Below are 332,300 nucleotides of genomic sequence, written 5' to 3'. Positions count from 1 at the left end.
GCGAGCGGGCCGGTGCCGGTGTGCCGTGGCTCAGGAGGCGCTGCAGCTGACGCTCGGCCAGTTCCAGTTCCCGTTCGCCATGATGGTGACGCCCCAGTTGTTGCCGCTCCCGTTGGGCGTCGCGATGAGGACCTGGCTGCTGGGCCACGTCGCGTTGATGTTCCAGGTGGCGCTGATCCGCTCGGGGCTGGGCACGTTCATCGTGACCGTCCACGAAGACGAGCCGCTGACCGACACGTTGAGGTTGTACCGGTCACCCCAGGACTGCCCGGCCGACAGCGACGCGGTGCAGCTGCCCCCGCCCGGTGTGGTCGGCGTCGTCGTGGGGCCCGTCGGGGTGGTCGTGGGGCCGGTCGGCGTGGTCGTGGGGGTCGTGGTCGTCCCACCGGAGTTGAGGACGTTCAACACCGAGTTGTAGGCGGCCTTCTTGTTCCCGCTGCCGTCGAACAGCAGGGGACTTTCGTTGGAGCGCCAGGAATCGCTGTCCCGCACGCCCCACACGGTGATGCCGACGCAGCGCGCGACGTTCAGGCACGCCTGGGTCAGCGCCGCGTACTGCGAGGTGTTCGCGTTGGTGACGTCGACCTCGGTGAGCGCGACGTCGACGCCGAGCGCCGCGAAGCTGGAGATCGTCTGCTGCAGGCTGCTCGGGACCGAGCTGCCGCCGGTGAAGTGGGCCTGCAGGCCGACGCAGTCGATCGGCACGCCGCGGGACTTGAAGTCCCGCACCATGTTGTACACGCCCTGGGTCTTGCCGTAGTTCCAGTTGTCGATGTTGTAGTCGTTGTAGCAGAGCTTGGTCGAGGAGTCGGCCGCCCGCGCGGTCTTGAACGCGACCTCGATCCAGTCGTTGCCGGTGCTCTGCAGGTTCGACGACCGGCGGCTGCCGTCTTCGTTGAAGGCTTCGTTGACGACGTCCCAGTAGGCTAGTTTGCCTTGGTAGTGCGCCATCACCTTCTGGATGTGGTTGATCATGGCGTTGCGCAGGGAACTGCCGCCCATGTTCTGCATCCAGCCCGGCTGCTGGGCGTGCCAGGCCAGTGTGTGGCCGCGGACCTTGGCGCCGTGGCTCACCGCCCAGTTGTAGATCTGGTCGCCGGCGGAGAAGTTGAACTGGTTCTGGTTCGGCTCGGTCGCGTCGGGCTTCATCTCGTTTTCGGCCGTCACCATGTTGAACTCGCGCGAGGCGATCGAGGTGTAGGTCGAATCACCGAGCCTGCTGCCGGCGATCGCGGTGCCGAAGTACCGGCCGGACTGCGCGGCCGCGGCGCCCAGTGTGCTCGCCGCGGCATCGGCGCCGGGTGCCGTCACCAGGACGGCGGCTGTCGCGGCCACGGTGGCCACCCCGGCCAGTGCCCGGGTGGCGGGGGAGCGCCACCATCTGCTGCGCGGGTCCGACGAACTTCTGGCCATTCGTGGTCTCCTTAACGGCACGCGTCGAAGAAGTTGCTTACCGTCAGCAGAAGAACACGGTGCTTCGCCGCTTAGCAAAGAGTTTCGATCGACTTTCGAGCCCACGTACCCGTGCGAACGACGCGGGAAGTGCCGCCTTAGCCGCGGCGCGCGTCGTCCAGGCGGCGGGCTTCGGCGGCTTGCTCGAACGGGGTGTCGCCCGCCGGGTGGCGGTCGCCGAGCTCGGCGAACAACGCGGCCACCTTCACCGAGTCGTGGTGGGTGGCCAGCTCGGCCAGCTCGGGGTCGGTCGCGGCCAGCACCTGCCGGAACCGCAGCTCGGCGAGCGGGCCGAGCCGGTCGTAGATCTGCAGGAACACCTTCTGGGCCCGGTCGCGGGCCCAGCCGGCCGGCAGCAGCCCGGCGGGCAGGTCCGGGTCGGTCTCCGGGAACCGGCGCCAGTCGACGCGCAGTTCGGTGCGGGTGCGCAACGCCTGCGCCGGGCTGATCAGCCCGGCCTCCAGACCGGTGAGCACCTGCTCGTACCGCTCGACGAACTGCTCGTACTCCCGGGCGAGCGGCTCGAGGTCGAACGCCGCGACCGCCGCGGCCGAACCGGGCACCTCGGTGGCGCGGAAGACCGTGGCGCTGCGCAGTTCGAGCTCCCGCAGCGCGGTCAGCGCGGGTTCGGCCAGGTCGTGGGGGCTGACCCACACCCCGTCGTAGAGGGCGGCGAACCGCAGGACCCGCAGCCGCGACCGGAGTGCCGTGCGCAGCCCGCGGTCCTGTTCCGGCACCGAGAACGTGACCACGGTCCACCGCCCGTCCCAGTCGGGCGCGCTGGTGCCGAAGGTCAGCATCCGGTGCGTGCGCTCGATGATCACCTCGGACGTGCGCGCCGGGATGCCGTACGCCGTCGTCCGGCCGCTGCGCGACACGGTGAGCAGGCCGCGGGCGGCCAGCCGGCGGATCGCCGCCCGCGCGCTCGCCGGGCTGATGTCGAACTCGCCGAGCAGTTGCACCAGGGCGGCCGAGGGAATGTGCTCGTCGCGCCAGTACCAGAAGTCGCCGAGCAGGGACGTCAGCAGCAGCTGGGGTTCGGCTCCCTGCTGGGAGCGGGGCAGTGGCCCTGAGGGCGTCACTGTCATCGCGCGCCTGCCTCTTCCGGGGCTCGGGTCGGCGGCCGGCCAGGGCTGCCCGCCGCGGGTGTCCATGGTGGCAGTGCCGTCCGGCCCGCGAAATCGAGGGGTTGAATCACGCGACACATCATGCGACGATCGGCGCCCAGATAGCAACCAATTGATCCCCGGGTTCCCGCGCCGCCCGCCCGGACGGCCTTCCTCAGGAAGAAAACGACATGGGTTCCTCACTTCGTCAACGCCGTCGAAGCTCGCTCGCCGTGCTCGCCGCCGGCCTCGTCCTGGCCGGGTGCACGGTCGACGACGGCGCGGCCTCGGCGCCCACCGCCGCCGCTCTGGCCGCTGTCCCGGCGCTGCACGACCAGCTGCCGCAGGCGGTCAAGGACGCCGGCGTCCTCCGGTTCGCCGGCGACTCGCACCCGCCGTACCGCACCGTCGGCCCGGACGGCAAGACCGTCACCGGCATCGACCACGACTTCCAGCAGGCGCTCGGCCAGCTTCTCGGCGTGCGCACCGAAACCACCATCGTCAGCGGGCTCCCGGCCGCGCTGCAGGGCATGCTCAGCGGCCGGTACGACGCGTTCAACGGGCCCGTCAAGGCCACCGCCGAACGGGAGAAGCAGTTCGACACCGTCACCTGGATGACCACCCGGACGTCCTATGTGGTCCCCGAAGGGTCGTCGGCGGGCATCAAGCAGGCCGCCGACCTGTGCGGCAAGCGCGTCGCGGTGGTCACCGCCAGCGTCGTGGAGGACCAGCTCGCCAAGCTGTCCGCCTTCTGTGAACGCTCACAGAAGGCGGCCGTGCAGGTGGTCGGGCTCGACGACACGAACGCCACCCTGCTGGCCGCGAAGTCCGGCCGGGCGGAGGCCGCCGGGATGACCCAGGCCGCCGCGATCGACGTGACCACCCAGCAGAAGGGGCAGTACGAATACGTGACGCAGACCGAGGAGCAGGGTGCCACGAAGGACAACCTCGCGCTGTACACCCCGAAGTCCGCGAAGCTCGGTCCGGTGCTGCAGAAGGCGTTCGAGGAGCTGTTCCGCAACGGCACCTACGCCCGGATCATGAAGCAGTGGGGCCTCGACGACGTCACGGTCCCGCAGCCGCTGTTCGACGTGGCCTCGGCGAAATGACCGCCGTGTCCACTGTGGAGGAGACGGCCCCGGCCCGCGACGACGTCGCCGGCGCCCGCGGCCGCTTCCGCCCGCTGCGCTGGCTGTTCGTGCTCGTGCTGGCGGTGCTCGCCGCGCAGCTGGTCGGCTTCCTGGTCGGCAACTCCCGGTTCCAGTGGGACGTCGTGGCGAAGTACCTCTTCGAGAAGAGCGTCATGGCGGGCCTGGGCACCACCGTGCTGCTCGCGGTCGCCGCGATGGTGCTCGGGTCGCTGGCCGGCGGCGTGGTCGCGGCGATGCAGCTGAGCGGGTTCGCGCCCGCCCGGTGGGTGGCGACGCTGTGGGTCGGCCTGTTCCGCGGCATCCCGCCGCTGGTGCAGCTGATCTTCTGGTTCAACCTCGCCTACCTGCTGCCCAAGCTGTCGATCGGCATCCCCTTCGGCCCGGTCTTCGGGACGTGGGACGCCAACACCGTGATCACGCCGCTGACGGCCGCGGTGATCGGCCTGTCGCTGGTGGAGTCGGCCTACCTGGCCGAAATCTTCCGCGCCGGCGTCTCGTCGGTCGACCCCGGTCAGCGCGACGCGGCCCGCGCGATGGGCTACCCGCCGGGCCAGACGCTGCTGCGGATCGTGCTGCCGCAGGCGATGCGCGTGATCATCCCGCCCGCCGGCAGCCAGTTCATCAACGTGCTCAAGGGAACGGCACTGGTGTCGGTCATCGCGATGTCGGACCTGCTGCACTCGGTGCAGGTGATCTACAACCGCACCTACGAGATCGTGCCGATGCTGCTGGTCGCCTGCTTCTGGTACCTGGTCGTGGTCACCGTCCTGACGGCCGGGCAGCGCCGGCTGGAACGCCGGTTCTCGCGCGGCCACCGGAGTGCCCGGTGAGCGCCCCGGTGCTGCGGATCGACGACGTCCGCAAGGAGTTCGGCGCGGTGACCGCGCTGGCCGGGGTGAGCCTCGACGTCCACGAAGGCGAGACGGTCGTGGTGATCGGGCCGTCCGGGTCGGGCAAGTCGACGCTCGTCCGCTGCGCCCACCAGCTCGAGCCCATCGACGGCGGCGCGATGTATCTCGACGGCGAGTTGCTGGGCCACCGGCGTTCCCCGGGCGGCCTGCGCGCGCTGACCGAGCGGCGGGTCGCCGCCCAGCGGCGGCGGATGAGCATGGTCTTCCAGCAGTTCAACCTGTTCCCGCAGTTCACCGTGCTGCGCAACGTGACCGACGCGGCGATCCGCGTCCACCGGCGTGATCGGTCCACTGTGGAGGCCGAAGCGCGCGAGCTGCTCGAGCGCATCGGCCTGGCCGGGCGCGAGGACCACTACCCGCGGCAGCTCTCGGGCGGGCAGCAGCAGCGCGTCGCCATCGCCCGGGCCGTGCTGGTCCGGCCGCGGATCATGCTGTTCGACGAACCCACCAGCGCGCTCGACCCGGAACTGGTCGACGAGGTCCTGGCCGTGCTGCGCGACCTCGCCGCGGCGGGCACCACGATGGTCGTCGTCACCCACGAGATGGCCTTCGCGCGCGAGGTCGCGGACCGGTGCGTGTTCATGGAAGCGGGCCGGATCGTCGAAGAGGGCCCGCCGGCCGAGCTGTTCACCCGGCCGCGGACCGACCGGCTGCGCGCGTTCCTCTCCCGTCATCTGTCCGAAAAGGAAGGTGCTTCGTGATCACTGTCGGCGCTGTCGGCGACCTCATCCTGGACGAGCCGGACCCGGAGTTCTTCCTCGCCCCGGCCGCGCCGGTGCTGCGGGCGATGGACCTGGCGATCGGCCACGTCGAGGTGCCGCACTCGACCACGGCGGTGCAGCAGAGCACCGACGTCCCGGCGCCGCCCGCGGACCCCGCGGCGCTGAAGGCGGTGGCCGAGGCCGGTTTCGAGGTGGTCACCCTGGCGGGCAACCACGTCCTCGACGCCGGTGCCGGCGGGCTGGCCGACACCATCGCCTACTCGCGCGAGGCGGGCATGGTCACGGCGGGTGCCGGGACGAACCTCGCCGAGGCCCGGCGCCCGGCGGTCGTCGAACGCGGTGGCCTGCGGATCGGTGTGCTGTCCTACAACTGCGTCGGCCCGCGCGAGTCCTGGGCGGCCTCCCGCAAGCCGGGGTGTGCGTACGTGCACGTCCTCACCCACTACGAGCTGGACCACGCGAGCCCGGGCGGTCCGCCGAAGATCTACACCTTCGCCGATCCCGACAGCCTCGAAGCGATGGCCGACGACGTCCGCCGCCTGCGGGCCGAGGCCGACGTCGTGCTCGTGGCGCTGCACAAGGGCGTCGGCCACACCCCGGTCGAGGTGGCGATGTACGAGCGCCCGGTCGCCCGCGCGGCGGTCGACGCCGGTGCCGACGCCGTGTTCTCCCACCACCCGCACATCATGCGCGGCATCGAAGTCCACAGAGGACGGCCGATCTTCCACGGCCTCGGCAACTTCGCCACGGTCACCCACGCCCTGACCCCGGGCGCGGGCGTCGGCGCGGACGAGCTGCGCGCGTGGGCCGAGCGGCGGACGAAGCTGTACGGCTTCGCGCCGGACCCGGACATGCCGTTCTTCCCGTTCCACCCCGAAAGCCGCAACACCGCCATCGCCTTCTGCCGCTTCGACGGGACCGGCCTGCGCGAAGCCGGGTTCGTCCCGTGCTGGATCGACGACCAGGGCCGGCCGGTCCCGGTCGGCGGTACGCCGGAGGGCGAGGCCGTCACGAAGTACATCGACGACATCACGCGCGGGGCCCGGCTCAACGGCCGGTTCACCACCCGCGGCACCGAAGTGCTCGTCGATCTCACCGAGGGGGTTCCTTCATGACCGATCAGCCACTGGCCGGCCGTACCGTCATCGACCTGACCACCGCGCTCGCCGGGCCGTACGCGACGCTGCTGCTCGCCGGGCTCGGCGCCACCGTGATCAAGGTCGAAAACCCGGCCACCGGCGGGGATTCGTCCCGCAACAACGCGCCGTACGTCGGCCGCGACGGGCTGAACCTCGCCCGGCGCCACGACGACGACCTGTCGGTGTCGATGCTGCTGCGCGGCCGCAACAAGCTCAGCGTCACCCTCGACCTGAAGAACCCGCGGTCGCGCGCGGTGTTCACCGACCTCGTCCGCGACGCCGACGTGCTGGTCGAGAACTACAGCCCGGGCGTCACCGAGCGGCTCGGCATCTCCTACGAGCGGGTCCGGGAGATCAACCCCCGGCTCGTCTACACCTCGATCAGCGGGTTCGGCGCCCAGGGCGGCCCGGGATCGGGCAAGGCGATGGACTCGATCATCCAGGCGCTGAGCGGGGTGATGATGACCGCCGGCGAGCCCGACGAAGGTCCGGTCCGGTTCGGACTGCCGATCGGCGACCTGCTGGCGCCGCTGTTCGCCGTGGTCGGCACGGTGTCCGCGTTGCTGCAGGCCGAGCACACCGGCGAGGGCCAGCACGTCGACGTGTCGATGCTCGGCGCGCTGACGTCGCTGGTCGCGTGCGAGCCCTTCGACGCCTTCGACGCGGTCGGCCTGCCGCAGCGCACCGGGTCGATGGTGCCGCGGCTGGCGCCCTTCGGGATCCTGCCCGCGCTGGACGGCTACCTCGCCCTCTGCGCGCCGACCGACGCCTTCGCCCACGGGGTGCTGCGGGCGATCGGCCGGCCCGAGCTGGCCGAGGACGACCGCTACCGGACGCGTGACCAACGCGTGCGGGCCGCCGACGAGCTGCACGAGCTCATCCGCGAGTGGTGCCGGGTGCGGCCCCTGAAGGAGATCCTCGCCGCGTTCACCGCCGAAGGGGTGCCCGCGGCCGAGGTGCGGGAGCCGCGCGAGGCCGTGCGGGATCCGCTGGTCCTGGCGCGCGAGGAGGTCGTGCCGCTGCGGCACCCGAAGCACGGGGACGTGGCCGACCTGGCCGGGACCGGGGTGCCGATCCGGTTCTCCGCCGCCCGCGTCTCCCTCGACCGGCCCGCGCCGGGCCTGGGGGAGCACAACGAGCACGTCTACCGCGAGCTGCTCGGCTACACCGAAGAGCAGCTGGCGGAGCTCGTGTCGGAGGCGGTCATTTGAGCACCGTCGGGTATGTCGGTGCGGACGTCCCGGTCGAGCTGATCACCGCGGCGGGCCTGTCGCCGCTGCGGCTGACCGGAAAACCGGGCGAGGACAGCGCGCTCGGCGAGCGCTACCTCGGCCGCGGCGTCGATCCGGTCGCCCGGTCGGTCCTGACGCGGATCCTCACCGGGGACTACGGGCCGCTCGAAGCCATCGTCGTCTCCCGCGACTGCGAGGCGTCGTTGCGGCTGTTCTACGCCCTGCGCGAGCTGCACCGCGTCGAGCCGGCGCCGGGGCTGCCGCCGGTGCGGCTGGTGGACGTCCTGCACCTGCCGCACCACACGACAACTCGGTACGTCCACGCGAAGATCGCCCAGCTGCGCGAGTGGCTGGGGCAGTGGCGGCCCATAGGGGACGACGATCTCGCCTCGGCCATCATCGCGCACGACACCCTGCGGCGGTCGCTCGGCCGGGTCGCCGCCCTGCGTCGCGCGAACCGGCTGAGCGGCACCCGGTTCCTCGAGGTCGTCGCCGCGACCACGGCGTTGCCGGTCACCGACGCCATCGCGCTCGTCGATCGCCTGCTCGTCGAGGACCTGCCCGAGGTCGAAGGGGTGCGGCTGTTCCTCACCGGGAGTTCGCACGACTCACCGGGCGTGTACGAAACGTTGGAGCGCAACGGTTTCCTCGTCGTGGGCGAGGACCACGACTGGGGTGAGCTGCTCTTCGCGCGCACCTGCGCGGCGCCGACGGAGCTCGCGCTCGCCGAGCGCTACCAGCACAACGGGCCGACGGCGCCCCGCGCGTCCATCCGGCAGCGCGCCGCGCACACCGCCGCGGCCGCCCGCGCCTGCGGTGCCGGGATCCTGTTCTCCTACGCGCGCCTCCACGACGACGCTCCGCCGTGGGACTTCCCGGAGCAGCGGGCCGAGACGGGGCTGCCGGCGGTCCTGGCGGAGCGCCAGCCGTACGGCGAGCTGACTCCCGAGGCGCTGGCGGCGCTGGTCCCGGCCGGAGCGGCGGCATGACGGCCCGGCTGGCGTCCGCGACCACCGCGACCGCCTACCAGCGCGAGTGGTTCGCCCGGGTGCGCGCCGAGGGTGGCCCGCTGGCACTGGTGAACGCGGACGCGCCGCAGGAGATCTTCCGCGCGATGGGGATCCCGTACGTGGTCAACCAGTGGTGGGCCTCGATCGTCGCGGCGAAACGCCAGACCCAGCGCTACCTCGGCCTGCTGCGCGAGCGCGGCTACCCCGACTACGTCGAGCAGTACAGCGCCACCTCGCTGGCGTCGGCGTTCGAGGACGATCCCGGCCAGGCGCCGTGGGGCGGCCTGCCGACGCCGTCGATCGTGCTCGGCGAAACCACCGGTGACGCGTCGCGGAAGATCTTCGACGTCTGGGACGCCCAACCCGGCGTCACCTACTACGCCTTGGAAAGCGCGGCGGAGAACGAGGTTCCGGAGCGGTGGTGGGAGCTGATGCCGCACCGCTGGGAGGAGGCGATCGGCAGCGACCGCCTCGACCTGCTGACCGGCGAGCTGACCGGGCTCATCCGGTTCCTCGAGCAGACCACCGGCCGGGTGTTCTCCGAGACCCGGTTCCGTGAGGTGCTGGACCTGGTCAACGAGCAGCAGGAGTGGAACCGCCGCACCCGCGACCTGATCGCCGCCGCCCGGCCGTGCCCGATCGCCGTCACCGACGGCATCCCCAGCGTCATGGTGCCCCAGTGGCACCGCGGCACCGAGTGGGCCCGCGACGCCGCGCGCGCGTTCCACGACGAGGTGCGCGACCGGATCGACGCCGGTGTCGCGGTCTGCCCGGACGAGCGGCTGCGGCTGATGTGGATCGGCCGCGGGCTCTGGTTCGACCTCGACTTCTACCAGCGGTTCCAGGAGTCGCACGGCGCGGTCTTCGTCTGGTCGATGTACCTGGCCATCGCCGCCGACGGCTACTTGCGTTACGGCGACGATCCATTGCGCGCCCTCGCTGCCCGCTTCGCGGCGTTCAGCGACCAGCTGTACACCCCGCCGTGGTCGGCGGAGTGGTACGTCAAGGAAGCGCGCCACCACGGCGTGGACGGCGTGGTCCACCTCGTTTCCGACGACGCCCGCGGCGGCTACTTCACGACTCGTGCCCTGCGCGCGGCGGGCATCCCGGTGCTGGAACTGCACGCCGACAACGTCGACGCCCGCACCGGGGACGGACTGACCGCGCGGATGACCGAATGGCTCGACCGGCTGGTGTGACCGGGAAAGGAGTGCTGTGCGATCTTCACTTCGCCGACGAAGCCGAAGTGCGATCCTCGCGACCGCCGCCCTCGGGCCGGCCGCCGCCGGGTGCACGGTTGGAGCCGGCGACTCCCACCCGCCCTACCGCACGATCGCGCCGGACGGCACGGTCACCGGGATCGACCCCGACTTCCAGGCCGCGCTCGGCCAGGTGCTCGGCGTCAGGACGCGGACCATCGTCGTCGCCGGGCTCCCGGCCGCGCTGCAGGGCATGGAGGCCAACCGGTACGACGCGTTCAACGGGCCGGTCAAGGCGACCGCCGAGCGCGAAAAGCAGTTCGACACGATCACCTGGATGACCACCCGCACCGCCTACGTGTTCCCCGCCGATTCGACGGCCGGGATCGCGCGGGTCGAAGACCTGTGCGGCAAGCGCATCGCGGTGGTGACCGCGAGCGTCGTCGAAGAGCAGTTGAACAAGCTGTCCCGGTTCTGCACGGACACCAAGCGGAAGGCGACGCGGACCGTCGGCCTCGACGACACGAATGCCACGCTGCTGGCCACCCGCTCGGGTCGCGCGGACGCCGCGGGGATGACCGAGGCCGCGGCGATCGACGTGACGCAGCGGCAGGGCGCGAACAAGTACGTCACGCAGACCGAGGCGCAGGGGGCGACCAAGGACGACCTGGCGTTGTACGTCCCCCAGTCGTCCGGGCTGGGCCCGGTGCTGCAGAAGGCGTTCGAAGAGCTCTCGAGAACGGCACGTACGTCGGGATCATGTCCCGCTGGGGGCTCAACCAGGTTTCGGTCCCGAAGCCGGTCTTCAACGCGGCCACCCCCCGCTGATCGTCCGGAAAGGACATATGATGGCTTTGCTCAAACCTGCTCTCGTCGCCGCCGCGACGGCTCTGGTCGCGGTGACCGCGGCGGTCGTCGTCCCCGGCTCTCCCGAAGCGGAAGTCGCGGCCCCGCCCGCGCCGCCCGCGTCCACGGTGTTCCACCCGGTGGTCCGCGAAGCCGCGGCCAAGACAGGGAACTACGCCGCCGAGTACACCGTCTACCGGCCCGCGGACCTGGATCGCGTGCCCGGCCGGCTGCCGGTCGTGGTGTTCGGCAACGGCGCGTGCCGGCACACCAGCAACGACGAGCTGCTGACCCTCGAGACGCTGCTGGCCGCGCACGGCTTCGTCGTCGTGGCGGTCGGCGGGTTCGACGAGCCCGCCCTGACCGAGAACGGCAGCCCGGAACCGGCGGTCATCACCGACGCGATCACCTGGGCGCAGCGGGAGAACGACCGCCGGGGGAGCGAACTGCGGAACCGGCTCGACACCCACCGGATCGGTGTCGCCGGCCACTCGTGCGGCGGCATCGAAGCCCTCGTCGCCGGAGCGGATCCGCGGGTGAAGTCGGTGCTGTCGCTGGACAGCGGGTTCTTCGCCGACGGCACCCTCGGCTACGGCCGCGAGAACCTGCGGAACCTGCACACCCCCACGATGTTCGTCGACGGCGGCCCGGACGACGTCGCCTACCCCAACAGCGGGGCGAACTACGACCTCGTCACCGTCCCGGCGGTCCACGCGACCAACCCGGCCGCGGGCCACACCGGATTCGTCTACGGTCAGCGAAACGGTGACCCCGACCCGAGCGTCCGCGAGGAAGCCGTCCGGGTCCTGGTCGCCTGGTTCGACTTCACCCTCAACGGCAACCGCACCGCGCGGGGCTACTTCCTCGGCGCGGACTGCGGTCTGTGCGCCACGCCGGGCTGGACCGTCACCAGCAAGAACTTCTGACAGGAGCAGCAGTCATGGGCAGCAAGCTCACCCTTCTGGCCGCGGTCGCGGTCCTCGTGGCCGGGCTTCCCGCCACCGCCCACGCGGCGGAAGCCGGGAAACCGTGCCCGGAGCCGGTCGCGGCCGCGAGATGCGCCGACGGGCAACTGACCGACGGCACGCCGTACACGTTCGCGAAACCCGTACGGTGGAACGGTTCCGTGCTGGTCGACCTCGACTTCGCCGCGGGCGGCCTGGCAAGCCCGCTCACGAAGAGCCTGCTGGACCGCGGCTACGCGGTGGGCGGCACCACGCGCGCGATCAGCAGCTGGAACATCGCGCGGGCGATCGACAACCAGGCGGAGGCGCTCGGCCGGTTCGAAGCCGCGTTCGGCCGGGCCCGGTACGCGATCGCCGAAGGCCGGTCGATGGGCGGCATGGTCGCCGCCGGCGTCGCGCAGGTGCACCCCGGCCGCTTCGCCGCGGCCATCCCGATGTGCGGCGGCCTCGGCGGCGCGGTGGGGCAGTGGAACCAGAAGCTCGACACCGTCTTCACGCTCAAGACGCTGCTGTTCCGCGATTCGGCCCTGCCGGTCACCGGTATCCCGGCCGACGTCCCGGGGACGCAGCAGCAGTGGCTCTCGGCGACGGCGTCGGCCCAGGCCACGCCGGCGGGCAAGGCGCGCATCGCCCTCGCGGCGGCGATCGGCCAGCTGCCGGGCTGGGGACTGGCCCCGGACGGCTCGGCGACCCCCGTCCCGGACGACCGCGACGCCGACGGCGTCGAGCAGGGCGCGTTCCTGGCCCTCGCCGGCGGTCCGCTGCCGTACCTCGGGCAGGCGGTCAGCAGCCGGCGGACGATCGAGCAGCTGTCGGGTGGCAACCCCTCCTGGAACACCGGGGTGGACTACGCACGCCAGTTCGCTTCTGCGTCGCCGAGCCTGCAGAACGCCGTGCGCCGGCTGTACTCCCGCGCGGGCCTCGACCTGCGCGCCGACTTCGCCCGCCTCGCCGCGGAACCCCGCATCTCGGCCGATCCCGCCGCGGTCCGCTACCTGGAGCGGGGCATCGTGTTCACCGGCGACCTGCGGATCCCGGTGCTCACGGTCAACGGCACCGGCGACCAGATCTCCACGGTGGCCCAGCAGCAGTCCTACGGCGCACTGGTCCGCCAAGCGGGCAACGAGTCCCTGCTCCGGCAGACATACGTCCAGACCGCCGGGCACTGCACCTACACGACCGGCGAACAGCAGGCGGCCGTCGACCGCATGCTGACGCGGCTGCGCACCGGGCACTGGCCGGACACTTCGCCCCGGACGATGAACGCGCTGTCGGTCGCGGCGGACGGGGTGGAGGGACGCTACCTGAGCTACGTCCCGCCGCGGTTCAACCGGCGCTATCCGGCGTGAGCCGCCTTCTTCCGGCGGCGACGCACCACGAAGAACACGATGGTCAGTACACAAAGGACGATCACGAGCACCGCGGTCCACGGAACGGCCGGCGAGTGCGCGGTGTCGTCCACACCGGACAGCGGAGCGGTCGAGCCGGCCGCGTCGGTGAGCAGCGGAACGAGACTGACCGTCCCGGCCAGGTACAACGCGGGTGCCACGCCGTGGACGGACGCGGTCACCTGCCACGTTTCGCCGGGGAGCAGCGGTGGTGAGTCGGGAATCGGGCCGGCGGTCACGGGCAGGCTGCCGAACGGGCCGGTCACGGTGGCCGACTGCCGGGCCGTGACGACGGCGTTGCCGCTGTTGCGGATCGTGTAGGCGAGGGTCGCGTCGCCCGTGCCGAGCGGGTTGACCGTGCCGGAATACCGGACGTCCAAGTTCTCCACCGCGAGGGCCGGCCGGAGGTCGCCGCCCACGCGCAGCCGGATCCGGAGGCCGACTCGTCGCTCCACGTCGCCTCGGGTGAGGGAGGCGAGGATGCCGCCCAGGTGATCACCGGGGGTGGCGTCGGCAGGAAGCGTGAGGGTGAACGGCACCTGCGCCGACTGTCCGGGTTGGACGGTGACGTGGTCCCGGCCCGGGCGCACCCACGCGCCGACGCCGGTCGACGGCTTGTCCTTGGCCAGCAGGTCGAGCTGTCCGGAACTCGTGGTGAAGGCATCCGCGGCGTACACGGCGAGGTCCAGCGGGACGGAATCGTGGTTGGCGATCACCAGGCCGTCGTCGATGTGGTCGCCCGGAGCCGCCGTGTAGCTGTAGTCGTCGCGGCCGGTGCCGAAGTCGTTGGCGGCTGTCGACACCGTCCACGGCGTTTCCTGTGCTTCGGCGGGTGCGGCGACGGCGAAACCCAGGACGGCGGCCAGCAGGGTCGCGGCGGCTCGGGTGATGGCGTGCATGGGGCGTCCAGTCGATGAGGGCCCGCGTGGGTGGAACCGGGGTTCCACCCACGCGGGATGCGATCAGTTCAGGGCGGTGATGGTGCGCCCGGGGCCGGTGGCCGGCTGCTCGAGCCAGCACGGCTTGCCCGGCCCGGGCGACCTGCCGCCGCCGTGGCCGCGGTAGGGGTGGATGACGACCTTGTCCACAGTGGACCCGACCGGCTGCGCCGGGGTGGCGCCGCTGTCCGGTCCGCACCAGGAGACCTTGCCCAGCTCGACTGCCGCGTTCGGCGCGGCGCAGGTGCCGCTGCGGAGGTTCTGCACGACGAGCTTGTCGTCACGCACCTGCACCTTGACGTAGGTGCGGACGTGCTCCTGGTTCTCCACCGAGTTGGCCCAGTGGTGGTCCGGGTTGAGCGGGTCGGGCCCGTAGGCGGGGTCCTGGCTCGTGTCCGGGTCGGTCAGGTCGTAGTACTTCGAGCCGGACGCGGAGTTCGCCGTCACGTAGACGACGCCGCCGGGGCCCTGGGTGACCTGGGGCGCGCCGGGCTGCTCATCCGGGTTGGCCTTCTGGCCGTTCTTGATCACGTAGCTGCGCGAGTAGCTGTGGTCGTGGCCCTGCAGGACCAGGTCGACGCCGAGGTTCGAGAACGCCGTCGGGAAGTCCTGGCGGCGCTGCTGGTTGTCCTTGTCGTTGGCGTGGTCGGCGGGCGAGTAGATCGAGTGGTGGTAGACCAGCACGGTGTACTTCGCCTTGCGGCCCTGGTTCTTCACGACGTCGGTGACGTACCCGATGTGGGCTTCGTCGGCACCGGTGGCGTAGGCGTTGCTGTTGAGGTCGATGAACAGCACGTCCTTGTACAGGTACCAGTAGTCGCCGCCCGAGCGGGTGCTCGGGTCGCCGTTGTAGTACGCCGCCGAGCGGTCGGTGTTCGGCGTCCAGAAGTGCTGCTCGTAGGCCTTGCCGCCGACGTCGTGGTTGCCGATGGTGGCCGCCCACGGGTACTGGCGCAGCTTGTCGGAGCCGAGGAACGCGTCCCACTGCGTTTCGGTGTTGGCGCTCTCGACCTGGTCACCGCCCGAGACGAGCAGTTCGGCGTCCGGGTTCGCGCCGAGGGCGACGTTCAGGGTGTCGGCCCACCCGGCGCCGTCCTTGGCGACGTTGCCCGACGAGCCGATCTGCGGGTCGCCGAAGAACAGGAAGTCGAAGTCGCCGCGGAAGTCCTGGGTCTTGAAGGTGTACACCGGCGACCACGTGCTGCCCGAGCCGACGCGGTAGGAGTAGCCGGTGCGCTGGCGCAGGCCGTCGATCGTGGTGTGGGCGTTGAAGCCGCCGTTGACGCTGTTCGCGGCGACGGTGGCCGGGAACGTCTGGGCGTTCTTCGGGAACTGGCCGTGCTTGATCTGGTTCGTCGGCGCGACCTGCACGACCTGCTTGGCGTCGGACGAGGCGTACCAGCTCACGACGCGCTGGGACTCCTTGGCGCCGACGCCGAGGATGACGCCGGACAGCGTCACGGGTGTGTCGGCGGCGGCCGCGGTGACCGGGCCGGTGCCGAACGCCACGGCGACGCCCAGGGCGGCCGCCGCGATCGTTCTCGGGAACTTCATCGAGTTTTGTCCGTTTCGGGTCGGGAAAGCGGGATGAGGCGGTGAGAGCGTCGACGCTCTTCATGTGGGACAGGTGAACTGAGCCGGGACAGCGGGTTGCGTACGCCCGAAGAACTCAGCCGCCGGCCACCCGCTGCACGAACCAGGTGAGCCCCACCACGGACACGGCCGCCGCGATCGCGCCGGTCGTCCAGCGCGGCGCGGCCGGGGACCGGCGGCGCAGCACCGCTAGCAGCGGGAAGACCAGCGCGATGATCGCCAGCTGCACGGTCTCGATCCCGAGGTTGAACACGAGCAGCGACCAGAGCAGCGTCCACGACCAGGCGGCGTCGATACCGAGCGCCGACGCGAAGCCGAGCCCGTGCGCCAGACCGAAGCAGAAGACGACCCCGAGGCGGATCCAACCGGCCTTGTCGAGGCTGAAGTGGCCGTCGTCGGCGAGCTCGCCGGCCGGCGAGCCGCGGCGCCACATCCGCCACAGCGGCCACGCGGCGACGACGGCGATCGACAGCGCGATGAGCGGCTCGATGATCTCGGCCGGGACGTGCACGAGACCGAGCGCGGCCAGCACGAACGTGACGGAGTGGGCGAGCGTGAACGTCGTCGCGGCGAGCACGATCTCGCGCAGGCGGCGGGAGCCGGCGATGAGCGCCAGCAGGAACAGGATGTGGTCGAGCCCGGTCAGCAGGTGCTCCGCGCCGAGCCGGAAGAACTCCCGGAACCGCTCGGTCCAGGCCTGGTGGGTGGAGAACGACGGCTGCCGCGCGTCCAGGGCGGCGCTGCCCGAGGCCAGGTCGAGGTGGTAGGTGAGGATTGTCTTGGTGTCACGGACGTAGCCCTCGGCGTCCCCGAACAGGGTGCCGGTCACCTCGTGGGACTCGGCTGCCGGGCACCGGTAGTCGAGGGCGAGCCGGGTGTAGGGCACGCCGTCGCGCTGTTCGATGCCGAAGTCGCCGTCCTGGGTGGGCGTGCAGGCCTGACCCGCCGCGGTGACGCGGAACCGCTCGCTCACGTACTTGGTGACCGTCGCCGCGTGGGCCCGCAGGGCGGCGGCCTGACCGGCGGGGTCGCGCGCTTCGAACGCCGCGGTGCCCTGCCGGAACAGCGGATCGTCGCGTTCGGCGTCCGCGGCGGACACGACGAGCAGGTCGTACTCGAGGCCCAGCACGGCGCGGACGTGCCCCGGCTCGGGAGACGTCAGGTCGGCGTAGACGGTCGACGAGAAGCCGTGGGCGGAAGCGGGTGACCCGCTCAGCGTGAGTGCCACGGCCGCGAACGCGGCGACGGCGAAGGCTTGGGTGAGACGGCGGCGCATGTGTCCTCTTTCCGGTCGTCCCGCAGACTGCTGGCACCAGGCGAACGCACGGCGAACAACCGGCGACGGGATGCCGACGGCCGTCGCACGGGACGGGACGTGGGGTAGGAAGAGGCGACTTCTCCCTCCCGAAAGGACGATCAGCGTGCGTTCGCGTCTGTGGACCGCCGGCGTGGTGGCCGCGCTCGCCGTCGTGGCCGCCGGCTGCGGTTCGGCCGACGACTGGTCGGGACCGCACCCGAAGCCGGGCCCGATCGGGGCGCTCGGGCCCGGCTTCGTCACGGCGTCGCCCACGCCGGAGGCGACGGTGACCCCGAGCCCGGGCTCCTGGGACGCGGTCCGGCCGTCGCCCGGGTACCGGGTGGTGCTGCTGAAGGCCGGCGACGACGCGCCGAGCCGGACGTTGGCGGCCGCGGTGACGAGCTGGGCCGCGCAGGAGCAGGTCAGCCTCAAGACCGTCGAGGCGCCCGGAACCGGCCGGTTCACCGAGAGCGTCAGCGAAGCCGTGAAGCTCGCGCCGGACCTCGTCATCAGCACCGGCAAGGACCTCGTCGACGCGCTGGCCCTGGTCACCGCCAACCACCTCGACCAGCAGTTCCTGGTCCTCGGCGCCGAGCTGGCCGAACCCACGGCGAACGTCACCGCGGCCAACTGGCCCGGCGCCTCCTTCCGCGGCGAGGGCCTCGGCACGTCGACGGGCTACGACCCGGCGTCGTTCACCCCGGACCGCGCGTCGGCGGCGCTCCGGGCGGGCGTCGCGAGTGTCCTGAACGGGCTGACGGGCATCGTGATCCGGCTGGCTTAGCCGGGTTTCCGCCGCCGGGGCGCGGGTACCTGCGGCGGATGGCGAGAAGACGCGACGAACTCGAGCGCATCGCGGCGGAGAAGTTCGGCTGGTCCCGGCTGACCGGCGAGCAACTGGCGGCGATGGAGCACGTGATGGCCGGCCACGACGTCCTCGCCGTGCTGCCCACCGGGGCCGGCAAGTCCGCGATCTACCAGGTGCCCGCGCTGCTGCTGGACGGCCCGACCCTGGTCGTGTCGCCGCTGATCGCCCTGCAGAACGACCAGATCGAGGGCATCGAGGACAGCCGCGCCCCGGCGGCCGTCGCGCTGAACTCCGCGCAACGCGCGGCCGAGCGCAAGCACGCGTGGGAGGCGCTGCGGGCGGGGGAGGCCGAGTACCTGTTCCTGTCCCCGGAGCAGCTGGCCTCCGACGAGGTGCTCGGCGCGGTCGCCGAGCTCGGCGTCTCGCTGTTCGTGGTGGACGAAGCGCACTGCGTCTCGGCGTGGGGCCACGACTTCCGGCCGGACTACCTGCGCCTGGCACCGGTGATCGAGCGGCTGGGGCACCCGCGCGTGATCGCGCTGACGGCGACCGCCGCGCTGCCGGTCCGCACCGACATCGCGGCCCGGCTGGGCCTGCGCGACCACCGCGAGGTGCTGGCAAGCTTCGACCGGCCCAACCTGCGCCTCGGCGTCGACCCGCTGCCGGACGACGACGACCGTCACCAGGCCGTCCTCACCCGGACGCGCGCGCTGACCGAGGACCCCGCGACCCGCCCCGGGCTGGTGTACGTCACCAGCCGCAAGGACGCCGAAACGTACGCGGGGGAGCTCGCCGCGGAGGGCGTCCGGGTAGCGGCGTACCACGCCGGGATGAAGGCGGCCGACCGCGAGCGGGTGCACGAGGAGTTCCTGGACGGCGACCTCGACGCGGTGGTGGCGACTTCGGCGTTCGGCATGGGGATCGACAAGGCCGACCTGCGGTTCGTGCTGCACGCGTCGGCACCGGAGTCGCTCGACACGTACTACCAGCAGATCGGCCGCGCCGGCCGGGACGGCGAACCGGCGGAGATCACGCTGTACCACCGCCCGCGCGACCTCGGCCGGCAGAAGTTCTTGACGGCGGCGAAGGCGCCCGAGCAGGCGATGACGGAGGTGGCCACCACCCTCGCGGAGCACGACGAACCCCTGAAGCCGGCCGAGCTCGGCAAGGAGGTGACGGTCTCGGCGGCCCAGCGCACGCGGGCGCTGAACCTGCTGGAGCAGACGGGATCGGTCGTCGTCACCCCGGACGGCCGCCTGGAACAGTCCGATGTGGACCCCGAGGAGGCGGTCGAGCGGGGCGTGGAGGCCGCCGAAGCCCACCAACGGCTGACCCGGTCCCGGATCGAGATGATGCGCGGCTACGCCGAGACGACCGGCTGCCGCAGGCAGTTCCTCCTCGGCTACTTCGGCGAGCAGCTCGAGAAACCGTGCGGCAACTGCGACACGTGCATCGCCGGCACGGCTCAGATGCCGTCGCCCGGCGATTTCCCGGTCAACAGCGTGGTGGAGCACGCGGAGTGGGGCCGGGGCATCGTGATGTCGTCGGACGAAGACACGGTGACAGTCGTGTTCGACGACCACGGCTACAAGACGCTGTCGGCCCCGGCGGTCCGCGAACACGGGCTGCTCACCACGGTCGACGGCACCGGTGGGCCGCGGGGTTGATCCGAAAGCTTACTTACTTGTAAGTTAGCTGCATGACGACCTTCCAGGCCGACGTGGCCGCCGCCGATCCGGCCGCGGTCCGGGCGTTCAGTGACCGGTGGGCGAAGGCGTGGAACGACCACGATGCCGACGCCGTGGCCGCGATGTGCGCGGACGACCTCGTCTACGACGAACCCGCGGTGGGCCGCACGGTCCACGGGCCGGATTCGATCCGCGAGTTCGTGACGCGCATGGCGCGCGGCTACCCGGACTACTCGTTCACGCTCATGGGGTTGTACGCCGAGGTGACGCGGCGCGCGGTGCTGGTCGCGTGGCGTTTCACCGGCACGTTCGCCAAGACGGGCCGCCGGGTCGAGTTCCACGGCGACGACCGCTTGGAGCTGGGGGACGACGGGCTGATCCACGCCTATCGCTGCCTGTACGACAACAAGTTCGTGCTGAGCCAGCTCGGCGGCGCGGCGGAGCAGGGGTGAGCGACGGAGGCCGTGCGCGCCTGCCCGCCGCGGCGCGCCGGGCGGGGATCATCGAGGCGGCCGACGCCGAGTTCGCCGTGAACGGGCTGGCGGGTACGCGGCTGGAAGCCATCGCCGGCCGGGCCGGGATCTCGCACCCGCGGATCGTGCAGATGTTCGGCTCCAAGCAGAAGCTGTTCCTCGACGTCGTCCACGCCGCTTTCGACCGGATCGAGGCCGCGTTCGAGGGCGCCGAGCCGACACTCGTGGCGCTCGGCACCGCGTACGTCCGGCTCCTGCAGCGTGACCGGACGGTCGGGCTCGTCGTGCTGCAGGGTTACGCGGCGGCAGCCGACGAGGAGGTCCGGGAAGCGGTGCGGCGCCGTCATCTGGGTCTGTTGGATTCGGTGGCCCGGTTGACGGGGGCGGACGCGTTGCAGGTGCGGACGTTCTTCGCCACCGGTCTCGTCCAGACGGTGTCGGCGGCGCTGGAGCTGCCGGGGCGACGCGCTGACACGGCGTGGAGCGGGTGGATCCTCGGACTCGCCGATCCGGCCGGCCCGGCAACGACAGCTGGATGACCGCCGCGGAACCGGCCCGCTAGCGCCACCACGGACGGTGGCGCTGGGCCGCCACCACGGCGGCCGGCTCGACGAGTTCGGCGAGCCGGGCCGCGATGTGCTTGATGTGCTCGTGCACCCACAGCGCGCACGCGAGGTCGCGCACCGAAGCGCCGGGCTGCTCGAGGAGGTCCGGGAACGTCGGTGGGGCCAGCATCGGCACGTCGCCGTGGTCGGTGCGGTCCAGCCGGGACGCGAGGTGGTCGTACCACGCGGCGAGCTGCCCGGCCTGGTCGCCGAGGAGCCGGCGGAGCGGGTCCGGCTCGACGTGCGGGTTCGGGAGACCGGCCAGCGACTGGGCGGTCAGCCGCGAGCGGACGGTGCCCATCACCAGCCGCCACAGGTCGGGCTTGGGAACGTGCTTGGTGCCCTGTTCGCTGAGGAACCCGCGGAGTGCGTCGTCGAGCCGGGTCCCGGCCGCGGTCGCCGCGGCCGGGGCGGGTGGGTCGTGGCGGAGGCCGAGCGCCCAGTTCGCGGCGGCGGCCAGGTACGCGCCGCCGGTCCGGAACGCGTCGGCGAGGTCGTCGGCGACGACGGCCCGGGCGCCGCGCGGCCAGAACAGCGCGCCCGCGACCAGGCACACCGCGCAGCCGATCGCGACGTCTTCGATCCGCACGACACCGATCCGCCAGCCGGCCGGCGCGAGCAGGTTGAACAGCACGGACACCGTCACGGTGAAGGCGGCCTGACCGGCGGTGAAGGGCAGGGCGCCGGGTGCGTAGGCGGCGACCAGCACCGCGATCGGGAGCGCGATCCACAACGCCGGCGCGCTGGTGCCGATGACCAGCAACAACAGCGCACCGACGACGACGCCCAGCGCGGTGCCGAGCAACGCCCGAAGCGCGGTCGACCCGGTCGCGGCCGCGTTGCCGCGCAGCACCGACAGCGTGCCCAGCACGACCCAGAACCCGTGCTCGACCCCGCTCACGCCGGCGACCACGACCGCGGCGGCCAGGGCCACCGCACCGCGGAGGCTGTTGACGAACCACACCGACCGCAAGCTCGTGTGGGGAGAAGCGACGCGGGTCAGCGACGCGAGCGAGAACCCGCTCGGAAGGCGTTTGCGCCGGCTCCCCGGGGTCGCGGCACTTGCTTCGACGGCCGCGGCGCGGACGGCGAAAGCCGCGGTGCGGGCGTGGAAGGAAAGGTGGACCGCGTCGGCGTAACCGGGATCGCCGGAATCCAGGCCGCGCAGCCACTCCACGCTCGCCTGGATCCGGCGGTCCAGTTCGTCCGCGTCGAAGGGCGTGGATCGCCCCGCCATCAGCTGCTCGACCGTGCGCAGGCAGGCGCTGGTTTCGGCGAGGAGCCGCCGTTCGACTTCCGGCGCGCCGCTGAGGTCCGGGTATTCGCCGAGGGTGTCGGCGATGACGGAACCGCACCACTCGAGCAGGCCCACCAGGTTGTCGAGGGCCTGGTCTTCGGCGGCCAGCCCGGTCTGGCGGTACGGCGTCGCGGTGAATTCGTCGATCAGGTGGTGCTTGGCCTCGACCGCCGCCTCGTGGGCGGTGCCGACGGTGGCGCCGCCGCGCAGGGCCGCGTCCAGGTGATCGGCCATCGCGCCGGCCGCCCGGGCCGCCGCGTCCCGCAGGGTCGTCGCGGGCGAGCGGGGGGACAGCAGCAGGACGGCCGCGGTGCCGACCACCGACGCCAGCCACCAGCCGCCGAGGCGGGCGGGCACCATGCTCATCGTGCCGGGGGAGGCGGCCGGGAGCACGTAGGCGAGCAAGGCGGCGGTGCCCCCGGCCGCCGCGTTCGGTCCCGCGACTCCGCCGAACAACACGAGGAAGGCCACGATCAGCGTGACGACCGCGGCCAGCGGCAGCGACGCGCTGGCGGCGGTCCCGACGGCCAGCAGCACACTGCCCACGACGGCGAGCCCGAAGTGGGCGCGCAGCTTGTCCCGCCGGTCGCCGCCGAACGAGGCCATGACCAGCGTGGCGAACCCGCCGAACGCGGCGAAGGTCGCCACCTGCAGGTCGCCGATCACCGTGCTGCTGAAGGCGAACAGAGCGGGCACCACCAGCGTGGCACGCACCGCACGCAGAGCAGCGGCCGTCGACCACTGTGGAACCCACGCACGAGGTGCGGCCTCGCGTGTCTTCGGCGCGGGGGAATCGATCGCCACCGGCAGAGCATAGACGGCGCCGGAGCCGCGGACGCCCTGGTGACGCGTCCGCTCCGGCGTCGTGGCGACAGGAGCTCGCCGACATGTTCCAGGCGGGAAGGCCGGCTCCCGCTAGTCCAGCCTCGGCCGCTTCGACGGAGGCCCGGTGGGCGACGCCGGCGGCGTGTGGACCGGCGGAGGCCCGCTCGAAGGGGTCGGGCTGGTCGGTGCGTGCGGTATCGGAGTCCCGTCAGGCAGGATGCCCGACGAGTTCGGCGGCAACCCGTTCGGCGCCTGCGGGTACGACGGCCACGGACCGCCGGTGTGGTTCGGCGTGGCCGGGTTGGTGTACGTCGGGTGGGAACCGCGGTCGGGGCGCGGGGGCATGTACTTGTCCTCGTGCGCGCCCGTGCCCGAGGAGCTCTTCGAGTACTCGACCTGGCCGTAGCTGCTGCCCTGCCGGTTGTAGTGCTTGTTGTCCTCGATCGGCAGCTTGTGCCCGGTCTCGTTGAAGTAGGTTCCCGCCGCCTTGTTGTGGCCCATGATCGCGTTCTTCTTGGGGACGATCTGGTCCGGCGTGCCGTCCTGGTGGTAGGTCTGGAACTGGCCGTGCTTCTGCATCCACTTGTTCTGCGCGTCGGTCTTGAGCCCTGGCGGCATCTGGTGCTTGTTGACCAGCGCGTCTTCGAACATCGGGCGGATGTTCTGGTGCGTCCAGCTGGGGTTGTCCATGCCCGCCGCCGGCCGGTTCTTCTTGTTCTTGTTCGGTCCCGCCGGCGCCGACTCCTTGTACCAGCCGCCGCCCGGGGACTGGCTGTACTTGCCCCCGCCCGGCGACTGCATGATCGGGTTGTTGCCGATGTTCGTGTCGATCGTCAGCTTGGGCTTGCCGCAGGACTGCGGGGCCAGGCCCAGCGGGTCGATCTGCCCGAACGGGTTGTCCACGTAGGCGTAGGGATGGGGCCCCGGCACCAGGCCGAGCGGGTCCGGACTCAAGTAGCGCGCGGTCACCGGGTCGTAGTAGCGCTGGGCGTTGTAGTGCAACCCGGTCTCGGCGTCGAAGTACTGCCCGGGGAACCGCAGCGGGGTCGCCGAAGGACCACCGACCCCGTAGACGCTCGTGCGCGCGCACCACGTGATCCGGCCGTGGTCGTCGACCAGCTCCGCGGGACTGCCCGTCAGGTCGGCGACGATCGCGTCGAACCGGGTGTCCACCCACGCCTGGCCCGGCCGGGCCAGCCGGCCGCGCTGCGCGAGCGGCCGGTAGTCGCCGGGCTCGTAGTCCCACACCGTGGCCTGCACGCCGTCGGGCGTGTGCCGGGCTTCCTCGACCAGCAGCTGGCCGTCCCAGGTGAACTCGACGCGTTCGAGCGGGGTCCGGCCGTCGGCGGCCAGGTGCTCCTTGGCGACGCGGCGGCCCAGCGCGTCGTAGGTGTAGCGCCAGCTGGTGCCGTCGGGGACCGCGGCCGCGACGAGCCGGTCGTCGCCGTCCCAGGCGAACCGCCAGGTCAGCTTCGCGCCGCCGGGCACCGTGCGTTCCCTGAGCACGACCCGCCCGCGCCGGTCGTGCCCGTAGCGCGTCCCGCCGGCCGCGGTGACGAGCGGGCCCGCGAACGTCCGCCGGCCCACCAGGTCCGGCTCGGCCGTGGGCCACGCCGCTTCGACGACGTTCCCGGCTTCGTCGTAGCGGTAGGACTCGGACCCGCGCGGTGACCGCACCTCGGTGACCCGGCCGAGCGGGTCGAGGCCGAACTCGCGCGGACCGGACGCCTGGTCGTGCAGCGCGACCAGCTCGCCGTCGGCCCGGTAGCCGTAGGAGCGCTGCTGGCGGGTGGCACTCGACCGGTCGGTGATCACCTGGGACGCCAGCTGCGAGTTCGGCGTCCAGGTCTGCAGCAGGGTGGCGCCGGCGCCGAGGGTGCGGCGGACTTCGCGCCCCGCGGCGTCGTGGGCGAACCGCAGGTCCCGGCCGGCGAGCCGGGCCGCGACCGGCAGCCCGGCGGCGTCGAACTCCCACGCGCTTTCCGCGCCCGACGGCGTGGTCCGGTGCACCCGGCGGCCCGCGGCGTCGTAGGCCGACCGCACCGTGCGGCCGTTGACCGTCTCGGCCAGCACCCGGCCCACCGCGTCCCGCTCGTAGCTGATCCGCGTGGTGCCGTCGTCGGCCGACAGCAGCTGCCCGGTCGCGCTGACCTCGAACCGGGTGGTGCGGGTCCCGTCGACCTGCTCGACGAGGTGGCCGGCGAGGTCGTAGCGGAACGTCGTGCGCTGCCCGTCGGGGCGGACGCGCTCGACGAGCCGGCCGGCCGCGTCGTAGCCGAACGTCGTCACGCCGCCGGCGAAGTCGGTTTCCCGCACCAGGTTCCCGGCCGCGTCGCGTTCGTAGCGCCAGACCCGGCCCTGCTCGTTGGTGACCGCCTCGACGCGCAGTTCGCCGTCGTAGCCGACCGAGATCCGGCTGCCGTCGGGGAGGATCTGCGCCGTCGGCTGGTCGAAGCCGCCGTATTCGTAGCGGGTGACGCCGCCGGCCGGGCCGGTGTGCGCCCGGTTGTTGCCCTCGCCGTCCAGCACCCACCGGTCCTGGGTCCCGTCGGGGTTCTGGTGCCAGGCCAGCTTCCCGTCCACGGAGTAGCCGAAGCGCTCCACGCCGCCGACGGGGTCGGTGATCGTGACGACGCGCCCGAACTCGTCCCGTTCGTAGCGCGTGACGCCGCCGAGCGGGTCGGTCACCGCGATCGGCAGGCCGGCCTCGTCGTTGACGATGGTGGCCGTGGCCCCCGCCGGGTCGGTCCGCGCGATGGTGAACCCGCGGTCGTCGTAGCGGTACCGGGTGGTCGCGCCGTCCGGTTCCACGACCGCGACGAGGTTGCCCCGCTCGTCGAACTCCTGGCGCGTCGCGACGCCGGGCGCGTCGTGGACCGTCACCGACCGCCCGTCCGCGGCGCGTTCCCAGGTGCGTTCGGTGCCGTCCGGGCGGATCTCGGCGAGGAGGTTGCCGAGCTCGTCGTAGCGGTAGCGCGTGGTGCGCCCCAGCGGGTCCGTCGAGCTCAGCCGCCGGCCGTGCGCGTCCCATTCGGACAGCGTCGCGTGCCCGAGCGGGTCGACTTCGCGGACCACCTGCCCGGCTTCGTCGTAGTGGAACTCGGACGTGTGGCCGAGCGCGTCGGTGGACCGGGTGACGCGGTTCTCCGGGTCGTACTCGAGCACGCAGTCCAGGAAGCCGCCCGAGCCTTCGGTGCGGACGACGCGGCCGGCGTGGTCGTAGTGGTAGCGGAACCACTCGTCGTTGCGGTCGGTCCAGCCCACGATGCGCCCCGCGCGGTCGTAGGTGTAGGTCATCGGCTGCCCCGACGGATTCGTGACCGAGACGAGGTTCCGGCGGTCGTACCCGTAGCGGACGAGCTCGACTTCGCCGTCGCCGGTGACCGCGAACAGCGCGGTGACGAGGCCGTCGGCGGTTTCGAAGCGGACGCGGTGCCCGGCGGTGTGCCGGATCTCCAGCGGCCGGCCGTCGTCGGCGCGGACGATCTCGAACGCGTTGCCGTTGCGGTCGGTCACCGAGGTCAGCAGCGCCCGCTCGCCCGGCGCGAAGTAGAGCAGCCGGCCCAGTTCCTGGTCGTCGACGAGGTAGCCGCCGTCCGGCGCGCGCTTGAGCGGGCGCAGCGGGCCGCTTTCGGCGACGACCCAGTCGTCCGTGCCCGGGGTCGGGTAGCGCAGCAGGGTGCCGTCTTCGGCGGCGAAGCTGACGCCGAGCTCGTCGGCCTCGATCCGCTGGTCCACAGTGGACACCCAGCTGCCGCCGAGGAAGAGTCCCGCGCGGTAGCCGGAGAAGTGCGTCCGCCGGAACGCCAGGGGCAGCACCCCGAGCAGGGTGGCGTCGACCTCTTCCATCACCATCTGCCCGGTCGAGACGGCGACCGGGTCGGTCACGCAGACCTCGTTGCCGATCGAGCGGTTGTTCTCACCTTGGCCGCGGATTCCTTGCGGCGTCGTGTCGTCGGGGTTGCCGCGGGAGCCGGTGCCGCCCTGGCCCGAGTTGCCCGGGCCCTTGCCGGGGGCGCCGGCGGTGCCGGTGGAATCGCCGTTGCCCGGCGAACCGTTGCCCTTGTCGCCCGCGGTGTTGGTGGAGTCGCCCTGGTGGCCGTTCGGGCTGCCCCCACTGTGGTCACCGGTGGTGCTGGTGGAGTCGCCGCCCTTGCCCTTGGGCCCGTCGAGGCCCTTGGGGTTGCCGTTGATGTCGCCGTGCTTCGGCGGCGGCGCGGCCTTGCCCGGCTTGATGTTCTTCAGCGCCTTGCCGGCGTCGTCGAACAGCGAACCGGCGCGCTTCAGCAGCGGCATCAGCGCCTGGAGCGCCTTGACCAGCTTGGTGGTGAGCTGGCTGATCTTCGACGCGGTCTTCGCGACGGCGCCGATGACCTGCGGAACGACCCAGGTCAGCCCGATGCCGAGGGTGAACACCACCTGCAGCGCCCAGGAGATCAGGTGCCCGATCAGCTCGGCGATGATGTCGCGCACCAGGGCGCGGACCGCCGCCACGACCTCACCGGCCGTCTTCACCCCGCTGGCCGCGCCTTCGCAGCCCTTCTGCGCGCTCGCCATCAGCGTCGAGGTGTCCTCGGCACGCTTGCGGTAGGCGTCGGCCGCCGGGCCCGTCCACCCGCCGAGGTCCGCCTTGACCGCGTCCACCAGATCGGCGGACACGCTCTCCAGCTCCTTGGCGACGTTCGCCCAGGTCTCCGACTGCGCCGCGATTTCGTCCGCGTTGCCAGTCAGCGCGTTGAGGGCTTCCTTGAGCGGGCCGACGTGCTCGATCAGCCACCCGACCCCGGCGGCGAGGATGGCGCCGAACGGGTCCATCGCCATCGACAGCGCATCGAGCGCGGTCCCCACCGCGCCCATCGCCACGGACGCCCAGTCGCCGCTCTCGATCGCCTTCTTCAGGTCGGAGGCGCTTTCCAGCAGTGACACGCCGGAAATCGCCGTCGTCGAATCCTTCACCGGCGCGACCAGTGGATTACTCACCGAGCCGACACTAGCGAAACCGGCCACCGGCCGCCCGGACCCGTGCCCCATCGGGCAGGAACGAGTGGCCGGAGACGCACCGGCGCCACTACTCGAACAACCCGAAGCCCTCGACGGCGTGCGCCCGGACGCCGTCCATGTCGAGTTCCACGCCGATGCCGGGGGCGTCGGGAAGCGTGATGTAGCCGTCCTTGACGATCGAGCCGCTCCCGTCGGGGGCGTGGACGTAGCTGTCCCACACCTCGCGTTCCTCGAGGGCGTGCCATTCCTGGACGTAGAAGTTCGGGATCGCGCCGCACTGGTGCGACGTCGCCATCGTGCCCAGCGGCGTCGACACCAGGTGCGGTGCGAAGGGGATGTAGTGCAGCTCCGCGAGGTTGGCGATCTTCTTGGCTTCGGCGAGACCGCCGCACTTGGGCACGTCCGGCTCGATGACGTCCACGGCGCCGCGTTCGAGCAGTTCGCGGAATCCCCAGCGCAGGTAAAGGTTTTCTCCCGCGCAGATCGGCGTGCGGGTCTGCGCGCGCACCCGCACCAGCGCGTCGACGTTCTCCGCCGGCACCGGCTCCTCGAGCCACATCAGGCGGAACGGCTCGAGCTCCCACGAGATCCGGCACGCGCTCGGCACGTCGTAGCGGGCGTGCAGATCGATGGCCAGGTCGACGTCCGGTCCGATCGCCTCCCGGACGGCGGCCACGCGGTCGACCATCGAACGCAGCTCGGCGGCGTTGACCGTGTGGTTGAAATCGTCGAACTTGGCCGGGTGGCGGAGGTTGTCGATGTCGAACTTGAGGGCGGTGAAGCCCTCGGCGACCATCCGCTGGGCCCGGTCGACGCACCCGGCGACCGAACCCGCCGGGTCGTCACCGTCGCCGCAGTCGGCGTAGAGGCGGATGCGGTCGCGGAACTTGCCGCCGAGCAGCCGGTGCACCGGCTGGCCCGCGGCCTTGCCCGCGAGGTCCCACAGCGCGAGTTCGATCCCGGACAGGGCGATCACGAACACCCCGCTCTGCGCGCCCGCGAAAACCTTGCTGCGCCGCAGTTTTTCCCAGCACCGCTCGACGTTGCGCGGATCCTCGCCGACCAGGAGGGGCATCAGCGATCTGATCATCCCGACGACGGCGCCCGCGCCCGCGTCGGGATTGGCCTCGCCGAACCCGCTGAGGCCCTCGTCGGTATCGATCCGCACCAGCGTCGCCTGACCGTGGTAGGCCACCACCGCCGTCGTCACGTTCACGATCCGCATTGCTCTCCCGCCGCTGGGTAGTGCCGGAAAAAACGGACTGTCGCGAGGTCCAACTTGTCCTATAAGCTGATGACATGCCAAGGAGACAAGAGTCTCCGGACGCTGTCAAGGTCCGGACCCTTCCGGTGCAGGTGGCGGCCCACCTGACCCGCCGCATCGTCAGCGGCGCGATCGAGGACGGCCGGGCCCCGTCGGAGCTCGAGATCTCCCAGGAATTCGGGGTGTCCCGCGTGGTGGCGCGGGAGACGCTCAAGATCCTTGCCTCGCTGGACATCGTCGACGTCGCGCAGGGCCGCCGCGTCGTCGTGCGGCCCCGCGCGGAGTGGGACTACCTGAACCCGTTGCTGATCGAGTGGCTGCCCGCGGAGATCGTCGACGAGCTGCTGCGGGAACTGCACCAGATGCGCGCCCTGCTCGAGCCCGAACTGGCCGCCATGGCCGCGGCCAGCGTCACCGACGAGACACTGGCCCGGCTCGGGGACGAGATCGGCCGCATGGCGGCGCTCGAGACGGACCCCGAGGCCTACCTCGAGGTCGACCACGAATTCCACATGGAGATCTGCCGGGCGGCCGACAACCGGATCCTGGACCGGATCATGTACTCCGCCCGCTGGCTCGGCACGGCCAGCCGGCGCGTCACCAACGAGGCGCCGGCCGGCCTGCGCCGCGCCACCGCCCAGCACACGGAGATCTACGAGGCGCTCGTGGCGCGCGATCCGGCGGCGGCCCGCGCGGCGATGCGCAACCACCTGAGCAACAACTACTCCACGCTCGTCGCGGAAAAGAAACAGCGAAGCAAGCGTCGCTAGCACACTGCACGACCGATCCGGAACCGATGACGAGGACGGACGAGCCATGGCAGCACCTGCGATCCGGCCGATCCGGCTGGGGCTGATCGGCACCGGGCTCGCGGTCGAGAAGCTGCACTGGCCGGCGTTGCGCGGGCTCGCCGACCGGTTCGTCGTCACCGCGTTCACCGACCCCTCCGCGGAGCAGCGCGAGCGGTTCACCGGCTACAGCGGAACCGATCCGGCCCTGGCGACCACCGATCGGGCCGCGTTGCTCGCCCGCGACGACGTGGACGCCGTGCTGATCTCGGTGCCGATCCCGCACTTGTACGAGGTGGCGTGCGACGCGCTCGCGGCGGGCAAGGACGTGTTCTGCGAGAAGCCGGCCGGCGTCGACGCGGAGCAGGCCGCGGCCTTCCTCGCCCTGGCGGCCGGGCACCCGGACCGCACCTTCGTGGTGGGGGAGAACTTCTTCTACCGTGACGACCTGCGCTACGCCCGCGCCCTGCTCGACAGCGGCGCGATCGGCCGCCCGCACCTGATGGCGTGGCGGCACGCCGGCCAGTCGGTGCCCCGGCCGGGCGGCTTCACGAGTACGCCGTGGCGGCAGCGGCCGCAGTACCGCGGGGGTGTGCACCTCGACTTCGGCGTGCACCACATCGCCCAGATCAGGCTGCTCTGCGGCGACATCGCGCGGCTGCACGGTGCCGTGCAGGCGGCCAACAGCACGATCGACGCACCGTCGGACCTCGCGCTCACCCTCGTCTTCACCGGAGGCGCCATCGGCAACTACACCGCGTCCTTCCCCGAAATCCCCGTCCCGCCCGAACCCAACGAGATGCGGCTGTACGGCACCGAGGGCGTGCTCGTGCTCGCCGGAGACGAGTCGGAGCGCCGCGTGACGCGCAGCAGTCCCGACGCCACCACCCACACGACAGTCTTCCGCGGTAGCGACAACGGCTACCGCGCGGAGCTCGTCGACTTCGCCGACGCCGTGCAGTTCGGCGCGCGGCCGGTCGGCAGCGTGGCCCAGAGCGTGGCCAACACGATGGTCGTCCAGCGGGCGCTCGACTCCGCGGAACGGGCGGCGGTACTGGCGCTCGACCCCGTGCCCGGCGCGGGCCCGGTACCGCTGTGGCGGCCCCGTGGCTCGACCGGGCTCTTCGACGGGCTGCCAGGACAACGCATCAGCAGTACGGCGTCCTTCGCCGCGTAAAGACCCAGCTTTGCAGTCTCGCAGCGCGGCACTCGCCTCGCTGTCCCGCCGGTCGCAACGTCGCCCCGTCGGTACGAGGAGTTGTCATGGAAGAGAAAACAGACCTGTCGAGGCGCACGTTCCTGGGGGTGAGCGCGCTCGGCGTGCTCGGGCTCGCCGGGTGCGGGGGCGGCCCCGCACCCGCGCCGAAGGTCGACGTCCAGGTGCCCCAGGCCCTGCTCGACCAGGCGGCCGCGTTGCGCGGCGGATCGGTCGGAATGCTTTCGCAGAAGCTGTATTCGGAGGCCGCCAACAAAGCGCTGGACAAGTCGCTGCAGGCGTTCGCGCAGGCGACCGGCACCACGATCCGCAACGACCTGGTCTCCGGCGACGCCGGCGACATGGTCGCCAAGATGGACGCCGAGGTGAAGGCGGGCACCAACCGCGACCTGGCCTTCGTGAGCGACCGGCGGTTCGTCGGCCAGCTGCACAACCTCGGCGCGCTCACCGACGTCACCGACGTGGTCACCGACATGAAAGCGCTTTACGGCGAGCCCGCGACCGAGGCGAACGACTACTGCGTGTTCGACGGGCGCTGGTTCGCGATCCCGTACCACTTCATCGCGTCCGGGATGTACCTGCGCAAGGACTGGTACGCGGAGAAGGGTATCCCGCTCAAGCCGTACTACACGTGGGAAGAGCTGCGCGACAACGCATTGGCGGTCTCCGACCCGGCGAAGCGGCGGTTCGGCTGGGGACTCACGGTGAACCGCTCCGGCGACGCCAACGGCTTCATCCAGAACGTCATCAACGTCTACGGCGGGGCGATCGCGGACAACACCGGCACGAAGGTGGTGTTCAACTCGCCGGAGACCGTCGCCGCCGTCACGTTCATCGGCGACATCTACACGAACCCGAAGTACCAGCCGATGCTGCCACCCGGGGTCGGCAGCTGGACCGACTCGAGCAACAACGAGAACTGGCTGGCCGGGATCCTCGGGCTCACGCTCAACCAGTTCAGCGTCTACGCCGACTCCAAGACCAAGAAGAACCCGGTCTACGGCAACACGCACGTGTTCAACGGAGCCACCGGACCGGCGCTCGACGTCCCGCTCGCGTATGGCGAGTCCAACTCCTTCGTCGTGTTCAAGGGGGCGAAGAACCCCGATCTGGCCAAGGTGGTGGCGAAGTTCATGGCCGGCGGGACCGCGCTGCTCGGGGTCGCGAAGGAAGCACCGTGCCTGGTCAACCCCTCGTGGAGCAAGGTGTGGGACTCCGACCCGTACTACACGACGGGTGACCCGGCCTTCGCCGCGCTGCGGGAGCAGACCCGCGTGCAGCTCCCGGTGAAAACCAAGACCGGCTACGCGTTCCCCCAGACCCCGAGCCCCGGCGAGCAGGCCGCCATCGCCGCCTACCTGCTGACCGACATGATGCAGTCGGTCATCCAGGGCACCAAGCCGGCCGACGCGGTCGCCGCGACCCACGACCGGATCGTGCAGATCTTCGAGCAGCAGGGCTACCGGCAATGACGGTCGTGCGCACGAAGACGCCGCGCCCGGCGCCGGTCCGCCCGGCGCCGGGCGGGTCGTCCTCGCTCACGCGCGTGCAGCGGCTGCTCGGGCGCGACTGGCGCCTCGCCGCGGTGTTCATCGGGCCGACGCTGGTGCTGGTCGCCGGCCTGATCCTGGTCCCCATCGTCGGCTCGATCTTCACCAGCGCGACGGAACGCCACGGCGCGGAAACGGTCTTCGTCGGCCTGGACAACTACACCGCACTCGTCGACGACGCCATGTTCCACAAGGGCGTGCTCAACTCGTTCGTCTTCACCGCGTACGCCGAGATCTTCAAGGTGACCTTCGGGCTCATCGCGGCGTTGATCCTGCACCACATGCGCCGCGGCCGGGCGTTCATCGCCGGGGTGATCCTGCTGCCGTGGGTGATCCCGACGGTAGTCACGGGCTTCACCTGGCGGTCGCTGCTCGACCCGATCTTCGGCAGCGTCAACGTCCTGCTCACCGAGTCCGGGATCGGTCCCGCGCTCGCCGCGATGGGGCTCGTCGACAAGTGGCCCGCGGAGTGGCTGTCCGATCCCGCGCTCGCGATGCCGGCGGTCATCCTCGTCAACGTCTGGAAGGGCATCCCGTTCTTCACGGTGACGTTCCTCGCCGGGCTCAAGGCCATCGACAGCAACCTCCACGAGGCGGCGATGGTGGACGGCGCCTCGCCGTGGCAGCGCTTCGTGCACATCACGCTGCCGGGGCTGCGGCCCGTCATGATCGTGACGGTGCTGCTGTCGTCGATCTGGACGTTCAACAACTTCGACCTCATCTGGCTGCTGACACAGGGCGGTCCGGGCGACGCCACCGCGCCGTACGTGATGGTGGCGTATTCGAAGGCCATCCAGCAGCTGCAGCTGGGCGCGGGCGCCGCGGTCACGCTGGTGATGCTGCCGGTCATCGCCATCCTCGTGGTGATCCTCGTGCGGATGATGCGCCGCGGTGACCGGCCGGGCGCGGCGGACCTGGGGCGTCGGCGGCTGACGCCCGCTCAGCGCCGGGCGCTGCCGTGGGTGGTCGTCGCGGCCTCGGTGCTCATGCTGGTCTGGGCGTCACCGCACATCGTCTGGAAGGCCGCCGTTGTGCTGGGCGTGTTCGTGGTGCTCGCGGCCGTCGTCGGCAGGGTGGTCTCCGTGTTCGCCGCGCGCGGCAACCGGCTGGCCGCCCGCCTGGTCACCGGCACCGGCAGCGGGATCGCGCTCGTGGGCTTGCTGGGCTTCGTGCTCGCCCCGCTGTACTGGATGACGGTGACGGCCTTCAAGTCCGACGACCAGATCGTCGCGCGCACCGACGACCTCTGGCCGACCCCGTGGACCACCGAGCAGTTCACCAACCTGTTCGCCGGGGCGTTCGGCACCTGGTACGTCAACACGATCCTGGTGTCGGTCGCGTCCACCGTGATCGCCCTGGTCTGCGCGGCGCTGGCGGGCTATGCGCTGGCCCGGCTGAAGTTCCGGGGTTCGGAGAGCTTCACGGTGACGATCCTGCTCACCTACGTGATGCCGGGCGCGCTGCTGTTCATCCCGCTGTACGAGCTGATGAGCGGGATCGGGCTCAACGACTCGCTGTGGTCGCTGGTGCTCGCCTACCCGACGTTCACCCTGCCGTTCGCGACGTGGCTGCTCGTCGGCTACTTCAAGTCGATCCCGGCCGACCTCGAGGAAGCCGCGCTGGTCGACGGCTGCACGCGGTTCGGGGCGTTCCGCCGGATCGTGCTGCCGCTGGCCAAGCCGGGTCTGCTCGCGGTCGCGCTGTTCACCCTCACGAATGCGTGGAACGAATTCCTCTTCGCCTTCGTGTTCATCACCAAGGACGAGAACAAGACCTTGCCTGTCGGCATGCAGTCGATGATCTTCAACGACGTCGTGCCGCAGGGGCAGCTGGCCGCGGCCTCGCTGCTGGTCAGCATCCCGGTCGTGCTCATGTACGGGTTCGGGCAGCGCTTCCTGACCGAGGGCCTCACCGCGGGAGCGGTGAAGGGATGAGCGCGATCACGGAGGAGCACGTCGCGATGGCGTCGCGGCCGAGCGACCTGCGCATCACCGATCTGCGGGTCGCCAACCTGACCGGCGTGCCGTTCCGCTCGTCGATCATCCGGATCGACACCAACCAGGGGCTCGTCGGCTACGGGGAGGTGCGCGACCAGGCCAGCGCCACCTACGCGCTGGTGCTCAAGAGCAGGCTCGTCGGCGAAAACCCCTGCAACGTCGACAAGATCTTCCGCAAGATCAAGCAGTTCGGGCACCACGGCCGCCAGGGCGGCGGGGTCTCCGGCGTCGAGATGGCGCTGATGGACCTGGCGGGCAAGGCGTACGGAGTGCCCGCGTACGCGCTGATCGGGGGCCGGTTCCGGGACGAGGTCCGCTGCTACGCCGACACGCCGTCGCTGCCGGACCCGCACGCGATGGGCGCGCGGCTGCTGGAGCGCAAGCAGCGCGGGTTCACGATGCTGAAGATGGACGTCGGCATCGACCTGCTGTGGGACGTGCCGGGGGCGCTGATCGCGCCGCCGGGCGCGCGTGAAGACCGGACGACGATGCACCCGTTCACCGGCATCCAGGTCACCGCCCGGGGTGTCGAGCACCTGGTGTCCTATGTGGACATAGTCCGGTCGGTCGTCGGCTACGACGTCGCGCTCGCCGCCGACCACTTCGGCCACATCGCGCTGGATTCGTGCATCCGGATCGGGCGCGCGCTGGAGCCGTTCACGCTGGCGTGGATCGAGGACCTGATCCCGTGGCAGCTGACCGATCAGTGGCGCCGGCTCACCGAGGCCGTCGCGGTTCCGACGTGCACGGGGGAGGACATCTACCTGCTGGAAGGTTTCCGGCCGCTGCTGGACGCGGGCGCGATCCGCGTCGTGCACCCGGATCCGGCGACGGCGGGCGGGATCGCGGAGACCAAGCGGCTCGGCGACTACGCGCAGGAGCGCGGGATCGCGATGGCGCTGCACCTGGCGGCGTCGCCGATCGCGACGATGGCGTGCGTGCACCTGGCCGCCGCCACGGAGAACTTCCTGGCCCTCGAACACCACGCGGCCGACGTGGAGTTCTGGAGCGACCTCGTCACCGGCCTCCCCCGGCCGCTGATCCAGGACGGTCACATCGCGGTGCCGGACACGCCGGGGCTGGGGTTCGGCGACCTCGACGAAGAGTTGCTGCGGCGTCACCTCGACCCGCGCGACCCGGTGTTCTTCGCGGAAACGACGCACTGGGACAAGGAGTCGAGCCACGACCGGCTGTGGAGCTAGGCGCGGCCCTGTTCGGCGCGCCACCGTTCGTACTCGGGCCGGGCTTCCTCCGACAGCGGGTAGTACAGCCGCATGTCGCCGCCCTCGGCCAGCCGGATCCGGGAGAACTCCTCCCATTCCGCGTGTTCCTGGGCGTGCGCCACCAGAGCGGGGGCGAGCTTGACCGGCACGACGACCGCCCCGTCGTCGTCGGCGACGACGATGTCGCCCGGCTCGACGAGCGTGCCACCACAGGCCACCGGCACGTTGACGGCGGCGGGGACGATGCCGGTCTGGGCGTGGAAGTTCGGGGTGGCGCCCCGGATCCACAGCCCGAGGCCGAGCTGCTTGGCCTCGCCGGTGTCGCGCAGGCAGCCGTCGACGACCACGCCGGCACCGCCACGGCCCTTGAAGTAGGTCAGCATCATTTCGCCGAACACGCCGCTTTCCATGTCCCCGCGCGCGTCGACGACGATCATGTCGCCGGGCTGGGCGTGGTACATGACGTGCCGGTGCAGCTGCTTTTCCGGTTCTTCGTACTCGTCGACGGGGTAGAGGTCTTCCCGTTTCGGCAGGAACTGCAGCGTCAGCGCCGGACCGGCCACGCGCACGCCGGGCGTCACCGAAACCGGGCCGCGGATGAAGGCGCTGCGGATGCCCATGCGGCTGAGTTCGCCGCTGGCGGTCGCGCTGCCGATGGCCGCGAGCGCCGCACTGAGCTCGGCGGGCGGGCGAACGATGTCGTGCGTCTCCACCACGTCGGCAGCTCCCTCGGGTTCGCGCCGGCCGGAATCACCGGAGTGATTCGAGCCTAGTCCGGGGAACCCGGTCGATCAACGTCCGGCGAGACACGGAACCCCGGCCCGCGGGCCGGGGTTCCGTGTCTCACCGGCTAGCGCTGCAGCGTCAGCACGCCCGGCCGCCACGGCAGCTGGTCGTAGGGGCCACTGGCGTTGGGGGACTTGCCTTGGTAGAGGAGCTGGAGGTTGCAGGGGTCGACGGTCATGGTCTGGTCCGGGTTGGTGCGGACCAGATCACCGTGGCTGATGTCGTTGGTCCAGCTCGCGCCGCTGTTCGCCTTGCCCGCGAAGGGGTTGCTCTCGCTGGCGGCCTGCGGCGTCCACGAACCACTGAGGCTGCTGGCCGTGAAGGAGCGGAAGTAGCGGCCGTTCGCGCCCATCGCCTCGACGATCATCAGGTACTGGTTCTGGCCCTGGACCTTGTAGACCTGGACGGCCTCGAACAGGTTGGCCTGCGTGTCGCTCATGATCGTCGTGTAGTTCGAGCCGAAACTGCCCGGGAAGTTCCCGATCGGCATGCTCGCCCGGTAGATCTTGCCGTTGTCACCGGCGAAGAACAGGTACATGTTCGAGCCGTCGGCGATGAGGGTCTGGTCGATCGGACCGGTACCGGAGCCGGAGATGCTGCCGGTGAACAGCGCCTGGGGCGACGACCAGCCGTTGGGGTTGGTGGGATCACTCGACGTCCGGTAGATGAAGGGCCAGGCACCCCACTGGTAGGCCAGCACCCAGATGTTCTTGGGCGCGAAGTAGAACAGCGTGGGCGCGACCGCGGCCTGGCTCATCCCGTTCTGGCCGGCCGAAGCCATGTCGGACCAGTTCGTGAAGGGGCTGAAGGCCATCGAGCCGTACGACGATCCCGAAACGTTCGAGGCGTAGACGAGGTGCTTGCCGTTGTAGACGACGTTGGTGAAGTCCTTGAGCGAGACCCACCCGTTCTTCGGCGTCGCCAGCACACCGGTCGACGACCAGCGGTAGGTCGAGGGAAGGGAGCAGCCGGTGCCCCCGCCGGGCGTGGTGGTGGTCGTCGTCGATGGTGTGGTCGAAAGGCCCGTCCACTTCTGGTTACTGGCGCCGTTGCAGGTCCAGAGCCCCACGGCGGTCCCATTGGCCGTACCGCCACCGGTGACGTCGAGGCAGAGCCCGGACTGAACTCCGACGACGGTGCCGTCGGAGTTCACCCGCCACTGCTGGTTGGCTCCACCGTGGCAGGTCCAGATCTGCACCCGCGTACCGGCGGTGGTCGAGCTGCCGGGCACGTCCAGGCACTTGCTGCCGAACACGGTGAGCAGGCCACTGCCGGTCGACGTCCACTGCTGGCCGGCACCGTTCCAGCAGTCGTAGATCTGCAGGGAGGTACCGTCGGTCTGGCTGGCATTGGGGACATCGAGACACCGCCCCGAACCGACCCCGCGCAGCGCGCCGGTGACATCGGCCTGGGCCAGCGTCCCACCCAGCACCACAGTGGCGACAACCGTCACCACGGCGATCCCCGCGGCGATCAGTGATCGGATGCTTCCTCTGCTCATGACGAACTTCTCCCAGCCGGGTTCAGGTCCGCTTCAGGGGAGCGCCCGCCGTCGTGCGGCATCCCCGTCAGCGAGCCGATTGTTATCGCTAACATGAGTCGCGCCAGCCTGGCTGTCCGAGAGAAGAGTTGTCAATGAAAGTCGCCCGGGGAACCTCTCGGCGGTGAAAGTTACATTTCCGGCGTTCCCGCGCGGGTGAGGCAGTCCAGAAGCGCGCCGAGGCCGTGCTCGAACTGGACCGCGAGCGGGTCCGCTGCGGCGATGTCGCGCGGGGCGGAGCGGACACCGTGGCCGTGCTGGAGCCCAGGCCGGAGAGATCTTCCTGTCCGAGCTGACGGAGCGGCGGAAACCGGCACGGGTAAGCGAGGTCAGGTCATGTACGCGCTCGGCCGCCGACGACCGGGTCAACCCGCACGGTTGGCTCGGGTACGTGGTGTCCGACCGGCGCCGGACCGACAACGTCCGTGGCGGTTGTCGTCATGGTCTCGCCGGTGGCAGCGTGGGGACTGGTCAGCTTGGCCACGGCGGAAGTGGGCGAGGTGGTCGGCGGCGGTAGTCGGTAGGTCATCCACTCACATGGTCGGCGATTCACCCCACTGGTCTCTGCCGCCCCAAACTGATCACCTTGGGTGAGTCGTGTGCGCGAGTGGGCGAGGTAAGTGTCTCCTGCCGGCGGATTCCCCGGACGCCGCAGGTCGAGTACAGATGGTTGACAGTCGTGGTCGCGCGTCGCCGGGGAGGGCGAGTTGAACGACTATCTGTCGTTGTTGCCGTCGACGTTGCAGTGGGTGTCGAACCAGCTGGGGTCGATATCGGATCTGCCCTGGCCGCTGTGGATCGGCCTGCTCTTCCCGATCTACGTCGCGGTGATCTCGGTCGTGATCTGGTTCCTGCGCGGCCGGGTCTGGGTAGTGCACTGCGCCTATCCCAAAACCAGTCGTGGCCGGGAGTGCCGGAACTGGGTGCCGGGCGAGTGGTCCCGGTGCCGGCACCACAACCAACGGCGGAACTACCGGTTCGGCCATTCGGTGAACCCTGGGATTCAGCGATGGCAGACCTTCGGCAGGGGCGACGCGATCGTCGAGCGACCCGAACGCGGCGTGGGCTTGCTGAGACTGCGACCAGCCGGTGCCACATTGCTCTACCAACGGGGGTATCCCCGCCCGCCGCTGCTGGTTCTCCGGCAGCTGCCGGCCGCGGCCGTGGCGGCGTGGCGCCGAATCCGGCAGGCCCGTCTGAAGGAGCCGGCCGACGCCCGTCAGGCCGAAGTCGAGCCTGGTTCCACCCGCACCGACGTCGCCGAAGGGCTGGTGCGGGTCGTCGCGGCGACCAGGTTCGCGATGACCGCCTTCGTTTCGGCGATCGTGCTGACCGGAGTGGCGGTCCTGCTGGACGGGGCACCGCAGACGATCCTGCAGTATCTGGCCACGTTGGGCTTCGTCCTGGCGTGGGCTGCGACCAGTTCGGGCATCTACAGCCGCAGCGAGACATGGTTGCGAGGAGCGTGTCTGAAAAGCCTGAAGTGGTGGTCGTTCATCTTCGTCCCGGTCGGCGTGCTCAACTTGGTCTTCACCGTCGCGAACAAGACTCCGGCCCAGTGAGCTCGGCGTCGTGCGGATTCGACCGGATCGAGGCCGCGTTCGAAGGTGCCGAGCCGACGCTGGTGGCGCTCGGGAACCCGTACGTGCGGCTCCTGCGGCGTGATCGGACCGTCGGGCTCGTCGTGCTGCCGCGGAGGGGCCCGCCGGCGCCGCCTAAGCTGCTGTCTGTGAGCACGATCAGCATCGGTGAAGCAGGAGCGCACCAGGTCGACGCGCTGACCGCCTTGATGCACGAGTCCCAGGCATATCAAGGTGAATACGCGTCGATCTTGGAGGGTTACCGGCTGACACCCGCCTACCTCGAGCGGCATCCCACCTTCGTGGCGACGGCCGGCGAAACGATCGTCGGCTTCTACGGTCTGGTCACGCAGCCGCCGGAACTGGACTTGCTGTTCGTCGCCGACACCGCGCAAGGGCTCGGCGTCGGCGCCGCGCTCGTGGCGCACATGCTCGATCAAGCCGCGGCCCGGGGCATGACCGCGGTGCGCGTCGTCTCCCACCCGCCTGCCGTCGGGTTCTACAAGCGAGTCGGCGCTCGGCAGATCGGGGTGGTACCGCCACGGCCACCGAAGATCACCTGGCCGCGACCCGAACTCGTCTTCGACATCCCCGCGCGGCCCTGGACGGCCGGCAAGGGCGCGGCTGACCGTCCTCAGGGGACATGATCGAGACGTCCTGGCGCCTTCCCTGGACAGCGCGTCGTAGAGAAGCCGCCCTTGGTGGTGTGGGACCAACCCGTGAGCGGCAGACCGTCACCCGACATCGACGAGTACCGAGGCCGGGTCCTGCACGGCTTCGCCACCCTGCCGGGCCGGGCAGTCCGGCCCGGCAGTCCCCGATCAGCTGTAGGTGACCTGGGTCGTGGAGCTGGCGTTGACCCAGGTGATCGTCCCGTGCTGGAAGTTGTTGCGCCGGCCGCCGGTGACGCCGAACTCGTCGCTGGTCGGGTAGGCCAGGCCGCTGCGCTCCCAGCCCAGCGAGGCCCACTTCTGCCGGATCGCGCCGTGGATGGACTGCGCGCCGGTCGCGGAGGTCCAGTAGATGGAGGCGCCTTGGGCGCCGTTGAAGTGGTTGAAGCGGCCGGCTCCGTCGGGTGTGTCGTCTTCGTCCGTGGTCGGGTAGCCGAGTCCGGCCTCCCAGCCCAGTGCGGCCCATTTCTGGCGGATCTGGCCTTGGATGGACTGCGCGCCGGGCGCGGAGGTCCAGTAGATGGAGGCGCCTTTGGCCCCGTTGAAGGGGTAGAAGCGGCCGGCTCCGTCGGGTGTGCCGTCTTCGTCCGTTGTCGGGTAGCCGAGTCCGGCCTCCCAGCCCAGTGCGGCCCACTTCTGGCGGATCTGGCCATGGATGGACTGCGCGCCGGTCGCGGAGGTCCAGTAGATGGAGGCGCCTTGGGCGCCGTTGAAGTGGTTGAAGCGGCCGGCTCCGTCGGGTGTGCCGTCTTCGTCCGTTGTCGGGTAGCCGAGTCCGGCCTCCCAGCCCAGTGCGGCCCACTTCTGGCGGATCTGGCCATGGATGGACTGCGCGCCGGTCGCGGAGGTCCAGTAGATGGAGGCGCCTTGGGCGCCGTTGAAGTGGTTGAAGCGGCCGGCTCCGTCGGGTGTGCCGTCTTCGTCCGTTGTCGGGTAGCCGAGTCCGGCCTCCCAGCCCAGTGCGGCCCATTTCTGGCGGATCTGGCCGTGGATGGAGTGGGCGCCGGTGGCGGAGGTCCAGTAAATGGACGCGCCTTGGGCGCCGTTGAAGTGGTTGAACCGGCCGATGCCGTCCGTGGTTCCGGACTCGTCCGTCGTCGGCAGGCCCAGCAGACCGCCCGGGCCGCCGAGCTGTTGGTAGCGCTGCCAGATCGCGCCGTGCACCGCGTACGCGCCGGTCGCCGGGAAGTAGCCGATGACGCCGTGCTCGTAGTTCTGCGCCCAACCGCCCGCGGCCGGGAACTCGACGCCGGACGGATTGCCCAGGTACGACGACGCGCCGCCGAGGTCGGTGTAGTGCTGCGTGATCTTGTCGGCGCCGGTGCCGGTCGCGAAGGACTGCAGATCGGTCACGCTGCCGTTGAACACGTCCTGGTCACCCGGGAACGCGCCGGACGACGCGGTCTGGTCGAACGTGTAGTCCGTCCAGCTTGCCGGCATGGTGACCGTGGACGCGATCCACAGTGGATCGTTGGCGAAGCCCGGGTCGTTCGCGGTGCAGTTGGTCCACCAGCCGTTGGTGGTGTAGATGACCGGCCACCGGTTCGTGCGGTCGTGGACCGTGGTGACGAAGTCGGAGATCCACGCGGAGACCTGCGCCGGGGTCAGGTTGTAGCACCAGCCGGCCCAGTCCTGTGTGCTGTACGGGTTGTACTCGATGTCCAGCACCGGCGGCAGCGTCTTGCCGTCGGCGACCCAGCCGCCGCCGTGGCTCAGGAAGAACTGCGCCTGCGCCGCGCCCGAGGAGGTGTCCGGCAGCCCGAAGTGGTACGCCCCGCGCAGCAGCCCGGCGTTCGCCGAGCCGGCGAAGTTGGCGGCGAACTGCGGGTCGGTGTAGGTCGTGCTCTCGGTGGCCTTCATGTACGCGAACTTCGCGCCCTGGCCCGCGGCGGAACCCCAGTCGACCGTGCCCTGGAAGTGGGACACGTCCATGCCCGGGGTCGTCACGCCCGAGGCCGCCGTCGCGCCCGCCGCGGCTTTCGGTGCCGTGGCCGTGCGCGCACCGACGGTGGAGCCCAGGTAGTCGGAATCCGGATGCGCCGGCGCGCTCGCGGAACGCCGCGCACCACCCGGCGCCGCCGACCCGCTCGCCGCCGCTGTTCCGGTCAGCACGCCGCCGACCAAGACGGCGACCGCACCCGCGGCCACCGCGCCTCGAACCCAACCCACCGCAACCTCCACCTGTGTTCGCTCACCCCGCTATCGACCGGCATCGGAAAGCGTTACCGCGGCTGATGCGGAAAATGCGTCCGGCGGCGGAAAATCCGGCGGAAGTCACATTTTCCTCGTCGGCGAAACGGGTCGGCGACTGCCGGTGGTGCCCGGCTTGTCCCCGATGCGCCGGTTTCGTACGTTCATCTCGTTGTGGCGGTTGAGCGCGGTGCGGGACATTTCCGTCGTGGCCTTTCCCGCGGCCGGAGCGGCGGGCAGACTACCGGCTGCGCCCGGAGCCGGGCGCGGGATCGAGGGGGTCACGTGCGGCGTGGGTGGGTGGTCGCGACGGCGGTGGGGATCGTCGTCGTCGGCGGGGTGGCGGTGGCGATCCGGTGGCCGTCGGGCGGGGGCGATGGCCTGCCGCCCGCCCGGGCGCGGGTCTACGCCGACTTCTCGGCCTGTCTGCTCACCGGGGAACAGGGTCTGGCGAGCCCCGGAGCCGGGCCGGTCTGGACCGGCCTGCAGGACGCGTCCGGCGACACCGGTGTGAAGGTCTCCTACCTGGCGGCGACCGGTCCGGCCACCGAGGCGAACTACTTGCCGTACGTGAACTCGTTGGTCCAGCGCCGTTGCGACGTGGTCGTCACAGTGGGGGAGCCGGGTACCACCGTGGTGGCCGCGCAAGCGCCCGCGCACTCAGCCATCCGGTTCGTCACCGTCGGCGGATCCGGGGCCACGTCGGCGAATGTCTCCCCCGTGCGGGTGAGCGAGCACGTCCGCGACGACGTCGCCGCGACGGTCCGGCAGGCCGCGCACGCGGCCGGGCACTGAGGATTGGTCCGCGTTCGTCCTGTTTGGCGGGCTTTTCGTTTCGTTACCGGTGTCCTTGCTCTCAGAATTCGGCGATTTGCAGTCTTTTCCGGACGGTCGCCGGTGTGGTGAACTTCCTCGCCGTTCGTCGGGGATGGACATCGAGGGGGACCCGTGCGTCGTCGCGCCGCGAGAGTTTGTGCTGCCTCCATACTTTTGGGACTGGGGCTTTCCCTGGGCAGCGGCCAGGCCGACGCGGCCCAGCTGGCCCCGGGGCACCTGCCGCTCGCGGAACTGGGTTCATGGCTGGGGTCGCTGTTCTCCGGTTCCCCGCACTGGGGCGCGGCACCCGTGCAGGCCGCGGGAACGGCCGACGGCAAGGGGCACGACGCGAGCACCGCGTCGACCCGCGCGCGCGGCGGCGCGGGGAACGCGCCCGGCACCGCGCCCGGTGAGCTGCCGGAGGACCGCGGCCACGGCCGGAAAGTGACGCCGGGGCCGAGCGGCGTGGCGTCGCGGGGCTTCGACGCCGCGACGAGCCGGCGCGACGCGGCGAAGTCGAGCGCCACCATGAACTACTTCGCCAACGCCGACGGCTCGGTCACCCGCGACTACACCCGCGGACCGGTCAACTTCGCCGACGGCCCGTGGGGCTGGCGGCCGATCGACACCACGGTGCACGCCGGGCCGGACGGCCGCTGGCACGAGACCGCCAACTCCCTCGGCGTCGACTTCGCCGGCACCGCGGCCGACCCCGCGCTCGCCACCCTGACCGTCGACAGTGGACACACGGTTTCCTATGGGCTGCAGGGCGCTCGCGCGGTCACGCCCCGCGTCGACGGGCACGCCGCGACTTACGCCGGCGCGCTCACGGGCACCGACGTCGCGCTCGAACCCACCCCCACCGGGCTGAAGGAGTCGCTCGTCCTGCATTCCGCGACGGCGCCGAACTCCTGGACGTTCCCGCTGGCGCTGACCGGCCTGTCCCCGCGGCTCGAGACTGACGGTTCGGTGAGTCTCCTGGACGGCGCGGGCGCGATCCGGCAGCGCGTCCCACGCGGTTACGCCTTCGACGCGAAGGTCGACCCGGTCTCCGGCGTCCCCGCCACCACCTACGCGGTCGGCTACGAGCTGACCCAGGTTTCCGGGAAGCCGGCACTGAAGGTGACGCTGGACCCGAAGTGGCTGGCCGATCCGGCCCGGGTGTTCCCGGTGACCGTCGACCCGACCTTCACCGACACGCCGGCTTCGACGTACGCCGAGATCGGCGCGCCCGGTGACCACTCGATGGAGAAGACCGTCAAGATCGGGTCCTACAACTCCGGCGCGGACTCGGCGAACACGTTCCTCCAGTTCCCGAAGGACCTCGACGGCTCGCAGGTCACGGTGAGCTCCGCGACGTTGAAGCTGTACGACACCTGGGCTTCGACGTGCCTCGCCGAGCGCTTCGACGTCGCCCCGGTGACGCAGGCGTGGACGCCGTCCGGCGTGACGGCCTACCCAGGCCCGTCCTTCGGCGCGAGCATCGGCAACGCCACCCCGTCGGTGCCGAACGCGTGCGCCAACCGCGCGGCCGACCGGACCGTTGGCGACTGGGTGAGCGTCCCGCTGTCGACGGCCACGTTCACCGGCTGGGCCAACGGATCCGCCTCCGACTACGGCCTCGCCGTGTACGCGGCGACCAACGACACCCTGCACTGGAAGCAGTTCGACTCCTGGCTGATGAACGCCGGCTACCAGCCGGTGCTGTCGCTGACCACGAGCGGCAACGTGCCACCGGTGGTCGACTCGGCCTTTCCCGGGGCCGGCGGGACGACGACGAGCCTGGTGCCGTTCCTGTTCGCGACCGCCCACGACATCGACGCCGGGCCGGGCGCACTGAAGTACCGCTACCAGGTCGCCGACGCGGCGGGCACGACCATCGCCGACTCCGGCCTGGTCAACGAAGGCACCTGGCGGGTGCCCGCCGGGAAGCTCAAGTACAACCAGACCTATTACTGGGCGGTGCAGGCCTACGACGGTTCGTCCTACTCGGCCGACCCGCCGTGGAACCCGCTCACCGTGCAGGTCGACCAGCCGCTGGTGACGTCGTCGCTGTCGCAGAACACCGGTGTGCACGGCGTCGAGCCGAGCATCGGCAACTACACGACCTCGGCCACCGACGCGGAAGTACGCGGCGTCGGCCCCGCATTGTCGGTGGTGCGCGACTACAACTCCCGCGATCCCCGCACGAGCGGGGCTTTCGGCGCGGGCTGGTCGAGCGTGGTCGACGCGCGCGCGGCCGAGCAGTACGACTTCGACGGCTCCGGCGCGGTCGTGAGCGTGCTCGTGACCTATCCGGACGGCTCCGAAGTGGGCTACGGGAAGAACGCCGACGGGACGTTCTCGCCGCCGTCCGGGCGGTTCGCCACCTTCAAGGCGATCACCGGCGGGTACAGCCTCACCGACAAGAACGACACCGTCTACACCTTCACCCAGGCGCTCGGCTCGGGTGTCTACCAGTTGTCGTCGATCGCGGACGCCAACGGCCGCGCCGTGAATCTCACCGTGTCGGGCGGGCATCCCGCGACCCTGACCTCAGCGGTGTCCGGCCGGGCCCTGCACTTGACCTGGACCACGCCGGCGGGTGCGACGAGCCCGCACGTCGCCTCGGTCTCGACCGACGACCTCACCCCGGGCGCGCCGCTGACCTGGACCTACAGCTACACCGGCGACCAGCTCACCGCCGTCTGCCCGCCGGGCACGACGACCGGCTGCACCCGCTACGGCTACACGGCGGGCTCGCCGTACCGCACGAGCGTGCTCGACCTCGGCCCGCACTCGTTCTGGCCGCTGGCCGAGACGAGCGGGACGACCGCGGCGAGCGCGGTGCTCACCAACGAAGGCACCGACGCCGCCACATACCACGACGTCACGCTCGGCCAGGTCGGCCCGCTGGCCGGGTCCGCGGCGACGGCGGCCGGGTTCAACGGCACGTCGTCGTACGTGCAGCTGCCGCGCGCCGACGCGGCCGCGCCGAACACGATGTCGGTGTCGATGTGGTTCAAGACCGCTGCCACCAACGGCGTCCTGTTCTCCTACAGCACCATGCCGCTGACGGAGGCGACGAGCCCGGCGTCGCAGTACACGCCCGCGCTCTACGTCGGCAACGACGGGAAGCTGGTCGGCGAGTACTGGACCGGTGCCACGGACAAGACGATCACCACGGCCAACCCGGTCAACGACAACGCGTGGCACCACGTCGTCTTCACGCACTCCTCGACCAGTCAGGGCATGTACCTCGACGGCCAGTTCGTCGGCGCGCAGGTCGCGCCGATCATGCCGATGGGCCCGCAGAACCGTTTCATCGGCGCGGGTTTCCTCGGCAACCAGTGGCCCGACGAGGTCAACCAGGGCAAGCCCGGCACCGCCACGTTCTTCAACGGCCAGATCGCCGACGTCGGCATCTGGGACAAGTCCGTGCCCGGCGTCCAGGAAATGCCGCTGTACCAGGCAGGCAAGCAGCAGGCGAGCCTGCTCACCTCGATCACCCGCCCGTCCGGCGCGGTGCACACGACCGTCTCCTACGACCCGGTTTCCCAGGCGGTCACCCAGATCGGTGACGAGAACGGCGGCACCTGGAAGTACGCGCCGCTGACCGCCACGGGCTCGAGCCAGGTCTACCGCGGTGCCGTGCTCGGTTCGCAACCCGAGCTGTACCAGCGCTTCGCCGACGCACCCGGCACCGCCTCGCCCGCGGGTGAGGTCAACTATCGCCCGTCCGCCTACACGAACGCGACGCTCGGCGTGGCCGGGCCCTTCACCGACTCGACCGCCGCGAAGTTCCCCGGCACGGTCGCCGGGGTCACCCTGCCCGATCACCTGGTGAGCGCGTCGACGACCGCGTCGGTCGAGCTGTGGTTCTCGACGACGTCCACCGCCGCCGGCACGCTGTTCTCGACCGGGTCCTCGGCGCTCGGCGCGGCGAACCCGTCGGGTGGTGCGATGCCGGTGCTGTACGTCGGCACCGACGGCAAGCTGCACGGCCACTTCTGGGACAACTCCGTCGCGGGCATGGCTTCGCCGGGCAAGGTCAACGACGGCAAGTGGCACCACGTCGTGCTCAGCGGCGCGAACACCAGCCAGGTGCTCTACCTCGACGGCCTGCAGGTCGGCACGTTGTCCGCGCAGATCTTCAACAGCGACCCGCTGAACTTCGTCGGCGCCGGGGTCTACAACTCCAACGGGTGGCCGGCGGCACCCTCGGGGAACACCTGGAACTACTTCGGCGGCTCGATCGGCGAGGTCGCGTTCTACCACTCGTCGCTCAGCGCCGCCGAGGTCGCCCAGCACTTCCTCGCCGCGGGCAATTCGAAGGGGCTCGCCCCGCTCGCGACCGCGACGATCACCGACCCCGCGGGCAGGACATCGACGCAGCAGTACGACCCGGCCGCCGGGAACCACAAGGTGTCCGAAACGGACACAGGCGGCAAGCGGACCACCTACGGCTACGACACGTCCGGGTTCCTGCACACCAGCACCGACCCCAACGGCAACGTGGTCACCGTCGGCCACGACGTCCGCGGCAACACGGTCTCGCAAACCACCTGCCAGAACCAAGCCGCCGAGAAGTGCTCGACCTCGTACTCGACGTACTTCCCGGACGACACCACCGCGCAGCTGACGACGGCCGACGCGCGCAACGACCTGATGCTGACCTCGCGCGACGGCCGCTCGGCGGGCGCGACCGACCCCGCGTACCTGACGTCGTTCGGCTACGACACCGCGGGCAACCGCACCTCGGTGACCACACCACCGGTCCCGGGATTCCCGAACGGGCGCACCACGACCATCACCTACAGCGACGGCACCGCGGCGTTCCCCGCGGCCGACACCGGCAACGTGCCCGCCGGGCTGCCGGTGAAGACCACCTCGCCCGGCGGCGCGGTCAACCGGATCTCCTACCGGCACAACGGTGACGTCGACAGCACCACGAACGCCGACGGGCTGCTCACCCGGTTCACCTACGACCCGCTCGGCCGCGTGCTGACGAAGACCGCGGTCTCCGACAGCTTCCCGGCGGGCCTGGTCACCTCCTACGCCTACGACAGCAGCGACCAGGTCGTCTCGCAGACCGACCCGGCGGTAACCGACCGGGTGACCGGCGCGATCCACACCGCCGTCACCACCAGCGTCTACAACGCCGACGGCAGCCTCACCTCCCAGACCGTCTCCGACGGCACCGGCGGTGACGCCGCCCGCACCACCAGCTCGGCCTACAACGACAAGGACCAGGTCGCGTCCACCACGGACGCGAACGGCAACGTCACCACCTACACCTACGACGTCTACGGCAACAAGAAGAGCGAAACCGACCCGAACGGCACCGAGACGGACTGGACCTACGACGGCGAAGGCCGGCTGCTCACCCAGGGGCTCTGGTACACCGGCAATCCCGCCGACCCCCAGCCGGCGACGTTCCTGACCCAGAAGTCCAACGCCTACGACCCGGCCGGGCGCCTGGCGTCCGAAACCGACTCGATGGGCAACATCACCGCCTACACCTACACCGACAACGGGCTCACCGCGACCGTCACCCGCAAGGACCCCACCGGTCAGCAGTCCTTCGTCGCCGAGTCCGACACCTACGACGCGGCCGGCAACCTCGTCGGCACGGTCACCGGGAACGGCGCGAACACCTCGACGTCCACTGTGGACGCCGCCGGCCGGGTCGCGCAGACCGTCGACGACCCCGGCGGCGCGGCGCGCACGACGTCGGTGTCCTACACCCCCGACGACAAGGTCGCCACGAGCACGCAGTCGGACCCGTCCGGCCGCAGCCGCACGGTCAGCACGTCCTACGACCCGATGGGCGTGCTCACGTCCCGGTCGGTCGCCGCGGACGGCGCCGGGCACCCGGTCGGCTGGTGGAAGCTGAACCAGACCTCCGGCACCACGGTCACCGACTCCTCCGGGACCGGCAACACGGCCGCGGCGTCCGCGGTGACGTGGTCCGGCGGTGCCGCGACCCTCGACGGCACCGGCTCGCAGATCGCCACCAACGGCCCGGTGCTCAACACCGCGGCCGCCTACACGGTGTCCGCCTGGGTCAAGCCGGCCACGCTCGGCTCGGCGTTTCAGACGTTCGTGGTCCAGAAGGGCGCCGTGATGAGCGGCCTCTACCTCGAGTACAACGGCAGCGACCACAAGTGGTCGTTCTCCCGGTTCGGTACCGACGCGTCGAACGCCACCGCGTACCGCGCGGAATCCTCGGCCGACGCGCAGGCCGGGGTCTGGACCCACCTGGCCGGCGTGTACGACCCGGGTACCGGAGCGATGCGGCTCTACGTCAACGGAGCACAGGCGGGGAGCACCACCGACCCGACGCCGATGGCGAGCAACGGCCCGCTGGTCATCGGGCACGGCTGGTACCTCGGCGCGAACGGCAACTACGCCACCGGCCAGGTCGAAAGCGTCCAGGCCTACTCCCGCGCGTTGTCCGCGGCCGAAGTCTCGACCGTCTACACCGGCGGCCGGGGCGGCGGCACCGTCGCGTCTTCGGCGGCCGAGACGACGACGTGGACGGTCGACCAGCGCGGGCTGCCGACGTCGATGACCGACGCGAACGGCAACGTCACGACCTACGCCAACGACGAGGCCGGGAACCCGGCGGTGACCACCGCGCCGACGGTGAACACCGAGACGAACGGCGGCCCGGCGACGGCGGTCCACCCGGTCACCACGACCGGCTACAACACGTTCGGAGAACCGGTCGAAGCCGTCGACCCGGACGGCAACCAGATCACCACCGTCTACGACGCGGCGGGCCAACCGGTCTCGGTCACCAACCCGGGCTACACCCCGCCGGGTGGCGGATCGCCGATCACCGCGACCACCGTGCGGATTTACGACAAGATCGGCCAGGTCCGGTCCGAAAAGGACCCGCTCGGCCACGTCACGAAGCTGGACTACGACCAGCTCGGCGACCTGGCGCGGATGACCAAGCCGTCCGGCGCCCAGGCCGTGTCGACGTTCGACACCAACGGCGACCGGCTCTCGGTGGTCGACGCGAACGGTGCCCGCACCGAGGCGACCTACGACTTCCTGTCCCGGCCACTGACCTCGACGGTGTTCGAGCGCTATCCCTCCACGCTGACCGCGACCACGACGAACTCCTACGCGGCCTCGGCGACCAACCCGGGCGGCGCGAACCTGGCGTCGACCAAGACACCCAACGGCGCGACGACGTCCTACGGCTACAACGCGCTCGGCGAGACCACCTCGGTCACCGACGCCGCCGGGAACACCACCCGCTACGGCTACAGCTACCTAGGGGAGAAGGCGTCGGTCACCGCCGCCGACAACACCTCGACGGTGACGGCCTACGACCAGTCGAGCCGGCCGGTGCAGGTCACCCGGAAGGACGCGACCGGGGCGGTGCTGCAGCAGACGTCGGCGGGCTACGACGCCGGCGGCCGGCTGACGTCCAGTGTGGACGGACGCGGCACCGCGCGGACGTTCACCTACGACGCGGCGAACCGCCTGGCGAGCGAGATCCAGCCCGTCTCGGCGACCTCGTCGATCACCACGACGTTCGGCTACGACGCGGCGGGCAACCGGACCCGGTTCACCGACGGCCGCGGCAACCCGACGATCACGCGCTACAACTCCTGGAACCTGCCCGAGGCGCTGGTCGAGCCGGCCACGGCCGCCTACACCTCCGACGCCGACCGGACCTTCACCTCGGTGTACGACGCGGCGGGGCGTCCGGTCACGCAGACGCAGCCGGGCGGGGTGACCGTGTCGGCGGGCTACGACGACGATGGGAACCTCGTCAGCCAGACCGGCGGCGGCGCCGACGCGGCGACCGCGACCCGGACGTTCGGCTACGACCCGGGCGGCCGGATGACCTCGGCCGCCACCACCGAGGCCGGGGTGACCGGGCACTCCGACCACCAGGCGGCGTCCAGCGAGACCTTCACCTACAACGACCGCGGGTCGCTGCTCACGGCGACCGGCTCGGCGGGATCGTCGTCGTTCGCCTACACCACCGACGGGCTGATGAGCTCGCGGACGGACGCGGCGGGCACGACGTCGTACGGCTACGACGGCGCCGACCGGCTCTCGAGCATCACCGACGCGGCCACCGGCGGCACGCAGACGTTGAGCTACAACGCGCTCAACCAGGTCAGCGGCATCCAGTACGGCACCGGGAACACGCGGACGTACGGCTACGACGGGCTGCACCGGCTGACGAGCGACGCGCTGAAGACGGCCGGGGGAGCGGCGATCGCGTCGGTCGGCTACGGCTACGACGCCAACGGCAACCTCACGTCGAAGACGACCGCGGGTTTCGCCGGGTCGGCGGCCAACACCTACACCTACGACCTGGCCGACCGGCTCGCGTCGTGGAACAACGGCACCAGCACGGTGGCCTACGGCTACGACGCGGCCGGCAACCGCACGCAGGTGGGCTCGTCGACCTACACCTACGACGCGCGTGACGAGCTGACGTCCGACGGCTCGAACACCTACAGCTACAGCGCGCGGGGGACACTGCGGGAACGGGCGTCCTCGACCGGCACGCTGGTGTCCTCTTCGGACGCGTTCGGGCAGATGGCCGTCCAGGGGACCCAGGCGTTCGGCTACGACGCGCTGGGCCGGAACCTGACCGACACGACCATCGCGTCCGGCGCGGCCACGACGTTCTCGTTTTCGGGCCTGGGCAACACGATCGCCTCGGACGGCACGTCGACCTACAGCCGCGATCCCGGCGGGGGCCTGGTCGGCGTCGCCTCCGGCGGTACCGGGGCGTTCGCGTTCGTCGACCAGCACACCGACGTCGTCGGGACGTTCACCGCGACCGGGTCAGCGCTGGCCGGTTCGACGTCCTACGACCCGTTCGGCAACGTGCTCGCCTCGGCGAACGTGAAGGGGCAGCTGGGATACCAGTCGGGCTGGACGGACAGCTCGACGGGGAACGTCAACATGGCGGCCCGCTGGTACAACCCGGCGGTCGGGCAGTTCACGAACCGCGACACGGTGTCGAACAGCCCGGTGCCGAACCCGATGGAGGCGAACAAGTTCGCCTACGTCGACGACAACCCGATGACGGGCACGGACCCGTCGGGGCACGGCTGGTTCAGTGACGCGTGGTCGTTCGTCAGCAACCACGTGGTGGCGCCGGCGGCGTCGTTCGTCTACCACCAGGTGATCCAGCCGGCGGCGCATTTCGTGAACACGTATGTGGTGCAGCCGATCGTGCACGTGGCGGTGGCGAGCTACCACGTGGTGCGCGACGCCTACCACGCGGCGGCGCGGGTGGTCCGCAACGTCTACCACCACGTGGTCCGGGTCGTGAAGAAGGTCTACCACGCGGCCGTGCACGTGGTGAAAACCGCGTACCACGCGGTGGCGAAAGCGGTGAAAACGGCGGCGCACGCCGTGGTCCACGCGGCAAAGGCAGTCGGTCACGCGGTGGCCTCGGCGGCGAAGACGGTCGGCCACGCGGTGGCGACGGCGGCGACCGCGGTGGGGCATGCGGCGGCGTCGGCGGCGTCGCATGTGGCGACGTTCGTGAAAGACCACGCGTCGACGATCGCGGGCATCGCGGCGGGCGTCCTGGTCGGCGCGGCTTGCACGGCTTTGACGGCCGGGACGGCGGTGGTGGGCTGCGCGGCGCTCGGTGGCGCGGTGGGTGGCGCGGTGTCCTACGGGATGGATTGTTCGAAGGCGCACAACTGCTCGGTGGGTGGCGCGGTGGAGGCGGTCGGGCTCGGCGCCTTGGGTGGTGCGCTGGGGGCCGGGCTGGCGGGCCCGCTGGGCGGCAAGCTGGTGGCGGACGCGCTGGACGGGGTCCTGCCGCAGGTGGCGACCCAGGGCCTGATCGGCGCGGGTTCGGGAGCGGTCAGCGGCGGCGTGACGGCCCTGGCCGGGTACGGCATGAACTGCGGCCGGAGCTGTTCGGTGGGTGGGGCGTTGTCGGCGGCGAAGACGGGCGCGATCGCCGGCGGCGTGGGTGGCGCGGCGTTCGGGGCGCTGGGTGGTCTGCGGGCGCGGGGGCGCAGTTCGGCGGAGGCGCCGGCGCAGTGCCACAGTTTCCTCCCCGGCACGAAGGTGCTGCTGGCGGACGGTTCGGCCAAGCCGATCTCCTCGCTGCAGGTGGGGGACCGGGTTGCGAACTCGCAGCCGGGCAAGGCCGGTCTGGCGGCGCATCCGGTGGACCGGGTGATCGTCACCGAGACCGACCACGACTTCGTCGATCTGAAGGTGAAACCGAGCCGGGTTCGTCGTGCTTTCGGCCAGGTCGTGGCGGGACTCGCCGTGGCCGCGGCCGTGACAACAGGCGGTGCGGCCACGGCTTCGGCCACACCGGCGACGTTGACGACGACTTATCACCACCCGTTCTACGACGTGACGCAGGAGACGTTCGTCGAGGCAGTGAACTTGCGGGTGGGCGATCACCTGCAGACCGCGGACGGCGGCGAAGCGACGGTCGAGGAGGTGACGCCGTACCATTCGACGGAGGTCACCTACGACCTGACGATCGACGAGCTCCACACGTATTACGTGCTGGCGGGCAGTACTCCGATCTTGGTCCACAACTGCGGAGAGACCTACTATCGCTCCATGAGCAACGAACACCATGCAGAGTTCGAGGCCACGGGCCGCGTCCCTGCTACGGGTGAGACCTTCACGTCACCTACTCGAGGTTTTTCGGAGAATTACGAAGGAACTCTGGTGAGGTTTACACTTCGTCCAGGAACGACGGCGCGGCTGGAAGAGATCGGTGTGCGGGATACGTCAAGTATGGCGCAGGAGGCTTACCCTGACATGCCGGAAGTGTCAGCCGGCTGGAATCGCACCTCTGCCTTCTTCAAGGGTGAAGGTGATCAGATAAATGTGGGGCTCGGTCGCGGGCCGGCGCTTGACATTTTCAACGAAAGCATTATCGGCCATGAAGTGGTCCGACGATGACGCCCCAGGAGCGGGAATTGATCAAGTCGTTGGTTGTTCTCCCTGGACGGGGTCGCAGGGGCTCGCCTGAGGAGGTTGTCCGTCACTTCGGAGCTTCTGACGGACGTGTCTTGGCCCTTGACCTACTGCGCGATGCTGTGCGGCGGCAAGACGGGACAGATGTCGAAATGGCCTTCATTGCCTGCAGGGCGTTTGGTGTGGATTTCACGGTGGATCATCTTGAACTGCTCCGTCAGTTGTCTGCGGCGGATTGGCATCGCAAACATGAGGACGTGATAACAGCTCTTGCCGAGATGCGGGCGCCGGAAGCGGTTGACGTCCTGTATCGAGCAACTCAATGGATCCCGAAGTACCTCGAGTTCGACGAAAATCGAGCCCTTGCCGTAAAGGCGATCTGGGCGCTCGGAAATACGCCTGGTAATGAGGCTGAGGCGAGTCTGGTGCGGTTGCTCGGGTCGGACAGTGAGGTCCTGCAGAAGGAGGCGAGGAGGCAGCTCGAGCGCCGGTGAAGGGCTTGAGCATAAACCAGTCGTGCCTGTCGGACCGGCGTTTAGGTGGCCCCGATGACACGACGCAAGCCGAATGGGAGATCATAAGGGTTTTCCTCTGGAAGCAGAGCCTTGGCGTGCAGGTGTTCGCCCGTTACGACAAGCTTGTGAATTTGCTGCACAGTCGGGGTTATGTCGACAATATTCCTGATCCAATCGTCGATGTAGCGTTCGACTGCGTCGCCGGATAATCCAATCTGGATGGTTCGCCATGGTAGAGGTTCCATCAGAAGGTTTCGTTCGGGATCCCACTGGATTCGAACAGGACTGGTGCGCTTATGTTCGGCCCAGGCTGCGTGACTTGCGTAAGTTGCTGGTTCATAGCTGGTGAGACTCGAGTGAGTCAAGGCCCATTCGAACCCCTCGCGGCTGATTTGAACGGCGAGTATACGTTCTTGTCCGGTCTTTGTTGCCCAGCCGGATCGGTGCATCATCCAAAGAAAGGAAGGTTTTATCCATGTCATTCGAGTCGTTTTGAACGGCGGTACAAAAGTCCCTGCGGATACGGCCGGTGTGGCAATCCCAGGCGAATAGGCTTGATAACAGATTACGGAGTGTTCGTTGAACAGTGCTCGTACCTGACGCTCGGGGACTTTGAGGGAATCGCTCATTGTGGTTGTCGACCGCTTCCGTGGATCTGGCTGGTTGCTCTGTGTTGACTCTTGTTTACGCCAACGCGTGTTCGATGCTTGTCGGCCGCCGGATCGCCCACGAGATGGAGGTCGCGCAACATGCCGACATCTTGGCACAGGGCGTGGTCGCCGGCTTCGGGATCAGCCGGGATTGAGCAGCCACGTGGTGGCGCCGGCAGCGTCGTTCGTCTCTCATTGGATGATCCAGCCCACGGCGGCAGGGTGTCCGATGTCTTAGGCGAACTCAAGCTCGCCTGGATCTTTGACAGCGCGATGACGTGCACGGAACCATCTGGCCACAGCCGGTCCGCCGACCCGATCGGTCGTGTGGTGAGCGCCCAGCTCTGATCCACGCCGTTGCTGGGTGCGGGCGGCGACACCACTGGTGAATTCGTCGCGCCGAGCGTCGAGGGTGTCGCGGCGGGACTCGACGCCGAGCATCGCATCCGATGCGACGTCTTGCCGGTCTGGTGCGGTCATTAGCTGCCTCCATTGGGTGGTGATCTGGTCCCAGGCCGAGGCTCTGACGCCATGGCCCGCGGGTCGCAGGCCGAGCGGGGAGGCGGCATCGGTGTTGGCGATTCCGTAGGTTTCACGGTACGCCGGCGGCGTGGGTGGCGCGGCGTTCGGGGCGCTGGGTGGTCTGCGGGCGCGGGGGCGCAGTTCGGCGGAGGCGCCGGCGCAGTGCCACAGTTTCCTCCCCGGCACGAAGGTGCTGCTGGCGGACGGTTCGGCCAAGCCGATTTCCTCGCTGCAGGTGGGGGACCGGGTTGCGAACTCGCAGCCGGGCAAGGCCGGTCTGGCGGCGCATCCGGTGGACCGGGTGATCGTCACTGAGACCGACCACGATTTCGTCGACCTGAAGATCAAGCCGAACCGGATCCGCCGCGCGGTCGGCCGTGCGGTGGCGGGTCTGGCTGTGGCCGCGGCCGCGGTGACGGGGGCGCGGCCACGGCGTCGGCGGCCCCGGCGACCGTGACCACGACGTACCACCACCCGTTCTACGACGTCACGCGCGGTGAGTTCGTCGAAGCGGTGAACTTGCGGGTGGGCGATCACCTGCAGACCGCGGACGGCGGCGAAGCGACGGTCGAGGACGTGACGCCGTACCACTCGACGGAGACCACCTACGACCTGACGATCGACGAGCTGCACGCGTACTACGTGTTTGCTGCCGACGTCCCGCTCCTGGTACACAACTGCGGCTCCGGCGACCGGCTACGAGGTCCGGACGGCCGGTTCGTGGCGAATCCGGACGGGCCTGCGCCTGGAGAGGTGCACAGCGACGGAATGCTCCGGGGCACCAACGCCCCCGGTCTGGTCACCAGCCGCGGCGGATTCCGTGCGGCCACTGAGGATGCTGCGTGGGAGAATGCCGCGGAGGGGCCCGCCGGTGGCCGGATGTGTCCCACCGGTGGCCCGAACTGTGCCGGCGAGGTCATGGTGCCGCCACGGACCCCCGGAGTGGTCCGGGACTGGGACGTCAGCCACAATCCTTCCTGGAGCAACCGCCGATTCAGTCCGGATGTGACGCGTGCGGAGGTACAGGACGACTACCAGGTGGGAACGAGCCTCGAGTGTCAACCGTGCAACCGGGGTGGCGGTAATGACGACTCGAGATTCGGTGGATGAGGTATGGGACTGATCGAGCATTTGGAGGCGCGTCTGGGCCGCATCACCGGTGGCTGGTCCAAGGACGCGGACGGGCGGCCGTGGCCGTTCCGTGTCGCTGCGTTCGCTGAAGGAGCACTGAACGGGGTTCAGTCATTCTCGACGATCGGGCTGAGCAAACACGACCTGGTATCACCGAGCTCGGGGCGCAAGCTGCGATTGGAACTCATGGCCGGTGAGCGAGGCGGACCGGGGACGGATTTCCTGCCCGGCCTACTCGGACAGGTCGCCGAGGAGGTCGTGGCATCGGGTCGGGCGGTTCTGCGCGGCGACGTGATCGGCCCTCGGGGACCGCTGGTGCCGGGGAGCCGGATGGAAGCCTGGTACGCCGCGTCTCCGGTCTATTACGACGACGGCTTTACCGGAGTGGACCTTGACGACGGACACCGCGCGGCGATCGTCTGGTTGGTACCGGTTTCCCGGCGTGAAGCCGCGTTCGTGAGCACCAACGGCTGGCGGGCGTTCGAGGACGAGCTGATCAAGGACGATCCAGACCTCCTCGACCTGCAACGGCCGGAGCTCTCGCTGACCGGCCGGTGAGCGCCGGAGGCTCTCAGCAGTGAGCACCAACGGTCGCGAGTAAGCACGCTGCGAGACACTCCCGATCCGCGGCCGTTGGCCGTGTCCGAGTTGCGTTCCTCTGGTGGAGGAGTACGACTTGACTTTCCTGACCAGCGGGAGGAAACAGGGTGACCGAGTTCTCACCAGGCGTGCTGGACGTCCTCACAGCGGCGGGATGGCGCGCCGACCGGCAGGTCGATGTCGATGGCTGGCGTGCCGACCTGGCGGAGGAGGGGCTCCGCATGCATGCCGCCGCCGAGGCGTTCCTTGCGTCTTTCGGTGGGTTGAGAATCGGTGTTCGCGGTCCCGGCGTGTCGTGTGCCAGAGAACCGTTCGAACTCGATCCCCTGTTGGCCTCCGGCGAAGGGGACCGGTTCATCGACTGGGGAACGGAGATCGGAAAATCGCTGTTTCCGGTCGGCGAATTCGGTGACGGGCGTCTGTTCCTCGCGATCGACGAAGCCGGTCAGATCTACGGTTTGGCTGATCGGCTCGGGAAGTACGGTCCTTACGATGAAGCATTGACAAAGCTGATTTCAGGGATTTCGTCGGATGACGTGACGCCGGCGTGATCAGCTGAGCCATGCCTGTGAGTCCGCGCCGGAGCGGCGTTCGAATTCGACGAGGAAAACCGTGTCCGATGAGGATGGCTGGGTACCATTGGCGGCGGTCGGAAACGTCATTGTGAGGCGGGTCGGCCGGGGCTGCAAGTGCATCCGGTGGACCGGGTGATCGTCACCGAGACCGATCACGACTTCGTGGATCTGAAGGTGAAGCAGACCCGGGTCCGTCGCGCGGTCAGCCGTGTGGCGGCGGGTCTGGCGGTGGCTGCGGCCTGCAAACGGCGGACGACACCGAGGCGACGGTCGAGGAGGTCACGCCGCACCACTCGACAGAGGTCACGTACGACCTGACGATCGACGAGTTGCACACGTACTACGTATTGGCCGGAGACACGCCGATACTGGTCCACAATTGCGGCAACGGAGACGGGCCGGGACACCTCGTCGGCGAGGGTGACGATCCGCTGGTGCCGCAACTCGTCGAAGACATCAATTCCCGGTACCCGGGACACGTGCGAGCGCAAGGAATAGTGGGTTGGATCGGTTGTGAGGAGGTTGATCGTGCGGCCGACCATCGTGCTGCTGAGCAATCCGGTCATGCGGAAGGAGATCGAGGCCCGATTGCGTGGCTCGGGTACTTACGAGGAACGTGAAGTGTTCGACCGTCTCGAGGTGGGGAACTGCTGGTTCGGCATCGACCTCTCCGGAGACGTCATGCACGACTACGACGAGGGTGAGCAGGCTGATCTCGTCGAGCGCCTTGGGCAGATCGAGCCGATTCTCGTCGAGTACTCGAGCATCGCGTGTGTCCGGCCTCTGCTTCAAGCTGTCTTGGACGGGCTCCACGGGTTGCTCGACACAAATTTCGGTGAACTACTCGAGTATGAAGAAGTCCTGGCGAATTCGCTCGCGAACCGGACTGGAACTGGGGTTCGCCGGGTGGGGGGACCGGGTCGATGTAACGACCGGCGGCACCCCGGTGACAGGTTCCGGCGGCCCGGTTTGTCGGACAGGCTGCCGAAGAACAGCGCCCCGACCACTTCGCCGGCCAGGTAGATCGTCGCCGGCAGGCCGACCGCCGTCGACGACATATGCAGTGTCGCGGGCTTGGCCAGCGTGTCGGCGACCGCGCTGGCCACGGTGATTTCGAGGCCGTCGAGGATCCAGGCCACGCCGACGGCGACGACCATCCGGGTGTGGAACCGGGACCAGGGGGAGCCGGTCGGTGCGGGCCGGGATCAGCGTCCGCACCCTGGACCGCGCCGGTGTTGCCGCCATGACGACCTCTCGAGAGCCGACCGCCTCGCGTGACTTCCCCCGGCATCGCCCGGGAAACACCCCAAGCCCGGCCTAAACCGGGGAGCCCGCTGGAGCGTGCGTAGCCCCGGGGGATCGCACGGTGAAAGGGAAACCGGTGAGAAAACGGATATTTGCCATCGTTCTGAGCACGGTGGCGGGCGCGGTGGTGTGGACCGGCCCGGCCGAGGCCACGACCGGCACGACCGCGGCGCTGCAGGCGACGTACGGGGCGGTGGTGGTCGAGCCCCAGGACCCGAACCGGCAGTACCGGGCCATGCCGTCGCTGCAGTACGTCACCTGGACCGACGCGGCGGGGGTGACCCGTCACCGGTTCGTCCGCAGCTTCCAGGTCAGCGCCGACGGCGATCCCGCCGTCAAGCTGCGCATCGAATACCAGGACGACGCCGGCAAGTGGCAGGCGGCGCTCGACGCCCGCACCGGCGGGCCGCTGCTGAACTCCGCGGACGCGCAGTTCGCCAAGGTCGGCAACGTCTTCACCGCCACCAACGGCGACCTCGTCGCGGTCGAGGAGCTGGGCCGGGTCGACGCGACCGGGAAGCGGTACGCGGTCCGGTGGACCTCGGCCGATGGCGGGGCCAGCTGGCGCCCGAGCCGCGCCGATCTCGACTTCACCGGCGGCACCATCAGCTCCGGCACCGGGCGGCTCTTCCAGGGCGTGCTCACCCTGCCCGACGGCAGCCAGGTCGTGCCGTTCTATGCGGCGCACCAGAGCACCCTCTCGGCGGCGTACCTGCTGTCGGGCAACCACGACGGCACGGCGTGGAAGCGGGCGTCGACGGTCTTCCTGTCCGGCACCTACAACTACACGGAGGCCGCCGTCACCCGGCGCGCCGACGGCCGCCTGCTCATGGTGACCCGGCTCGACGAGATGTCCGGTGGGCTCGCCTACAGCCGGCTGCTCGGCCGGGTCACCACCGGTCCGGTGAACTCCGCCACCGACCTCGCCGCGGCCACCTGGGGCGCCGCGTACGCGCTGAAGGTGCCCGGTGCCGCGGACGAAACGGCCGTACGGGGCGTGAACCCGGTGCTGCACACCATGGACCAGGGCGTGCTGATGCTCGTGTTCGGGCGGCCGCGCAACAAGATCACGTTCAGCTACGACGGCGGCACGACGTGGACCACGGTCCACAGCTTCTACGACAACCTGCCCACCGGCTGCTCCGGTGGCTACGGCGTGCACCCGTGCGACACGCTGGGGTCCAGCGGCTACCAGGGCGTGGCGGTCACCGGGCCGCGCACCGCGAAGGTGATGGGGGACAACTGCCAGTCGGGCTGGGGCTGCGCGGGCGCCTACACCTACCCGCACACCACCGACGACCGGCTGTGGAGCGCGACGGTCACGCTTTCCTGACCGGCGGACCGCACGCGCGCGCCACCGGATATCCATGGTGGATGGTGGCGCGCGGGTGCCGGTCCTCAGCGCTTGAGCTTCGCGTACACGATGACGTTGTCGAGGTAGTTGCGGTTGGCCGGCGAATTCTCCGAAGTGGAGGACCGAACAAGACCGGCAGGTCAACGACTCCGGACGCTCCGAGGCAACGTGCGCGGTGACGACGTCCGCGAGGCCGATCGGAACCGGCTTCTCCCGCGTGACGCACGTCGGTCTGGTCATCTCGCACGGCACGATGATCAATGCGCCGGACTTCGATGAGCCGGTGCGCGTCGACCCGATCGCCAAGGGAATTGTTGGTGCCGCCCGACCCGCGTCTTGAATTATGGCTGAGCGCCGTGCCGGTCGAGGTACTCGATCAGGTTCTCCGGCTCGTAGTCGGCCATGGCGTCCAGACGCGCCAGTGCGGCGTCCGAGACTAGTTCGGTGGCCGGAGCGAGCATACCGATCGAACGGGGCGACAAAGCGTACGATTGACGTGATGCGCTTTGGGAGGCATGCAAGGTGCCGAGCAGGTCGGCCTCAATGGGACTATCCCGGAATGCGAGCCCTCGTTCGGCTGCCTTGGTCATCATCCAGTGCAGGCTGATTCCGGCCAAGCCGTTGTCGGCGAAGCCGCCGCCGATGTCGGTGTGCGAACCGGGAAACCACATCTGCTCCACACCTGGCCTCTCTCGCCACAGCGTCGGCGAGTAGTTGCCCCGTCGCTCGTCGATCGCGAGTGCCTGAACGGCGGCTTCCACGATCCGGCTCAGCGCCGTGTCGTGGAACATCAACCGGCGCCAGCGCGGGTCACGCAGGCGCAGCCGACTGGCCGGGATCCCCAGTGGGCCGACTGTCTCCCATACGCCCACGAACTTCACATTGGTCTCGAACGCGTACGAGTGCCGGAAGTCGATGGCGGTGAAGCTCCGCGGAGTGGTGTGGAATGACCGGGCTCGGTAAAGCGCATAGGCCTCGTCGAGGCGATCGGCGTGTTCTCGGCGGAGAATTCCGGCTGCCAGAATCATGCCCACCATGGTTCGTGCCACGTAGGCACCGCGGCTGAAACCGAAGAAGTACAGCTGGTCACCGGGTCGAAAGTTCTGCATCAGGAGCCGGTAGGTGTCGAGTACGTCGAGTTCCACCGCAGCTCGGCTGTCGGACGTTCGGCAACGTTGGTGGACGGTGAGCTGCATGGCGCCATCCGAAGACGTGCCCGCGACCGCTCGGGCGATCCTGGCTACGTTGGTTTGCCCTTGATCTTCCCAGGAGCCGTCGCAGCAAACGACAAGGTTCCTGGGGCCGGTTCGCCAGGCGGTGAACCTCGAACGCTTTGGGGATTCGGATGGCTGTTCGGATACCGCCGCAGCCTGATCGGCGTCGAAAGGCTGTGGCAACTTCGCCCGCCACAGCGTGGCGGATTCCAAGTTCGCGTCCAGCAAGTTCGCCGAGCCGAGGTCGGCGTTCGACAACGTTGCTTGGTAGAGGTTGGCTCCCTCCAGATCGGCGTAGCGCAGGTCTGCGCGGTCGAAATCGGCGCCAATCAGATTGCCTCCTGGCAGGGCGGCCGCCCAGAGCTTGGCGCTGATGAGAGTCGCTGCCTGCAGGTTTGCCGAGCGGGCTTGAATGTGCTCAAGGTCGGCGCGTGTCAGGACGGCGTCGGGCAAGCGTGCGCTGCTCAGGTCGGCGCGCCGCAAGTTGGCGTCGGTGAGATCGCTGCGGTCGAGGCGCGCGTTGTCGAGCCGGGTGCCGGAGAGGTCGGCGGATCTGAGACTGGTGTCCCTGAGGTCTGCTGCCGTGAGGTTCGCTCCCCGCAGGTCGGCGTGATCGAGGCAGGCCCCGCGTAGGTCTGCGCCATTCAGGTCCGCGCCGCCGAGGTCGGCGCGGACCAGGTACAGGTCACGCAGGCCGGGCACGTGTCCGTGCTGGATGCCGCGCTGGCACAGGACGGTGAGCGCAGCCTGGATGTCGGGGCCGGGGTGGTCGGGGAGATCGGGCTGGTACGCAGCTGTGGGGCCGCGTTGTGGCTTGCGCGGCGCGCGGTGGCGGACGAATGAGGCGAGGACTTCGAGGATGGCCACACGATCGTCGCGGGACTCGCGGACCAGGGCTTCGAGCGAGCGGATCGCACCGACTCGCACGTAGAGCTCAGTGCCGCCGAGCTGAGTGAGCGCGGTGGTCACCTGGCCTGCGGTCTGGCCGCGCCTCGCCAGCCGGTAGTTGAATGCAGTGAAGAGCAGGCCTGCGGCTACGGCGAGGGCAGCACCGGCTGACGTGACCGTCACCCGCGCGTTCTGCTCGGCTGCGAGTTGCGCCTCGACGGTCGGTTGGGTGCCGGCCAGCAGTGCCGGGGCGAAGCGGATCGCCAGCAGGTAGCTGACGGCGCCGACCCCGAGCAGCGTCCCGATCAATGCGCGCCGGGCGCTTCGCGAACGGGAGACAACCCTTCGATCCTGGTCTCGATTGCCTCGCACGGCCCCTCTTCGCATGACGTGGTGATGACGACCGGCACCTGCAAGCGTGGTCATGATGCCCGGTGGGCCCACGAATTGGCCAGCCGGCGCGCGGTCGGCTAGTTCGGCTGCTCGGAAGAAGCCCGCGGAGTGAATGATCCGCCTTGATGCTGACCCATGTCTCCATTTTCAGCGGAGCAAGCTTGCGAAGGGACACCTGATGGCACTGAACGAACTCACCGAGACCAGCGCGCGGTGGGTGCGGTCGACTGGCCGGTCGCGACGCGGACCTTGCGGCCGCCGATGCGGCGTCCGGCGCCGATGAACCGGGCGAGTTCGTCGCGCAGGGCGGCGGCGTTGTCGTCGGAAAGGTCGATCTCGTAGGTCGCGCCATCCAGACCGAACTGCACAGTCAGGACTACGGCAAGATCAATCCGAGCCTGCCGTACTGGGGCGGCCCAGCCGACATCAACACCATCGGCGCCCAGCCCGGCGACCGCGTCTACAGCTACGGCAATTCCAGTCTCCGCATGGGCATCTCCGAGCTTTCCCCGCAGACCGGTCAGATCACGCAGAGCCAGTCCGCCGACGGCTGGACCCACGCCCTGGCCGCCCCCACACCCGGCGTCCCCGGCGACAGCGGCAGCGCCTTTCTCGATCCTGCCGGGAACGCCCTCGGTATCCTGTCGACACTGGGCCTGTCCCTGCTCGTCCTCGGCACCGAGCCGTTCACCCCGGGACGCTGAAGCTACCGGCCGGGGGCGACCAGGGCCGTGAAGAGCCGGGGGAGGACGTCGGTCAGGTACCGGCTGTCGGCCTTGTCGGGGAGTTCGTCGAGGATCGCGCGTTCGAGCATGGTCTCGTAGAGGGCCACGATCGTGACGACGGCGCTGCGTGGATTGACGGCCAGCCGCATGTCGAGCCGGCCGAGCAGGTTCTGCAGGATTTCCGCGAGCGCGTCGTGGAAGCGGCGTTCGGCGGCCGCGGTCGGTTCGCGCAGTTCCGGCTGCCGCATGGCCTGGGCGCGGAATTCGGCGTTGAGCAGGTACCACGTCTCGTCGGCGGCGAGGGACTCCATGAACAGCAGGCCGGCTTGCTGCAGCACCTCGTCGACGGAACCGGGTGCGGCCTCGACTGCCTCTTCGACGGCGACGCGCAACCGCTCGGCGCGCTCCTGCATCTCCACCTCGTAGATCGCCAGGAACAGCTCTTCCTTGCTGGCGAAGTTGGAGTAGAAGGCACCGCGGGTGAAGCCGGCGCGGTCGCAGATCAGCTCGACCGGGGCGTCGCGGATGCCCAGCTCGGTGAACACCTCGTAGGCCGCCGCCATGACCCGCCGCCGCGTCTCCGCGCGGCGCCGGGTCATGCCCTTCGGGGTGCCGAGACCCGCGCTGGTGGTCGCCATGTCGCTCACCCTACTTTCCCCGTCTCACCCGGTGGAGTGACGGGATCCGCTCCGCATCGGATACATCCTGTATTACGATACATGACGTATCCAACGTGGTCAGGAGTCCTCGTGTCGTCGCTCCTCTACCGGCTGGGCCGCGCCGCCGCCCGTGCCCGGGTGCTCGTGCTGGCGCTGTGGGTGGTGGTACTGGCGGCGGCCGGCGGGGCGGCGCTGCTGTTCGACCACGGCACCGACGACGCGTTCGCCATCCCCGGGTCGGAGTCGCAGGACGCGCTGGATCACCTCGGCCGGGTTTTCCCCGAGGTGAGCGGCACGTCGGCCCAGCTGGTCCTGCTCGTCCCGGACGGCGCGAAGGCGGACACCCCGGGCAACCGCGCCGCGGTGTCCGAGGCCGTGACCCGGATCGGGAAGCTCGACCAGGTCGCCACCGTGGTGAACCCGTTCGACGAGAACGTCCACGGCGCGGTGTCGGGTGACGGCCGGGCCGCGCTGATCGCCGTGCCGTTGAAGGTGCAGCTCGCTCAGGTTGACCCGGCCACCAAGACGCAGCTCTCCGCGATCGCCGACGACCTCGGGAAGCAGACCGGCGCGAAGGTGTACACCGGCGGTGACGCGTTCTCCAACCGGGTGCCGAAGCTCAGCCCGACCGAGGGCATCGGCCTGCTCATCGCGCTGCTGGTGCTGGTGTTGATGTTCCGCTCGCTGATCGCCGCGGTCATGCCGCTGGTCACGGCGATCCTCGGCGTCGGCGTCGCCATCGGGCTGATCTTCCTCGCCACCCTGGTCACGCCGATCTCCTCCACCGCGCCGATGCTGGCGGTGATGATCGGGCTCGCGGTCGGCATCGACTACGCCCTGTTCCTGCTGTCCCGGCACCGCGACCAGCTCGCCGAGGGCCTCGACGTCGAGGAGTCGATCGCGCGGGCCACCGCCACCGCCGGGTCGGCGGTCATCTTCGCCGGTCTCACCGTCGTCATCGCCCTGCTCGGCCTGGCCGTGGCGGGGATTCCGTTCCTGACCACCATGGGCGTCGCCGCCGCGGTCGCTGTGGCCCTGGCGGTCGCGATCGCCGTCACGCTGGTGCCGGCGCTGATGTCCTTCGCGGGCCGGCGGTTGCGGCCGCGTACCTCGAAACCGAAGCGGACCAAGCGCCGCCGGAAGCCGCAGGTCGCGCGCTGGTGGGTGCGCACCGCGACGAAGGCGCCCTTGGTCACCGTGCTGGTCGTGGTCGCCGGCCTGGCCGTCTGCGCGATTCCCGGGACGTCGTTGCGGCTGGCGTTGCCGGACAACGGCACCGAGGAGCACGGCAGCCCGGCCCGCGACACCTACGAGGTCGTCAGCGAGCACTTCGGCCCCGGCTACAACGGCCCGCTGATCGTCACCGCCGACATCATCACCAGCACCGACCCGATCGGCCTGGTGAACAAGATCGCCGACGAGATCCGCGGCGTCCCCGGGGTCGCCTCGGTTCCCCTGGCCACCCCGAATCCCAAGGGCGACACCGGCATCATCCAGGTCATCCCGACCACCGCCCCGGACTCCGCGCAGACCGACGACCTCGTCTCCCGACTACGCGGCCTGGAGCCGCACTTCCGTGACGTCTATGGGACGCAGACCGCGGTCACCGGCATCACCGCCGTCGGCATCGACGTCTCCACCCAGCTCGGCAGCGCCCTGCTCCCGTTCGGCATCCTCGTCGTCGGGCTCTCGCTGATTCTGCTCGCGATGGTGTTCCGCTCGATCTGGGTGCCGATCAAGGCCACCGCGGGTTACCTGCTTTCGGTCGCCGCGGCGTTCGGCGCGACGTCCTTCGTGTTCGTCCAAGGCCACCTCGCGGACGTCCTCAACGTGACGCACACCGGCAGTGTGATCAGCTTCCTGCCGATCATCCTCATGGGTGTCCTCTTCGGACTCGCCATGGACTACGAGGTCTTCCTCGTCTCGCGCATCCGCGAGGACTACGTGCACCACGGCGATCCGCACCACGCGATCGAGTCCGGGTTCATCTCCGCCTCGCGCGTGGTGGTAGCGGCGGCGGTGATCATGTTCGCGGTGTTCGCCGCGTTCGTCCCCGAAGGCAGCGCCACCATCAAACCGATCGCCTTCAGCCTCGCCGTCGGCGTCTTCATCGACGCCTTCATCGTCCGCATGACCTTGGTGCCCGCGGTGCTGGCGCTGCTGGGCCGCCGCGCCTGGGGGCTGCCGCCGAAGCTCGACCGGACGCTGCCGGTCTTCGACGCCGAAGGCGACGCCCTCGTCCACGAACTCCGGCTCGCCGGCTGGCCCGGCACCGACGAGGCGATCAGCGCCCGCGACCTGCGCATGGAGGACGACCGCGGCCGTCCGGTGTACCGCGACGTCGACCTGCGCGTGCCCCGCGGCGGCGTGCTGGTGCTGCACGGCACGGGGGCCTGCGGCAAGACCGCGCTGGCGTACACGCTCGCCGGCCGGGTCACCAAGTTCACCGGCGACCTCAAGGTGCTCGGCCGGGTGCTGCCCCAGCACACCCACGCCCTGCGCCGGGACGTCGCCGTCATCCCGTGCCGGGGCACGAACGACCCGGCACGGCAGATCGCCCGCGACGGCGACGCCGGGCTCGTCGTGGTCGACGACGTCGACCTCGTGCTGCGCGCGGACCTTCGCGACCACGTCCGCCGGCTCTTCGCCGAGCGGGGCACCACGACGTTCGTGCTGACCTGCCAGGACCCCGAGCGCATCGCGGACCTGCTGCCCGCCGCCGCGCACCTGCACGCCCTCACCGCCGTCCAGCCCGCCGAGGTCTTCTGATGCTCAAGCCCTTCGCCAACTCCGCCCGCGCCCTCGCCACGGGCCCGCTGACCTGGCGCACCTGGACCGGCCTGATCGCCGTCCCACTCATCATCATGGGCCTGCTCACCTGGGCGTTCTGGGCACCGGACACCAACCACGGCACCGCCAAGGCCGCCGTGGTCAACAACGACGAACCCGTCCAGGTCAACGGCCGGACCATCCCGCTCGGCCGCCAGCTCGCGGGATACCTCACCCACGGCGAAGATTCCGCCTACACCTGGGTCCTCACCGACGCACGGGATGCCGCCGCGGGCCTCGCCGACGGCAGCTACGCCGCCACGGTGACCATCCCGAAGGACTTCTCCGCCCGCGCCACCTCGGCCGCCACCGGCAAACCCCTCGAAGCACGGCAGGCCCAGGTACAGGTGCAGACGTCCGATGCCGCCGGCGTCAGCGATCCCGGCCTGGCCGACCACATCGCCCAAGCCGCGCAACGGACGTTGAACCAGCAGGTCGTGCAGACCTATTTGGACAACGTCTACATCGGATTCACGACGCTGCACCAGAAAGTCGGCCAAGCCGCCGACGGTGCGACCCAGCTGGCCGACGGAACCCGTCGGCTGGACGACGCCGCCGGACAGCTGCGCACCGGCGCCGACCAGCTCGCCGCCGGAACCGCCCAGCTCGCCACCGGCTCCGGCAAGCTCGCTTCCGGGCTCACCCAAGCCGAGCGCGACACCGCCCAGCTGCCCGCCTTGACGCGGCAGCTGGCCGACGGCGCCGACCAGGTCGCCGACGGCAACGAACAACTCGCCGCCGTCGTCGTCCCGCTGGCCAACCGGATCATCGCCGCCATCGACGCCCTCCCCTCGGCAAGCGGCGCCGCCCAGCAGTTCCGGCAGCTCGCCGACGAATGCACCGGCCCCCCGGCGTTCTGCGCCGAACTCCGGCAGGCCGCGGACCGGTTCACCACCGACGCGGGCAAGATCGACGGGGTCAAGGCCACCGTCCGCGCCAACGTCGTCAAGACGCGTGACTCCATCCAGGCCCTGGCGACCGGAGCCCGCAAGGTCGCCGACGGCAACGCCCAGCTCGCCACGAAGTCCAAGGAGCTGGCCGCCGGAATCGCGTCCGCCGCCGGCGGCGCGAGGCAGCTCGACAACGGCGTCCGGCAAGCCAACTCCGGCGCGCAGAAGCTCGCTTCCGGAGCCGGACAGCTGACGGACGGGACCAAGAAAGCCGCCGACGGCGCCGGGGAACTCGCCGGCCAGCTGAACCAGGGCCGCGACCAAGTGCCGTCCTACACCGACGCCGAACGCGCCCACCTCAAGACCGTCGCCGCCGACCCGAGCACCGCCACGACCGACGGCACCCCGATCGGCACCCTGGCCCTGACGCTGTTCGCCGCGCTCGCCCTCTGGGCGCTGGCCCTGGCGACCTACATCGTCACCCGCGCCGTCCCGGACGCCGTCCTGACCGCCCGCGAACCCACCTGGCGGATCATCCTCCGCGCCGCCATCCCCGGCGCGACCGCGGCCGCCCTCGCGGCGCTCGCCATCACCGCGATCGCCGTCCCCGTCCTGAAACTCGGCGTCGCCGGCACCATCGGCTTCCTGCTGATCGCGCTGCTCGCCGCGTCCGCGTTCGTCGCCCTCAACCAGGCCGCCACGGCGATCTTCGGCCGCGCCGGCCGGATCGCCTCCTTAGCCGTACTGGTCCTCGCGGGCGCGACCGGCGTCGTCTCGACCCTCCCCAAACCGCTCTACGCACTCGCCGACTACCTCCCGACCCACGGCGCCGTCCTGGCCCTGCGCGCCGCGGCAACCGACGGCACCGGCCTCACCACCGGCATCGCCCAGCTCGCCGCCTGGCTGATCGTCGGCACCCTCGTCTCGATCCTGATCACCGACCGCCGCCGCTACCTGTCCGCCAAGAGCATCCGGCTCCGCCACGCACACCCGCTCGCGACCGTCTGACCGAGAAAGGATCGCTCCGATGAGCCGTGCCCAGCGCATCGACACCCATCAGCATCTCGTACCACCGCACTACGCGAACTGGTTGAACGACAAGGGCATCCGGGTCGGGGGCATCGACCTGCCGTCGTGGTCGCCCTCGGCCGCGCTGAAGTTCATGGACGGTCACGGGATCCGCACCGGAATCCTGTCGCTGTCCACGCCGGGGGTCTACTTCGGCGACGTCGCCGAGGCACGCCGTTGGGCCCGAGACGTCAATGAGTACACCGCTTCCGTGGTCGCGGATCGCCCGGACCGCTTCGGGTTCTTCGCGACGCTGACGCTGCCCGACGTCGACGGCGCACTCGCCGAAGCCGAGTACGCGCTCGACACACTGCGCGCCGACGGCATCGTGCTGTTGGCCAACAACGACGGCCGCTACCTCGGCGACCCCGGCTTCGCCCCGCTGCTGCAGTTCCTGCACGACCGGCAGGTCGCGGTGTTCATCCACCCCGGGGAGCTGCCCGGCCCGGCTGTACCCGGCATCCCGACGTTCACCGCGGACTTCCTGCTCGACACCACCCGCACGGCGATCAGCCTCATCCTGTCCGGCGCGATGGCGAAATACCCCGGGATCAAGTTCATCCTCGCCCACGCCGGCGGGTTCGTGCCCTACATCTCCTACCGCATCCTGCTCACGATGTTGAGCACCAAGAACAAGGCGCAGCAGGCGTGGACACTGCTCGACCAGAAGCACCAGGTGCCCAAGCAGCTCGCGGTGCTGCGCCAGTTCTACTACGACATCGCGCTGTCGGCATCACCCGCCGCCCTGCCGAGCCTCCTGGAAGTGGCCGACCCGGACCACATCACCTACGGCAGCGACTTCCCCTTCGCCCCACCGCCCGCGGTGTCGTTCCTGAACAAGCAGTTCGAGCGTTACCCGCTGGACGACAAACTGCGCGCGGCCATCGATCGCGGCAACTCGGAGAATTTGTTCCCGCGCCTCAAAAGCTGACCGGCAGGCTCCTCGCGACGACAAACCTGACGAAGACGGTCATCCTCTGGGACGTGACCGATCCCGCAGCCGCGCACGACCTCGGCGCCCCTGCACCGGTACCCACCCAGGCGAACCGTGAGTTTCGACAGCTCGGTGATCAGGTTCGGTTCGGGCAGGTAGCAGTGCCCGTTGTCGGAAGCCTGCGACAGCGTGTACTGCAAGCCGGCCTTGATGCGCTCGGGGCTGTCGTGGGGGATGCCGCGACCGACAACGTGGCGATCACCCTCGACATCACTCCCGGCGTCCACCACGTCTTCCAAGCCGTCGCCACCCTCCTCGACGAGGCAGACGCCGCCCTGCGGCGAGCGTCCTCGTTCCTCTCCCGGCACCTCTCCGGCACCGCAGAGCTCGATCAGGTCTCGTAGCTCGGTGAGGGTCATCCGCCGTCGCCGGTGCCGGCGATCCGGTGACCGATCGTGGCCAGCTGCGTGACCTGTGCCTTGGTGAGCCGGTCGAACACCAGGCGTCGCACCTCGTCGACGTGTCCGGGTGCGCTTGCCACCACTTTTTCCCAGCCCGGCTCGGTCAGTGCCACCAGCACGCACCGGCCGTCCCCGGGATCGGTGTGGCGGCCGACCCAACCCCGCTTTTCCAACCGGCTGACTACCTGGGAGAGCCGAGGTAACGCCGCTCCCGCGGCGGCGGCGAGGTCACTCATCCGCATCGTGCGGTCCGGGGCGTCGGAGAGCCCGGACAGCACGATGTACTCGAAGTGCGTGATGCCCGACTCGCGCATGAGCTGCGAGTTCAGGGCGGGTAGCAGGCGTGTCAGCACGCTCGTCAGTGCGGTCCACGCCTGCTTCTCCTGCTGGTTCAGCCAGTTCGGTTCGGTGACCGCCATGTCTCCAGCCTACCCGACCTACTTCACGCGTGAATCAAAACTCCGCGGAATTACTTGCGCCATGAAGCGTTATCAGCCTACTTTGGTTCATGCGTGAAGTTTCTGATCGCACGACAACTGGAGAAACGACCATGCGCGCACTGCACGTCTCCGCTGCCGGTGAGCAGCCCGTCCTCGGTGACCTCCCGACCCCGGAGGCCGGCGAGGGCACTGTCCTGATTCGCGTCAAGGCGGCCGGGCTCAACCCGATCGACAACATCCTCGCCACCGGCGCCATGTCCGGCATGATCCCGCACGAGTACCCGCTCGTCGTGGGCCGCGATGCCGCTGGTGTCGTCGAGGCCGTCGGCGCCGGAGTCGACCACGTCAAGGTCGGCGACCACGTCTACGGCCACATCCTGCTGGCTCCGCCGATCCAGGCCGGCACGGTGGCCGAGTACGCCGTGCTGCCGGCCGCCGGTGTCGAGGTCGTGCCCGAGGGTTTGGACTTCGTCACCGCCGCGGCGCTCCCGCTCGCCTCCGCCGCGGCCGCGGCCGCCGTCGACGCCCTCGGCGACACGGCCGGCGCCGGGAACGTGGTCCTGGTCAACGGCGCGTCTGGCGGGGTGGGTTCCTATGTGGTGCAACTTCTCGCCGCCCGGCAGACCGAGGTCGTGGCCACCGGTACCGCTGCCGACTTCGAGCGGCTCCGCGAACTCGGAGCCGGAAAGACCGTCGACTTCACCGCCGGATCGGTGACAGACCAGGTCCTCGCCCACTACACCGACGGCGTCGACGCCCTGGTCAACCTCGCGGGCAACACCGCCGAGCAGATTCCCCTCGGCGCGGTGAAGAAGGGTGGCGTGGTCTCCTTCACCACGATGGGGCCCGACGAGGACACGCTCGCCGGCGCCGGTCTGCTCGGCCACAAGGTGATGGGCCACGCCACCCGCGAGGTCACCGCCCCGATCGCGGCGAAGGTGGCGGACGGCTCCATGCGGGTCAGTGTTGCCCAGGTCCTCGACCTCGACCACGCCGCCGAAGGACTCGCCACCCTTGCCACCGGCGGCGCCCGGGGCAAGATCGTGGTCGCCCTCTGACCCGCTCCGGATGGGGCCGGCGCGGACACGGTTCATGAGCGAGCAGGCTCCCGCCGGCCGCGGTCAGCGTCGCTGGACGCACCCGGGACCAGTTCGTGCACAACGTCGTGCCGTCCTGGTCCGCCGACTTCGACGCCCGGGCGGCGGACGCCCTTGCTCGAGCCGAGCCGTCGCAGCAGTTGAATGGGGTTTTCGATGAGGATCTACGCTCTGGAAGAGCACATGGCGACCACCGAGGTGGTGGAGGCGTGGCAGCGGCGGGATCCGGGGTTCAGTGAGCCGATGATGCGGTGGGCGGTCGCCGGCGACATCACGCCGGCGCTGCTGGATCTCGACCAGGGTCGGCTCGCCGCCATGGATGACGCTGGGATCGATGTGGCGGTGTTGTCCGTCTCGACGCCGGGTCTGCAGAACTTGTCCCCGGCCGAGGCGAGGGCGTTGCAGGAGCCCACGAACGACGCCATCGCCGCTGCCGTCGGGCGCCACCCCGAGCGGTTTCAGGGCTTCGCCACGCTCGCGACGCCCGCTCCGGCAACGGCCGCGGCCGAGCTGCGGCGCGCGGTCGTCGAGCTGGGGCTCAACGGGGCGATGGTCAACGCGCGTTCCGGTGATCGTGGTGTGGACGCGATCGAGTTCTGGGACATCTACGAGGCGGCCGCGCACCTGCGCGCGCCCATTTATCTCCACCCACGCGCTCCGCTGCCGGTGATCAACCAGACGTACTACGGCGGGTTCGACGGCTCCGTGAACGACTTGCTGGCGACCGGAGCCATCGGCTGGCACTACGACGCGGGGTTGACTCTCGTGCGGATGATCACGGCGGGGTTGTTCGACCGTTTCCCCGATCTCCAGGTGATCCTCGGCCACTGGGGCGAGGTCGTCCTGTTCTATCTCGACCGCATCGCCGTGCTGGACGGGGTCACTCGCCTCCAGCGCCCGGTCGCGGAGTACTTCCGTTCGAACGTCCACATCACACCCGGTGGCATCTCCAGTCACAAGTACCTGCGGTGGAGCATGGAGACCGTGGGGGCGGAGCGTGTCATGTACGCCTCCGACTACCCGTTCAACCGGGAGCGCGACGGCTCCGCGCGGCGCTTCCTCGAGACAGCGCCGATCAGCGCCACCGAACGCGAAGGCCTCGCCTACCGCAACTGGGAAAGGATCGTCGCGGGCATCCGACGCTGACACCCGGCGAGTTTCCATCCGCGTCTGAACGGCACGCCACGCCTACGCTGGCTGCGCCGCGTGGCTGTCGAGCAGTTTGGCCAGTAACGACTGGAGCTGCCGCTGCTCGGTCCGGTCGAGGCCGGCCAGGAGTTCGGCCTGGACGGTGTCGGCGTGCTGTTGGAGTTCTTCGAGGTACTGCCTTCCGGCGGCGGTGAGGGTGACGAGGTTGCGACGCCGGTTGCCGGGATCGGCCTGACGGTCGACCCGGCGTCCGCTTTCCAGCTGGGCGAGTATGCCGCTGACGTCGTTGCGGTCCAGGCCGAGGCGGCGGCCGATCTCGGCCTGGCTGAGCGCCCCGTACTCCTCCAGCGCGGCCAGCACGGCGAAATCGGCGCGGGCACCCAACGGCATGCGTTCCGCGGTCAGTCGGGCGCCCAGCGTGGCCACCTTGTTCGCCTGCCAGCTGACAAGCCCGTGCAGCCGGGCCGGGGGTTGCAATCCGTGATTCGTGACCACCATGTACTCACTCTAACCGTTGGTAGTCCCAACATGTGTTATGTTGGGACTACCAACGTTGGTTACCCCAACATTCATGGAGGAGCGGTCTCATGAACCACAGCACTGCACATCCCGATCTGTCCGGTCACCGCGTTGTCGTGCCCGGTGGCACAGGCGCTGTCGGCGAAGGTGTCGTCCGCGCTTACCTCACCGCCGGCGCGGACGTCGTGGTCCCGACCCGCACCCGGGAACGGGCCGACGAGTTCCGGCACGTGCTCGGCGACGCGGCCGACGATCGGCTGCACCTGGTGGTGCACGACTACACGACGTTCCCCGGAGCCGCGCAACTCGCCGACGAGATGGAGCGCAGGCTGGGCGGCGTCGACGATGTGGTAGCTCCGATCGGTGGCTGGTGGGCCAGCAAACCGCTCTGGGAGATCGACGAGAGCGATTGGCAGAGCGCCTTCGTCGGGCTCGCCTCCACACACATGGCCGTCCTGCGGGCCTTCCTGCCCAAGCTGAGCACCCGCGGCACCTACACGCTGATCGTCGGGACTTCCGCGCTCACGCCGGTTCCCGGCAGTGGCCTGGTCAGCATGGAGCAGGCCGCCCTGCTGATGATGCGACGAGTCGCCGAAGCCGAACTCACCGGTCCACAGCGGGCCCACGCCCTCGTCCTCGGCCCGGTCGGCACCCGCCTCACCGACACCGCGGCACCGGACTGGGTCAGCGCCGACCAGGTCGGCGCGATCGCTGTCGCCGCCTCGGCCTCCGAGGCGCGCAGCCAGGAGTTCCGGCTGGGCAACCGGGCCGAAGCGGATCAGGCACTCGCACACCTACAGGCCGGCCAGCCGGCCCCGACCGGCACGGTGGTTGCAGTGTCCACAATGGAGCCCAAGGACGGACGACGCGAGGACCTCGTCGCGCTGCTCGCCGAACTCGCTCCGCGGATCCGCGCCGAACCGGGATGCCTGCGGTACACGGTGCACCGCACCCACGGCGAGACGGACGGACCGTTGCTGGTGATCCAGGAGTTCACCTCGATCGAGGGGTTCAGGCAGCACAGCGCGACCGTGGCCAATCAGATCCCGCGGCTCGCCGCCCTCCTGGCGAAGCCCCCGGTGCCACCGGCCCTGTTCGAGCCGGTGCTCGATTAGGGACACCGGCGTGCGAAGCCCGGGCCGGAGCCGGCTCACGCTCGGCGGGTGCGCGGAATGTCCGGCGCAGTCGGTTGAACCTCCGGCGGCCAGGCCTCCACTCAGCGCTTCTGCGCACGGCCTGGGCCGGCCTTCGTATCGGTCGACGGCCTCCCTCCGTCCTCATTGGCCATCGCGTGGCGCGATGACCTGAACGCACGGCCCGCCGGCGAAGGCCGCCGGTCAGCCCGGTCCGTCGCCGGCGGCCGCCAGGAGCGGCACGACCAGGTCGCTGATCGGAGTGGGAATGCCGCGGGACCGGCCACGTCGCAGCACGACCCCGTTCCGGCTGTCCCATTCCAGGGGCCGGTCCGCCTCTCGGTCGGTGAGGATCGAGGTGCTCAGGTCGGGCGGGAACCCGCGGAACTCGTCGACGATCGCCTGCGGGACCTCGTCGCCCAGCGACGCGCCCTCCGCACGGGCGACCTCGAGGCACTCCCGCCGGTAGGCCAGGGCCAGTTCGGCGACATCGCTTCGCGCGAACATGCCGGCTCGGCGGCCGGTCGGCACCATCAGACCCGCGACCGCGTTCTGCAGCAGCTTCCGCCACGCGACGGTCGTGAAATCCCCGGCCACGTCGACCGCGCACCGGGTGCCGCGCAGCGCCGCGAGCACCACGCCGCTCGCCGGCGTGTCCGGCAGGGTCAGGCGGGCTTCGCCGCGGAGCCCCACCGAACCGTCCGGCTCGCGCTGGGCGGGAAACCACACCACCGAGGGCAGCAGCGGCCCGCCGGACGAGTACGGCGCGAAAAGCTCTTCCTGTTCGACGCCGTTCTGCAACACGCAGACAACGGTTTCCGGGCCGCACAGGGCGGAAAGCCACGGCGCCGCCGACTCCACCTGTGTCGACTTGACGGCGACGAAAACCAGGTCGACGGTGTTCCCGATCTCGGCCGGACCAGTCCGCACAGGCCCTGGCACGACGACGGCACCACCGTCATCGTCGCGCAGCTCCAGGTGCGGGTTTCCCGGCCGTCATCGGGCCGACGCCACCGTCGGCAGGACCTTCGGTGCCTCGTGCTTTGCCGAGCCGTGCCGGCGGCCGATGGCGATGTCGGGCCCGGCGAGGTCTATTGTGGACTGAGTCATTCCCGTTCCTTCTGCTTCAGGGCTGAGCGCGGCGGACCAGAGGGGCGCGCACGTTCGGGGCGTTCTCGAGCGTGAACGCGATCTCGGTCGGGAGGTAGCGGTCGTCGTTGTGCTCGATGATGACGCCCTGCGGGTTCCGCGCACTTCGCCGTTGCCGCAGCAGCGGAGTGCCTTCGGGCACCTCAAGCTGCGCCGCGTCGGTCCCATCGGCCGCCACGGCGTCGATGACGTGGGACGCGGCGGCGAACTCCACGCCACGGCTCTGCAGGTCCAGCAGGCGCAGCCGCAGCCCTGCACCACCAGCGCACCCTCCTCGACGTGCAGGGCGGCGGCCGCCGCGGGATCCGCCGGCCGCAGCGCCAGCTCCAGCGTCCGCCGGCCGGGAGTGCGGCCGAGGGATTGGGTTCGGTGTTGGGCAGCGGCCCGTCGTGCAGCCGCTTCCCGTCGGGGTCGAGACCGACCACGTGGTGGGCTTCCTTACCGACGTCCAGGCCGAGGAACACGCTGTAAGTGCTGCTCATGCACCATGCCGTTCGGTCGCCGCGATGTGGTCACCGATCAGGCATCGAGCGCCGGCACTCACGTTACGACGAGACCTACCTTGCGGAGGCCGTGTCCCTATCAGTCATGCCGGGCCTGGTGACCACAGCTCCCTGATCAGGAGCTACGAAAGCGGTAGCGTGGCTCCTCGACCTCGCGCCCGGCGGCCGGCTCGCCGAGAACCACGTGGTGACCGCCGACGATCTCGCCGCGGCCGAGAAGCGCCAGGGAACGCGAGTCGAGTCCGGCGGCGCCCTCGTCGTGCGCGCGGGCTGGGCCGCCGCCGACGATCCCTTCGGCCCCTGCCGACCACCTCGCGCAGCGCCGTCGAATGGATGGCCGAACACGAGGTGTGCCTCTACGCCGGAGACCTCGGCGACTCGCTCAACTGGGGATGCCCCTGATCGACTGCCTCAACGTCGCCGAGCCGGCACGGGGCCTGCGCCGAAACCGGGCGGTACGGCTTCCTGTTCACGCTGGGCGCGTTTCCCGTGCGTGGCGCCACCGGGCTCCCGGTCGATCCACTCGCGATCTTCTGAGCTCAGCCGCCGGCCACGAGCCCGTCGAGCATGATCTCGATGATCGGTTCGAGGTAGTCCGGCGTGCCGGGGATCTTCGCGATGGCGACGATCATGTCGAAGACCTGCTCGAGCGTGACGTCGTCGCGGACTTCACCGGCGCGCTGTGCTGCGGTGAGCAGTGGGCGGCCGGCGTCGAGCGCCTGCTCGCGCCGGCTGGCCGGGCCGTCCCCGTCGGTGTGCTCCAGCAGTTCGGAGACGATGAGGCGTTTGTGGGAGATGAAGTCGAACTGCAGGCGCAGCCAGGTGTTGAGCGCCGCTGCGGGCGTCTGCCCGTCTTCGATCACCGCGGCTTCGCAGATGGCGTCGACCTCGTCGGCGTAGAGGGCTTCGAGTAGTTCCCGTCGTCCGGGGAAGTTGCGGTAGAGCGTGGCCATGCCGACGCCCGCGCGCCGGGCGACCTCGGCCATGGAGATGCCGGTGTCGCCATCGGCGAAAGCCGCGCGGGCCGCGGCCAGGATCTTGTCGCGGTTGCGCTCGGCGGCCGCCCGCCGGGTCGGGAAGGCCGGCTTGTTTGGAGTCATCGCTCTGCTCCGATCCCTGTCGCCGCACGCTCGGCGCCCGTCCGCACGAGGCGCCACTGTAGTGGACAGCCTATCCGGTATTGCCGTACCGTTGCCGGAGAGGCTATCCGCCATTATCTCCGGCGGGCCTCGGCGGACATCCGGACAGTGCGGAGGAGCTTCTCCATGCCTCGAGAACGTCTATCAGGGACGCCGGCCGCGCAGGAGGTCGCCAAACCCGGCGTGCCCCTGGCCTTCGTCGCCGTGATCTCTTGCGTCGCGCAGTTCATGGTGGTGCTCGACTCGAGCATCGTGAACGTGGCACTGCCGTCGATGAAGGCCGGACTCGGCCTGTCGGTCACCGCGCAGCAGTGGGTGGTGAACGGCTATCTGATCGCGTTCGGCGGCCTGCTCCTGCTGGCCGCGCGCGCCGGCGATCTGTTCGGCCGCCGCCGCGTCTTCCTGATCGGCTTGGTCGTCTTCACGGCGGCCAGTCTCGTCGGCGGCCTGGCCACCCGGGGATGGACGCTGCTGGCGGCGCGCGTGGTCCAGGGGCTGGGCGCCGCCGCCCTCGCCCCGGCCAGCCTGAGTCTGATCACGGCCAGCCACACCGAACCGGCTCAGCGCACCCGTGCCATGACGTGGTGGGGGGTCGCCGCCTCCAGCGCCGGTGCGGCCGGCATCGTGCTCGGCGGCCTGCTGACCGCCTCGCTGAGCTGGCGCTGGGTGATGCTCGTCAACGTGCCCATCGGCGGCTGCCTGCTCGCGGCCGGTTTGCTCGGTTTGCGGCCCTCGGTGTCCACCGCGACCCGTGCCCGGATGGATGTCCCGGGTGCCGTGACGATCACCCTGGCCGCGGCTGCGATCGTTTATGGCGTATCGGTCGCCCCGGACCACGGCTGGACATCCGGCCAGGTCCTCGTCCTGCTGGCCGGCGGAGTCGTGCTGCTCGCCGCGTTCGTTGCGATCGAACGCCGCGCCGGCGAGCCGCTCATCCCGCCGGACGTCTTCCGACTCCACAACGTGCGCGTCGGCAACGTGCTCACGTTGTGCATGGGTGTGGTGATCACCGCACCGCTGTTCTTCCTCTCGCTGTACCTGCAGCAGGTGCTCGGCGAGAGCGCGTTGAGGACCGGGCTGTCGCTGCTGCCGATGGTGTCCGTCATCAGCATCGGTGTCCTCGCCTCCCAGAAGCTGATCCCCGTGATCGGCCCGCGCCCCATGGTCATCGCCGGCTGCCTGGTCGCCGCCGCAGGACTGGTGTGGGTGGCGCGGCTACCCGCGCACACCGGCTATGTCGGCGACGTTCTGCTCCCCACCATGGTCATCGGTGCCGGCACGAGCCTGACGATGATGCCGGCGATCGTCGCCGCCACGACCGGGGTCGCCCCGCGCGACGCCGGCGTCGCGTCCGGTCTGCTGAACATGTGCCGTCAGCTCGGCGCGGCCCTCGGTCTGGCCGCACTGGTCACCGTCGCCTCCACCGTGACCCACCACGGCGCGGCGGCAGGCTCCGCAGCTGTCGTCGACGGCTATCGCGTCGCGTTCTACGGCATCGCCGCGATGAGTCTCGTCACGGCCCTTCTTTCGCTGCTGCTCCAAGGGAAAGACGCATGATGGTGCACACCGAGCACGGTCTGGTCCGGGGACTGGATCGCCCCGGATACCGGGAATTCCTGGGCATCCCCTACGCCGCCGCCCCTTACCCGGAGCACGCGTTCGACCCGCCTCGCCCGCTCGCAGCGTGGGACGGCGTCTTCGAGGCCACCGCCCCCGGCGCGACGGCAGCACACCCCCGCGCCGCCCGGGAACTTTTTCCCGATCCCGTCGTCGAGGGCCCAAACCCCCTCAACCTGAACGTCTACGCGCCCGCAGACCCCGATGGCCCGCACCCGGTCCTGGTGTGGCTGCCCGGCGGCGGATTCTTCAGCGGAGGCAACGCCAGCCCGTGGTACACCGGCGCGTCCTTCGCACGCGACGGCATCGTGCTCGTCGTGCCCAACTACCGCCTTGCCGCCGAAGGGTTCATGCTCCTCGACGACGATGTGGCCAACCGGGCCCTGCTCGACATCACCATGGCGCTGCGCTGGGTTCGCGACAACATCGAAGCCTTCGGGGGCGACCCGGCCAACGTCACCATCGCCGGACAGTCCGCCGGGGCCGCTGCCACCCTTGCCCTCACCGGCTGCCCCGGCGCACGGGGGCTGTTCCACCGCCTGGCCGCGATGAGTGCCGGCACCCCACTGCTCTCCTCGCTCACCCGGGCACAGCAGCTGTCCGAGGATTTCGCCGCGCTGCTCGGCACGGCCCGCACGCGCACTGCGCTCGCCGGCGCACCGGTTCGGAAACGCCTGCAGCTGGAGGCCGCATGGCTGCCACACGAAGTCCGGACACCCCCGGCCGACGTCGATGCCCGGGCCCGGCGGGTACGGCGGGATTCCCTGCGCTGGCAGCCCACTTTGGACGGAACCGTCGTGTCCGCTTCGCCGTACGACGCGCTCGCCGAGGGAACCCTGGACGCGCTCATGATCGGCACCACGGCCGAAGAGTGGAACTTCATGCTCGGCCCGCTGAATCCCGCCCCTTCCACCGAGGCCTGCCGACAAGGGTTCGCCAACCTCGGGCTCACCGGCCAGGACCTGGTGGAGTATCTGCGCGTCCTGGCGACGGACAATCCGGGGCACGCTCTCGCGCAGGCGCTGACCGACAGCAACTTCCGCGGCCCTGCGCGCGACATCGCCGACAGTGCCGCGAAGGCCGGAATTCCCACCTATGCTTACCAATTCGTCTGGCCCGCGCCCGGGTTCGGTGCCGCTCACTGTGCCGATCTCCCGTTCGTCTTCGACCATCTCGACGCTCCCGGCGCGGCCGGTCTGCTGGGACCCGACGCGCCGGCTCGGCTGGCGACCGCTCTGCACGACGCACTCGTGCGCTTCGTGCGCGACGGCAGACCCGGATGGAGTACCTATGACGCCGAAACCCGTCCGGTCATGGTGTTCGACGAAAAGACCCGGGAAATCCCCGACGCCTTCACCCTGCCACCCGACCGATTGCGGCGGGCACGCTGAGGAACCGTCGCGCCGCGCCGCCGGCCGCGGAGCGGCGCGGCGCACCCGGATGCCCGGCAGCTCGTCCCACGCGTCTCGCTCGTCGCCGGCCACGAGATGATGTTTCCGGGCGTGTACCGGCGTCGTGGGATCGCCCAGCGTCCCGTTGGACCGCCGGTGGAACTGAACAGCTCTGCCCGTCCCGGGGGCCGGTCGGACTGGGGCGGGGCGGTGGCGTCAGGAGGCGCTCGGAGTTCACCTGACGCTCGCCGACGAGACCGGACGTATCGTGCCGCGCGGGCGAGGCCGGATGCGCCGCGCGAGCAAGGTTTCGGTTCGCGGCCTTCGTCGAGGCAGCGGATCTCCGCCGGCTAGCGTTCGGCGTTCCCGCGACAGGTGGGCGGAAGCCACCTACTCCTGCGGGTGCAGGACGACGCGGCCGAACGGCCGGTGCTCGGCGAGGGTGGTGTACGCGGCTTTCACCTCGGCCAGCGGGTATGTCGCGGCGATGGGTATGTCGAGGTCACCCGCGGCGGCGAGGCCGGCCAGCATGCGGAGGGCCGGCAGACCGCCGGCGTCCATGGTGCCTTTCGCCGCGATTCCGTGCTCCTTGGCGGCCTGGTAGTCGACTGCGGTGGTGATGCGTTCCGGAGGTACTCCGAGATCCAGGGCGAGCCGGACGTAGCCCGATCCGACCGCGTCGATGAAGGCGTCGATCTTGCGGCCGTCGGCGGCGTTCCGGACAGCTTCGGCGATGTCGCCGTCGAAGGGGACCGGGATGATGTCGTGCGCCCGCAGGTGGCCGGCCTTCGCGGGGTTGCCGATACCGAGCACGGTCGCGCCGGTGCGTCGCGCGAGCTGTGCGGCGGTGAAGCCGACACCGCCGGTGGCGCCGGATACGACGACGACCTCTCCCGCGGCGGGCTCGACGGCGTTGAACCCGGCCAGACCGGCCATGGGTGTGACGAAGAGGGAACCGGCGACGTCCCAGGGCAGGCCGAGCGGCTTGGCGATCAGCTGCGTTGCCGGAACGGCCACGTACTCCGCGTGGGCGGACCATTCCTGTGACCAGCCGAGTACTTCGTCTCCGGCCCGCACGTCCTGTACACCGTCACCGACGCTCATGACCACGCCCGCCAGGTCGCGGATGGGCGTGTAGGGCGCTCCGTGGAGCGCGGACAGAGCGCCTGGGTTGATGCATGACGCCTGAACCCGCACTATCGCTTGTCCTGGAGACACCTCCGGCATCGGCACGTCGTCGATCCACAATCGGTCGACTCCGCCGAAGCTGTCATACCGTACTTGTCGCATGAATTCGTTCTGCTTTCTCGTCCTGTGACTGTTCGGGGTGTCCCTGGTCAGCCGAAGTAGTGGCCCTTGTCGATGTCCTCGATCAGCCCCGGCTCGGTCGGTTGCCAGCCGAGCTGCTCGCGGGTCAGGGCGGCCGAGGCGGGCTGGTCGACCGAGAGAAGCCCGCCGAGGAAACCGAAGTCCTCGGCGGGTGCGGAAGCCACCGGCAGGTTCAGGTGGCGACCGATCGCCGCGGCGATGTCGCGGGTGGGGACGCCCTCGTCGCCGACCGCGTGCAGCATCGACCCGGCGGGGGCCTGTTCCACGGCCAGCCGGTACACGCGCGCGGCGTCCTTCACGTGCACGGCGGGCCAGCGGTTGGACCCGTCACCCACGTAGCCGGAGACGCCCTTCTCCCGTGCGATGTCGATCAGCCGGCCGATGAAGCCGTGATCACCTTCACCGTGCACCGACCGGGGCAGTCCCACGACCGACGAGCGGACGCCCCGGCGCGCGAGCCCGAGCGCCAGTTCGGCGTTGGCCGCCCGTCCCGCGGCCGGTGAGCCGGCCGGCGGCCGATCGCGCTCGGTGGCCACCTGTCCCGGTAGCGCAGGTGTCCCGGCCGTGACGACCAGCGGTTTGCCCGTGTCCTCCAGGGCGGTGCCCAGCGTCTCGATGACTCGCGCGTCCGCGGCGACCGAGGCGTCGAACCGCGCGAAATCGTGCATGAACGCCAGGTGGACGACCCCGTCGGATTCGACCGCGGCGGCGCGCAGGACGTCCAGATCGTCCAGGGAACCGCGAACCACTTCGGCGCCCGCGGCGGCGATCGCGGTGGCCGACGAGTCCGACCTGGCGAGCCCGGTGACCTGATGGCCCGCGCTGAGGAGTTCGGGGACGACCGCCGAGCCGACCCAGCCTGACGCGCCCGTGACGAAGATCCGCATGGAGAAGCCTTCCGATGAACAGTGATGAGACCAACTCCCATCATCGTACCCGGTGATAGCAGTGACTGTCATGGTCTTGATCGGGTGACGGCGCCACGCCGGCGGTCGGCCATCATGACTCCGAAGGCGTTGACGCCGCAGGCGCCGTGCACGCCGCCTCCCGGATGGGTCGAGGAGCCGCAGAAGTACATTCCCCGGACACCACCGCGGTATTGGGCGTCGCCCTCTCGCACCAGCATCTTGCGGTTGACGTTCGCGGTGAGCGACACGCGCTGGGCGAGGACGTGGTCACCGATGCCCGGCGCGTACTCGCTCCACATCCTCGCGAAGGCGGCCGGGTAGGTGCGCTCGATGCCGGTCAGGTGGTCTCCGGTCAGTCCGTCCGGGAACGCGCAGTCGGCTCCCGCGACATGGTGTCCGGCGGGTGCCTGGGCCGGATCCCAGAGCGTGTTCACCCGAACGGCACCGCACGGAGCGGGCAGCCGACCGGAACGCACGTCGTGTAGGTGGCTGACGACTTCGCGGGTGGTATCGAGGCCGATGAAGGTCTGGGCGCAGGTGTTGATGTCCGGATTGTGCGCGCCGCTCTTGTACTCGGGCGCTCGGTCGAGGCACGCCGCGTAGCTCCCGAGCAGGTTCGAACCCGCCTCCCGGAACCGGGACAGGGCCGACAGTTCGGATGCGGACAGCACATCGCGTTCCAGCAAGCCGGCACCATGACCGATGCTCGCCGCGACCATCGGGGCGGTGAGGACATCTCCGCCGCGAAGCCGTACTCCCGCGACGACACCGTCTTCCGTGAGCACACGCTCCACTTCGGACTCGAGCCGGAGATCCGCACCCGCGGCCGTCGCTGCCTCCGCCAGGGCTTCGGGTACCGCGATCATCCCGCCCAGCGGAAGCGCGCGCCTGCCGAGCAGCCAGAAAACGTAGCCGAGCAGACCCACGTCCCCGCCCGGCTCGTCGAGGTCGCCGGAGAACTCCGCGGCGAGCAGGTAGAACAAGGTGCGGACTTCGTCGGTTTCGAAGAGCCGGTCGATCAGGTCCCGCGCGGAAAACCGCCCGAGACTCTCCGGATCGACCAGGCCGCGGAAGGCCGTCGAGATGCGGTCGAGATAGGCGGCGAACTGTGTCGCGCGGGGCGAGGAGAAGAACAGCCCGGACAACGCGGGCGTGAACCGGTCGGCAATGGCCTTGCAGCGTTCGTAGGTCGTGGCGTCACGAGCCGAATAGCGGGAAAGCGAACCGCGCGTCTTCTTCTTGAGGTCACGACGGTAGATGATCACCGGCGGCCGGCCGTCCCGGAAGCACAGGCCGTGCTGTGCTTCCGGGACGACGGGGGGGGTGGTGATCGCCCCGCAGGCGGGGTTCTCCTGCCGGGCCGCGAGGTCCTGATAGGACAGATAGTTGGCGTGGGGGTGGACGAAGAAGCCGGGCAGCAGCGGTTGCTNGGCCGTGCTGTGCTTCCGCCACGACGGTGGGGGTGGTGATCGCCCGGCAGGCGGGGTTCTCCTGCCGGGCCGCGAGGTCCTGATAGGACAGATAGTTGGCGTGGGGGTGGACGAAGAAGCCGGGCAGCAGCGGTTGCTCCGTGGTCGCCTGACCACCGACGCGGTCGCTGCTTTCGACGATCACCGTGCGAAGGCCGGCGGTCGCCAGGTTCAGTCCCAGGGAAAGACCGTTCGTGCCGGCACCGACGACGATGGCGTCGTACACGGCGGGCCTCACGTCCTGGGACCGATGTACCGGCGCATGATCCGGTCGATCTGCGGCCGCGTCGCGCGGGAGTACTGGGTGTCCGGGTAGAGGTAGAGGAAGCCGTGCCCCTGGTGCGGGCCCTCGAACAGGTGCACGCGGACGCCGGCTTCACGCAGCCGGTTCACGTACGCCATCGTCTCGTCGTGCAGGATTTCCCATTGGCCGACCCAGACGAGGGCGGGTGGCGCGCCTTTCAACGAGGGAGCCAGGATCGGCGAAGCCTTCCAGCTGTAGGAATTCTCGCGCACCGCGAGATAGTTCTGGCTCACGAAGTCCGCGTCGTCCAGCCGAAGGCCGTAGCCGTTCGCGAACTCCACATGGGACTGGTAGTTGTTGCGCATGTCGCAGGCCGGTGACCAGAGGAACTGGATCACGGGCAGCTTCTCCCCGGCGTCCCGGGCCATGAGGGAGATGACCGTGCCGATGTTGCCGCCCGCGCACCCTCCGCCCACGCCGATGCGCGAGGGGTCCAGCCCCAGCTGATGACCGTGCCGGCCGAGGTAGGTGAGCGCGGCGTAGCAGTCCTCGATGGCGGCGGGGAACTTGTGCTCCGGAGCGATCCGGTAGTCCGGCCGGACCACCGCGCATCCCCAGTCCAGGACGTGCTGCCCCTCTTCGGCGTCGTGGTATTCCATGCCGTTGCCGAAGTTCCACCCGCCTCCGTGGGTGCTGAGGTAGACGCCGACCGGCTTCTTGACACCTTCGGGCATCCAGATCCGGGTCGGGATGGGGCCGGCCGGCCCCGGGATCTCGATGTTGCGGGCGGTCACGCCGGGCGGGACGATCGCGTTCTCCGGACGCTTTCCGCCGGCGCGGATCGCGTCGATGCCGATCTGCCGCAGCGGTGGTTGCGCGGCGACCCGGTCGTAGATGGCGCGCATCTCGGGTTCGACCTCGGCCATCCGTTGCGCGCGCAGCGCTTCGTAGTCCTGGGCGAGCGGGATGCCGGGCAGGTTCAGGGGCAGCGCGTCGCCGGTTTGGGCTGCCGACGCCGTGTTGCTCCCGAACGCCGCTGTCGTCGCGAGCAGCCCGGCGGCCCCGGCGCTCACGCCGAGGAAGCCGCGGCGTCCGATACCGGGTGTTTTCTCTTCGCTCATCACGATCCTCCGTGTTCGGTGTGCTGCGGTGGGAGTTCGCCGGGAGCCGCGCCGCGGACCCGGTCGAGCAGGGCGGCGGGGTCGGCCTGCTCGGCGTGGCCGCGCCAGGCGACGTGCTGGTCGGGCCGGACCAGGAGCTGCTCGGCACCGAACAGCCCGGGCAGGTCGGGGCGGTGCAGGGACAGCCGGGTGAGGGGCAGGCCGCGTTCGCGGGCGGCCGTCTCCCACCCGGGGCCGGCGGGTGTGCCGAGCTCGATGAGGGTGAATCCGGGGCCGAGCGCGTCGTAGAGGGAGCGTCCGGGGCCGAGCCACAGGTGCGGGAGGCGGGCGCCCGGCGCGGCGGACGGGCGGTAGTGCTCGGTGGTGGAGTCCGGAGCCGGCCCGTCGTCGTCCACGATGAGCGGCGACCCGCGATAGCGGGCGCCCAGCACGAACCCGAGCGTGTAGAGCTCGGCGGTCTTGGCCCGCCGGATCGCGGTGGCGGCGCCGGCGCGAGCGTGCTCGCCCGCCGGGCCGTCGTCGTCGAGATCGGGGTGGGCCAGTTCGCCGGTGAGCACCCGCATGTTGCGCTCGGCCTCGGCGATGGTGCGCACGGCCATCGGACGGCGCTCGGTCTGGTAGGAGTCCAGGAGCCCGGGCCCGCCCCAGCCGGCGACGACGGCGGCGAGCTTCCAGCCGAGGTCGGCGGCGTCGCCGATGCCGGTGTTGGCGCCGAAGCCGCCCCAGGGTGGGTTGAGGTGCGCGGCGTCGCCGAGCAGGAAGCAGCGGCCGGCGCGGTAGTCGTCGGCCACCAGCATGCGCGCGGTCCACGGGTCGCACGCGAGGACCTCGACCGAGTGCGCGGTGCCGATCATGGTGGTGAGGGCGTCGCGCAGCCAGTCCGGAGACGGCTCGGCGGGCGCGCCGAGGATGATCGCCCACCAGGTTCCGGCGGTGTCCAGCGGTCCCATCAGGCCGTTGACCCGGTCGTTGACGATCCAGTACTGCACGGCTCGGCCGTGGGGGTGGGCGGCGCCGAGCCCCGGCGCGCGGAAGGTCGTCTGGAGGTTCTGGATCTCGTGACTGCGGCCGGAGAGCGTGCTGCCGAGCAGGCGCCGGACGGTGCTGCGCGACCCGTCCGCTCCGGCGAGGTAGCGGCCGCGAATCCGGAGTTCCTCGCCGTCGGGGCCGGTGGCGGCCGCGGTGACGCCGTCGTCGTCCTGTTCGAGGCCGGTCAGGGTGGCGCCCCACAGCGGAGTGACGCCAGTGCGGCGCTTCAGCGTGCCGCGCAACGCTTCTTCCAGCCGGTTCTGGGCGCACCACTGCGCGGGTTCGGCCAGTTCGGTGGCGGGAACGTCGGACAACGCGAAGATCTGGTCGAACCGTTCGATGCGGTATCCGGTGAGACTGGTGGCGAACACCGCGGAGTCCGCCCAGCCGAAAGGCAGCCCCGAGGCGGCCCGGATGTCGCCGGCGACGCCGAGACGGCGGAAGATCTCCATCGAGCGCGGGTTGACCTGCTTGCATCGCGGCGAGCCGCTGTCGGGGGCTTCGCGGGACTCGACCAGTACACATCGGACGCCGCGGGCGCCCAGTTCGTGGGCGAGCGTCAGGCCGACGGGTCCGCCGCCGACGACGATGACGTCGGTCTCGTAGTGGTGGTTCACGCTGCTGCTTCCTCACTGTGAGCCCGGATTCGCGCGCGTGCCGGCAGCGCGGCGATGACGAGCGCACCGGCGACCGCGGGGACGACGAAGGCGTAGAAGCCGGCGTCGGGAATCGTGATGAGGACCGTGACGGCGGCGAGGTAGCTGGGACCGGCGATCGCGCCGAGCCGCCCGACCCCGAGGCTGAATCCGAGGGCGGTGCCGCGGATCTGGGCCGGGTAGAAGCGCGCGACGTAGGTGTTGACGAGGTTCTGGGTGCCGAGCGCGCCGAGCCCGGCGAGCGCCGACATGGCCAGCAGCAGCCACCGTGGTTGCGGCGTGCTGAGCGTGAGCATCGCGACGGCGGCGAGGAGGAAGCAGGTCACCGTGACCGGTTTGAGGTATCCGCGGTCGGCGATCGGGGTCACCACAACCGTTCCGATGATCGCGCCGAGGTTGAAGGTGATCGCGAACTCGAGTGAGGAGCTGAGGTCGTAGCCCGCGTTGACCATGAGCGTCGGCAGCCAGGTGCTCGCGCCGTAGACGAGGACCAGGCCCAGGAAGCTCGCGGCCCAGAACAGGAGCGTGGGCAGGCGGTAGCCGGGGGCGAACAGCCGGGACACCGTCCCGGCGGCGACCGGAGCGGACGCGTCGGCTTCGGTCGCGGGAACCTCGTGTGGCACCAGGCGCCACACGACGGGAGTGAGGAGCAAGGGGACCGCGCCGATGAGGAACAACCGCTGGAAGGGCAGCTCCGGGAGGACGGCCCGGCCCAGCAGGGACGCCGCGAGGCCACCGAACGCGACCCCGGTCAGGGCGATGCCGCCGAACAGGCTGCGCCGGGCGGGCGGCGCCCAGTCGGTCACGAACGCCACCACGAGCGGGATCAGCGCGCCCAGCCCGATCCCGGTGGCGAACCGGGTCGCGCCGAACAGCCAGAGCGAGGGTGCCAACGCGCTGAGCAGCATCCACACCGAGATCCAGCCGAGACTGATGGCCATCGGGGCTCGCCGGCCCCGGACGTCGCCGGCCCAGCCGGCCGCGATCGCGCCGATGGGCATGCCGAGCGCGGTGACGCTGCCGAGCAGCCCGAGGGTGGCGGGCGTCGCGCCCCACGGCTGGTAGTGGAGCAGTGAAGGCCCCACCGTGCCGAGGACGAACAGGTCGTAGCCGTCGATGAAGAGGATGCACACGCCGAGGGCGAGGCCCGCGGCGGCGCGACGGGGGGAAGGGTGAGTGGCCACGAGCGGACTCCTTTGTCGCGTGGTGGGCCGGATCCGGTGGGGGCGGTGGTCAGGGGAGGCTGTGCGCGCCGGTCATCAGGGCGCCGAGGTCTTCGGGTTTGAGGAACGACGGCGGCGGGGGCGGGCCCCAGTTGAACAGGCCCTTGGCGCCTTCGAGGGTCTCCGGGGTCCAGAGCTGGTCGTCGACGACGCAGTCCATGTCGGAGTAGTACTCGGAGAAGTTGCCGGCGGGATCCTTGAGGTACCAGAAGAAGTTGGAGCCCGCGTGGTGCCGGCCCAGGCCCCAGACGTGCCGTTCGGGGTGGTCCTCGAGCATGGTCATGGCGCCGCGGCCGACGTCGTCGATGTCGTCGACCTGCCAGGAGGTGTGGTGCAGGAACGCCACCGGCGCGCTCAGGGCGAGCACGTTGTGGTGGTCGGTGGAGCAGCGCATGAACGCGCCCGCGCCGGCGATCCGGTCGGACAGCTTGAAGCCGAGGCCGTCGAGGAAGAAGCGCTCGGTGGTGGCCAGGTCCGTGGTGCCGAGGACGACGTGACCGAGCTTGCGCGGCCGGACCGGGCCGGTCCGGCCGACACCCGGGGCGCGGGTGTTGACCCGTTCCGGTCGCCCGGGCCCGTTGTAGGGCGTCGCGGGAACGGTGGGCTGGTCGATGCGCGGAGTGACGGCGACGGTCGCGCGAACCCCGGTGGCGGGTTCCACCGCGGTCACGCTGCCTGGCGCCTGGACCGCGTCGATGCCCAGCCGGGTGAGCCGCTCGGTCACCCGGCGCAGATCGTCGTGGTCGTCGGCCCCGATGGTGAGCCGCACCAATCGCCGGACCGGGGTCTTCACCAGGCGCAGCTGTTCCCCGCCGTCGAGGGTGCGGAACGCGCGCTCGGTGGTGTCACCCGGGTCGACCGGGGTGAGTCCGAAGTCGGTGTAGTACCGGGCCGTTTCGTCGAGGTTCGGCACGCCGACGACGACCGAGGACAACCGGTGCAGTGCCATGTCAGGCCTCCTCCTGCTCGGCGACGAACGTCTGCCGCATTTCGCCGATGCCTTCGATCCAGCTGGTCAGTTCTTCGCCCGGCCGCAGGAACCGTTGCGGGTTCCGGCCTTGGCCGACGCCGGCCGGCGTTCCGGTGAAGACGAGGTCGCCGGGCCGGAGCGTGATCGTCCGGGACAGCTCGGCGACCAGCCGGGCGACGGGGAAGATCAGGTCCCGGGTGCGGCCGTCCTGCACGGTCTCGCCGTCGACGGCGCACCCGAGCCCCAGGTCGTCGCGGTCCGGCACGGCCTCGGCGGTGACCAGCCACGGCCCGACCGGGGCGAAGCCGGGGAACGACTTGCCGAGGCTGAACTGCGGCGCGGGTCCGGCCAGTTGCGAGACCCGCTCGGAGATGTCCTGGCCGATGGTCAGCCCGGCGATGTGGTCCCAGGCTTCGTCCTCGGCGACCCGGTGCGCGGTCCGCCCGATCACGGCGACCAGTTCGACCTCCCAGTCCACCTGCCCGCCCGCCGGGAGCACGACCTCGGAGTCGGGGCCGGTCAGTGCCGAAACGAACTTGGTGAACGTGGGCGGCAGGTGGTCGGGGGCGGCGAAACCGGACTCGGCGGCGTGCGCGTGGTAGTTCAGGCCGATCGCGACGATCTGGCCGGGCGCGGGGGACGGCGGGCCCAGCTGTGACCGGGTGAACGAGATCCCGGGCTCGGCCGGTGCTTGGTCGGCCCAGGAGCGGAAGCCGTCCCAGTTCTCGTAGATCGACGGCAGATCGGGCCCGAACTTGCCGTCCGACACCTGCTCGACATCGAGGCCCGTGTGGTCGGTGGTCAGCAGGACCGCGCGCCCGTCGACGTTGGCCAGCTTCATGACCGGTTCTCCGTCCGTGAAATCGAAACTATCAATCATGATTGATTGCGGCCATAGTGCCCGGTTGCGGTGCTCGGGTCAACCCATGCACTAGCATCGATCATGATGAATAGGAGGCCTGTGGCATGACCGAAGCGACCAGCGACCACATGGCCGTGCCCGGCACGCACCTCGGGAGCCGGGCGGAGTACGCCGCGCGCAAACTCCAGCAGCTCGCCGAACAAGCCGAACCGGGTGAGCACCTCGGGACGAAGGTGGCGCTGCGCGCGCTTTGCGGGGTCTCCGTCGGCACGTTCAACGAAGCGGTCAAACTCGCGCAAAGCCGGGGTTTCGTCGTGTCCCGATCCGGGCCGGGTGGCGGCATCTTCGCCGCGGAGCGCTCTCCGATCGCGCGGCTGGGCAACTCCGTGCTCGCCCTGGACGGCAGTGCCACCTCGGTCGCCGACGCCGTACGCATGCGCGACGCGCTCGACCCGCTCCTGGTCGACGACGCACTCTGGCACTCCTCGGCCACCGACATCCGCACGATGCGCGAGTGCCTCCAGGAGATGGCCACCGCGCGGGACAGCGGCGACGCCGTCGCGTTCGTCCATGCCAACTGGGCGCTGCACCGGCGGATCGCCGAGGTCAGTCCGAGCGCGATCCTGCGCTCGGTCTACGTCTCGCTGCTGGAACTGATCCAGGCGCACACCCGCGGCGTCGGGGGGACGGAGACGCAGCCCCTGCCCGAATATGTCGCTGCGCGCTATCTGCTCCACGAGCGGCTCGTCGACGCGATCGAGGCCCGCGACCAGGCCGAGGCCCGGCGGCTGATCCACGAGCACAACAACACCGAAACCGCCCGGTGAGCGGGACACCCTGAGTCACTCCGGGTAGTTCCCGGCGGCCAGGTCGTCGAGCAGGCTGGGGTGGGCGGGCTGCCAGCCGAACTTCTTCCGGGTCAGCTCGCTCGAGGCCGGCTGGTCGAGGGCGTAGACGGCGCCGGCGGGGCCGAAGTGCTCGGCGGGCACCGAGATGGCGGGCACGTCGAGCCGGCCGCCGATGGTTTCGGCGAGGGTCCGCATCGGATCGCCCTCGTCGGCGACCGCGTGCACGACCGTGCCCGGCTCCGCCTGTTCCAGGGCCAGCCGGAAGAGCCGGACCGCGTCGAGATGGTGCACGGCGGGCCAACGCTGGGCACCGTCGCCCACGTAGCCGGATACGCCGGTGCGGCGGGCGGCGGCGATGAGGGCGGAGGCGAGGCCGTACCGGTGGCCGCGGGAGTGGACCGACCGCGGCAGCCGCACGACCACCGACCGGACGTCTTTCTCGGCCAAGGCGAGCGCGTACTCGGCCGTCCGCCCCCGCCTGCCCAGGGGTGAATCGGCCAGGGGATCGGCGGCGAGGGGCGGATCCACTTCGGTGGCGAGGCGGCCGGGCACGATGGGCGTGCCGGAGGCGATGAGCAGCGCCTTTCCGGTCCCTTCGAGGGCGGCGCCGAATGTCTCGACGGCCGTCGCCTCGTCGGCGACCGACTGCGCCATGTCGGTGCCGTGGTTGAACGCGACGTGGATCACCGCATCCACCTCGCCGGCGCCTGCGAGCAGAGTTTCCGGGTCGGTGAAATCGCCGCGAAGCACGCTGGCCCCTGCCGTGGCGACTTTCCGCGCGGCGGCGTCGGAGCGGACCAGGCCCAGGACCTCGTGGCCTCCGGCGATGAGCTCGGGGACGAGCCGGGAACCGATCCCGCCGCTTGCCCCGGTGAGGAACACCTTCATGGCGACGACCTCCGTGATAGCAGTGACTGCCATCAGCGTAGCACTGCAATAGCAGTCACTGCTATCGCCTAGACTCGCGGTCATGGGCCGATGGGAACCGAATCCGCGGGGCAGGCTGGCCAAGGCCGCGGTCGAGCTGTTCGCCGCCCAGGGGTTCGACGAGACCACCGGGGCTCAGATCGCCGCGCGCGCCGGAATGCACGAGCGCTCCTTCTTTCGCCTGTTCCCCGACAAGCGTGAAGTGTTCTTCCACGCCGTGGAAGCGGCTCAGCGGGAGGCTGTCGCGGTCATCGCCGGCCTGCCAGAGGGAGCCACTCCCGTCGACGCCGTCGCCGCCGCCTTGGAGCAGCGGTGCGCGATCATCCAGGAGTACACGGACGCTGCCCGGGTCCGGCACAACCTCGTGTCGGCCAACGCCGAGCTGCGCGAGCGCGACTTGAGCAAGCACGCCGAACTGGCCGCCGGGATGGCCGAAGCGCTGTGTGAGCGCGGCACGCCGGACCCGCTCGCGAAGCTGGTCGCGCACACCGCGGTCGTGGTGTTCCGGCTGGCCTTCGAGCGCTGGATCACCGACCCCGAGCGCCAGGACCTGCCGGCGATGTTCCGCGACGGCCTCGGCGAGCTGGCGTCGGCCCTCGCTCCGCGCCTCCGCTCAGTGTGAGCTGCCGGCCGCCGTCGCTAGTCGGTCCGCGCGAGGCCCGCGAGGAGCAGGTCGATCATGCGCCGCGCCTGGTAGCCCGGGAACGTGTCGGCTCCGATGCAGAGGTTGCCGACGCCGAGCATCAGGTCGAAGGCCCGGATGTCGTCGCGGGTCCGGCCGGTCGTGGCCGCTGCCTTCAGCAGCCGGTCGAGAACGGGCAGCAGGCGTTCGACGAACTCGGCGTGCAGGCTCTCGAATCCCGCTTGATCGGAGCGTAGTGCCTCGGCCAAGCCGTGCTTGGTGACCAGGAAGTCGGCGAACCGGTGGACCCAGTTCCGCAGGGTGTCCTCCGGGGATTCACCGGCCGCGGGCGTGGTGGCCGCGAGCGCGTCGACCTGGTGCCGGAAGACGGCGACGACCAGGTCCGCGCGGGTGGGGAAGTGCCGGTAGATGGTGGCGATGCCGACGCCCGCTTCGGCGGCGATGTCCCGCACGGGGGCGTCGACCCCCGTGCGGACGAACACGGTGGCGGCGGCGTCGAGAAGTGCCTGCTCGTTGCGGCGAGCGTCGGACCGCTTGCGTCGGTTGCCGGTTGTGCTCATCCGGGATGTCTTCTCCCTCACTGGTAAGCGGATCATTGTTCCGCTATGTTGATGTGGAACACGGATCCGGATATCTCATCTTCGCACAGGAAGGTCCCTCCTCATGAACCACTCGACGACCCCGGTCCTCTCGGTCAGCCCGGTCACGCTCGCGGCGCCCGATCGCGGACAAGACCTGCAGGTGCGAGTCACCGCGCCCACCGCGGGCCGTGACCTGCCGGTCATCGTCTTCTCGCACGGCATGACCTTGGGTATGGACGACTACGCACCGCTCGCCACCTTCTGGGCCGCGCATGGCTTCGTCGTGATCCAGCCCACGCACCTCGACTCGCTGGGGCTCGCCCCCGACGACCCCCGTACCCCGTTCATCTGGCGCATCCGGACCGAGGACCTGACCGGCGTTCTGGACCAGTTCGACGCCGTCGAAGCCGCGGTGCCCGGGCTGGGCGGGCGCGTCGACCACGATCGCGTCGCGGTCGCCGGGCACTCGTGGGGCGCGCAGACCGCGAGCACGCTGGCGGGCGCGCGGGTGATCGGCGCCGACGGCGCGCCCGGGGAGAGCCAGGCGGACTCCCGGGTCGGGGCGGCGGTGCTGTTGTGCCTGCCCGGGACCGGCGGAGCCGACCTGAGCCCGATGGCCGCTCAGTACTTCCCTTTCATGAGCCCGGATTTCGCCGAGCTGAAGACGCCGAGCCTGATCGTTGCCGGCGACGCCGACCAGTCGCCGCTGACGGTGCGCGGTCCGGACTGGTTCACCGACGGTTTCCGGCTCGGCTCGGGCGCCACTGATCTGCTGACCCTCTTCGGTGCCGAGCACGGGCTCGGCGGCATCCAGGGCGCCCACGACACCCGGACCACCGACGAAAGTCCCGAGCGTGTCGCGCTCGTCCAGCGGGTCACGCTGGCGTACCTGCGGACGGCACTGGGTCTTGACGCCGCGGCGTGGCCGGAAGCCCGGGCAGCCCTGGCGGCGAGCGGCGAGCCGCTGGGCAGGATCGACTCGAAGTGACCGGCCGGCACTCGCCACGCTCCTTGTCCACAGCCGAGGAACGATGATGACGAGGACGCACCCACCGTTCGATCCGGAGCTCGCCGCGGTGCTGGCGGTCGTGCACGAGCACCTTTCGCCGAGCATCACCGCCGAGGACATCGAGGAACTGCGGGCCAGCCCGATGTTCGCGGCAGCGGGGGAGGATCTGACGCGCGATGGCACCGTCGAACTGCGGAACGTCTCCGTGCCGGGCCCGGCCGGTGCTCCTGACGTTTCGCTGTTGGTGCTCAAGCCCGTCGGCCCTCGACTGGGCCGTCGGCAACGGTGCCGTCGTGGTGTCGGTGGAGTACCGGCTGGCACCCGGACCGGATCGTCATCACCGGGGCCGGCGCCGGTGGCGGGCTCGCGGCCGGTGTGGCACTGCTCGCCCGCGACCGCGGCGGGCCCCGGCTGTTCGGCCAGGTGCTCATGTGGCCGATGCTCGACGACCGGCTCGTCACGCCGAGCAGCCGGGAACTCGACGGCGAGGGCATCTGGGACGCCACCAGCAACCTGACCGGATGGACCGCGTTGCTCGGCGAACGCCGGGGCAGCGCCGACGTCAGCAGCGGCGACCCGGTCCGCCTGGATCCGGCGGCTCCTGGCCGCGGGGTGACGAGCCGGAGGTGGAGATGGGCCGTGCCGGGCCCATGGGCGCCGACCTACCGGGATGCGTCGGGATACGCGGCGGTCGCGCGGATTTCCACGAGCAGACCGGGGCTGGCCAGGCCGCTGACGCCGATCATGGACCAGGCCGGGTAGGGCGGCTTGATCAGGCGCTGCTTGGCCTCGCTGAAGCCGGGCAGGTGCTGGTGGATGTCGACGTGGTAGCTGGTGACGTCGACGAGGGCCCTCAGGTCGAGGTCCTCCACGTGGAGGATCTCTTCGATGCGGCGGATCGCGGCCTCGGTCTGTTCCTGGATACTGTCCGGAATGGATCCGTCGCTGCGGCGGCCGATCGTTCCGGCGATGAACAGCAGGCCTTTCGCGCGAACCGCGGCGGAGTAGCCGAAGCGCGCGAAGGCGTTCCTGGTCTCTCCGAAGACTTCGGAGTTCTCCGGGATCTCTACGGTGCCGATGGTCATCGTGGTGTTGTCCCTTCCTTGTCGAGTCAGTTGCCCCAGCGAGAGGAACGGCAAGCGTGTTCCAACCGGGTCCGGCCGGAGGTCTCGCGTTCGCGGAGGAACTCTCCGGGAATCGCGTAGCGCGGCGCGTTCGCCGGGTTCTTCGCGGCTTGCGTGACGATCGCGTCGGTGAGTGAGCGGATCATGTCCAGCCGGGGGTAGGCCGTGTGGATGGCGTCGGCCTGCTCGTCGGTGATGGCATCGAGGTGGTCGGTTCCCAGCGGTCCGCCGAAGTCGACGGCGACGCCTTCGCGGACGAGCACGCACAGCGTGCCGCGGCGTTCCGCGATGCCGGACGAGGTGTGCAAGGCGATGGCCTGCCAGACCGCGTCGGCGTCGGCCGCGGGGACTCCGCGCGCGGTGAGGAATTCGGCGGCCCGGTCGGCGCCTTCGACCTCGAACCGCTGACGATGGGGGCCGTCCGGCGCTACGCCGAGGTCGTGCATCGCGCAGGCGGCGAACAACAGATCGTCGTCGTACTCGTCGGCGGCGAGCAGGCCGAGCCGAGCAGCCACCAGCCGGGCGAACAGATAGGTGCGGATGCTGTGGTTGAACACGGACGGCGTTTCGAGCGGCTGGATCAGGTTCACGACGGCCGTGGCAAGTGGCGTGCGGGGCAGCGCGGTCAGGTCGGCGGGAGTCGGTCCGGTCATGCGCTCCAGGGTGTTGGCCACGGTCCTGACCTGGTGAGTGGCAAGTTTGCCATCTTTCGATAGGATCTTGCCATGCATCGAGTCGCGGTACTGGCGCTGGACGGGATCACCCCGCTCGACCTCGCCATACCGGCGCAGATTTTCACCGCGCGGCCGGAGACTCCCTACGAGATGACGGTGTGTGCGCTCGAGGGGAGGGCGGCCACCACCGCGGGCTTCGCTCTGGACGCCGGCGGGGATCTGGCGCAGGTGCGCGCCGCTGACACCGTGATCGTCCCCGGCTATGAGCCACTTGTGAGACCGCCCGACGCCGTCGTCGAAGTGCTGGCCGAGGCCCGGGAGCGAGGCAGGCGGGTGGTGTCGATCTGCACGGGCGCCTTCGCGCTGGCCGCGGCCGGCGTACTCGACGGGCTGCATGCCACGACCCACTGGAAGCACACGGACGAGCTTGAACGGGAGTTCCCTGCCGTCACGGTCGACCGCGACGTGCTCTACGTCGATGAGGGCGACGTGCTCACCTCGGCCGGGGTGTGCTGCGGCATCGACCTGTGCCTGCACATCGTGCGCCGCGACCTGGGCGCGGTGGTGGCCAACCAGATCGCCCGCGGCCTGGTCGCCGCTCCGCACCGGGACGGCGGCCAAGCCCAGTATGTGCCGGTCCCGGTAGCGGTATCCGGCGACGCCTCGCTCTCCGCGACCCGGGAATGGGCACTGCAGCGGCTCGGCGAGCCGCTCACGCTGCGCGTGCTCGCCCGGCACGCCGGCGTCTCACAACGCACCTTCATGCGCCGCTTCGCCGAGGAGACGGGCATGACCCCGCTGCAGTGGTTGCTCGGCGCCCGCCTTGGCCGGGCACGGGAACTGCTGGAATCCACCGACCGCTCGGTGGACGCGGTGGCCCGCGAGTGCGGCCTCGGCACCGCAGCCAACCTGCGGCTGCACTTCCGGCGTGCACTGGGCACCACTCCCACTGCGTACCGCCGCACCTTCGCGCACTGATCGCGATCGCGTCGCGACGTCACCCAACGAAACCCAGTGCCCGCCTGACGACATCCAATGTCATCACGAACAACTAGGGCGCGGTTGCGCGGGTCACGCAAAACTCGGCGTCGATGACAGATTTCATTGCATCACCCGAACCCCAGGGACACCCACGCAACACCTGCCAACTAGCGCCCGCCGTCACACAAACGCGGACTGGGTGAAGTTGCATCAGTCCCAACATGGCCAAGTGTGGTAAAGGTGCAGCTCAGGGCTTTGCTGATGCGGGCTAACGCCAGCGCTTGGGTGCAGCGCAGAGCGCATCGGGGGTGGCGACGTGCTGGCGGGCCCGCGACTGTCACTCGTTAGGCCGTTCGGATGGCGATTGACCTCCGGCGTAGCCGGGCATGCGGACGTAGCCCGTCTGAAATGGGGCGCCGATGAGGCTTCGTTGAGGGCGAAGCGAGCGTCGGTGTCGCGGGCTTGGTCAAAGCGGGCAAGTCCTGCCTGGAGATCCGATCTCGTTGAGGCAACGTCGGCAACCCAGTCGGCGATGTAGGTGATCGTCGGGGCGATGTTGTCGGCGGCGACATGCTCCACGCCGCCGTCGTGCTCGGTCATGATCTTCAGTTCGCGTCGGACGCTGTTGACCGCCGCGTCGTACTGGCGGCGGGCCATCTCGACCGGGACTTGGCGGTCGTTGCTGCCGTGCAGCACGAGAAACGGCATACGGATCCGCCGGCTGTCCTCGACGAGGTTCATCCTCGCGGTGAAGCGCGCCAGTCCCTCCACCGAAGTCTGGCCGAAGGTCCAGAGCACGTGCTCCCAGAAGCGCGGCACGGACCTCTCGGCCGGCGCTTCGGCGAGCTGTTGCTGACGTCGGCGCTGCAGGGCGCCCCAGTCGTAGATGGCGCCCCAGGCGACGCAGAACGCGAACCGCGGTTCGTAGGCGGCGACGCGTGGTGCGAAGTAGCCGCCCAGCGACCAGCCCGCGATGCCGATCCGATCGGGGTCGCAGTCGCCGCGGGAGAGCAGGTAGTCGAGGCACGCGGTGCCGTAGCGTTCGCTCTCGACGATGCCGGGTATGCCGCGCAACCGCAAGGATTCGCCCGAGCCGGGCTGGTCCACGATCAGGGTCGAGATGCCACGGCGGGCGTACTCGCGGGCAATTCCGGTGCCGTAGATCATCTCTTTGGTCGAGTCGAGTCCGTTCAGGTGGACCACCATGGGCGGCTGGGGTTCGTCACCGTGGGCGTGGATAAGAAGCCCGGGCAGGGAATTCTCCCGGTAGGGGATCTCGACGAATTCGCAGTTCTCGCGGCCCAGGGTGATCGCGTTGCGAAAGCTGTCCAGACCGGCTCGGTAGGCGTCGGCTCATGGCGCGTAGCCGTGCTTCTGCATCCTCTCGGCGGTGAGGAAGTAGATGGACGCGCGCCGGTGTCGCTCGGCGGCGGAGAGGTGGTGTCCTTGTGCTTCGTCGGCGTCGGCGAGGTCGACCAGGCGTCGGGCCAGCGTGCACCATGAGGTGAAGAACTCCTCGGTCGTCGAGTCCGGTCGCAGTGGCCGGCACGCTTCGTCGATCTCGCCGATGGCGGCTCCCTGGCTCAGTGCGAGGTTGAGCGACAGGTTCCACACGTAGTTGCCGGGAAAATATTCGAACATCGTCAGCTAACGGTTTCAGTGTGTCGGGGTTACCAGGATCTTGCCGTCGACCCGGCCGGTGGCCAGCGGCTCGAGTCCCCTGGTGACGAGGTCGTCGAGGCTGATCACCGAGTCGAGCAGCAGGGGTCCGAGGATGCCTTTGGCCAGGATGTCCAGTGCGGCAACGAGGTCGTCGTCGCAGACGTGCGCCACCGTCGAGTCGATCGTGACTTCGCGCAGGGCGAGGGAGAACATGTCCACCGCGGGCTTGTCCTTGGGCAGACCGACGGCCAGCACACGGCCGCCGGTGGTGACCATCCGCAGCGCCGTCTCGAACTGCCCGGGTGCGCCACTGGCTTCGATCACCACGTCGGCGCCGCGGCCGCCGGTGAGCTCCAGTACCGCGGCGACGACATCATCGTGGGCGGAGAGGGTGCGGGCCGCGCCGAGTTTCGCGGCGCGGTCGAGCTTCGGGCCGGGCAGGTCGACGACGGTGATGTCGACGTGGATCAGGTGGGAAAGGTCGGCGAGGGCGAAGGTGCCGATCGCGCCGGCGCCGATGATCACCACGGAGTCGCCGTGGCGGGCTCCGGCGCGGCGGGCGGCGTGCAGCCCGACTGCCAGCGGCTGCGACATCGCGGCCGCGTCGAGGGGCAGCCCAGCCGGAACCGTCCGCAGCGTCCTCGCCGGTGCGGCGACGTACTCGGCCAGTCCGCCTGGGGCGTTCAGGCCCAAGGTGTAGTAGTTGCGGCAGATGTTGGTGCGCCCTTCGGCGCAGCGGTCGCACCGTCCACACCAGACTCCGGCGCCCGCGGCGACGAGGGTTCCGGCGGGGAGCTCTGCTGAGCCGTCGACGACTTCGCCGACGAACTCGTGCTCGTCGACGCCTCGATCCATCGCAGGTAGTCGGCTCAGTTGCGGACGAGTTCGACGGCGGTCACCTCCGGCTTCTCCCACGGGTGTTGCTCGACGATGTGCACTTCCGGATCGGCGTAGCAGGCGTCCGTGGTCTCGAACGTCACGTTCCACTCCTCACCCCCGCCTGCTCGACGTGGTGCCGGAAGAACGACGTCACGGGGCCGATGACTGCGCTGTGGCCACGATCAACAACCAGAAGCAACAGCACGATCGGCCACCTGCTCGGCGGTGTCGTGGCCGGGTTGGATCATCGCCACGATTTGGGCGCTCGCGGGGCTGATCGCGCTCAGCGCAGCTGCCGCGAGACCCGGTCGCGATCTCACCGGCGGCCGATGGGTGGGGTGAGCCGCTGCGGGTCTGGAGGAATCTGCAGCAGGTCTGCGGGAATCCGCAGCTGCGTCGCGTCGGCTCGGTCTTACGCTCGAGGTCGGAAGGGGATGAGGCCGGTGAGCGAGGTGCTCCGAGGGTTGGAGGAACGTCACACCGCTCGTGACCTGCTTGCGGAGATTTCCGCGCGGACACCCGTGCTGGGCGGCAATCCGGGGAATTGGCCGGGCCTGACCTTCTACCGGTACACCCAGCCGGCCGAGCCGCAGTGGGAAGAGGTGCAGTCGCTGTCGCTGTGCATCATCGCGCAGGGCCGCAAGTGCGTAGTCACCGACGGGCGGAAGCATTGCTACGACCCCTTCGACTACCTCGTGCTCAGCGGGCGCCAGCACTTCACCGCGGAGATCGTGGCGGCCTCGCCGGCCCGGCCGTTCCTGTCGCTGGTGCTCCAGATCGACCCGGCTCTCGTCCGGCGGGTCTCGGCCGACATCGTCGACCGGCGAGCGACGGCCTTCGGCTCGCCGGCCCGTACGGGTACCGACCTGGCGTTCGTCACCCCGCTCGACACAACGCTGATGGCCGCCACTGTCCGCTTCCTGCGGTCCGTGGCGGCCACGGGGGCCGATCGGCGGGTGCTCGCCCCGATCTACCTCGCCGAAATGGTGTACCGGGTCCTGCAGGCCGAGCAGTTCTCTCGCCTGCTGGACCTCGCGGCCACCGAAGTGGCCCGCAACCCGGTGAGCGAGGTGATTTCGTATGTGCGGGTCAACATATCCGAGGTGCTCACCGTGAGCGATCTCGCTGAGCGTGTCTCGATGAGTCCGTCGGCGTTCTCGCACCTCTTTCGCGAGGTCACCGGAAAGTCGCCGTATCAGTTCGTCAAGGAAATGCGCTTGAATCGTGCGAGAGAGCTGCTCATCGAGGGAGATCTGACCGTCACGCAAGTTTCCCGGGCGGTCGGTTACGGCAGTGCGTCACATTTCATCAGCGAGTTCCGCTCGCGGTTCGGTGCGACCCCGAGAGCGTATTCCGATCTACGTTCGATGCGGGAGGAGCTGAGCAGTTGAGCGCTGCTCGGACCCGGAATGGCCGGTGAAGGCGATGCCCTCACCGGCCGTCGCTCATCGGGCCTGCCCGACCGGCTGCAGCACGGCGATCAACTCTTCGGCCAGTGGCGCCGACGACGCCGGGTTCTGTCCGGTGTGGAGGGTGCCGTCCACCACGACGTGCGGCTCCCACGGGCAGCCGCTCTTCTCGAACCGGCCACCGGCGGCAGCGAGCCGGTCCTCCAGCAGCCACGGTGCCCGGTCCGCGAAACCCACCTGGGCCTCTTCGGCGTCGGAGAAACCAGTCACCCGTCGCCCGGCGAAGAGCCAGTTGCCGTCCGGATCCGTCGCCGGCAGCAATGCGGCCGGACCGTGGCACACTGCGGCCACCGGCTTGCCGGCGGCGGCGAACGCCGCCACGAGGGCGCCGAACTCCGCCGACACCGCGAGATCCTCCATTGGCCCGTGCCCGCCCGGCACGAAGACGAGATCGAAGTCGGCGGCGTCGACGCTGTTCAGGTCGGCCGGCGTGGCGAGCTCGGCGTCGATTTCGGCGAGGTAGGCCCGGAACCGTTGACCCGGCTCGGGGGAGCCGCCGTTCATCTCGGGGCTGAAGCCGGCCTCGTCGGCCGTGGGGCGGACGCCGCCCGGTGTCGCGATCACGATGTCGAAGCCGTTCTCCCGGAAGATGCGGTGCGGCACAGCCAGTTCCTCGGGCCAGAACCCGCACGGGTGCCGCGTCCCGTCGGCGAGTGTCCAGTGGTCCGAGCCGGAAACCGCGAACAGTACGCGTGTCATGGATTCCTCTTTCTGCCGGAATGATGTCTCCGGCGGCAGCCGGAACGACGCGACCATAGCGACTCGGCGGGCGCGGTCGCCCGTCCGCTGGACGAATCTTGCAGAGGACCGCGGGAACCCGCACCCCGGGCCACGGAGTCGTTGGCGGAATCTGCACAACTTGCGTCGGAATCTGCGATGCGACCGGAGTCACATGCCGGTTAACGTTTCGGCACGCCATCGACAACCGCACGTTCACCTGGAGGTGACATGGCGCGCATCGCCTATCTGGTCTCGAGCGCGAGGGAGATCGAGCTCGCCGACGGCAGCCGTCATCCCACGGGCTACTTCGCCGAGGAAGCCGTGAAGCCTTACGAACGGTTCATCGCTGCCGGGGCCGAGGTGGTCGTGCTGACCCCCGACGGCCGTCCGCCGCTGGCCGACCCGTACGGGCTGGAACACTTCTTCCACTATCCCGAGGAGGACCAGGACTTCTTCGCTTCGGTCACCCGGACCTTCCACCACGATCCGGACGACATCCGGGTCACCCTGCACCAGACCACCGAACTGGACCTCGTCGCGGCGCGGCGGATCGTCGCCCGGTTGACGGCTCGCGGCTTCACTCCGGCTGAAGCGCACGCCTTGGTGAGCAAGGCCGCCAAGATCGCCTGGCAGGAGGATCGCCGGCTGGGTGCGGTGATGGTGTCCGAGGGGCTCGACGGCGGGCTGTCCGCAGGCGAGGTCCAGGCCGCGGTCGACGAGCTGAATGCCGCCGCACAGGAGCTGGCCACCGAGCGGAAAGCCCGGCTGGACGCCATTCCCGGCTTCCGCGAGCCGACCGCGCTCTCGTTGCTGAGCGACGAGGACTTGGCCGGATTCGACGCGGTGTTCACTCCCGGCGGGCACGGGCCGATGGTCGACCTCGCCGACAACCCGGACGTGCGCCGCCTTTTGGCGGTACTGCACGGGAAGCAGGCCCCGATCGCCGCACTGTGCCACGGGCCGGCCCTCCTGCTGTCCGCACCGGACCGCGAAGACGGGCAGTGGCTGTTCGACGGATACCGCCTCACCTGTTTCACCGACGAGGAGGAGGACCAGACGGTGCCCGGCAAGCTCGGGCTGCCCTGGTACGTCGACACCGCCTTGAAGAACGCGGGCGCGGTGTTCGACGACGGCCCCGCGGCCTGGATCTCGCACGTGGTCGTGGACCGGAACCTGATCACCGGCCAGAACCCGGCGTCCACCGAGGCGACCGCGGACGCGCTGCTGAAGGCGGTGTCGCTGCGATGAGGCTGTTCACCCGCAGGGCCGCGCGCCACGAGGAGGAAAAGGAGCAGGAACCGATGACGACTGCGACCACCACAACCACCACTCCTGCGCAGACGGTGACGGCGTTCCTCGCCGCGTTCGAGCTGGGTGACATCGCTGCCGCGCTGTCCGTTGTGGACGCATCGGCGCGCGTGAGCATGTACGCGACCGGCCTGCGCGGCGCCGGGAAAGCCGAACTGGGCGAGTTCCTGACAGACACTGCGGTGGCATTCCCCGATCTGCGGCTGACCGTCCGCCGCACGATCGAGACGGGACCCGTCGTCACGGTCGAGCTCAAGCTCGAGGGCACTCAGGCGGCCGACTACCTCGGCGCGATCAACCAGGAGAAGCACCTCGATGTGGACCAGGCGTGGCGGTTCACCGTCGACGGCGATCGCATCACCGGAGTGGACGCCTATTGGTGCCAGAACCAGCTGTACCGGCGCCTCGCGGTGAAGCGTCTCGACCAGATCTCGCTCGTCTGAGGAGGGGAACCGATGACCACCACCGAATCCCGGCCGACCGCGGCCGCGTCCGAGGCCCTGGTGCGGGAGTTCTTCGACGCCTATCGCAGGCAGGACGTCGGCGCCATGACCGACCTGTGCGCCGACAACGCCGACTTTTCCTACATTCCTTACGAAGTGTGGGGCAAGCAGCGGGTGCTGCGCGGTGACGGCAAGGTCAAGACCGTCGGCAAGACCATCTGGACCGGGTTGATCAATTCGTTCCCGGACCTGACCAACGTCGTGCACTCGGTGGATGCCAACGAAGCCGGCGACGTGGTGGTGACGTGCGACATCGGCGGCACCCAGCAACTGGCCTGGGGGTTCGCCGAACCGCGGGGCAAGGTGTACTCGGAGCCGCACCTGTTCGTGTTCCACGTGGACGACGCCGGTGAGATCGACCGCATCAGCGCCTACTGGGACGGGGCCAGCACCAACCGGCAACTCGGCCACCTCGAAGTCGACTGAGAAGGGAAGCAGCACCGATGGCTCTGCTGAAGCGTGAAGAATGGCAGCAGTACGTCCGCGACGTGAACTGGACCTACAGCTACGTGGACGACGAGGCGGTCTACCCCGAGTGGCACAGCGGCACCGGCAAGGTGCCGCGCAGCGCGTGGCTGAAGTGGGAAGAGGACTACAAGGTCACCTACCCCGAATACGTGGCGACCCAGCGGGAGAAGGAGTCCTCCGCCTACGCGGTGAAGGCGGCCCTGCAACGTTCGACCACCTTCGACCACCTCGACGAGGGCTGGAAGTCGTCCACCAAGATGCACTTCGGCGGCGTCGCGCTCGTCGAGTACGCGGCGGTGCTCGGCGAGCTGAAGATGGCCCGCTTCGGGCTCAACGCCGCCTGGCGCAACATGGCCACCTTCGGCCAGCTCGACGAGCTGCGGCACGCGCAGATCACCACGTTCTTCGGGCACGAGTTCGTGAAGAAGGACCCGCAGTACGACTGGACCCAGAAGACGTTCCACATGGACAACTGGGTGCCGATTTCGCTGCGCAACCTGTTCGACGGCATGATGATCGCGCCGAACGTGGTGGACCTGGCGATCGCGCTGCCGTTCACCTTCGAGACCGGGTTCACCAACCTCCAGTTCGTCGCGCTGTCGGCCGACGCGCTCGAGGCGGGCGACGTGAACTTCGCCAACATGATCTCCTCGATCCAGACCGACGAGGCTCGCCACTCCCAGCAGGGCGGCCCGACGATGGAGATCCTCGTCGAGCACGACCCGGTCCGCGCCCAGTGGATCATCGACAAGAACTTCTGGGGCTCGGCCCGCGCGTTCGCGGCGCTGACCGGACCGGCGATGGACTACTACACCCCGCTCGAACACCGGAAACAGTCCTACCGGGAGTTCATGGAGGAGTGGATCATCGACCAGTTCATCCACACCATCGAGGACTACGGCCTGAAGAAGCCGTGGTTCTGGGACGAATTCATGCGGGGGCTGGACACCTGGCACCACGGGCTCCACATGGGACTGTGGTTCTGGCGGCCGACGTTGTGGTGGCGCCCGAAGGCCGCCGTGAGCAAGGACGAGCGCGACTGGCTGCGCGAGAAGTACCCCACCTGGGAGAAGGTCTACGGCGACAAGTGGGACGTGATCATCGACAACATCAACAACAACAACGTCGAGGCCACACTCCCCGAGACGCTGCCGTGGCTGTGCAGCATGTGCAACCTGCCGTGCTGCAACGCGGTCCAGGCCCGCAACGGCCGCTGGCGCGTGCCGGAGTGGTCGCTGACCTATGACGGCAAGACCTACCAGTTCTGCAGCAACGCCTGCCGGCAGATCTGGTGGAAGGACCGCGACAACGTCAACCACGAGACCCTGATCGATCGGTTCCTCGCCGGGCAGATCCAGCCGATGGACGTGGGCGGCATTCTCGCGCACATGGGCCTCACCCCGGAGGTCATGGGCGACGACCCCGACTACGAGGCGTGGACCAAAGACTACGTCGGACGCCCGGCGACGGGCATCGCCGCGGTGGCCGCGCCGGCCGGACAGGCGGGTGCGTGATGACCGAGACGATCGAGCGCGGGATCGAGGACCAAGCGCCGCAGCTGGTGCCGGTGAACGCGATCTTCGCGACGGACTTCGTGCAGATTCTCGTGCCGGTCACCACGGCCGACACGATGCGCGAGGTCGCCGCGGCGGTGGCGCATCACGTCGAGGGCAAGCGCGTGCGGGCCCTGCCGTACGAGAAGGCCGTGTTCTACCACGGCCGCCGGCTGCCGCCGGAGATGACCGTGGCCGAGGCAGGATTCCAGCCACTCGAACACGTGCGGGTCGAGTACGACGTTCCGGAGGGAGCACAGTGAAGAATCCGGTGGGCCCCATCCTGCGGATGGGCGACGAGGTGGAACAGGTCATCGCGGCCATCGAGGACGACAACCCGGCCACGGAGATCGAGGTCATCGACCGCGGCTCGTACGTGCGGGTGCAGGGTGAGGACCGCGTCGTGCTGACCCAGGACACCCTGCGGGAGTACCTCGGCCACGACTTCGAGATCCGCTCGCTCGGAGCGATGATGTCGAGCTTCGCCGGCCGCGTCATCACCACGAGCGACTCGATCGTGTGGGAACGCATCTCGGCCCGTCGCGAGGCGACGGCCGGGGAAGGAGTGCCGGCATGACCACCTCCCAGCCGCGCAAGAGCCGGCCGCGCAAGACATTCAGCGCCTTCGGCGACATCCGCCGGATGCCCTCGGACTACGAGGTCGTCACGCACGCCCAGAACTGGACGATGCGCAAGAACCGCACGAGCGCCTTCGAGCAGAACCCCTCGTCGCCGCCCAACCTGTGGTTCCTGACCTACCGCGACCACTCGCCGCTGCAGGTCGAGGACTGGGACCAGTTCCGCGATCCCGACGCGCTGACCTACCGCACATACGTGGGGCTGCAGGCAGAGGCGGAGACGAAGACCGGCGGTGTGCTGGAGCAGTACGCGGAGGCCGATGCGGACGCGACGCTGAGCCCCGGCCAGGTCTCCCTGCTGACCAAGATCTTCACGCCGTCGAGGTATCTGCTGCACGGCATGCAGCAGATCGAGGCCTACCTCGGATACCTGGCGCCGACGTCGTACGTTACCAATACCGCGGGTTTCGCCACAGCCGACTATCTGCGGCGCGTGACACTCATCGCCTACCGCACTCGTGAACTGGAGCTGGCGCACCCCGATTCCGGCGCCGGTGCCGCCGATCGCGGTGTGTGGGAACGCCACGAGGCGTGGCAGCCCGCGCGGAAGGCGATCGAGAAGGCCCTCGTGACCTACGACTGGGGCGAGGCGTTCACCGCTTTCAACCTGGTGCTCGCCCCGACCCTCGACGACGTGCTCCTCCGGCAGTTCAAGGAGGTCTCGCGCGACAACGGCGACCAGGAGTCCTGGCTGCTCTCGTCCTACCTCGAAGAGGACAGCGCGCGGCGGGCCCGATGGAGCGGCGCGCTGGCGCGGTTCACCCTGGAGCACCGGCCCGAGAACGACGCGGTGCTGCGCCGGTGGATCGACCGGTGGGCACCGATCGCCGACGCCGCGGCGGCCGGCCTCGGCACGCTGCTCGAGACTCTGCCCGCGCGCGGTCGCAGCGCCGTGGAGGTCGAGTCCGGCGCCCGTGCGAAGCGTGAGGAGTTCCTCACCGGGATCTTCTCCGGCGCGGACGCGAGCACCGGAACGGAGCGTGCGGGACGGTGAGCAGCACGATGACCGGACAATGGCAGCAGACGCTGCACATCGACGACCTCTGGGAAGGCGAGATGGAGGCCGTCGAGGTCGGCGGCGAGAAAGTGCTGCTGATCAATGTGGACGGTGAGGTGCGTGCCTACCGCAACCGGTGCCCGCACCAGGCGTGGGCGCTCGACGAAGGTGACTTCGACGGCGAGACGCTCACCTGCGTCCGGCACATGTGGGTGTTCGACGCCCGCAGCGGTTCCGGGGTCAACCCGGACAACTGCCGGCTGAACTCGTTTCCGTGCAAGGTGGACGAGGACGGAACGATCCTGGTGGACGTCGGATGAGCACCCGCAGGTGCGTGCTCGTCGGAGGCGGGGTGGCGGCCGCGTCGGCCGCCGCCTCCCTCCGCAAGCGCGGCTACGACGGTGAGGTCGTGCTAGTCGGCGACGAACCGGTCGTGCCGTACGAGCGGCCGCCGCTGTCGAAGGATTTCCTCCTCGGGGGCACGCAGCTGCCGGATCTGCGCCCACAAGCCCCCGAGTGGTACGAGACCGAGCAGATCGAGCTGCGGCTGGGCACCCGGGTGATGGCCGTCGACGCCGGCGCCAAGAGCGTCACGCTGTCCACAGGGGACCGGCTGGGTTACGACGACCTCGTCCTGGCGACCGGGGTGCGGGCGCGCCGGCTGCCGGGGTTCGACGGGGATGGCGTGCACTACCTGCGGACTGCGGCCGACGCGGCCCGGCTGCGCGAAGAGCTTGCGGCGGCCGACCGGATCGCCGTCCTGGGCGCCGGCTTCGTCGGCTGTGAAGTGGCCGCCGCGGCGGCCACACTCGGCAAGCAGGTCACCGTGTTCGAACCGGAGCCGGTCCCGCTAGCCCGCGCGCTCGGCACGGCGATCGGCACGGTGCTCATGGACATCCACCGTGAGCACCGGGTCGGGATCCGGGCGGGGGAGTACGTGACGAGCTTCGAACGCGGGCCCGGCGGGTTCGTGCTGACCACGAGCCGCGGGGAGCGCGCCGAGGCCGACGTGATGGTGGTCGGTGTCGGTTCGCAGCCGAACGTGGAGCTGGCCGAAGCGGCCGGCCTGGCGGTCGACGGCGGGATCGTGGTCGACGAGTACGGGCGGACGTCGGCTCCGCACGTGTACGCGGCAGGTGATGCGGTCCTCCAGCACCATCCGCGGTACGGCAAGCACATCCGGGTGGAGCACCACGACACGGCGGTGCGCCAGGGAGCGCACGTCGCGGCCACGGTGGCGGGCGAGCCGGAGCCCTTCGAGGAGGCGCACTGGTTCTGGTCCGACCAGTACGAGCACAGTCTCCAGTCCACCGGCCGCATGGCCGGGCTCGACACCGTGGTGTTGCGCGGCACCCTGGCGGAGCGGAGCTTCTCGGCCTTTTCGCTGGTAGACGGCCGTATTCAGGGCGTGATCTCGCTCAACCGGCCCCGCGACGTGCTCGAGGTCCGCCGGGTGCTGTTCGCTCCGCACGAGGTCACCGCCGAGCAGCTCGCGGACGAGTCCGTGCCGCTCAAACGATTGTTCCCGCGCGCGAAACCCGCCCGCGCGCACTGACCGTTCCGCGAGGCTCCGGGAGACAGGGAGAAGGACATGACGACGCTTGCCGTGCTGGAGACAGTCCAGGCTCAGGCCCGGGTACCGGCGGAGGAGGCGCGTTCGGCGCTGGAGAAGGTCCGTGGTCTGCGGGCCGGCGAAGCGCTGGCGAAGCTGCGGTTCGGCCCCGGCCGCACGTGCGAGCCGGTGGCTCGCGTGCTCGACCGCGCTCTGGTCGACGCAGCGGACAGCGGGCTCGGTGCCGATCAGCTGGTGGTGGCCGGTGGCAGCGCCGAGCCGGCCGAGCCGATCGTCCGGGTCCGTCGCAAGGCCCACGGCAAGGCCGACTGGATCTCGAATCCGACCGCCGACGTACGGGTCGAACTGCAGCCGCTCGGTGTGTGGGAAACCCGGACGCCGGAGACCACCGAACCGGAGGCGCCCGTCGCGGTTCCCGCCACCGGGGTGTCGGGAGCACTGGCGACCGAAGTCCGTGAGGCGCTGAAGGACGTGCTCGACCCCGATCTCGGCGTGAACGTGGTGGATCTCGGTTTCGTCCGCGGAGTCGAGGTCGACGAGCACGGGTTCGCGGTGCTGACCATGACCCTGACCTCGCCGGCATGTCCCCTGACCGGAGTCATGGAGGATCAGGTCCGCACCCGGCTGCTGGAGGAGACCTCACTGGTCACCGGGTTCCGGATCGAGTGGGTGTGGCTGCCGACGTGGCGCCCCGCGGACATCAGCGAGGAAGGCCGGGAGCAGCTCCGGGCGATCGGCTTCACCCGATTTTGATCGAAGGGAAGACACCAGATGGCCTACGTAGTGCTCGCGACGTGGATCGCCAAGCCGGGCGAAGCCGACGCGATCCGGAAGATCCTCGAAACCGTGACCCCGGGCAACCGAGCCGAGGAGAAGGTGCTGGCGTTCCAGGCCCACGTCAGCAGGCACGACCCGAACGTCTTTGTCCTGTACGAAAAGTACACCGACGCTTCCGGCTACCTCGACCATCGCGAGACCGAGGCGTTCAAGACCCACGTGCTTGGCGACGCGATCCCCCGGCTGGCCGACCGGACGGTTCAGGAGTTCGAGACGATCGAGTGATCGGAGGAAGGCGAACCGGGTGATCAGAGTAGAAGGATCTGCCATCCAGCGTACTTCGCGAGTATGATCTGAACCCTTAGACGGCAGTGACGCCGCCTCATGTCGGCGGCTCAGTGAGGCGGGAGGCTGACATGGTGCGGTCGGTTCCGCCCTTGGAGGACCGGTTGACCCCCGGTGACCTCGTTGCGGAGCTGGCGGACCGCGCCCCGGACATCGGCGGCAACGTAGGTCTGTGGCCGGGGCTCACGATCTACCGGTTCCATGAGCCGGCCGCCCCCACCTGGGAGGAAGTGCAGTCGCTGTCGCTGTGCGTGGTCAGCCAGGGCCGCAAGTGCGTGACCGTGGACGACGAGCCGTACTTCTACGACCCGTTCAAGTATCTCGTCCTCAACAGCCATCTTCACTTCCAGGCAGAGATTCTCGAGGCGAGCTCGGCAAAGCCGTTTCTCTCCTTCGTCCTGCAGATCGATCCCGTCATCGTCCGCAAAGTGTCGGTGGAGATGCTCGAGCAGCGGCGCAGCGAGATGCTCGCCGAAGCGACACCGAAGCCATCGACGGCGTTCGTGTCGGCTTTGGATGCCGGTCTCATGAGCTCGGTGATCCGCTTCCTGAGGGCGTTGACGACCGGACCCGACCGCCGGATCCTCGCGCCGGCGTACCTGCAGGAGATGGTCTACCGCGTTCTGCAGGCCGAGCAGTACGAGCGGCTCCTGGAGATCGCCGCCAGCCAGCAGAACCACGATCCGATCGCCCGTGTGATCGCCTACCTCCACGAGAACCTGGCCGAGCCGGTCACGGTGGCGGATCTGGCCGAGCAGGTCGCGATGAGCCCCTCGACGTTCACTGCCCTTTTCCGGCAGAGCACTGGCAAGTCTCCGTACCAATTCGTGAAGGAGATGCGCCTGACCCGGGCTCGGGATCTTCTCGTGCGAGGCAACGGCACGGTCGCCTCCGTGTCCCGGGCCGTGGGCTACCCCCATGCTTCGCACTTCATCAACGAGTTTCGTCGCCGCTTCGGGCTTTCACCCCGTGCCTACTGCGACTTGACCGTCCTGCGCAGCGAGCTTGGGCACCGACAGGAAGTCGCGCCGCAGTAAGCATTTCGATTTCGGCGCAGCTGAGTTGTGGATGCCGACGGCCGAAGATGCCTGGCTCCCGGGGCGTGCCTCGGCAGCTGGCTCGCCGATCTCGGCGGCGGCGTCGAGGGGCCGCCCGGGTCGGCTGCATGTCCTGATGGGTAACCGCTGGTTTGCCGGTGCGTGCCCGCCGTCCACAACTCGTTAACTGAATCGTGACAGAGAGGCGAGGCCTGGGTAAAGGACCTCACCGAAGCTGTCCGTATGACAGATGCCGAGGTACCGCCGAAGAGCGCCAAACGAGCCCGGACCTCGACGGGGCGTGAGCTGGTCGAGCTCGCAGCCTTGTTCATCGCCACGGGGGTCGCCGACCTGTTCGTCAGCACGTTGTCGCACAACCGCGTCGGGCCGGTCGTGCTGTTCGCGCTGGGCGGGCTCCTGATCGCCGCCGTCGTGTGGGGCCGGTGGGTGCACCGTCCGCGACGGGACCCGGCGCGCGGCACCGGGGACGAACATCCGCCGAGGACCGGGATGGCGTGGCGAGTCCGCGCCACCGTGCGCGACGTGCCCGGGAGCCTGGCGGGAGTGACCGCGGCCCTGGCCGCGCACCGCTTCGACATCGTCTCGTTGCAAGTGCTTGCGGTACCCGACGGCGTGGTGGACGAGTTCCTCGTCAGCACGCCGGAGTCCGTGACCGCGGCGGAGATAGCCGAGGTGACCGAGCTGGGCGGCGGCCGGGACGTCCGGGTCGTGCCGGCGGACGTGCACGAGTTCGTCGACCTGCCGACCCGCTTGCTGACGATCGCGGCTCGGACGGCCGGGCAGGAAGCCGGCCTTGCTCAGCTGTTCCGGGCGGTGCTGGGCGATTGCGCCGTCGAACGGACATCCGCTGGGCGCCGCGGAAAGACGCTGGGGGAGGGGATCGACGGCACGACCATGAGGTTGGTGGACAGCGACAGCGGCGTAGTGGTGACGCGGCCCCTGCTGCCGTTCACGTCGGCGGAATTCGCCAGGGCCGAAGCCGCTCTCGACCTCCAACGTCGTCTCGCTGGGACAGCGGTCACCATCGCGGATTCGGCCCCGGAACCCGGCAGTTCTTCGCACCCACCCTCCTCACGAACTCGGTGAACCGCGCTGCTGCGGAGGTGATCTGTTCGCCGTATCGGTCGCGTCGCGGTTCGGCCGATCAGTCGTCGCCCTCGTCGTGGCGCGGGATGCGTCGATACAAATAGGCGGTGGTGGCTTCTACTCCTGTGGGTGCAGGACGACGCGGCCGAACGGCCGGCGCTCGGCGAATGCCGCGGCATGGCTGCGCGCGGCCGAGATGACCTCGTTGAGCGAGCCCAGGTCCTGGGGGCCGTCGTGGCGCCGGCCGTTGACGACGAACGTCGGGGTTCCGGCCACGCCGCTGAGGTCGGCGGACTCGACGTCCAGGTCGACGTTGGCGGCGAACCGCCGTTGCCAGAGGTCTTCTCGAAACCGGTCGACGTCCAGGCCGAGTTCGTGGGCGAACGCGACGATGGTCTCGATGCCCAGGTGGGTCTGGTTGGTGAGCAGCAGCGGGGCAGCAGGGTGCGGTATCCGGCGACGGCAGTGCCGAGGGCGTGGTCGTCGCGTTCGGCTGGACTCCGCGGGTAAGCAGCACCGGACGGGGTGGGTGAGTCCGGAGAGCTGATCGCTGGCGCAGTGAAAGGGACAAGGCGACCGGAGAGGAACCCCGCCCGCGGACGGGGTTCCTCTCCACTGAAGGGTTTCGAATCAGGGGCGGCGAACGCCACCCTGCGGGAGTGCCGGGATGCCCGCGGTGCGCATCACCTCCTGCGCGTCCGGGGGCCAGTTCCCGTCGGCGACCTTCACATTGCCATTGAGCACGTTGTTGTGCGGTGCGCCGGTCGCGACCTGGGTGGCGCCGGCGTTGTACCAGTTGCCGGTGAACGTGTTGTCGTTGGTGTTGTTGGTGGAACTGGCATTGGTGAAGGCCCAGACTCCCGCGTCCTGGATCACGTTGTTCCGAAGGCTCACGTACCGCGAGCCCTCGTCCAGGTACAGGCCGACGGTGTTGTGGTTGTCGTAGACGTAGTTCCGGTCGATCACGGCGCCCGGGTTGGCGGAGAGGTTGTAGATGCTGCCGCCGTCGTGGAAGACCTTCTTGGTCCCGTGCACCAGGTTGTAGCGGACCACGGTGTCCCTCAGCGTGGTCGGCGTCGTGTACACCGGCTGGTAGGCGTACAGGCCGCGGTTGCGGTAGTCCTGGCTGCCACCGGGGTCGTTGGCGCCCCAGCCCCAGCCGACGTCGATGCCGTCGTAGGCCAGGTCGGACACTTCGTTGTGCTCGATCACCGCGTGGGTGACGTAGGTGCTGAGGATGCCTGCCATGTCCTTGTAGTCCTTGGCGACGTCGGTGACGAGGTTCCCGGTGATGGTGACGTCCTCGTTGGTCATCGCCGGGTTGCCCGGGTGGTGCGCGTCGGGCCGCACGCCGCCGACGACGATGCCGGAACCGGCGTCGTCGGTGAAGGTGTTGCCGTGCACGGTGATTCCGGACACGCCGAGGCCGACGCCGCTCGCGTGGGCGTTGGCGTCGTTGCCGATGCCGAGGGCGACCTGGCCCAGGTGGGCGAAGGTGTTGTCCTCGAACGAGATGCTGTTCGCCGCCGACACCTGGACGGCGGCGGGAACCTGCTGCCAGCTGTTGCGCGCCGCCTCGAACTGGGGGCAGCCGATCTGGCACGAGGTCAGGAAGTCGGCGGGCTGGGGGAATGCCGAGGCGATGAACGTGCCGCTCTGCTGGTCGGCGTAGCCGATCGACGTGCCGGGCTGCAGCCAGGTGGTGTGCGCGAAGGCGAGCCCGCGGAACGCGATGTCGTGGACGGGGTGGTCGTAGGTCCCGCTCAGCTGGAGCAACGAGGTCAGGCTGGGCAGTTCGACGTCCTTGCCGGCGGGTGACTGTCCCGGTGCGGCCTTGTAGTACAGCTTTCCGGCGTCCGGGTCGAGGTACCACTGCCCGGTCTGCAGGAAGGTGTAGGAGTTCTCCAGCAGCAGGGTGCCGCCCGCGAAGGGGCGGGCGAGGGTGTCGTAACCCCAGTTGTTGTTGTTCCACGCCGGTTGCTGCATGGTGATGGTGGTGCCGGTGATGCTCTGCACGGGCGCGTAGCGGTCGGTGAAGGAGTTCTGGCTCTCCACCTCGATCCGGTTCTGCGCGGGCAGTCCGGCCAGGTGGTTCAACGCCGGGTTGACGATGGTCAGGCCGGTCTCCGTGACCTTGACGTCGGTCCGGGCGATAGTGATCGCGGCGCGGGGCGCGGCGGCGCCGTCGACGTAGAGCTGCCGCGAGTCCACGCCCTTCGGCACGTCGGCGACGTAGACGTTCGCTGCCGGGTCGTGCAGCCGCCAGCCCGTCACGGCTTGGCCCCCGGAAAGGACCGGCCGCTGGCCGGGGCGGGCTTGCCAGGTGATGGTGTGGCCGCCCCGCCCGGAGTCCTCGGCGGTGAACTTCAACGGAGTGCTCAGCCGGTACGTGCCGCCCGCGAGTTCGACGTGGACGTCCGCTCGCGCGGACAGCGTGCGGGCGAGCTGCTGGGCGTGCTGGAGGGTGGCGAGCGGGCGGACGGCGGTGCCGGGGTTGTGATCGTTGCCGTGGGGTGCGACAACGATCGTGAAGGCGGGGAGCCTGGCTGCCTGGGCCGGCACGGCGGCGATTGCCGTGACGCCGGCGGCGACTGCCAGTGCCGCCAGCATCCTTCCGATGGGATGACGCATGATCGTCCTCCTTGAGGATCGTGCGGTGGGGAAATCCGGGAGCGGGTTCAGCGGCCGAGCCAGCCGCCGTCGACGGGGACCAGTGCGCCGTGCACGTAGTCCGATGCCGCGGACGCCAGGAAGACGGCGACACCGCCGAAGTCTTCGGGCCGGGCCCAGCGGCCGGCCGGGATGCGGTCGAGGATCGCGGCGAAGCGACCGGGATCCGCGCGCAGCGCCGCGGTGTTGTCGGTTTCGACGTAACCGGGGACGATCGCGTTGACGTTCACGCCGCCGCCCGCCCATTCGTTGGCCAGGGCACGGGTGAGACCGGCGATGCCGGACTTCGCCGCGGCGTACCCGGGGACGTTGATGCCGCCCTGGAAGCTCAGCAGCGACGCGGTGAACACGATCTTGCCCCGCCCGCGGGCGAGCATGTGCCTGCCGACCTCCCGGGTGAGGGTGAACTGGCTGGTGAGGTCGACGGTGAGCACCCGGTCCCAGTCGGCGTCGGAGTGTTCGGCGGCCGGGGCCCGGGCGATGGTGCCGGCGTTGTTGACCAGGATGTCCACCGGACGCTCGAGCCCGGCGAGGGTGTTCGCGAGCTCCGCGACGGCGGCCCGGTCGCCGAAGTCGGCGCTCAAGGCGGTGCAGGTGCGGCCGAGCGCGGTCACGCGTTTTTCGACCTCGCTGCCCGAAGGCTCTTGCCGGGCGCTGACGGCCACGATGTCGGCGCCGGCGGCGGCCAGTGCCTCGGCGATGCCGAGGCCGATCCCCCGGCGGGCGCCCGTGACCACCGCCAGCCGGCCGGTCAGGTCGAACGGGGAACGCGGGGTCATCGCGTCTCCCCGTAAGCGCGACAGTCGACGAGGACCTTCATCACGCCCTCGCCGCCTTCGAGCGCGGCGAACGCGTCGGCGGCCCGCTCGAGGGGTTCGGTCCGCGAAATCAGCGCGGCGGCCGGGATCGCACCCTCGCCGAGCAGCCCGACCGCGGCGGTGAAGTCGTCGCGGTCATACAGCCGGGCGCCGACCAGGGTCAGTTCACGCCAGAAGAACCGGTGCAGGTCCACCGGCCGGGGCACCGGGTGGATGGCTACCTGGACCAGCCGCCCCCTTGTGGCCAGCGCGCCGACCGCCGTCGCCACGCCCGCCTCGGCGCCGGACACCTCGAACGCCACCGCGACGCCGGCCCCGCCGGTCTGCCGGTCGACGGTGGCGGAGAAGTCTTCGGCACGCGGGTCGAGCGGGGTCAGGCTGAGGCCTTCGGCGACCGAGCGGCGGAACGGGTCCGGCTCGGCCAGCAGGACGGCCGCTCCGGACCGGCGCGCGACGATCGCGATGAGCAGCCCGATCGGCCCGCCGCCGACCACCAGCACCCGCTCGCCTGCCCGCAGGTCCGCCCGCCGGACGTCGTGCACGGCCACGGCGACGGGCTCGACCAGCGCGGCGTGGTCGAGCCGGAGGTCGTAGGGCAGGCGGACCAGCGTTTCGGCGGGGACCGTCCAGCTGGTCTGCATCGACCCCGGCGCGTCGATGCCGAGGAACACCAGGCGGTGGCAGACGTGGGTGTGCCCGGTCCGGCAGGCGGGGCACTCGCCGCACCACCGCAGCGGCATGACCGTCACGGCGTCGCCGGGCCGCCAGCCTTCGACGCCGGTGCCGAGCTCGGCGACCCGTCCGGACATCTCGTGCCCGAGCACGCCGGGCGGCTGGACGCGGCCGTCCATGTCTCCGTGGTAGATGTGCAGGTCGGTGCCGCAGATCCCGGTGTAGGCCACGTCGATCCGGACGTGGCCGGGTGGCGGCGGCACGGGGTCCGCCCCCTCGACGACCAGGCTCCGGCGGCCGGAGTAGGCGACCCGCCGGGTGGGCGGGCTCTGCGGTGGCGCGGTCATGGCGTGTCCTTTCGTGCTGCTGCGCGGGCGAGGTAGGTCCGCTCGGCGTTGTCGTGGAGGACGGCGTCGGCGGGGTGCCCGTCGAGGGCGGCGTGGACGATGTCCAGCCACGCCTGGTGGTCGGTGGCGAGCGTCATGACCGGCCAGTCGCTGCCGTACAGGCACCGATCGGGCCCGAAGGCGGCCAGGGCTTCCCGCAGCGCGTCGACCACCGCGGAACGGCCGGTGCCCGGGGAGGTCTCCGTCGCCAGGCTTGAAAGCTTGCACCGCACGTTGCCGTGCCGGGCAAGCCGCCGCAGTTCCTGCCGCCACCGGTCGTACCCCGGCCCGCCGGGCGACGGCTTGCCGAGGTGGTCCAGGACGAGGGTGGTCTCCGGGCAGGCTTCGGCCAGTGCGGTCAGCTCGGGCAGCTGGTGCGCGCGGACGCAGGCGTCGAACGGAAGTCCTGCTTCTCCCAGCGCACGGACCCCCGCGCGGAAGTCCGGCCGCTCGAGGAAACCCGGGGCTTCGTCCTGCACGTTGCGCCGCACCCCGACCACGAACGGGTCTCCCGCGTAACGGCTCGTCGCCCCGGGATGTTCGAGGTCGGCATGCGCGATGATCCCGCGGATCCACGGGTGCTCGCCGGCTTCGCGCCGGATCCACGCGACCTCGGCGGCGGCGTCCGCCGACGTCCGTCCCGCTTCGACCGCGATCACGGCACCGCGGCCGGGGAAGCCGGCCGGGGTGAACGGCCGGTGCAGCGGGGCGATGTCGTCGAGCCACGGGTAGCGCAGCCGCCGTGGGTCCCAGAAGTGCACGTGGGCGTCGAGGATCGCGGTCACGCCGTCCCTCCCGGGTTCTGGTTCTCCGGTCGTCCGTTGGGCCACGAGCGGTCACGGACGGGCGCGAGGCACTCCTCGACCGCGCGCAGCAAGTCCTCGTCGACCGGTTCGCCGATCCAGCGGACGTCCCGGCGCACCTCCTCGGGGTCCGCCGCGCCGACCAGCGTCGATGCGAATCCGCCGGTCTCGACCGCGAACCGCAGGGCGACGCGCGCGAGGTCCTCGCCGCGGGCCCGGCACAGTTCGGCGGCCCGCGCGCACTGCCGGAGGACCTCCGCGGGCGCGGGGTGCCAGGACGGCGCCCCGCCGTTGGTGAGCGCCCCCATCGACAGCGGGGACGCGTTGATCACGGCCGTGCCGTGGCGGGCGAACCGCTCCCGCCACGCGGCGAGCCGCCGGTTCTGCAGCGTGTACTGGCAGTACGAGAGCACGGCGTCGACCGGCGTGCGTTCGACGACGTGGGCGAGCGCGGGCAACGGGAAGCCCGAGACGCCCACGGCACCGACCAGACCGGTCTCCTGCAGGGCGCGCAGAGCGGGGATCGTTTCACGCACGACCTGGGCGAGGTCACCGAACTCGATGTCGTGGCACAGGACGAGGTCGAGGTGGCCGGTCCCCAGCCGGTCGAGGCTTTCGTGCACGCTGCGGGTGACCCGGCGGGCGGAGAAGTCGAAGTCGGTGTCGCCGTACCGGCCGACCTTGGTGGCGAGCACGTAGGCCGACCGCTCCACGTCACGCAATGCCTTGCCCAGCACGGTTTCCGCGACCGTGCGCCCGTAGTACGGGGAGACGTCGAAGAACGTGATGCCGAGCTCGAGTGCGGTGTGGACGGCGTCGATGCCTCGGGGATCCCGGCCGAGCGGGGCGGCTCCGAAACCGAGTTCGGAGACCTCGAGCCCGGTGCCGCCGAGTGGTCCTCGCTTCACGCGTCACGCCCGTCGAACGGGGTGGCGTAGGACGCGGTCCGGGCCCGCAGGGCGAGCCGCAGGGTCAGGCGGATCCGGGTCGAGCGGGGCAGCTCCACCCGCAGCCACGGGCCGTCGACGGCGAGGGACGTGGTCGTCACCACCGGTTCGCCGTGGCCGTAGTCGTAGAGGTCGCCGATCCACGACGGGTCCTCGCACGCCGTGTACTCCACGCCGCGGATGTGGTGCTCGGCGAACGCGCCGGCCTGGACGATCACCGACCGCGGCACCTCCGGGTCCAGGTTGACCAGCTCGACGACTGTCGCCTCGGGGTCGATGGCGGACACCAGCGCCGCCACCGAGGGGGGCAGGCCGGGGCGTCGCGCGGCCGCGTCGTAGTAGCGGACGCGGGCCTGCTGCAACCCGCCGTTGTAGACGACCTGCGGACCGCCCCAGGTGAGCTGGACGAGCGCCTCGGTGACCACCGGGTTGGACTGCTGCCACAGGTGGATGTCGGCCTCGGGGACGGGACGGCCGCGGTGGCGCTCCATGCGGGTCAGCCGGTGCCGCACCTGGGCCTGGGCGGCGGCGAGGATCCGTTCCGGGTAGTCCGGGTTGTCGCCGGCGAGGTAGGCGTACCACGGCTCTTCGTGCCCGGCCTCCTCCTTGCTGCGGAACGGTCGCACGGTCCGCCAGTCGTGGCCGCCCGCCGCGCGCAACCGCTCGAGGCGGGCGCGGTCCTCCGGTGCGCCCGAGTGGTGCCACAGCGCGACCGGGACGCCCATCAGCATCGGGTTGTAGTCGAACCAGCCGCGGTCGTCGTACCGGAAAGGCACGTGCAGCGTCGGCGTTTCCACGTCTTCGCGCAGCTGCACCGTCCACTTGGTGGCGAGGCTGGAATCCGCTTCGGTGAACGCCATCACCTTGCCGTGGGCGATGATTTCGTCCAGCGCCGGGCGCACGAGGTCGGTGTGGGAGTCGTCGCCGGTGGCGAGGGCGGCCGCCAGTGCGGCGACGACGGCGGCGTGCCCGACGCTGTACCAGCCGTGCGGCCAGGACCAGCCGTAGTGCCCGCCGTACCAGCGTCCCTCCAGCAGGCCGCCGACGGTGCCGTCGGGCGCGACGTTGTCGGGCAGGATGCCGTTGTTCGCCGTCGCACGTTCCCGCCACGCGCCGACGTACTCGGCGAGCCAGTCGCGATAGCGCTCTTCGCCGGACAGCAGCCACGCGTTGCCGACCAGCCCGGCCGCGGCCAGGTTGACCGCGGTGTCCCCGGTGCCCGTCCGCCGCCGCATCTCCTCGCCCAGCCGGGGGTCCCGGTCCCGGGGCGGCTCCGGTGCGTCCGGCGGCAGCAGCCACTCGAGCGGGAAGCCGTACATCGCGGCTTCCTTGGCCAGCCACGGGTACGTAGCGCCGTCGAAGAGCCCTTCGCGCGCCGGATCGCTGCCGTTGTGGGGACGGCGGATGATGCGGTGCGCGGGGTCGTAGTTGCCGTGGGCCGGGTCGACGTAGAGCTCCGCGAACCGCAGCGCGCGCTCCCGCCACCGCTCGGGTGCGGCCATGCAGAGGAAGTACAGCAGCAGCAGGCTTTCGCCCTGGTGGAACCAGTCGTAGCCGCGCTCGTACTCGTCGTCGAGCATGCCCAGCTCGGTCAGCTGACGGGTGACGCCCTCCCAGTGCCGCTCGGACTCGGCGAGCAGGTCGTCGGCGCCGCCGAGCAGGTAGAGCTGCGGCCAGTTGAAGAACGTCTCGTAGAAGTCGTCGACGCCGTCGCGGGTGGTGAGGACGTCGTCGTAGGCCAGCCGTCCGTCCGGGCCGGTGAAGTCACGGGCGAACTGTCGCCACGCGCGGTCGAGCAGGGCGAACAGCTCTCGCTGCGCGATCGCCCATCCCGGGGGCTCGAGCAGGGGTACCGAGGCCGTGATGGCGGGGTGCATGGCTACTCCTTGGTCGCGCCGGCCAGCATCCCGGCGACCAGGAAACGCTGGGAGAACAGGAAAACCACGAGGACCGGGGTGATCGCCAGCAGGGTGGCGAGCGCGAGTTCCGGCCGCTGCACCGCCGCGGTGCCGACGGTCGGGTTGAACTGCGGCACCGCGTTCAGCAACGTGCCCAGGCCCACCTGGACCGGGAACTGGTCGCTCTGCGGCAGCAGGACGTAGGGCAGGAAGTAGTTGGTCCAGTTGGCCACGAAGCTGAAGAAGCCGACGAGGGCGACGATCGGCGTCGCCAGTGGCAGGGCGACGTGGCGGAACACGCCGAACGACGTGCAGCCGTCGAGCTTCGCCGCCGCGATCAGATCGCGGGGCACCGCGGTGCTGAAGTAGATGTAGGTCAAGTACACGCCGAAGGGGTAGAACGAGTACGGCAGGATGACCGACCACATCGAGCCGATCAGGTGCACGGCGTTCACCTCGAGGAACAGCGGCACGACGAGGGTGGCGTTCGGCATCAGCATGACCACGAGCGTCGCGACGAGCAGCGTGCGCCGGCCGCGGAACTCGGTCATCGCGAGCGCGTAACCGGCGGGGATCGCCACGCACAGCGTGATCACGAGGGCGACGAACGAATACACCGCGGAATTGCCGAGCCAGCGGAAGATCGCGTTGTCCCCGAACGAGGTCAGCGCGGTCCAGTTGTCGGCCAGCGCCCGCCACGAGCCGAACGACAGCGGGTTGCCGTGCACGAGCTGGTCGTCGGTCTTCGTCGCCGCCAGCACGAGCCACAGCACCGGGAGCACGAAGAAGACGAGGAACAGCACGAGAACCAGGGCCGACAGCGGGTTCGGCAGCTTCTTGGCGCCGCGCCGCCGGGGCGGTACGGCACGCGCGCGGGCCGGTGCGGTCGCCGAGGTGGGAACGTGGGTGTCAGTCGGCATCGAAGAACCCCGATCGTGCGACGAACACGCCGGCGACGACGAGTCCGACCAGCAGCAGTTCCACCGAGATGGCCGCGGCGGTGTTCACGTTGTTGTTCTGGAAGGCGAAGTCGTAGGACAGCTGGTTGAGCGAGTAGTCGTGCCCGGCCACGCCGACGCTCGCCTGCGACAGCAGCTGCGGTTCGACGAACAGCTGCGTGCCGCCGGCGAACGCCAGGATGACCATGTACACGATCCACTTGCGCAGCAAGGGGATCTGGATCCGCCACGCCGTCTGCCACACGCCGGCGCCATCGATCCGGGCCGCCTCCAGCAGGTCGGGGGAGATGTTGTTGAGGGCGCCGTACATCACGACGATCCAGCCGCCCGCCCCGGTCCAGAACGCGATCAGGGTGAACAGCACGGGGAGGTGGTCCGGCGCGACGACCTGGCCGAACGTGTCGAAGCCGAGCGCGCGCAGCAGCGAGCTGACCGGGCTCACCGACGGGTCCAGCATGAACAGCCACACCAGCACGCTGGCGGCCCCGGCCAGCGCGCCCGGGATGTAGTACAGGAAACGCAGGGTCTTGCCGACTGCGTCCGCGGTCAGGCGGTGCAGCACCAGGGCCAGCCCCACCACGAACACGACCAGCGAAACCAGCCAGAACACCAGGTACAGCGCGACGTGCCCGACGGCGGCGAAGTACCGGAAGTCGGTGGCGGCTTCGACGAAGTTGGCCAGGCCGGCGAAGTTGTCGCCCGCGTCGGTGAACGCGAAGTACACCGCGTACACCGTGGGGACGACGCCGAACGCGATCAGCAGGACGACGTAGGCGGCGACGAAGAGGTGGCCGGACCGGCCCGGCCAGAACACCCGCCGCCGGGGCGTGGTCCTGGCCGTCCGGGTGGCCGGGGCGGCGGTCGTCATCGGGTGACCTCGTACCCGTTCGACTTCGCGTAGTTGGTGATCGCGGTCTGCCACTCCGGCAGCATCGACTCGATCGTCTTGCCCGCGGTCAGTCCGGGCGTGACGGTCGCGGCCCAGATCGCCTCCTGGCTGAACTGCCCGTAACCCCATCCGCGCCACACCTGCGGGGCGGCCGCCGTCAGCGGCGCGCCGACGTCGTTGGCGTAGTACTTGCCGGAGGACTGCTTCGCCAGCCAGGTCTTGGCTGCCGGGGCGTAGGCGGGGTAGCCGGGGGAGACGGTGCCCTGGTAGTCGTCCGAGGTGGTGACCCAGGTGAGGAAGTCGGTGGCGTCCTTGAGGTTGGCGCTGTGGGCCGACAGCAGCCAGGTGCCGCCGCCGACGTTGCCGACCGAGGGGGCCGGGTCGCCCGCCCACTGCGGCAGCGGGGCCGCGGCGATCTGCCCGGCGGGGGTCTTGAACGACTCCTGGAACACCGATCCGCCGAACCACGACGGTCCGGGCATCATGAGGATCTTGTCCGCGGAGTTCTTGGCGAAGTCGGAGCTGAACACGCTGCTGGTCGCCATCGTCCGGTTCTTGACGAGCGTGTCGAGCAAGGAGGCCATCCGGGTGCAGTTCGGGCTCGTCGTGTCGACCTTGACCGACTTCGGGCCGGTGATGTCGTTGGCGCCGCACTTGCTCGCCCAGAAGTAGATCTCCGGGGTGAAGTTGTCGCCTGCCGTGCCCACGAGGTAGCCCGGGTGCTCGGAGGCGACCCGCTGTCCCAGCGCCTGGTACTCCTCCCAGGTCTTCGGGACCTGGTAGCCCCACGACCGCATCAGCGGCGCGTTGTACCAGAGGACGGTCTGGGCGAGATCGTTGCGCAAGCAGTACAACGTGCCCTCGACCGTGCACGGGTCGTTGGCGCCGGCGGTCCAGCCGCTCAGGGTGGCTTCCGGGATCTGTCCCTTGTTCAGCGGCGCCGTGAACCCCGCCGGCACCGCCCAGGTCGTCTCGTTGTTCTGCGAGCTGAACACCACGTCCGGCCAGCCGCTGCGGGTCCGGTTGAACAGGCCCACTTTGGTCTGCAGGTAGTTCGAGCCGTTGGCGTCCCCGTCGTAGGTGACGATGTCCAGCTGCACCGACGGGTGCTGCTTCTGGTACAGCTGCGCGGCCGGCAGCCGCGTCGAGTCGACCCAGACGGTGATCTTCCCGCCCGTCTGCTCCACCGGCCGGAACCCGCCCTGGGCGCCGCTGTCACTTCCGCCGTTTCCGCAGGCCGTGACCCCGGCGAGGGCGGCCACGACACCGAGAACCAGCCCTGCGTACCGCCGGCGCGCGGATGCGCCTCTGGTTCCGGTAGCGCGCGCATGAACTGTCATGAGGTACTCCACTCCATCGTGGCCCCGAGATGTGTACGACACATATTCGCCGAGCGATCGCTCGGTGGCACCATCACAGCTGGCAGGGGCGACGTCGTCAAGAGGTGAAGACCGAATTTCTTTGACTGTCTGCTGCGTGCAGCGAAAATGAGTCCTACACATTGGCCTTGTCGGCATCGCGATGTATGGTCCCTACGGGCAGTGGTGAGTCCTACGGAAGGAGACCAGCGGGTGGATGAGATGGCCGCATCAGGCGAACCCGGACCGGCCGGCGGCGGCCCGGCCGCGAACGGGGCGGCCTCCTACCGGCCGGGGTACGAACTCGTCGCCGAACAGATCCTGCAGCTGATCGCCGAACTCAAGCTGCGGGCCGGGGACCGCATGCCCACGGAGAACGAGCTCGCCGCCCGCCTGGGCACCTCGCGCACGGTCGTACGGGAGGCAATCAAGATCCTCTCCGCGATCGGTCGGGTGCGGGCCCAGAAGGGCCGCGGCCTCTACGTGGCCGACGACGAGGGAATGCTGGGCTCGTCGCGCTGGTCGGGGTTCTTCCTGCCCACCGATTTGGACCACGTCTACATGCTGTTCGAGTTCCGCCGCGTCCAGGAGATGACGGCCAGCAGGCTCGCCGCCACCCGGGCCACCCCGGTCGAGCTCCGGTCGATCGAGGCGGCCGCCGAGACCTGCCGTCAGGGACACCTGACCGGCGAGGTGGCGTTGTTCGACCGCGGCGACGACGACTTCCACCTCGGCATCGCGGCGGCGTCCCACAACCAGTTCCTCCTCGCCGCGGTCCGCGAAGCCCGGCGCCTGCAGCACCAGTCCAGCACCATCGGGCTGCACGGCACGGTCGGCGGGCACGCGGCGGAGGCGATCGAGGAACACGCGGCGATCTACGAGGCCATCCGCGACGGCGACCCGGAAGCGGCCGCCCGAGCCGCCGCGGTGCACCTCGACAACACCCTCGAGGACTACCGCCGCGAGATCCAGCGGCGCCTTTTCGGCTGACGCCAAGCCGTTCCGCGGCACCACATGTCCATTGTGGGCAGTCGAGTCGCCGATGACGGTGACCATGGCGTCAGGCCCTCGGGCCTGCTCACGCGGCGCAGCAGCCGGACGTGTCCCAGGATGTCATCTCAGCTATCCCGCTGAGCAGCGAAGTCACGCAACAGCCAAGTTCTCGCGGACATGGCCGAGGACGGGGCGTTGCCCGCGCCCACGTGGTCGGTGTCTCGCTGGGCGGCATGGCGGCGCAACTGGTCGCCGCGGAGCACCCCATCGCGGGTCCTGTCGCTGACCTCGATCATGTCTTCTACTGGCAACCCCGCACTTTCCCCGCCGAACACCGAGGTGCTGACCGCGCTGACCTCGCCCGCGCCCGCGCCCGAGCCGGCGGATGAAGACGCCTTTACGGCGCACGCCCTGGCGCCCGCCGTCAACGACGGCGACCGGAGTGAACGGCCGGCAAGGATTGCACCCCGGCGTCACGGCCGACGAGATCTCCCGCCAGCTCGGCACCGACGCCCAACCCTGGTCAGCGGCCACCCGGCAGGGCTACATCTCGCGCCTTCGGACGTGGCTCGGCCGCGACGCGAACGGCGAACTGTACGTCCCGAACGTCGACGCACGCCACGGCGGCTACCGGATGTCCGACTCGTTCACCACCGACTGGCAGACCCTCCGAGACCTTGCCGGCCGCGGTCTCGCTCAGCGAGAATGTGTGGCCTCGGACCTGCAGCAAGCACCGGACCTGGTCGAGGGGACACCGTTCAGCAGCGTCCCATCCGGACGGTACGCCTGGAGTTCCTGGCTCCAGCGCGAGATGCTCGACGCGATCGTCGACGTCGCCCACCCTGGCCGATGGTCACCAGAAGGCCGGCGATCTGCCTGCGGCGCGCCGAGCGCAATGCGTGGACTGCTGGCCGAACCGGTGAGCGAGATGCTCTACCGAGACTTGCTTCGCATCGCGTGGTGATGACTTGCCCCGCCGTGCATCGTGTCCCTGCCAACGTCCTGGTCTCCGGCATCAGTCTCGTGTGGACAGCAGTGCGTCGGGTACTCCGGCCGGCTGGTGCCTTGGCGAGCTGAAACAGCAGCGGTATCTTTTCGACCTCGAGACGGTGCAGGCCATGCGCGAAGTGAACTCGGGCGACGTAGTGCTGGCGCCGGACAGCCTGGTCGACCTCTGCTTCGCCGCGGGCTGTCCTGCGGGCCGAGTTCTCCTAAACCCATTCCACAGTCCGGAAACGCCGTTCGGTGAGAGTGCATGCCTTCACGCCGTCCGGTGTGCGCACGGCGGTGTCATTGCCGGCGACCAGCACGAGCACGCAGGCAAGGAGCAACGTGGTCAACAACCCTGCCGGCGGCCGGGGCGGGCGGTAGCCGTGGCCGAGCAGGACCCCGCTCGCGCGTGACTGCGAACATGGCATGCGGGTACTGGAGGTCGGGTCTGGTTGTTGTCAGCCGAGCTGCTCAACCGCGCTTTGAAGCGGCGTCGTTCGCAAGCTGCCACATGTCATAGTTCCCGCATTCCGCCGTGATCTCAGCCGTCGCCTGAGCCGCGGCGAAGAAGGCGTCGGCCAGCGGCGAGGTGCGCGACGCCGCCATCGCGACGAATACCTGGTCGGGCGCCAGGTCCGGGACGGGCACGTAGCTGATGTCCGGGCGTGAGAAGAACACGGTCTCCGAACGCCCCACGAACGAGATGCCCCGGCCTGCCGCGACGTGCTCGAGCTTCTCCTCCACGCCGCGCACCCGGAGGCCGGAGTCGGGGTGCGGGCGCCGCGTGGGCTGCGTGCTCGCGTCGGCGTGCCAGATCAGCGGCTCGCCTGCCAGGTCGGCCTCGGTGACCTCATCCTTGCCGGCCAGTCGGTGATCGGTGGGCAGCGCCACCATGAGGGGCTCGGTGTACAGCGGAGCCACGCGCAGGCCGGTCTCGTCGATGGGCAGCCGCACATAGCCGACGTCGATGCGGCCGTCGAGCAGCATCGGGGCCTGGTCGTCCCATTCCATTCGCTGCACGTCCACGACTACGTCCGGATGCTGGGCCTCGAACACCCGCGTTGCCGGGATGACCGGGATGCCGGCCCGAAAGCCGACCACCAGCCGCCGGCCGTCGCGTCCTGCCACGGACACCCGGTGGCGGACCGCGTGCGCGGAGGCGAGCAGCGGGCCGGCGTCGTCCATCAGCTGTCGGCCCGCGTCAGTCAGCGTCACGCCGTGGCTGTCCCTGGTGAACAGGGAGGCGCCGAGGTCTTTTTCCAGTGCGCGGATCTGCCGGCTGAGCGCCGGCTGCGCGATGTGCAGCTCATCGGCGGCGCGGCCGAAGTGCAGCCGGTCGGCGACGGCGAGGAAGTAGCGCAGCTTGCGCAGGTCCAGATCCATCGGGGCCTCCCGGTCCGGCAATGCCTCGAGGGTATCACCGCGGCTGAAACGGGTCTTGGACGCCGGCTCAGGCCGGTGGCATCGTTCGTGGGGAGGAGAGAACACTCCGTACAAGAATTCGGGATCGGTATTCGATAGCAGGGCCCAAAACCAGGATGAGCAACTCAAGAACTGGGCCTCTTCCGTTCCCGTTTCGGAAACCCGACAATTCGAAGGTGTGACCGTGGGAAAGCTCGATGGCAAGGTAGCGGTGATCACCGGTGGATCGACCGGCATGGCACTGGCCGGCGCCAAACTGTTCGTCGAGGAAGGCGCGCACGTCTTCATCCAGGCCCGACGGCAGGAAGCACTCGACGACGCCGTCAAGCTGATCGGCCGCAACGTCACCGCCGTCCGAGGTGACGCGGCCGACCTGGACGACCTGGACCGCTTGTACGACACCGTCAAGCGGGAAAAGGGCTCGATCGACGTGCTGTGGGCCAGCGCCGGGACGGGCGAACCCGGCGTCCTCGGCGAGATCACGGAGGAACAGTTCCACCGCGCCTTCTGGCTCAACGCGCGCGGCACCCTGTTCACCGTGCAGAAGGCACTGCCGCTGATCAACGACAACGGCTCGATCTTCATGACCGGATCCAACGCCTCGCTCGGCGCCTTCCCCGGCTGGAGCCTCTACGCGGGAAGCAAAGCCGTCCAGCAGGCCTGGGCCCGCGTCTGGCTCAACGAACTGCGCGACCGCAAGATCCGGGTCAACGTCCTGACCCCCGGCCAGGTCGCCACCGCCAAGCAGGAAGAGGTGTTCGACGAGGCGACCAGAGCCGCCTTCGAGTCCCTCATCCCCCGGGGAACGATGGGCCGCCCCGAAGAAATCGCCGGCATCGCCCTGTTCCTCGCCTCCGACGACTCCAGCTACGTCAACGGCCTGGAACTGGTCGCCGACGGTGGCACGACCGCTATCTGAACCACACACGAACGAGTCGGAGCGGCGCCTGAAGAACAGGCACCTCGAGAACAGAAAGAGGCACAGCTCGTGAGCAACATCACCTTTATCGGTGCGGGGAACATGGCCCGCACGATCGGCACGCTCGCGGTGGCGGGCGGCAACACCGTCGAGATCATGGCACGCGATCAGTCCAAGGCCGATGCCCTGGCCGAGGTTCTGGGCGGCGGCACCACGACGGGTAAGTGGGGTGCCGTCCCGGCCGGGGACATCGTCATCACCGCCGTGTTGTACGCCGGTGTCGTTTCGACCGTCGCCGAGTACGGAGACGCCCTCGCGGGCAAGATCATCGTCGACATCAGCAACCCCTTCAACGCCACGTTCGACGGGCTGGCCCACAGCGAGCCGACTTCGATCGCGCAGGAGGTCGCCAAGATCGCCCCGGCCGGCGCCATGGTGTTCAAAGCCTTCAACACCATCTTCCGCGGCGTCCTTGAGGAGGGCCGGCCCGACGTCTTCTTCGCCGGCGACAACCCTCGGGGCAAGGCGGACGTGGCGGCGTTCATCGAGAGCCTCGGACTGCGCCCGCTGGACGTCGGCGGCCTGAAGATGGCGCACTGGCTGGAAGGTGCGGGCGTGCTCACGATGGGCCTGGCCGGCAACGGGGTCGGCCACTGGAACTTCGCCCTCGGCGTCAACGAATTCACGGACTGACACCCGGGCCGAGCAGCCGGCGACAATGCGCCCCGCGCTCTGACGGGCTGATTCACCACCGACTGGCAGATGCCGGAAATCGACAGTGGCGAGAAATATCGCCTGAGGAGGCTCATCGCAATGCAGCTCGGTTTCATGATTCCCCTTGTCGGGCCCGCCGTCGGCGGCGCCTCCGGCCTGAGCGCGTTCGTCCGCGGACTCGAGGACCTCGGCTACGACTCCCTGTGGGTCGGCGACCGCCTGGTCACGCCGGTCGACGTGGGCAGCGGCTACCTGGGCTTGGGGCCGCAGATGGCCCGCTCCTTCGATCCGGTGCTGCTGTTGACCGTCGCCGCGGCGGCGACCAGCCGGGTGCGCCTGAACACCAGCACGCTCAGCACGTTCTACTACGAGCCGCCGCACCTGGCCCGGCAGCTGACCACGCTCGACGTGCTCAGCGACGGCCGCCTCGGTGTCGGCGTGGGGCTCGGGTGGCTGAAGCAGGAATACGACGTGGCCCGCAACGCGGACTGGCAGCGGCGCGGCAAGATGCTCGATGACACGCTGGCGTTCCTGCACGCGTGGTGGACGACCAGTCCCGTGTCCTGGGACAGCGAGTTCTTCACCATGCCACCGGTCCACGCCGGCCTCCGTCCGGTCCAGGAGGGCGGGCCGCCCATCTGGATCGGCGGTGCCAGCGAGGCCGCGATGCGCCGGGTCGGCCGCAGCGGGGTCGGCTGGCTCGGGGTCGAAGGGCCGGCGCCCGCCGCGTCGAGCAGCAGTCAGGACGAGGGCGCCGGCCGCCTGTGGTCGATCGCGCGCCGCGCGGCGGCGGACGCCGGCCGCGATCCCGACGCACTGAAGACCGCCATGCGGATCAACCTCGAGCCGGGCACGTCCGTCGACTCGGTCGCGGACCAGCTGAAGCGGTACGCCGACTCGGGTGTCGACGAGGCGTACGTCGATGCTTTCGCGATGTTCACCAGCCTTGACCAGCTGCTCGACTTCGCCGGCCAGGTGATCGAGCGTACCGGCCGGTTGTGACCGCCCGGGAAACGGCCACCGAAGAAACGACCACCCAAGGAAGAGAGCGCTCACCATGAGCAGCATCAGTTTCATCGGCCTCGGGGGCATGGCCCACGCCATCGCCGCCCGCGCGGTCGCCGGCGGCAACTCGGTCGAACTCGTCGGCCGGGACCCGGCCAAGGCCAAGGGCCTGGCCGCCGAACTCGGCGCCGGGACCACGGTGGGGACCTTCGGCACGGTCCCGGTGGGCGACATCGTCGTCCTCGCCGTGCCGTACACCAGCGCCGTGCCGGTCGTCACCCAGTACGGGGATGCGCTGGCCGGCAAGGTCGTCATCGACATCTCCAACACCTTCGACGCCGACGCCACCGGGCTGCTCACTCCTGAGGGCACATCCGGTGCGCAGGAGGTCGCCAAGGCGGCCCCGGCGAGCGCGCACGTCGTGAAGGCGTTCAACACCGTCTTCGGCCACGTCCTCGTCCAGGAGCGTCCGTTGGACGTGCTCTTCGCCGGCGATGACGCGGGCGCCAAGGCGAGCGTGTCGGTGTTCATCGAGAGCCTCGGACTGCGTCCCCTCGACGTCGGCGGCCTGGAGATGGCCCGCTGGCTGGAAGGGGTCGGGCCGCTGCTGATGGGCCTGGCCCGCCACGGCGCGGGGACCTTCGACGTCGCCCTCGGCGTCGACTTCCCCGGCTGAGCGCACCCCACCCATTCTTCCGAAGGAGCAGTAGCGTGCGCGTCTTCGTCACTGGCGGAACCGGCCATTCCGGTTCGTACATCATTCCCGAGCTCGTCACCGCCGGGCACGAGGTCACCGGACTGGCTCGGTCGGACACGGCCGCGGCGGCGCTGTCCGCGCTCGGCGCGAAGGTCCGTCGCGGCGACCTCCAGGACCTCGACGGGCTCAAGGACGCGGCCGCGGGTTCCGACGGCGTCATCCACGTCGCGCACCGGCAAGACCTGCTTCCCTCCGGCGGGATCGACGCCGTGGCCGCCGCGGAGATCCCGATCATGCTCGCGTACGGCGAGGCCCTCGCGGGAACCGGAAAGCCGTTGGTCGCGGCGGGGAGCATCGGCTCGCCCGGGACCGGACGGGACCTGGGCCGGCCGGCCACCGAGGAGGATCCGGCCCTTCCCGTCGGCGATGAGCACAAGGGCACCCTGCGGGCTCGTAACGTCGTCGAGACCACCGTCATCGGCCTCGCCGAGCGGGGAGTGCGGTCTTCGGTCGTGCGCATTGCCAACATCGCGCACGGTACGACCGATCGTGCCGGCTTCCTCCCCACGCTGATCGCCTTGGCGAAGGAGAAGGGCTTCGCCGGCTACCCCGGAGACGGCGCGAACCTGTGGAACGCCGTACACATCCGCGATGCGGCCTCCTTGTTCCGCCTGGCGCTGGAGAAGGGCCCGGCCGGCAGCTACTGGCACGCGGTCGAGGACGGGGGCATCCCGTTCCGCGAGATCGCCGAAGCCATCGGCAGCCGCCTGAGCCTGCCCGCCGTGAGCGTGCCCCTGGACGAACTGATGTTGCCGGGATACTTCGGGTTCCTCGCGAACGTGGTCAACCAGAGCTACCCGACGTCCAACCTCGTCACCCGCCGGACGCTCGGCTGGGCACCCGCTCAGCCCAGCCTGCTCGCCGATCTGGACAACGGCCACTACTTCCCCGCCGGCTGACGGCCACGGTCCTCATCGCACACCAGTCCGGCAAACAACCGGGACAATGCTCTTCCGGAGGGACTCCGAGAACATGACGACTGTGGGATTCATCGGCAGCGGATCCATCGGCGGCACCCTCGCGCGGCTCGCCGTGGCGGCCGGCCACCAGGTCGTGCTCAGCAACTCGCGCGGCCCCGAGACGCTCGCGGACACGGTCGCCCAGCTGGGGCCGCGGGCCTCCGCGGCGACGCGCGAGGAAGCCGCGGCGGCCGGTGACATCGTCGTGGTCACGGTGCCGGTCACGGCGTTCCCCGACGTCCCCGCCGCGCCGCTGGCGGGGAAGACGGTCATCGACACGTGCAACTACGGCCCCGAGCGTGACGGGCACCTCCCCGAGCTCGACAGCAATTCGCTCACCTCGAGCGAACTGCTGCTGCGGTACATCCCCGACGCCATGGTCGTGAAAGCGTTCAACACCATCTTCTTCAAGCACCTGCTGTCCCTCGCCCGCCCCGCGGGGGCGGCCGACCGCTCGTACCTGCCGATCGCCGGGGACTCCGCGCGGGCGAAGACGGCGGTGACCGAATTCATCGCATCCATCGGGTACGGCGTCGTGGACGCGGGACCATTGGCCGGCAGCTGGCGGCAGGCGACGGGCACGCCGGTGTGGGGCACCCCGTACGGGCCGCCCTCGAACGAGAACGGCCGGCCGGCCGGCGCGGACGCCATCCGCGCGGCACTGGCCGCCGCGACGCGGTAACCGCGAGTCGGCGCGGGCCGCGGGATGACCCTGGCCGGGTTTGTGGTCCCGTCCGGAGGGCACCGGGCGGGGCCACGAGCGGGCCGTCGCCCGTCCCGACCTGGTCGTCGATGAGGTCCAGGCGCTGTCGCACCGAGCGTGAGCACGACAAGCACGTGAGCACGACCAGGAGAGGCACATGACCGACCACCCGCCGCTGATCGCGGTGACCGATGCGGAACTCGAAGATCTGCGCGCGCGGCTACGCGCCACCCGGTGGCCCGTCGATGGGTGGGAAGCGGGCGCCGACACCACTGAGGTGCGCCGCCTGGCGGAATACTGGGCCACCGGCTATGACTGGCGCACCCACGAGGCGCGGATCAACGCTCTGCCGCACCACACGGCCGCCATCGGCGGCACGCCCGTCCATTACCTCCGGTTCGACGGCGAGCAGCCCGGCGCCCTGCCGATCGTCCTGACCCACGGCTGGCCCAGCACCTTCCTGGAGCTCACCGGCCTCGCCCGGCGTCTCGCGGAGCCGTCGAAGCACGGCGGCGACGCGTCCGACGCGTTCACGGTCGTCGTCCCCTCGCTGCCCGGCTACGCGTTCTCGCCGCAACGCCCGACGCTTCCGCCCGCGCTCCAGACGCACGAGATCTGGCACCGGCTCATGCGCGACGAGCTCGGCTTCGACCGGTACGCCGCCCACGGCGGCGACCTGGGCGCGGGGATCACCTCGCGTCTGGGTGAGGCCCACCCGGAGTCGCTGGCCGGAATCCACCTGCTCGCCGTCGCCGCACCCCCGGAGTACGACGCTGCCGGCCTCACCCTCGACGAACAGGCCTACCTCGACCAGGTTGCCACCTGGAGCGCGGCGGAGGGCGGTTACCAGCATCAGCAGAACACCCGCCCGCTCACCCTGGCCCACGCTCTGTCCGACTCTCCGACCGGCCTGCTGGCCTGGATCGTCGAGAAGTACCGCGCCTGGAGCGACTCGGGCGGCGACCTGTCGTTCCGGTTCACCGACGACTTCGTCCTCACCCAGGCGTCCCTGTACTGGTTCACGGGCACGATCTCGACGTCGTTCCGCTCCTACTACGAGTACGCCCGCGGCCTGACCCGGCGCGTGGAAAAGGTCGAAGTGCCCACCGCCGTCGCCGTCTTCCCCGCCGACCTCACCCAGCCCCCGCGCTCCTGGGCCGAACGCACCTACAACATCACCCGGTACACGTCGATGCCACGCGGCGGACACTTCGCCGCCCACGAAGAGCCCGAACTGCTCGCCGACGACATCACCGAGTTCTTCCGCCAACTGCGGTGAGACCGACCATGCAGCGGTCGGAGCGGCTCCGCGGCCGTCATGTCTGCGGCGCCTCGACGTTTGTCGCACGCGTCTGGGCGGGAGCTGCGACGCGGCACCTTCTCGCCTGCACTAGGCCCTGTCGCCGCTCAGTCGCCGGGTGGGCGGGTAGCGGTCATGCCTGCTGGTTGATGAGTCCGGCGTAGCGCCCGCGTGCGCGACGCGGTGGCCGAAACCCTCTGGCATCAAGGCCACCGCCCCAGCCGCCTCGCCGATTTTGCCCAGGTCGCCCGGAAATCGCATCGCTGGTGTGGCAGGAATCGGTTGACGTGGCAAAACCAGCAGAACCGCCAGGCTAGACTGCCGCCATGTCGAAGCGCCCGGTGCGCTGGTTCACGGGCCCGATGGCCGATCCCGTACTGGCCGTTGTCCTCACCGTTCTCGGGTTCCTGCCGTTCACGGTCGTGCTCGGGGCGAGTTTTCGGAGATCTGCCGAAACGGCCGCCCGACGTGTTCGCCGTCCTGCTCACGCTGGGGATGACGGTGCCACTTGCGGGCCGCCGGCGGTGGCCCGCCGCGACGTTCGCGGTGATTGCGACATGTTTTGCGGTGCACGAGGTGGTTGCGTACCCCGCCACGGCGGGCACATTGGGGCTGCTGGCCGCGCTGTATTCGGTCGGTGCGCTGCAGGAGAGGCACCGCTGGACCGTCGCGATCGTGAGCACCGCCGGGTATCTCGGATTCTGCCTGGCCTTGGTCCTGCGGCGTTCGCCGGAGGGGATCGCGGACTATGTGGTGTTCTACGCGGCCTTGATGATGTGCGCGGGGATCGGCGCGTTGGTGCGGGCGCGGCGCGCGGAAGAGGTGGCGCGGCGCCGGTTGGAGGCCGAGGGTGTGAAGGCGGCGGAGCGGGCACACATCGCGCGTGAGTTGCACGATGTGGTGACCCACCACGTGACCGCGATCGTCGTGCAGGCTGGTGCGACGAAGTACCTGACGGGCCCACCGGAGCGCGTACAGGAGTCGCTGGACACGATCGGCATGACGGGGCGGCGGGCCCTGAAGGAGTTACGGTCGTTGCTGAGCGTGCTGGAGGCCACCGGCGAGCGGGCCGAGGCGAGTGAAGTGCCCGGGTTGGCTGACGTCGGGGAGCTGGTGGCTCTGACGAAGAGCGGCGGGCAGCCGGTGCAGTTGGTGGTCGAGGGGGTCGCGATGGTACTGCCGGAGAACGTGGAGCTGGCGGGATACCGGGTGGTGCAGGAAGCACTCACCAATGCGATGAAGTACGCCGCGGGATGTCCGACGGGCGTGCGGATCGGTTACACGGTGACGGCCGTGGAGATCGAGGTGGCCAACGCAGGCAGGACGATGACGCCGGAACGGGAGCTTTCGGGTGCACGGGGGTTGAGCGGGTTGCGGGAGCGAGTGGAAGGCTTGGGGGGCGAGTTGGTGACGGGGCCCGACGCTGATGGGGGATTCCGGGTGTGGGCGAGGATTCCGACGAAGAGCGGGGCATGATCCGGGTACTGATCTGCGAGGACCAAGCGCTGATCCGGGCCGGTTACGCGACGATCTTCACCTCGCAGCCCGACCTGGAAGTGGTCGGTGAAGCGGCGGACGGGCCGAGCGGGCTCGAGGCGGCGCTGCGGCTCGAGCCGGACGTGATCGTGATGGACATCCAAATGCCGCTGATGGACGGGATCGAGGTGACGACGCGGCTGGCGGGCGCGGGGGTCGCGAACCCGGCGAAGATTCTTGTCGTCACGAATTTCAACGTCGACAAGTACGTCTACGCGGCGCTCAAGGCCGGCGCCAGCGGATTCCTCCTGAAGGATTCACCACCGGAGGAACTGATAAACGGCGTTCGCACGATCGCCAGGGGCGAGTCGCTGCTGGCACCGGTTGTCACGCGTACGCTGATCGGCCGGTTCGCCGAACGCATCCGCCCCGCCGAAGAGGCTCCGCGTCGACAGGCGCTGGATGCCCTGGCGCCCCGCGAGCGGGAGGTGTTGGGGCTGGTCGCGCAGGGCCTGTCGAACGCGGAGATCGCGGCGGAGCTGCTGATCGGCTCGGAGACGGTGAAAACGTACATGTCGCGGATCCTGATGAAGCTCAACCTGCGTGACCGGGTTCAGGCTGTGGTGCTGGCGTACCAGTCGGGGCTGGTCGCGGTTCAGGACTGAGCTGCGGATCGCCGGACGATCAGGTTGTGGCGCTTGATCTTGCGGAGGAAGTACGCGATGGGCGCCAAGCAGACGAGCACCGCGATGAGGCTCGCTTCGGGGCCGAAGGAGCCCCCGGTGAGAAGCGCTGGGCCCGACAGCGTGGTGGTGAGCAGGCCGTGCGCGGTGCCCGTGGCGCCGGAGACGGTGGTGCCGAAAACTCCGGACTCGAAAAGGTTCCAGGCGAAGTGGAAGCCGATCGGCAGCCACAGTGAGCGGGTGGCGGCGTAGCAGATGGCGAGCGTGACCCCGGCTTCGATGGCGATCGCGAATGCGCCCCACAGCGTCGCCCCGGTGTTGAGCAGGTGCGAGCCGCCGAACAGGACCGCTGACAGCGTCACTGCGATCCACGTGCCGAACCGGTCCTGGGTGATTCGGAAGATCACGCCGCGGAAGAGGAGCTCTTCGTTGACTGCTGCGCCGGCCATCACGCCCACGCTGGTCAGAAACCCCCAGAACGAGCCACTGGCGAAGTGGTCCCAGCCGCCGAACAACCCGATGAACAGCATCGTCGTGACGAAGGCGCCGGCGCCGATCGCGGCTCCGCGCAGGAGCCCTGGAAGTGCCTCGACCCGGGCCAGCTCTGGGACGCTGCGGCGGTGTTCGAGCCGCCTCGACAGGCGGGTGTACACGAAGAGTCCGGCTGCCGCGGTGGCGACACCGCCGACGACCGAGAGTGGACCGAGGCCGGACAGGCCCGCGTTGACAAGACTCGCGATCGCCACCACGGCGAGCATCGTGATGAGCAGGATCGGGAAACGGAACTTGCTGGGTGTGTCCGTCTTCGCTTTCATGCCGGGAAAGCTAGCCTTCCTCGGGCATCCAGGAATCCCCGTGGTGAGAACATTGGCTGTAGCTCTCACGGGGGACAAGGCATCGGGCGACAAGCTCGGCAGCTGATCTGCGCGCCAGCGGCCTCACCGTCCGTCCGGTACCCACAGCTCACCGCGCTGCGAGTCGTCGTCGGCGCCATCCGCGGGCTATTTCCCCTGCCCGGATGGGCCTGGCTCGTGGTCCTCTGCGGCTACACCGCGGCCGTACTCGGCCTTGCCGCCTTCCGGGTACGACAGCGGAACCGCGGCTCGCCACCACAACCGGAATGGAGGTAGCGACCAGAAGTCCCGCCCAAACCGGGGGAGGCACGGATGCCGTGAGCCTCGCATGGAGCCCAACCGCGGTGAGGATGCCACAGGCGTTCCTGCGTTATGGGCGCGGCGGCGAGCATGTCGTGAGGAAGGCCGCTCTGGGCCTGGATCGGCAGGTTGGCCGAGCAGTCCCGCTGGTAGCCCTCGTGATCGTCATGTCACTTGCAGACCGGGCGATCCTGTCTGCCCTCGGCAGGCTGCTACCACGCCCGCTCAGGACATGCCGAATCGTCACACGCCAGCCACACTCCTGGCCTGGCACCGCCGTTTGGTCCAAAAGAAGTGGACCTACTCACACCGGACAGGGCGTCCACCGACGGCCGAAGAGATTCGCAGGCTGGTTCGGCGCCTGGCACAAGAAATCCGCGACGGGGACACGCCGAATCCAGGGCCTGCTCGCCGTGGACTTCTTTCACGTCGACACCATCGGCCCAGCCTGACGGCAGCCCGCTGCAACCGGCCGATGTCACCGCCCGGTTCCAGGAGCTGACCCGTCGAACCGGGTTGCCGCCGATCCGGCTGCTCGATCTACGCCACGGAGCTGCCACGCTGGCGCTCGCGGCGGGGGTGGACATGAAGGTCGTGCAGCACGTGCTGCGGCACTCCTAGATCACCGTGACCTCGCACACCTACACCACCGTGCGGCCTGAGGTAGCGCTGGCCGCGGCCGAGGCAACCGCCAAGATCATCCCGCGGACTGCGTCGCGACCGCTCGGGCACATCTCGGGCTCTTCACCGACCATTGTGGACGGAAGGGAAGCGGAAGAAACGACTCCAGGTACCACAAATCCCCAGGTTGAAGGGATCTTCGACCTGGGGAGTGGGGGTGCGCCATCAGGGACTCGAACCCCGAACCCGCTGGTTAAGAGCCAGCTGCTCTGCCAATTGAGCTAATGGCGCCGGTGTCTGCCGGAGGTTTCCCTCGGCGACGTGGAAAAGATTAGCACCCGGTTCGGAGGCCGTTTCACGGGGGGTCCCCAACCCGAGTTTCGACGTTGCCGCACCCGTGTCGGGGCTGGTCGGGCACACTGTAGTCGGACATCGACGGCGAAACAGGCAGGTGGGCATGACGAGTTCGGGGGTGCGGCTGCTCTTGGCCGCGGGGGTGATCGGCCTCACGGTGGCCGGCTGCAGCAGTAGCCCTTCGGGTGAACCGCCGGCGCCGACGTCGTCTCAGAGCAAACCGCCGGTCCCCGTGAAGGCGGCCGCGCTCACGCTGACTCCCGCCAAGGATGCCAAGGACGTTGCTCCTGGGGAGCCCGTCAGCGTCACCGTTGCCGACGGGAAGGTCGGGGAGGTCAAGCTCACCGGGGCCGATGGGAAGGTCGTCGCCGGGAAGGCGCGCGCCGACGGGTCGGGGTGGGACTCCGCCGAGCCGCTCGGCTACAACAAGACCTACAAGCTGACCGCGACCGCCACCGGCACCGACGGGAAGCCGGTCAGCGCCGAGTCGAGCTTCAGCACCGTCAAGCCCGCGCGCCAGCTCGGCGTCTCGGTGAACCTCGACGAAGGCGAGACCGTCGGCGTCGGGATGCCGCTGATCTTCACCTTCACCGGGAACGTCGCGGACAAGGCCGCCGCCGAGAAGGCGCTCAAGGTCACCGCCGAGCCGGCCACCGAGGGCGCCTTCCGCTGGTCCGGCGACAAGCAGGTGACCTGGCGGCCGAAGGACTACTGGAAGAGCGGCACCAAGATCAAGGTGGCCGCCGCCGTCTACGGCAAGGCGCTCGGCAAGGGCAGCTACGGCCGCGAGGACAAGACGATCAACGCCGCCGTCGGCGACAAGCTCGTCGCGGTCGCCGACGGCCAGACCCACCAGATGACGGTCACGATCAACGACAAGGAGGTCAAGACCATGCCGACCTCCATGGGCAAGCCCGGCCACAACACGCCGGCCGGCACCTACACCGTCATGAGCGAGCACACCGGCTACACCATGAACTCCGCCACCTACGGCGTCCCCGAGGACGCTCCCGGCGGGTACAGCACCTTCGTCCAGTACGCGGTGCGCCTGTCCTACAGCGGCATCTTCTACCACTCCGCGCCGTGGTCGGTGCGGCAGCAGGGCCACAGCAACGTCAGCCACGGCTGCCTCAACCTCTCGACCGACAACACGAAGTGGCTGATGGACACGTCCAAGAAGGGCGACATCGTCACCGTCCAGAACAGCGGGGGCCCGAAGCTCGAGGCCGCCGACGGCTGGAGCGTCTGGCAGCTGTCCTGGGACGAGTGGCGGACGGCGGCCAACTAACCCGAGTCGCGAACCAGCTCACGTGCCTCGGCCTCCGTCGCGACCGACGGGCCCGAGCCCCACAGCGGCTGGTTCGCCGTCTCGCGGCTGAAGTACACCGCGACGGCGCCGACCACGCCGGCCGCCATCAGGTACCAGGCCGGCCAGAAGTCGTGGCCGGTTGCCGAGATCAGCGACTGCATCACCAGCGGGGTCGTGCCGCCGAAGAGCGACACCGAGACGTTGAACGCGATCGACAGCGCGCCGTACCGGATGGCCGTGGGGAACAGCGCGGGCAGCGCCGAAGGCATCGAGACCTCGAAGCAGAGCAGCAGCAGGCCGAGGCCCATCAGCCCGAGGAACGTCACGACGAGACCGCCGTCGTGCACGAGCAGCATCAGCGGCCAGGACAGCACGACGTACCCGACGCAGCCGGCCATCATGACGGGCTTGCGGCCGACGTGGTCGGTGATCCGCCCGCCGACCAGGATGAGCAGCATCATCACGACCATGACGACGATGATCAGCAGCAGGCCGTGGGTGGCGTCGAGGTGCAGCTGCTCGGACAGGTACGTCGGCATGTACGACAGCAGCATGTAGTCGGTGACGTTGAACACGAGCACGAGGCCGACGCAGATGAGCAGCGCGGGCCAGTACTCGGTGAACATCTTCCAGAACGGCTCGCCGGAGCGCCCGCGCTTCTCCGCTTCCTCGGCGTGCTTCTGGAACGCGGGGGTCTCCTCGAGCTTGAGCCGCAGGTAGAGGCCGATGATCCCGAGCGGCCCGGCGACCAGGAAGGGGACGCGCCAGCCCCAGTCGAGCAGCGTCTCGTGGGGGACCCACGTCTTCATCCCGGTGACGACGGACGCGCCGAGCACGTACCCGGACAGTGTCCCGAACTCGAGCCAGGACCCCATGAACCCGCGTCGTTTGTCGGGGGAGTACTCGGCGATGAAGGTGGTCGCGCCGCCGTACTCGCCGCCGGTGGAGAAGCCCTGCACCATCCGCGCGACCACGAGCAGGATCGGCGACCAGACGCCGATGCTCGAGTAGGACGGGATCAGCCCGATGCAGAGGGTCCCGATGGCCATCATGATCATGGTGACGGCGAGGACCTTCTGCCGTCCGATCCGGTCGCCGAGCGGTCCGAAGACGAGCCCGCCGAGCGGCCGCATGAGGAAGGCGGCGGTGAAGGCCCCGAAGGTCCCGATCAGCCGCACGCCGGGTGCGACGCTGGCGGGGAAGAAGACCTCGGCGATGGTGTCGGCGATGTAGGCGTAGACGCCGAAGTCGAACCACTCCATGGCGTTCCCGAGCGCGGCGGCCCCCACCGCCCGCTTGAGCAACGACTGGTCGACGACGGTGATGTCCTCGTACCGCAGTTTCTTCTTCCGCCTGAGCTTCGGTCCTGAACGTGCCACCAGAACACGGTGCACCGCCATTCGGCGGCTCGCACGCTGAGCCATCCGGTCGTGAGAGTTGCCACCGAAGTGACCACACGGGACGGGTGCCCTGGAAAGTGACCACACGGGACGGGGGTCCGGGGGAAGCCCCCGGCGGGGGCGTGGGGGCTCGGCCCCCACAAAAGGCGAAACCCCGACAAAGGGAAAGGGCCGCAAGGCCCTGACCATGCCGGGGTGATGGGGTGAGCGACGGGTTTCGAACCCGCGACCTCCTGGACCACAACCAGGTGCTCTACCAGCTGAGCTACGCCCACCATCGCCAAGGGGATCCACTTGCGATCACCTTGCTGTCAGCAATCGTAGCGGGTGCCCTCGACCGGTTTTCAGGGGGTTACCCCTGGTGCTGTTCCTGCACTTCAGCGGCCACGGCCTTGGCTTCGTCGCTGGTCGGGCCGGGTTGCGGGACGAAGGCGACGCGCCGGTAGTAGTCGAGTTCGCCGATGGATTCCTTGATGTCGGCGAGGGCTCGGTGGGCGAGGCCCTTCTCCGGCTTGGCGTAGTAGATCCGCGGGTACCAGCGGCGGACGAGTTCCTTGACGGAGGAGACGTCGACCATGCGGTAGTGCAGGTGGGCGTCGAGGTCCGGCATGTCGCGGGCGATGAAGCCGCGGTCGGTGGCGATGGAGTTGCCGGCGAGCGGGGCGGTGCCCGACTCGGGTACGTGCTCGCGGATGTACTCGAGAACGCGGCGTTCGGCTTCCTCGAGGGTCACGGTGGAGCGCCGGACCTCTTCGGTGAGGCCGGAGTGGGCGTGCATCTCGCGGACGACGTCGGGCATCCCGGCGAGTTTTTCCTCGTCGGCGTGGATGACGATGTCGACTCCGTCGCCGAGCACGTTCAGCTCCGCGTCGGTGACGAGGGCGGCGATTTCGATCAACGCTTCCTTGCCGAGGTCGAGCCCCGTCATTTCGCAGTCGATCCAGACTAGGCGGTCGGTCACCTGGTGACCCTAACCCGACACGGGGATACGACGGGCGTTACCTGTGCGTACGGCGCGTTACGCTCCCGGTGTGGTCCAGGACACACGATCGGGGAGCTGAGAGTGACCGAGCAGGGGTCGCCGGCGAGTGAGATCGCCGCCGGTTATGCGAGTGAGGGTGCCGCGCTGGAGCTGGGCGCGGTCGTGATCGACGGCAAGACGGACGCCGCGGCCGCGGTGCGCCTGCCGTTGGCGACGCTGAACCGGCACGGCCTGGTGGCCGGCGCGACCGGAACGGGCAAGACGAAGACGTTGCAGCTGGTCGCGGAGCAGCTGTCGGCGGCAGGGGTGCCGGTGGTGCTCGCGGACGTGAAGGGCGACCTGTCCGGGCTGGCCGCGCCCGGCGAGGCGAACGACAAGGTCGCGAAGCGCGCTCAGGAGCTGGGCGACGACTGGTCCGGCACGGCGTTCCCCGTGCAGTTCCTGTCGCTGGGGACCGGCGGGAAGGGCTCGCCGATCCGGGCGACGATCACGAGCTTCGGGCCCGTGCTGCTGTCGAAGGTGCTCGGGCTGAACGAGACGCAGGAGTCGACGCTCGGGCTGATCTTCCACTGGGCCGACCAGCGCGGCCTCGCGCTGCTGGACACAAAGGACCTCCGGTCCGTGATCACGCACCTGACCAGCGATGAGGGCAAGGAGGACCTCAAGGGCATCGGCGGGGTCTCGGCCGCGACAGCCGGCGTGATCCTGCGGTCCCTGTCCAACCTCGAAGCGCAGGGCGGCGAGGACTTCTTCGGCGAACCCGAGCTGGACGTCCACGACCTCATGCGCACACGCGACGGCACGGGCGTCGTCACGCTGCTTGAGCTGGCCAACCTGCAGTCGAAGCCGGCGTTGTTCTCGACGTTCCTGATGTGGCTGCTCGCCGAGCTGTTCGAGGAACTGCCGGAGGAGGGCGATCTCGACAAGCCGAAGCTGGTGTTCTTCTTCGACGAGGCCCACCTGCTGTTCAACGACGCGTCGAAGGCGTTCCTCGAACGCATCGAGCAGACCGTGAAGCTGATCCGGTCGAAGGGCGTCGGCGTGTTCTTCTGCACGCAGCTGCCCACGGACATCCCGAACAACGTGCTTTCGCAGCTCGGCGCCCGGATCCAGCACGCGCTGCGGGCGTTCACCCCGGACGACCAGGCGGCGCTGGCCAAGACCGTGAAGACGTACCCGAAGACGAAGTTCTACGAGCTCGACACGGCGTTGACGTCGCTGGGCATCGGCGAAGCGATCGTCACGGTGCTGTCGGAGCGGGGCGCGCCGACGCCGGTGGCGTGGACGCGGCTGCGGGCGCCGCGGTCGAAGATGGGCTCGATCGGCGACGAGGCCGTCGCCGCTTCGGTTTCTTCGTCCGACCTGCACGCGAAGTACGCCGAGACGATCGACCGGGAGTCCGCTTACGAGAAGCTGGCGGCCAAGGTCGCCGCGGGACCCGCCCCATCGCCGGACGCTCCCGCAGCGCCGGCTCCGGCTCCGGCTCCGGACAAGGACGAGCCGGGATTCATCGAGTCGGCGATGAAGAACCCGGCCGTGAAGTCGTTCATGCGGTCCGCGGCGAGCGCGCTGGGCCGGGAGATCACGCGTGGGCTGTTCGGCAACCGGAGGCGCTGACAAAACCTGACGCATCCTGTCAGGTATGGCTGCCAAGCTGGCTCCACCATCGAGACAGGGGAAAGCCATGACCAGCACCGCGACCGCGTCGTTCGTCCTCGACAAGTGGGAGCCGCAGGCGACCGAGGAGGCCGGCGGCACCGAGTTCGCCCGGGTGGCCATCGCGAAGACGTTCACCGGGGCGGTCGAGGGGACCAGCACTGTCGAGATGCTCTCGGCGTCCAACGCGACTTCGCGCGCGTACGTCGCCTTCGAACGTCTCGAGGTCTCGGTCGACGGCCGCAAGGGCGGCTTCGTCCTGCACCACACCGCCGACGACTCGGGCTTGACGCTCAAGATCCTCACCGGCTCGGGCTTCGGCGAGCTGGCCGGGATCTCCGGTACGGCGAACATCGAGATGGACGCCGAGCAGAACCACAAGCTGGTCCTCAGCTACGACCTGTAGACAGCGCGAAGGCCGTTTCGAGAGCCCCCGATTGACTCTCGAAACGGCCTTCGCTCATTCCCCGCTCCCCGAAAGCGGGTAGGGAACGGGCCGCCCCGACCACGGCCCGTCCGCGTCCTAGTTGTTCACGATCTGGTCGACGATCTTCTTGGCGTCGTTGATCGGGATGGCGAAGCCGATCCCGACGCTGCCCGCCGAGCCGTTGGCCGAGGCCGTCGGGCTGTAGAGGGCGGAGTTGATGCCGATGACGTTGCCCTGGGCGTCGACCAGCGCGCCGCCGGAGTTGCCCTGGTTGATCGAGGCGTCCGTCTGGATCGCGGTGTAGCTCGGCGAGTCTTGCGCCTGGTTCGACGTACGGCTGAACGGCGACTGCTGTTGCTGCTGGCCCTCGCCGATGTCGGACAGGTTCCGGTTGAGCGCGCTGACGATGCCGGTGGTGACGGTGTTCTGCAGGCCGCCCGGCGAGCCGATCGCGATCACCTGCTGGCCGACGACCAGCTTGCTCGAGTCGCCCAGCGTCGCCGCGGTCAAGCCGCCGGCGTTCTGGGCCTGGACCACGGCGATGTCCGCCTTGGTGTCCGCGCCGACCACGCTGGCCTGGTACTTCTTGCCGTCGGACGTGGTGATCACGACGTTCTGGGCCCCGTCGACGACGTGGGCGTTGGTCAGGATCCGGCCGTCCGAGGTGAGGATGACGCCGGAGCCGATCGCCTCGCCCTGGCTGGTGGTCACGTTGATCTGGACCACGCTCGGCGTCACCTTCGCCGCGACGCCGCTGACGTCGCCGGAAGCGGTCGAGTTGGCGACCGTCTGCCCGCTCGCGGCCGGGGTGCTCACCGACGTCGTCGCGCCGTCGGCCGAGTTCGTGGTGAGGCCGACGATCGCGGCGCCGCCGACCCCGCCGACCAGCGCGGCGCCGAGAGCGGTCGCGCTGACGAACATCGCGACGCGGCCGCCCTTGCGCGGCTTGGTCTTCAGCGCCGTGGGCGCCTGGCCCGCCGGCGGCTGGTGCGTGAACAGAGGGTTCGGCGCGGCCTGGTGCTGATAGCCGTAGTGCGGCGGCTGCGGCTGCGGCTGCTGCGCGTACGGCCCGTACTGCTGGGTGCTCTGGTGCGGCTGGTGCCCACCGGGTGAGGCGGGGCCGGGCCGACTCTCGTTCTCGGTCATGGCACCAGATTCGCGCCCGTGCTTGTGAGCAGCCTGTGGAAATACCTCAGGCTTTGCTGAGAAGAATCAGCTGAGAAAACTCAGGCAATCCTCAGGCGTCAGGCGAAGAACGACGGGACGTCCAGTGCTCCTCCCGCCGCCTCGAACTCGTCGTGCACCGCCTGCCGCAGCTCGGCGTCAGCCAGGTAGTCGGCGGCGGTCAGGGCCAGCCCCAGCGCGCCGTCCCGGACGCCCGCGTCGCCGGTCTCCGAACCGGCCGCGGCCGCGAACTCCTTGGTGTGCAACGCGACCGTCGGTCCCGAGACGGCGAGCATCGGGTGCAGCGCGGGCATCCGGTACGACAGGTTGCCCAGGTCCGTCGAGCCGGTCAGCGACTCCGGCACGATGCCCGGGGGAAGCGGCTTGCGGCCGGTGCCCGCCTGGTTGACCGACCAGCGCCCGGCGAGCGCGGTGTTGAACCGGATCGGCAGGTAGGCGGCCTGGGCGTCCCAGATCAGCTCGACCCCGCACCCGGTCATCGCCGCCGCGCCTTCGGCGATCGACGTCATGCGGGCGGCGAGGTCGCGCAGGGTGTCGGGGGATTGGGAACGCAGGTAGAACAGCAGTGCCGCGCGCGCCGGGATGACGTTCGGCCGCGCGCCGCCGTCGGTGAACACGCCGTGGACGCGGTCGCTTTGCGGGAGTTGCTGGCGCAGCGCGGAAACGCCCTGGTAGGCCGCGACGGCGGCGTCGAGGGCGTTGCGGCCCATGAACGGCTGCGCGCTCGCGTGGGCGCCGACGCCGTGGAACACCATCTCCAGCTGGCGGCGGCCGAGGAACGGGTGCAGCGCGACGTCGTGGCTGAACGGGTGCAGCATGATCACCGCGTCGACGTCGTCGAACACGCCGGCGCGGGCGAGGATCTCCTTGCCGCCCCCGCCTTCTTCGGCCGGCGTGCCGATCAGGCTGACGCGGCCACCGAGCCGCTCGGCGACGGTGGCCGTGCCGAGGAAGCCGCCCGCGGCGGTGGTGCAGATGACGTTGTGACCGCAGGCGTGGCCGAGCCCGGGCAGCGCGTCGTACTCGGCGAGGACGGCGATGTGCGGGCCATCTTGGGCCGGCGTGCTGACGCGCAGCGCGGTGTCGAGCCCGCCGACGCCGACGGTCGCTTCGTGGCCGTGGCGCTTCAGAAGGTCTGCCAAGGCCCGTACCGAGCGGTGCTCGGCGAACCCCTCTTCGGGATGGGCGTGCAGATCTTGGCTCAACGCCACCAGATCGGGTGAACTGCGCTCGACCTCGGCGGTCACTTCGGCCCGCGTCGCCTCGTCCGCGCCGGTGTGCGGCGAGGACAGCGGTTCGGCGGCCGCGACGGCCTCGGCGGTGGCCTCGACCAGGGAACGCAGGTAGCTGTCGTCGGGCGGGACGGGCTCGTGGTGGGTCATGGGGCGATGCTAACCGCCGGCACCGACAGTCCGCGGCGCTCAGCTCAGCCGGCCCGCCACGATCTGCGTGACGCCCGCGTACCGCTCGGTGATCCCGGTGAACCCGCGGGCGCGCAGGCTCGCGGCGATCTCGCCGCGGTCGAACATCCGCTGCCCGCTCAGGATCCCGCCGACGGTTTCCGCGACTCGCGCGGGTTGCCAGCCGCGCCGGGCGCTGGTGAGCAGCACGATCCGGCCGCCGGGTTTCAGTACGCGCGCGAAGGAGTCCAATGCGGTCTCGGGTTCGGCGAACATGTGGAGGGCGGCGAAGCAGCACAAGCCGTCCACAATGGACTCTTTGAAGGGTAGGTGCACGGCATCGGCTCGAAGGTAGGCGACGGAGTCCGGGCCACCTTCGGCGACGGCTTTGAGGAGCATCGTGCGCGCGCCGTCCAGACCGACGGCCAGCCCGTCCGGCCCGACGGCCGCGCCGAACGCGCGCGTGAACCGGCCGGTCCCGCAGGCGACGTCGAGCGCGGTGTCGCCGGGTTTCAGGGCGAGCAGCTTCGTCGCGATCCGGACTTCGCCCGCCATGCTCGGCCCGAGTGGGCCCTTGAGTGCGCGGCCGAGCGCGGGGCGCCAGTATCGCTCGTAGACCTGCGGGAGGAGCGTGGTGCGCATCAGGCGCTGGGTGAGGCCGGTCGGCGGGCCGGCCTGGGTGGCGGGGCCCAGCAGGTCGAGGTAGCCGTCGCCGGCCTTCGCGGGCGCGTCGAGCAGAGCTTCCAGGCGTTCGGTGGCGGTCTTCGTCGGCATTGCGCTCCTCTCGGATACCGGCAGTATGTCAAATTTGCTGCACTCGATCGAGTGAACAATCCGCGGGCTCAGGCGTTCGAGCCCCGGAATTGTCGGTGCCCCGGCCTAGCGTCGCAGGCGAGGTCCCGATCCGAGGAGGAGAGATGACGATTTCCATGCTGGGCAACGAGATGACGGTGCAGGGCGAGTTCGACCTGGCCGCGGCGGCGAGGTTCCTGACCGGCTTCGCGCCGGCCGGGCAGCCGGAAGCGGAACCCGGCGCGCTCCGGGTGGCGTTCCCGCTCGACGGCGAGTGGACACCGGTGGGAGCGGTGCTGCGCCAGAGATCGCCGGGCGAGGTGTCGGTCGAGGTCCACGGCCCGCCTTCGGCGGCGGCGGAGGCGGCGGTGGCGCAGGTGACGAGGATGTGCTCACTGGACATCGACGGCACCGGCTTCCGCGAGGTCGCCGGCCGCGACCCGGTGGTGTCCCTGCTGCGGGGCCTGCACCCGGGGTTGCGCCCGGTGCTGTTCGCGTCCCCGTACGAAGCGGCGTGCTGGGCGGTGCTGAGTCACCGCATCTGGATGACGCAGGCGGTCCGCCTGCGCCGCCGCCTGGCCGAGCGCCACGGAACGAAGGTCGAGGTCGGTGGCAGCGTCCTGACGTCGTTCCCGGCACCCGCGGTGCTGGCGAAGCTGGAGTACCTGCCGGGCTTGTCGGGGCCGAAGATGCAGCGTTTGCGAGCGATCGCGGAAGCGGCCGCCGACGGCGTGCTCGACGCGGCTTCGCTGCGCTCGATGCCGGCGGACGAAGCACTGAAACGGCTACAAGTCTTGCCGGGAGTGGGCAGGTTCACCGCGGAGCTGATCCTGATCCGCGGGGCCGGCCACCCGGACGTGTTCCCGAGAGCGGAAACGCGCCTTCACGAGATCATGCGGGAGGCGTACCACGTCCCGGACGCGGGAGTGGAAGAGCTGGCGGAGATCGCCGAAGCCTGGGCGCCGTTCCGGAGCTGGGCGTCGTTCCTGTTCAGGGTGGAGGGAGAGGCCCGGATGAGGGAGTCCCGATGAGCTGAGAGCCGGGCACTGGGTCGGCTGGGTGGCATGTCGGTGTGCCGGTCTGCGCCCCGCTCGCCTCACGAGGTGATGGGCAGGCCCGCTCGCCCGAGCCTGGCTCGATGTGAGTGGCCGCCGGGTCGTCTCGCGTGTGCCTGCGCCCGCCAATGCCCCCGGCTCGCTCGCCGGTGAGCAGGCGCTGCTTGCCCGAGCCTGGCCCGATGTGAGTGGCTGCCCGCCCGACCCGCGTGTGCCCGCGCCCGCCAGGGCCGTGGTTCACGCGCCGGTGAGCAGGCGCTGCTAGGCCGGGCCCGGCTCGATTCGGACGACCGCTCGGTCGCCTCGCGCGGCGGCGCGTGCCAGTGCCCCAGCTCGTCCGCCGGCGAGCGAGTACCGCCCGGCCTGGGGGTGACTCGATTCCGGCAGCGTGGGCTGCCTGCTTGGGCCCGCGGCCGCCGGGGCGCGGCTGACCCACTGGTGAGCGGGTGCCGCCAACTCGAGTCCGGCGGCCGCCCGCTCGACCCAACTGGGCTCGCGCCCGCCAAAGCCCGCGGCTCACTCGCCGGTGCGCGAGCACCGCCGGCCCCGCCCCCCGTCCCGATCCCGCCGTCCGGGCACCGCCGAAGCCCATCGCGACCAAACCCAGGAAGGAGACCGCATCGACCCCTTACCCGAAGCCGCGAAACCGCGAGCCGTGGGGACTCACCGTAGCCAGATGTCGCCTGTGGTGAGGTGTCCGGGTGAGCTCGCCCGTTCAACTCGCGCTCGGCGACCCGGCCCGCGCCGGCGTCGGTGCTGCCCTCCGTGCGGCCGCGACCACGCCGTCGCTGCTCGAGCAGGCCCAGACCCCCGCCGTCATCACGCTCGTCGCCGGTGGGGTGGCGCTGCTGGTCGTGCTCGTCGGCGGCAGTCCGTGGCGGATGGCGCGCAACGGCGTCACCATCGTGCACGAGGCCGGGCATGCGCTGGCCGCCGTGCTGGTCGGGCGGCGGCTCCAGGGCATCAAGCTGCACTCGGACACCTCGGGCGTCACCGTCTCGCGCGGCAAGCCCGAAGGGCCGGGCATGGCCTTCACCGCGATGGCCGGGTACCTGGCGCCGTCCGTGCTGGGGCTGCTGTTCGCCAGCCTGCTCGGCGCCGACCTGGTCGGGACCGTCCTCGGCCTGATCGCGCTGCTGCTGCTCGGTGTGCTGGTGATGGTGCGCAACGCCTACGGGGTGTTCACCGTCGTCGTCAGCGCCGTCGTGCTCGCGCTGGTCGCGTTCGTCGCGCCGGTCGAGGTGCAGGCTCCGTTCAGCTACCTCGTGACGTGGTTCCTGCTGTTCGGGGGCGTGCGGCCGGTGGTCGAGCTGCAGGTCAAGCGGCGGCGCGGCCAGGCTCGCGACTCCGACGCCGACCAGCTGGGCCGGCTCACCGCGGTGCCGCCGGTCCTGTGGGTGCTGGTCTTCGCCGTCGCGACGATCAGCTGCCTGATCGCCGGCGGGCTGTGGCTGCTGGAGCCCGTGGCCGCCTAGCCACGCCCATGCGGCAAACTGGTCTCCGCTGGTCCGCGCGGAGGGAGACGAACGATGGACGAGGTCGCCAAGGCCGTGGAGGAGTGCGCACGGGCGGCGAAGCTGGCCGCGCCGTCGCTCGCCGCCGCGAGTGCCGAGGCCGTCGACGCCGCCCTGACCGGGATGGCCGAGCGGCTGCTCGCCCACCGCGACGAGATCCTCGAGGCGAACCAGGCCGACGTCGAGCGCGCGAAGGCCGACGGGATGAGTGCCGGTCTGCTCGACCGGCTCACCATCACCCCGGAGCGCCTGACCGGCATGGCCGAGCAGCTGCGGCTGCTCGCCGGCGCCCCGCACCAGGAGCGCTCGGTCGACGTGTCCACCCTGGACGGCGGGCTGAAGCTGGTCGAGCGGCGACGCCCGGTCGGCGTCATCGGCGCGAACTACGAGGCGCGGCCGAACGTGACCGTCGACGTGGCGTCGCAGCTGGTCAAGTCGCGCAACGCGGGCGTGCTGCGCACCGGCTCGGCCGCGCTCGGCTCGGCCCAGCGGCTGCGCGAGGTCGTCATCGCCCCGGCGCTGACCGAGGCCGGCATCGACGCCGACTGCGTCCAGCTGGTGCCGCGGACGGAGCGCGAGGCGGCGTCCGCGCTGGTCCGGCTGCCGAACCTGGTCCCGCTGGTGATCCTGCGCGGCAGCGGAGACAGCACCCGGGCGCTGGCCACCGAGGCGGCCGTCCACGGCGTGCGCACGCTGGCCCACGCCGACGGCGGCGGCGTCCTGTACGTCGACCGCGGCGCGGACGTCACGAAGGTGCGTGACCTCGTCTTCGCGAGCCTCGACCGGCTGGGCGTGTGCAACCGGCTGAACCTGCTGCTCATCCACGAGGGCATCCACGACGACGTCTGGCCCGGCATCGCCGAGGCGCTGGCCGAGCGCGGGGTCACGCCGTCGCTGGCCCCGCACGAGCACGCGATCGGCTACGAGTGGGCGCTGGACTCCGACCGCGAGGCCACGGTCACGGTGGCCAAGGTCGGCGCGCTCGCCGACGCGGTCGAAATCGCCAACGAGCAGACCTCGGGCCTGGCGGCGGGCATCGCGACCGAGGACACGTCGGCCGCCGACGCGTTCTTCGACGGCTACACCGGCACGGGCGTCTTCTGGAACGCCCCGACCCGCCTCCTCGACGGCTTCAAGCTGCTCGCGGTCCCGGAAACCGGCATCAACCTCGACAAGGTCCCCGGTCCCCGCGGCCCGGTGACGTACACGGACCTCTACGTCCGCCAGTACGCGGTCCTGCCCGCCTGACACCAGGACGGGGCGCATCCACGGCCGGCCCGGCTCGGAGCCGCCGGCCGGGCAGGAGTCACTGCTCCCGCGCATCGGCTGACCGCGCGATCCGGGTGCGGTTCGCGCGGGCGAGCGGCTCGCGCGCAGGCCGAGGCAGCCAGGCGGACCGCCCGGGCGCAAGCGGCCGCTTTGGCACCGCGCGGCGGGTCCGCCCGTAGCGGGCCACGCCGGCAGCCGCGGCACTCCGGCCCGACCTCCGTCAGATCGTCGGCCCCATGCTCGCCAGCCGGCGGAGTTCCTTCACCGTGTCCGTCGCGTTGCACACCAGCTCCGTGCCTTCTCCCACCTCGCCCGCGTAGCGGTAGATCGCCGTCGGGCCGTCGCTGATCGCTATGGCCGCCACCAGGCGGCCCTCCGGGTCTCGGGTGAGCCCGGTCGTCACCGACACCTCCCGGCCGACCGTGTCGACCGTGGTCAGCGTCCGCTCCTTGTACCAGCCTCGCGTTGTCATGTTCAGAAAGCTCCGGGGGATGGGCTCGACAGGGATACGTCGTGAGACGCCCGGACGGCCGAAGGCGTTACGGCATACTGGGCCGCGTGATCACCCGGCCGCACGTCCTGCTGTCCGCCGCGCAGTCGCTCGACGGCTTCCTCGACGACACCTCGCCCGAGCGGCTCGTGCTGTCCACTGAGGACGACTTCGCCGTCGTGGACCGGTTGCGGGCCGAGGCCGACGCGATCTTCGTCGGCGCCGGGACCGTGCGGGCCGACAACCCGCGGCTGCTCGTGCGGTCCCCGGAGCTGCGGCGACAACGTCTCGAACGAGGGAAACCCGAACAACCCGTCAAGGTCACCGTCACCACCCGCGGCCTCGACCCGGACGCGCAGTTCTTCACCGTCGGGGACACCGAAAAGATCGTCTACGCCCCGCCCGGTGCCGCCGACACGCTGAAGCACGTCGCCACCGTCGTCGATGCCGGGAATCCGCCCGAATTCGCGCGGATCCTGGACGACCTCGGCGCGCGCGGCATCGAAAACCTCCTGGTCGAGGGCGGCGGGGGGATCCACACCCGGTTCCTCACCGACGGTCTCGCCGACGAGCTGCGGCTCGCGATCGCGCCGTTCTTCGTCGGGCAGCCGGACGCGCCGCGGTTCGTCGGGCCCGGGCTCTACCCGCGTCCGCTGACCCTCACCAGCGCCGAAGAACTGCAGGGGATGGCGATCCTCCGGTACCGCGCGGCGGACGAACCGACCGGCCGGGACATCGCGCGGCTGCGGGAAGCCATCGCGCTCGCTGCCGAATGCCCGCCGAGCCACACCTTCCGGGTCGGGGCCGTCGTCACCGACGCCGACGGCGAAGTCGTCGCGACCGGGCATTCCGGCGAGGGGGACCCGCTCAACCACGCCGAGGAAGCCGCGCTCGCCAAGTGCGCCGGTGACCCGCGCCTGGCCGGTGCGACGATGTACAGCTCGCTGGAGCCGTGCAGCCACCGCAGCTCCCACCCGCGCAGCTGCACGCAGCTCATCCTCGACGCCGGGATCCCGCGGATCGTCTTCGCCTGGCGCGAGCCGCCCGTCTTCGTCGATGCCCGGGGCACCGAGCTGCTACGCGAAGCCGGGCGGCACGTCGTCGAGGTTCCCGCGCTGACCCCGGAGGTCCAGCGCGAGAACACCCACCTCGCGTTCTAGCAGGCGCCGTTGTCCGCCCAGACGCCCCACTCGCCGGTGGTGCCGGGCTCTTCGCCCTGCGTCCACCACTTGGCCGTCCACTTGTGGCTGTTGTGCGACACGACGTTGTCCTTGACGTAGACCTTCGTCCGGTCCCACTCCGCCGCGGTGCACGAGCCGGTGCCCGGGGTGGTCGGGGTCGTCGTCGGCTGAGTCGGCGTCGTCTGCGGCGGCGTCGCGCCGGCGAACCGGACGCTGAACTTCGTGAAGTCCCAGTCGTTCTGCGGGACGTTGCTGCAGACGCCGTTGTCGGTCGTCCCGACGCAGGCGCGGTCGCGGTTGACCGACCAGAACGTGAAGCGGCCGAGGCCGTGGCTGGTCGCGTAGTCGTAGACGGTCTGGAAGTCCGCCGGGTAGAACATCTCCGCCGCGTCCGACTTGCCGTTCATGCCAGAGAAGCCTTCGTGCGAGTACGCGGTCGCGCTGTCCCAGCCCATGTGCGACATCAGCAGGCCGTGCAGCGCTTCCAGCGCCGACACCTGCGACGAGCCGCCGTTGAAGCCGCCGTCGAACGGCATGATCGAGAAGTTGTTGGGCGAGAAGCCGATCGACTTCGCCTGGTCGAGCAGCTGCGTGCCGAACCAGCCGGTGCCGGCCGCGGTGCCCGGCATGGTCACCGACACGAACAGGCCGGGATTGTTGGCCTGCAACGTCTTCGCCGCGCCGAGCTCGTTCGCGATGGCCGCGGTGTTCTCGTACTCGGGCTCTTCCAGGTCGAAGTCGATCGCCTTGAGCGAGTACTTCGTGATGACCTGCTGGTAGGCGGCGGCGGTCGCCGCGACGGTGCCGCAGGTCTGGCCGAGCTTCGTGCCGCCGTAGCCGCCGACGGACACCGAGACGTCGCCGCCGTTGGACCGGATGCGCGAGATCACGTTCGCGACCGTGGTGTCGGAGGAGACCGCGTTGGTGCCGTCCCAGGTCGGGCTGCAGCCGCCGCCGTTGGGCGCCAGGATGAACGCCAGCTGGAACGCCTTGAGCCCGGTCGCGTTCATCACGGTGATCGGGTCGGGCGGGTTGTTGCTCACGGGCATCAGGTAGGGCGCGGCGGCATACCAGTTGTTGCTCAACGCCGCGGTGGCCGACGGCGCACCGAGCACGAGGCTCACGGCGGTGGCGGCGAAAGTGGCGGCGGCGAGCCCGATGGCGGCCAGTCTGCTCCTGCGCATGATCTGTCCTCCCGGTGGGGATCGAGGGTGGACAAACTATTGGACTAGACCATTGATGAAGTCAAGACGCGAAGGTCGGATAGGGGGAAACGGCGGGCGATAAGCGCCGGAATATCCGATATTGGTCAGGGAAAGCGCAACGCTCGGGTGAGCCGGAACGCGATCGACGCGACGGGCGAGCGGGAGAGTAAGGCGACGGCCGCGTTCGCGCGCGGTGGTTGCCCGCCGGTCCGGCGACGTTGCCCGCGAGTCCTCACCCCGCGGGCAGCGACACGACGACCACCAAGCCGCCTTCCGGCCGCGCTGTCGCGACGACCTCGCCGCCGTGCGCGTGCGCCACCGAGCGCACGATCGACAACCCCAGCCCGGCGCCCTCGGCGGCCACCCGGGCCCGCCGGTGGAACGGGTCGAACAGCGCCGGCACCTCGGCCGGCGGGATCACCGGCCCGCTGTTCGCCACTTCCAGCTCCACCCGCCCCGGAAACGCCCGGGTCGTCACGCGCACCCAGCCGTCCGGCACGTTGTGGCGGAGCCCGTTCTCCACCAGGTTGTGCGCCAGCCGCTCCAGCATCAGCGCGTCACCCAGCGCCGTCGCCTCGCCGAGATCCGCGAGAACCCCCGGCGGCACCACGTGCGCGACCACCGCCGCCAGGTCCACCGGGCAGCGCTCGGTCAGCGCGCTTTCCGACCGGGCCAGCAGCAGCAATCCGCTGATCAGCTTCTCGTGCCGCGCGTTGATCTCCAGCAGCTTGCCGCCGAGCTGCCGGACGTCGTCCGACGCCGTGCGGCGGTGCATCGCCACCTCGACCAGCGACCGGTTCAGCGTCAGCGGCGTGCGCAGCTCGTGCGACGCGTTCGCGACGAACCGGCGTTGCGCGTCGAACGAGCGGTCGAGGCGCTCGACCATCACGTCGAACGCGTCGGCGAGGTCCTTCACCTCGTCGGCCGGGCCGCGCAACGCGATCCGCGCGTGGCCGCCCGGGTCGGCCGCCGCCGCGATGCCGCGCGCGGTGTCGGTGACCCGGCGCAACGGCGCCAGCGCGCGGCCGGCCACCAGCCACCCCACGCCGGCCGCCAGCACCGCCACCGCGCCGAGCGCGATCGCCCCCTGCGTCAGCAACGACGTCGCCGCCGCTTCGCGCACCTGCCGCGCCTGCTCGTCGAGGGACTCGGGTGAGGGCAGCGGGGGCAGCCCGGCGGGCGCGGTGCCCACGACGAACGCCACTCGCCGGCCGACCTGCTGGGTGAACAGCAGGTACGTCACGCCCAGCAGCACGCCGCCCGCCAGCAGGAACAGGCCGCCGTACAGGACGGTCAGCCGCAGCCGGAGGCTCACCGGAGCCGGTAGCCGACGCCGGTGACCGTCTCGACCAGCGGTGGGTCGCCGAGCTTGCGGCGCAGCTTGAGGATGGTGAGCCGGACCGCGCCGGTGAACGGGTCCGCGTGCTCGTCCCACGCCTTCTCCAGCAGGTGCTCGGCGGACACGGCCGCGCCGTCCGCGCGCAGCAGCTCGGCGAGCACGGCGAACTCCTTTTTGGACAGCGGCAGGTAGCGCCCGTCGCGGAAGACCTCGTGCCGCGCCGGGTCGAGCGTGACGCCGGAGCGGCACAGGACCGGCGGCGCGGCCGGTCGGCAGCGCCGCCCCAGCGACTGGATGCGCGCGGCCAGCTCGGGGAACGCGAACGGCTTCGTCAGGTAGTCGTCGGCGCCGAGGGACAGTCCCGCGACGCGGTCGGTGACCTCGACGGCGGCGGTGAGCATCAGCACCCGCGTCGCCGCCTCGGAGGCGACGACCTGCCGGCAGACGTCGTCGCCGTGCACGACCGGCAGGTCCCGGTCGAGCACGACGACGTCGTAGTCGTGGACGGCGATCCGGTCGAGCGCGGCACCGCCGTCGTGGGCGATGTCGACCGCGTGCGACTCGTCGCGCAGCCACTCCGCGATCGCGTCCGCGAGCATCGGCTCGTCTTCCACCACCAGCACCCGCATGCCCCGATGATCGCCGCGGTGGTGTTTCCTCGCCGTTAGCGGCACCGGTAGAGCGTGTCCGCGCCGCCGACCCGCACCGGGCCGCCGTCCTGCGCGGGTGCCTTCCGGCCGCCGTACGCGCCCGCGTCGACGGTCGTGCAGTGCTGCTCGATCCAGCGTTGGCGTTCGCTCTGCACGGCGCTGCGCTGCCTGCCCTGCACGGTGCTCGCGCTGCTCAGTACGTACCGCAGCCTGCCTTCGGCGAGCCAGCGGTCGAGCTGCGCGACCGACGGCGCGTTGTCGCGGCCGCCGAAGCCGCCCATGCCGATGACGGTCGCGTCCGAGTCGATGAGGAACGGCGCGACGCTGCTCGCCTCGGCGTTCACCGCGAGGGTGATCTCGGTGCCGTCGCGGCGGGCGTAGTCGAGGATGCGGCGTTGTTCGTCGGACAGCGTGGCGGTGCCGTCGCCGCCGCCGGCGATCATCAACCGGGGCGCCGGGCCGGGCCCGCCTTGCCCGCCGGGGCCGCCGGGTCCGCCGGCCATGACCGGGCCGCTGGGAGCGCCCGGTCCGGTGACGGGCCCGGCGGCGGGCAGGGTCCCGGCCGACGTGCTCTGCGCGGCGGCGTACGACCACACGGCGGGCGTGAGCAGCAGCGGCACCAGCGCGGCGGCGAGCGTCCAGCGGTCGCGCGCGACGAGCAGGCCCGCGATGGCCGCCACGGCGGTGCCGGCGACCGCCCAGCGCGTCCAGCCGTGGAACGACGTGTCGCGCGAGGTCAGGACGAACGCCCAGGCCGCGGTCAGCGCGATGGCCAGGGGGAGCAGGGTCCGCCGGTGTCGGCGCCACAGCAGCGCCAGTCCGGCGGCGGAGACCGCGGCGACGGCGGGGGCCATCGCCGTCGTGTAGTACGGGTGCCAGATGCCGCCGGCGAAGCTGAAGACAACGGCCGTCACGAGCAGCCAGCCGCCCCACAGCAGCCAGCCGGCGTCGCGCCACCGGCGGCCGATGACGACCAGGACGACGAGGGCCAGCGGCAGCAGCCACGAGATCTGCCCGCCGACCAGGTCGTTGAACATCCGGCCCGGTCCGGGGTCGCCGCCGAAGGAGCTCATGGTCTGCTGGCCGTTGCGCATGATCATCATGCCGCCGCCTTCGCCGTCGCCGGAGAGGCGGCCGAAGCCGTTGTAGCCGAAGACGAGGTCCCACGCGGAGCCGTCTTCACTGCCGCCCATGTAGGGCTTCGCGCCGGGCCACCAGTCGTACAGCGCGATCCACCAGAACGACGAGACGACGAGTACGAGGCCGGCGCCGAGGACGTCCAGCAGCCTGCGCTTGAGCGGCCCGTTCGTCCCGGCGAGGTAGGCGGCGACCAGCGCGGGGACGATGATCCACGCCTGCAGCATCTTGGTGAGGAAGCCGCAGCCGACGAAGAAGGCGCACCACCACAGCCAGTGCCGGCCGTCCCGGAGCGCGCGGGTGAGCGCGTACGCGGCGGCGACGAGGAAGAGGACGAGCAGGGTGTCGGGGTTGTTGTCGCGGTTGATGATGACGGTGACCGGGGTCAGCGCGAGGATGGCGGCGGCCAGCAGGGCGACGTTCTCGCCGGCCCAGATCCGGACGGTGCGGTGCAGCAGGAACACCGCGGCGACGCCTTCGAGGACCTGGGGCAGCAGGAGGGCCCAGCCGTGGAAGCCGAAGACCAGGACGGAGAGGGCTTGCGGCCACAGGGCCATCGGCGGTTTGTCGACGGTGACGACGCCGTAGGGGTCGAAGGAGCCGAAGAGGAAGTTGGTGAAGCTCTCGGTCATCGACTTGACGGCGGCGGAGTAGTAGGTGTTGCCGAGCTGCCCGTCGCCGATCTTCCAGGCGTAGAGCACGGCGGCGCCGAGGCAGACGAGGGGAAGCGCCCAGGAGCGGGTCTTCGCGGGAGCGGCGGTGATCATGACCGCCACCCAACTCCGGCCCGCGTTTCCCGGGCGTTTCTACTCCGACTCGAGGTCACCTTCCAGTGACAGGTACACCTCGCGCATCTTCGCGAGCAGCTCCGGATCCGGCTCCTCCCACAGCCCCCGGTCCGCGGCTTCGTTCAACCGCTCCACGATCCCCCGCAGCGCCCACGGGTTCGCCTGCCGCAGGAACTCCTGGTTCACCTCGTCCAGCACGTACGACTCGGTCAGCTTCTCGTACATCCAGTCGCCGACCACGCCCGCCGTCGCGTCGAAGCCGAACAAGTAGTCCACGGTGGCCGCCAGCTCGAACGCTCCCTTGTAGCCGTGGCGTCGCATCGCCGCCAGCCAGCGCGGGTTGACCACGCGGGCGCGGAACACCCGGGCCGTCTCCTCGCCCAACGTCCGGGTGCGGACCGCGTCCGGGGACGTGCTGTCGCCCACATAGGACGCCGGCGCCGTGCCCGTCAGCGCGCGGACCGTCGCGATCATCCCGCCGTGGTACTGGAAGTAGTCGTCCGAGTCCGCGATGTCGTGCTCGCGCGTGTCCGTGTTCTTCGCCGCCACCACGATGCGCTTGTACGAGTTCTCCATGTCCTCGCGCGCCGGCCGGCCGTCCAGGTCACGGCCGTACGCGAAACCGCCCCAGACCGCGTAGACCTCCGCCAGGTCCTTGTCGTCGCGCCAGTTTCCGCTGTCCATCAGGGGCAGCAAACCCGCGCCGTACGCTCCCGGCTTCGAACCGAAGATCCGTGTCGTCGCCCGGCGGGAGTCGCCGTGCGCGGCCAAGTCCGCGGAAACGTGTGCCCGCACGAAGTTCTCCGACGACGGTTCGTCCAACGAGGCCACCAGGCGCACCGCGTCGTCCAGCAACGTGATCACGTGCGGGAACGCGTCCCGGAAGAAGCCGCTGATCCGGATCGTCACGTCGATGCGGGGCCGGCCCAGCTCCGCGAGGGGAATGGCTTCGATCCCCGTCACCCGCCGCGAAGCTTCGTCCCACACCGGCTGGACGCCCAGCAGCGCCAGGACTTCCGCGGCGTCGTCGCCCGACGTGCGCATCGCCGACGTTCCCCACACCGACAGCCCGACCGAGCGCGGCCAGTCGCCGTTGTCTTCGCGATAGCGGCGAAGCAGCGAGTCCGCCAATGCCTGTCCCGTCTCCCACGCCAGCCGGCTGGGGATGGCCTTCGGGTCGACCGTGTAGAAGTTACGCCCGGTCGGCAGGACGTTCACCAGCCCGCGCAACGGCGAGCCGCTCGGCCCCGCCGGGATGTACCCGCCGTCCAGCGCGTGCAGCACCGCGTCCAGCTCCGCCGACGTCCCCGCCAGCCGGGGCACGATCTCGGAAGCCGCGAACGAAAGAACGCGAGCGACGTCGGGGTCCGGCGCCACCGAAGCGACCGCGGTGACGTCCCAGCCCCGCATCTCCATCGTCTGGACGAGTTCACGCGCCGTCGTCTCGACCGCGTCCACTTCGGACAGAGGCGCGTCTTCCTTCAGCCCCAACGCGGACCGCAGACCCGGCACCGCGCCCTGCTTGCCGCCCCACATCTGCTGCGCCCGCAGCATCGCCAGCACCAGGTTGACCCGCGCTTCGCCGACCGGCGCCGAACCCAAGACGTGCAGCCCGTCGCGGATCTGCGCGTCCTTGACCTCGCACAGCCAGCCGTCGATGTGCAGCAGGAAGTCGTCGAACTCCGCGTCGTGCGGGCGCTCGTCGACGCCGAGGTCGTGGTCCAGCTTCGCGGCCTGGATCAACGTCCAGATCTGCGCGCGGATCGCGGGCAGCTTCGCCGGGTCCATCGCCGCGATGTTCGCGTGCTCGTCGAGCAGCTGCTCCAGCCGCGCCAGGTCGCCGTAGGACTCCGCGCGCGCCATCGGCGGGATCAGGTGGTCGACGATCGTCGCGTGCGCCCGCCGCTTCGCCTGCGCGCCCTCGCCCGGGTCGTTGATCAGGAACGGGTACACCAGCGGGAGGTTCCCGAGGACGGCGTCGGGCGCGCACGACGCCGACAGCCCCGCAGTCTTGCCCGGCAGCCACTCGAGCGATCCGTGCTTGCCCAGGTGGACGACCGCGTGCGCGCCGAACTCCTCCTCCAGCCACCGGTACGCGGCCAGGTAGTGGTGGCTCGGCGGCAGGTCCGGGTTGTGGTAGATCGCGACGGGGTTTTCGCCGAACCCGCGCGGCGGCTGGATCATGATGATCACGTTGCCGCTCTGCAGCGACGCCAGCACGATGTCGCCGTTGTCGACGTACAGCTCGCCCGGCGCCGGGCCCCAGTGCTCCTCGACGCCCGCACGCAGCTCGGCCGGCAGCGCGTCGAACCACTCCTGGTACCGCGCGGCGGGGACGCGGATCGGATTGCCGGCCAGCTGTTCCTCGGTCAGCCACTCCGGGTCCTGGCCGCCGGCGGCGATCAGCGCGTGGATCAGCGCGTCGCCGTCGGGCTGGTCGGTGCCGGTCGGGTCGACGCCCGGGAACGCGTCCGGGCCGAGGTCGTAACCCGCGTCGCGCATCCGCCGCAGCAGCTCGATCGCCGACGCCGGCGTGTCCAGCCCGACCGCGTTGCCGACGCGAGAGTGCTTCGTCGGGTACGCGGACAACATCAGCGCGATCCGTCGAGAAGCCGGCGGAGTATGACGCAGCCGGGCGTGCGCCAGCGCGATGCGGGCGACGCGGGACGCGCGCTCGGCGTCCGGCACGTACCGGGGGAGACCGTCCTCGTCGAGCTCCTTGAACGAGAACGGCACCGTGATCAGCCGCCCGTCGAACTCCGGGACGGCCATCTGGTTCCCGGCGTCGAGCGGCGAGAGGCCGTCGTCGTTGGCCGCCCACGTCTCGCGGTCGCTGGTCAGGCACAGCGCCTGCAGGATCGGGACGTCGAGCGCGGCCATCTCGGCGACGTCCCACGCCTCGTCGTCACCCCCGGCGCCCACCTCGGACGGCCGCGTGCCGCCCGCCGCGAGCACGGTCACCAGGAGGGCGTCCACGGTTGCCAGCTCGGCCATCATCTCCGGCTCGCGCGTACGCAGCGAAGCACAGTAGATCGGCAACGCGCGCCCGCCCGCCGCCTCGATCTCGTCGGCGAGCGCGTGGACGAAGTTCGTGTTCCCGGAAAGGTGATGGGCCCGGTAGTACAGGATGCCGATGACCGGGCCGTCGCCCCGCGAAGGACGTTCGAGAACGCCCCACGAAGGTTGCTGGGCGGGCGGCTCGAAGCCGTCGCCGGTGAGCAGGAGCGTGTCGGAGAGGAACCGGTGCAGCTGGGTGAGGTTCGCCGGGCCGCCCTGCGCGAGGTAGGCGTGGGCTTCGGCCGCGATGCCGGCCGGGACGGTCGAGAGCTTCATCAGCTCGGCGTCCGGCGTCTGCTCCCCGCCCAGGACGACGACGTGCGCGCCCGACGCCCGCAGCGTGTCCAGGCCGTCCTGCCAGGTCCGCGGGGTGCCGAGGATGCGCACGACCACGATCCGCACGCCTTCGAGCAGGCCCGGCAGTTCGGCGACGTCGATGCGCGACGGGTTCGCCAGCCGGAAGTCCGCGTCGGCGGAACGGGCGCTGAGCAGGTCGGTGTCCGAAGTGGACAGAAGCAGGATCACGAGGTTCCTCCTCGGGGTCCGCGCCCCGGGTAGACGGGCGCGCCGGCCGGAGTTCCTGGCTCCCGGGGACCCGCCGACGCACTCCCTCCCGCGGAGGCGGCATCGACCCAGTCCCCGATGACAGTGGCGGGACCGCCCCGGACTCTCACCGGGTTCCTCCACCTGCCGACGCGTGGGTATCGGCTCCACTCTCCGGTGCCGGTCGAGGTGCGTCAAGGTGACGTTGACCCGGCGCTGGGTAACCTGGCGGCTTGGAAGCCTTCGTCCGTGACTTCACCGCGGCCCAGTCGAGCCGCGGGCCCTACCGCCGAGCGACCGCGGCCGAGCTGGCGGCCGCCGAAGCCGGGTTCGCCGCGTTCCTCGACCGGGCTCCGCACGACCTCGGCGAGCTGGGCTTTTCGGTCAGCGACGACTCACTCGTCGTCCAGGAGCCCGGCTCCGAGCGCGCCTGGGGCCTGTACGCCGTCGACCGGTCCGCGCCGCCGTCACTGGTGGTCGAGGCGCCGCACGCGTCGTCCGACCTGCGCACCGAGCTGGTCGGCCTCGAGCTCTTCCGGCGCACGCCGGGCGCGATCCTCGCGGTCGGCGGGGCCCACCGGCGCCGCGAAGACCCCGCGCACGACACCGGGACCGTCTTCCACGTCGTCACGACGCTGCTGGCCCGGCGCGGCCTGCCGCAGGTCCAGCTGCACGGCTTCAACGACACCACGCTGACCACGGCGGACGTCGTGCTCTCGGCCGGAGCCGTCGAAGCCGGGGACGCCGCCCGCCGGGCGGCGGACCGTCTTGCCGAGGCCGGGTTCCGCGTCTGCCGGGCCTGGGAAGAGCCTTGCCGGGGCCTGGCCGGGACCACGAACGTCCAGAGCCAGGCCGCCGGCGGCGCGCCGTTCCTGCACGTCGAGCTGAACCGGACCGTCCGCGAGACCCGCCGGGACGACGTCGTCGACGCCCTGGTCGACGCCGACTTCACCAAGCCCTAAGCGGACCGCTCGCCCAGCCGCGGGAACGGCTTGGTCGAGAACAGCACTTCGACGGACACCTCGAAGAACTCGGCGATCCGGAGGGCCAGGTACAGCGACGGGCTGTACTCGCCGCGTTCCAGGTAGCCGATCGTCTGGTAGTGCACGCCCAGCGCCTCCGCCAGCTGGCGGCGCGAGATCGACCGCTCCGCGCGCAACATCGCGATCCGGTTGTAGACGACCTCACTCATCACTACCCCACACGCTGCATGGCCTTCTGCCGCCGCTGCGCCACCGACGAGCCCGCCTCGCGTCGCGCCATGCGGCGGAGCAGGACCGGGGCCAGCACGAAGCCGAGCACCGCCCAGGCGAGGAGCACCGCGACCGTCGCCACCGGCCGCCACGACTGGCCGATCTCGACGACGACCGCGCCGTCCGGCAGCAGGGCCGAACGCATCCCGAGGCCGAGCCAGTACATCGGGAACACCTGCGCGATGTCCTGCACCCACACCGGCAGCGCCGTGATCGGGTAGAAGATCCCCGAGATCGCGCCCATGGCCATGACCGGCAGGGTGATCAGCCCGATCGACCGGGCGCTGTTGGTCAGCGACCCGAGCGCCGCACCGATCGGCATCGTCGCGGCCATGCCGAGCAGCAGCACACCGAGCAGGTGCACGAACGACCAGCCGCCGTCCGGCGCCAGCGCGGAGAAGGCGAACAGGCACGGGATCAGGACCGCGGAGATCGACGTGAGCTGGGCGAGCGTCAGCGCGGTCGTCTTCCCGACCAGGTAGCCGAGCATCCCGTTCGGGGTCGCCTTGGCGCGCAGCAGCGTGCCGTCCTCGCGGTCGATGGCCAGGTAGCCGGCCGTGCCGGTCAGGCCCTGGAACACGATGCCGGCGCCGAGCACGCCGGGCACGGTCACCGCGCCGAGCGAGAACGACGTGCCGGGCAGCGTGGCGTTGCGCATGAAGAACAACGTACCGAGGAAGAGCAGCACGAAGACGACCTGCCCGATCACGTCGTCGAGGTTGGTCCACGTCTGCTTGAACTCGATCCAGCCGCGGGCCACCCCGGCCCGCACGGCGACGGTGTTCATCGCGCACCCGCTTCCTGGAGGCCGATCTCGGTTTCGCCGCCGGCTTCCGCGCGGTGGACCAGCGTCATGTAGGTGTCCTCCAGCGACGCCCGCCGCACCTCGAGGTCCGAGACGGCTTCGCCGTGCTGCTTGAACAGGTCGTACACGTACTTCGTCGCTTCGGTCGTCGAGTGGACGAAGCGCTGACCGTCGATCGTCCAGCGGACCTCGGCCTCGCCGGAGATCTGCCGCGACAGCGCGTCGGCCGACCCGTCGGCGACGATGCGCCCGCCGTTGAGGATGAGGATCCGGTCGGCCAGCTTCTCGGCCTCGTCGAGGTCGTGCGTGGTGAGCAGGATCGTGGTGTCCAGCTCGTCGGACAGCCGGTGCACCAGGTCGTGGAACTCCCGCCGTGCCTCCGGGTCGAAACCCGCGGTGGGCTCGTCGAGGAACAGCAGCTCGGGGCGCCCGACGATGCCGATCGCGACGTCGACCCGCCGCCGCTGGCCGCCGGAGAGGTTCTTGATCTTCTTCTGCGCGTGCTCGGTGAGCCCGACGGCCGCGATCAGCTCGTCGGCGTCCCACGGCCGCGGGTGCGACGCCGTCGAGTACGGCGCGTAGTAGCGGCCGAGGTGCGCGAGCAGCTCCCGCACGCGCCACTTCCCGTGGTCGCGCCAAGACTGGAGCACGACCCCCAGCCGCGCCCGCCAGTCCTCGCCGCCGTGCGCCGGGTCGGCGCCCAGGACGTCGACCTCGCCCGCCGACCGCATGCGGAACCCCTCGAGGATCTCGATCGTCGTCGTCTTGCCCGCGCCGTTCGGCCCGAGCAGGCACACGACCTCGCCCCGGTGGGCCTCGAATTCGACGTCGTGGAGCACGTCGTTCGCGCCGTAGCGCATCCGCAGCCCGCGCACGCGGACCACGGGAACAGCTGGATCTCTCATCTCGCCAACCCCCATCGGACTGATGCGATCGAATGTAGCACAACTACTACATTCGATCAGAGTTCTGCTGCGCCGGGAACTTGACCGGCGGTCACCCGGTTCGCCGGGCATGGGTACCTGGCTGGGGCTGGCTCTTCCGGGCGGCGTCGTGATCCTGCTGGTCATGGCCGCGATCGAACTGCGGCCGCGCAAGAGCGGCTCGCGCTTCAAGGCACGGCTGTCCGCGACATACATCGAAGAGACCACCGCGTTCCTCTACGGCACCAAGCGGCGTGAGCTGGAACACCGGGAAACGATGTCGATGCTCGTCGAGCAGGACGCCGAAGGCGCGCCTCCCTGGCGTGACGTGGACTTGGACGCCGGGATCGCCCGGATCCGGCCCCGCTCGGACTCGCCGGAGCCCGAAAACCGCCAGCTACAGTGACCTCATGCCGACCCCAGCGCGTGTGCGAGCCGACGCGTGCCCGGGTGTTTTCGCACCCCACGACGCCGCCGACGGCCCGTTGGCCCGCGTCCGGCTGCCCGGCGGTGCGGTTTCCGCGGCGCAGCTGCGCGCGCTGGCCGACTGCGCCGAGGCGTGCGGCGACGGCGACCTCCACCTCACCTCGCGCGGCAACGTCCAGCTGCGCGGCGTGACCCGGCCCGGCCTCGCGGCGCGCCTGACCGACGCGGGCCTGTTGCCTTCGCCGTCGCACGAGCGGGTCCGGAACGTCCTCGCGTCGCCGTTGAGCGGGGTGCGCGGCGGGCTCGCCGACGTCCGCGGCCTGGCCGCTTCGCTCGACGATCGGTTGTGCGCCACCCCCGAGCTGGCCTCGCTGCCGGGCCGGTTCCTCTTCGCCTTCGACGACGGACGCGGTGACGTCGCCGGCGAAGGCGCCGACGTCTGCTGGCTGGCTCTCGACGCGGACGAAGGGACTTTGCTGCTCGCGGGCGGCGACACCGGCCGTCGTGTGGCGCGCGCCGACGCCGTGGCGGCGCTCGTCGAGGTCGCGCTGGAGTTCGGCCGGGCGCGTGGATCCGCTTGGCGCGTCGCCGAACTCGACGACCCGGCCTGGCGCGGGACGCCCGTGGCGCGGGCCGACGTCGAAGTCCCGGCCGGGCTGATCGAGCGGGACGGCGGCTGGGCCGCGGGTGTCGTGCCGCGCTTCGGGCAGCTGACCGCCGAACAAACCCGCGCGCTGGCCGAGTTCGGCCCGGCGCTGGTCACGCCGTGGAAGTCGCTGGTCCTGCCGGACGTCCCCGCCGACGTCTTCGAGCGGCTCGGTTTCGGCGGCGTCGCTTTGGGGACCACCGCGTGCATCGGCCGGCCGGGTTGCGCGAAGTCCCGCGCCGACGTGCGGGCCGACGCCGTCTTCCGGCCGGGCCTGCGCGCGCACTTCTCGGGCTGCGAACGGCGGTGCGGAAAGCCGTCGCAGTCCCATGTGGACGTCGTCGCCGAAGCGGGCGGCTACCGCATCGACGGCCGCTGGGTGCCGCTCGACGAGATGGAAGGGAAGCTGTGATCGACTACCTGCGGGACGGTGCCGAGATCTACCGGCATTCGTTCGCCACGATCCGCGAAGAGGCGGACCTGGCGATCCTGCCCGACGACGTGGCGGGCCTGGCGGTCCGGATGATCCACGCCTGCGGCATGGTCGATCTGGTCGACGACCTGCGCTACACGCTCGACGTCGTCGAGTCCGGCCGCGCCGCGCTCGAGGCGGGCGCGCCGGTCCTGTGCGACGCGCAGATGATCGCCAGCGGCGTCACGCGGCGCCGCCTGCCCGCGAACAACGAAGTCCTCTGCACTCTGTCGGACCCCAGCGTTCCTTCGCTCGCGGAGCGGATGGGCACCACGCGGTCGGCGGCGGCGCTGGAACTGTGGCGCGACAAGCTGCCCGGCTCGGTCGTGGCGATCGGCAACGCGCCGACGGCGCTGTTCCGCCTGCTGGAGATCCTCGACGAAGGCGTCGGCGCGCCCGCGGCGATCATCGGCGTGCCGGTCGGGTTCGTCGGCGCGGTCGAGTCCAAAGTGGAGCTCGCCAAGCGGGCCCCGGCGCCCTATCTGGTGGTGCACGGACGCCGTGGTGGCAGCGCGATGGCCGTGGCCGCGATCAACGCACTGGCGAGCGCCGAAGAATGACCGGGACCCTGTACGGCGTCGGGCTCGGCCCCGGCGACCCGGAACTGATGACGGTCAAAGCGGCGCGGCTGATCTCCGAGGCTTCGGTGATCGCGTACCACTGCGCGCGGCACGGGCGCAGCATCGCGCGGTCGGTGGCCGAGCCGTACCTGCGCGAGGGGCAGATCGAGGAGAAGCTCGTCTACCCGGTCACGACCGAGACGACCGACCACCCCGGCGGGTACGAAGGCGCGATCGCCGACTTCTACGAGCTGAGCGCGAAGCGGCTCGCCGAGCACCTCGACGCCGGCCGTGACGTCGTCCTGCTCTGCGAGGGCGACCCGTTCTTCTACGGCTCCTACATGTACATGCACGAACGGCTTTCCGGCCGCTTCGAGGCGGTGGTCGTGCCCGGGGTGACCTCGGTGAGCGCGGCGTCGTCGGTCTTCGGCCGCCCGCTGGTGCAGCGCGACGAGGTGCTGACGGTCCTCCCGGGCACGCTCCCGGCCCCGGAGCTGGCCCGGCGCCTGGCGGACACCGACGCGGCGGCGGTGCTGAAGCTGGGCCGCACGTTCTCGTCCGTGCGGGAGGCGTTCGCCGAGGCGGGCAAGCTGGACGACGCCGTCTACGTCGAGCGCGCGACGTGGGGACAGCAGCGGGTCGAGCCCTTGGCGGACGTGGATCCTTCGACCGTTCCGTACTTTTCGTTGGCGTTGCTGCCTTCGCCTGCCTATGCCTCGCGGCAGAAGCCGGCGCCCGCGCCGGCGGTCCCCGCGGCATCGGGTGAGGTCGTGGTCGTGGGTCTCGGCCCGGCGGGCCCGGAGTGGCTGACTCCGGAAGCCGCTTCGGAGCTGGACGCGGCGGAACACGTCGTCGGGTACGGGCCGTACGTCGCGCGGGTGCCGCAGAAAGCGGGCCAGCAGCGGCACGCGTCGGGCAACCGGGTCGAGGCGGACCGTGCTCGCGAGGCGTTGTCCCTGGCCGCTTCCGGCTCGCGGGTCGCGGTCGTGTCCTCGGGCGACCCGGGCGTGTTCGCGATGGCGTCGGCGGTGCTGGAGCAGGTCGCGGCCGGCCACGGCGCGGGGGTGCGGGTCCGGATCGTCCCGGGCGTGACGGCGGCCCAGGCGGCGGCGTCCCGGGTGGGGGCGCCGCTGGGGCACGACTACTGCGTGCTGTCGCTGTCGGATCGCTTGAAGCCGTGGGAGATCATCGAAAAGCGCCTCGACGCGGCGGGCGCGGCGGACCTGGTGCTGGCGCTGTACAACCCGGCTTCGCGGTCCCGGACGACCCAGCTCGCCGACGCCTGTTCCGTGCTGCTCCGCCACCGCGCCCCGGCGACCCCGGTCGTGGTCGCGCGGGACGTCGGCGGCCCGGAGGAGGACATCAGGATCACCACGCTGGGCGAACTGGATCCGTCCACAGTGGATATGCGGTGCCTGCTGATCGTGGGGTCCAGCCGGACCCGGGCGGAAGACGGTGTCGTCTGGACCCCACGCAGCTACTAGCCGAGCGCGTTCAGGAACGCCGGGCCGTTGGGCGAGCCGATGCCCGTGACGTCGTCGTAGCCGTCGCGGACGTGGATCGTCAGCACGGCGTCGGCGTCCAGCGAACGCAGGCTCGCCGCCGAGTACCCGGCCGAGGCGTCCACCGAGTTGTTGTAGTTGACCCGGGCGACCGCCATCGGCGACGGCGGCTGCTTGACGTCGTGGAACGCCGAGCTGCCCGCCTTCGCGTACAGCAGCGGGTTGGCGAAGCCGAACGTGTGCCCCGCCCGCTGCTGCGCCAGCGCGACGAACGCGGCGAACAGCGGCGACGCCAGGCTCGTGCCGCCGATGCGGTACTCGCTGTACTTCGCCGTGCCGTCCGGGAACGCTTGCGTCTGCCCGACCAGGAAACCGGTGTTCGGGTCGGCCAGCGCGGCCACGTCCGGCACCGCGCGCATCGGCCGCGGGCGGGCGCCGTTCGCCGTCGCGATGGTGTTCGGCACCACGCCGGCCTGGTACGCGGGCTGGGTGAACAGCCGGCTCGTCCCGCCGCCGGCGCCGCCGAAGAACTCACCCGGCGGAGTCGGTACCCAAGCGCCGTCCGTCAGCGTCGACCGCCCGGTCTCCCAGCCGGTCTCGAAGAGGTATTCGCCGTTCTTGCCGACGCCGAGCGACGTCCCGCCGACCGCGGTCACCCACGGGCTCGACGCGGGCCAGTCCGGCGTCGCGTTCGGGTAATTCGCGGCGATGCCGTCGGTCTCGTCGGCGTTGTCCCCGCTGGAGAAGTAGACGCCGATGCCGGTCGCCGCGGCCTCGATGAGCGTGTCGTTGAACGGCTTGACGTAGCCGGCCGGCAGCAGCTCGGTCGAGAACCCGTAGGAGTTCGTCACGATCGAGGCCAGGTGCTGGTCGACGACGTGGTTCATCGCCGCGTCGAGGTCCTGGTAGTTGTTCGGGGCACCGACGTACACGATGTTCGCGCCCGGCGCGATGCTGTGCACCGCCTCGACGTCCAGGGTCTCCTCGCCGTACCAGCCCTGCGGGTCCTGCTTCGGGTTCTGCGGCCGACGGTACACGCCGGGCGGCGCGACCTGGGTGAACTGGTTGCCGGACAGCTGCGGCAGGCCGTGCAGGCGGGAGTAGGTGTTGACGTCGGAGACGATCGTCGGTGACGCGTAGGCGTCGATGATCGCGACGGTCTGGCCCGTGCCGTCGGTGCCGGCCGCGATGGCCTGCTGGACTCCGTAGGCGCTCTGCAGCTGCGCGGGTGTGTACCCGCACGGCGCCCACGGGTTCGGGTGCCCGTAGGCGTCCGGCACCTTGACGCCGTCCGGGGCGAGCGTGGTCGCGGTGGTCTTCTCGCCGTAGTAGGCCGAGCACGGCGGCGCGTTGACGAACGCGGGCGACGGCGTCGCGGCCGGGCCGGCGGACGGCTGCAGCAGCGCGAACGACTCGTCGAGCCCGACGACCGACGTGACGCTCGCCGGCAGACCGGCGGGCAGCGACAGGTCCTGCTCCGGCGCGCGGAGCGTCTTGCCGGCGACCCGGTACTCCCCGAAGCTCGTGCCGAACGCGGCCGCGGCCTGCGCGACGGTGCCCTCGGCCTGCACGTACCGGCGGTTGCCCGGCGTGTAGCCGACGTCGAAGCCGGCCTTGCGCAGCCACTGCTGCACTGTGGTGACGTCGTTCTGCGACGGCGCGAACCGCTGCCGGAACTGCGCGGCCGTGAGGTAGTGGCCGTAGCCGGCGGAGCCCGGCGTCGAGACGCTGCTCGCCGTGGCGGCCGCGTCGCCGGTCCAGCCGAGGTAAACGCGGAACGCCACATTGTCCGCCGAATTCGCCGCCCCGGTCCGGGCGGACGATTTCGCCCAGGCCGGGGTGCTGCCCGGCAACGGGGTCCGCTCGCTCGCCGCGGCGGCCCCGGTCAGCAGACCGGCGGTCGTCACGGCCGTGGCGGCCAGTGCGATCAGCCGGAGCACGGATCTGCGCATCACTGGTCCTCCTCGGGAAGTCCTCGCCCCGGCGACGCTGGAGGGGCGAGGGGAAAACTAGTTCCGGAAATCGGAAGTAGCCAGTTTCGTGATCGAGTCGATGCCGGTAACGGATATTTCGGGCGGTGTCTTTTTCACGCATTAATCGCGTTAACCGGGCGGGAATTGAATTGCGCCACTGACGGTAGAGCGGCGTCCCGTGCGACCGCCCGGTCGGCGGTACCGATACCGTGGGCGTCCGTGTGGGGAGCAGCGTCCGAAGTGGCCAGAGCGGAACGGGCACTGCACCGCCGGACGGCGTTGGCCTGCGCCGCGGCGGAGGACGCGGGTGTGCCCGGCCGCTTCCGCGTGTGGGAGCGCGGGGGCCTGCTGGCCGTGCTCGCGACGGATCCCGCGCTCGGCTTTCTGGCGACGGTGTCCGGGGTGACGCCCGAGAAGGTCTCGGCGGCGGCCGACCTGGTCGATGAGCCCGTCTGGAACGGCGTGCGGTCGGCGGTGGTGACCGACGGCCTCCCGATGCCGGGGTTCGTGCGGACGGACGACCGCCTCCTGGCCACCAAACGCCTGCGGCGCCATCGCGCGGTGTCGTCGGAAGCGGTCGACGCGGATGTCTTCTTGAATGTCCTGCTGGCGGGTTTCGAAGCGCGGGGGATGGTCGCCCGGTTCATGGCCGCGGAACACCGGCTCCCGGAGCTCCGGCGGTTCCTGGTGCGGGAGGGAGAGAAACCGATCGCGGCGGCGGGCATGACGATCCACGACGAGGTGGCCGTGCTCGGAGCGGCGTCGACCCTGCGCGCGCACCGAGGCCGCGGCGCGCAGCTGGAGCTGCTGCACCGCCGGCTGGCGGTGGCGGCCGCGGAGGGCTGCACCCTCGCCGTGGCGACGGCCCGCCCCGAATCGGCGAGCGCGGCCAATCTGGAGCGGGCCGGGTTCCGCCTCCACCGCCGTCAGACGTGGCGGAAACCCTGACTCAGCGCGTCGGGTCCTTGCCGTTCGGCTGGCTCGGTCCCGGTCCCGGCGACCACCATCCCGGCACGGTCTTCTCCCCGTGGACCACGGTCGGCGCGATGCCCTCCGTGAACGGCTCGATCTGCAGCAGCTGGCCCCACGACTGGCTCGGCTGCCCGATCAGGTAGCTCGGCACCTCGGGTTCCTCCGCCAGCTCCTCGAGCCACCCGATCGGCCCGCCGTTCGTCGACGACGCCCACTGGGCCTCGTCCGCCAGGCCGCCCGCCGTGATGCGGTACTCCGGGACCTGGGAGATCCCGTCGTGGGATGTCACCGGCTGGACGCACGGGTACACGAACGACGCCGGCCAGTCGACGTACACCGGCTTCGAGCCGATCTTGTCCGTCAGCGTCGTGAACGTCGGGACGCGCGGGGCCGACGCCGCGATCCAGCCGTCCTCCGTCAGGTCGTTGTCGACGATGTTGATGCGGACCGCGTTCGTCTCCGGCGGCAGGTCGCGCAGGTTGATGCGCGTGTCGTTCCAGCCGCCCGTGCCCGAGCCCGGGGGGAGCATGAACTGGCTGCGCAGGATCTTGACGCCCTCCGGCGTGTCGACGCCGTAGTCGAGGCTCACCGACGTCGGGCGGCGGGCCGCACCCGCCGTCGCCACCACGATCTGGCCGTCCGCCGGCTTCTCCGTCAGCGCGTACCAGTCGCTGCGCAGGCGGCCCGCGCGCGTCTCCGGGTCGAGGTAGCTCGACCACATCGGCACGGTCTCCGGGGTGAACCCGTGCGGCGGCTCGGCCAGCGGGTCCTTGTCGTCGACCGCGCGGGTGTGGAAGCCCGTCTGGACGCGGCCGTTGTCCTGGTCCGGGTTCGGCAGCGGCGAGTTCTCCGGTTCCTTCGGCTTCTCCGCGACCGTCCGCTGCTCGGACTGCGGGCGCAGGATGCTCGTCGCCGCGTCGCGCTCGACCATCACGTGGTCGGAGAGGTTGCAGCTCTTGCCGAACAGGTGCCCGATGTTGGCCGCGCCGAGGCTGTAGCTGCCGGACTGGTTGTGGATCGCCCACGCCATCGTGACGAACTCGCCCGCCGCCACCAGGCCGCAGACCACCACCAGCGACAGCGACCCGAGCCGCAACGCGCGCAGCCGGCCTTCCTGGGACTGGGCCGGCAGCCCCGGCCGGTGCGCGCGGACGTTCTCGACGAACGCGTAGATCCCGGCGACGGCGGCCGCGATCAGCAGGATCGTCGACAGCGGGATGCCGCCGACGGACGGCGCCACGTTCGTCCACTGGACGCCGAGGCGCGAGACGAACCAGTACGTGTTCGGGCCGGTCGCGGCGAGCGCGGCGACCACCAGCAGTGCCGAGAGGAAGGCCGCGCGGTTGCGTTTCGACCGCAGCACCGTCGAACTGGTCGCGAGCGCGGCCAGCGCGGCCATCGACGCGCCGACCGCGGCGAACGCGCCGAAGTGGTGCGTCCACTTCGTCGGCGTCAGGGCCAGCAGCAGGAAGAACAGCGCCGTCGTGCCGATCAGGCGGCGGGCCGGGCCGAGCGACGCGCCGGGGATGCGGCCGCGGCGCAGCAGCAGCACCAGGCAGGTGGCCGTGCAGAGCACGACCAGCAGCACCGGGAACCGGCGCGGCGCCGAGCCGTCCGGCAGGCTCTCGAACAGCAGCTGGTAGCGCGCGAGCTCCTGGAACCACGACAGGTTCGGGCCCACCTGGGTCCGGATCCGGGTCGCCTCCTGGACGGTCGCGAACGTCTGGTCGGCGAACACCACGACCAGCACCAGCAGCCCGGCGGCGGCGATGGGGGCGAGCACCGGGATCCAGCCGCTTTCGTTCGCGCGCTGGCGGATCAGCTTGAACAGGGGACGCGCGGCGACCAGGAACGGCGCCACCGCGATCAGCCCGGTCGGCGTCGCGGCGAGGGTGAACCCGGCCGCGGTCAGGCCGAGGCACATCGGCAGCATCCGGCGCGTCACCAGCGTGCGCTCCACCGCGCAGATCGCCAGCAGCGAGCCGAGCGCGGCCACCGGTTCCGGGCGGACGCCGTTGTTGTAGGGCATCCACCAGATCAGGAACACCGTCGCCGCGGCCCAGCTGGCCGGGCGGCTGGTGCGGATCTGGGTGCCGAGGCGCGGCATCACCTCGCGGCTGATCAGCAGCCAGCTGAGCACGCCGAGCAGGAACGACGGCAGCCGGATCCACGGCGGCACCACGCTGACGTGCGCCATCAGCTCGAAGACGTGGTAGAACCAGCCGAACGGCGCCTCGGCGACCCCGAACCAGCGGTGGTAGTTCGTCAGGAACCCGGTCTGCTCGGTGACCCGGGCCATCGTCAGGATGTAGCCGTCGTCCGAGGTCACCGGCCCGATGAAGACCCACGCGCCGAGCGCGGCGATCACCGTGGCGTCGCGCAGCGTCAGCCGCCACCAGCCGACCGGCGCCCAGCGCGGCGCGCGTCTCGCGGAGCCGGAGTCGCGGCGCCAGACCGCGATCATGCAGCCGATCAGCGACAGGATCGCGACCACGCCGACGCCGATCTTCAGCGCGGTCGGCGACGTCTGGTAGCGCGTGTCCGGCACGACCGAGACGTGCAGGCCGACGATCGGGTCCTTGCTCGAGTTGATCGAGGAGTAGATGCCGACCACGCGGGGCCGGACGTCGCCGTTCGCGTGGAAGATCGGCGTCCCGGCCACGGCCAGGGTCATCTGCGTCGCGTCGACGTCCAGCTCGACGTCGCACTTCTCGGCGGGCAGCGGCTGCTGGGCGATCTGCTGGCCCTGGCTGGAGGCGAACAGCACGCCGTTGTCGACGCGCAGCTGCAGGCCGACGCCCTTGCCGGCGTTCGGGTCGGTGCGGCCGTCCGGCACGGTGGCGAACAGCAGGCCCGGGCCGCCGGTCCGGGCGTCGACCGAGCGGATGGCCGCGCACGGCAGCTCGGCGCGCAGGTCCTGGGCCCAGTACCCGGTCAAGGGCGCGTTGACGGAGCGGGTGTCGCTGCCGGTCGGCCAGACGACCTCCGCCGTGTCCTGCACCACCGGCAGGAAGGGGAAAGCCAGCGCGCACAAGGCCGAGAGCAACCCCAGCGCTACGGCAATCAGACGCATCGGCGCAACGCTAACGGGTCAGAGGTCGGCGGCTGACGCAACCCCCGGGTCACGCGGGGTGAAGCGGCCGTGGTGGAGGGCCTCGGTCAGCGGACGGCGGCTGCGCCAGCCGTGGCGCTCCAGGTCGGGCACGGTTTCCAGCCTGCTGACCGGCCCGACGCAGAGCCACGCGACCGGCCGGATGCCGTCCGGGACGCCGAGCAGCTCGCTCAGGAACGGCTCGCGGTAGAAGCTGACCCAGCCGACGCCGAGGCCTTCGGCGGTCGCCGCGAGCCAGAGGTTCTGGATCGCCAGGCACACCGAGTACAGGCCGGCGTCGGCGATGGCGTGCCGGCCGAGGACGCCGGGCGCGCCGCGGGCCGGGTCGTAGGTGACGACGACGCCGAGGCTCGACTCGAGGATGCCCTCGATCTTGATGTTCGCGAAAGTGCTCGCGCGGTCGTCGTCGAGCTGGGCGGCAAAGATCTCGCGCTCCTCGTGGACGTGCTTCGCGAACGTCTCGCGCGTCGCGAAGTCGTCGACCAGCACGAAGTCCCACGGCTGGGTGAGCCCGACGCTGGGCGCGGCGTGCGCGGCCTCGAGGATCCGGGTGAGCGTCGCGTCCGGGATCGGCTCGCCGGTGAACTCGCCGCGGACGTCCCGGCGCTTGCGGAGGACTTCGTAGAACTCTTCGATCATCGGTTGCGTACCCATTCGACGGCTTCGGCCACGGTTTCGGCGGTCTCCGTGCGCGGTCTCGGCGGCCGCCGGACCACGAGGACGGGCTTCCCGAGTTCACGGGCCGCGGTCAGTTTCGCTTCGGTTTGCGGGCCGCCGGAGTCCTTGGTGACCAGGACGTCGACCTTCGCGAGCAGCTCGCGTTCGGCGGCCACCTCGTACGGGCCGCGGGCGAGGATCAGCTCGTGGTGCCGGGGCAGCGGCGGCTCCGGCGGGTCGACGCAGCGGATCAGGAACCACAGGTCGTCGAGGTGCGCGAAGGCGGCCAGGCCCTGGCGGCCGCTGGTGAGGAAGACGCGGTTGCCGAGGCCGGGGACCTTTTTCGCGGCGTCTTCGAGGTCGTCCGCCCAGTGCCAGACGTCGTTTTCGCCTGGTTCCCAGCCCGGCCGGGCGAGCCGGAGCAGGGGGATTCCGGTGCGTTCGGCCGCTTTCGCCGCGTTCGCGCCGATGCGCTCGGCGAACGGGTGCGTCGCGTCCACGACGGCCTTCACGTCGTTCTCGCGCAGGTAGGCCGCGAGCCCGTCCGGCCCGCCGAAGCCGCCTACGCGCACTTCGCCGACCGGGAGCCGTGGCCGCGCGACGCGTCCGGCCAGCGAAGAGACGACCCGGATGTCGCTGTTCACGAGTTCTTCGGCGAGGTTCCGCGCTTCGCCGGTGCCACCGAGGACGAGGATCACGGCTTTCCGTACCCGACGGCCTCGCGCCAGCGGTCGAGCGTCCGCATGTTGGCGAGGGTCTCCGCCCAGGTCAGCTCCGGTGCCTGCCGGTCGTCGACGTGCGCGGCGACGTGATCGGCTTCGCGCGCGAAGACGCCCTGAGTCGCTTCGACGTCGATGACCTCCGGTTCGCCGTCGGCCGGCGTGAGGATGATCTGCGAGGTGCCGGGGTTGCGCAGCGGGTGGATCCAGGCGGGTTGCGGCACGGAGAGCTGACCGCGTGAGCCGTAGACGCGGATGCCGTCCTCGCGGGTGAGCCGGATGCCGCAGGAGATCGTCGCGAGGATGTCGCCGGGGAGGCGCAGCAGGCCGGTGGCGTACTCGTCGACGCCTTGTGCGGACAGTTTCGCCATGCCGCTGACCTCGGTGGGCTCGACGACGTCCTGGCCGGTCGCGGCCTGGGCGACCAGCCGGGCCAGCGACGTGCAGTAGCAGCCGACGTCGAGGATCCCGCCGCCGCCGAGCGCGGGGTCGGACAGGCGCGCGGTCTCCTCGGGGTTGCTGTCGAAGGAGAAGGTCGTGTCGACCGCGCGGACCTCGCCGATCGCGCCGCTCGCGATGAGCTCGACCAGCCGCCGCGTCTGCGGGTGCAGGCGGTACATGAACGCCTCCATGAGGAAGACGTCGTTCTCGCGCGCGGCGGTGATGACCTCCTCGGCGTCGGCGGCCGTGAGCGTCAGAGGCTTCTCGCACAGCACGTGCTTGCCCGCTTCGGCCGCGGCGATGGCCCACTGCTTGTGGAGGGCGTGCGGCGTCGAGACGTACACGGCGTCGACGTCCGGGTCGGCGAGGAGGTCTTCGTAGCTGCTGTAGGCCTTCGGGATCTCGAAGCGGGCGGCGAACTCGCGGGCGCGGCCGCCGTCCCGGGCCGCGACGGCGGTGAGCGTGCCGTGCTTGCTTTCGCCGACGCCCGCGGCGAAGTGGGCGGCGATGGTCCCGGCGGCCAGCAGGCCCCAACGCAGTTCGGTCACAACGACTCCGGTTGGTTCGCCCGGTCGCGGGCACTGGAATAGAGGAAGCTGTCGGGGAAGTTCGCGGCGGCGAGCACCCGGCCGACGAAGATGGTGGCGGCCCGGGTCATCCCGGCTTCCCGGACGAGTTTCGGCAGTTCGCCGAGCACGCCGCGCACGACGGTCTCGCCGGGCTGCGTGGCGAGCGCGACGACGGCGACGGGACAGCCGGCCCCGTAGTGCGGAGCCAGTTCTTCGGCGACGCGCTCGACGTGGTTGACGGCGAGGTGCAGCGCGAGGGTGGCCTCGGTGGCGGCGAAGGCGGCGAGGGTTTCCTTCGGCGGCATCTTCGTGGACCGCGCCTGCACGCGGGTGATCACCAGGCTCTGCCCGACTTCGGGCACGGTGAGCTCCCGCTTCAGCGCGGCCGCGGAGGCGGCGAAGGCGGGCACCCCGGGCACGACGTCGTAGGGCACGTTCCGCGCGTCCAGGCGGCGCATCTGCTCGGCGACGGCGCTGTAGAGCGAGGGGTCGCCGGAGGTCAGCCGGACGACCTCGTGGCCGGCTTCGTGCGCTTCGACCAGCTTGTCGACGATCTGTTCGAGGCTCAGGTTCGCCGTGTCGACCAGGGCCGTCCCGGACGCGCAGTAGGCGAGCAGGTCGGGCGGGGTCATGCTGCCGGGGTAGAGGCAGACACCGCAGCGCGCGAGCAGGTCCCGGCCCCGCACGGTGATGAGGTCGGCGGCCCCCGGCCCGGCCCCGACGAAGTGCACGGTCACCGGTTGCTCCCGGCGGCCGCGGTAGCCGGGCGCGGGTGAGCGGGCCGTGGCGCCGCGTGCGTCGACCTCATCCGGCGGCCGAGGGCACCGCCGGTCGTCTGCCGGCGACCGGGCGCGTGCCCTGCCCTCCGCCTGCGGCCGCGCACCGCGCCGGTCACCGGTTGCTCCACTGGGTCACGACCCGGGCCGGTGTCCACCCGGTGAAGCCGCCGAGCGCCCCGGCCCGTTCCACGCCGATCCGCACCAGCTCACCTCCGTACTGCGCATACGCCCGCGCCAGCACCTGTTCCGCCTCCAACGTCACTCCGTGCGCGACCACCCGCGCCTCCGTCGCCAGGCACGCGTCCAGCACGCCCGGCACCGTCACCCCGCCGCCGATGAACACCGCGTCCGGCGCCGGCAGCGCGCTCAGCGCGTCCGGTGCCTCGCCCGTCACCACCTCCAGCTCCGGTACTCCCAGGTCCAGCGCGTTCCGCCCGATCCGCTCCGCCCGGGCGGGGTCGCGCTCGATCGCGATCGCGCGGTTCAGCCCGTGCAGCCGCGACCACTCGATGCCGACGCTGCCCGCCCCCGCGCCGACGTCCCACAGCAGCTCGCCGGGGTTCGGCGCGAGCCGGGCCAGCGCCGACACCCGCAGGTCGCGCTTGGTCAGCTGGCCGTCGTGGGAGTACACGTCGTCCGGGATGCCGATCACGGGCAGCGCCGGACCCGCGCACGCCAGCGCGAACACCGTCAGCGGGCCGGGGTCGCCGGACCAGCCGTCGGAGATGCGCTCGTCGGGCCCGCCCAGGTTCTCCAGCGCGAACAGCTCGCTCTCGGCGTACCCCCGCACGGTCAGCAGGGAGCGCAACGCCGCCGCGTCGGCCCCCAGGACCAGCACCCGCCGCCCCGGCGCCAGCACCCGGGCGACGCGGGCCGACGACCGGCCGACGAGCGTCACCACCTCGGTCTCCTCGGCGGACCAGCCCAGCCGCGCCCGGGCCAGTGTCACCGACGAGAGCGCGGGCAGCGCCTCGACCTCGTATCCATGTGCCACGAGCGTAGTGCCGACCCCCGACAAAAACGGATCCCCGCTGGCCAGGACGCAGATCCGCTCGCCTTCGTGCTCCGCGATCACCGCGTCGAGCCCGGGCAGCAACGGCGACGGCCACGGCTCGCACGCGACGTCTTCGGGCAGGTACGCCAGCTGCCGGGGCGCACCCAGCACGATGTCGGCGCCGAGCACGAGGGCCTGGGCTTGTTCGGACAGGCCGGACCACCCGTCAGCCCCGATCCCCACCACCGTCAACCGTGATTTTTCGCGCACGATTTCCCACCCTAAGCGAGCCGGGCGCTGTGCGATGATCGGCCGGTCGCCGAGCCGGAGGAGCGCTGTTGAAGCCGTACCCGTTCACCGCCGTCGTCGGGTTGCCGGACCTGCGCCTGGCGCTCGTCCTCTCCTCGATCTCCCCCGCGGTCGGCGGCGTGCTGGTGCGCGGCGAGAAGGGCACCGCGAAGTCGACCATGGTCCGCGCGCTCGCGGGCCTGCTGCCGGGCGTGGACGTCGTGGACGGCTGCCGCTTTTCGTGTGATCCCGCGGCTCCCGACCCGCTTTGCCCGGACGGTCCGCACGACGGCGCGACGAGCCACCGGCGCCCGGCGAAGCTGGTCGAGCTGCCGGTCGGCGCCGCCGAAGACCGCGTCATCGGCTCGCTGCACCTCGAACGCGCGCTGGCCGAAGGCGTCACGGACTTCCAGCCCGGCCTCCTCGCCGCCGCGCACCGCGGCCTGCTCTACGTCGACGAGGTCAACCTGCTGCACGACCACCTCGTCGACACCCTGCTCGACGCCGCCGCGATGGGCCGCGCGACCGTCGAGCGCGAAGGCGTCTCGGTGTCGCACGCGGCCCGGTTCGTGCTGATCGGCACGATGAACCCCGAGGAAGGCGAGCTGCGGCCGCAGCTGCTGGACCGCTTCGGGCTGACCGTCGAGGTCGCCTCCAGCCGCGACCCGGAGCAGCGCGTCGAAGTCGTCCGGCGGCGTCTCGCCTACGAAGCGGATCCTGACGCCTTCGCCGCGCAGTACGCCGAGGAAGACGCGCAGCTCGCCGCGGACATCGAAGCGGCGCAACGGCTTTTGCCGGCAGTGAAACTGCCCGACGACGCCCTGCGCCAGATCGCCGAGATCTGCGCGTCCTTCGAGGTCGACGGCATGCGCGCGGACATCGTCACCGCGCGCACGGCCGTCGCGCACGCGGCCTGGGCCGGCCGCGACGAGGTGACCACCGACGACGTCCGCGTCGCCGCGCGGCTCGCGCTGCCGCACCGGCGCCGCCGCAACCCGTTCGACGCCCCGGGAATCTCCGAAGAGCAGCTGGAGCAGGCTCTCCAGGACGCGCAACCGGACCCGGGACCCGAGGACGACGGCCCCGGTTCGGGCTCGACGCCCGAGGACGCCCCTCAGGAAGTCCCACCGGGAGACACACCCCAGCCCCAGCAGCAGAACAGCGGCGGACAGCAGAAGACCGTCGGTGCCGGCGAAACGTTCAAAGCCCGCGTCTTCCGCGTCAAAGGCATGGGCGAAGGCGAGCGCGGACGCCGGTCGCGCGCGATCACCGACAGCGGCCGCACCATCGGCGTGCAGCCCCCGAGCGTCCGCGACGGACGCCCGCACCTCGTCGCGACCGTGAAAGCCGCGGCGCCGCACCAGAAGTCCCGCGGGCGCGACGGCGCCGCGCTCAAGCTGCGCCCGGAGGACCTGCGGTACGCGCTGCGCGAAGGGCGCGAAGGCAACCTCGTGCTGTTCTGCGTCGACGCGTCCGGCTCGATGGGCGCGAAGGCCCGCATGCGCGAGGTCAAGTCCGCGGTGCTCTCGCTGCTGCTCGACGCCTACCAGCGCCGCGACAAGGTCGGGCTCGTCACGTTCCGCGGCGACGCCGCCGAGCTCGCGCTGCCGCCGACGATCAGCGTCGACGCGGCCGCGTCCCGCCTCGAAGGCCTCCCGACGGGCGGCCGGACGCCCCTCGCGGAAGGCCTCCTGGAGGCCGCGCGCGTGCTGCGCGTCGAGGAGATCCGCGATCCGCGGCGCCGTCCGCTGCTGGTCGTCGTCACCGACGGCCGCGCCACCAGCGGGCCCGACGCCGTCGCGCGCGCCCAGGCCGCGGCCGGGTTGCTGAACGGCGTCACGACGATCGTCATGGACTGCGAAAGCGGCAAGATGCGCCTCGGACTGGCCGCCGAGTTGGCCGCCCACCTCGGCGCGGAGCACGTACCGCTGGCCGACGTCGCCGCCGAATCGCTGGCGAGCGCCGTCCGCGCCCGGACCGGAAAGGCCGCCTGATGCCGCAGGGAAAACCGTCGGTGGTGCCGGAAGACGGCCTGACCACCCGCCAGCGCCGCAACCGGCCGCTGCTCGCCGTGCACACGGGGGAGATGAAGGGCAAGTCGACCGCCGCGTTCGGGATGGCGTTGCGCGCGTGGAACCAGGGCTGGTCGATCGGCGTGTTCCAGTTCGTCAAGTCGGCGAAGTGGCGCGTCGGCGAGGAAGCCGCGTTCAAGGCGCTGGGGAAGCTGCACGACGACACCGGCCAGGGCGGGCCGGTCGAGTGGCACAAGATGGGCGAGGGCTGGAGCTGGGCACGCAAGTCCGGCACCGAAGACGACCACGCGGAGAACGCGCGTGAGGGCTGGGCGGAGATCAAGCGCCGACTCGCCGCCGAGGCGCACGATTTCTACGTCCTCGACGAGTTCTCCTACCTGCTCAAGTGGGGCTGGCTGGAGGTGGACGATGTCGTGTCCACATTGGTTTCGCGACCTGGGCACCAGCACGTCGTCATCACCGGCCGGTACGCGCCGCCGGAGCTGGTCGAGGCCGCCGACCTGGTCGCCGAGATGACCAAGGTCAAGCACCCGATGGACACCGGCCAGAAGGGCCAGCGGGGGATCGAGTGGTAGCGCGCGTGGTCGTCGCCGCGCCCGGGTCCGGGCACGGCAAGACGACCGTCGCCGCGGGGCTGATGGCGGCGCTGCGCGCGGCCGGGCACCGCGTCTCCGGGCACAAGGTCGGCCCCGACTTCATCGACCCGAGCTACCACGCGCTGGCCACCGGGCGGCCGGCGCGGAACCTGGACCCCTTCCTGCAGGGCGAAGACACGTTGATCCCGTTGCTGCGGCACGGTTCTCTCGGCGCGGACATCGCCGTCATCGAGGGCGTGATGGGCCTGTTCGACGGCGCTCTCGGGACCGAGGGCTACGCCTCGACCGCGCACGTGGCCCGGCTGCTGGACGCGCCGGTGGTGCTGGTCGTGGACGCGTCGGCGGCCTCCCGCAGCGTCGCGGCGACCGTCCTCGGGTTCGCCCACTACGACAACCGCGTGCGGCTCGCCGGCGTGATCCTCAACAAGCTGGGCTCGCGGCGGCACCTCGACGAGATCGCGTCCGCGCTGGAGGCGACCGGCGTCCCGCTGCTGGGAGCGTTGTACCGCAACGAGGAGATCCACGCGCCGAGCCGGCACCTGGGGCTCGTCCCGGCGGCGGAACGGGCGGCGGAAGCACGGCACGTGCTGCCGGCGCTGGCCGCGTGGGTGCGGGACGGCGTGGACCTCGAAGCGATCGTCCGGATCGCGTCCGCGGCGCCGCCGCTTTCCGCGCCGGCCTGGGAACCGTCCGGTGTGGACGGTCCGCGGGTGACGGTCGCGGCCGCCGGGGGACCGGCGTTCACCTTCCGCTACACCGAAAACATCGAGCTGCTGGCCGCCTGCGGCGTCGACGTGGTCGACGTCGATCCCTTGCGGGACAAGGCGTTGCCCGATGGCTGCGCCGGGCTGTACTTCGGCGGCGGGTTTCCCGAGGTGCACGCGGCGGAGCTGTCGGCGAACACGCCGTTGCTGCGTGAAGTGGGTTCGGCCATCGCCCGTGGGATGCCGGTGAGCGCGGAGTGCGCGGGCCTGTTGTACCTGTGCCAGTCGCTGGACGGCGTGCCGATGGTCGGCGCGGTGCCGGCGGACGCGAAGATGACCGCGCGCGGCAAGCTCGGCTACCGGCGCGCGGTCGCCGTCGAGGAGAACCTCCTGGCGTCGGCCGGTCAGCGCGTCACCGGGCACGAGTTCCACCGCACGGAAGTAACGCCGTCGCACGGGACTTCGGCGGCGTGGGGCTGGGACCGGCAGCTGGACGGCTTCGCGTCGCCGACACTGCACGCGTCCTACCTGCACGTCCACTGGGCCGGGTACCCCGAGCTGGCCCACCGGTTCGCGACGCGGGTCCGGGCTCATGCCTGACTACGACTTGCATCACCACGGCGATCGCGAGGTCGAGCCGGGACTGGTCGACCTCGCCGTGAACGTCCGGTTGCCGCGGCCACCGGCTTGGCTTCGCGACGAACTCGCGTCCGCGTTGGACTCCCTCGCGGCTTATCCGTCCACTGTGGATGCTGTTACGGCCGTTGCTGCTCGCCACGGCCGTCTTGCTGCCGAAGTCCTGGTCACGGCGGGTGCGGCGGAGGCGTTCACGCTGCTGGCATCGGCGTTTCGGCCGCGGCGCGCGGTGGTCGTGCACCCGCAGTTCACCGAGCCCGAAGCGGCGTTGCGGGCGGCGGGGCATCCGGTTTCGCGGGTTGTTCTGTCCGAAGCGGATGGTTTCGTGCTGGACCCGGCCTTGGTGCCGGCCGACGCCGACCTCGTGTTCGTCGGCAATCCCACGAATCCGACGTCGGTCCTGCACCCGGCGGCTTCCCTGCTTTCCCTGGCGCGACCTGGGCGACTCCTCGTGGTCGACGAGGCGTTCCTGGACGCGATTCCTGGGGAGGCCGAGAGCCTGGCTTCGGGCGTTCCCGGCGTCGTCGTTTTGCGCAGTCTGACGAAGACGTGGGGGCTGGCCGGGCTGCGGGCGGGTTATGTGCTCGCTCCGGCGGACGTCATCGAGCGGCTGCGGGCGGTGCAGGTGCCGTGGTCGGTGTCCACTTTGGCCGGCGTGGCGACGGTGGCTTGCTGCCGTCCGTCCGCACTGGAGGAAGCGGAAAAGCTGGCGATCGCGGCGGAGTCGGACCGCGAGTACCTGGTGTCGGGTTTGACGGCGGCGGGTGTGCCGGTGCTGGGCGACCCGCGCGGCCCGTTCGTCCTGGTGCGCGTCCCCGACGGCGCTTCTGTGCGAGCACGTCTGCGCGAGGCGGGTTTCGCGGTGCGACGAGGGGACACATTCCCCGGCCTCGGCCTGGACCACCTGCGCCTGGCGGTTCGCGACCGCGCGACGACGGACGCGTTCTTGACCGCGTTGCGGAAACTCTTGTAAACACCGACAGGGGGTTGTCGCCACCGCGGCCGAAAGTGGGTGCAGCCGGGAAACGCCCGGCGTGGCAGCGGAAGGAACGACATGCCCGGATTCAACGACGTCGCCTGGTTCGAGATCGGCACCGACGACCCGGCGGCCGCCGAACGGTTCTACGGCGACGTCTTCGGCTGGAAGGTCGCGCAAGACGACTCGGCGAGCACCGATGCCGCCTACCGCGTCGTCGACACCGGCGGCTCGCGCGGCGGCCTGTTCACGGGCGAGGAGAACTACGCGATCTTCACCGTGCTGGTCGAGGACGTCGACGCCACCTGCCGCCAGGTCGAGAAAGCCGGCGGGCGGGTGCAGCGGCCACCGAGCGTCAACCCGGTCGGCGTGACGTTCGCGCACGTGCTCGACCCGGCCGGCAACCACTTCTCCGTGTTCACCCCGCCAAAGTGAGCTGCTCGACGTCGCCGTACGGGATGTCGAGGTCCTCGGGCCGCAGCCGGCGCAGCGGCGGCACCTCGGCGGTGACGGTGTAGGAGGCGATCCGGTCGGTGCGGAAGGCCCGGATCTCCTTCCGCAGGCGGCACCAGGCGATGAGGTACCAGTGTTCGGGCTTGCCGACGTAGCCGAGCGGTTCGACCTCCCGCCGGGTGGCCGTGCCCGCGCGGTCGGTGTACCGGATCCGCAGGACGCGGCGGATGCCGAGCACGCGCGGCATCGGCGGGATCGGACCACTGCCGAGCAGATGGACGCAGGTGGCGAGGTCCTGCGCGGCCTCGACGTCCTCCCGCCGCATCGCCGCGACGAGCTTGCGCAGCGCCGAGCGCCCGTCCGCCCGGAAGGGGGTGCCGTCGAGGTGCCTCAGCGCGAGCGCCATGGCGACGGCCTCGCCGGGCGTCAGGTTGACCGGCGGCATCGTGTGCGCCTTGTCGAGGCAGTACCCGCCGGTGCGGCCCGTCTCGGCGTAGATGGGCACGCCGGACTGCTGCAGTGCGCTGATGTCCCGTTCGACGGTGCGGACGCTCACCTCGAACCGGGACGCGAGCCAGCGCGCGCTGCGCGGGCGAGGGGCGACAGCACGAAGTTCTTCGACGAGCGCGTACAGCCGATCGGTTCGGTTCACGCGCCGCACTCTAGGAAGGGGGTACGACAGTTTCAGACGAGCGCGAGCAAGGCGGCCGCGACGGCGACTTCGACGCCGGCGCCGAGGACGTCGCCGGTGACGCCGCCGAGCCGTTTGGTGCACCGCCACAGGAGTGCCGCGGCGACGGCGTAGGCGAGGACGACCGCGAGTGGTCCGCGCCACCACGGCAGCCCGGGCAGCAGGGTGGCGAGCCCGGCGGCGGTGATGCCCACGGCGATCGCCGCGGTGCGGGGAACCGAGCCCGCGACGGTGGCGCCGAGTCCTTCGGGCCGGGCCGAGGGGACGCCGCGGGCGCACGCGAGCGAGAGCGTGCACCGCCCGATGAGGACCCCCGCGGCCGCGGTGACCGGGCCGGCGGCGGTCAGCGCGCCGACCTGGACGAGCAGGACGAAGACGAGCGACGCGACGCCGGTCGGCCCGGAGTCTCCGCGGCGCATGACGTCGAGGGCTTTGGCGCGGTCGTAGGAGGCGCCGAGTCCGTCGGCGGTGTCGGCGAGCCCGTCGAGGTGCAGCCCGCGGCTGCCGAGGGCGACGGCGCCGAGTGCGAGGGCGGCGGTAGCGAGCGAGGGGAGGTGAAGAGCTTGTCCGGCAGCGACGACGAGCCCGGCCGCCACGGCGAGCGGAAGGGCGGCCAGGGGAGCGAGCAGCATGGCGCCGCCGGCGACCCGCCGGTCGATGACGCGGGGCGCCGGGACGGGCACGGTGGTCAACGTCCCGACGGCCATCCGCGCGGAGTCGCCCCACCGGCTCATGCCGAGTTGTCCACAGCGCGAGCAGAGGCGACGAAGTTGTCCACAGATCGCCAAGCGGCGGTTTTTGCCCGGCGAGGGCCGATAAACTGGACCGGGGACGCCCCCCAGGGAGTGGCGGGGGCTGCCCTCATGCCAGGTCCGCCAGCAGACCCATGTCCGCCAGGATCGCGCGGGCCGCGCGGAGCGTCGGGACGGCCTGCACCGCCCCGCTGCCTTCGCCGAGCCGCAGCCCGAAGTCCAGGATCGGCTCCAGGCCCAGCGCCTTGAGGGCGAACGCCTGCGAAGGTTCGGTCGACCGGTGTCCGGCCAGCCACCACTGCTCGGCGCCCGGCGCGATGTCCCGCGCGACCAGGGCGGCCGCGCCGGAGAACACGCCGTCGAGCAGCACCGGGATGCCGAGGACCGCCGCCTCGACCAGGAAGCCGGCCGTCGCCGCGACGCACACGCTGCCCAGTGCCGTCAGCCGGTCGAACGGGTCCTCCGTCCGGCCCGCCGTCCGCGTAAGGGCCGTCGCGACCGCTGTCGTCTTGCGCTCGAGGCCGTCCGGGTCGACTCCGGTCCCCGTGCCGACCACCTCGGCGGCCGGCAGCCCCAGCGAGGCCGCCACCAGGGCCGCGCACATCGCCGTGTTGCCGATCCCCATGTCGCCCGGGATCAGCACGTCCGCGTCCGCTTCCTCGCGGGCGATCGCCCGGCCGGCCTCGAACGCCGCCCGCGCCTCGCCCGGCAGCAGCGCGTCCTCGACGTCGATCGAGCCCGAACCGCGGCGGATCTTGTGCGCCGTGACCTCGGGCGGTACGTCCGCGCCGTCCCAGTCGACGCCCAGATCGGCCACGCGCACCTTCGCGCCGACCTGGGCCGCCAGCACGTTGACGCCGCTCTTGCCGGCCAGGAACACCCGCACCATCGCCGCGGTCACCTCGCGCGGGTACGCCGACAGCGCCGACACACCGTGGTCGCCCGCGAAGACGACCACCCGGACGTCGTCCAGCGGACGCGGTGGCACGCTCCCGTGCGCCGCGGCCAGCCAGGCGGCGATCTCCTCCAGCCTGCCGAGCGCGCCGAGCGGCTTGACCAGGCCGTCGAGTCGCTCCTGCGCGGCGGCGCGGGCGGCGGGGTCGGGCACGGGTATGTCGAACACGGGCGCCTCCTGGCTACAGGTCGAGCGCCCGGCCCGCGACGACCAGCACCACCCGGTCGGCGTCGGCGGACACCCGGTTGTTGAGTGCGCCCAGCACATCACGGAACAGGCGCCCGGACGACGTTGCGGGCACCACACCGCTGCCGACCTCGTTGCTGACCGCGACGACCGGCACCCGCGCCGCGGCCCAGGCGGCGAGGAAGTCCTCGAGCCGGTCGTCCAGCCGGTGTTCCCAGCCGGGCTTCTGCTTCCACGCGCCGACGTCGTCCAGCACGCGGGACAGCCAGGTGCCGAGGCAGTCGATCAGCAGCGGCTCGGTCGCCTTCCGGAGGATGCCGGCGAGGTCGGTGGTCTCGACGGTCTTCCAGTGCGAGGGCCGCCGCGCCTGGTGCGCGGCCACCCGCGCGGCCCATTCGGGGTCGTCTTCGCCGGCGGGGAGGCCGGGCGCGACGTAGACGAGGTGCGGGTGGCCGGCGACGAGCCGTTCGGCGTGCCGCGACTTCCCCGAGCGGACGCCGCCGAGGACGAGCACCTTGCCTTCGTCGCGGCCGTACCGGCGGAGGGCGCGGGCCAGGGTCTCGAGGTAGCCCGCGAGGCGGGCCGTCAGCCTCGCCGGCGTCTTCTTGCCCGGGGAAGAGGCGGAGGCGGTGGGCGCAGTCATACCCGGCATTGTGGTGCACGCGCTACCGTGCGCCACGTGCCACTCCGTCTAGGGACAACCGCTGCCGGACTCGTTATCGGATACGCCGCCGACACCCTGTTCGGCGACCCCCGACGGGGGCACCCGGTCGCGCTGTTCGGGTCGGCGGCCGCACGCCTCGAACGTCTCGTGTGGGCGGACTCGAAGCCGCGCGGAGCGGTGTACGCGGGGTTGTGCACCTTCGGCGCTGTCGGCCTCGGAGTCGCGCTTCAGACGGCGACGCGGCGAAGCCCCTTCGCACGCTTCTCGCTCACGGCCGTGTGTACGTGGGTCGTACTCGGCGGACGCGGCCTGGCCGCCGAAGGCGCCGAAATGGCCAGACTGCTCGAAGCGGGCGAAGTACCTTCGGCGCGTACGCGGCTCTCGCACCTCTGCGCGCGCGACGCGACGACGCTCGACTCCGCCGAGCTCACCCGCGCGGCGACCGAGTCGATCGCGGAGAACACGTCGGACGCGGTGGTCGCGCCGTTGTTCTGGGGCGCGATCGCCGGACTGCCGGGGCTGCTGGGCTACCGGGCGCTGAACACCCTGGACGCGATGGTCGGCTACAAGTCACCGCGGTACCGGCGGTTCGGCTGGGCCGCGGCCCGCGCCGACGACGTGGCCAACCTGGTGCCGTCGCGGATCGGCGCGGCGCTGACAGCGGCGTGTGCACCGCTGGCGGGGGGACGCGCGGGCGAGGCGTGGCGAATCTGGCGCCGCGACGGCAACCACCACCCCAGCCCGAACGCGGGCCAGGTCGAGGCGGCGTTCGCCGGCGCGCTGGACATCAGGCTGGGCGGAACAAACAGCTACGGAGGCGAAGTGGAGAGCCGCGCGCGGCTGGGGGAGGGACGAGCCCCGGAACCGGTCGACCTCCGCCGGGCGGTCCGGTTGTCGCGCCTGGTCGGGGCAGCTGCAGCAGTCATCGCCGCCGCCGTCGCAGCCCCCGCCACTCCCTGGGGGGCGGCCCCTGTCCAGTCTATCGGCAGGGTGCGCTGGGGAAGGGCCGTTCGGCGATCTGTGGACAACTCCGCCTGTGCCGTGCGGCCTGTGGACAACTCTGCCCGCGCAATGCGGGCCATGGGCAACATCGCCCGCGCGCTGCCGGCTTTGGACAAAGCGCGGGCCGCGCGGTGAGCGGGCTCCTCATCGCCGGCACCACCTCCGATGCCGGCAAGAGCCTCGTCACCGCCGGGGTCTGCCGGTGGCTGGCCCGCCGCGGCGTGCGCGTCGCGCCCTTCAAAGCCCAGAACATGTCCAACAACTCCATGGTCTGCGCCGACGGCGCCGAGATCGGGCGCGCCCAATGGCTGCAGGCCCGCGCCGCCCGTGTCGAACCCGAAGCCGCCATGAACCCCGTCCTGCTCAAGCCCGGCAGTGACCGGCGCAGCCACGTCGTCGCGCTCGGGAAACCCTTCGGCACCCTCGAAGCCGGCGAGTACGCCACCGGGCGCGCCGGACTGGCCGAGATCGCCTTCGGTGCCTTCCGGGACCTCAGCGGGCGCTACGACGTCGTCGTCTGCGAAGGGGCCGGGAGCCCCGCCGAGATCAACCTGCGCGGCGGGGACTACGTCAACATGGGGCTCGCCCGGCGGTTCGGGCTGCCCGTGCTCGTCGTCGGCGACATCGACCGCGGCGGCGTCCTCGCCGCCATGTTCGGCACCCTCGCCCTGCTGTCGGCCGAGGACCAGGCGCTCGTCGCCGGCTGGGTGGTCAACAAGTTCCGCGGCGATGTCGGCCTGCTGCGGCCCGGCCTCGACAGCCTCGAGAAGGTGACCGGCCGGCCGGTGCTCGGCGTGCTCCCGTGGCTCGACCGCGTCTGGATCGACTCCGAGGACGCCCTCGCCGCCGCGGGCTGGCGCCGGGAGGCCCACGGCCGCGGCCTGCGGGTGGCCGTCGTGCGGTTCCCGCGCGCGTCCAACGCCACCGACGTCGACGCGCTCGCCGCCGAACCCGGCGTCACCGTCACGCTCACCGCCGACCCGGACGTCGTCGCGGATGCCGACGTCGTCGTGCTGCCCGGGTCGCGCGCCACCGTCACCGACCTCGCGTGGCTGCGCGACCGCGGGCTCGACACGGCGGTCGCGGCCCGCGCCGCCGCCGGCCGGCCGGTGCTCGGCATCTGCGGCGGCTACCAGATGCTCGCCGAGTCCATTGTGGACGACGTCGAGTCCGGCGCGGGCGAGGTGCCCGGCCTCGGCCTGCTGCCGGCCCGGGTGACGTTCGACGAGGAGAAGGTGCTCGCCCGCCCGACGGGAACGTGGCGCGGCGCCCCCGTCGAGGCGTACGAGATCCACCACGGCTCGGTGACGCCCCGAGCGCCCCTGGAGTCCTTTTTGGACGGAGTTCGCGCCGGCGCGGTCTGGGGCACGATGTGGCACGGCGCCTTCGAGAACGACGCGTTCCGCCGCGCCTGGCTCACGGAGGCGGCGGCCCAGTCCGGCGTCGAGTGGACCCCGGCGCCGGACGCTCCCGGCTTCGCGGACCTGCGCGAGCAGATGCTGGACAAGCTGGCCGACGCGATCGACGAGCACCTCGACACGGCGGCGCTGAGCACCCTGCTGGAGCTGGGCGCCCCGAGGGACCTGCCGTTCGTCCCGCCCGGCGCGCCCTGACGATCAGGGCCGGACGGGCCCGGTGAGCTTCCCGCTGATCTGCCGCACGGTGCAGACCGTCTCGCGGGCCCCGGCGTTCCAGGACGACTCGGTCGGGACGTGCGCGGCGAACTCGATGCCGGGCGGCGTGGTGCCCCCGGTGAAGGACGCGGCCGCCGCGATCCGGCACACCGGCTGCGCCAGTTCCTGCAGCGCGGTGAGCCCGGGGTAGGTCTCGTTCCCGTTGCCGACGTCGACCCGCGCGGCGATCTGCTCGTCGTGCGGCAGGTCGCAGGCGGCCCTGATCACCTGCGCGCTGTCCGCGTCGGAGTCCAGGCAGTCGCCGATCGCCATGGTGTCGATGTAGTCCGGGGCCGCCGCCGCGTGCTTGGCCTGCTGCGGCGTGATCGCCACCAAGCCGCCGATGGTCCAGAGCACGCTGAGCACCAGCCCGGCGATCGCCAGGCCGGTGCCGTCCCGGCCGGTGCGGCCGATCCGGGTCAGGGCGCGGATCCCGAAGCCGACGGCGAGCGGGACCACGCCGAGCAGCCCCAGGACGAACGCCGTGATCGCGAACCCGTCGGTCCCGGGGGACTCGACGGGTCCGCGGACGGTCGTCTGGGCGTGGCTGGACAGCGTCGAGCGCGTCTCGTCGAACAAGGGTCCCCCTCCGGAATCCCCCGACCCGGCGGGGGAATCCTAGAGGGCGAAGCTCACGACGCGGCGACGACGGTCTTCTTGTTCAACGCCCTCTCTGCGAAGGCGCCGAACGCCAGGCCGAGCGCCAGCCAGAGCGTCACCTGCGTGCCGACCGACGCCGTCCGGAAGCTCCACAGCGTCGAGGCCGGGAAGTCCGCCGGGACCTCGTCGACCGCCGGCATCAGCCAGGCCACCACGCCGATCACGACGAGGTAGCCCGCCGCGGCCAGGAGGAAGCCGTTCCACGCTCCGAAGCGGTCCGCGAGCTTGCGGCCGAACACCGTCGCGAGGATGCCCACCAGCAGCGAGACCGCGACGAACCCGAAGTACAGCTCGGTGCGCGAGCCGATCGTGCCCGGCTGGCCGACCGCCGGTGGGTTGGCCGGGTACTTCAGGAACGGCACCAGGAACACCACCGCGAACGCGCCGCCGGTGAGCAGCAACGCCGTCACGCGGGGGCGGAGGTTGCCGAGGCGGCCCTGGGCGAACGCGAAGGCCAGCGAGAGCAGGCCGCCGATCGCGACGCCGTAGACCAGCACGCCGGTCAGCAGCCCGACGGTGCTCTGGATGTCCCGCGGGACTAGCTCTTCTTCGTGTTCCTCGGCCGGAGCCGGGGTGGCGCCCGCATCGTGCGAATGGGAGTGGCCGCCGGACTCTTCGAGGCCGATCGCCGTGTTGACCGACGGCTCACCGAAGGCGTAGGCGAACCCGAACGCGAGCACGCCGGCGATCAGGCCCGCGAGCATGCCGCGGACCAGCAAGGTCTTCATCATTTGGAGTCGTGCCGCCGCTCAGTGGCAGGGGAAGGCCAGCAGGTGCCGGCCGTCGTGCACGAACTCGTGGACGTACATGTTCGCGAACACCGACGTGGCGCCCTGCTCGGCGCTGACGAAGTACAGCGCGATCAGGGCGAGGAGCACCACGAACACCGCCCACGGCACGATCTCACGGATCGGGATGCGAATCGGGAGCGGGACGGCGGGAGCTGCCGTGTGGGACATGAGCGTGGCCTCCTCGGGCTTTCGCGGCCTCATCGGGGTCGGTCACGACGGTCCGGGTCTGGCTTCCCCCTGATGGGGGTCACAGTGGCGCGACCGCGCGGACTTTCACCGCGTTCCGGAATCCGTCGTCTGGCCGGTTGAGCGTAGGTCCGCCGTTCGGGCTGCGTCAATGTGACAATGCCGCGGTGACTCGAATGGTGGCGGCCCTCGATGTGGGCGGGACGACGATCAAGGCGGCGTTGCTCGACGAGCAGTTGCAGCCCAAGGCGACGCTGCGGGCGGAGACGGCCCGCAGCGCGGACGGCACGGCGCTGGCCGCGCAGGTCGCGGAGATCGTGACGGCGCTGGCGGAGCAGGCGGGCACCGGGCGGCCGTCGGCGGTGGGCGTGGTCGTGCCGGGGATCGTCGACGAGGAGACCCGCGTCTGCCACTTCTCGGCCAACCTCGACTGGCGCGAGGTCCCCTTCGGCGAGTTGCTGGAGGGACGGCTCGGGCTGCCGGTGGCGTTCGGCCACGACGTGACGGCGGGCGGCATCGCCGAGTTCCGCGTGGGCGCGGGCCAGGGCGCGACGAACGCGGCGTTCATCCCGGTCGGCACCGGCATCGCGGCGGCGCTGCTGCTCGACGGCCGGATCCACCGCGCGCACGGGCAGGCGGGCGAGGTCGGGCACATCGACGTGGGCCACCCGGGCAAGTGCGGCTGCGGCGCGACGGGCTGCCTGGAGGCGATCTCCTCGGCGGCGGCGATCGCCAGGAGGTACACGGAGAGAACAGGCCGCCCGGCCGACGGGGCGCGTGAGGTGGTGGAGCTGGCCCGCCACGGCGACGAGGTGGCGGTGGCGGTGGTCCAGGACGCGTTGGACGGTCTGGGGCACGGGATCCGGACGCTGCTGACGTTGCTGGGCCCGGAGGTGATCGTGCTCGGGGGAGGACTGTTCACGGCGGCGGATTACGTGCTGGAGCCGGTTCGGGAGTGGCTGGCCGCGCATTTGACGTTCCAGCGGATGCCGGAGCTGCGGATCGCCAAGCTGGGGGACGAGGCCGGCCGGCTGGGGGCGGGGTTGCTGGCGCTGGACTTGCTGAAGGGCTGACCGGTCGACCGCCGCCGAGCCGGGCGGGTGTGGGTTGGCGGGCGCTGGCGGCCGGGTGGGTGTGGGTTGGCGGGCGCTGGCGGGCTGCGCGGGTGTGGGTTGGCGGGCGCTGGGGCGTTGGGCGGGTGTGGATTGGCGGCCGCCGCCGGGCCGGGCGGGTGTGGTTGGCGGGCGTTGGCGGGCTGCGCGGGTGTGGGGTGGCGGGCGCTGGGGCGGTGGGCGGGTGTGGATTGGCGGCCGCCGCCGGGCCGGGCGGGTGTGGTTGGCGGGCGTTGGCGGGCTGCGCGGGTGTGGGTTGGCGGGCGCTGGGGCGTTGGGCGGGTGTGGATTGGCGGGCGCTGGCGGGCCGGGTGGGTGCGAGTTGGCGGGCGCTGGCGGGCTGCGCGGGTTTGGGATGGCAGGCTGCGTGGGCGTGAGTTGGCGGGCGGCGAGCCGGCTGGTCAAGGCCTCGCGACATCCCGCCAACCCAACCTTCCGGACCCGGCCCACCCCGGAATCCCGCCCCCAACCCCGCCCGGCAGCCCGCGCCGGCGGTCGAACCTCTCAGAGCGCCCGCAGGAACGCCAACGACGGCATGAAGAAGTACTCCCCGCCCCGCAAACTCACCGCTTGCGGCACCGGCTCAGCCGTCCGCTGCGTCGAGCCGCCCCACTCCACCGTGTACTCCGACGTCCCCCGTTCACCCTGGCCGATCACCGGGTCCAGCCCCGGGGTCACGCCCTCGACGATCGGGAAGCCCGGGTTGTCCGCCCAGACCGCCTGCGTGAACTCGAACTGGTTGCCCAGCACCGAATTGAACGCCATGAACAACAACCCCACGCCGCCACTGGGCCGCGCCGAAGGGGGTACCTCCGCGTTCGGGTCGTCCGGACGCTCGCCGTACGTGACACCGCGACGCGCCATCAAGTGCAAGCGCTCGCCCGCCGGGTCCTCCGCTCCTCCCGAGCCTCGCGGGTTCGTCTTGCGGATGTGCGCCTGGAACGGGCACTTCAGCGCCGCGCGGTCGCTGTCGTACGTGAAATTGTTCGACACCGGGCTTTCCGCGCCGTCTTCGCGCTGGGTCGTCAACGGCGTTCCGTCCTCGAACCGGCCGATCAGCATCGCGCCCGCGCGCTCGCGGTCGTCGCCCGTCAAGCCGAGTGTGTCGGCCAAGTCCGCCTCTGCCTGCTTGAACCGCCGGACGTTCTGCTCCAGCTTGCGGAAGACGAAGTAACTGCCGAAGTGCACGCCCGGATCCGGGGCCGCGGTGTCCGGCACCAGCACCTGGGCCAGCGGCGCCGCCGGATTCCACACGTTGATGCCGTCCGTGTTGTTCTTCTCTGAGTCGACGTCCTCAGTAAGAAACAACGGCTGGCTCCGGCCGTCGACGTACCCGAAGTGCTCGATGCCCTCGCCGCGCGCGTTGACGCGGCCGAGACCCGTTTCCTCCGCCAGCACCGTGACCGAGTCCGGCAGCAGGCCGAGGATCTCGTTGCGCCGCGCGGTCATCGCCTTGTCCGTCGCGTCGCCGATCAGCACCACCGCGTGGATTTCGCCGTGGTAACCCGGATCGAACGTCGAGCGCGGCGGGTCGTTCAGCCGCCGCCGCGTCTCCGGTGCCGCCATTCCGCGCCGGAACGACTCGTCCGCCGGGAAGTTCTCGACACCGAGGACGCCGTACCCGGCCGCGGTCAGCCCGACACCGACGTACGGCGTGCCCGCCGCGCCGGCGTCCTTGAACGCGCCGACCTCTTCGAGGTGTTGCTTGGCAGACTTCATCTTCCCGGTGACCGAGACCAGGAACGCCCGGGCCTCCGCCGCGTCGCCGAATCCCAGCAGCAGCGCGGAAAGGTGGTCGCGGACGTGGGCCTTCAGGATGTTCGGCTGCAGTTCGCCGAGCATCACCTCGGCGTCCCCGGTCGCGGTGGTCCAGGACAGCGTGGTGGACAGGTCGACACTCATTGCGGGCTCCCCTCCCGTGTGAAACGGGCGCACGCCCGGCCGAAGCTCCCCCTCGCCGGTGCGTGCCCCCTGCAACCAGGCTGCCCTCGCCGTCCCGTCGCGTGCCACCGAAACCACGGCATTCACACGAAAGATTAAGTTGAACGCGGAATCTGTTCGCCCGCAACGAAAAACGCGGGCCCCGGAAACCGGGACCCGCGTTCTTCTCCGGCTAGCGGATCAGTACCACCACTGCGACTTGCCGCCCGCGATGTAGTCCCACAGCTGCAGCCGCGTGCCGTTGGCGCCGACCGAGCCCTCGCCGGTCAGGTACCGGTTGTTCTGCGGGCTCTGCAGCCGCAGGTAGCCCTCCGGGTTCACGGTGTCGGCCCACCACTGGTTCTTGGCGCCGGCGCGGTAGTCCCACAGCTGGACCTTGGTGCCGTTGGCGCCGGCCGTGCCGAGGTCGGCGTCGAGGTAGCGGCCGCTCTGCACGTTCTGGAAGCGCAGGTAGCCCTCCGGGATGCGGGTGACGTAGAACGCCTGGTTCGCGGCGTACACGTCGCAGTCCCACAGCTGCATCTTCGTGCCGTTGCCGCCGATCGTGCCCAGGTCGGCGTCCCAGCAGCGGCCGAAGGCGGCCGACTCGATCAGGTACGCGTCCGCCTCGGCGACCTGCGCGCCCGCGACGCCGGCGGTGGACTTGTGCGCGGCCCCCACCTTCGCCGGCCGCAGCTTGATCCCGCCGGCGAGCGCCGAGACCGCGGTGCCCTTGCCGTCGGCGGGCGCCGCGCCGGCCTGCGGAACGGCGACCAGGCCGAACAGGCCCGCCGCCGCGGCGACCGTGACCATCAGCCGCTTCATCTTCGTCATGCTTCCCCTTTTCGTCGGTTCACCCGTGCTGACGAAAGGGCGCCACCCAGCTCCGGGCCCGTGCGGACCCGGCGCGTGGTCGTGCCGGCGAATCCCCCTCGTCGAGACCGTCAAACCCCCGAAAGCGGTCTCTCGGACCATCATTCAGTGCGGTTCCGTCGTCGTCGAGGTCATTTCCGTGAGGGGCCAAAACGCACGTCAGGCGTGTAACAGAACGGAACCGGCGCCGATACAGGGACAGACCCGGGGGGAGTGGCGTGCGCATCGAGCTGACCTTGCCCGACCTCGTCCGCGTCGGGCTCGCCGCCGCGGCCGACCCGATGGGGGAGCTCGCCTCGAGCCTGCAGGTCCTGCAGCGCCGCGACGGCGGCCGCACCGCCGCTTCAGGCGCGTTCAACCGGTGGCGGTACCGCGTGTGGCAGAGCCTGCCCGATTCGGCCGCGGTGCTGATGTGGCTCTGCCGGCCGGACGCGCCGCTGCCGGGCTTCCTGCTGCCCGCGGCGGGGCGCTACGAGCTGGAGTCCGGGCTCGCGGCGGTGCTGAAGACGGATCCGCTGAGCCTGAAGACGGCGTTGCGCACGGCGCCGGCCGGCCGTGACCTGCCGTCGTGGGCCGCCGCGCTCGCCGACGGCGACACCGCCGGCCTCCCGCGATTGGTCCAGGCCCTGCGCGACTACCACGAACTCGCGATCGCCCCCGGCTGGGAGACGCTGTCCGGCCAGGTGGACGCGGACCTCGGGATGCGCACGCAGCTGCTGCTCCACGGGGGCGTCGACGCGCTGCTGACCGGCCTGCGCCCGCTGGTGCGCTGGGAGGCGCCCGAGCTGGAGACCGACGACCGGATCCCCGGCACGGTGCCGTCGGAGGGCACGGGCCTGCTGCTGGTGCCGACGTACTTCTCGGTGTGCCCGGGCCTGGTCCCGGCGGCCCCGGGCGGCACGCCGCGGCTGCACTACCCGTGCGTCCGCCAGGCCGCCCCGCCGGCCGGCTTCGGCCGCGGCGCGCACCGGGCGTCCGGCAAGGCGCTGGCGGACCTGCTGGGCCCGACCCGCGCGGCGGCGCTGGCGGTCCTGGCGGTGGGCTGCTCGACGTCGGAGCTGGCGGCGCGGCTGGGCGTCACGCCGTCGGCGGTCAGCAAGCACACGACGGTGCTGCGGCGGGCCGGGCTGATCACCACGCACCGGGAGCGGAACACGGTGCTGCATTCGCTCACGCCGCTGGGAAGCGCTCTCCTGGACACCTGACGGCCGGGGGCGCCGTCATGAACGACTCGTTCAGCGCACTGGACGTCATGAACGACTCTTTCATGACGTCGGCTCACCGTAACCCGGCAGCGGCTTCCACCAGCTCGGCCAAGGCTTCCCGGGCCAGTTCGCCGAAACCCCGTTCGTTCGCCGGTTCCACCCAGCGCGCGAAGCCCGTCGTGAACGCCAAGCCGCCGATCTCCGCCGCCAGGCTCGCTGCCGGGTCCGAGACTTCACGAGCGCGCAACGCGGAAGCCATCGCGCCCCTGAGCTTCGCGCGCTTCAGCAACTCCCTCTCGCGGAGGTCCGGCTGGCCCGCGACCACCCGCTGGACCTTCGCCGCCCACTCCCGCCAGTCCGCGTCGAAGACCGCCTCGACCGCCGTCAGCGCCGCCGAGATCGCCTCGATCGGCGTCGCGGACCCGGGGGCCGCGGTGATCGCGTCCGCGAGGAGGCCGCTCAGGACGTCCTGACCCGCGAACAGCACCTCGCGCTTGTCCCCGAAGTGCCGGAAGAACGTCCGCTTGGTCAGTCCCGCCCGTTCGGTGATCTCCGCGACCGTCACGGCGTCGTAGCCGCGCTCGAGGAACGACTCCACCGCGGCGCGCACCAGCCGCTCGCGTGTGTTCGGCTCCCAGCGGCTCATGACGTCCAGCCTAAGCGATGACACCCGGTGTCGTCACACGTGCTACGGTTGATGGCACCAGGTGTCATCACAGGGAGGTTCCTCATGCGTGTCTTCGTCACCGGGGCGTCCGGCTGGATCGGCCGGACCCTCGTCCCCGAGCTGATCGACGCCGGCCACGACGTCGTCGGGCTCGCCCGGTCGGACGCCTCGGCGGAGGTCGTCGCGAAGACCGGCGCCGACGTGCTTCGCGGCGACCTGGACGACCTCGAAACCCTCCGGAAGGGCGCCGCCGATGCCGACGGTGTCGTCCACCTCGCCTTCGGCCACGACTTCAGCCGGATGGAAGAGGCCATCCGCACCGACGCGGCGCTCGTCGAGGCGCTGGGCGAGGTGCTCGAAGGCAAGGCGTTCGTCGCCGCCTCGGGGACGCCGATCGTGCCCGGCCGGACCGTCACCGAGCAGGACGACCCGGTCGGCTTCGGGCCGGTCGCGGGCCGCGCCGAGGTCGCGAGGTCGGTGCTGAAGACGGCGGACCGCGGCGTGCGCGCGTCCGTCGTGCGGCTGCCGCGGTCGGTGCACGGCGAAGGGGACGCCCACGGGCTCATCGCGCGGCTGGTCGGCCTCGGCCGGGAGAAGGGCATCGCTGCGTACGTCGGCGACGGCTCGCAGCGCTGGCCCGCGGTGCACGTCGCCGACGCCGCCCACCTGTTCCGCCTCGCGCTGGAGCAGGCGCCGGCGGGCTCGGTGCTGCACGCGGTGGGCGACGAAGGCGTGGCGATCCGGGACGTCGCCGAGGTGGCCGGACGCCGCCTCGGCCTGCCACCCACGTCCGTCGAGGCCGGCGAACTCGGGTTCCTGGGTCCGATCCTGGCGATCGACCAACCCGCGTCGAGCGGACGGACGCGGGCGCTGCTCGGCTGGCGGCCGGAGCGCCCGGGGCTGCTCGACGACCTCGAAAACGGTTACTACGGCTGAGAAGTGGGACAGCGCCGGCGGAGGTGGCGACAGTGACACCCCCGCCGGCGCCGGGTTCTAGGCGATCGGCCGGTCCGTCGGCGCGATCGGGGCGGGCAGGACGTCCCGCCCGGTCAGGTAGGCGTCCACGCCGGCCGCCGCGCTGCGGCCCTCCGCGATCGCCCACACGATCAGGGACTGGCCGCGGCCCATGTCACCGGCCACGAACACGTTGTCCAGGCTCGTCTTGAACGCCTTGTCGCGGGCGACGTTGCCCCGCGCGTCCAGCTCGACGCCGAGGTCCTCGAGCAGGCCCTTCTTCTGCGGTCCGAGGAAGCCCATCGCCAGCAGGACGAGCTGCGCGGGCAGCTCGCGTTCGGAGCCTTCGACGGGGACGAACTTGCCGCCTTCGTTGCGCACCTCGACCAGCTTCAGCGCGCGCACCCGGCCGGCGTCGTCACCCAGGAACTCCTGCGTGTTCACCGCGTACAGCCGCTCGCCGCCCTCTTCGTGCGCCGAGGACACCCGGTAGATCATCGGGTACGTCGGCCACGGGTGCGCGTCCGAACGCGACTCCGGCGGCTTCGGCATGATCTCCAGCTGCGTCACCGAACGAGCGCCCTGGCGGTGCGACGTCCCGACGCAGTCCGCGCCCGTGTCACCGCCGCCGATCACGACGACGTCCAGGCCGGAAGCGTCGAACGGCGACTTCTCCAGCTCGCCCGAAGCGACCCGGTTGGCCGGCGGCAGGAACTCCATGGCCTGGTGGATGCCGTCGAGCTCGCGGCCGGGGATCGGCAGGTCGCGCCAGTCGGTCGCGCCACCCGCGAGCACCACCGCGTCGTACGACGACTGAAGCTCCGAAGCCGTGATGTCCACGCCGACGTTCACCGACGTCCGGAACTCCGTGCCCTCGGCGCGCATCTGGTCGAGGCGCCGGTCGAGGCGGGACTTCTCCATCTTGAACTCGGGGATGCCGTAGCGCAGCAGCCCGCCGATCTTGTCGGCCCGCTCGAGGACCACGACGCTGTGGCCCGCGCGCGTGAGCTGCTGCGCCGCGGCGAGTCCCGACGGGCCGGACCCGACGACCGCGACCTTCTTGCCCGTGAGCGCGACGGGCACCTGGGGCGTCACCCAGCCCTCGTCGAAGGCGCGGTCGATGATCGAGATCTCGACGCGCTTGATCGTCACCGGGTCGTCGTTGATCCCGAGCACGCACGCGGTTTCGCACGGGGCAGGGCACAGCGTGCCGGTGAACTCCGGGAAGTTGTTGGTCGCGTGCAGCCGTTCGATCGCCTGCTGCCAGTCCTCGCGCCAGGTCAGCGTGTTCCACTCGGGGATGAGGTTCCCGAGCGGGCAGCCCTGGTGGCAGAACGGGATCCCGCAGTCCATGCACCGGCCGGCCTGCTTCTGCAGCTTCGTCGTGGCGAAGTCTTCGTAGACCTCTCGCCAGTCCATCAGCCGCAGGTCGACCGGGCGGCGCTTCGGCTCTTCGCGGGTGGTGGTCAGAAAGCCCTTGGGGTCAGCCATGTGCGGCCTCCATGATCGCCTCGTTCACGTCGCGCCCGTCGCGCTCGGCCTGCACCTGGGCGGCGAGCACGCGCTTGTAGTCCTTCGGCATGACCTTCCCGAAGCGGTCGACGCCCGCGTCCCAGTCGGCCAGCAGCTCCCGCGCGACGGCGGATTCCGTTTCGTCGTAGTGCTTTTCCAGCGTCTCGCGCAGGAAGTCCGCGTCCTCGGAGTCGAGCGGGTCGAGGTCGACCATCTCCGGGTTGACGCGGTGCGCGGGCAGGTCCAGCACGTAGGCGATGCCGCCGGACATGCCGGCCGCGAAGTTGCGCCCGATCGGGCCGAGCACGACCATCCGGCCGCCGGTCATGTACTCGCCGCCGTGGTCGCCGACGCCTTCGACGACGGCCAGCGCGCCCGAGTTGCGCACGCAGAACCGCTCGCCGACCTTGCCGCGGATGAAGATCTCGCCGCTCGTGGCGCCGTAGGCGATGACGTTGCCGGCGATGATGTGGTCCTCGGCGGCGATCCGCGCCTCCTTCGGCGGGCGCACGATCAGCCGGCCGCCGGAGAGGCCCTTGCCGACGTAGTCGTTGCCGTCGCCGTAGAGCCGCAGCGTGATGCCCTTCGGCACGAACGCGCCGAACGACTGACCCGCGGTCCCGGTGAAGGTGACGTCGATGGTGTCGTCGGGCAGGCCTTCGCCGCCCCACCGCTTGGTCAGCTCGGAGCCGAGCATCGTGCCGACGGTCCGGTTGACGTTGCGGACCGGGAGTTCCAGCCGCACCTTGTCGCCGGAGTTCAACGCACCCTCGGCCAGCTGGATCAGCGTGTTGTCGAGGGCCTTCTCCAGGCCGTGGTCCTGCAGCGTCTGCTGCAGCCGCAGCCCGGCCGGGGCCATGTCCGGCACGTGGAAGATCGGCGACAGGTCGAGCCCGGCCGCCTTCCAGTGGTCGATCGCCTTGCGCTTGTCGAGGAACTCGGCGTGCCCGACCGCCTCGGCGATCGACCGGAAACCGAGCTCCGCCAGGTACTCGCGCACTTCCTGGGCGATGAACTCGAAGAAGTTGACGACGTACTCGGCCTTGCCGCTGAACTTCTCGCGCAGCTTCGGGTTCTGCGTCGCGACACCGACCGGACACGTGTCGAGGTGGCAGACGCGCATCATGATGCAGCCGGACACCACCAGCGGCGCGGTCGCGAAACCGAACTCCTCGGCGCCGAGCAGCGCCGCGACGACGACGTCCCGCCCGGTCTTGAGCTGGCCGTCGGTCTGCACCACGATCCGGTCGCGCAGCCGGTTGGCCAGCAGCGTCTGCTGCGTCTCGGCCAGGCCCAGTTCCCACGGGCCACCGGCGTGCTTGATGGACGACAGCGGCGACGCGCCCGTCCCGCCGTCGTGACCGGAGATGAGCACGACGTCGGCGTGCGCCTTGGAGACGCCGGCCGCGACCGTGCCGACGCCGACCTCGGACACGAGCTTCACGTGGATGCGCGCGTTCGGGTTGGCGTTCTTCAGGTCGTGGATCAGCTGCGCCAGGTCCTCGATCGAGTAGATGTCGTGGTGCGGCGGCGGCGAAATCAGGCCCACGCCCGGCGTCGAGAACCGCGTCTTCGCGATCCACGGGTACACCTTCGCGCCGGGCAGCTGCCCGCCCTCGCCGGGCTTCGCGCCCTGCGCCATCTTGATCTGGATGTCGTCGGCGTTGACGAGGTACTCGCTCGTGACGCCGAAGCGGCCGGACGCGACCTGCTTCACGGCGCTGCGGCGCTCCGGGTCGTACAGCCGCTCGGCGTCTTCGCCGCCCTCACCGGTGTTCGACTTGCCGCCGAGGCGGTTCATCGCGATGGCGAGCGTCTGGTGCATCTCCATCGAGATCGAGCCGTAGGAGATGGCGCCGGTGGCGAACCGCTTGACGATCTCCGAGACCGGCTCTACCTCCTCGATCGGCACCGGCGCGCGCTTGCCGTACTTGAAGTCGAACAGCCCGCGCAGCGTCAGCAGCTTCTCGGCCTGGTCGTCGACGGCCTTCGTGTACTCCTTGAAGATCTCGTACTTCCCGGACCGCGTGGAGTGCTGCAGCTTGAACACGGTCTGCGGGTTGAACAGGTGCGGCTCGCCCTCGCGGCGCCACTGGTAGTCCGCGCCGGTCTCGAGCTCGCGGTGGGCGGCCCGGACGCCGTCGGCCGGGAACGCGTACTTGTGCCGCTTCGCGACCTCGTCGGCGAGAGTCTCGAAGCCGACGCCGCCGAGGCGGGACGTCGTGCCGGTGAAGCAGTTGTCGATGACCTCTTCGCCGAGCCCGATCGCCTCGAAGATCTGCGCGCCGGTGTAGGACGCGACGGTCGAGACACCCATCTTGGACATCGTCTTGCGGACGCCCTTGCCGAGCGCCTTGATCAGGTTGTACGTCGCTTCCTTCGGCGTGACACCCGGGATCAGGCCCTGGTGGGCCATCTCCTCGACGGTCGCCATCGCCAGGTACGGGTTCACCGCGGCGACGCCGTAGCCGATGAGCAGCGCGATGTGGTGCACCTCGCGCGCGTCGCCGGCCTCGACGATGAGGCCGACCTGCGTGCGCGTCTTCTCACGGACGAGGTGGTGGTGCACCGCGCCGGTCAGCAGCAGCGACGGGATCGGCGCGTGGTTTTCGTCGACCCCGCGGTCGGACAGCACGATCAGCCGGGCGCCGTCCTCGATCGCCTCCGACACCTCGGCGCGGATCTCGTCGAGGCGCTTGACCAGCGCCTCGCCGCCGCCGTGGACGTTGTAGCGGCCGAGCACGGTGACGGCCTGGAACTCGGGCAGGTCGCCGTCGTCGTTGACGTGCACCAGCTTGGCGAGCTGGTCGTTGTCGAGCACCGGGAACGGCAGCACGATCCGGCGGCACGACGAGGCGTCGCCTTCGAGGAGGTTCGGCTCGGCGCCGATCTGCGTGCCGAGCGCGGTGACGAGCTCCTCCCGGATGGCGTCCAGCGGCGGGTTCGTCACCTGGGCGAACAGCTGGATGAAGTAGTCGAACAGCAGCCGCGGCCGGCTGGACAGCGTCGCGATCGGCGAGTCGTTGCCCATCGAGCCGATCGGCTCCGCGCCGGTGCGGGCCATCGGCTCGAGGATGGCTTCGAGCTCTTCCTCGGTGTAGCCGAACGCCTGCTGACGGCGGACGAGCGCGGCGTGCAGCGGGACCTCGCGGTCGCGCTCGGGCAGGTCCTCCAGGTGCAGGAGACCGGCCTCGACCCACTCGTCGTACGGGTGCGCGGTGGCCAGCTCGGTCTTGATCTCCTCGTCCTCGACGATCCGGCCCTCGGCGGTGTCCACGAGGAACATCCGTCCGGGCTCGAGGCGTCCCTTCCGGACGATCGTCGCCGGGTCGATGTCGAGCACGCCGACCTCGGAGGCGAGCACGACGAGGCCGTCGTCGGTCACCCAGTAGCGGCCGGGGCGCAGGCCGTTGCGGTCGAGCACCGCGCCGATCTGGGAGCCGTCGGTGAACGCGACGAGCGCCGGGCCGTCCCACGGCTCCATCAAAGTCGAGTGGAACTCGTAGAAGGCGCGTCGCGCCGGGTCCATCTCCTGGTGGTTCTCCCACGCTTCCGGGATCATCATCAGGACCGCGTGGGGCAGCGAGCGGCCGCCGAGGTGCAGCAGTTCGAGGACCTCGTCGAAGGAGGCCGAGTCGCTGGCGCCGCGCGTGATCACCGGGTAGACGCGCTTGAGGTCGCCCGGGATCAGGTCGGTTTCGAGGAGGGCCTCGCGGGCGTCCATCCAGTTGCGGTTGCCGCGCAGGGTGTTGATCTCGCCGTTGTGCGCGACGTAGCGGTACGGGTGCGCCAGCGGCCACGACGGGAAGGTGTTGGTGGAGAAGCGGGAGTGCACCAGGCCGATGGCGCTGGTGACGCGCTCGTCGGTGAGGTCGGCGAAGAAGCGCTCGACCTGCGGCTCGGTGAGCATTCCTTTGTAGACGATCGTGCGCGAGGACAGCGACGGGAAGTAGACGTCGTCCTCGACGAGCTCGTGCTCGGCGCGCTTGCGCACGCAGAACGCGCTGCGCTCGATGTGCAGCGGGTCCGAGTGCTCCGGCTTCGGGCGGCGCGCGGTGAGGAACAGCTGCGTGAAGTGCGGCATGGTCTCGGCCGCGGTCGGCCCGCAGTGCTCGGTGTGCACCGGCAGCTCGCGCCAGCCGAGGACGCGCATGTCCTCCTCGGCGGCGATGCGCTCGATGGTCGTCATGGCCCGCCCGCGGCGCTTTTCGTCCTGCGGCAGGAAAGCCGTGCCGACGGCGTAGGTGCCCGCCTCGGGGAGCTCGAAGTCCACGACCTCGCGGTAGAACTCGTCCGGGATCTGGATCAGGAGCCCGGCGCCGTCGCCGGTGTCCGGTTCGGCGCCCCGCGCCCCGCGGTGTTCCAGGTTGCGCAACGCGACCAGGGCCTTGGCGACGATCGAATGATCTCGGCGGCCGGTCAGGTCGGCGACGAAGGCGACACCGCAGGCGTCGTGTTCGTAGTCGCTCCGGTAGAGGCCTTCGGCCTCGGCGTTGCTGAGCTGCTGCCCTGCGGGGCGCAGGGAACGGGCACGGTGGGTCACGGCTGGCCGCCTCCCAAGGCGTTGGCGCGACCGGTACTCACCTCATCGAGTGGTTCGAGCTGAACCGGTTAACGAAGTGGTCCGGTACCGCGATGGTCAGTCGAGAACAGTTGCTGTTGTCGGCGTTGGTGGTGTCTCAGTGCAAGATGCCGTGGGGTACCGGCCGAGCGTCGATGCTCGGAAACCGGACGCGGTCATCTGGGAGGCCGCACAACACTGGGCAGCCGAACATGTCGGGTGCTGCGTGCGCGCACAGACCGGCCACTGTGGTGGGGGCCAGTCGGAGCGCGCGGTGTTACTCCCGGGTTCGCCGGGTCTTATGACGATAGTGTGAATTCGCTGTTATCGACATACGTCGTTGCGCCCGGGTGGGAAATGCCACGGTTGCGTTGACGAGTCCCAGGGTAGTCCCATATGTCGGGCTGTCGCTCCCGAAGGTCGGTCATTATCGCCTCTGACCTGCGGAAACGTCTGTCCCAAGTGGTCTGGGGCACGTGTCGCGACGCCGCGCACGGGTGAGAAGCTGGCTGCATGGCGGACGCGTCCGATGACTGATCGTTATCTCTCCGTGGCTCGTTCCGGGGTGCACGAGCTCGAGATCAAGCGCTCCCGGTTCCTCTGCGCGCTCGCTCCGGTGACGTCGGAGGAGGCCGCGCGCGAGTTCATCGCGGCCCGCCGCCGGACCGATCCGGGGGCGCGGCACCACTGCCACGCGTTCGTTTTGGGCGCTGACGGGCGAACCCGGCGGTCCAGTGACGACGGTGAGCCGGCCGGCACCGCGGGCACGCCGATGCTGGAGGTGCTGCGGCGGCGTGAGCTGACCGACACGGTCGCGGTCGTCACGCGCTACTTCGGCGGAGTGCTGCTCGGGGCGGGCGGGTTGATCCGCGCGTACGGTCAGTCCGTTTCGGACGCAGTGGAAGTTGTTGGTGTACTAGAACACCGGCGTCTCAGGCTCGTCGAGGTCGCCGTGAGTTACGACCGCGCGGGCCGGCTGGAGAACGACCTGCGCGCGTCGCCGCACTTGGTCCACGCGACCCGCTACGACGAACTGGCGCGGTTCGAGATCGGCCTGGCGCCGGGGGAGGCGCCGGCTTTCGAAAGCTGGCTGGCGGACCTGACGAACGGCGAGGCGTCGACGACCGAGCTCGGCGACCACTGGGTGGTCCACCGCCGCTGAGTGGTCCGGTCGCGGAACCGCTTGGCGCGCAACGGACTTTCGGTGCTTCCGCCCGAGGGTCCCGCCGTGGCACCATGTCCTGCCACCGAGTTCCGGTACCACTTCGATCCCTGAGCGTTGTCAGCGCGGCGTCCGCCGAGCTGACAACGTTGTCACCACGCCCGACAACGTTGTCGCCCGGCGGAAGCGTGCGACAAGGAGAGGACAGGTTCATGTCCGGACCACTCGCCAGACGGCTGCGCGGAGCCGTGCTCGCCGCGATTCTCGCCGGCGCGGGGCTTTCCACCGTGCCCGCGGCCGCGGCCGACACGTTGGCCCTTACGCAGTACGTGAATCCCTTCATCGGCACGGACAACAGCAACTCCCCGAACCCCGTTCCCGGCGGCGCCGGCGGCAGCACGTACCCCGGCGCCGTCGTGCCGTTCGGGATGGTTCAGTTCAGCCCGGACACCCCGACCGCGTCGCCGTCCGGGTACCGCTACAGCGACACGAGCATCGAGGAGTTCAGCCTCACCCACTTCAACGGCGCCGGCTGCGCCAACAACGAAGACCTCGGCCTGCTGCCGATCACCGGCGCGATCGGGACCTCGCCCGGCACCGGCTGGACCGGATATGCCGGCCGCTACACCAAAGCCAACGAGTCGGCCGCGCCCGGTTATTACAAGAACAAGCTCGACAACTACAACACGACCGTCGAACTTTCCGCGACCAAGCGGTCGGGCTTCATGAAGCTGACCTACCCGAACACGACGTCCGCGCGGCTGCTCGTCAACACCGGCCGCAGCGCCACCGGAAACCGCAGCGGATCGATCTCCATCAACGGCAGCCAGCTCACCGGTTCGGTGACCGGTGGCGGTTTCTGCGGTTCGTCGAAGACCTACCAGATCTACTACGTGATCCAGTTCGACCGCGCGCCCAGCGGGTTCGGCACCTGGCTCGGCGGCACGGTGAACGCCGGTTCCGCGAGCACCAGCGGCACGAACTCCGGCGGCTACGTCACCTTCGACACCTCGAGCACCACGACGGTGCAGGCGAAGGTCGGCATCTCGTTCGTCAGCCTGGCCAACGCGCAGGCGAACCTCGCCGCCGAAAACCCCGGCTTCGACTTCGCCGGGATCCGCGGCGCGGCGGACACGAGCTGGAACGGCGTCCTCAACCGCGTCCAGGTGACCGGAGGCGCGACCGCGGACCTGCAGAAGTTCTACACGGCGCTGTACCACGTCTTCCAGAACCCGAACATCGCCAGCGACACCAACGGCCAGTACCGCGGGTTCGACCAAGCGGTCCACACCGCGTCGCACACCGTCTACCAGAACTACTCCGGCTGGGACATCTACCGGTCGTGGGCCGCGCTCATCGGGTTGGTCGCCCCAGCCGAAGCGAGCGACATCGCGAAGTCGATGGTGCTCGACGGCCAGCAGGGCGGGCTGCTGCCCAAGTGGTCGCACAACAGCAACGAGCACTTCGTGATGACCGGTGACCCCGGGCCGATCATCGTCGGCAGCATGTACGCCTTCGGGGTCCGCGGTTTCGACACCGCGGCGGCGCTGACCTTGATGGACAAGAGCTCCAACGGCGGCACCACGCAGGGCCAGGCGATCCGCGGCCGGCAAAGCGGCTACCTCAGCCGGCACTACGTCTACGAAGACCCGTCGGACTCGCTCGAGTACTCGGCGTCGGACTTCGCGGTGGCGCAGTTCGCGAAAGCCTTGGGCGACACCACGAAGTACACCACGTACATGCAGCGCGCCCAGTGGTGGCAGAACGTGTTCGGCACCGACTCGGGCTACGTCCAGCCGCGCGGCAGCGACGGCAACTGGGCGTGGCCGGTCGTGCCGTCGAGCAACAGCGGCTACACCGAGGGCAACCCGTCGCAGTACACGTGGATGGTGCCCTACAACTACCAGGGCCTGATCAACCTGATGGGCGGCAGGCAGACCGCCGTCCAGCGGCTGGACCACCACTTCACCCAGCTCAACGGCGGCCTCACCCAGCCGTACTTCTACATCGGCAACGAGCCGGAGCACGGCGTGCCGTGGGCGTACAACTACGCCGCTCACCCGCAGGGCGCCAGTTCGGCGGTGCGGCGCGTGATGAACGAATCGTTCACCACCGGCCCGGGTGGTCTGCCGGGCAACGACGACCTCGGCGCGACGTCGGCGTGGTACGTCTTCGCCGCGCTGGGGATGTACCCGGCGACGCCGGGCGCGGACGTCCTGGCCCTGCACGGCCCGCTGTTCCCGTCGGCCTCGATCATCCGCCCGAGCGGCACGATCCAGATCACCGGCTCCGGCGCGGGCCAGGGTGCGCAGTACGTGCAGAGCCTGAGCGTCAACGGGACCGCGACGACCAAGTCGTGGATCCGCTACGGCGACATCGCGGGCGCGTCGACGCTGAACTACACGATGGGCTCGTCGGCGAGCGCGTGGGGCACGAGCACCGCGGACGTCCCGCCGTCGTACAACGACGGGTTCACGCCGCCGCCGGCCGCGCCGGAGCTCGGCGCGAACCTGGCCCAGGGCAAGGCGGCCACGGGCTCGGCGCCGTGCAACTCGGCCGAGGCGCCGGCCCTCGCCGTCGACGGCAGCCTGGCGAACAACAGCAAGTTCTGTTCTCTTGCGGCGACCAAGTACCTGCAGGTCGACCTCGGGTCGGCGCAGAACGTGTCGTCGTTCGTGGTCAAGCACGCGGGCCTGGGCGGTGAGACGACCGGCTGGAACACCGGCGCGTTCACGATCCAGACGTCGACCGACGGCAGCACGTGGACGACGGTCGCTTCGGTGAGCGGGTCGCGGGCCAGCCGCACGTACCACCCGATCACGACGAGGTCGGCCCGGTACGTGAAGCTGAACCTGACGACGCCGACCAACAACGGCGACGGCGCGGCGCGGATCTACGAGTTCGAGGTCTACCGCTGATCCGACGGCTCGCGGGCGCCGGGCGCGGCGCTCGCGAGCCACTCGTCGCGGGTGATGGCGTACTCGACTTCGCCGTGCTCGCTGCCCGGAGCGCGCTCGTGCTCCGGGAACTCCTCGAAGTACGTGCGGACGAACCGCATCCCCAGTTTCTCCATCACCCGGCGCGACCGCTCGTTCACCGTCATGGTGAACGCCGTCACGCGGGTGACCCCCAGTTCGGTGAAGCCCTTCTCGAGCAGGGCCGCCGAGCCTTCGGTCCCGTAACCCTTGCCCCACGCCTTCTGGTGCAGCCGGTACCCCAGTTCCGGTTCGTCCAGCGGATCTTGCGGGCGCGGGCGGAAATGGAACCACCCCAGGAAATCGCCGGTGCTCTTCTCGATCGCCGCCCAGAACCCGTAACCGGGGAAACGCTCGTAGTAACCGAGGAACGCGGGGAGATCCAGGGTGACGATCTCGGTGCGATCCGCCGGCTGTCCCCCATTGAGGTACTTCATCACGGCCGGGTCGTCGTAGAGCTCGAAGAGTGCGTCGGCGTCGTTCTCGGTGAACCGGCGCAAGATCAACCGCTCGGTTTCGAGGAATACGTGCATCGGGTGATGCTGGCAGTAACCCCAGTGTGTGGCAACGCGATTACGCGGCGATGGCGAGGACCTCGCCCAGCGCCAGCGAGCCGGCCTCGGTGAGCACGGCGGCCACGCGCTCGCCGCACTTGCCGGGACTGGCGGGTGCGATCAGGCCGAGCCGCGCGAGGCGGTGCACGGTGGACTGGTCGCAGCAGCTCAGGCCGTCGATGAACAGGTCGGGCTCGCAGCTGCAGCTGATCTCGGCGTGGCCCCCGGCCACGGCTCTCAACGTGGCCCGCTCACGGTGGTTCAACTCGGTGATCATGGCGGAGCCTCCTTCCCGTCGTGACCCATTAGACCGCCCACCACCGACAGTTTTCGCCTCTCAGCGTGCGAACAGGGGTATTTCGAGGGTTTCACTTAGGGGTGTGTCGCGTCCTTTCCGGGTGATGCCCCCGGATACCCCTACGTGAGCGGTTCAATCGTCGTCTTGCGCAGGTGCCGGAAAACGATCGACGTGCGGAAGCCGACGATCTCCCGGCGCAACGCCAGCCGGTCGGCGAGGAACGCGTGGAGCGCGTCGATGTCCCGGGTTGTGACTTCGATCAGGAAATCGTCACTCCCCGCGGTCACGTACACCGAAAGCACTTCCGGCAGCTCCGCGATCGAGCGCTGGAACTCGTCGATGACCGCCCGGCTCAACGGCCGCACCTGCGCCGCGACGAGCGCCCGGACGCCGCGGTTGAGGCTCGGCAGGTCGATGTCGGCGTGGTAGCCGCGGATGACTCCGCGTTCGCGCAGCAGCCGGATGCGCTCGAGGCACGTCGAGGGCGCGATGCCGACCTTCCGGGCGATGTCCCGGTTGGTCTGCCGCGCGTCCTCCTGCAGGTGCCGCACGATCGCCGAATCAAGTTCGTCCAGCACCGCGTCCTCCGTGTCGTCGCCGAATTTCGTTCGGCAGTGCTCCGGCACCGCCGATGTTCACTCTAACTTCGGTCGGCATGACCGCACATGAGCAGCTCGTGGCCCGCCGGGGCCGTCGATCCGGCATCACCACCATGGTCGCCATCCATTCGACCGCGCTCGGCCCCGCCGTCGGCGGCTGCCGCTTCAAGCCGTACGCCACGCTCGAAGAAGCCGTCGGCGACGTCCTCCGCCTGTCGGCGGCCATGACGGCGAAGTGCGCCGTCGCGGGGCTCGCGTTCGGCGGCGGCAAGAGCGTCATCGCGCCGGAGCCCGGGCGCGTCCTCTCGCCGGCCGAGCGCCGGGACGTCCTGCTCGACCACGCCGACCTCATCGCCGACTTCGGCGGCGCCTACCTGGCCGGCCCGGACGTGGGCACCGGCCCGGCCGACATGCTGGTGCTGCGCGAAGTCTCGGCGTTCGCGTTCTGCACGCCCGAGTCCGCGGGCGGAACCGGTTCCTCCAGCGGCCCGACGGCGGTGGGGGTGCTCGCCGCGCTCCGGGCCGCGCTCGGCTCGGCGGACATGACCGGCCGCCGCGTGGTGATCAGCGGCTACGGCTCGGTCGGCGCCCACCTCGCGGCGAGCCTGCGGGCGGACGGTGCCGACGTCGTCGTCTCCGACATCGACCCGGCGAAGCGAGCCGGCGCCGAGAACCAGGGCCTGACCTGGGTCGAGCCGGAGAAAGCGCTCACGCTGACGGCCGACGTGGTGATCCCGGCGGCGGTGGGCGGGGTGCTCAGCCCCGAGACGGTGGCCCGGCTCGACACGCCGCTCGTCGTCGGCCCGGCGAACAACCAGCTCACCGACGACGCCGTCGCGGACGAGCTCGCGGCACGCGGCATCCTGTGGGTCCCGGACTACGTGGCGAGCGCGGGCGGGATCCTCTACACGCTCTCGCGGGAAGCGGAGGGCCTCGACCACGAGGGCGCGCTGGCCCGCGTGGAGACGATCGAGCAGACGGTCGGGGACCTGTTGAGCGCGGCGAAGGCCAACGCGACCACCCCGTTGCACGAGGCGGCCGCGCTGGCTCGGCGCCGGCTCACTTCTGGTGCGGTGCCACGTACTCCTTGGCCTCCGGTGCCTCGAACAGCGGCTTGACGTACTTGACGCCGCCCTCGGCCGAGGCGTCCGGGGTGGCCGCGTACACCTGGCGCGTCGCCGGCGTTCCCGGCTTCGAGAAGTCGAGCGCCGCGACCAGGTTGTCCGTGTTCGCCGACGTCGTCTGCTTCAGCGCCGCGGAGATGCCGTCGCGGGTGAGGTCCTTGTTGTCGCAGGCCTTCTTCAGCACCGCGCCCCAGACCTCGCCCACCGCGTACCCGTACGGGACGCCGCCGTTCGGCGTTTCCTTGTACGCCGCCTTGTACTTCGCCGCGACGTCCTTGGCCTTCGGGATGTCCGCGGAGAACGGCACGCTGCTAGCGACGACCGTCAGCTTGTCCAGCGCGCCCGCGGCGGGGCTCTTCAGCAGCGCCGGGTCGAACGTCGGGTTGTTGCCCAGCACCGGCACGTTCAGTCCGAGCGCCTTGTTCGCCGCGACCGCCGACCCGGTCTGGGCGGGCGTGGTGGTCAGCGCGATCAGCTTGACTCCGGCGCCCTTGAGCCCGGTGACGACGTTCGTGAGGTCGCTGTCGGTCGAGGTGATCTTCACTTCCTTGACCGTCAAGTTGTGCTTCTTCGCGTAGAACTGCGAGCCGCGCAGGCCGTTCTTGCCGTACTCGCCGTCGATGTACACGTGCCCGATCGTGTCGCCGTCCTTGAGCAGCCCCTGCTCCTGCAGGTACGAGAGGCCGTCGATGATCTCGAGGTCGTACGTCGTCCCGACGATCATCACGTACGGGTTGTCCAGCAGCTCCGACGACCACGACGCGGGCGCGGCGACGGCCTTGTCGGACGCCAGGTTCTGCTTCAGCGCGGCCACCACCGGCGAGCCGAGCAGCTGCACGAACCCGAGCACCTTCGGCTCGATCTGCGGGTACAGCGTCTTCGCCGTGTCGGCCTTGTAGCCGTGGTCGACCTCTTCCAGCCTGACCTGGCGGCCGCAGACGCCGCCGGCGGCGTTGAAGTCCTTGGCCCACAGCTCGTTGCCCTGCGTGACGCCGAGGCCGAGGTTCTTGAAGACGCCGGACTTGTCGGTCATCACGCCGAGTGTCACCTCGCTCGCCGTGACCCCCTTGCCGGTCTTGACGCCGGAGCTGTCCGAGCCCGACGAGCCCGAGTCGCCCGCTTTCGTGCTGCACGCGGAGAGGACGAGGACGGCCGCCAGCGCCGCCGCCAGGTGTGTGCGTTTCATGGTTCCTCCGGGGGTTGACGGCGGGAACGGGTGAGCCGGCGGCCGATCGCGGCGAGCCCGCCCGGCTCGAAGAGGACGACGAGGATGATCGCGGCGCCGTAGACGAACGAGCTGACCAGGATCGGGGTCAGCGCGCCGTCGCCGGTGCCGGAGAACCAGCCGAGGTCGGCCGAGTACAGGGCGAGCACCTGCGGCAGCCCGTTGACGATCAGCGCACCGACCAGCGCGCCGGACACCGAGCCGAGGCCGCCGATGATGACCATCGCGAGGTAGGCGATGGACACGTTGATGCCGTAGGTGCCGTACTCGCTTTCGTCCGGCTTGAGGATGTCGAACCACAGCACGGTCATCGCGCCGGCGAGGCCGCCGTAGGCCGACGAGACGGCGAACGCGCCCGCCTTCGCGCGCAGCACGCTGACGCCCATCACCGCCGCCGCGGCCTCGTTGTCGCGCACCGCCCGCCACGAGCGCCCGACGCGGCCGCGCACGGCGCCGCGCGCGATCACGAACGCCACCACGGTCAGCAGCAGGAACAGGTACCACGTGCGTTCGGCCTGCCGGATCGGCACGCCCAGCACGGTGATCTCGGGACCGTCGTTGGTGAACGGGAAGCCGAACAGCGAGAACGGCGCCGGCGCGCGCCCGGTCGACGTCCCGCCGGTCAGCTCCTCCGCCGACTGTCCGAAGTAGAGCCCGAGGAACACCAGCGCCAGCGAGGCGACGCCGAGGTAGATCCCGCGCAGCCGCCCGGCGACCGGCGCGAAGGCCAGGCCCAGCAGCGCCGCGACGACCACCGCGCCGAGCAGCGACAGGCCGGGGTCGAGACCGAAGCCGACCACGCGGTCGTCGCCCGCCGGCCCGGACAGCACGGTGTAGGCGGTGGCCCCCGCGAGCAGGAAGAACGCGTGGGCCAGGGAAAGCTGCCCGGCCTGCCCGACCACCAGCGTCAGCCCGATCGCGCCGACCCCGCCGATCATCATGTACTGCCCGGCCTTCAGCCAGGCGGCGTCGAGGTAGAGCGGCAGGGCGAGCAGGACGACCAGCAGCGCGAGCCAGGCCGCGGTGCGCACGAGCTTTCCCCAGTCGCGGCGCGGCGGTGGCGTCGCGTCGACGGCCGGTGGGGTGTCCACTTCGGACACGGCGCTGTCAGACACGGGTTCGCTCCCTCGTGCCGAACAGCCCCGAGGGCCGCACCACCAGGACCACCAGCATCACCAGGAAGACCGCGCTCTTCGAGAAGTCGAACGAGACGTACTGCGCGGACAGCGCTTCCACGATCCCGACGACCAGGCCGCCGACCACCGCGCCCGCCGTCGAGTCGAGGCCGCCGAGGATCGCGGCCGGGAAGGCGGCCAGCGCGATCGAGTGCGTCCCGCGCGAAAGCCCGGCGCCGGAGAAGTCCTGCGTGGCGATGAACAGCACGGCCACCCCGGCCAGCAGCGCGGCGACGAGCCACGCGGTCGCGGTGACCCGCGAACTGCGGATGCCCATCAGCGCGGCGGCTTCCCGGTTCTCCGCCTGGGCGCGCATGGCCACGCCCCAGTTCGAGTACTTGAAGGCCAGCCAGAACGCCGTGATGAGCACCGCGGCCACGACGAGCGCGACCAGGTGCGTGCGGAACAGCGTGATCCCGCCGAGCTGGAACGGTTTCGCGTCCCAGGCGTCGCCGAGGAAGGGCAGCGTGACGCCGAGGCGGCGCACGATCTCCTCGGTGACGATCACGTCGACGCCGATGGTGAGCAGCGCCAGGCTGTTCGCGTCGGCGTGCCGGGAGCGTGACAGCAGCAGCCGCTCGACGACCAGGCCGAGCACTCCGGCCGAGACGATGCCGACGAGCGACGCGCCCACCCAGCCCAGCGCGTCCCGCGTCACGACGACGAGGTAGCCGCCGAAGAGCACGAGTGAGCCGTGCGCGAAGTTGACCACTTCGGTGGCCTTGAAGATGATCACGAACCCCAGCGCGAGCAGGGCGAAGACCGCGCCCTTGCCGAGGCCGTTGACCGTGAGCTGCAGGAAGGTGTTCACGCCGCCTCCGTGCCGAGGTAGGCCTTGATGACGTCCGGGTCGGACTGGACCTGCGCCGGCGTGCCGTCGGCGATGCGGCGGCCGAAGTCGAGCACCGTGACCCGGTCGGCGATGCCCATCACCAGGCCCATGTCGTGTTCGACGAGCAGGATGGAGATGCCCAGCTCGGCGCGGATCCCGCTGATCGTGCCGGCCAGCTCCGCGGTCTCGGCCGCGTTCATCCCCGCCGCGGGCTCGTCGAGCAGGAGCAGCACCGGTTCGACGGCGAGCGCGCGGGCGAGGTCGACGCGCTTGACGACGCCGTAGGGCAGCGCGCCGACGGGTGCGTCGACGACCGCGCCGAGGCCGAGGAACGCGCAGATTTCCCGCGCCCGCTCGGCGTGCCGGCGTTCGGCGCGGACCGTCCACGGCAGCCGCAGCCCGACTTCGAGGAACCCGCCGCGGGTGAGCGCGTGCCGGCCGAGCATGACGTTGTCCAGCACGGTCGACCCGGCCGACAGCGCGGCGTTCTGGAACGACCGCCCGACGCGCAAGCGGGCGAGCTTGTGCGGCGCGAGCCCGGTGAGGTCGGTGTCCCCGAGCCGCACGCGGCCCGCGTTCGCCCGGTAGAGGCCGCTGATCACGTTGAAGCAGCTGGACTTCCCGGCGCCGTTGGGCCCGATCAGCGCGTGCAGCGACCCGGGTGCGACGGTGAAGCTCACCTCGTCGAGGGCGCGGATCCCGCCGAACCGCAGCGAGACGTCTTCGACCCGCAGTTCCGGCGGCGTCATCCGGCCCACCTCGACAGCGTCCGGCCGGCCAGCTGCTTGCGCGCCTGCTCGGCTTCCGCGTCGGCGGTCTCCTGCGACTCGGCGTGCCCGCCGAGGTACAGCCGCCGGACGTCCTGGCTGGCGGAGAGCTCGGCGGCCGTCCCGGCGAGGGCGACCCGGCCGACCTCCAGCACCACGGCGTGGTCGGCGACGTTCAGCGCCATCACGGCGTTCTGCTCGACCAGCACCACGGCGGTGCCCTGCTCGTGGATCTCGCGGATGGTCCGGCCGATCTGCTCGACGATCTTCGGCGCGAGGCCCAGCGACGGCTCGTCGAGCAGCAGCAGCTTCGGCGCGGACATCAGCGCCCGGCCGATGGCGAGCATCTGCTGTTCGCCGCCGGAGAGGAGGCCGGCGCGCTGCTTGGCGCGTTCGGTGAGCACGGGGAACAGGGCGTCGACTCGCTCGCGGGCTTCGGTGCGTTCGGTGGCGGTCCGGGCGCCGATGCCGCCGGCCCGCAGGTTCTCCTCGACGGTCATCCGCGCGAAGACCTGCCGTCCCTCGGGCACGCCGACGACACCGAGCCGGACGATCCGGGCGGGGTCGAGCTTGCCGAGCGCGTGGCCGTCGTAGCGGATCTCGCCGGCGTCGACGGCGCCCCGGTGCATCCGGAGCGTGCCCGACACGGCGCGCAGCAGGGTCGACTTCCCGGCGCCGTTGCTGCCGAGCACGGCGAGGACGCCGTCGGCGGAAACGTCGAGGTCGACGCCGTGCAGGGCGGGTGTCGACCGGCCGTAGCGCACCCGCAGACCACGCACGGTCAGCACGGACTCAATCCAAGACGCAAGAGGCCTCCTCCACTCGTGTGACGTGAGTCACGGTCGGTGGCGGTCATCCTGCGATCAGGCGCGGCTCTCGGACACCCCCACGTGGAGACCCCGCGGGCTACAAAACGGACACGGGGTGGGGTGCCCCGATGCCGTGAATGACTCATTCATGTCGCCAGACGACATGAATGAGTCATTCACGTCGTTTCCGCGCCCTCCCGCAAAGCCGCGAACACCTCAGCCGAGGTGGTGCACTGACCGAGCCGAACCGCCTTCCGCGCACCGTGAAAGTCACTGGACCCGGTAGCAACCACCCCGAGCCCGGCGGCCACGTCCCGTAGCCGCGCACGGACCTCCGGTGGTTGCTCCGGGTGGTCGATCTCGATTCCCGCCAACCCGGCTTCGGCCAGCGCGGCCAACTGCGAGTCAGTGACCGAAGCACGCCGCTTGACCGACCGCGGATGCGCCAGCACCGCGACACCCCCGGCGGCGCGCACGAGCGAGATCGCCTCCACAGTGGACAGCACGTACTTCGGCACGTCCGCCCGGCCACCGTCGGCAATCCAATCGGAGGTGAAGGCTTCGGCGATCCCCACCGCGGCCAGCGCCGCGGCGATGTGCGGCCGTCCCAGCGGCGCCCCCGCGGCGATCTCCCGCACCTGAGCGAGGCTGATCGGCGCACCCAGCTCCCGGCACCGCTCGACCATCCGCACCGCGCGCCGCTCCCGGTCGGTGCGGATCAGCTCCAGCTCGTCGGCCAACGGCGCGTGCAATGGATCGACGAACAGACCGAGCAGGTGCACCTCGAACTCGTCCAGCCGGCACGAGATCTCGACGCCCGGGACCAGCTCGATGTCCGACGCGGCGGAAGCCGCGGCCAGGCCGTCCAGGGTGTCGTGGTCGGTGAGGGCCAGTACGGTCAGCCCGGCTTCGGCGGCCAGCCGGGGGAGCTCCGACGGCGGCGTCGTGCCGTCCGAAGCCGTGCTGTGCGCGTGGAGGTCGATCGTCACCCGGCCGAGGATCTCACAGCAGCCCGGCCTCGCTGGCCTTCCCGATCGCCTCGACGCGGTTGCGCGCGCCCAGCTTGTGCAGCGCCGACTGCAGGTACGTCTTGACCGTGTTGCGCGCCAGTCCCGTCGACTCCGCGATCTCCGGGTTCGTCTGGCCCTGCGCGGCCAGTCGCAGCACCTCGTACTCGCGGCGGGTCAGGCCGCTGCGGGCCAGCGCGTCGGACCGCTGCCCGGCGTCGGGCAGGATCCGCGGGTCGACGACGCGCTCGCCGCGCAGCACCCGCCGCAGCTCGGTCACCAGCTGCGCGCCGGCGGCGTCCTTCAGCAGGCAGCCGTGCGCCCCCGACTCCAGTGCGGCTAGCACGCCCTGGTGGTCGCCGTGCGCGGTGAACACGACGATCTTCCCGTCCGGGTGCACGCGTCGCAGCTCCGTGACGACCTCCGGCGCGAGCATGTCCGGCAGCCGCAGGTCGAGCAGGATCACGTCCGGCGCCAGTGCCGCGACCCGCTCGATCGCCAGCCGCCCGGACTCCGCGGAGCCGACCACGCTCAGGCACGGGTCCGAGCGCAGCAGCAGCGTGACACCGTCGCGGACCACCGGGTGGTCGTCGACGACGAACACGGTCGCGGCGGTCACCGGCGCACCAGCGGCACCCAGGCACGCAGCGTGCAGCCGTCGTCGTCGTCCCGGACCAGGCTGATCCGCCCGCCGAGCCGCAAGGCCCGCCCGCTCAGCGTCCGCAGGCCCATGCCGGTGCCCGGGACGGGGTCGCCGCCGGTGCCGTCGTCCGCGACGACCACCTGGACCCCGTCGTCGCTGGGCAGCAGGCTGACGATCACCGACGACGCCCCGGCGTGCTTCTCGACGTTGAGCAGTCCTTCGCGGACCGCGGCGACCAGCAGCGCGGTCCGTTCGGCGTCCAGCGGCGGCACGGCCGCGAGCTGCACGAACCGGGCCGGGACGCCGCAACGGGCCTGGAACGAGCGGCAGTGCTCGGCCAGCTCGACCGGCAATGCCCGCTCCGGGCTGGACTCCGACAGTGCCAGCAGCGACTCCCGCAGCGCGCCGGCGGCCGCCGAGACGTCGCCCTCCAGCCGGCGCAGCCGCGCCTCGAGCGCGGGGTTGCCGCAGGCGTCGGCGTGCAGGTCGCGCACCTGGACGCCGATGGAGAACAGCAGCGCGCCGACCGAGTCGTGCAGGGCGCTCTGCATGCGCAGGCGCTCGCCGGCCACCGCGGCCGTCCGGTCGGTCTCGGCGACCTTCGCCAGCTGCAACGCCGTCCCGGCCTCGCAGGCGACCTCCTCCATCCGCCGGACGGCGTCGTCGCCGAAGTCGGCGGGCTCGCGCATGGCCGCGTACGCGATGGCGACGGTCTCGCCGCGCGCGACGATCGGGACGGCGAGCATCGCGGCCAGGCCCTCGCCGCGCACCTGGGCGTCGAACTGGTGGGTGATCGCGGGGGAGCTGACGTAGTCGGTGACCCGCACCGGGCGGCCCAGCGCCAGCACCCGCCCGCCGATGCCCTGGCCGACGGGCACTTCGAGGTCCTGCAGCGAGTCGGTCCGGGTGCCCGACATCCAGCGGATCACGGCCAGCCCCGGCTGGTCGAGCTCGGCGACGAACCCGGCTTTCGCGCCGACGGCGTCCCGGACCAGGCGCGCGGTCCCGTGCAGCGCGGCGACGCGGTCGAGCGTGCCGAGCAGCTTCTCCCGCTCGCGCAGCAGCTCGCCCAGCACGGCGCTGTACTCGGCGACGTGCTCCTGTGCCGTCACGCGCCCACGATCGCACACGGACTGTGGTTTCGGACATACCCGGCTGGAGAGGTACGGGAGCCTCCGGTCGACTTGAATGGGGGCGTGGAGATCCTCACCGACGCCGCCACGCTCGCGCTGTACACCACCGACGCCTCCAACTACCGCCACGTGCCCCGGGGGGTGGTGCTGCCGGAGAGCGTCGACGACGTCGTCGCCGCGGTCGCGGCCGCCCGCGATCGTGACCTGCCGGTGATCGCCCGCGGGGGTGGCACGAGCGTCGCCGGGAACGCGTGCGGGCCGGGCCTGGTGATCGACACCTCGCGCCACGTCGGCGGCGTGCTCTCGCTGGACCCGTCCACGCGGCTCGCCCGCGTGCTGCCGGGGACGGTGCTCGACGACCTGCAGGCGGTCGCGGCGCCGCACGGCCTGCGGTTCGGGCCGGACCCGTCGACGCACAGCCGCTGCACCCTCGGCGGGATGATCGGCAACAACGCGTGCGGCTCGCACTCGGTGGCGTGGGGGCGCACGGTCGACGTCGTCCGCTCGCTGGACGTGCTGCTCTACGACGGCACGCGGTTGCGGGTGGGCCGGGACGAGCCGGCCGAAGGCCCGATCTTCGACGAGCTGCGCGCGCTGGTGCGCGACAACCTGGCGTTGCTGCGCAAGGAACTTTCGACGTGGCCGCGGCGCGTGTCCGGCTACGGGCTCGAACACCTGCTGCCGGAGAACGGCTTCGACGTCGCCAAGGCGCTCGTCGGCTCGGAAGGCACCTGCGTGACCATCCTCGAGGCGACGGTTTCGCTCGCCGAACTGCCTCGGGAGCGGGTGCTGGCGGTGCTGGGCTTCCCGTCCGACATCGCCGCGGCCGACGCCGTGCCGTCGATCCTGCCCTGGTCGCCGCTGACCGTCGAAGGCGTGGACGCCGAGCTGGTCGCGATGCTGCCCGGCCGCGCGGGTGACCTGCCGCCGGGCGGGGCGTGGCTGTTCGTGGAGCTGGCTGGGGACGACCCGGCCGCCCGGGCCCGGGAACTGGCCGCGTCGCTCGACCTGACCGGGTTCGAGATCGTCGACGATCCGGCCGCGCAACGCGGGCTGTGGCGCATCCGCGAGGAGGGCGCGGGGCTCGCGACCCGGCTCGCGGACGGCTCGGAGGCCTGGCCGGGCTGGGAGGACGCGGCCGTCCCGCCCGAACGGCTCGGCGCGTACCTGCGCGAGTTCAAGGAGCTCATGCGGGCGCACGGGCGGCGCAGCGTCGTCTACGGCCACTACGGCGAAGGCTGCCTGCACATGCGGCTGGACTTCGACATGCTGTCCCCGGGCGGGATCGCGGACTTCCGGCGGTTCCTGGAGGAGGCCGCCGACCTCGTCGCCGCGCACGGCGGTTCGCTGTCCGGCGAGCACGGCGACGGCCAGGCGCGGTCCGAGCTGCTGTCCCGGATGTACAGCCCGGAGATGCTGGACGTCTTCGCCCGGTTCAAGGCGATCTTCGACCCGGCCGGCCGGATGAACCCCGGCATCCTGGTGGCGCCGCGGGCGATCGACGCGGACCTGCGCGTGCGGGCCACCTCGCCGTCCTTTGAGGACAGTGTCTTCCTCGGCTACCCGGAGGACCGGGGAAGTTTCGGGCAGGCGATGCGGCGCTGCGTCGGCGTGGGGAAGTGCCGCAACACCAGCGGTGGCGGCGTGATGTGCCCGAGCTACCGGGCGACCCGCCAAGAGCAGCACTCGACGCGCGGGCGCGCGCACCTGCTCGCCGAGATGATCAACGGCGAGGTCATCACCGACGGCTGGCGTTCGTCCGAAGTGCACGATGCCCTGGACTTGTGCCTGTCCTGCAAGGGATGCCTGTCGGACTGCCCGGTCGACGTCGACATGGCCACGTACAAGGCGGAGTTCCTGCACCACCACTACCGGCGGCGGCTGCGGCCGGCGTCGCACTACTCGATGGGCTGGCTCCCGCTGTGGCTGCGGGTCAGCGCGCGGATGCCACGGCTGGCCAATCTTGCCGGGCGGTCCCGCTTGGCCGGCCTGGTCAAACGGCTCGGCGGGATCGCGCCGGAGCGTTCGCTGCCGTCGTTCGCTCCTTCCCCTTTCACCCGCACTCGGGCGGATCTCCGGCGCCGGGCGTCGGGGGAGCGACGGGTCGTGCTGTGGCCGGATTCGTTCAACAACTACTTGACGCCGTCGGTGCTGGAGGCCGCCCACGAGGTGCTCACCGCGGCGGGTTACGACGTCGTGCTGCCGGACCGCGGAGTCTGTTGTGGACTGACGTGGGTGTCGACGGGTCAGCTCGGTGTCGCGCGCCGCGTCCTGGACCGGACGCTTTCCGTGTTGGCGCCGTACTTGGAAGACGGCTATGAGGTGGCAGGCCTGGAACCGAGCTGCACGGCCCTGTTCCGCGGCGACCTGCCCGCGCTCATGCCGGGCGACGAGCGTGCTTCGCTGCTGGCGTCCCGGACGTTCACGTTCGCGGAGCTGCTGGAGCGGGCACCGATCCCGTTCGCGGCGCTGGACGTCGACGCGATCACGCAGGTGCACTGCCACCAGCACGCGGTCCTCGGCTTCGGCGCGGACGAGTCGGCGCTCGCGGCGGCCGGCGTGCGCAACACGACGTTGGACTCGGGGTGCTGCGGCCTGGCGGGCAACTTCGGGTTCGAGCGCGGGCACTACGAGGTGTCCAAGGCGGTGGCGGAGGACCGGATGCTCCCGGCGATCCGCGCGGCAGCTCCGGAGACGATCGTGGTTTCCGACGGCTTCAGCTGCCGGACCCAGATCGAGCAGGAGTCGGGTCGCCGTCCGGTCCACCTGGCGGAACTACTGCGCCGCGCGTTGCCCGGTCGTGAGTGAGAAACAGGTTAGAACCCTGTTTCACGCTCACGAGGTCTCGGCGCGCTCCAGCAACGTCCGGACCGCCGTGTGCACGAGCCGGCCGACGTGCTCCGGGTCCGCGCTGGCCAAGGGTTCCTTGCCGCTGACCTCGCGGACCAGCGCGATCCCCATCAGCCAGGCGAGCGCGAGGTCCGCGCGCAGCTCGGCGTCCGGGGCGTCGGTCAGCGTGGCCAGCACCCGCGCGTACTCCTCGCCGATCTCCTGGCGGATCGCGGCCGCGACGCCGTCGCTGCCCGAGGAGCGCAGGTAGGCCTCGAGGGTCCGGTTCCGCGGCCCCTCGGGAGCGAGCATGCTGCGCAAGGAGGCGCTGAACAGCCGCTCGGGCGGCGTGCTGGCCAGCTGCTCGCGCCCGTCGCGGGCGATCACCGCCTCGAACAGCGCTTCCTTGCTGCCGAAGTAGCGGAACAGCAGCGCCTGGTTGACGCCGGCCTCGCCCGCGATGTCGCGCACCGTCGTCCGGTCGAAGCCGCGCTCGGCGAACAGTTTCGCGGCGGCGTCCAGCAACGCCCGCTGCGTCGCCGCCGCGTCCCGTCGCCGGCCGGCCTGTTCCGTCACGGGAGCAGGCTAACCGGCAAACAGGACACGCGCGCTCCTACCCGGTCAACCGGATCGCCGCCGCCGGGCACGTCAGCTCGGCCTGGCGGACCGCGTCCTCCTCCCCGGCCGCCGGCTCGTCGGCGAGGAGGACGACCGTGCCGGCCTCCTCGTCCTGGTCGAACGTCCCCGGCGCGAGCAGGACGCACTGTCCGGACGCGACACAGCTCTCGGTGTCGGCGGTGATCTTCACCGGGCTCACCACGTCACCGGAACGGCGTCGACCCCGCCGGCGACGCGGTTGACGCGCACCGGGATGTCGTCGATCCCGGCCGCCAGCCGCAGGCCGGGGAACCGGCGGAACAGCTTGGGGAACACCGTCCGCAGCTCGGTGCGGGCCAGGTTGGCGCCGATGCAGACGTGCGCGCCGGTGCCGAAGGCCAGGTGGACGTTCGGCGTCCGGCCCGGGTCGAACTCGTCGGGGTCGGCGAACACCGCGGCGTCGCGGTTGGCCGCGTCGCTGGAGACGAGCACCGCGTCGCCACGCCGGATCCGCGTGCCGGCGATCTCGACGTCTTCGTGGGCGTAGCGCAGCAGGCCGGTGCCGCTGGTCGCGGTCAACCGCAGGATCTCCTCGACCGTCTGGTTCACCTCGCCGTCGGGGTCGGCGGCGAAGCGGTCGCGGCGGGCGGTGTCGCTGAGCAGGAAGAGCGTGCCCATCGCGATCCGGGTGGACGTGGTCTCGTGGCCGGCGAACAGCAGGCCGGCGCCCATCCGGGCGAGGTCGTCGTCGGTGAACGTCGGGTCGTCCGCCTGCACGGCGACCATGTCGGAGATGACGTCCGGCTGCGGGTCCGCGCGCTTCGCCTCGGCCAGCTTCAGCATGTAGGCCTTGAACTCGGCCATCGCCGCCTGCGCGTCCTCACCGCCGTCCATCCGCGCGATCCGCTCGGACAAACCGCGGAAGTGCGCGCGGTCGGCGTACGGCACGCCGAGCAGCTCGCAGATCACCAGCACCGGCAACGGGAAGGCGAGGAAGTCGGTGAGGTCGACCGGCTCGCCGGGGTGCGCGTCGTGGGCGGCCTCCAGATCGTCGAGGCAGCGGTCGGTCAGCTCGGCGATCCGGTCGCCGAGGGCGCGCATACGCGGCGCGGAGAACGCGGGCGCGAGCATCCGGCGCATCCGCTTGTGCTCGGCCTCCTCGGTTTCGAAGTCGCCGCTCGGGCCGTCCTGGATCGCGGCGTTCGAGATGCGCGACGCCTGCTCCGGCGCCGGGTGCGAACGTCCGAAGCGCTTGTCGCGAAAGACTTCTTTGGCCTCTTCGTACGACGTCACGAGCCACGCCGGGTCGCCGGCCGGGGTCAGCACCCGGCTGATCGGCGCCCGGCTGCGGAGGGCTTCGTAGTCCGGCGCGATGGCGAGCGCGTTCGCCCGGGCGAAGGGAAGGCGAGGAGTCTCTTCGGTGGTGGTCATGCGTCTCTCCTCAGTTCGGTTTCGAGGTCGGCGAGCCAGCGGAGCTCGGCGTCGAGCCGTCCGATCGCGTGGTTCAGCGCGGCGCGGCTCCACGGGTCGGCCTGCCCGGCGGCGAGCGCGGTGAGCCGCGCGTGCTCCGTGGTGAGCGCCTGTTTTCGCACGTCGAGAACGCGGGCGCGTTCTTCCTGCCGCAGCCGGCTGAAGCTGCCGACCCGCGCGAGGAACTCCTCCTGGCTGAGCGCCAGCTCGGCCGGGAAGTCCGCGAGCATGTCGTGCAGCAGCTCCTGGCCGACGTCGGTGATCGTGTAGACGTGCCGCGGCGGTTTGGCCTCCTGCTCCTCCGCGCTGCGGCTCACCGCGCCCGCGTCGACGAAGCGCCGCAGGGTCGGGTAGAGCGAGTTGTTCGACAAGGTGTGCCCGGTCGACGCTTCGACCGCTTTGCGCAGCTCGTAGCCGTGCATCGGTTCGCGGTCCAGCCTCGACAGCAAGAGGATCTCGATCCACACCTAGGTCACCGTAACCTAGGATTCCGTGACTGGGCAATGGCGGATCGTGACAGGTGGGAAGAAACTGTGTAGCTTTGTAAGCAGCTGCTTACAACCGAGCACGGGGGTTTTCCGAATGACCGTCACCCACACCGAGCCGCTCTCGTACCCCTTCAACGAGGAGGCGGGACTCGACCTCAACGAGGCCTACGCGGCGGCTCGCGAAGCCGAGGGCATGGTCCGGGTCAAGATGACGTACGGCGAGCCCGCGTGGCTGGCCACCCGCTACGCCGACGCCCGGCTCGTGCTCGGTGACCGCCGGTTCTCGCGGGCGATGGAAAAGGAAAAGGACGCGCCGCGCCGCTCGCCCGTGCAGCGCGAGGGCGGCATCCTGCAGATGGATCCGCCCGATCACACGCGGCTGCGGACACTGGTGGCGAAGGCGTTCACCATGCGCCGCGTCGAGCTGCTCCGGCCGCGCGTCGCCTCGCTGGCGTCGGGCTTGATCGCGGACATGAAGGCCGCCGGCCCGCCCGCGGACCTCGTCGACCTCTACGCGTTGCCGATCCCGGTCGCGGTGATCTGCGAGCTGCTCGGCGTCCCGGTCGCCGACCGGCCGAAGTTCCGCGTCTGGAGCGACGCCGCGCTGTCCACCAGCGGGCTGACGCCGGAGGAGTTCGAGCGCAACCGCGAGGAGCTGCGCGACTACATGCGCGGCCTGATCGCCGAGCACCGGGCGGCGCCGCAGGACGACCTGATGACGGCGCTGATCGAGGCGCGCGACACCCGCGACCGGCTGACCGAGCTGGAGCTGGTCGACCTGTGCGTCGGCATCCTCGTCGCCGGCCACGAGACGACCGCGAGCCAGATCCCCAACTTCGTCTACGCGCTGCTCGACCAGCCCGGGCAGTGGCAGCGGCTGGTCGACGACCCGGAGCTGATCCCGGCGGCCGTCGAGGAGCTGCTGCGGTTCGTGCCGCTCGGCGCGGGCGCCGGCTTCGCGCGCTACGCCACCGAAGACGTCGAGGTCGGCGGTGTGCTCGTGAAGGCAGGGGAGCCGGTGCTGGTGGCGGTCGGCGCGGCCAACCGCGACCGGCTGCAGTTCGACGACGCCGACCAGCTGCGGTTCGACCGCGGGGACACCCACCACCTCGGCTTCGGCCACGGCGTCCACCACTGCCTGGGCGCGCCGCTGGCCCGGCTCGAGCTGCAGGAGGCGCTGCGCGCGTTGGTCACCGAGCTGCCGGGCCTGCACCTGGCCGGCGATATCGTGTGGAAGACGCAGATGCTCGTCCGCGGACCGCGGTCGATGCCGATCGGATGGTGACCATGACCTGGCACGTGGAAGTCGACGAACACACCTGCATCGGCTCGGGCATGTGCGCCGCGCTGATGCCCGAGGTGTTCGTCCTGGACGGCGCGGTCGCGCAGCCGGCGACGCCCGAGGTGGCGGCCGACGAGACGGTGCTGGACGCGGCGGACTCGTGCCCGGCGATGGCGATCACGGTGACCGAAGGCGGTCGCGAGATCGGCCCGCGTCCCTAGGGTTCGAAACGGCCGTGTTCGGTGACCACGGCCGTGACGAGCTCGTACGGGGTGACGTCGAACGCGGGGTTGAAGACCCGCGTTCCGTCCGGCGTGACCGGCGTCCCGGCGTAATGGGTGAGTTCGCGGGCATCGCGCTCTTCGATGGCGATGCCCGCGCCGGTCTCGAGTGCCTTGTCCACAGTGGACGACGGCGCGACGACGACGAACGGCACACCGTGGTGCTTCGCGGCGATGGCGAGGCCGTAGGTGCCGATCTTGTTGGCGACATCGCCGTTGGCGGCGATCCGGTCGGCTCCGACGAGCACGCAGTCGACCATCCCGTTCGCCATCGCGGCGGCGGCCGCGCCATCGGGCTGCACCCGGTAGGGGACGTTCTCTTGGGCGAGTTCCCACGCGGTCAGCCGGGCGCCTTGGAGGAGCGGGCGGGTCTCGTCGACGAGGACTTCTTCGACGAGCCCGTCGGCGTGCAGGTGCCAGACGACGCCGAGGGCGCTGCCCCACCCGACGGTGGCGAGCCGCCCGGCGTTGCAGTGGCTGAGCAGCCGCAACGGCCGGCGCGGGCATTCCCGGAGCACGATCTCGGCGGCGTGCTTCGAGGCGGCCTTGTTGAGTTCTTCGTCTTCGTCGAGAAGTGCTTTCGCCTCTTCGAGGACGGCTTCGGGACCTTCGTGTCGCTTCGCGAGGGCGCGCTCGACACCCCAGGCGAGGTTGACAGCGGTGGGCCGGGCGGTGGCGATCAGTTCGGCATCGGCCTCGACGTCGTCGCTGGTCCGGGCGGCAAGGGCGACCCCGAGGGCCCCGGCGGCCCCGAGGGCGGGCGCCCCGCGGACGGCGAGCCGTTTGATGGCGTCGACGAGCTCGCCGACGGTCCGCAGGCGCAGCAGCCGGAACTCACCGGGCAGAGCGGTCTGGTCGATGACGACGACGGCGTCGTCGGCCCAGTCGATGGTCCTGCGCACGTGCCCTCCCTGGGTAATCGGGTTGCGCGCCCGGTGAAGATGCGACGGTGACCATTGAACGGCAGAACCCGCCCGGACTGCACACACCACCGGGCTACCACCACGTGGTTTCCGTCTCGGCCGGGCGCACGGTGTACCTGGCGGGCCAGTGCCCGCTGACGGCCGGCGGATCGGTGCCCGAGGGGGTGGCGGCCCAGGTCGACCAGGTGGTGGCCAACACGGCGACGGCGCTGAAGTTCGCGGGAGCTTCGCCGGCGGACGTGGTCCGGACGGTGATCTACGTGGTGACGGAGGACCGCGCGGTGCTGTCGGAGGTGTGGGACCGGTTGACGGACTCGGAGATCGGAGCGGCGTTCGCCTCGGCGAGCACGCTGCTGGGGGTGGCCCAGCTGGGCTTCCCGGGCCAGCTGGTGGAGCTGGACGTAACGGCGGCGCTGGACTGAGGAGGGCCGGCCGGGTAGAGCGAAGCAGAGGGTTCGGCCGAGGCGGGCGGTCGCCACCGGGCGGCGCTGACGGCGGGAGTCGCCACTGGCGGTGCGCTGGTTCGGCACCGCAGCGCGAGGACAGGTCCGGCAGAGCGAAACAGGCACCCGCCCACCCCACAACACACCCCGCCGGCCATGCTCTCCCCGGCCCCCGGCCCCCGGCCCCCGGCCCCCGGCCCCCGGCCCCCGGCCCCCGGCCCCCGGCCCCCGGCCCCCGGCCTACAGCCCGGCCATCAAATCCGTCTCGGTAATCCCCGGCCCCTGCCCAGCCCGGATGAACCACTCGGTCCCGAACGCGAAAGCGAAAGCATCATCCGGCATGGCCAGCATGAACATGTCCTCGCTGATCTGACTCGGATGGGCCCGCATGGCCGCCCGCTTCACGCCCACGTACTTCGAAACATCCACCGCCGCCGTGATCTCGGCCTCCGGCTTGCCGAACTCCACGTTCTCCGGTGGCTTCGGCGCCGCCTCCTCGGGCATCAGCCCCTGCTCCACCGCCTCCTCGAAACCGCGCTGCATGAACTCGCGGTTGAACGTCGCCTGGAACACGCGGGAAGTGCCCGCCAGCTCGGCCGCGCGCATGCCGACGCGGTGGACCTGGATGTGGTCCGGGTGGCCGTAGTCGCCGTTGTCGTCGTACACCGTCAGCACGTCGGCCGACTCCGCGCGCAGGATCTCCGCCAGCTGCTCCGCCGCCTTTTCGACGTCCGCCTGCCAGAAGCAGCCCGGTTCGTCGTTCGTCGGCTCGCCCATCATCCCCGAGTCGCGGTAGCCCAGGAACTCCACGCGGGCCACGCCCAGGATCTCCGCGGCCGCGTGCGACTCCCGCACGCGCCGCTCCCACAGTTGTTCGCCCTCGGCGAGGAAGCCCTCGGGGACCTCGCCGACCTCGCCCTTGGTGGCGACGACGAGCACGACGCGGTGCCCCTCGGCGACGGCCTTGGCCATGACACCGGCGGTGCGCAGGCATTCGTCGTCCGGGTGGGCGTGGAAGGTGACCAGTGTTGCCATGTCCGCCAAGCTACCGAAGACCACCGACAAAAACCGCCCGCCAGGGTGCGCACCTGCCGTTAGGGTCCCCGGTCGTGGCCGACGAAAAGAGCACCCTGCTGTCGTTCCTGCACGCCCAGCGCGCCGTGGTCCTGGCGATCCTCGACGGGCTCGGCGAAGAAGCGCTGACGACCTCCGTCCTGCCGAGCGGCTGGACCCCGCTCGGCATGGTCGAGCACCTCGGGTACGCCGAGCGGCACTGGTTCCAGGAGATCGTCACCGGCACCGCGGACCCGGTGCCCTGGCCGGACGACGACCACGAGCCGCTGCGGACGCCCCGCTCTTCCGAAGTCGTCTTCGCCTTCTACCGCCGACAGTGCCGCCGCTCCGACGAGATCTTCGCCGCGACGCCGCTGTCCGCGCCGCCGAAGACACCCACTCCGCTGACCGGTGACCTGCGCGGGGTGACCCTGCACATGATCGAGGAAACGGCCCGGCACGCCGGCCACCTCGACGTCGCCCGGGAGCTGCTCGACGGGCGCACCGGGCTCGGGCCGCGCTAGGCCTGTTCCTTCGCGCACCACCAGGTCGACCGGCCGCCGACCGTGCCGTGCGCCATCTCCGCGCCGCAGCGCGGGCAGTGGTCGCCCGCCCGGCGGTGCCCGATGATCTCGCCCGTGTGCACGCCGCCGTGCCTGATCGCCGCGCGCAACGACTTCCGCAGTGCCTTGTGCAGGTCCGTGAGTTCTTCTGCGGTCAGCTCGTTCACCGGGCGGGCCGGGCTGACCGCCGCCTGCCACAGGGTTTCGTCGGCGAGCAGGTTCCCGATCCCGGCCAGCACGGACTGGTCCAGCAGCCGCGCCTTCACCGGCGCCCGCCCGCGGCCCACGCGCGAGCGGAAGTCCGCGCGCGACACCTCGCCGGCGTCCGGGCCCAGCGCGTCGAGGTGGGGGTCGAGCCGCACCCGGCTGAGCCGGCGCGTGTCGAAGAGACGCAGTTGTTCGCCGTCGGCGAAGGTGATCCCGAACCGGAACCACTCGGGCTTCTCGTCGCGGCCGCGGAACCGCCGCGGCCCGGGCGGCCCGCTGCGGCCCGCGAACCGCAGCTGCCCGGCCATCCCCAGGTGCAGCCCGAGGTTCGGGCCCGGCTCGCCGTCGCCGTTCTCCGTTTCGCACCACAGCGTCTTGCCCCGCCGGTGCGCCTCGGTGAGCTTCCCGCCCCGCAGAGCGGCGGCGATGTCCCCGGGCGCGTGCGGACGGCAGACCCAGTCGTCGTGGTCGTCGACGTCCCGGATCTCCCGGCCGAGCGCGTCGGCGAGGACCTGGCGGGCGAGCTCCACTTCGGGCAGTTCCGGCACGCCGACCAGTCTGACCGGTCCGGCGCCCGGCCGCAGGTCACTCCGGCCGCGTCCACTCGTAGAGCCGGTGCTCGGGGTTGGTCAGGTCCGGCGCGGCCACCATCCGGTCCATGACGATCGCCCGCGCGACGAACCCGAAGTGGAGGTTGGCGCCGACCGTACGGCGCAGGTAGGCCTGATTCGCCGGGCCGAGCACCGGGTGGGTCAGGCACCGGGCGGCCGCCAGGGTGCCGCGGGCGTACATCCCGGCGCACATCGTGATGGTGCGCCGCCGGTCGGCCGGGTTGACGCCGCGGAAGAACAGGATCACGTCCTCGTGGAGGATGCGCGCCCCGTATTCGTCGCCGAGAACGGGGCTGAACCGCTGCGTCCCGTCCCCGTTGACGACTTCCATGCCGAGCCAATCCGTCTCCGGGAGGCGGGGCGACATCTTCACCGGCAGGTGCAGCGCCGAGATCATGTCGCGCGTCAGCATGTTGAAGTCCGACCCGCCGATCACCACCAGGTGGCTGGCGTAGTCCCCGGGTTGCAGCTCGTTCGTCGTCGCGAACTTCACCTCGTTTTCCGGGTTCAGGGCGCGAATGTGGCCGAACAGGTGGACCAGCGCGTCCGGATCGGCGTAGGTCAGCAAATCGACGTAGTCGGGATCGCGCGGATCGCTCGCCGCGGAACTGCTCATCTCCGATTCCGGGATCCGCCCGCAGGTGATCATCACCGGCTCGCCCGGCGGGAACCGCCAGATGTCGGGCGCATCCTCGTAGACGACGTCCGCGGGCTGCCCGGCAACGGCTCTTTCCCAGGCGTTCGTCCACGCCGTCTGGTCGTCTTCGGGAATGCCGAACGCGGACAGCAGGGCCACGAACAGATCCCGCCGCGGCCCGCGCCGGCCGGCCAGCACCCCGGCGACGGTGGAGCGGGGCAGCACGTGTCCCCGTTTCTCGCCGAGCCGCTCGATGTCGCGCAACGACGGGTTCCCGGCGCGCACCCGGCATTGCCGGAGCAGCGCGGCCAACTGGGTGAGCGTCGTGACCCCGGACGGGTCAAGGTCACCGAACGGTCCGGTTCGGGAATGCGGCATGGTGACATCGTGTCCCACGTCGGCCGGTTTTGTCCCACATCGTCTCATCCTTTCGCGTTCGTCTTCGTGTGTCCGCCGACGTGGTGGGAAAACCGCGCGCGCCTGTTCAATCGGATCCGGGACATCGGCTCTGCCGAGGGGACGGACAATGGTTCACGAAGGTCAGCTCGTTTACGGACTCGTCGTCGCGGTCGACGTCGACGGGTTCTCGCGCATGGGAATCCTCGACCAGACCGCGGTGCTGTTCCGGCTGGAAGAAGTACTCGACCGGGCCGCGGAACGGGCCGGGCTCGTCCGCGCCGAATGGCTCCGGCAACCGCGGGGCGACGGCGAACTGGCGGTGCTGCCCGCCGATTCCGACGTTTCCCGCGTCGTCGCGGATTTCGCCCACGAGGTCGCGGAAGAACTGCGGCGGGGGAGCCGGCCCCGGCTGCGGTTGCGGATTTCGATGCACCACGGCGCCCTCACCGCGGGGGTGTTCGGGCCGATCGGGGACGCCCTGATCGTCGCCTGCCGGCTGCTCGACGCGGAATCCGCGCGCGACGCGCTGGCCCGGCACGCCGGCGAAGACGTCGTGGTGGTCGTTTCGCAGCGGTTGTACGAAGACGTCGTCGCCACGCGGTTCCGCGGCCTGCGGCCCGATCGGTTCCGGCCGGTGGCCGAACACGTGAAGGGGCGGGCCTACCGCGGGTACCTCTGCGTGGGCAGCCCGAAAGCCGTGCCCGAGCCGGAACACGTGGTTCCGGCCGGGCACGGCACCGTGCTCGAGCTGCCGGGCGGGTGACCCGGTGGAGGACGGCCGCCGCGCCGTGACCGGACCGCCGCGGCGGCCGCCGGTCAGGGGCGGCGGTCCCGCCGGACCAGGGCCAGCGCCGGGACGATCACCACGGCGGCGAGGACGAACGTCACCGGGTAGCCCACCGAGCCGATGACCAGCCCCGCGCCCAGCGCGCCGGCCGCCATGCCCAGGTCGTAGGCCGCGTTCCAGATCGCGCTCACCGCGCTCTCGCCGCCGGCCGGGACGCGGGCGTACATCAGCGTCAGCGTCGCGTTCTGCAGCGCGCCGAACCCCGCGCCCAGCACGACCGCCCCGCCGATCACCAGCGACGGCGTGCCGGTGGCCGCGATGGCCGCCATGCCCACGGCCGACAGCACCACGCCGGGCACCAGCAGGACCCCCGGGCCGTGGCGGTCGCCGAGCCGGCCGGCGACCCAGCGGGCCGCGGTGGCCGCCGCGGGCTGGGCGAGCAACGCGCTCGCGGCGACCCACGCGGGCTGGTCCGAAGCGGCGAGCGGGAGGAACGTGACCAGGACGCCGACCGCGGCGGCCGACACGGCGAAGATCGTCGCGGGCCGGGTCAGCACCGGGTTGCGCAGGCCGGCGACGACGCCGTGGCCGCCGTCTTCCTTGGGCGTCGCGGAGTAGCGCGGCAGGCCCGGCACCGACAGCAGGGCGAGCAGGGTAGCCACCGCCGTCGCCACGAACACCGGCGTGAAGCCCCAGTGCGCCGCCGCCCAGACACCCGCGGGCAGCGCCAGCAGACCCGGGATGCCGCCGACGATCCCGACCAGCGCGAGGCCCTCGCCGCGCCGGTCCGCCGGGATCAGCAGGGCGGTGACGGCGCCACCGGCCACGACCGCGATCGCGAACCCGATCCCGCGCACCACGCTGACCCCGACGATCACCCAGACGTCCGAGCTGACCGTGAGCAGCAGCGTCGGCGCGCCGAGCAGGACCAGCCCGGTGGCCAGCGCCCACCGGTAGCCGACGCGGGCGACCAGCCGCGGCGTCACCAGCTCGGCGGCGACCGTGGCGAGCAGCAGCGCGACCGTCGCGAGCCCCGCACCGCTGTCCGAACCGGCCTGCTTCGCGAACAGCGGGACCACCGAAAGCGGCAGGTAGAAGCCGATCGACGACCCGAAGATCGAGACGAAGCGGATGAGCAGGGCGCGGGATACCAGCCTGGGCCGGATTTGCAGGTCAGCGGTCATGACTAGAACGGTAGAAGCGAACTGGGTCACCGGTAAGGTCCAGTTCCATGGCTGTGGATTGGGCCGGTTTGAGCCCGGAGCTGCTGTTCACGATCGACCGCGAGAGCGGCGCGGGCCTGCGCACGCAGCTGGAGGACCAGCTGCGCGGCGCGATCCGCGGCGGCCGGCTGGCGGGTGGGGAGAAGCTGCCGTCGTCGCGCGAGCTCGCCCGCGCCCTCGGCTTGTCGCGGGGGCTGGTGCAGGACTGCTACGCCCAGCTGCAGGCCGAGGGCTACCTGACCAGCCGGGCGGGCTCGGCGACGCGGGTGGCGGCGGTCGCCCGGCCCGCCGAGCCGCCGCGGGTGAGTGCGCCCGAGCGGCCGAAGCACGACGTCGCCGACTTCCGCCACGGTGTCCCCGACCTGCGCCTCGCGCCGCGCGAAGACTGGGCGTGGGCCGTGCGCGAGGTCTGCCGCACCGCGCCGAACAGCGCCTTCGACTACGGCGATCCCGCGGGCGCGCGGCAGCTGCGGGAGGTGCTCGCGGCGTACCTGCGGCGGGTGCGGGCGGTCGTGGCCACGGCCGACCAGCTCGTCGTCTGCACCGGCATGGCGCAGGCGCTCGGGCTGGTGCTGCGCGCGCTCGCCGCCGACGGCATCACCACGATCGCCGTCGAGGACCCCGGCGTCGTCCGGACGACGACCGAGCAGGCGAACGCCGCCGGGCTGGCCGCCGTGCCCGTCCCGGTCGACGAGGACGGCGTCGACGTCGCCGCGCTCGACCGCAGCGGCGCGCGGGCCGTGCTGGTGACCCCGGCGCATCAGTGGCCGACCGGCGTGGTGCTCGCCGGGCACCGCCGCCAGGAGCTGCTCGCGTGGGCGCGGCGGTGCGACGGCGTCGTCATCGAGGACGACTACGACGCCGAATTCCGCTACGACCGCGACCCGGTCGGCTCGCTGCAGGGGCTCGACCCCGACCGCGTCGTCTCGCTGGGGACGGTGAGCAAGTCGCTGGCGCCGGCGTTGCGGCTCGGCTGGCTGGTCGCTCCCGCCCGGCTGCTCGAGGCGCTGGCGCGCGGCAAGCACGTCACCGACCGCGGGAGCCCCGGCCTCGACCAGCTGGCGCTGGCCCTGCTCATCGAATCCGGGCGCTACGACCGGCACCTGCGCCGCGCCCGCGCCGAGTACGCGGCCCGGCGCGAAACCCTGCTCACGGCGTTGGCGGCGCACGTCCCCGGCATCCGTGTCACCGGGCTCGCCGCGGGGTTCCACGCGATCCTGCACCTGCCCCCGGGCGCCGACGAGGAGCGGGTGATCGCCCGCGCGGCCGAGCGCGGCGTCGGGCTGTACGGCCTGGCCCGGATGCACGCGACGCCGTCGGCGACGGCTCCGCGGCTCGTCCTGGGCTTCGGCGACACGCCGCAACGCTCGATCGAAGCGGGGATCGCCGCCGTCGCGGACCTGCTGTCAGGCGTCGAGTGACTGGGACGTCGTGACTTCCCAGGCGAACCCGTCCGGGTCCGTGAACGCCCCGGACGCGTGATTGACGGCGATCCGGTGCGACCCACTGCCTTCGTGGGCGACGCCGGCCTGCTTGGCGAGCGCCTTGCGGCGGTAGAGCGCCAGCTTGATCTCGCCGCCTTCGAACTCGACGTACATGCGGCTGAAGCTCTTCGCGACGGTGAGCCCGTGGTCGACGTAGAACTTCTTGGTGGCGGCGATGTCGGCGACGCCGAGCAGCAGCACGATGGCGTCGAACTCCCGCGTGACGGGTCCGGTGTCCTTCTTGTTCGAGGTGGCGAGCGTCCAGATGGCGCCGTCGGGAGCCTGGACGGCGCCACCGTAGCCCCACAGGGACTTCGCGGCGGGCTTCAGCGTGGTGGCTCCGGCTGCCACGGCGCCGGCCATGAGCGAGTCGACGTCGCCGGGCTGGGCGACGGTGAGGGAGAGGGTGTAGCCCCGGAACCCGCTCGAGGGCTCCTGCGCGGTCCGGAAGCGGAGCTGCGTGGTGAGGCCGAAGGCGTCGGCGTAGAAGCGCTCGGCCGCCGCGGTGTCGGTGACCTCGAGGGTGATGGAGTCGATGTTCGTCATGCCGGTAACGCTAGGTCCGGCGCCGTGACCAGCGCTTCTCGATTCCTGATCGGTTGGCGCGAAGGCGCGCTAGCCGGCGGCTCGCGTGGCCCGGCGCTTGGCCAGCGCCATCCGGACCAGGTACTTCGGGGTGGGCGGGACCCAGCCCAGCTGCTCGGCCATCCCCAGGTCGTCGCGGTTCGCCCAGTGCTCGGCGACCTTGCCGTCCACCACCCGGAACCAGTGGGACTGCGTGACGCTGAAGGTGTTTCCGTTGGGGGGCATCGCCTGCTTGACCGCGGCGCGCTCGTCGTAGGTGACGAACGGCCCGGTCTGCCGGCCGGCCATGCTGGTGTGGAGCACCACCAGGTCGCCGGCGTGGACGGCGTCGTGGATTTCCCAGCGCAGGTCCGAATAGGCGGCGCGCAGCCACAAAGCCGTCGCGTAGAACGCTTCGGCACCGCGTCCGCGGCAGGCCGCGGGCTCGTCCTTGCCTTCCCGGTTGGTGGCGTCGGGGTGGATGACGGTGCGGAGGTCGGCGAGGCTGCCGGTCCCCATCAACTGCATCGCGCGCACGCAGAGCGCGATGGCTTCGTCGTTCGCTGTAGCGGGTCTTCCGGTGGAACCTCGGGTCGTGGTGTCCATGACACCTCTCCTTGGTTATAGTAGAGATAGATTGAATCTAGGGAGACTATAAGCAATGCCACGAGAGGGCGTCAAGAAGCCGGCGGAGCCTCGCCGTTACGACAACTCCACGCGGGCCGAGCAGGCGAGAGCGACCCGGCGGCGGATCCTCGACGCGACCTACCGCCTGCTGCTCGAGAACGGTTACGCGGCGACCACGATCAAAGCCGTCGCGGGCGAGGCCGGGGTGTCGATCGACACCGTGTACAAAGCCTTCGGTACCAAGGGAAACCTGATCAAGGGCGTCTACGACGTGGTGCTCGCGGGCGACGACGAGCCGACGCCGCTCATGGAGCGTCCCGTCTGGCGGGAGTTCGCCGCCGAGACGTCGGCGGTCGAAAAGCTGCACAAGTACGCGGCGGTGTGCCGCATGCTGTCGGTCCGGCTCAGCCCGCTGCTGGCCCTGCTGCTGTCGGCGGCGCGCTCCGGGAATCCCGAGCTGGCGGCGTTCGCCGACACGATCGAGGGGGAACGGCTCGTGGGCGCCGGCGCGGTGGTCCGGGCGCTCACGGAAATCGGCGGGCTGCGCGCCGATCTTGGTTTCGAGCGCGCCCGGGACATCGTGTGGACGCTGAACTCGCCGCAGGTCTACCAGCTGCTGGTGGGCGGGCGCGGGTGGACCGACGACGAGTACGAGACGTGGCTCGCGGGCACGCTGACCGCGCAGCTGATCGGCTAGTCACTCCGACAGGAAGACCTCGATCGCCTCCTCGGCGAGGACCGCCGGCCGCGGGCACGCCGAGGGCGAGGCCCGCGTCAGTACTCGCCCTTGATGACGAAGTAGGAACCGCGGATGGTGCCGGCCAGTTTGGACTTCTGACGGGCGAACTTGAACGTCGTCAGCTCCGCCGGTACTTCCATCCCGTCGGAGAGCTTGAACCCGACCGCCCGCTTCCCGCCGTCGTCCACTGTGTACATGACGTTGATCGACAGGCCGTTCTCGTAGAACACATACGCCATCCGGATGTTCTCGACCTGGAACGCCGTCGCCTCGAGCGGGCGGGACGCGATGACGATTCCGCGTTCCTCCTCGAGGATCCGGTGCACCCAGTCGACAGTGGACTGCGCGTCCGCCGCCGGCTCGACCGTGAAGACGTGGTCGTACTTGTTCTTGAAGTACCGGGCCTCGTTCGCCCGCAGGCCGGCGAGCGCGGCCGCGACGGGCGACGACTCCAGGCCCGCGGTCGAGACGGTGGTGAAGTCCACGGGGTGGGGCATGGGCACTCCTCCGGGTGACGGTCTCAGCGTATGCGCTGGTAGCGACTTTAGACGACGCGGTGTCCACCGTGTTGCCGACGCACGACGAGGCGCCCCCACGTCCACGCCGCCGCGATCGACGCAGCCAGCAGCAGGACGCTGCCCACGATGTCCAGCACGTAATGGTTCCCCGTGGTGATCACGACCGCCACCATGAGCACCGGGAACAACCACGCCGACAACGCCCATCGCGTACCCCGAAGCGCGGTCCACACCGCGTACGCGCACCACAGCGACCAGCCCACGTGCATGCTCGGCATCGCCGTGTAATGGGTCGGATTCACCCAGCTCTCCTGATGGAACAGGTCGTACCGGGCCACGATGTCCACCGTGCCGGGTAACGCCGACCGCGGTGGCGCCAGCGGTACCGCCCAGTAGACCGGCAACACGAGCACCATCATCGCCACCATCGTCCGGCGGACCCGGCGGTACACGTCGGTGTGCCGGACGAACACCCACACCAGCACGCCCGCGACCGCCACGTAGTACAGCCGGTACACATACACCGCCGCCTGCGCGAGGGCCGGATTTCCGGCCAGCCAACGGTTCGCGCTCAGCTCGACGTCGATGTGCACCGCGTGTTCCGCGGACTGGACGGCGGCCGCATGCCTGCCGGCGGCCACGAAGTCCGTGCCCAGCAAGGCGGTGATCCGGGCGAAGAGCACGAACCACAGCAGCAGGAGGACAGCCTCGACGACCACCGCACGTCGCCCGCCGAAGGTCACGTCGGCAGGGTGCGGCGCAGGAACTCCGTTGTCAGGTCCCACGCGCGCGCTGCCGCCGGTGGGTTGTGGAACATCGGGGCAACGTTGTTGTGGAACGCGTGCCCCGCCTCCTCCTGCACGTGGATCTCCGCTCCCGGGTGCGCGGCCACCGCCGCCTCGACGACCGCCACGTCCGCGCGCGGGATGTACGGGTCCTGCCCGCCGAAGTGGAACTGGATCGGGCACGTCACCCGGGCCAGGTCCGCGATCCGCGCCGCCACCGTCGAGCCGTAGAACGACACGGCGACGTCGGGGTCGCCGGCGGCCGCCGCCGCGAAGGCCAGCGAGCCGCCCAAGCAGAAGCCCAGCACGCCCACGCCGCCCGTCACCCCGGGCGAAGAACGCAGGTGGGCCACCGTTTCCAGCACGTCCGCAAGTCCGGAAACCGGGTCGAACGCCGACGCCACCTCCATCGACGCCGCGACCCCGGCCTCGTCGTGCGTCGACGACCAGCCGGGCGCCGTGCGCCAGAACAGTTCCGGGACCGCCACCACGTACCCCGCCGAAGCGAGGTCCGCCGCCACCGAGCGCAGGTAGTCGTCCAGGCCGAAGATCTCCTGGATCAGCACCAGGCCCGGGCCGCGGCCGGACGGCGGGTGCCACACCGGGAGATCCGTCAGCACGCTCTTCATCGGAAGGTCCTCTCCAGGATGTCGGCGACCAGTTCGGCCTGGCGGCCGTCCGGGTCGAGGTCGGGGTCGAACACCGTCAGCTCGAACCCCGCCGCGCCCGGCAGCGCCAGTAGTCCGCGCAGCAAGAAAACCAGCGTGCCGGGGTCCAGGCCGCCCGGGCCGGGACTGTCCACAGCGGACACGTACGCCGGGTCGAGGACGTCGATGCCGACGTGGACCCAGAACCCGTCCACCTCCGGGAACGTCGGCAGGGAAACCCCGGACGTCATCAGCTCTTCCGAAGTGACCAACGAAATCCCCGCCGCGTCCAGCTGGGCCGACTCCGCCGTCCGCACCCCGAGCACCCGGACGTCCTCGTCGCGGACGTACGGCCGCAACCCGTCGATGTCGGCGAGATCGTCCGCGCCGCGGCCGTCCAGGTACGCGATGCCGTAGCGGCCGGTGCGGCGCAGCGCCGGCATCGCGCCCAGCGAGATCGAACAGTCGCCGCCCAGGACCACCGGGAAGCCGCCCGACGACCGGATCGACGCGATCCGCGAAGCCAGGGCACGCGTGTAGGCGGCGATGGCCGCCGAGTTGCGGACGCCGTCGCCCGGCGACCACGTGCCGACGTACCGCCCCGGCGTCACGACACCGCCGTCGGACGCGCCCAGGCGGTCCAGGATCCCGAGGTCGCGCAGCACGCCGGGCGTCTTGTAGCAGCCGGGCACCGCGCCCTCGGTCGGCGGGCGGAGGCCCAGGTTGGACGGTGCGTCGAGCAGGACGTAGTTCCCCACCCGGTCACCGTACTGGCTCCGCGGCCGAGAGCGTCCTAAGTTGAGGTGCCGACCAAGGAGGCTCGATGGCCGAGAAGACCAAGTACGTCCTGGACGAAGACGATCTGCCGACCCAGTGGTACAACGTCATCCCCGATCTGCCGGAGCCGCCCCCGCCACCGCTGCACCCCGGCACCCGCGAGCCCGTCGGGCCGGACGACCTCGCGCCGCTCTTCCCGCAGGCGCTCATCGCCCAGGAAGTGACGACTGATCGCTATGTCGACATCCCGGAGGAGGTCCGGGAGGTCTACCGGCTTTGGCGGCCGTCGCCGCTGTACCGGGCGCGGCGGCTGGAGAAGGCGCTCGGCACGCCGGCGCGGATCTACTACAAGTACGAAGGCGTCAGCCCGGTCGGCTCGCACAAGCCGAACACCGCCGTGCCGCAGGCGTTCTACAACGCGGCCGAAGGCGTCACCCGGCTGACCACCGAGACCGGCGCCGGCCAGTGGGGGAGCGCGCTCGCGTTCGCCTGCGCCCAGTACGGGCTCGAGTGCGAGGTCTGGCAGGTCCGGGCGTCCTACGACCAGAAGCCCTACCGCAAGCTGATGATGGAGACGTTCGGCGCGACGGTCCACCCGAGCCCGTCCGAGCTGACCGAGTCCGGCAAGGCGATCCTCGCCGAGCACCCCGACTCGACCGGCAGCCTCGGCATCGCGATCAGCGAAGCGGTCGAGCAGGCGGCGCAGGACCCGGACGCGCGGTACGCGCTGGGCAGCGTGCTCAACCACGTCCTGCTGCACCAGACGATCATCGGCGAGGAAGCGCTCAAGCAGTTCGAGCTGGCCGGGGACACCCCGGACGTCCTGGTCGGCTGCACCGGCGGCGGCTCGAACTTCGGCGGGCTCGCGTTCCCGTTCCTGCGGGAGAAGCTGGCCGGCCGGATGGACCCGGTGATCCGCGCGGTGGAGCCGGCGGCGTGCCCGTCACTCACGCGGGGGAAGTACGCCTACGACTTCGGCGACACGGCCGGGCTCACGCCGTTGCTCAAGATGCACACGCTCGGCCACGAGTTCATCCCGGACCCGATCCACGCGGGCGGCCTGCGCTACCACGGGATGTCACCGCTGATCTCGCACATCTACGAGCTCGGCCTGATCGAGGCGATCGCGATCGGGCAGCAGGAGTGCTTCGCGGCGGGCGTGCGGTTCGCGCGGTCCGAGGGCATCATCCCGGCGCCGGAGCCGACGCACGCTTTGGCCGCGTGCATCCAGGAAGCGTTGCGGTGCAAGGAAACGGGTGAGGAGAAGGTCATCCTCACGGCGTTGTGCGGCCACGCGCACCTGGACCTGCCGGCGTACGGCGCCTACCTGGCGGGGGACATGGTGGACAACGAACTGTCCGCGGCCACCCTCGAGAATTCGCTCGCCACCCTGCCCTGACCCGAGCGCCCCAATGTGGCCTTGGTTGCGTCTGACGCACCCAATGTGGCCTTGGTTGCGTCTGACGCACCGAAGGCCACATTGGGGCGCTCGGGGCCGGGTCAGAGCGTGTCGGGGATTTCGGGGCGGATGAGTTCCGTGTGCGGGGTGGCCAGGACGACCCGGTCGCGGCCCGCCGCCTTCGCCGCGAACACCGCGTCGTCCGCCGCCTGCAGCAGGATCGTGTACTCCTGCGCCGTTTCCGGGTACACCGCCGCGCCGATCGACGCCGTCAGGCCGTCGATCACCTCGGGCTTGCCCGGGCGGATCACCGGGACCGGGACCTCGATGCGGGCGATCGCCGCGCGGATGCGGTCCGCGATGGACACGATCTCCGCGCTCGTCGCGCCCGGGAGCAGCACCACGAACTCGTCACCACCGAAGCGGCCGACGTAGTCGCCGCCGCGGACCGAGTGCTGGATCGCCGCCGCGATCGCGCGCAGTACCTCGTCGCCCGCCAGGTGGCCGTTGCCGTCGTCGATGGCCTTGAAGTGGTCGATGTCGATCATCAGCACGCCCGCCGTCGACGCCAGTTCGGCGGCGCGGGCCAGCTCGTTGCGCGCCAGCTGCACCCAGAACTCGGGCGCGAGCAGCGCCGTCTTGGAGTCGGTGCGCGCGGCCGCCTGGAACTGCGGCAGCAGCAGGCCGATGTGCAGCGCCACCGGCGTCACCATGAGCACCGGCAGCAGCCACGGCCGGACCGTCATCACCAGCGCGATCCCGCAGCCGACACCGACCGCGGCCAGCACGATCAGCACGTCCGACGGGTTCCCGAACGCCTGCCGCGGCGGCTTGCCCGGGTTGCTCATCAGGATCGCCAGGATCACCAGCACGTAGTTGAGCCCGAAGTAGACGATCCCGGACAGCAGCAGCGCGGCCATCCCGCCGAACCCGTCCAGGTACGGCACGTACGGCGCCAGGTGCCCGGTGCCGGCCGACAGCACGGCGCCCGCGGCGAAACAGGCGAGGATGACCGTGGCCCCGGAGAACACTTTCCGGTGAATCACGCCGCGGCGTTTGTACACCCGGACCCAGGAATGGGCATAGCTGACGACTATGACGAGCGTGGCCAACGGCGGCGGCAGCAGGAGCAGCCCGGCGAAGATCCAGATCGACTGCAGGTGCATGTGCGGCCGGCCGTCCGCGGCCAGCTCGCGGATGCGCTCGATGCGTTGCGCCGCTTCGAGGTGCACGATCTCGCCCGCGAGGATCAGTCCACACCAGAGCACCGCCTGGGTGGTGATCGGCACGAGCGCGGCCGTGGCGACGACCGCGATCAACGCCAGAGCGTCGACGATGAGGACATAGCCGAGCACCGGAGTGTTCAGCTTCCACATCGCCCACGTACGGAGACCTGATCGTGGACGTTCTGAGCTGGGCTTTCGCCCTTGGGACCCGGACAATCCCACGAAACGCCCCTCTTCTCAGGACGGACTTCTTCGCGGAAATCGTCACTGTAATCGAATGAACGCGGTGTGTCACTAGGCTGGTCGGGCTACCGTCCGGTCACGCACCGTGCAAGATCCCTCACGAACAGGAGAAATCATGTCGCACTTCCTGCCCAACGCCAACATCGTCCCGTCCCGGCGCCGCGCGCAGCGGCCGACCGACTGGACCCGGCAGCTCCCCACCGACTGGACCCGCGCGATCCCGACGGACTGGACGCCGCGGCAGCTGCCGACCGACTGGACGGCCCGCGAACTGCCCACCGACTGGACCGTCCGCGAGCTCCCGACCGATTGGACCCGCCCCGGCGTCTCGCCAGCGCTGCCGCAGTGCCCGACGGACTGGACCCGGTCCTGAGCAAAACCCGGTGACCGGCCCGCAAGGCCGGTCACCGGGACTCCGGTTGCGCCCGCCGCCACAGCGAAGCCGCCCCCAAGGCGGCCACCACGCCGATCGCGCCCGCGCCGGCCACCACGCCGTGCGCGGCCACGCGCTCGGCCGCGACCCCCGCCAGCACCACGCCCAGCCCCTGCGACACCCGCAACGCCGTCAACGCGAACCCGAACGCCTGCGCCCGCTGGGCGTCCGGCGTCAGCTGGACGAACGTCGTGTTGGCGATCAAGTTGTACGAACCGGCCACTCCGGACAACGTCAGCAGCGCCAGCGTGCCCGCCAGGTTCGGGCGCAGCGCGCATCCCAGCAGCGCCGCGCACGCCAGCACCGCCAGCGGCCCGAGCAGGCGGGCCCGCTGCGGGGACGGGATCCGCGACAACGCCGCCATCCCGAGCACGTTCCCCAGCGCGTACGTCCCGAGCAGCAGCCCGACGACCACCGCGCCGCCGCCCAGCTCCGCCGCGTACGGCGCCGCGATCGCCTCGCCCGCGATGTAGATCCCCGACACGCACCCCAGCGCCACCAGCGCGAGCCGGCGCCGGTCGCCGACGACCACCGTCCAGCCCGCCCGCACGTGCCGCCACCAGCGGACGCCGGACGACTCGCGCGGCGGCCGGGACCGGACGCCGGTGACCAGGAACAGCGCCGACACCGCGAAGCTCGCCGCGTCCGCGAGCAGCGCGCCGCCGGTGCCGATGGCCGCCACCAGGAGCCCGCCCAGCGCGAACCCGGCGACCTGGCCCGCCTGCACCAGCATCATCAGCAGGCCCATCCCCGGCACGAACGTCTCGCCGGGCAGCACCTGCGGCAGCAGGGCCGCCCGCGCGGAACTCCACACCGGGTTGACCAGCTGGACGCCGATCAGCAGGGCCGCGACCGCCGGCAGCGGCAGGCCCGGCCACGCCATCACGGCGACCGCCAGCGCGCGCAGCACGTCGGCGGAGACCATCACCGCCCGCGGCGGGTGCCGGTCGGCCAGCCCGGACAGCAGCGGCCCGCCCACGAGGTCCGGCAGGAACGTCAGCGCGTACGTCAGCGCGGCCCAGCCCGGCGAGTTCGTCCGGTCGTAGACCAGGATCGACAGCGCGACCCGCGCGAGCTGGTCACCGGTGACCGAGACCAGCTGCGCGGAGAACAGCGCCCGGAACTCGGCCACCGCGAGGACGTCCCGGAAGCCGACCGCGCGCACCGCCATGGCGACCCACGGTACCGGCGCGGACGCCCAGCGTGAACGGCCGTTAGGAGGTCATTGGGCTGGTCCGCAGGTGATTTTCGGCTGCGGGTTGTAGTGGACGGTCCGGGTCGATCGGCTCACTTCGCGGCCGGTGGCGGCGTCCTTGAGCACGCGGGTGTCGGTCGTGGTGAACCCGGGCGCGCCGTTCGACGCGTGGCAGTTCTCCGCCGGGCCCGCCTTGGGCTGCGGGTCGCTCGGGTTCGAGCGGCCGCCGGGGATCGACTCGACGGTGTAGCGCTTGGTGCCCCACAGCTTCACCGTGATCGACGACGGCGTCCAGATCGCCTGGATCGCGATGCCGGTCGGCGAGTCGTTGGTGAACTTGAGGTCGATGACGCTGGAGCCGTTCGGGTTCTGGAACACCGTCGCCTCGCGCGCGGCGGGGTAGCGGCTGATGTAGTAGCTGTGCTCCTTGTGCCCCGCGTCCTTCATGCCCGCGAAGTAGGACGCGTTGTACAGCGTCGTCGCGAACTGCGAGATGCCGCCGCCTACCTCGCGGCCCGGGGCGCCGTCCTTGATCACGCCGGCCTCGACGTACCCCTGCGCCTTGCCGCGCGGGCCGGTGAACCCGTTGAGGCTGAAGGTTTCCCCGGGCTTGACGATGGCGCCGTTGACCTTCTGCGCGACGACGCGGATGTTGGTGCCGGAGTCGGGCGCGAAGCCGCCGGTGGTGAACTCGCCGACGACCTCCTTGACGCCCAGCTGGTTCGCCTGCTCGGTCGTCACCTTCGCCGGCGCGTCCTTGTAGATCGCCGGCACCTCGCGGCCGTCGGTCTTCTTCAGCACGTCGGGCAGCGGCTTGAGGCTCGGGTCCCAGTCGATGGTCCGGCCGTCGGTGGAGGGGTCCACCGTGGGCTTGCCGCCCTCGAAGACGATGGTCGCCTCCTTGCCCTCCTTCTCGGTGGACTTCAGTTGCGGCCCGGCGGCTTCGGCGATCTTGGCGTTGTCGATCTTCGGGGTCAGCCCGCCGCCCTCGGCCGGTTCGAACGTGATCGCCGCGGCGATCGCCTCCGGCTTCACGGTGGCGTTCTTGCCCTCGCCCTTGACGACCAGCGGGCCCGAGGCGGCGGGGCGCGCGAACTGGTCGAGCGCGGCCTGGACGCCTTCGGGCGTCGTCTTGACCGGCGTGCTGGTGACCGGCAGTGCCAGGGCCGCACCGCCGGCCCACTTCTCGACGACGGCGGCCTTGGCGGCTTCGACGTCGAGCTTCTGCCCGGGCTTCGGCGGCACGGCGACCGGGTTCACGCCCTCGAACTTCACGGTGCCTTCGGCCGGCTCGCGGTCGACCTGGCCGCGAAGGCCGTCGAGCGCGGCGGCGAGCTTGGCGTCGTCGGCTTCGCTGACGACGCCGACTTCGCGGCTGGAGAACAGCGACGCCAGGCGCGTGAACGGGTTCAGCGGCTGCTCGCCGGCCTGGTCGAGGGTCTTCGGCCAGTCGAGGCCCAGCCCGGCGGCCGTCGGCGAGAGGGTGCCCTGGACGTCGCCCGCGGTGACGGCGAGGGGCCGCGTCAGCCGCGGCTCGATCTGCCCGCGCAGCTCCTGCTCGGCCGCGGCGCGGTCCATGCCGCCGACGTCGACGCCGGCCACGGTCACGCCGCGCGGGACGCTGCCCTGGCTGACCAGCAGGTCGACCCCGTAGACCACGACGAGCAGGCCGAAGACCCCACCCGCGATCCAGCCGGCCTTGCGCAGATCGCGCTTCTTGGGAGGGTCCGGCTCCGGCTCGGGCCGGACGACCGGCAGGACGTCCGTCTGCTCACCGTGTGACTCGGGCCAGCGCGGTTCGTACGGCAACTCTCCACCCCTTCAACGCGGCACCGGAACGCGCCGGTGACGGGCTCAGCGTACGGGGCACCCGGACAAGCCGTACGACTCGCCCTAACGGGGGATGAACCGGTCACGGAACGGTCAACCCGCGTCGGGTTCCGGGTTGTGGCCTGCCCGCGCCAGGAAGTCGAAGTCGCAGCCTTCGTCGGCCTGCGTGATGTGTTCGCTGTAGAGCGCGCCGTAACCCCGTTCGAACCGCGGCGCCGGCGCCGTCCACTCGGCACGCCGTCGCGCGAGCTCCTCATCGGACACCTCGAGCCGCAGGACGCGGGCCGGCACGTCGAGGGTGACCGGGTCGCCGTCGCGGACCAGCGCCAGCGGCCCGCCGACGTGGGACTCGGGGGCCACGTGCAGCACGCACGCGCCGTAGCTCGTGCCGCTCATCCGCGCGTCGGAGATCCGGACCATGTCGCGCACGCCCTGTTCGAGCAGGTGCTTCGGGATCGGCAGCATCCCGTACTCGGGCATGCCGGGGCCGCCGAGCGGGCCGGAGCCGCGCAGCACGAGCACCGAGTCCGCGGTGATCGCCGGGTTCTCGATCCGTTTCTTGAGGTCCGCGTAGTCCTCGAAAACGACGGCCGGGCCGGTGTGCGTCAGCAGGTGCTTCTCGGCCGCGATGTGCTTGATCACCGCGCCCGACGGCGCCAGGTTGCCGTGCAGCACGGCGACCCCGCCCTCGGCCGCCACCGGGTTGTCGCGCGGCCGGATGACGTCGTCGTCGTGCACCCGCGCGGCCTCGAGGTCGGCCCCGAGGGTGCGGCCGGTGACGGTCACCCGGTCGGTGTGCAGCAGGTCGGTCAGCCGTGACAGCAGGCCGGGCAGCCCGCCCGCGTAGTAGAAGTCCTCCATCAGCCAGGCGCCGCCCGGGCGGACGTTCGCGAGCACGGGCACGCGCCGCGCGATGGCGTCGAAGTCGGCCAGGCTCACCGGGATCCCGCTGCGCCCGGCCATCGCGATCAGGTGGATCACGGCGTTGGTCGACCCGCCGAGCGCCAGCACGGTGGTGATCGCGTCTTCGTAGGCGGTCTTGTCCAGGATCCGGCCGACCGTCAGGTCTTCCCAGACCATTTCGACGATCCGCGCGCCGCTCGCCGCGGCCATCCGGTGGTGGGCCGAGTCGACGGCCGGGATGGACGCCGCACCCGGCAGCGTCATGCCGAGCACCTCGGCGGCGGACGTCATCGTCGACGCCGTCCCCATCGTCATGCAGTGCCCCGGCGAGCGGGCCAGTCCGCGCTCCAGTTCGGACATTTCGGCGTCGCCGATCAGCCCGGCCCGCTTGTCGTCCCAGTACTTCCACATGTCGGTACCGCTGCCGAGGACCTCGTCGCGCCAGTGGCCCCGCAGCATCGGCCCGGCCGGCACGAAGATCGCGGGCAGGTCCGCGCTCGCGGCGCCCATCAGCAGCGCCGGCGTCGTCTTGTCGCAGCCGCCCATCAGGACGGCGCCGTCGATCGGGTAGGACCGCAGGATCTCCTCGGTCTCCATGGCCAGGAGGTTGCGGTAGAGCATCGGCGTCGGCTTCTGGTAGGTCTCCGACAGCGTCGCGACGGGGAACTCCAGCGGGAAGCCGCCGGCCTGCCAGACGCCGCGCTTGACCTGCTCGGCGCGTTCCCGCAGGTGCATGTGGCACGGGTTGATGTCCGACCACGTGTTGAGGATGCCGATGACCGGTTTGCCGAGGTGCTCTTCCGGGTTGTAGCCGAGCTGGCGGCCGCGGGCGCGGTGGCTGAAGTTGCGCAGTTCGTCGCCGCCGAACCACCGGTGGCTGCGGAGCTCCTCGGGCGTCTTTCGGGGACCCAGTTTCATGCGATCCAGTATGGCATCTGATATATGATCTCGCGGGCCTGGTTGAATGGGTTCCGACACGACGCGAGGGAGCGACCATGACCGGGACGTTCAGCCTGCCCGCCTCCCGGACCGAAGTGGTCCTGGAGGAGATCCGGCGCGGCATCCTGACCCGGGAGCTCGTGCCCGGCCAGCCGCTCGTCGAAGCGGAGCTGGCCGCGCGGCTCGGCGTGTCGAAGACGCCGGTGCGCGAGGCGCTCAAGGTGCTGTCCAATTCGGGCCTGGTGACGTTCAGCCCGTACAAGGGCGCCTCGGTGGTCACGGTCGACGCCGAGCTCGCGAAGTCCGTCTACGACGTGCGGATGGTCCTGGAACCGGAAGCCGTCCGGCGGACCGTCGAGCGGCGCGACCCCGAACTGCTGGAAGACGCGGCCGAGGCGCTTAAAGAAGCGTCGACGGCCATCGCGGACAAGGACCAGGCCGCGCTGAGCCTGCTCAACCGCCGGTTCCACCGCGCGCTCTACCGCGGCTGCGGCAACCCGCTGCTGGTCAGCATCCTCGACGACCTCAAGGACCGCGCGGCCCTGATCAGCGTCGTCGGCTGGGAAGCCAACCCCAGCTGGAAGAAGGAGTGGACCGAGCACAAGGCCGTGCTCGCGGCGGCCAAGAAGGGTGACGCCGAGGGCGCCGCGGCGCTGCTCAAAGACCACATCGGCGGCTTCCTCGAGCGGGTCCTCAAGGCCATCGGATGAGGCTGCTGCTCATCTCGGACACCCACCTGCCGGCCCGCGCCCGCGAGCTGCCTGCGCGGGTGTGGGACGAGGTCGAGGCGGCGGACGTCGTCGTGCACGCCGGCGACTGGGTCGAGGTCGGTCTGCTGGACGAGCTCGAAGCGCGCAGCAAGCGCCTGATCGGCGTGTACGGAAACAACGACGGCGCGGATCTGCGGGCGCGGCTGCCCGAGGTCGCGCGCGCGGACCTGGACGGCGTCCGCCTGGCCGTCATCCACGAAACGGGCTCGAAGCAGGGCCGTGAGCAGCGGTGCGACGCGCAGTTCCCGGACACCGACGTGCTCGTCTTCGGGCACAGCCACATCCCGTGGGACACGACGACCCCCGCCGGGCTGCGGCTGCTCAACCCCGGTTCGCCGACCGACCGCCGTCGTCAGCCGTTCTGCACCTACCAGACGGCCCGGATCGAGAACGGCACGCTGACGGACGTCGAGCTGCACGAACTGCCCCGGAGGGGGTAGGAAAGAGTCCATGGATCCGGCATGGGCGTTGCGGGAGATCGCGTTCCAGCTCGAACGCGCGGGGGAGCCGACCTACCGCGTGCGCGCGTTCCGGAACGCGGCCGCGACCGTCGACAAGACCGAAGCTTCGCAGCTGGCCTCGATGGCGGAGAACGGCACGCTGACGTCCCTGCCCGGTATCGGGAAGGCCACCGCCGGCGTCATCGAGGACGCGCTGGCCGGCCGTGATCCCGCGTACCGGTCGAAGATCGTCGAGAAGAAGCTGCCGGACGGCGAACCGCTGCGCTCGGCGCTGCGCGGGGACTGCCACACGCATTCGGACTGGTCGGACGGCGGCAGCTCGATCGGGGAGATGGCCGTCGCGGGCCGGGACGTCGGGCACGAGTGGATGGTGCTGACCGACCACTCGCCGCGGCTGACCGTCGCGAACGGGCTGTCGCCGGACCGGCTGCGGACGCAGATGCAGATCGTCGCCAAGGCGAACGAGCTCATGGCGCCCTTCCGGCTGCTGCACGGCATCGAGGTCGACATCCTCGACGACGGCGCCCTCGACCAGGAAGAGGAGCTGCTGGGGCAGCTGGACCTCGTCGTCGCGAGCGTGCACTCGAAGCTGCGGATGCCGGCTCGCGACATGACCCGGCGGATGCTGGCGGCGGTCCGGAACCCGCACGTCCGGGTCCTGGGGCACTGCACCGGACGGCTCGTCGTCGGCCGCGGTCGTCCCGAGTCGGAGTTCGACGCCGAGGCGGTGTTCACGGCGTGCCGCGAGAACGGCGTCGCGGTCGAAATCAACTCGCGCCCCGAACGGCTCGACCCGCCGATGCGGCTGCTGAAGCTGGCCGCGGAGATCGGCTGCGAGTTCGCCATCGACAGCGACGCGCACGCGCCGGGCCAGCTCGACTGGCAGCCCTACGGCTGCGAGCGCGCGGTCAAGGCGGGCATCGGGCCGGAGCGGATCATCAACACCCGCACGGCGGAGGAGCTGCTCAGCCGCTGATCTCGATGACGGGGTGCTTCGCCGGATCGAGCCAGCCCAGGATCGCCTCCAGGTCCGGGCCGGCGATCGCGACACAGCCCGCGGTCGGTTTCCCGTCGGTGACGTGCAGGAAGAACGCCGAGCCCGCGCCCGGCACCACCGGCGTCCGGTTGTAGTCGATGACGACGGCCCGGGCGTAGACCGCGCCCGCCGCGCCGAGGTTCTCGCCGGCGGCTTCGTCGAACGGGCACGTGCCGGGGGCGCAGGAGAAATGCGTGTTGTAGTAAGGGGAACCGACGTCGGAGACCCACCAGTCCGAGGTGGTGACCTCGCGGTAGGGCAGCCGGGTCCGCGCGGGCCGCGTGCCGAACGCTTCGGTGAGCGGCCACACGCCGGCCGGGGTGTGGGACGTCGACTCGCTCGCCGTGCCGACGCCGTTCTTCCCGACGTGCGCCGGGATCGGGCCGTACGTTTTCGCCCACTCGCCGCCGGTGCGCTGCCACGCCGTGAGGACGGCGGTGGTCGCGCCCGCCGAGTCGGCTCGCACGGTGATCCGCTGCTGCGGCTCCGGCTGGTCCGGCACGGCGGCCCCGCTGGTCAGCAGCGCGGCCGCGGCCAGCGTGGCACCGAGGGATCTCCTGCGCATGCCGGAGAGCCTAACGGCGCCACGCCGGATGCGTCAGTTGATCGTGTAAGAGTCCCCGTAGACCTTCCACTTGAGCGGGGTGTGCAGGTCGAAGTTGCCGTCGTTGAGGAACTTCAGCTGCTCGGTGTCGACGCGCGAGGTGTCGGCGTGCGCCTCTTCCTGCTTCATGATCACCTTGCGGGCGGCGAAGAACGCCTTGAGGTACGTCGCTTCGTCGCCGCCCTGGGCCGGGGTCTTCGCCTTCTTCATCGCGGCCTTGCGGATGCCGCCGAAGCTGTCGGAGCTGTCGCCGGGGCCGTGCATGACGATCGCGTCGTAGTAGGCGAACTGGCCGAGGTTGCTGAGGCCGTCGGACTTGCCCTGGCTGACCGCCGGGTTGAAGTACACGCGGTCGCGCTCGTTGTTCTGCGCGGTCTGGAACGCGGTGGTGGCCGCGGCCTGCTTCCAGGCGCTTTCGAACGCCGAGCCGAGGCCGGCGTGGGAGTCGGTGCCGTTCACCTTGCGCAGCGCGGGAAGGTACTTCGCGAGGGGGTTGTCCGGCACGGAGTCCGTGTAGGCCTCGACGAGTTCGAGCATGTCGCCGGTGCCGGAGCAGAACCCGATGATGCCGGCGGTGTACCCGCGGCCGTCGCCGATGTCCTCGATGTACTTGTACTGGGCTTTCCAGTCCAGCGACGAGTTTTCCGCGCTGGAGACCAGCTTCATCGCGATCTCCTTCTTCGCCGGGGCCGACAGGTCGCCGACGGCGAGGGCGGTCGCGCTCGGCGTCGCGAGTGGCGCGGGTGCCGCCGAGGAGAGCGCGGGGGTGGTGATCACGAGGGCGGCGACGGAGGCCGCGCCGAGCGCGCCGATGACGACCGGCCGCAACTTCTTGCTCATGGGTGGAGACCCTTTCCGCGGGGTGCGCCGTGGGGGATCACGGCGGGTACGGGTGAGGCGGGTGGAGCTGCGGCGTAGCGACACGGTAGCGAAGAGTCAGCACGGTCCACAAGAGGCGGAATTCGTTCATGTTCGTGAACGGTCCAGACCACCCGGCGGGGTCCGCAAAGGACGGTCGCGGCGACGACGTGAATGACTCATTCATGTCGCCTGACGACGTGAATGACTCATTCATGTCGTTTCGGCGGGGCCGAGGTGCTCAGCGCGCCCCGGTGAAGATGCGGATGACGTCCGGCAGCACGTTCACCGGGATCGTCGGGTCGATGGCCCGCTGCACGCCGAGGCCGATGCCGAGGCTGAGCAACGCGGTCGCGGCGTCGTCGGCCGACATCGGGAGCGTGATCCCGAAGCGCTCGGCGTATCCGCTGAGCAGGCCGGCGATGCTGTCGCGGATGGCCTTGTCCCGCGCGGCCAGTTCGGCGCGGACCTGCGGGTTGCGCCGCGCGTTCGTGGCGAACTCGACCTCCAGGGCCGTCCAGGCTTCGTCGCCGATGCTGCGCTCGGCCCACGTCTGGAACGCGGCGAGCAGGTCTTCGACGCCCTCGGCGCCGACGAGCGCCTCCGCGATCAGCGCGACCTGCTCGTCGTGGATCCGGTCGAGGACGGCGAGGCAGAGCTCGTCCTTGTTGCGGAAGTTCGAGTACACCGCGCCCTTCGAGTAGCCGGCCTCGTCCGCGACCTTCTCCAGCGACGTCACCGAATAGCCGTCGCGCAGGAAGAGCAGCTTGGCGGTCTCGATCAGCTGCTCGCGGGTGCGTGCCTGGCTTTCCGCGCGGGTGAGTCGGGCCATGGGGTCACTCTAGCCAGGTCCGGAATCGGGGTACCGTCAGTATTGAGATACTGCTAGTCTCCGAAAATGGAGCAACGCCACTTCGCGGTCCTCGTCGTCGGCGCCGGGGCGTCCGGGCTCGGTGCCGCCATCCGGCTGGGCCAGGCCGGCGTCGACGACCTCGCCGTGCTGGAGAAGGCCGGCTCGCTCGGCGGAACCTGGCGCGACAACACCTATCCCGGCTGCGCCTGCGACGTCCCGTCCGCGCTGTACTCGTACTCGTTCGCGCCGAATCCCGGGTGGACGCGGGCGTTCGCCGGGCAGGCCGAGATCCGGGCGTACCTGGCGGACACGGCGTCGCGGTTCGGCGTCGCGGCGAAGATCCGCTACGGCGTGGAGGTGACGCGGGCGCAGTGGACCGGCTCCCGGTGGGAACTCGATACGACGCGCGGCCCGTATTCCGCGCGGGTCCTGGTCGCCGGTACCGGCCCGTGGCACGAGCCGCTGATTCCGGACCTGCCGGGCCTCGGCGGCTTTCCGGGCGAGGTCTTCCACTCCGCGCGGTGGAACCACGACTACGACCTCACGGGCAAGCGGGTCGCGGTGATCGGCACGGGCGCGTCGGCGGTTCAGTTCGTCCCGCGGATCGTCCCTGAGGTGGGACGGCTGCACCTGTTCCAGCGAACGGCGCAGTGGGTGCTGCCGAAGCCCGACCACGCGGTCCCGGGCGTCGAACGGTTCCTGCTGCGGCGGTTCCCGGCGCTGCAACGGGCGCTGCGCAGCGCGGAGTACGGGGCGATGGAGACGCTCGGTTTCGGGTTCCGGCACCCGTGGCTGCTGCGGCAGGTGCAGAAGATCGGGCTCGCGCACTTGCGGGTGGCCGTGCGCGATCCGGCGCTGCGCCGGGCGTTGACGCCGGACTACACGCTGGGCTGCAAGCGGTTGCTGATGTCCAATACGTACTACCGCTCGCTGACCCAGTCCCATGTGGACGTTCACCCGACGGCGGTGCGCGCTCTCGAGGGCAGCCGGGTGCTCGGCGCGGACGGTTCTTCCGCCGAAGTCGACGCGATCATCTTCGGCACGGGCTTCCACATCCTCGACATGCCGGTGTCGTCGCGCGTCTTCGACGGCGACGGCCGGAGCCTGGACGACCATTGGAAGGGCAGCCCGCGGGCGTACGCGGGGACGACGGTGGCGGGGTTCCCGAACCTGTACCTGCTGCTGGGCCCGAGCCTCGGCACCGGGCATTCGTCGGCGTTCATGATCCTGGAGGCCCAGCTGCGCCACACGGTTTCGGCGGTGACGCGGACGCTGCGTTCGGGGTGGACGTCGGTGTCGGTGCGGCCGGCGGTCCAGGACGCGTTCAACGCGGAGGTCCAGGCCGCGCTGCCGGGGACGGTCTACCAGTCCGGCGGGTGTTCGAGCTACTACACGGATGTCAACGGGCGCAACAGCTTCAGCTGGCCGTTTTCGACGAGCCGGTTGCGGTCGCGGGTCGGCGCGTTCGACGAAGCGGACTACGAGATCGGTCAGTCCCACTCCCAGCACATGCCGTAGACGCCCGGCTGCGCGTCCAGCACCGCGATGTGGCTCGTAAAACTCGGACCCACCGGCAGCTCGGGCCGGTCCGCCGAAGCCTCGCCGTCGTACCGGTAACACCGCACCGGCACCGCCGCCGGGTCGAAGCACGCCTGCAGCATGATCTGCCGGGCCGGGGCGCGCACGCCGAACTGCAGGTAGCTCGTCTCCGGCGGCGTCCCGTCGTACGCGAACTCGAAGTCGAACACGTACGTCTCGCCCGCCCGCAGCGGGTAGTCGAACCGCAGCTCCAGCGCCACCAGCTCGGACGCGGCGTCGCGGCGGACGCGGCCCGGGCGGCAGCAGCGCGCCGACCGCAGCACGGGCTGGTGGCCGCCGCCCGTCTGGGGCCGGAAGAACGACACCCAGCGGTCGACGCCGTCCTCGCGGCTGGTCACCACCAGCTCCGTGCGCACCGACCGCTCGGTGCGGTCCGCGCCCAGCGTCGCCCGCTGGTGCACCGACGCCAGCGCCAGCCGGGCGTTGCCGTCGAGGTCGATGCCGTCGCACGACGCCAGCTCCGTCGGCTCGGACCCGAGCGCGCTGGCCAGGCTGACCCCGCCCGGCCACGGCTCTGCCCGGCGCACCCGGGGCCGCGTCACCAGGCTGGTCAACGCGGCCGCGGGCAGGCCGAGGCACCCTTCGGCGACGCCCACCGCGTGCAGCGAGCGCGGCCCCTCGGGATGGCGACGGCCCCGGCGCCAGTAGCTCAGCGTGGCCAGGCTGACCTGGGCGCCCCGGATCGCCATCCGCCGCTGCAGCGCCTCCAGGCTCAGCCCGCGGTGCCGGATCGCCAGGTCGAACGCCACGTCGAACGGCCCTTCCCGGACCGCGTCGACGACTTCGGTGTCGTCAGTGTCGTTCTCGGGGAGCGCATCCATTCGGGTAAGCATGAATACCGGACGCACCGGACGCAACGAGGCCTGCCACCAAAGTAGGTGGCAGGCCCCGTGGGGGTCAGCTCACGGTGACCCCGGTGTCGTCCACGGCGAACGACGTCTGCAGCGACTGGTCCTCCGTCCCGGCGAACTTCAGCGCGACCGTCTGGCCCGCGTAGGAAGACAGGTCGAGCGTCTTCTGGACGTAGGCCGAGTTGCGGTCGAGGTTCGAGTACGTCGCCAGCGTCGTCGAGCCGGCGGACACGACGAGCTTGTCGTATACGACGTTCTCGGTCTCCGCCGTCCACACGCGCAGCCAGAACGTCAGGCTCGCCCGGCAGCCGGCCGGGATGGTGACGGACTGCGTGAGCGTGTCGGTGTGCGCCGAGCCCCAGCCGCCGAGCCAGGAGTCGTAGCTGCCCGAGCGCGCCGGCGCCTGGCTGCCCCACTGGCCGATGGTGGTGTTCGGGTCGGTCCACGACGCCTGGCCGGACTCGAAGCCCGGGTTCCGCAGCAGCTGCCCACCGCACCCGCCCGGCGGAGTCGTGGTGGTCGTCGGTGGCGTGGTCGTCGTGGTCGGCGGGGTGCCCGTGCACGTCGGGTCGCCGGACTGCGCCGGGACGCTCACCGCGTTCCACGCCGCCTTCACGGCGTCGAATTCGGCGCAGCTGTCCGGGTACAGGTTCTTCGCGGCCTGCAGCGTCCACGTCCGGTAGCGCAGGTAGTTGCTGCCGGACGTCTTCAGCTGCACCGCGCCGTGCATGATGTTGATCGCCTTGCGGATGCCGATGCCGGCCAGCGTGCTGCCGTTGCACGTCGAGCTCGTCGGCTGCCCGTTGGCCGGGTTGCTGCCTTCGGCGAGCAGGTAGAACCAGTGGTCCCCGGGGCCGGCCGCCTTGTGCACCTCCGCGTTCGGCGTCGAGCTGGAGTAGCAGCTCGGGTCGCCGACCTTCGACGGGTCGTACATGTACCGGATCGCGCCGGTGCCGACCAGGTTGACCTCTTCGCCGATCGCGTAGTCCGGCGGGTCGTACTGGGCCGGTTCGTTCGCGTAGAACTCCGTCGCCGTCCCGAAGGTGTCGGCGATGAACTCCTGCGTGCCGCCGCCGGAGAAGCCGCCGGAGCCGGAGTAGTCGTCGATGCCGTGGCCCATCTCGTGGCCGAGGATGTCGAGCGAGCCGACCCACTCGCCGCTGGGGTTGTGGCCGAGGTTCACGTACGCGGGCCGCGAGTTGTAGTAGTACGCGTTCTCGTCGTCGAGGCCGACGCGGATCTTCCACGCGCCGCCGTTTCCGGTGAACCCGTTGCGGCCCACCCATTCGGTGAGCATCGTCTTTTCGGTCTGCGCGACGAACAGCGCGTCGGCGCAGCCGGTCTCGATGTTCGTGCCGGTGCCGTTGCCCCAGCTGTCGTCCGATCCGGTGAGGACGGAGTCGCTGTTGTAGTTGCGGCAGTCCAGGTTCGGCGTGTTCGGGTCGGCCATCGAGTACGTGCTGCCGGACTTCGTCGTGTTCAGCGGCAGCGGCGCCGGGCCGTTCCACTTGCCGGTGCCGGTGCCCGCGGCGACGTGCTGGACCGTCCGCAGCACGCGCCCGTCCACGGCGTCGACGTAGACGCTCAGGCTGCTCGGCTCGCCGTGTTCGTCGGTGCCTTCGACGTTGCTCTCGTACGCGAGCCGCCCGCTGCCGTCGGCGACCACGACGAGCTTCCCGCCCGGCAGGCTCTTCGGCCCGCGGACCTGCGTGCGCGCCACGGCTTCGGCTTGCGCGGCGGTGAGTTTTGCGCCGTGGACGTCGAGGTCGCCGAGGGCATGCTGCTGCGCGACGGAGGTGGTCTTGACGGCGCCGGCGGAGTCGGTGGCGATGACGAGGTCGCCGCCGATCACGGGCAGGCCGTCGTAGGTGCGGTCGTAGACGACGTACGACAGGCCGTTGGCCGACCGCACGTCCCGCTGGACGAACTTGTCGTGCGTGCCGGCGTGCAGGGCGGCGGGCCGGGCGTTGACGAGTCCGGCCGCGGCGCTCGTGGCGTTGGCTTGGGCCTGCGCGGCGGAGGGGGGCGGTGCGGGGACGGGCTGGGCGGGCGCGGCGACGGCGATGCCGACCACCACCATGCCCGCCGCCGTCGCCCCGCCGAGTGCGGCGAACCGTTGCGGCAATCTCATGACGCTCCTTGCGAAAACGCGATGGGGGAAGGGAGAACCCGATCGACGCTAATCGCGGTGCGGGAGCGGCAGAAGATCCATCACAGCGGCGAACTTTCACGCCGCGGCGGTGTGAAATCGGTCAGCGGGTGTGGAAGCGCAGGCCGGCCTTGGTGAGCCGGTCGATGAGCGCGTCGCCCATCGCGGTCGCCGTGGTCACCTGGCCCGCGGTTTCCGGGAGTTCGTCCGTGGCGAGGCACAGCGCCGATTCCGCGAGCATCTTCGCCGTTTCGTCGTAGCCGGGGTCGCCGCCGGACACCTCGGTGACGACGCGTTCGCCGCCACCCTCGCCGATGAACCGCACGGAGAACCACGACCGTGCCCGGCGTTGCGGGCTCGGGCCGTTGCCGGGTGCCAGCAGCCGGGAGAGCCCGCGCCGCGCGGGCGGGACCTGCGCCGCGGCGAGCAGCGCGCCGGCGCCGAGCACGCCGCCGGCGAGCACGGGCAGGTGCTTGACGGCGGCGAAGTGCCGGTAGGTGAAGTCGGGTCCGTAGCGCTCGGACGCGGCGGCCGACCGGCGGACGACCTCGGGGTCGATGGTGGGCAACGGAACCGCCCACCAGCCGGCGTCGGCGACGCGGTGCGGACGTCCGAGCGGCGCGCGGGTGAAGCGCCCGGCCGGCCGCGGCTCGGCGGCCGCGCGTTCCTTCGCGACGCGGGCGCCGGCGGGGAGGCGGGACATGATGGTCAGCGCGCTGAGGAACGTGCCGCCGGAGGGCATCCCGCTGGCCCGGACGTAGCCGTCGACCTTGAGGGGCACGCCTTCGGGGAGCTGCTTGACGGTGAAGTAGGCGCCGAGGTCGTGCGGGATGGAGTCGAACCCGCAGGCGTGCACGAGCCGCGCACCGGTTTCGCGGGCGCGGCGGTCGTGGGCGAGGTACATGCGGTCGACGAACTCGGGTTCGCCGGTGAGGTCGACGTAGTCGGTCCCGGCGGCGGCGCACGCGGCCACCAGTGGCTCGCCCTGGGTGAGGTAGGGGCCGACGGTGGTGATGACGACTTTCGTGGCCTCGGCGACGGCTTTGAGCGACGCGGGCTCACCGGAGTCGGCGACGAGCAGGTCGAGGGTGGCGAAGCGGGCATCGATGGTCGCGAGTTGCGCGCGGACGGCTTCGAGCTTGCTCCGGTTACGCCCGGCGAGGGCCCAGCGCAGCTCGGCGGGCGCGTGCCGGGCGAGGTATTCGGCGGTGAGGCCGCCGGTGAAGCCGGTGGCGCCGAACAGGACCACGTCGTACGCGCGCATGTCTTCTCCAGGGGACGTCGACGGCGGACGGGGTCAGGTTACCCGTGGGTAAGGGAGGGTGCCGGGCGGTTCGGTGACGTGAACGACTCATTCATGTCGTCTGGTGACAGGGTCCCGGCAAAGTCAGGTCAGCGCGGTCGATCCGGTCGCCCATATGTCATGAAAGGGTCGTTCACCTCGTCAGACGACATGAACGACCCTTTCATGGCATCGCCGCGACGCCGGGCAGACCGCGCGGCCACGACTTTGCCGGAGCCCTGTCGTCAGGTGACATGAATGAGTCATTCACGTCGCTTGGGCGCCGGAGCCGCCGCTACTTGCGATCCCCCGTGTAGACGACCGCCGCCGCCACGGCGGCCACCCCCGCGACCACGTCCGCGATCCGGCGTGGCAGCGCGTGGTGCGTGTCCTCCATCCACGCCCGCACCCGCGCCCGGTCCAGCTCCGGCTCGCACAGGTCGTCCACGCCCGCCGTCCACGCCAGCAACGCCAAGCACGCCGCGTGCGGGTCGGGCCGGTCGATGCCGAACACCGCCGCCCTCGCCTTGCTGCGCGCCGCCGTCGAGACCAGCAGGTCCGCCGGTGGGTAGCGGAATCGGCGCACCAACACCGGCGTCCGCCGGACGAGGCCGAGCGCGACCAGATTGTCCGCGGCGATCGAGGGCAGTTCCGCGCGCAGGTGGTTCACCCACTCGCGGACGCTGTACGTCCCCGTTTCCGAAACAATTTCGGAAAACACGTGATCGGCCGTCGGAATGCCCGGTGGCCGCGCGGCGATCGCGCGCACCTTGCGGTCCTCGACCGTGATCCGGTCGGTGAACAGCAAGTCGCACAACGCCGCGCCGGCCAGGCCGATGCCCAACGACGTCCGGCTGAGCACCGGGCGGCCGGTGAACTCGTCGTGGCCGAGGAAGAAGAACGAATCCACCAAGGTGAGCCGGCGCATGACGGAAAACGGCCCCCTGGGCGGTCGCGGTGAGGATGCCGAAGATAGCGGTCCGGCTGCACGCCGTATTCGCTGCCGTCACGTTTACCCCGAACGGACGTACCGTCGCACGGTGTGAACCCCCTACTCTGGGGCGCCGCCGACCAAGATCACCTAGGCGCGGGGAAAGGTCCATGGGAACCCAGACGCCGGGGCGCGGCCTCGGCACCAGGCGGCTCGGCGCCGCCCAGATCGTCTTCTTCGTCGTCGCGGCGGCCGGTCCGCTGTACGCGATCGCCGGCGGCGTCTCGGCGACGTACGCGGTCACCGGCAGCGTCGGCGTCCCGCTGTCGTTCGTCCTCCTGGCGCCGGTGCTCGCGCTGTTCGGCGTCGGGTACGCCGCGATGAGCCGGTACGTCACGAACGCCGGCGCGTTCTACCCCTATGTGGCGCACGGGATCGGGCGCTCCGCGGGCACGGCCGTCGCCTACGTGACGGTGCTCGCCTACAGCTCCATCCAGACCGGCGTCTTCGGTCTGTTCGGGCTGTCCGTGTCCACCTGGCTGAACACGACGTTCGGGACGGACCTGCCGTGGTGGCCGATCGCGCTGCTGATGGTGCTCGTCGTCGGGGCCGGCGGCGTGCTCCGGATCGACCTCAACGCGAAGGTCCTCGGCGTCGCGCTCGGTCTCGAAGTCGTGGTGCTCGTCGTTTTGAACGTCGCCATGTTCAGCCACCCAGCGGGGAACGCGCTGACCCCGCTGGCGCCGTCGAGCCTGTTCACGGCGGGCGTCGGCGCCGTTTTCGCTTTCTCCATCGCGGTTTTCCTCGGTTTCGAAGGCGCCGCCACCTACGGCGAGGAGTGCCGCGACCCGCGCCGGACCGTCGGCCGCGCGACCTACGTCGCGATCGGGCTGACGGCCGTGCTGTACATCGCGTCCTCGCTCGGGCTGGCGGTCGCGACCGGTCCGGACCACATCGTCGAACGGGCCGCCGCCGAAGGACCGGGCCTGCTGTTCGGGCTCGGCGGGCAGTACCTGGGCACGGCCTTCGCCGACACCGCGTACGTGCTCTTCCTGACCAGCCAGTGCGCCGCGCTGCTGAGCTTCCACAACGCCGTCGCGCGGTACTTCTTCGCGCTGGGCCGGGAAGGGCTGCTGCCGGACGGCCTGAGCCGCACCAGCAAGCGCACCGGCGCGCCGATCGGCGGCTCGCTGGTCCAGACCACGATCGGCCTGGTCGTCGTCTCGGTGTTCGCGCTGGCCGGCCGCGACCCGTTCACCGACCTCTTCACGTGGACCGGCGTCACCGCGTCGACCGGCGTCACGATCATCATGGTCGCGGTTTCGCTGTCGGTCATCGGGTTCTTCCGCCGCCGGCCCGGCCGGGAGACGTGGTGGCGGCGCGCGGGCGCGCCCGCGCTCGCGGCGGTGACGCTGACCGCGGTCCTGGTGCTGATCGTCGCCAACTTCGACGTCCTGCTCGGCCCGGCGGGCTCGATCCCGTGGCTGCGCTGGGGCCTGCCGGGGCTGCTGGTGCTCGCCGGCCTGGCCGGGTTCCTGCGGGCCGAGGCGCTGCGCACCCGCCGTCCGGACGTCTACGCGGCGATCGGCGGCCCGCTGCGCGAAGACGAACTGGTGGAGACGCGGTGAGCGACGTCCGCGCGGCTTCACCGCGTGAGCTGGACGCGGTGCTCGCGATCCTGGTCGCCGCCTTCCAGGACGACCCGATGAGCCGCTGGGTGTTCCCCGGCGACGAGCGCCGCCGGACCGTCTCGCACCCGGCGTTCTTCCGCGAGCTCGTCCAGGCCGGGTTCGCCGTGGGCAGCGTCGACGTCACCGAAGACCACTCCGCGGCGGTGATCTGGCTGCCCGGCAGCGCGGGCGACGACGAGCCGGTGCCCGGGCTCGACCCGGCCGAGCAGCAGCGGCTGGACGTCCTGCTCGGCATGATGGCCAGGCTCGAGCCCGCCGAGCCGCACTGGCACGCGCAGTTCATCGGCGTCCGCCCCGGCCGGCAACGCCAGGGCATCGGCGCGCGGCTGCTGGGACACGGCCTCGCCCGCTACGACGCCGAGGGCGTGCCCACGTACCTGGAGGCCAGCTCCCCGGACAGCACGCGCCTCTACCGGCGGCTCGGGTTCCGCGACCACGGGCCCGCTTTCCGCCCGCCGGGCGGGCCGCCGATGCAGCCGATGTGGCGCGTCCCGGTTTGAGTTCGTTGTCGGTGGGCTGGGGTTGCGTCCGGCGGGGTGGGCCCGGTGTTGCGGCGAGAGCGGAGTGCTCGGGTTCCGCGATCGCGGGCCCGTGTTCCGGCCGCCGGGCGGGCCGCCGATGCAGCCGATGTGGCGCGTCCCGGCCTGGGCCCGTTACCGGCGGGTACAGTGCCCCCTCGAACGCGAGGAGGAAGCCGTGACCGAACGCTTCGGCAGCTACCAGAACGAGCTCTACCTGCAGGGACTCGGTGGGGTGCTGCCGCCGTGCTCGACCGACGCGACCAAGCTCGAGGAGTCGGCCCGCGAGGTCATGGCGCCCGGCCCGTTCTCCTACGTCGCCGGCTCGGCGGGCTCCGGCGCGACCGCCCGCGCGAACCGCGAGGCGTTCGACCGCTGGCGCGTCGTGCCGCGGATGCTGACCGGCGCGACCGACCGTGACCTCTCGACGACGGTGCTCGGCACCCGGCTGGCCGCGCCGGTGGCCGTCGCGCCCGTCGGCGTCCAGTCGATCGTCCACCCGGACGGCGAGTCCGCCACCGCCCGCGCGGCCGCCTCGGTGGGGCTGCCGTTCATCCTGTCCACGGCGTCGTCGACCGGCATCGAGGACGCCGCCGCGGCCAACGGTGACGGCCCGCGCTGGTTCCAGCTGTACTGGCCCGGCGACCCGGACGTCTGCGCGAGCCTGCTGGCCCGGGCCAAGGCGGCCGGCTACACGGCGCTGGTCGTCACGCTCGACACGTGGACGCTGGCCTGGCGACCGTCCGATCTGGACCAGTCGTACCTGCCGTTCCTGCAGGGGGAGGGCCTCGCGGTCCCGTTCACCGACCCGGTGTTCCTCTCCCGGCTGCAGAAGACGCCGGAGGAGGACCGCGGCACGGCGATCCTGACCTGGATCGGCATGATCACCGGCACCGACCGGACGTGGGACCAGCTGCCGTTCCTCCGCGAGCACTGGGACGGCCCGATCGTGCTCAAGGGCATCCAGCACGTCGCGGACGCGCGCCGCGCGGCGGAGGCCGGGATGGACGGGGTCATCGTCTCGAACCACGGCGGCCGCCAGGTCGACGGCGCGATCGGGGCGCTGGAAGCGCTGCCCGGGATCGTCGCGGCGGTGGGCGACCGCCTGGAGGTGCTGTTCGACTCGGGCGTGCGCACCGGCGCGGACGTGCTCAAGGCGATCGCGCTGGGCGCGCGGGCGGTGCTGGTGGGCCGCCCGTGGGTGTACGGCCTGGCGCACGCGGGCGAGGACGGCGTCCGGCACGTGCTGCGGAGCCTGCTGGCGGACTTCGACCTCACCATGGGACTTTCCGGCCACCGCACCCTCGCCGACCTGGGCCCGGACTCGCTCCAGCGGACGTGAGGTAACGAATCGGGAAAGCCGGGGACAGCCCGGGAACCGGCGGCTAATCTTCGAGTCCCATCGCGGGCCGTCGGGGCGGCCGGCTCCTGTTTCCCTTTTCCCGTTGGGGGTTTTCCATGTCTTCGATCATGATGCGCATCGGCATCCTGTTCGCCGTCCTCGGCTTCGGCTCGCTGGTCCTCGAGCAGTTCGACTACGAGTTCCGCCTGCTGTCCTGGGCCAGCGACATGCAGCCGACGTTCGGCATCGGGCTGGGCATCCTCGGCCTGGTGCTGATCGGCGGTTCGGTGGCGATCAGCCGCACGAAGTCCGCGCCGCAGCCGCAGCAGCAGTTCGCCCAGCAGCCGCCGGCGCCCGGCCAGCAGCAGCCGTACCAGGGTCAGCCGCAGCAGTTCCAGGGGCAGCCGCAGGCCCAGCAGCAGTACCCGAACCAGCAGGGCTGAGCGCAGGTCCCAAGCGCCCCAATGTGGCCTTCGGTGCGTGAGACGCACCGAAGGCCACATTGGGTGCGTTGAATCAGCACTGCGGCGCGAAGCGCCTCCGTTGAGGGTGGCGGCGGGGGCATGGGTGGAGCAACCAAGGCCGCCTTGGGGCGCTTGCCGGGTGGGCCCCGTCACGCGGCGGGGATATTGGGAGGCCCGCGTCGTCACGCACGGCTATCCTTGGACCGAGAATGTCCACGCCATCCCCCTTCGAAGCGCTGCGTGCGCGACTGCCCGAGCTGATGCCGCGCGACGAGCACCGGCTGCGCCGGCGGCTCGACGGTGCCCGCAAGGCTCGCGACCGCGATGCCGCCCTGGCGCGGATCGCCGCCGACGTCGACAAGGCGGAGCTGCGGATCCAGTCGCGCCGGGAGAGCGTCCCCAAGATCGAATACCCCGAAGAGCTGCCGGTCAGCAGGCTCAAGGACGAGATCGCGGCCGCCATCGGCAAGCACCAGGTCGTGATCGTCGCGGGGGAGACCGGCTCGGGCAAGACCACCCAGCTGCCCAAGATCTGCCTCGAGCTCGGCCGCGGAATCCGCGGCCAGATCGGGCACACCCAGCCGCGCCGGCTCGCCGCGCGCACGGTCGCCGACCGGATCGCGAGCGAGCTGAAGACCGAGCTCGGCGACGCCGTCGGGTACAAGGTGCGGTTCACCGACCAGTCCGGGCAGGACACGCTGGTCAAGCTGATGACCGACGGCATCCTGCTGGCCGAGATCCAGACCGACCGCTCGCTGCGCCAGTACGACACCCTCATCATCGACGAGGCCCACGAGCGCAGCCTCAACATCGACTTCATCCTCGGCTACCTCAAGCAGCTGCTGCCGCGCCGCCCCGACCTCAAGGTCATCATCACCTCGGCCACGATCGACCCCGAGCGGTTCTCGAAGCACTTCGACGACGCGCCGATCGTCGAGGTCTCGGGCCGGACGTACCCGGTCGAGACGCGCTACCGGCCGCTGGTCGACCCGGACGACCCCGACGGCGACGACGAGCGCGACCAGACCCAGGGCATCCTCGAGGCCGTCGAGGAGCTGTGCGCCGAAGGCCCCGGCGACATCCTCGTGTTCCTCTCCGGCGAACGCGAGATCCGCGACACCGCCGACGTGCTGAACCGGGCGAACCTGCGCAACACCGAGGTGCTGCCGCTGTACGCGCGGCTGTCGGCGGCCGAGCAGCACCGCATCTTCCAGTCCCACACCGGACGCCGGGTCGTGCTCGCGACGAACGTCGCCGAGACGTCGCTGACCGTGCCGGGCATCAAGTACGTCGTCGACCCGGGCACCGCGCGCATTTCGCGCTACAGCCACCGCACCAAGGTGCAGCGGCTGCCGATCGAGCCCGTGTCGCAGGCGTCGGCGAACCAGCGCAAGGGCCGCTGCGGCCGGACGTCCGACGGCATCTGCATCCGGCTCTACTCCGAAGAGGACTTCGACAGCCGGCCCGAGTTCACCGACCCGGAGATCCTGCGGACCAACCTCGCGTCGGTCATCCTGCAGATGACCTCGCTCGGCCTCGGCGACATCGCGGCGTTCCCGTTCGTCGAGCCGCCGGACCGCCGTCAGGTCACCGACGGCATCGGGCTGCTGCAGGAACTCGGCGCGTTTTCGAGCACCGGTTCCGACCGCACCCTCACCGACATCGGCCGCAAGCTCGCGCAGCTGCCCGTCGACCCGCGGATGGGCCGGATGGTGCTGGAGGCCGCGAAGAACGGCTGCGTCCGCGAGGTCATGATCATCGCGGCGGCACTGTCCATCCAGGACCCGCGCGAGCGGCCGGCGGAGAAGCAGCAGGCGGCCGACGCCCAGCACGCGCGGTTCGCCGACCCGACGTCGGACTTCCTCGCCTACCTCAACCTCTGGGAGTACGTCGCCGAGCAGCAGAAGGCGTTGTCCGGCAACCAGTTCCGGCGCATGTGCCGCACCGAGTACCTGAACTACCTGCGGCTGCGCGAATGGCAGGACATCTTCAGCCAGCTGCGCCAGCTGGCCAAGCCGCTCGGCATCTCGCTGAACACGAACACGACCCCGGTCGACCCGCAGCGCGTGCACACTTCGCTGATCGCCGGGCTCTTGTCGCACATCGGGCTCAAGGACCCGGCGAAGGGCGACTACCTGGGTGCGCGCGGCGCACGGTTCGGTGTCTTCCCGGGCTCGGCGCTGTTCAAGAAGCAGCCGCGCTGGGTGATGTCGGCCGAACTGGTCGAGACCTCCCGGCTCTGGGCGCGGGTCAACGCGCGCATCGAGCCCGAGTGGGTCGAACCGCTCGCGCAGCACGTCGTCAAGCGCAACTATTCCGAGCCGCACTGGGAACGCAAGCAGGGCGCGGTGATGGCGACCGAGCGGGTGACGCTCTACGGCGTACCGCTGATCGCCGACCGCCGCGTCAACTACGGCCGGATCGACCCGGAGCTGTCGCGGGCGCTGTTCATCCGGCACGCGCTCGTCGAGGGCGATTGGCAGACGCGCCACCACTTCTTCGCCGAAAACCGGGCGCTGCTGGAAGAAGTCGAGGACCTCGAGAACCGGGCGCGGCGGCGCGACATCCTCGTCGACGACCAGACGCTGTACGAGTTCTACGACGCCCGCGTCCCGGCCGACGTCGTTTCGGTGCGCCACTTCGACAGCTGGTGGAAGAAGGCGCGGCACGAGCAGCCGGACCTGCTGTCGTTCGAGAAGTCCATGCTCATCAACGAGACCGCGGGCGGCGTCCGCGAGGGCGACTACCCGGACTCGTGGACGCAGGGCACGCAGGTCTTCACGCTGACCTACCAGTTCGAGCCGGGCGCGGACGCCGACGGCGTCACCGTGCACGTCCCGCTGCCGGTGCTGAACCAGGTGACGCCGGACGGCTTCGACTGGCAGGTGCCGGGCCTGCGCGCGGAACTGGTGACGCAGCTGATCAAGTCGCTGCCGAAGGCGTTGCGGCGCAACTTCGTCCCGGCGCCGGACACGGCCCGGGAAGTCCTTTCGCGAGTGTCGCCTTCGGACGGTCCGCTGCTGGAGGTCGTCGGCCGCGAGCTGCGGGCGCTGCGCGGGATCACGGTTCCCTACGCGGACTGGGACCTTTCCGCGGTGCCGGAGCACCTGAAGATGACGTTCCGGGTCGTGGACGAGCGCGGCAAGCGCGTCGCCGAGGGCAAGGACATCGAGGAGCTGCAGCGCCGGCTGGCCCCGAAGGTCCGGGCCACGATCTCCAAGGCGGCCAACAGCCTCGAGCAGGCCGGGCTGACGAAACCGTCGTTCGGTTCGCTGCCGAAGGTGTTCGAATCGACGCAGCGCGGCCACGACGTCAAGGCGTACCCGGCGCTGGTGGACGAAGGCGCGTCGGTGGCCGTGCGGCTGCTGGACACGCCGGGCCAGCAGGAGCACGCGATGTGGGCGGGCACGCGGCGGATGCTGCGGCTGAACCTGAACTCGCCGATGAAGTTCATCACCCGGTCGCTGTCGAACTCCTCGAAGCTGGTGCTGAACCGGAATCCGCACGGCAGCGTGGCGGCGCTGCTCGAGGACTGCGTCGACTGCGCGGTGGACGCCCTGATGGCCGCGGGCGGCGGCCCGGTGTTCGACGAGACCGGCTTCAAGGTGCTGCTGGAACGCGTGCGGGCGGGCCTGCACCCGGAGGTGCTGGCGGTGCTGACGGACGTGGAGAAGATCCTCCGCGCGGCGAACGACGTCGAGGTGCAGTTGTCGTCCTCGCGCGGCCCGGCGGAGTCCCTGGCGGACATCCGGGCTCAGTTGTCTTCGCTGGTGTATCCGGGCTTCGTGACGGAGACGGGTGCTTCGCGACTGCGTCACGTGGTGCGGTACCTGCAGGGAATTTCGCGACGGCTGGAGAAGCTGACCCAGGAGCCGACGCGCGACCTCCAGCGGACGGCGGACATCGCGTGGATCACGCGCGAGTACTCGGACGCGCTGGCTTCGCTGCCGCCGGGAACGTCGTCACCGGCGTTGCGTGAGGTGCGGTGGATGATCGAGGAGCTGCGGGTTTCGTTCTTCGCGCAGACGCTCGGCACGGCGCATCCGGTGTCGCTGAAGCGGATCACGAAAGCGCTGGACGACGCCCTGGCGTGACGCCGGGAATGTCCGGCTTCCCACTTCCGTCGGTTGACCGCGCCTCTTCGCGGGTCAAGCCTGGGTCGGCTGGAGACCTTCCTGGGAAAGGACTTTCCGATGTCCTTGGGTGTTTCGTCCGCCAGGCGAAGAATCTTCGCCGTCTGCACCGCGCTTCTCCTACCGCTCGCCCTGACGCCCGTCGCGCACGCCGCGGGCTCGCCGCTGCCCGTGGATCCCGCGCACGGCAAGCACAAGATCGCGCGGCTGGCCGAACAGCCGCGGCACGACGTGCCCAACCCGCTGCTCAAGGAGCGGTTCGCCGAGGAGGAAGAGGAGGACGGCGACGACCCCGCGCTGTCCGCGCTCTGCCAGACCTACCTCGGGAAGCCGAACCCGTACCGGCCGCTCGCGCCGAACACCGACGTCATCGACGGCGACACGATCGTGCCCACCGGCAGCCAGACCGGCTGCAGCACCGCCCAGAACGAGACGACCATCGCCGTCAACCCGGAGAACCCGCGCAACATCGTCGCCGGGTCGAACGACTACCGCCTCTACAACACCCGCGAGGCCCGCAACGACTCCGGCGGCTTCGCCTACACCTCGTTCGACGGCGGCCGCACCTGGGCGAACGTCCAGCTGCCGCACCTGAACTTCCCGACCGGCGCCGCCGCGCCGCTGTCCTATATGGACGCCGCCGGTGATCCGGCGGTCGCGTTCGGTCCGCACAACACCGTCTACTACGCCACGCTCCTGTTCAGCCGGGCGGAGGTGCCCGAAGACCAGCAGCTCGCCAGCGGCATCGCCGTGTCGGTGTCCCACGACGGCGGCCGCAGCTTCGGGGACCCGGCGATCCTGCACCTCGACGGCGTCACGCCGGCCGGCACGCCGACCCCGACGAACATCTTCAACGACAAGGAGTGGATCGCCGCCGACCCCGTGTCCGGCGACGTCTACGTGACCTGGACGCAGTTCACCTACGGCGCAGACGGCGAGTTCACCGAGTCGCCGATCGTGCTGTCGAAGTCGGGCGACTTCGGGCGGACGTGGTCGCCGATGCGCCGGATTTCGCCGTCGCTGACCGGGTTCCACGGCGGGATCACGCCGTACGGCAGCGGCTCGAACCCGGTGGTCACCCGCGACGGCACGCTCCAGGTCGCGTACGAGACATCGGTGTGCGCGACGGCGGCGTGCGACCAGCCGGCCGACCACGACGCGGTGGTGGTGGCGACCTCACGCGACGGCGGCCGGACCTTCCGGCACACCGAGGTGGCGCTCGACTTCGACTTCCCGGTCGACGATGACGTCGCCAACAACGCGCTGACCGGCGAGAACTTCCGCGTCAACAGCTTCCCGCAGCTGACGTACGACCGCGTGACCGACCGGCTCTGGGTGACATGGGCCGACGACCGCAACGGAACGTACCGCGACGGCGAGTCGGTCAAGACGAACGGCGACGCGTTCCTGAGCGGTTCCGACGGCCGCCACGGCTGGTCGAAGCCGGCGAAGATCGGCACGGGCGCGGACGAGGTGTTCCCGGCGGTCGCGGCCCTGGCGGGGCGGGTAGCGGTGACGTTCTACACGCGCGCGTACGACCCGCGCGGCATCGGGCTGGACTACGCGTACGCGACGGGCTGGGGCGACCGCTTGTCCCCGCCGCGCAGGATCACCACGCAGACGGCGAACCCGCAGGTCCAGTTCGTCGGAACGGGAGCGGTGACGGGCAAGGAGCTGCAGGGGGTGTTCATCGGCGACTACACGGCCGCGGCGGTGGGCACGGACTTCCGGCTGCACCCGTCCTGGACCGACTTCCGCGGCAACCCGGGCCGGACGTTGCCCAACCAGGACGTCGGAACGCAGACGCTGCCGATGTTCCCGTAGGTGGCTGGGCCGTGCCGGTCTCCGACGGGACCGGCACGGCTCTCATTTGGCGATCAGCGTCACGGTCGCCGCGCACGCGGAGACCATTCCGGCGAAGGCGGAGAAAGTCGCGGCCTGGCCGCCGACACTGCCGAACACCCGGCGCCCCAGCTTGATCGAAGCGGCGGTGAAGTTACTTCGCGTCGGCATAGGTGTCGACCACCGCTACCTGCATCGGGAACCGCACCGGGCACGCCGGGCCGAAGAGCATTCTCGCCGCTTCCGTCACCGAGTCCGTGATCGCCGCCGACACCTCCTCGGCCAGGTCGGCCGGCGTGTGCACGATGACCTCGTCGTGCTGGAAGAACACCAAGTGCGCCGGCGCGGGCAAGCGGCGGCGCAACGTCGCCAGCATCACCGCCGTCATGTCCGCCGCGCTCGCCTGGACGACGAAGTTGCGTGTGAACCGCCCCCAGCCCCGTGACGCCCGGCGGGCCTTCAGCTCACCCGCCTCGTCCGACGCCAACCCGCCGGTCAATGCCCGCCAAGCCGCCGATGGTGCGGGTGACGTCCGGCCCAGCCGCGACCGGACCCGTTCGCCGCGTTCGCCCGCCTGGGCCGCACGCTCCACATAGGACACCGCGTCCGGGAACCGCTGGCGCAGCAACCCCAGCAACGGCCCCGCTTCGCCGGACGTCCCGCCGTACATCGCCGAGAGCATCGCGATCTTCGCCCGCGCCCGGTCGTCGCGGTCGTCGTCCGCGGCCGGGACCCAGCGGGCGCCCGAGAACAACGCCTCGCCCAAGCGCGCGTACAGGTCCGTCGCCGCCGCGACGTCGGCCAGCCGCCGGTCGCCCGACAGTGCCGTCAGCACCCTCGGCTCCAGCTGGGCCGCGTCCGCCACCACCAGCTTCCAGCCCGGGTCCGCGCGGACGCACGTGCGCAGCACCTTCGGGATCTGCAGCGCGCCGCCGCCGCGGCTCGCCCAGCGGCCGGACACCACGCCGCCGACTACGTAGTGCGGACGGAACCGGCCGTCGTGCACCCACTCGTCGAGCCACGCCCAGCCGTTCGCCGCGTACAGCCGGGACAGCTCCTTGTACTCCAGCAACGGCCCGACCGCGGGGTGGTCGATCCCGCGAAGCAGGTACTTCCGCGCCGCCGGCACCTCGATGCCCGCCCGGGCCAGCGCCCGGACCACGCTCGGCGGCGAGTCCGGGTTGACCGGCCGGCCGCCGAACGCCTCGCTGATCTTCGCCGCCAGCTCGACCAGCACCTTCGGCCGCTCGCCGGGGCGGACCCGCGGCCCCAGCCGGGACGTCAGCAGTTCCTCGTGCAGGTCGGCGCGCCACGGCAGGCCGTCGGCCGACATCTCCGCCGCGGCCAGCGCGCTCGCCGACTCCGCCGCGAGCAGCACCCGCAGCCGGTCCGGGTGCTCGGCCGCGGCCACCCGCCGCTCCTGTTCCGCGAGCACGCGCCGGACCGCCGTGACGACCGTCACTCCGTCGGGCAGAGTCGGCGCCCGGGTGTCGAACAACGTCGGCTGCGCCAGCTCCACATCTGCCGCGTCGGGCGGCGGTTCCTCGCCGTTCGCCCTGGCCCAGGCCGCGCGGAGGCTCCGCGACTGCCCGTCGGCGCCCTCGTACGCCAGCAGCAGCCCCTCGGCCAGCGCGAGGTCGTAACAGCGTTCGACCCGCAGCCCGGCCGCCACGAGCACCGGGTACACGCCCTCCACCGACGGGAACACCCAGCGCGGCCGCACCGACGCCTCGAGCTCCCGCGCCACCGCCGCGAAACCCGCCTCGTCCAGGCCGTTCTCCGTCGACGACGGCGACCGCACGGTGAAGCTCCCGTCCTCCTCCCGCCCGGCGATCACCTGCACGAAGACATCATGACGGCCACCACCGACAAAAACCGGGCCGTGCGCTCGCGGCGCGGTTGGTTTACTCTCCAGTAGCCCCCATACCGCCGGTACGCCCGCCGTCGGCATGGGCTCGTTCCCGCAGCAACGGAGGTGCCTGGATGAGCCTGGTCGAGCTCGCCACGCAGGTGGCGGACAAGGTGGCCGAGACGGCCCGCAGCGTCGACGTGATGCGGCGGGCGGGACTCGTACCCTTCCCGCGGCTCGACGAGGGGGTCCGGTCGCTGGTCGCGCTCCGCAAGTTCGGGCCGTTCGCCGGCGCGAACCACATCTCCGCGCGCCGCGACCCGACCGCCGTCGGCATCGTCGACGAGCTCGGCCCGCTGACCTACAAGCAGCTCGACGACCAGTCGAACGCGCTGGCCAGGGCCTGGTCCGAGCGCGGGATCCAGCCGGGCCAGGTCGTCGCCGCGCTCTGCCGCGACCACCGCGGCCTGGTGCTCACGATGGCCGCGTCGGGCAAGCTCGGCGTCCGCCTGCTGCTGATGAACACCGGGTTCGCCAAACCGCAGCTGGCCGACGTCGCCAAGCGCGAAGGCGTCACCGCGCTGGTGTACGACCAGGAGTTCACGAACCTGCTCGACGCGATCCCCGACGGCGTCGACCGCTACCTGGCCTGGGTCGACCCGGACAGCGACCTCGCCGACCGGGACACGCCGGTGCTGTCGGAGATCATCGCCAGCACCGACGACCGGCCGTGGCCCGCGCCGGCCAAGCCGGGCGGGTTCGTGCTGCTCACCAGCGGCACCACCGGCACGCCGAAGGGCGCGCCGCGGCCGCACACCTCGGCGCTGGCGTCGGCGCAGTTCCTCGACCGGATCCCGCTGCGGTCCAACGAGGCCACCTACATGGGCGCGCCCTTGTTCCACGGCACCGGCCTGTCGCAGTTCATCCTCTCCTTCGCGCTCGGTTCGAAGGTCGTCATGCGGCGCAAGTTCACGCCGGAAGAGGCGCTGCGCGGCGTCGCCGAGCACAAGTGCACCGCGCTCGTACTGGTGCCGACCATGCTGCAGCGCATCGTCGACCTGCCGAAGGACGTCCGCGAGAAGTACGACACGTCGTCGCTGCGGATCATCTTCGTCGCGGGCTCCGCGCTGTCGCCGGACCTCGGCAACCGCGCGAACGAGGCGTTCGGCCCGGTCGTGCACAACCTGTACGGCTCGACCGAGGTCGCGGTGGCGACGGTCGCGACGCCGGAGGACTGGGCGAAGGCGCCGGGCACGGTCGGCCGCGCACCGGTCGGCTGCAAGGTGGCGCTCTACGACGAAAAGGGCGTCAAGATCACCGAGCCGAACGTCACCGGCCGGGTGTTCGTGGGCAGCGGCCTCAGCTTCGGCGGCTACACCGACGGCCGCCACAAGGAGATCATCGACGGCCTGCTCTCCAGCGGCGACGTCGGCCACTTCGACGACGACGGCCTCCTCTTCATCGACGGCCGCGACGACGAGATGATCGTCTCCGGCGGCGAGAACGTGTTCCCGATCGAGGTGGAGAACCTCCTGGTCGAGCGCGAGGACGTCCTGGAAGCGGCGGTGATCGGCGTCGAGGACCCGGAGTTCGGCCAGCGGCTCAAGGCGTTCGTGGTGCGCACGGAAGACTCGAAGCTCGACGTCGACGGCGTCCGCGAGTACGTCAAGGCGAACCTGGCGCGGTACAAGGTGCCCCGTGACGTCGAGTTCCTGGACGAGCTGCCCCGCAACGCGACCGGGAAGGTCCTGCGCAACAAGCTGTCATGACCCGCGCTGGACGTTGACGATCAGCCAGCGTCCGTCCCGGCACGCGGCGACGACGGTGCAGGCGGCACCGTCGCGCCGCCCGGTCGCGACACCGACGGCGGCGGTCACCGCCAGCCGGGTCCACCGGAAGGCCGCCGCCGGCGCCCGGCCGGGCCAGTGGTCGCGGTCGAGCACCAGCCCGTCGGGGCCGTCACCGCGGAAGTCGGCGGCCAGCAACGACGCAGCGCCGTCGCCGCGGGTTTCGGCGTCGCGCCAGCGGGCCAGCAGCTCTTCGAACGTGTTCACGGGTCCGAAGGTCGCAGCCGGCGGGGTCGCGGACATCTGCCACCTGGCCGAGATTCGCTGGCAGACTGGCCGGGCGATGAGCGAGACGAACCTGGTGCCCGCGGGCACGGTCACGATCCTGTGCGCCGGCGACGAACCGCCGGCTGTTTTCGCGACGCCCGAAGAGGCGCTCGCGACCTTGACCGGCGGACCTGCCGCGCTCCACACCGGCGACGTGCTGCTCCGCGACGACGGCACCCCCACCGGTCCCGCCGTCCGGCGCTGCCGGCTGCTGCGCGAGCTGGCCGACGGCCGCACGCTCGTCTCCGCGCGCGCCGCCGCCGGACTGCCGGGCGAGCCACTGCACGACCTCGGCGTCCACCGGCTGCCCGATCTGACCGGGCCCGAGCGGATCTTCCAGCTCGGCGGCAGCCCCGGCCCGCTGCGCTCGCTCGACACGACTCCGAACAACCTCCCGGTGCAGCTGACCGGCTTCGTCGGCCGCGGAACCGAAGCCGCCGAGCTCGAGCGGCGGCTTGCCGGGGGACAGCTCGTCACGCTGGCCGGGACCGGTGGCAGCGGCAAGACCCGGCTGGCGGCGCAGGTCGCCGCCGCCGGTGCCGGGCGCTGGCCCGACGGGGTGTGGTGGGTCGAACTCGACACCGAGCCCGCCGAAGTCGCCGAGCTGGTCGCCGCGACACTCGGGGTGCCCGTCGAGCCGCACGTCGGCGCCGTCCGATCGGTGGTGACCCACCTGCGCGGCCGGCGCGTCCTGCTCTGCCTCGACAACTGCGAGCACGTCCTCGACGGCGTCGCGGACCTCGCCGTCGAACTGCTCCGGTCCTGCCCCGAGGTCGCGCTGCTGGCGACCAGCCGCGAACCCGTCGGCGTGCCGGGGGAGACGGTGTGGCGGGTGCCGCCGCTGGCCGTCGAGGAGGCCGTCGCGTTGTTCGTCGAACGGGCGGGCGCGGTCCGGCCGCTGTTCACTCTGGACACCTCCAGCGCGGCCGCCGTCCGGTCGGTGTGCACCCGGCTCGACGGCATCCCGCTGGCCGTCGAGCTCGCCGCCGCGTGGCTCGGAACCCTTACCCCGAACCAGATCGACGCCGGCCTCGACGACCGCTTCGCGCTCCTCACCCGCGGCCCGCGCGGAGTGCCGGCGCGGCAGCAGACGCTGGAAGCGTCGATCGCGTGGAGCCACGACCAGCTCGACGACGAGGACCGCGCGGTGTTCCGCCGGCTCGCCGTCTTCGCCGGCGGGTTCACCCTCGACGCGGTGGACGGCCCGGCCGTGCTCGGCTGGCTCGTCGACAAGTCCTTGGTACTGGCCGAAAACGGCCGCTACCGGATGCTGGAGACCATTCGCGAGTACGCGGCGGCCCGGCTGGCCGAGGCGGGGGAGACGGACGCCGTCCGCGACCGTCACCTCGACCACTTCCTCGCGCTCGCCGAAGCCGCCGAACCCGACCTCGACCGCGACAAGGACGCCTGGCGCGCCCGGATGGAACCCGAGCGCGACAACCTGCGGGCGGCCCTGGAATGGGGGCTGGCCCAGGAAGATCCCACGCGCGGACGCCGGCTCGCCGCCGCCGTCGCGTGGCTGTGGAACCTGCGCGGCCGCGGCCACGAGGGGCTGGCTCACCTGAAGCGCGCGGTCGCCCGGTGCCCGGACGAGCGGTCGACGTTGCAGGCCCGGCTGCTCACCGGGATGGGCCTGGTCGCGGACACGACGGCGCCGTTCGACCTCGAAGCCGCGCGGCTGGGCCTGGAGATCGCCACCGAACTCGGCGAAGCGAGCCTGCGCGCGCGGTGCCTGACGCTGACCGCGCTCGGCCACCTGTACACGGACTTCGACGCCGCTTGGGACGTCGCCCTCGAAGCCGAGAAGGCCGCGGGAACCGACGGTTTCGCCCGTGACAGCGCGTTGATGCTGCGCGGGATCATCCTCCACGCGCGGGACCGCCACGACGAAGCCGGGCCGTTGCTCGCCGAGGCGGCCGAAGGACTGCTTCGCCGGGGCGACCGCGGCCTCGCGTCGACGGTCCTCAGTGCCCAGTCGGCGAGCGCGCTCGCGTCGGCGGACCTGCCGCGGGCAAGGGAGCTCGCTGAGCACGCCGTCGAGGTCGCCGCGCCGCTCGGGGACTTCCACCGCGTCAACACGACGCTGTGCCGGCTGGCGCTGGTGCACTCCCTGGCCGGCGAGGTCGACGCGGGGTTCCGCGTGATGGAGCCGTTCCTGCGGCTCGTCGAGACCGCGGGTGACGTCTTCGTGCCCGGCATGGCGGGGGTGATGGGCGAGCTGCACCGGCGTCGCGGCTCGTTCGAAGAAGCTGAGCGGTGGTTCGCCCGTGAGGCCATTCCCGGGACGTACATGGCTTCGCAGGGCCTCGCCGAACGCGGGGCCGTGCTGCGCGCGCTGGGCCGGACCGAGGAAGCCGCGACCGTGCTCGCCACCGCCGTCGAGCTGACCCGGCGCTGGGGCCTGCGGTCGGCGCTGGCCGACGCGCTGGACCAGCAGGGGTACCTGGCCGAGCCGGAGCAGGCCGCCGAGCTGCACCACGAGGCCCTGTCCGTGCGCCTCGACCACGGCCTCCGCCTGGGTGTTCTCGACAGCTTGGACGCGCTGACGGCGCTCTTCGCCCGGACCGGCCGCGAGGCCGACGCGGCGCGGGTGTTCGTCTCGTGTTCTCGCGCTCGTGCGGAACTGGGCTTCCCGCGGCGGCCGGAGCAGGCCGACCTCGGGTTCACGACCGAGGACGAGCCGATGAGCCTCGACGACGTGGTGGCGTTCGTCCGCCGGACCCGTGGCGCGCGCGGCCGCCCGTCGAGCGGCTGGGGCAGCCTGACGCCGACCGAGCTGGAGGTCGTCAAGCTCGCGGCCGAGGGGTGCACGAACCCGGAGATCGGCGCGAAGCTGTTCATGAGCCGCGGCACGGTGAAGACCCACCTCGCGCACGTGTACGCCAAGCTGGGCATCGCGAACCGCACGGAGCTGGCGACGGCGGCGGCCGCGCACCTGGCGTCTTAGTCCCAGTCGATGCCGAAGACGCCCGGGCCGAAGTCCAACGCGACCGCGTGCACGCCGTCGCCGCCGTCTAGCTTGAGGGGGCGGCGGGTGTTCGTCGTGCCGTTGCGGGCGTACTGCCAGCAGCGCTCCGGGGCCGTGCCCATGGCGAACCGGACCTCCAGCAGGTACTCGCGCACCGGGCGGCGGAACTCGCGGTAGTACGTGTTGCGGCACTCCGGGTACGGCGGCCCGCCGTTGGTCAGCGTGTACTCGATCAGGTGCGTCTCGCCGCGGTCGATCGGCCGGTCGAAGACCAGTTCGGCGACGATCAGCCCGTGCGTGACGTCGACCTCGGCGCGCCCGATCCGGCAGTTGCGCACCGCGTGCAGGTCCGGCGGGCCCGCCGCCGGGTCGTCCTGGGTGTACACCAGCAGCCAGCGGTCCTGGCCGTCCGCGCCCGCCTGGAACACCGCCCGCGCGGTGACCGCGCGCTGCCCGCCGTCCGCGGCGATCTCGCACAGGTCGTGCAGCCCCACCAGCTTCAGCGGGTGCTGGCGCTCCAGCGCGTCCGGCGCGCCGACCTTGTCCAGCAGCGGCTGCAGGACCTCGCGCGGGAACGTCAGGGGCTCGCCGCCCGCGTGGCGCTTTCCCGCGCCGCCGCGGGGGCGGGGCGGGGGCAGCAGCCCGAGCAGGGAGCCGGCGGGGATGTCGAGGATTTCTTCCAGCGTGCGGACGGCCGAGAGCGAGCTCTGCCGCTCGGGCTGGCGCTTGCCGGACTGCCAATAGCTGAGGGCGGTGACGCTGACGACGACGCCGCGGGCGCGCAGCCGCGCCTGGATCCGGTCGAGCGAGAGCCCGCTCGTCGCGATGGCCGCGCGCAGGTGGGAGGCGAACGCGGTGCGCTCACCCTGCTGACCGCCCGCCGTGCTGCCCGCCATGGCCGACCCGCCCCGTAACGTCCCCCGACGATCCCCGACACGGTGCACGTTAGCAGTGTCCGCCAGCCCCGTGGCCGAGGCGGCCGGTGGCCGGGAGCCGCGCCGCCGCTCGGGCGAACGGGCTAGTACTGGCAACTGTGAACCATTGCCCCGGCCTGGGCGGACGCGCTTGTATGACTTGCCCGCGCCGGTGGCCCCGCCTCCCCCTCACGGCCCATCCGGGTGCGGGCCGCAGCCGTGGACGAACGGCTCCGGCTCACCCGGCCGCGTTGTGCGACCGGCCGGGGTGGCCGCGCGATGACCGGTGGCCCGGCGACGCCCCCAGCGCCGGGCCACCGGTCTTATTACTTCCGGGTAGCATCCCGGGCATGACGGTCCGGCAAAACATCCTGATCACCGGCGCCAGCAGCGGGTTGGGCGAGGGCATGGCCCGCCAGTTCGCGGCGAAGGGGCGCAACCTGGCGTTGTGCGCGCGCCGCACCGACCGCCTGGAAACGCTCTCCCGGGAGCTGACCGCGGCGCACCCCGGGATCAAGGTCGTCACGCGCAAGCTGGACGTCACCGACCACGACAGCGTCTTCACGGTCTTCGAGGAGTTCCGCGCCGAGCTGGGGTCGCTCGACCGGGTGATCGTGAACGCCGGGCTCGGCAAGGGCCAGCCGGTCGGCAAGGGCCGGTTCGACGCCAACCGGCAGACCCTCGAGGTCAACTTCGTCGCGGCCGCCGCCCAGATCGAGGCCGCCGTCGGGATCTTCCGCGAGCAGGGCGCCGGGCACCTCGCCGTCGTCTCGTCGTTCAGCGCGATCCGCGGCCTGCCCGGCAACCTCACCGCCTACGCCGCTTCGAAGGCCGGGATCTCGGCGTTCGTCGACGGCACCCGCCTGGAGCTCAAGCGCAAGGGCATCGCCGTCACCGACGTCCGGCCCGGCTACATCGAGTCGGAGATGAACGACCGGATCGGCCGGAACCCGCTGCTGGCCAAGGCCGAGAGCGGCGCCCGCGCGCTGGTCAAGGCGATCGAGGCCGAACCGCGCCGCGCCTACGTCCCGGCGTGGCCGTGGGTGCCGCTGAGCGTCGCCATGCGCGTCGTGCCGGCGTCGATCCTGCGGAAGTTCGCATGACCACCGTCGAGGTCCGCGAGGAGGACGCCTTCGACGCCGCCGCGGTGCACGCCTGGCTGGCCACACGCGTCGAAGGCCTCGGCGCCGAGCCGCCGCGGGTCCGGCAGTTCCCCGGTGGCGCGTCGAACCTGACGTACCTGCTGACCTACCCGGACCGCGAGCTGATCCTGCGCCGCCCGCCGGCCGGGCACAAGGCGGCGTCGGCGCACGACATGCGGCGCGAGTACCGCGTGCAGCACGCGCTGAAGCCGGTGTTCCCGTACGTGCCGCGGATGCTGGCGTTCGGCGACGACGAGAGCGTGCTCGGCGGCGACTTCTACGTCATGGAGAAGCTCGACGGCCTGATCCTGCGGGGCGACCTGCCCGAGGGCATGACGCTGACCCCGGACCAGGCGCGCGGGCTGTCCGGCAAGGTCGTCGACCGGCTGGTCGACCTGCATGCCGTCGACGTCGAGGCGGCCGGGCTGGCCGACCTCGGCAAGGGCGCCGGGTACGTCGAGCGGCAGATCCGCGGCTGGTCGGACCGGTACGTCGCGGCGCGCACGGACAACGTCGGCGACTTCGCCGAGGTCCGCGCGTGGCTGGCCGCGAACCAGCCCGGCGAGGTGAAGATCTGCCTGATCCACAACGACTACCGGCTCGACAACCTCGTGCTGGACGGGCCGTCGACGCTGAACATCACCGGCGTGCTCGACTGGGAGATGGCCACCCTCGGCGACCCGCTGATGGAGCTGGGCAGCATGCTCGCCTACTGGGTCCAGGCCGATGACGACGACGTCATGAAGGCCGGCCGCCGCCAGCCGACGCACCTGCCGGGGATGTTCACCCGCGAGGAGTTCGTCGCGCGGTACGCGGAGAAGACCGGGCTGGCGATCGGGGACTGGCGGTTCTACGAGGTCTACGGCCTGTTCCGGCTCGCGGCGGTGCTGCAGCAGCTGTACCGCCGCTACCGCGACGGCGCCACCCGGAACCCGGCGTTCAAGGACTTCTGGCAGTTCGTCGGGTACCTCGACTGGCGGTGCCGGGAAATCATCGCGAAGGGAAGTGCCTGAGTGGGCGCGATCTACCTGGTCCGGCACGGACAAGCGTCCTTCGGCGCGTCCGACTACGACGCGCTCTCGCCGCGCGGCTTCGAACAGTCCACTGTGGTCGGTGCGGAACTGCTGCGGCGCAACGTCTCCTTCAGCCAGATCCGTTCGGGGACGCTGGCGCGGCAGCGGGACACCGCGGCGACGGCGCTGAAGGTGCTCGGGACCGACGTCCCGGTCGTCGAGGACCCGCGCTGGAACGAGTACGACCACGTCGACATCGCGCTGCACCACGCCGGGGGTGCCCCGCAAGAGGATTCCCGGTCGTACCAAGGAGTCCTGGACGCGGCGCTGACGGCGTGGACGTCGGCGGGCGCGGACGGGCCGTGCGCCGAGACGTGGCCGGCGTTCCTCGCCCGCTGCCGGTCCGCCCTGGAGGATTTGGTGGCGTCGCTCGGGAAGGGCGAGCACGCGGTCGTGTTCACCTCCGGCGGCGTGATCGCCACGATCTGCGGGCTGCTGATGGGCACCCCGGAGGCCGGGCTGCTGAAGCTCAACCGCGTCACGGTCAACGGCGGCATCACGAAGCTGGTGTCCGGCCGCGGCGGCGTGACCATGTTGTCGTTCAACGAGCACCCGCACTTCGAGGCCGACGCGGCTTCGCTGCTCACCTACCGGTAGGAGGCACCCGATGCGGTTCGGCGAGGTCACGGTCATCCCGGTCAACGGGCACGGCCCGGAGGACGTCGTGGTCGACGGCGAGGGCCGGATCTACACGGGCGTCGACGACGGCCGGATCCTGCGCGTGTCGCCCGACGGGCGGCACATCGACGTCATCGCCGACACGGGCGGCCGCCCGCTGGGGCTGGAGCTGTACGGCGAGGACGAGCTGCTGGTCTGCGACGCGCGGGCCGGGCTGCTGGTGGTCCCGCTCGCCGGCGGCACCCCTGCGGTCCTGGCGACTTCGGCGCTGGGGCTGGACTTCGTGTTCTGCAACAACGCGGCGGTGGCGTCGGACGGGACGGTGTACTTCACGGACTCGTCGCGCCGGTTCGGCATCGACAACTGGCGCGACGACCTGATCGAGCAGACCGGCGGCGGCCGGTTGCTTCGCCGCACCCCGGACGGCGCCATCGACCTGCTCGTGGACGGCCTGCAGTTCGCCAACGGCGTGGCGCTGGCCCCGGACGAGTCGTTCGTGGCGGTGGCGGAGACGGGCGCGTTCAGCGTGTCCCGCGTCCGGCTTCCGGACGGTCAGGTGGACCCGCTGGTCGAGAACCTGTGGGGTTTCCCGGACAACATCGCGACTGGCTCGGACGGCCTGATCTGGATCACGCAGGCGTCCCCGCGCGTGGCGGCGCTGGACGTGGTCCGCCGCCTGCCGGCCTTCGCGCGGGCGGGCGTTCGTCGGCTGCCGACGTCGTTGCAGCCTCGGCCGGGCCGCGAGGTGGGCGTCCTGGGCGTGGCGGCCGACGGCAAGGTGGTGCGGGAGCTCCGCGGGGAGATCGACGGGTTCCACATGCTCGTCGGGGTGCGGGAGTGGCAGGGGAAGCTGTACTTCGGCTCGCTGGAGGAGAACGCGATCGCGGTCACCAGCGGCTGACCCGGCACTTGGCGACGTGGTGCCTCGAGGCGTCGGGGTTTGGGGCGCTGCCGTCGCGGGCAACCTTCCGGAGCCGGAGCGAACTGGGTGGGCTACCGGAAGGCAGGTGACGATCCGTGGCGGGGAGCCGGCTCGGCCGGAACGCCGTGGAGCGGTTGCGCGCGGGTGGCGTGATCAAGCACGACGACAAAGGCGAGGAAGAGTTCGACGACTGGGCGGCCGAGCACCGGGTGTGGGCCGTACTGCTCGCCGCGGTGCTGTTCGGCTTGACCGCGTGGTGGATGGCGGTGAAGTACGACGGGGCCGCCCCCGGCGAAATCGCCCGCTACTCGTTGATCCTGGTTCCGTTCGGGATCGGTTACACCCTGGTCAAGCTGGCCCGCATCAAACGCGCGAAGGCCCGGCGGGCCGAGGACGGCACACGCTCCTGAGCGGGTCAGCGGCCGGTCCAGCGGGGTTCGCGCCCGGCGGTCCACGCCGCGTAGAACTCCTTGTGGTCCTTCGCCGTCATCAGCAGCGCCTGGGTCATCGCCTCCAGTTCGATCGCGCTGCCCAGATCCATGTCCAGCTCGCGGGTCAGCAGCACCTTCGTCGTCGAGTAGGCCAGGGCCGGGCCGTCCGCCAAGCGGCGGGCCAGCGCCGACGCGACCGACGGCAGCTCGGCGTCGGGAACGACTTGGGAAGCCAAGCCGATTTCGGAAGCCCGCGCGGCGGTGATCTTGTCGCCCAGCATCAACAGTTCCGTGGCGCGTCCCAACCCCACCAGCCGCGGCAAGAGATACGCCGAGCCCATGTCCGCCCCCGCCAAGCCCACCTTCGTGAACAGGAACGCGAACTTCGCCGACTCCGCCAGCAACCGGAAGTCGCTCGCCAGCGCGATCACCGAACCCGCGCCCGCCGCCACGCCGTTGACCGCCGCGATCACCGGCAGCGGGCACTCGCGCAGCGCCTTCACCACCGCGCCCGTCATGCGCGTGAACTCCAGCAGCCGCGCCGTCTCGAACTTCTGCAGCTCGCCGATGATCTCCTCGACGTCGCCGCCGGAGCAGAACCCGCGGCCCTGCCCGGTGATCACCAGCACCCGGACGTCCTCGTGCTGCGGCAGCTCCAGCACCAGGTCGCGCAGGTCGGCGTAGACGTCGAACGTCAGCGCGTTCAGCTTGTCCGGCCGGGTGAACGTCACGGTCGCCACGCCGTCGTCCACAGTGAACTCGAAGTGCTCCCACTCCTTCGTCAGCGGTGCGGTAGCGCGGAACGGGCTCATGACTGGATTCCTCCGCCGTCGAGTACGAGGGTCTGGCCGTTGATCGCGGCGGCTTCCGGGGCCGCCAGGAAGGAGACGGCGAACGCCACCTCCGCGGGTTCCAGCAGCCGGCCGAGCGGGGACGCCGCCGCCAAAGCCGACTCGGCATCATCGACGGAACGTCCGGTGCGCTCCTGAATCCGCGCCACCGAACCAGCCGTCATGTCGGTACGCACGAACGCCGGGCACACCGCGTTCGCCGTGACGCCGGTGCCGGCCAGCTCCGCCGCCACCGCCCGCATCAGCCCGACCGCCGCGTGCTTCGACGCCGTGTACCCGGCCGTGTAGCGGTAGCCGACGTGCGACGCCGTCGACGCCACCGTGACGATCCGGCCGCGGTCCCGCGAGCGCATCCCCGGCAGAACCGCCCGCGTGCACAGGAAAGCACCGGTCGCGTTGACGTCGATCTGGGACCGCCAGTCGGCGAGCGAAGTCTTCGAAAGCGGTGCGCTGGAAGAGATTCCGGCGTTGTTCACCAGCACGTCCACCGGTCCCGCCGCAGCGAAGTAGGCCGCGACGGCGTCCTCGTCGGTGACGTCGCACTCGGCGCGGCCGGGCGCGAGCACCTTGTCGCCCGCCTCGGCGAACCGGGCCGCGATCGCCGCGCCGATCCCGCGGGTGCCGCCGGTGACGACGACCAGCCGGCTCACGGCCGGCCCGCCAGCGCGCGCCGGTCGAGCTTTCCGTTGGCGGTACGGGGAAGTTCCGTCATGAACACCACTTCGCGGGGGTACTTGTGCTTGGCCAGGTGGGCTTTCGCGTGGTCCTTCAGCTCGTCCGCGGTCACCGGGGCGCGCACCACGACGTACGCGCGCGGCACGACGAGGCCGTCGACCTCCTGGCCGACCACCGCGCAGTCCACGACCGCGGGGTGCCCGAGCAGGCAGTCCTCGATCTCGCCGGGCGCCACGAACACGCCGCCGACCTTGAGCAGCGCGTCGGCGCGCCCGTGGTGGCGGAAGAACCCGTCGGATCGGCTGAACAGGTCGCTCGACGTCAGCGTGTCGCCGTCGAACGTCTTCGCGGACTTCTCCGCGTCGCCGTGGTACTCCAGCGCGATCGTCGGCCCGGTGACCCGCAACGGCCCGATTTCGCCGTCCGGCAACGGGTTCCCGGCCTCGTCGACGACCTCGGCGGTGTAGCCGGGCACGGGCGTGCCGAGCGTCCCGATCCGCGCCGCACCCGGCCGGTTCGACAGGTAGATGTGGTACGCCTCCGACGAGCCGATCCCGTCCACCACCGGCACCCCGAAGGCCGCGTCCCACCTGCGGTGCAGCTCCGACGGCAGTGCCTCGCCGGCGGACGTCGTCATCCGCAGGCAGCTCAGGTCCTGCTCGGCCGCGGCCGGGTGCGCGACCATCGCGCTCATCATGGTCGGCACGTTGACCAGCACCGTCGGCCGGTAGCGGGCGATCAGCCCGAACATCAGGTCCGCCGTGCTGCGCTCGGGGAACGCGATCCCCGCGGCGCCGACGCCGAACGGGAACAGCGCCACCAGATCGCGCGCGTACCCGAAGAACAACTTGGGCACGGCGAGAACACGGTCGTCCTCCCGCAGCCCCAGCACCTGGACGGCGTACCGCTCGAAGCTCTCGATCGGGCTGCGCAGGGGGTGCACGCACGCCTTGGGCGCGCCGGTGCTGCCGGTGGTGAACTTCCAGATCCCGACGTCGTCCACAGTGGTCGGAGCGGCTTCGAGGGTGTCCGGCGCGGCGTCCACAAGGGATCGGAACGGACGTTCGCCCGGCCGCAGCTCGCTTTCGGGTACGCCGGTAACCAGCAGCCCGGTAGCGCCCGCCGTGCGCAGCGCGGGCAGTGTGACGGCGTCCGCGATCACCGCGACGGCCTCGGTGTAGCCGAGGTAGTACTCGTAGTCCTTCGGCTGCAGGAACGGGTAGACCTCGGCGGTGACCGCGCCGATCTTCTGCGCGCCGTACCAGGCCGCGACGAACTCGTCGCCGTCGCTCAACGCCAGGAGCACGCGCTGTCCTCTTCGGACACCGGCGTCCAGGAGCACGTTGCCGACGCGGTTGGCCAGCCGCGCCAGTTCGGCGTACGTCACCGACCGGTCCCCGACGAACAGCGCGACTCGTGAGCCGCGGCCGGAAGCCACGTGCCGGTCGAGGAAGTGCGTGGCGAGGTTGAACGGCTCACTCACGGGCCAGCTCCCGGATCGCTTCCACCAGCAGGTCGGTCAACGTCGAGAACGTCTCTTCGCCCTCGGAAGCGGTCGCCTCGGCGGGCGCCCCGCAGTACGCGTCGGACATGCCCATCGCGAGGAAGCCGCCGTCCTCAGGAGCGGAAGCCAGACTGACCGGCACGTGCGGCAAAGTCCGCATCAACGGCTGGTCGACCAACTCGGGCCGGTCGGCGAGCACGAGCGACGTCTCGTAGCGCCCCGCGTGGCACTCGCCGGACTTGAACTCGTCGGTCAGCCGTTCCGCGTGCCGCCGCCGGACCAGGTCGAGCAGCGCGACGCGGCCGTCGTAGGCGAAGTTGAGCGTCTCGGCCGCGCGCCGCAGCGTGACCAGGTGCGCGGGCTCGAAGTGGTTGTTGACCAGCAGGATCCGCCGGAGCCGCTGGCCGATCAGCGCGGACCCGATGTCGACGAGCAGCGAGTGCAGCGTCTCCTCGCCGATGTGGACGCCGCCGGCGAACCCGGCCGCGAACCGCGTCACGCCGTAGGGCACCTCGGGCAGCACCAGGACGTGGACGTCCTCGTCGGCGGCCAGCCGGTCGGCCGCGCGCTCGCACATCCCGCGCGAGATCAGCGGGTCGGTGCCCAGTGGCGCGTGCGGCCCGTGCGGCTCGATCGCGCCCAGCGGGAGCAGCAGCACCGGCACGCGGTCGCTGCGACTTCCGGGGCTTCGCCCCGAGCCGGGGGCTCCGCCACCCGGACCCCCCGAAGAGCTGTCGGCCACCAGCGAAGCGACCTGCCGCGAGCTGAGGTCCGCGAAGTACGTCACGCAAATCAAGCTACACCGCAGCGGCCTGGGGTGTATAGAGTTGCCGCATGCCCGGAGACGCCTTCGATGCCAGCCCGCAGGAGCTGGTCGTGACGTTGCTGGGCAGCTACGTGCGCCCGCGCGAGACCCGGCGGGTGTGGTCGGGCGGCCTGGTCGCGGTGCTCGCCGAGCTGGGTTTCTCCGACGGCGCGGCCCGCATCGCGCTGACCCGCCTGGTGCGCCGCGGCCTGCTCCAGCGCCACCGCGAGGGCCGCACCGTGCACTACTCGCTGACCCGCCGCACCATCGCCCTGCTCGTGGACGGCGACCACCGGATCTTCTCCCTCGGCCGCCGCGAGCGCGCCGCCGGCGAGTGGACCGTGCTCTGGCAGAGCATCCCGGAGAGCCGCCGCCAAGCCAGGGAACGCCTGGTCCGGCGGCTGCGGTTCCTCGGGTTCGGGCCGTACCAGGACGGCACCTGGATCGCCCCGCACGACCGCGAGGCCGAGGTCGTCGCCCTGCTCGGCGAGCTGGACGTCACCGAGCACGCCGGCCTGCTGCTCGGCCGCCCGTCGGCCGCGCTGGACGTCCGCCGCTTCGCCGGCCGGGCCTGGGACCTCGACGACCTCGCCGCGCGCTACACGGCGTTCGTCGGCCAGTTCGGCGGGTATCCGGGCAAGGAGATCCCGGACGCCGAGGCGTTCGAGGTGCACGCGCGCCTGGTGCACACCTTCCGCGCGTTCCCGTCGCTCGACCCGGAACTGCCCGCCGACCTGGTGCCCGCACCGGATCGGCGAGCCGCCGCGGTCGAGCTGTTCCACGATCTGTACACCGCGCTGGCTCCGGCCGCTCAGCGCCATTTCGACGAGGTGACCCGAGGATGACCGAACCCAGCCAAGCCACGCAAGAAGCCCTGAGCTACACCTCGTACCTCGCGCTGGACGAGGTGCTGAACGCGCAGCGGACGCGGTCGGACGAGCACGACGAGCTGCTGTTCATCGTGATCCACCAGGTGTACGAGCTGTGGTTCAAGCAGATCCTGCACGAGGCCGAGTTCCTCCAGGAGAACCTCGTCGCGGGCAACACCGCGCACTCGATCCGCGTCCTGCGGCGGATCCTGACGATCCTCAAGGTCGCCGTCGCGCAGATCGACGTGCTGGAAACCATGACCCCCAGCCAGTTCACGAGTTTTCGCGCCCGTTTGGACGCTTCGAGTGGCTTCCAGTCGGCCCAGTTCCGCGAGCTGGAAGCCGTGCTCGGCCGGCGTGACGAGCGCGTCTTCGCGCACTACCCCGAGGGCGGCGAGCAGCGGAAACGCATTGCCGACGCGATGGCGCGACCGTCCTTGTTCGACTCTTTTCTCGCGTACCTCAAGGCTTCTGGCTATTCCGTGGAGTGTGACCGAGACGTCACTCGACCGGTGGAGCCGTCCCCGGCCCTGCAGGCGATATTGCTGGACGTGTACAGCGACGACGGGGGACCCTCGGTCGTCGCGGAATGTCTGGTGGATCTCGACGAAGGGATGCAGGAGTGGCGCTACCGGCACGTGAAGATGGTCGAACGCACCATCGGCGACAAGACCGGGACGGGAGGATCATCCGGCGCGACCTACCTGCGTACCACGCTCTTCCAGCCGATGTTCCCGGATCTCTGGGCCGTACGGAGCCGACTGTGACCACTTTGGACGACCTGCGCGCGGACGACAACGCGCTCGCCCCGCACTACTCCCGCTTCGGCGTCGCCGAGCGCCTGCTGCTGTCCGGGCACTCGCACCAGGCGTGGCCGGACGTCGCCGAGGAGGGGTTGCGGGAGTCCTTCGCGGACGCCGCCCGCGACGTCGACGAGAAGTGGGGGCGCGCGTTCGCGAAGGCCGACGAGCTGCGCGCGGGTTTCCGGCTGCTGCTCGGCGACCCGCACGGCGAGTACGCGCTGGGCGCCAGCACGCACGATCTCGTGCTGCGGTTCCTCTCGGCGATGGAGCTGCCGCGAAGACCGCGCCTGGTCACCACCGACGGCGAGTTCCACACGCTGCGCCGCCAGCTCGCCCGGCTCGAGGAGGAGGGCGTCGAGGTCGTGCGCGTGCCGCTCGACCCGGTGACCACGCTCGCCGAGCGCGTCGCGGCCGAAGTGAACGACGACACCGCCGCCGTGCTCGTGTCGGCGGTGCTCTTCGAGACGTCGAGGCTGGTCCCCGGGCTGGCGCACCTCGCCGACTCGTGCCGCGGCCGGTCGATCGAGCTCGTCGTCGACGCCTACCACGCGCTCGGCGTCGTGCCGTTCGCGCTGCACGACCTCGGGCTCACCAACGCCTGGGTGCTCGGCGGCGGCTACAAGTACCTGCAGCTCGGCGAGGGCAACTGCTTCCTGCGGCTGCCCGCGCACGCCCAGGAGCTGCGCCCGGTGATCACCGGCTGGTACGCCGAGTTCGGCGCGCTCGCCGACGAGCGCCACCCGGGCGCGGTGCCCTACGCGACCGGCGGCGACCGGTTCGCCGGCGCGACCTACGACCCGGCCAGCCACTACCGCGGCGTCCGGGTCCAGCGGTTCTTCGCCGAGCAGGGCCTCACGCCGGAGTTCCTGCGCGAGGTTTCGCAGCACCAGGTGGGCCTGCTCGCGTCGGTGTTCGACTCACTCGGGCTGCCCGAGGACGTCGTCACGCGGGACCGTTCGGTGGAGCTGGACCGCCTCGGCGGGTTCCTCTCGCTGCGCTGCGCCGACGCGTCCGGGCTGCAGGCGGCGCTGGCCGCCGAGGGCGTCCGCACCGACAGCCGGGGCCAGTACCTGCGCTTCGGTCCGGCGCCGTACCTGTCGGACGTCCAGCTCGAGACGGCGATGCGCACCCTCGGCAAGGTGATCGCCGGCTGATTACCCGTCCGTATCGCGGGACCTCCACTGGTCCGGCGATCACCGGGGATCTAGGTTGGTGCCGGGCACCCAGCGGGCGGACGACCTCCGCGCGCCGGGCTCCCATCAACCACGTGAAGCGCGTCCCGGCCACGAACCGGGCGCGGGAGACAAAGGAGTCACCACCGTGACCGAAGGAGTGTTCGCCCGGGGTACCGGGCACGAACAGGTCGTGTACTGCCACGACCAGGCCAGTGGCCTGAAGGCCATCATCGGCATCTACTCCACCGCGCTCGGACCCGCACTCGGCGGGACGCGCTTCCACCCCTACGCCACCGAAGCGGACGCGCTCGACGACGTGCTCGCGCTGTCCAAGGGCATGGCGTACAAGAACGCGCTGGCCGGGCTCGACCTCGGCGGCGGCAAGGCCGTCATCATCGGCGACCCGAAGACGCTCAAGTCCGAAGCGCTGCTGCGCGCGTACGGGCGCTTCGTGCAGTCCCTGGGCGGCCGCTACATCACGGCGTGCGACGTCGGCACGTACGTGCAGGACATGGACGTCGTGGCCCGCGAGTCCCGGTACGTCACCGGCCGCTCGCCCGAGGACGGCGGGGCGGGCGACTCGTCCGTGCTCACCGCGTTCGGCGTCTTCCAGGGCATGCGCGCCTCGGCCGAGCACCTCTGGGGCAGCCCCGACCTGGCGGGCAAGCGCGTCGGCGTCGCCGGCGTCGGCAAGGTCGGGCACATCCTCGTCGGGCACCTCGTGGACGCCGGCGCGCAGGTGACGATCACCGACGTCTCCGCGCCCGTGATCGAGCGCACCCGGTCGATCCACCCGGATGTGCAGGTGGCGTCCGATGTGGACACCCTGCTGCGCACCGAGCTGGACGTGTTCGCGCCGTGCGCGCTGGGCGGCGTCCTGAACGACGCGACGGTGCCGGTGCTCGGCGCGAAGATCGTCTGCGGCGCGGCGAACAACCAGCTCGCGCACGCGGGCATCGACAAGCAGCTCGCCGACCGCGGAGTGCTGTACGCGCCGGACTACCTGGTCAACGCGGGCGGCGTCATCCAGGTCGACGACGAGCGCCACGGCTTCGACTTCGAGCGCGCGAAGCGCAAGACGACGGCGATCTACGACACGACGAAGGCGGTGTTCGCCCTGGCGGACGCCGACGGCGTGCCCCCGGCGACGGCGGCCGACCGGCTCGCGGAGCGCCGGATGGCGGAGGTCGGCCGGCTGCGGTCCATCATGACCGTGTGAGTCTCAGTTCGTTCTTCGAAGCGGCGGGCGTGCGGGGGTACCTGCACGCCCGCCGGCTCGGGTCCGCTTCCTCGGTAGGTGTCGACGCCGACGAGCCGGTGGTGCTGGCGTCGGTGGTGAAGGTGCCGCTGGCGTACGAGTTCGCCCGCCAGGTCGCGGCGGGGCTGCTGGACCCGACGGACCGGGTGCGCGCGTCGGCGGCGGACCGCTTGGGCGGCACCGGTTCGGCGGGCTTCGCGGACGACGTCTCGTACAGCCTGCGGGACGCGGCGCTGCTGGCGTTGACGGTGTCGGACAACACGGCCGCGGATCTGCTGTTCGACCGGGTGGGCGTGGCGAACGTGCGGTCTCTTCTGGCGGAGCTGGGTTTGTCGCGGACTTCGGTGATCGGCCCGCCGCGCGAGCTGCTGCGGACGATCATGGAGGACACGGCGGCCGGGGTTCCGTTGCGGGCGCTGGATCCACTTCGGACGTCTTCGACCACTCCTCGTGAGATGACTGCGTTGCTGTCGGCGATCTGGGGTGACCCCGGGCCGGGCGCCCAGGTGCTGACGTGGATGTCGGCGCAGGTGAGCTGGCACCGGTTGACGGCGGGGTTCCCGCCGTCGGTGACGGTGGCGGCCAAGACGGGGACGATGCCGGGGATCCGCAACGAGATCGGCGTGGTGACGTACCCGGACTCGGCGGCGTACGCGGTGGCGGTGTTCACGGTGGGCGGAGCGGAGACGTTGCGGCGGCCGGACATCGACCGCGCGATCGGCGACGCGGCCCGCGCCGCGGTGGATCAGCTGCGCTCGTAGAAGACGTCCCACGGCCGAGCGGCAAGCGGCTCGGGCACGATCCGCGACACCCCGTCGTCCTCGAGCACGCCGGCCGCGATTTCCGCCAGCTTCGCGGCCTGCGGGTGCGGGCTCGACGGCGGCCATGCGAAGGCCATCCGCGACCGCAGCACCTCACCCGTCACCGGCCGCCACACCACGCGCGGCTCCTTGCGCGGGCCGGGCTCGAACGCCACTCCGTGGCCGGCCAGCACCAGGCCCAGCGCGAACTCCGGGTTGCGGGCGTGCCGGACCGCGGCCGGGCGGAAGCCGTGGTCCCAGCACGTGCGCAACAGAGCGTCGTAACTCCCCGGCGCGGCCGCGCGCGGCGCGTGCACCAGGCCTTCGCCCGCCAGGTCGGCGAGCGCCAGCTCCGAGTGGCGCGCGAGCGGCGAGTCACGGGGGAGCACCACGCCCAGCGGGGTGTCGATCGCCGGCCCGAGCTCCAACCCGACGACGTCCACCGGCAGTTGCAGGAGTCCCGCGTCCAGGGAACGGTCGGCCAGCAGGCGCGTCTGCTCGGCGGTGGTCAGCTCCTGCAGGTCGAGCCGGACCGTCGGGCACTCGCCGGCGAACTTCGTCAGGATCGCGGCGAGGACCGGTCCGGGCAGCTCCGGCGGCACGCCCGCGCGCAGGGCGTCCAGTTCGCCGCGCTCGGCCTTCGCGACGAGCGTCGTCATGCGGTCCCAGCGGCTCAGGACGTCGCGGGCTTCGGCGCGCAGCACTTCGCCGGCTTCGGTGAGCGTGACGCGCCGGCCGCGTTCGAACAGCTTCGCGCCCAGCTCGGCTTCGAGCCGTTTCACGCGCTGGCTCAACGGCGGCTGCGCGATGCCGAGCCGGTCCGCGGCGCGTCCGAAGTGCAGTTCGTCGGCGACGACGAGGAAGTACCGCAACGATCGGAGGTGGTCCACGCTGCGACGATACTCGTCCGCATATCGACATGCCGACGTGCCGATCTTGGACAGCGCCGCCGCGTCCGTGGTCTGGTGCCCGGCATGGATGTCAGCAGACGAGGACTGTTCGGCGCGGGTGCCGCGGCGGCGGCGATCCTGGCGGGCGCCCCGGCGGCGGCCGCTGCCCCGGGGACGTCGGGGATGACCTTGCGGTGGTGGGGGAACAACGGCTGGGAGATCCGCATCGGGACGAACACGGTCCTGATCGACCCGTGGCTGACCCGCTTCAAGACGGGGACGTACACCCCGGCGGGCGCGGACCCCGGCACGCCGCTGTCGGTGAACCGCGCGTTGATCGACGGTTACCTGGACCGCGGCTTCCTGCGCGCGGACCACATCCTGGTGACGCACGGCCACTACGACCACCTGACCGACGTCCCCTACCTGGCGAAACGCACCGGCGCGACGGTGCTGGGGACCGAGACGCATTTGAGTCTCATGGCGGCGCTGGGTGCCCCGGAGGACCAGTTGTCACTCGCCACCGGCGGCGAGGACCTGACGTTCGACGGCTACTCGATCCGGGTGCTGCGGTCGTTGCATTCGGCGGTGGGCGCGCGGGCGCAGGTGCCGTTCCCGGGTTCGCGGCCGCTGTCCCGCCGGGACCGGCCGCGGGTGATTTCGGACCTGCTGGAGGGCGGCACGCTGGCTTACGCGGTCACGGGCGGCGGCGCGAGCGTGCTGAACTTCGGTGGCTCGAACTACGTGGAGTCCGAGCTGACGGGGTTGCGGCCGGACGTGGTGCTGCTACCGGTGGGCGGATCGAAGGTGACGGGCTACGTCCCCCGGCTGCTGTCGGCCCTCGGCCACCCTCGCTACGTGGCGGCGACGCACTGGGACGACTTCGACTTGCCGCTGGGACAGGCGCACGACCCGAATGGCGGCTTGGAGGTGTTGCGCAAGGCGGTGGCGGCGGCTTCGCCGGGGAGCGAGTTCGTGGTCCTGGACCACTTGGGGGAGTTCACCCCGTAGACCTTGTGCCCAGGCCGCTCAACCGACATGAATGAGTCATTCACCTCGTCTGATGACATGAATGACTCATTCATGTCATCGGTGCCACGACCCGCGCGGACAACGGAACCCACCTGAGCGAGTTCACGCCCTGAAAGCGGTGAAGGCCACCTCGATGAACTCGAGGTGGCCTTCACGAACTCGCCGGGAGCTCAGCCGCTCTTGCGGCGGAACGTCCGCTTGTTGGCCGCCGGGCCGTGGGCGTGCTGGTTCTTGCCGCCGCCGTTCTCGTGGGACGCCCCTGAGCGGGCGTGGGCCTGCTTGCGCTCCAGTGCCTCGCGGAACTTGCGCTTGACGTCGTCCTCCTCGCCGCTGGGCGACGGGGTCGGTTCACTCATGACTACCTCCGAAAACGACGACGTGTGACCGCTCCAGCCTGGCAGTCCCGCACCCGCTTGGCGAGTCGATTTCAGCGTTTCGGGGACGGAACTCCGCCGAACTGCACCGACTTGCGCGTCAGGGGGCGGCCGCAGTGGTCGCACAGCAGGATCGGCCGCAGCCGGTTGCCGCACTCCACGTGGTGCAGGGTGATGTCCGGCTCCTGGCCCGGCACCTCGAACCCGCGCGACCACTCCGCGATGAACGCCAGCGCCGGGAAGAACGCCAGCCCCTTCGCCGTCATCCGGTAGTCGCGTGCGTCCGTCCGGGTCGCCGCCGTGCCCGTCCGCAGCACGCCCGCCTCGACCAGCTTGCTCAGCCGCGCCGACAGCACGCTCGGCCCGATCCCCAGCTCGCGCTCGAACTCCGAGAAGTGCCGGCAGCCCAGCAGCGCCGACACCAGGAGCCCGGTCGACCAGCGGTCGCCCAGCAGCTCCATCGTGTCGGGGAAGAACATCATCGGGTCGCCGGCCAGGGACTCCGCGTCCTTGCGGCGGAAGCGCTTGGACGCCGTCGCCGCCGCGACGCCGGTGCTGTCCAGCCGCGACGCCCGCACGTCACGCGCGTCGACGCGGCGGCCGCACGCCCCGCAACCCAGCGGCGCTGATGTAGCCAGCTCGCAGTCGAGGTGGATCAGCGTCGGCAGCACCTCGCGGCGGCCCTCGACCCACTCGCGCTCCCACGCCCAGATCGAGATCAGCAGCGGCCACAGCTCCAGGCCGCGCTCGGTGAGCCGGTACTCGTGCCGCGTGCGGCGCGCGTCGCGGTACGGCACGCGCGTGAGCATGCCCGCGTCCACCATGTCCCGCAGCCGCCCGGACAACGCCGTCGGCGAGATGCCCAGCCGCAGCCGCAGCTCCTCGTACCGCCGGAAGCGCAGGAACAGGCTCTGCAGGATCAGCAACGTCCACTGGTCGCCGACCAGCTCGAGCGCTCTGCGGAGCGGATCCCCCGCGGGTCGGACGCGCTGTGCAGTCGCCTCGGCCAAGACCAAATCCCCCTCTTACCTGAGGCTTCAGGGTAGCAGCTGACTACACCAAAAGAAGCCTATTGACACCTGGGTACACAAATCATAGTCTCACTCCCATCAGCCAGCGCGGTGAGCCCGAGAGTCAGGGAGCAGCCCGATGACCAGCACCTCCGAACAGCCGCTGATGGTGGCCCGGACGGCGGACACCGGCGAGGCGAACCCCTACCTGCTCGGCGTCTACGCGCCCGTCGAAGAAGAGATCGATGCCGAAGACCTGCAGGTCATCGGCGAGATCCCGAAGGACCTCAACGGCGTCTACCTGCGCAACGGCCCCAACCCGCGGTTCGCCCCGGAAGGCCGCTACCACTGGTTCGACGGCGACGGCATGATCCACGCCGTCCACCTGGAGAACGGCAAGGCGCGCTACCGCAACCGCTGGATCCGCACGAAGGCCTTCGAGGCCGAGTCCGCGGCCGGCAAGGGCCTCTGGACCGGCGTCATGGAGGACCCGCGGGGCAACCCCTTCGGCAACAGCCACGGCCTGGGCCTCAAGGACAACGCGAACACCGACGTGATCTTCCACCGCGGCCGGATCCTCGCGACCTGGTACCTGTGCGGCTCGCCGTACGCGGTCGACCCGCTCTCGCTGGAGACGCTCGGCGCCGAAGACTTCCTCGGCACGCTGGTCGGCGACATGATGGCCCACCCCAAGGTGGACGAGCGGACCGGCGAGCTGTTCTGGTTCGACTACGGCCCGCGCCCGCCCTACCTGCGCTACGGCGTGATCAGCGCGGACGGCCGGGTCGTCAAGACCACCGAGGTCGAGCTGCCCGGCCCGCGCCTGCCGCACGACATGGCCATCACCGAGCACCACGCGGTGCTGATGGACCTGCCGCTGGTCCAGGACCTGCACGCGGCGAAGCAGGGCCGCCACAAGCTGCACTTCGACCGCTCGATGCCGAGCCGCTTCGGCGTCATGCCACGCTACGGAGACGGTAGCCAGATCCGGTGGTTCGAAGCGAGCCCGTGCTACATCTACCACGTCGTCAACGCCTGGGAGTCCGGCGAAGAGGTCGTCCTCGACGTCTGCCGCGTGCGCAAGCCGGCCCCGCGGGCCGACGCGCACACGCCGCTCGCGAAGATGCTCTCCTACCTGCGGCTCGACGCCCAGCTGCACCGCTACCGCTTCAACCTGCGGACCGGCGTGTGCCGCGAGGCCCCGCTCGACGACGACAACACCGAGTTCCCGACCGTCGACTCCCGAGGCGTCGGCCGGCCGAACCGGTACTCCTACGCGGTGCACATCTCGCCCGAGTCGACGCTCAAGTTCGACGGGCTCGTGCGCTACGACAATCTTGCCGGCGCCAAGACCGAATACCGGTTCGGTCCCGGCCGGTGGGGCAGTGAGGCTCCGTTCGCACCCCGCGAAGGAGCAGCCGCCGATTCGGCGGACGGTTATCTGGTGACGTTCGTGCAGGACGAGCGCGAGGGACGCTCGGAACTGGACATCTTCGACGCCGCCGATCTCGCTGCCGGACCCGTGGCCAGGGTCCTGCTTCCCCAGCGTGTCCCGCTCGGTTTTCACGCGACCTGGGTCCGGGCGGACCAGCTGGAAAACCTCCGTTCATGAGATGCCATCGAGAGGGTCGCGCCCGGGACTTCCGGGCGCGGGGATGGTGGAGTGCGGAGACGATCGACCGGCTCGTGAAGGAGCGGGTCAGTGCCGACCCGGAGGGTCTCGCGCTGGTCGATCCACCGAACACCGCCGCACTGGTCGGACGCGACCCGGTGCGGTGGACCTGGAACCGGCTCGACGAACGCGTCGACGTCCTGGCCGCGTTCCTGCTCGCCGGAGGGGTGCGAGCAGGCGACGTCGTGGCCGTGCAGCTGCCGAACTGCTCGGCCCTGGTCCAGGCGTTCCTCGCGATCGTGCGGATCGGCGCGATCGTCACCCCGTTCCCGGTGTCCTACCGGGAACACGAACTCGGCCCGATGTGCCGGCGCACCGGTGCCGTCGGGGTGGTGACCGCATCCAGATACGGCGAGCACGAGCTCGCCGGGGCGGCCCTTGGGCTCATCGGCGCTGCGGCGCCGTCGGTCCGGTTCGTCGTCGCCCGGGGGGACGACGAACCGGCCGGCGCCCTGGCCTGGCCCGAAGACCCGCTGTCCGCAGCGGAGCAATCCACTTTGGACTCGTACCTGACCGAAGCCGACGTCAACGACTGCGTCACGATCTGCTGGACGTCCGGCACCGAATCCGAACCGAAGGCCGTCCCACGCTGCCACGGCGATTGGCTCGCGACCGCGCGCGGTTGCGTCCAAGCCGCGGGGATCACGCGTGACGACGTCCTGCTTTCGCCGTTCCCGATGACGAACATGGCCGGCATCGGCGGGATGTTCCTGCCCTGGCTGCTGACCGGCGCCGTATTCGTCCCGCACCACCCGTTCGACCTGCCGGTGTTCCTCGGGCAGCTCGCCGCCGAACGCGTGACGTACACGCTCGCGCCGCCGGCGTTGCTGACCATGTTGCTGCACAACGAAAAGATCCTGTCCGGAGTGGACATCTCGGCGCTGCGCAAGATCGGGTCCGGGTCGGCACCGCTGTCGCCGTGGCTCGTGCGCAGCTGGGCCGAGCGGTACGGCATCGACCTCATCAACTTCTTCGGGTCCAACGAAGGCACCGCGCTGCTGTCCGGCCCGGTGGACATCCCGGACCCGGACCAGCGCGCGAGCTTCTTCCCGAACTACGCCGCCGACGTCACCTGGTCGACCCCGGTGGCCGGCTGGACGTCGGTGCGGCTGCACGACCCGGTCACCGGCGAGCACGTCACCGAACGCGGGCACCCCGGCGAGCTGCACATCGCCGGGCCGACGGTGTTCGCCGGCTACCTCACTGCATTGGGGGAACCGCTCGACAGGTCGTCCTTCGCCGAGGACGGGCACTTCCGCACCGGCGACGTCTTCGAGATCGCCGGTGACCGCGGGGAGTTCCTGAAGTACGTGGACCGGATGAAGGACCTGGTCATCCGGGGCGGCATGAACATCTCGCCGGCCGAGGTCGAGGGTCTGCTGGCCGGGCATCCGGACGTCGCCGACGTCGGCGTCATCGGCGTCCCCGACGACGTCATGGGGGAGCGGGTCTGCGCGGTCGTCGTGCCGGGCGCGCGGAAGCCGTCGCTCGACGAGCTGGTCGCGTATCTGCGCGAGAAGAAGGTGGCCGCGTTCAAGCTGCCGGAACGGCTCGAGTACGCCGATGCCTTGCCTCGCAACCCGGTGGGGAAGATCCTGAAGCGGCAGCTGCGGGAAAGTCTGGAGTGAGGCCATGACCGTGTTCGTGCTGGGCGGGGCGCAGACCGACTTCGCGCGCAACTACGCGAAAGAGGGGCGCGGGGTCCTCGAGCTGTTCGCCGAGGTCGTGCCCGCCGCCCTCGCGGACGCCGGAGTCGGCGCCGAAGACATCGAAGTCGCGCACATCGGGAACCTCGCGGCCGAGCTGTTCACCGGGCAAGCTCAGTTGGGCGGGTTGCTGGTGGCCGCCGTCCCGGAGCTGGACGGGGTGCCGTCGACCCGGCACGAAGCCGCGTGCGCGTCCGGCAGCACCGCCGTCCTCGCCGCGTGCGCCGATATCGAAGCGGGCCGGTACGACGTGGCGCTGGTGGCCGGCGTCGAGCTGATGCGGAACGTCGACGGGCAGCGCGCGGCCGAGCACCTCGGGTCCGCCGCGTGGGCCGGGCACGAGGCCGTCGGCGCGAAGTTCCCGTGGCCCGCGCTGTTCGCCGACGTCGCTTCCGTGTACGACGAGCGGTACGGGCTCGACCCCGACCACCTCGGGCAGTTCGCTGCGCACGCTTTCGACCGCGCGGCCCGCAATCCGCTGGCGCAGGCCCGCGATTGGCGCTTCCCGGAGGGCGCGTTCGGCGCCGACGACGAGCTGAACCCGCTGATCGAAGGCCGCCTGCGCAAGCAGGACTGCGGCCGGATCACCGACGGCGCGGCGGCGGTCGTGCTGGCCTCGCCGTCGTTCGCCGACCGCCTGGGCGGCGGCTTCCCGCGCATCGCGGGCTTCGGGCACCGCACGTCCCACATCGGCCTGGCCGAGAAGCTGGCTGCTGACGGCGAGTACCTGTTCCCGCACCTGCGCGGCGCGGTCGTCGACGCCTACGAGCGCGCGGGCGTGGCCGGGCCGGACGCGCTCGACGTCGTCGAACTGCACGACTGCTTCACGATCACCGGGCTGGTCGCGCTGGAACACCTCGGCGCCGCGCCGCCCGGCGACGGCGGCCGGTTCATCGCCGACGGCGGGCTCGACGCGGCCGGGATCAACCCGAGCGGCGGCCTGCTCGGACTCGGCCACCCGGTCGGCGCGACCGGCGTCCGCATGCTGCACGACGTCGCCCGGCAGGTGACCGGGACCGCGGGCGAAACGCAGGTCGAGGGCGCGCGGACGGCGTTGACGCTCAATGTCGGCGGCTCGTTCACCACGGTCGTCACGATGGTGGTCACCGCATGAGGCTTTCGGTGTCGCTGGGGCTCTGGCAGGACCGCCCGCCGGAGGAGGCCCTGGAAACCGCGCGCGCCGCCGAGGCCGCCGGCTACCCGGAGCTGTGGGTCGGCGAGATGGCGACGTGGGACGCGTTCGCGCTGGGGACCGCGATCGGGGCGGCGACTTCGCGGATCTCGCTGACGTTCGGGCCGTTGGCCGTGACCGTGCGGGACCCGGCGACGATCGCGATGGGCGTCGCGTCGGTCGCGGCCCTGACCGGCCGGGTCACCGGGGTCGCGCTGGGCACGTCCAGCGACGTCGTCGTGCGCGGCTGGCACGGCCGGTCCCGTTCCCGCGCGGCCACCGCGCTCGAGGAGTCGGCGGTCGCCGTCCGGCAGTTGCTCGACGGCGAGAAGTCCACAGTGGACGGGACGGTGGTCGGCTCGCAGGGGTACCGGTTGCGGCTGGCCGCGCCGAAGTCGCCGCTGACGATCGCCGCGTTCGGCCCGCGGGCCCTCGGCGTCGCCGCGCGGCACGCCGACCGGATGGTGGTCAACCTGGTCAGTCCCGCCACCGCGGCTTCGTTGGTGCGGGGGCTGCGGGACGCGGCCGCGCGGGCGGAGGTCGCGCCGCCGCCGGTCGCCGCGTGGGTGGTCGGCGCGGTGGATCCGGGCCCCGCGGAGATCGAGCAGCTGCGCCGCGGGGTCGTCGGGTACCTGGCGGCGCCCGGGTACGGCGAAATGTTCCGCGAGGCCGGGTTCGGCGAGCTGGTGGACTTCGCGCGCACCCGGCCGCACCCGCGTGAGCTGCTGGCCGCGGTGCCGGTCGAGGCGATCGCGACGGTGGGGCTGTTGGGCTCCCGCGAGGACGTCGCCGCGAAGGCACGGGAGTACGCGGAAGCGGGGATCGACGAACTGGCGATCGTGCCCGCGACCAGCGACGACGACCCCGGTGGCGCGAAAACCCTCGCCGCGTGTCGATCCGCGGTCGTCCCGTTCGACGCGTAGGCATGACTGAACCCACGAAGACCAAGAACCTCGACCAGAACGGCTCCCCGGCGCTGCCGTGGAGCCGGGCGCGCGACCTCCTCGCGACCCAGACCCCGAAGGAGGACCTGACCTTCTTCGTCGGGACCGTCCGTCCCGACGGCCGGCCGCACGCCGCCGGCGTGGGCGCGATCTGGGTCGACGACGCCCTCTACTTCGTCAGCGGGGACGGCACGCGCCGGGCCCGCAACCTGGCGGCGAACCCGGCGTGCAGCGTCTCGGTGCGCTTGAAGGGGCTCGACCTCACCCTGGAGGGCGAGGCCGAGCGGATTTCCGATGCCGCCACTCTCGAGCGCGTGGCGGCCGTCTACCGCGAGGGCGGCTGGCCCGCGACGGTGGAAAACGGCGGCTTCAACGCGTCCTTCATGGCGCCGAGCGCCGGGCCCGCGCCGTGGTTCCTGTACCGGCTCGTGCCCACCCGGGCGATCGGCGTCGCCTGCGCCGAGCCCTACGGCGCGTCCCGCTGGGACTTCACCCGCTGACGGCCGCGGCCACCACCGCGCCGATGTGCCGCATGCCGTCGGCGTTGGGGTGCAGCGGGGCGGCGACCGCGGTCGGGATCACGCTCTCGAACCACTTGACGCCGGGCAGCTTGCAGACGTCGTGCCCGATCGACGCCGTCCGCACGTCGACGTACCGCGCGTTGTGCGCGGCGGCCTGCCGGGCCAGGGCCGCGTTCGTCTTGTCGATGCTGCCCTGGATGTAGTTCGCGTCGCGCGGGGTCAGTGGCGCGATCGGCCAGCACCCGTTGCGCGGCAGGTAGGTGCCGTAGCCGGCGACGAAGACGTCGGCGTTCGGCGCCTTCGCGTGGATCGCGTCCAGCAGCGCGCCCCACGTCGGTTCGAACGCGGCGATCTTCTCGGCCAGCTGGTCGTGGCCGCCGGCGGTGTAGCGGTCGACGCAGTCGGGGTTGATGCCGGGCAGCAGGTTGATGCAGCTGGTGGCGGCGCCGACCAGGCCGACGTCGTTGCCGCCGATGGTCACGGTGACGGTCTCGGTGGTCGCGCTGAGCGCGTCGAGCTGCGGCGGGACCGCGCCGGCTTCCGTCTGCTGGGGCGCGTACATGTCCGCGGTCGTCGCGCCGGAGCACGTGACGTCCTTCAGCGGGACGCCGAGCTGCTTCGCGGCGACGTGCGGGTAGTCCGCGAGGGAGCGCAGGCAGCCCGGGGACGACAGGTCCGGGGGCAGGATCAGCGGGCCGGCCGCCGCCGAGTCCCCCAGGGCGACGTACTCGCCGGTGGCCGCGGCCGCCGTACCCGCTGTCGTCACCAAAGCCGCGACCATGATCGTGATGAACGCCGTTGTTCTCACTCGCACGCCGTCCTCCTTGACGTAGTTGGCTTCCGTGACACCATCGGCACCGAGGGTGCCCGGATTGACTGGGAATCCGGGCAGAGAACGAGGGGATCGGTTGTGACGGAGCACAAAACCGGCGGCGACCTGACCCTCGGCGGGCAGCGCGTCCACGAACGGCTGACCCGGGAGGAGCCCGAGCTGATCGCGCGGGTGCTGACGCGCATCCAGGAAGAGGTCGCCGACTACCGGCGGCTGCCGGTCGAGGAGCTGGCCGGCGACATCGCGCGGATCACCCAGCAGGCGGTCCGCGCGTTCGCCCGCAGCCTGCGCGAGGACCGGCAGCTCAACGACGCCGAGCTGCGGCAGATCGGCGCGTCCGCGGTGCGCCGCGCCGAGGAGGGCTTCCCGCTGGAGGCCGTGCTGACCGCGTACCACGTCGGCGCTCGGGAGATCTTCGCCGTCGGCTCGGCCGAGTCGGGCAGCGCGGACGTCGCGGACCTCCTCGACGTCGCCGACCGGGTGCTCGCGTTCGTCGGCACGATCACCGGCGCCGTCACGCGGGGTTATCTCGAGGAGCTGCGCACGAAGGTCGGGCAGGAGCACACCGCGCGCCGGACGCTGCTGTCGGTGCTCGCCGACGGCGGCCCGGTCGACGGCGTCGCCCGCAGCGCCGGCATCACGCTGCCGGCGCGGTACCTGGTGCTGAGCGTCGAGCTGGGGCCGCACGCCGACGAGGCGTCCCCGGGCGTCGACGCGGGGATCGCGATCCGCCGCAAGCTGCGGCGGTTCCTGGCGGCGTTCGAACAGTCCTGCGGCGACGGGGTCCTGGCGTCGCTGGACGGGCCGGGCGGGCTGGTGCTGCTGCCGCTGGCCGGCCGGCTCGCCGACGTGGCGGAGTGGCGTTCACTGCTGGACACGGCCGGCCGCGCGGCGGGGGTCGACGTGCTGGCCGCGGCGGAGACGGCGGCGCCGTCGGAGGTCCGGCTCGTGGCCGCGCGGACGGGCGAGGTGCTGGAAGTGCTGCGCTGGTTCGGGCGGCCGCCGGGGCTGTACCGGCTGGACGACGTCCTGGTGGAGTACCAGCTGACCCGCCCGGGCGAGGCCCGCGACCGGCTCGCGGCGGTGCTGACCCCGCTGGACGCGCACCCGGAGCTGATCGAGACGCTGGCGGCGTACCTGGAGCTGGACACGAACCGCCGCCGCACGGCGGCCCGCTTGCACGTCCACCCGAACACGGTGGATTACCGGCTGCGGAGGGTGCGGGATCTGACGGGGATCGACCCGCTGCACCCGGCGGGGTTGCCGCGGATCATCGCCGCGTTGGCGGCCCGGCGGGCTTCGGAGCCGCGGCGCGGGTGATCGGGGTGGAGGGGACCGGCCTCGGCGAGCCTCCCGATCCCGCCGAGGCCCATCACCTGTCAGCCCACCCCGGTCAGGTCGGCGCGGCGGATGCCGGCTTCCGCAGGCCGGCGGGGCGCGGGTACCCGCACCGACACCCGCTGCCGAGCGCGCGCGGCCCACCCCACCACCAGCGCTGCCGCGAGCACACTCGCGGCCACCGCCGAAGCCGCGTCGAACCGCAGCTCCCCGGCCCGGCCGAGCACGAACCCCGAGTCCAGCGCCCACGCCACCGCCGCGACCCCGATCGCGGCGGCGACCGAGCTCCACACCACCGTCAGCAGCACCACCGGCCCGAGCGTGACCAGCGCGTACCACGGATGTCCCGTCGCACCGCAGAGCTCCGCCAGCACCACCGCGATCACCGCGGCCACGCAGCCGAACGGGAACCCGAAGCCACCACTCATGCCGTCCAGCAAAGCCGCGGACCAGCCCGCCGAGCATGACCCCGGACACATTCCCTACGCCCGTACCCCCGGATCTTGACGCGCTATTGACCCGTCACGCGGGCGATCGCCGAAACCAGCGTCGGCCACACCGCGCGCGGCAGGTTGTGCCCCATTCCCGGGATCACCAACAGCTCCGCGCCCGGGATGGCCTCCGCCGTCGCCTTGCCGCCGCTCACGTCGATCAGCGGGTCGGCGTCGCCGTGCACGACCAACGCCGGAAGCCGCACCGAGCGCAGGCCGGCCGTCCGGTCGCCCGACGCCATCACCGCCGCCGCGTGGCGCAGCGTGCCCACCGGGTGGCGGGCGCGGTCGTAGTGCAGCGTCGCCTTGGCCAGCAGGAACGCCTCGTCGTCCGGGTAGCCGGGGGAGCCCAGCCGCCGGTAGCCGTCGACGCTGTCGGCGAGCGCCTGCTCGCGGGTCGACGCCGGCGGGCGCGCCAGCAGCGCCAGCGCCCACGGTTCGGCCTGCCCGACCGCGGGGTCGCCGGTCGTCGACATGATCGACGTGACCGACAGCAGCCGGTCCGGGTGGTCGATCGCCAGTTGCTGCACGATCATCCCGCCCATCGACGCGCCGACGACGTGCGCGCGTTCGATGCCGAGCGCGTCGAACAGCCCGACGGCGTCGTCGGCCAGGTCCGAAAGCCGGTAGGGCGCCGTGGACAGGTCGCCGGCGGCCAGCGCGGCCAGGTCCGGCGCGGGCAGGTCGTCGAGCCACGTCGAGAGCCCGACGTCCCGGTTGTCGTAGCGGACCACGAAGAACCCGCGCGCGGCGAGGAGTTCGCAGAAACCATCCTCCCAGGTGATCATCTGGGCGCCGAGCCCCATCACCAGCACCAGCGGCGGACCGCCCGGATCGCCGAAGGTGTCGTACTCGAGCTCGAGACCGTTGGCCTGTGCGCGTGCCATTCCCCGATCCTGCCGTACTCCCGCGGCCCTGGCACCGGTCCCACCCGTGCGGTTACCGTTACCCCCCATGCCGACCTCATCCTCGGGCACGGGCCAGCGCCCCCGGTCGCGCGCCGCGGCGGGACTGCCGGCGCTCACGGCCGACCGGATCATCGACGCCGCGACGGCCCTGACCGCCGAACGCGGCCTCGACAACTGGACGCTGCGGGAGCTCGCGCGCGCGGTCGAGGCCTATCCGGCGGTGATCTACCACCACGTCGGCGACCGCGACGCGGTGGTCAACGCCGTCGTCGACCGGGTGGTCGGGCTGCTGGAGCTGCCCGCCGGGGACCTGCCGTGGCAGGAGTGGTTCACCGAGCTGCTGGCGTCGCTGCGCGCGCTGCTGCGCACGTACCCGGGTTGCGCGCGGCGGCTGGCGCTGTTCGGCCCGTCGGTCAAGGCGGCCACGCTGAGCATCGACGCCGGCGTCGGCGTGCTGCTGAAGGCGGGTTTCGGCCGCGAGAGCGTGCTGGCGTACAACCTGCTGCTGATGACCGCGTGCCAGTTCGTCGCGATGGAGGACGACCGCGACGGCGCGCTCGCGCTGCGGATCGACAACACCGAGGAGTACGCGACCTACCGCGAGCGGGCCGACCTGCCCGGGATGGCCGAGCTCGGCGCGGCGATGCACGACCTGATGGGCGATCCCGACCTCGCGGCGGGCTACTACGCGCAGCTGTACGACTACGCGGTCGGCCGGTGCCTCGACGGGCTCGCCCACCGCCTCGGCGAACTGGGCGAATCGGGCGACGCGGGGTTGACAGCGACTTGACAGCGCCCCGGCGTACCGTGGACGTGCGTCGGCGGTCCGCCGCCGGCCCGGAGCCCCTGGCGCCCTCCTCCCCCTCGTGGCGCCGGGGGCTTCGGTCTATTCCGGACCGTTGCGCCGCCCCGGTTCCGCCTGGATCGCCGGGAAGATCTCGCCGACGAGCGTGACGAGCGATTTGGACAGCAGCAGGTGCACCTGGGCGCGGGTCAGGGAGCCGCGCACGAGCCATTCCCGGCCGGCGGACTTCACCATCCCGCCGAACGCGCGCACGAGCGCGTTGAGCTCCGGGCCGTGTTCGCTCGCGCTGGAGAGCCCGACGGCTTCCAGTACGCGGTCGGCGGATTCGCGGTCGGCTTCTTCGAGGATGCGCTCGACTTCGAGGTCGCGCCCGATGCCTTCCGGCGCGATCGCGGCGAGCCACATCCGCTCCTGGCTGGTGACCATGTCGAGGAACCACTCGATGGCGACGTCGGCGCGCAGTTCGAGCGGCCCGTCCGGGAGGATTTCGACGGCCAGCCGCGGCACGGTCAGCGCGCGGCGGATGATTTCCAGGTACAGCTCGCGTTTCGTGCCGAAGTAGTGGTTGATCAACCCCCGCGCGACGCCGGCTGCCGCGGCGATGTCCGAAGTGGACACTTCGGAGTAGGGACGTTCACCGAACAGCCGCGCCGCGCAAGCGTAGATCTGTTCCTTCCGTTCGTCCGGTTCCAGTCTTCGCCATCTCGGCGCCGGCTCGGTGTTCATGGTCCCATCGTCGCACGTGGGCTGGGGCGGGGCAGGGCAATGGGCACGATGCCGGACCCGATGGCACGATCGGGGCACGCTCGGTCCGGCAGCGTGATCAGTCGCGCCCGGTTCCGTGGCCGGCGCGCCCTGACGTAGTGAATGACTCATTCCTGTCGTGGGGCGTGGTGAATGACTCATTGCTGTCGTCGCGGCCGCGCGCGGTGCGTACCGGCCGGCACGCTCAGTCCGGCAGCGTGATCGGCGCGAGGTCGTCGAACAGGTCCCCGGGCCCCGGGTTCACCGGATCGGTTCTCCCGCCGAAGTGGTGCAGCACGCCCCACACCGCGTTGAGCGCCGTCTGGACCGCGCCTTCCGCCCAGCCCGCCGTCCACGACACGTCGTCGCCCGCCAGGAACAGCCCCCGGTACCGCGCCGGCAGCGAATCCTGCATGAAGTGCGTGAACAGCCGGTGCTGGTAGCGGTAGTGGCCCGGCAGGTTCGCCTTGAACGCGCCCATGAAGTGCGGCTCCGCCTCCCACGACACCGTCACCGGGTCGCCGATGATGTGCCGCCGGACGTCCACCCCCGGGTAGATCTCGCGCAGCGAACCGAGCATCACCTCGACGCGCTCGCCCACCGAGAGCGGCAGCCACTTCAGCGAGTCGTCGGCCCACGTGTAGGACAGGCAGATCACCGCGGGCTTCGCGGGGTCGTCGCCGAGCAGGTACGTGCCCCGCGGCATGCGGTCGGTGAGCGTCATGCTCATCGTGTCGCGGCCGGTCGCCGAGTCGGGGTCGAGCCAGAACGGCCGGTCCACCGGCACGAACACCTTCGACGACTCCATGTAGTGCGTGCGCTCGATCGCCGTCCAGTGGTCGATGGGGAACAGTGCCTCGTCGCATTCGATCTTGGACAGCAGCATCCAGCTCTGCGCGGTGAACACCGCCGCCGGGTACGTCCGGATGTGCCCGGACGCGTCGGTCACCGTGATGTTGTTCGGCGCCGTCCGGTGCAGCCTCGTCACGCCCGGTCGCGGTCCGCCCTCGTGCAGCGACGCCAGCGACGTTCCGGCAGGCCAGAAAGCGGTTTCCGCGGGCGCGTGCTCCCACAACCGCAGCGGGAGCTGCCTGCTCCCGCCGACGATGCTGCGGTGCTCGTCGTCGGCTCCGGTGTAGACGACGCGCAGGATCTCCAGGATGGAGTTGGGGAAGTCGGTGTCCCAGCCGCCGGTGCCGAAGCCGACCTGGCCGAAGATCTCGCGGTGGCGGAAGGAGGCGAACGCGGGGGAGTCGCAGAGGAAGCCGTAGAACGTCTGGTTGTCCAGCCGCGGGACGAGCTCGTTCCACAGCCGCTTGATCGTCTTCGCGTCGCGGTCGCGGATCGCCGTCTGCATCTCGGCGAAGGACGCGTGCTCGGCCAGGGTCCGGTCCCACGCCGCGGCGACGTCGCGGAAGACCGCGGGCAGGTCCTCGGGCGTGCGCGCGTAGTGACTCTGTCCTTTGAGGTCGACTACGGTGCTCGGCGTCTCGGGCGCCAGCGGGTTCGGGAACGGCGTGGTTTCGAGGCCGACCTTGTCGATGTAGTGGAACAGCGCGGTCGACGCGGGCGGGAAGCGCATCGCGCCCATCTCGGCGACGACGTCGTCGGGGCAGCCCGGGAAGCGGACCGTGCGCAGCCGGCCGCCGATCTCCGCGATCTCGTGGACCACCGGCCGCAGACCCAGTTTCATCAGCTCGTACGCGGTGACGATGCCGGACAGACCACCGCCGATCACCGCCACCTCGGTGCCGTGGCGCTCGGCCGGGATCGAGCCGAGCCCGGCGGGGTGCGCGAGGTAGTCGTCGTAGGCGAACGGGAAGTCGGGCCCGAACATCGTGATCGGGCGGCCCGCCGGCTCGTCGTGGTGGATCGCGGTCGGGACAGCGGAGGTCATGCGGTGGTTCCTCGGTACAGTTCGGGCCGCCGGTCGGCCAGGTGGGTGTTCTCCAGCCGGGACGCGGTGAGCGCTTCCCGGGTCACTTCGGCCTCGATCAGCGCGGGTCCGGCGCCCGCGCGGGCCAGGACCTCGCCGGTCGGGGCGGCGACGCAGGAGCGGCCGCAGTAGGACAGCTCCTGTTCGACGTCGCAACGGTTGGCGTAGGCAACGAACAGCTGGCTTTCGTAGGCTCGCGCCGGAACCAGCGTGTCGGCGACGAGCTCGTAGGGGCTCATCAGGGCGGTCGGCACGACCAGCAGTTCGGTGCCGGCCAGCGCGTGGGCACGGACCAGTTCGGGGAACTCGACGTCGTAGCAGATCAGCAGCCCGATCCGGACGCCCGCGATGTCGGCCTGCACGACCGGCTCGTCGCCCGGGGTGAACCACCTCTTGTCGAGGTCGCCGAACAGGTGGGTCTTGCGGTAGTTCGCCAGCCGCCGCCCGGTGGCGTCGATGAGCTGGACGCTGTTGTAGACGGTGCCGCCGTCGGTTTCGGGGTAGCCGTACACCAACGCGGTTCCGGTTTCCCGGGCCAGTGCGGACATCTTGGCCGCCGTCGGACCGTCGGCGGGTTCGGCGAGTTCGTGCGTGCGCGCGCCGATGTGGTAGCCCGTCGTGCTCATCTCCGCAGTGACGACGAGGTCGGCGCCCGTCCGGGGCAGGTCGCCCAGCGGACCTTGGTGGATCGCGACCCTCATGCCAGCCTCGACCGCCGGATCCCGTAGCCGAAGTAGATCAGCAGGCCGAGCGCCATCCAGCCGCCGAAGACGACCCAGGTGGCGCCGTCGAGGCTGAACATCATGTAGCCGCAGCAGAGCACGCCGAGGATCGGCGTCACCGGCGAGAACGGCACGCGGAACGAGCGCGGCCGGTCGGGCTGGCGCCGCCGCAGCAGCAGGACGGCGATGTTGACCAGCAGGAACGCGAACAGCGTCCCGATGCTGGTGGCGTCGGCGAGCTTGCCCAGCGGGATGAACGCGGCCAGGACGGCGACGAAGGCCGAGACGACCAGCGTGTTGATCCGCGGCGAGCCGGACTTGGCGTCCACCTTGGACAGCGACTTGGGCACGAGGCCGTCGCGGGACATCGCGAACAGGATGCGCGTCTGTCCGTAGAGGACGGTCAGCACGACGCTGGAGATCGCCACGATCGCGCCGACCGCGAGCAGGCCGGCCCAGAACGGGTTGCCCGACACGACACCCAGCACGTGCGACAGCGCGGCTTCCTGACCGTCGAACTGCTGCCACGGCAGCGCGCCGACGGCGGCCACGGCGACCAGGCAGTAGAGCACGGTGACGATGCCGAGCGAGAGCAGGATCGCCCGCGGCAGGTCGCGCTGCGGGTTCTTCGCCTCCTCGCCGGCGGTCGACGCGGCGTCGAACCCGATGTAGGAGAAGAACAGCTTGGCGCCGCCGGCGCTCATCCCGGCCAGCCCGAGCGGCAGGAACGGGCTGAAGTTCCGCGCCTTCACCGCGGTGAACGCGATCGCGCAGAACAGCACCAGCGTGCCGATCTTCACCGCGACCATGACGGCGTTGGCCCGCGCGCTCTCCTTCGCGCCGGACAGCAGCAGGACCATCGCCAGGAGCACGACGACGATCGCGGGCACGTTGACGACCCCGCCCGACCCGGGCGGCTGGCTCAGCGCGTCGGGAATGGCGAAGCCGAAGGCCAGCCGCAGCAGCTCGTTGAGGTACTGTCCCCAGCCGACGGCGACCGAAGCGACCGAGACGCCGTATTCGAGCACCAGGCACCAGCCGCAGACCCAGGCGACCAGCTCGCCGAGCGTGGCGTAGGCGTAGGAGTAGGACGAACCGGACAGCGGGATCATGCCGGCGAGCTCGGCGTAGGAGAGCGCGGAGAACAGCGCGGTGACGCCGGCGAGCACGAACGACAGGACCACCGCCGGTCCGGCCACCGGGACGGCTTCGCCCAGCACGACGAAGATGCCGCTGCCCAGCGTCGCGCCGATGCTCAGCGTGGTGAGCTGCCCGAGGCCGAGCGACCGCTTCAACGTGCCGTGATCACTTTCGGCGACCAGATCGGCGACCGGTTTCCGCCGCACCGTCGCGGCCCGCAGATTCATGCCGACGACGGTATCGGCCGTCCTGGACGCACAAAACAGGACGACGTTGCGCGTACAGATGAATCACAGGTGATTCATTGCACAGGACGTGTGAAACATGGCGAATCGTTCCGCGAGCTACTCGGCGGCGGGGAGCAGCAGCGTGAACGTCGGCGGCTCGGGCTTGCTCAGCCGCAGCCGGCCGCCCTCGGCTTCGGCGAGGCCACGCGCGAGGCGGAGGCCGATCCCGTCCCCGCCGGTCGCGGCCGCGAACGGGTCGGTTTCGCCGAGGTCGGGGCCTTCGTCGGCGACGTCGATGGCGAGCGTGTCCCCGGCGTCGCGGGCCACCACCGTGACGGTGCCCCGCCCGTGGGTCACCGCGTTGTCCAGCAGCACGCCGAGCACCTGCCGGACGGCCGCGGCCGCGACCCGGGCCGGCGGCGGGTCCTGCCGGATGATCCGCAGCGCCCGTCCACGCGGGGTCAGCAGGGCTTCGCCGGACTGCCGGAGTTCGTCGAGGAGGGCGTCGAGGTCGAGCTCCGCCCGCGGCGCCCGGCGCTCCCGGCCCAGGGCCAGGAGGTCGTCGATCGTGCGTTCCAGCCGGTCGGCGGAAGCGATCCCGGAGCGGATCGCCGCGTACGGGTCGGCGGCCGGCGTCTGCAACGCGGCTTCGAGCTGCAGGCGCAGCCCGGTCAGCGGGGTCCGCAGCTGGTGCGATGCCTCCGCCGAGAACGCGCGCTCGCGTTCCAGCGTCTCGCCGATCCGGGCGGCCGTGGTGTCGAGCGCCTCGCCGACCTGGTCGATCTCGGCGATGCCCGCCCGGGGCGCCCGGGCGGTGAAGTCGCCGTCGCCGAGCCGTTCGGCCGCGGCGGCGAGCTCCTCCATGGGGCGCACCAGCCGCTTGGTGGACCGCCGGGCCATCAGCCAGCTGACCCCGGTCGTCGCGACCGCGAGCCCGGCCATGCCGAGCCAGGTCAGGATGATCCGCAGCCGCAGCTGGGACAGCGGCATCGCGGCGCGGACGACGCCGGTCACCCGGGGGCCGCTGACCACCGGCACGGCCAGCGCCATTTCGTCGCCTTCGCGGCCGATGACGACGTCCACCGTGGCCTCGGCCGCCTGCCGCTCGACGGGGCCGGCCACGGCGGGCCCGTGCCCGGCGAGCAGCCGGCCGTCCGGGGCGTAGATCGCGACCTCGCCCCTGGCTTCGTCGTCCTCCTCGTCGAGCGGGGGCACGGCCGGCCGCCGGCCGGCGTTCAGGTCTTCCGACACGGCGAGCGCGGTGGTGTCCGCGGCCCGCTCCAGGTCGCCCTTCACGTCGTCGTGGTAGTACTGCCACACCGCGAAGCCCAGGGGCAGCGCGAACAGCACGGTGGCGACGAGTGCGGCCAGCACCGTCAGCGAGGTGATCCGGCGGCGCACGCCTCAGCCCTCGGCGAGGGTCCGCGTGGGATCCTCCAGCCGGTAGCCGTGGCCGCGCAGGGTGGCGATCCGGGGTACCTCGACCTCGGGCCCGGCGGCCGACGCGAGCTTGCGGCGCACCGCCGCGATGTGCACGTCCAGGGTCTTCGTCGAGCCGTACCAGTGCGCGTCCCAGACCTCGGACATCAGCGTCTCGCGGCTGACGGCGACCCCGGGCTGCTCGGCCAGCCGCGCCAGCAGGTCGAACTCCTTCGCCCGCAGCACGACCTCGTGCCCGCCCACGGTGGCGCGGCGGCCGGCGATGTCGACGGTCAGCCCGCCGACGGTCACCGGCGGCCGGGCCCCGGCCGGCGCGCCGCGGCGCAGGTGCGCACGCACCCGGGCCAGCAGCTCGCCCAGCCGGATCGGCTTGGTGAGGTAGTCGTCGGCCCCGGCGTCGAGGCCGACGACGACGTCCATCTCCTCCTGCCGGGCGGTGAGGATGACCAGCACGGCGACCGGCAAGGCGCTCCGCAGGCGGCGGCAGACCTCGACGCCGTCGAGGTCGGGCAGGCCCAGGTCGAGCAGCACGAAGTCGAATTCGCCGGCCTCGGCGGCCTGCAGGGCGGTGCGGCCGTCGCGGCGCCAGCACACTTGGTAACCGTGCAGTCGCAGGGTCGATTCGAGCACGCTGCCGATCGCCGCGTCGTCTTCCACCACCAGCAGGTTCGGCATGCCGGGAGCCTAACCAACGACCCGCGGGAATCCCGACGACTGTGGCCTATTCCGCCCGTGTCCCGAGGCCGATCTGCGATATCCGCAGTGCGGCTCGGGGGCGGCCTCGGTAATCGCAGCCACTTCGGCGGGCCCGAACCGGCTGCCGGACCACCTGCCCGGCGTCGCGGCGATGCCATGAAAGGGTCGTTCATGTCGTCTGACGAGGTGAACGACCCGTTCATGACGTGCGGGCGACCGGATCGGCCGCGCTGACCTCAGGCGACGTGTCGCTCGAACGCCGCGACGGTCTCGCTCAGCACCTCCGCGCCCGGCCGCGCCCACAGGTCGGCGTTGAAGACCTCCACCTCGATCGGGCCGGTGTACCCCGCCGCCTCGACCGCCGCGCGCAGGTGGCGGTGGTCGATCGGGCCGTCGCCCGGCAGCGCGCGCCCCAGCAGCGGGTCCGGGAGCGGCACCAGCACGTCGCACACGTGGAACCCGGCGATCCGGCCGGCCGCCGCGGCGATCGACGCCTCGATGCGCGGGTCCCACCACACGTGGAACTCGTCGACGATCACCCCCACCTGCTCGGCCGGGTGCTCGGCCGCGATCGCCAGCGCCTGGTCCACCGTGGACAGCACCGACCGGTCCGCGCACTGCATCGGGTGCAGCGGCTCCAGGCCGAGCCGCACGCCGCGTTCGCCCGCGTACGGTGCCAGCTCGCCCACCGCGTCCGCGACCCGCTGCCGGGACGCCGCGAGGTCGTTGCCCGCGATCCCGCCCACGACCAGTACGAGGACGTCGGCGCCCAGCGTCGCGGCCTCGTCGATCGCCTCCCGCGTCCGCGCCACACCGTCCACAGGGGACCCTTCCGGCGTCACGCCGGTGAAGAACCCGCCGCGGCACAACGACGAAACCCGCACCCCGTGGTCCTTCAGCAGCCGCGCGGCCGCGTCGACCCCGGTTTCCGCGACCTTGTCCCGCCACAGCCCGATCCACCCGACGCCGGCCGCCGCGCACCCGGCCGCCGCCTCCGGCAGCGACCAGGCCTTGGTCGTGATCTGGTTGAGGCTGAACCGCGGGTCCATCACGCCACCCCCGCGACCCGCAGCACCGGCCGCATCCGGGCGACGGCCAGGTCGGGGTCGGCGAGCACGCCCGCCGCGTCGGCCAGCCGCAGCAGCGTGGCCAGGTGGGTGATCGTGCGCGCGGACTCGCTGCCGGCGAGCATCCGGAAGTGCTCTTGATGGCCGTTCAAGTAGGCCAGGAAGACGACGCCGGTCTTGTAGTGCCGGGTCGGGGCGCGGAAGATCTCGCGCGCCAGCGGCACGGTCGGGTCGAGCAGGGCCGCGAACCCGGCGCGGTCGCCGTCGTCCAGCCGGGCCAGCGCGGCCGCGGCCACCGGGGCGATCGGGTCGAAGATGCCGAGCAGAGCCTCGCTGTGACCTTGGCCATCGCCCGCGATGAGCCGCGGGTAGTGGAAGTCGTCGCCGGTGTAGCAGGCGACGCCCTCGGGCAGCGCGCGCCGGAACTCGGTCTCGACCTCGGCGTCCAGCACCGAGACCTTCACCCCGGCGATCGTGCCCGCGTGCTCGGCGCAGAGCGCGGCCAGCTCTCCGGCCGCCGCGCGGACGTCGTGGTGGCCCCAGTAGCCGGCCAGCGCCGGGTCGAACTGTTCGCCCAGCCAGTGCAGCAGGACCGGGCCGCTCGCCTCGGACAGCAGCTTCCCGTAGGCCGCGTGGTAGTCGTCGGGGCCCTTCGCCGCCGCGGCCAGCGCGCGGCTCGCCATGACGACCGGGACCGCCCCCGCGCCGCCGACCAGGTCCAGCTGTTCACGCCAGGCGTCCACAATGGACGCCGGAGTGGCCGGACCCGCGGGCAGCTGGTCGGTGCCGACACCGGCGCACCACCGGCGGCCGCCGGCGATCGCCCCGGTGCGCGTCACGAGCTCTTGGGTGGTCGCCCAGTCGAGCCCCATGCCGCGCTGCGCGGTGTCCATCGCCTCCGCCACGCCGAGCCCGCACGCCCAGAGGTGCTCGCGAAAGGCCAGGGTGGTGTCCCAGTCGATCGTGTCGGGTTCGTCGGCGAGCGCGTCCACGACGACGTGCACGGCGGCGTAGGCGATCCGCGAGGACGGCGGCGTGCCCGGCGGCCCGGGCCGCGGCGGGCCGGACGGCGACCAGTTCACGAGCCCACCGCCGGGGACCGGGAGCACGAGCATCGGGTGACCTCCGCGGGAGTCAGAAAGCGCTTTCTCGATTCCACGGTAGGGCCTGTGCCGGAGCACGACAAGGCCCGACCGGGGGTCAGCGCTTGGGGCGCGCGGTGCTGTCCCGCAGGACGACTTCGCCCGACAGCCGGACGGTCCGCGGCCGGGTCCCCGCGGCCCCCTTGACCGCCAGGTCCATCGCCCGTTCGCCGAGCTCCTCCAGCGGCAGCCGGACCGTGGTCAGCGCCGGGGCGAGGTCGCGGACGACCGGGATGTCGTCGAAGCCGGCGACCGAAATGTCCCCGGGCACGGACAGGCCTTCCTCGCGCAACGCCGTCATCGCGCCGATCGCCATCACGTCGGTGACGGCGAAGACGCAGGTCGGCAGCTTGCGCTTGCGGCCGGCCAGCAGCCGCTTCGTCGCCTCGTAGCCGCCGTCGCGGGTGAACGCGCCCTCGATGACGTCGTCCTCGCGCAGGGTGATGCCATGCTCGGCGAGGCCGTCGGTGAACCCGGCCAGCCGGTCGATGACGGTGCTCAGCTTCCGCGGCCCGGCCAGCACGGCGAACCGCTTGTGGCCGAGCCCGGCCAGTGCCTTCGCGAGCGCCGCGGCGCCGCCCTTGTTGTCCGGCTGCACGGTGTCGATCTTGAGCCCGCGGTGCCGGCTGACCGCCGCGACCTGCCCGCCGCCGCGGCGGTAGGGCTCGAGTTCGGCGGCCATCGCGCGTTCCCACGCGCGGTCCTCGAACGCCGAGCCGATCAGCAGGATCGCCGCGGCCCGCTGCGCGCGCAGCGTCGAGACGTAGGCGACTTCGCGGTCCGGATCGCGGAAGGTGCCGGCCAGCATCACGAGCAGCCCGTTGTCGGTGGCCACCCGCATCACCCCGCCGGCGATCGCCGCGAAGTACGGGTCGCTGACGTCGTGGCAGATCACGCCGACCGTGCGGTGGGTGCCCCCGGCGAGCGCCTGCGCGTGCGCGTTGGGGGCGTAGGCCAGTTCGGCCGCGGCGGCGGAAACCCGCTCCCGCAGGTCGGCGCGGACGGACGCGGTGCCGTTGAGCACCCGCGACGCCGTCGCGAGCGAGACGTTCGCGCTGCGTGCCACGTCTTCCAGTGTCACGTGCGGCCGGGCCTTCATGGCTGGCTCCTCCAAGATCGGTTTCGGGTGTCTCGGCGTGCTCGGTCGGTGCAATCTACTGGGAGGGGGGTGGGCCGGGAGAAGCCGCTGGCCGGGGGACCTGACCCGTTCGAGTGAATTGCGCGGGAAGATCCGCGGCCACGGGTTTGTTGAAAACAAGGAGAACCTTCAAGTGGTTTGAACGCCACTGCCCCGAAGACCGCGAAAGGAACACGCATGCTGTTCGGTGACGAGCACGTCCGCCGCTACGAGGAGACCGACGGCGAGGTCGGCCACGACTGGAAGGACGGTGTCCCGACCCTCGTGCTGACCACCAAGGGCCGCAAGACCGGGCAGGACCGCAAGTTCGCCCTGATCTACCAGGAAGTCGACGGCAACCCGGTGATCGTCGCCTCCAAGGGTGGCGCCCCGAACCACCCCGGCTGGTACTTCAACCTCGTCGAGAACCCCGAGGTCGGCGTGCAGGTGAAGGCGGACAAGTTCAAGGCCCGCGCCCGCACGGCCGAGGGCGAGGAGCGCGCGAAGCTGTGGGAAAAGCTCGCCGCCGTCTGGCCGGACTACAACGACTACGCGAAGAAGACGGACCGCGAGATTCCTGTGGTGGTTCTCGAGCGACTGTGATCTGCGCCGCGTTCGGCGCGCGCGAGGGCCGATCCGGCCGGTCGTGGACTACGAATGACAGCCATGGACCGCTGGACCGCCCTGGACACCGAAGGTGAGCTGCTCACCCGACGCCAGATGATCGCCTACGGCCGGCGCTTCGCCCGCGCCGGCCGGGGCGCCTGGTACAGCTTCGCGATCGAGGTCGTCTGGCAGTTCCTCGCCCAGACGACCCGGTTCCGGGTGCGGGGCTCGCACCACATCCCGAAGACCGGCGGTGTGCTGGTGGCGTCGAACCACCTGTCGTTCGCCGACCCGACGACGCTGACGGCGTTCTGCCTCGCCGCCGGCCGCGTGCCGCGCTACCTGGCGAAGGCGTCGCTGTGGAACCTGCCGGTGGTCGGCCGCGTGATGCGCTCGGGGCGCCACATCCCGGTGTACCGCGGCGCGGCGACGGCCGCCGAGGCCTACCGCGACCTGGTCGCGTCCGTGCGGGCCGGCGAGTGCGTCGCGGTCTTCCCGGAAGGCACGTTCTCGAAGGACCCGGACGGCTGGCCGATGCGCGGCAAGACCGGCCTCGTGCGCGCCGCGCTCGAGACCGGCGCGCCGGTGATCCCGGTGGCCAACTGGGGTACCCACCACCTGCTGCCCGCGACGGCGTGGTTCCCGCGCGGGTTCCCGCGCAAGACCGTCGAGCTGGTCGCCGGGCCGCCGGTCGACCTCTCCGACCTGCGCGACCGCCCGCTCACGCGCGAGGTGCTGGAGGAGGCGACGGCCCGGATCATGGGCGAGGTGACGTCGTTGCTGGAGACGATCCGCGGCGAGGAGCGTCCCGCCGCCGCGTGAGGTCCGCGTCACCCCGCCCGCAACTGTCCGAAGGGGTAGTTTCGGGCGTATGAGTGCACAACACTTCGATGTCGTCGTGCTGGGGGCCGGGGTCGGCGGCTACGTCGCGGCGATCCGCGCGTCCCAGCTGGGGCTGAGCGCCGCCGTGGTCGAGGAGAAGTACTGGGGTGGGGTGTGCCTGAACGTCGGGTGCATCCCGTCCAAGGCGCTGCTGCGCAACGCCGAGCTCGCGCACGTCGTGACCCAGGAGGCCGCGGCGTTCGGGATCTCTTCCGACAGTCCGATCCGGGTGGACTACACGGCCGCCTACGAGCGGAGCCGGAAGGTCGCCGACGGGCGCGTCAAGGGCGTGCACTTCTTGATGAAGAAGAACAAGATCACCGAGTTCGACGGGCACGGCACTTTCGTCGACGACCACACCCTCGAGGTGAACGGTTCGCAGATCAACTTCGATCACTGCATCATCGCCACCGGTGCCACCACTCGGTTGCTTCCCGGGACTTCGCGTAGCTCGCGGGTGGTCACCTACGAAGAGCAGATCCTTTCCAGTGAGCTGCCTTCCAGCATTGTGATCGCCGGTGCCGGGGCCATCGGAGTCGAGTTCGCTTATGTTCTCCACAACTACGGTGTCGACGTCACCATCGTCGAGTTCCTCGGCCGGATGGTGCCGCTGGAGGATGCCGAGGTTTCGGCTGAGCTCGCCCGGCGGTATCGGAAGCTGGGCATCAAGGTCTTGACGTCGACTCGGGTCGAGTCGATCGACGACTCCGGTTCGTCGGTGCGGGTGACTGTCTCCTCGGAGAAGAACGGTGAGCAGGTCATCGAGGCCGACAAGGTTCTGCAGGCCATCGGGTTCCAGCCCCGGGTCGAGGGGTACGGGCTGGAGAAGACCGGCGTCGCGTTGACCGATCGCGGTGCTATCGCCATCGACGGTCGTGGGCGTACCAACGTCGAGCACATCTTCGCCATCGGTGATGTGACCGCGAAGCTCATGCTCGCTCATGCCTCCGAGTCGATGGGGGTTGTTGCCGCGGAGACCATCGCTGGTGTCGAGACCATGGAACTCGACTTCCCGATGATCCCTCGGGCTACCTACTGTCAGCCTCAGATTGCCAGCTTCGGGTGGACTGAGGCGCAGGCTCGGGAAAAGGGTTTCGATGTCAAGGTGGCAAAGTTTCCCTTCACCGCCAACGGGAAGGCTCAGGGGCTCGGGGATGCTGGTGGGTTCGTCAAGCTGATCAGTGACGCCAAGTACGGGGAACTGATCGGGGGGCACCTCATCGGGCCTGATGTCACTGAACTGCTTCCTGAGCTTACTTTGGCTCAGCAGTGGGATTTGACCGTTCACGAGGTCGCTCGGAACGTTCATGCTCATCCGACGCTTGGTGAAGCTGTCAAGGAAGCTGTTCACGGGCTTGCTGGGCACATGATCAATATGTGATTGGTTGTCCTTCGCCCCGATCCGGTGGCCGTGTACCGCGGCTTCGTATCGGGGCCGGGGAGGTGTGGGCTTGTCTGTGGCTGGCTTTGTGCGGCTTCAGGACTTGTTGTCTCGTAACGATCTTCTTGTCGAGGTGCTTGGGCGGGCTCGGGACCTTGGTCTTCCTGACTGGTACCTCACTGCCGGCTGTCTTGTGCAGACCGTGTGGAACGTCCTCACCGGCCGGGCCGCTGGCGATGGCATCAAGGACTTCGATCTCTTCTACTTCGATCGCTCGGATCTGAGCTGGGCGGCCGAAGATCGGGTCATTCGTGCCTGGCGGGACTTTCCCGCCGAGGTCGAAGTGCGGAACGAAGCTCGGGTGCATCTCTGGTACGAAGTCAAGTTCGGTGTTCCCTGCCTGCCCTTTGCTTCCAGTGAGGCCGCCATCGATGCCTTCCCCGCCGTCTGCTCCTGCCTTGGTGTCCGGCTTGAGCCTGATGGCTCCTGGCACTTCTACGCCCCTCACGGCCTCGATGATCTCTTCGGCCTGGTCGTCCGCCCCAACCCCGTGCTCGCGCCGCGGGACGTCTTCGAACGCAAGGCTGCCCGGTGGAAAGCGCAGTGGCCGGAACTCACCGTCTTGACTTCAAGGTAACTCGAAGTTCCAGACTGATGGCATGAAAGCCGTTGCCTTCACCGAGTTCGGTGGCCCCGAAGTACTTCGCGTTCTCGATCTCCCTGAGCCGCACGCCGGACCCGGGGAGGTTCGAGTGCGCGTCAAGGCCGCCGGTGTTCAGCCCTTCGATGCCGCCGTTCGAGCCGGGTGGGAGCCTCCTCAGCTCGTTCTTGGCTGGCCTCGGGTGCCGGGGAACGAGTTCGCCGGCGTTGTCGATGAGGGCGAGCTCGCGCCCGGTACCGAAGTTCTCGGCTTCACCGCCGTGCAGGCCTCCGCCGAGTACATCGTCGTCCCCGTCGGTGACGTCACTCCGAAGCCGCCTGAGATGCCGTGGGATGTTGCCGGGGGCTTCACCGCCGGTACTCAGACCGCCTCCATCGCGCTCGAAGTGCTGCGGCTCGCGGCCGGGGAAACCCTGCTCGTGCACGGGGCCGCCGGGTCCGTGGGGACCGCTGCCGTTCAGCTCGCGCGGCTCGCCGGCGCCACCGTTGTCGGTACCGCGAGCGAGGCCAACCACGACTACCTCCGCGAGCTGGGTGCCATCCCCGTCGGCTACGGCCCGGGGTTGCGGGAACGCCTCGCTCCGCTGGGGGTCGACGTCGTGCTCGACGGAGCTGGTGGGGACGCGCTCGACGTCTCACTCGAATTGGTGAAGGACCGGTCGCGGATCCTCACCCTCGTCGACCACGATCGGGCCGCTGATCTCGGGGTGCTCGTCTCGAAGTCCGGACGCTCCGCTTCCCGGCTCGCGGAGCTGGCGGCCCTCTACGCGAAGGGTGACTTGCGGTTCCACGTGCGCCGGGCCTACCCGTACACCGAGGCAGTGGCCGCGCATCGGGAGATCGAGACCGGGCACGGCCGGGGAAAAATCGTTCTCATGTTTCCCTGATCGTTCCAGCATGTGGGCAACCGGACGTTCCCGACTTTGGTCGGTGGACCACCGGGCGGTCACTACTTAGATTCTCCCCATTACACCCGGTTGGGTGTCATACGGCCGAGTGCCTTCAGGGAGAAATCGATGGTGAGATTCAGCCGGGTCGCCGCGCACGCGGTTCCGCTGACGGTCGGCGCCCTGCTGCTGACCACGGGGGTTTCCGCGGCGCAGCCGTCCACCGTGGACGCGGCGGCCGCGCGCACCGAGGCGGGCATCAACGCGCTGCAGGGCATCAAGAAGAGCCTGACCCCCGCCGAGCGCAAGCAATCGAGCCAGCTGGTCGTGGAGAAGCGGTTGCGGGCCGACCGGTCGCTGGCCGCGAAGCTGCCCGACTACCGCTCCGGCGTCGGCGTCAGCACCGCCGGCACCGTCTCGGTCGACATCGCCGCCAGCCGCGACCAGGCCGTCGCGAGCGCGGTCGAGGCCGTGGGCGGCACTGTCCGCTACGCCGCGGGTGGCGCCGTCCGCGCCGACCTGCCGCTGGCCGCCGTGGACGCCATCGCCGGGCGCGCCGACGTCGCCGAGGTTCGGCCCGCTTCGCAGGCGACCACCTGGAGCGAGTCCGGTAACCAGGATGCCGCCGTGCGGGCCGCCGCCGCGACGCAGGTGTCCGAAGGCGACAAGGCGCACGGTGCCGACGCCGCCCGCGCGACCTACGGCGTCAGCGGATCCGGTGTGAAGGTCTGCGTGCTCTCCGACGGCGTCGACTCGCTCGCGAAGTCGCAGAGCGCCGGCGAACTGCCCACTGTGGACGTCCTGGCAGGCCAGAAGGGCAGCGGCGACGAGGGCACCGCGATGCTGGAGATCATCCACGACCTCGCGCCGAACGCCGCCCTCGGCTTCGCCACCGCGTTCACCAGCGAGGCCAGCTTCGCCGCGAACATCCGCGCGCTGCGCACCACCGGCCACTGCACGATCATCGTCGACGACGTGTCCTACTTCGACGAGTCGCCGTTCCAGGACACGCAGGTCGCGCAGGCGGTCAACGACGTCACCGCGGCCGGCGTCCTGTACTTCTCCTCGGCGGGCAACTCCGGCAACGCGACCGACGGCACGAGCGGCTACTACGAGGGCGACTTCCGGGCGTCGTCGTCGAAGATCAGCGGTGTCACCGGCACCCCGCACGACTTCGACCCGAGCAGCACGACGCAGAACTTCGACGCCCTTTCGGCGGGCTCGCTCGGCCGCCCGGTGACGCTGTTCTGGTCCGACCCGTGGGGCAAGTCCGCCAACGACTACGACCTGTTCATCCTGAACTCCTCGGGCAGCGTCGTGGCCTCCAGCGAGAACGGCCAGTCCGGCGCGCAGAACCCGTACGAGATCGCTTCGGTGCCCACCACGGGCTCCGGCTACAAGGTCGCGGTGGTCAAGTACAGCGGTGCCGACCGGTTCATCGCGCTGAACGTCATCCGCGGCCGGTTCGTGGCCTCGGGCTCGCTCAAGGCGTTCAGCACCAACGGCGTCACGAACGGCCACTCGGCGGCGGCGAACGCGTTCAGCGTGGCGGCGGCCCCGGCGGCGGGCGCGTTCACCCGCCCGCTGGAGACCGGTGACCCGGCCAACCCGGCCGGCCCGTACCCGGGCCAGTTCAGCGCGTCGAGCAAGTGGGAGCGCTTCTCCTCCGACGGCAAGCGTCACCTGTTCTACAACGCGGACGGGTCGGCGATCACGCCGGGCAACGTGTCCTCGACGGGCGGCACGACCCGCAACAAGCCGGACATCACGGCGGCCGACGGCGTGGCGACGTCGGTGGCGGGCTTCCAGCCGTTCTTCGGCACGTCGGCGGCGGCCCCGCACGCGGCGGCGATCGCGGCCCTGCTGCTGTCGGGCAAGCCGACGGCGACGCCGGCCCAGATCCGGTCGGCGCTGGTGTCGTCGGCGATCGACCTGGGCGCGCCCGGCTTCGACACGGTGACGGGCACCGGCGTGATCATGGCCGGCCCGGCTCTGGCCGCGCTGGGTGTCCAGCCGAAGTAGCTCTTTCGCGGAAGAGGGCCCGGCGGTTCGCCGGGCCCTCTTTCATTTCGGCGTGCTGACCGGCAGGTGGAAGCCCAGGCCGCTGTGCCGGTCAGCGGTCGGCGGAGGGATGCTGGGGACCAGTCAAGTCGGCTGCCGGATGAGCCCGCTGCCGTGCTGCTCGAACCGTGACGCCGACGATCCGGCCCCGCAGGCCGCTAGGGTGGCCGAGTTGCCGGGCGAGCCCGGCTCGGAAACTCTCGCGAAGTCCCATGGACGCAGTCTAGGAGGCGAAGTGGCGAAGACGGCGGTGGTGACCGGAGCCGGGTCGGGCATCGGGCGCGCGGTGGCCCGGGCGCTGCTGACCGACGGCTGGTCCGTCGCCTTGGCCGGGCGGCGCGCTGCGGCTCTCGAGGAAACCGCGGCCGGCTTCGACGGTGCCCTCGTCGTGCCCACCGACGTCGCCGACGAGGAGTCGGTTGTCGGGTTGTTCGCCGCCGTTCGCGCCGAGTGGGGGCGGCTCGACCTGCTCTTCAACAACGCCGGCATCGGAGCCGCCGGGACGGTCGCGGATCTGTCCGTCGAGGACTGGAAGCGGACCGTCGACGTCAACCTGACCGGGATGTTCCTCTGCGCGCGGCAGGCGGTCCGGCTCATGCGGGACCAGGACCCGCGCGGCGGGCGGGTCGTCAACAACGGGTCCATCTCCGCGCACGTCCCGCGCCCGGCGAGCGTCGCCTACACCGCGACGAAGCACGCGGTGACCGGGTTGACCCGCTCGATCTCCCTGGACGGCCGGGCGTGGAACGTGGCGTGCGGCCAGATCGACATCGGCAACGCGGCCACGGAGATGACCGAGCGCATGGCGGCGGGCATTCCCCAGGCGGACGGGCGGGTGGTGGCGGAGCCGACGTTCGACGTCGAGCACGTCGCCGATGCCGTGCGGTATATGGCGGAGCTGCCGCTGAGCGCCAACGTGCAGTTCCTCACCATCACCGCGACCACGATGCCGTTCATCGGACGCGGTTGACGCGCCCGAATTCACGGATTCACCGGACATTCCGAAACGCGCCGTTCACAATCGTCCGGCGCGGTCGCCGGATGTTCGCACCGAATTAACCGGCGAGCGGCGCGGCTCGTGATTGTAAGGTGCAGCAAGGGAAAGCGCAGTGCGGCCCGCGCGGCGCCAGTCGATCGGGATCGGTTCGGAGGGGTCCCGATCCGCCCCTGAACAGCGTGATAGCGTCCGCCCGATGCAGACGGCCGGCGGAATGTCCACGGTCATCTCCGCCGAGGTGACCCATTCAGGGCGACCCAGCACCGGCGCCGCGAACCGAACGAATACCCGGTTGTGGCGCCGGCTGGTGATCGTGCTGGGAATTCTCGCCGCGGGCTGCGCGCTCGCCTCCCCCTTCCTCCCGGTGGTGCAGGACACCGCCGAGATCACCTGGCCCGCCGGCACCGACACCCGCCCGGTGAACGCACCGCTCACGGGCTACTGGGCGCAGGACATGCGGGCCGACCTGCCGTGCCCGGCGATCCGGGCGGTCGACGCGCGCAAGCCGGGCGGCGCCACCCTGTTTTCCACGGTTCCGGGCGCGCGCACCGGGAACGGAGCCGGGATGTTCCTGCGGGTCGAGCACGGGGTGCTGACCGCGTTCAGCCGCGGCCGGCAGGTCGCCGCCCAGCCGCTGCCCGCGACCGGGTGCGACGTCCGGTTCTCCTCGTCGGCGACGCGCACGACGCTGACCGTCGCCGGCACCCCCGTGTACGACGCGGGCGGCGACGTGCGCCCGCGGGTCGTCGGGATCTACACCGACATCACGTCGGCGAGCGATCCGATCGCCGGGCTGCGCGTGTCGATCACCCCGGACACCCGCTACCAGTCCGCGCCGACGGCCTTGAAGACCGGGGTCGGCATCGCCGGCGTGCTCGCGCTGGCCGGCTGCCTGATCGCGGTGAACCGGCTCGACCGCGGCGGCGCGCGGCGGGCGCCTCGCTGGGCGCCGGTCGGCTGGTGGAAGCTCACCAAACGCGACTTCACGGTGTTCGGGGTGCTCGGCGCCTGGGTCTTCATCGGGCCGGTCACCTCCGACGACGGCTACATCCTGACCATGGCCAGAGTGGCGTCACAGGTCGGCTACCTGACCAACTACCACCGGTGGTTCGGGGTGGCCGAGGCACCGTTCGGCTGGAACGACCACATCTACGAGCTGATGGCGACGGTCTCCACGGTGCCCCCGTGGATCCGGCTGCCGTCGTTCCTGATCGGCGTGCTCTGCTGGCTGCTGATCAGCCGCGAGGTCATGCCGCGGCTGGGCAACCAGGTCCGCCAGAGCCCGGCGGCGAGCTGGGCCGCGGCGATGGTGTTCCTCGTCTGGTGGCTGCCGTTCGACAACGGGGTGCGCCCCGAGCCGTGGGCCGCGCTGGGCTCGCTGCTCGCGCTGTGCGCGGTCGAGCGCGCGCTCGTCACGCGGCGCCTGCTGCCGCTGTGCCTCGGCCTGGTGGCCGCCGCGTTCGCCCTCGCCGCGACCCCGACCGCCCTGATCGCCGTCGCGCCGTTCCTGGTGGCCGCGCGCCCGCTGGTCCAGCTGCTGCGCGCCCGGGTGCGGGAAGCGGGCTGGGCGGCGGTCCTCGCGCCGATCGCGGCGGCCGGGCTGATCGTGCTCGTCGTCGTGTTCGCCGACCAGACGTTCGCCACCGTGGCGGAGGCGACCCGGTTGCGCGGCCTGGTCGGCCCGAGCGAACCCTGGTACAACGAGCTTTCGCGGTACCAGCTGCTGTTCTCCGATGACGCCGACGGCTCGCTGACGCGGCGGTTCCCGGTGCTGCTGCTCATCCTGTGCACCGGCACCTGCCTGGTCGTGCTGCTGCGTCGCGGCCGGATCCAGGGCGCCGCGCTCGGCCCGGCCCGGCGGTTGATCGGCACCACCGCGTTGTTCTTCCTCCTGCTGGCGCTGACGCCGACCAAGTGGACGCACCACTTCGGCGCGTTCGCGGCGGTCGGTTCGGCGATGGCCGCGCTCACCGCGCTCGCCACGAGCTCGGCGGTGCTGCGGTCGAAGCGCAACCGGGCCGCGTTCACGGCCGGGCTGCTGGTGGTGGCCGCGCTCGCGGCGACCGGACCGAACGCGTACTGGTTCGTCTCGAGCATCGGCGTGCCGTGGTTCGACAAGGCGCCGTCGCTGCACGGCTACCACCTGTCGACCCCGCTGCTGCTCGCGGCGGCGGTCGCCGCGGTGATCGCGTTCGTGGAGAACGTGCGGGCGCAGCGGCCGGGGCCACTGCCACCGCCGACGCAGGAACGACGGCTGCGCGCGCTGAAGCTCGGTTCGATCTCGCTCGTCGTGGTGTGCGGCGTGGTCGTGGCGTTCGAATTCGCCGGCATGGGCAAGGCGATCCAGAAGCAGTGGCACAGCTACAGCCTCGGCGCCGCGAACGTGACGCACCTGTTCGCCGGCAGCGGCAACCTTTCCGACCACGTCATGGTCGAGAAGGACCCGGCGTCGAGCGTGCTCAAGCCGGGGCTGCCGCCGGCCGACCAGGACAACGACACGACTTCCGCCGGGTTCCACACGAAGGCGAAGCCCGGCGACGACCCGCTGGACGACCCGCCGAACGGGCTGAGCACGAGCACCCTGCCGATGTGGAGCAGCTACGGCGCCGAGGAGCGGACCGGCCGCCTGCGCACGTCCTGGTACCAGCTGCCGGGCAACCGGGCGGACGCGCAGCTCGCGATCGCGGTGGCGGCCAAGTCCGGCAAGTCGGCGGGCGTCTGGTTCGAGTTCGGCACGCGGACCCCGGCGGGGGTCGAGGTCGTCAAGTCGGACCAGGTGCACGCCCCGGGGCCGGACACCGAACCGGGCGGTGACCCGTCGAGCACCGGCAAGTGGGCCGACGAGCGGATCGGGATCGGTGACCTGCCGAAGGACGTCACGCTGGTCCGCGTGGTCGCGAAAGACGACGACGTCACCCCGGACGGCTGGGTCGCCGTGACGGCGCCGCGCGTCCCGACGTTCACGACGCTGACCGAGCGGGTCGGCGGCGCACCGGTGTACCTCGACTGGCCGGCGGCGTTCGTGTACCCGCGCATGAACCCCGTGGCCTCGCACGACGGGATCTCCGAGGTACCGGCGTACCGGATCACCGCGGGCACCCTCCAGTCGGAGGCGAACTGGGCGAGCAACGCCCACGGCGGCCCGCTCGGCTGGCTCGAAGAGGTCGCCGACCAGCCCGAAGTGCCGAGTTACCTGGAGGGGGCGCCGGGGCAGCCGTGGGGCCGGCTGATGCGCGTCCAGCCGTACGCCACCGGGCAGCCACCCCACGTCGCGCACGGCGAGGAGACCGTCTGGGGCTGGTGGTCGCCGGGGCCGGGACCCAGGCAGCCGAACGGGACCACGGCCACGCGCTAGCTCCTTCGAAGGCGGGGCAGCCAGGGGTGCTCGCCGAACGTCGTTTCGAGCGCTTCGGCGAGCCAGCGCCGCCGGGGTGCGGCCAGCACCGGCAGCGCGGCGGCGAAGTCCTGTTCGTCCTTGGGCCGGGTGCCCACGGCCTTGGCGAACAACTGCACCTCCGGTGCAAGGTACGGGAGGCCGCCGGGCGAGACCGCGCCGAGCAGCGCGATTTCCCGTCGCACGGCGGGATTGCGCCGGGAAACCCACTCGTCACCCTCGGATTCGTCCAGAATGACCTGGATCCGCCACGGCGCGGACGCCGACGGGCGGCACCAGACGTCGTCGACGCCGGCCGGGAGCACCTCCCCGGGCCGCCAGGGCCGCAGCGTGCCGGGCGGGTCCGCGGCCCACCACTCCCACGACGGCAGCGCCTCCTGGACCGCGAGCTGGTCGCGCCGGGGCACCAGGACGTCGACGTCGGCGTGGTCGCGGAACGCCCGCCCCACGGCCAGTTCGATCGCGTGGCCGCCGGCGATCCACCACGGTGCCCGGCCGCGGGAGAACAGCGTGGCCACTTCGGGCAGCGGCGCGGGATCCCAGGTCACGACAGCCCGATTCCCGCGAGCACCGGGCCGGTGAACGGCGTCGTCGTCACGTCGTGGGCTCGGGACGACCAGACCGCGTGGCCGTGGCCCGACCACAGCGGGGCCACCGGCAGGTCTCGCAACAGCTGGTTCTCCGCCAGCCGGTACAGCTCGCCCGCCTCCTCCGGTGTCGCCGCCGCGTCCGCCAGGGCCAGGTTCTGGCGGAACACCTCGTCCGTGTACCCGGACGCCGAAGCCAGCAGCGACAGCAACTCGTACGGGCTTGCCGTGGCCAGTGAAACGTCCAGTGTGGACGGACCGTCCGCCGCGCCCGGTGCGGGTTGGGCCGTCACCGATACGTCCAGCGACTTGTGCAGCCCGACCACGAGCGTTCGCGTCCATGCCTCGGTCGAAGGTGCGAAGTAGACAGTCGCGCCGCCGGGGAAGGATGCCTGCTGCAGCAATGCTTTCCCCGCCGCCGCGTCGAAGCTGCACGGGCGGCACGTGCCCGATCGCTCGCCCGGTGCGTCCGCCGGGGGCAGCAGGGCCTTGGCCGGGTCGACCTGGTGCGCGAGCGGGCCCGCTTCGAGAGCCCCTCGGTCGATGCCGAGTGCGAAGCCGTGCCGGACGGTCGGGTCGGCGAAGCGGGGGTTCGTCACCGGGAACGCCAGGTAGCCCGCCCGCGGGAGCGCCCACGTCGCGTGGTGGTCGTCGCCGAAGTCGGTGTGCATCGCGTCGTGCTTCTCGCCCGGGACCTCGGTCGCGATGTCGAGCGTGCCCGCCTTGACCGCGTCGTACTGGGCCGCCGGGTCGCCGACGCGCAGGTCGATCTCCTCGGCCTTTCCGGAACCGACGCGCTTCAGCGTGCCGCCCGAGCCGGGCCGCCACGGGCCTTCGAGCCGGTACGGGCCGTTGCCGACCGGCGCCTTCGCGAAGCCGGCCCAGTCGTGGGAGGCGAGCACCGACGCGGGCAGCGGCACCAGGCCGGGTGCGGACAGCACTGCGGGCACCTGACCCGACGGCCGGTCCAGGACGAGGGTGATCGTGTCCGGAGTGGGCGCCGTGATCTCCCGTGCGCGCAACAACTTCGTCAGAACAGCGGAAGAAGCCCACTGTTCGCCGGCGATCGCCTTCCAGGTGTCCACATAGGACTGAGCGGTGACCGGGGTGCCGTCGTGGAACTTCGCCGGCCGCAGCTTGACCGTCCAGCGCACTCGGTCGGTGCTCTCGATCGACTCGGCCGCGCGCGGCGTGACCTTGCCGGTCGCCGCGTCGTAGTCGGCCAGCGGCGTCCACAGCGCGCCGGTCACCAGCCGGCCCGCCTGGTCGGTGACGTCGGCCGGCAGGAGCGTCGCCGGCTCCCGGATGCCGGCCGACAGGACGCCGGGCCGGGCGGGGTCGGAAGCGGAACAGCCCGTGACGGCGAGGGCCACGACGGCGAGCAGGGCGAGCAGGCGCATGGGCCAGTCCTACCAGCCAGGAGGCAACCAAAGGTGGTTGTGTCCGGTTGATCTCCGTCGTACCGTTCGCTGGACACGCGTTCTGGGAGGTTTCGTGCGCACCTGGCTCCGGTCGTGCTTCGCCGCCGTCACCGTCAGCGCCACGCTGGTCGCGACCGGGTTTCCGGCCGCCGCTTGCGGCGAGGACGACAAGCCCGCGGTCCCGGCCGCGCGCACCCTGGGCGACCCGGGGGCGATCAAGAACGTCAAGGCCGTCGGCAGCGTCCCGGACGCCGCCGGCGCCATCTCGGTCAACTTCCTCGACTACGGCCGCCGTGACGTCATGGTCGTGTCCGGCGAGTTCGGGCTCAAGGTCTACGACCTGACGAAGAACCCGGCCGCGCCCAAGCTGGTCGGGCAGGTCAGCCTGCCGGGGCTGTGGGAGACCGAGGACACCGAGGTCGACCCGGTCCGCAAGCTGGTGTTCCTCTCCCGCGACCCGCGCGCGTTCGGCGGCACGACGCACACCGGCGAGTCCGGCATCTACGTCGTCGACGTCTCGAAGCCGGAGGCGCCGGCGATCCTCAGCTACACGAAGGTCCCGGCCGGCCACACGACCAGCTGCGTCGACGGCTGCCGCTACCTCTGGACCGGCGGCCCGGCGAAGGCCGACGACCAGCCCGCCGACTGGGGCGGGCGCCCGATCTGGGTCACCGACATCCGCGACCCGCGGCACCCGAAGGTCAACCCGCAGCCCATCGAGCTGGCTCGCAACGACGGCAAGACCGACTACGTCCACGACGTCCAGGTGGACGACAACGGCGTGGCCTGGGTGTCCGGCCGCGGCGGCGTGCGCGGCTACTGGACGAACGGCGTGCACCGCGACCCGGTTGCCGGGAAGGTTCGCCGCGCCACCGCGCACGAGCCGATCCCGTACGCCGGCGGCGGCATCGCCGAGACGGCCGCGCCCTCGCGGTTCATGCACAACAGCTTCCACCCGGCGGGCCACCGCGTCGGCGACGGCGCGTGGCGCGGCCAGGACCTGATCTACGCGACGGAGGAGAACTTCGTCGACGGCTGCGCGGGCGACGGCGTCCTGACGATCTCGTCCCTGGCCGGCTCGTACCACGGCGAAGGCTGGCGTTCGACGCCCTCGCAGCCGTTCCGGTTGCAGAGCGTGGGCACGTGGAGCGTCAACGGCCAAGAGGGCAGCGACCCGGCGTCGGACGACTGTTCGGCGCACTACTTCGACGTCCGCGGCAAGATCCTGGTGCAGTCGTTCTACTCGCAGGGCACGCGGTTCCTCGACGTCAGCGACCCGACGAACCCGCGCCAGATCGCGTACTACCGCCCGGGCGACGCGAGCGCGTGGGCGCCGTACTGGCACGGCAAGTACGTCTACGTCGCGGACAACGCCCGCGGCGTAGACGTCCTGCAGCTGACCGCCTAGGACTTCAGCCAGACAGCGGTGTCCGTCGGCAGCTCGCCGTCCACCGGGCCGCTGGCCAGCAGGACTTGGCCGGTCGGCAGCGGTACCGGCTCGGCCGAGAAGTTCAGCGCGAAGGTGAACTCCGTGCCGAGCCGGAACGCCAGTACCCCGTCACCGAGGTCGAGCCACTCCAGCGTGCCCGTGGGGAGGTCCCGCCGCAGGCGCAGGCCTTCCCGGTACAGCGACAGCATCGACGCCGGGTCCGCCGCCTCCGCTTCCGCCGTGTAGTCCCGCCAGGCAGTCGGCTGCGGCAGCCACGCGCCGCCGGAACCGAAGCCGAACGGCGGCTCGTCGCCCGACCACGGGATCGGGACGCGGCAGCCGTCGCGGCCCGGGTCGGCGCCGTTCGTGCGGGCCCACACCGGGTCCTGGCGCAGCTCGTCGGCGATATCCAGGACTTCCCACAACCCCAGCTCTTCGCCCTGGTAGACATACAGGCCGCCGGGCAGCGCCAGCGTCAGCAACGCCGCTGCCCGCGCGCGCCGGGTACCGAGTGCGCGGTCCACCGGCAGCTCGTGCAGCCGGTTGGCGAACGAGAACCCCGTGTCGCCTTGGCGGCCGTAGCGCGTCACGTGCCGCGTGACGTCGTGGTTCGACAGCACCCACGCCGCCGGCGCGCCGACCTCGTCGTGCGCCCGCAGCGTCCGGTCGATGACGTCCCGGAAACGCTTGCTGTCCCACGGGCAGACCAGGAAGTCGAAGTTGAACGCCGAGTGCAGCTCGTCGCGGCGCAGGTAGCGCGCCGCCCGGGACATGTCCGGCAGCCACATCTCGCCGACCAGCACGCGCTCGCCCGGGTAGCTGTCGACGATCTTGCGCCACGAGCGGTAGATCTCGTGCAGGCCCTCCTGGTCGGAGAACGGCGTTTCGTCGCCGTCTTCGACGTCGGGCAGTGCCGGGTCCTTCACCAGGCCGTCGGCGACGTCGATGCGGAAGCCGTCGACCCCGCGGTCGAACCAGAACCGCAGCACGTCCTCGAACTCCGTGCGGATTTCCGGGTTGTCCCAGTTGAAGTCGGGCTGGCGCGAGCTGTAGAGGTGCAGGTACCACTCGCCGTCCGGCACGCGCGTCCACGCGGACCCGCCGAAGCGCGACTTCCAGTTGTTGGGCGGTTCGCCGCCGTCCGGACCGCGTCCGGGCCGGAACCAGAACCGTTGCCGCTCCGGCGATCCCGGGCCCGCGGCCAGCGCCGCCTGGAACCAGTGGTGCTCGTCGGAGCAGTGGTTGGGCACGATGTCGATGATCACCCGGATGTTCCGGGCGTGGGCCTCGGCGATCAGCTCCTCGGCTTCGGCGAGCGTGCCGAAGAGCGGTTCGATGTCGCGGAAGTCGGCGACGTCGTAGCCGCCGTCGTCCATCGGGGACGGGTACCACGGGGTGAACCAGATCGCGTCGATCCCCAGGTCGGCCAGGTGGTCCAGCCGGGAGCGGACGCCGGCGAGGTCGCCGACGCCGTCGCCGTTGCCGTCCGCGAAGCTGCGGATGTACACCTGGTAAATGGCCGCGCTCCGCCACCAGCCGGTCTTGTCGGTCACGAAAGTGCCCCTCCTGAGTCGTTTGGGAAGTCAGCCCTTGATGGAGCCGGCGGTCAGCCCGGCGAGGATCTGCCGCTGGAACGCCAGGAACAGCGCGACCATCGGCAGGCTGGCCAGCACCATCCCGGCGACGAGCACGTTGAGCGGCATGTCGATCGCCACCCGCTGCAGCATCACCGAGAGCGTCTGCTTTTCGGTGTCCGGGAACACCAGCAGCGGCCAGATGAAGTCCTTCCACGCGGTGACCACCGCGAGGATCGACACCACGGCCAGGATCGGCCGCGAGATCGGCAGGATGATCCGCCAGAGCGTGCGCACCGGCCCGGCGCCGTCGATGCGCGCCGCTTCGATGAGCTCGTCCGGGATCTGGTCGAAGAACCGCTTCAGCAGGTAGATGTTGAACGCGTTCGCGGCCGCCGGGAGCCAGACCGCGGTCGGCGAGTTGATCAGGTTGAGGTGCAGCAGCGGCAGATCCGTCACCGTCACGTACGTCGGGACGAGCAACGCCGTCGCCGGCAGCATCAGCGTGGCCAGCATCAGCCCGAGCACGACGTTGCCGAACTTCGGTCGCAGCTTCGACAGTGCGAACGCGGCCGGGACGTCGATGGCCAGCTGAGCCAGCCACGCGCCGCCGGCGACGACCAGCGTGTTGAGGAAGTACTTGCCCAGGCTCAGCTGGTTCCACGCGTCGGCGAAGGTCTCCGGGTGCCACTCGTGCGGGACGAGCGTCGCCGGCGTCGCGGCGAGTTCCTGCGGTGACTTCATCGCCCCGGTGACCGCCCAGTAGAGCGGGAACATGAAGGCGAGGACGAAGATCGCCAGCGTGCAGGCGAAGACGACGCCGTAGACGACCTTGCCGCGCGGGCTGCGCAACGCGGCGGGCGAAACGAGGGTCCTCATGACTGGTCCGCCTTCCGCGTCAGCCGGACGTACCACGCGGAGAACACGCCGAGCGCCACGAACAGCAGCAGGCTCATCGCGCTCGCCGAGCCGAAGTCGTTGTAGACGAAGGCGTACCGGTACAGGAGCAGGAGCACGGTGACCGTCGAGTCGTCCGGGCCGCCGCCGGTCATCACGTACGGCTCGGTGAACACCTGCATGGTCGCGACGATCTGCAGCAGGAGCAGCACCAGCAGGACGAACCGCGTCTGCGGGAACGTGACGTGCCGCAGGCGTTTCCACAGCCCGGCGCCGTCGAGTTCCGCGGCTTCGTAGAGCTCGCCGGGGATCGTGCCGAGCGCGGCCAGGTAGATGAGCGTGGTGCTGCCCATGTTGGCCCACGTCGAGACGAACACCAGCGACAGCATCGCCGTGCCGGACGAGTCGAGCCACTGGCCGCCGGGCAGGCCGACCGCGCCGAGCGCGGAGTTGAACAGGCCGGGACCCGGGTCGTAGAACCACTTCCACATCAGCGCCGTCACGACCGGCGGCAGCATCACCGGCAGGTAGACGGCGAGCCGGAAGAACGCCTTGGCGTGCCTCAGTTCGTTCAGGAGCACCGCGGTCAGGAACGGGACGGCGAAGCCGAAGACCAGTGCGAGCCCGGTGAACAGCAGCGTGTTGCGCCAGGCGACGCCGAAGAGCGGGTCTTCGAACAAGCGCTGGAAGTTGTCGAATCCGACCCAGGACGGCGCGTTGACGAAGTCGACCTGCTGGAAGCTCAGCAGGACGCCGCGGACGATCGGGTACCAGGAGAACAGGGCGAACACCACGAGCGCGGCGCAGAGCAGGCCGTACGCGGTGAGGTTCTCCTTGATCTTCCGCTTGAGGCGGCTGCGGCGGCGTTCTTCCGGCGAGGCAGCCGGGCGCCTGGCCCGCGACGAGGACGTCGCGGGCCAGGCGAGCAGGCTACTTGACCTGGGCGAGGACACTGTTGACCTTCGAAGCGGCCGACGACAGCTGCTGGTCGAGGTTCGCGTTCTGGTCGGTCAGCACGGCCTGCATCACGCTGTCGAGCGCGGCGTAGATCTGCTGCGCGTTCGGCGGCTCGATGCTGCCCTTGATCTTGCTGGTCGTGTCCACATAGGACTGGTAATTCTTCGCGGGAACGTTGGCGTACTTGGCCTTCAGGGCCAGCTGCTGCTCGCGGACCGAGCCGGTCCAGACGTCCGGGGTCGGCTCGGCGGGCAGGCCGACCGGCTGCTTGCCGTCGACGTACTGCTGGATGTGCTTCTCGAAGCGGTCCGGGTTGAGGTACTTCCACTGGATCCACTCGAGGCCGGCCTTGACCTTCTCCGGCGAGGCCTTCGGGTTGATCATGTAGCCCTCGCCGCCGAGCAGCGTGCCCTGGCCGCCGGGCATGCCGGCGACGCCGTAGTCCTCGTACTTGCCGTTGAACTGCTTGACGAGCACGGGCACGTTGTCCGGGGCGGCCATGTACATGCCGAGCTGGCCGGCGCCCATCATGCGCTGCACGTCGGTGGCTTCGAGGAGCTGCTTGGCGCCCATCGAGTTGTCCGTCCAGCGCATGTCGTGCAGGTACTGGAGGGCCTGCTTGCCCTTGTCGTTGTTGAAGTCGGCGACCCACTTGTCGCCGTCCTTGCGGGCGATGTCGCCGCCCATGGAGTACAGCCAGCCGGTCAGGTGCCAGCCGCCCTGGTTGTTCTTGCTGTAGTCGGCGTACCCGACGACGCCGTTGCCCAGCGCGGCGATCTTCTTCGCGTCTTCGCGGACTTCATCCCAGGTGGCCGGCGGCTTGTCGGGGTCGAGCCCGGCCTTCTGGAACAGCGGGCGGCTGTAGAGCAGGCCCATCGTGTAGTTCATCGTCGGCAGGCCGTAGAGCTTGCCGCTGGAGTCGCGGAAGTTGTCCAGCAGTTCCGGCTTGATGTCGTTGATGTGCGGAACGCTCTTCGCGGCTTCCGTGATGTCGGCGGCTTGGTGCCGCGCGATGATCTGCGCCGGGTCGGTGAAGTAGACGTAGTAGACGTCCTCGAGCTGCCCGCCGGCGAGCTTCGCGGAGAACGTCTTCGGGTCCATGAACCCTTCGTGCGGATCGATGTCGATGTTCGGGTGGGAAGCCTCGAACTCCTTGACGTCGGCGTCGAAGACGCTGCGCTCGAACGGCTGGCTGGTCGGCGGCTGGCCGGTGACCGTGATCTTCACCTTGCCGCCCGGCTGGGCGGCGGTGTCCCCGTCACCGCAGGCGGCCATGCCCAGGGCCAGGCCACCTGCGGCAAGCAGGCACAACGTGCGGCGGGACGCGGATCGGGACCAGGGACTGCTCATCTCAAGCCTCTTCTCGGGGTCGCGACGGCTGTCACGTGATTGCGGTCACTCTAAAGTGTCGGAGCAGATCGACGCAATAATACGACGAGAAGTTGCAAGTTACGAACAGGCTGCGACTGGCTGGCGTCCGGCAGGGCGCAGGGGTGCGCAAGCGGCGTGACTCGGGCACGCCGAAGAGCCCGACGGCGGGTGCCGTCGGGCTTCCAGTGGGCGGCGAGGCGAGGTCCCGAGTGCCCGGCCCGAGCGCCCCAATGTGGCCTTCGGTGCGTCAGATGCACCCAATGTGGCCTTCGGTGCGTGAGACGCAACCAATGCGGCCTTGGGGCGCTTGAGTCCGGACGTGCGGAAGTGCGCGGCGGCTCGCGAGCCG

294 protein-coding genes, 2 tRNA genes, 4 pseudogenes and 1 riboswitch are annotated in these 332,300 nt (G+C 71.0%); of the genes and pseudogenes, 148 read left to right on the top strand and 152 right to left on the bottom strand.

The window, feature by feature from the left end; all coding sequences use genetic code 11:
* Window positions 1-30: 30 nt before the first annotated feature.
* Together ABFJ78_RS24720 and ABFJ78_RS24715 are read right to left on the bottom strand one after the other, a co-directional pair.
* A complete protein-coding gene (locus ABFJ78_RS24720; RefSeq protein ID WP_436388726.1) occupies window positions 31-1,413 on the bottom strand; it encodes an endo-1,4-beta-xylanase in 1,383 nt (460 codons plus the stop codon).
* A gap of 137 nt (window positions 1,414-1,550) precedes the next feature.
* On the bottom strand, window positions 1,551-2,540 hold the full coding sequence (locus ABFJ78_RS24715) for a PaaX family transcriptional regulator (protein ID WP_436388725.1): 990 nt from the start codon (window positions 2,538-2,540) through the stop codon (window positions 1,551-1,553).
* A 209-nt stretch (window positions 2,541-2,749) separates the two neighbouring features.
* Between ABFJ78_RS24715 and ABFJ78_RS24710 the strand changes: the two genes are divergently transcribed.
* The 10 genes and pseudogenes from ABFJ78_RS24710 to ABFJ78_RS24665 all read left to right on the top strand — a co-directional run bounded on the left by ABFJ78_RS24710 (window position 2,750) and on the right by ABFJ78_RS24665 (window position 13,082).
* On the top strand, window positions 2,750-3,667 hold the full coding sequence (locus ABFJ78_RS24710; protein ID WP_436388724.1) for a transporter substrate-binding domain-containing protein: 918 nt from the start codon (window positions 2,750-2,752) through the stop codon (window positions 3,665-3,667).
* Complete coding sequence (locus ABFJ78_RS24705) at window positions 3,664-4,539, top strand: amino acid ABC transporter permease (RefSeq protein ID WP_436388723.1); 876 nt, start codon at window positions 3,664-3,666, stop codon at window positions 4,537-4,539. Before ABFJ78_RS24710 ends, ABFJ78_RS24705 begins: the two co-directional genes overlap by 4 nt.
* On the top strand, window positions 4,536-5,321 hold the full coding sequence (locus ABFJ78_RS24700; protein ID WP_436388722.1) for an amino acid ABC transporter ATP-binding protein: 786 nt from the start codon (window positions 4,536-4,538) through the stop codon (window positions 5,319-5,321). The genes ABFJ78_RS24705 and ABFJ78_RS24700 overlap by 4 nt, the downstream gene beginning before the upstream one ends.
* Window positions 5,318-6,457, top strand: coding sequence for a CapA family protein (locus ABFJ78_RS24695; RefSeq protein WP_436388721.1), 1,140 nt, complete (start codon window positions 5,318-5,320; stop codon window positions 6,455-6,457). The genes ABFJ78_RS24700 and ABFJ78_RS24695 overlap by 4 nt, the downstream gene beginning before the upstream one ends.
* On the top strand, window positions 6,454-7,692 hold the full coding sequence (locus ABFJ78_RS24690) for a CaiB/BaiF CoA transferase family protein (RefSeq protein ID WP_436388720.1): 1,239 nt from the start codon (window positions 6,454-6,456) through the stop codon (window positions 7,690-7,692). The genes ABFJ78_RS24695 and ABFJ78_RS24690 overlap by 4 nt, the downstream gene beginning before the upstream one ends.
* Window positions 7,689-8,702, top strand: a complete 1,014-nt coding sequence (locus ABFJ78_RS24685; RefSeq protein WP_436388719.1) for a 2-hydroxyacyl-CoA dehydratase — start codon at window positions 7,689-7,691, stop codon at window positions 8,700-8,702. The genes ABFJ78_RS24690 and ABFJ78_RS24685 overlap by 4 nt, the downstream gene beginning before the upstream one ends.
* Window positions 8,699-9,922 carry a 2-hydroxyacyl-CoA dehydratase gene (locus ABFJ78_RS24680; protein ID WP_436388718.1) on the top strand — a complete coding sequence of 408 codons (1,224 nt, stop codon included), beginning with the start codon at window positions 8,699-8,701 and terminating at the stop codon, window positions 9,920-9,922. The genes ABFJ78_RS24685 and ABFJ78_RS24680 overlap by 4 nt, the downstream gene beginning before the upstream one ends.
* A 16-nt stretch (window positions 9,923-9,938) precedes the next feature.
* Window positions 9,939-10,493, top strand: a pseudogene (locus ABFJ78_RS24675) (transporter substrate-binding domain-containing protein); the annotation flags it as partial.
* A 277-nt stretch (window positions 10,494-10,770) separates the two neighbouring features.
* Window positions 10,771-11,694 carry a poly(ethylene terephthalate) hydrolase family protein gene (locus ABFJ78_RS24670; protein WP_436388717.1) on the top strand — a complete coding sequence of 308 codons (924 nt, stop codon included), beginning with the start codon at window positions 10,771-10,773 and terminating at the stop codon, window positions 11,692-11,694.
* Window positions 11,695-11,708: 14 nt separating this feature from the next.
* Window positions 11,709-13,082 carry a hypothetical protein gene (locus ABFJ78_RS24665; protein ID WP_436388716.1) on the top strand — a complete coding sequence of 458 codons (1,374 nt, stop codon included), beginning with the start codon at window positions 11,709-11,711 and terminating at the stop codon, window positions 13,080-13,082.
* On the opposite strand, the gene ABFJ78_RS24660 is transcribed toward ABFJ78_RS24665, so the two are convergent.
* From ABFJ78_RS24660 to ABFJ78_RS24650, 3 genes are all read right to left on the bottom strand, one after another.
* The gene (locus ABFJ78_RS24660; RefSeq protein ID WP_436388715.1) at window positions 13,070-14,020 is read right to left on the bottom strand and encodes a WxL protein peptidoglycan domain-containing protein; all 951 of its coding nucleotides are present in this window, start codon (window positions 14,018-14,020) and stop codon (window positions 13,070-13,072) included. The two genes, ABFJ78_RS24665 and ABFJ78_RS24660, sit on opposite strands and share 13 nt — an antisense overlap.
* 63 nt (window positions 14,021-14,083) lie before the next feature.
* On the bottom strand, window positions 14,084-15,613 hold the full coding sequence (locus ABFJ78_RS24655) for a fibronectin type III domain-containing protein (RefSeq protein WP_436388714.1): 1,530 nt from the start codon (window positions 15,611-15,613) through the stop codon (window positions 14,084-14,086).
* A 115-nt stretch (window positions 15,614-15,728) separates the two neighbouring features.
* A complete protein-coding gene (locus ABFJ78_RS24650) occupies window positions 15,729-16,928 on the bottom strand; it encodes a HupE/UreJ family protein (protein WP_436388713.1) in 1,200 nt (399 codons plus the stop codon).
* Between the two features lie 145 nt (window positions 16,929-17,073).
* Between ABFJ78_RS24650 and ABFJ78_RS24645 the strand changes: the two genes are divergently transcribed.
* The 4 genes from ABFJ78_RS24645 to ABFJ78_RS24630 are packed head-to-tail and all read left to right on the top strand — an operon-like array spanning window position 17,074 to window position 20,457.
* Window positions 17,074-17,733: a hypothetical protein gene (locus tag ABFJ78_RS24645; RefSeq protein ID WP_436388712.1), complete on the top strand. Its 660-nt coding sequence runs from the start codon at window positions 17,074-17,076 to the stop codon at window positions 17,731-17,733.
* Between the two features lie 38 nt (window positions 17,734-17,771).
* Window positions 17,772-19,424, top strand: a complete 1,653-nt coding sequence (locus ABFJ78_RS24640) for a RecQ family ATP-dependent DNA helicase (protein ID WP_436388711.1) — start codon at window positions 17,772-17,774, stop codon at window positions 19,422-19,424.
* A 32-nt stretch (window positions 19,425-19,456) separates the two neighbouring features.
* On the top strand, window positions 19,457-19,897 hold the full coding sequence (locus tag ABFJ78_RS24635) for a nuclear transport factor 2 family protein (RefSeq protein WP_436388710.1): 441 nt from the start codon (window positions 19,457-19,459) through the stop codon (window positions 19,895-19,897).
* On the top strand, window positions 19,894-20,457 hold the full coding sequence (locus tag ABFJ78_RS24630; RefSeq protein ID WP_436388709.1) for a TetR/AcrR family transcriptional regulator: 564 nt from the start codon (window positions 19,894-19,896) through the stop codon (window positions 20,455-20,457). Before ABFJ78_RS24635 ends, ABFJ78_RS24630 begins: the two co-directional genes overlap by 4 nt.
* A 19-nt stretch (window positions 20,458-20,476) precedes the next feature.
* Here ABFJ78_RS24630 and ABFJ78_RS24625 read toward each other — a convergent pair whose 3' ends face one another.
* From ABFJ78_RS24625 to ABFJ78_RS24615, 3 genes are all read right to left on the bottom strand, one after another.
* Window positions 20,477-22,534 (bottom strand): FUSC family protein, encoded by a 2,058-nt coding sequence (locus tag ABFJ78_RS24625; protein WP_436388708.1) that lies wholly within the window; start codon window positions 22,532-22,534, stop codon window positions 20,477-20,479.
* A 201-nt stretch (window positions 22,535-22,735) separates the two neighbouring features.
* Complete coding sequence (locus ABFJ78_RS24620; RefSeq protein WP_436388707.1) at window positions 22,736-27,625, bottom strand: RHS repeat-associated core domain-containing protein; 4,890 nt, start codon at window positions 27,623-27,625, stop codon at window positions 22,736-22,738.
* 88 nt (window positions 27,626-27,713) lie between these two features.
* A complete protein-coding gene (locus ABFJ78_RS24615) occupies window positions 27,714-28,871 on the bottom strand; it encodes a mandelate racemase/muconate lactonizing enzyme family protein (protein WP_436388706.1) in 1,158 nt (385 codons plus the stop codon).
* Window positions 28,872-28,945: 74 nt separating this feature from the next.
* On the opposite strand from ABFJ78_RS24615, the gene ABFJ78_RS24610 reads away from it, so the two are divergent.
* From ABFJ78_RS24610 to ABFJ78_RS24590, 5 genes are all read left to right on the top strand, one after another.
* Window positions 28,946-29,680, top strand: a complete 735-nt coding sequence (locus tag ABFJ78_RS24610) for a FadR/GntR family transcriptional regulator (protein WP_436388705.1) — start codon at window positions 28,946-28,948, stop codon at window positions 29,678-29,680.
* Window positions 29,681-29,726: 46 nt separating this feature from the next.
* Window positions 29,727-30,875, top strand: a complete 1,149-nt coding sequence (locus ABFJ78_RS24605) for a Gfo/Idh/MocA family protein (protein WP_436388704.1) — start codon at window positions 29,727-29,729, stop codon at window positions 30,873-30,875.
* A gap of 86 nt (window positions 30,876-30,961) precedes the next feature.
* Window positions 30,962-32,386 carry an ABC transporter substrate-binding protein gene (locus tag ABFJ78_RS24600; RefSeq protein ID WP_436388703.1) on the top strand — a complete coding sequence of 475 codons (1,425 nt, stop codon included), beginning with the start codon at window positions 30,962-30,964 and terminating at the stop codon, window positions 32,384-32,386.
* Window positions 32,383-34,398, top strand: coding sequence for an ABC transporter permease (locus tag ABFJ78_RS24595; RefSeq protein WP_436388702.1), 2,016 nt, complete (start codon window positions 32,383-32,385; stop codon window positions 34,396-34,398). The genes ABFJ78_RS24600 and ABFJ78_RS24595 overlap by 4 nt, the downstream gene beginning before the upstream one ends.
* Window positions 34,395-35,663: a mandelate racemase/muconate lactonizing enzyme family protein gene (locus ABFJ78_RS24590; RefSeq protein ID WP_436388701.1), complete on the top strand. Its 1,269-nt coding sequence runs from the start codon at window positions 34,395-34,397 to the stop codon at window positions 35,661-35,663. Before ABFJ78_RS24595 ends, ABFJ78_RS24590 begins: the two co-directional genes overlap by 4 nt.
* On the opposite strand, the gene ABFJ78_RS24585 is transcribed toward ABFJ78_RS24590, so the two are convergent.
* Window positions 35,660-36,400, bottom strand: coding sequence for a ribonuclease activity regulator RraA (locus ABFJ78_RS24585; RefSeq protein WP_436388700.1), 741 nt, complete (start codon window positions 36,398-36,400; stop codon window positions 35,660-35,662). The genes ABFJ78_RS24590 and ABFJ78_RS24585 overlap by 4 nt on opposite strands.
* A 134-nt stretch (window positions 36,401-36,534) precedes the next feature.
* Complete coding sequence (locus tag ABFJ78_RS24580) at window positions 36,535-37,971, bottom strand: non-reducing end alpha-L-arabinofuranosidase family hydrolase (RefSeq protein ID WP_436388699.1); 1,437 nt, start codon at window positions 37,969-37,971, stop codon at window positions 36,535-36,537.
* A gap of 746 nt (window positions 37,972-38,717) precedes the next feature.
* Here ABFJ78_RS24580 and ABFJ78_RS24575 point away from each other — a divergent pair.
* A complete protein-coding gene (locus ABFJ78_RS24575) occupies window positions 38,718-39,572 on the top strand; it encodes a hypothetical protein (protein ID WP_436388698.1) in 855 nt (284 codons plus the stop codon).
* Window positions 39,569-40,237, top strand: coding sequence for a GNAT family N-acetyltransferase (locus ABFJ78_RS24570; protein ID WP_436388697.1), 669 nt, complete (start codon window positions 39,569-39,571; stop codon window positions 40,235-40,237). Before ABFJ78_RS24575 ends, ABFJ78_RS24570 begins: the two co-directional genes overlap by 4 nt.
* 174 nt (window positions 40,238-40,411) lie before the next feature.
* On the opposite strand, the gene ABFJ78_RS24565 is transcribed toward ABFJ78_RS24570, so the two are convergent.
* Window positions 40,412-42,430: a GH25 family lysozyme gene (locus tag ABFJ78_RS24565; protein ID WP_436388696.1), complete on the bottom strand. Its 2,019-nt coding sequence runs from the start codon at window positions 42,428-42,430 to the stop codon at window positions 40,412-40,414.
* A 306-nt stretch (window positions 42,431-42,736) separates the two neighbouring features.
* On the opposite strand from ABFJ78_RS24565, the gene ABFJ78_RS24560 reads away from it, so the two are divergent.
* From ABFJ78_RS24560 to ABFJ78_RS24550, 3 genes are all read left to right on the top strand, one after another.
* Complete coding sequence (locus ABFJ78_RS24560) at window positions 42,737-43,246, top strand: hypothetical protein (protein WP_436388695.1); 510 nt, start codon at window positions 42,737-42,739, stop codon at window positions 43,244-43,246.
* Between the two features lie 195 nt (window positions 43,247-43,441).
* Complete coding sequence (locus ABFJ78_RS24555) at window positions 43,442-54,181, top strand: LamG-like jellyroll fold domain-containing protein (protein WP_436388694.1); 10,740 nt, start codon at window positions 43,442-43,444, stop codon at window positions 54,179-54,181.
* A gap of 167 nt (window positions 54,182-54,348) precedes the next feature.
* The gene (locus ABFJ78_RS24550; RefSeq protein WP_436388693.1) at window positions 54,349-54,690 is read left to right on the top strand and encodes a hypothetical protein; all 342 of its coding nucleotides are present in this window, start codon (window positions 54,349-54,351) and stop codon (window positions 54,688-54,690) included.
* Window positions 54,691-54,731: 41 nt separating this feature from the next.
* Here the strand turns inward: ABFJ78_RS24550 and ABFJ78_RS24545 are convergent, their stop codons facing one another.
* Both ABFJ78_RS24545 and ABFJ78_RS24540 read right to left on the bottom strand, forming a co-directional pair.
* Complete coding sequence (locus ABFJ78_RS24545; protein ID WP_436388692.1) at window positions 54,732-55,340, bottom strand: DUF4291 domain-containing protein; 609 nt, start codon at window positions 55,338-55,340, stop codon at window positions 54,732-54,734.
* A gap of 255 nt (window positions 55,341-55,595) precedes the next feature.
* The gene (locus ABFJ78_RS24540; RefSeq protein WP_436388691.1) at window positions 55,596-55,841 is read right to left on the bottom strand and encodes a hypothetical protein; all 246 of its coding nucleotides are present in this window, start codon (window positions 55,839-55,841) and stop codon (window positions 55,596-55,598) included.
* Window positions 55,842-55,971: 130 nt separating this feature from the next.
* Here ABFJ78_RS24540 and ABFJ78_RS24535 point away from each other — a divergent pair, with 130 nt between their 5' ends.
* From ABFJ78_RS24535 to ABFJ78_RS24500, 8 genes are all read left to right on the top strand, one after another.
* Entirely contained in the window at window positions 55,972-56,340 is a 369-nt protein-coding gene (locus tag ABFJ78_RS24535) for a hypothetical protein (protein ID WP_436388690.1), read from the top strand.
* A complete protein-coding gene (locus tag ABFJ78_RS24530) occupies window positions 56,337-56,993 on the top strand; it encodes a polymorphic toxin-type HINT domain-containing protein (RefSeq protein WP_436388689.1) in 657 nt (218 codons plus the stop codon). The genes ABFJ78_RS24535 and ABFJ78_RS24530 overlap by 4 nt, the downstream gene beginning before the upstream one ends.
* Before the next feature lie 3 nt (window positions 56,994-56,996).
* The gene (locus ABFJ78_RS24525) at window positions 56,997-57,572 is read left to right on the top strand and encodes a suppressor of fused domain protein (RefSeq protein ID WP_436388688.1); all 576 of its coding nucleotides are present in this window, start codon (window positions 56,997-56,999) and stop codon (window positions 57,570-57,572) included.
* Between the two features lie 149 nt (window positions 57,573-57,721).
* A complete protein-coding gene (locus tag ABFJ78_RS24520) occupies window positions 57,722-58,165 on the top strand; it encodes an SUKH-3 domain-containing protein (protein WP_436388687.1) in 444 nt (147 codons plus the stop codon).
* Between the two features lie 353 nt (window positions 58,166-58,518).
* Window positions 58,519-58,809, top strand: a complete 291-nt coding sequence (locus ABFJ78_RS24515; RefSeq protein ID WP_436388686.1) for a hypothetical protein — start codon at window positions 58,519-58,521, stop codon at window positions 58,807-58,809.
* Window positions 58,718-59,212: a hypothetical protein gene (locus tag ABFJ78_RS24510; RefSeq protein WP_436389031.1), complete on the top strand. Its 495-nt coding sequence runs from the start codon at window positions 58,718-58,720 to the stop codon at window positions 59,210-59,212. The genes ABFJ78_RS24515 and ABFJ78_RS24510 overlap by 92 nt, the downstream gene beginning before the upstream one ends.
* Before the next feature lie 394 nt (window positions 59,213-59,606).
* Window positions 59,607-60,827 carry a sialidase family protein gene (locus tag ABFJ78_RS24505; protein WP_436388685.1) on the top strand — a complete coding sequence of 407 codons (1,221 nt, stop codon included), beginning with the start codon at window positions 59,607-59,609 and terminating at the stop codon, window positions 60,825-60,827.
* A gap of 196 nt (window positions 60,828-61,023) precedes the next feature.
* The gene (locus tag ABFJ78_RS24500; RefSeq protein ID WP_436388684.1) at window positions 61,024-61,188 is read left to right on the top strand and encodes a hypothetical protein; all 165 of its coding nucleotides are present in this window, start codon (window positions 61,024-61,026) and stop codon (window positions 61,186-61,188) included.
* A 1-nt stretch (window position 61,189) separates the two neighbouring features.
* Here the strand turns inward: ABFJ78_RS24500 and ABFJ78_RS24495 are convergent, their stop codons facing one another.
* Window positions 61,190-63,259 (bottom strand): phospholipase effector Tle1 domain-containing protein, encoded by a 2,070-nt coding sequence (locus ABFJ78_RS24495; RefSeq protein ID WP_436388683.1) that lies wholly within the window; start codon window positions 63,257-63,259, stop codon window positions 61,190-61,192.
* A 302-nt stretch (window positions 63,260-63,561) separates the two neighbouring features.
* Window positions 63,562-63,735 (bottom strand): annotated as a pseudogene (locus ABFJ78_RS24490) (Lsr2 dimerization domain-containing protein); the annotation flags it as partial.
* Window positions 63,736-63,831: 96 nt separating this feature from the next.
* Here ABFJ78_RS24490 and ABFJ78_RS24485 point away from each other — a divergent pair.
* Entirely contained in the window at window positions 63,832-64,047 is a 216-nt protein-coding gene (locus ABFJ78_RS24485) for a hypothetical protein (RefSeq protein ID WP_436389030.1), read from the top strand.
* A 2-nt stretch (window positions 64,048-64,049) separates the two neighbouring features.
* Here the strand turns inward: ABFJ78_RS24485 and ABFJ78_RS24480 are convergent, their stop codons facing one another.
* A complete protein-coding gene (locus tag ABFJ78_RS24480; protein WP_436388682.1) occupies window positions 64,050-64,706 on the bottom strand; it encodes a TetR/AcrR family transcriptional regulator in 657 nt (218 codons plus the stop codon).
* 81 nt (window positions 64,707-64,787) lie between these two features.
* Here ABFJ78_RS24480 and ABFJ78_RS24475 point away from each other — a divergent pair, with 81 nt between their 5' ends.
* From ABFJ78_RS24475 to ABFJ78_RS24465, 3 genes are read left to right on the top strand one after another with little or no spacing between them, the layout of a single operon-like run.
* Window positions 64,788-67,496: an MMPL family transporter gene (locus ABFJ78_RS24475; protein ID WP_436388681.1), complete on the top strand. Its 2,709-nt coding sequence runs from the start codon at window positions 64,788-64,790 to the stop codon at window positions 67,494-67,496.
* Window positions 67,496-69,454: a YhgE/Pip family protein gene (locus tag ABFJ78_RS24470; RefSeq protein ID WP_436388680.1), complete on the top strand. Its 1,959-nt coding sequence runs from the start codon at window positions 67,496-67,498 to the stop codon at window positions 69,452-69,454. Before ABFJ78_RS24475 ends, ABFJ78_RS24470 begins: the two co-directional genes overlap by 1 nt.
* A gap of 19 nt (window positions 69,455-69,473) precedes the next feature.
* Window positions 69,474-70,445, top strand: coding sequence for an amidohydrolase family protein (locus ABFJ78_RS24465; protein ID WP_436388679.1), 972 nt, complete (start codon window positions 69,474-69,476; stop codon window positions 70,443-70,445).
* Here ABFJ78_RS24465 and ABFJ78_RS24460 read toward each other — a convergent pair.
* Together ABFJ78_RS24460 and ABFJ78_RS24455 are read right to left on the bottom strand one after the other, a co-directional pair.
* Entirely contained in the window at window positions 70,367-70,867 is a 501-nt protein-coding gene (locus ABFJ78_RS24460) for a helix-hairpin-helix domain-containing protein (protein ID WP_436388678.1), read from the bottom strand. The genes ABFJ78_RS24465 and ABFJ78_RS24460 overlap by 79 nt on opposite strands.
* Window positions 70,864-71,328: a MarR family winged helix-turn-helix transcriptional regulator gene (locus ABFJ78_RS24455; RefSeq protein ID WP_436388677.1), complete on the bottom strand. Its 465-nt coding sequence runs from the start codon at window positions 71,326-71,328 to the stop codon at window positions 70,864-70,866. Before ABFJ78_RS24455 ends, ABFJ78_RS24460 begins: the two co-directional genes overlap by 4 nt.
* A 131-nt stretch (window positions 71,329-71,459) precedes the next feature.
* On the opposite strand from ABFJ78_RS24455, the gene ABFJ78_RS24450 reads away from it, so the two are divergent.
* Together ABFJ78_RS24450 and ABFJ78_RS24445 are read left to right on the top strand one after the other, a co-directional pair.
* Window positions 71,460-72,407 carry an NADP-dependent oxidoreductase gene (locus ABFJ78_RS24450; protein ID WP_436388676.1) on the top strand — a complete coding sequence of 316 codons (948 nt, stop codon included), beginning with the start codon at window positions 71,460-71,462 and terminating at the stop codon, window positions 72,405-72,407.
* Window positions 72,408-72,602: 195 nt separating this feature from the next.
* The gene (locus ABFJ78_RS24445) at window positions 72,603-73,592 is read left to right on the top strand and encodes an amidohydrolase family protein (protein ID WP_436388675.1); all 990 of its coding nucleotides are present in this window, start codon (window positions 72,603-72,605) and stop codon (window positions 73,590-73,592) included.
* A 42-nt stretch (window positions 73,593-73,634) separates the two neighbouring features.
* Here the strand turns inward: ABFJ78_RS24445 and ABFJ78_RS24440 are convergent, their stop codons facing one another.
* Window positions 73,635-74,093, bottom strand: a complete 459-nt coding sequence (locus tag ABFJ78_RS24440) for a MarR family winged helix-turn-helix transcriptional regulator (protein WP_436388674.1) — start codon at window positions 74,091-74,093, stop codon at window positions 73,635-73,637.
* Between the two features lie 89 nt (window positions 74,094-74,182).
* Here ABFJ78_RS24440 and ABFJ78_RS24435 point away from each other — a divergent pair, with 89 nt between their 5' ends.
* Complete coding sequence (locus ABFJ78_RS24435) at window positions 74,183-75,229, top strand: SDR family oxidoreductase (protein ID WP_436388673.1); 1,047 nt, start codon at window positions 74,183-74,185, stop codon at window positions 75,227-75,229.
* Between the two features lie 222 nt (window positions 75,230-75,451).
* Here the strand turns inward: ABFJ78_RS24435 and ABFJ78_RS24430 are convergent, their stop codons facing one another.
* Both ABFJ78_RS24430 and ABFJ78_RS24425 read right to left on the bottom strand, forming a co-directional pair.
* Window positions 75,452-76,219 carry an oxidoreductase gene (locus ABFJ78_RS24430; protein ID WP_436389012.1) on the bottom strand — a complete coding sequence of 256 codons (768 nt, stop codon included), beginning with the start codon at window positions 76,217-76,219 and terminating at the stop codon, window positions 75,452-75,454.
* Between the two features lie 154 nt (window positions 76,220-76,373).
* Complete coding sequence (locus ABFJ78_RS24425) at window positions 76,374-76,610, bottom strand: UTRA domain-containing protein (RefSeq protein ID WP_436388672.1); 237 nt, start codon at window positions 76,608-76,610, stop codon at window positions 76,374-76,376.
* A 437-nt stretch (window positions 76,611-77,047) separates the two neighbouring features.
* On the opposite strand from ABFJ78_RS24425, the pseudogene ABFJ78_RS24420 reads away from it, so the two are divergent.
* Window positions 77,048-77,470 (top strand): annotated as a pseudogene (locus ABFJ78_RS24420) (cyclase family protein); the annotation flags it as partial.
* Here the strand turns inward: ABFJ78_RS24420 and ABFJ78_RS24415 are convergent.
* Window positions 77,439-77,999, bottom strand: a complete 561-nt coding sequence (locus tag ABFJ78_RS24415) for a TetR/AcrR family transcriptional regulator (RefSeq protein WP_436388671.1) — start codon at window positions 77,997-77,999, stop codon at window positions 77,439-77,441. The pseudogene ABFJ78_RS24420 and the gene ABFJ78_RS24415 overlap by 32 nt on opposite strands.
* 165 nt (window positions 78,000-78,164) lie before the next feature.
* On the opposite strand from ABFJ78_RS24415, the gene ABFJ78_RS24410 reads away from it, so the two are divergent.
* Both ABFJ78_RS24410 and ABFJ78_RS24405 read left to right on the top strand, forming a co-directional pair.
* A complete protein-coding gene (locus ABFJ78_RS24410; protein ID WP_436388670.1) occupies window positions 78,165-79,595 on the top strand; it encodes a DHA2 family efflux MFS transporter permease subunit in 1,431 nt (476 codons plus the stop codon).
* On the top strand, window positions 79,592-81,046 hold the full coding sequence (locus ABFJ78_RS24405) for a carboxylesterase/lipase family protein (RefSeq protein ID WP_436388669.1): 1,455 nt from the start codon (window positions 79,592-79,594) through the stop codon (window positions 81,044-81,046). The genes ABFJ78_RS24410 and ABFJ78_RS24405 overlap by 4 nt, the downstream gene beginning before the upstream one ends.
* Before the next feature lie 390 nt (window positions 81,047-81,436).
* Here the strand turns inward: ABFJ78_RS24405 and ABFJ78_RS24400 are convergent, their stop codons facing one another.
* From ABFJ78_RS24400 to ABFJ78_RS24360, 9 genes are all read right to left on the bottom strand, one after another.
* Window positions 81,437-82,273 (bottom strand): alcohol dehydrogenase catalytic domain-containing protein, encoded by an 837-nt coding sequence (locus ABFJ78_RS24400; RefSeq protein WP_436389011.1) that lies wholly within the window; start codon window positions 82,271-82,273, stop codon window positions 81,437-81,439.
* Window positions 82,274-82,383: 110 nt separating this feature from the next.
* Window positions 82,384-83,262 carry an SDR family oxidoreductase gene (locus ABFJ78_RS24395; RefSeq protein WP_436388668.1) on the bottom strand — a complete coding sequence of 293 codons (879 nt, stop codon included), beginning with the start codon at window positions 83,260-83,262 and terminating at the stop codon, window positions 82,384-82,386.
* Window positions 83,263-83,330: 68 nt separating this feature from the next.
* Window positions 83,331-84,548: a phytoene desaturase family protein gene (locus tag ABFJ78_RS24390; protein WP_436388667.1), complete on the bottom strand. Its 1,218-nt coding sequence runs from the start codon at window positions 84,546-84,548 to the stop codon at window positions 83,331-83,333.
* Window positions 84,529-84,978 carry an FAD-dependent oxidoreductase gene (locus ABFJ78_RS24385; protein ID WP_436388666.1) on the bottom strand — a complete coding sequence of 150 codons (450 nt, stop codon included), beginning with the start codon at window positions 84,976-84,978 and terminating at the stop codon, window positions 84,529-84,531. The genes ABFJ78_RS24390 and ABFJ78_RS24385 overlap by 20 nt, the downstream gene beginning before the upstream one ends.
* A gap of 8 nt (window positions 84,979-84,986) precedes the next feature.
* Window positions 84,987-86,117: an alpha/beta hydrolase gene (locus tag ABFJ78_RS24380; RefSeq protein ID WP_436388665.1), complete on the bottom strand. Its 1,131-nt coding sequence runs from the start codon at window positions 86,115-86,117 to the stop codon at window positions 84,987-84,989.
* Window positions 86,117-87,763: an FAD-dependent monooxygenase gene (locus tag ABFJ78_RS24375; protein WP_436388664.1), complete on the bottom strand. Its 1,647-nt coding sequence runs from the start codon at window positions 87,761-87,763 to the stop codon at window positions 86,117-86,119. The genes ABFJ78_RS24380 and ABFJ78_RS24375 overlap by 1 nt, the downstream gene beginning before the upstream one ends.
* Window positions 87,760-88,986 (bottom strand): MFS transporter, encoded by a 1,227-nt coding sequence (locus ABFJ78_RS24370; protein ID WP_436388663.1) that lies wholly within the window; start codon window positions 88,984-88,986, stop codon window positions 87,760-87,762. The genes ABFJ78_RS24375 and ABFJ78_RS24370 overlap by 4 nt, the downstream gene beginning before the upstream one ends.
* Before the next feature lie 49 nt (window positions 88,987-89,035).
* On the bottom strand, window positions 89,036-89,974 hold the full coding sequence (locus tag ABFJ78_RS24365) for a VOC family protein (protein ID WP_436388662.1): 939 nt from the start codon (window positions 89,972-89,974) through the stop codon (window positions 89,036-89,038).
* A 1-nt stretch (window position 89,975) separates the two neighbouring features.
* Window positions 89,976-90,836, bottom strand: coding sequence for a fumarylacetoacetate hydrolase family protein (locus ABFJ78_RS24360; RefSeq protein WP_436388661.1), 861 nt, complete (start codon window positions 90,834-90,836; stop codon window positions 89,976-89,978).
* Window positions 90,837-90,961: 125 nt separating this feature from the next.
* Here ABFJ78_RS24360 and ABFJ78_RS24355 point away from each other — a divergent pair, with 125 nt between their 5' ends.
* On the top strand, window positions 90,962-91,684 hold the full coding sequence (locus ABFJ78_RS24355; RefSeq protein ID WP_436388660.1) for a FadR/GntR family transcriptional regulator: 723 nt from the start codon (window positions 90,962-90,964) through the stop codon (window positions 91,682-91,684).
* A 15-nt stretch (window positions 91,685-91,699) separates the two neighbouring features.
* Here the strand turns inward: ABFJ78_RS24355 and ABFJ78_RS24350 are convergent, their stop codons facing one another.
* Window positions 91,700-92,626 carry an SDR family oxidoreductase gene (locus ABFJ78_RS24350; protein WP_436388659.1) on the bottom strand — a complete coding sequence of 309 codons (927 nt, stop codon included), beginning with the start codon at window positions 92,624-92,626 and terminating at the stop codon, window positions 91,700-91,702.
* A 49-nt stretch (window positions 92,627-92,675) separates the two neighbouring features.
* Between ABFJ78_RS24350 and ABFJ78_RS24345 the strand changes: the two genes are divergently transcribed.
* Window positions 92,676-93,254, top strand: a complete 579-nt coding sequence (locus tag ABFJ78_RS24345) for a TetR family transcriptional regulator (RefSeq protein ID WP_436388658.1) — start codon at window positions 92,676-92,678, stop codon at window positions 93,252-93,254.
* Window positions 93,255-93,271: 17 nt separating this feature from the next.
* On the opposite strand, the gene ABFJ78_RS24340 is transcribed toward ABFJ78_RS24345, so the two are convergent.
* Window positions 93,272-93,835, bottom strand: coding sequence for a TetR/AcrR family transcriptional regulator (locus ABFJ78_RS24340; RefSeq protein WP_436388657.1), 564 nt, complete (start codon window positions 93,833-93,835; stop codon window positions 93,272-93,274).
* Between the two features lie 103 nt (window positions 93,836-93,938).
* Between ABFJ78_RS24340 and ABFJ78_RS24335 the strand changes: the two genes are divergently transcribed.
* Window positions 93,939-94,844 (top strand): alpha/beta hydrolase family protein, encoded by a 906-nt coding sequence (locus tag ABFJ78_RS24335; RefSeq protein WP_436388656.1) that lies wholly within the window; start codon window positions 93,939-93,941, stop codon window positions 94,842-94,844.
* A 306-nt stretch (window positions 94,845-95,150) separates the two neighbouring features.
* A complete protein-coding gene (locus ABFJ78_RS24330; protein ID WP_436388655.1) occupies window positions 95,151-95,627 on the top strand; it encodes an alpha/beta hydrolase fold domain-containing protein in 477 nt (158 codons plus the stop codon).
* Here the strand turns inward: ABFJ78_RS24330 and ABFJ78_RS24325 are convergent.
* Window positions 95,528-95,950, bottom strand: coding sequence for a Rid family hydrolase (locus ABFJ78_RS24325; protein ID WP_436388654.1), 423 nt, complete (start codon window positions 95,948-95,950; stop codon window positions 95,528-95,530). The genes ABFJ78_RS24330 and ABFJ78_RS24325 overlap by 100 nt on opposite strands.
* Before the next feature lie 26 nt (window positions 95,951-95,976).
* The gene (locus ABFJ78_RS24320; protein WP_436388653.1) at window positions 95,977-96,720 is read right to left on the bottom strand and encodes an HD domain-containing protein; all 744 of its coding nucleotides are present in this window, start codon (window positions 96,718-96,720) and stop codon (window positions 95,977-95,979) included.
* Here ABFJ78_RS24320 and ABFJ78_RS24315 point away from each other — a divergent pair.
* Window positions 96,715-97,641, top strand: coding sequence for a GlxA family transcriptional regulator (locus tag ABFJ78_RS24315; protein ID WP_436388652.1), 927 nt, complete (start codon window positions 96,715-96,717; stop codon window positions 97,639-97,641). The two genes, ABFJ78_RS24320 and ABFJ78_RS24315, sit on opposite strands and share 6 nt — an antisense overlap.
* 213 nt (window positions 97,642-97,854) lie before the next feature.
* On the opposite strand, the gene ABFJ78_RS24310 is transcribed toward ABFJ78_RS24315, so the two are convergent.
* The 3 genes from ABFJ78_RS24310 to ABFJ78_RS24300 form a co-directional block, all read right to left on the bottom strand.
* Entirely contained in the window at window positions 97,855-98,919 is a 1,065-nt protein-coding gene (locus ABFJ78_RS24310; RefSeq protein WP_436389009.1) for an alpha/beta hydrolase family protein, read from the bottom strand.
* A 78-nt stretch (window positions 98,920-98,997) separates the two neighbouring features.
* On the bottom strand, window positions 98,998-99,285 hold the full coding sequence (locus ABFJ78_RS24305) for a hypothetical protein (RefSeq protein ID WP_436388651.1): 288 nt from the start codon (window positions 99,283-99,285) through the stop codon (window positions 98,998-99,000).
* Window positions 99,286-99,300: 15 nt separating this feature from the next.
* Window positions 99,301-100,161: a zinc-dependent alcohol dehydrogenase gene (locus ABFJ78_RS24300; protein WP_436388650.1), complete on the bottom strand. Its 861-nt coding sequence runs from the start codon at window positions 100,159-100,161 to the stop codon at window positions 99,301-99,303.
* 458 nt (window positions 100,162-100,619) lie between these two features.
* On the opposite strand from ABFJ78_RS24300, the gene ABFJ78_RS24295 reads away from it, so the two are divergent.
* Window positions 100,620-101,576 (top strand): AraC family transcriptional regulator, encoded by a 957-nt coding sequence (locus tag ABFJ78_RS24295; protein ID WP_436388649.1) that lies wholly within the window; start codon window positions 100,620-100,622, stop codon window positions 101,574-101,576.
* Between the two features lie 54 nt (window positions 101,577-101,630).
* Here the strand turns inward: ABFJ78_RS24295 and ABFJ78_RS24290 are convergent, their stop codons facing one another.
* Complete coding sequence (locus ABFJ78_RS24290) at window positions 101,631-102,353, bottom strand: type 1 glutamine amidotransferase domain-containing protein (RefSeq protein ID WP_436388648.1); 723 nt, start codon at window positions 102,351-102,353, stop codon at window positions 101,631-101,633.
* Between the two features lie 249 nt (window positions 102,354-102,602).
* On the opposite strand from ABFJ78_RS24290, the gene ABFJ78_RS24285 reads away from it, so the two are divergent.
* The 13 genes from ABFJ78_RS24285 to ABFJ78_RS24225 all read left to right on the top strand — a co-directional run bounded on the left by ABFJ78_RS24285 (window position 102,603) and on the right by ABFJ78_RS24225 (window position 112,680).
* A complete protein-coding gene (locus tag ABFJ78_RS24285; RefSeq protein ID WP_436388647.1) occupies window positions 102,603-103,622 on the top strand; it encodes a DJ-1/PfpI family protein in 1,020 nt (339 codons plus the stop codon).
* Between the two features lie 53 nt (window positions 103,623-103,675).
* Entirely contained in the window at window positions 103,676-104,125 is a 450-nt protein-coding gene (locus ABFJ78_RS24280; RefSeq protein ID WP_436388646.1) for a nuclear transport factor 2 family protein, read from the top strand.
* A 12-nt stretch (window positions 104,126-104,137) separates the two neighbouring features.
* Window positions 104,138-104,611: a nuclear transport factor 2 family protein gene (locus ABFJ78_RS24275; RefSeq protein ID WP_436388645.1), complete on the top strand. Its 474-nt coding sequence runs from the start codon at window positions 104,138-104,140 to the stop codon at window positions 104,609-104,611.
* A 17-nt stretch (window positions 104,612-104,628) separates the two neighbouring features.
* Window positions 104,629-106,167, top strand: coding sequence for a toluene monooxygenase (locus ABFJ78_RS24270; RefSeq protein WP_436388644.1), 1,539 nt, complete (start codon window positions 104,629-104,631; stop codon window positions 106,165-106,167).
* Window positions 106,167-106,469 carry a toluene-4-monooxygenase system B family protein gene (locus ABFJ78_RS24265; protein WP_436388643.1) on the top strand — a complete coding sequence of 101 codons (303 nt, stop codon included), beginning with the start codon at window positions 106,167-106,169 and terminating at the stop codon, window positions 106,467-106,469. Before ABFJ78_RS24270 ends, ABFJ78_RS24265 begins: the two co-directional genes overlap by 1 nt.
* The gene (locus ABFJ78_RS24260; protein WP_436388642.1) at window positions 106,466-106,783 is read left to right on the top strand and encodes an MmoB/DmpM family protein; all 318 of its coding nucleotides are present in this window, start codon (window positions 106,466-106,468) and stop codon (window positions 106,781-106,783) included. The genes ABFJ78_RS24265 and ABFJ78_RS24260 overlap by 4 nt, the downstream gene beginning before the upstream one ends.
* On the top strand, window positions 106,780-107,838 hold the full coding sequence (locus ABFJ78_RS24255) for a toluene hydroxylase (RefSeq protein ID WP_436388641.1): 1,059 nt from the start codon (window positions 106,780-106,782) through the stop codon (window positions 107,836-107,838). The genes ABFJ78_RS24260 and ABFJ78_RS24255 overlap by 4 nt, the downstream gene beginning before the upstream one ends.
* Window positions 107,835-108,161 (top strand): Rieske 2Fe-2S domain-containing protein, encoded by a 327-nt coding sequence (locus ABFJ78_RS24250; protein WP_436388640.1) that lies wholly within the window; start codon window positions 107,835-107,837, stop codon window positions 108,159-108,161. Before ABFJ78_RS24255 ends, ABFJ78_RS24250 begins: the two co-directional genes overlap by 4 nt.
* Window positions 108,158-109,396: an NAD(P)/FAD-dependent oxidoreductase gene (locus tag ABFJ78_RS24245; protein WP_436388639.1), complete on the top strand. Its 1,239-nt coding sequence runs from the start codon at window positions 108,158-108,160 to the stop codon at window positions 109,394-109,396. The genes ABFJ78_RS24250 and ABFJ78_RS24245 overlap by 4 nt, the downstream gene beginning before the upstream one ends.
* Window positions 109,397-109,432: 36 nt before the next feature.
* Window positions 109,433-110,167: an iron-sulfur cluster assembly protein gene (locus ABFJ78_RS24240; protein ID WP_436388638.1), complete on the top strand. Its 735-nt coding sequence runs from the start codon at window positions 109,433-109,435 to the stop codon at window positions 110,165-110,167.
* A gap of 18 nt (window positions 110,168-110,185) precedes the next feature.
* On the top strand, window positions 110,186-110,476 hold the full coding sequence (locus tag ABFJ78_RS24235; RefSeq protein ID WP_436388637.1) for a putative quinol monooxygenase: 291 nt from the start codon (window positions 110,186-110,188) through the stop codon (window positions 110,474-110,476).
* A 131-nt stretch (window positions 110,477-110,607) separates the two neighbouring features.
* Window positions 110,608-111,573, top strand: coding sequence for an AraC family transcriptional regulator N-terminal domain-containing protein (locus ABFJ78_RS24230; RefSeq protein WP_436388636.1), 966 nt, complete (start codon window positions 110,608-110,610; stop codon window positions 111,571-111,573).
* A gap of 243 nt (window positions 111,574-111,816) precedes the next feature.
* Window positions 111,817-112,680 carry an ACT domain-containing protein gene (locus ABFJ78_RS24225; protein ID WP_436388635.1) on the top strand — a complete coding sequence of 288 codons (864 nt, stop codon included), beginning with the start codon at window positions 111,817-111,819 and terminating at the stop codon, window positions 112,678-112,680.
* 117 nt (window positions 112,681-112,797) lie between these two features.
* Here the strand turns inward: ABFJ78_RS24225 and ABFJ78_RS24220 are convergent, their stop codons facing one another.
* The 10 genes from ABFJ78_RS24220 to ABFJ78_RS24175 form a co-directional block, all read right to left on the bottom strand.
* Window positions 112,798-113,073 (bottom strand): DsbA family protein, encoded by a 276-nt coding sequence (locus ABFJ78_RS24220; protein WP_436389008.1) that lies wholly within the window; start codon window positions 113,071-113,073, stop codon window positions 112,798-112,800.
* A gap of 237 nt (window positions 113,074-113,310) precedes the next feature.
* Window positions 113,311-115,311: a right-handed parallel beta-helix repeat-containing protein gene (locus ABFJ78_RS24215; RefSeq protein ID WP_436388634.1), complete on the bottom strand. Its 2,001-nt coding sequence runs from the start codon at window positions 115,309-115,311 to the stop codon at window positions 113,311-113,313.
* Window positions 115,312-115,358: 47 nt separating this feature from the next.
* Window positions 115,359-116,129: an SDR family oxidoreductase gene (locus ABFJ78_RS24210; protein ID WP_436388633.1), complete on the bottom strand. Its 771-nt coding sequence runs from the start codon at window positions 116,127-116,129 to the stop codon at window positions 115,359-115,361.
* Window positions 116,126-117,187 (bottom strand): zinc-dependent alcohol dehydrogenase, encoded by a 1,062-nt coding sequence (locus tag ABFJ78_RS24205; protein WP_436388632.1) that lies wholly within the window; start codon window positions 117,185-117,187, stop codon window positions 116,126-116,128. The genes ABFJ78_RS24210 and ABFJ78_RS24205 overlap by 4 nt, the downstream gene beginning before the upstream one ends.
* Window positions 117,184-118,011: an amidohydrolase family protein gene (locus ABFJ78_RS24200; RefSeq protein ID WP_436388631.1), complete on the bottom strand. Its 828-nt coding sequence runs from the start codon at window positions 118,009-118,011 to the stop codon at window positions 117,184-117,186. Before ABFJ78_RS24200 ends, ABFJ78_RS24205 begins: the two co-directional genes overlap by 4 nt.
* The gene (locus ABFJ78_RS24195; RefSeq protein WP_436388630.1) at window positions 118,008-118,937 is read right to left on the bottom strand and encodes an aldo/keto reductase; all 930 of its coding nucleotides are present in this window, start codon (window positions 118,935-118,937) and stop codon (window positions 118,008-118,010) included. The genes ABFJ78_RS24200 and ABFJ78_RS24195 overlap by 4 nt, the downstream gene beginning before the upstream one ends.
* Window positions 118,934-120,853 carry a hypothetical protein gene (locus tag ABFJ78_RS24190; protein ID WP_436388629.1) on the bottom strand — a complete coding sequence of 640 codons (1,920 nt, stop codon included), beginning with the start codon at window positions 120,851-120,853 and terminating at the stop codon, window positions 118,934-118,936. The genes ABFJ78_RS24195 and ABFJ78_RS24190 overlap by 4 nt, the downstream gene beginning before the upstream one ends.
* A gap of 2 nt (window positions 120,854-120,855) precedes the next feature.
* Complete coding sequence (locus ABFJ78_RS24185; RefSeq protein WP_436388628.1) at window positions 120,856-121,794, bottom strand: carbohydrate ABC transporter permease; 939 nt, start codon at window positions 121,792-121,794, stop codon at window positions 120,856-120,858.
* Entirely contained in the window at window positions 121,784-122,701 is a 918-nt protein-coding gene (locus ABFJ78_RS24180) for a carbohydrate ABC transporter permease (protein WP_436388627.1), read from the bottom strand. Before ABFJ78_RS24180 ends, ABFJ78_RS24185 begins: the two co-directional genes overlap by 11 nt.
* Window positions 122,698-123,909, bottom strand: coding sequence for an ABC transporter substrate-binding protein (locus tag ABFJ78_RS24175; protein WP_436388626.1), 1,212 nt, complete (start codon window positions 123,907-123,909; stop codon window positions 122,698-122,700). The genes ABFJ78_RS24180 and ABFJ78_RS24175 overlap by 4 nt, the downstream gene beginning before the upstream one ends.
* A 393-nt stretch (window positions 123,910-124,302) precedes the next feature.
* Between ABFJ78_RS24175 and ABFJ78_RS24170 the strand changes: the two genes are divergently transcribed.
* From ABFJ78_RS24170 to ABFJ78_RS24160, 3 genes are all read left to right on the top strand, one after another.
* A complete protein-coding gene (locus ABFJ78_RS24170; RefSeq protein ID WP_436389006.1) occupies window positions 124,303-125,070 on the top strand; it encodes a FadR/GntR family transcriptional regulator in 768 nt (255 codons plus the stop codon).
* A 445-nt stretch (window positions 125,071-125,515) separates the two neighbouring features.
* On the top strand, window positions 125,516-126,037 hold the full coding sequence (locus ABFJ78_RS24165; protein WP_436388625.1) for a hypothetical protein: 522 nt from the start codon (window positions 125,516-125,518) through the stop codon (window positions 126,035-126,037).
* 61 nt (window positions 126,038-126,098) lie between these two features.
* Window positions 126,099-126,476 (top strand): hypothetical protein, encoded by a 378-nt coding sequence (locus ABFJ78_RS24160; RefSeq protein WP_436388624.1) that lies wholly within the window; start codon window positions 126,099-126,101, stop codon window positions 126,474-126,476.
* A gap of 58 nt (window positions 126,477-126,534) precedes the next feature.
* On the opposite strand, the gene ABFJ78_RS24155 is transcribed toward ABFJ78_RS24160, so the two are convergent.
* Entirely contained in the window at window positions 126,535-127,446 is a 912-nt protein-coding gene (locus ABFJ78_RS24155; protein ID WP_436388623.1) for a LysR substrate-binding domain-containing protein, read from the bottom strand.
* Window positions 127,447-127,669: 223 nt separating this feature from the next.
* Here ABFJ78_RS24155 and ABFJ78_RS24150 point away from each other — a divergent pair, with 223 nt between their 5' ends.
* The 9 genes from ABFJ78_RS24150 to ABFJ78_RS24110 all read left to right on the top strand — a co-directional run bounded on the left by ABFJ78_RS24150 (window position 127,670) and on the right by ABFJ78_RS24110 (window position 135,983).
* Window positions 127,670-128,404 carry an SDR family NAD(P)-dependent oxidoreductase gene (locus ABFJ78_RS24150; RefSeq protein WP_436388622.1) on the top strand — a complete coding sequence of 245 codons (735 nt, stop codon included), beginning with the start codon at window positions 127,670-127,672 and terminating at the stop codon, window positions 128,402-128,404.
* Between the two features lie 69 nt (window positions 128,405-128,473).
* Window positions 128,474-129,097 carry an NADPH-dependent F420 reductase gene (locus ABFJ78_RS24145; protein WP_436388621.1) on the top strand — a complete coding sequence of 208 codons (624 nt, stop codon included), beginning with the start codon at window positions 128,474-128,476 and terminating at the stop codon, window positions 129,095-129,097.
* Between the two features lie 120 nt (window positions 129,098-129,217).
* Window positions 129,218-130,120 (top strand): TIGR03619 family F420-dependent LLM class oxidoreductase, encoded by a 903-nt coding sequence (locus tag ABFJ78_RS24140; RefSeq protein ID WP_436388620.1) that lies wholly within the window; start codon window positions 129,218-129,220, stop codon window positions 130,118-130,120.
* Between the two features lie 55 nt (window positions 130,121-130,175).
* The gene (locus ABFJ78_RS24135; protein ID WP_436388619.1) at window positions 130,176-130,799 is read left to right on the top strand and encodes an NADPH-dependent F420 reductase; all 624 of its coding nucleotides are present in this window, start codon (window positions 130,176-130,178) and stop codon (window positions 130,797-130,799) included.
* 35 nt (window positions 130,800-130,834) lie between these two features.
* Entirely contained in the window at window positions 130,835-131,779 is a 945-nt protein-coding gene (locus ABFJ78_RS24130; protein WP_436388618.1) for an SDR family oxidoreductase, read from the top strand.
* A 73-nt stretch (window positions 131,780-131,852) separates the two neighbouring features.
* Window positions 131,853-132,521, top strand: coding sequence for an NADPH-dependent F420 reductase (locus ABFJ78_RS24125; protein ID WP_436388617.1), 669 nt, complete (start codon window positions 131,853-131,855; stop codon window positions 132,519-132,521).
* 178 nt (window positions 132,522-132,699) lie between these two features.
* Complete coding sequence (locus ABFJ78_RS24120) at window positions 132,700-133,821, top strand: epoxide hydrolase family protein (protein WP_436388616.1); 1,122 nt, start codon at window positions 132,700-132,702, stop codon at window positions 133,819-133,821.
* Between the two features lie 489 nt (window positions 133,822-134,310).
* Window positions 134,311-135,318 carry a sensor histidine kinase gene (locus tag ABFJ78_RS24115; protein WP_436388615.1) on the top strand — a complete coding sequence of 336 codons (1,008 nt, stop codon included), beginning with the start codon at window positions 134,311-134,313 and terminating at the stop codon, window positions 135,316-135,318.
* A complete protein-coding gene (locus tag ABFJ78_RS24110) occupies window positions 135,315-135,983 on the top strand; it encodes a response regulator (RefSeq protein ID WP_436389005.1) in 669 nt (222 codons plus the stop codon). Before ABFJ78_RS24115 ends, ABFJ78_RS24110 begins: the two co-directional genes overlap by 4 nt.
* Here the strand turns inward: ABFJ78_RS24110 and ABFJ78_RS24105 are convergent.
* Together ABFJ78_RS24105 and ABFJ78_RS24100 are read right to left on the bottom strand one after the other, a co-directional pair.
* A complete protein-coding gene (locus tag ABFJ78_RS24105; RefSeq protein ID WP_436388614.1) occupies window positions 135,974-136,885 on the bottom strand; it encodes a CPBP family intramembrane glutamic endopeptidase in 912 nt (303 codons plus the stop codon). The genes ABFJ78_RS24110 and ABFJ78_RS24105 overlap by 10 nt on opposite strands.
* Before the next feature lie 1,109 nt (window positions 136,886-137,994).
* A tRNA-Lys gene (locus ABFJ78_RS24100) sits at window positions 137,995-138,067 on the bottom strand.
* Window positions 138,068-138,233: 166 nt separating this feature from the next.
* Between ABFJ78_RS24100 and ABFJ78_RS24095 the strand changes: the two genes are divergently transcribed.
* On the top strand, window positions 138,234-139,418 hold the full coding sequence (locus tag ABFJ78_RS24095) for a L,D-transpeptidase (protein ID WP_436388613.1): 1,185 nt from the start codon (window positions 138,234-138,236) through the stop codon (window positions 139,416-139,418).
* On the opposite strand, the gene proP is transcribed toward ABFJ78_RS24095, so the two are convergent.
* From proP to orn, 3 genes are all read right to left on the bottom strand, one after another.
* Entirely contained in the window at window positions 139,415-140,818 is a 1,404-nt protein-coding gene (gene proP / locus ABFJ78_RS24090) for a glycine betaine/L-proline transporter ProP (RefSeq protein ID WP_436388612.1), read from the bottom strand. The two genes, ABFJ78_RS24095 and proP, sit on opposite strands and share 4 nt — an antisense overlap.
* Before the next feature lie 220 nt (window positions 140,819-141,038).
* Window positions 141,039-141,114: transfer RNA gene (locus ABFJ78_RS24085), tRNA-His, on the bottom strand.
* Window positions 141,115-141,191: 77 nt separating this feature from the next.
* A complete protein-coding gene (gene orn / locus ABFJ78_RS24080) occupies window positions 141,192-141,800 on the bottom strand; it encodes an oligoribonuclease (RefSeq protein WP_436388611.1) in 609 nt (202 codons plus the stop codon).
* A 102-nt stretch (window positions 141,801-141,902) separates the two neighbouring features.
* Here orn and ABFJ78_RS24075 point away from each other — a divergent pair, with 102 nt between their 5' ends.
* Both ABFJ78_RS24075 and ABFJ78_RS24070 read left to right on the top strand, forming a co-directional pair.
* On the top strand, window positions 141,903-143,438 hold the full coding sequence (locus ABFJ78_RS24075) for a helicase HerA-like domain-containing protein (RefSeq protein WP_436388610.1): 1,536 nt from the start codon (window positions 141,903-141,905) through the stop codon (window positions 143,436-143,438).
* A gap of 67 nt (window positions 143,439-143,505) precedes the next feature.
* A complete protein-coding gene (locus tag ABFJ78_RS24070) occupies window positions 143,506-143,883 on the top strand; it encodes a DUF3224 domain-containing protein (protein ID WP_436388609.1) in 378 nt (125 codons plus the stop codon).
* Between the two features lie 117 nt (window positions 143,884-144,000).
* Here the strand turns inward: ABFJ78_RS24070 and ABFJ78_RS24065 are convergent, their stop codons facing one another.
* The 3 genes from ABFJ78_RS24065 to ABFJ78_RS24055 all read right to left on the bottom strand — a co-directional run bounded on the left by ABFJ78_RS24065 (window position 144,001) and on the right by ABFJ78_RS24055 (window position 147,263).
* Window positions 144,001-145,050 carry a S1C family serine protease gene (locus ABFJ78_RS24065; RefSeq protein WP_436388608.1) on the bottom strand — a complete coding sequence of 350 codons (1,050 nt, stop codon included), beginning with the start codon at window positions 145,048-145,050 and terminating at the stop codon, window positions 144,001-144,003.
* A gap of 98 nt (window positions 145,051-145,148) precedes the next feature.
* Window positions 145,149-146,471, bottom strand: a complete 1,323-nt coding sequence (locus tag ABFJ78_RS24060; protein ID WP_436388607.1) for a M20 family metallopeptidase — start codon at window positions 146,469-146,471, stop codon at window positions 145,149-145,151.
* Window positions 146,472-146,510: 39 nt separating this feature from the next.
* Window positions 146,511-147,263 carry a methyltransferase domain-containing protein gene (locus tag ABFJ78_RS24055; RefSeq protein WP_436388606.1) on the bottom strand — a complete coding sequence of 251 codons (753 nt, stop codon included), beginning with the start codon at window positions 147,261-147,263 and terminating at the stop codon, window positions 146,511-146,513.
* 143 nt (window positions 147,264-147,406) lie between these two features.
* On the opposite strand from ABFJ78_RS24055, the gene ABFJ78_RS24050 reads away from it, so the two are divergent.
* The 3 genes from ABFJ78_RS24050 to ABFJ78_RS24040 all read left to right on the top strand — a co-directional run bounded on the left by ABFJ78_RS24050 (window position 147,407) and on the right by ABFJ78_RS24040 (window position 151,098).
* Window positions 147,407-148,312, top strand: coding sequence for a DNA-3-methyladenine glycosylase family protein (locus ABFJ78_RS24050; RefSeq protein WP_436388605.1), 906 nt, complete (start codon window positions 147,407-147,409; stop codon window positions 148,310-148,312).
* Window positions 148,313-149,037: 725 nt separating this feature from the next.
* The gene (locus ABFJ78_RS24045; protein WP_436388604.1) at window positions 149,038-149,811 is read left to right on the top strand and encodes a M50 family metallopeptidase; all 774 of its coding nucleotides are present in this window, start codon (window positions 149,038-149,040) and stop codon (window positions 149,809-149,811) included.
* Between the two features lie 54 nt (window positions 149,812-149,865).
* Window positions 149,866-151,098 carry an aldehyde dehydrogenase family protein gene (locus ABFJ78_RS24040; protein WP_436388603.1) on the top strand — a complete coding sequence of 411 codons (1,233 nt, stop codon included), beginning with the start codon at window positions 149,866-149,868 and terminating at the stop codon, window positions 151,096-151,098.
* Between the two features lie 241 nt (window positions 151,099-151,339).
* On the opposite strand, the gene ABFJ78_RS24035 is transcribed toward ABFJ78_RS24040, so the two are convergent.
* Window positions 151,340-151,591, bottom strand: a complete 252-nt coding sequence (locus ABFJ78_RS24035; RefSeq protein ID WP_436388602.1) for a hypothetical protein — start codon at window positions 151,589-151,591, stop codon at window positions 151,340-151,342.
* A gap of 86 nt (window positions 151,592-151,677) precedes the next feature.
* Between ABFJ78_RS24035 and ABFJ78_RS24030 the strand changes: the two genes are divergently transcribed.
* Window positions 151,678-152,769 carry a dihydrofolate reductase family protein gene (locus ABFJ78_RS24030; protein WP_436388601.1) on the top strand — a complete coding sequence of 364 codons (1,092 nt, stop codon included), beginning with the start codon at window positions 151,678-151,680 and terminating at the stop codon, window positions 152,767-152,769.
* Here ABFJ78_RS24030 and ABFJ78_RS24025 read toward each other — a convergent pair.
* The 5 genes from ABFJ78_RS24025 to cobN all read right to left on the bottom strand — a co-directional run bounded on the left by ABFJ78_RS24025 (window position 152,766) and on the right by cobN (window position 161,491).
* Window positions 152,766-153,974, bottom strand: coding sequence for a chitinase (locus ABFJ78_RS24025; protein WP_436388600.1), 1,209 nt, complete (start codon window positions 153,972-153,974; stop codon window positions 152,766-152,768). The genes ABFJ78_RS24030 and ABFJ78_RS24025 overlap by 4 nt on opposite strands.
* A gap of 253 nt (window positions 153,975-154,227) precedes the next feature.
* Complete coding sequence (locus ABFJ78_RS24020) at window positions 154,228-155,310, bottom strand: sensor histidine kinase (RefSeq protein WP_436388599.1); 1,083 nt, start codon at window positions 155,308-155,310, stop codon at window positions 154,228-154,230.
* The gene (locus ABFJ78_RS24015; protein ID WP_436388598.1) at window positions 155,307-155,963 is read right to left on the bottom strand and encodes a response regulator transcription factor; all 657 of its coding nucleotides are present in this window, start codon (window positions 155,961-155,963) and stop codon (window positions 155,307-155,309) included. Before ABFJ78_RS24015 ends, ABFJ78_RS24020 begins: the two co-directional genes overlap by 4 nt.
* A gap of 35 nt (window positions 155,964-155,998) precedes the next feature.
* The gene (locus ABFJ78_RS24010; protein ID WP_436388597.1) at window positions 155,999-157,888 is read right to left on the bottom strand and encodes an ArnT family glycosyltransferase; all 1,890 of its coding nucleotides are present in this window, start codon (window positions 157,886-157,888) and stop codon (window positions 155,999-156,001) included.
* Between the two features lie 39 nt (window positions 157,889-157,927).
* Entirely contained in the window at window positions 157,928-161,491 is a 3,564-nt protein-coding gene (gene cobN, locus ABFJ78_RS24005) for a cobaltochelatase subunit CobN (protein WP_436388596.1), read from the bottom strand.
* Window positions 161,492-161,540: 49 nt separating this feature from the next.
* Window positions 161,541-161,650, bottom strand: a riboswitch (cobalamin riboswitch).
* A gap of 92 nt (window positions 161,651-161,742) precedes the next feature.
* Here cobN and ABFJ78_RS24000 point away from each other — a divergent pair.
* Window positions 161,743-162,471, top strand: a complete 729-nt coding sequence (locus tag ABFJ78_RS24000) for a hypothetical protein (protein ID WP_436388595.1) — start codon at window positions 161,743-161,745, stop codon at window positions 162,469-162,471.
* Here ABFJ78_RS24000 and ABFJ78_RS23995 read toward each other — a convergent pair.
* The 3 genes from ABFJ78_RS23995 to ABFJ78_RS23985 are packed head-to-tail and all read right to left on the bottom strand — an operon-like array spanning window position 162,468 to window position 164,472.
* Window positions 162,468-162,701, bottom strand: a complete 234-nt coding sequence (locus ABFJ78_RS23995; RefSeq protein WP_043784651.1) for a helix-turn-helix transcriptional regulator — start codon at window positions 162,699-162,701, stop codon at window positions 162,468-162,470. The two genes, ABFJ78_RS24000 and ABFJ78_RS23995, sit on opposite strands and share 4 nt — an antisense overlap.
* Before the next feature lie 2 nt (window positions 162,702-162,703).
* Window positions 162,704-163,549, bottom strand: a complete 846-nt coding sequence (locus ABFJ78_RS23990) for an ABC transporter permease (RefSeq protein WP_436388594.1) — start codon at window positions 163,547-163,549, stop codon at window positions 162,704-162,706.
* Window positions 163,546-164,472 carry an ABC transporter ATP-binding protein gene (locus tag ABFJ78_RS23985; protein ID WP_436388593.1) on the bottom strand — a complete coding sequence of 309 codons (927 nt, stop codon included), beginning with the start codon at window positions 164,470-164,472 and terminating at the stop codon, window positions 163,546-163,548. The genes ABFJ78_RS23990 and ABFJ78_RS23985 overlap by 4 nt, the downstream gene beginning before the upstream one ends.
* A 109-nt stretch (window positions 164,473-164,581) precedes the next feature.
* Between ABFJ78_RS23985 and ABFJ78_RS23980 the strand changes: the two genes are divergently transcribed.
* The 4 genes from ABFJ78_RS23980 to ABFJ78_RS23965 are packed head-to-tail and all read left to right on the top strand — an operon-like array spanning window position 164,582 to window position 168,078.
* The gene (locus ABFJ78_RS23980; RefSeq protein WP_436388592.1) at window positions 164,582-164,896 is read left to right on the top strand and encodes a DUF6191 domain-containing protein; all 315 of its coding nucleotides are present in this window, start codon (window positions 164,582-164,584) and stop codon (window positions 164,894-164,896) included.
* A gap of 4 nt (window positions 164,897-164,900) precedes the next feature.
* Window positions 164,901-165,974, top strand: coding sequence for a precorrin-3B synthase (locus ABFJ78_RS23975; RefSeq protein WP_436388591.1), 1,074 nt, complete (start codon window positions 164,901-164,903; stop codon window positions 165,972-165,974).
* Window positions 165,971-166,594: a precorrin-8X methylmutase gene (locus ABFJ78_RS23970; protein ID WP_436388590.1), complete on the top strand. Its 624-nt coding sequence runs from the start codon at window positions 165,971-165,973 to the stop codon at window positions 166,592-166,594. Before ABFJ78_RS23975 ends, ABFJ78_RS23970 begins: the two co-directional genes overlap by 4 nt.
* Window positions 166,591-168,078 carry a precorrin-2 C(20)-methyltransferase gene (locus tag ABFJ78_RS23965; protein WP_436388589.1) on the top strand — a complete coding sequence of 496 codons (1,488 nt, stop codon included), beginning with the start codon at window positions 166,591-166,593 and terminating at the stop codon, window positions 168,076-168,078. The genes ABFJ78_RS23970 and ABFJ78_RS23965 overlap by 4 nt, the downstream gene beginning before the upstream one ends.
* Here the strand turns inward: ABFJ78_RS23965 and ABFJ78_RS23960 are convergent.
* Window positions 168,075-170,048, bottom strand: a complete 1,974-nt coding sequence (locus ABFJ78_RS23960; protein WP_436388588.1) for a S53 family peptidase — start codon at window positions 170,046-170,048, stop codon at window positions 168,075-168,077. The two genes, ABFJ78_RS23965 and ABFJ78_RS23960, sit on opposite strands and share 4 nt — an antisense overlap.
* Before the next feature lie 261 nt (window positions 170,049-170,309).
* On the opposite strand from ABFJ78_RS23960, the gene ABFJ78_RS23955 reads away from it, so the two are divergent.
* Window positions 170,310-171,017: a GNAT family N-acetyltransferase gene (locus ABFJ78_RS23955; protein ID WP_436388587.1), complete on the top strand. Its 708-nt coding sequence runs from the start codon at window positions 170,310-170,312 to the stop codon at window positions 171,015-171,017.
* Window position 171,018: 1 nt separating this feature from the next.
* Here the strand turns inward: ABFJ78_RS23955 and ABFJ78_RS23950 are convergent, their stop codons facing one another.
* The 6 genes from ABFJ78_RS23950 to cbiE all read right to left on the bottom strand — a co-directional run bounded on the left by ABFJ78_RS23950 (window position 171,019) and on the right by cbiE (window position 178,582).
* Entirely contained in the window at window positions 171,019-174,114 is a 3,096-nt protein-coding gene (locus tag ABFJ78_RS23950) for an arabinosyltransferase domain-containing protein (protein WP_436388586.1), read from the bottom strand.
* A gap of 18 nt (window positions 174,115-174,132) precedes the next feature.
* Window positions 174,133-174,792, bottom strand: coding sequence for a 5,6-dimethylbenzimidazole synthase (bluB, locus tag ABFJ78_RS23945; RefSeq protein ID WP_436388585.1), 660 nt, complete (start codon window positions 174,790-174,792; stop codon window positions 174,133-174,135).
* On the bottom strand, window positions 174,789-175,508 hold the full coding sequence (locus ABFJ78_RS23940; RefSeq protein WP_436388584.1) for a cobalt-precorrin-6A reductase: 720 nt from the start codon (window positions 175,506-175,508) through the stop codon (window positions 174,789-174,791). The genes bluB and ABFJ78_RS23940 overlap by 4 nt, the downstream gene beginning before the upstream one ends.
* Window positions 175,505-176,518 carry a Gfo/Idh/MocA family protein gene (locus ABFJ78_RS23935; RefSeq protein ID WP_436388583.1) on the bottom strand — a complete coding sequence of 338 codons (1,014 nt, stop codon included), beginning with the start codon at window positions 176,516-176,518 and terminating at the stop codon, window positions 175,505-175,507. Before ABFJ78_RS23935 ends, ABFJ78_RS23940 begins: the two co-directional genes overlap by 4 nt.
* On the bottom strand, window positions 176,515-177,276 hold the full coding sequence (gene cobM / locus ABFJ78_RS23930) for a precorrin-4 C(11)-methyltransferase (protein WP_436388582.1): 762 nt from the start codon (window positions 177,274-177,276) through the stop codon (window positions 176,515-176,517). Before cobM ends, ABFJ78_RS23935 begins: the two co-directional genes overlap by 4 nt.
* 154 nt (window positions 177,277-177,430) lie before the next feature.
* The gene (cbiE, locus tag ABFJ78_RS23925; RefSeq protein ID WP_436388581.1) at window positions 177,431-178,582 is read right to left on the bottom strand and encodes a precorrin-6y C5,15-methyltransferase (decarboxylating) subunit CbiE; all 1,152 of its coding nucleotides are present in this window, start codon (window positions 178,580-178,582) and stop codon (window positions 177,431-177,433) included.
* A gap of 68 nt (window positions 178,583-178,650) precedes the next feature.
* Here cbiE and ABFJ78_RS23920 point away from each other — a divergent pair, with 68 nt between their 5' ends.
* The 5 genes from ABFJ78_RS23920 (at window position 178,651) to ABFJ78_RS23900 (ending at window position 183,980) form a co-directional block, all read left to right on the top strand.
* Entirely contained in the window at window positions 178,651-180,594 is a 1,944-nt protein-coding gene (locus ABFJ78_RS23920) for a putative cobaltochelatase (RefSeq protein WP_436388580.1), read from the top strand.
* A complete protein-coding gene (gene cobO, locus ABFJ78_RS23915; RefSeq protein WP_436388579.1) occupies window positions 180,594-181,208 on the top strand; it encodes a cob(I)yrinic acid a,c-diamide adenosyltransferase in 615 nt (204 codons plus the stop codon). The genes ABFJ78_RS23920 and cobO overlap by 1 nt, the downstream gene beginning before the upstream one ends.
* Window positions 181,202-182,533: a cobyrinate a,c-diamide synthase gene (locus ABFJ78_RS23910; RefSeq protein ID WP_436388578.1), complete on the top strand. Its 1,332-nt coding sequence runs from the start codon at window positions 181,202-181,204 to the stop codon at window positions 182,531-182,533. The genes cobO and ABFJ78_RS23910 overlap by 7 nt, the downstream gene beginning before the upstream one ends.
* Window positions 182,526-183,542, top strand: a complete 1,017-nt coding sequence (cobC, locus tag ABFJ78_RS23905) for an Rv2231c family pyridoxal phosphate-dependent protein CobC (RefSeq protein ID WP_436388577.1) — start codon at window positions 182,526-182,528, stop codon at window positions 183,540-183,542. Before ABFJ78_RS23910 ends, cobC begins: the two co-directional genes overlap by 8 nt.
* 81 nt (window positions 183,543-183,623) lie before the next feature.
* A complete protein-coding gene (locus tag ABFJ78_RS23900) occupies window positions 183,624-183,980 on the top strand; it encodes a VOC family protein (protein ID WP_436388576.1) in 357 nt (118 codons plus the stop codon).
* On the opposite strand, the gene ABFJ78_RS23895 is transcribed toward ABFJ78_RS23900, so the two are convergent.
* The 4 genes from ABFJ78_RS23895 to ABFJ78_RS23880 form a co-directional block, all read right to left on the bottom strand.
* The gene (locus ABFJ78_RS23895) at window positions 183,964-184,650 is read right to left on the bottom strand and encodes a helix-turn-helix transcriptional regulator (RefSeq protein WP_436388575.1); all 687 of its coding nucleotides are present in this window, start codon (window positions 184,648-184,650) and stop codon (window positions 183,964-183,966) included. The two genes, ABFJ78_RS23900 and ABFJ78_RS23895, sit on opposite strands and share 17 nt — an antisense overlap.
* A gap of 32 nt (window positions 184,651-184,682) precedes the next feature.
* Window positions 184,683-185,423, bottom strand: a complete 741-nt coding sequence (locus ABFJ78_RS23890; protein ID WP_436388574.1) for an adenosylcobinamide-GDP ribazoletransferase — start codon at window positions 185,421-185,423, stop codon at window positions 184,683-184,685.
* A gap of 127 nt (window positions 185,424-185,550) precedes the next feature.
* A complete protein-coding gene (cobT, locus tag ABFJ78_RS23885) occupies window positions 185,551-186,564 on the bottom strand; it encodes a nicotinate-nucleotide--dimethylbenzimidazole phosphoribosyltransferase (protein WP_436388573.1) in 1,014 nt (337 codons plus the stop codon).
* A 13-nt stretch (window positions 186,565-186,577) separates the two neighbouring features.
* On the bottom strand, window positions 186,578-187,225 hold the full coding sequence (locus ABFJ78_RS23880) for a bifunctional adenosylcobinamide kinase/adenosylcobinamide-phosphate guanylyltransferase (protein WP_436388572.1): 648 nt from the start codon (window positions 187,223-187,225) through the stop codon (window positions 186,578-186,580).
* Between the two features lie 36 nt (window positions 187,226-187,261).
* On the opposite strand from ABFJ78_RS23880, the pseudogene ABFJ78_RS23875 reads away from it, so the two are divergent.
* Together ABFJ78_RS23875 and ABFJ78_RS23870 are read left to right on the top strand one after the other, a co-directional pair.
* Window positions 187,262-188,185: pseudogene (locus tag ABFJ78_RS23875) on the top strand (cobalamin biosynthesis protein); the annotation flags it as partial.
* A gap of 194 nt (window positions 188,186-188,379) precedes the next feature.
* A complete protein-coding gene (locus tag ABFJ78_RS23870; protein ID WP_436388571.1) occupies window positions 188,380-189,861 on the top strand; it encodes a cobyric acid synthase in 1,482 nt (493 codons plus the stop codon).
* A 3-nt stretch (window positions 189,862-189,864) separates the two neighbouring features.
* On the opposite strand, the gene ABFJ78_RS23865 is transcribed toward ABFJ78_RS23870, so the two are convergent.
* Genes ABFJ78_RS23865 through ABFJ78_RS23855 form a run of 3 tightly spaced genes read right to left on the bottom strand, consistent with a single transcriptional unit; the run spans window position 189,865 to window position 191,540 of the window.
* Window positions 189,865-190,500 (bottom strand): septum formation family protein, encoded by a 636-nt coding sequence (locus tag ABFJ78_RS23865; protein WP_436388570.1) that lies wholly within the window; start codon window positions 190,498-190,500, stop codon window positions 189,865-189,867.
* A gap of 53 nt (window positions 190,501-190,553) precedes the next feature.
* Window positions 190,554-191,312, bottom strand: a complete 759-nt coding sequence (locus ABFJ78_RS23860; RefSeq protein ID WP_436388569.1) for a CbtA family protein — start codon at window positions 191,310-191,312, stop codon at window positions 190,554-190,556.
* Between the two features lie 18 nt (window positions 191,313-191,330).
* Window positions 191,331-191,540, bottom strand: a complete 210-nt coding sequence (locus ABFJ78_RS23855; RefSeq protein ID WP_372671046.1) for a CbtB domain-containing protein — start codon at window positions 191,538-191,540, stop codon at window positions 191,331-191,333.
* A gap of 194 nt (window positions 191,541-191,734) precedes the next feature.
* On the opposite strand from ABFJ78_RS23855, the gene ABFJ78_RS23850 reads away from it, so the two are divergent.
* On the top strand, window positions 191,735-192,631 hold the full coding sequence (locus tag ABFJ78_RS23850) for an ROK family protein (RefSeq protein WP_436389004.1): 897 nt from the start codon (window positions 191,735-191,737) through the stop codon (window positions 192,629-192,631).
* 543 nt (window positions 192,632-193,174) lie between these two features.
* On the opposite strand, the gene ABFJ78_RS23845 is transcribed toward ABFJ78_RS23850, so the two are convergent.
* The gene (locus ABFJ78_RS23845; protein WP_436388568.1) at window positions 193,175-194,572 is read right to left on the bottom strand and encodes a Dyp-type peroxidase; all 1,398 of its coding nucleotides are present in this window, start codon (window positions 194,570-194,572) and stop codon (window positions 193,175-193,177) included.
* Between the two features lie 219 nt (window positions 194,573-194,791).
* Window positions 194,792-195,424 (bottom strand): RICIN domain-containing protein, encoded by a 633-nt coding sequence (locus ABFJ78_RS23840; protein ID WP_436388567.1) that lies wholly within the window; start codon window positions 195,422-195,424, stop codon window positions 194,792-194,794.
* Window positions 195,425-195,681: 257 nt separating this feature from the next.
* Between ABFJ78_RS23840 and ABFJ78_RS23835 the strand changes: the two genes are divergently transcribed.
* Window positions 195,682-196,668 (top strand): ArsR/SmtB family transcription factor, encoded by a 987-nt coding sequence (locus tag ABFJ78_RS23835; protein ID WP_436388566.1) that lies wholly within the window; start codon window positions 195,682-195,684, stop codon window positions 196,666-196,668.
* A gap of 73 nt (window positions 196,669-196,741) precedes the next feature.
* Here ABFJ78_RS23835 and ABFJ78_RS23830 read toward each other — a convergent pair whose 3' ends face one another.
* The gene (locus ABFJ78_RS23830; protein ID WP_436388565.1) at window positions 196,742-197,314 is read right to left on the bottom strand and encodes a TetR/AcrR family transcriptional regulator; all 573 of its coding nucleotides are present in this window, start codon (window positions 197,312-197,314) and stop codon (window positions 196,742-196,744) included.
* Window positions 197,315-197,398: 84 nt separating this feature from the next.
* Here ABFJ78_RS23830 and ABFJ78_RS23825 point away from each other — a divergent pair, with 84 nt between their 5' ends.
* Window positions 197,399-198,271 carry an SDR family oxidoreductase gene (locus ABFJ78_RS23825; RefSeq protein ID WP_436388564.1) on the top strand — a complete coding sequence of 291 codons (873 nt, stop codon included), beginning with the start codon at window positions 197,399-197,401 and terminating at the stop codon, window positions 198,269-198,271.
* Between the two features lie 57 nt (window positions 198,272-198,328).
* On the opposite strand, the gene ABFJ78_RS23820 is transcribed toward ABFJ78_RS23825, so the two are convergent.
* A complete protein-coding gene (locus tag ABFJ78_RS23820; RefSeq protein ID WP_436388563.1) occupies window positions 198,329-199,780 on the bottom strand; it encodes a glutamate synthase subunit beta in 1,452 nt (483 codons plus the stop codon).
* Window positions 199,773-204,344: a glutamate synthase large subunit gene (gene gltB / locus ABFJ78_RS23815; protein WP_436388562.1), complete on the bottom strand. Its 4,572-nt coding sequence runs from the start codon at window positions 204,342-204,344 to the stop codon at window positions 199,773-199,775. The genes ABFJ78_RS23820 and gltB overlap by 8 nt, the downstream gene beginning before the upstream one ends.
* Before the next feature lie 547 nt (window positions 204,345-204,891).
* Between gltB and ABFJ78_RS23810 the strand changes: the two genes are divergently transcribed.
* Window positions 204,892-205,524, top strand: coding sequence for a YigZ family protein (locus tag ABFJ78_RS23810; protein ID WP_436388561.1), 633 nt, complete (start codon window positions 204,892-204,894; stop codon window positions 205,522-205,524).
* Between the two features lie 212 nt (window positions 205,525-205,736).
* Window positions 205,737-208,442: a GH92 family glycosyl hydrolase gene (locus ABFJ78_RS23805; RefSeq protein WP_436388560.1), complete on the top strand. Its 2,706-nt coding sequence runs from the start codon at window positions 205,737-205,739 to the stop codon at window positions 208,440-208,442.
* Here ABFJ78_RS23805 and ABFJ78_RS23800 read toward each other — a convergent pair.
* The 3 genes from ABFJ78_RS23800 to ABFJ78_RS23790 all read right to left on the bottom strand — a co-directional run bounded on the left by ABFJ78_RS23800 (window position 208,433) and on the right by ABFJ78_RS23790 (window position 209,926).
* Window positions 208,433-209,032, bottom strand: a complete 600-nt coding sequence (locus ABFJ78_RS23800; protein WP_436388559.1) for a GNAT family N-acetyltransferase — start codon at window positions 209,030-209,032, stop codon at window positions 208,433-208,435. The two genes, ABFJ78_RS23805 and ABFJ78_RS23800, sit on opposite strands and share 10 nt — an antisense overlap.
* 40 nt (window positions 209,033-209,072) lie before the next feature.
* On the bottom strand, window positions 209,073-209,330 hold the full coding sequence (locus ABFJ78_RS23795) for a hypothetical protein (protein WP_436388558.1): 258 nt from the start codon (window positions 209,328-209,330) through the stop codon (window positions 209,073-209,075).
* A gap of 140 nt (window positions 209,331-209,470) precedes the next feature.
* Window positions 209,471-209,926, bottom strand: a complete 456-nt coding sequence (locus ABFJ78_RS23790; RefSeq protein ID WP_436389002.1) for an Lrp/AsnC family transcriptional regulator — start codon at window positions 209,924-209,926, stop codon at window positions 209,471-209,473.
* 80 nt (window positions 209,927-210,006) lie between these two features.
* Between ABFJ78_RS23790 and ABFJ78_RS23785 the strand changes: the two genes are divergently transcribed.
* Window positions 210,007-211,068 (top strand): Glu/Leu/Phe/Val dehydrogenase dimerization domain-containing protein, encoded by a 1,062-nt coding sequence (locus ABFJ78_RS23785; protein WP_436388557.1) that lies wholly within the window; start codon window positions 210,007-210,009, stop codon window positions 211,066-211,068.
* Here ABFJ78_RS23785 and ABFJ78_RS23780 read toward each other — a convergent pair.
* From ABFJ78_RS23780 to ABFJ78_RS23745, 8 genes are all read right to left on the bottom strand, one after another.
* The gene (locus ABFJ78_RS23780; protein WP_436388556.1) at window positions 211,010-212,260 is read right to left on the bottom strand and encodes an ABC transporter substrate-binding protein; all 1,251 of its coding nucleotides are present in this window, start codon (window positions 212,258-212,260) and stop codon (window positions 211,010-211,012) included. The two genes, ABFJ78_RS23785 and ABFJ78_RS23780, sit on opposite strands and share 59 nt — an antisense overlap.
* On the bottom strand, window positions 212,257-213,399 hold the full coding sequence (locus ABFJ78_RS23775) for a branched-chain amino acid ABC transporter permease (RefSeq protein ID WP_436389001.1): 1,143 nt from the start codon (window positions 213,397-213,399) through the stop codon (window positions 212,257-212,259). The genes ABFJ78_RS23780 and ABFJ78_RS23775 overlap by 4 nt, the downstream gene beginning before the upstream one ends.
* Window positions 213,400-213,406: 7 nt before the next feature.
* Window positions 213,407-214,285, bottom strand: coding sequence for a branched-chain amino acid ABC transporter permease (locus ABFJ78_RS23770; RefSeq protein WP_436388555.1), 879 nt, complete (start codon window positions 214,283-214,285; stop codon window positions 213,407-213,409).
* On the bottom strand, window positions 214,282-215,055 hold the full coding sequence (locus tag ABFJ78_RS23765) for an ABC transporter ATP-binding protein (protein ID WP_436388554.1): 774 nt from the start codon (window positions 215,053-215,055) through the stop codon (window positions 214,282-214,284). Before ABFJ78_RS23765 ends, ABFJ78_RS23770 begins: the two co-directional genes overlap by 4 nt.
* Window positions 215,052-215,861 (bottom strand): ABC transporter ATP-binding protein, encoded by an 810-nt coding sequence (locus ABFJ78_RS23760; protein ID WP_436388553.1) that lies wholly within the window; start codon window positions 215,859-215,861, stop codon window positions 215,052-215,054. Before ABFJ78_RS23760 ends, ABFJ78_RS23765 begins: the two co-directional genes overlap by 4 nt.
* A 197-nt stretch (window positions 215,862-216,058) precedes the next feature.
* Window positions 216,059-216,871 carry a PHP domain-containing protein gene (locus tag ABFJ78_RS23755; RefSeq protein WP_436388552.1) on the bottom strand — a complete coding sequence of 271 codons (813 nt, stop codon included), beginning with the start codon at window positions 216,869-216,871 and terminating at the stop codon, window positions 216,059-216,061.
* Window positions 216,872-216,884: 13 nt separating this feature from the next.
* Window positions 216,885-217,508, bottom strand: coding sequence for a response regulator (locus tag ABFJ78_RS23750; protein WP_372671028.1), 624 nt, complete (start codon window positions 217,506-217,508; stop codon window positions 216,885-216,887).
* Window positions 217,505-218,644 (bottom strand): GAF domain-containing protein, encoded by a 1,140-nt coding sequence (locus tag ABFJ78_RS23745; protein WP_436388551.1) that lies wholly within the window; start codon window positions 218,642-218,644, stop codon window positions 217,505-217,507. The genes ABFJ78_RS23750 and ABFJ78_RS23745 overlap by 4 nt, the downstream gene beginning before the upstream one ends.
* A gap of 84 nt (window positions 218,645-218,728) precedes the next feature.
* On the opposite strand from ABFJ78_RS23745, the gene ABFJ78_RS23740 reads away from it, so the two are divergent.
* Complete coding sequence (locus tag ABFJ78_RS23740) at window positions 218,729-221,473, top strand: FAD-binding and (Fe-S)-binding domain-containing protein (RefSeq protein WP_436388550.1); 2,745 nt, start codon at window positions 218,729-218,731, stop codon at window positions 221,471-221,473.
* 27 nt (window positions 221,474-221,500) lie between these two features.
* On the opposite strand, the gene ABFJ78_RS23735 is transcribed toward ABFJ78_RS23740, so the two are convergent.
* From ABFJ78_RS23735 to ABFJ78_RS23720, 4 genes are read right to left on the bottom strand one after another with little or no spacing between them, the layout of a single operon-like run.
* The gene (locus ABFJ78_RS23735) at window positions 221,501-222,070 is read right to left on the bottom strand and encodes a TetR family transcriptional regulator (protein WP_436388549.1); all 570 of its coding nucleotides are present in this window, start codon (window positions 222,068-222,070) and stop codon (window positions 221,501-221,503) included.
* 37 nt (window positions 222,071-222,107) lie between these two features.
* Window positions 222,108-222,302, bottom strand: coding sequence for a ferredoxin (locus tag ABFJ78_RS23730; RefSeq protein ID WP_436388548.1), 195 nt, complete (start codon window positions 222,300-222,302; stop codon window positions 222,108-222,110).
* 5 nt (window positions 222,303-222,307) lie between these two features.
* Complete coding sequence (locus ABFJ78_RS23725) at window positions 222,308-223,522, bottom strand: cytochrome P450 (RefSeq protein WP_436388547.1); 1,215 nt, start codon at window positions 223,520-223,522, stop codon at window positions 222,308-222,310.
* Window positions 223,519-224,028: a PadR family transcriptional regulator gene (locus ABFJ78_RS23720; protein ID WP_436388546.1), complete on the bottom strand. Its 510-nt coding sequence runs from the start codon at window positions 224,026-224,028 to the stop codon at window positions 223,519-223,521. Before ABFJ78_RS23720 ends, ABFJ78_RS23725 begins: the two co-directional genes overlap by 4 nt.
* Before the next feature lie 115 nt (window positions 224,029-224,143).
* Between ABFJ78_RS23720 and ABFJ78_RS23715 the strand changes: the two genes are divergently transcribed.
* Together ABFJ78_RS23715 and ABFJ78_RS23710 are read left to right on the top strand one after the other, a co-directional pair.
* Window positions 224,144-225,334, top strand: coding sequence for a cytochrome P450 (locus ABFJ78_RS23715; protein ID WP_436388545.1), 1,191 nt, complete (start codon window positions 224,144-224,146; stop codon window positions 225,332-225,334).
* Window positions 225,335-225,336: 2 nt separating this feature from the next.
* Entirely contained in the window at window positions 225,337-225,552 is a 216-nt protein-coding gene (locus ABFJ78_RS23710; protein WP_436388544.1) for a ferredoxin, read from the top strand.
* On the opposite strand, the gene mtnA is transcribed toward ABFJ78_RS23710, so the two are convergent.
* On the bottom strand, window positions 225,549-226,514 hold the full coding sequence (mtnA, locus tag ABFJ78_RS23705; RefSeq protein ID WP_436388543.1) for an S-methyl-5-thioribose-1-phosphate isomerase: 966 nt from the start codon (window positions 226,512-226,514) through the stop codon (window positions 225,549-225,551). The two genes, ABFJ78_RS23710 and mtnA, sit on opposite strands and share 4 nt — an antisense overlap.
* Window positions 226,515-226,561: 47 nt before the next feature.
* Here mtnA and ABFJ78_RS23700 point away from each other — a divergent pair, with 47 nt between their 5' ends.
* Window positions 226,562-226,957, top strand: a complete 396-nt coding sequence (locus ABFJ78_RS23700; protein ID WP_436388542.1) for a RidA family protein — start codon at window positions 226,562-226,564, stop codon at window positions 226,955-226,957.
* Window positions 226,958-227,218: 261 nt separating this feature from the next.
* On the opposite strand, the gene ABFJ78_RS23695 is transcribed toward ABFJ78_RS23700, so the two are convergent.
* Window positions 227,219-228,013, bottom strand: a complete 795-nt coding sequence (locus ABFJ78_RS23695; protein WP_436388541.1) for a PIG-L family deacetylase — start codon at window positions 228,011-228,013, stop codon at window positions 227,219-227,221.
* 74 nt (window positions 228,014-228,087) lie between these two features.
* On the opposite strand from ABFJ78_RS23695, the gene ABFJ78_RS23690 reads away from it, so the two are divergent.
* Complete coding sequence (locus ABFJ78_RS23690) at window positions 228,088-228,555, top strand: DinB family protein (RefSeq protein ID WP_436388540.1); 468 nt, start codon at window positions 228,088-228,090, stop codon at window positions 228,553-228,555.
* Here the strand turns inward: ABFJ78_RS23690 and ABFJ78_RS23685 are convergent.
* A complete protein-coding gene (locus ABFJ78_RS23685) occupies window positions 228,552-229,349 on the bottom strand; it encodes an Fpg/Nei family DNA glycosylase (protein WP_436388539.1) in 798 nt (265 codons plus the stop codon). The two genes, ABFJ78_RS23690 and ABFJ78_RS23685, sit on opposite strands and share 4 nt — an antisense overlap.
* Window positions 229,350-229,386: 37 nt before the next feature.
* Window positions 229,387-230,427: a helix-turn-helix domain-containing protein gene (locus ABFJ78_RS23680; RefSeq protein ID WP_436388538.1), complete on the bottom strand. Its 1,041-nt coding sequence runs from the start codon at window positions 230,425-230,427 to the stop codon at window positions 229,387-229,389.
* A gap of 148 nt (window positions 230,428-230,575) precedes the next feature.
* On the opposite strand from ABFJ78_RS23680, the gene ABFJ78_RS23675 reads away from it, so the two are divergent.
* A complete protein-coding gene (locus tag ABFJ78_RS23675) occupies window positions 230,576-231,211 on the top strand; it encodes a hypothetical protein (protein ID WP_436388537.1) in 636 nt (211 codons plus the stop codon).
* A 53-nt stretch (window positions 231,212-231,264) separates the two neighbouring features.
* Here the strand turns inward: ABFJ78_RS23675 and ABFJ78_RS23670 are convergent, their stop codons facing one another.
* Window positions 231,265-232,419 (bottom strand): MFS transporter, encoded by a 1,155-nt coding sequence (locus ABFJ78_RS23670; protein WP_436388536.1) that lies wholly within the window; start codon window positions 232,417-232,419, stop codon window positions 231,265-231,267.
* 47 nt (window positions 232,420-232,466) lie between these two features.
* On the opposite strand from ABFJ78_RS23670, the gene ABFJ78_RS23665 reads away from it, so the two are divergent.
* Complete coding sequence (locus tag ABFJ78_RS23665; RefSeq protein WP_436388535.1) at window positions 232,467-233,879, top strand: PLP-dependent aminotransferase family protein; 1,413 nt, start codon at window positions 232,467-232,469, stop codon at window positions 233,877-233,879.
* Here ABFJ78_RS23665 and ABFJ78_RS23660 read toward each other — a convergent pair.
* Window positions 233,865-234,488 carry a glyoxalase gene (locus tag ABFJ78_RS23660; protein ID WP_436388534.1) on the bottom strand — a complete coding sequence of 208 codons (624 nt, stop codon included), beginning with the start codon at window positions 234,486-234,488 and terminating at the stop codon, window positions 233,865-233,867. The two genes, ABFJ78_RS23665 and ABFJ78_RS23660, sit on opposite strands and share 15 nt — an antisense overlap.
* A gap of 69 nt (window positions 234,489-234,557) precedes the next feature.
* Entirely contained in the window at window positions 234,558-235,112 is a 555-nt protein-coding gene (locus ABFJ78_RS23655; protein ID WP_436388533.1) for an ester cyclase, read from the bottom strand.
* 55 nt (window positions 235,113-235,167) lie between these two features.
* On the opposite strand from ABFJ78_RS23655, the gene ABFJ78_RS23650 reads away from it, so the two are divergent.
* Complete coding sequence (locus ABFJ78_RS23650) at window positions 235,168-235,830, top strand: TetR/AcrR family transcriptional regulator (protein ID WP_436388532.1); 663 nt, start codon at window positions 235,168-235,170, stop codon at window positions 235,828-235,830.
* Window positions 235,831-235,907: 77 nt separating this feature from the next.
* Here the strand turns inward: ABFJ78_RS23650 and ABFJ78_RS23645 are convergent, their stop codons facing one another.
* The 4 genes from ABFJ78_RS23645 to ABFJ78_RS23630 are packed head-to-tail and all read right to left on the bottom strand — an operon-like array spanning window position 235,908 to window position 238,580.
* Window positions 235,908-236,369, bottom strand: a complete 462-nt coding sequence (locus ABFJ78_RS23645) for a phage tail protein (protein ID WP_436388531.1) — start codon at window positions 236,367-236,369, stop codon at window positions 235,908-235,910.
* Between the two features lie 47 nt (window positions 236,370-236,416).
* Window positions 236,417-237,133: a phosphatase PAP2 family protein gene (locus tag ABFJ78_RS23640; RefSeq protein ID WP_436388530.1), complete on the bottom strand. Its 717-nt coding sequence runs from the start codon at window positions 237,131-237,133 to the stop codon at window positions 236,417-236,419.
* Window positions 237,130-237,804, bottom strand: a complete 675-nt coding sequence (locus ABFJ78_RS23635) for a dienelactone hydrolase family protein (protein WP_436388529.1) — start codon at window positions 237,802-237,804, stop codon at window positions 237,130-237,132. Before ABFJ78_RS23635 ends, ABFJ78_RS23640 begins: the two co-directional genes overlap by 4 nt.
* Window positions 237,801-238,580, bottom strand: a complete 780-nt coding sequence (locus ABFJ78_RS23630; RefSeq protein WP_436388528.1) for an arginase family protein — start codon at window positions 238,578-238,580, stop codon at window positions 237,801-237,803. Before ABFJ78_RS23630 ends, ABFJ78_RS23635 begins: the two co-directional genes overlap by 4 nt.
* 65 nt (window positions 238,581-238,645) lie before the next feature.
* Between ABFJ78_RS23630 and ABFJ78_RS23625 the strand changes: the two genes are divergently transcribed.
* Window positions 238,646-239,998, top strand: coding sequence for a TrpB-like pyridoxal phosphate-dependent enzyme (locus tag ABFJ78_RS23625; RefSeq protein WP_436388527.1), 1,353 nt, complete (start codon window positions 238,646-238,648; stop codon window positions 239,996-239,998).
* 101 nt (window positions 239,999-240,099) lie between these two features.
* Here ABFJ78_RS23625 and ABFJ78_RS23620 read toward each other — a convergent pair whose 3' ends face one another.
* On the bottom strand, window positions 240,100-241,374 hold the full coding sequence (locus ABFJ78_RS23620) for a diguanylate cyclase (protein WP_436388526.1): 1,275 nt from the start codon (window positions 241,372-241,374) through the stop codon (window positions 240,100-240,102).
* 208 nt (window positions 241,375-241,582) lie between these two features.
* Between ABFJ78_RS23620 and ABFJ78_RS23615 the strand changes: the two genes are divergently transcribed.
* The gene (locus tag ABFJ78_RS23615) at window positions 241,583-241,840 is read left to right on the top strand and encodes a hypothetical protein (RefSeq protein WP_400877896.1); all 258 of its coding nucleotides are present in this window, start codon (window positions 241,583-241,585) and stop codon (window positions 241,838-241,840) included.
* 31 nt (window positions 241,841-241,871) lie between these two features.
* On the opposite strand, the gene ABFJ78_RS23610 is transcribed toward ABFJ78_RS23615, so the two are convergent.
* From ABFJ78_RS23610 to araD, 3 genes are all read right to left on the bottom strand, one after another.
* On the bottom strand, window positions 241,872-243,071 hold the full coding sequence (locus ABFJ78_RS23610; protein WP_436388525.1) for an MFS transporter: 1,200 nt from the start codon (window positions 243,069-243,071) through the stop codon (window positions 241,872-241,874).
* A 51-nt stretch (window positions 243,072-243,122) separates the two neighbouring features.
* A complete protein-coding gene (locus tag ABFJ78_RS23605; protein WP_436388524.1) occupies window positions 243,123-244,904 on the bottom strand; it encodes a VanW family protein in 1,782 nt (593 codons plus the stop codon).
* A 114-nt stretch (window positions 244,905-245,018) separates the two neighbouring features.
* Window positions 245,019-246,746, bottom strand: coding sequence for an L-arabinonate dehydratase (gene araD / locus ABFJ78_RS23600; protein ID WP_436388523.1), 1,728 nt, complete (start codon window positions 246,744-246,746; stop codon window positions 245,019-245,021).
* A gap of 77 nt (window positions 246,747-246,823) precedes the next feature.
* Between araD and ABFJ78_RS23595 the strand changes: the two genes are divergently transcribed.
* From ABFJ78_RS23595 to ABFJ78_RS23585, 3 genes are read left to right on the top strand one after another with little or no spacing between them, the layout of a single operon-like run.
* Window positions 246,824-247,477, top strand: a complete 654-nt coding sequence (locus ABFJ78_RS23595) for a GntR family transcriptional regulator (RefSeq protein ID WP_436388522.1) — start codon at window positions 246,824-246,826, stop codon at window positions 247,475-247,477.
* Entirely contained in the window at window positions 247,474-247,977 is a 504-nt protein-coding gene (locus ABFJ78_RS23590) for a metallophosphoesterase family protein (protein ID WP_436388521.1), read from the top strand. The genes ABFJ78_RS23595 and ABFJ78_RS23590 overlap by 4 nt, the downstream gene beginning before the upstream one ends.
* 10 nt (window positions 247,978-247,987) lie before the next feature.
* Window positions 247,988-248,974, top strand: coding sequence for a PHP domain-containing protein (locus tag ABFJ78_RS23585; RefSeq protein ID WP_436388520.1), 987 nt, complete (start codon window positions 247,988-247,990; stop codon window positions 248,972-248,974).
* On the opposite strand, the gene ABFJ78_RS23580 is transcribed toward ABFJ78_RS23585, so the two are convergent.
* The 3 genes from ABFJ78_RS23580 to ABFJ78_RS23570 all read right to left on the bottom strand — a co-directional run bounded on the left by ABFJ78_RS23580 (window position 248,964) and on the right by ABFJ78_RS23570 (window position 251,328).
* A complete protein-coding gene (locus ABFJ78_RS23580) occupies window positions 248,964-249,599 on the bottom strand; it encodes a L,D-transpeptidase family protein (RefSeq protein ID WP_436388519.1) in 636 nt (211 codons plus the stop codon). The genes ABFJ78_RS23585 and ABFJ78_RS23580 overlap by 11 nt on opposite strands.
* A gap of 33 nt (window positions 249,600-249,632) precedes the next feature.
* A complete protein-coding gene (locus tag ABFJ78_RS23575) occupies window positions 249,633-250,478 on the bottom strand; it encodes a chitosanase (protein WP_436388518.1) in 846 nt (281 codons plus the stop codon).
* A 259-nt stretch (window positions 250,479-250,737) separates the two neighbouring features.
* A complete protein-coding gene (locus ABFJ78_RS23570) occupies window positions 250,738-251,328 on the bottom strand; it encodes a TetR/AcrR family transcriptional regulator (RefSeq protein ID WP_436388517.1) in 591 nt (196 codons plus the stop codon).
* Window positions 251,329-251,394: 66 nt separating this feature from the next.
* On the opposite strand from ABFJ78_RS23570, the gene ABFJ78_RS23565 reads away from it, so the two are divergent.
* Entirely contained in the window at window positions 251,395-252,867 is a 1,473-nt protein-coding gene (locus tag ABFJ78_RS23565) for a flavin-containing monooxygenase (RefSeq protein ID WP_436388516.1), read from the top strand.
* On the opposite strand, the gene ABFJ78_RS23560 is transcribed toward ABFJ78_RS23565, so the two are convergent.
* The 4 genes from ABFJ78_RS23560 to ABFJ78_RS23545 all read right to left on the bottom strand — a co-directional run bounded on the left by ABFJ78_RS23560 (window position 252,840) and on the right by ABFJ78_RS23545 (window position 258,158).
* Window positions 252,840-253,769: a hypothetical protein gene (locus ABFJ78_RS23560; RefSeq protein ID WP_436388515.1), complete on the bottom strand. Its 930-nt coding sequence runs from the start codon at window positions 253,767-253,769 to the stop codon at window positions 252,840-252,842. The genes ABFJ78_RS23565 and ABFJ78_RS23560 overlap by 28 nt on opposite strands.
* Before the next feature lie 76 nt (window positions 253,770-253,845).
* Window positions 253,846-255,930 carry a M4 family metallopeptidase gene (locus tag ABFJ78_RS23555; protein ID WP_436388514.1) on the bottom strand — a complete coding sequence of 695 codons (2,085 nt, stop codon included), beginning with the start codon at window positions 255,928-255,930 and terminating at the stop codon, window positions 253,846-253,848.
* 121 nt (window positions 255,931-256,051) lie between these two features.
* Window positions 256,052-257,212: a saccharopine dehydrogenase family protein gene (locus ABFJ78_RS23550; protein ID WP_436388513.1), complete on the bottom strand. Its 1,161-nt coding sequence runs from the start codon at window positions 257,210-257,212 to the stop codon at window positions 256,052-256,054.
* Window positions 257,213-257,525: 313 nt separating this feature from the next.
* Window positions 257,526-258,158, bottom strand: a complete 633-nt coding sequence (locus ABFJ78_RS23545) for a GOLPH3/VPS74 family protein (RefSeq protein ID WP_436388512.1) — start codon at window positions 258,156-258,158, stop codon at window positions 257,526-257,528.
* 173 nt (window positions 258,159-258,331) lie between these two features.
* Between ABFJ78_RS23545 and ABFJ78_RS23540 the strand changes: the two genes are divergently transcribed.
* The 6 genes from ABFJ78_RS23540 (at window position 258,332) to ABFJ78_RS23515 (ending at window position 268,133) form a co-directional block, all read left to right on the top strand.
* Window positions 258,332-259,789 (top strand): APC family permease, encoded by a 1,458-nt coding sequence (locus tag ABFJ78_RS23540; protein ID WP_436388511.1) that lies wholly within the window; start codon window positions 258,332-258,334, stop codon window positions 259,787-259,789.
* Window positions 259,786-260,352, top strand: coding sequence for a GNAT family N-acetyltransferase (locus ABFJ78_RS23535; RefSeq protein WP_436388510.1), 567 nt, complete (start codon window positions 259,786-259,788; stop codon window positions 260,350-260,352). The genes ABFJ78_RS23540 and ABFJ78_RS23535 overlap by 4 nt, the downstream gene beginning before the upstream one ends.
* A 196-nt stretch (window positions 260,353-260,548) precedes the next feature.
* Window positions 260,549-261,712: a lactate 2-monooxygenase gene (locus ABFJ78_RS23530; protein WP_436388509.1), complete on the top strand. Its 1,164-nt coding sequence runs from the start codon at window positions 260,549-260,551 to the stop codon at window positions 261,710-261,712.
* A 116-nt stretch (window positions 261,713-261,828) separates the two neighbouring features.
* Window positions 261,829-262,155 (top strand): hypothetical protein, encoded by a 327-nt coding sequence (locus ABFJ78_RS23525; protein ID WP_436388508.1) that lies wholly within the window; start codon window positions 261,829-261,831, stop codon window positions 262,153-262,155.
* 230 nt (window positions 262,156-262,385) lie between these two features.
* Window positions 262,386-266,270 (top strand): ATP-dependent RNA helicase HrpA, encoded by a 3,885-nt coding sequence (gene hrpA, locus ABFJ78_RS23520; protein WP_436388507.1) that lies wholly within the window; start codon window positions 262,386-262,388, stop codon window positions 266,268-266,270.
* Window positions 266,271-266,369: 99 nt separating this feature from the next.
* A complete protein-coding gene (locus ABFJ78_RS23515; protein WP_436388506.1) occupies window positions 266,370-268,133 on the top strand; it encodes a sialidase family protein in 1,764 nt (587 codons plus the stop codon).
* 42 nt (window positions 268,134-268,175) lie between these two features.
* On the opposite strand, the gene ABFJ78_RS23510 is transcribed toward ABFJ78_RS23515, so the two are convergent.
* Both ABFJ78_RS23510 and ABFJ78_RS23505 read right to left on the bottom strand, forming a co-directional pair.
* Window positions 268,176-268,322, bottom strand: coding sequence for a hypothetical protein (locus ABFJ78_RS23510; protein WP_436388505.1), 147 nt, complete (start codon window positions 268,320-268,322; stop codon window positions 268,176-268,178).
* The gene (locus ABFJ78_RS23505; RefSeq protein ID WP_436388504.1) at window positions 268,306-269,994 is read right to left on the bottom strand and encodes a bifunctional 3'-5' exonuclease/DNA polymerase; all 1,689 of its coding nucleotides are present in this window, start codon (window positions 269,992-269,994) and stop codon (window positions 268,306-268,308) included. Before ABFJ78_RS23505 ends, ABFJ78_RS23510 begins: the two co-directional genes overlap by 17 nt.
* A 140-nt stretch (window positions 269,995-270,134) precedes the next feature.
* Between ABFJ78_RS23505 and ABFJ78_RS23500 the strand changes: the two genes are divergently transcribed.
* Window positions 270,135-271,769: an acyl-CoA synthetase gene (locus ABFJ78_RS23500; RefSeq protein ID WP_436388503.1), complete on the top strand. Its 1,635-nt coding sequence runs from the start codon at window positions 270,135-270,137 to the stop codon at window positions 271,767-271,769.
* Here ABFJ78_RS23500 and ABFJ78_RS23495 read toward each other — a convergent pair.
* Window positions 271,764-272,054 carry a nuclear transport factor 2 family protein gene (locus ABFJ78_RS23495; protein WP_436388502.1) on the bottom strand — a complete coding sequence of 97 codons (291 nt, stop codon included), beginning with the start codon at window positions 272,052-272,054 and terminating at the stop codon, window positions 271,764-271,766. The two genes, ABFJ78_RS23500 and ABFJ78_RS23495, sit on opposite strands and share 6 nt — an antisense overlap.
* Before the next feature lie 76 nt (window positions 272,055-272,130).
* Between ABFJ78_RS23495 and ABFJ78_RS23490 the strand changes: the two genes are divergently transcribed.
* The gene (locus tag ABFJ78_RS23490) at window positions 272,131-275,061 is read left to right on the top strand and encodes a helix-turn-helix transcriptional regulator (protein WP_436388501.1); all 2,931 of its coding nucleotides are present in this window, start codon (window positions 272,131-272,133) and stop codon (window positions 275,059-275,061) included.
* On the opposite strand, the gene ABFJ78_RS23485 is transcribed toward ABFJ78_RS23490, so the two are convergent.
* On the bottom strand, window positions 275,058-275,978 hold the full coding sequence (locus ABFJ78_RS23485) for a hypothetical protein (protein WP_436388500.1): 921 nt from the start codon (window positions 275,976-275,978) through the stop codon (window positions 275,058-275,060). The two genes, ABFJ78_RS23490 and ABFJ78_RS23485, sit on opposite strands and share 4 nt — an antisense overlap.
* 368 nt (window positions 275,979-276,346) lie before the next feature.
* On the opposite strand from ABFJ78_RS23485, the gene ABFJ78_RS23480 reads away from it, so the two are divergent.
* The 5 genes from ABFJ78_RS23480 (at window position 276,347) to ABFJ78_RS23460 (ending at window position 280,161) form a co-directional block, all read left to right on the top strand.
* Complete coding sequence (locus tag ABFJ78_RS23480; RefSeq protein ID WP_436388499.1) at window positions 276,347-277,099, top strand: SDR family oxidoreductase; 753 nt, start codon at window positions 276,347-276,349, stop codon at window positions 277,097-277,099.
* Window positions 277,096-278,151 (top strand): phosphotransferase family protein, encoded by a 1,056-nt coding sequence (locus ABFJ78_RS23475; RefSeq protein WP_436388498.1) that lies wholly within the window; start codon window positions 277,096-277,098, stop codon window positions 278,149-278,151. Before ABFJ78_RS23480 ends, ABFJ78_RS23475 begins: the two co-directional genes overlap by 4 nt.
* Window positions 278,152-278,808 (top strand): histidine phosphatase family protein, encoded by a 657-nt coding sequence (locus tag ABFJ78_RS23470; protein WP_436388497.1) that lies wholly within the window; start codon window positions 278,152-278,154, stop codon window positions 278,806-278,808. It begins immediately after the preceding gene.
* 10 nt (window positions 278,809-278,818) lie between these two features.
* Entirely contained in the window at window positions 278,819-279,730 is a 912-nt protein-coding gene (locus ABFJ78_RS23465) for an SMP-30/gluconolactonase/LRE family protein (RefSeq protein WP_436388496.1), read from the top strand.
* 116 nt (window positions 279,731-279,846) lie between these two features.
* Entirely contained in the window at window positions 279,847-280,161 is a 315-nt protein-coding gene (locus ABFJ78_RS23460) for a hypothetical protein (RefSeq protein WP_436388495.1), read from the top strand.
* 5 nt (window positions 280,162-280,166) lie between these two features.
* Here ABFJ78_RS23460 and ABFJ78_RS23455 read toward each other — a convergent pair whose 3' ends face one another.
* The 4 genes from ABFJ78_RS23455 to ABFJ78_RS23440 are packed head-to-tail and all read right to left on the bottom strand — an operon-like array spanning window position 280,167 to window position 283,999.
* The gene (locus tag ABFJ78_RS23455) at window positions 280,167-280,994 is read right to left on the bottom strand and encodes an enoyl-CoA hydratase family protein (RefSeq protein WP_436388494.1); all 828 of its coding nucleotides are present in this window, start codon (window positions 280,992-280,994) and stop codon (window positions 280,167-280,169) included.
* A complete protein-coding gene (locus tag ABFJ78_RS23450) occupies window positions 280,991-281,683 on the bottom strand; it encodes an SDR family NAD(P)-dependent oxidoreductase (protein WP_436388493.1) in 693 nt (230 codons plus the stop codon). Before ABFJ78_RS23450 ends, ABFJ78_RS23455 begins: the two co-directional genes overlap by 4 nt.
* Entirely contained in the window at window positions 281,680-283,191 is a 1,512-nt protein-coding gene (locus tag ABFJ78_RS23445; protein ID WP_436388492.1) for a benzoate-CoA ligase family protein, read from the bottom strand. Before ABFJ78_RS23445 ends, ABFJ78_RS23450 begins: the two co-directional genes overlap by 4 nt.
* Window positions 283,184-283,999 (bottom strand): creatininase family protein, encoded by an 816-nt coding sequence (locus ABFJ78_RS23440; protein WP_436388491.1) that lies wholly within the window; start codon window positions 283,997-283,999, stop codon window positions 283,184-283,186. The genes ABFJ78_RS23445 and ABFJ78_RS23440 overlap by 8 nt, the downstream gene beginning before the upstream one ends.
* Before the next feature lie 47 nt (window positions 284,000-284,046).
* Between ABFJ78_RS23440 and ABFJ78_RS23435 the strand changes: the two genes are divergently transcribed.
* From ABFJ78_RS23435 to ABFJ78_RS23415, 5 genes are all read left to right on the top strand, one after another.
* Window positions 284,047-284,862, top strand: a complete 816-nt coding sequence (locus tag ABFJ78_RS23435) for a PaaX family transcriptional regulator (RefSeq protein WP_436388490.1) — start codon at window positions 284,047-284,049, stop codon at window positions 284,860-284,862.
* The gene (locus tag ABFJ78_RS23430) at window positions 284,859-285,653 is read left to right on the top strand and encodes a tryptophan 2,3-dioxygenase (protein ID WP_436388489.1); all 795 of its coding nucleotides are present in this window, start codon (window positions 284,859-284,861) and stop codon (window positions 285,651-285,653) included. The genes ABFJ78_RS23435 and ABFJ78_RS23430 overlap by 4 nt, the downstream gene beginning before the upstream one ends.
* Window positions 285,650-286,843, top strand: coding sequence for a kynureninase (locus tag ABFJ78_RS23425; protein WP_436388488.1), 1,194 nt, complete (start codon window positions 285,650-285,652; stop codon window positions 286,841-286,843). Before ABFJ78_RS23430 ends, ABFJ78_RS23425 begins: the two co-directional genes overlap by 4 nt.
* 166 nt (window positions 286,844-287,009) lie before the next feature.
* Window positions 287,010-288,083 carry a Glu/Leu/Phe/Val dehydrogenase dimerization domain-containing protein gene (locus ABFJ78_RS23420; protein ID WP_436388487.1) on the top strand — a complete coding sequence of 358 codons (1,074 nt, stop codon included), beginning with the start codon at window positions 287,010-287,012 and terminating at the stop codon, window positions 288,081-288,083.
* Window positions 288,080-288,883 (top strand): serine hydrolase, encoded by an 804-nt coding sequence (locus ABFJ78_RS23415; RefSeq protein WP_436388486.1) that lies wholly within the window; start codon window positions 288,080-288,082, stop codon window positions 288,881-288,883. The genes ABFJ78_RS23420 and ABFJ78_RS23415 overlap by 4 nt, the downstream gene beginning before the upstream one ends.
* On the opposite strand, the gene ABFJ78_RS23410 is transcribed toward ABFJ78_RS23415, so the two are convergent.
* Window positions 288,868-289,812, bottom strand: coding sequence for a LysR substrate-binding domain-containing protein (locus ABFJ78_RS23410; RefSeq protein ID WP_436388485.1), 945 nt, complete (start codon window positions 289,810-289,812; stop codon window positions 288,868-288,870). The genes ABFJ78_RS23415 and ABFJ78_RS23410 overlap by 16 nt on opposite strands.
* Window positions 289,813-289,896: 84 nt before the next feature.
* Between ABFJ78_RS23410 and ABFJ78_RS23405 the strand changes: the two genes are divergently transcribed.
* On the top strand, window positions 289,897-290,823 hold the full coding sequence (locus tag ABFJ78_RS23405; RefSeq protein WP_436388484.1) for an MBL fold metallo-hydrolase: 927 nt from the start codon (window positions 289,897-289,899) through the stop codon (window positions 290,821-290,823).
* Window positions 290,824-291,014: 191 nt separating this feature from the next.
* Here the strand turns inward: ABFJ78_RS23405 and ABFJ78_RS23400 are convergent, their stop codons facing one another.
* Both ABFJ78_RS23400 and ABFJ78_RS23395 read right to left on the bottom strand, forming a co-directional pair.
* A complete protein-coding gene (locus tag ABFJ78_RS23400) occupies window positions 291,015-291,200 on the bottom strand; it encodes a DUF5302 domain-containing protein (RefSeq protein WP_086858770.1) in 186 nt (61 codons plus the stop codon).
* A 71-nt stretch (window positions 291,201-291,271) separates the two neighbouring features.
* A complete protein-coding gene (locus tag ABFJ78_RS23395) occupies window positions 291,272-292,228 on the bottom strand; it encodes a winged helix-turn-helix transcriptional regulator (protein WP_436388483.1) in 957 nt (318 codons plus the stop codon).
* Between the two features lie 139 nt (window positions 292,229-292,367).
* Between ABFJ78_RS23395 and ABFJ78_RS23390 the strand changes: the two genes are divergently transcribed.
* From ABFJ78_RS23390 to ABFJ78_RS23370, 5 genes are read left to right on the top strand one after another with little or no spacing between them, the layout of a single operon-like run.
* Complete coding sequence (locus ABFJ78_RS23390) at window positions 292,368-293,840, top strand: carotenoid oxygenase family protein (RefSeq protein WP_436388482.1); 1,473 nt, start codon at window positions 292,368-292,370, stop codon at window positions 293,838-293,840.
* Window positions 293,837-295,528: a class I adenylate-forming enzyme family protein gene (locus ABFJ78_RS23385; protein WP_436388481.1), complete on the top strand. Its 1,692-nt coding sequence runs from the start codon at window positions 293,837-293,839 to the stop codon at window positions 295,526-295,528. Before ABFJ78_RS23390 ends, ABFJ78_RS23385 begins: the two co-directional genes overlap by 4 nt.
* A gap of 4 nt (window positions 295,529-295,532) precedes the next feature.
* Window positions 295,533-296,720 (top strand): acetyl-CoA acetyltransferase, encoded by a 1,188-nt coding sequence (locus tag ABFJ78_RS23380; protein ID WP_436388480.1) that lies wholly within the window; start codon window positions 295,533-295,535, stop codon window positions 296,718-296,720.
* Entirely contained in the window at window positions 296,717-297,700 is a 984-nt protein-coding gene (locus tag ABFJ78_RS23375) for an LLM class F420-dependent oxidoreductase (RefSeq protein WP_436388479.1), read from the top strand. The genes ABFJ78_RS23380 and ABFJ78_RS23375 overlap by 4 nt, the downstream gene beginning before the upstream one ends.
* 2 nt (window positions 297,701-297,702) lie before the next feature.
* Window positions 297,703-298,221 (top strand): pyridoxamine 5'-phosphate oxidase family protein, encoded by a 519-nt coding sequence (locus tag ABFJ78_RS23370; protein WP_436388478.1) that lies wholly within the window; start codon window positions 297,703-297,705, stop codon window positions 298,219-298,221.
* Here ABFJ78_RS23370 and ABFJ78_RS23365 read toward each other — a convergent pair.
* Window positions 298,211-299,050, bottom strand: a complete 840-nt coding sequence (locus ABFJ78_RS23365; protein WP_436389000.1) for an SGNH/GDSL hydrolase family protein — start codon at window positions 299,048-299,050, stop codon at window positions 298,211-298,213. The genes ABFJ78_RS23370 and ABFJ78_RS23365 overlap by 11 nt on opposite strands.
* A 102-nt stretch (window positions 299,051-299,152) precedes the next feature.
* Here ABFJ78_RS23365 and ABFJ78_RS23360 point away from each other — a divergent pair, with 102 nt between their 5' ends.
* Complete coding sequence (locus tag ABFJ78_RS23360; protein ID WP_436388477.1) at window positions 299,153-300,394, top strand: PucR family transcriptional regulator; 1,242 nt, start codon at window positions 299,153-299,155, stop codon at window positions 300,392-300,394.
* 59 nt (window positions 300,395-300,453) lie between these two features.
* Here ABFJ78_RS23360 and ABFJ78_RS23355 read toward each other — a convergent pair whose 3' ends face one another.
* On the bottom strand, window positions 300,454-300,840 hold the full coding sequence (locus ABFJ78_RS23355) for a hypothetical protein (RefSeq protein ID WP_436388476.1): 387 nt from the start codon (window positions 300,838-300,840) through the stop codon (window positions 300,454-300,456).
* Window positions 300,841-300,923: 83 nt separating this feature from the next.
* Window positions 300,924-301,790: an alpha/beta fold hydrolase gene (locus tag ABFJ78_RS23350; protein WP_436388475.1), complete on the bottom strand. Its 867-nt coding sequence runs from the start codon at window positions 301,788-301,790 to the stop codon at window positions 300,924-300,926.
* A 67-nt stretch (window positions 301,791-301,857) separates the two neighbouring features.
* On the opposite strand from ABFJ78_RS23350, the gene ABFJ78_RS23345 reads away from it, so the two are divergent.
* Window positions 301,858-302,601 (top strand): TetR/AcrR family transcriptional regulator, encoded by a 744-nt coding sequence (locus ABFJ78_RS23345; protein WP_436388474.1) that lies wholly within the window; start codon window positions 301,858-301,860, stop codon window positions 302,599-302,601.
* Between the two features lie 96 nt (window positions 302,602-302,697).
* Here ABFJ78_RS23345 and ABFJ78_RS23340 read toward each other — a convergent pair whose 3' ends face one another.
* The 9 genes from ABFJ78_RS23340 to ABFJ78_RS23300 all read right to left on the bottom strand — a co-directional run bounded on the left by ABFJ78_RS23340 (window position 302,698) and on the right by ABFJ78_RS23300 (window position 312,829).
* Complete coding sequence (locus ABFJ78_RS23340) at window positions 302,698-303,342, bottom strand: TetR/AcrR family transcriptional regulator (RefSeq protein WP_436388473.1); 645 nt, start codon at window positions 303,340-303,342, stop codon at window positions 302,698-302,700.
* Between the two features lie 223 nt (window positions 303,343-303,565).
* Window positions 303,566-305,257 (bottom strand): flavin monoamine oxidase family protein, encoded by a 1,692-nt coding sequence (locus ABFJ78_RS23335; protein ID WP_436388472.1) that lies wholly within the window; start codon window positions 305,255-305,257, stop codon window positions 303,566-303,568.
* A complete protein-coding gene (locus ABFJ78_RS23330; RefSeq protein WP_436388471.1) occupies window positions 305,254-305,997 on the bottom strand; it encodes a carbon-nitrogen hydrolase family protein in 744 nt (247 codons plus the stop codon). Before ABFJ78_RS23330 ends, ABFJ78_RS23335 begins: the two co-directional genes overlap by 4 nt.
* Complete coding sequence (locus ABFJ78_RS23325) at window positions 305,994-307,385, bottom strand: amino acid permease (protein WP_436388470.1); 1,392 nt, start codon at window positions 307,383-307,385, stop codon at window positions 305,994-305,996. The genes ABFJ78_RS23330 and ABFJ78_RS23325 overlap by 4 nt, the downstream gene beginning before the upstream one ends.
* Window positions 307,386-307,502: 117 nt before the next feature.
* Window positions 307,503-308,786, bottom strand: a complete 1,284-nt coding sequence (locus ABFJ78_RS23320) for a sensor histidine kinase (protein ID WP_436388469.1) — start codon at window positions 308,784-308,786, stop codon at window positions 307,503-307,505.
* A 3-nt stretch (window positions 308,787-308,789) separates the two neighbouring features.
* Window positions 308,790-309,500, bottom strand: a complete 711-nt coding sequence (locus tag ABFJ78_RS23315) for a response regulator transcription factor (protein ID WP_436388468.1) — start codon at window positions 309,498-309,500, stop codon at window positions 308,790-308,792.
* Between the two features lie 257 nt (window positions 309,501-309,757).
* Window positions 309,758-310,570 carry a sugar phosphate isomerase/epimerase family protein gene (locus tag ABFJ78_RS23310; protein WP_436388467.1) on the bottom strand — a complete coding sequence of 271 codons (813 nt, stop codon included), beginning with the start codon at window positions 310,568-310,570 and terminating at the stop codon, window positions 309,758-309,760.
* Complete coding sequence (locus ABFJ78_RS23305; protein WP_436388466.1) at window positions 310,570-311,703, bottom strand: DUF993 family protein; 1,134 nt, start codon at window positions 311,701-311,703, stop codon at window positions 310,570-310,572. The genes ABFJ78_RS23310 and ABFJ78_RS23305 overlap by 1 nt, the downstream gene beginning before the upstream one ends.
* A gap of 85 nt (window positions 311,704-311,788) precedes the next feature.
* Entirely contained in the window at window positions 311,789-312,829 is a 1,041-nt protein-coding gene (locus tag ABFJ78_RS23300; protein WP_436388465.1) for a LacI family DNA-binding transcriptional regulator, read from the bottom strand.
* A gap of 216 nt (window positions 312,830-313,045) precedes the next feature.
* Here ABFJ78_RS23300 and ABFJ78_RS23295 point away from each other — a divergent pair, with 216 nt between their 5' ends.
* From ABFJ78_RS23295 to ABFJ78_RS23260, 8 genes are all read left to right on the top strand, one after another.
* Window positions 313,046-313,450, top strand: a complete 405-nt coding sequence (locus tag ABFJ78_RS23295) for a nitroreductase family deazaflavin-dependent oxidoreductase (RefSeq protein ID WP_436388464.1) — start codon at window positions 313,046-313,048, stop codon at window positions 313,448-313,450.
* 54 nt (window positions 313,451-313,504) lie between these two features.
* Entirely contained in the window at window positions 313,505-314,275 is a 771-nt protein-coding gene (locus ABFJ78_RS23290) for a lysophospholipid acyltransferase family protein (protein ID WP_436388463.1), read from the top strand.
* 49 nt (window positions 314,276-314,324) lie between these two features.
* On the top strand, window positions 314,325-315,716 hold the full coding sequence (lpdA, locus tag ABFJ78_RS23285) for a dihydrolipoyl dehydrogenase (protein WP_436388462.1): 1,392 nt from the start codon (window positions 314,325-314,327) through the stop codon (window positions 315,714-315,716).
* 76 nt (window positions 315,717-315,792) lie between these two features.
* A complete protein-coding gene (locus ABFJ78_RS23280; RefSeq protein WP_436388999.1) occupies window positions 315,793-316,353 on the top strand; it encodes a nucleotidyltransferase family protein in 561 nt (186 codons plus the stop codon).
* A 22-nt stretch (window positions 316,354-316,375) separates the two neighbouring features.
* Window positions 316,376-317,263: an NADP-dependent oxidoreductase gene (locus tag ABFJ78_RS23275; RefSeq protein WP_436388461.1), complete on the top strand. Its 888-nt coding sequence runs from the start codon at window positions 316,376-316,378 to the stop codon at window positions 317,261-317,263.
* Between the two features lie 129 nt (window positions 317,264-317,392).
* Window positions 317,393-319,285, top strand: coding sequence for a S8 family serine peptidase (locus ABFJ78_RS23270; RefSeq protein ID WP_436388460.1), 1,893 nt, complete (start codon window positions 317,393-317,395; stop codon window positions 319,283-319,285).
* Window positions 319,286-319,559: 274 nt separating this feature from the next.
* Window positions 319,560-320,294, top strand: coding sequence for an SDR family oxidoreductase (locus tag ABFJ78_RS23265; RefSeq protein WP_436388459.1), 735 nt, complete (start codon window positions 319,560-319,562; stop codon window positions 320,292-320,294).
* A 223-nt stretch (window positions 320,295-320,517) separates the two neighbouring features.
* Window positions 320,518-323,676, top strand: coding sequence for an arabinosyltransferase domain-containing protein (locus ABFJ78_RS23260; RefSeq protein WP_436388458.1), 3,159 nt, complete (start codon window positions 320,518-320,520; stop codon window positions 323,674-323,676).
* Here the strand turns inward: ABFJ78_RS23260 and ABFJ78_RS23255 are convergent.
* Together ABFJ78_RS23255 and ABFJ78_RS23250 are read right to left on the bottom strand one after the other, a co-directional pair.
* A complete protein-coding gene (locus ABFJ78_RS23255) occupies window positions 323,673-324,263 on the bottom strand; it encodes a nucleotidyltransferase domain-containing protein (protein ID WP_436388457.1) in 591 nt (196 codons plus the stop codon). The genes ABFJ78_RS23260 and ABFJ78_RS23255 overlap by 4 nt on opposite strands.
* Complete coding sequence (locus ABFJ78_RS23250; RefSeq protein WP_436388456.1) at window positions 324,260-325,702, bottom strand: peptide ABC transporter substrate-binding protein; 1,443 nt, start codon at window positions 325,700-325,702, stop codon at window positions 324,260-324,262. The genes ABFJ78_RS23255 and ABFJ78_RS23250 overlap by 4 nt, the downstream gene beginning before the upstream one ends.
* Window positions 325,703-325,796: 94 nt before the next feature.
* Between ABFJ78_RS23250 and ABFJ78_RS23245 the strand changes: the two genes are divergently transcribed.
* Entirely contained in the window at window positions 325,797-327,131 is a 1,335-nt protein-coding gene (locus ABFJ78_RS23245; RefSeq protein ID WP_436388455.1) for an LVIVD repeat-containing protein, read from the top strand.
* On the opposite strand, the gene ABFJ78_RS23240 is transcribed toward ABFJ78_RS23245, so the two are convergent.
* Genes ABFJ78_RS23240 through ABFJ78_RS23225 form a run of 4 tightly spaced genes read right to left on the bottom strand, consistent with a single transcriptional unit; the run spans window position 327,128 to window position 331,930 of the window.
* Window positions 327,128-328,705 (bottom strand): glycoside hydrolase family 13 protein, encoded by a 1,578-nt coding sequence (locus ABFJ78_RS23240; protein WP_436388454.1) that lies wholly within the window; start codon window positions 328,703-328,705, stop codon window positions 327,128-327,130. The genes ABFJ78_RS23245 and ABFJ78_RS23240 overlap by 4 nt on opposite strands.
* 30 nt (window positions 328,706-328,735) lie before the next feature.
* Window positions 328,736-329,605, bottom strand: coding sequence for a carbohydrate ABC transporter permease (locus ABFJ78_RS23235; protein ID WP_436388453.1), 870 nt, complete (start codon window positions 329,603-329,605; stop codon window positions 328,736-328,738).
* A complete protein-coding gene (locus tag ABFJ78_RS23230) occupies window positions 329,602-330,576 on the bottom strand; it encodes a carbohydrate ABC transporter permease (protein ID WP_436388452.1) in 975 nt (324 codons plus the stop codon). The genes ABFJ78_RS23235 and ABFJ78_RS23230 overlap by 4 nt, the downstream gene beginning before the upstream one ends.
* A complete protein-coding gene (locus tag ABFJ78_RS23225; protein WP_436388451.1) occupies window positions 330,554-331,930 on the bottom strand; it encodes an ABC transporter substrate-binding protein in 1,377 nt (458 codons plus the stop codon). The genes ABFJ78_RS23230 and ABFJ78_RS23225 overlap by 23 nt, the downstream gene beginning before the upstream one ends.
* Window positions 331,931-332,300 lie beyond the last annotated feature (370 nt).

Source organism: Amycolatopsis sp. MEPSY49 (assembly GCF_051337345.1).
Taxonomy (GTDB): domain Bacteria; phylum Actinomycetota; class Actinomycetes; order Mycobacteriales; family Pseudonocardiaceae; genus Amycolatopsis.
Note: the sequence above shows the minus strand (reverse complement) of the source record. Positions and strands in the feature narration are given on the sequence as shown.

Excerpts from the sequence above, each read along its gene's own strand:
- ABFJ78_RS24720 (WP_436388726.1), bottom strand. The coding sequence starts at position 1,413 with ATGGCCAGAAGTTCGTCGGACCCGCGCAGCAGATGGTGGCGCTCCCCC.
- ABFJ78_RS24715 (WP_436388725.1), bottom strand. The coding sequence starts at position 2,540 with ATGACAGTGACGCCCTCAGGGCCACTGCCCCGCTCCCAGCAGGGAGCC.
- ABFJ78_RS24710 (WP_436388724.1), top strand. The coding sequence starts at position 2,750 with ATGGGTTCCTCACTTCGTCAACGCCGTCGAAGCTCGCTCGCCGTGCTC.
- ABFJ78_RS24705 (WP_436388723.1), top strand. The coding sequence starts at position 3,664 with ATGACCGCCGTGTCCACTGTGGAGGAGACGGCCCCGGCCCGCGACGAC.
- ABFJ78_RS24690 (WP_436388720.1), top strand. The coding sequence starts at position 6,454 with ATGACCGATCAGCCACTGGCCGGCCGTACCGTCATCGACCTGACCACC.
- ABFJ78_RS24680 (WP_436388718.1), top strand. The coding sequence starts at position 8,699 with ATGACGGCCCGGCTGGCGTCCGCGACCACCGCGACCGCCTACCAGCGC.
- ABFJ78_RS24670 (WP_436388717.1), top strand. The coding sequence starts at position 10,771 with ATGGCTTTGCTCAAACCTGCTCTCGTCGCCGCCGCGACGGCTCTGGTC.
- ABFJ78_RS24665 (WP_436388716.1), top strand. The coding sequence starts at position 11,709 with ATGGGCAGCAAGCTCACCCTTCTGGCCGCGGTCGCGGTCCTCGTGGCC.
- ABFJ78_RS24660 (WP_436388715.1), bottom strand. The coding sequence starts at position 14,020 with ATGCACGCCATCACCCGAGCCGCCGCGACCCTGCTGGCCGCCGTCCTG.
- ABFJ78_RS24655 (WP_436388714.1), bottom strand. The coding sequence starts at position 15,613 with ATGAAGTTCCCGAGAACGATCGCGGCGGCCGCCCTGGGCGTCGCCGTG.
- ABFJ78_RS24650 (WP_436388713.1), bottom strand. The coding sequence starts at position 16,928 with ATGCGCCGCCGTCTCACCCAAGCCTTCGCCGTCGCCGCGTTCGCGGCC.
- ABFJ78_RS24640 (WP_436388711.1), top strand. The coding sequence starts at position 17,772 with ATGGCGAGAAGACGCGACGAACTCGAGCGCATCGCGGCGGAGAAGTTC.
- ABFJ78_RS24635 (WP_436388710.1), top strand. The coding sequence starts at position 19,457 with ATGACGACCTTCCAGGCCGACGTGGCCGCCGCCGATCCGGCCGCGGTC.
- ABFJ78_RS24615 (WP_436388706.1), bottom strand. The coding sequence starts at position 28,871 with ATGCGGATCGTGAACGTGACGACGGCGGTGGTGGCCTACCACGGTCAG.
- ABFJ78_RS24610 (WP_436388705.1), top strand. The coding sequence starts at position 28,946 with ATGCCAAGGAGACAAGAGTCTCCGGACGCTGTCAAGGTCCGGACCCTT.
- ABFJ78_RS24605 (WP_436388704.1), top strand. The coding sequence starts at position 29,727 with ATGGCAGCACCTGCGATCCGGCCGATCCGGCTGGGGCTGATCGGCACC.
- ABFJ78_RS24600 (WP_436388703.1), top strand. The coding sequence starts at position 30,962 with ATGGAAGAGAAAACAGACCTGTCGAGGCGCACGTTCCTGGGGGTGAGC.
- ABFJ78_RS24595 (WP_436388702.1), top strand. The coding sequence starts at position 32,383 with ATGACGGTCGTGCGCACGAAGACGCCGCGCCCGGCGCCGGTCCGCCCG.
- ABFJ78_RS24590 (WP_436388701.1), top strand. The coding sequence starts at position 34,395 with ATGAGCGCGATCACGGAGGAGCACGTCGCGATGGCGTCGCGGCCGAGC.
- ABFJ78_RS24580 (WP_436388699.1), bottom strand. The coding sequence starts at position 37,971 with ATGAGCAGAGGAAGCATCCGATCACTGATCGCCGCGGGGATCGCCGTG.
- ABFJ78_RS24550 (WP_436388693.1), top strand. The coding sequence starts at position 54,349 with ATGGCCTTCATTGCCTGCAGGGCGTTTGGTGTGGATTTCACGGTGGAT.
- ABFJ78_RS24545 (WP_436388692.1), bottom strand. The coding sequence starts at position 55,340 with ATGAGCGATTCCCTCAAAGTCCCCGAGCGTCAGGTACGAGCACTGTTC.
- ABFJ78_RS24540 (WP_436388691.1), bottom strand. The coding sequence starts at position 55,841 with ATGACCGCACCAGACCGGCAAGACGTCGCATCGGATGCGATGCTCGGC.
- ABFJ78_RS24525 (WP_436388688.1), top strand. The coding sequence starts at position 56,997 with ATGGGACTGATCGAGCATTTGGAGGCGCGTCTGGGCCGCATCACCGGT.
- ABFJ78_RS24485 (WP_436389030.1), top strand. The coding sequence starts at position 63,832 with ATGGGCATCTCCGAGCTTTCCCCGCAGACCGGTCAGATCACGCAGAGC.
- ABFJ78_RS24480 (WP_436388682.1), bottom strand. The coding sequence starts at position 64,706 with ATGGCGACCACCAGCGCGGGTCTCGGCACCCCGAAGGGCATGACCCGG.
- ABFJ78_RS24475 (WP_436388681.1), top strand. The coding sequence starts at position 64,788 with ATGACGTATCCAACGTGGTCAGGAGTCCTCGTGTCGTCGCTCCTCTAC.
- ABFJ78_RS24470 (WP_436388680.1), top strand. The coding sequence starts at position 67,496 with ATGCTCAAGCCCTTCGCCAACTCCGCCCGCGCCCTCGCCACGGGCCCG.
- ABFJ78_RS24465 (WP_436388679.1), top strand. The coding sequence starts at position 69,474 with ATGAGCCGTGCCCAGCGCATCGACACCCATCAGCATCTCGTACCACCG.
- ABFJ78_RS24460 (WP_436388678.1), bottom strand. The coding sequence starts at position 70,867 with ATGACCCTCACCGAGCTACGAGACCTGATCGAGCTCTGCGGTGCCGGA.
- ABFJ78_RS24455 (WP_436388677.1), bottom strand. The coding sequence starts at position 71,328 with ATGGCGGTCACCGAACCGAACTGGCTGAACCAGCAGGAGAAGCAGGCG.
- ABFJ78_RS24450 (WP_436388676.1), top strand. The coding sequence starts at position 71,460 with ATGCGCGCACTGCACGTCTCCGCTGCCGGTGAGCAGCCCGTCCTCGGT.
- ABFJ78_RS24445 (WP_436388675.1), top strand. The coding sequence starts at position 72,603 with ATGAGGATCTACGCTCTGGAAGAGCACATGGCGACCACCGAGGTGGTG.
- ABFJ78_RS24440 (WP_436388674.1), bottom strand. The coding sequence starts at position 74,093 with ATGGTGGTCACGAATCACGGATTGCAACCCCCGGCCCGGCTGCACGGG.
- ABFJ78_RS24435 (WP_436388673.1), top strand. The coding sequence starts at position 74,183 with ATGAACCACAGCACTGCACATCCCGATCTGTCCGGTCACCGCGTTGTC.
- ABFJ78_RS24415 (WP_436388671.1), bottom strand. The coding sequence starts at position 77,999 with ATGACTCCAAACAAGCCGGCCTTCCCGACCCGGCGGGCGGCCGCCGAG.
- ABFJ78_RS24410 (WP_436388670.1), top strand. The coding sequence starts at position 78,165 with ATGCCTCGAGAACGTCTATCAGGGACGCCGGCCGCGCAGGAGGTCGCC.
- ABFJ78_RS24405 (WP_436388669.1), top strand. The coding sequence starts at position 79,592 with ATGATGGTGCACACCGAGCACGGTCTGGTCCGGGGACTGGATCGCCCC.
- ABFJ78_RS24400 (WP_436389011.1), bottom strand. The coding sequence starts at position 82,273 with ATGCCGGAGGTGTCTCCAGGACAAGCGATAGTGCGGGTTCAGGCGTCA.
- ABFJ78_RS24395 (WP_436388668.1), bottom strand. The coding sequence starts at position 83,262 with ATGCGGATCTTCGTCACGGGCGCGTCAGGCTGGGTCGGCTCGGCGGTC.
- ABFJ78_RS24380 (WP_436388665.1), bottom strand. The coding sequence starts at position 86,117 with ATGAGCGAAGAGAAAACACCCGGTATCGGACGCCGCGGCTTCCTCGGC.
- ABFJ78_RS24365 (WP_436388662.1), bottom strand. The coding sequence starts at position 89,974 with ATGGCACTGCACCGGTTGTCCTCGGTCGTCGTCGGCGTGCCGAACCTC.
- ABFJ78_RS24360 (WP_436388661.1), bottom strand. The coding sequence starts at position 90,836 with ATGAAGCTGGCCAACGTCGACGGGCGCGCGGTCCTGCTGACCACCGAC.
- ABFJ78_RS24355 (WP_436388660.1), top strand. The coding sequence starts at position 90,962 with ATGACCGAAGCGACCAGCGACCACATGGCCGTGCCCGGCACGCACCTC.
- ABFJ78_RS24350 (WP_436388659.1), bottom strand. The coding sequence starts at position 92,626 with ATGGCAGTCACTGCTATCACGGAGGTCGTCGCCATGAAGGTGTTCCTC.
- ABFJ78_RS24345 (WP_436388658.1), top strand. The coding sequence starts at position 92,676 with ATGGGCCGATGGGAACCGAATCCGCGGGGCAGGCTGGCCAAGGCCGCG.
- ABFJ78_RS24340 (WP_436388657.1), bottom strand. The coding sequence starts at position 93,835 with ATGAGCACAACCGGCAACCGACGCAAGCGGTCCGACGCTCGCCGCAAC.
- ABFJ78_RS24335 (WP_436388656.1), top strand. The coding sequence starts at position 93,939 with ATGAACCACTCGACGACCCCGGTCCTCTCGGTCAGCCCGGTCACGCTC.
- ABFJ78_RS24325 (WP_436388654.1), bottom strand. The coding sequence starts at position 95,950 with ATGACCATCGGCACCGTAGAGATCCCGGAGAACTCCGAAGTCTTCGGA.
- ABFJ78_RS24315 (WP_436388652.1), top strand. The coding sequence starts at position 96,715 with ATGCATCGAGTCGCGGTACTGGCGCTGGACGGGATCACCCCGCTCGAC.
- ABFJ78_RS24320 (WP_436388653.1), bottom strand. The coding sequence starts at position 96,720 with ATGCATGGCAAGATCCTATCGAAAGATGGCAAACTTGCCACTCACCAG.
- ABFJ78_RS24305 (WP_436388651.1), bottom strand. The coding sequence starts at position 99,285 with ATGTTCGAATATTTTCCCGGCAACTACGTGTGGAACCTGTCGCTCAAC.
- ABFJ78_RS24300 (WP_436388650.1), bottom strand. The coding sequence starts at position 100,161 with ATGGATCGAGGCGTCGACGAGCACGAGTTCGTCGGCGAAGTCGTCGAC.
- ABFJ78_RS24295 (WP_436388649.1), top strand. The coding sequence starts at position 100,620 with ATGAGGCCGGTGAGCGAGGTGCTCCGAGGGTTGGAGGAACGTCACACC.
- ABFJ78_RS24290 (WP_436388648.1), bottom strand. The coding sequence starts at position 102,353 with ATGACACGCGTACTGTTCGCGGTTTCCGGCTCGGACCACTGGACACTC.
- ABFJ78_RS24285 (WP_436388647.1), top strand. The coding sequence starts at position 102,603 with ATGGCGCGCATCGCCTATCTGGTCTCGAGCGCGAGGGAGATCGAGCTC.
- ABFJ78_RS24280 (WP_436388646.1), top strand. The coding sequence starts at position 103,676 with ATGACGACTGCGACCACCACAACCACCACTCCTGCGCAGACGGTGACG.
- ABFJ78_RS24275 (WP_436388645.1), top strand. The coding sequence starts at position 104,138 with ATGACCACCACCGAATCCCGGCCGACCGCGGCCGCGTCCGAGGCCCTG.
- ABFJ78_RS24270 (WP_436388644.1), top strand. The coding sequence starts at position 104,629 with ATGGCTCTGCTGAAGCGTGAAGAATGGCAGCAGTACGTCCGCGACGTG.
- ABFJ78_RS24265 (WP_436388643.1), top strand. The coding sequence starts at position 106,167 with ATGACCGAGACGATCGAGCGCGGGATCGAGGACCAAGCGCCGCAGCTG.
- ABFJ78_RS24255 (WP_436388641.1), top strand. The coding sequence starts at position 106,780 with ATGACCACCTCCCAGCCGCGCAAGAGCCGGCCGCGCAAGACATTCAGC.
- ABFJ78_RS24245 (WP_436388639.1), top strand. The coding sequence starts at position 108,158 with ATGAGCACCCGCAGGTGCGTGCTCGTCGGAGGCGGGGTGGCGGCCGCG.
- ABFJ78_RS24240 (WP_436388638.1), top strand. The coding sequence starts at position 109,433 with ATGACGACGCTTGCCGTGCTGGAGACAGTCCAGGCTCAGGCCCGGGTA.
- ABFJ78_RS24235 (WP_436388637.1), top strand. The coding sequence starts at position 110,186 with ATGGCCTACGTAGTGCTCGCGACGTGGATCGCCAAGCCGGGCGAAGCC.
- ABFJ78_RS24230 (WP_436388636.1), top strand. The coding sequence starts at position 110,608 with ATGGTGCGGTCGGTTCCGCCCTTGGAGGACCGGTTGACCCCCGGTGAC.
- ABFJ78_RS24225 (WP_436388635.1), top strand. The coding sequence starts at position 111,817 with ATGACAGATGCCGAGGTACCGCCGAAGAGCGCCAAACGAGCCCGGACC.
- ABFJ78_RS24215 (WP_436388634.1), bottom strand. The coding sequence starts at position 115,311 with ATGCGTCATCCCATCGGAAGGATGCTGGCGGCACTGGCAGTCGCCGCC.
- ABFJ78_RS24210 (WP_436388633.1), bottom strand. The coding sequence starts at position 116,129 with ATGACCCCGCGTTCCCCGTTCGACCTGACCGGCCGGCTGGCGGTGGTC.
- ABFJ78_RS24205 (WP_436388632.1), bottom strand. The coding sequence starts at position 117,187 with ATGACCGCGCCACCGCAGAGCCCGCCCACCCGGCGGGTCGCCTACTCC.
- ABFJ78_RS24190 (WP_436388629.1), bottom strand. The coding sequence starts at position 120,853 with ATGCACCCCGCCATCACGGCCTCGGTACCCCTGCTCGAGCCCCCGGGA.
- ABFJ78_RS24185 (WP_436388628.1), bottom strand. The coding sequence starts at position 121,794 with ATGCCGACTGACACCCACGTTCCCACCTCGGCGACCGCACCGGCCCGC.
- ABFJ78_RS24180 (WP_436388627.1), bottom strand. The coding sequence starts at position 122,701 with ATGACGACCGCCGCCCCGGCCACCCGGACGGCCAGGACCACGCCCCGG.
- ABFJ78_RS24170 (WP_436389006.1), top strand. The coding sequence starts at position 124,303 with ATGGCCGCATCAGGCGAACCCGGACCGGCCGGCGGCGGCCCGGCCGCG.
- ABFJ78_RS24155 (WP_436388623.1), bottom strand. The coding sequence starts at position 127,446 with ATGGATCTGGACCTGCGCAAGCTGCGCTACTTCCTCGCCGTCGCCGAC.
- ABFJ78_RS24140 (WP_436388620.1), top strand. The coding sequence starts at position 129,218 with ATGCAGCTCGGTTTCATGATTCCCCTTGTCGGGCCCGCCGTCGGCGGC.
- ABFJ78_RS24135 (WP_436388619.1), top strand. The coding sequence starts at position 130,176 with ATGAGCAGCATCAGTTTCATCGGCCTCGGGGGCATGGCCCACGCCATC.
- ABFJ78_RS24125 (WP_436388617.1), top strand. The coding sequence starts at position 131,853 with ATGACGACTGTGGGATTCATCGGCAGCGGATCCATCGGCGGCACCCTC.
- ABFJ78_RS24120 (WP_436388616.1), top strand. The coding sequence starts at position 132,700 with ATGACCGACCACCCGCCGCTGATCGCGGTGACCGATGCGGAACTCGAA.
- ABFJ78_RS24110 (WP_436389005.1), top strand. The coding sequence starts at position 135,315 with ATGATCCGGGTACTGATCTGCGAGGACCAAGCGCTGATCCGGGCCGGT.
- ABFJ78_RS24095 (WP_436388613.1), top strand. The coding sequence starts at position 138,234 with ATGACGAGTTCGGGGGTGCGGCTGCTCTTGGCCGCGGGGGTGATCGGC.
- ABFJ78_RS24070 (WP_436388609.1), top strand. The coding sequence starts at position 143,506 with ATGACCAGCACCGCGACCGCGTCGTTCGTCCTCGACAAGTGGGAGCCG.
- ABFJ78_RS24065 (WP_436388608.1), bottom strand. The coding sequence starts at position 145,050 with ATGACCGAGAACGAGAGTCGGCCCGGCCCCGCCTCACCCGGTGGGCAC.
- ABFJ78_RS24060 (WP_436388607.1), bottom strand. The coding sequence starts at position 146,471 with ATGACCCACCACGAGCCCGTCCCGCCCGACGACAGCTACCTGCGTTCC.
- ABFJ78_RS24055 (WP_436388606.1), bottom strand. The coding sequence starts at position 147,263 with ATGCCGACGAAGACCGCCACCGAACGCCTGGAAGCTCTGCTCGACGCG.
- ABFJ78_RS24050 (WP_436388605.1), top strand. The coding sequence starts at position 147,407 with ATGACGATTTCCATGCTGGGCAACGAGATGACGGTGCAGGGCGAGTTC.
- ABFJ78_RS24040 (WP_436388603.1), top strand. The coding sequence starts at position 149,866 with ATGGACGAGGTCGCCAAGGCCGTGGAGGAGTGCGCACGGGCGGCGAAG.
- ABFJ78_RS24035 (WP_436388602.1), bottom strand. The coding sequence starts at position 151,591 with ATGACAACGCGAGGCTGGTACAAGGAGCGGACGCTGACCACGGTCGAC.
- ABFJ78_RS24025 (WP_436388600.1), bottom strand. The coding sequence starts at position 153,974 with ATGCGCAGGAGCAGACTGGCCGCCATCGGGCTCGCCGCCGCCACTTTC.
- ABFJ78_RS24015 (WP_436388598.1), bottom strand. The coding sequence starts at position 155,963 with ATGCGGGTGCTGGTGGTGGAAGACGAGCCGATGCTCGCGGACGCGATC.
- ABFJ78_RS24010 (WP_436388597.1), bottom strand. The coding sequence starts at position 157,888 with ATGATCACCGCCGCTCCCGCGAAGACCCGCTCCTGGGCGCTTCCCCTC.
- ABFJ78_RS23995 (WP_043784651.1), bottom strand. The coding sequence starts at position 162,701 with ATGAGTGAGGTCGTCTACAACCGGATCGCGATGTTGCGCGCGGAGCGG.
- ABFJ78_RS23990 (WP_436388594.1), bottom strand. The coding sequence starts at position 163,549 with ATGAACACCGTCGCCGTGCGGGCCGGGGTGGCCCGCGGCTGGATCGAG.
- ABFJ78_RS23985 (WP_436388593.1), bottom strand. The coding sequence starts at position 164,472 with ATGAGAGATCCAGCTGTTCCCGTGGTCCGCGTGCGCGGGCTGCGGATG.
- ABFJ78_RS23980 (WP_436388592.1), top strand. The coding sequence starts at position 164,582 with ATGGGTACCTGGCTGGGGCTGGCTCTTCCGGGCGGCGTCGTGATCCTG.
- ABFJ78_RS23975 (WP_436388591.1), top strand. The coding sequence starts at position 164,901 with ATGCCGACCCCAGCGCGTGTGCGAGCCGACGCGTGCCCGGGTGTTTTC.
- ABFJ78_RS23965 (WP_436388589.1), top strand. The coding sequence starts at position 166,591 with ATGACCGGGACCCTGTACGGCGTCGGGCTCGGCCCCGGCGACCCGGAA.
- ABFJ78_RS23960 (WP_436388588.1), bottom strand. The coding sequence starts at position 170,048 with ATGCGCAGATCCGTGCTCCGGCTGATCGCACTGGCCGCCACGGCCGTG.
- ABFJ78_RS23950 (WP_436388586.1), bottom strand. The coding sequence starts at position 174,114 with ATGCGTCTGATTGCCGTAGCGCTGGGGTTGCTCTCGGCCTTGTGCGCG.
- bluB (WP_436388585.1), bottom strand. The coding sequence starts at position 174,792 with ATGATCGAAGAGTTCTACGAAGTCCTCCGCAAGCGCCGGGACGTCCGC.
- cobO (WP_436388579.1), top strand. The coding sequence starts at position 180,594 with ATGCCGCAGGGAAAACCGTCGGTGGTGCCGGAAGACGGCCTGACCACC.
- cobC (WP_436388577.1), top strand. The coding sequence starts at position 182,526 with ATGCCTGACTACGACTTGCATCACCACGGCGATCGCGAGGTCGAGCCG.
- ABFJ78_RS23900 (WP_436388576.1), top strand. The coding sequence starts at position 183,624 with ATGCCCGGATTCAACGACGTCGCCTGGTTCGAGATCGGCACCGACGAC.
- ABFJ78_RS23890 (WP_436388574.1), bottom strand. The coding sequence starts at position 185,423 with ATGAGCCGGTGGGGCGACTCCGCGCGGATGGCCGTCGGGACGTTGACC.
- ABFJ78_RS23880 (WP_436388572.1), bottom strand. The coding sequence starts at position 187,225 with ATGACTGCGCCCACCGCCTCCGCCTCTTCCCCGGGCAAGAAGACGCCG.
- ABFJ78_RS23860 (WP_436388569.1), bottom strand. The coding sequence starts at position 191,312 with ATGATGAAGACCTTGCTGGTCCGCGGCATGCTCGCGGGCCTGATCGCC.
- ABFJ78_RS23855 (WP_372671046.1), bottom strand. The coding sequence starts at position 191,540 with ATGTCCCACACGGCAGCTCCCGCCGTCCCGCTCCCGATTCGCATCCCG.
- ABFJ78_RS23850 (WP_436389004.1), top strand. The coding sequence starts at position 191,735 with ATGGTGGCGGCCCTCGATGTGGGCGGGACGACGATCAAGGCGGCGTTG.
- ABFJ78_RS23845 (WP_436388568.1), bottom strand. The coding sequence starts at position 194,572 with ATGAGTGTCGACCTGTCCACCACGCTGTCCTGGACCACCGCGACCGGG.
- ABFJ78_RS23840 (WP_436388567.1), bottom strand. The coding sequence starts at position 195,424 with ATGACGAAGATGAAGCGGCTGATGGTCACGGTCGCCGCGGCGGCGGGC.
- ABFJ78_RS23830 (WP_436388565.1), bottom strand. The coding sequence starts at position 197,314 with ATGAGCCGCTGGGAGCCGAACACACGCGAGCGGCTGGTGCGCGCCGCG.
- ABFJ78_RS23825 (WP_436388564.1), top strand. The coding sequence starts at position 197,399 with ATGCGTGTCTTCGTCACCGGGGCGTCCGGCTGGATCGGCCGGACCCTC.
- ABFJ78_RS23820 (WP_436388563.1), bottom strand. The coding sequence starts at position 199,780 with ATGGCTGACCCCAAGGGCTTTCTGACCACCACCCGCGAAGAGCCGAAG.
- ABFJ78_RS23810 (WP_436388561.1), top strand. The coding sequence starts at position 204,892 with ATGACTGATCGTTATCTCTCCGTGGCTCGTTCCGGGGTGCACGAGCTC.
- ABFJ78_RS23805 (WP_436388560.1), top strand. The coding sequence starts at position 205,737 with ATGTCCGGACCACTCGCCAGACGGCTGCGCGGAGCCGTGCTCGCCGCG.
- ABFJ78_RS23800 (WP_436388559.1), bottom strand. The coding sequence starts at position 209,032 with ATGCACGTATTCCTCGAAACCGAGCGGTTGATCTTGCGCCGGTTCACC.
- ABFJ78_RS23795 (WP_436388558.1), bottom strand. The coding sequence starts at position 209,330 with ATGATCACCGAGTTGAACCACCGTGAGCGGGCCACGTTGAGAGCCGTG.
- ABFJ78_RS23785 (WP_436388557.1), top strand. The coding sequence starts at position 210,007 with ATGACCGCACATGAGCAGCTCGTGGCCCGCCGGGGCCGTCGATCCGGC.
- ABFJ78_RS23780 (WP_436388556.1), bottom strand. The coding sequence starts at position 212,260 with ATGAAACGCACACACCTGGCGGCGGCGCTGGCGGCCGTCCTCGTCCTC.
- ABFJ78_RS23765 (WP_436388554.1), bottom strand. The coding sequence starts at position 215,055 with ATGACGCCGCCGGAACTGCGGGTCGAAGACGTCTCGCTGCGGTTCGGC.
- ABFJ78_RS23725 (WP_436388547.1), bottom strand. The coding sequence starts at position 223,522 with ATGACCACCACCGAAGAGACTCCTCGCCTTCCCTTCGCCCGGGCGAAC.
- ABFJ78_RS23715 (WP_436388545.1), top strand. The coding sequence starts at position 224,144 with ATGACCGTCACCCACACCGAGCCGCTCTCGTACCCCTTCAACGAGGAG.
- ABFJ78_RS23710 (WP_436388544.1), top strand. The coding sequence starts at position 225,337 with ATGACCTGGCACGTGGAAGTCGACGAACACACCTGCATCGGCTCGGGC.
- ABFJ78_RS23695 (WP_436388541.1), bottom strand. The coding sequence starts at position 228,013 with ATGGCAACACTGGTCACCTTCCACGCCCACCCGGACGACGAATGCCTG.
- ABFJ78_RS23680 (WP_436388538.1), bottom strand. The coding sequence starts at position 230,427 with ATGCCGCATTCCCGAACCGGACCGTTCGGTGACCTTGACCCGTCCGGG.
- ABFJ78_RS23675 (WP_436388537.1), top strand. The coding sequence starts at position 230,576 with ATGGTTCACGAAGGTCAGCTCGTTTACGGACTCGTCGTCGCGGTCGAC.
- ABFJ78_RS23670 (WP_436388536.1), bottom strand. The coding sequence starts at position 232,419 with ATGACCGCTGACCTGCAAATCCGGCCCAGGCTGGTATCCCGCGCCCTG.
- ABFJ78_RS23665 (WP_436388535.1), top strand. The coding sequence starts at position 232,467 with ATGGCTGTGGATTGGGCCGGTTTGAGCCCGGAGCTGCTGTTCACGATC.
- ABFJ78_RS23660 (WP_436388534.1), bottom strand. The coding sequence starts at position 234,488 with ATGACGAACATCGACTCCATCACCCTCGAGGTCACCGACACCGCGGCG.
- ABFJ78_RS23655 (WP_436388533.1), bottom strand. The coding sequence starts at position 235,112 with ATGGACACCACGACCCGAGGTTCCACCGGAAGACCCGCTACAGCGAAC.
- ABFJ78_RS23650 (WP_436388532.1), top strand. The coding sequence starts at position 235,168 with ATGCCACGAGAGGGCGTCAAGAAGCCGGCGGAGCCTCGCCGTTACGAC.
- ABFJ78_RS23645 (WP_436388531.1), bottom strand. The coding sequence starts at position 236,369 with ATGCCCCACCCCGTGGACTTCACCACCGTCTCGACCGCGGGCCTGGAG.
- ABFJ78_RS23635 (WP_436388529.1), bottom strand. The coding sequence starts at position 237,804 with ATGAAGAGCGTGCTGACGGATCTCCCGGTGTGGCACCCGCCGTCCGGC.
- ABFJ78_RS23625 (WP_436388527.1), top strand. The coding sequence starts at position 238,646 with ATGGCCGAGAAGACCAAGTACGTCCTGGACGAAGACGATCTGCCGACC.
- ABFJ78_RS23620 (WP_436388526.1), bottom strand. The coding sequence starts at position 241,374 with ATGTGGAAGCTGAACACTCCGGTGCTCGGCTATGTCCTCATCGTCGAC.
- ABFJ78_RS23615 (WP_400877896.1), top strand. The coding sequence starts at position 241,583 with ATGTCGCACTTCCTGCCCAACGCCAACATCGTCCCGTCCCGGCGCCGC.
- ABFJ78_RS23610 (WP_436388525.1), bottom strand. The coding sequence starts at position 243,071 with ATGGCGGTGCGCGCGGTCGGCTTCCGGGACGTCCTCGCGGTGGCCGAG.
- araD (WP_436388523.1), bottom strand. The coding sequence starts at position 246,746 with ATGAAACTGGGTCCCCGAAAGACGCCCGAGGAGCTCCGCAGCCACCGG.
- ABFJ78_RS23595 (WP_436388522.1), top strand. The coding sequence starts at position 246,824 with ATGACCGGGACGTTCAGCCTGCCCGCCTCCCGGACCGAAGTGGTCCTG.
- ABFJ78_RS23590 (WP_436388521.1), top strand. The coding sequence starts at position 247,474 with ATGAGGCTGCTGCTCATCTCGGACACCCACCTGCCGGCCCGCGCCCGC.
- ABFJ78_RS23585 (WP_436388520.1), top strand. The coding sequence starts at position 247,988 with ATGGATCCGGCATGGGCGTTGCGGGAGATCGCGTTCCAGCTCGAACGC.
- ABFJ78_RS23580 (WP_436388519.1), bottom strand. The coding sequence starts at position 249,599 with ATGCGCAGGAGATCCCTCGGTGCCACGCTGGCCGCGGCCGCGCTGCTG.
- ABFJ78_RS23575 (WP_436388518.1), bottom strand. The coding sequence starts at position 250,478 with ATGAGCAAGAAGTTGCGGCCGGTCGTCATCGGCGCGCTCGGCGCGGCC.
- ABFJ78_RS23570 (WP_436388517.1), bottom strand. The coding sequence starts at position 251,328 with ATGGCCCGACTCACCCGCGCGGAAAGCCAGGCACGCACCCGCGAGCAG.
- ABFJ78_RS23565 (WP_436388516.1), top strand. The coding sequence starts at position 251,395 with ATGGAGCAACGCCACTTCGCGGTCCTCGTCGTCGGCGCCGGGGCGTCC.
- ABFJ78_RS23560 (WP_436388515.1), bottom strand. The coding sequence starts at position 253,769 with ATGGATGCGCTCCCCGAGAACGACACTGACGACACCGAAGTCGTCGAC.
- ABFJ78_RS23555 (WP_436388514.1), bottom strand. The coding sequence starts at position 255,930 with ATGAGATTGCCGCAACGGTTCGCCGCACTCGGCGGGGCGACGGCGGCG.
- ABFJ78_RS23550 (WP_436388513.1), bottom strand. The coding sequence starts at position 257,212 with ATGCGCGCGTACGACGTGGTCCTGTTCGGCGCCACCGGCTTCACCGGC.
- ABFJ78_RS23545 (WP_436388512.1), bottom strand. The coding sequence starts at position 258,158 with ATGCGCCGGCTCACCTTGGTGGATTCGTTCTTCTTCCTCGGCCACGAC.
- ABFJ78_RS23540 (WP_436388511.1), top strand. The coding sequence starts at position 258,332 with ATGGGAACCCAGACGCCGGGGCGCGGCCTCGGCACCAGGCGGCTCGGC.
- ABFJ78_RS23525 (WP_436388508.1), top strand. The coding sequence starts at position 261,829 with ATGTCTTCGATCATGATGCGCATCGGCATCCTGTTCGCCGTCCTCGGC.
- hrpA (WP_436388507.1), top strand. The coding sequence starts at position 262,386 with ATGTCCACGCCATCCCCCTTCGAAGCGCTGCGTGCGCGACTGCCCGAG.
- ABFJ78_RS23515 (WP_436388506.1), top strand. The coding sequence starts at position 266,370 with ATGTCCTTGGGTGTTTCGTCCGCCAGGCGAAGAATCTTCGCCGTCTGC.
- ABFJ78_RS23510 (WP_436388505.1), bottom strand. The coding sequence starts at position 268,322 with ATGCCGACGCGAAGTAACTTCACCGCCGCTTCGATCAAGCTGGGGCGC.
- ABFJ78_RS23500 (WP_436388503.1), top strand. The coding sequence starts at position 270,135 with ATGAGCCTGGTCGAGCTCGCCACGCAGGTGGCGGACAAGGTGGCCGAG.
- ABFJ78_RS23490 (WP_436388501.1), top strand. The coding sequence starts at position 272,131 with ATGAGCGAGACGAACCTGGTGCCCGCGGGCACGGTCACGATCCTGTGC.
- ABFJ78_RS23485 (WP_436388500.1), bottom strand. The coding sequence starts at position 275,978 with ATGGCGGGCAGCACGGCGGGCGGTCAGCAGGGTGAGCGCACCGCGTTC.
- ABFJ78_RS23480 (WP_436388499.1), top strand. The coding sequence starts at position 276,347 with ATGACGGTCCGGCAAAACATCCTGATCACCGGCGCCAGCAGCGGGTTG.
- ABFJ78_RS23475 (WP_436388498.1), top strand. The coding sequence starts at position 277,096 with ATGACCACCGTCGAGGTCCGCGAGGAGGACGCCTTCGACGCCGCCGCG.
- ABFJ78_RS23465 (WP_436388496.1), top strand. The coding sequence starts at position 278,819 with ATGCGGTTCGGCGAGGTCACGGTCATCCCGGTCAACGGGCACGGCCCG.
- ABFJ78_RS23455 (WP_436388494.1), bottom strand. The coding sequence starts at position 280,994 with ATGAGCCCGTTCCGCGCTACCGCACCGCTGACGAAGGAGTGGGAGCAC.
- ABFJ78_RS23435 (WP_436388490.1), top strand. The coding sequence starts at position 284,047 with ATGCCCGGAGACGCCTTCGATGCCAGCCCGCAGGAGCTGGTCGTGACG.
- ABFJ78_RS23430 (WP_436388489.1), top strand. The coding sequence starts at position 284,859 with ATGACCGAACCCAGCCAAGCCACGCAAGAAGCCCTGAGCTACACCTCG.
- ABFJ78_RS23405 (WP_436388484.1), top strand. The coding sequence starts at position 289,897 with ATGGATGTCAGCAGACGAGGACTGTTCGGCGCGGGTGCCGCGGCGGCG.
- ABFJ78_RS23400 (WP_086858770.1), bottom strand. The coding sequence starts at position 291,200 with ATGAGTGAACCGACCCCGTCGCCCAGCGGCGAGGAGGACGACGTCAAG.
- ABFJ78_RS23390 (WP_436388482.1), top strand. The coding sequence starts at position 292,368 with ATGACCAGCACCTCCGAACAGCCGCTGATGGTGGCCCGGACGGCGGAC.
- ABFJ78_RS23385 (WP_436388481.1), top strand. The coding sequence starts at position 293,837 with ATGAGATGCCATCGAGAGGGTCGCGCCCGGGACTTCCGGGCGCGGGGA.
- ABFJ78_RS23380 (WP_436388480.1), top strand. The coding sequence starts at position 295,533 with ATGACCGTGTTCGTGCTGGGCGGGGCGCAGACCGACTTCGCGCGCAAC.
- ABFJ78_RS23375 (WP_436388479.1), top strand. The coding sequence starts at position 296,717 with ATGAGGCTTTCGGTGTCGCTGGGGCTCTGGCAGGACCGCCCGCCGGAG.
- ABFJ78_RS23370 (WP_436388478.1), top strand. The coding sequence starts at position 297,703 with ATGACTGAACCCACGAAGACCAAGAACCTCGACCAGAACGGCTCCCCG.
- ABFJ78_RS23355 (WP_436388476.1), bottom strand. The coding sequence starts at position 300,840 with ATGAGTGGTGGCTTCGGGTTCCCGTTCGGCTGCGTGGCCGCGGTGATC.
- ABFJ78_RS23350 (WP_436388475.1), bottom strand. The coding sequence starts at position 301,790 with ATGGCACGCGCACAGGCCAACGGTCTCGAGCTCGAGTACGACACCTTC.
- ABFJ78_RS23345 (WP_436388474.1), top strand. The coding sequence starts at position 301,858 with ATGCCGACCTCATCCTCGGGCACGGGCCAGCGCCCCCGGTCGCGCGCC.
- ABFJ78_RS23340 (WP_436388473.1), bottom strand. The coding sequence starts at position 303,342 with ATGAACACCGAGCCGGCGCCGAGATGGCGAAGACTGGAACCGGACGAA.
- ABFJ78_RS23335 (WP_436388472.1), bottom strand. The coding sequence starts at position 305,257 with ATGACCTCCGCTGTCCCGACCGCGATCCACCACGACGAGCCGGCGGGC.
- ABFJ78_RS23330 (WP_436388471.1), bottom strand. The coding sequence starts at position 305,997 with ATGAGGGTCGCGATCCACCAAGGTCCGCTGGGCGACCTGCCCCGGACG.
- ABFJ78_RS23325 (WP_436388470.1), bottom strand. The coding sequence starts at position 307,385 with ATGAATCTGCGGGCCGCGACGGTGCGGCGGAAACCGGTCGCCGATCTG.
- ABFJ78_RS23315 (WP_436388468.1), bottom strand. The coding sequence starts at position 309,500 with ATGCCGAACCTGCTGGTGGTGGAAGACGACGCGGCGATCGGCAGCGTG.
- ABFJ78_RS23310 (WP_436388467.1), bottom strand. The coding sequence starts at position 310,570 with ATGGACCCGCGGTTCAGCCTCAACCAGATCACGACCAAGGCCTGGTCG.
- ABFJ78_RS23305 (WP_436388466.1), bottom strand. The coding sequence starts at position 311,703 with ATGCTCGTGCTCCCGGTCCCCGGCGGTGGGCTCGTGAACTGGTCGCCG.
- ABFJ78_RS23300 (WP_436388465.1), bottom strand. The coding sequence starts at position 312,829 with ATGAAGGCCCGGCCGCACGTGACACTGGAAGACGTGGCACGCAGCGCG.
- ABFJ78_RS23295 (WP_436388464.1), top strand. The coding sequence starts at position 313,046 with ATGCTGTTCGGTGACGAGCACGTCCGCCGCTACGAGGAGACCGACGGC.
- ABFJ78_RS23290 (WP_436388463.1), top strand. The coding sequence starts at position 313,505 with ATGACAGCCATGGACCGCTGGACCGCCCTGGACACCGAAGGTGAGCTG.
- lpdA (WP_436388462.1), top strand. The coding sequence starts at position 314,325 with ATGAGTGCACAACACTTCGATGTCGTCGTGCTGGGGGCCGGGGTCGGC.
- ABFJ78_RS23275 (WP_436388461.1), top strand. The coding sequence starts at position 316,376 with ATGAAAGCCGTTGCCTTCACCGAGTTCGGTGGCCCCGAAGTACTTCGC.
- ABFJ78_RS23270 (WP_436388460.1), top strand. The coding sequence starts at position 317,393 with ATGGTGAGATTCAGCCGGGTCGCCGCGCACGCGGTTCCGCTGACGGTC.
- ABFJ78_RS23260 (WP_436388458.1), top strand. The coding sequence starts at position 320,518 with ATGCAGACGGCCGGCGGAATGTCCACGGTCATCTCCGCCGAGGTGACC.
- ABFJ78_RS23250 (WP_436388456.1), bottom strand. The coding sequence starts at position 325,702 with ATGCGCCTGCTCGCCCTGCTCGCCGTCGTGGCCCTCGCCGTCACGGGC.
- ABFJ78_RS23235 (WP_436388453.1), bottom strand. The coding sequence starts at position 329,605 with ATGAGGACCCTCGTTTCGCCCGCCGCGTTGCGCAGCCCGCGCGGCAAG.
- ABFJ78_RS23225 (WP_436388451.1), bottom strand. The coding sequence starts at position 331,930 with ATGAGCAGTCCCTGGTCCCGATCCGCGTCCCGCCGCACGTTGTGCCTG.